This is a genomic window from Planococcus dechangensis (assembly GCF_042654465.1).
GTDB classification, from domain to species: domain Bacteria; phylum Bacillota; class Bacilli; order Bacillales_A; family Planococcaceae; genus Planococcus; species Planococcus dechangensis.
The window spans coordinates 1,207,428-1,605,714 of record NZ_JBHSGL010000005.1 but is presented as its reverse complement, the minus strand read 5'-3'; the positions used below and the strand labels follow the sequence as shown (position 1 = coordinate 1,605,714).

Below are 398,287 nucleotides of genomic sequence, written 5' to 3'. Positions count from 1 at the left end.
TCTAGCTTAGATGAAGAGATGTAGGGTTTTGTTGTGGAACTGTTCCGTTGTTCTCTTAGGGCAACTCCCGAGTATTCGCCGCCTTGCTTTGGGATGGCCTTTTGCAATGAGCCAAGAAACCCGCTTGTCTCATTGCATCGGCTCACCCTTGGCGCTAGGCGGCTGAGAGATTTCGGTGATTCGGGTGCGTTCAATCAGATCTGCTTTTTGAGGAGTTGTCGGCTAGCGGAGGAATCGCTTCCTTAGACATATAGTGGAATGGAAGAAAAAAAGATGGGGCTTCTCCATCTATCACGATAAAAAAGCCCTGTCGCGCAGTTTGCTTACTGCGCGGCGGGGCTTCTGTTAATCGGTTGGGGCAAAGGCTTTGTCGGATTCTTTCAAGTCGACATTCACGGCTACTACATAATAGCGCTTTGAGTCGTCCGCTTCGATTGCTACGCTTTTGCGTTCGAACAATGAGACAGTGGCGAGTTTTTCGGTTTCGCCGCTTTCGGTATCTTCTGCATACACGCGGTAGCCGATGATCGACTCGTCACGCACTGCGTGCCAAGAGATGGCCGCTGTGGAAAGTTGAACATTGTCAGGTGCCGCGGGATCGAGCTCTTCCATCGCCGAATCGGAAATCAGTTCGGCGGATACGACGAGCCTTTCTTCGTGGGAACCGATTGAGCGGTTGAAATCGCCGGTGCATGTAATGAGGTTGACCATTCGCTTGTCGGAGCGGCCGAAAATTTTATCAATCGGCGCTTCGTCGGTGATATAGCTTTCGGTGTTTTTTACTTCAAAGACCATTTCGCGCCCGTCTTTGTCGCTTAAGGTGAACTGGTCGCCGACATCTAATTTGTCGAGTTCGTAAAATATTGCAGGCCCGCTTAGGCTGTCGACGTGTCCGGCAAGAACGGCGTGGCCTTCAGCACCGGCTTTAAAGCCAGGTTCGAACCAGCCGACCTGGTCGACGTCTTCCGGAACGCCCATTTCGCCGTTTTCCAGCACACCGGTTTCTTCAATCGTCGCATCGACTCCGATAGAAGGAATCGAAATGCTTACCGGCGTCATGCCTTCGAGCTTGCTCAAACGCTCTTTCCGCAGTTCCGTCAGCTTTTCCTGTTGCGCTGGGCGAACCGGGAATTCAGCGATCTTATCGCGGTACTGCGTATCCAGCCGTTCGCTCGGCGTTTTTTGCGCCTTAGGTTCAGTTTGTTGTGTGGTTTCTGCGGCACTCCGCTCAGGCGGTGCGCTGTTTAACGGGTCCAAAATGAAAAATAAAGTGATGCATAATGCTATCGCCAAGCCCATAATAAGATATTGTCTCATAAGCTGGTCCACCTCCATAGGTTTTGTAGATCGTTTTTGAAGCATAGCGACTGTCTTTGCGCTGATCCGAAAGCCGCCAGTAATGGCGAACTGCTTTAGATTTTTGCTGACTTTTAAATGCTTGTATCTTTTCTTATAAGATACAACGCATCCACTCAAGAAATAGATCACATTTTTTATTCTTTTTACAAAAAAATGAATATCAAAAAACGGTGCATTTTTTCTCGCATTACGCGAGGACGGGCATTGAATCGAAATAAATACTTACATATGTGAACTATTCGCGCGTTTGCTGCGTTGTATAAGTAACAAGGAAAAAGAGGAAACTATCATAAATGCCGCAGACTATAGTAAGCTGAATATACGAAATCTGAACAAAGGGGAAACGGCATGGAAAAAATTTCAGACGCATTGCTTTACGAGCGCGTCAGGGGCAAAGATAAGGCCGCGCTCGAAGAATTGTATGACCGATACGAAAAAATGCTGTTCTCCTACCTCTGCAAGATGACGGGAGACCGTGATATCGCGGAAGAGGCATTGCAGGAAGTATTCGTTAAGATTTGGCGGGGAACCGGCACTTATCATGAAAGCAAAGGCAAGTTCGTTGCTTGGCTTGTGACGATGTCACGCAATGCAGCGGTCGATTTGATCCGCAAGCAGAAAAAGCCGTCCGTTCCACTGGACGAAGTAGCAGAAGTGGAGAGTACCGAAACTTCAGTTGAAGAAACGGTGGAAGTGAAGGAAAAGCGGGAGCAGATCCATGAAGCGGTCCGTCATTTATCCGACGAGCAGCAAAAAATGGTCGACCTGTTTTATTTCAAAGGCTATACGCATGAAACGATTGCAGAAAAATGCGGCATTCCGCTTGGCACTGTCAAGAGCCGGATCCGCTTGGCATTAAAGAAATTAAAGACATCTTTGCACATGGTGCAGGAAGGGGGAGTTCTGGATGACAAACGTGAATTGTGATCATTTGGTCGATTATTTGAATGGCAGCTTGGATGAACAACAGCGCCGGCAATTTGAACAGCATTTAGCGGAGTGTCCGGAATGCCGTGAAATCGTCGACATGACAGGTGAACTCCCTTATCTTGCGGATCCGATCGAACCGAATCCAGGCATGAAAGCTCGGATATTGGATACTGTGTTTGAAGAACAACAAAACAATGGGCCGACTGAAGTGAAACCGGCAGTGCGTGCAGCTAATCCCGCAACAGCGAAGCCGAAGCGCAACTTCACCAGTTCGAAATGGACACCGCTCATTGCGGCGGGGCTCTTGGTGTCGCTGCTTGGAAACGCCTATGCGTTCTACGAATTAAGCGATCAACCGGATGAGCCGGAAGCGCCGGCAGTAGCTTTTGAAACCATTAATCTGCAGCCGAGTGAAGCGTTTGCCGGTGTCGGGACCGCCGCGATCGTCCGTGATGAAAACGCACTGAATCTACTCGTACAGGCAGATCAGCTCGCGCCGTTAAGTGGCGAGGAAGTATATCAGATCTGGTTATTGAAAGACGGGCAACCGATTCCGGCGGGAGCGTTTACTGCCGATGAGGAAAATGAAGGCGCCGCGTTCTTTAGCCTTGAAGAAGATACCGAAGGCTGGGATACAATCGCGATTACACTGGAACCGCAACGCGGCAATGAATTGCCGCAAGGGGAAATCGTGTTGAGCGCAGCGATTGACCCGGAAGTATAAAAACGACTATAAGAAGTATTAAACCATTTTCATGGGAGCGTCACCTTTACCGGTGGCGCTCTTTTTTACGGCTAAAAAAGTTGGGGAAGAATATGAGAATAGCGAATATAGGAGTTTGGATATAATTAGTCAGAAAAATTTGATTCTTTAGCGCTATTCTTCATGAATGCTGCTGTGAAGCGTTTTTAGCGCATGGAAAAAGGGTATAAAAATATAAAACTATGCACTTTTTGAGAAGGAGGCGAGTGCTGTGGGGGCGGAATTTTCATATCGTGGAAAAGTTGTCGTTATTACAGGTGCATCGAGTGGCATCGGCCGTGGGCTGGTGGAACGTTTGGCGCTTGAGCAGGCAAAATTGGTTATTGCCGCCCGCAGGACCCGGCTGATTGAAGAACTGGCCGACTCGCTCGGCCCGCAGGTCATTCCGGTGACAGCAGACGTCAGCCGTGCGAAAGATGTGGAAAGTTTGCACCGCGCCGCCATCAATAATTTCGGGCGGATCGATGTATGGGTAAACAATGCGGGAATCGGCACGTTCGGTCCGTTTGCCGACACGCCGCTGCGCGATTTGAACCGGACGGTCGAAGTGAATTTACTCGGCACGATTTACGGCAGCCATTTTGCGCTGCGGCGCTTCAAACAACAGCGGCACGGCATCTTGATCAATGTCTCCTCATTCGCGAGTAAAGCGCCGATGCCATACGGGGCCGCATACACCGGCAGTAAGTTCGGTGTCAGCGGTTTGTCCAATGGGCTTTTTGAAGAGTTGCGGCTGGAAGGTTTTCCGGACGTGCACATCTGTTCGATCGACCCATGGATTACGGATACACCGTGGACAGAACATGCAGGAAATTATTCAGGCCATGAGATCCTGGTCGGCCCGGCGGATGATCCGTCAAAAGTGGTCGACGCGATTCTCAGCTTGATCGAAAAACCGAGAAAAACATTGGAATTGGGTAATAGAAGCAAGCCAGCCACCATTTTTGGGCAGTTTTTAGCGACGCCTGCCAAAGGCTTGGCAGGCGAACAGTTAAAAGGCATGATCGAATCAGCGCCGCTGGCCGAACGGACTTCCGGCAGTTTGCATGAACCACTAGAAGATGGGCAAACTGTTGCCGGGGATTTGCGGGAACGTTTTGAACTTCAGGACGAAGAGTGAGAAAGGGGGAGCGGACATGGCACAAGAGAAAGCATATTCCGGAAAAACAATTGTCATCACAGGTGCCTCCAGCGGGCTCGGGAAACAAGTTGCCCGGCAACTGGCCAAGGACGGGGCGAATCTCGTCCTCGCTGCCCGCCGCACTGGCTTGATCGAGGCGCTCGCGAGTGAACTCGGGCCGAACGCCATTGCGGTGACGATGGATGTCAGCCGTGAGGCCGATGTCGCATGGCTGTTTGAAGAAGCGCTGATCAGTTTCGGGAAAATTGATGTGTGGATCAACAACGCAGGGGTCGGAGTCATCGGGCCGTTTACGGATATTCCGCTGGAAGAACTTGCGCGTATGGTGGAAGTGAACGTCAAAGGCACATTGAACGGCAGCCATTTTGCACTGCGCCATTTTAAAGAGCTTGGCAGCGGTACCTTGATCAATATCGGATCGGTGGCAAGCGATGTGGCCTATCCGTATTTTACCGGCTATAGCGCCAGCAAACATGCCGTCCTTGGATTCAGTTCTGCACTCAATGAGGAAATGAAGCTTGAAGGCTACCACGATATCCACATCTGCTCAGTCTTGCCGTGGGCGACCGACACGCCATGGTTTGAACACGCAGACAATTATTCAGGCCAGGTGGTCGGCATGAAGCCGATGGAAGACACTCAAGATGCTGTCGAAGCCATCATCCGCCTGATCGATGAGCCACAGGAAGTAGTCGAGATCGGACGGAAAATGGATTCGGTGCGCTTGTTGACGCGCTTCATACCGAAGCGGAAAGACAAGCGGGGCATACAGTTCGCCAAGGCGATTGCCAAGAAAACGCCTGCTGAATCTCACAAAGCGGAACCTGAAGAGCCCCAGGAAAAAGACAGCAACCCACAAGCTTAGGCATCTGATGCCTAAGCTTTTTTGTGTGGAAATTGAGCGTGGTAATTGTATAGCTTCTTTTTATTCCAGTCATTTACAATTTTGATTGATTGTGATTATATGGAAATATAAGGGGGAATTATTTTATGAGCAGGCTAGAAAAAGGGAATTCAAGAAGGCGATCACGTGCATGAACCGGAAGCATATGCAGAGCTGAATCCATTTACTGCGATATGGACGCGCCCGCGTGAAACGGTGCGTTATGTCATTGAAGAAAAAAGAGGCAATTTAATCTTTTGGTTGATCGTCCTGCTCGGTTTTTCTGCGGGGCTCTCAGGGGCATCGAGCGGAGAGCAGCTGTTTCCTGCTGCTGGTGTAATCATTGGGTCGCTGCTCCTGGGCCCGATCTTTACCGTTGCGGGCATCGCCATTGCATCTGGCATTTATTTGCTCCTCGGAAAACTATTCAAAGGCGTGGGAACCTACACTGAAATGTTCCGTGCGGTTGTCACTTCGAGCATCCCGCAAATCTGGCTGTTGCCGATGTGGCTTCTTTGGCTACTGCTGTCGCCTGGGACTTTTTATACCAATAACGAAATACTTGTAGAAAGTTCTAGCGGCGGGGTTTTGGAAATTATTATTGTTTTGGTTTTGCTGCTGGCGGTGATAGCCGTAGGGATTTGGACTTTTGTCATTCAGTGCAAAGCCGTCGGCGAAGCACAGCGGATTTCGGCCTGGAAAGGGCTCTTCATTATTTTAACTCCGTCCATACTAGTAGCAATCTTGGTTTCGGTAATTGGAGCTTTCCTGTTGTTTACACCAATTTAATTTGTATGAGTTCCGAAAAAGACGGCCGTCGCTTTTTAGCAATGTCCGTCTTTTTTGGCTAACAAGAAATTCGCATTTGAGTAGTTCAAATTTCTTATTGGATATTGAAAAAATGAGCAGGGCGCTGTCTTTAATAGGGAGTGAAACACGAAAGACAACATGACTATTTGTTTATCTTTTGTAATATTTAGAATATTTTAGCATATGCTATTGTATAGTTTTTTTCTTCATTCTATACTTTAGTTCGATAAACGAAACAAACCTTGGAGGGATTCGATTGAAAATTCATAAACCATTTTTAAATATTGCACTGGCTTCTGCTCTCGTCTTTTCATTTGCACCAACGATGTCTGCGCATGACGCGCTAGACGGCAGCGACCTATCGAAAGGGGAGCGCGCAGTATTCTCCAATGAAGAAATCCAGAACTTAAGCGACCCGAAACTGACAGGCTCGAAAAATGTCTCCAACTTGACGGAATCGGCTGCAGTGCAGATCAAGGAGTTGGCTGGAAAACAGAACAACACGGCTGATGTCTATGCCCATAAAGGTTTTGCCTATCTTGGGACACATACGGCCAATGGCGGCAATGGCGGGGTCCGTGTTTTTGACTTGAAAGACCCTTCCAATCCGAAAGAAGTGTCGGTGTTCGCACATGATGATGTAGCGGGCACATGGCAGGAAAAAGTCATCGTGAAAAGCATCGACACGCCTGACTTTAAAGGGGACTTGGCAGTCGTCAGCGTCCAGCAGACGAACCGCCTAGCGGATACAGCCGGTGGATTCTTGTTGTATGATGTGACTGACCCGTACAACCCTGAAAAATTGGGTTACTGGGAAACATACGGCAAAACTCGCGGAACACATGAATTGTATTTGACGATGCAAGGGGATCGCGCTTTAGTGTTTGCATCTAACCCATATGCTGATTTTTACAGCGGCGGTGAAGAGCATGATTTCCAAATCGTAGACGTCACGAATCCGGCAAATCCAGAAACACTTTGGCAGTTCGACCCGCGCAGCCTTCCGGAAGTGCCCGATTCATTCAATGGCTATAACTGGAATGCACCGGATGGCAAATCAAGAGCCGTCTTCAACCATAGCGTCATCACCGACCATAACGCTCAGTACGCTTATGTCTCGATGTGGGATCTTGGTACAGTGATCTTCGATATTAAAGATCCTGAAAACCCGGTATATATCGGGCGCACTGATTATTCCTCTACACAGCAAGGAGCAGCTCACTCTGCTGCATTAGCGAAAGGCGGAAATGTCTTGATCGAAACGCGTGAAGTATCGTCTCCGGTAAGAGCTGGCTATGAAGCGTCTTACGGCTACACGCGGATCTTCGATATTAAAGACAAGTCAAACCCGAAATTGTTGAGCGAATTCAAAACCGATTTGACCGAGAAAGTCGAAGATGGCCCGACATTCGCCAATACGGTGCATGACCCGAAAGTCCATGGCAATACGCTTTACTTGAGCCATTACGCGGGCGGTGTCTATATGGTGGACATCACCGACCCAAGCAACCCTGAGCAGATCGGACAGTATGCTCCGGATCAAGCGGATGTGTGGGGAGTATTTGTAGACCGTAATTATGTGTTGGCATCGGATATGGGGCAAGGTTTGAAAGTGCTGCAAAAAGGCAAGGGACAAAAGCCGAACCAAGGACAGCGCTAATCGAAACTTAATGAGATGACAAAAGGCGATTCCGGGAAATTCCGGAATCGCCTTTTATGATTATTATGGTTTGTCGAAACGCTGGACATTGTTTTCATCGATATCGACGACTTCACGCTTTACCGTCTCGCGGACTTGTGTGGTTTCCTGAATTTTGCGTTTTTGGACGATAATTTCTTCGCTGACGTATTTGACTTTGCGGACTTCGATGCGCTCTTCGATGACCGGGATATGCCAATAGCCGTCTTTTTCATAAGTGCTCGCTGAAGCACCGCTTGCTTCGTACTCCGACAGCTCCTTATTGACTGGGCGCCGCTCCACTTCGACTTCTTCTCGTTCAAACGGAACGTCAAGCGTTTGTTCTTCTTCCACTGTTTTTTTATGGAGATCGACGCTGCCGGTTTCCGTCCATTGCTTATCGACTGCCAGGCGCTCTTCGTGTAGTTTCATATGCTGCTCTTCATCGGAGCGTGTGTCGCTTGCCTCATGATTACCGGTGAGTCGCTCGACTGCGGCATCGAAGTTTTGATAATTCATGCCGTACTCGCTGTCGACGTATAAAACGAGCTTGCCGTTTTGGACGTGCTGATAATATTCATCTGCTTCCGATTCGGACAGCCCCATCTGGAGGAGTGCATCTTTGGTCGGGTCTTCCCCTGCAATGAATGATTTGAACTTATCCATGAAGTCGCCCGTGTCGGTATTCAAATGGACATCGGTCTGGCCTTGCACCATCTGCAGTTTCTCGCCGTTCAAGGCAACGACGTACATATCTTCCTCTTTGTACCCTTGCGCTTTCAATTCACCGATTTCATGAAGCACTTCCGCTTGCACATCGAACGTGCCGATCAGTTTATGGCCGTGTTTTTGCATATTGGAACCCTCCTGTAAGGTTGATTTTGCCGTTTCTTCAATATGCTTTATGTACCCGTCAAGGAGGTTTTCATAAACCTTTGAGCGGCGACAAGACTTCAACTAACGATGCAAAAGACGATTGCTGAAGTAAATTGGCGAAATAATAAAAAAAAGTGAATATAACAATGAAGTGAATAAAACAGATCGTTATCCTGGAAAAATTATTTAGAAAAGTGATGAAATGCCCAGATAAAAATATTTTTGTAACCCTATTGTAATGTTTGTAAAATGTTTTATAATTGGAAAAGAAATGAATACATTACAGAATGGGGAAATGATTAATAATGACGTACGGCAAAGTATTGACGACCGCAGCACTGGCTGCAGCACTTACAATTGGGGCAGTTTTACCAGCTAGCGCAGCACCACTAACTGAAGACAATTCATACCGCATCTTCGGCAGCGACCGCTACCAGACAAGCTTGGAAGTTTCATGGGAAGGATGGGATGATGGAGACGCGCAAACGGTTGTCGTCGCGACTGGTGCTGACTTCCCGGATGCTTTGGCAGCCACACCGCTTGCTTCTTCTTATGTTGCTCCGCTACTATTGACGAAAAAAGATTCTTTGCCAGCAGGATTTGCCGATGAGTTGAAGCGCCTTGGCGCGAAAAAAGTCATCTTGGTGGGCGGCACAGGAGCAGTTTCTGACAAAGTCCAAAACCAAATCAAAGGGCTAGGCATAACGGTTGAGCGCATCAGCGGGAAGAGCCGTTACGAAACAGCGGTGAAAATTGCAGAAAAAGTAGGGATGGAGGAAGCTCTATTCGTTACAACTGGAGCCAACTTTGCTGATTCTTTGTCGATTTCCCCGGCAGCAGGCCATATTGAAGAACCGATTCTTCTTGTGCCAGCGTCAGGCGCTGTACCAACAGTCGTAGCAGACTATATTAAGGCGAACCAGCCAGAATTTCCATTTATCATTGGCGGTGAAAAAGCGGTCGCTCCTTCAGTGGAAAAACTGTTTAAAGAAGAAACAATCCGCCTTGCAGGTGTAAGCCGTTATGATACAAACCAGGCAATCAACGATTTCATGTATGAAATTGATTTGTACGATGAAACTTCTGATATCTACATCACAACCGGCACAAACTTCCCGGATGCATTGTCCGGCAGCGCGCTTGCTTCACTTTGGCCAGATCCGCTTGTGTTGACTGCGCCAACTCCGACAGCAGCATCTAAGCAGCAAATCAAAGATTATTCGACGAATGATACTTTCCATTATATTCTCGGCGGTGAAAAAGCAGTTTCTTCTGACACGCTAAAAAAATTGTTCGCAAAATAAAAATAGCTAAAGCGTCTGCCGGCTGGCGGGCGCTTTTTTTTCCGTGAATCAAAAAACTATTTCTTGTTTAAGAAAATAGGTATAATGAGAGGGTTGCATCATTTAAGTGAAGAGCAATTGATGGAGGTTCCAATGGAAAAGTCAATGGTATTATTCGGTAAACGAGTGGAAGAAGATAAATATATGATCGCGCAGCTGATTCAAGAAGAACGGCGAGCTGCTTTGCCAAGTCAAGGCATTGAGGAAAATCAGGAGTTTGCAGAGCTGGTGCTGAATGAACGCGCCCGCTTTATCGAATTGCTTGGCAAATCGATGCAAGACAGTTGCAATGAAGAAAAAATCATGGCAGATGTAGCTGCTTGGGGCGAGGCGACAGGGAATTTCTTTCTTGAACAGGGAATAACGCTCGATTTGGCATTGGCGGAGACGGCTTTATACCGCAAGCATATTGCGACATTGATCAAGAGCGAAGGGCGCCGTTTGAATATTTCCCCGGAAATAACGTACGATGCAGCGGAAGTATTGCATGCATTGCTGGATCATGCGACGTATTCCTATACACATGCCTATACGGTGTCTTATCAGAAAAAGCTGGAGATTGCCCGCAAGGAATTTCTGGAATTGTCTGCTCCGGTTGTGCCGATCAGCGATTCAGTCGCGATCTTGCCGATTGTCGGCAGCATCGAAGTCGACCGGGCACGTTATATCCTAGAACGCACGTTGCTTTCGGCAAGTGAGTTGAAGATCAATACTTTGATCATTGATTTGTCGGGTGTCGTCCGTGTCGATACAATGGTCGCAGAACAGGTCGTCAAAATTATCCAGTCGCTGGGGCTTATCGGTGTTGAGGCGATTTTAACGGGTATCCGTCCGGAAACTGCCCAGTCGCTGACGACACTTGGTGTCGATGTCAAAACTTTGACCGTCGGCGGCAGTTTGAAGCGCGCGTTAGAAAAGATCTACAAATAAAAAATTCCGCAAATCGATATCGATTTGCGGAATTTTTTTAGTTCGTCACCGTATCTTGGTTCGTGACCGGCAAAAATTGCTTTAAGGTTTCGGTTTCTTCCGCCGTTAAAGGCAGCATCGGCAAGCGCACGCCTCCGACCGGTATGCCCGATAGGTTGAGTGCCGCTTTTACTGGGCCCGGGCTCGGTGCTGCGAACAATGCTTTCATTGTCGGCAACAATTGGCGATGAAGCGCTGCGGCGCCGGACGTATCACCTGTGCGGAACAATTTGATCATGTCCTGCATTTCGTTTCCGATAATATGGGAAGCGACCGAAACGATTCCCACACCGCCGATGGAAAGCATCGGCAAGGTCAAGCTGTCGTCGCCGCTGTAAACGGTGAAGCCATGTTCGGTCCGTTCGATGATTTCAGATGCCGCATCGAGGTCGCCACTCGCCTCTTTCACACAGGTGATGTTGTCGATCCGTGACAGGCGGACAATCGTGTCGACCTCCATATTGACAGCGCTGCGGCCCGGGATATTATAGAGCATCACCGGCAAGTTTGTTGCTTGTGCGATCGCTTCGAAATGGCGGTACATGCCTTCTTGAGACGGTTTGTTATAGTAGGGGGTGACGAGCATAATCCCGTCAACACCTGCTTGTTCTGCTTGCTGCGTCAATGCGACAGAAGCGCGTGTATTGTTCGATCCGGTGCCCGCGATGACTTTCGCGCGCCCATCGGCTACCGTTACCACGTGAACGAACAGCGCCACTTTTTCGTCTGTCGACAAAGTCGGCGATTCGCCGGTCGTCCCGGCGACAACAATGCCGTCCGATCCGTTATTGATTAAATGTTCCACGAGATTTGTTGTTGCTTGAAAATCGATTTCACCGTTTGCATCGAATGGCGTTGCCATCGCAGTGATCACTTGACCGAAATTCATAGAGAACACACCCTTTTCTAAGTTTTTTTCAAAAATTAGAGGTGGGGGCCGGTCCGGAGTAAACAAAAAAGCAGCAACGGGGGCCCGCTGCTGCCGTTAGAAACAATGTTTACCAATCGTTCCTGTTCGTCAGATAGCCCTCCATATAGTTTCCTATATGACAGTCCTGCACTTCTTGAATGCAGAACCAGTGCATGAGAATATGAGTATCCCATCACTTCGGCAAATCCCCCTTTCAGCAATCGTCTTAAGAGCTCATACTCCTCGAATTGCGTACTGATGGTCTTTGCGCCTCTATCCTCGCTTCACTAAGGAAGCAAGAAATTATTGAATTAGCTGTAATATAACAGAAATATGGAAGCTTGGCAAGCGAAAAAGAATGGTTTGTCCAATGAAAATTATGTTTATAGAAGGAGGACGGATCTATCCCGCTTTTTCGTGTTCACTGTATATATTTTATACAACTATAAAAGGAGGAATCTGTATGGATGACCGGCATATGGACCGGCAATTGAATGTCCACACGGGCGGCGAGCAGATGGGCTTTCATGCTTCGATGCATGAGCACCGCTTTGAAGTGACGCCGTATGCCTGGCTTCAGGCGCTGTTTCAGCACCATCCGCTAGCAGGGGCAGGGCGTCTTGTCGATTTCGGCAGCGGCAAAGGGCGCTTGAATTTCTATGCCCATCAGCTGTTTGGTACCCCGTCGAGTGGCGTGGAGGTTGACCCGTCGCTCCATGAGGCGGCGCTGCGCAATTTAAAAAACTTGAAGGGCAACCCCCATATCGAATTCTGCAATGGGTATGCCCAGGACTATCGTATACGGTCAGACGACCGGTGGTTTTATTTCTTCAATCCATTTTCCGATCCCGTGTTCATGAAAGTGGTCGGCCGTATTCTGCGCTCTGTTGCCGAATACCCGAGGGAAGTGGACATCATCTTGTTCTATCCCTCTATCGAATATATCGACTTTTTGGAGAGGCGCACGGCATTTGAATTGTTCAAGGAAATTCCGCTGCCCGACAACGCCGGCGATCCGCGCGAAAAGTTTTTGGTGTACCGGCTGCCACTATGGGATTAAGCTAGGGCGTAAAGCGGGTATAAGTGGTAAAAACGAATGTGGAAAGAAGGTCTACTTATGAAATGGAAAGGTCGTGCGGGCAGTCGAAATGTCGAAGATAGAAGGGGGCGCGGAGTCGGCGGTCCTGTAATTGCCGGAGGAGGCATCGGAGGACTGCTGATTGTGCTGCTGATTACGTTTCTTGGCGGCGATCCGGGTGCGATTCTCGGCGGCGAAGGGGCAAACTCCACGAGCGAGCCGTATGTCGCAAGCGAGCGGGAAGAAGAGCTCGCGGACTTTGTTTCGGTCGTGTTGGCAGATACCGAAGAAGTATGGGCGGAAGTGTTTGCAAAAGAAGGCATGGAATATGTCGAACCGACCTTGGTGCTGTTTTCCGGCAGTGTGCAATCGGCATGTGGCATGGCGGGTTCTGCGACAGGGCCTTTTTACTGCCCGGCGGATTCCAAACTTTATATTGATTTGAGTTTTTACGATGAGCTCGAGCGGCAATTCAATGCACCAGGAGATTTTGCGATGGCTTATGTCGTCGCCCATGAAGTCGGCCACCATGTACAGAACTTGCTCGGCGTTCTCGGGGATGTACAGCAAGCCCGTAATCAGTTGAGCGAGACTGAATACAATCAATTACAGGTTCGCTTGGAACTGCAGGCGGATTATCTGTCCGGCGTCTGGGCGCATCACGCGCAAGGCATGGGGTATTTGGAAGAAGGAGACCTGGAGGAAGCGCTGAATGCGGCAAGTGCGGTTGGGGACGACACGATTCAGAAGCGGACGCGCGGCTACGCCGTTCCGGATAGCTTTACGCACGGCACGTCCGAACAGCGTAAAGAGTGGTTCTATAAAGGTTTCCAAGCTGGCAATCTAGACGAAGGAAACACGTTCAACTCACTTGACTTATAAGCTTTCGAAAAGATTGATATTTTGCGCTTGGTGATTCATTATAAAGAATAGACAGTCTTTTTCATCGGCAATCGGCATGAAAAGGAAATCTTATTCTATGAAGGAAGTACAATGATGACAGCAGAAATAATGACGGAAGAAAATATCACCCGTCTCGAAGTGGACGGCAAACAATTGATTTTGATCGGCACGGCGCATGTTTCCAAGCTGAGCGCACAACAAGTGAAAGAAGTGGTCGAACTCGAACGTCCTGATTCAGTGTGCATCGAACTCGATGCGCAGCGCTACGATTCGGTCATGCAGGACAAGAAATGGAAAGAAACCGATATATTTAAGATCATCAAGGAAAAAAAGGCCAGTTTATTGCTGATGAACCTGGCGATTTCCTCATTCCAAAACCGCTTGGCCGATCAGTTTGGCATCAAGCCCGGCTCGGAAATGATCCAAGGCATTCACTCAGCAGAAGAAACCGGTGCGGAGCTGGTGCTTGCTGACCGCAATATCCAAGTGACGTTTTCGCGCATTTGGGGCAATATCGGGATGATGGGCAAAGTGCAGCTTATTATGTCGGTATTCTTCAGCATTTTCAGCAAAGAATCGATTTCTGAAGAAGAGCTCGAAAAGATGAAACAGCAGGATACATTGAACGCGGTGATGGATGATTTCACGAAAGCATTCCCGCGCATCAAAAAGCCGCTCATCGATGAACGCGACCAATACTTGGCGCAGAAAATCAAGGATGCGCCGGGCAAAAAAGTCGTTGCCGTCCTTGGTGCGGCACATATCCCCGGCATCACGCGTGAAATCCACCATGAGCAGGATTTAGCGGCGCTAAACACCGTGCCGGCTAAGTCGAAATGGCCGAAAATCATCGGCTGGGCCATTCCATTGATCATTTTGTCGATCATTGGCTATACATTTTACGCAAATCCTTCTGCCGGAATCGAACAGACGATCAGTTGGGTGCTGTGGAACGGTTCGCTTGCGGCAATTGGCGCAGCCATTGCATTCGGCCATCCACTCGCGGTTCTTACCGCATTCGTGGCAGCGCCGATTTCTTCGCTGAATCCGCTCGTGGCGGCCGGTTGGTTCGCTGGCCTTACACAGGCGTTCATCCGCCGGCCGAATGTCGGGGATTTTGATAATTTGGCAAAAGACGTCTTCACCGTCAAGGGCTTTTGGGACAATAAAGTGACGCGCGTGCTGCTCGTCATTGTCTTGACCAACCTGGGAAGCTCGCTCGGGACATTCATCGGAGGCGCCGACGTGCTGCGTTTGTTTTTCCAAAACTTATAAGTTTAATGTGAAACCCGAATCCGGCCAGGAGATTTTCCTGGCCGGATTTTCTATGTTTTTTTAGAGAAAGTCCATCATTAAAAAATTTAAGTGAAAGCGAACTTAATAAATGATTTTTGTCTAAGAAAGGGGTATAAATAGAGTAGATAGAAACTGAACGGAGGCGCATGAACATGGATTTCCTGTTGATGGGGATCTTGCTTTGGTCATTGGTCATTGCCGCATTGGTGCTAGCCTTGTACGGGATGTGGAAAAGATCGTGGCAGGCGCTATTTTGGGCCGCTGTGGCATCGCTTTTGCCGATGGGCCTGATTTTTATGGGAGATGACGGTTGGGTGTTTAAACTGGCCGTCCTGCCACCGCTATTATTGTTTGTGGGGGCGTTTTTCCTAAGACAGCGTGAACCTGCCAGAAGATGAAGAAAACCCGGCCAAAAAAATGGCCGGGTTTTTGAGTTGCTAAAAGTGGTGCTTTTTAACTCAACATTATACAATAGTTATACATCAAGTGGAGGGAGCCAATCCTTATGCAGTACATACTCGAACGCAGTAAACTATTCATCTTTTTGATTTTGATTCTTATGTTGGTTGGTGTCTACACTTTCCTGACCTTGCCGCAGCGTGAAATTCCGGAAACGCCGCCAGGGCTTGTGCTGGTGTCTACGATTCTGCCTGGTGCCCAGCCGGAAGAAGTGGAAACGGCCATCACCAACCCGATCGAACGGGCATTGCAAAGCATTGATGGCATCGCTTCGATGAATTCGATTTCTGCGAATTCCGCTTCCATCATTACACTCGAAATTGAAGATGGTGTGGAGCCGGATGGATTGATCAACACAATCCAGCAGCAGGCACAGCGCGCAGCCGGAAGCTTCCCGGACCAGGCGCAGGAAACAAGCGTTGAAAAGCTGGACCTGACTTTCCCGCTCGTTTCTTATTTATTCTACGGCGATGAAGCCGAACTTGCGGAACTCGAAAGACCGCTGGCTGATTTGTCGGATGACGTAGAAGCGGTGTCAGGCGTTGCCGGCACGCAAGTCAAAGGCTTGAATGGCCAGCAAGTGCTCATTGAACTGGATGGCGATGCGCTGGCAGAAAACCAGCTGCAGCCATTTGAAGTGCTAGAAAGCCTGCAGCAGGCCAACCAGCCGCTGTCGCTCGGCACGCATGACGACGGCGAACAGCAAGTCATCTTGACGGTGCTGCAAGAACAAGGCATCGAGAAATTGCGCGAACTTCAAGTAGGACAGGCTGCAGTGCCGCTCGCGGATGTAGCGACGGTAGAAACGACTGATGTTCCGGCAGTGGACATCGTTACGTTTGAAGGACAGCCAGCCGTTTCCTATACCGTGTTTTTGCAGACAGCACAAGACGTGCCGTCTGTCGATGACCGCGTCAGTGAAGTGATTGAAGAGTTCAACGAAGACTTGCCGGCAGGCATTACGGCAGAACGCTATGTGTCGCAAGCGGAAAACGTCAATGAAATCTTCGGCACGCTGTATGTGTCGCTGCTGATTGCTGTGCTTGCGGTATTAGTCGTCACTACAGCCGGTTTGACGCTGTTCGGTGCATTCGCCGTCGCGCTGACCGTACTCGCGTCGGTGCTGATCGGGCTCATTCCGATTCCGGCACTCGGTGTCGATTTGAACCAGATTTCCGTTATCGGCTTGATCATCGCAATCGGGATATTGGTCGATGACAGCATTGTCGTCAACGACAATATCCAAAGACGCTACAAGCTCGGCGACAATCCGCTGACGGGTGCGATCAACGGTGTCAAAGAAGTGTACCCGTCGATCGTTTCGTCGAGTCTCGCGATTGTCGTGACATTCTCTCCGCTATTGCTCCTGTCCGGCGGAAACGGCGCGTTCATCAAAGCGCTGCCGAGTATTTTGATCACGACGATTTTGGCGTCGACGGTCTTGTCGATCACACTCGTTCCGATGATGCAGTATTTGCGCAACAAACGCAAAAAGCGCAAGATCTCCGACACGCCAGGATTCCTTGGCAAGCCGCTTGAAAAGCTGGCGCAAGTGTATTCCCAGAAAGTACTAAAAGGCGTCCTGAAGCATCCATGGTTCACAGGCATCGGCGGACTGGTCATCGCGACCGGTTTGCTGTCGCTCGCACTGTTCACGCCGTTTGAGTTCTTCCCGGAAGCAGATCGTGAAGAAGTGACGATGAATGTTCGCCTTGCAGAAGGCACCACGATCGAAGAAACGGATGCCTTTATCCGCGAGATCACCGACACAGTCGTCGCAGAAGATGGCGATGTCAACGAAACGGCGATTTTCACTGGCGAAGGCTTGCCGAATCTATTTGCCTCTTCGATCGACAACGCCGGTCCGAACACGGGCCAAGTGGCATTCCGTGTCGATCGTGACGCAACTTCCGCATCAAGCTTTATCGACAAATGGGAACCGGAACTGCGCGAACGCTATCCGGATGCTGAAATCTTCCTCGATACGATCGTTCAAGGGCCGCCAGTCGGCGCTCCTGTTACGGTGACGGCAACGGGAGATGACATCGAAGAACTCGCCGCATTGCGCGATACGCTCGCTGAACAAATGCTCTCAAACGGTGCCACGCTGATCACCGACAACTTAGGTGAGGCCGTACCGGCAATCCAGTATGTGCCCGAGCGTGATGTGCTTGAAGAACAAGGCATCGCCTTATCGCAAGTCACCAATCAATTGCAGTTGTTGACGCAAGGTGTGCCGCTTTATACGCTATATGAAGGGCAAACCCCATATGACGTAGTGTTGAAGCAAGCAGGTGTCACGCAGGGCGAACCGATCGACCTCGCTGACTTCAGTGTGCCGGCATTAAGTGAACAAGGCCCGCCTGAACTCGTTGGCATGGATGAACTGCTGACGCCGGAGGAAACGACGGTGCTCGCGCAAGTGCCGCACCAAGGCGGAAAACGCGCCATCACGCTGCGTGCATTCGGCGAAGCGGATGATTTTGAAGCGCAAATGCTCGAAGTGGTCGACAATGAACGCGGCAATCTGCCTGCGGGCTATGAACTGTCGACCGGCGGGGAGAATTCCGATCAGGAAGCGTTCTTTGCTGAAATCGGCATCTTGTTCCTTGTCGTGCTATTGCTCGTCTACTTGGTCATTGCATTCCAGTTCAAGTCATTCGGATTGCCGTTCCTCGTCTTGATTGCCGTCTACCTAGGCATATCGGGTGCGATTCTCGGATTGTTCCTGACGCAGACGCCGCTCAGCTTCCTTGGCGTCATGGGGATCGTCTCCTTGACCGGTATCGTCGTCCGCAATGCGGTCGTGCTTATCGACTTTGTCGAAACACGCCGCCTGACGGGAGACTTCAATATCGAAGAAGCGATCATCGAGTCGGGTTATGCGCGCATCAAGCCGATCGTGCTGACATCCTTGACGTCGATCGTGGCATTGTTGCCGGTCGCATTCTCAGGCGACCCATTGTTCGAACCGTTGGCGGTAACGATCATCGCAGGACTCATGTTCTCAGGGATTTTTACACTCGTCATGATTCCAGCCTTGTATTACTTGTTCAACCGCAAGGACAAGAAACAGGCCGCTTAACAATTGCCGCAGAGTCTTTTGACTTTGCGGCTTTTTGTTTTTAAAGCGGCGTAAAACCGTCGGGTTGGGGTAAGCAGGAAAGAAAGGGCACATGGGGGTGAGCGTTTGGGGACAATGGAACTGGAGGAGCGGTTTAAAAAGCCGCTGCTTGCGGTCTTGATGGCGGGGGTATTTGTGGCGATTCTTAACCAGACGCTGCTGGCCACCGCTTTGCCGCATATTATGGAAGACTTGAACATTACTGCAAATACCGCGCAGTGGCTGACGACGGTGTTTATGCTTGTCAACGGCGTGATGATCCCGATTACTGCCTTTCTGATCAATAAATATACGACGCGCCATTTATTTTTTGTCGCAATGGGCTTGTTTGCAACGGGCACGATCATTTGTGCGCTGGCGCCCGGCTTTTCGGTATTAATGATCGGACGCATCGTCCAGGCATCGGGAGCGGGCATCATGATGCCACTCGCACAGACGATTCTGTTCGTCATTTTCCCGGTGGAAAAACGCGGGCAGGCGATGGGCATGTTCGGGCTGATCATCTCTTTTGCGCCGGCGATCGGGCCGACCTTGTCCGGCTGGCTGCTTGGCCATTATCCGTGGCGCGCGTTGTTCTATGTGGTCATCCCGATTGCGCTGATTGATTTATTGCTGGCTTATTTCTTTTTGCGCAACGTCACCGAGAGGACGTTCCCGAAAATCGATATGTTGTCGATTGCGTTGTCGACGCTCGGGTTCGGCGGTTTGTTGTACGGCTTTTCGAGTGCCGGCACATTCGGTTGGGGCAGCACTACGGTCATTGCTTCGATTTCCGTCGGCATCATCGCTTTATGGTTTTTCATCCGTCGGCAAGGGCAGCTCAAACAGCCGATTTTGGAGTTCCGCGTCTTTACGTACGGGCTCTTTACGCTATCGACGATTCTCAGCGTTATCGTCTTTGTTACGATGATCGGCAGCGCCACGATTTTGCCCATCTATATGCAGGACATGCACGGGTTCACGGCTCTTGAATCGGGTCTCATGCTGTTGCCAGGAGCCGTCATTATGGGGGTGATGAATCCGGTCGCTGGGAAGATCTTTGATGCAGCCGGCGGAAAATGGCTGGCCGTTGCAGGGCTATCGATCGTCACGGCCTCGACATTCCAGTTTACGATGCTGGCCGCAGATACACCGTTCGCTTACTTGACCATCATGCATGCCATCCGCATGTTCGGTGTGGCGCTTGTTATGATGCCTGTGACGACAGCCGGGCTCAATCAATTGCCGGACCATTTGATTCCGCACGGCACGGCGATGAGCAATACGATGCGCCAAGTGGCGGGTTCGATCGGCACCGCGTTGCTTGTAACAATCATGACCGGCGCGGCACTTGATCCGGACCGCTACGGTGTAGAAGGTTTGATTCGCGGAGTCAATATTTCATTCATGGTGACAGGGGCTTTGAGTGCAGTCGGCATCGTGTTGGCGTTTTTCATAAAAAATCCAAAAAAGCAGGAAAATGAAGGCACTTAAATATATGAAGAAAAGCTGTCACAAGATGTGCATTTACATCTTCGATAAGATTTGGTAAGATGTCTGACGACAGACAATGAATGACAAAAAATTGTTCAATTTTCTGATAAAACTACTTTTAATGAGGTGAAGTTGTGAATTTATTGTGGGGCATCTTCGGTATCATCGTCGTTCTTGGAATCGCTTTCTTATTGTCTGATGGAAAGAGATCCATTAAGCCACGGACCATTCTCGGCGGATTGGCTATCCAGATTACGTTTGCATTTATGGTATTGGAATGGGAACTCGGCAGAGCAGCGTTGCTCGGTTTGTCGAGAGGCGTACAGAACATTATCAACTATGCAGGGGAAGGGATTGCATTTGTCTTCGGCCCTGCCGCTGATACGGAAGGTTTTGGTTTCGTCTTTGCATTCCAAGTGCTGACGATCATTATTTTCTTCTCTTCTTTAATCTCTGTCCTTTATTATCTAGGCATCATGCAGTGGATCATCCGTTTGCTCGGCGGGGCGTTATCGAAATTGCTCGGCACGAGTAAAGCGGAATCGATCTCTGCATCGGCTAATATTTTCGTCGGCCAGACGGAAGCGCCGCTCGTCGTGCGCCCGTTCCTGCCGAACATGACCAAGTCCGAGTTGTTCGCGGTCATGACCGGTGGGCTTGCATCGGTGGCGGGTTCGACACTCGCCGGCTATGCGCTTCTCGGTGTCCCACTTGAATACTTGCTTGCTGCTAGCTTCATGGCGGCGCCTGCCGGATTAATCATGGCAAAAATCATGATCCCGGAACAGGAAGAAATCGAAGAAAAAGAATTTGTCATGGAAAAAGACGATCGTTCAGTCAACGTTGTCGACGCAGCAGCACGCGGAGCTTCAGACGGCTTGCAGCTGGCATTGAATGTAGGGGCGATGCTTCTTGCATTCATCGCACTCATCGCGCTAGCGAACGGTGTTCTTGGCGGCATCGGCGGCTGGTTCGGTGTTGAAGGCATCACCATTCAAGGCATTCTTGGCTATATCTTCGCACCGCTTGCTTTTGCCATCGGCGTTCCGTGGGCAGAAGCTGTGCAAGCGGGAAGTTATATCGGACAAAAGCTCGTATTGAACGAGTTTGTCGCTTATACGGCATTTGCTCCGGAAATTGCGAACTTGTCTCCGAAGACGGTCATCATCGTCAGCTTCGCGCTTTGCGGATTCGCAAACTTCAGCTCACTTGCCATCTTGCTCGGTGGTCTTGGTGCTATGGCTCCAAGCCGCCGCCCGGATATCGCACGCCTCGGCATGCGTGCCATTGCGGCCGGTATGCTGGCGTCACTTTTGAGCGCATCGATCGCCGGCATGTTCGTTTAAAAACAATATATTCCAAACCGTCGTTTCCCGTCAGTCATCTTACTTGAGGTGACTGACGGGAACGGCGGTTTTTTAAGTTTCTCAGCTGCTTTGTTGGGGGGCTTTTCGTCACCTCATGAATGGCGTCAAGGCGCTGCGGCACAGCTGTTTGCTTTCAAGATAAAAGCCTTGACAGCCCCATTTCTAAGGATTACAATTCTATCTTGGCTTACTTGAATTTTTCAGGCAGAGCGGGTAGGGAGAGGGCTAATTTCATAGAAGGTATGTCTTATGGCAAATTGGATAGACCGGTTTTTCGGTCTTAACGAAAATGGGACGACCATCAAGCGGGAATTGACAGCCGGTTTGATCGGTTTTTTCACCGTTGTTTACATCATCGCCGTCAACTCGCTGATTTTATCGGAGTCCGGTATGCCGGTCGAGTATGCGATTATCGGCACCATTGCCGCTGCGGTCGTCGGCGCGCTATTAATGGGCTTTTGGGGCAATGCGCCCATCTTGCTCGTTCCGGGTATGGGAATCAATGCATTGTTTTCCTATACGCTCGTCCAGTCGATGGGTCTTAGTTGGCAAGAGGCGCTTGCGGTGGTCTTCGTTTCTGGCGTCATTTTTGCATTCGTGGCGTTTACGCGATTTTCGAAAATGCTCAGTGAGGCGGTGCCGCATTCGCTAAAAGAAGCGATTACGGTCGGGCTCGGGCTGTTCCTCATGCTATTGGGCCTTGAAAAAGGAGGCCTGGTCGGGCCTGGCGACGGTGCGATTCTTTCACTTGGTTCGCTGTCAGATCCGCTAGTGCTGGCGACGGTGCTGACGTTTTTGCTCGCGATCGTGCTGTTCATCCGCAATGTGCCGGGGAACTTTTTGATCACCATCGTACTCGGTACGGTCATTGCGTATTTCTTCGGCATGATTGATCTCAGCCAGTTGAGCGAACCCGGTGTCAATACCGCAGAAGCGTTCGCGGTGTTTGGCTCGATGTCGTTTGGTTCGATTTTGTCGACGACGTTCTGGGTGGCGGTATTTTCCTTGACGATGGTGCTGGTGTTTGAAAATATCGGACTCGTCCACGGCCAGGTGAATTTCATCGGGCGTCCGGAAAAGTATACGCGTGCATTCCAAGCCACATCGGTGTCGACGATGGCATCGGGTTTTCTGGGCACCAGCCCGACCGTTGCCAGTGTTGAAAGTGCCGCTGCCATGGCGGCTGGCGGACGCACCGGCTTGACAGCACTGACGACTGGCTTTTTGTTTTTAGGTGCGGCGTTTTTTATTCCGCTCATCAAAATCATTCCGGACAGCGCAATTGCGCCGATTCTCATCATCATCGGCGGCTTGATGCTGCAAAACATCAAGAATCTCGACATGAAGGACATGAGCGAAACATTTCCTGCACTGTTGATTGTCGCTTTGATTCCGTTTACGTACAGTATTGCGGATGGCATTGCGATCGGGTTTATCCTGTATCCGGTGCTGAAAGTGGCGATCGGCAAGTGGCGTGAAGTTTCTCCAGCACTTTATGTCATTGCTTGTTTGTTTTTCGTCAATTATGTATTTCATGTAGTTGGTTGAAAAAATACCCCGGCGAGCCATTATGGCTTGTCGGGGCATTTTTTTTGCGAGCCCCCATTGAACAGCGGACGCATCAAATGAACGGAGTAGACAGACTCTTTTCGAGCTTGTCCATGTTACAATTAAACAAAAAGGAGCGGATTGGGATGCGTTATTTTAAATCGAATATGGAAAAGCTGGTCAATCAAGAACCAGAGCTGAAAAAACGGCTGAAAGTCTTGATGAAGGAAATGGAGCTCGAAAAAAGTTTTGCCCTGAAGGCGCTGTATCATTCGGAAGTGGCTGACAGCGGCCCGTATATGAAACAGTATCAGGAAATCGATAGCGAATAAACAAAGCGCCGCGTGCGAATGGATTCCATTCGCACGCGGCGCTTTGTTTTAAGAAGGGAGGGCGGCTTTGTATTCCTCGAGCCATTCTTTCCATGATTCGAGCGTGTAGCCGATGCAATAGCGGTTGATGTATTCATCGTCGCAATTGATGCCTTGGCCGCCGAGCAAAAACTGCAGGCCCGGAATCGCTTCAGACAGTTCTTTGATGTACTGTTCTGCAACCGGACGGCTTTTTGGCGTCATGACCGACATGCAGACGAGCTTAAAGTCTTGTTTGGCAGCCATTTCGGCAAGGCCTTCTAGCGGTGTGTCGGGTCCTGTGTAGACAACGTGAAAGCCATTTTCACGAAGGAACAAGGAAAACAACAAAAGCCCGAGCTGGTGGTGTTCTCCGCTTGGCGTAAGCGCCAGCACTTTCGGCAAATGAGGAGCGACCGGGAAGATGCGGAAAAATTGGTTAAAGCGTTGCTGAATGATATTGGTGATCATGTGCTCATGCGCTACGCTGATCTGTCCGCTTTCCCATTCCGCGCCGATGCGCACCATCAACGGCGCGATGATGGAAAAGAATACGGTCTGGTGGTGGAAAAGTGAAAATTTCAGATCGAGCAAGTAATTGAAACGGTCAATGTCAATCTCCACTGCCGCCTGGTACAGTTCTTCGATTTGCTTGGCATATTCAACGGGCGTGCCTTCTGAATCGGACGGATCGGGATGATAGAACTGTTTTCTCGAAGTGTGCAATTGCTTGACCGCTTCGCTGATTTTCATGCCGTTTTCCTGCACTTGGATTTTCAGCCATTTCAGATCTTCCAGGTTTTGGTCGGAATACAAACGATGGCCCGATTCTGTGCGCGCTGGTGTTATGGCATTGTAGCGCGTCTCCCAGGAACGGATGGTCACTTTCGGCATATCCAGTATTTTGGCAGCAGCTTTGATGTTATACATAGCATGACCTTCATTCCGTAGTTTTTTGTTATACAAATATTATACAACCTGTAACCCCTATCGTAAAGCTATTGGTTTGCACCGAAAGCAGAAAAGGGCTTAGAAAAACAAATCTCTAAAATATAAAGACAGTCATATAGTTCAATAACTTGAAAAAAGTACTTTAAATGGAAAAAAGACAGGTCAGATTTCACTCTGACCTGTCTTTTGGGAATATAAAAATGATACAAAACACTTATTCCATCACTTTGGCGAGCTTCTCAGCACGTGATTTTTGCCAAGCAGTGGTGATGAGCAAGGTGAGGAGCAATAAGATCAGCCCGAGGATAAACGGGAAAATGATGTTGATGTCGAACAGGATGCCGGCAAGAAGCGGCCCCAAGACGTTACCAATGCTCATATAAGCATTGTTCATGCCCATCGCAAAACCGACTTCACCTTCTGCAAGCTTCGAAATCAATGTATTCAATACTGGACGCAAAATGGATGTTGCCAAGAAAATGATCAAAGACACCCCGAAGAACATGACATAGCTGCTAGCGAATAGCGAGGCAAGAAAGCCTCCCGCGGCTACTCCGATAAACGCGACCAATACGCCGATTTCACCGAAGCGCGTAACCAGACGGTCGACGACAAATAGCTGTACGATGACACTGACCGTACCGGTCGCTGTAATCATGAACGCAATGTCTTTCGGGCTGGAATTAAATTGATTATCGAGATACAGCCCGAGGACGGATTCATAGGCCAGCAAGCCAAAGCTCATGACGAGCGTGATGACGAGCGGCACGAAATAAGGAACGGAAGTGGAACGCGCAATCTTTTTGAACATCGATTCCGATTGTGTCATCGTCAAAGACGTATTCGGATCGGCTTGTTCGGCGTCGCTGTCTTTCAAGACAAATACCGAAAACAATACCGCAGCCAGCGAGACAAGCGCCGAGACGAGAAACGGCAGCTTCAGGCTGTAGTCGGCAAGAAAGCCGCCGATTCCAGGGCCGATGACAATGCCGAGCGACATCGCTGCAGACACCATGCTGGTTCCTTTGGCGCGCTGGTCGAAAGTGGTGATATCAGCGATATAAGCGAAAATTGCCGGTACGAGCATGGCGGCGCCGATCCCTCCGATGACGCGGGAGAAGTACAATACACCGATCAAATCAGATGCGTAGAAAATGAACATCGACAAGGTTAGCCCGGCGAGCCCCCAAATAATCATGATGCGGCGGCCGTATTGGTCAGCCCATTTACCGGCGATCGGGGAGAACAAGAATTGGGCGGCCGCGAAGATGGCGATCATCAATCCGGCGGCCATGCCTCCTTGGTTGATGGAGACAAGATAAGCGGGCAAAATCGGGATGATGATGCCGAAACTGGCGATGGCAATAAACATATTGACCATCAAAATGAATATTTTCTTGCGTTGGTCTTTGGACATTGGAGTGCCTTCTTTCTTATATATATGTAGACAAGGGCGCGATGTTAACTTCACCATATTATGGATACTTCTAAAGCTTGTCAATGACTTTGCACCAGACGGGAAAATTTAGTGAAAAAAGTTTGAGAGAGACGGGAGATGTTATTTGGCTGGCTTTGCTGGAAGGATGGGGGACAGGTTGAGCAATGGATCATCATGGGTATAGGTATTGGAAAAGGCGCAATTCGGAGAAGGGGATGGCGATGGATCAACGACTGAAGAGAATTCAAGTGAAGGCGTTGCACGACCGCATCGTTTCAGCAACTCAAGCAGCTGGCTGGATCGATACTGGGATGGCAGTCGGACTAAGCGGCTTTACGCGGGCAGGAGATGCAAAAGCGGTGCCGCTCGCGCTAGCCCATCGAGGAGCGGAAGAAGGATTTCAAATCGATGTCTATACCGGGGCATCGCTTGGCTCGGGAAATGATGGGTATTTGGCGCAAGCTGGAGTGGTGCGTAAGCGTGTGCCCTATCAATCAGACCGGCTGATGCGGTCCGCCATCAATTCCGGAGCGGTGCTGTTTGTCGATCATCATTTATCGCAGACGGCGGAATGGATCAGAAGCGGAGTGGCGGGATCGATTGATTTTGCGATTATCGAAGCGCTCGGCATCACCAAAGAAGGTTTATTGATCCCGACGACTTCCGTCGGCAACTCGGCTGTTTTTGCCCATCATGCAAAAGAGCTGATCATTGAAATCAACACCTCACAGCCGCTTGAGTTACAGGGGCTGCACGATTGCTACGAACCGGAACCTATCGGCCGCCGTCGCCCGATTCCGCTCGTCTCGCCGTCCGATCGAATAGGCATGGCGGGCATACCGATCGATATGTCGAAAGTGAAAGGCATTGTCTGGACGGACCAGCCAGATTCTCCGTCGCCAATAGAGCCGCCTGGTGCTGAAACAGATGTCATGGCCGGCCACCTGCTCGAGTTTTTGCGCGGCGAAGTGAGGGCGGGACGCTTGACTGAAACCTTAGCACCCATCCAGTCCGGCATCGGATCGGTGGCGAATGCGGTCTTGCAAGGCCTCCTCGATTCGGAGTTTCATGATCTCGAACTGTATTCGGAAGTGCTGCAAGATACCGTCTTCGACTTGCTTGATTCCGGTAAAGCAATATTCGCGTCCGGTTCAGCGATCACTTTGTCAGCACCTTATATGGACCGGATCTACAATGATTTGGGCCGCTACAGCGACCGGCTCGTATTGCGGCCGCAGGAAATATCCAACCATCCCGAAATCATCCGGCGGCTCGGGTTGATCTCGATCAATACAGCATTGGAATTCGACCTTTACGGAAATGTCAATTCGACGCATGTCGCGGGAACGAATATGATGAACGGCATCGGCGGTTCGGGTGATTTTGGGCGCAACGCCCAAATCGCCATATTCGTCACAAAATCAACCGCGAAAGACGGCCGCATTTCAAGTGTGGTGCCGTTCGTATCCCATGTCGACCATACCGAGCATGATGTGGATGTCGTCGTAACGGAATACGGCTATGCCGATATCCGCAATTTGGCGCCCCGTGAACGGGCACAGCGGATTGTCGCGAATTGCGTCCATCCGGATTATCGTGCGCAATTAGAAGAGTATCTCTTGCGTGCTGAGGCTCTTGGAGGGCATACGCCGCATGTGCTAGATGAAGCTTTGTCGTGGCATGCCCATTACAAGGCGCAGGGCACGATGTTAAAAAAATCGCCATAATTGGGCAGGCATCAGCCCTCTTGAGCGGGAGCGTTCTTTTCTGTTCATGCAAAATCATGTATACTAATACCACTTGAACGTTACTGGAGGTCCATAGTGATGGAAAAAATTACACCAGGTCCGCTATTGGACGTGATGGGGGAGCTATTCTCCGATGAAGTTTCGATCGTGGTTTCAAATATGGAAGAATACACTTATTATCGGCCAAGCAAACGAATCGATTTGAAAATCAAGCCTGGCGATAAGGTGCGGGAAGGCACAATTGCCCATAAGGCATTGACAACCGGCCAAAAAGCGTCGGAATTCATCAACCGCGAAGTGTTCGGAGTGCCTTACCACGGCATGGCGGTGCCATTTGAAGAAGATGGCGAGCTTGCCGGCTGCGTGATGGCGATTTACCCGGCTTATACAGAAGGGAAATCGGTCGTGACCGTGAAAAGCCCGGATGGCTGGAAGCCGATTCCGTTTACGGATGTCCGCTATCTCGAAGTGAAGGACCGCAAAACACATGTCCATGCAGCGGATTTCTCCGGGACCAATAAAAATTCGTTGCAGGAATTCGAATATTTGCTGCCAAGGGATTCTTTTATCCGTTGCCACCGTTCGTTTATCGTCAATGTCCACCATATAGAAGAAATCCACCCGGATACCCATTCGACATTCGTGTTGGCTATGGATAACGGCGACCGGCTGCCTGTCAGCCAGTCTTATTCCAGCTATTTCCGAAAACTACTCGGCTTCTGAGAACGCATGAAAATGCTGCCTCGGACAGCCGATTTTCTGTTTCACTCGACTATTGCTCTTTTCCATCCGGTAATTCCCTTTTCAGCTGTGGCACAAGTTAAAATTATCTAATAATTAGCCAGGCAGATTGGGTGTTTTCGCTCTATCCTTTTTTCGGGAAGTAAACATCAGCGAGCGTCAGGATGAAAACGCTTTAATCTCTAATAGTAATTGCCATAGCGAATAACTATGCAGAAAGAGAGTGTGATCGGAATGGAAAAAAACCTAGAACGAATCAAAGCGACAGAATTGCATGACCGTGTTGTTTCACCCCAGGAGGCAGCAGCTTGGATTCAAGACGGAATGACACTTGGTCTCAGTGGATTTACAAGAGCGGGAGATGTGAAAGCGGTTCCTTATGCGCTAGTTGAGCGCGCTGAAACAGAAAACTTCAAGGTCAACGTCTTTACCGGCGCATCACTTGGATCGGATATTGACCGTTTGTTCGCAGAAGCTGGAATCGTCAATAAACGCCTGCCTTTCCAAGCCGAACCGGCCATGCGCAAAGCGATTAATGAAGGCGAAATGTTCTTTGTCGACCATCATTTGTCCCACACAGCGGAATGGATTCGCACAGGGGTTATCGAACCGATTGATTTTGCTATCGTAGAAGCGTTGTCGGTTACAGAAGACGGCATGATTATCCCAACGACATCTGTCGGCAACTCATCGGTTTTCGTCAAACATGCGAAAAATATCATCATCGAAATCAATGGAGCACAGCCAGAATTATTTGAAGGCATCCATGATATTTACGATACAGGCAAGCAAGGCGAGCGCGATCCGATTCCGTTGACAGCTGTGGACCAGCGCATCGGCACACGAGGCATTCCGGTCGACATGGACCGTGTACGCGGAATCGTCTTCACGCATCAGGAAGATTCGCCGTCGACTATCGTCGCGCCAGACGAAGAAACGAAAATCATGGCTGACCACTTGTTGAACTTTTTCCGCAGTGAAATCGAAGCCGGCCGCCTGACAGAAAAACTGGCACCGCTTCAATCCGGCATCGGCTCGGTCGCAAATGCTGTACTCCACGGCATGATCGATTCCGAGTTTAAAAACTTGGAAGTCTACTCGGAAGTATTGCAAGACGCGGTCTTCGATTTGATGGATGCGGGCAAAGTCGATTTCGCTTCGTGCTGCTCGATTACCTTGTCTGAACCGAAAATGAAGCAAGTATTCAGCGAGTTCGACCAGTACCGTGACAAGATCATCATGCGTCCGCAGGAAATTTCCAACCATCCGGAAGTCGTCCGCCGACTCGGCTTGATTTCCATCAATACGGCACTTGAGTTTGATATGTATGGAAACGTCAACTCGACGCACGTTTCCGGCACGAAAATGATGAACGGCATCGGCGGATCGGGCGACTTTGCACGCAACGCACGTCTTGCAATCTTCGTTACGAAATCCGTTGCAAAAGCCGGTAAGATCTCCAGTGTGGTGCCATTCGTGTCACACGTGGATCACACAGAGCACGATGTCGATGTCGTTGTCACCGAGCAAGGCTACGCCGATCTACGCGGTCTTGCGCCGCGCCAGCGCGTCGAAGTCATCATCGAAAACTGCGTCCATCCGGATTATCGCCCGCAAATGCGCGAGTATTTCGAAGAAGCATTGACACGCGGGGGGCAAACGCCGCATGTATTGGAAAAAGCGTTCTCCTGGCATGAATCGCTTGCGAAAAACGGCACGATGCTCGTGAAAAAAGAACAATTGGTTTAATAAATGCAAAAACCGGACAGCCCAAAGGCTGTCCGGTTTTTGATCTAATCAGCGATTGCCGTACATTTCGGAAGTATTGCGGGAATACAGTTCGATAATATTGCCGAAAGGATCTTCCGTGTAGACGAGGTAATGGGGCTTGCCTTTATTGATATTCCACATTTTGCTGCGCTGACGGCCGCCATGCTGGACAACCCGTTCAATGGATTCGACAATATCGTCAACGACCAGCGTGATGTGGAAGAAACCGGCGTGCGGTGTCGGCACTTCTTCTGAAAAGCTAGGTTGCTGGAACTCGAAAAGTTCGATTCCGACGCCTCCAGAAGACATCAGGTGAACGCTTTTCATCTTTTTAATTTCGGGTCCTTGTAAATCCTGCGTCATGGAAGGAGGCCCGCCTTCCTCATCGTTAAATTCGAAAGGTCCTGCCAAGACGCGAAAATCAAAGACCTTCCGGTACCAATCCATCGCTTTATTTAAATCCGGGACCGCAAGCCCCACATGCGTAATTGCTGCCATGATGATTCCTCCTTTAGCTCTGTAATATTTCTGTACCCTACCGGCACGGGGAATATGCACCGATTCTATCAGGAGTGATCCGAAAAGTCGAAAATAGTTGTTGCCAGACTGGATTTTTAGTATTATAATAAGCAATTGTGAAATTCTGAAATGAGGGTTCGTAAAAATGAAAAATTCCATCTATGGATTGACGATAGAACAATTAAAAGAATGGTTTGTAGAAAACGGTCAAAAGAAATACCGCGCAGAGCAAGTGTGGGACTGGTTGTACATTAAACGTGTCACTGAGTTCTCAGAGATGAAAAACTTGTCGAAAGATTGCATCGAGCTTCTAGAGAACAGTTTTGCCATCCGTACATTGGAAGAGGCAGTGAAGCAAGAATCATCCGATGGAACGATTAAATTCCTGTTCCGCCTTCAAGACGGCAACTTGATCGAAACTGTATTGATGCGTTTTAAATACGGCAACTCGGTCTGTGTCACAACGCAAGTCGGCTGCAACATCGGCTGTAGTTTCTGTGCAAGCGGACTTTTGAAAAAGAGCCGCGATTTAAACGCGGGCGAAATCGTCGAGCAAATCATGCAAGTGCAGGCGCATTTCGACGCTGTAGAAAAAGATGAGCGCGTCAGCCACATCGTAGTCATGGGTATCGGCGAACCGTTCGACAACTACTCGAATTTGATGGACTTCCTCCACGTTGTCAATTCCCAAAAAGGGTTGGCAATCGGGGCTCGCCATATCACGGTTTCCACGAGCGGCATCGTGCCGAAGATCTACGATTATGCGGATGAGGGCCTTCAGGTCAACTTGGCAATCTCAATCCACGCACCGACAAACGAATTGCGTACGCGCATCATGAAAATCAACAAAGCATATCCGGTCGAAAAACTGATGGCTGCGATCGATTATTATTTGGAGAAATCGAACCGCCGCATCACGTTCGAGTACATTATGCTGCGTGATGTCAACGACCATGTCGAAGAAGCGAATAAGCTTGCGAAACTGCTTGAAGACAAGCGTCATCTGTCTTACGTCAACTTGATCCCTTATAACTCTGTGGATGAGCATGACCAATATCAGCAAAGCACGCCTGAAGCGATCAGCGCATTTTACGATGCATTGAAGAAAAAAGGCATCAATTGCGGCGTGCGCCATGAACAAGGCGCAGACATTGACGCGGCTTGTGGACAACTTCGCAGCAAGCAAATCAAAAAAGACAAAAAACCGGCAACGGTCTAATACGTGACAGGCAGGAAGCTCCCGAGATGTTCGGGGGCTTTTTTGTGTTTCGCTGAATGCGTCGAGTTGTTGAATGTTTAGGCCAAGTTGGAGATTTCGCTGCACTAGTGTTAAAAGGGCTAGGAAGTGTAATGAACGAGCCGCAAGGGGTCTTGTCGAACTGTTTAGAGGCTGAGAACTTGTTTTGTCAGAACACAGTCTATTAAAAGTGTTTGGTGGCAAATAAACACCTTGCAGGCTTTTTCCGCAACTGATTGCAGCTTGTCTGTGCAGTCGAAAAGCCCTCTTAAATATATATTTGTAATTTACTGCAAATTCTCTATAATAAAAGAAAACGCTTTAGAGGAGAATGATTAATGGCTGAAATTAGAATAGATCATTTAGGCAAGAGATATGACAACGGGGCACTGGCGGTCAGTGATTTCAATTTACACATTAAAGACGAAGAATTTATTGTTTTCGTCGGGCCATCGGGCTGCGGGAAGTCCACAACTCTTCGGATGATTGCCGGCCTTGAAGAAATTTCAGAGGGCGAATTCTTTATCGACGATAAGCGAATGAACGATGTTCAGCCAAAAGAGCGTGATATCGCTATGGTTTTCCAAAACTATGCATTGTATCCGCATATGACGGTTTATGAAAATATGGCATTTGGTTTGAAACTGCGCAAGTTCAAAAAAGAGGAAATTAAGCGCCGTGTAGACGAAGCCGCGGCTATTCTCGGGTTGGAAGAATATTTAAACAGAAAACCGAAAGCGCTCTCAGGCGGACAGCGCCAGCGTGTAGCTCTCGGGCGCGCTATCGTACGCGATGCAAAAGTCTTCCTGATGGATGAGCCGTTGTCGAACTTGGACGCCAAATTGCGCGTGCAGATGCGTGCGGAAATTTCCAAATTGCATAACCGCTTGAAAACGACAACCATCTACGTAACGCACGACCAAACGGAAGCAATGACCATGGCTTCCCGCATTGTCGTCATGAAAGACGGCTTGATCCAGCAAGTCGGAACGCCGAAGCAAGTTTACGATTTTCCGGAAAACCGTTTTGTCGGAGGCTTTATCGGTTCTCCTGCCATGAACTTCTTTGAAGGCAAGATCGAAGGCAATTCGTTTGTCATCGGGCAAAAGCAGATTGCTGTACCGGCGAAATTACTGGAAGTGCTGAAACAAGAAGGATACGACGGCAAAGCGGCAACACTAGGCATCCGTCCGGAACATATCCATGTCAACAACGAAGATTTGTCGGGCATCCCGGCAAGCGAGTTTGAAGCGACGATTACCGTTGCGGAGTTGACCGGTGCCGAAACGATTCTTCATGCAGTTTATGAAGACCAGAATTTCATTGCCCGTGTCGATGCAATGACGACCATCGAAGCGGGCCATCAAGCGACATTGGCGTTTGATATGGCGCATGTCCATTTCTTCGATGCTGAAACAGGCGATCGCATCAAAGCGGTAGAGCGTGCGGCAGTCACTGTATAAAATGATCAACACCCGGATCGGTTAAACTTTAACCGATCCGAATTTTTTTTTGATGGATATTTCTGTGAACGCTCCCATCTGTTTTGCCCAAGGCACGGGATCCAGGAGAGCGACATCCCAACCAGCGGACGAAACCTGCAAAGAAAGCTCAGCTTAAACTGACTATAATCAAAGAAAACGAAAATCCTAAATTTCTTCTTCTATGCTAGACCATGGAAGCGATTCCCCCGCTAGCCGGCAACTATATGCGAAAGCAGAACAACTTAAACAGTCAACAGACAATGAAATCACCCAGCCGCCTAGCGCAAACGGGTGAGCCGACGCAGCAAGACAGGTGCTCTTCCTGACTTGCTGCACGAGGCCATCCCAAAGCAAGGCGGCGAATCCATTTGTGAAGCTCCAAACAAGCAGCAACACATCTACGCATTCCAAGTCCAACTCAGCCCAATCCATTCCAGTGTTACCAACGAATAGCTCGAAAATTTGAAAAAATTGGGCATCAGCCTGGTTTTGATAAGTTTAGGGATGTGGAATAAGGGAAAACAACTTAACATAGAGTTTTCAAAAAAAAAGGAGTGGACACAGAATGGTGAGAATTGCAGTGGAACATCCATTTACATCAGTACGTGATGCGTTAGTACAAAAAGGGTATAATGCAGAAATGCTTGAAAAGAAAACAGACGCGACAGATTATGACGTTATCGTCGTCCGTGACCAAGATGATCTAACAGATTTTCATATGAGTGTATCTCTCGTGGAAGCACGAGGCCGTACTTTATTTGAAATCGTAGAAGAAGTCGAAGAGCGCCTAGTGCGCCAAGGCAAGATCCAATCGCCTGCACCTATGTCAGCTGAACATGGATCTGACTCAGGCGGCGCCGGAAGCTTTGTTGCCGGTGCGTTGACAGGTGCGTTGATCGGTGCAGCTGCAGGGTTACTGCTCGCGCCTAAGAGTGGCAAGGAGTTGCAGGAGCAAGTAAAAGTGAAAACTGCAGATTCTACCGAGAAAGTCAGCGGTTCAATCGATCAAGCAAAAGAAAAAGCTGATGAATTAAAAGCGAAGCGCGAAGAGAAGAAAGAAGAGAAAGAATTAGATAAACAAGAAAAAGCAATCGAAAAAGAAGCAAAGCAATATGAAAAAGCGATTGAAAAAGAAGAGAAAAAAGAAGAAAAAGCACAAAAAGAGCACGAAAAAGCAGAGAAAAAAGTAGAAAAAGAAATCAAAAAAGCTGAAAAAGATGCCGGTGGAGTAGATGTCGTGGAATTCGGCGAATCCTCACTCGACAAAAACTCAGATGGCACGATCAAAGTTGAGCCAACTGATGCAGCTAAGAAAAACAACTAAACTCAACACTAAAAAAGCCCTTGCGCATTTGCGCAAGGGCTTTTTTAGTGTTTGCTTATTCCGCGGCCACTTCATCGACCGGGTCATGCGGCTCTGGCTCAGGGACGAACATAAGCACAACAAACCCGATAACAAAGAGGACGACCAAACTTAAGACGCCCATACTGGTATTGCCTGTCACTTGTGCTGTGACGCCGACAAGCAAGGGACCGGAAATAGCGGCGAATTTGCCGAAAATATTATAGAAACCGAAAAATTCATTGGCATTTTGCTTTGGTACAAGCTTTCCGAAATAAGAGCGGCTCAGTGCTTGGATGCCGCCTTGGCTAGAGGCGACCAACATCGCGAGAATCCAGAAGTCGGTGATGGTTTCAATAAAAAATGCATAAATGCAGACGATGATATAGACGATAATGCCGACATAAAGCATTTTCTTTCCTGTAAACCGGTCGGCAAGCCTGCCATACAAAATGGCGAAAGGAGCGGCGACCACCTGGGTGGCGAACAAAACAATCAGCAGGCTCGTGGCACTCAAACCAAGGTCTGTGCCATAAGCGGTGGATAAGGCGATGATGGTGCCGACGCCGTCAATATAAAAGAAGTAGGCGATCAAAAACAGCAGCAACGCACGGTATTGCCTAATTTCACGGATGGTTTTGCCGAGTCGGCGGAAGCTCTGGACTACAGGGCTGGCTTCACGTTTGATAAAGTGCACTTGCTTGACGTGGCGAAGCATAGGAATAGTGAAAACGAGCCACCAGACAGCGGTGATGAGAAACGCAACTCGGCTCGCATTGGTAACAGAAAGCGGCAATACTCCGTTTTGAGCCAATAATATAATGAGGATGGCAATCGCAAATGGGATGGTTGAGCCGATATAGCCAAGGCCATACCCGAATGCCGACACCCGGTTCATTCGCTTGGTGGTTGTGACGTCAACGATGAATGCATCATAAAATAAATTCGCGCCGGTCGCACCGAGTGCTGCAAATGTGTAACAGATCAATAGCCATAGCCATTCGCCTTCGGGTACGAACGCCAGCATCGCAGTGGAGATGGTGCCAAGCAGAAAAAAACCGGTGAAAAAGCGTTTCTTCATACCTTCATAATCGGCAATGGTGCCGAGTATCGGGCCGATCATCGCCAAAATGAACGTGAAAATGGCGATTGTATAACTCAAATAGGCAGTTGAATCGGCCAATTCGACGCCGGCATCTGTTGCCGCTGCTTTATAAAAGAGTGGGAAAACTGCCGTAGTGATGATGATCGAATAAGCGGAGTTGCCCCAATCGTACAGTGCCCAGCTCTTTTCTGTTTTCGTATACTTCGCCATAGCCCAAGCCCCCTTTTAGTAAGTCTATTGTACAAGATGGGGCTGCAGAAAAGACGAGATTGTCTGAAAATTTGCTGAAATTTTACAATAATTTCTTAGCCAGTGATGCTGCAAAGAATTTGTCTGTGTGCTAGGAGTTCGCTACACTGAATAACGGAAAGCAGGTGTGGATGATGAAATTGGTGTCATGGAATGTCAATGGCCTGCGGGCTGTCATGAAAAAAGGATTTATGGATTTTTTTAAAACGGTCGATGCCGATATTTTTTGTCTACAGGAAATCAAGCTGCAGGAAGGCCAAATTGAGTTGGACCTTCCAGGCTATCATAGCTATTGGAATTATGCCGAAAAGAAAGGCTATTCGGGTACGGCGATTTTCACGAAAGAGCGCCCTCTAAGTGTGGACTACGGATTGGGGCTTGAAGAGCATGATTCGGAAGGGCGGCTCATCGCCCTGGAGTTTCCAGGCTTCTACATCGTAAATGTGTATACACCGAACTCGCAGCACGGTTTGTTGCGCCTAGCATACCGCTTGTTATGGGAAGACCGCTTGCTTGAATATATTCAGGAGTTGGACAAGGTGAAGCCGGTCATTTTATGCGGCGATTTAAATGTTGCGCATCAGGAAATCGATTTGAAAAACCCGAAAGCGAACCGCAAAAATTCGGGATTTACACCGGAAGAGCGAGGGAAGATCAGCGACTTTTTGGCGAGTGGATTTGTTGATACATTCCGCCATTTTCACCCCGAACAAGCCGGACATTATTCATGGTGGTCATACCGCTCGAATTGCCGGCAAAAGAATATCGGCTGGCGCATCGATTATTTTATCGCCTCGAACCGCTTGATCGAACGGATGCAAAGCGCTTCGATCCATACAGATGTTTTGGGTTCGGACCATTGCCCGGTTGAATTGCATTTGGCTCGTTAACCAGTCATTATTCAATTATTCAAAAACGAAAAAACGGCAGGAGCGCTGGAATCAGCTCATGCCGTTTTTTTGTCTCATGCAAGTTCCACGTGAAACATTCAGACGCCCATTACGCGTTGTGCTAAACGTTTGCAATTATTCTGGTCGAAAAAATCGATATAGTCAGGCGCTTTTTCATACCATTCGTTATGTGTAATATTATGCTCGATCATATAGGATAGATGCTTGTAAACATCTTCGACTTCAGAAGCTTTATAGCCGTATAAATCGTGGTCGAGGTCGAGGTACGAACCACGTCTTTCCGTATATTCCTGCTGGTCGAACATGAAAAAGATAATGGGTTTGTTCAAATACAGGAAATCCCATGATACGCTCGTGATGTCTGTCAACAACATATCGTTTTCTTCGATGGAGCGTTCGATGGATGTATGATTGAAGTCGAGGAATTCGATGCCGTAATCCTGGTCGGCAAGCGGGAAGAAATGTTCTTCAAAGCGCTTCATAAAAGGATGAAGAGCGATTTGCAGATGGATGCCGTTGGATTTCAGGAGTTCACGTATTCCTTGATGTTCCAATAAGCCAATGGTGCTGCGGAAGTAGTTGCTTTCAAGAAATTCCTCTTTTGATAAGTCAAATAGCCATTCGCGCCAAGTCATCATCATGAGTATGCGCTTCATCTCTTTTGGCGGCTGATTCGGCGGGTAGCGGTCAAATCGTGGAAATCCCGTAACAATCAGCTTTTTTTCTGGAATGTCCCATTTGTCGCGCTTTAATTCGTATTCATATTGCGAAGCGCAGTTGAAATAATCTGTCCGCTTTAGAAGAGGGACATCTTCTTTTTGGATGAGGATCTTTTTGAAGCCTTCAATGCCGTGGCTGACGTGGGTAATGACGGTCCGCCGGTTTAAGTTCAAAAACTTATCGGCAGACGGCACGATGTCGTAAAGCAGGGAGTGGCCGTGAAATGTGTAATCTGCACGGAAGAACAGCAAGTAATTGCGGAAGCTGCCAAGCGCTACAGCGTTCGGAATCCGTCCGTTCTTCGCATAGTCGGTCGATGAATCATACATCCAATAAGCGGTCACTTGATCGGCATGGTTATTGACCAAGTATTTATGGAAGACAGAAGCATTATCTTCGTATTTCTCTCCGAGATTGCCTCCCACTAACGCGATTTTCGGGCCATTTGAATTACGGTAAAATCGGGATAGCAAGTATGCGGCGGATACTTTCACAAAAACTTTCAAAGGGTCCCATCTCCCTTTCTCTTTCAAGGTAACGCTCATTTCTAGCCCTGCTTTCTATAGTCTATTACATTCTAGTTTTTCATATCCAGCAGGATTTGTCTAATGCCAGAGAAGCTTTGCCATTTAAAATCCTTGATTTACTCTACACATAAAAGCGCTGGCCTGTTAGAAGGCCAGCGCTTTTATGCATTACTTATTCAACGAAGAATGGTTGACGCCGAATACGTTCTCCACATCAATCAAGAAAGCGATGCCTTTTCCGGGAGCGTCGAGGTCTACAGCTTCTTCAATGCTCGCAACGACTTTTTCTGCAAAGCCTGTCGGGACGAGTGTCAAAACTACATCTTTTTCAGGATCGATAGTAAAATTCATGAACTTCTGCTGTTCGTTTACACCGGTGCCGCGGCCATTCAAAATAGTGCCGCCTTCCGCGCCCGCTTTGGCTGCGGCTTTCACGACGCGGCCTGAATCTCCGGAATTTACAATCGTCACAATCAATTGGAAATCTTTCGGTTCTGCCATTGTTTCCACTCCTCGCATCTTTTTTCTATCGTCTTCCCGGTCGTTCAGGTGCGGAACGCCCAGTAACTGGCTCAAGTGTATCGTAAAGCCCAGGCCGTGTCCGGATATTCCGAGTTTGCCGGCATGGCTGACAGCCTCGGCCACGCCCAGTTCAATCTCTCCGTCGACTGCAATTAAAATAACGTCTTTTTCATGGGTTGCGGGGAGACCGAAAAAGGTCGGTTTTTCATTGCGCCCGATTCCTTCCGCATACAATACGGTGGCCCCGTCCGCACCAGCCTTTTTAGCGGCTGCAATAATGTCGCGGGAAGCTCCTCGCTTTACGATAGCAATCATCAGTCTATGATTCAGGTTCATGATTTTTATTCCCTGCCTTTCGGTTGAAGATTAAGCCGACGATGAGGACGGCGATGATGGGTGTTAATGCGACCAGTGCAATCATGCCGAAGCCGTCAACAAGCGGATCTCGCCCTTCGATGACAGAGGCAATGCCCACTGCAACGGAAACGATAAATGTGACAGTCATCGGGCCGGTAGCGACACCGCCTGAGTCAAAAGCGATGGCGATAAACGTGCGTGAAGAAAAAAAGATTAGCAAAAGTGCAATCAAATAGCCTGGCAAAATAAAATACCAAATCGACCAGCCAGTCAAAATGCGGACCATAGATAGTGCAATGGATAAGCCCACTCCTGTAGAAAGGGTGTAAAGCATAATATTGGCGGAAATATATCCGCCGGTTTCGCGGTCGACTTCATCATTCATGATGCGGACGGCCGGCTCAGCGAAAGTCGCCACAAACCCTAATACAAAACCGATTGGGATGATGGCCCAGCGCTGATTCCACTCGCCGAGTTCTGCGCCCATCAATTCACCGAACGGCATGAAACCTACATGCACACCTTGCAGGAAGAACGCCAAGCCGAAAAACGTAAGAACAAAGCCAAGAGCTGTTTGAAGAACGCGTTCTCTCGGCAATTTAAGCATAAACAACTGAAAAGCGCCGAAAAAGAGAATTAGCGGCAAAAGCGCCAAACTTACTTCGAGCAACACGCCACCAAAACCTTGGAAAATATGCAAATTCATCGGTACAGCACCCCCAAGATCATGACCGCAATGATCGGCCCGATTGAGGCAAGGCCGATTAAGCCGAATCCTTCGCCGCTGCTTGGTTTATCCGAACGGAGCACAGACGCGACCCCGATGCCAAGCGCCAAGATGAAAGGCACCGCCATCGGCCCGGTCGTGACACCCCCGGCATCGAATGAGATGGGAATGAATGATTCCGGTACAAAGAACGACATGAGAAAGACAATGGAATACCCGCCAATCAACATATAGTGGATCGGGATGCTAAAAAGTGTCCGGACCATGGACAGGCCAACAAAGATGGCTAAGCCGATGGAAACCGATAAGATGAGGATGTTTGTTGAAATGGCGCCGCCTGACACTTGGTCTATCTGGTTGGCAAGCACACGTACGTCCGGTTCTGCGACTGTTACGGCTAAGCCTAGTACCACCCCAGTCCCGATGATCAGCCATGGCTTTTTGGTCAGCGGCAGTTTCTTGCCGATCATTTCACCGATTGGCAGCAATCCTGCGTTAACGCCGAGCAGGAAGAGAAAAAATCCGGTTCCGACAAAAACGACGCCGATCAAAAATTGCAATAAGGCTTCGAGTGGCAAGCGGATGAAGAAAATCTGCAGCAAGATGACGACTGCTGTTACGGGCAGTATGGCAGAGGCAACTTCTTTGAAGGTATGTTTTACATTGTCCATGAAGCATCTCCTTTTCGGTAAAACCAGAGTGTATTGAGTATTGATAACAAGTAGATGGGACAAACTTCCTTTTTCTCGTTAAGATAGAACAAGCCTACATGCAGCAAGGAGGAATGGCGATGAAGAAAAACAAAAAAACCGAACCGATGCTTCCTCGAAAGCTCGAACTAATTTCTTTTATTGAAGCATTAGATGACGGATATGTCCATGACTGTCGATTGGCAGAGGAAGAATTGCCGGCAGGAAAAATTCATTTCGACCGTGTGAAATTCGAAAATATTCGGTTTTCAGTAGGGGATTGGTCACGCAGTGAATTCGCCGATGCAGTCTTCATCAATTGCGACTTGTCGAATGCCGACTTTAGCCGCGCCGTTTTTCACCGGACGCGTTTTGAAAACTGCCGATTGCTTGGCACGGATTTTTCAGAAAGCACGATCCGCTTTACACGATTTGCCGAATGCCGTCTCGACTATGCGGTTTTTGGGTTTGCACATTTAAGCGAAGTTTCTTTTGAAGAAAGCATATTGCGTGAAAGCGATTTTTACGAAGTCGAGTTAAAGGAGATCCGATTTAAGCGCAGCCAGTTGGATGATGCGAATTTTACGGGAACTTCGCTCAAGCAAACCGATTTGAGTTCAAGCAGCTTCGGTGACTTGCAAGTGACCACGGATTTGCTGGCGGGGTGCAAAGTATCTGCAGATCAGGCCTTGCTTTTTGCCCGTAAAATGGGATTGTGGATAGTGGAGTGATTGAATATGATGTTAGTGTATCTTTTATACTAATTAATTTCCAATTATTATATTAAATAGATGTTGTTCACTAAATATTCATTCTATTTTAAAAAATTACCCATAAAATGATTGCTCATTCACTTTAATTGCAGTATATTTAAAATAATTAGAAATATACTTAAAGGAGTAGGAGTTATAAATGAAACAATTAAGCAAAAAAATAAAAGACTTGAGAGAAGCCAGAAGCCTTTCCCCGGAAGAACTAGCAGATCGTCTCGGTTTTGCGAAAAGTACCGTGTGGGCATATGAAAGCGGCAAAAAACAAGTTTCTGTGGTTCATTTAGAGCGCCTAGCTGATTTTTTTGAAATCTCTGTCGACAGCTTGCTGGACCGCAATGATCGCATGATTAACGTGGATCTTCAAAATACGAATTTCCTCAATGAATATACGATTATGTTGGACGATCAGCCATTGAACCAAACGGAACTTGCAGAAGCTGCTTCGTTTATTCAAGTGAAGCGCCGCATGGACGGTTACGGCATGGCAACTTAATTCAATCGCCCGCCCTCTTTTCAGTTTTCTGAAAAGAGGTTTTTTTTGCTTGAATGAAAATGGCGAATTGTTTTTGACAGAATAATCTGTCAAAATATAGAGAAACAATAATGAATTGGCGGTGAGGATTTGAGAAGATACATCATGTATGAAACTTACCGCTTGGGAATTCTCATCGATCATTTAAAGGCTGAAGATTTAATTAGCCAAATTGATGAATATATTTCAGAAACCCCTGTACAGCAAATACCTCATATCTTTTATGTCATGTCACTTGCGAGTAACCGGCGCATCATGCTGGAGTTATTGACGGATTTGGCGCGTGGAGTCGACGAGGAATTGCCGGCGTCGATTGTCGCGGGAATTTTATATCAGGACCGTGAACGCTATACGGTAGATGAACTTTATACGAAAGTCGGAATGTTAGCATCCTTGTTGAAAGATGTGGATGGCGAGATCGCCGTGAGCTTCCGTGAGCTGAAAGAATCTTATGATGAAGTTCAAGCAGTTTATGGAAGGCGTTTCAAGCGGAAAAAAGCCCGTGAACGGATGCTCGCCCGAAGTGCGCAAGTATTGGAAGAAGAATTGTTTCAATATGCCTCTTTTGCAGAAGAAATGGATCGCAAAGAATGGTGGTTCGCATAAGCCTGTTTATTTTCGTTGCTGCAGGGAAGATAAACTATAGCAACGAAAGGAACAGGAGGAAACATAATGAGTAAAACAATTTTCATCACCGGAGCCGGTAGTGGGCTCGGGAAAGGCACAGCACTTGGCCTTGCAGCAAAAGGCCATAAAGTGATTGCACCAGTCGAAACTGCGCCTCAAGTGACGTCGCTTCGCGAAGCGGCAGCGGACGCTGGAGTCGAACTGACAACATTCAAGATGGACATCAAAAATCCGCAGGATCTAGCGCAGATGCTCGACTATGATTTTGATATTTTTGTAGCTAATGCCGCGGTCAATGAAGGCGGCGCACTCGGTGAAGTACCGATGGCGAACTTCCGTGAACTATTCGAAGTGAACGTATTCCAGACGCTTGAAACGGCTCAAATCGCGGCACGTAAATTCGTCGAAAAAGGCAAGGGCAAGATTATCTTCCTGTCTTCCATGGCAGGCATCATGTCGACGCCTTATGTCGGCCCATATACGGCCACAAAACACGCAATCGAAGCGATTGCCAAAACGCTGCGCAAGGAAATGGCGGAGTTTGGCGTTCAAGTGGCGACGATCAACCCTGGAGCTTTCGATACAGGTTTTAATGACCGCAGTGCAGAAGCGAAACGGAAGTGGTTTGATGAGAAAATCCACTTCACGCGTCCGGAAGACATGAAAGAAGCGGAGAAGGGCTTGGAAGACCAATTCGACCCGCAGGACATGATTGATAAAATGGTGGAGATCATCCCGCAAGAATCGCATAAATTCCGCACGGCGTATCCTGAAGAAACCGAACAGCAGATGAAAGACGAAGAAGCGAAGCATTGGGAGTTGGAGATTTAAGCGGAAAGGGCGATTGTCATGAAGCCTGGATTTTCAATTTGGAATGTAGTGGACAGCGGCGTGATAAGTGTCAATGATGCTTGCCGATGGTTTGATGCGCTTGAACCGGTCGAACCGCAAGAAATGTTCGGCACGTGGAAAGGGCACGGGCTTTCAACAGGGCACCCGTTGGATGGCTGGCTTGAAAAATCGGGCTGGTATGGCAAAGCTTTTCATAGCATGGAGCATGTCGACCCGTTATTGTTCCATGCCCCGTCGGGAAAACCAGTACCGCTGCATCCATTTCCGCCAGGTGTGATCAGCAATTTATTGTCTGGCGCGAAAGGTGCGGCACGGCTACGCAAGATGGAATGGCGCGGAAAAATGAGTGCTGCCATGATTTACGATCAATTGCCGATTCAGGACCATTTCCGGAAAGTGAACGACGACGTGCTATTGGGCATGATGGACTGGAAGGGCATGCAGCAGCCATATTTCTTCCTGCTGGCAAGAGTTTACGCATGAGAGCATTTTCACTTAGTCGGTTTGTATAAGAAAGGTCTTTTTAGCCACCTGGGAAGTAATCAGTTTTCCCGGGTGGCTTTTCGTTGGCCAAAAAAGAAATAGCCCTTCAAATATGGTAAGCTACGTTCATAGCAAAACAGTATGGGGAGTGTTTAAAGGTGTTGGAACAAGCAAGAAAACTATTGCAGTCGCATTTCGGATACGACAGCTTCCGGATTGGCCAGGAACAGGCCATCACACAAGTATTCGATGGCCAAAACACGATTTGCGTCATGCCGACAGGCGGCGGGAAATCGATGTGCTATCAGATTCCTGCGCTGGCGATGGAAGGGACGACAATCGTCGTATCGCCGCTGATCTCCCTCATGAAAGACCAGGTCGATGCATTGCAGGCTGCAGGGATTCCAGCTGCGGCCATTAACAGCTCGCTCGACGTTTACGAAGTGCGTGAGATTCTCCACGAAGTCCAGATGGGCATCGTCAAGTTATTGTATATCGCGCCTGAGCGCCTCGATTCGGAAATGTTCTTGGACGGTTTGCAAGGCGTCAAGGTGCCGCTCATCGCAGTCGATGAAGCGCATTGCATTTCGCAATGGGGCCATGATTTCCGGCCGAGCTATCGCCTGATCAGCCGCATGTTGGAAATCTTTCCGGATCATCCGACGGTGCTTGCGCTGACGGCGACCGCGACACCTCAAGTACGTGAAGATATTTGCCGCATATTGGACATCAAGGAAGAAAATACGGTCATCACCGGATTTGAACGTGCGAACCTGAGCTTTTCCGTCATTCAGGGGCAGGACCGTGAACGTTTTATCCGTGACTATGTCCAGAAAAACGATAAAGAAGCGGGCATCATTTACGCGGCGACCCGGAAAACTGTCGATTCGGTATTTGAGTCTCTTGTAAAGCGAGGGGTCAAGGCAGCAAAATATCACGCCGGCATGCCTGACGACGAACGCCGCCTTGGGCAAGAGCGTTTTTTGAACGATGAAGTGACAGTGATGGTGGCCACAAATGCGTTCGGCATGGGCATCGATAAATCCAATATCCGCTACGTCATCCATTATCAGTTGCCGAAAAACATGGAAAGCTATTATCAGGAAGCGGGACGCGCCGGACGGGACGGCTTGCCGAGTGAGTGCATCGTGCTTTATGCCTCGCAGGATGTGCAGACGCAGCGCTTTTTGATCGATCAGGCGCAGGATCCGTCGCGCATCCCCGGGGAATTGAAAAAACTCCAGGGCATGGTCGATTATTGCCATACAGAAAATTGCCTCCAGCAATTCATTATCCAGTATTTCGGCGACGGCAGTGCATCCGTTTGCGGCCATTGCGGCAATTGCGTCGATGAACGCGAAAGCCAGGATGTCACGGAAGATGTCCAGAAAGTGCTGTCGTGCGTCATACGTATGGGACAGAAGTTCGGCAAAACGATGACGGCCCAAGTACTGACCGGATCGCGCAATAAAAAAGTGCTCGAATTCAGGTTTGATAAATTATCGACCTATGGCGTGCTGAAGCACATGAACTCCAAAGAAGTCTCGAATTTGATTGAGTTCATGATTTCACAGGAGCTGTTGGCCGTTGAACAAGGAAGCTTTCCGACGATTTATGTACCGGATGGCGGCCGTGACGTTTTGCTTGGCAAACGCCGGGTACTGAGAAAAGGCGTTGTGGTGACAAAGCAAATCGCCGCCAACGATCCACTGTTCGAAGAGTTGCGCATCGTGCGCAAATCGTTGGCTGACCAAGCTGGTGTACCGCCTTTTGTCATCTTTTCCGATAAAAGCCTACAGGATATGGTCGCGCGTAAACCGAAAGACGAACACTCTTTCCTCGAAGTCAGCGGCGTCGGTGCCAATAAATTGGAGAAATACGGGGAGCAATTCCTCGAAGCGATTCGCATGCATGAAACGGTGAATAATTCTTAGCCGTTTTTTTCGCTCATCGTTTTATTTACTTGATTGAAACATTGGACTTGGCGACAAAAGCCTGGAAAACTTTAACCGAAACTAAAAGGCGCAGGAAACGATTCCGTTTTCTGCGTCTTTTTTTTTTTAGAAAAGTTTTATTTTTAATTCGGTGATTATTGACAGTGCGATAAGCTCGAGTTGGACAATATATAGCAGGAAGGAAGAAAAAACCAAACGGTACAACTACCTAGGCACAGGCAATCGATATCAAGTGAAAAGTTGGTTGATTTCCAGCTGTTCCGCTAACTTTTCAGTGCAAATAAATTTTAAACTCTACCTATTAGAAAGACCGCCACAAAACATATGAACCAGTATTGTGTATAAAATACTGTATCAATATACACAAAAAACGAATAGAAAGAAAAATTCGTTAATTCATACCTGAAAGCGGTTTCATGGAAAAACACTGGATTTTCAATGAATCTTCAAGCACTTGCGAAATTTTTCAGAAAATGCAATTGTATATATATTCAGTTATATGATATACTATCATAATATTATGACAAATTAGCGCGTTAAAGGAGGCGGTTTTATTGAGTAAGAAAGAGTATCCGATCGCACAAGGACTGTATCATCCTGATGAGGAGCATGAAGCTTGCGGCATTGGGATGATTGCTAATATAGATGGCAGAAAATCGCATAGCATCGTTCAAAACGCGGTGAATATCCTTTGTAACTTGGAGCATCGCGGCGGCCAATCGTCCGACACGAGCACAGGAGATGGCGCTGGGATTCTGACACAGATTCCTCACCGGTTTTTCCTGAAACAATGTGAAAAAGAAGATATCGCACTTCCGGAAGAAGGCAAATACGGGATCGGCATGATTTTTATGCCACAGGATTATGATCTGCGCATGAAAGCGAAAGAAGTAATCCAGCGAATTGTAAAAGAAGAAGGCCAAGAGTCACTCGGCTGGCGTCCTGTTCCGGTCAACGATTCGTTTGTCGGGAAAGTGGCAGCGAAAACGAAGCCCGTTATTCGCCAATTTTTCATCGGCGCTTCACCGGAGATGGAGTCGCGCATGGATCTCGAACGCAGACTGTACATTATTCGCAAACGCATCGAGCAGGAAATGGGCGGCGTGGAAGAGTTTAAGGATGTTTATTTCAGCAGCTTGTCTGCGGGGACAATTGTCTATAAAGGCATGTTGATCCCGGAACAATTGGACTCCTTCTACATCGACCTCAACCACCCCGAATTCAAATCGGCGCTGGCACTTGTCCACTCCCGCTTCAGTACGAACACGTTCCCGAGCTGGCAGCGTTCCCACCCGAACCGCTATTCCATCCACAACGGTGAGTTCAATACTTTGCGCGGAAACGTCAACTGGATGCGTGCACGCCAAGTGGCTTGCAGTTCCCCATACTTCAATGAACAGGATTTGCAAAAAGTCATGCCGGTCATCGACGAAACCGGAAGCGACTCATCGATGTTCGATAATTGTTTCGAATTTCTTCATCTGTCAGGACGTTCACTGGCTCATACGGCGATGATGATGGTGCCGGAACCATGGGTCAACGACAAATCAATCGATAAGAAAAAGCGTGATTTCTACGAATACCACAGCACACTTATGGAGCCATGGGATGGCCCGGCGGCATTGGTCTTTACCGACGGACGCCAAATCGCCGCTTGCCTTGACCGCAACGGCTTGCGCCCGGCCCGCTATTACATTACGAAAAGCGGCATGATTGTGCTTGGTTCCGAAGTTGGCGCGCTTGATATCTTTTCCGACGATATTGTCTTTAAAGACCGCCTGCGCCCAGGGAAAATGCTGTTGATCGACCTAGAAGCCGGGAAAATCGTGCCGGATGAAGAAATCAAAATGCAAATTGCATCAGAACTGCCGTATAAAGATTGGGTTGAAAACAATTTATTCGATCTGGCTGATTTACCGGAACCGAAATCCGTAGAGCACGAAAACGGCGAAGGTTTACTCAAGCAGCAGCTTGCTTTTGGCTATACGCAAGAAGAAGTCCAGAAAATCATCAAGCCGCTGGCATCCGATGGGAAAGATCCGGTCGGTTCGATGGGGTACGATTCGCCGCTTGCGGTCTTGTCGAAAAAACCACAGCTTTTGTATAACTATTTCAAGCAATTGTTTGCGCAAGTCACCAACCCGCCGATCGATGCCATCCGTGAACAGATTATCACGGCAGCGAGAACGACGATCGGCGCTGAAGGCAATTTGGTGCAGCCGACAGCAGAAAGCGCACGGCATATCCGGCTCGAAACGCCGATTCTTTTAAATGCGGAATTCGAGCGTTTGCGCCAGCAAAACTTGCCTGAGTTCCAAGCGGTCACTTTGCCGATTCTATTTGATGTAGACGGAGGCGCACAAGCGATGGAAGCGCGCCTAGAGGCGGTGTTTGCAGAAGCGGACGCAGCGATCGAACAAGGCGCAACATTGGTCATTTTGTCTGACCGAGGCGTCAACCGTGAACGCGCAGCGATTCCTGCACTTTTGGCGGTTTCAGGCCTTCATCATCATTTGATCCGCCAAGGGACGCGCACGCGCATGAGCATCTTGCTGGAATCCGCAGAGCCGCGTGAAGTGCATCATTTCGCCATGCTGATCGGTTACGGGGCAGAAGGCATTAACCCGTATTTGGCATTTGGTTCCATTGAGGAATTGGTAGCCAAAGACGATATCCACGGCATGACGATTGCGCAAGCGGAAGCGAGTTATGTGAACGCTGTGACGGATGGGATTATTAAAATACTGTCGAAAATGGGCATTTCAACTATCCAAAGTTACCGCGGCGCGCAAATTTTTGAAGCTGTCGGAATCCATATGGATGTAATCGACAAATACTTCACTCGCACGTCTTCGCGCCTTGGTGGTATCGGCATTGATATCATTGCCAAAGAAGTATTGCTGCGCCACGCCTCCGCTTATCCGGTGCGCGAAGGATCAGAGGCAGCGCTGGAGGCTGGCGATGAATACCAATACCGTGAAAACGGGGAAGACCACCAATACAATCCGATGACGATCCACACGCTTCAACAAGCGTGCCGGACGAACGATTACAGCACTTTCCAAAAATATTCCAAACTGTTGACGGATGAAAAAGCAAACTTGCAATCATTGCGCGGGTTGTTGAAATTCAAAGATCGCACACCGGTGCCGATTGAAGAAGTCGAAACGGTCGAAGAAATTTGTGCACGCTTTAAAACAGGGGCCATGTCCTACGGCTCAATCAGTAAAGAGGCTCATGAAGCGCTGGCGATCGCGATGAATAAAATCGGCGGCCGCAGCAACTCCGGAGAAGGCGGAGAAGAAGTTTCCCGCTTTATCCCGGATGACAACGGCGACAACCGCAGAAGCGCCATCAAGCAAGTCGCTTCGGGCCGTTTCGGCGTCACGAGCCATTATTTGGTCAATGCCGACGAAATCCAGATCAAAGTCGCACAAGGAGCGAAGCCTGGAGAAGGCGGGCATTTGCCAGGCAAGAAAGTATATCCATGGATTGCTGAAGTGCGCGGTTCGACAACTGGCGTTGAATTGATTTCACCGCCGCCGCATCACGATATTTACTCGATTGAAGATTTGGCTGAGCTGATCTTCAACTTGAAAAACGCCAACCCGCGAGCACGCATCAGCGTCAAGCTGGTGTCTGCGGTCGGTGTCGGCACAATTGCAGCAGGCGTCGCAAAAGGCCGTGCAGACCTTGTCCTGATCAGCGGCTATGACGGCGGTACTGGCGCTGCACCAAAAACCAGCTTGAAGCATACGGGCTTGCCATGGGAAATCGGGCTCGCGGAAACGCATCAGACGCTTCTATTGAATGGCCTGCGCGATCGCATCGTCGTCGAAACGGACGGCAAGATGATGACTGGGCGCGATGTCGTCACGGCTGCACTCCTCGGAGCTGAAGAATACGGCTTTTCGACCGCACCGCTTGTCGTGCTCGGCTGTGTGATGATGCGCGTCTGCCACTTGGATACATGTCCAGTCGGCATCGCGACGCAAAATCCGGAGCTGCGCAGAAAATATACAGGCGAGTCGGATCACGTGGCGAACTTCATGCGCTTTATCGCTATGGAAGCACGCGAACTGATGGCGGAGCTCGGGTTCCGTTCCATCAATGAAATGATCGGCCGCACCGATGTGCTGGAGACCAACAAGGCGATCAAGCATTGGAAAGCGGAAGGCCTTGATTTGTCGGCACTTCTGTACCAGCCGGATCTGCCGGAGAAAGTCGGCCGCTACGCCACGATCAAGCAAGATCATGGCTTGCACCAGACACTTGACGCACAGGAGCTATTGCCGCGCTGTGAAAACGCGATCGAAACTGGAGAGCCAGTTGAAGTGTCAACCGCTATCCGTAATATCCACCGTGCGACCGGTACAATTATCGGCAGTGCCATCTCCCGTAAGTACGGGGCGGAAGGATTGCCGGAAGACACCATTACATTGCACTTCCAAGGGTCTGCCGGCCAAAGCTTTGGGGCGTTTATCCCGAAAGGTATGACGCTCAAACTGATCGGCGATTCCAACGACTTTGTCGGAAAAGGTTTATCGGGCGGCAAGATCATCGTCAAGCCTGCGGTAGACTCGACATTCTTGCCGGAGAAGAACATCATCATCGGCAACGTATCGTTCTACGGGGCATCAGCTGGGGAAGCTTACATCCACGGCATCGCCGGTGAACGTTTTGCAGTCCGCAACAGCGGCGCGAAAATAGTTGTTGAAGGCGTCGGGGATCATGGCTGTGAATACATGACCGGCGGGCGTGTCGTCATACTTGGCGAGACCGGCAAAAACTTTGCAGCGGGCATGTCAGGCGGAGTCGCTTATGTTCTCGATGAAAACGAGACATTCAGCGAACGTTGCAATGCCGAAATGGTTCACATGCAGCCGCTAGCGGATCCGAATGAAATCGCTGAACTGAAAGAAATGGTCGAAAATCATGTCCGCTACACAGGCAGCCTGAATGCTAAGCGCGTGTTGGATCACTGGGATATTATCTCGGCGAAATTCATCCGTGTCATTCCAAAAGCGTATTTGAAAATCAATGAACGCATCAGCAAGCTGCAAGACAGCGGCATGGGTAAATTTGACGCCGAAATGGCGGCATTCGAAGAAAGCAAAATGGTCTCTGCCGGCAAGTAATTGCCGGGCAGAACCGATTTTCATAAAGAAACGCTTGGAAAATATGCGAACTGGAGGGAAACGATGGGGAAGATAACCGGCTTTATGGAATATGACCGTCAAACAATTAAAGAACGCAACCCAGCGGAACGCACACGTGACTGGAACGATTACACAGTCCCGCTTTCCGAGCAAGAAGTGCAAAAGCAAGGGGCGCGCTGCATGGACTGCGGCGTCCCGACATGCCAGACAGGGATGGAGCTAGATAACGGTACGACCGGCTGTCCAGTCAATCACTTAATACCGGAATGGAACGACCTCGTTTACCGCGGCCAGTGGAAAGAAGCGCTGCACCGTGAACATCTGAAGAATAATTTCCCGGAATTCACCGGTGTCGCATGTCCGGCGCCTTGTGAAGGGGCTTGTGTACTTGGTATCAACGAACCGCCTGTAGCCATACGCACTGTCGAACGTTCGATTATCGAACGCGGCTTTGCGGAAGGCTGGGTCGTTCCAAACCCGCCAAAACACCGTACCGGCAAAAAAGTGGCTGTCGTCGGATCCGGTCCTGCGGGGCTAGCTGCGGCAGCACAATTGAACAAAGCAGGACATAGCGTCACTGTTTTCGAGAAAAGCGATCGTGTCGGCGGTTTGCTGACTTATGGTATTCCTGAAATGAAATTGCCCTATGATATGGTACTGCGCCGCATTAAAATTTTAGAGCAAGAAGGCATCACATTCGTCACCAATGTCGAAGTTGGCAAAAACTACCCGGCAACAAAACTGCGTGATGATTTCGATTCTGTCATTATGTGTACGGGAGCGACCGTCCACCGCAACATCGATGTGGAAGGGCGCGACTTAAAGGGCGTTCATTTTGCGATGGACTTTCTTCACTCGAGCACGAAAAGTTTGCTGGATTCCGATTTGGCTGACGGCAACTATATTTCGGCAAAAGACAAAGACGTCATCGTCATCGGCGGTGGCGACACCGGGACGGATTGTCTCGCGACTTCTGTGCGCCACGGCTGCAAGAGTCTCGTGCAATTCGATGTCTATGACAAAAAAGGGGCAATCCGCGACGAAAAAGGCAACCCGTGGCCGCAATACCCGAAAGTCCACAGTGTGGAATATGGACATAAAGAAGCGGCAGCTACGTTTGGCGAGGATCCACGTGCATATGCCGTCATGACCAAAAAGTTTGTCGGCGACGAAAACGGGCAAGTAAAAGAAGTCCACACCGTCAACGTCAAACTGAAAATTGACGAGCAGGGCAACCGCATCCGTGAAGAAATTCCGGGTACGGAAAAAGTCTGGAAAGCGGATCTCATTTTGATTGCCATCGGTTTTAGTGGGCCGGAGCAACGGCTCATCGATCAATTGAATGTAGAAACGCATGCCAATTCACGCGTCAAAGCTGAGTATGGCGATTATCGTACGAATGTTGAAGGCATCTTTGCGGCAGGCGATATGCGCAGAGGCCAGAGCTTAATTGTCTGGGCGATCAATGAAGGTCGGGAAGCGGCAAGAGAATGCGATCGTTATTTAATGGGAAGCACTGTACTGCCTTAGACACAACAAATGAAAATGGCAAGAGCCCTCGCGTGAATACTCGAGGGCTCTTTTTGTGTAGAGAGTTGTCACGAAAGTTAATGAAAATAAATATGACAAAAAAATATCTAATAATTTGTAATATTTAATATATTTATTTAATGTAAATTATTACTCAAGATATTGTGCAAAAGTCCTAGTTTGTATATACTAGTGTATGTAGGACTATCGGTCGGTTGTGTGTGAAGCGAAAGCTTTAAAAACTACAGTTATCCGACAGTTTCCCACAAAATTATTCATTCAGGAGGAATTCACATGTTCAAGAAAAGTATTGCAGCTATCGCATTGGCATTCATGATGATTTTATCTATTTGCAACGGAGCTTTTGCATCAGAAGTAAAAATAGTTGATGAAGTACCAAGCTACAGCTATCAAGAAGGAATGAGCGTTGACGTAGTTAAAGCAATCGAGGAAGTCAATAAAGTGAACGCGAAGATCGAAGCGGAAATCGCTAAAAATCAAGAAAAAGCTGACAAGCTGTACACGCAATATACAGCAAAGCTAGCAAAAGAAACTGATGTTGAAAAACAGGCACAATTGACAGCGAAATACGAAGAGCAAATCACAACACTCATCGCGGATCTTCAAGTGAAAGCTGAAAAGATGACTGTAAAAGGAATGGCAAAAGCTACTGCTGCAGGCCTTGAAGTGGAAATGGTCTATGTAGATGTCCAGTTCGGCGACCGTTCTGCGCTTATCGATCCGATTATCGTAGTTGCTTGGTAAGTATATTGTAGATAGTTGATAAAAAGAGTAGTATGAGAGTAGAGGAAACTTTACTCTCATTTTTTATATTTCAGGGGATGTGAATTTGTGAAAGGCTTGGATATTTCAAAGGGAAGCTATCTGGAACAAGTAGAAAATGGAGCTACCACGCTTTCTTTACTGGGCAGGGGTGGCGGTCTTGAATTAATGAAACAGACTATTTTAAAAGATAAAACTTTTATCTTGATTCCAAGCGAAGCCACGGAAGCTCATGAATTCTACTATATATTAGAAGGGGAAATTCAAGCGGAAATCGACGGGAAAGATATCAATCTTGGAAAAGATGATTTCTTTTCTTGTAATGAGCTCGCAATGCCCGTGTATTTCATAGTTACGGAGACGGTGACCTTATTATCAGTTTCAACAGTTCCTGTCTTTCATTATGTCAGTAAGATTATTGCGGAACTTCGTAAAATTGGTGAAAAAGTAGAGCATAAAGACCGCTATACTTTTAATCATAGCTCTCGCGTTGCTAATTATGCCGTAAAAACTGCTGCGATGATGAAGTTGCCTAGAGAACGAGTCGAGGCCTTGTTCCTTGCCTCGATCCTTCACGACATCGGCAAGATCAATATTCCGGAAGAAGTATTGAAAAAGCCATCCAAGCTAACGGATGAGGAATTTGCGCTGGTGAAAAAGCATCCTGGTGATGGAGCGGAGATGATCCGCGATACACCTTATAAAGACATTGCGGATATTGTCGAGCAACACCATGAACGTGTCAACGGCCGCGGCTATCCGTTCGGCCTCACAGGCGACCAGATTCTCGTCGAAGCGAAAATCATCGGTGTCTGCGATACATTTGATGCGATGACAGAAGACCGTGCCTATCGCTCGGCATTCACCCCTGAATATGCTATGGCTGAGATCGAACGGCTCATCGGCATCCAATATGATCCGGAAGTGGCCATCGCTTTCAAACAAGTGTTAATTGAAGAAGGTAAACTGATAGATACTCCTTAAAGGATGTTCGTATTCAAGCGAACATTCTTTTTCCATTTCAGGGAATGGATGTTTAAAAATAGGCAAATCCGTCTATACTTACTTACACGTAGATTTATAAATTGAGGAGGAGATTATATAATGGCACGAAAATCAGGTGGATTTTTCAGTAAACTTGTATTGCTTGGAGTAGGTGCGGCAATCGGGGCAGCGATGACCCAGAAAAAATCAGAAACAAGCAGCACACAAAGCGCTGGCGGTAGCTCAACAAATACAGCCGATATTAAAGAAAACATCAAAAAGAATCTTGATCGTTTCAATGAACAGTCAGGCGGCATGGTCGATAAAGTGAAGCCTCATATCGATAAGGCGGTAGAAACAGTGAAGACAACGATCGAAAAGCAGCAGCAAATGATGGACAAGGAAAAAGACGCGCTCGATAAAGCGAATAAGACGGTTCAGGATGAAGTCGGCGACACGAAAAGCACCGATTCTTCAACCGACAAGGATACGTTCTCGAAAGATGCATCTAGCACTGGTACAGACAAGCCAAGCGGCGGTGTATACGGCGGCAGCACATCCTATACTGAATCATTGAAAAAGAATTCGGAAAATGATGGTTCCACTGACAAATCGTGAAATAATGAAACATTCAAAAAATAACTTCGGTTATAATAAAACAAAGAGAAGCTATGCCGAGCAAGGGCATAGTTTTTTCTTTCCTTCCAGTAGACAGAAAATTCATATCTTTTAAGGCAGCGGTTATTACTGGCGGTATCATGACGAGGGGGTTCGGCCACGTGTTCAACAACTACAGCACCAGTCCATTTTTTGATGAGATGTTTACACCTGAAGGAAAACCGAAAGCCCATTATGAAACGTTCCACGATGTACTGAAACGATTTTCAGAAGATGAGCTGCGCGAGAAACATGAAACGGCGCAATTGTCGTTTCTCCGCCAAGGCATTACGTTCACGGTTTATCATAATAATGTTGGGACTGAACGGACGATGCCATTTGATTTTGTGCCGATTATCATTCCTCCTGAAGAGTGGGAGGTCGTAGAGAAAGGCATGACGCAACGGGCAGAAGCACTCAACCGTTTTTTAGAGGATGTCTACGACAAGCAAGAAATCATAGAAGCCGGGATTGTCCCGCGGTATCTGGTGGAAGATAATCCGTATTATTACGGCAAGCAGATGAAAGGCACCAAAATTCCGCTCAGCAATCACATTTTTCTGGCAGGCATCGACTTGATCCGTGATGAACATGGTAAATACCATGTGCTCGAAGATAATTTGCGCAACCCGTCCGGCTTGTCCTACGTTTATCAGAACCGCTATGTCATGCGCCAAGTGTACCCGGAGTTTTTTGTGAATCACTCGGTGCAGACGCTCGAACGCCAAATGAGCTTTTTGCATGAGTCCATTTTGGATCATGCCCCGGCAAAGGTGAAGGACAAGCCACTAGCGGTTCTATTGACGCCGGGCATGTATAATTCAGCTTATTATGACCACGTCTTTTTAGCGCAGCAAATGGGTATGGATCTCGTCGAAGGGCGCGATCTGGTCGTCCGCAATAATATCGTCTATATGAAATCGATCCGTGGACTCAAGCGCGTCGATATCATTTACCGGCGCATCGATGATGATTTCCTGGACCCTGAAGCGTTCCGCGAAGATTCCACACTCGGCGTTCGTGGATTGATGGAAGCTTACCATCAAGGCAATGTCGCCATCTTGAACGCAGTCGGCAACGGGGTTGCGGACGATAAAGCGATTTATGCGTATGTACCTGAAATGATCCGCTTTTACTTAGGGGAAGAGCCGATCATCGATAATGTCAAAACGTATTTGCTTGATAAACCGGACGAGCGGGAATGGGTATTGGAGCGTTTAGATCAGCTTGTCGTAAAAAACGTCGGCGCATCCGGCGGCTATGACATGCTTATCGGGCCGCACGCATCCAAAGAGCTGATCGAAGAGTTCAGGGAAAAAATTCTTGAAGCGCCCCATCAATACATTGCGCAGCCGACGATCAAATTATCGCGTGCACCGGCTTATCAGGGCGACCAGTTTTACCCTTGCCATGTGGATCTCCGCGTATTCGTCATGAGAGGAAAGAAGACGCATGTATTGCCGGGAGGCTTATCGCGTGTCGCGCTCAAAGAAGGATCACTTGTCGTCAATTCCTCACAAGGTGGCGGTGGAAAAGACACATGGGTGTTTAAGAAGAAAGATGAAAGGGAGGATGCGTAGATGTTAAGCCGTGTTGCGAATTCATTGTATTGGATGTCACGAAACGTCGAGCGGGCGGAGAATAATGCGCGCATCCTCGATGTGCAATTGCTGCAGATGATTGAAGCGGCGGACGAAGAACTGGTGCGCGATTCGGATTGGCGGCTGATTTTCGAAATTTGTGATTCCACGGAAACGATGCGTGAAATCAAACAAAATCCGTCCTATGAAGAAACCGAGCTTGTACAGCATTTGGCAGTATCGAGCGGAAATGCCAATTCGGTCGCCAGTTGTGCGATGGTCGTCCGGGAAAATGCGCGAATTAGCCGAGACCATATTCCGGATGATTATTGGGAAACGTGGAACCGGGCTTATTTGAATTTGCAGGATATTGATTTGGAAAATTGCTCAGTCCGCGAGACGAAGAAGTTTTTGGAGGAAGTGAAGACGACTTCGCTCATCTCCCAAGGAATTGTTGAATCTTCGATGTCCCGCGGCGTGGCGTATCAAATGATCAAGATCGGCAAATGGCTTGAACGGGCCGAGAAGACAGCGCGCATTTTAAATGTCGTATGCGAACGGACCCATGAGCGGCTCCGGAAAGAAAATACGGACGATTATCACTTCTGGCTGGCGGCGCTGAGGATGACCAATGGCTATAGCGCGTATCTGCAAAACAATCCGCCGCGCATGGAACCGAAAAAAGTGCTCGACTTCCTCATCTCCGATAAAAGTTTTCCAAGATCGATCCGCTATTGCCTCGACCATGTAAGAGAAGCGGTGGAAGAACTTGAATCCGGCAAAGTGTCGCATTATTCATGGGAGCTGTATGCCAAGCTTGATGAAGTACGGACTTCATTTAATGAAACAGATATTGAAGCGCTCGATTCCGATGAATTGATGCATTTCTTAAATCGTTTTCAGGACGGCTGCAATGACATCAGCAGAATTTTCTCAAGCACATATTATCTGACCGATCCGGAAGCGGAGTCGGCTGTGGCCTTCCAATCCCAAGGGATGGAGACGAAAGGAATAACTTCTATGAAATACAAAATCGAACATACCAATATTTTTCAATACGAAACCATCGTCGACCAAAGCATGAACACGATCCGCCTGAAGCCGAGAACCGATGAATGCCAACGCCTGTTGTCTTACCGTGCGGATATCACGCCGGCGACTTTGACGACCAACCATGTGGATATTTTCGGCAATAATGTCGAGACGTTCTTCATCGCCGAACACCATCAGCACCTCGAAGTGAAGGCGACATCGATCGTCAGCATCCAGAAAAGCCCGTTCATCCATCGCATCGACTATTCGCGGGAAATGAACATCATCTTCCATTCCCAATTGTTTGCTGAGCATTACATGGCGTATTTGAGCAATACCGCCTATACGTACATCCTGCCAGAGCAGTTGGAACTGATTGACCGCGAACTTGGAAAGATGACCAATCCAGTCCAATATTCAATAGAAGTTATGGAATATTTGTTCGACCATTTCACTTATGATGGCGAATCAACTACCGTTACGACAAAAGCGAGTGAATCGTTTGATCTCAAAAAAGGTGTTTGTCAGGACATTACGCACGTCATGCTGGGCATTCTGCGCAGCAAAAACATCCCCGCTCGCTATGTCAGTGGCTATTTGTACGTGGGGGAAGATTCAGCGCTTGTCGGCGATGCAGCAAGCCATGCTTGGGTGGAAGTCATGGTGCCCGGCATCGGCTGGGTAGGGCTCGATCCGACAAACAATGTCGAAGCGCTGGAAAACCATATCCGCGTCGGTACTGGACGTGATTATAACGATGTCAGTCCGGTCCAGGGTGTATACAGAGGCGGCAGCCAATCACTTGATGTGAAGGTGTCGGTCAGCCTGCTCGACCAATAATGCCAATAATCGCTTAACTGTAAAACTGCCCAATCCGTGCCATAATGAAAGGATAAGACAGATGAACGGAGAAGGAGAAATTATGAACACAAATCAATTTAAAGCTTACGGCCTCAGCGACACTATCGTCAAAGCGCTCGAAGGATTAGGCTACCAAGAACCGACAGAAGTCCAGCAACAAGTCATTCCGGCAGCTCTCGAAAAACATGACCTGACCGTCAAATCCCAAACGGGCAGCGGTAAGACGGCTGCATTCGGCATTCCGCTCTGTGAGCTGGTCGATTGGGAGGAAAACAAACCCCAAGCGCTGGTCTTGACACCGACGCGCGAGCTCGCTGACCAGGTGAAAGAAGACATCACCCATATCGGCCGCTTCAAGCGTATCAAGGCAGCCGCAGTATACGGCAAGCAGCCCTTCGCCTACCAAAAAGCAGAGCTCAAGCAAAAATGCCATATCGTTGTCGGAACTCCAGGACGTGTGCTCGACCATATCGAGCGCGGTACATTGCAGCTTGAGAAAATCGAGTATTTAGTGCTGGATGAAGCGGATGAAATGCTCAATATGGGCTTTATCGAACAGGTGGAATCAATCATCAAACAGCTTCCGAAAGAACGAACGACGATGCTGTTTTCGGCAACATTCCCAGGACATTTGGAGAAGCTGCAGCGTGATTTCATGCAATCGCCGCGTTATATCGGCATACAAGCGGCCGACACTTTGGAAGAGCGCATCGAACATTCGCTGTATGTGGTGAAAGAACAAGAAAAATTCCAATTGCTGCGCGATGTGACGGTCGTTGAAAACCCGGACAGCTGCATCATTTTCTGCCGGACGAAAGACCAAGTCGATGCAGTCTCAGAAGGTCTCGAACGCTTGTTTTACACGAGTGATCAACTGCACGGCGGCATGACGCAAGAAGACCGCTTCGGCGTCATGGATGATTTCCGGCGCGGCGAATTCCGTTATCTGGTGGCGACAGACGTCGCGGCACGCGGCATCGATATCGATGGCATCACCCATGTCATCAATTACGACTTTCCGCTCGAGAAAGAAAGCTATGTGCACCGGGCAGGGCGCACGGGCCGTGCCGGAAAAAGCGGCAAGGCAATTTCTTTCGTCACGCCGTTTGAGGACAAATTCCTGAAAGAAACAGAAGATTATCTAGGATTTGAGATTCCGCAAGTAGAACGACCGTCCAAAGAGCAGATCGCATTGGCTAAACCCGCGTTCTCAGAAAAAATCGAGAGCCGCCAAAAACCGAAAAAGCATAAAGCAGCGGCGCTCAATCAAGACATCATGAAGCTGTACTTCAACGGCGGCAAAAAGAAAAAGCTGCGCGCCATCGATTTTGTCGGCACCTTGACGAGCATACCGGGAGTCACCGCAGAAGATATCGGCATCATCAAAATTCAAGATGGCGTCACCTATATCGACATCCTGAACGGTAAAGGTACCCTTGTATTGAAAGCCATGAAAGATAAAACCGTCAAAGGCAAAACCTTGAAAGTCCATAAAGCCCGAAAATGATAAAATGCCTTCCCAAGAGCAAAAATTGCTGATGGGAAGGCTTTTTTTGTTTGGTTTATAAAGGGTTTTTATCTGGAAATAGGTGGGGCGAAATGGGTGAAAAGATACCGTAATTACATACAACAAGTTCTTTTGTCATGAAAAAACCCTAATTTGTAATCAAATATGCCTGTTGCTGTCACACAACTGTAACCTTCGCGTGCTATTTTAATTTTACTGACAAGCTTACAACATCTTGAACATACACGTAATCAAACAATAGGCAAAGGGGATAGGAACTTGAAAAAATTAATGGCGGCTTTGGGCATGGCATTGTTTTTGTTACTCGGCACTTCACTTACCACTTCTGCAGCATCGGACGTTTATACAGTAAAAAGCGGAGACACTCTTTACAAAATCTCTCAACAAACAAAAGTATCTGTAACTAACTTGAAATCATATAACGGTCTAAAATCAGACTTGATCTATCCGAAACAAAAACTGAAGCTGAAGAAATCGTCAGCCAAACCAGTAGCAGCTTCTAAGCCTGCATCTTCCGGCACGGTCGTGAAGGAATTAACTGTATCCGCAACAGCATATACCGCTTATTGCAAAGGCTGCTCGGGAATCACGAGAACAGGTATCAACTTGAAAAAGAATCCAGGCCTTAAAGTAATCGCAGTCGACCCGAAAGTCATCCCACTTGGCTCTAAAGTATGGGTAGAAGGCTATGGTAACGCAATCGCTGGAGATACAGGCGGCGCAATCAAAGGCAATAAAATCGATGTCTTCATCCCAACTCAAAGCCAAGCGCTCAAATGGGGACGCAAGAACGTAAAAATTAAAATCTTGAAATAAACCAAAACCGGCTCATTGGCCGGTTTTTTTGTGCTTTAAAACAAGTGGCAATTCATTTATTCAGGGTCTCCGTCTCAAGGTTTAAAGAAATTTCATGTTCCTTTAACTTCTTGAGTTTGTATGCAGTTAAAGGAATGTCTTTGTGGGTAAGATCGACGCCGCAAAATCCTTCTCGGTAACTGGAGAGATAGTAAACATGTTAAGCCGCACTGAACGAGCAAAGTCGTTTTTCTGTTCAAATTATTCCACTAAAGAAGCGATTCCCCAACTAGCCGGCAACTATGTACAGAAGCAGATCTGGTTAAACCATCTGCACACAATGAAATCACTCAGCCGCCCAGCGCATACGGGTGAGCCGACGCAATAAGACAAGTGGTCTTCTTGGCTTATTGCACGAGGCCATCCCAAAGCAAGGCGGCGAATATTCGGTAGTTGCCCTAATAGAACAACGGAACAATTCCACAAGAAACCCCTACCTAGCTTCATCTAAGCTAGCCCAGGGAAGCGATTCCCCCCACTAGCCGGCAACTATGTACAGAAGCAGATCTGGTTAAACCATCTGCACACAATGAAATCACTCAGCCGCCCAGCGCATACGGGTGAGCCGACGCCGTAAGTGAAAAGATACATGCAAGCATCCTATGAAAAACCTTGCTCCCACATCTGCGAGCAGATGCGTCGCAAATGAATCGGCTCAACTTCCTCTCGCCAATTCATTGGCTTGCGGCAAGAGGCCATCCCAAAGCAAGGCGGCGAATATTCGGGAGTTGCCCAAATAGGACAACGGAACAGTTCCACAAGAAAACCCTACCTAGCTTCATCTAAGCTAGCCCAGGGAAGCGATTCCCCGCTCTAAAAAGCAAAGCAATTCGGCACATAACTTCCCAACTCCTTATGAAAACTTAGCCCTAATAAACGGATTGCAATGCGAAAATCAAGCTCCTACAAAGAAAATAGCAAGCCTGGAAAACACGAGAAATAAAAAGAGTCAAATGATTCGTTTTTTATAGAAGATACGTATATACTGTTTGTATAGGTAATGTATAACTTTTATAGGGTGAAACGGGGGCTTACGCAATGGCAAAACGGATGATTATTATAGGAGCGGGGCCAGGAGGCTTGGCGGCAGGCATGCTTTTGGCAAGCAAAGGCTACCAAGTCGACATATATGAAAAGCTAGATCGCGTGGGCGGGCGTAATTCTGCTTTGACGCTAGGTGATTTTACATTTGATACAGGACCGACGTTTTTGAGCATGATGCACCTTGTGGAAGAATTATTCGAAACGACAGGGCGCAATGTCCATAATTATATGGAAGCAATCGAACTCGACCCGATGTACGAACTGCGCTTCGAAGACCAGAACTTGGTGATGACGCGAGATCCAGAAGCGATGCGGAAACAAATCGACGAAAATTTCAAAGGCGATGGAGAAGGCTATGCGCGCTTCATGAAAGATACTGGCAAGAAGCTCGAAGCACTGTCTCCGCTTTTGCAGACGAAAATGGACCGCATGACAGACCTTATGCAGCCGAAAGTGATCAAAGCGCTTCCGGAACTTGAAGCCGGCAAGACGCTTTACGATGTGCTGTCGCGCTACTTCAAAGATGAGCGTCTGAAGATGGCATTCGCGTTCCAATCCAAATACCTCGGCATGTCGCCTTGGGAATGCCCGGGCGCCTTTACGATTCTGTCGTATATGGAGCACGCGTACGGCATTTACCACCCGATCGGCGGCGTTAATCAGCTGTCGGCGGCGATGGCGAAAGCAATCAAAGAAATGGGCGGCCGCATCCATCTGGGCAAAGGTGTCCAAAAACTTTGGATCGAGGGACGCACAGTGAAAGGCGTCGACTTGATTGATGGCAGTCGGGAAGCAGCGGATGAAGTCATCATCAATGGCGATTTTGCCCATGCGATGACTCATTTGGTGGAACCAGGCATCTTGAAGAAATATACGCCAGCAAAGCTCGACAAGAAAAAGTATTCGTGTTCGACATTTATGTTGTATTTAGGGCTCGACAAGAAATACGATTTGTCCCACCATACGATTGTCTTTTCGAAGGATTATAAAAAGAATGTAGAAGAAATGACGAAGTCGAGAATCTTATCGGCTGACCCGTCGATCTACGTCCAGAACGCCAGCGTGACCGATCCGACTTTGGCTCCGGAAGGAAAATCCGCGCTCTATATATTGGCGCCGGTGCCGAATAACTTCAGCGATATCGGCTGGGAACATGAGCACGAAGCGTTCCGCGAATTGGTTTTGGATATTATTGAAGAGAAAACGGATTTTAAAAACTTGCGCGACCATATCGAAGTTGAGAAAATCTTGACGCCATTCGGCTGGGAATCGGATTACTCCGTTTATCGTGGCGCGACATTCAATCTTGGCCATCAACTATCGCAAATGATGGTGTTCCGTCCGCACAATAAATTCGAAGAGCTCGGCAATTGCTGGCTGGTCGGCGGAGGAACGCATCCTGGCAGCGGCTTGCCGACCATTTTGGAATCCGCCCGTATCACCACGAACGGCATTTTAAAAGAAGATGGCAAAAGCACGATTCCGATTAGCCCGCTTCCGAAAGTGGGGGGATTTGCATGAGGATTGCCATAATCGGCGGCGGCATCGGCGGCTTGATGGGAGCTCTTTATTTAACGAAGCAAGGCTACGATGTCACCATTTATGAAAAAGAACATAAACTGGGGGGCAGGATGGCGTTTGTTGAACGGGATGGGTCTCGCATCGATGAAGGCCCGACGATTGTCCTGCTGCCCGAAATGTTCCGTGATTTAATTGGCCAAGCAGGAATTGATCCAGGTAAAATCGAATTATTATTATGTGACCCGCTTTATACAATCCGTTTTACGGACGGAAAAGTATACACGAAATATCCCGGCCGTGAGCGACAATTGCAGGAAATTGAAGAACAATTTCCCCAAGAAAAAGAAGGTTTTATCCGATTCATGGATGAAGGGCAGAAGCGTTTCGATATCGGCAAACCGGCCTTTTTGGAACATGATTTCGTCCGAAAAGCCGATTTCTGGACGTTTCGCAACATCCGTAATTTGATGCAGTTGAAACCCCAGCAGTCGGTCCACAGATTGATGGAAAACTATTTCAGGGACGAACGCTTGCGGCTCGCCTATTCCTTGCAGGCGCTTTATATCGGCGGCGACCCGTACCGCGCACCCGCGATGTATTCGCTTGTGCCGTTCAGTGAACACCAGCACGGCGTCTATTACGTAAAAGGCGGCTATGCCAGTATCATTCCGGTGATGGAAGAGGAGCTGCGCTCCCGAGAAGTCGACATCCGGATGAACACAAGTGTCCAGCGCATTTTGAAAAAAGGCGGGCGGGCTACTGCAGTCGAAACGGAAGGCGGCATCGAGGAATATGATGCGATTGTCTATAACGGCGATTTCCCCGGCATGAAAACATTGGCGCCGGCCAAAAAGGAAAAAGAGTTCACAGCCTCTTCTGCCTGTGTGTTGATGTATTTCGGATTAGACCGGGTTTATGAAGATGTAAATGTCCACCAATTCTTTATCGGTGATGATTATAAAGAGCATATGGAAGATGTGTTTGTCAGAGGACAGAAGACGAAAAATCCAGCGTTTTATACATTCCACCCTTCGGTCATTGATGACTCGCTCGCACCAAAGGGCAAGTCGGTGCTGTACGTGCTCGTTCCGGTTCCATCCGGCACGGAGATCGACTGGACAGGCGATGAGGAGTGGGTCGGGCGCATTTTGGACCGCATGGAGGATTTGTCATTTCCAGGCCTTCGGGAAGCGACCGAATGGATGGAAGTGAGAACACCGAAAGATGCGGAAGCATTCGGATTATTCAAAGGAGGCAGTTTCGGCATCGCGCCGTCATTGAATCAATCCGGTGTATTCCGCCCTCAGATCAAGCCGTACAAGACAGAAAACCTGTATGCAGTTGGAGCATCCGTCCATCCGGGCGGCGGCATTCCAATCGTCATGCAAGGCGCAAAATTACTGGCCGAGAGAATCCACAGCGATTTGAAGAAAAGGGGCGGTTCATGATGGAATTGAAGCAAGCCTATAGCTATTGCGAGCGCATTATTGCTGACAACTCGAAAAGCTTCTACAAGGCATTTTCCCTCCTGCCTAAAGAAAAACGCAAAGCGGTTTGGGCAGTTTATGCCTTCTGCCGGAAAGTCGATGACATTGTGGATGAGGGCAGCGATCCTGAAACCGAATTATATGCATTCCGAAAAGAGTTTGATGATTTTCTGGCAGGATCGATTCGCTGGGATGATCCGATGTGGCTGGCGCTTGAAGACGTGTTCGAAAGTTACGATATGGATGCCAGTGCCTTTTACGGCTTGATCAAGGGTCAGGAAATGGATTTGACGATCAACCGTTACCGGACACTGGATGAATTGCTTGATTACAGTTACCATGTCGCCAGTACGGTCGGCTTGATGCTGTTGCCGGTATTGGCGCCAGGGCGCACCGAGTTGTTGAAAGACGGCGCGGTTTCCCTCGGCTACGCGATGCAGATCACCAATATCCTGCGTGACATCGGCGAAGACTTGTCGATGGGCCGCATCTATCTGCCGCAGGATATCATGAACAAATACGGCCTTGCCGAAGAAGCGCTCGGCAGTGGAACGGTTTCGCAATCATTCATCCAAGTTTGGGAAGAACTGGCCAAAATTGCTGAATTCCATTACGATCGCGCTTTTGAGACGATGGACGATTATCCTTTGTCTTCCCGGGTTCCGGTCAAAGGGGCTGCGCTAGTTTACCGGGAGATCCTGTCGACCATCCGTTCGAAAGAATATACGGTATTCCACCAAAAACATTACGTTACAGAAGACTCCAAACAATCCATTTTGGCGTGCTTATAAAATAGGACATAAGAAAAGCTGTTGTCATTTTTCGCCTTTGGCGGATGACAACAGCTTTTTTTGTGTTGGTTATAAATGTTTTCGGATCAAGCGGCGGGCGACGTTCAGCCCGCTTAATGTCACCATTGGGGATCCGCCTCCAGGGTGGACGCTGCCGCCGACAAAATACAATCCGTCGATGTCGCGGCTGGCATTGCCAGGCCGCAAGAACGCATCTTGCGGCCGATTGGAAGAAGGACCATATAACGCTCCGCGGTGAGATCCGAATTTATCGCGGATAAAGGCAGGGGTGAAGATTTTTTCTTGTTTGATGTGTTCTCGGATAAAGATGCCGTAATGCTCCAGTAGGTCATAAATCCGTTCTTTATAGCGCTCGGGATCGATCTGCAGCTGGTTATCGGCCGTTAAGGCAGGGGCATTCACGAGAATGAACAAATTGTCGCCCTCCGGCGAAACGGATGGATCGCTATGAGAAGAATTGCTGATGTAGATGGTTGGATCGTTGCTATAGGAGTTGTCGGCAAACAACTCCCGGAATTCGCCGGGATAATCGCCTGAAAAAAAGACATTATGATGCTTTAGTTCCGGGAGGCGCACATTGAGCCCTGCGGTAATGACAAATGCAGAGATCGACGGTTCGAACTTATCGCGTTTGGCGTTGCGGAAAGACGGACGCTTTTGTTCCTCTACGAGTTCCGGAAAAGCGGATAATAAATCGCCGTTTAAAATGACAGCATCAGCTTCGACCATCCGTCCATCCGCCAGTTCCAATCCGCATGCTTGTCCCTTTTCTGTCAGAATGCGGGTGACCGCCGTATCTGCATGGAGTTGTGCACCGCATTCGGATGCCACTGCTGCAAAACCTTTTGCAATCGAAGTGTTGCCGCCTTTCACATAAAACACACCTTGTGCGAGCTCCAAATGCGCGATCATGGCAAAAGTTGCCGGGGCTTTGTAAGGCGACGAGCCGATATAAGTAGCATAGCGACCGAACGCCTGGCGAAGGCCAGGATGTTTGAAGTAGCGGCCGAAAAAGCGGTCCATCGATTCGTATGGCCGCACCTGCAGCAAAGCTTTTCCAAGTGCTGGAGATAAATAATCACGGAACGACTGAAAACTCAAGGGAAAGAAATACTGTTCAGACAGACGGTAAAGTCGTTCGGTTTCTTTGAGGAAAGCATCATAGCGCCCAGCGGCAAATGTATCGAGCATTTTGAGTTGGCGCATCATGCCGTCGCGATCGGCGGTAAAGTCGATCTGGCTGCCATCTGGAAAATGGTTGCGTGTATGGACATCAAGCTTCTCGAGCTGGAAATATCGTTCAGGATCTCGTCCGGTTTGCGAAACGACTTGCTGGAAGACTCCAGGCAAGGTGATGGTGTTCGGGCCGAAGTCAAAGCGGTAGCTGCCGAGTTCGACAGGCATCAGCTTGCCCCCGAAATGGCTGTTTTTCTCGAATAGGCTGACGCGCATGCCGGCGTGGGAGAGCGTTACAGCCGCCGCCAAGCCGCCAAGCCCGCCGCCGACAATCGCTATATGGGGTCGCTTCATGAATAATGCCTGCCTTTCCATGTGTAGGACTCTTTTTTCAACGATTTGCGCATAGCGGTCAACATGACAGCGAGCATCGCCGCTGCCTGCAGCGGCATAAGAAACGCCAAGTACCAGCGTTGATTGGTCACCATATCGACGTACCAGCGCTGCAGAACCGTCAATGCGTAGGGAACGAGCCATAGCAAGTTGCCGGTGAATAAACCGGCTGCGGCCAAAAATAGCGGGAAAATGTAAAAGGCTGCATAAAATAGCGTCAGAAGGATTGCAATCAGCGGTGAACGGCCGATGCCGGTGTAGCTGTTTTTCAAGAAGCCTTCCCACACTTCGCCTGGAGTTTCATACATCCGGCATTTGACGGAAGCGGTAATGTTTGCGAGCAGCACTTTATGCCCGTGCCGTTTTAATGTGCGTGCAATATGCACATCCTCGACGAGTGAAGTGCGCACAGCGCTATGGCCGCCGATCGAATCATATGCTTTGCGTTCGAATGCCATCCACATGCCGTTGGCAGCGGTGGCTGCCGGAAACTTCGTATAATTGGCGAGCAGCAGCGGCAAATGGAAAAATACGACGAAATGCAGCATCGGCACTAGCAGTTTGCTGAGGAATACCGGCACATCGAATGCGGGAAAGCCGGAAAGCAGCGCTGCTTTGCGTTTTTCCATCAAGCTCAATGTCTGGCGTATGGCCTGTTTACGGAAACGGACATCAGCATCGACGAAAAATAGGTACTCCCCGTGAGCGTGCTGTTGCAGCTGATGGCAAGCATGAACTTTACCGACCCACCCCTCAGGCAGTTCCACGCCTTGCAAGACGGTGAAACGGCTGTCGCCGTCAATTTCACGGTCAAGCGCGGCTTGAGTGCCGTCAGTTGATTGGTCGTTCAAAATGATGAATTCAGCATGTTCCCAATCGGTTTCCTTGAGCGAACGCACTATAGACGGAACGTTGCGTTCTTCGTTGCGCATCGGCACTAGTACCGAGACGAAAGGGCTTTTTGCCAAAGCAGGCTGTTTCGGAAGCGCTGGCAGGAAAACGCGGTTGATGACGATCCAAAGAAAAAAGGCGATATGAAACGTGATCAAAACCGTCATGTGTTGCGCCTCCTTTTCAGCATATCCTGGAACTCTTCGTAATTTTCTTCCAATACATCCTCTTTCAAACGGTCAAGCGCGGCAATTTCACGGTTCTGCAACCATAACGTTCTTTCATGTCTGGACCCTTCTGGAATATCAGTGAGCGCTATGGCTTTGCCTTGGTCGATCCATACTTCAGGCTTTTTCTCCCGGCGCATCGAATAATAGAAGCGGACAGGAATTAGCGGAACGTCCGGGCATTTCTCCATCAAATACAAGGTGCCTGTATGGAATTGCAGGGGGCGGGTTTCTAGATGATATTCATCGCCTTGCGGAAATAAGATGACCGTTTTGCCTTGTTTCAACAAACCTTCTGCATAGCGCAGCGAGGCGAGTATGTCTTTCGGATTGTTTCGGTCGATGGAGAAGGCACCGAGCCGCCTGAAAAAAGGAAACTTTTTCAGCCCGCGCTCGTGCATCATAATATGTACATCGAGTTTCCAGAAACGGTGATTCAGGAAAAAGAACAACAGGCCATCCCACCATGAACTATGATTTGAAATAATCAGTGCCGGCCCTTTAGGCGCTTCGATGCCGCGGCCGTATAGATGTGAAAATGACCTGCGGATCGACGGCAGCAAATAAACGGCGAAGGCGCGTTCAAATAGGCCAGACTTTTGGGCCGGCATCATTGTGGACGCCTCTTCCATGCCACGAAGACGATAAGTGCCGTCAGTGCCGAAGTCAGCAATGCCGCGAGCCACAAGCCGCCGATCGCTCCGAGCAGGATGAACATGGCGATCATCAGCACATATAAAAGAACCATGCGGTTTTCCGCTTGCTCTGCTTGCACATGCAGCTTCCGGTAGCGGAAGGCCGCATCCAAGATCAAGTGAAGAACGAATGCCACGATGAACCAGCCGGTGAAGTTTGTCCACGGGATATCGTAATAAAAGCCGGTATCCTCCCATATCCAGTAGCCTTTGATCTGGTAGGCGACAGGGTCGATGATCAAATCGATGATGACTGCGGCAATGCCGCCAACTGCTGCGTACATAATACCGCCAGCTGGTACAATCCAGCGCGCGATGACATGGCTCGTGGCCATGACCATAAGCCAGGCAAAACCGATGGCAATCGGAACGCCAAAGACATTAGGGGCAAAGCGGTCAGTGTAATCATAAGAACCGAATAAAAATCCACTGTCGGCTCCAGCCCATTCAACGATGAATGTAGAAAAGAATATGAGCACGCCGACCGATCCGCCGACACGAGCGCCGAAGCGGTTCCATAAATAAAGAAAGCCGAGCGTTCCGGCGAGTATGAGGAAGAACGCATTGGCCCATTCCAGCCACCAAGGCAATAAATCAAAGCTCAGCAAGATAACGCCGCATATGTACCAAAAAATAAACAATTTAAAAATACGATCTTCCCATTTCACCAGCAGCACCCCATCTAAATTAGTTATACAAATAGTGTACAACATTAGTCGGGAAAGACGAAAGAAAAGGGCGGTTCACTTTGAATGCAGGATATCAAAATAAAAAATGAAGATTTTACATAAGTTACGAAGCTTGTCAGGACGGTATATTTATGAGGAAAATGTTATAAATGAGCGCAGAATTTTCAGTGAAATATTGCAGGGAATCCTGCAAATGTGTATACTCAAAGGAAGCAACAGAGCGTGTTCTTGCGATGGGGGTATGGAATATGCAGGATTTACTGCGAAATGTGTCAGCGTCTTATGAAAATTTCAGTTCGGGCCAGAAGAAAATTGCGGATCTCTTTGTCCGTGAACCGATCTTTCTTGCTTTTTCACCCGCATTGGAAGTGGGGAAACGGGTGCACGTCAGTGAGTCGACCGTCATCAGGTGGACGCAGAAACTCGGTTATCGGGGTTATACAGAATTTCAGCATATGCTTCAGCGCAAACTGGCGGAAGAACGGCTGGAAAAGGCTAGAGAAGAACCGCTAGCGATAGCCGCGGATCAATCGTTTTTGGAAAATTTGCTCGATGCAGACATTTCAAGCATTTTAAAGCTCAAGCAGACCATCAATGAGGACAATTTATTGCAGGTGGTCGATCGCATCAGCAGTGCCGAAACGCGCTATATAACTGGCAATTTCTTCGATTTCGGCCTTGCCGAATGGTTTGCCGGCTGGCTCAATAGCGCGCTTGGCGATACGGCTATGATGCAGCCGGGCACCGCTAGTTACTATCGTCAATTGGCGGTTCTCGGACCGGGGGACACGATTGTCGCTTTTGCATTCCCACGCTATACGCGTACTTTGATCGACACTTTGGAGTTCGCTAAGGGGCGCGGTGCCACAGTAATCGTCTTGACCGACCGGGAAGATTCACCGGCAGCGCAAAGTGCGGACATGGTGCTCGCCGTTTCAGTTAATGCCAATCTTAATATCGATTCTTATACGGCGGTCCACGCATTGTTGACGTCCGTCATGCGCTTTCTCTATGTGAAAGAACATGCAAAAGTCAAAGAAAAGCTCGCACAATTGGAAGCGGCATACAGCGATCAAGACATCTTCATATAACCGAACCCATCGCAGGCACGTCCCGAATCGCTCCGGCGTTTTGGTCAACTATATACGAAAAGGGGAGAGCAAGATGAACAAAAAATTTACAACGGCAGGCGTAATTTTAACAGCAGGCATGCTTCTCGCAGCTTGTGGATCGGATGACTCAACAACCGGCTCGGAAGGATCAGAAACCGAAGGAACAGGCAGCGATCTGAACTTAGTAGAAGAAGGAAAATTCACGTCCGCATCCAGCGGCTTGTATAAACCGTTCAACTATGAAGAAGGCGGCAACTTGACCGGCTTTGACATTGAAATCGGCAATGCACTTGCAGAAGAGATGGGCCTTGAGCCGAACCCGGTGACCACACCTTGGGAAACGATCATTCAAGGGCTGACGACCAACCGCTTTGATGCCATTCTAGGTTCAATGGCTATTACAGAAGAACGCGAAGAGCAAGTTTCGTTCTCGGACCCATACTATTACTCGGGCGGCGTTATCTTTGTCCGTGAAGGCAATACAGAAATTCAATCTGAAGCAGATCTTGAAGGCGCAACAATCGGCGTAGTCGGGCAAAGTACATACGACACGGCTGCCCAGCGCTATACGGATGACATCCAGTATTACAATAGTGATGTTGTCGCATTGCAGGATTTGACGGTTGAAGGCCGCCTGGACGCAGTTATCACGGCTGACGTTGTCGGTTTTGAAGCACAAAACGCCGGACTTGAAATCGAAATGGTCGGCGATCCGCTATGGATTGAGCAAGCAGCGGTAGCAGTCCGTCCGGAAGATGAGGAATTACTCGCGGCAATCAACGAAGCGCTTGCGGCAATCATCGAAGATGGAACGTATGCTGAGATTTCCGAAAAATGGTTCGGTCGCGACCTCCTTGATGTAGATCTAGAAGGAATCGATATTCTTAACTAATTACAGTTGAGAAGAGGAGGGGAAACGGATTATGTTTGAGTTATTCGGAACGGTATATGAGGTCTTTATGCGAACGTATCCGGGCTTCTTGCGAGCAGCGGTCGTTACGCTTCAATTAACCGCAGTCGGTGTTATATTAGGGACAGTTATCGGTTTGGTCTTTGCCTTGATGAAAATTTCAGGATCAAAAATCCTTCAAGCCATCGCCAATATCTATATTACGATCATCCGCGGTACACCGCTGATCGTACAAATTATGTTCCTGTATTTCGGGATAGTAGAAATTTATACAATGTCGAATTTCTGGGCAGGCGCCATCGCGCTTGGAGTCCATAATGGCGCGTACATAGCGGAAATTTTCCGCGGCGCCATTCAAGGGGTCGACCCAGGACAACGCGAAGCGAGTATGTCGCTCGGGATGAACCGCAAACAGACGATGCAGCGGATCGTTTTCCCGCAAGCACTTCGCCGTTCGATTCCGCCGCTTGGCAACCAGTTTATCATTACATTAAAAGATTCATCGCTTGTATACATTATCGGTGTCGCGGAGATTTTCTCCCTCGCCAACCGGGAAGCGGCGCAATCTTTCCAGCCATTTGAATCGTTCATTGTCGTCGCGCTTTACTACTTGGTGCTCGTCATGATCTTCACGTACTTGCTGCGTTGGTATGAAAACCGGCTTGATGTGGACAAGAAAACAGCCTAAGGAGGAGCAGTTATGATTATTGGAGAAAATATACACAAATCCTTTGGTGATCTCGAGGTGTTGAAGGGCGTGGATCTCCACGTCAAACCCCAAGAGGTGGTTGTTCTGGTCGGTGTCAGCGGATCTGGCAAAAGTACGCTGCTCAGATGCTTTAACTTCCTGGAGATGATTAACGAAGGGTCTATTACGATCGACGGCAAAAAAGTCGATCCCAAAAAGGACAATTTGACGAAAATCCGTGCTGAAGTCGGCATGGTGTTCCAGCATTTCAATTTGTTCCCTCATAAAACGGTGCTTGAGAATGTCATCGAAGCGCCTATCACGGTCAAGAAAATGAATAAGGACAAAGCGAAAAAACTTGGGCTCGAACTATTGAAGAAGGTCGGCTTGAGCGATAAAGCGGACGTCTACCCGAGCAAATTGTCAGGCGGTCAAAAGCAACGTGTGGCCATTGCACGCTCGCTGGCAATGGAGCCGAAAGTGATGCTGTTCGACGAGCCGACCTCGGCGCTCGATCCAGAACTTGTCGGAGAAGTGCTGCAAGTTATGAAGCAGCTTGCTGAAGAAGGCATGACGATGGTCGTTGTGACCCATGAGATGAAGTTTGCCAAAGAAGTAGCGGACCGCATCATCATGATCGATCAAGGGACCATCATCGAGTCGGCAGATCCGAAAAATTTCTTTGGAAATCCGCAGCATGAACGAACTCGCCAGTTTATCCAATTAGTTGAATAAAGATTTGCATGTAAGTACATGATTTAATGCATGCAGCTGATACAAAAAAACAGATCCGGATCCGGATCTGTTTTTTTGTATTAGAGGTTGATGGCAAGGTCGGCTTTTTCATAAAGGTCGACTACAAGCGTTTGAGTGGCACCGTTTTCTTTTTGCAGTTGCAAGGGTTGTAAACAAAGTTGGAGGGTGATTAAAATACTTTCTTTGACTAATGACGTTTTCAGCCCTCAAAAGAGGATAAAGACTATTAATAGAGAGAATTCGAGGAGGAGACGGCATGAAAATAGAGGAAATAATGACAACTGATGTAGAGACCTGCCCGCCGACTGTAACAATCCAAGATATTGCTGCCAAGATGCGCGAAATCAATGTCGGTTCAATTCCGATTTGTGAAGAGGGAAAGATTGTGGGCATCGTCACGGATCGTGACATCGTGCTGAGGGGCATTGCGGAAGAACTTGAGACGGATGCGCCCATTTCAGAAATTTTTTCGGAAACTTTAATTACCGGAACTGAAGAAATGCTTGTTGAGGAGGCGGCGAATTTGATGGCCAAGCACCAAATCCGCCGTTTGCCGATTGTGCGTCAAGAACAAATCGTTGGCATCGTCTCGCTCGGCGATATCGCCATTAGGGGCAAGGCAGCGCATGAAGCAGAAATTGTACTTGAAAAAGTTTCAGAACCGGCAAAACCGCGTCGTTGAGCGGAATAGAACAGGAGGCGCGAGATGGAAACGAAAGAAACCCCGAATGCACTGGAAGTAAAGGCTAAGAAAAGTGCAGCGGTGCTGCAAACGGCCAATGCTAAAGTGATGAACATTCAATTACGTAAAGGTGAAGCTATCCCGGAGCATAATGCGGATGCTGAAGTAGTCATCGTGGTTAGAAAAGGGCGTGTTCGGTTCACATCGGATGGTGAAACTGTTGAGGCGACGCCGGAAAACGTCCTGCATCTGGCTCCTATGGAAAATCACCAGCTTCTAGCTGAGGAAGACAGCGATTTGCTGGTATTTCAAATTAAAGCCTAATAACCTCTCAGGCTGACGCTTGAGAGGTTTTTTTAAAAGGATTAATAAAATTTATAGTTTACAAGAAGCAGGCATTTCCTGAACCATGAAATTAGGTAGTTCTCTAAAGCTTGAACTGCCGACCCGCCCGTTCCATACTGCTGGGCATTACTTTGCTGAACTCGAATCCAAGATGTTTTCTACCATTCAACTTGTTCAGGATATTCAGCCTGGATGCCGATTTCGTGGATCGGTTGCTTGCCAGGCGCAGCCGCACCAATTACTTGTTTACGGAATGCTTGATATTCCGGGTCCTGCAAGGCGAGTTTCATAGCAATTGTGGACAAACTTTTCTCACGTTGCTGCCTGGTCATGTCGATGTATTTCAAATTCAACAAGTCGACATACTGGATCGCATAATCATTGACCGGCGGTGATTTGCGGAACGCCTCCAAAATGGCTTTGTATTCTTCTTCAGGTACATGGCCGTGCAGGCAATCGAGCACGAGCGCCTGGAATTTAGCGATGACCGGTGCGTGGACGTCCGCCAGTAAATCACCTTGTTTGTCCTGGTAAAGCCGTGTGAAGTCTTTTAAGGCGTAAGCTGCATACAACAGCTCCGGCCATAACACTTCCGCGGAAAAGTAAATATTCTTGTCCGGCGCGATAAAGCCGTGCTGTTTTTTCGTATGCTCGTGTAAGCCGTTAAAGACGAAATCGACGTTGCGGTCGCCTTGGGCAGCGTGGCGGATTTCATAGGAAATACTGAGGATGCGCAGTCGGGAACCTTCGTAGCCGTGGTATTCGCCTTCTTTTCCGATGACTTTATAAATTGCCTGGTTCAATTCATCCAAATCAAAATAATCACCGCTGATCTTGACGCCGGTATGGTTCGGGGTCGTTTTCATGCTTAACATAAACAGCCTCCTTAACGTTTCGGTTGATAGCCAAGCTGCTCGAACAGCTCAAGTTTTTCGTCTTCTGTCAGGTTGCGCCATTCGCCGACTTTCAAATTACCGAGGCGCAAATTCATGATGCGGATCCGCTGCAGCCGCTTCACTTCATAGCCGAGTGCTGTACACATGCGGCGGATCTGTCGGTTTAGCCCTTGTTTGATCGTCAGCTTGAACACTTGCTTGGCAATTTTTTCGGCTTCGGCAGGGAGAGTGACGGTATCTAGAATTTCCACACCGCTCGCCATCTTTTCCAGAAACTCATCGGTAACCGGTTTATCGACCGTGACGATATATTCTTTTTCATGCTCGTTTTCAGCACGCAGAATTTCGTTGACGATGTCGCCATCGTTGGTCATGAGAATCAGCCCTTCGGAATCTTTGTCGAGCCTGCCGACATGGAAGATACGCTCGGGGTGGTTGATGAAGTCAACGATATTGCCGTCGATGTGCCGCTCGGTCGTGCTGGTGATACCGATTGGCTTATTGAGCAGTAAATAGACATATGCGCGCTCGGGTTGTTCGATCAGCTTGCCGTCTACGTAGACTTCATCCCCGTATTCCACTTTGCTGCCGAGCTCAGCTTGTTGGCCATTGATGGATACGCGGCCGGCTTCGATGAATTTATCCGCACCGCGGCGGGATGTAATGCCTGTTTCACTCAGGAATTTATTGATTCGCATAAAAAAGTCCTTTCGGTTTAAGTATTTCCTCTGTCTCGTACCCATTATACTCCAGATGTCCCGAGGATAAAAAAATTTTGTAGGCTAACAGTTGCAATTTTCCGATTAATTTGACAATATATAGAGGCGAGCTCCAAAAAAAGCATACACATGAAACGTTTGTGTAAGCGCATACAAGTTGGGGCGAAACCAAACGAGGGAGAGATGTAGAATGGTTTATGCAGTTCCGAATACAGAGGGGTCAAAAGTAAATTTCAAAGAGCAGTACGATAATTATATAAACGGTGGATGGCAAGCGCCGAAAAATGGCCAGTATTTTGAAAACTTATCACCGGTCAACGGTAAAGTCTTCACAAAAGTGGCGCGTTCGAGCGCAGAAGACGTGGAGTCGGCGCTCGATGCTGCCCATGCTGCGAAAGAAGCGTGGGGGAAAACTTCAACGACGGAACGCGGCAATATCCTGCTGAAAATCGCTGACCGCATGGAAGCGAACCTAGAGATGCTGGCAGTGGCTGAAACGTGGGATAACGGCAAGGCTGTGCGTGAAACATTGAATGCCGATTTGCCGTTGGCGATCGACCATTTCCGCTATTTTGCGGGCGCAATCCGTGCACAAGAAGGCGGCATCAGCCAAATCGACAACGATACGGTTGCTTATCATTTCCATGAGCCGTTGGGCGTAGTCGGGCAGATCATTCCTTGGAACTTCCCATTGCTTATGGCGGTATGGAAACTCGCTCCGGCACTTGCTGCAGGAAACTGCGTCGTCTTGAAGCCTGCTGAGCAGACTCCGGTAAGCATTCTCGTCTGGGCAGAGCTGGTCGGCGACTTGCTTCCTCCAGGCGTCTTGAATATCGTCAACGGTTTTGGCCTCGAGACGGGCAAACCGCTGGCATCAAGCCCGCGCATCAGCAAAATCGCTTTCACAGGCGAAACGACGACAGGCCGCATGATCATGCAATACGCATCTCAAAACTTGATCCCGGTGACACTTGAGCTCGGAGGTAAATCTCCGAATATCTTCTTCAAAGACGTCATGGACCAGGACGATGCATTTTTGGATAAGGCAGTAGAAGGATTCGTCATGTTCGCCCTGAACCAAGGCGAAGTATGTACATGCCCATCCCGTGCATTGATCCAGGAAGATATTTACGAAGAGTTCATGAAACGCGCCATCAAGCGCGTAGAAGAAATCAAAACCGGCAACCCGCTGGATCCGGCAACGATGATGGGAGCGCAGGCTTCAAACGAGCAGCTGGAGAAAATCCAATCCTACTTGGAAATCGGGAAACAAGAGGGCGCGGAAGTGCTTGCCGGCGGTGACCGCAATATGCTAGAAGGCGATCTTGCAGAAGGCTTCTATATCCAGCCTACCGTCTTTAAAGGCGACAACACGATGCGCATTTTCCAGGAAGAAATTTTCGGGCCTGTACTCGCGGTGGCTACATTCAAAACAAAAGAAGAAGCGATGGAACTTGCCAACGACACGCTTTACGGCCTTGGAGCCGGTATTTGGACGCGTGATACGAATACAGCGTATCGCTTCGGACGCGGCATCCAGGCGGGCCGTGTGTGGACGAACTGCTACCACCAGTATCCGGCGCATGCGGCATTCGGCGGCTACAAAATGTCCGGCTTCGGGCGTGAGAACCACTTAATGATGCTCAGCCATTACCAAAACACGAAGAACATGCTCGTCAGCTACAGCGAAGACAAGCTCGGGTTCTTCTGATCAGAAAGAAGGGCTAGCCATGACAGAACGGGTAATTGCCACAGACGCTGCACTCGAATTGATCGAGTCGTTGAAACAAAAGCACGGGCCAGTGATGTTCCATCAATCGGGCGGCTGCTGTGACGGCAGTTCCCCGATGTGCTACCCGGAAGGTGATTTGATGGTCGGTGATCAAGATGTATTGATGGGTGTCATCGGCGACAGTAAATTTTATATGCATAAAAGCCAGTTTGAGTATTGGCGGCATACCCAATTGATCATTGATGTCGTCCCGGGACGCGGTGGAATGTTTTCGCTTGAAGGGTCGGAAGGAAAGCGTTTTTTGACCCGGTCGCGTGTGTTCACGAAAGAAGAACAACAACAACTGCAAAATCAATAAGAGAAAACTCCGGATGAAATGCATCCGGAGTTTTCTCTGTTCAATGGCTGAAACATTTTAAAAGGCAGGATTGATCGAGGCTGTTTCAGAGGGATTTCGAAAGCTTTTGCAGGAGCATGAAAATACTATAACAAGAGCGGCAATCATGGAAAAATGCGTCCGAAAATGGTATAATAGCAGAATGAAAGGTGGTCATCCATGTGACGAATTTAGCTAACCGGGTATCCCATGAACAAGCCAATCACGCGATTTCCTGCGCCGCACACTCTCTTGTAACGGAAGGGTTTGATGTGACCCATGAAGACCGGAATTTTGTCCGCTCTGTATTGACTGGAGAACGGACAGAAGCTCAATTCCATCAGGCCATCAAAGCACGTTTCGATGTCTAAGTATCAGCACAGTTCCATGTATAGCTACCCCGGAACCGATGTGCTGGTGAACGCATTTGATATCCATGACGAGGATAAACTAAAAGAAATCGAGACGGTCTATGCACTCTACCGGTTGTCCGAATTGCAATTAAAGGAACCGAAAGACCCGACAGATTTGGCTGTATTCCTCGATATCCATCGCTGCCTATTGCAGGACGTATACCCGTTTGCAGGTAAGCTACGTGAGGAGATGACTTCAAAAGGAAGTTCGACATTTGCCCACCCGAAACATCTGGCAGGCCAATTAAAACAGCTTTTTGACGAATTAGCTGAAGAGGGTTACTTGAAAGGCTTAAGCAAGGATGCTTTTATCCGGCGGCTCGCCCATTATTTGGCGGAGCTGAATGCGCTCCATCCTTTCCGGGAAGGCAACGGCAGAGCGGTCCGGGAATTTGCCCGCCAGCTTGCGAGAAATGCCGGCTACCGGTTGGATTGGGAAAAGATCAAAGAGCCTGCCCATATCATTAATGCGTTTGTGGACTCTTTCAATAAAGACAACGAGCGATTGGAAGCGTTATTAGCAGAAATCACACAAGCAGAAAAATAAGCTGAACACCGGAATCTTCCGGCGTTCAGCTTATTTTCTTTCCGCTTTTTCGCTAGTGTCGTGGCTTGTCGGGTCTAATGGTGCAGGGTTAGCCTCTAGCCAGCCGATAGCGAAGTTGACAAGCGGCTGCATGGCGACCAGCTTGATTGCCGCTTGGCCGAGCGATCCTTCAATGACTTGCCCTGGAAAATCTTTCGCGATTTCCGGGAACCGTTCTGAATCCATATCGACGCAATCGTATGCGACCCATTGCCGTTCCCCGTCGACGAACATCGCAGCTCCTTGCGGCGATGTGGTGCGGTTGTCTTGTGCAAACTCGGCATAATGAAGTGCGGTGCAGGAGTCGAACCCTGTGCCAATCAACAGTATGTTAACGTCTTGCGCCATCATTTTCCCGAGCGGGGAAGCGGGTCCAAAAGAATCGTCAAGCGGCTGTTCACGCATCCATTCTGCTGCATAGCGTCCCCATGCGATAAAGGAATGTGCAGGGTGCGGGCTGCGTCTTGTTGCCGGATGGCGGTGAAGGCATTCCGGAATTTTCCCCATGCCGCGCATATTCGTCAAATCGGGATCATAAGCGGGCATGTGGTCGCGCGTCGGCTGATGCCAGTTTTCTGGAATGGGCGGTGCCATCCAATAGACAGGATCGGAGTTATCGGCAGACTGCGAAGGCATGACAAGCGTTCCTTGAGGTGTCAGCACTTCCATGAGCGCTTCAACGACTGCCTGAGCGCCTCCTGCAACCCAGCCGATCGATTTTAGCGAGGAATGGACCATGAGCTGGTCTCCAGCTGCAATGCCAAGTTCCTGCAATTGCCGCTTCAACGACTCTTTCGATTGGAATTCCGGTGTATTGAGTATTTGAAAAAGGTCCGACATGATGTTATTCCTCCTTTTTTCCACTTTACCATAGAGCAGCTGGTTAGATTTTTCTTGATCCCGTTTCGCTGAGCCATGAAATTCCCGTTGATTGAAGTTTATCGATAACGGGAATGGCGGAGGAGAGGAGTGATGCACAATGGAAGCTAGAGCTATGAGTGAATCGCGGACGATCCAGACCAAATTGGTGCTGCCGCCGGATACCAATCACATGGAGTCGATTTTTGGCGGGAAAGTGCTTGCCTATATCGACGAAGTGGCAGGTATTTCAGCGATGAAACATGCGCGGCGCCACGTCGTCGTGACGGCTTCGATCGACTCGGTTGATTTCATGTCTTCGGCAAAAGTTGGGGATGTGCTTGAATTGGAAGCGAATGTCACTTCGACCGGCAGAACGTCGATGGAAGTGTATGTCCGCGTCAAATCGATCAACTTGGAAACCGGGGAAGAGCGCTTGACCACGGAGTCGTTTCTGACGCTCGTCGCAATCGGTGACGACGGCAAGCCGACCCCCGTTCCAGCGGTCTACCCGGAAACAGAAGGCGAGAAGCTGTTTTTCGAATCCGCTCCAGCGCGCCGTGAATACCGGAAAAATCGTGTCAAAACGCCAAGATGAAAAGGATCCTAAAGGGGATCCTTTTTTACTTCCTCTTTAACATTGGCGAGTGCCGTGCCTGCTTTGTTTGAAATGACTGACATGCTCCCGTCCGTTTCCAAAATGACGGCTTGGATGTTTTTCAAATCACCTTCCCCTGAATTGCGGATTGCCTGCATGATTTCAATGTCTTTAATGCGTTCTTTGCGCATCGCTTGTGTCAAAAACTCACCCTCAAGAAATACAAGCCGCGGTTCGGATTTGATCAATTGGTTGAATCCTTTAGAGCGGACGGCGGTAAACGTGATCAAGTATTGCAGGGTGATCAGAACGGCAAAAGCGGTCAAGCCTTCCCAAAGACTGATACTGCTGTCCAATAATATAGTGGCAAGCGTGGAACCGAGAGCTACTGTAACGATCAAGTCAAAGGCATTTAGTTTTGTTAACGTGCGCTTGCCAGAAGTCCGTAAAAATATCAGTAAACCGATATAAGCCAACACGCCTACAGTGACGATGCGGATAAAACTGTCCCAAGTAATCTCAAACATTCGCTTGTGCTCCTTTTTTGGGTTTTATCTAATATAAGTTTATCTTATCAACATGTGGATAAGTCTGTTTTTATTAAAAATCGGCAGTGAATTGCAATATTTACTCACATAACCCACGGAATTTTATTGAATATTGTGCATAACTACCGATTCTCCCCAATTATTGTGCCATTTCCCTCGAAACGTTCTTATCAAACAGTGGCTTGTGGATAGTTTTTATTTTCGAATAAATCTTGTCATTTGCATAGCGTTTGACAGTGAACAGCCAAGAAAGCGCATCATGTGTTCAATCGGCCTGATTTCGGGAATAGTACCAGCAATGATGTGCAAGGAGAGGTGAGATGTGATGGCAGTTCTTCATTTTTTCCGTTTGTTAGGCTTGGCTGTATTTTTCTTGGGCAGTGCGCTATTCCTCATTACTGTACTGAATAGCGGGCTCGGGTTTATTGATACCGCTTGGCTGAAAGCCCCATTTTGGCGTATTTATTTATTTTTTGCGGTTTCGGGAATCCTGTTATATATCCTCATTACGTTCAGGAGGAAAAATGGCACATAAAAAAGCACCAGATAAGCCCGGTGCTTTAAAAGTTTACTTTTTAGCGAGCAGTTCTTCGAAATAAGAACCAAACTCTTTAGAGCGCTTCAAAATCGTGCTGGACGAAACGCCGAACTTTTCACTCAAGTCTTTTGCGGAAAGCATCGGGCCTTGGATCAGTTCATGGTCTTGCAGGAAACGCCAATAGCCGGCGACAAGTGCTTCCGGTTTCTGGACAGTCGGCTGTTGGCTGACCAAATAGCTATTGAGGATGCTCGTCACATTCGAGACGGTTTCATCGTCAAAATCAGCCTCAGCGATATGCTTGTTCAATTCATCCATAACAGACTGGTGTTCAGGAGACAGCTCAATGCTTTCTTCTACGCTGCCAGTGGAGTACTGGACGATATGTTCCACCACTTCAAGATAGTGCTCGCGCAAATAGTCTTCACTTAAAGTTGCGCCTTTTTCATCGATGCGTTTTTGAAGTTGCTCATAGAACGGCTGGAATTTGCCGACAATCGTCAAATAACCGTTCAAGAACAAAATGCCTTGTTCGCCGACGCGTGGATCCGGCAGAAGAATTGCAAGAAGTCCTTGGTCTTCTTCCATGTCAGTCGGCGGCTGGTCCGCCATGACGTATGTTTCGCCTGTGAAAGCATCTTTCAATTCCGCTTTTTCAGTATTGCCCGACACCATTTGGCCGAGGAACACGCGGAAGTTTGGCCATTGCTCCAAGACTTCTTTCGTCGTTGGGCGCGCAGTTTGTTCGATGTGCTTGTCCAGGAAACTTTTCCATAGTTCCGGCTTTTGCATGAACAGGAAATTTTCGATGACAAACGCTTGTGCATCGTTTTCCGCCATTGATTTCATCAAACGGGGCTGCCATTCCTGTTGAAGCTCACGGAAGTCCGTTAATTGATCGCGGTTCGGGTTTTCCGAAAAGAATTGCTGTCTGACTTGGAACAGCTCTTCATTCACCAGATCATTAATGGAAACTGTTTGCTGTTTCCCGTGGCATTTTTTGTATTTCTTTCCGCTGCCGCAAGGGCAAGGATCATTTCTTCCTACCATTCTAATCACCTACATTTTTTCTTGAGTGTAACATAAAATCTTTCGGCGCTCAAAAGTCTGACGATTCTGACGCCATTTCAAGTCATGCTCACTCAGTTTTTAAACAATTGAAAGCCCAGCCCGTCGAGCACATGATTCGGAACAAAGAAGCGGGCGGTGACAAGCGGATCGACCACTTGGCTGATTTGTGTGTCGGCTGCGGCACTCATGAGCATCGTCATTTCACTGACCGTGAACTCGCTTTGAGGCTGCAGCAAGTCGATCATTTCCTCGACTGCGGTAGACACGGCCTCGTCCAAGGTCATCGCCGATACGAGAAACGCTAATCCGTCTTCATTTTTCAGCAAAGGATGTTTCAAACGGCTGCCCTTAATGACCTCGAAACGGACGGTCGCGCTGCCGGGCACTTCAATGCCGGAAACGCTGATTTCTCCGTCGCCCATCGCTGCATGGAAATCGCCGAGCGCAAACAAGGCCCCTTCAGCTGCGACAGGGAAATAGAGGGTCGCGCCTTTGGTAATCAGTTTGGTGTCCATATTGCCGCCGTGCGCGCCCGGTGTGCCGCAGGAAACCGGTTCGCCTTCAGGTGCGACGCCAATAACGCCGATCATCGGATTGAGCGGAAGATGGAGACGGTCATTAAAGAGCGCTTTGCCGTTTTTGATGGGGATGATTTTAGATTCCATCGCTTTCATGCGGTGTCCCATGACGCCAAGTTCGGGGCCTGTCACCATGACACCTTGCTCGCCGATCTCCAATTCTTCGATCGTCACTTTCAAGATGTCCCCTGGAGCTGCACCTTCGATAAAGACTGGGCCGGTGGCTGGATTTACTTGATCCCAGTCAATGGCGGAAACTTCCTGATCTTCCGATTGAATTTGGTTTTTAAAGCAATCGAATGTATCGATTTTCACGGTTTCTCCACTAGCGACGTGTAGACTCGGCTCGTGGGTTTTAGAAAAGGCGTAAATGACATCTTGTGCTGGCAAGGTTTTCAACAGTACCACTCCTTTTTGTCTAATAGCTTTCTCTAACGGGATATGTCTGATAATTCTTTCAACGCATATAGACTTATTATCGAGCAACGAAACTCCGAGTGCAAGCGATTGAAGGCTGTAGTAAAATAAGGGAAAAGAAAACATGGAGCGGGAGGGGAAGCAGTGAACGAAGAACCAGTCAAAGAAATGCTCGCGTGGATGAAAGTCCTGTTATTGACGGCACTGATCCTGCTCGGTACCCGCCAGTTCCTGTTTGAGCCCGTTGTGGTTGAGGGAGGCTCCATGCAGCCTAGTTATAGCGAAAATGATAAACTGCTGCTCGGAAAAATCACGGAAATTGAAAACTTCGATACGATTGTCTTTTTCGCCCCTGACGGCACTCGTTTTATCAAACGTGTTATCGGCATTCCGGGCGACAGCATTCGAATGGCGGGAGGCCGTCTTTATTTGAACGGCCAGCAATTGGATGAACCGTATCTGCACAAAGCCGACAGCGCATTTATTGAGGAGTATCATGGTTACGCGAGTGAATTCACGGTCCCTTCCGCCAGTTATTATGTGCTCGGAGATAACCGCAACAATAGCACAGACTCACGCGTGCTCGGTTTTATTCAAGAACAGCACGTGATCGGGGAAGTGAAATTCCGCTTTGCGCCGCTAGCGCATTTCGGTTTTGTCGATTGATATAATGTGACGCAAGTTCTGATGCGCTTTCTGCAACCACTTGAGGTTGTTGAGGAAAGCGTTTTTTTAGTTTGGAACCGTCTAGAACTAGATGATTACCCAAAAAGATTAGACGAGAAAGTTGCTGTGCAAAAAATTACGAATAAGTTCTGTTTAATTATATTGGTTCTAAATGTTCATATTTTAATTCTTTTTAGTTCTATTGAATTATGTTAAAATTTAAATACTGAATATTAAAAAAAGTTCTCCTAATGACCGGAGGGATTAACATGACCCTGAAAATGTCGGTTAAATATTGCTGCTTGGTGATGCTGCTGCTCGGGATCTCGCTGCTAGACGACTCAGAGCCAGTGGAGGCAGCGCCAGGCAAAATAGATATGGCCTCCAGCCTTATGGAAGGGCAGCGCCAAGTTTACCACTCGCACCTGGCGAACTCCCTGTTATTTATGGATGGAGGATTGAACTCCCGGCAACAAGACGATGTCTATCCGGCAACGCACATTGCTTTTGCACCGGGGAGTGATGAGTCACGAATGAATTTTTCTTGGTATGCACCGAGTACGTGGCGAGCAGGCCAAGTGCAGTATGCGAAAGTGGCAGCCGGAACCGAAATCTTTCCGGAAACTGCTGCAGTTACGGTTGAGGCACAGCTGAAAAATGCGACGTTTGGTTATTCTGCGCATGAAGCGGTAATTACGGGATTGGACAGTGAATCGCATTATCTGTACCGCTTAGGAAATGGCCGGGGCAACTGGACGGACGCCTTCCTTTTCCAAACACAAAACCCGGAGTCCTATGAATTTGTGATGATCGCTGATCCGCAAATTGGCGCATCCGGCAATATAGAAGCGGACAGAAGAGCATGGGAAAAGACTTTGCAGCAAGCCACAGTACGCACGCCGAACAGCAGCTTTATAGTGTCGGCTGGCGATCAGGTAGATGCCCGTGATTCCGAAGCAGAATATGCGGCTTATTTTGCTCCTCGGCCGCTGCGTCATTATCCGACAGCGACGACCATTGGAAATCACGACAATACTTACCATTACTCGTCTCATTTCAATGTGCCGAATGAAAACAAAGAACTTGGCAATTATGACAATTCGGGAGGCAATTATTACTTTTCCTACGGCGATACATTGTTCATGAATTTAAATTCCAACAGCTTGAACCCTGAAGAGCACATCCAGTTCATGGAAGAAACGATGGAAGCTACTGCAGACCGAGAGTGGAAGTGGAAAATCCTCATTTTCCACCATTCGATCTATAGTGCAGCTGCACACTCGCAAAGTGAGTTCGTATTGGAATTGCGTGACCAGTTGGTTCCTGCCATTGATGCAATCGGATTTGATGCAGTATTGATGGGGCATGACCATTCCTACGTCCGGACTTATCAAATGAAAAACTTTCAAGTATTGAAAAATCATATGGTGCAAGACGGGGCATTGATCAATCCGCATGGCACGGTGTATATCACCGGCAGCACGGCGAGTGGCAGCAAGTTCTACAACATGCAGCCGGAACGGGAGCCGTATTCTGCAGTACGCAAACAATGGGAAGCGCCCACTTACATGAGCTTTCGTGTGGAACCAGAGCGCTTAAGTTTCCAAACCTACCGGACGGATACGGAAGAGTTGGTCGACGAGTATGAGATTATCAAGGATTCGTCCATCGAAACGATCGTTCCGGCTTTAGAACAAGTGGAACTGACAGCAAACAGCACCGTTTTGGCGACCACAGACAATACGTTTTATCCCCAAGTGGCATTGACGGTCGAAGGAGAGAATGTCGAAGGCGGGCAATACGATATACTTGCTGAATCGATTACATTCCGGACTGACAGTGACGACGTTCAAATAAAAGGCGGCGTTGTGGAGCTAGCTGAAAATGCCGCGGCTGGAACAGTGGAGGTCTACGCAGAAATCGTCGACGGAGATCGAATTTGGGACAGTAATGTCATCGAGCTTGAGCTGGTCGATCATGACGAAATCGATCTATTGGCCAGGGGCAGTAATTGGCGCTATTTGGATGATGGCAGCGACCAAGGCACAGCGTGGCGATCTGCTGAATTCGATGATGGTGATTGGGAGAGGGGTTCAGCGCCTCTTGGCTTCCCGGAAGATGAAGAGCGTCCGGAGTTCGGTGAAGTCGGAACGCTCATCGGGTACGGATCGGATGAGGACGACAAAATTGCTTTGACTTATTTCAGGGCAGAATTCGATGTTGAACAAGCAGACGATATCGGGAACCGCGGCTACGTGGAGTTCGGGGTGGACGATGGGGTCATCCTGTATTTGAATGGTGAGGAAATCATGCGCTTTAACATGCCGGAGAAGGGCGAGTTTGGTTTTGAAGATTACCAGGGAGCGGTGATGGACGAATATTACGGCAGTGAAAGCAAGATCGAGCGCATCTACCTGGACGAAACCGCCTTATCGCAGCTGAAAAACGGAAGGAATGTACTTTCAGCCCAAGTGCACCAAGACGACCGTTTCAGCTCTGATTTGTATTGGGACATGGAATTGGTAGTCAATACAAAATAAAAAAAGAAGGCGCAATGCCTTCTTTTTTTTTGTTTTATTTTTTAGTGAAAAGCTCTAACTTCTCGATGCGCTGCATGGCTTCTGCGATGCGCTGCTCGGTGACCAGTAAGCCGACGCGCACAAAGCCTTCTCCGCCAGGGCCAAAACCGCTGCCCGGCGCCACGGCGATGTCGACTTTGTCGAGCAGCAGGTCAGAGAACTCGACGCTCGTATAGCCTTCCGGGACAGGCAGCCAGGCAAAAAACGATCCCTTCGGCGCGTCGAATTCCCAGCCGATCCGGCGGCATTCATCCACTAGCGTCTGGCGCCTTTTCTCGTATAATGCATTCAGTTCCTCGACGCATTGCTGGCTGCTGTTTAATGCTTCTACAGCCGCCAGCTGAACGGCCGGAAAGATGCCGGCGAACAAATGGTCTTGGACGATGTTGAGTGCTTCGATCATTTTGGCATTGCCGACCGCAAAGCCGATGCGCCATCCGGCCATATTATACGTTTTGGATAATGTATACATTTCGATGCCGATGTCTTTGGCGCCTTTTGACTGCAGGAAGCTGACCGGTTTTTCGCCGTCAAAGCCGATGCGGCCATAGGCAAAGTCATGCACGACCCCGATGCCGTTTTCTTTGGCAAACTGGATCGTTTCATCGAAAAACGCAATGTCTGCTGTCGCGCCTGTCGGGTTGTTTGGGTAGTTCAAGTACATCAATTTGGCTCGTGCTCTTGCGGCGGCCGTCACATCGTTATAATCGGGAAGATAGCCGGTTTCCTGTTTAAGTTTCATTAAATCGAATTCGATATCCGCCAGCGGTGCGGCTGACAGGTAATCAGGGTAGCCCGGGTCCGGCAACAGCAGCGAATCGCCCGGGTTCAGCAACGCAAGCGGCAATTCGATAAAGCCGATTTTCGTTCCGGACAAAATGGCAACTTCCAAATCCGGATCGATATCGACATCGTACTCTTTTTTGTAGAAATCCGCAGCGGCTTTTCTTAATGAACTAAGCCCGCGAAACGGCGAGTAGCGGTGGGTTTGGGGATCCGCCACCGCTTGTTGCATGGCTTTGACAATATGCGCAGGCGTCGGCTGATCCGGGTTGCCTTGGCCGAAATTGATGACATCGCGTCCTTCATCGACAGCTTTTGCCGTTTTTGCGACAAGCAAGGCGAAAAATTGATCCGGAAGATTTTGTAAGCGATCTGAAAAGTCCATGAAATCCTCCTCATTTTCTAAATAATTGCACTTCTATCTTAAATCTTATAGAGTTTAAGCTAAACTGTCTACAGGGGGAGAGAATATGAAAATCGCTTGTGTGCAGATGGACATTGCGTTCGGAAAACCGGAAACGAATTTTCAGCATGTCAAAGAATATTTGGAAGAAGCTGCCGGAAACGGTGCGGATGTCATCGTGCTGCCCGAAATGTGGAACACCGGCTATGCATTGAAGGAGCTTGAACAATTGGCGGACGGCAACGGCAAGACGGTCGATTTTTTAAAGCAGTTTGCTAAACAGCATAGCGTCCATATCGTCGGCGGCTCAGTGTCGACGAAGAAACAGGACGGTTTTTACAATACGATGTATGTGGTCGACAATACGGGTGCACTCGTTTCGGAGTATGATAAAGCGCACCGCTTCGGGTTGATGGATGAGCATATCCACCTCGAAGAAGGACAATCGCTCGGCACGTTCGAACTAGATGGCGAGACTTTCGGCGGCGTCATTTGCTATGACATCCGCTTTCCGGAATGGCTGCGCGCACAGGCGCTCAACGGGGCGAAAGCGATTTTCGTCCCTGCCGAATGGCCGGCGGCACGCATCGATCATTGGCGCATCCTGCTGCAGGCGCGTGCCATCGAGAACCAATGCTTCATCATCGCCGCCAATCGCATCGGCAGCGACCCGAAAAATGAATTCGGCGGCCATTCGATGGTCATTGCGCCGTGGGGAGAAGTCCGGCTAGATATGGGCGGCATTGAAGGCATCGCTTATGCCGACATCGACCTTTCAGAAGTCGACGAGGTGCGCACGCGCATCCCGGTATTCGATGACCGGCGCGTCCCGTTGTACAAAAAGTTTGAAAAATCGCATTGACAAGCGGCTGCAGTGGCGCGTAAGATTGAAAACAACCAAATACGTATGCTTATCAAGAGAGACCGAGGGTAAAGGCCCGATGACGTCCGGCAACCCCCAATGCGGGAAGGTGCCAAGTCCTGCAGAATGGCAATCATTCTGAAAGATAAGTCGGAATTTAACTTTCGATGTCTCTTTTTGATAAAAGAGGCATTTTTTATTTGCCTGGGGGAGTGGACAACATGATTCAAATCGAACAGCTAAGCAAAACCTATCAAACGAAGCACGGCTCTGTCACGGGCGTAGACAATGTCAGCCTCGAAGTGAAGACCGGTGAAATTTTCGGCATCGTCGGCTATTCGGGTGCAGGGAAGAGTTCCCTTATCCGCTGCATCAATTTGCTCGAACGTCCTACCTCGGGGATTGTTTCGGTCGGCGGGCAGGATTTAACGAAACTGCGCGGCGAAGGATTGCGGAAAGCGCGCTTGAAAATCGGCATGATCTTTCAGCATTTCTATTTGATCAGTCAAAAGACGGTCGCTGAAAACATTGCATTCGCCCTTCGTGCAGCGGGGACGCCGAGCAAAAAAATCGGCCCGCGCGTTGATGAGCTATTGGAAATGGTCGGCTTGACCGATAAGCGCGGCGTCTATCCGGCACAGCTCAGCGGCGGGCAAAAGCAGCGCGTCGGCATTGCCCGTGCGCTCGCGAACGACCCGGCTGTCTTGTTATGCGATGAGGCGACTTCAGCGCTTGACCCGAATACAACCTTGTCGATCCTGCGGTTATTGAAAGACATCAACCGCAAGCTCAATATCACGATCGTCTTGATCACGCACGAAATGAACGTCGTCAAGGAGATCTGCGACCGGATGGCGGTCATGCAGAACGGGCGTGTCATTGAAGAAGGCAGCGTCTACGATATTTTTGCAGAACCGAAAACCGCGTTGACCAAAGAATTCATCTCCAGTGTCGTATCGTTTAACGTGCCGGAGGAAATCCTGGAAAAATGCGACGGGACGATCATCAAAGTATTGTTTAAAGGAGAAGTAGCCGGGCAAGGCATCATTTCCGATATGCTGCAAAGCTATTCGGTGAAAGGCAATTTCTTGCACGGTGCGATTGAATACATCCAAGAACGGCCGCTCGGGATCTTTGTGATGGAACTAAAAGGCGGACAAACGGACATACAACAGGCAATTACGTATTTAGAACAGCGCAAAGCGATAGTGGAGGTGATGGGTCATGGGAATTGAATGGGAAAGAATCATCGATCTATGGCCTGAAATCCAAGTGGCATTTTACCAGACGCTCGTCATGATCGGCATTTCACTCGGCGTCGCGCTGGTCGTTGGCTTGCCGCTGGGCATTCTGCTGTTCATCACGGACCGTGGCTTGTTCTGGGAAAATCGGCCGGTCAATTCGGTCATCGGCTTTATCGTCAACATCGTCCGGTCGATTCCGTTCATCATTTTGCTCGTCGCACTCATCCCGCTGACACAAGCGATTACAGGAACGACAATCGGGCCGGTGGCAGCCAGTGTTTCCTTATCGGTCGCGGCGATTCCATTTTTCGCGCGCATCGTGGAAACCGCATTGCGGGATATTGATAAAGGCGTCATCGAAGCGGCCATCGCGGTCGGCGCCACTCCGTGGATGATCATCAAGGATGTGCTGTTGCCGGAAGCTAAGGCCAGCATCATTCAAGGCATTACACTTACGGTCATCAGCTTGATTGCCTATTCGGCAATGGCTGGCGTTGTCGGTGGCGGCGGCATCGGCGATTTGGCGATCCGTTTCGGCTATTACCGCTACGATAATACGATCATGATCGTCACGGTGGTCATTTTGATTGTGCTCGTTCAATTGATTCAACAGGCAGGCGACTTTACAGCCAAAAAATTGGATAAACGATAAGGGGAGAATGATATGAAAAAATTTGCATGGCTTGTCGCAGCGAGCGCACTTGCATTAGCTGCTTGCGGCACAGACGAAACGGCTACGGATACGGCAGAAAACGGGGAACAGTCAAAAGACATCAAGCTTGGCGCAACGGCAGGCCCCTACAGCGATATGCTGAACGCAGCGATCGTTCCGGCCCTTGAAGAAAAAGGCTATACGGTCGAAACGATTGAATTCAGCGATTATATCCAGCCGAACAATGCATTGAATAACGGGGAAATTGATGCCAACCTATTCCAGCACACGATTTACTTGGAAAACTTCGAAACGGAAAACAATATGGATTTGAGTGCCTTGATTACCGTGCCGACCGCGCCTATGGGCATTTATTCGAACGAATTCGATTCGCTTGATGCGGTATCCGACGGAGCGACTATCGCGATTCCGAACGATCCGGTCAACGGCGCGCGCGCATTGCTCATGCTGCAGGATGAAGGACTCGTCGAACTCGACCCGGAAGCGGAAGTGCTGCAAGCATCCGAGCGCGACGTGACGGAAAATCCGAAGAACTTGGTGTTCCAGCCGATTGAAGCGGGGCAATTGCCGCGCGCTGTTGAAGGCACAGATCTTGCGGCGGTTCCAGGAAACTTTGCACTCGCCGCTGATATGGATTTGCTCGATGCGCTGGCACTGGAAGATATGCCGGATGAATACCGCAATGTAGTGGCCGTCTCAGCCGAAAATGAAGATAGCGAACTGGCGGCCGACTTGATTAAAATCGTTGAATCCGATGAGTTTGAAGCCGTGATTGACGAACAGTTCGAAGGGTTCGGCAAGCCCGCGTGGATGGCTGAATAAAGAGAGAAGCAAGCTGGAGAAAATCATTTTCTCCGGCTATTTTTTTGGGCGGAAACGGTGTTATTGTGTCATTCCCGGGCTTTTTTCTTGCCCTGTCTGTTTTAGGCTGAAATAATAGGGGAAATGAGTTCCACTGAACCGCTCTCCTGTGTCTTATGCAGCGAGAAAGGTTTTTCGGGAAGAGGGGGAAGATTATGGGAACTGCCAAGCACGTCCTGATTTACGGCGACGCGTTTGTCGACTATATCGCCACCACTAAAAACAACGATTTATTTGATCTCTACCTTGGGGGCGCGACTGTCAATGTTTCTGCTGGGGTTAGCCGCCTCGGTGTGCCGTCAGAATTTATCACGGTGACGGGAGAAGACGAGATTTCAGCATTTTTCTGTAGTGCGCTCAAGGCGGAAGGTGTCAATATGACGCATTCCATCCGGCATAAAGAAAAACGCATCAGCGGTGTCTATATCCATTTGACGGAAACGAATGATCGTGTATTTGCTTCTTATGATAACGAGACGCCGGATCTCCAAGTGCAGGCGGAGCAACTGGCGGACCAAGCATTTGCAGCTGCCAGCCTATTTCATTTTTGTTCCGGTACTTTGTTTCACGAGGACGCCCGCGAAACGACAGCGCGTGCCGTCGAGTTGTCAAAAACATACGGCGTCTTATGTTCATACGATGTCAATATCCGGCCGCTGCGTTGGGAAAGTGAAGAATTGTGCCGTCAAACCGTATTGCGCTTCTTGCCGCAAGCGGATATTTTGAAGCTGACGGTTGAGGAGCTATTGTTTTTAATGGAAACCACGACGCTTGCTGAAGGCATCGACAAGTTGAACGATTATAAATTGCCCCTCGTTTTTGTGACGGATGGCGAACACGGCACACACGCGGTCTTTAAAGAACAGACCATCCATGTGCCGGTCGTGCCGGTGAAACCGGTGGACACGACCGGTGCCGGAGACGCGTTTATGGCGGGGATCATCCGCCAGATTCACTTGAAGGGCATGCCGAAGACCGCCGAGGAATTGGTCGAATGTGCAACGTTCGGCAATCGGCTCGGCGCTTTATGCGCGACACGGGCCGGGGCGATCACGGCCATGCCGCGCATGGAAGATGTAGAAGAATGGCAATAGATTAAGAGGGGGAAATGAAATGGCTTTGCATAGTTTTCATTTGAAAGCCGATTGGCCTGGCAACCGCAATGATGTCGGGACAATCGAATCGGGGAATTTAAAGACGCAAATATCGATTCCGTCCGAAATGGATGGGCCGGGTGTCGGGACCAATCCTGACGAAATGCTGCTCGGAGCGGCATCGACGTGCTATATCATTACACTCGCGGCGATGATGGAACGCAGCAGGCTGCCCAAAGAGTCGTTGACGATGGATTCTGAAGGCATCGTCGAAGTGGTGAATGGCGTCATCACATACAAAAAAATCATTCACCGTCCGCAAATTGTGCTTGCGGCGGACGCTGGCGACAAAGAATTCAAACTCGCACAAAAGCTCGCAGAAAAAGCGGAGTCTTCCTGCATGATTACGCGTGCGATCCAAGGCAATATTGAAGTCGAACTTGAAGCGACGATCACTAAAACATGACGGCAATCCTTTTCTTCCGAGTGGAGAAGGGGATTTTTTTAGTGAAGCAATAAATAGGCTATTTTTTAATGATTCTAAGAATTTTTTCTTCCGCGCGTTTCGCGATATGGTAGACTACAGCTAATGAAAATAGACCATAGGAGACGAGTTGGATGAAAAAACTTTCGCTGCAGACAAAAATCATTTTGCTGAGTACATCACTCGTACTTTTGACCACACTATTGTTCGGCGGCATCCTGAGCTATCAGGAAATCGCCGACATTAAAGAAAACATCGGCCAGCGCGCACAGGAAACAGCAATTGGAATCTCGGTGATGCCGACAATTGTCGAGGCGATGGACGACGAGGAGCCGGCACTTCTGATCCAGCCGATTGCCGAGTATTTACGTAGGCAAGTAGGTGCGGAATTCATCGTTATCGGCAATACCGAGAGTGTCCGTTATTCACATCCGGATCCGGATAAAATTGGTGAAAAAATGGTCGGTGGCGACAATGACCAAGCGCTGATCGATGGAAAGGTCTATGTCTCCGAAGCGTTCGGTTCGCTTGGCAGAAGCTTACGCGGCAAAGCTCCGATCTATGACGGGGACGGCCGGATCATCGGCGTCGTATCTGTCGGCTATATGGTCGAAGATATCGACAAGATCATCTTCGGCAATGTATTGGACGTCATGTGGCTCGGCCTGCTGACGCTGGCCATCGGAATTTTAGGCAGCATCCTGCTGGCCAAGAACATCCGAAAAGATACGATGGGGCTGGAGCCGCGGGAAATATCCCGTTTGTACCAGGATAGGGAAGCGTTATTGTCGTCGATCATCGAAGGTGTCATCGCCATCGACAACGAGGGGCGCATCACCGAATTGAACAGTTCTGCGGAGAAAATGCTGGCGATGGACCAAAGCTTTTTGCAGAAGTCAATCGACGATATATTGCCGGAGCTGCGGATGAAGGAAACGCTCTCTACCGGCCATTCATGGCGAAACAAAGAAATTCTGATCGGCGGAACGGTCTTTATCGTCAATCAGAAACCGATCCGCGCGCACGGCGATATGGTCGGAGCTGTCTCGACATTCCGAGAAAAAACGGAAGTGCAGGAAGTGCTCGAGACACTTTCGGAAATCCATCAGTACTCGGAAAGCTTGCGGGCGCAAACCCATGAATACGCCAATAAACTGTATGCCATTTCCGGCCTGCTGCAACTCGAGGAAACAGAGGCGGCGGTGCAGTTGATCCAAGAAGAGACGGTGCAGCATGAAAAGCAGACAAAGTATATGTTGAACCATATCGAAGATAAAAAAGTCCAAGCTATCCTGCTTGGCAAGATGGGCAAAGCGTCCGAAGCAAAAGTCGAGTTGACAGTGGATGAAAATAGCTCCCTTGCTCAATTGCCGCCTCATGTCGATATATCGAAAGTGATTCATATCGTCGGCAATTTGATCGATAATGCGATTGAAGAAGTCGAAAAGAGCGGAACAAAAAAAGTGTCCTTTTTCATCACCGATATCGGCAATGACTTGGTCATTGAAGTACAAGATAGCGGACGGGGCATCCGGGCAGAGCATTTGGATCAAGTTTTTGTCCAGGGCTTTTCCACGAAACTTGAAAAAGCGGACAGAGGCTATGGATTAGCGATCGTCAAACAAGCGGTCGAAGACTTGAACGGCTGGATTGAAGTGGATTCAGTACTGGAGCGCGGCACGGTGTTCAGCGTCTTCTTGCCGAAAAAATCAATGGAGGTGGCATGATGCTGCGTGTAGTTATTGCAGAAGATGATTTTCGGGTAGCGGAAGTACATGAAAAGTTTTTAGCGAAAATCAATGGCGTGGAACTATTGGCGAAGGCGAAAGATTGCAGTGAGACGCTGTCAGCTGTAAGAAAGCATCAACCGGATCTCGTGTTGTTGGATAATTATATGCCGGATGGCCTCGGAATCGAATTGATCGATGAGCTGCGCAAGGACAGTCCTGATACCGACGTTATTTTAGTGTCGGCTGCCAACGAACGTGAGTATATTGAAACGGCGCTGCGCAAAGGGGTCAAGGGCATCATCTTGAAACCTGCACAACTTGCGCAATTTACATCGACCATCGAGAAATACCGAAAAGATAAAGAGCGGCTTTCGCAGCAAGATACAGTCGACCAAACGTATTTGGACGAACTGTTCGGTGTTACTGCTGTTAAAAAGGAAGCGCCTGTCGTCAAAGGCATCGATCCGTTGACAATGCAAAAAGTACAAAAGCTATTGCTGAATTATAAAGAAGGCATCACGGCAGAAAAAATGGGCGAGGAAATGGGCGCCTCCCGCACGACTGCCCGCAGGTATTTGGAATACTTGGTATCGACAGGCGATTGCTACGCAGAGCTCGGCTATGGCATCGTCGGACGTCCTGAGAGACAGTATTTCGTTAAATAACGCGACCTTCATTACCGGCAAACAAAAAAAGCAGCTTCCTGAATAACAGGAAGCTGCTTTTTCAGAGTTGGAACAAGATAGCTAACTTCTATAAATATAATAAAGTAGATACTTTTACTACATCAACAACTAAGAGAGCTATCTAAGTGTTTGGAGAAGCGTCCGCTCGTAAAACCATCTGCTCAATAATGCTGCGCATTACTTCGCAAAGATAAGATCTCACGGTGTTCGACCTTATCTTTCCTACGGGATCAGCGGGTTTGAGAGACCCCGCAGGAAAGGAATGAGCGAAGCTTCGCTCATTCCTTTGCGACACATCTGCTATGCAGATGTGGGAGCACAAGGGTTTGGTTTCGAAGTGACGAGGAGGCTTGATTCCCGCCCCGAGGAAAGCGAGTGGTAAGCTTCGGAAAATACGATTCTTTGGTGTTACTCGACAGCCTGAAAAAGCAGCTTCCTAAATAACAGGAAGCTGCTTTTTTTGCGTGGAACTAATCTATCTTGCATTCGAAATGAGTCATTTGCCAGCCGCTTTTTTCGATGACGGGCAAGCCTCCCGAATCGTAGCAACGATCAGCCGCTTCGGTCACTTCGACATAACTGAAATAAGACTGTGCGGCAAATACGAGAGCAACAGCGAAAACGGCGGCTAGGCCAAGAAGAACGGTCAATTGAACTGCAGAAATGGACCATTTGGGCTTCATCGGTTAAACCTCCTCATTATGATATACAGAATAGCATAATTCCCTATCTCTTCCTATTAAAGGAATAGAAGCAAAATAAACTCTTTGCTTTTCATTATCGTGAACTTTATGAACAAAATGTACACAAAATCCTTTATACAGCTTATTTTGCAAACGGTTACATTCTGAAAATTCCGAGTTATACTTCGGAGCATAAGAAACATAATCAGACTAAGGGGGAAACAAAATGAAAAAAACGGTCTTTGCATCGATGGTAACTATAAGCGCTCTCGCATTCGCAGGGTGTGGCTCTGATGATACGGCAAGCACGAGTGGGGAAGGCGGAAGCTTTGAACCATCAAAAACAATTGAACTTGTGGCACCAGCCGGATCTGGCGGCGGGTGGGATACGACAGCACGTGAAGTCGCGCGTGTGTTCGGTGAAACCGGCCTCATCGAAGAAAACATGACCGTCATCAACCGGGAAGGCGGAGGCGGAGCCATCGGATGGGCTTATGTTCACGGTAAAGAAGGCGACCCGCATAGCATGTTCGTCGCATCTCCACCGCTCATGTTCGTTCCACTCAACGGCCAGTCGGAACATGGCCACGAAGACTTTACACCGCTGGCTAATATGATCGCTGATTACGGCGCGTTCGCTGTACGTGAAGATAGTGAATTCGAAGATTTGAATGATTTGTTCGATCAAATGAAAGACGATCCGCAGAGCGTGACAGTTATCGGCACATCTGCACCGGGAAGCATGGATCATATGCAGTTTGTCCGCATCGCAAAAGCAGCTGGCGTAGACCCAACTCAAATCAAATACGTATCTGATCAAGAAGGTGGCGCGTTGACGGCTGTTCTCAACGGTTCTGTGGATGTTTTCTCGACAGGCGTCGGCGAAACAATTGAACAAGTGCGCGCAGGCAATATCAAAGTGCTTGGCGTTACAGCGGAAGAGCGTATGGAAGGGGAAGTACTTTCTGATTTCCCGACTGCGATCGAACAGGGCATTGATGAAAGCTTCGTCAACTGGCGCGGATTCTTTGGGCCACCGAACATGGACCAGGCAGCTGTCGATTACTACGAAGCAAAATTCCAGGAGCTAAGTGAATCTGATGAATTCGCGGAAGTACGCGAGAAGTATGGCTGGAACGAAATGTACATGGGCAGTGAAGAGTACAGCGAGTTCCTCGACAATGAAAAACAAGAAATCCAAACTTTGCTTGAGGAAATCGGGCTAGGACAATAAGTGGGAAGTGAAACCGGATCTTATGCATTCGGTTTCTCTCTTTTCAGTAAAAAGGAGGCGTTTCGTTTGCTTGCAAGCATAAACCAGAGATTGGGACTGCTGCTTTTCGTAGTCGCGGCCATCTATTTGTATTTAAGTTTTCAATTGCCTAACTATCAATATGCCCCGATAGATGCGGATGTCATTCCGAAAGGACTCGGAATCCTGCTGATGATATTGGCGGTGCTATTATTCTTTTCACGGGCAGTAGAAACAGAAGCGGAAAAGAAAAAACGCGATATCCCGAAAAAAGAATTCGGCGTCCTTGCTGCCGTATTCGCAATGATTTTCTTATACATCTTATTATTTGAACTCGTTGGCTTCGTCATTATGACGATTTTGTTCATATTCTTTTGTTCATGGTTTTTAGGTTATAGAGCATGGAAGACAAACGTATTGGTCTCCCTTCTGTTCCCGGTTGTTATGTACACCATCTTTGTTTTCGCGCTGGGAATCAATTTACCGCGCGGCATCTTGCCAATTTAAGGAGGGAGCTTCCATATGGATGCGTTTCAAGGTCTATTGACCGGTTTTCAAGTTGCTTTAAGTCTTGAAGGAATTTTATTCGTATTAATTGGCGTCATTGTCGGTACCTTAATCGGCATGATGCCAGGGCTCGGCCCGATCAGTGCCATTGCGATCATGATTCCGATTACATATGGAATGGATCCAGCGCCTGCACTCGTCATGATGGCGGGTGTGTATTATGGAGCGGTATTCGGCGGATCGACTTCTTCGATTCTGTTGAATGCACCGGGGATTTCCGGGACAGTTGCTACATCCTTCGATGGCTATCCGATGGCACAGAACGGCCAGGCCGGCAAAGCACTTGCCATTGCGGCGATCGCTTCGTTCGTCGGTGGTACAGTGTCGGTCGTACTGTTGATGCTATTGGCGCCTGCGCTATCGAGTGTCGCCATTTCTTTCGGGCCGCCTGCTTATTTCGCACTCATGTTTATGGGCTTGACCGCCATATCGAGCTTGTCTGAAGGCTCGACGATCAAGGCAATGATTGCCGCTGTCGCGGGATTCATGGTCGTCACGATCGGAATCGATCCGCAAACTGGAACACAACGCTTTACGTTCGGCAATGTCAACTTATTTGACGGTTTCGACTTCCTGATCATCGCGCTCGGCCTATTCGCCGTAGCGGAAGTATGTATTCTCGTGTTGAACCGGAAAAACCGCAGCTTGAGCGACGATCAAAAACTGGGCAGCTTGCGATTGTCCAAACAAGATTTAAAAGAAATGAGCGGACCGGTCAGCCGCCAGTCGTTCGTCGGCTTTATGCTCGGCGTCTTGCCGGGTGCCGGTGCGACGATTGCGTCGTTCATCAGTTATATTTTTGAAAAACGCATTGCGAAAAACCCTGAAGAGTTCGGCAAAGGGTCGATCAAAGGGATCGCGGCACCTGAGAGTTCCAACAACGCAGCGACGAGCGGTGCATTCGTTCCGCTGTTGAGCCTTGGTATTCCAGGGTCCGGTACAACGGCTGTCATGCTAGGGGCGTTTCTCGTACTCGGTGTCCAGCCCGGCCCGCTGCTCATGACGGACCGTCCTGAAATTTTCTGGGGCATCATTGCCTCGATGTATCTCGGCAATATTTTCTTATTGATCTTGAACTTACCGCTTATTCCATATTTAGCGAAAATCTTGAGCATTCCACGCCCATTGCTCATTTCACTCGTCATCATGTTCAGTTTGATTGGCGTCTATTCGATCAGCTTTAATGTCTTTGACTTGTACATGCTTCTGGTATTCGGTGCACTTGGGTTTGCCATGCGAATATTCTCGTTCCCTGCACCGCCATTCATTTTGGCGTTTATCCTGGGAGGCATGATGGAGCAGGCGTTCCGTCAATCGATGACCATTTCCAACGGCAACTTGGGCATATTCGTCAATAGCCCACTGCCGCTTTCATTAATTATCATTTCATTGCTGTCGTTGCTAGTACCTGCATTTTTGAAATGGAGAGGCAATAGACTGGCTGCTAAACAACGTTAAGGGGTGAGAAAGTGAGAAACTCAAAGCTTGTGCCGCGCGTTCTTGCTTTATTGCTCGCTGGCGGGTTTGCCCTATTGTGGGCGTTCGGCTGGATGGATGCTTACACTACTGACCAGAAGTTGACGCTGCTATTGCTCGGCATCGCAATCAGTCTATGGACTGTAAGTGTCATGCCGCTTGCCGCTTCGAGTCTTTTGGTTCTTGGCCTGCTGCTGCTTTTCCGGTTAACGGAAGAGCCGGAGCAGGCTTTTGCCGGTTTTCTATCAGATGCGCTTTATTTTATTTTGGCGCTGACTTTGGTGTCGAAAGTATTGGTGAAAGCGGGCGCCGACCAAGTGTTTGTCGGGATCCTGTTAAAAGTGAGCAAGGGAAAAGTACAGCGATTGCTCATCGGCTTGCCTTTGTTGATCACCTTTTTGCCGATCCTGCTGCCTTCCGCTGTGGCACGCTTTCGGATACTTGAACCGATCATCGAACAAGTGAATGACCGTTTTGAACTCGGTGAACGCAGCGTCTTTCGGCAATTCAGCTTGTACGTTATCGGGATGATGAACCAAAACTCGACAATGATTGTTTTCACCGGCGGCGGCTTTCCGATACTCGCAGCGCAGCTGCTCAGAGATTTCGGCGGCGTGCAAATTTCCTGGCTCGGCTGGTTTTTGAGGATTGCACCACCGCTATGGATTGCACTGGCTATCATCAGCTTCGGCGTCTGGTTCTTTTTCAAGCGAAAAAATGGGGAAGTTCGGCGCATGGAACAGATGGAATTCACTCCTGCCACGCGATTGCCTGAGCGGTTTTGGTGGGTCATTGTCCCGTTTATCGCCATGATCATCAGCTGGATCGTCATCGACCAGGAGCAGATTCCGCTGATTGTCGCGCCTTTCCTATTATTGGCTTATTATGCGTTGCCGGTTAATGGACTCGTTGATGACCAGCTTGTGCGGGAATATGATTGGGAAACCTTCCTGCTGCTCGGGGCGTCATTTTCGCTCGGCTATTTAATAGAAGAAAATGGAACGGCCGGTGTCCTTGCGAGCCAATTGATCCAGCTGTTGCCTGAGGGGATGGGGGATGCCGGGAACATCATCTTTGTCGCCATGATCATTTTCCTGTTGAGATTTTTGTTTGTTGTCCCTTCCACTTCCATGATCGTAATTTTTCCCATCATTATGAGCTTTGCAGGACAGCTCGAGTTATCGGTTCTGGCGATGGCCTTTTTATTGATCATGATTGTCGGGGGAGTGACGATCTTGCCGATCCATTCGCCGACAACTTTTCTGGCATTTCAAAAAGGCGCATTTACGCAAAAAGAACAATTGCTCATCGGCACCTATTCGAGTGTTGTGCTCACTTGCATCGCCAGTGTGTTTGCTATCTTCATTTGGTGACAATGAGTGGATTGATGCCTTTCCTAATAGCAAGCCAGTCCTGATTTTAGGGCTGGCTTTTCGTATCTGGACGCGTCACGTATATGTTTAGTACGAAATATAGGGGGTAGGGTATGGGTAGAGGCATTAATCATAAGAGGAGGCAAAAATATGTTTGATTATACCGTTACAACAAGCAAGTCAGTGGATGAAGCAGTCACATCGCTCGAGGAAAACTTGAAAGAAGAGCAATTCGGCGTCTTATGGAATTTCGATTTGACGGCGAAGCTTCAGGAAAAAGGCCAGGACTTTGATACGCCGTACAAAATTCTCGAAGTGTGCAACCCGAAAGAAGCGAATACGGTGCTTTCTGAAAACTTGATGGTCGGTTATTTCCTGCCATGTAAAATCGTTGTATATAAAGAAGGCGAAGAAACGAAGATCGGCATGCCGAAGCCGACATCGTTGATCGGTATGGCTGAAGAAGGCGGCAAATTGACCAGCGTAGCTGAAGATATCGAAAAGCGTTTAATCGCTTGCATCGACCGGACTGCTTAAGTTCAGAAAAAACCATTAATGGAGGGATCTTTACATGACAGTCCAATTTACATCTGCTGAAGAAATTGCAGAAAAAGTGATGAACAACGAACCTGTTGCCATTCTCGATGTCCGCAGCAAAGAAGATGTGGAGAATTGGCATGTAGAAGGAAGCCAGGTTGAACTGCATAATATTCCGTTCAATGAAATAGAAGAAAGCGGCGATGAAATCAGCAAACTGCCGAAGGAAAAGCCATTGTATACGATGTGTGCAAAAGGCAATACGTCGAAAAAAGCAGCGGAGTATTTAAAAGACCAAGGGTTTGAAAACATCATTTCGATTGAAGGCGGGATGGCTTCATGGAGTGAGCAATTAGAGCCGGTGAAAATTGGGGACTTGAAAACTGGAGGCGCCATCTATCAATTTGTCCGTATAGGAAAAGGCTGCCTATCGTATTTAGTAGAGTCGGATGGCGAAGCAGCGGTTATCGATGCGGCGCGAATGACTGCTCCGTATGAAAGCTTCGCAAAAGAGCATTCGGCAAAAATCACCCATGTGTTGGATACGCATCTGCATGCAGACCACATTTCCGGAGGCCGAAAACTGGCCGAATCATTCGGTGCGCAATATCATTTGCCGCCGGAAGATGCAGATGAAGTTATGTTTGGGTATGAGCCAGTTGAAGATGGAACAACCGTGGAAGTAGGCAAGGTGAAAATCAAAGCGTTCTACTCACCGGGCCACACGATCGGCAGCACCTCATTTATCGTCGACGATGAATATTTGCTGACAGGCGATATTTTGTTCATCGAATCAATCGGTCGGCCAGACCTTGCCGGCAAGGCGACGGATTGGGCAGAGGATCTGCACGAAACCCTTTATGAGCGCTATGGCAATCTGTCGAAAGAACTGATTGTCCTGCCTGCCCATTACGCCGACATACAGGAAATGAACGAAGACGGCAGCGTCCACAAAAAGCTCAGCGATTTGTATGAACGCAACGAAGGACTCAATATTGACGATGAAGAAGGTTTCATCAAACGGGTGACGGAAAACTTGAAAGAACAGCCGAACGCTTATGAAGATATCCGCAAAACGAATATGGGAAAAATCACCCCGTCTGAAGATGAACAAAAAGAAATGGAAACCGGCCCGAACAATTGTGCAGTTTAATAAAGAGTTAGTAAAAGCCCTCATTATATATGGGGGCTTTCCATGTTAAACTAAGAGCTAATCATATATAAAAATAGTGATGAGTTGTTTAGTTGACATTATACCCAACGGGGTATAATATAAAGCCATAACAACTTCAGTTTGAAGAGGAGGCCAGTAGGATGGAATACGATAAAAAGATTGAAAATCGCCTCAAGCGGATTGAAGGCCAATTGCGCGGCGTCATTAAAATGGTGGAAGCGGACGGAGAATGCCGTGATGTGGTCACCCAGCTTTCTGCAGTCAGAAGCGCAGTGGATCGGACAATCGGTGTTATCGTCAGTGAAAACTTGCAAGCTTGCGTACGTGATAGCTTAGAAAAAGGCGAGAGCACAGAAGACGTCGTGAAAGAAGCCGTCGAGCTGCTTGTTAAAAGCCGTTAAAGCAAGCTAAAAAGAAAAAAGATGTTTCTTGTTGACATAGTGTAATGGATGCTTTAATATACCCTATAGGGTATATTAAGAAGTGCGGCGCCACTTTAAAACGTTCTTTTTTTTGGATCAATATAATACCCCTATGGGTAATTACTGGAGGAATTCACACAATGGCAGAACAAAAGAAAACGACAATTGTACTTTTCAGCGGAGACTATGACAAAGCGATGGCAGCATACATCATCGCGAACGGAGCAGCCGCTTATGATCACGAAGTGACCATTTTCCACACATTTTGGGGATTGAACGCACTTCGCAAAGAAAATCCGCCAGCAATCAAAAAAGGGCGTCTTGAAGCGATGTTCTCAAAAATGATGCCGCGTGGCGCTGATAAACTTGGGCTTTCCAATATGCAATTCGGTGGCATGGGCCCGAAACTGATCAAACAAGTCATGAAAAAGCATAACGCAATGCCGCTTCCGGATCTGATTGAAATGGCGCAAGAGCAAGACATCAAATTGGTTGCTTGCACGATGACGATGGATCTTTTAGGCTTACAGAAGGAAGAATTGCTCGATGATATCGTCTATGCAGGAGTCGCGGCTTACCTTGGCGATGCAGAAGACGGCAACGTCAACTTGTTTATCTAACCCCTAAAAGTGGAAAGGATGAAGTAGAGGATGGAATGGTTACTCTGGGTCGCAATCGGGATTATCGCGTATTTTGTCATCTCCCGCTTTACTGCACCGGCAAAAGGAATCAAAACGATGTCTACAGACGAACTAAAAGCAGAACTCGGCAAGAAGGATAAGCAATACGTCGATGTCAGAACGCCAGCGGAATTCAAAGCAAACCACATCAAAGGCTTCAAGAACATTCCCTTGAATGATTTGCCGAAACGCGTTAATGAGTTGTCAAAGGACAAAGAAACACTGGTCATTTGCCAAAGCGGCATGCGCAGCAGCAGAGCGAGCCAATTACTGAAGAAAAATGGGTTTACCAATGTAGTGAATATAAGAGGCGGAATGAGCAGTTACCGCGGATAAATTGAGGAGGAATTTACCATGAAAAGCATGACTACACAAGAAGTACAGGAATTCATCAAAAACAATCCCGAGGCATCACTGATCGATGTGCGCGAAACCGAAGAAGTCGCTGCAGGAAAAATTCCAGGAGCCGTCAATATTCCACTCGGCCTGCTAGAGTTCCGTTTGCAGGATATCGACAAATCGAAAGAGCATATTATGATCTGCCGTTCCGGCAACCGCAGCGGCATGGCCAGCCGGTTATTGGAAGAGCGCGGCTATAATGTCATCAATATGGATGGCGGCATGTTGGATTGGGAAGGCGACACTGAGTAATTTCGGCGATAGGGACAGATGCATAAAAGGAGGAGAATGATGAATGGTTCAAACAGATAAAGTATTGGATGCTAGAGGGCTTGCATGCCCGATGCCAATCGTGAAAACAAAAAAAGTGATGAAAGATATGGGTTCGGGTGAAGTATTGGAAGTCCAGGCGACAGATAAAGGTTCAACAGCCGATTTGCAAGCATGGGCGAAAAGCTCAGGCCATGAATACATCGGCACGGAAACAGAAGGAGACGTTTTGATCCATTATTTGCGCAAAGACGGCGTAAGTGAAGTGGAAGAGACGATCGAAATCCCTGAAGTATCGCTTGCCGATTTCCAAGCTCGCCTTGAAAGCGGAGAAGCCTTGAACATCCTGGATGTCCGTGAACAGGAAGAATACGATGAAGCGCATATTCCTGGCGTTAAGCACATTCCGCTTGGTGAAGTGGAATCCCGCATGGACGAATTGGAGCAAGATAAAGAAATCTATATCATTTGCTACTCAGGCCGCAGAAGCGGAGTCGCTGGGGATATGATGGCGAAAAAAGGCTTTAAAAACTTATACAATGTTGTACCAGGCATGCGTGATTGGACTGGCAAAACCGAGTAATCGGGCCAGTTCTGGCGCCAAGCCGGAAGTTTCTATGGAACAAGCTTGAAAAATAGAAACATTAAATTTTTTTGAAATAAAATATACCCCGGGAGGTAATTTTTATATGTCAGCAAAACCAATGACGGCTGCACAAGTAGCCCGCAAAGTAATCGACAACGAACCATTATTCATCCTCGATGTCCGCAATGGCGATGCATTCGCTGATTGGAAAATCGAAGGCGGCAACATCCAGTATTTGAATATCCCGTATTTTGATTTATTGGACGGCGTTGAAGAAGTCATCGATCAAATGCCAAAAGACCGCGATATTTTGGTCGTCTGTGCCAAAGAAGGATCTTCTATCATGGTGGCAGACATGCTTGCAGAGGAAGGCGTGGAAACGGCTTATCTCTCAGGCGGCATGAAAGCATGGAGCGAGCACTTGGAGCCGGTGAAAGTCGGCGATCTGAAAGACGGCGGAGAGCTTTACCAATTCGTCCGCATCGGCAAAGGCTGCTTGTCTTACATGGCAATTTCCAGCGGGGAAGCGGCAATTATTGACGCGACCCGCATGACGGATGTCTTCTTGAACTTCGCGCAGGAAAAAGGCGCACAAATCAAGCATGTATTCGATTCCCACCTCCATGCGGACCATATTTCCGGAGGTCGCAAAATCGCAGCAGCAACAGGCGCAACGTATTACTTGCCGCCAGCAGATGCAGAAGAAGTCGTTTTCGGTTTCACACCGCTTGAAGGCGGCTTCGAAGCAACATTCGGCAGCTCAAAAGTTGAAGCGCTCTACTCGCCAGGACACACAATCGGTTCGACTTCATTTATTGTGGATGACCAATACTTGATGACAGGCGATATCCTCTTTATCGATTCCATTGGACGCCCAGATCTTGCAGGGCTAGCGGAAGACTGGGTCGGCGATTTGCGCGAATCCCTCTATAGCCGTTACCAGGCGCTTGCAAACCAATTGATCGTCCTTCCGGCGCACTTCATGATCATGGAAGAATTGAACGAAGACGGCAGCGTCGCGAAAAAATTGGGCGATTTGTTCAAGGAAAACCACGGATTGAATATCGAAGATGAGCAGGAGTTCCGCGATATGGTGACGAAAAACTTGCCGCCGCAGCCGAACGCTTACCAGGATATCCGCAAGACCAATATGGGCAAGATTACACCAGAAGAAGAAATGCAGCGTGAAATGGAAATCGGCCCGAACCGCTGCGCCGTCCGTTAATTCGAATCAATAGCAAAAAAACTATAAAAACATTCTAAAGGAGAGATTTTGATGAACGCAGATAAAGTACTAGACGCAAAAGGCTTGGCTTGCCCAATGCCGATCGTAAAAACAAGAAAAGAAATGAAAGCTTTGGAGTCCGGGCAAGTATTGGAAATCCAAGCAACTGATAAAGGCGCTGCAGCAGATTTGACTGCATGGGCAAAATCAGGCGGCCATGAACTCTTGGAACAGCAAGTCGACGGCGACGTGCTGAAGTTCTGGATCCAAAAGGGCTGAAGAGTGAAGGGCATCGAATGATGTCCTTTTCTTTTTACCTTTTTTCACTTGCGAAAGAGCAGCAGGTGTATGATTGCAGCGTTGAGGGGGAGGTAGCGGTTGGTTTTTCTGGGGCTGGCGGCTTGTTTTGCCGGAACCCTGTTATCACATACCCCTTTCAAAAATAGATGCTTTGTTAAAAGGAGGAAGCGATGTGTTGAAAAAATGGATTCCGGCTATCGAGTGGATGGGAAGCTATAAGAAATCCGATTTAAGCGGGGATATCAACGCGGGTTTGATCGTGGCGATCATGCTCATCCCTCAAGGTATGGCGTATGCCATGCTTGCCGGACTGCCGCCGGTCATCGGCCTTTATGCTTCGACTATCCCGCTGATTATCTATGCGCTTTTCGGGACGTCCAGGCAACTTGCGGTCGGACCGGTCGCAATGGTTTCTTTACTGGTGTTATCGGGGGTTTCACTTTTAGCGGAACCCGGAACGGATGAATATATCTCACTGGTCTTATTGCTGATGCTTATGATCGGGGTCATTCAACTCCTATTGGGCGTTTTCAAACTCGGGTTTATTGTCAACTTCCTGTCTCACGCAGTCATCAGCGGCTTTACTTCAGCTGCTGCGATCATCATTGGCCTGAGCCAGCTAAAGCAATTGATCGGAGTCAGTTTGGAAGCGGACAAAAATGTATTTCTCATTCTTGCAGAAACCGTCCGGCGCGCAGCTGAAATAAATCCTGTAACGCTCGCAATCGGTCTCGGCAGTATCGCAATGCTGATTGTCATGAAGAAATACGTCAAGAGAATACCTGGACCGCTATTCGTTGTAGTATTCAGCATTTTGGCTGTTTATTTATTCAACCTGCAGGACGTCGGCGTTAAAATTGTCGGAGAAGTACCTTCCGGCTTGCCGTCGATATCACTTCCTTCGATGCAATTGGATGCCATCGTCGCTTTATTGCCAATTGCTTTAACGATTTCTTTCATCGGTTATATGGAGTCGATTGCGATGGCGAAAGCGATTGCAGCCAAGGAAAAATATAAGATCGATCCCGACCGGGAACTGGTCGGGCTGGGGCTTGCAAACGTCGGCGGTTCTTTTTTTGCAGGCTATCCTGTAACAGGAGGGTTTTCCCGATCCGCCGTCAACTATCAGGCGGGGGCACGAACACCGCTTGCGACCATCATTACAGCTTTCTTGATCATCTTGACTTTGCTGTTCTTCACAGGATTGTTCTATTATTTACCGAATGCGGTACTCGCAGCGATTATTATGGTGGCGGTCTATAGCTTGATCGATATCAAAGAAGCGAAAAACCTCTTCAAGGTGAACAAAGTGGACGGTTGGACGTGGATGCTGACATTTCTTGCAACTTTGTTCATCGGAATCGAGCAAGGCATCATCATCGGCGTGATTTTCTCCTTGATTGTCTTTATCCGCCGCAGTGCGTATCCTCATGTTGCTGAACTCGGCTATCTGCCGGATCAGCAAGTCTATCGGAATACGAAGCGTTATCCGGAAGCGGAAGTCGATCCGGAAGTACTTATTTTCAGGGTGGATGAATCGCTTTATTTCGCCAATATGACGTTCCTTGAAGACAAACTCTGTGCACGTGTTGCTGAAAAGCCCCAAACGAAATGGATCGTCTTTGATTTCTCAAGCGTCAATTCGATCGATGCGGTCGCCGTTCATGCTTTAGAAGAACTGATGGAACAATGCCATTCGGGCAAAGTGGACATCGTCTTCGCCGGAATAAAAAACACGGTGCTCGATGTTTTGAAACGCGCGGAGTGGGATACCAAATATCCAGAAAAAATCTATGCGATGACTATTGAACAATCGCTGGCTTCGATCAAGCGGGAGGAGACACGGAAGTGAAGAATACTGAACTGAAAAAGCTTAATGAAGAGTTTATTCAGAAAACAAAAAAGCAAAATCCCTCTTACTTCGACGAGTTGAAAAAAGGGCAATCTCCCGAATATTTCCTGCTATCCTGCAGTGATTCAAGAGTCAGTCCTTCAATCATCACCCAAATGCCGCTCGGCCAGCTATTCATTCACCGCAATATCGCGAATCAAGTTGTCGAGGAAGATGAAAGCTTTTCGGCAAGCCTTTATTTCGCATTGCAACATTTGAGGGTTAAGCAGCTCATCGTAAAAGGCCATACTGGGTGTGGTGGTGTGAAGGCGGCTTGGGAAGACAACGAGGAACCGGAGCTGCAAAAATGGCTTGCCCATATCCGGAAAGGATTACCCGAAAAAAAAGCGGGAGAAAATCCGGGTTTGGATGAACTTGCGAAAATCAACGTTCTTAAGCAAGTGGAGAAGTTATTGGCACATCCCATTTACAAAAAATACGGACGAGAAACAGAGGTCACTGGTTTTGTCTTTCATGTTGAAAGCGGCGAGTTGGAACAAGTATACCCGGAAAGTTAAATGCGTCTTAAATTCTTGCCAGATATAGAGATCAGTCGCTCATAAAGCGGTTGATCTTTTCGTTTTTAACGATTGTTCCAAAAAGATTGCATGCATGTAAAGTTTCCATTTTTTGAGCAAAATCACTTTATTTTTTTACCCCCATGGGTATAATGAGGAGTGACAGTAAATAGAGGCATCGAAAAGCATTAGGGCTTTTCCAGAAAGGTGAGTTTTCATGAGTATTGATTTTATGATCGTTATTTTCTTGATCGGCTTTATCGGATCGTTCATCTCAGGGATGGTCGGAATCGGCGGATCCATTATCAAGTATCCGATGTTGCTCTACATCCCGGTCATGTTGGGGTATACGGCGTTTTCTGCCCACGAAGTTTCCGGCATCAGTGCCATTCAAGTGTTTTTTGCCACACTCGCTGGCGTATGGGCATACCGGGGCAGCGGTTATTTGAATAAGGCGCTGATCATCTATATGGGCAGTGCCATCTTAGTCGGCAGTTTCATCGGCGGCTATGGGTCCACATTGATATCGGAGACGGCGATTAACATTGTGTACGCGGTATTGGCCACCATCGCCGTCATTATGATGTTTGCACCGAAAAAAGGGCTCGATGACATGAAAGCGGAAGATGTCCGCTTCAATAAATGGCTTGCCGCAGGACTTGCGTTCATCGTCGGGATTGCGGCTGGCATCGTCGGTGCAGCAGGGGCATTCATTCTAGTGCCGATCATGCTGGTTGTTTTGAAAATCCCGACGCGCATGACGATTGCGACTTCGCTAGCCATCACATTCATTTCCTCGATCGGTGCGACAGTCGGTAAAATTGCAACAGATCAAGTATTATATGGCCCCGCTGCGGTCATGATCGTAGCAAGTTTACTGGCCGCTCCGCTTGGCGCGAAAGTCGGCCAAAAAGCCAACACGAAAGTACTGCAATGGATTTTGTCTCTGCTCATTCTAGGGACTGCCATCAAGATTTGGCTCGATATATTGTAAGAAAGAAAAACTTCCGGCCTGTGCCGGGAGTTTTTTTGTGGAAAGAATACTGTGAAAGAGTGCATGGGCATATTGCGATTCATTTCTATCCTCCACTCGCCCCAGCTGAGGAAGAGATTTCCCAAACAGCGGATAAATCTAACGAAACACAGACAGCGTCAACTTGCTCCAAATCCATGACATCAAAAAGCCGACGCGCGCTTACGGGTGAAGCGAAGCCAGAAGACAGCCGTTCTTGCTGGCTTTTGGCGGGAGCTCAACCCCAAGCGAGGAGGTGGATCTATACGTGATGCCTGATCAATCAGCGATGCATTTCCTATCCTCCACTCGCCCTAACTAAGGAAGCGATTCCCCAAAGAGCGGATAAAGACTATTGGAACACAAACACAATAAACTTGCTCCAATCGATGACATCAAAAAGCCGACGCGCGCTCACGGGTGAAGCGAAGCCAGAAGACAGCCGTTCTTGCTGGCTTCTGGCGGGAGCTCAACCCCAAGCGAGGAGGCGGGTCTATACGTGATGCCTGATCAAACAGTGATGCATTTACACACATCAACACCAGACCTCTTAAAACAGTTTTTCATTTGGAATTTGTAATGGAAAGAGTACAATGAAACAAAGAGTACGGGAGAGGAAGAGCTGTATGAAACCAGTAATTGTGGCCGAGAAGCCGAGCCAGGCAAAAGCGTATGGCGATGCGTTTCAGACGGTGAAACGTGAAGGTTATATGGAAGTGGCGCCAAACCCGATTTTTCCGGAAGGTGCGTTCATTACGTGGGGCATCGGCCATCTCGTGGAATTAAAAGAACCGAAAGCCTACGATCCAAAATGGAACAAATGGTCATTGGCGTCATTGCCGATTTTGCCGGTCGAATACCAATTCCAAGTGGCACGCGGCAAATCGAAGCAATTCAATGTCATCAAGAAATTAATCAAAGAAACCGATACCGTTATCAATGCGTGCGATGTGGACCGGGAAGGCTCGAACATTTTTTATAGCATCTACCGACAAACCGGAGTGCGTGGCAAGAATATTTTACGGCTGTGGATCAATTCACTCGAAGTGGATGAAGTGCGGGAAGGCTTCCGGAATCTTCGCGACAACAAGCAAGACTTGCGCTTGTACGAAGAAGCACGTGCGCGACAAATCAGCGACTGGCTTGTCGGCATGAACGGTTCAAGACTTTACTCGCTGCTGCTTCAAGAGCGCGGCATCCAGGAAGTATTCGCCATCGGCCGTGTCCAGACTCCGACTGTGTTTTTGATTTATCAACGCCAAAAGGAAATCGAGGCATTCAAGCCGGAACCATTCTATGAAATCGAAGGCCAGTTCAAAGCACAAAAAGGGAACTATAAAGGCAAAGCGAAGCTGAGAGCGAAAGAGCGCCAAAAAGCGCAAGAGCTTCTCGACAAGCACGGACTTTCGGAAGGCAAAGCGGAAGGTGTTATTAAAGAGCGCAAATCAACAGAAAAACGCATGCCGCCGCAGCCATTGCACTCCTTATCAAGTCTGCAGGCCGCAGCGAACCGGAAATGGAAATACAGTCCACAAAAAGTGTTGTCCGTGATGCAAAAGCTTTATGAGAAAAAGCTGGTCAGTTATCCACGGACCGATTCGCGCCATATTACGACAGCAGAATTCGGTTATTTGGCAGCTCAAGTCGAGAGCTACCAACAACTGATCGACGTTCCATTTCCGATTGCATCGAAAACACCGAAAAAACGCTTTGTCGACAATTCTAAAGTTCAGGAGCATTACGCCATCATCCCGACGAAAAGTGTGCCGACCACTCGCAGAATAGCCGCCTTACCTCAAGATGAACGGAATTTATATGAAGAAGTGATGCGCACTACTTTGTCTATGTTCCACCGCGATTACCGCTACGAAGAGACGAAAGTCGTCACCGACGTCAAAGGGCTTGAGTTCCATACGACCGGTCGCACAGAGCTTGATAAAGGTTGGAAATCGCTGTTTTCAGCAACTAAAGAAGCGAAACAAGAACCGCCGCTTCCAGAACTCGCGTTGCAGGAAAAAGTCGCGGCGGCGATCGCCATCATCGAAGGCATAACCAGCCCTCCTAAACCTTATACCGAGGGGCAACTGATCGCCATGATGAAAACATGCGGAAAATTTGCTGAAGACGAAGCCGACAGTGAAATCTTGAAAGAAGTTGAAGGACTCGGAACAGAAGCAACGCGCAGCAATATCATTGAAACAATCAAACGCCATAATTATATCGAAGTGAAGAAAAACATCGTTTCCGTGACTGAAAAGGGGCGCATGTTGTGCCAGGCAATTGAAGGGAATTTATTATCCAGTCCCTCCATGACGGCAAAATGGGAAAGCTATTTGAAGAAAATCGGGCGCGGCGAAGGGTCTGCCGATGTTTTCCTCGCGACCATCGGCAAGTTCATCGAAAAGCTGCTGGAGGACGTGCCGGAGCAGTTGCGGAGTAACGGCATGCCTGACCAGATGCCGGCCTTGCAAGGATCAGAAATCGCCATATGCCCACGCTGCCGAAAGGGTTCGATTGTTTCCCGCAGAGGAGCTTACGGCTGCACCGAACATGCAAACGGCTGCAAGCAGTCGTTTCCGGCAGTATTCCTGAAAAAGCGATTGACGGCCAAGCATATCGAATATTTGTGTACCAAAGGTAAAACCCCTGTCATCAAAGGATTCGTATCGAAAAACGGCAAAAAGTTCAATGCCAGCTTGGAATTGGAAGAAGGTAAGTTGAAAATGCGGTTTTAGTATTTCCCGGGAAATACGTTGAAAGGTGAGTTTTCTATGCGGAACATGACGCTTTATGTTGCAGAAGCAAAATCGGAACCTTTCATTCATGAGTTAGAAGCGCTCCTTTTAGCAGAGCCTGGTGTTGAACGTGCACTAGTCGTTGTGGAAGACGGAAAAATCAAGCTGGAGTTGGATGAAATCAAAATCAAGGAAAGCCATATCGTCCAGCTGATCGAAGAAGCAGGCTACCATATAGCGTGAATCCTTGTCCTAAGGTAAGGGTTCGTGTACAATGAGGCAGTGAGTAAATAAAAAAACATATATCTTAGGTAAAATGCCGCGGACAATAGCGCCGGAGGCAAAGCCGAAAAGAACCCTTTCGTGGAGGAAGGTTCTTTTCGGCTTTTTTTATAGAGGAGGGGAAACCGAATGGGTTATTTCGTAGATCACCGGACAAAACAAATTCATCATAGCCAGTTTGCAGGGGACCGTTGTGGCTTTTTGCAAACCCCCGTGAAAGAACGCGAGTTCACGGATGATTCAGGTTATATTGAAGGACTGGCCGACCAAAAGGAATACAATGTTTGCCCCCATTGCCAAACTGCCCAATCTTCTGTTGGATAATATGAAAAAGCCGCCCATATGGCGGCTTTTTTTTGCTTTTAGAAATGATTATTTTTCGGTTCGAGCAATACGAGAATGAAACTTCTATCGATCGAAAATTCCCAGTCCAGAAAAATCTCTCGGATATCCCGGTTGAGCAGCTCCGGGAAAGAAGTTTCTTTCAACAACAAACGCTTTTCGAGAGGTCGTTTCACTTGCTTGAGCTCTTCGATCAGGCCGCTGCGGATCAGTTCACGCTCGATTTCAACAAGAAAGCCGGTTCTTTCGATTAACAATGTCCGGTCATTGAGCCAGAATAGTTTGGTGTTTTCCGGTTTTTTCTCGGCTTTCCGGCTGGCTTCCACGACTGATGCATGGAGGTCTTCATATTTGGCTTCTGACAGCCATTCAAAATCAGAGTTCGCTTCAGGGTCAGTCATGACGCCGATGAGCATTGCAGTTTGTTTCTCTAAGTGCCAGTCAGCATAGATTTGCTCCACTTGATGCCCAGACGAGCTGGAGAAAGCTTGGGAAATGGCGGGTTTCAGTTCTTCAATCAACAACTGGCGCAGTTCCATCACGCGCTTGAATTCGTTTTTTTGAAGCAGTATTTTTTCTGTCGGGCTTAGAAAGCCGCGAAGATGGACGATGACAAAAGGGGGTTTGACAATGACAAATACGGAAGTGGGCCCCTTGCCGAAGTGTTCCCGGATGACGGTGGAAATATAGCCACCGATTTCGCTTTGCATTGTTTTGGCATTCTGCAAATAATTCGCCTCCTTAAAATAAGTATAGGTCGTAATGGAAGAAATTCACTTTCTGAATGCTTTTGGCAAAATGATTCGCCGGCTTTAAGGAATTGACTGCGCATTCGCGGCATCAAAGCGGTTTGCCCTTTCAAAGAGGGGGTATAATTTGGAAATAAGTGTTTTGGCGGATGGGAAGGGGGAACTCAAATGGTTTCTGCGGAACGGAAAACTGACCATACTAAAGCAAGAAACCGTCGAGTGCACACTTCCCGAAATTTTTGGGCTGGCCTGTTGTTTGGAGCCGGAACATTTTCAGTTCTAGAACAAAGCATTTTCCATTTCTTTTTACAGTGGCACCATTTCTATGAAGGAAACGGCCTTCAAGCCATGTTGATGGGTGAAGGCATTTACCAGCTGATTGGTTGGGGGCTGACCGTGCTATCGCTATGGGTGGCTGCCGATTTGGCGACTAGAAAAGCCTTTTGGCCATCGCGTTTTTTTGGAAGTTTGCTGATTGGTGGCGGCATCATGCTGTTCTGGGACAGTTTGATTTTCCGGCAATTGCTTCAGCTGCATACAGTCAAGGACGTCAGCAATCTATTGTTCTATGAATCGCTATGGCTCGGCACAGGTGCCTTTTTGATCGTGATTGGTTGGGCGGTGTTACGAGAGTCGTCCAAGTCGCAGGATTGATATCTCACTTTTTCGCTGCATTTTGCAGCAACGGATTTATTCAATTCAATATTCGTATTTTCCTTTTAAAGGAACAAAGCGAACGGCTTCGATTGCGGTTTTTTCCAACTTTCCGCTCGGTGTTTTATCGATTGCGAGAAGCTCTTGGCTGAAACGGCCGCCGACGGGGATGATCATGCGTCCCCCAGGAGCCAATTGATCCAGCAGTTCCTGTGGGACGGCAGCTGCAGCTGCGGTGACCATTATTCGGTCGAATGGTGCGTGCTCTGGCCATCCGAGACTGCCGTCGCCCAAAAGAAAATGAATGTTTTGAAACCCCTTTTGTTCTAGGCGCTCCATCGCACGCTTGTGAAGCTGGGGTATTTTTTCTACGGTAAACACATGTTTTGAGAATGCAGCGAGGAGAGCCGTTTGAAATCCAGAACCCGTGCCGATTTCAAGTACTGTGTGGTGACCTTGCACATTGAGTGCCAACGTCATTTCCAATACGAGCGAAGGCTGTGAGATGGTTTGGCCATGTCCGATAGACAGCGCTTCATCACGCGTGGCGTCATCGGTATGGTTGTCCATAAAAGTGCGGCGGTCGAGTGAGCGGAAATAAGCAATGATGTCTTGTTTTCGTCCAGTCATGCGATACACCTGCCTTTATTCGGTTTGTCTTCAGCATTCCTTGATACTATCATAAGCCAAAAGGGGCGCAAAGCACAGAGAGCCGCACCCGAAAGGAGGAAAACATATGGCAAGGCAGTCGATTGCTTTGTTCGAAAGTGAATTGAGAAAGGCCAGCAAGCTTGAAACCGCAACGTTCGGCATGGGTTGTTTCTGGGGACCAGACGCACGCTTTGGTTCATTGCCTGGTGTCATTCGCACGCGAACCGGCTATAGCGGCGGGTCCACACTGGCACCGGACTACCGCCAGATGGGCGATCATACGGAAACGCTTCAAGTAGAATTTGATCCGCAACAAATTCGCTATGAGGACCTGTTGCGGGAATTTTGGTGGAACCATTATCCGAACCGGGACGCTTATAAAGGCCGCCAATACATTTCACTGCTGTTTTGGCATTCGGAAGAGCAGCGTCTACTGATTGATCAAGTGAAAAAAGAAAGAGAACGACATTTGAATGAGCTCATAGAAACTGAAATCCGTCCGTTCGACGGATTTACCGAAGCAGAAGAGCGTCATCAAAAATATTATCTAAAGCGCTATCCGAAAGCATTGGATCAATTGGCTGAGCTTTACCCGGAAGCGTTTTTGCTGACAGACTCAACTTTTGCGGCCCGTCTGAATGGATTTGTCAAAGGCTTCGGCAGCCGCCAGCGACTGATCGACGAGATTTTCCTTTGGCCGATTGGGCAAGAACAACGGGCATTTCTTCAGCAGCTGCTATTGAAGCTCAAATGGTAGAGCTTGTGCATCAGTTCACAATTCTGTGCAAAGACCGCTTAGGGCGGTCTTTTTTCATGCTGATGCAGGTAGACGGGCAAGCGGGAGCGAAGTAAGAATAGATATGTAACAACAGACAGGCTAGGGGGATGAACATGATAGATCAACAAACATTATTACTTGTACTGCCTATATTGCTCCTGCAATTGGCGTTAATGATCTTTGCCCTTGTAGATTTGATCAAAAATCCGAATCCGAATGGGCCGAAATGGATGTGGGCAGCCATCATCGTATTGCTGAATATTATTGGGCCGATTCTGTACTTTGTCATAGGGAGGCGGAACTATTGAACGTTTTAGAAGTCAGGGCATTATCCAAACGCTATGGAGAAGAGCATGCAGTGGATGGAGTGGATTTTGAACTTGCCGAAGGCAGTGCTACAGCGTTGATTGGGCCGAATGGAGCGGGCAAGACGACCATTTTGTCGATGTTAGCGGGTTTGCTTGAAGCGTCAAGTGGAAACATTCAGCGCAGGAAAGGCTTATCGATCGGCTTTTTACCGCAATATCCAAAGTTCTTTCCATGGCTGACAGCTTTGGAGTTCACGGAAATGGCGGCCAAGCTGAGCGGTGTCGATCCAAAAAAAGCACGCCAGCAAGCGCAAAAGACTTTGGAGTTTGTCGGGCTGCGCGAGGCGGCTGGAAAAAAAGTCGGCGGCTTTTCCGGAGGCATGAAGCAGCGTCTCGGCTTGGCGCAGGCGATGGTGCATCAGCCGGATTTATTGTTGCTGGATGAGCCGATTTCGTCTTTGGATCCGTCAGGACGCCGGGAAGTGATGGAATTGCTGAAATCGCTTCAAGGCCAGACGACCATTTTATATTCTACGCATATATTGAACGATGCCGAAGAAATGACAGACCAACTGTTGTTTTTGCGCAAAGGCAACCTCGTCGAACAGGGCTCGTTGGCTCAAGTGAGAAGCCGCTATGCACAGCCGCAAATCCGAATTCGATTTGAAAATAATGACGCAGCGGAAAGGTTTGCGCACGAAGCGCCGTGGCCCGCTGCACTGGAAGCCAGAGCGGTGGTGCTGCCCGCGACTGCACAAGGCCCTGTTATGCAGGATGTTTTTCGCTATTTGACAGTGAGCGACTTGTCCGTGCTTGGAGTGGAGCAGGAAACAGCCAGTTTGGAAGACATATTTCTCAAGGTGGTGGCGGGGCCATGAAGCAATTTTCCACCTTGTTATTAAAAGAATGGCGCGAAAATGTCCGCAATTATAAAATATTTTGGATTCCTGTCGTCTTTATCCTTCTTGGTGTTACAGAACCTTTGTCCAATTACTATTTGCCGCAGATTTTGAATGCTGCGGGCGGCTTGCCGGACGGAGCGGTCCTAGAGCTGCCTGAACCACAGCCTGGGCAGCTGCTCACAGCGGTCATGGGTCAGTTCCAGACAATCGGCATGCTCGTCTTAGTGCTCGCCTATATGGGCAGCATTGCAGGCGAGCGAAAAAACGGCACTGCAACATTATTATATGTTAGGCCGCTATCGTTCATGTCTTATTTTCTCAGCAAATGGGTGATGGCTTCAACGGTCGCACTCATTAGCGTATGGCTGGGCTTTGTCGCGGGATATTATTATACCGCAGTGCTATTTTCAGCGGTGCCAATTGGAGATTTTCTGCTATTTGCGATGACGTATAGCTTATGGATATTGCTTGTTATCACGCTGATTTTGTTCGCGAGTGCCGCGATGCCGAATGCAGGGCTTGCCGCAGCGTTTTCACTTAGCGTGTTAATCATCGCGCAACTCGTCGATGGACTGCTCGGCAGCCGGTGGATTTGGTCACCGCTGAAACTGCCAAATTATGCTGCTGCCTTTATGGACATCGGGCCGGACGGGGGAGCAATTACGGGCGCAATGTTATTTGCTGCTTTGTTTATTTTTGTGTTCGCGGCATTGGGCATTTGGCTGTCGAAAATAAACCGTTCCAACGCGAAAGTATAAAAGCAATCAGCTAGCATAGCTGATTGCTTTTTTTTTGAGGGAATGCTGGTAGAATAAGAACAGGATTTGGCGGCGGACATTCACCCCCAGCCGAACTTGGGCTTTCACGAACATACACATGGCAGCCATACTAACGAATAGAGGAATTGAGCATGAAGAAACTGATCGGATTACTTGTTGTAGCTGTGTTGATCATTGGCTTTGTTTGGGTCAATAATAACTGGATTGTCACGACACAATATACATTGCAATCAGAAAATATACCGGATGCGTTTGCAGGCAAGCGCGTTGTCCAAGTGTCCGATCTCCACAACGCAGAGTTTGGAGAAGGACAACAATCGCTCCTGTCGAAAGTCGAAGAGGCAGATCCGGATGTGATTTTCATCACGGGAGATTTGATTGACAGCAATCGCTATGATCTGGAGAAAGGCTTAGCTGCGGTAGATGGACTCGTTGAGATGAGCGATGTTTATTTCGTTATCGGCAATCACGAGGTGTCCTCGAACCGCTTGGAAGAAATCATTCCTGCACTCGAAGAACGCGGTGTGGAAGTGCTGCGCAACCGCTCGGTCCTGTGGGAAGAAAATGGCGAGACGCTTCGCATCGCCGGTATAGACGATCCGTTGATGGACGTTTATTCGTATGAAGATGAGTTTACGCGCAACAGCATTGCAGAAGCGGGGCTTGGCAATGAATTTACGTTGCTGCTCGCGCATCGCCCTGAACAATTAGCAGTTTATGCAAGTGAAGGAATTGATGCTGTGTTTGCCGGGCACGCCCATGGCGGCCAGATCCGCATTCCGGGAATTGGCGGACTGATTGCACCCGGGCAAGGTTGGTTCCCCGATATGACAGAGGGGGTCTTTGAATCGGGGGATACGCAATTATTTCTCAGCCGAGGACTTGGCAATAGCGGATTTCCTCTGCGTGTTTTCAATTTACCGGAAATTGTTGTGGTGACCTTGGAGAAGCAATAGCAAGAATCATTTGTTTAGGAGGACTCATTTTGTGATCAGAAAAAGTGAAGTGACGCTGCATTGCCATACAAACAAAACCGCCGTCTCGTACGAATTGCCGGCAGACCAGAAGGAATTTACGATGCTTCCTCAAGATCTCATCAAGCGGGATGAGGGGAATCCCGAGAAGCATTTGGTTGTCATCCGTGCACGCGGGGAAGTGGCAGGTTTTTTTGAACTGGACGAATCAGAGGACCGGCAACGCTATTCCGACAATCCAAAAGCCTTATTGCTGAGAGGATATTCGGTCAACCCGAAATTCCAAGGACGTGGCATAGCCACAGGTTCACTTGATGCACTGCCTGTTTTTTTGAAAGAAGAATTCCCCGGCTTTGACGAAGTTGTGCTTGGGGTCAATGCACGCAATACGGCTGCACAAAATTTATATCGCAAAGCAGGATTTGAAGATACCGGTAGAAGAGTCATGGGCCGGAAAGGCGAGCAGTTCGCTATGTGCCTAAAAGTGAATTAAAGTAAATTGCCCCGGAGCTGTGGAGATATGGCTGCGGGGCAATTATTTTGTGAAGTGAGTTTTGACAAAATATTAATTTTCTATACTTCAAAATATAGATGCTTATGCAGGCTGCAGCCGGGATTGAAAGCTGCCATACAATGTGGGCAGGAAGAAGCGCAGTCGAGGTATTCGCGGATGGAAAGTTCTGTACCACATGCCCCACATAAGATCGCTTTTTCATGAAATTGCTCTTTTGGCCAGACAGAAGCGTTTCCACAGCCAAGTGCCTGGTGGCATTCAAAGCATGGGAAGTATTGTCCGCAGCAATGGAAACGGATAGCAATGCGGTCATTTTCCGAATGGTAATGCCGGCATCGGGTTTCGAAATCGACATCCAATCCGGTCACTAAGGGACGCTCATACATAAAGAACCACTCCTCAAGACTTGTTGTATTGCTTTCATGCTACTATGAAAGGGAGTGTTTGACGAGTCCAGCTGAAGTTGAAAATAGTCGCAAGCGGGCTAAACCTTTATAATGAAGTTAAGTATCTTGAAGGAGGAGACGGGTCAATGGTTAAGGAATTTGAAGATGAAGTCATGCGCGCAATGGACAAAGTGTTTGAAGATGAAATGAAAAAAGTGAACGATACACTTAATCAGGAACTGTTGATTTCGTTGATCGGTGAAGTCAATGCGGGGAAATCATCGACAGTCAATAAAATCATCGGTGAAGATATTGCCAGTACCAACCCGATGCCCGGCGAGACGGTCAGCGTGGACCCTTACAATATCCGCGGATTGGAAAATATCAAATTCATGGATACGCCAGGGCTCAATGACCCGAACGATGAAAACCCAAAAAAGACGCTGGAATTCGTCCAACAATCCGATGTGGTACTGTTTTTCCTTAATGCGGCGGGAACGGTCTTCTCGGAAAGCGAAAAACAGAAGTTTGCTGAAATCGAAAAACATAATAAAGATATCCTGATCGTCCTGAACAAAATCGATGCGGCCGAAGACATCCCGTCGATTGTCAAGTTCGTTAAAGGACATACCAAAAGTAAATACAAAGTGATCCCGGTGTCTTCCAAGACCGGAGAAAACTTGGACCTTTTAAAGAAAGAGATCTTGCTGCTTCTTGAAAAGAAGGGGAAAGACCTGCTCTTCGCCAAGAGCATGAAAGAGAAATCATCCGCCGCTACGCGTTGGATCATCGGGGCGGGTGTGTCAGCAGGAATCATCGGCGCGTCACCGATTCCAGGATCGGACGTTTTGCCTTTGACCACGCTGCAGGTCGGATTGATCGTCAAATTGTCGAACCTATACGATAAGCCCTTGACGAAAAAAGCTGCAAAAGACATGATCGTCATCACCGCGACGCAGACCATTGGCCATACGCTTTACCGCCAGGCGCTGAAATTCATCCCGGGTGCTGGGTCGATCATTGGCGGTACAGTCGCCAGTTCCATGACGCTTGCGCTTGGTTATGGCGTGAAATATGCTTACGAAAATAACATTGCCATCGATTACGAAATGATCGGCAGCTTGTATGAAAAACTGAAAAATCGCGATAAGAACGCGTAATCAACATTGCCGTCCTTGCTTTTTGCAGGACGGTTTTTTAATCTTTGTATATGGAATCATGACAGAAAGACAATACCGGGGGTGTAAGGATGAGGGTTTTGGTAGTAGAGGACAACCCAAGTGTCAGTTCGATGCTCGAGCTGTTTTTTTCCAAAGAAGGACTAGAAGGGGACTTTGCGGGCGATGGGCTGGAAGGTTACCGTAAATTCAAGGAAGGCGACTATGATCTGCTCGTTCTGGATTGGATGCTTCCCGGAATGGACGGCATTTCTTTGTGTCGGAAGATTCGTGAGACGGGAAGTGAAGTGCCGATTATCATGTTGACGGCAAAAGACAGCGAATCCGACCAAGTGATCGGCTTTGAAATGGGCGCTGATGATTATGTCACCAAGCCTTTCAGCCCGCTTACCTTGATGGCGCGCATCAAAGCGGTCGCCAGAAGATCGCGCAAGGCTGGCGATTTTGATGCAGGGATCCGCACAGCGCATTTCGTCGCACACAAAGAAACGCGTGAAGTGTTGAAAGACGGCGAACCGATCGATAATTTGACGCCAAAGGAATTCGATTTGCTGTTGTTTTTCCTCCAGCATCCAAAACAAGTGTTCAGCAGGGAACAATTGCTTGAACAAGTGTGGGGCTATCAGTTTTATGGCGATGAACGGACAGTTGATGTCCACATCAAGAGACTTAGAAAGAAAATTCCGGAAGGGGATCGGCTCTTCCATACCGTATGGGGAGTGGGCTATAAATTTGAAGAACTTGCGGATTAAATATTTCTATCAATTGATTGCAAGCCATATGGGGGTGTTGATGTTTGCGGTGGCGATTTTGAGCACGCTGTTCATTTTCTATGGTGAACGCGTGGCCTACTCCGACAAAGCCGAGGAGCTCGAGCGCTACGGTGAACAAATTCTGCTAGAACTCGAGCAATCACGCCCAGGTACTGACTTGCAATCGTACGTGACGGTGTTGGAAGCGCAAAACATCAATTTCATCGTCTTCGATCAGCAAAGCCGCATTCTGTACCCCGTAAACGGCAATTTCCCGTCTGTGGAACTGACGCCTGAAGAATGGAACGTCATCGAACGCGGCGAAACGTTGATTGTCCACCGGGATACGGACCGTTTTGACCGGTCGATGACCTTTGTTGCGCTGCCGTATGTCCAAGGCAGCACGCTTGCAGGTGGCGTATTGCTCGCCGCACCGGTCAGTGGCATCCGTGAAATGGTGGCTGAGCTAAACCGGACGCTCGTCGCTGTCATTGCGATTTCCTTGCCGTTTGCACTGCTGCTCAGTCTGTTGCTGGCAAAAATCCACGTCACCAGGCTTCAGCGCATGCGACAAGCGACGTCGATGATCAGCGAAGGGCATTATCAAGTAAACTTGCCGGAGTCGAATTTCGATGAGTTCGGCGACTTAGCTCGCGACTTTAATGTCATGGCGGATAAATTGCAGCGCTCCAACGAAGAAATCGAGCAGCTGGAAAACCGCAGGCGGCGATTCATGGCAGACGTGTCACATGAAATGCGCACACCGCTGACGACCATTGCCGGTGTAATCGAGGGCTTGAAGAGCGGCATGATTGAAGACCAACAGCGCGAGAAAGGCATACGCCTAGTCAGTGAAGAAACGAAACGGTTGATGCGCTTAGTCAATGAAAATTTGGATTATGAGAAAATCCGTTCGAATCAAGTCACGCTATTGAAAGAACCTATCGAAGCGGGCGAGCTACTCGAGATTATCCAAGAGCAGCTGCAATTGCAAGCGGCAGAACGAGGAAACCGTTTGCACATTGAAGCGGTGCCTGGTGAAATGGTTTACGGCGATATGGATCGGCTGATCCAAATTTTGGTCAATATCGTAAAAAACAGTATTCAATTTACCGAAAATGGCGATATCACACTGAGGGCTCAGGCTGAGCCGGATGCGATGCGGATCGAAGTGGAAGATACGGGGCAAGGCATTGCCGTCGAAGAACTCGAAATGATCTGGCGGCGCTTTTATAAAGCGGACATGTCCCGGGGCAGCGGGCAATTCGGCCTTGGGCTATCGATTGTCCGGCAGCTGGTCACTTTGCATAATGGTGAAATTATGGTGGAAAGCGAAAAGAACCGCGGAACGAAATTCACCATCCGCCTGCCTCATCAACCTGTAGATAGCTGAATACAATACTAAATGCCTGCCGAATGCTTTCGGCAGGCATTTGCTTATGCAAAATTTCCATTTCTGTTGCATGTTTGGTCATACATTTTTCATATCTGGTTTGTATGATGAAACTATCGAAAGCCCGCGGGCAAACGACAAAAATGCCAAAGGGGATGAAAAAATGGGCTATTATAATTCAACAAAGCAAAAAGATTCAAACAGATCGTGGAAACGCTATATGGCTTCAAGTTTTGGCGGTGTACTAGCCGGTGCGTTGCTGGTTGGAGCGATGACTTCGGGAGTAGATACCGGAAGCAGCGAACCGCTGGCAGTTACTGAGCAAACCAGTGAACTGCAAAGCGCCTCAACAGTTGTCACTACCGATGTGACGGAAACTGTCGACCGGACAGCGGATGCAGTCGTTGGCGTGTCGAATCTTCAAGCAAGCAATAACCCGTTTGCGCAAACTTCTGCGCAAGAAGCAGGAGCTGGATCTGGCGTCATTTATAAAAAACAAGGCGAGGAAGCCTATATCGTTACCAATCACCACGTTGTCGACGGTGCCGAACAAGTAGTGGTGACGCTCGCGAACGGGGAAGAATTGCAAGCGGAAGTGCTCGGTACGGATGTTTGGACCGATTTGGCTGTGTTGAAAGTGGCAGGGGAGACGATTGAAACCGTTGCGGAGTTCGGCGATTCCTCAGTATTGAAATCCGGCGAACCGGTCATCGCAATCGGCAACCCACTCGGCCTTCAGTTTTCCGGTTCCGTGACGACGGGCGTTATTTCCGGGACAGAGCGCGCAGTACCGATAGATATCAATAATGATGGCCAGGAAGACTGGCAATCCGAAGTGCTTCAAACTGACGCTGCGATTAACCCCGGGAATAGCGGAGGGGCGTTATTGAATGCACAAGGCCAAGTGATTGGCATAAATTCAATGAAAATTGCCCAGGATGCAGTAGAAGGCATCGGACTGGCGATTCCGATCAACTCGGCGATTCCGATTATCGCCGAACTCGAAAATAGCGGAGAAGTCGTCCGTCCGTCGATTGGGGTGTCGCTGATTGACCTTGAACAAGTGCCGTCAGACATCAGAGCATCTGAATTGAGTTTGCCAGAGCAAGTGGAAAACGGCGTCGTTGTCCAATCGGTGCAAGAAGGATCGGGAGCGGCACAAGCGGGAATTCAGGCAAAAGATACAATTGTTGAATTGAACGGGCAAGCCGTAGCGTCAGTTTTAGAACTTCGCCAATTTTTATACAGTGAAGCGAGTGTCGGCGATACTTTGTCGGTAAAAGCTTACCGGAATGGCGAATTGAAAACATTTGAGGTGCGTTTAAGCGAACAACTTTAGGCTTATGAAAACCAAAAAGACGGCGCAAAGGAAATCCTTTGCGCCGTCTTTTTATAGTTATAAAAAATCAATTAGTGCCGAAAAGGCCGAACCAATCAAAACCGATCGCGAAACCGACAATTACCAGAACAGCGATGGCGAAAATGATCATGCCCAGCTGAAGTGGTTTATAGCCTGTTGTTCTCGGTTCTTCAAGACCTTCTTTTTCGGCATTTGGCGACCTGTTTTCCAATTCCTTTTCACTCGTTTTCATGTATTCCTGTTCTCTGTCCGGCTGTTTTTCTTTATCTTTGTCCATTTGTTTGCCTCCTCCAATATTGCTTGTTTTATCCAATACCCGTTCTGCCGAATGGTCAATCCCCTTATTTTTCAAGCGGATGCGTTTCAAGCTCAGTGAGCTTTTCAGCGAGTGCACGCCCGAGCGCTTCGGATGACCCAGGGTCGCGCCCAGTCAATATACGGTCGCTGCCCCAAAGGATGAATTCATCTTGACCGTCGCCCTTGTCGTATTGGCCAATTTTTTTCATTTCGTCTTCTAGGCTGAAAGGCAGCAGGCTCTCGACTTCTTCCGGTTCCATATCATTCGGGTAGCCAGTGATTTTCAATCCTTGCAATAACGGCTGGCCTTCTTTTGTTTTCGTGAAGACGAGCGGCGCCGGGCCGTGGCAGACGGCAGAGACGATGCCATTTGTTTCGTGGACAATATTGATGACGGCATGCAAATCACTGTCGTGGGCCAAATCGAACATCGCGCCATGTCCGCCGACAATCATGATCGCGTCGTAATCACTGGCTTTCACATCGACGACCGGTGTCGTTTTATCTGCAAGTCCCGACTCGTATAATTTCTTGTACTTGCCTTCAGGATCGTACGCTTCGCTCAAGCTTAATGGATCGACGACAGCTTTGCCGCCTTTGATGGAAGCGAGTTCGACTGCGTGTCCTGCTTTTTCAAGTTCCTCTAAGGGAGCGAATAGTTCTTCCGCCCACCAGCCGGTAACATAATTATGTTCTTCATTCGTGTAGCCGCTTGACAATATCGCTAATACTTTTGCCATTGGGTGATCCTCTCCATTTCTATGAATGCTCTTGCTCTTTCATTTACCCTTTAGGGGGTTCCTGAAACGTCGCAGCTTCGCATTTTATCGGCAGCCAAAGCTATGCTAATATGGAATAAGTAAAAATTTGAGGTGAACTAATTTATGAAAGAGTTGGAATTAAATACACAGATTCATCTGCTTGAAGCTATGCTGGATGGCAGCAAAGTTGGTACCATTGTCACTGATCCCGAATTACAAGATAACCCGATTATCTATGCAAACAATACATTCGCCAAGATGACGGGTTATGAGAGAGACGAGGTGATCGGGCGCAATTGCCGTTTTCTGCAAGGTTCAGATACTTCGGCTGAAACGATCGATCAAATTCGTAAAGCGATTAAGCAACGGAAAAAACTGATGGTGACCATTCGTAATTATCGAAAAGATGGCACGCCGTTTTGGAACCGCTTGGCCATCGCGCCGGTGACGGTAGAAGAAAAGCTTTATTTCATCGGCACACAAACCGATATCACCGTTGAACGCCAGCAGCAAGAAGCCATACATGCAAATGAAAGCGAGATTGAAAAACTGATGCTGCCGATTTTGTCGATACAGCCGAATGTGGCGACCGTAGCGCTCGTCGGGACGATGAACTTGCAGCGTTTTGAAGCATTAAAAGTCAAATTATGCGAATACGTCAATGAACATCGTATCGAACATGCGTTGATCGACATCACAGGCTTGACATGGACGAAGGAATCTCCGCTTTACTGGTTCACCCAGATTGGCGAAGCATTGCGCATTATGGGAAGCAATATGTATGTGACCGGAGTGACACCGCAAGCAGCGGGGGAACTGGTGCAAAACCTCGACCGTGAAAACATGTTGAGAACCTATTCAACAATCGAGAAAGCTTTAGCGGATATTAATGAATGATGCATTGCATACGAAACGCCATTCTTGATGAATGGCGTTTTTTTTCGTGAAGAGATAACTGAAAGAAAGGTTTTATAGGTATTTTTTTCATTATATATCATCGGCTTAGAGACGAAAGTATGATTCGTTCGAAAATTTTGTTAATTTTGTTTTGTTGGTTCGTTCTCGGGTACATGAACTAGAAAGAATAAATCAAGAGTTTCTAAAGGAGGAAAGACGATGACTAAAGATGAAAACCAGCATGCGGGTCCAGAAAATCTTCAGCATACAGAAGTAGCGAAAAATAAATTTAACTCCGGCGACAATGATTCGGATTACGACGGCGGCCATCCGCAGGACGCATTTTCAACCAGTGAAGATGAGGCTAAGTCAGGGAACTCAAAAAAGAAGAAGGATATGAAAGAAAAATCGTTTAATGAGGGAGGCAATGATTCGGATTACGATGGTGGTCATCCCAAAGATGCTGAGTGACGCAGTGAAGATTGGTTAGATAATGAATAGTATAATTCAAAGAGACTATTCCGTTTTTTCCACATAAAAGATCTTCAGTTTTATGCAAAACCCGACAAACCCGATGCTCTGGCTTGAGCGGGAAGCGACGGAGTACTCACACACGCTTTATAACTTCTCAAAAGGTGAAGGCAGTTCACAACTGCCATGGATGAGCAGCAATGCAAAAGATGGTCATCCATACAAATACGAACAGCCGCAAGCATTTGGACAAGAATCGTTGTTGAAGCCAAGGCTTCTTCAATCGCGTGATTCATTGCGGAAGACAAACAAAAAAACGAGGCGAAGCATAAGTTCTTCGCCTTGTTTTTTCTTGTCGAGAATTGAGAGCTTACGAAAAATGGGAGGGAATATACATGAACAAACCATGGATCATGACTCAGGCATGGCGGGATGTGGTATTTCTCCATTGGCCTATTTCAGTTCAGTCGCTAAAGCCGTTTATTCCGCAAGAACTTCAAATTGATTTATTCGAAGGACAGGCGTGGATTGGGATAGTTCCATTTGTGGCAGATTGGACGCGTCCCCGGTTTTTATTTCCAGTACCATTTACCCGGAAGTATTATGAGTTGAACGTCCGGACTTATGTTCGTCATAAAGGGCGGCCTGGGGTATTCTTTTTTAGTTTGGACGCCAATAGTTTGCTTGCAGTGAAAGCAGCGAGCATCGGTGGGTTTCTGCCGTATCGCCATGCCCAAATGAAATGGATCAAACACAAAGATCGTCGTTTGTTTATAAGCGAGTATGAAAATGGCGATAGCTCTGAAAATTTTCGCCTGGGCTTTACACCAACTGCTGGAACCCTCAAGGCTTCCAATCACGAGCTATGGCTGACCGAACGGTATTATTTGTGGACTAAGCCAAAGGATGTTTTATGGCGTGTCGATATAGAACACACCCCCTGGCAATTGCAAAACGTCCATATAGAAATAATGGAAAACTCACTGGCTAGATATTTAACCGAAGATTTGTCCACACAGCCATTGAAGCATTTTTCGGCATATAAGCGAGTACGTTTTTTTCCTCCTATCGCAGAAAAACAACAAACCGATCGCTTTTAGCAATCGACCTGTTGTTATTTCCGGTTTGGCTCTTGCTTTAACGTGTGCGATGTTTCTTTTTGTTCCCACACGCGCTTCCTCATGTAAAGGTGGAAAAAACATTCGCCTGCTGCCATTAGCAACGCAGTAGAAAAGGCTGCAACAAGCAGCGAGAAATCTGGATTGTCGATTAGCCATTCTCCGAGCAACCACACTACCAGAAACGTAAGAACTAAATCACCACTGGTTGCGATTTTATTGGATGTGCGTGGATACAAGAGCAAATCGCCGACAAAACCGAACACTGTAATCACTGCACTCAAGATGAGATTCGCTTCAATAAACTTCACGATCTCATCTCTCGCAATTGCTTTGTAATCAATTACTCCGTTTGGAAGTTATTATGCATTAAAAACGAGAAAACTAGGAGCTGATAAAGTCACCGCCGTTGATATGGATTGCTTGTCCTGTGACGTAGCTTGAATCTTGCGATGCGAGATAAACATAGGCTGGCGCTACTTCTGAAGGCTGTCCTCGCCGTTCCATCGGCGTGTCGCCGCCTTGTTTGTCGACTTTTTCAGCGCCAAATGAAGCAGGAATCAAGGGCGTCCAAATCGGCCCAGGGGCCACTGAATTTACACGGATGCCCTGCTCGCTAATATTTGCAGATAGGGAACGTGTAAAGCTCGTGATTGCGCCTTTCGTAGACGAGTAATCGATCAGGCCGGCTGAACCTCGGTATGCTGTCACAGACGAAGTGTTGATGATGCTATCACCTTTTGACAAGTGGGGCAATGCCGCTTGCGTCAAATAAAACATGCTGAAGATATTCGTTTCAAAAGTTTCGCGCAGCTGTTCCGGGCTGATGTCCAGGAAATCATCTTGCGGGAATTGTTTGCCGGCGTTATTGACGAGAACATTCAATTGGCCGAATTCGGCGATGACATCAACGATCAGTTGATGGCAGTTTTCCACTTGGCTAATATCGGTAGCAAATTTATATGCTTGTGCTCCATATGCTTTTGCTTCAGCGACCGTTTTTTCTGCATCCTCGTGTTCGTCGAGATAGGCAATGGCGATGTTTGCGCCTTCTTTTGCATAGGCAATGGCTACAGCACGCCCAATGCCGCTGTCGCCGCCAGTAATCAGTGCCACTTTTCCTTCCAATTTGCCGGAGCCTTTATAATTTTCATCATCGTAAATAGGCTCGGGCGCCATTTCGTTTTCAAAACCTGGCTGGCGCTCCTGTACTTGTGGATCGATTTGTTCATGGGTTTTTTCGAATTTATCTTTTGTCATGCCCATATTCCTCCTAATTTACTGATATGTGCTAGTTATTCCCGTTCAATTTCGGGCTAAACGTCTCGATAGGGCAATAGCTAAACCAGTTTGGAAATCCGTTGTCAAAAAAAACAGCCAAAGCATTATGCTCTGGCTGTTTTCAAGAAATATTTATTCAGTTGTCACGACGCCGCAAGCGATGCGATCGCCCGAATCTCCTGAAGGATCGGTCTGTCCGTCATCTTCTGAAGCGTGGATGACGAGCGCTGTGCCGCCTTCTTTAAGTAGGGAATGTTCTTCTCCGATTTGCAAAGTGACGTTTTCGGCCATCAATTCATCCGTCGACGTGCCGTCATCGGCCACTTCGAGATTCTCTAAATCTCCAGCATGAGGGCCATCCGGATTATCATGACCGTGACTTGCGCCGGTCGGGTTGAAATGCCCTCCAGCTGATTCGAAATCAGGCGCTTCGCATAATCCCTCTTCGTGGAAATGGATGCCGTGCATACCTGGTTCCAATCCTTCGACGTTCAATGTCACTAACACGCCTGAATCTTCCTCTGTCAATTCGGCCGTACCGGTTGCCTCACCATCCGCGTCCAAAAATTCGACCGTCAGCATTTGAATTTCACTGGAACCTTCAGGGTCAGCTTCTGAGCCTTCTGGCGGTGTTTCTTCCTCGCCTTCGACTTCCTCTTCTTGTGCATCTCCAGCACCATCCGTTTCTGTCGCCGGCTCATCGGCCTCATTTCCGCACGCTGAAAGCAGCAGAACCAAACCTAATAAAAACATCATTAACCAAGATTTCATTGCGTTGTCTCCCTTCTCCAAAAACTGTCGTTACCATACCTTACACTTGATGGAGTGGATATAAACCCGTCAATTCGGCACGGTGACTTTAGTCATGTGATCGAACGCGCTTTTTTCGCACGAACAGCCAGAAAATCCCGAGCGCAAGCGACACTAGAGTTACCAGCAGGGAAGATAAAAAGAACGGCGGGCGATAACGCAGTTCGACTTGGTTGTCGCCCGCTTCGAGCGGAACAGCAAGAAAAGCGTAATTGGCTTTTAATACATCAACCCGTTCACCGTTCACCTTCGCATGCCAGCCTCTTTCGTAAGGAATCGACAAATTCAAAAAGAGGGCGCCGTCCTGATTATCGTAAGATACATCGACCCGGCTGCCGTCAATCGTCAAATTGCTCGTCCGGTCGGCGAGTGCGTTTTGTTCCTTCAACAATGTATAGGGCTCGTTCAGCACTTCGATGTCATCTATGCGATAGACGCCTTTCGGCAATCGGATTTCAACCGTTTCAGCGGCAGCAATGCGGATGGTCAAATCATCGACAAAGGTTTTGTAAATGGATTGGTTCGATTTGCGTGTCGTCCGGTACTCATTGACTTGGATTGCAAATCCTTGATCCGCCGCTGTATTTTCCAAGTGGAAAGATACATACAAATCGCCTTCTTGGGGGATTTCATCCAGCGTCAAGTTGATGCCCCCGGTTTCACCGGTGATATCGAGAAGGCCGTTTTCATATGTTGCGTCTACACCCTCTACGGCATAACTTGCTTCGTCCGGAAAGCGCTCAGGGAGAGGTTGTGCTTCAACGTCTTCATCAAGAACGATGCCGCTAAGCATGGCATGTTCGCGTAGCAATGGCGGCTCCTCCGCCAATTGCGCCTCTTGGAACACCTGGAAAGCCGGACGTGCAAAAGGCAACGGATAGCGGTTTTGATAAGCGATATAATTTTCGGTTGCCGCAAACTTGCGGAAGCCATACGGCACATTTGGATCATCTTTTTCGCGAATTGCATAATTGCCTTGCAGTATGCTGAAGAGATTGCTGCGGTTGCCAAGTGTAGCGTAGCGGCTGACGCTCTCGCGCTGCATATCGATTTCCAGCTCGATTAAGTAAAAATACAATAAGTTTTTGTTCAAAATACTGGAGTACGCACTAAGTCCTTGGAAGCCTTGGACAATCGGCGTATTGTTGCGGACTCCTTCCATCCAGTCGATGCGATACATTTCGCTTGTTTCCCGTTGTTGGATTTCATCGATCAAGTCCCGGACTTCCGTATCGTCATAGTTTTCCCCGGTAATTAATTCCTCATCCACATCAGCAATATTACCATCGATGAGCAATTTTTCACTTTGATAGACATTGGCTGCCATCAGCGTGAAAATCAATAACCAGCCGGTTAATAACGGCTTTTTCATCCTCTCGGTTGCCACGGTGGCTTGCAAGGCCAGCGCTAAAGTGACTACGAGGCCGATCACTGCAAGGCGCGGATAGAGCGTAGAAAATTCAAGCTGGTCATCGCGCAGAACAAACAACCCATAAACAAGCAAAGTCATAAATGAGGCGGGAAGCAGGTCTTTCAATCGCAGCTTATGGAAATGGTCCAAGCCGCTTGCAATCGCCCCAGCTGCCACCAGTGAAATAAAATACTCCCAGCGGTGTTGAGGCGCTGAAAAGCCGTTGAACACACTGCCGATCATCGGGCTGTAGTACATGACGAGCGTCAGCATGCCAATGGCAGCAAACAAACGGAATGTGCGCAGCCGGTAAAGCGTCGGAATGAACAAGAACAGTACGAAAATCGCCGGCAACAGGATATATCGGCTCATGAACAAGATATTTTCTGTTTGTTCAAACCACGGAATGGCCTGATCGAACGGTGGGCGATGATTGTTCAAGTAAGCATAAACCGATGGCACGAATGAGATAGCCGAAATGCCGGCGCCGATCAATCCGGCAGCCACAAATAACACGATGGCTTTTTTTCGAGTTGTTTCCGCCTCGGCCAATGGCATGAACAGACGGAAGGCGATGTAAATGCACGTCAATAGGAAATTGATATAGGCAAAATAGAAATTATCAATCATCGAGATTGCGACGGCAGCAATAAACCAGCCGGGTTTTTGTTCTCGGAAAATTTTCTCGGCCGCGAAAATCAGCAGCGGCAGCCACAAAAAGGCATCAGCGAAAAATTCCCAAAAAGTGACGTGGCGAAAATACATGCCGGAAATGGCATAGATGCTGGCACCGACAAACGCCGATAAGCGGCTGATGTGCATATAGCGAAACAGCCCGTAAGTGATCAGCAACGCGGCGACCAGTCTTAAAATGCTGATAAATACGGAAGCCTGCGCCCAGAACAGCACAGTGGGCTCTCCAATTATCCGCATCCATTCGAGTACATAAACAATAGCGATCGTAGCGATATAGACGAAGGAGGTAGAGAAATAATAGGACAGCTCACTGAAAATGCCTGCACCGAGTCCGAAATCGAACGAATAGAAAAACTCACCACTCGTATACTGGTCATAGAGCAATTGTTTAAAAGGCATCATCTGTGCAAGACCATCATTCGGGCCTGCCATGAATTGATTTTGTGTCCATTGAAACAGAAAGATGCCATGGCCGATAACGGACATGGCTAAAAACGCAATGGCAATCAGAAGAAAGGGACGAAACGAACGCATAATGTCACCGTCTTTAAGTTATTTTGGCTGCGCCGGCGCCTTGAGGATTTTTCCCGAAACGATGAACGTTACTGGAATAGTAAAAATCACAGCGGCAAACGGAGCAATATTGCTATTGATGTTGAGAAACTCGACAAAAATAAAAATCAAGACTGTAGAAACCGACATATTCACCACTTGCGTCAGTGGGAAATACAAGTATTTTTTTAAGGTCGGCTTAACTCTGTACGTAACGTACGTGTTTAGGAAAAACGAGATGTTCAAACTGATTAGAAAACCGATGATGTGCGATAGCATATAAGCCCAATCAAGCACATTGTGTAAAAACAGGTAAATGGAGTAATAGCTTAATGTGTTGACGACCCCAACAAAAATAAAGCGTGTAAACTCCGTATTCAAGCGATCAAGGCTCATCGTATTCATCCACATTGCTCATATCGACCAAGAAATGAGGCCGTTGCTTCGTTTCGTTATAGATGCGCCCCACATACTCGCCGATAACACCCAGGCTGATCAATTGAATGCCCCCGAGCAGCAAGATAGCGGTAATGGTCGTGAAATAACCGGGAGCGATAATGCCCCGTGCCATGATTTGATAGAAGGTGAAGGCGATATAAAGAAGCGACAAAAACAAAACAAGAAACCCTGTATAAAAACAGATGCGCAATGGCTTCATGTTGAACGAGATAATGCCATCGATGCCATAATTGACCAGGCTACCGAAGGACCATTTGGAGTCACCTTCTGCGCGTACAACATTTTCGTAATTGATGGTCTTTTTGCTCAGGCCGATCCATGAGTAGATGCCTTTTGAAAAGCGGTTGCTTTCGCTGAGTGACAATATGGCGTTGATGGCTTTGCGGCTGAGAAGCCGGAAATCGCCCTCGCCGTCTTGCAGGCTGACATCAGTGACCGAATTGACCATTTTATAATAAAGAGCGGACTGCCAGCTGCGTAGTTTCGATTCGCCGCTGCGAGATCGTTTGGCGACGACTTGGTGGAAGCCTTGTTCATAGCCGTCGACCATCTCGCAAATCAGTGTAGGTGGATGCTGCATATCGCTGTCCATCAAAATGGCCGCGTCCCCGCGAATTCGTTTCAGTCCTGCAAACATGGCGGATTCCTTGCCGAAGTTGCGGGTCAGGGAAATGTATTTAACAGTGTCGTATTCATTGGCGAGTTTGAGTATTTCTTCTAAAGTTCCATCACTGCTGCCGTCATTAATAAACATGATTTCATACAGATAAGGAAGCGGCTCAAGTTCTTGTACCAATGTCGTGTACATCGAAGCGATGTTCGCTTCTTCGTTATAAGCTGGCACAACAATAGAGATCAGCTTCATAATGGTGTCTCCTTTCAATGGGCTTGCAATTCTTCCCTAAAAATCAGTTTACCCATTTTACAGGACATTATTCCTGCAAAATATAACAAATCAATAGGGAAGCCTTCTTCATTATACGCAAAATTAACGTCAGTAGCATGTGCGGGCCTTCAGCGCTGAATGCGCTAAAAGGCGCAATTCTCTGAAAAGAAAAAGAATAGAAAGAAATTTTTTTTCATAAATCATCTAGCAGCAGCGCCATTGGAAACGCTTGCAAAGGATTCTTAATATTTATTATATATTGACAATAGTTTTTATCGTATATATGATGGACTCAATTCAACTATAGCGACTAACTATTTTGACGGAGACAGGCTTTGTGCATAGGAATCTGAAGAGAGCTGATGGATGGTGCAAATCAGCGGTTCCGGCATTTGGCAGCACTCCCGAATAGATGTGCTGAAATTAATGAGTAGGCCCATCCGTTTCATGTCCGTTACGCATGATGTTTAATGAGGCTGTCCGCTTGTCGGTCAGTGAATTAGGGTGGTACCGCGACTAGAGACTCTTCGCCCCTTGCATCTATGATGTGAGGGCGTGGAGTCTTTTTTTGTATACATGTTTTCGCGAAAAGTCTTTTCAAATCGAAAGGGGAAATAATTATGCTAACAGACCAACAGATCTTGCGAATTCCAGGACCGACACCGATTCCACCGAGCGTCGAACGGGCGATGACACAGCCGATGATCGGGCACCGCGGGGAAAGCACGTATTCCTTGATCCGCGATATCCGCCCGAAGCTCAAAAAAGTGTTCGGCACGAAAGAAGAAGTGATGATTATCACGGGCAGCGGGACTTCAGCGCTTGAAAGTGCCGTCGTCAACACGGTAGCGCCAGGGGATGAAGTGTTGGTGCTGGTTACTGGAGCATTCGGTGAACGCTTCGCGAAGATCTGTGAAGCATACAATATTACGACCCATGTATTCGATGTAGAGTGGGGCCAGGCTGTCGATCCGGAAGCCGTCAAAAACTTCCTCCATGAACATCCGGAAATCCGCGTCATTTTCTCAACGTTTTGTGAAACATCGACGGGTGTGTTAAACCCGATCAAGGAACTCGCCGAGACGGTGAAGCAAGTATCGGATGCATTGATCGTCGTAGATGGAGTATCGTGTGTGGCGGGAACGGAGACGGAAATGGATAAGTGGGGCGTCGATGTGGTCGTCACTGGCTCGCAAAAAGCGTTCATGCTACCGGCAGGACTTGCGTTCATCGCTGCGAGCAAACGGGCATGGAAGAAAATTGAAGCCAACCCGCAGCCGCGTTTCTATTTGGATTTGAAAAAACATCGCGACAATATCGAGAAAGATACGACGCCGTTCACACCGGCCATCTCAATCTTGTACGGCCTTCAGCAAGTGCTGAACTTGTTGGAAGAAGAAGGGCTCGAGCAAGTTTACCGCCGCCATCGCTTAATGCGCGACATGACACGTGCCGCTTTTAAAGCCTTGAACGTCCGCTTATTGACGAGCGACGAGGATGCTTCGCCGACAGTTACCGCTGTGTATCCGGAAGATTTTGATGCAGAACAATTCCGTAAAGTGCTGAAAGAAGAGTTTGCCATTGAATTCGCTGGTGGACAACAGCATCTTGCCAAAACGATTTTTCGCATCGGCCACATGGGTTATTGTTCACCGGCCGAAGTACTGCAGGCACTCGCCGCATCGGAAGTCGTCTTGAAAAAGCTTGGACAAGGTATCACACTCGGCGCGGGCATCGCAGCCGCTCAGCAAGTCTTTTTGGAAGGGAAGGATAAGTAATGACATTTCACGTATTGATCAGCGATCCGCTATCTGAAGAAGGCGTTTATCCACTGCGCCACGCCGATGGCATCAACATCGTCATGGAAACGAATTTATCTGAAGCGGAACTTGGCGAGCGCATCGACGGCTTTGACGCGCTGCTTGTCCGCAGCCAAACGCAAGTGACGCGCGAATTGATCGAGAAAGCATCCAATTTGAAAATCATCGGCCGCGCAGGCGTCGGTGTCGATAACATCGATTTGGAAGCAGCGACCGAGCACGGCATTATCGTTGTCAACGCACCCGACGGCAACACCAACTCCGCGGCAGAACATACAATGGCGATGCTTATGGGCATGGCGCGCAAAATCCCGCAAGCCTACAACTCCCTGAAACAAGGCAAATGGGACCGTAAATCCTATGTCGGCGTCGAATTGAAAAACAAAACGCTTGGGGTCGTCGGCTTCGGCCGCATCGGCCAGGAAGTGGCGGCACGTGCTAAAGGCCAGCGCATGAACATCATTGCCTATGATCCATTTTTGACCGCTGAAAAGGCGGAGAAGCTCGGCGTCGATTTCGGATCGGTCGAAGACGTCTTGAAAGTGGCTGACTTTGTCACGGTTCACACACCGCTGTTAAAGGAAACAAAGCATTTGATCAATGCGGAAGCCTTTAAAGTGATGAAAGACGGCGTGCAGATCATCAACTGTGCACGTGGCGGCATCATCGACGAAAGCGCCTTGTATGATGCGGTGAAGTCCGGGAAAGTGGCCGGTGCCGCACTGGATGTTTTTGAACAAGAGCCAATGGTCGATTTCCGCTTGCTCGAATTGCCGGAGATCATCGCGACGCCTCACCTCGGGGCGAGCACATTCGAAGCGCAGGAAAGTGTTGCGGTCGATGTCAGCCAAGATGTCGTCAGCTTCGTTAAATATGGCACCGTCCGCAATTCTGTAAACTTGCCGTCTGTACCGAAAGAAATCATGAAGCGCATCGAGCCGTATTTCGATCTGGCTGAACGCATCGGTACATTCCTCACTGACTTGACAGGGGAAACGGCAGACGAAGTGAACGTCTATTATTCAGGCGAACTAGCCAATCTGGAAGTCGGCCCCTTGACGCGCAATATGCTCAAAGGTATGCTCAAGCGCCATCTCGGCAAACACGTCAATGACGTCAATGCGATGTATATCGCCAACCAAAAGGGCATTCATGTCAACGAACATAAATCGACTGAATCCCGCGGCTTCACCAACCTGATCACCGTTGAAGTGAAAACGCAGAGCGGCACGCGTAAAGCGTCCGGAACACTATTGAACGGCCAAGGCGCACGCATCGTTAAAGTGGATGATTACATCGTCGACTTCTTGCCGAACGGGCATCTGCTGTTCATTCGCCATAATGACCGCCCGGGCGTCATCGGCCGCGTCGGCACATTGCTAGGCGCAGAAGACATCAATATCGCGACGATGCAAGTAGGGCGTTCAAACGTCGGCGGAGACGCGATCATGATGTTGTCGATCGACAAGCATGCCGATCCGGAAGACTTGGAAGAATTGAAGAAGCTTGAAGAAATCGAAAGCGTCACGGCGATCGATCTGTAAAAATAAAGCGCCCGCACCGATCGTCTGGAGACCAATCGGTGCGGGCGCTTTTCTTATGGAGATACAGTTTTCAATTGCTCGAGCAAAGGCAATAGCTCTCGCAGGTCTTTAATTTCATGAGTGGCAACTACCGTTTCGTGAGGTATTTTGTTTTCGCGGTTCAGCCAGACGGACGGAATGCCGGCACGCTCAGCGCCGAGAATGTCGGTCAACGGATTGTCGCCGACCATCAATACCTCTTCCGGGCGATAGCCGAACTTCGATAAAGCATGTTCAAAAATCGAGGCATCAGGCTTGCCGCGCCCGAATGCGCCGGAGATGACGATGTGGTCGAAATAAGGCGAGATTTCCGGTGTGATGTCGAGCTTGATTTGCTGCAGGCTGGGCGAGCCATTGGTCAACAGCAATAAATCGAAACGCCCTTTCAATTGATCGAGCACTTCTAGGCTGTCTTCGTAAAGTATCGGGTTGCGTTTTCTCGCTTCCGGAAAATACTCGGCGAGTTGTTTGCCCAATTCGGGGTCGTCGATGCCCAGGCGTTTCAGCCCAAGCGTCCAAGCTTCCTGCTGATAGCCAGGTGCGACTGAACTTAATTTCTGGAAGTCGTCACCTGGGTCATCAAAACGCCCCCATAAACCTTCGAACGGGTTGATGCCGATCATTTGTGTAAAGGCATGTGTCGGATACCCCGCATACAGTTTGCGGGCTTCTTCCCGCACCGCTTGTTCAAGTCTGCTGCAATCGGTGCCGCTTTGTTCGGCTGCCCATTCGCAGGTCTCACGGAAAGCTTCTTTCACGCTTTGCTGATCCCATAATAAAGTATCGTCCAAATCAAAGAAAATCGCTTTCACCATAACGCGCCACTCCCTTACTTTTTTATCCAAATTAAACTTTAGAATCATGATTAACTACAACTTATAATTGAAGGATGATGATTCAAAGAACAAATGTAAGATATGGAGCAAAACCACGGAGACTCCCAAGGGAGCAGCGCTCTTTTGAGCGACGAGACAGCCGAGCCCCCGCAATGAATGAATGAGTGAAGCTTAGCTGAACGCATTCACTTGCGATGCTCGAGTGTAGCGAGAGTTGAGCAAAGCTCTTAGGAGTGGTTTTGCGGAATATCTAGAGATTAGATTTATCTATTCAACCCATAGTGTACTAAAGCGCGGCTGAAAATCAAAGAGTTGTCACAAATCTGCATTCCGCTGGCGCTTTCTGGTGGTACGATGGACGGAAAGGGGTGGAATGTATGGAAAAGCTAAAAGAAAGCACTCTTCTATTGGAAGAGGCCGCTCATTTCATTGAAATATGCTATTTGGAACTTGGAAAAAACGAACAGGAAATCCGCAGCCGCGTCAACGTAATCGAACGGGAGATTGAGGCGACCGGTAGCTATGAACATACAATAGAGGAATTGCAACACGGGGCGCGTATGGCCTGGCGCAATAACAACCGCTGTATCGGGCGTCTTTTCTGGAAAACTTTAGACGTTTTTGATGAACGTGAAGTGGAAACGGAAGAGCAGGCATTTGATGCCCTCGTTCGCCATTTGCGCTTTGCTTTCAACGCAGGACAAATCCGACCGGCGATTACGATTTTCAAGCAAGCCGACAAAAGCGGCCTGCGCATCTGGAACCATCAATTGCTGCGCTATGCCGGCTACGAGCGTGAAGGCCGCGTAATCGGGGATTCGACTTCCATCGCATTCACGAAACAGTGCGAGGCGCTCGGCTGGCGCGGGGCACAAAGTGATTTCGATTTGTTGCCGGTGGTAATCGGCCGAATTGGACAAGCGCCGAAATGCTTTGAACTGCCGGAAGGCGCCAAGCCGGAAGTGGCAATTACACACCCGGAATGGACGGCACTCGGCGATCTTGGCTTGAAATGGTACGCAGTGCCGCTCATCTCAGACATGAAGCTCGAGATCGGCGGTATCGAATACCAGATGGCCCCGTTTAACGGTTGGTATATGGGAACTGAAATCGGTGCGCGCAATTTAGCGGACGAAGACCGCTATGACCTGCTGCCGAAAATGGCAGAGATCATGGGACTGGATACAAGTTCGCAGCGGACGCTTTGGAAAGACAAGGCGCTCATCGAATTGAACGTCGCCGTGCTGGAATCGTTCGCCGAAGCGGGCGTCACCATTGTCGATCACCACACCGCCGCGAAACAGTTTAAAAGCTTCGAGAAAATCGAAGAACGTGAAGGGCGCAGCGTCACGGGCAATTGGGCGTGGCTCATACCGCCGGTGTCGCCAGCAACAACGCATATTTTCCATAAGCCGTATAAAAACGATGTCGTCAAACCGAATTATTTCTATCAACACGCACCGTACGAAATTGAACGCAACACATAAATCGCTTTGCTCATCTCCTGGAACCATTCCGGTGAAGAGCAAAGCGATTTTTATTGAGCCTTTAAACACTCGAAAAAAACACATGCAAGAATCACAGTTTTTTCGGCTGGCGGTCGATAGAGTGGAAGGTATTGTATTATAATAGAACGAAATGATGTTCTTCATCGTAAGAAACCTTAGAAAGAAGGAATAGCAATGGGACGCAAATGGAATAATATTAAAGAGAAAAAAGCTTCCAAAGACGCCAATACAAGCAGAATCTATGCGAAGTTTGGCCGTGAAATATATGTAGCCGCAAAACAAGGCGAGCCGGATCCGGATTCGAACCAAGCGTTGAAAGTCGTGCTCGAGCGCGCCAAAACTTATAATGTGCCAAGAGTGATCATTGACCGCGCCGTCGAAAAAGCAAAAGGCGGATCGGAAGAAAACTACGACGAGCTGCGTTACGAAGGCTTCGGTCCAAGCGGTTCGATGGTCATCGTCGACACCCTGACAAACAACGTCAACCGCACCGCGTCCGATGTGCGCGCTGCATTCGGAAAAAATGGCGGCAACATGGGCGTCAGCGGCTCGGTCGCCTATATGTTCGACCACACAGCGGTTATCGGCGTAGAAGGCAAGACGGCTGATGAAGTGCTGGAATTATTGATGGAAGCGGACATCGATGTGCGCGATATCCTCGAAGAAGAAGGCACTGTCATCGTCTACGCTGAACCGGATCAATTCCATCTTGTGCAGGAAGCGTTCAAAGCGGACGGTATCACAGACTTCACTGTTGCCGAGCTGACGATGCTTCCGCAAAACGAACTGCCGTTAACGGAAGAAGACCAGGCTCAATTCGAGAAAATGGTCGATGCGCTCGAAGACCTCGAAGATGTCCAGCAGGTCTATCACAACGTCGATTTAGCGTAAGAAAAGATTGGTCATTCCAGGGTCTATTGGTTGAAAAAGCGTTTTTACTGATTAGAAACAGGTAAGGCGCAATGAAGCTGCGATCCATGCAAATGAATAAGTGATTGACTTCTGTCCAAAAGGGGGCAGAAGTTTTTTTATGATAATAAATAAAAAAGAATATTTAAAATAATTTAAAAATTGACTTGTAATTCAAAATAAATAACCTTATACTTTTTTTGAATCATGATTTAATAAATGACCGGAGAGTTGAAATTTTTTTGATGCGATATGTAAGTGCTTACATTCGCCTTGAGAGGAGGACTTTGCTTGGCAGCTATAGAAACGATGGAACTGTTTGGCCGGCCTAACGTGAAAGTGTTTGCAGAGCGGCCGGCATCGATCGGCGAATTGCTCGCCGCAAGCGTCAATCTATACGCCGATAAAGATGCGGTCGTCACAGAACAACGGACATTAAGTTATTCGGAACTCGACAAGGAATCTACCATACTTGCCGCCAATCTGCAGCAGCAAGGCGTCAAAAAAGGCGACCGTGTAGGAGCGGTGATCGGCAATTGCGCGGAATTTCCAGTAGTCGTATTTGCTTGTGCCAAAGCCGGTGCGATCATGGTACCGATCAATGTCAAACTGCAAGTTGAAGAGCTTCAATACATTATCGGGCATTCCAAGCCGGCGCTTTTAATCACAGAAGCGGAATATGCAGAAAAAGTAAGCGAAGCCGTCGAGCAAAACGAATTTCAGCAAAGTGATCGTCCACAACTCTTTATCATCGGTGGCAGCAACTCGTATGAAGAATTGTTGAATGCCGATGCTCCGTTTCAGCAGACGCAAATCGATGAACAGGACGGCGCATTCATTCTGTATACATCAGGAACGACAGGGCGGCCCAAGGGTGCGGTGCTCGCACATATCAACGCTGTCCACAGCGTCATGAACTATAAGAAACGGTTTGAAACGGATGAGACGATGAAAACAATCGTCGCAGTTCCGATGTTCCATGTTACAGGGCTTGTCGGGCAATTGCTTCATATGTTTTATATCGGAGGCACGGTCTACAGCATGAAGCGCTATCAAAACGAAGCGTACATCCAGCTGATCTTAAAACACCAAATCAATTTTCTCTTTAACGTACCGACCATTTTCATCATGATGTCGACAAGCGCGGAATTTCAAAAGCATTCGTTCGGCTTCGTGCGGAAAGTGGCATTCGGTGGTTCGCCGATTTACCAGCAAACATTCCAGATGCTGAAACAAGCGTTTCCAAATGCTCAGCTCCATAACGCATACGGAGCAACGGAAACGACTTCTCCTGCGACTTTGATGCCGACTGGTTATCCGATTTCGAAAGTGACTTCAGTCGGGTTACCGGTCGACGTGGCCGATATTAAAATCGTCGATTCGGAAGGTTACACGGTGCCGCCAGGTGAATCCGGCGAATTGTATATCAAGGGGCCGATGATCATCAAGGAGTATTGGGACAACCCGGCTGCCAACCAGTCGAGCTTTACGGACGGCTATTGGCATTCGGGGGATCTCGGGATTATGGACACAGACGGCTATGTGTATATCCGCGACCGCAAGAAGGATATGATCAATCGCGGCGGCGAAAAGATCTTCTCCATCGAAGTGGAAGATGCGCTGAAAAGCCATCCGGATGTGGTCGAAGCGGCCGTCATCGGCGAGCCGGACCCGGTGTTCGGCGAAAAAGTGAAGGCGTTTGTCGTCGGGCCTAAACTGGACCCGAATGACCTTGATGGACTCAAAGCCCATTGTAAAAAAACATTGGCAAAGTTCAAAGTGCCTGAAGAGTTTGTGCTGATTGACAGCTTGCCGAGAAACGCATCAGGAAAAATACTGAAAAACACATTAAAAGAAACTGGGGGCCGATCAAATGCTTAAAGAATTATCGCCAAAAGCAGAACAACTGCGTGTAGACTTACTGAAATTCATGGATGACTTTGTCTATCCGGCTGAACAGACAGTAAAAGAATACAAAGAAAGCACGAACGATCGCTGGACGATTCCGCCGGTCATTGAAGAGCTGAAAGCAAAAGCCAAAGCGCAAGGCTTATGGAATCTGTTTCTAGACCATCCGGATTATGGCGCTGGACTATCCAATTATGAGTATTCCCATTTATGTGAAATTATGGGACGCTCACTTATTGCGCCCGAAATTTTCAATTGCAATGCACCAGACACCGGGAATATGGAGGTGTTCGTCAAATACGGAACAGATGAGCAGAAAAAACAATGGCTCGAGCCTTTATTGAACGGCGAAATTCGTTCTTGCTTCTCGATGACAGAGCCGGACGTCGCTTCGTCCGATGCCACCAATATCCAGAGCAGCATCGTCCGCGACGGAGATGAATATGTCATCAACGCCAAGAAATGGTGGACGACGGGCGCCATGGATCCACGTTGCAGCATTGCCATCGTCATGGGGAAAACCGACCCGGATGCCGAAAAACATAAGCAGCAATCGATGATCCTCGTGCCGTTTGATACACCAGGCGTCAAAATCGTCCGCCCGCTCACCGTATTCGGCTATGACGATGCGCCGCAAGGCCACGCGGAAGTGCATTATGAAAATGTCCGCGTTCCGGCGAGCAATATGCTGCTCGGTGAAGGACGCGGGTTTGAAATCGCACAAGGTCGTCTAGGGCCAGGGCGCATTCATCATTGTATGCGCGCAATCGGTGCTGCCGAGCGAGCCTTGGAACTCCTGTGCAAACGTGCAGAAAGCCGCGTCGCTTTCGGTTCGACATTAGCCGAAAAAGACGTCATCAAGGAAATCATCGCGGAAAGCCGCATCGAAATCGAACAGGCACGGCTGTTGACTTTAAATGCAGCGCATAAAATCGATGAACACGGTGCGAAAGCTGCGCGCAAAGAAATCGCGATGATTAAAATCGCCGCACCGCGCGTGTCGATCAATGTTATCGACCGTGCGATGCAAGTATTCGGCGGAGCGGGGCTGACGGAAGATTTCCCGCTTGCCGAACATTACGCAAACGCACGTACTTTGCGTCTTGTCGATGGGCCGGACCAAGTGCATTTGCGCGATGTCGGACGGCTTGAACTGCGCGAGCAATTGAAAGCGAATACAGCGAAACAATAAGCCGATCAGATCGGGGGAAAGGGGCGATGATTAGTGAAAGCATGGCAAGTGACGGAACTCGGTGAACCGCAGCAAGCATTGACGGTCGCTGAGTTGCCGAAGCCGACACCAGGCAAAGGCGAAGCGCTCATCAAAGTGGAAGCGGCGGCACTTAATTTCTTCGATATATTGCAATGCCAAGGAAAATACCAGGAACGGCCGGAACTGCCCTTTACGCCGGGAGCGGAAATCGCCGGTACGGTCGAAGCACTCGGAGAACAAACGCAAGGAAAAATCGGGCAGCGTGTGCTGGCGACGCCGCTATTGCCGAACGGCGGGCTGGCAGAATGGGCCATTGTTAAACAGGAAGGCATTTTCCCGATTCCGGATGAGCTTTCCTATGCGGAAGCGGCCGCGCTGTTCATTACGTATCAAACCGCCTATTTCGCGCTTCACCGCACCGCCAACTTGAAAAAAGGCGAAGTGCTTCTCGTGCATGCCGCATCGGGAGGTGTCGGATCGGCAGCGGTGCAGCTTGGAAAAGCGGCAGGCGCAATGGTCATTGCAACAGCCGGAAGCGAGGAAAAATTGGCGATTTGCAGAGAGCTTGGCGCAGACATCGTCATCAATTACAGGGAAGAAGATTTTGTGCCGATTGTCAAAGAAGCCACAGGCGGCAAAGGAGCGGACGTCATTTTCGACCCGGTCGGCGGCGATACCTTCGACCGTTCAAGAAAATGCATCGCCTTTGAAGGCAGGCTACTCGTCATTGGCTTTGCTGGAGGACGGATTGCCGATGCACCGACCAATCATGCTTTGATCAAAAACTATTCGATTGTCGGTGTTCATTTCGGCTTGTTCCGCAATCTTATGCCCGACCAAGTGATGAAAGCGCACGAAGAATTGATGGAGTTATACAAAGCAGGCGCCATCAAACCGCTCCTCTATAAAGAATTCGGATTTGAAGGAGTCGTCGACGCACTGGAACAGCTCGGCAGCCGCAAAACTTACGGCAAACTGGTCGTCACGCCATAAAAGGGGGAAGCTTATGGGGAATCTTGTAAACAAAGAAGTGCAAGGGAATATCGCGATGCTGCGGATGAACCGTCCGGATAAACTCAATGCCTTATCCCGTGAAATGGTCGAACAACTGCTTGCTGCGCTCCAGCAGCTAGAATCCGACCCAGCGGTGAAAGTCATTATCCTAACCGGTGAAGGCAAAGCCTTTTCCGCAGGAGGCGACATTGCCGCCATGAAATCACTCGGTGGCGCGCATGAAGTCGCCGAGTGGATCGATTTTATTTCAAGCTTATCAAAAGCCATTATGGACAGCGATAAATACATTGTCGCCGCGGTGCATGGCTATGCAGCAGGCGCAGGGTTCAGCCTGGCACTTGCCGCTGATTTCATCGTGGCGGATGAGGAAGCCAAATTCGCATTGAGCTTTTCGAATATCGGCCTGATCCCTGATCTCGGCCTTATCAAGGCGCTTAGAAAACGCATCAGCCCGCCGCTGGCCAAAGAATGGATTTCCTCAGCCAAAGTGATCGGCGCATCAGAAGCGGAACATCACGGGTTAGTCAACAAGATATCGTCGGGGAATGTCGCAGAAGCAGCCGCTGAATTTGCTGAATTTCTTGCCACAGGTCCAGCCATCAGCAATAAATACGTCAAATACTTGGTCAATCATTTGGATGAAATGCCACAGGAAGCGGCGTTCATGCAGGAAAACCTCATCCAGACGATGCTGCTGCAAACCGAAGACCATAAAGAAGGCGTCACAGCGTTTTTTGACAAACGCAAGCCAGACTTTCAAGGGAAGTAATGTAAGCGTTATCATATGATGCGGCCACGGCATAAAACCGGACGGAGGGAATTATTATGAAAAAATACGGTTCACGTTATTTAGCAGCAGGTGCGGCAATGACACTGTTACTGGCAGGATGCGGCGGCGGAGATTCAGCGGGCGGCGGAGCGGAAGGCGAAGAAACGATCACGCTGCGCGCAGCGACTGGTCTCAGTGCCCAACATGCGTGGTGGGAAGCTTCGATGGTTCCGTGGATGGAGCGGGTTGAGGAATTGACGGATGGACAAGTGGAATTTGAAACATTTACGGGCGGCGAGCTCGTATCAGTTCCGGACGAGGGTGATGCTTTGCAAACAGGAACGGTCGATGTCGCATTGGTGCTGCCAATCTATCAGCCCGACCAATTCCCGATGGCTGAAGTGACGATGCTGCCATTGAACCATTCCGATACCATCATCGCATCGAACGCTTGGAAAAACCTCCTTGAAAGTGAAGAAGAACTGGCAGATGGCCAAACGTATACGGAAATGCAATTCGGTGACTTTAAGGTATTCCCGGTTTCAACAACTCAGGAATATTCGATCTCTACAACGGGCCATGAGTTCAATACTGTCAGCGATATCGAAGGTACCTCACTCCGAACGCCTTCGCGCATCCATGAGATTTACGCATCTAAAACAGGCATCAACAGTGTAACGATGCCAGCTGTTGAAATTTATGACGCTTTGAGCCGGGGAACCTTCGAAGGGGCATTCTATAGCATTGCCGACTGGACGGGCTATGGTTTCCAAGATTTGTTCACTTACACGTTGACGGGCATCAACTTCGGCCATTTCAATGCATTCATCGGCATGAGCCAAAGCAGATGGGATGAACTTCCTGAAAATGTCCAGGAAGCAATGGAACAAGCCAATGATGAGATTTTCGAAGCGGGTGCACAAGAGTGGATCGACCGTGCCGAAACGATCATTCCTGACAACGAAGAAAATGGCGGTAAGTTTGTCGAATTCAACGAATTGGATCAAGAAGTGCAAGATCACTTTAATACAGGTATCGAAGACACGTGGACCGATTATGCGAACTTGCTTGAGGACAATGGCCTGCCTGGCAATGACCTCGTCAAAATGTGGAGAGATTTGCTGATTGAAGAAGGCGGAGAAGTGCCGGATGCGATCATGGATTTGGAATAACAGGCTAACAAGAGGATAGCGTAAGAAATTGACGCTATCTTCTTTTTTCATCATGGAAGCTGGGAGGTCAGAGAATGGACAATTTACTCGTAATTGGAATCATCTTGGTCATGATGATTGTCTTATTGCTCGCTGGTTTGTATATTCACTCCGTTTTGCTCGCAAGCGGCATCATCGGTTTGATTCTTTTAGAAGGATTCGGCATCTTGCCCGGCCTTCTCGGAAACGAACCGTTCAATCGCGTAGCCAGTTATACCTTGACGACCATTCCGCTGTTTGTGCTGATGGCACAGTTCATCCTACAATCCGGACTCGTCCAGGATATTTTCTATTTGGTCCATAAAGTATCAAAAGGAAAGAATAGTTTGCTTGGTATTTTGACATTGATCATCGGCGGCATGTTAGGGGCTGTTTCCGGATCGGGAACAGCGACCTCTGCCTCGCTTGGCCAAGTTGCCATCCCAGAGCTTCGCAAACATGGCTATAGCGCGCCGCTTGCCGGTGCGGTGGCCGCAACTGGCGGCTCGCTTTCTGGCATCATTCCGCCGAGCATCATTTTGATTCTATACGGGGTCGCAACCGAAACACCGGTCGGCAGTCTGTTTATCGGAGCGTTCATTCCAGGGATTTTGACGATGCTTGTCTTTATCGCCGTCATGCTCGTATATTTCCAGTTGGGCAAGAACAAGCAAGCCGCGTTGCCGAGTGAAGCACTCAAACAGCAGGCACCGGAAGAAAAAGTGCCGGCACTCCGTTTGATCATTGCCAGTGTTATTGCGGTATCGATCGTGTTCATCATCTTCGGGGGCATTTACACCGGTGTCTTCACGCCTACTGAAGCGGGGGCTGTCGGGGCATTCGTAGGATTGATTGCTGCTTTTCTTTTAGGCAAAGTGAATGTCAATTTCTTTAAAGTATCCTTGATCGAAACCGTGAAATTGACGGGAATGGTCATGATCATCATGATTGGTGCACAAATTTTCGGTCGCTTTGTTTCTTTGTCGCTTCTTCCGAGGCGCTTGATCGAATGGCTTGAACCGATTATGGACCAGCCGGCACTTGTGCTGATTGCCATCTCTATCGTGTTGTTCATCATGTTCATGTTTATTGAAGGAGCGGCGGTCATTTTGATGTCGATTCCCGTACTTTTGCCAATTATTGTAGAGCTGCAAGTCGATACATTATGGTTTGGGGTGTTTGTCGCCGTGATCTGTACGATCGGATTGATTACCCCGCCGGTAGGATTAAGCGTTTATGCAGTCGCAGGTGTCAGCGGCATCACACCGGGCTCGATATTCCGGCTGACGACTGTTTTTGCTTTAGTGGCGATGGTTGTGGTCACAGGATTGATGATCGTCTTCCCGGGCCTCGCAACATGGCTGCCGAATTCGATGTAAGAAAAGGAGGGGATATGAATGGAAGCTGTATGGAAAGTTTATCGGCTCTTTCATTATTTAAAACTCATCGGCATTTGGATCAGCGGCGCTGCTGTAATGGTCATGATGCTCTTGATTGTCTATGACGTGGTGATGCGGACGGTATTCTCCAGTTCAATCCGCGGCGGATTTGAGATCATCCAAAATTACATGATGCCGCTCGTCGTATTTCCCGGTCTTGCTTATGTCTACTCTTCAGGGGTATTGCCGAAAATGGATTTATTGCTTGACCGTTTCGGGCCAAAGGTGCAAAAAGCCATTATTTTGTTGATGATTGCGCTTGAATTGTTTGTACTGGCGCTTATTGTCCAGTTCAGCTGGGCTTTTGCGATGGATGGGCTCTCACGTGGAATCGCCTTCCCGGCTGCAGGCACACTGTATCCGCTATATCCATTTTTCTTTCTGATTCCCATTGCGTTCGGCATGATCATTATTGAAAATGTGTTCATCCTGATTCGCAATCTACTGGAGAAGAAACCGAGCTTATTGATGGAAGAGCCAAAACAGCAAGTGGAGGATCTCCTGTAAAAAACAGGAAATGGGGGAGCGGAATGAATCTACGTGAACAGAAAGCAGCAAAGAAACGAGAGGATATCCTGCGATCAGCCAGCCTGGTTATATCACGGCAAGGTTACCATAATGCCACTATGGAGGACATTGCCGCTGAACTGCTCATGACGAAAGGGGCTCTCTACTATTACTTTAAAAACAAAGAAGAGTTGTTGTACCGCTGCCATGAATTGATTTTGACGGAAGCGAAGGAAAAGATGGTGGCGATTGTCGAGGCTGATTTGCCTCCTGTCGAAAAAATGCGCAAGGCAATCCGCCATCATATCGATGTGGCAATCCGTGAAAAAGAAGTATTTAATTTGATCGTCAAACCCGAAACGACGTTTTCCAAGGACAATATTCCTGAAATCATCGAAAAACGTGATGAGTATGCCGAACTGTTCGATCGCATCATCAACGAAGGGGTTGAACGAGGAGATTTCGACGTGCCAGAGAAGAAAATGGCACGCATGATTATTTTGGGCGCTACAAACTGGATCCAAGTGTGGTATTCGCCGGAAGGGAAATACTCGCCAGAAGACGTGGAAGAAATCTACGCGGAGCATTTATTGAAAATGCTGCGAAAAACATTTTGATCTGAAGGAATTGATGGAATGAGAAAAATACATGTTATAACGCAAAAAGAAGCGGTAAGAGAAGAACGCCTCAGCGGCTGTACGGCTGCGGTCATCGATGTGTTCTTGGCGACGTCGACGATTATTTTCCTGCTGGAGCGCAATTATGAACCGGTGCACGCTGTCCTAGGCAGCAAGCAAGCGCTTGAGCTGTCGCAGCTGCAACAGTCGGAGCATTTATTGCTCGGCGAGTCGAAAGGCGAAGGACTTGACGGATTCGCCTATCCCGATCCAGCTGGACTCCAACATAGCCAGAAGCGGCAGGCAGCCATCATTTGCTCGACGAATGGCACCATCGCTATTGAAAAAGCGAAAAGTTCGAAGAAGCTATATATTTCATCATTGGTGAATGGCCATTGTGTAGCCGAGCGTATCCATCAAGAGCAGGGCGGGTCGTCGATCGTCCTTATCTGTTCGGGAAACGATGACCGCTTTTCGATGGAAGATTTTATCGGTGCCGGCCAATTAGTCATGCATTTAACGAAATCCGGAGATTACGAGCTGTCGGATGCCGCCAAACTTGCGCAAAAAGCTTACGAGAGTTCTTTGGCTCAAGGATTCAAAGAGCTGCTGGATAGCGAAACAGCTCATCTGCTCCAGCGTTTCAACTTCCCGGCTGCGGCACAATTTGTAATCAATCAGCACGAACAACTGGATATCGTGCCGGTTTATGAAAACGGCATGATCGTGAAAGAACCCGGTCAAGTAAAAACCATGACGGACTAGAGGAGGCGCGCGATGGACAAGCAGTGGCAATTTATCGGGTTGGACATAGCCGATATGATCGGCGTCATAACACTCGACCATCAGCCGCTCAATGTTTTGAGCGATGCTGTGCTCGAGGAGCTCGACAAAGTGATCGACGAGATCCAAGCTTCAGATGTGCGTGCCGTCGTGCTGCGGTCTGCCAGTGACAAAGCATTTGCCGCCGGCGCTGATATTAGCCAGTTTCCACAACTGACCAAAATGAGCGGCATTGAATTGGTGGAAAAAGGAAAGCGGATTTTCGATAAGCTGACGGAAGGGAAAGCTCCTGTTATTTGTGCCATTCACGGCTTGACGCTCGGTGCAGGATTGGAACTGGCACTTGCCTGTGACATCCGCATCGCTGAAGAACAAGCGAAACTGGGGCTGCCGGAAACCGGACTGGGCATCTTGCCGGGATACGGCGGAACACAGCGGCTTTCCCGTCTCGTCGGACCTGGAAAAGCGAAAGAAATAGTGTTGTCCGGAATTTGGTTGAGCGGGCGCGAAGCTTATGAAGCAAAACTGGTGGAGCGTGTAGTGCCAGTGGGCCAGGCTTTCAAAGAAGCACACGAATTGGCAGAAAAAATTGCCTCTAAAGGGCCGCTGGCTGTCGCTCTGGCAAAAGTGGCAATTGATGAGGGATTGGATTTGCCGTTGCCGGAAGCGCAATCTTTAGAAACGCGCATGTTCGCCAAACTCATCGGCACGTCGGACATGGCAGAAGGCGTTCAGGCATTTAGTGAAAAACGAAAACCGGACTTTACAGGAAATTGACGAGGGGGAATAGGCAATGGAACATTTGGCAGTAATCGGCGCTGGAACAATGGGCAACGGCATCGCACAAGTCGGTGCACAAGGCGGCATGAGCGTAGTTTTATTCGATGTCGATCCACAAGGGCTTGAGCGGGGAATGAAGCGCATCGACAAAACGCTGCGCCGCAATGTGGAAAAAGGCCGCATGACGGATGATCAGCGCATTGCAGTTTGGGAGAGGATTCACCCAACTACGGACATGGATGATTTAAAAGAGATGGACATCGTCATCGAAGCCATCATCGAACAACTTGAACCGAAAAAACAATTGTTCGCCCAACTGAATGACATCTGCAAAGCCGAAACGATTTTCGCGACCAACACGTCCGGCCTGAGCATTACGGAAATGGCCGCAAGTTCGGGCCGCAGCGGGCAAGTGGTCGGCATGCATTTTTTCAATCCGGTGCCGATCATGGAATTGGTGGAAATCATCCGTGCCGAACAGACGAGCGACCAAACCTTTGAGCGGGCGCACCAGATAGCGGAACGCTTTAACAAAACGGCGATTTCCGTAAAAGAAGCTCCGTTGTTTGCGGTCAACCGGATTTTGTCGCCGATGATCAATGAAGCGATATTCGTCTTGATGGAAGGCATCGCATCTGCTGAAGATATCGACAAAGGTATGGAACTCGGCGCAAACCATCCGATCGGCCCGCTCGCTCTCGCCGATTTGATCGGGCTCGATACGATGCTGTTTGTCGCTGAAACGCTATATGAAGAAACGAAAGACTCCAAATACAGGCCGGCGCCATTATTGAAACAATATGTACGCGCAGGCAAACTCGGCAGGAAATCGGGAGAAGGATTCTTTAAGTATGAATAACAGGGAGGTCGCCAACATGAGCGATGCAACACCGGAAACGAAAAAAACACAGCAAATCGACTGGGAAAAAGTCGAGCGCTTTTTGAGAGGTGCACTTCCGGACTTGCCGCAGGGTGAAATGAATGTCCGCCAATTTTCCGAAGGCTATTCGAACCTGACCTATTTACTGCAAATCAGTGACTGGGAAGGCGTTTTAAGGCGTCCGCCTTTTGGGGAAACCCCGCCAAAAGCACATGATATGGAACGGGAATTCAAAATGCTTGAAAAGGTGAATCCCGTGTTTCCTTTGGCGCCGAAACCGTATGTGTATTGCGAGGATCCGCAAGTGATGGACAAGCATTTTTACGTTATGGAGAAAAAGCAAGGGCTTGTCGTCGACGAAGATCTTCCGGAAGTGTACGGGAATTCCGAGACGGCAGGACCTGTTATTTCGAAAAACATCATTTCCACATTGGTCCAATTGCAATCGATTGATTACAAACAAGCCGGGCTCGCTGATATGGGAAAACCCGCCGGATTCATGGAGCGCCAGGTAAAGGGCTGGATCAAGCGCTACCATCATTCGAAAACCGATGAACTTGAAGGGCTTGCCGAACTGGAAGAATGGCTCATAGCCAATATCCCAGTCAATGAAGAAACGACCATCGTCCATAACGATTTCAAATTGAACAATATGGTCCTCGACGGCGAAAATCCGGGAATTGCAACAGGTGTGCTCGATTGGGAATTGTCGACGATTGGTGATCCGTTGAGCGATGTCGGATCGACACTGGCGTATTGGGGGCAAGCGGAAGATGCTGACATCGGCATCAATATCATTTCCAGCCAGCCCGGATTCTATACCCGTAAAGAGTTTGTGGAAGAATATGCAAAGCAAAGCGGACGCGATATGTCGAACATCAACTATTACCTAGCGTTCGGGTTTTACAAGCTGGCCGGCATTTTGCAGCAAATCTATTATCGCTGGAAAAACGGAGAAATCGAGGATGAGCGATTCCGCCATCTAAACAAGGCTGTCGCAAATTTGATTGATATGGCGAATCGGACGCGAAGAGGAGAAGTGCTATAAACCAATGAGGAGGAAATTCGATGGAGCAAGAGTTTCACTACGCGCCGTTTCGCGTAGAGGCCGGAAAAATCCGGGAATTTGCGCTCGCGCTCGGGTTGCAAAATGCGGTTTATTTTGACCGGGAAGCGGCTATCGCTGCGGGATACGAAGGCATCCCGGCGCCGCCTACATATACGACCGTCATCGATTTTTGGAATAACCGGGATTTCTATCAATTGTTCGCCGGCTGGGGATTGAATCCGAATGACATTCTCCACGGTGAACAAAGCTTTGAATACCCAAAAGACATCATTGCCGGAGACGTCATTACCGCAACGGCTGTCTTGACCGATCGTTTTGATAAAAAAGACAAGCGCTTTTATTTAATTGAAACGACTTATCGCAACCAACGCGCTGAAATAGTCCGCATCGGCCGCGCGACATTAATCGAAAGGGGCGTGCCTCATGGCGAAAACCTTGCCGGACATTCATAAAAGAGCACTCGCACCGATCGATCTCGTACGCTATTCGGGAGCATCGGGGGATTTCAATGAAATTCACACCGTTCCGAAAGTCGCACGCAGCAAAGGGCTCAAGGAACCGATCGCTCACGGCATGTTGCTCATGGGCTGGGCGGCCGACGCCATTGAACAATGGTTTCCGGACAAGCGTTTATCTAAATTCACCGTACGTTTTGTCGGAATGGCACATGCGGGTGAAGGATTTGTCATTGAAGGGGCTTTGATCACTGAAGGCGTCGGGGAACTCCAGATTAAGGACTCATCGGGTTCAGGCAAGTTGATCGGAAGTTTTGAAGTGGAATAATTGCATGATTAATTAACCGAATATTCATTTAAATGGAGGGGGAGGGTGTTGTTGAAAGAATTTTCATACCCAAGTTTTGATCTCACAGGAAAAAAAGCACTTGTAACGGGCGGCAGCAAAGGCATCGGCTTGGCGATTGCGGCCGGACTCGCGAATGCAGGCGCGAAAGTGCTGATCACCGGACGCGATGAAACGGTGCTTCAGGAAGTGGCGGATGAACTAAGCGGCCGCAATCTGGACGTCTCCTGGAAAGTGGCGGACGTCACTTCAAAACAGGCAGTAGTGGAGTTGTTTGAATTCATTGATGCTAATTTTGGAGGCATCGATATTCTTGTCAATAATGCCGGCATGAATATCCGCAAGCCGCTCGTAGAAGTTGAAGAACAAGACTGGGACAAAGTAATCGGGACCAACCTAAAAGGAATTTTTCTAGTCGGCCAGCAGGCAGCGAAGCGGATGATCGACCAAAAAAGCGGCTGCATCATCAATATTTCTTCTATCATGGGGCAAGTCGGCAATCCGCTGCAGACGAGCTATGCAGCGAGTAAAGGCGGCATTAACCAATTGACGAAAGTGTGGGCAGCGGAACTTGCTGAACATAATATCCGCGTCAACGCCTTGGCGCCTGCCTATATCAAGACGCCGATGACCGAACCTTTCCTGCAGGATCCGGAGCGCCTTGAGAAGCTCGTTGGCAGAACATTATTGAAACGGATGGGAGAAGCGGAAGAGATGATCGGCCCCGCCTTGTTTTTCGCCTCCGGGGCTTCGAGTTATGTGACCGGCCAAATTCTTTACGTCGATGGCGGCTGGACCGCTAATTAAAAGAAAATAGAGATGAGTCGGACTCGAAATAAAATGGGATTAAGGGGGAAAAATCATGGCCAATGGAAATAACACCGATCGCAACAAAGTTCTCGATAAACCGCAAAACAACCCGCTTGCAAGAGTGGCGAACGTGTTTGCCAAAATCGCTGAAAAATGGCTGCCGGATGCTTTTGTTTTCGCTATTCTTTTAACTTCGGTCGCCTTTATCGCCGGCGTTCTCTTTACAGACTCAGGGCCGATCGACATGATGCGCCATTGGGGAGATGGCATGTGGGGGCTTCTGACCTTTACGGCACAAATCATCACGACCTTTGTATTGAGTTATGCACTGGCATTGACGCCGACTGTTTCACGCGCACTTGAGAAAATTGCCGCCATACCTAAAGGCCCGAACTCGGCAATTCTCATGGTGACGTTCACGGCGCTCTTTGCTTCATTGATCAGCTGGGCATTCGGGCTGGTCGTGGCAGGAATCATTGCAAAACTCGTCGCTAAGAAAGTGCGCGATGTCGATTACCGCGTATTGGTTGCGGCAGGCTATTCCGGATTCCTGATTTGGGAAGGCGGATTGTCTTCGTCCCCGGCGCTCTTTGTCGCAACGGCCGGACACATTTTTGAAGGGGATATCGGCATCATTCCGATTTCTGAAACCTTATTATCTGGCATGAATATCGCCATCGTCACCATTTTGTTCTTCACATTGCCATTCGTCATGCGCTTTATCCATCCACGCAACCCGAGCGACCGCTATATAGTGGATGCGGCTCGTTTGGAAGATCCCGTTACAGAAGAAGCCGTGCAAGACCATGAAGATTATCCAAACGATAAAATCGAGAAATCCCGCCTTATTCCATTGATCGGGGGATTCCTCGGGTTGAGTTATCTAATCAACCATTTCTATATGAATGGCTTCTCGCTCGACTTGAATACCGTTAACTTGATCTTCCTGACGGCTGCCTTGTTGATGTTCGGAAATGTACGCGAGCTGGCACAAGGGCTGTTGAAGTCCGTCAGCAGTGTCGGGCAGTTTGTATTGCAATATCCATTCTATGCCGGAATCATGGGAATGCTGAGCGCGTCCGGACTTGCAGTCATGATGTCGAACTTCTTTATTGATATTTCAACAGATACGACATTGCCGCTCTTCACGTTCTTTTCGGCCGGCATCTTGAACGTCTTTATTCCTTCAGGAGGCGGGCAATGGGCCGTTCAAGCACCGATCATGCTGCCGGCTGCACTCGAAATGGGTGTCGATCCGGCGAAAATCGTCATGGCGGTCGCTTGGGGAGATAGCTGGACGAATATGATCCAACCGTTCTGGGCAATTCCACTGCTGGCGATTGCCGGATTGAAAATCCGCGACATTATGGGATACACGATGATTGCGCTGATCTACGGCGGTTTAGTCATCGGTGCTTGCCTGTTGATCTTCTAAAAAAGGAGTGCTGTCATGAAAGCGATCGTTGTAGAAACAACGGGACCTCCAGAAGTGCTGAAGCTTCAAGAGGTGCCGAAACCAGAGCCGAAAGAAAACGAAGTGTTGATCAAAGTCGAAGCGATCAGCGTTAATTTTGCTGACGTGAAAGCACGCCTTGGCCAATACCATGGCGTCTTGGCCAACGAGCCGTTTACACCCGGGCTCGATTGTGCCGGTGTCATCGAGCAAGTCGGCAGCGCAGTCGTTGATTTTTCTGTCGGCGAACGGGTCAGCGCGTTTCCATCTTCCGGCTCCTATGCGGAATATGTTGTCGCGAGCGACCGGCTCGTCTACAAAATTCCAGAAAAGATCAAGTTTGAAGAAGCTGCTGCGATATTGACGGTCGGCATCACCGCGTTTAACGTACTGCATAAAATTGCACGAATCCAACCCGGCGAATCGGTCTTGATCCATGCTGCAGCCGGCGGCATCGGGACGACCGCCATTCAATTGGCGAAACTGGCCGGTGTCCAGGAAATATACGGCACCGTCGGCAGTGAAGAAAAGATGGAGTTGGTGACACAGCTCGGTGCACGGGCAATCAATTACCGGGAAGAGAATTTTGCAGAGGTGCTGACGGGTTGGACAGGAGGCGCAGGCGTCGATGTCATCCTCGACACGATTGCTGGTGAAAACTTTGAACAAAGTTTGAAAGTGTTGGCGCCGTTCGGCCGCATCGTCTCGTTCGGCCATGCCAATGAAGGATCTGTCCCTGGGAATGTCAAAACGGATGAACTTCATTCGAGCTGCCGGGCAGTGCTCGGGTACAGCACCGGCACTTATCGGAAGCATCGCCCTGAATTCTTGAAAGAAGCGCACGAGGCAATCAGCAAATTGCTGGAACAACAGCAGCTGAACATTTCGATTACTGGGCGCTATCCGCTCCAACAAGCGGCACAAGCCCATGCGCTGATGGAAAGCAGGAAAAGCACAGGAAAATTGGTGTTGATTCCTTAAATAACAAAGAAGGCTCAGTATGGGCCTTCTTTTTTTCTAATGCGGTGACTTTAAAATACATTTTAAACAAAGCGTTAAAATTTAAATCATGGGTAAGAAACCTTTGCAATCCACCATACTGGGCGGTATGATTGAATGGAAAACTAAATTTTCAGATAATCTAAAAACAAATATGTAAGCCCTTTCAAACGGGCGGGAAAAGGAGCAGCGAATATGAAAAATGTATATTTAGTAGATGGTGCAAGAACGGCGTTCGGGGCTTTTGGCGGTTCATTTGCCAATACCGATGCGACACAACTCGGGACGGCGACAGCGGTGGAAGCGCTGAAAAGATCGAATGTAAAGGCGGAAGATGTCGATCATGTCATTTACGGAAATGTCATTCAGTCCAATGTCAATGCGGCTTATCTGGCGCGCCATATCGGTTTGAATGCAGGCGTGCCACAGGAAGTTCCAGCTTTCACTCTGAACCGGCTTTGTGGTTCAGGTGCACAAGCCGTCGTTTCCGCAGCGCAGCATATTTTGCTCGGGGAAGCGGATATTGTGCTTGCTGGCGGCGCGGAAAATATGTCGATGTCGCCTTACTCAAGTTTCACACAGCGCTTCAGCAATGCAAAAATGGGCCCTGTGCAATTTGAGGATATGCTGGTCGCGACACTTACCGATCAATACACCGGCAATGGAATGGGCATGACGGCAGAGAAGCTGGCGGAACAATACAATATTTCACGTGAAGAGCAAGATGCCTTTTCGGTCGAGTCGAACCAGCGTGCGGCCAAAGCTGCACAAGGCGGCCAATTCGCTGAAGAGATTGTCGGCGTCGAAGTGAAAACGCGCAAAGGGAGCGTAACCATCGACAAGGATGAGCATATAAAACCCGATGCCAATACAGAAGGCTTGGCGAAACTGCGCCCTGCGTTCAAAAAAGACGGGTCCGTTACAGCGGGCAACGCTTCTGGAATTAACGACGGCGCAGCTTCACTCGTCGTAGCGGGAGAAGATGCGGTCAAAAAGCACGGCTTGTCTCCGTTAGCGCGCATCGTATCATGGCATGTCGCGGGAGTAGACCCGACCATTATGGGAATCGGCCCGGTTCCAGCGATACGGCGTGCACTGGAAAAAGCGCAGTTGACGCTTAATGATATCGATTTGGTCGAAGTGAACGAAGCATTTGCTGCCCAATACTTGGCAGTGGAAAAAGAGCTAGGGCTCGACCGTTCAAAAGTGAATGTCAATGGGGGGGCGATCGCTCTTGGCCATCCGGTCGGCGCAAGCGGTGCGCGCGTATTGCTGTCGGCAGCTTATGAACTGAAGCGCCGCGGCGGAAAATATGCGGTCGCGAGCCTATGCATCGGCGGCGGGCAAGGGATTGCGGTGGTGATCGAACATGCCTAAGCTACCTGTTATCGTCGCCCCGATGTTTCTCGTCTCGACACCGAAAATGGTCATAGAATCAGGGCGTTCCGGCGTCATCGGTTCGTTCCCTCTATTGAATGCGCGCCCTGCGGAAGAATGTGCGAAGTGGCTGGTCGAAGTGAAAGAAGCACTCGGGGAAATTCCGTGGGCCGTCAATTTCATCAGCCATCGCGGCTCGAACAAACGCTATGATGAAGATGTTGAACTGATCCGTGAGCACCAGCCGCCGATCGTCATCACCTCCCTCGGTTCGCCTGCAGAAGTACTGGAAATCGTCCACGGTTACGGCGGGCTCGTGTATTCCGATGTCGCGAATGTGCGCCATGCGAAAAAAGCGGCGCAAAGCGGCGTCGATGGGCTCATTCTCGTGTGTGCCGGTGCAGGCGGGCATGGCGGTACATTGAATCCTTTTGCCTTTATTGCAGCAGTGAAGAAATTCTATGATGGCACCATTATTTTATCCGGTTCGCTGTCATCAGGAGCAGACGTTGCGGCATCCCGTTTGATGGGTGCGGATTATGCTTATATGGGCACACGTTTTTTGGCGGTCGAAGAAAGCAGTGCCCCGGAAGAGTACAAGCAAATGGTCATCGATTCCTCTATCGAAGACGTGCTCTATACCGATTCATTCAGCGGCGTGCCGGTCAATGTGTTGATTCCCAGCCTTGAAAAGCAAGGCATCGACCCAAAAACCTTGAAGCCAAGAAAAGACATCGATTTGTCGCATCTCGTCAACGCAAAAGCATGGCGCGATATTTGGTCAGCGGGCCACGGTGTAACTACCGTGACGAAACGCGAAACGGTGAAAGAAGTGGTGGATCAACTGGAGCGGGAGTATAAAGAAGGAGTGAATGCGCTTGTACGAAACGATTAAAACAGAGCTTTCGGAAGGAATCTTGACGTTGACACTGAACCGTCCCGATAAAATGAACGCCTATACAGAGCAGATGAATGAAGAGTTGCTCGATTTCTACCGTAGTGTAAACGCTGACGATGCGGTGAGAGTGATTGTCGTAACCGGAGCAGGCCGTGCATTTTGTGCCGGCATGGATTTGTCGGACGGGGGCGCGACTTTTGCGTCTGAACAAAGTTCGGAAGATTACCGGGACCTGGGCGGACAAGTGAGCAATCAAGTGTACGAAGTCAATAAACCGATCATCGCTGCGATCAACGGCCCAGCAGTCGGCATCGGCATGACGATGACTTTGCCGATGGATATCCGCATCGTCAAAAAAGACGTGAAAATCGGGTTTGTTTTCGGCCGCCGTGGAATCGGGCCGGAAGCGTCATCCGGCTGGTTTTTGCCGCGCCTCGTCGGCATCGGTAAAGCGCTGGAATGGACATTGACGGGCCGCTATATTCCGACTTCAGAAGCGGTGGAGGCCGGCCTCATGCAATACGAGTCGGAAGACCCCCTGGCTAAAGCATATGAAATCGCAAGAGAAATTGTAGACAATACAGCTGCGACCTCGAATAGCTTCACAAGGCAATTGCTATGGAAAATGCTCGGTGCTGATCATCCACATGAGTCGCATCTAGTGGAATCGAAATTTCTTCATTGGGCAGGGCAAAACGCCGATGCGGATGAAGGCATACAGGCCTTCGTCGACAAGCGCAAAGCGGAGTTCTCGATGAAAGCGAGTGAGCTGCCCGATTTCTTTAGCAGCGAAAAATAACATACCGAATAGCTCCCGAGACGCGAACATTGCGCTGCGGGGGCTATTTTTATTTTTCTCCACTTTAAAATTAAAAGCTGAGCAAGTATGTTTACTTTTAATACCCTATGGGGTATATTGTATTTAAGCAAAAGAAAACAAACAAAAGGAGATTGATTCCATGTTATTACGATATTTCTATGACGAAAAATTGGCTCACGCATCTTACGTAGTAGGGTGCCAAAAAACAGGCGAAGCAGTAGTTGTTGACCCGATGCGCGACGTGACAGCATATGCGGAACTGGCGAAAAAAGAGAAACTGAATCTTGTCGGCGCTCTCGAAACACACATCCACGCTGATTTTGTGTCCGGCTCACGTGAGCTGAATGACCGTTTCGGCACGAAACTCTATATTTCGGACGAAGGCGATGCCGATTGGAAATATCAAAACTTGGATGAAATCAGCCACCAATTGCTCAAAGACGGCGACACGTTCATGATCGGCAACTTGGTCTTCGAAGTGATGCACACGCCAGGACATACCCCGGAGAGCATTTCGTTCCTATTGACGGATAAAGGTGGATCCGCAGACAAGCCGATGGGCATCTTTACAGGCGACTTCGTCTTTGTCGGCGACGTCGGGCGCCCCGATCTTCTCGAAAAAGCAGCAGGCATCCAAGGGACTTCCGAATCGGGTGCTGTGGCGATGTTTAAATCGATCGAACGCTTCAAGGCGCTGCCGGATTATCTGCAAGTTTGGCCGGCGCATGGTGCAGGATCCGCTTGCGGTAAATCGCTCGGCGCGGTGCCATCCACAACGGTCGGCTACGAAAAAGCCTTTAACTGGGCAATGCAATTCGACGACGAAGCCTCCTTCAAAAAAGCTTTGCTCGAAGGTCAGCCGGAACCGCCATACTATTTCGCAGTGATGAAATCAGTCAATAAAGTCGGCCCTCAATTGATCAAGTATTTACCGGAACTGAAACAAATCGATTCCGCATCTGAGATTGAAGCGTTCCTGGCAGAAGGCAAGCAAGTGCTCGATATGCGCCCGGCAGCTGACTACAGTAAAGGCCATATCGCAGGTACGATCAACATCCCGTTCAACAATTCTTTCACGACCTGGGCAGGCTGGGTCGTCGACTATAAAAAACCGCTGTACTTAATAGTGGATCCGGCAGTTCTCGATGAAGCGATGACCGCTTTGCATTCGATCGGCATCGACGAAGTATACGGCTATGCCAAAGACGAGAACATCATGGCGCAAGCAGATAATTTGGCAAGTTATGAAAACGTCTCGCCGGCTGAAGCGCAAGAGATGGTCGAAAAAGGCGAAGCGTATGTACTGGATGTCCGCAACCAAACCGAGTTTGATGAGGGCCATATCGAAAATGCACAACACATCATGGTCGGGACCTTGAAAAACCGCATCGACGAAGTGAACACCAAAAAAACAGTCATTGTACAATGCCAGGCGGGCGCACGTTCGGCAATCGCAGCAAGCGTCTTAAAAGCGAACGGCATCGACAACTTGGTCAATATGACAGGCGGCTACAGCAAATGGCAGCAGGAAGTCGCAGCCGTTAAGCAATAATAGGAAACAAAACCGCTTAAGCTAATGCTTCGGCGGTTTTCCTTTGAACCCATCATAATCCAGAAGGAGAAGATTAAAGCAATGAGTATAGGTATCCCAATTGCGCTGCTGGCGCTTGCCGGCTCGAACGGTTTCTATAAACGCTATGTCACGGCCAAAGGCGTTAAGCATGATTGTGCCGAAAACCTTTCAGGAAAAGAGGAGGTCACATTGCTGGACGTACGGGCTTATAATATATCTTATAAAGACCCTGTAAATGGCGCGCTCGAACTGCCGGTCGCTTATTTCATCCGCAGCTACGAAGAAATTCCAGGCGGCCCGATCCATGTGATTGCATCCGACGAAATGGAAAAGAATATGGCGGTACGGCTGCTCCGGAAAAAAGGCAAAAACGTCATCTCTTACAGCCTGACCGACGAAACATGCAACGAACAATTGCAGATCAATTAATCATGGTCATCTCGGCAAAAACTGCCGAGGTGTTTTTTTATGCAAAAAATCGCATTGACAAGAATGGGGTAGCGTTTTATAGTATGTGTAACCGGTTACACATGCACGGAGAACGGAGAATTTCGATGACAACGATCAGGGATGTAGCAAAAAAAGCAGGAGTTTCCGTTGCAACGGTTTCACGTTTTCTAAATGGCAGCGGCTATGTCAGTGGAGATGCCGCTAAAGCCGTGACGGAGGCAGTCGAAGAACTAGAGTATGAACTGAACCCGGTTGCGCGCTCTTTGAATACGAAACGCTCGAATTTGATCGGGCTCATTTTACCCGATATCACTAACCCGTTTTTCCCTGAATTGGCACGGGCGGTGGAAGACGTCGCATTGACTTATGGCTACACCGTTATTTTGTGCAATTCGGATGAAGATCCCAAAAAAGAGAAGAATTATATTGAAACCTTAAAGAAAAAATATATCGCCGGTTTCATCGTGACTTCCAATCAGCTCGACGCGCCGCATTACGCCGACACGAAGCTGCCGATCGTCGCGCTCGACCGTGCCATCAACGACAACATACCGGTCGTCTCATCGAACAATAAGGAAGGCGCGGTGCTGGGAACGAATGCGTTATTGGAGCGTGGATGCAAAAACATCCTGTTCCTGCGAGGGCCGGAAGCGCTGAACCCGGCAAACGACCGTTATGACGGATTTATGGAAGCGATTGCACAGGCGAATGTGCGTTACCGGGTTGTCACCAGCCCGTTTCATTACGCAGACTCACAAAAGATTGTGGAGCAGCAGCTGCGGGACCACCCGGAAATCGACGGCATTTTCGCTTCGAGTGATGTCTCCGCAGCAGGGGCTTTAAAAGCGGCCGCTCTGCTCGGCAGAAAAGTGCCGGGCGATTTGCAGATCGTCGGATTTGACGGCATTGCGATGGGGGAAATGTTGACGCCGGGATTGACGACGGTAGCGCAAGATGTCTATAAGATGGGCGCCATCGCAACCCGCGTCTTGATCAAGCGGATCGAAAACAAGCCGGTGGAAGAAAGCTTCTACGAAGTTCCGGTGACACTTATTCTGAGAGGCACAACAAGGAGTGTGGAATGATGATTACAGTAGTAGGCAGCATCAATATGGACTTGGTCGTCGGCACAGACCGTTTTCCGAAGCAAGGCGAGACGGTGCTTGGCAATTTATACACAACGGTGTCAGGTGGAAAAGGTGCGAATCAGGCAGTAGCCGCTGCGAGGCTTGGCAGTACCGTTCACATGGTCGGGGCAGTCGGCAGCGACGCTTTCGGCAAGCAGCTTCTTGACGGGCTTGAAATGGAACAAGTTCAAACGGCTGCAGTGAAAACGACAGATGGCGCAAGCGGCATCGCCAATATTTTATTATCGGAAGGCGACAACCGCATCATTGTCGTTCCAGGTGCCAACCATGAACTGACAACGGCCGATATCGATGCACAGAAAAAGCTGCTCGAAAAGAGCTCCATGATCATCTTGCAATTAGAGCTACCAATTGAGGTCGTGGAATATACGCTCGCACTGGCGCAACAACTCGACGTCCCGACGATATTGAATCCGGCACCAGCCGCAGGATTTACTTCTTCAATGAAACAGGCAAGCTTTTTGACGCCGAACGAAACCGAGGCACAAGAACTATTCGGCGGAAATTGGGAGCTTGAGCTTGAACGCTATCCGAACCGTTTGATTGTAACGCTCGGCAAGCACGGCGCACGCTATTTCGATGGCAGCGAGCATGTGCTAGTCGAAGGATTCGAGACGGCTGCTGTCGACACGACAGGCGCAGGAGATACATTCAACGGCGCGCTTGCTGTTGCGTTGTCGGAAGGCCAATCCTTCCATGAAGCGGTGCGTTTTGCTAATGCAGCAGCGTCTATATCCGTCGAGCAATTCGGCGCACAAGGCGGTATGCCGAAACGTTCGGACGTTACGGCACGACTGGGGGAGGCCACATGAAAAAGCACGGGATGCTCAATCGTGACATCGCAAGCCAATTAGCAAAGTTCGGGCACACCGACTGGCTGGTCATCGCTGATTGCGGACTGCCGATTCCGGAACATGTAACATGTGTGGATTTGTCATACCGTATCGGCGAGCCATCTTTTGAGACCGTGCTCGAAGCGGTGCTCGAAGATTTTGAAGCGGAATCTGCTTTTATTGCCCAGGAAATCAATATGCACAACCCACAGCTCGAAACCACACTCCAGGAGCGGCTCGACTGCCGTTATGTCAGCCATGAAGAGTTAAAAATGATGAGCCACAGCGCCAAGTTGATTATCCGCACGGGGGAAGCAAGCCCTTATGCGAATATTGTCCTTCAGTCCGGCGTTATCTTTTAAATGAGGCAGGTGAATGATATGACTGAAATGATCAAGATGACCGATATATGCAAATCGTTCAGCGGCAACGCCGTTTTGAAAAATGTCCATTTCTCACTCGTAAAAGGAGAAATTCATGCTTTGATGGGTGAAAACGGCGCCGGCAAATCGACATTGATGAAAATCATGTCCGGCATTTATACGCGGGATTCCGGCACGGTAGTAGTGAAAGGCGAAAAAGTCGAATTCACTGTACCAAAGCAAGCTGAAGAACAAGGCATTGCGGTCATCCACCAAGAGTTGAACATTTTGCCGCATTTATCGATTGCGGATAATTTGTTTCTCGGCCGAGAAGAAACCATCGGCCGCACCGGCATTCTGAAGACGAAAGATATGGAACGCAAAACGAAAAAGATTTTAGGGGATTTGGGGCTCAACATCAACCCATCCCTTCCGGCCAGCACATTATCTGTCGGGCAGCAGCAATTGGTGGAAATCGGCAAGGCTTTGTCGATGGATGCCGAAATCATCATCATGGATGAACCAACAGCGGCGCTGACGGACCGGGAGATTGAAACTTTGTTTGTGACCATACGCGAACTGCAAAAACGCGGCGTGTCCTTCGTCTATATTTCACATCGGATGGAAGAGATTTTCTCGTTGTGCGACCGCATCACCATTCTGCGAGACGGTGAATTTGTCGGAGAGCGGAAAATCAGTGAAACGACATTCGAAGAAATTGTCCAGCTGATGGTCGGCCGCGAACTCGGTGACCGATTCCCAGAACGGAGCTCCGCAATCGGGGATGTGAAATTATCCGTTAAAGGCTTGTCGCGCAAAGATTGTTTCGAGGATGTGTCATTCGATATCCACAAAGGCGAGATCGTCTCGATTGCGGGGCTGATGGGCGCCGGCCGGACAGAAGTGGCGCAAACATTGTTCGGCTATAAAAAAGCCGATGCAGGCATCGTCGAACTCGACGGCAAACCGGTGAAGATCGATAATCCGAAAAAAGCGAAAGAGCTGGGCATCGGCTATGTCACGGAAGACCGCAAATCCGAAGGCCTCATTGTCGATTTCACCGTCGAGGAAAACATCAGCATGGCGAACTTCGGCAAGATCTCCAAAAACGGGTGGTTGTCAAAAGACAAAGAGCGCAAACTTTACGACTCAATGGTCAAGCGTCTCGGGATTCGGACATCAGGTCCAATGCAAGCGGCCAAATCGCTCAGCGGCGGCAACCAGCAAAAAGTCGTCATCGCGAAATGGCTTGGCATCGAACCGGATGTGCTTATACTCGATGAACCGACGCGCGGCGTCGATGTCGGAGCGAAAAAAGAAATCTATTCGATTATCAACGAATTGGCAGCGAAAGGCGTTGCCATTTTGATGATTTCATCTGAACTGCCGGAAGTAATCGGCATGGCTGACCGCGTGCTTGTCATGCACGAAGGCCGGTTGACGGCAGATTTGCCGAAACCGAAAATGACGCAGGAAACGATTATGCATTACGCAACAGGAGGTGGAAAACATGCAACTGAAGACCGCTAATACAAGCTTATTCCAAAAGATTGCACCGTTTATCGGTTTGATTTTGATCATCGTCATTATTACCGCAATCAACCCAAGTTTTCTATCGATGAATAATATCTTCAATGTTTTGCGGCAAGTCTCGATTAATGCGTTGATCGCTTTCGGGATGACTTTTGTCATCCTGACAGGAGGCATCGACTTGTCCGTCGGATCGATCCTGGCACTGACAGGCGCGGTCACAGCCGGCATGATGGCATCTGGCGTAGATCCGATTCTGGCGATGCTGCTCGGGCTGTTCCTCGGTGCCGTTCTAGGCGCCATCAACGGCATCATCATCGCCAAAGGGAAAGTGGCACCGTTTATCGCTACACTCGCGACGATGACCATTTATAGGGGGCTCACGCTCGTCTATACCGAAGGCCGCCCGATTTCAGGCCTTGGCGACAGTGTAGCGTTCCAAATGCTAGGGAAAGGCTATTTCCTCGGCATTCCAATTCCAGTCGTGACGATGCTCATCAGTTTCGGGATTTTGTACTTCATTTTGAAGAAGACGACTTTCGGGCGACGCGTTTATGCAGTCGGCGGCAATGAAGAAGCGTCGGTGTTGTCCGGAATCAATGCGGACCGCATTAAAATCTATGTTTACTCATTAGTCGGGATGCTTGCGGCTCTCGCTTCATTGATCTTGACGTCGCGCTTGAATTCGGCGCAACCGACAGCGGGGCAAATGTTCGAACTCGACGCGATTGCAGCCGTCGTGCTAGGGGGTACGAGTTTGACGGGTGGCCGCGGCTGGATCGTCGGCACATTGATCGGTGCTTTAATCATTGGCGTATTGAACAATGGCTTGAACTTAATCGGGGTTTCTTCCTTCTTCCAGCAAGTGGTGAAGGGTGCAGTTATATTGCTCGCAGTATTGCTCGACCGTAAAAAAACAGCATAAGGAGTGGTAAAAATGAAGAAGATGCTATTGATGTTCGTTTTACTTTCGATGATGGTTTTGGCTGCATGTTCCATGGACGCACCAGGTTCAGATTCTGAAGAAACAACTGGCGGCGAGGAAGCGGCCGGCGATTTCACAATCGGTTTTTCTATCTCCACCTTGAACAACCCGTTCTTCGTCACATTGAGCGAAGGAGCGGAAGCAAAAGCTTCAGAACTTGGAGCGAGCCTTTCCGTTGTCGATGCACAAGATGATGCATCGAAACAGGCAAGTGATGTAGAAGATTTGATCCAGCAAGGCGTAGACTTGATCTTGATCAACCCGGTCGATTCAGAAGCGGTGGCTTCTGCAGTCCAATCGGCAAACGGCGCAGATATTCCGGTTATCACAGTTGACCGCAGCGCTGAGAGCGGAGAAGTTGTTTCCCATATTGCATCGGATAACGTAGCAGGCGGGGAAATGGCTGGGGAACATTTGCTGTCGCTCGTCGGTGACGGTGCGCAAGTAGCAGAGCTTGAAGGCGTCCCGGGATCATCCGCAGCACGTGAGCGCGGAGAAGGCTTCAACAATGTAGCAGCGGACAGCTTGGAAGTGGTCGCAAAACAAACAGCGAATTTCAACCGTGCAGAAGGCTTGTCGGTTATGGAAAATATTTTGCAGGCCAACCCTGAAGTAACAGGAGTGTTTGCGCATAACGATGAAATGGCACTCGGTGCACTGGAAGCGATTGAAGCAGCCGGCGCGGATGTTACGGTTGTCGGATTTGACGCTACAGACGATGCCATCGCAGCAGTAGAAGAAGGACGACTTGCAGGAACGATCGCTCAAAAGCCGGAAATGATCGGCGAGATGGCTGTGGATACAGCAGTCCAGCATTTGAACGGTGAAGAAGTCGAAGCTTCGATCCCGGTCGAGTTAGAATTGGTTCAATAATATACAGAAAGCCCGCATGGACGATTTGTCCGTGCGGGCTTTTGTAGTTGATGCCAACTAGGCTGAAAGAACGTGAAGACAAGAAAACGGTTAAGTTCAATGAATTTCATTTGGGTTTTTTTACTAGTAATATAAAATAGTAGTAAGACCATAGTTCTGATTATTCAGGTATCAGAAAATTCCCTCTTTTTATGTGGTACATTTTAGCAAACGCATATTAGGAGGAAATTAAATGGCAAAAATGAAACGATGGAAAGCTGCGAGCCTGCTTGTAATCGCAGGGATATTAGCGGCATCTCCACTAGGAATGGGGAGTGAAGGGCAAGTGGTTGGGGCAGATGATAAGTATGCAGTATTGACTGGTGAAATCAATGAGATTTTACAAGATGAGCGCTTGAATGGAGCGCTTGCCGGAGTGAGTATCCGGAAAGCGGACAGTGGAGAACAGATTTACGATCATTTTGGAGATACAAGACTGAAGCCAGCCTCTAATATGAAGCTGTTTACGATGGCGGCCGCACTTGAGAGTTTGGGTGAAGATCACCGATTCTCGACAGAAATACATACAGACGGTCAGTTAAAAGGAAAAGTTTTGCACGGCAATTTATATTTAAAAGGGAAAGGCGACCCGACTTTACTTGAGGAAGATTTCGAGCGTTTTGCTGAACAACTGAAATCGCAAGGCATTCAAAAAGTGAAAGGCGATCTATTCGGTGATGACAGTTGGTTCGACGATGAGCGTTTGTCTGAGGATATGACTTGGAAAAACGAAGTTTATTATGTCGGGGCACAAGTGTCTGCATTGACAGCTTCTCCAAATATGGATTATGATGCAGGATCGATCATTGTTGAAGCAAATGCAGGAGCTGCAGCAGGTGACGAAGCAAAAGTTACGCTGTCCCCGGAAACCGATTATGTGACCGTTGTGAATAACGCGAAAACTGTTGCTTCGGGGGAGCCGAAAACCCTTAGCATCACGAGAAAACATGGTACGAATGAAATCGTGGTCGAAGGCAATATCCCGGAACAAGGCAGCCGTACGCGCGAATGGATAGCGGTCCATGAGCCATCAGGCTATGCCCTCAGCTTGTTTGATAAAGCACTTAGGAATGCAGGAATCGATAGGATCGGTCAGTCCGCAACAGCAATGAGCGTCACGCCGGACAATAGCCGCCTGCTGGTGGAACATCAGTCGATGACACTGTCGGAGCTGTCTATTCCATTTATGAAACTGAGCAATAATGGGCACGGAGAAGCCTTGGCGAAGCAAATGGGCAAAGTCATAAATGGCGAAGGCAGCTGGACTGCTGGAATTGACGTGATGGAGTCGGTTTCTAGTAGCCTCGGCGTCAATATAGGCACAGTTCAATTGCGCGATGCTTCTGGAATGTCCCATGTCAACTTGATTCCGGCGAACGAGATATCGCAATTATTATTTGCGGCACAAAGCGAGCCGTGGTTTGATACGTTTCTGGCGTCGCTCCCGGTAGCTGGCGCAGCGGAACGTTTGGTTGGCGGCACATTGCGCAACCGGATGAAAGGGTCGGCAGCAGAAGGCAACGTACAGGCGAAAACCGGCAGCCTGTCGTCGGTGTCATCTTTAGCCGGCTATGCCACAACGAAAGATGGCGATCGCTTGATTTTTACAATTGTCCTGAACAATCATTTGTCGTCCGTCACAACGATTGAAAATGCCATAGCCGAAGCAATTGCCGGTTATCAAAAAGAATAAAGTATGAACGATTCTCAACAGCCAAGAAGACCTCGAGTCTTCGGCTGTTGTTTTTTGATGGAAAACATTGGATAGCTCTTTTCATTCAGAAAAAACTTCTGTATGGTAAATATATTCAGTATTCAAACAACTTAGGAGTGATGAGAATGAGACCAATCATAGGGATAACGGCTTCAATGGAATTGGGAAAAGATGAATATACGGTGGAGCTAGCGGATACCGAAGCGATTGTCCGAGCCGGTGGTTTGCCAATCATGCTGCCGCATATTACGTCCGCAAAAGAGCTCGACGAACTAGCGGAGCATATCGATGGCTTGTTCCTTGCGGGGGGCTATGACATCGATCCGACCTTGTTCGGCGAGGAACCGCATCCAGGACTCGGAGTAATCATTCCTTCGCGCGACCGCTTTGAACTCGAGCTGCTGGAAAAGGTGATGGAGAAAAACAAGCCAGTGCTGGCGATTTGCCGAGGTGCCCAAATTTTGAATATCGCAGCGGGCGGGGATATGTACCAAGACACACCATCCCAGCTGTCGGGCAATTTGCTTCAGCATCAGCAGCGGGCACCGAAAGAACACGGGTCGCATTTTGTCGAAGTGCAGGAAGGGTCGCTATTGCACCGGTTGACCGATTCGCTGAAACTGAAAGTCAATAGCCGCCATCACCAGTCGAACCGCCAAGTTCCGGATAGTTATATCATTTCGGGAATCGCAAGCGACGGGGTCATTGAGGCAATCGAAAGCAAAGAGCATCCTTTTGTGCTTGGCGTACAATGGCATCCTGAAAATATGGCGCGAACAGGCGACGCGGCATCCCTGCGCATTTTTGAGGGCTTTGTTCGTGCCTGCACGGAAGAAGGGGATGAGTAGTGCACATTATCGATACGCATTGCGACGCACTCTTAAAGCTTCAAGTGAGCAAGCGCAACGAGCTGTTTCGCGGCAAGCCGTTGGATTACAAAGATGCAGATGAACTCGACAGCAACTATGAGCGCTTGCAGCAAGGGGGTGTGAAAGTACAGTTTTTCGCGATATTTGTCCATCCTGAGCTTCCGGATAACGAAAAATGGCAGCATGCTTTGGAACAGGTTGATTTATTTTACAGTGAAGTGCTCGGGCAGCCGCTGATGAAACACATCCGGAAATGGAGCGACATCGATGATTTAAAGCCTGATGAAATTGGAGCTGTGCTTGCGCTTGAAGGAGCGGATGCTTTCGGCAACGATCTTGCGAAACTGCGTCATCTGTACCGCCTTGGCGTGCTGTCGCTTGGATTGACATGGAACTACGCCAATCTTTGTGCGGATGGCGTCGGGGAACCGAGAGCAGGTGGTTTGACGCTGCTCGGCAAACAAGTCGTTGAACTTAATAATGAGCACGGCATTTTTACCGATGTGTCGCATTTATCACCGGCTGGGTTTTGGGACGTGCTTGAGCTTGCCGATTATCCGTTTGCGAGCCATTCGAACGCCAGGAAATTATGCGATCATCCAAGAAATCTGGACGACCGGCAAATCGAGGCGATGTTTGCGCATGGCGGCTTGATTGATGTTGTGTTTTTTCCGGACTTTATCATCCAAGAAAGAAAATCGGCAGAAATCGATGACTTGCTGCGCCATATCGACCATATGTGCGCACTTGGTGGCGAACGGCATGTCGGGGTGGGCTCAGATTTTGACGGCATTTTCACTCATGTCGAGGGGCTCGATAATGCATCATTTTTCCCGCGTTTGATCGATGCATTGCAAAAGCGCTATACCGAAACGCAAGTGGAAGGCTTTGCATACCGCAATTTCTTGGAACACCGCCCCGGCGTCTTGAAGAATCTATCGGGATAAATAAAAAAAGCCATCCGCTTTTTTTGAGCGGATGCCTTTTTGATTTAATACTTATTCATTGATGACTCGGTATCACCGGATTCTGCAACTTGCAATTTACTTTCTTCGGAGTCTTGTGCGGCATGTTTGTGACGATGAAGAATCGCATTGATTTCAGCACCGACCACAAGAATCAAACCTGTCAGGAAGAACCAAAGCATCAAGATGATCAAACCACCAAGGCTTCCGTAAGTGGCGGAAAAGTTTCCGAAGTTCGAAACATAGAAAGAAAATCCTAGAGAAACAAGCTGCCATAATACTGTGGCAATAAATGCACCGACAAGAACTTCTTTGAACGGAAAGTGCTTATTTGGAGCGAATTTGTAAAGGCAGGCCAGTACAATGCTCATGACTACAATGGAAATCACCCAGCGAAGAACTTGGAAAATGATTTCAGTTTGCTGAGGCAAGTTGAGGAACTCAGTGATCGTATTGATGATGGCACCGCCAAAAATCGGCAAGACAAGTGCCACAATGACAGCAACTAACATGAAAATCGTCAAGATGATCGCCATTCCTTTTTTCTTGATGAATGAGCGGGTCTCTTCTACATCGTACGCTTGGTTCGTTGCGTCGATAAACGCGGTCATGGCGTTGGATGCAGACCACAGCGTACCCAAAATACCGAAAGTCAGCAGGCCGCCAGATGGTGTCGTCACGACACTGATGATGGTTTCTTCGAATGTAGCTGCGACTTCGCCCGGCAGGATGCTGCCGATGAAATCGACTACCCGTTGCGGGTCAAGCTGCAAATACGGCAGGATGGCCAATAGCAAAATTAATAAAGGCACGATTGCTAAAAGATAGTAATAAGCTTGGGCTGCCGCAAGTGTCGTCGCATTGTCTTTTTTGAATTCTTGGCCAAATTCTTTGGCATAAGACGTCACTTTGCTCATATAATTAACCTCCATTTTTCTGATAGTTAATTAATGTATGCCCAATTCTATGGGAGCTTAACCCTAAAAAAGAGAAAAAGACTGCAATCTGCCGGCTGCCGCCATAGGCTAATCCAATAGGCGAACACCGTGGAGGTCCGAAAAAGCGATTCGTGTGGATGAGCTGCCTGTAGTCACTTCGATCACTTGGTGGGCAATGTCAATTGCTGTAACAACGCCTAGGATCAGCGTCCGGCGGTTGTGCCAATAGCGGATTTCGACTGTACATTGGCGTCTGTAGGCGATGGTAATTTCCTCCTGCAATAAATTAAGCTCCTCTTCATCAAGCTGCGGCTTTTCTTTGGACGGGTCTGCTGCTTCCCATTCGCGCAGCATGCGCACGTGTTCGGGAAGCATGAGCGATCCCCATTTCAGTTGCCCCCGGTCCAACACCTTGCCTTTGACGATCAAATTTTGATTTTTTTTCATCTTCATCACTCCTTTCAAGAAATAAGAACACTTGTTCTTATCGTAAAGAAAGAATCGACAGCGGTCAATCACTCTTTTTTTCATGAATCAAAAAAAACAGAAATGCCCGGGGGCATTTCTGTTTATGCATCTGTGGTTGGCGCTTCTAATTTTTCGAAAGCGACCTTTAAAATATGATGGTTTTCCATGGCGATGATCGACCATTGGTATCCGTCTTTTGTAAACGAATCTCCGGTTTCAGCTTCAATAAGCTGGTGTTGCATCCAACCGGCAATAGTATCGATTTCTTCGCTATCGGCAAACCTTAAAGCGAATCGTTCTTCTAAATCCTTCAGCAGGACACGGCCATTTACGACATAACGGTTGTCGTGTTCTTTTGTAATTTCAGCTTCTTCATCTTCATCAAACTCATCGCGGATTTCCCCGACAATTTCCTCGAGAATGTCTTCCATCGTGATCAAGCCGGATGTGCCGCCATATTCGTCGATAACGAGTGCGATGTGGGTGCGGTCTTTCTGCATTTTCACGAGCGCCATTTGAAGCGGCGTCGTTTCGTGGAAATACGGAAGCTCGTGAATCAATTCCATCAGCTGGACATCGTTATAGATGGCGTAATGCGTCAAAACTTCTTTGGCATTGATAAAACCGATCAGGTCGTCTTTGTCGCCGTCACGTGCAATCGGATAGCGCGTAAAGCGATGTTCGCGAAGTTCCGCAAGCAACTCCTCTGTCGATAAATCATCCGCAAAGGCGACCATTTGCGTGCGTGGAATCATCACATCTTTGGCGCTGCGCTCGTCAAATGCAAAGATATTCTGCATATAGGAAAGCTCAGTTTGGTTGATTTCACCGCTTTGGAAACTTTGCGCCATGATGATTTTCAATTCTTCTTCGGAATGGGCTTGTTGTTCTCCAGCAGGTTCGACGCCGAACATGCGAAGCAGCAAACGCGCGGAGCCGTTCAAAACGAAGATGAACGGGTACATAATCTTTCCGAAAATATAGAGAGCAGGAGCAAGTGTCAAAGTCATCCGTTCCGCAAATTGAAGTGCCAGCGATTTTGGTGCCAGTTCACCGATGACGACATGCAAAAATGTCACGAGTGCAAAGGCGAACGCAAATGACACGATTGTTGAGACGGCTGAAGGTACGCCGAGCGATTCGAACAGCGGGTGCATAAGCCGTTCAACGGTCGGTTCCCCGAGCCACCCAAGGCCAAGAGCGGTCACGGTAATGCCGAGCTGGCAGGCGGATAAATAATAATCCAGGTCGCTGACGACTTTCTTCACAAGGACGGCCCGTTTATTGCCTTCATCGATCAATTGCTCGATACGTGACATGCGGACTTTGACCACTGCAAATTCCGTTCCGACAAAAAATGCGGTTAATGCGATGAGTAATACGAGAAGAGCTAAATTCAATAAAAGTATGGGGTCCAATAAATTCCCTTAAATAAGGGATTCACCTCCGGAGTATTTTCTTCTAATCTATCATAAATCGACCAATAGTGCTGAGGAATTACATCAATGCGCTTCCAGAACGCGTTTAGTGATTTTGCGAACATCGATTGCCGTATCTTCTGTCATGATGTCATCGAGTATCACTTCACGGAAATAAGTAACGCTGGCAGTGAGCGGCAGATCAAGAATTTTACTGAGCGCGATCCGGTACATTTTTAAAAATTCCTTGTCGGTGTTGCCGCGTTTCAGTTCGGCGAATGCTTCATAGAACTGGTCGAGTTTGTCCGCGAACTCCAAAAGGCGCCCTTCTAACGATTCGTCCTTGCCTTCTTTCATGCGGTCGAAAAACACTTCCTGGAACTCTTCCGGAATTTCCTTTAAGATGAATTTTTCCATCATGCCTTCTTCGACTTTGGCGAGAATCTCCTTGAGTTCAGGGGAGGCGTATTTCACGGGGGTTTTGATGTCCCCAATAAACACTTCTGCAAAGTCATGGTTGATGGTGCGTTCATAAAGCGATTTCCAATCTACGGGGCGCCCTTCGCGTTCTTCAATGGTAGCGAAGAACATTGCATACTGGCTGACTTTCCAGGAATGGGCGGCTACGTTGTGTTCTTCAAATTTAAACCTTCCGGGGGCACGGATGATTCGCTCTAAATCATTCAATGAGGTAAAAAAGCGGTGAATTCCCATACTAACGACTCCTTTTGCGATTTCCTTGCCTTCAGCATAACTGAAAAACGGTATAATAGAAATGAAAGCGTGTGAATGACGAGGTGACAAAGGCAGCGCTTCGTCGATTGCCTAGCCCAAGCCGTAAGTAAATCATGAGATCAATTTTTTGAGGCTGTTTTGCAACAGATTTGCACGAATTGACACATTTGAAAAAGGAGCGTAAGCAGCTATGACAGGACAAACACACATCACCGGCGGCATCGCAGCAAGTCTGGCATTTGCGCAAATCACTCATTACGAACCTGTACTTTTATTGATCGGCGGCGTGGCAGGGGCATTGATTCCCGACGTGTGCCACGGATCCAGCAAAATCGGCAGAAAGCTGCCCATCTTATCGAAACTGATCAGCACTATATTCGGGCATCGGACTTTTACGCATAGCCTGCTGTTTCTCGTTCTGGCGACTTTATTGTTCCAGGCCATTTTGCCGAATGAGGCGCTGGCTGCCGGTATTTTAGTCGGCATGATCAGCCACATCATCCTGGATATGGCGACCAAGCGCGGCGTGAAGCTGTTATTCCCGTTGACACTGACCGTGCGTCTGCCGATTACTACGTCAACAGGAAGTTTTGCAGAACATCTGGTGTTCGTTGCCTTATCGGTGCTTTCGGTTTATTTCGGCTATGATTTATTCATTTCAGCATAAAGCGTTTTAAGCGAAGTTCTTCGGGAATAGACAGTGTAAACAGTCTAAAGGAGGAAGCGCAATGTCTAGAGATGATTTTTCAAAAGATGCCAATCCGTCCTCAGGCGGTGACCGAAGAAAGCGTGAGGAATTTGAAGGAATTGATCAGGAGTCACGGGAAGATGGCGAAAAGATGAGTAAAGAAGGCGCACATAGCAACACAGGTGTGGGCGATGAACGAAACCCGATCGGTGAATCGGAAGAAAAATAAGAAGAATTATTGAAGAGCTGCCGAATGTGATTCGGCGGTTCTTTTCTTTGCTATACAACATGCGTCGGCAGGGGGACTTTCATGAGTCTCGCCAACAACACATTGTTTCCGTATACAATGTAAAAGTAAAAATCTGTAAAGCATGTCCTTTTCTCACTTGTTATGGAAAATAAAACACGCTACACTGAGAAAGGGAAAATAGTTTAAAAATTCATACTTTATTTAAGAGGAGGCTGTTATGATTTCAGCGACGTGGAACTGGATGTGGGAAAAACATTACCAGGCAAAAGATATGATGCGCTTTTTTGCAAAGCCTGGCTCGGTGCCGAACCCGGACGATCGAGACCGCGCAGAAGACGCGGGTACATATGATGAACGTTTTAAAAAGAAAAGCTACAATACGCCTCAGCTGATCGGCTTAGCGGCTGGTCCTTTACTATTTATTTTGACCATGCTGTTTTTTAACCCAGAAGGCTTGCCGCCGGAAGCTAAAGCAATTCTAGCGAGTACATTGTGGATTGCGACGTGGTGGATCACCGAAGCGATTCCGATTCCGGCAACGTCTCTTTTGCCGATTATTTTGTTTCCGCTTTCAGACGGTTTGGACATTGGGGAAACGACCTCGGCGTATGGCAACGATACAATTTTCCTCTTCATGGGCGGGTTTATGATTGCCCTGACAATGGAAAAATGGAATCTTCATAAACGGATCGCATTGACGATCATTTCTGCGATCGGCACCAATACCGAGCGGATCATTCTCGGCTTTATGGTGGCAACAGGGTTTCTGTCGATGTGGATTTCCAATACCGCGACGGCGATGATGATGGTACCGATCGGTCTTGCAATCATTTACCAAGTGTCGGAAGCACTCAAGGATGACGACTCGATCGATACATCCCAAGGGAATTTCGGGTTCGGCAAGGCGCTCATGCTCGGGATTGCCTATTCTGCCTCTTTAGGCGGTATTGCGACATTGATCGGCACACCTCCGAATACGCTTCTCGCAGGGGCGGTCAACGAAATCTATGGTATTGAAATCAGCTTTGCGGAGTGGATGCTGTTCGGTGTACCACTTGCTTGGATTTTTATCTTTATAGCATGGTTCTATTTGATCAAAATCGCTTATCCGCTGAAATTAAAAGAGTTGCCTGGTGGAAGCGGTGTCATCAAAGAACAAAAGAAGGAGCTTGGCAAAGCGTCTTACGAAGAGAAAGTGGTCTTCACTGTTTTCTTGCTTGCTGCATTTGCTTGGATTACACGCTCGTTCTTGCTCGTCGACTTTTTGCCTGGCTTGAACGATGCGATGGTCGGTTTGATTGCGGCAATGATTTTGTTCGCTATTCCTTCGAAAACCCGCTTAGGCGATAATTTGCTGGACTGGGCGACGGCTGTAAAACTGCCATGGGGAATTTTGCTGCTGTTTGGCGGCGGCTTGGCGATTGCGGCAGGGTTTACCCAGTCAGGCCTGTCCGAGTGGGTCGGCAGCCAATTGATCGGTTTGCAAGGCGTCAATGTCTTGATCATTGTGCTGGTCGTAGCAGCATTTGTGTTGTTCCTGACGGAAATCACGTCGAACACGGCGACGGCTTCGATGATGTTCCCGATCATGGCTTCACTAGCGGTAGCGCTCGGGATTCACCCATATGCTTTGATGGTGACTGCTGCTGTGACGGCATCTTGTGCGTTCATGCTGCCGGTCGCGACACCACCGAATGCGGTCGTGTTCGGCTCGGGCTACTTGAAGATCATCGACATGGCACGAACCGGCTTTATACTGAACGTATTCGGGATTATCTTTGTCGGCCTAGCCGTTTATTACTTCTTGCCGATTGTATGGGATATCGATTTACTAACGACTCCAGAAAGATTCCTGGAATAAAACAAAAAGGCTGTCGAAAAACCTAGACAGCCTTTTTGTGTTTCGCTCCAGCTGGACGCTTTCCGCGGGCACGGCTTCAGCCGCTTCCCTCGCTGCGCTCAGTCCAGGGTCTTCAGCTCGCGCTGTTCCCGCTGGAGTCGCCAGCTTCCGCTCCACTACCCCGGTTAGAGTCGAGCCTGTATATCTCCAAATACCTAAATATTTCCATGTATTTTTTATACAGAGAAGAACCCATTTTTGATAAAATATAAAAGAATTTAGACTTACTCAACACATTTAGAACCGCCTCATGAAAATGAGGCGGCTCTTTTTCTGTACCAAGTAACAATCAATACGTAGACGGCGGGCATCGCTGCACAAAACAGGATGAGCACTTCCCAGCCGAACTGTGTCCAAATCGGGCTGAGCATCGAGCTTCCGGCGGCTACGCCGATATAATATGAGACCAAATAGAGACTAGAAGCGCTGCCTTTATGGTGGGTCGCTTGCATGCCGACCGAAGCGGCGGTCAGCGAGTGGGCGGTAAAAAAGCCGAGGCATGTGATGCATAAGCCGAGCGTGACGATCCACAAAGCCGGAGCCAGTGTCATTAAAATGCCCGCAGACAGGACGAACACGCCGATGATGCGAACGCGCCGCAAACCGAAAGCTTCAGCCGTCCGCCCGGCAAGCGGAGATCCGATGGCGCCGATGCCGTAGGCGAAGAACAAGTAGGAGATGGCTTGCAGCGACATCGAGTAGGGAGGCGCCTGCAAATGGAACGGCAAATAGGTCCAGACGCCGGTAAAAGAAATTTGGAGAATGGCGCCTAGCCCGAACACGACAAGCAATGCGGGGTTTTTTAAATGGAATAAAAATCCCTCGATGTCTTTTGAGAAAGTTAAATGGCTTGCTTCAAAATGGCGGGAGCGCGGCAGCAGGAACAGCACGGCGACAAACAAGGCGATACCTGTTATGCCGAACGCCAAAAACGTGAACTGCCATGAAAACGCGTCGGTCAAAAATCCAGCGAATACGCGGCCCAGCATGCCGCCGAGTGCGTTGCTCGATATGTATAAAGCGGTGGCATAGGCGATATTTTTACGGTCGATTTCCTCGCTGATGTAAGCGAGCGCAGCGGCTGGGACACCAGCTAGCGCAAATCCTTGGATAAAACGCAAGATCAGGAATAAGGTGAACGACTCAACGAACGGAAGAATGAAAAATGGAATAGCCGAACCGAGCAGTGACCAGATGATGTACGAATGCCGGCCGTTACGATCGGACAGAAAACCGAGCATGATCAATCCTGCAATCACTCCGATGATGGTCAGTGACATGGATAGGCTCGAAGTGGCGACGGATACATCGAAATCCGTCACAAAAACCGGCAGCAAAGGCTGGACGACGTAAATATTGGCGAAGATGAACAGCGAAGCCAAGAGCAGGCTTGCGATGATTTTCCAGAATCCCCGGTCACGTACCGTATATTTGCGGTTTTCCATAAGAGCGTATCACTTCCGTTTCGTGGGTGCTTGATTGTTTCCCATTCTACCATTCATCAGTAAAATATTGTAAAGCTTTAACATAAAAAAACCCCCGCATAAATTATGCGGGAAGCTGTTAAAGCTTGTCGAAATACGCAAGAATTTGTTTGCGAGAAGGCTCTTGCAGACGATAGCGCAATTCTTTGTTTTGGGTGTTGACGAGATGATAGGCCGGGTTTTCGACAATTGTAAACTTCCAATGAGGTTTTACATTTTTTTTCTTCAATTGAAGTTCAGGAGGCATCATTTTATCTATAAAACTCTCCAGTTTAGCCATGAGGAATGTATCCATGTATCGGACAATAACAAACCCTTGGTGTTTTTCTGGGTCGTATTTTGACAAATTATACTCGCTGACATCAAAGCCCTTTTCATATCGTTGAACAGACGGTGAAAGGACGAAAAAATCTTCATTGTAAAAAACATTTGAGTTGCCGAATTGTTTGAGGCCCAATTCCTCAATCAAAAGATCCTTATTGACCAAATTCATTTCGCGCGCAGTAGCCATGCAATTCCTCCTCATTTCCTTATAGTCTCTCTATTATACCATTCTTTTGGCGCAAACGCTGTAAGGGCGGTCTAATAGGTAGGAACAGCTAATTCGTAGAAAAGTTTGAAAAATCTGTTATATTGAAAGTGACAATATCGATTGTGCGAGGAGGTAAGTGTAATGTGCGGAAGATTTGCGTTATATGCGGATTATGAAGATTTGCTAGCGAGGTTCGATATAGGGGAATCGGCGTTGGATAAAAGCATATACGAAGCCAATTATAATGTGGCCCCTTCCCAACAGATTGTGGCAATTATCAATGACGGAGAGACAAACCGCCTAGGGTCGCTGCGCTGGGGGTTGATTCCCTCTTGGGCGAAAGACAAGAAAATCGGCTATAAAATGATCAATGCACGAGCAGAGACAGCGGCAGAAAAACCAAGCTTCCGGCATGCCTTCAAGAAAAAGCGCTGCTTGATTCCGGCCAATGCTTTTTACGAATGGAGAAAAGATCCAGCGGGAAAAACGCCGATGCTCATCCATCTGGCGTCCAACGAGCTGTTCGCTTTTGCAGGGTTATGGGAGTCATGGACCGCCCCGGATGGCGAACTGATCCATAGCTGCACAATTTTAACGACTCAGCCCAATGCATTGATGGCGGACATCCATGACCGCATGCCGGTGATTTTGACGAAGCAAGCGGAAAGCGTGTGGCTCGATCCAGCTATTCAGGATCCGCAAGTATTGCAGGAACTTATCAAGCCTTACGAATCGGGAGAGTTGCAAGCTTATCCGGTGTCCGAAGCAGTGAACTCGCCGAAAAACAATGGGGCGGAATTGATCCGGGAAATCAATTGACCTACTAGACGTGAAAGGGGAGGGAAATAATGAAAAGCGGACTGATTTTGGAAGGCGGCGGCATGCGCGGCGTATACACGGCAGGTGTTTTACAGAAATTTTTGGAAGAGGACTTGTTTACGGATTATGTCGTCGGTGTTTCTGCCGGTGCTTGCAATGCGGTTTCGTATCTCTCCCGGCAAAGCGGTAGAAACCGTGAAGTGATGATCGACTACGTGAAGCACCCTGATTATATTTCAGTGAAGAATTTTTTGAAGAAACGTGAATTGTTTGGCATGAATTTAATTTTCGATGAGATTCCGAATCGGCTCGTCCCTTTCGATTACAACGGATTCGGCGCAGCCGGCGAGGAATTCGTCGTCGGTACGACAGACTGCATGACCGGCGAAGCGGTTTATTTCCATAAGCCCTTATCGCCGGAAGAGCTGCTCGCAGTCGTCAGGGCGTCCAGCTCATTGCCGTTCATGTCGAAGCCTGTAGAGTACCAAGGCCGCCTATTGATGGATGGTAGCCTGGCGGATCCGTTGCCGATCAGACGTGCGATGTTAGACGGCGTCACGAAGCCGATTATTGTTTTAACGCGCGAAAGCAGCTACCGCAAACGACAGACGCCGCTGGTTCGGATCGCCCCGACATTTGCGCGTCAGTATCCGGGGCTTGCTCGGGCGCTCGAAGAACGCCAGCGCGTCTATAATGAATCGCTCGCACATATTGAAGCCTTGGAACAACAGGGGCGTGCCATTATCGTACGCCCGCGCAATCTGCACCGCCTGCGCGGCATCGAACGGGACCAGGAGCGGCTGGCAGCCTTGTATGTCCAAGGCTATCGCGATGCAGAACTCATGGTGCCGCATGCCAAGCAATTTATCGCTTCACCTACTACTTTAACTTTAGAAAGGAGTTCATGATGATTACCACAATAGACCACAGGGACGAGTCTACAGCCAAGGCGATTCAATCAATCCAACGGCCGGCATATAGGATTGAAGCAGAATTGATGGGGTTTGACGGCATTCCCCATATCACGGAGACCGTGGAGGAAATCCAGCAAAGCAGTGAAATTTTTCTCGGTTTTATGGATGGTTATTTAAAAGGGTTTATCTCGTACAAAGAACAAGACGGCATCGTAGATATTTACAGGCTTGTCGTCGATCCGATTCAATTTCGGCAGGGCATCGCCCGTCAATTGGTCGATCAATTGCTGCACGAGAAAAAGGCTGCCGAATTCATCGTCAGCACCGGCACCGCCAATACGCCGGCACGCAAGCTTTATGAATCATTCGGATTTAAAGAAGAAGAGACGTTTGAAGTGGCGGACGGGGTAACGTGTACGCAGTTTCGTTTGACGGCATAACAACTCAGCGCCTGTACAGCGGTTTTCCGCAGCAGGCGTTTTTTTGTGTGCAAGCACATTTATTTATTTTTAATTCGAGATAATATAAAATGAAGAAAGTGGATATGTCCCTGTCCGCACAAAAGGAGGGCAATTCAGATGATCAAAAGTTTACCGCGCATCAATGAATTATCAAAAAAAGCGCGTCTTCACGGTTTGACTCATGCCGAAACGCTAGAACAGCAAACACTCCGAAGTGAGTACTTGCAAGCGATCCGCGGCCAAATTGAGATGACGGTAACCCATATGACAGTCATCGATCCGCTTGGCAAAGACGTCACGCCAGCTAAAGTCAAAGCATTAAAATAAACGCAAAACGCCAATTAGCATTTTAGAGAGGAAGAACATAGATGAGTGATTATTTAGTAAAAGCTTTAGCTTACGACGGCCAAATTCGGGCCTTTGCTACACGCACGACGAAAACAGTAGGCGAGGCACAGCGCCGCCATTATACATGGCCGACCGCATCGGCAGCGCTCGGCCGTTCGATGACGGCAAGTGTCATGCTCGGGGCAATGCTCAAAGGCGAAGAGAAATTGACAATCAAAATCAACGGCGGCGGCCCAATTGGCACGATTCTCGTCGATGCCAATGCTAAGGGGGAAGTGCGGGGCTATGTCTCCAATCCGCAAACGCATTTTGACTTGAACGAATCCGGCAAACTCGATGTCCGGCGGGCGGTCGGGACACAAGGGACACTGACCGTCTCCAAAGATATCGGGATGGACCATCCGTATGTCGGACAAGTGCCGATCGTCTCGGGTGAACTCGGCGACGACTTTACCCATTACATCGTCACGTCGGAGCAGACGCCGTCTTCCGTCGGTGTCGGAGTAATCGTCAATCCCGATAATACGATCCTCGCGTCAGGCGGGTTTCTGATTCAGCTAATGCCAGGGACCGATGAAAAAGTAATCAGCCAGCTCGAACAGCGGCTAAAAACAATTCCAACCATTTCGAATATGGTGCGCAATGGTTTGACCCCGGAAAATATTCTAGAAGAAGTGCTGGGCAAAGAAAACGTCAAAGCACTTGATACGATGCCGGTCCATTTTCAATGCCAATGCTCGCGCGAGCGCATCCACAACGCAATCCTTGGCCTCGGTCCGGTAGAAATCGAAGACATGATCGTTACCGACGGGCAAGCAGAAGCGCAATGCCATTTTTGCAATGAAAACTATGTCTTTACGAAAGATCAGCTTCAAGAAATGCTGGTGTGACCGATTTTAAAGCCTGCGGATCATCCCGCAGGCTTTTTGATTTGGAGGAAAGAGAGACATGTGATATGATTATCTTTAATTCAAGATATTTGAAATAGGAGGAATTCTCATGATGAAACACATTTACAATCCGCCACAAGATACATCCAAGCCGACGTTTCTTCTTTTGCACGGAACCGGAGGGACGGAAACCGATTTATTGCCCGCTGCCGGCCATATCGACCCTCAAGCAGGCGTTTTGAGCGTCCGTGGGAATGTCTCTGAAAACGGCATGCCGCGTTTTTTCAAGCGTTTGTCTGAAGGTGTGTTCGACATGGAAGATTTACGTGAACGAACGGAAGAATTGCATGCATTTATTGGACAAGCGGCAGAACAATACGGCTTCGACCGCAACCATGTCATCGCAATCGGATACTCGAATGGCGCCAATATCGCGGCAAACTTGCTGTTTACATACAGCGATTCGTTAAAAGCCGCCATGTTGCACCATCCGATGGTGCCGGACCGCGAGGCGAAATTGCCGCACCTAGCCGGCACCCGCGTCTTTATCGGTGCAGGCACGAACGACCCGATCTGCCCGAAAGAAGAATCGGAAGACTTGGACAAGATGCTGCGTGAAGCGGGTGCTGATGTTGAGTTGCACTGGGAAAATCGCGGCCACCAATTGACGATGGAAGAAATTGCAGCAGCAAAAGCTTGGTATGAAAAAGGCTGAACAAAGCTCCTCCTGATATGGGGGAGCTTTTTCTGTCGGTTTCGTTCCGCATGCTTTGACAAGAATGTTATGCTTCAGTCATGATTAATGAAAATGAACTGAAGGAGGGATGGCAGTGCAAAAAAACTTACGCATTACAGAGCAGCTTGAAGCTTGGGTAAACGATAATAAAGGACATGCCGTACTCGGTACGACCGCCCAGTATATTCCAGCTTTAGGGAAAGTCGACCCGGGCAAACTCGGAATTTGCATGATTGATGAAGACGGCAATTATTATTGTGCTGGCGATACGGATGTGGAATTTACGTTGCAAAGCATCTCCAAAGCACTGACATTCGTAGCGCTTAGCCATCATTACGGATTGGAGTTTGTGCTCGAACGTGTGGACGTGGAACCAACGGGAGAAGCATTCAACTCTATTGTACCTTTTGAGATACACCGGCCGAACAAACCGTTCAACCCTTTTATCAATGCAGGAGCGATCACGATTTCCTCCTTGCTGCCTGGGCAGAATGCACAAAAAAAGTTTGCCTATTTAAAAGGTTTTCTCGAAGAGCTTCTCGGGCATCCGCTTGAAATCGACAAAGAGGTATACGACTCGGAATGGGCGACGTCCCACCGCAACCGTGCTCTTGCCTATTATCTAAAAGAAGCGAAATTCCTTGAACTTGAAGTAGAAGAAGCGCTCGACATTTATATCAGCCAGTGTTCCATTAAAGTATCTGTGAAGGATTTGGCACTGCTCGGGCTGATCCTCGCCTATGATGGCTATAATCCGATTACGAAGGTGAAGCATTTTTCCGAAGAAATCGCGCAAGTGACGAAAGTTTTGATGGTGACATGCGGCATGTACAACTCGTCCGGCAACTTCGCAGCGCACGTCGGCATCCCCGCAAAAAGCGGAGTGTCAGGCGGTATAATGGGAGCCGTTCCGCCAAAGCTGCATTCGCAAACGTATGAATTCCGCGCAGGTGCCGGCATTGGCGTTTACGGTCCGGCAATTGATGTGCAAGGAAATAGTGCGGCAGGCACGATGATGCTGCGCCAAATTTCAAAAGAATGGGATTTAAGTATTTTCTGAGTCCAAATTGAAACTAGCCAAAGGTCTTGCAATGACATCCGCACATTGCAAGGCCTTTTTTCGCGTTTTTTATGATTTTTCTATTAATTTGTTTCTAAGTTGATTGAAGGGGTAGAGAAGGAATAATGTAAGAAACTAGAAAGAGGAGTGAGACGATGTCGAAAGATAACAAGAAAGTCGATGAGAACAGCAAGAACGAACAATTGGAGCAATTCCGCAGCGACGACAACGGCACCGAATTGACGACCAATCAAGGGCTTAAATTGTCGGAGGACGAGTTTTCTTTAAAAGCAGGAGAGCGCGGGCCTACTTTGCTGGAAGACTTCCATTTTCGCGAAAAAATGACCCATTTCGACCATGAACGCATCCCGGAACGCGTTGTCCATGCACGTGGATTTGCAGCTCATGGCGAATTTGAAGCTTATGATTCTTTGGAACATTTGACGAAAGCGAAGTTCTTGTCTAAAAAAGGCAAGAAAACGCCTGTGTTCGTCCGCTTTTCTACTGTAGCGGGTTCCCGCGGCTCAGCAGAAACAGTGCGCGATGCGCGAGGCTTCTCGACCAAGTTCTATACAGAAGAAGGCAATTATGACCTAGTCGGGAACAATATCCCTGTGTTCTTTATCCAAGATGCCATCAAGTTTCCGGATTTGGTCCACGCCATCAAACCGGAACCACATAATGAAATCCCGCAAGCAGCGACCGCCCATGACACATTTTGGGATTTTGTCGTAAACAATCAGGAAGCCGCCCATATGGTGATGTGGACAATGTCCGACCGGGCAATTCCGCGCAGTTTCCGGACGATGGATGGTTTTGGCGTCCATGCATTCCGTTTTGTCAATGCGGAAGGTAAATCGCATTTCGTGAAATTCAATTGGAAATCGACACTTGGCGTGCATTCCCTAGTGTGGGACGAAGCGCAGAAAATAAATGGTAAAAACCCGGACTTCCACCGGGCAGATTTGCACGAGGCAATCGAAAGCGGCGACTATCCAGAATATGAACTGGGCGTCCAAATCGTTGCAGAAGAAGATGAGCATAAGTTCGACTTTGACTTGCTCGACGCGACAAAAATGTGGCCGCAAGAAGAAATCCCGATTCACATCGTGGGCAAGATGACCTTGAACCGCAACGTTGACAATGTCTTTGCGGAAACCGAGCAGGTGGCATTCCACCCGGGACATGTCGTACCAGGCATCGATTTCTCGAATGACCCGCTTCTTCAAGGACGTTTATTCTCTTACACGGATACTCAATTGATCCGCCTCGGGGGGCCGAACTTCCATGAACTCCCGATCAACCGCCCTGTTTGCCCGTTCCACAACAATCAGCGCGATGGCTACGGCCGACAAACGATCAATAAAGGGAAAGTTTCTTACCAGAAGAGTTCGTTTACCAACGGCACTCCAGCACCCGTCAGTGAAGCGGATGGCGGATACGTCCATTACCAGGAAAAAGTGGAAGGCCGGAAAGTGCGCAAGCGCAGCGATAGCTTTAAAGACCATTTCTCTCAAGCGACAATGTTCTGGAACAGCATGAGCGATCCCGAGAAAGAACATATTGTCGAAGCGTTCAGCTTTGAACTAGGCAAATGCGACAGCATTGAGATTCGCCAACAAGTCGTTGACATGTATGCGAACGTCAACCTTACATTGGCTCAGGAAATCGCAGCCAATATCGGCGTGAAGGCACCCGAGACCGGCAATACCGATACGAGCAAGAAATCCCCGGCATTGAGCCAGGAAAATACGGTCAAATCCGCTAAAACACGCAAAGTCGGAGTGATCATTGCGCCTGATTTCAATGGCAAGGAAGTTATGGAAGTGCTGGACCAATTGGAAGCGAAAGGCTTGCAATACGAAACCATCAGCGACAAGCAAGGCAAATTGGATGCCGGCGATGGCAAACAATTAAAAGTCGACCATACGTTCACCACTGCCGATCCTGTTTTGTTTGATGCAATTTATGCAGTCGGAGGACCGGACATCAGCAAGAAATTCGCCAGAAATGCCGCTTATTATGTGACGGAAGCATTCGGGCACTTCAAGCCGATTGGTGCCACGCATGACGGGAAAAAATGGCTGGAGGCAAATGGCTATACCAGTGAACCAGGAGTCGTGACCGGAGATTCGATGAAGAGTTTTGCAGACAGCTTTATCGATGCAATTGCAGCGCATCGCCACTGGTCGCGTGAGGTTTGAAAAATATGGTGAAAAAGTAGTAATTTGGCACATTTTGAACTGGAAATGTTTAATACCATAGATGACTGGGAATTTCAAGACTAGAACGCAAAAATCTTATCCAAAAAAACTGGAGGAATTCGAAATGTCAAACAATAAATTTATGGGAACATTCGACACGGAAACAGAAGTGCTTAGCAAGATTGAAGAAATGAAAGCAACAGGGTCACGTGAAGAGGACATGTACGTTATGGCACGCAACGAAGACCAGATCTCCATGGTTCGCGGACGCACTGATGTAGACTATAAGTCTTCTGAAGGTAGCTGGATGGATAAATTTATGGGCTTCCTTTCCGGAAACGAACCGACGCGCGAAGCTTTCTCTAACATGGGAGTAGACGACGCAGAAGCGGATCGCTATTACAACGATGTACAAAACGGCAAGATTTTGCTATTCGTTGACCGTGAGTTCGGCGCAAACTACGACGGGCAGGCTCCTTATGACAACACGTCTACAGGAAATGTCGACAGCACGACAAGCCAGACGAAAGTCGATAACTCTGCAGTAGCAAGCGACGGTTTGACTGTCGATACAAATGACCAAAATGATGTGGCTTACAATACAGAACGCGATGCACTAGGTTCTGACACTGCAGGCGTCGGAAGAGATTCCGGCACAGGGTTCGGTCTTGGGACAGATGATCGTGCTACTGGCGGAACGCACCCAGACGGAACCGATAGCACGTCGGATTACAATGCAACCGGCACTAATCGCGCAGCAGCAAACGACTTTAACTCTACGGGCACAAACCGCACAGTCGAAGACATCGACCGCGACCTTGGCCGCGCAGAGTCAGAGGAAGAACGCCTGCAACTCCATGAAGAACGCTTGCACGTCGACAAAGAGCGCGTCCAAACGGGCGAAGTTCATGTAGACAAGCACGTGGTCGAAGAAGAGCAATCACTCGAAGTACCGGTTGAGCGCGAAGAAGTATATGTAGAGCGCCGCCCAGTCAACGAAGAAACGACGACGGGCACGCATAACTTCACAGAAGGCGAAGATATCCACGTTCCGGTTTCCGAAGAGCGCGTCAACGTATCGAAAAAAGACGTAGTATCAGAAGAAATTGCCATCGGGAAAAACAAAGTCCAAGACACGGAACATGTGAGTGAAACAGTCCGTAAAGAAGAAGTCGACATTCATAAAGATGGCGACCTTGTCGAAGAAGACGAAACCGATCGCACTGACCGCAACCGTGACAGATTCTAAGATATGAGATGCAAAAGGCGGGGGCAACCCCCGCCTTTTTTGTATGCATGAAATAAATCGATTATAATGAAGGCAGACTCTTAGGAGGGATGTATATGGACGGGAAAAAAAGAAGCGATGTAAAGCCTGGGATCGAAGTGAATGTCATCTTGAAGCAAGACCAGCGCAGCGGCAAAAAGACACACGGCATCGTTAAGGATTTGCTGACGAATTCAGCAACGCATCCGCACGGCATTAAAGTGCGCCTGCAAGATGGCCAAGTCGGGCGTGTGTGTGAAATCTTGAGCAGTAAATAAAGGCGGGGAGTGATTTGCATTGAGTAAGCAGCCAAAAGACGAGGATTTGCAGCAAGCGGATCCACGAAGAATCGGAAAGAACCGCACAAGCAAAGAGCAAGATGAAGCCGAACGGGTACATGAAGATTTAGCTGCACGGAAAGACCAGCGCAAAACAGGAGATCCTGCCAAACCGCAAGAGAAGAATTTCATTTGAGTAAAAAGCAGGCCGCTAACTAGGGCCTGCTTTTATGCTATTATGATAAAGATTGCCAACCCATAAAGGAGTCTATCATGAGTGATTTTTTTGAACGAAAAAAACAACAACTCGGTGTCGAGTTAAATAAAATACAGAAAAAAGCTGTTACGAAAACACAGGGGCCGCTATTATTGCTCGCGTGTCCTGGGTCGGGCAAGACGACGACGATGATCATGCGGATCGGCTACTTGATCGAAGAACTAAACATCTCGCCAAGACGCATCAAAGCGATCACCTTTAGCCGTGCATCCGCCAAGGATATGATTGAGCGTTATGAACGCTTTTTTCCAGAGCTTTCACCGGTCGATTTTTCGACGATCCACAGCCTCGCCTTTCAGATTACACGTGAGCATTTAGCGGAAGACGATTACATCATGATCGAAGGAAACGATGCAAACCGACTGAGCAAAAAGCGTTTGTTGCGGGATTTTTACCTTGCCGAGAACAATGAGCCGATCACAGACGACCTTTTGGAAGAATTGGTGTCATTCATCAGTTTTGTGAAAAACAAGATGCTGCAGAAGAAAAAATGGAAACAGCTCGATGAACCTTTTCCAAATGCCATCGATATTTTCGCAACTTACGAAGCATTCAAGGAAAACCACGAACCGCGCCTTGTCGATTTTGACGATATGCTGACGATTGCATTAGATGCGCTCAGCAAGAACTCAAAGCTGTTATCGAAATATCAGCAGCGTTGGGATTATGTCATGACCGACGAAAGCCAGGATACGTCGATGGTGCAGCATGCCATTGTTGAAATGCTCGTCGAACGCCACCGCAATTTATGCGTCGTCGCAGATGACGACCAATCGATCTATACCTGGCGCGCCGCAGAACCGGGTTATTTACTGAAGTTCCGCGAAGTGTATCCGGATGCCTACATTATGAAAATGGAGCGCAATTACCGCTCATCCGGCACCATTGTTGCCACTGCCAATCAGTTCATCAAAAAAAATAAACTGCGGCATGACAAAAATATGTTCACCCATTTGCCGGATGGTGAACCGCTCGTCATACGCCGTCTCGCATCGCAGGAAGCACAGCTGAAATACATTGTGAAAGAACTTTCAGGCCTGGACGACTATGGAGATACGGCGATTCTATACCGCAACAATTCCTCCTCGACCTTGCTGATGGATGAACTGGACCGGCTCGGCATCCCATTTTATATGAAAGACGCTGACAACCGTTTTTTCAGTCATTGGGTCGTCCAGGATATTTTAAACTTTATGCGCTTTAGCCTGCGCCCGGAGCGGGTGGATTTGTACTCGAAAGTCGCATCCAAAACCAATGCCTATTGGTCTGCAGCGCAACTGCGCCAGCTTGGCCGCATGCAGCCGGCAACTAAGCATGCGTTTGAAGAAATCTCGTTAACGGTCCAGTTGAAGGATTACCAGCTACGCATTATAGGGGAACAGCGAAAAACTTTTGACGCCTTGCAAGAAATGCCGCCGCTGAAAGTGATCCGTTCCATTCGCCGCGATTTGGGCTATGATCAGATGCTTGCGAGCCGCGCAGAAAAATTCGGCATGAAGCTCGATTATTTGCAGGAAATTCTCAGCACGCTTGAACAAATAGCTGAACCGTTGCCGACGATGGCCGATTTCGCGAAACGCCTGAAACAGCTGGAAGCGGTAACCAACCAAGCAAAAGTTGAAAAAACCGATGACATGCTAACTTTATCGACAATGCATAGCTCCAAAGGCTTGGAATTTGAGCGGGTATACTTAATTGATCTCGTAGAAGGGGTTGTCCCGACAGAAGAGGATGCGGAAGACGCAGCTTTGTTGGAAGAAGCACGGCGGCTGTTCTATGTCGGCATGACCAGGGCGAAGCGCCATCTGGAGTTGATCAGCTACGACAACGAATCGCGTTTTGTCGAGGAAGTCCGGCGCATCGCCCTGCCCAATATGAAAAAAGCGCAATCCCAAAAGCCTGCGACTCTTGTTGCACCAAAAGCAAAAATCGCTATACCGGATAATCCGGATGCAGTAAGCTCTATTGAAGAACTGCATGAAGGTGCAGCGATACGGCACCGCGTTTTTGGAAACGGCAAAATTACAGAAATCGACGAAGAAAAAATCGGCATCCAGTTTGCCAAAGAGCATAAAGAATTCCTGCTGGAAATTTGCCTGCAGTACCAATTGCTTGAACTCGTGTGAGACGCGCAGCATGTGGGAAAATGAAAATAGATGGATATGATTTCACGGTTTATTAGACCGATGAAGGAAAAGTGAGGCACCTAAGATGAAGATCAGGGATTGGAACCGCAGCCTGAAAGTCCGGCTTGTGGGCGAGTTTTTCATGAATACAAGCTTTTGGATGGTGTTTCCATTCCTGGCGATTTACTTTGCAGAAGAATTCGGAAAAGGCACGGCCGGTTTGCTGCTCATCGTCTCCCAAATGTTTGCCGTAGCCGCCAATTTACTCGGTGGCTATTGTGCGGACCGCTTTGGCCGCAAGCGCATGCTTGTGTCGGCGGCTACTGCTCAAGGTTTTGCTTTTGGCTTGTTTGCCTTTGCAAACTCACCGTGGCTCAGTTCACCCGAACTCAGCTTTATGGCTTTTACGTTGGCCAGCATGTGCGGATCGTTGTATTGGCCGGCGAGCCAGGCGATGATTGCTGACGTCATACCGGAAAAACACCGCAGCGATGTGTTCGCGATTTTTTACACAACCTTGAATATAGCTGTGGTGATCGGCCCATTATTTGGTGCCATCTTATTCTTCTCTTACCGTTTTGAACTATTGCTTGGCGTTGCCATCATTTCGATGCTGCTCGGCCTAGTGCTGCGTCTGTTCACCGATGAGACCTTGCCTGCTGAAGTGCTCGGCAAATGGCAGGCTGGAACTGTGACCGGCTGGAGAGGCGCGGTGTTCAAACAATTGAAAGAATACGGCATCATTTTTAAAGACCGCGTCTTTTTGTTATTTGTTATTGCGGGGGTATTGGGTGCCCAGACCTTTATGCAGCTGGATCTCGTCATTCCGATTTATTTGAAGGAAACGATCGATAGCCAAGTGATCCTTGATCTGCTAGGGCGGGAATGGTCGGTGACAGGGGAAACTTCATTCGGCATTTTGCTTGCGCAAAACGGCTTGACGGTCGCCTTATTGACCGTCGTCATTACACGCTGGATGACTAAATTTCCAGAGAAATGGGTATTTTTCTTTTCAGCCTTATTGTTTGGGTTATCGATGGCGATTTTCCCGATGAGTTCTTGGTTTTGGATGTTTGTCGTTGCGATGGCGGTGTTCACATTCGCTGAGTTGATGATTGTCGGATTGCAGCAAAGCTTTGTCTCCAAACTGGCACCTGAAAATATGCGTGGGCAATATTTTGCTTCGGCTAGCCTGCGCTATACAATCGGCCGGATGATTGCGCCGATTTCGATCCCGATGACCGCCTGGTTCGGGTTTGGGTGGACGTTCATCATCCTCGGGACATTTGCGGTCCTTAGCGGATTCGTGTATTTGCTGATGTTCCATTTGTATGAAAAAAGAGTGGCTAATTCCATATAAAAAAGCCTGAGCAAAGAGCTCAGGCTTTTTTATGGTTAGTTTTGGTCTTTTGCTAATTTGACGAGCATGTGTGCAAGCATATGCTGTTCTTCTTTGTTGCCGACTTGCCATAGGCGCTGCAGCAAATATTCTTCGCTATTTTTCGGATCTTCTTTTTTCGCCAGATAATCGGCAATTTTCGTTGCGAGTTGTGCGATGCGCTCTTCGCTTAGTCCCATTTTCTCGCCCATTGCGACTTTGTCGCCTAAATAGTCGATGAAAGTCGAGAACTCAGCCAAAATCTGTTCTTTCTTTTTGCTATCCGTATTTTGTAATTTTTCTTCTACTTTTTTATCGATATTTTCCATGTTATTTCACTCCTCATCGTTTATGTTGCTATACACTGTTTACCACTGTATCCATGCTTTAAACGTGCGAATATTTAAAAAGAAAGGAGAGGGATTCGTTTAAGTGGGGTAGGTTGGGGTATTCAGATAACAAGTAAGGATTAAAGGAGGATGATGGCTGAATGACATTATACGACGAAATCCAAGAACTGAAAAAATTTGAGTGTCCAGACCGTTGCGTCTTGAGTGTATACCTCAATACAAACCCAGCGGACCCGGAAGCTCAAAATGGTGCGTGGAAAATTCAACTGAAAAACGGCTTGAAGCGCTTAGAAGAATACTTAACCGCTTCGAATGATGAAAACGAATTGAAAGCGTATAAACAACTGCGCAAGAAAGTAGAAAAGGAAATAGCGGATAATCAAGGCGACCTCCAGAAGGGTGTCGTTATTTTTGCATCAACGCAAGACGATTTGTTTTGGGTAAAGCATCTTCAAATTTCCGTCAAAACCGATTTTCAATGGGAAACAAAACCTGCACTCGACCAATTGCGTTATATTTACAAAGCATATCCTTATGCTGGAGTCATCTTGCCGAGCTTCAAAGGCATTCGGGTCCTTGATACATCCGTTGGCATCGTCAATGAAGAACTGTATTACGGCTTCGATTCAGGACTCGAAGTATGGACTGAGCAAAAAGGGGTCAGAAGTTCTGGACGCATCCAGGGCCGAAGCGGTGCTGGATCTCTTGGCGGGGGAGCTGCCGGAGGCAATAGCCCGGTCATCGGGGGCAGCGGCGGCGGAAGCCCGGTCGATGAACTGGACCATCGTCTAAAAGAAAACTTGGACCGGTTCTACAAAGATATGGGCTCGAAGATTGAGAAACTTAAAAAAGAGCGCCGTTGGGAAGAGATCCATGTCATCGGCGAAGCCGAACATGCACAGTCTTTCTCGAAAGTGCTCAACAAAAAGCCAAATAGCTGCATCCATAAAAACTTCATCAACAATAGTTCAGATAAAATTTTGCACGAAGTATTTGAGAAATGATAAAAAGCTCCGGCCTCGGCCGGAGCTTTTTAATTTGGTTGTGGACAGAACGTGCATGTGCCGAATACTGGTAGTTCCTTGTACAAACAGCAAGTTTTTCGCAATGGCGCTGAAACGGCACGTTCAAGCGGCACGTTGCCGACAAGCTTTTGCCAGTAAGAAATCTGGAGCGGCTGCCAGTTTGTGGGATCCGACAACCATTCCACATCTTCAGCTACAAGGCGTGGGTCGTGTTGTTGCATGGTCGCGTAATACCAAATAAGAGAGCCGAGCACATTTTCCCAGCAAGTGATGGGTGAAATTTTTGCGTGTAACCGCAATTGCTGAAGCAGTGCCTCTGTTTGGCCGATTAAAATATACTGATACGCTTCCTCACGATGTTCCTTTGAAACTTGGACAAAATCTGCCGAGTCGACATGAAAAGAGATGAGCGGCAAGCCGTAATTGTGCATATGGCCAAAGCTTAAGTTTTCAGGTGAGGTTTTGAAATAGCCACCATATTGATGGACCAGGCTGAATTGCGCTGTGGCGAACAACGCGAACTGACGGAAAAAATAGGATACGGCGACGCCATTGGTATCGGTTTGGCACCAATCTTTTAATTGCTCGACCAATTGTTGGGGTTGTGCCGAAAAAGGCCGGGCAGGAGGACGGTCGACGATGACCGAGTTGCTTTGAAGTGTGTGTAGCGCTTGGGTAGGCAAGTTCATTCTCATTCCCCTCTCTTTTTCCTCATGCTACCGGAAGAACGGCGGGCTGCCAAGTATCCCTCCGTATCGTTACTCCACAAGAAAAGCCTCGCTCCCATTTTGGGAGCAAGGCTTTTTTGGATTAGACGTTTTGAAGCGCAACAGCAGGGCCGAAGAATTCAAAGTGGATCTGCTCATCATTCATACCGATTGCGTGCAGTTCGCTGATCATTTTTTCCATGAAAGGAACCGGCCCGCAAACATATACTTCACCGCCCACATCGATCATGTCTTCTAATACCTCACGTGTGATATAGCCTTGTGGCTCATCGGAATACAAAGTCTTGTATTTCGCATTAGCCATTGTGGCGACGTATTTTTGGACGTCTTTGTCGAAAGCGTGCAAAGTTTCATTACGCGCTGCATGCAAGAAGGAAACGTGGCGTTCCGGTGTTTGAGTGGCCACCGTTTCGAACATGCTCATCATCGGTGTGATGCCGACACCACCGCTGACGAATGCGACAGGCGTTTTGCGTTCGGTATCGAGCACGAATTCGCCGGCCGGCGCACTGACTTCGATGGTGTCGCCTTCTTTCAATTGTTCATGCAGGTAGACGGAAACGAGTCCATTCGGGTCGTTGTCTGCTTCGCGTTTGACTGAAATGCGGAATTCGTCCGGATGTGATGCTTGGGATAAACTGTATTGGCGGTTGAAAAGAAATTCTTCCCCAGGAATCGCTAACCGCACGGTGATGTATTGGCCGGCATCGTAGGAAGGAACGTTTTTGCCGTCTGCCGGTTTCAAATAGAAAGAAGTGATATTGTCGCTTTCTTTCACTTTACGGGCAATGGTGAAATCTTTGAAGAAAATCCAGCCGTTTTCTTGAGTAGCTGTTTGTTCATACATGCTATTCTCGACGCTGATGAAGACATCTGCGATAACTCCGTATGCTTCTGCCCATGCATTGATGATGTCGTCTGTGGCCGCGTCTCCGAGCACTTCTTTGATTGCTTTCAGCAAATATTCTCCGACGATTGGATAATGTTCCGCTTTGACGCCAAGGCTCACGTGCTTATGGGCGATTTGTTCAACGACCGGGAGAATCGCTTCCAAATTATCGATATGAACGGCAGCCGCATAAACAGTATTGGCAAGTGCAGCTTGCTGGCGTCCTTGTTTTTGATTTGCTTGGTTGAAGATATTTAAAAGTTCAGGATGTGCTTCGAACATATTGCTGTAAAAGACAGTCGTGATGGTTTTTCCGTGTTCAGCTAATACAGGGGCGGTGGATTTGACGATTGTTCTTGTTTGTTCGGATAACATAGTCAATCTCTCCTTTTGTTTTCTATAGTTTCACTATACTCCTGAGAACGGTTTAAAGATATATTTAAAATACATCTTTAAAATTTGGACACATTTATTTTCACAGAAAAGTCACACATGGAATTTCTCCCTGAAAAGCTTGAAATGTGTAGAGGCGTTTACTTTTCAGAAATTAAGGCGGCGAGTATAATGGATGTTCAGGGAAGGTGAGAACGATGAGATTAACGATGTATACGGATTACTCATTGCGTGTGCTCATTTACTTGGGCACAAAAGATAATGGTAAACTGACAACCATCCAGGAAATATCCGATGCCTATCATATATCCAAAAATCATTTGATGAAAGTGACGTTCGAACTTGGAAAAGCTGGTTTTATCGAAACCGTACGGGGACGCGGAGGCGGCATTCGCTTAGCGGATCGCCCTGAGAATATCAATGTCGGGGCTGTTGTACGCCAAATGGAAGAAGATTTCCATTTGGTGGAATGCTTCAACCCGGAAGGCAATACATGCCCGATTTCTCCGATTTGTGGATTGCGCGGAGTATTGGGCAAAGCATTGAATGCATACTTAGCCGTTTTGGACGAATACACTTTGCAGGATCTTCTATTTAATAAAGAAGGGTTGCGTGACCTTTTGCGCACGTAAAAAAGCCTCCGATACCGGAGGCTTTTCGTTTACAGTTCAATTGTTTGGGGATCTTTTCCTTTGCGGTTCATCAAACGGACGCGTGCTGGCGTAATAGCTAGAATGATTAGGTTTGGATCATCCGGGCCTTCAAACCATCCGCGGAGATGTTCATTCCATACTTTATCGATCATTTCCCGGTCATCGCGCAGTGACATTTGCCCTTCGATTTCTAAGAAACTGTCGCCAACGCCTTCGCCTTCATAGCCAAGCAGGATGTGGGCGTTCGGATTTTTCTCTAGTTCCTCCACTTTTTGTGTTTGTTTGCTTGTAGCTGTATACAAAGTGAATTCATCGTTGAAAAAAGTCATATAACGTGAATGTGGTTTATTGTCTTTGATGGTTGCCAATGTGCCGATCATGCTGTCCTCGAGTATTTGGAGTGCAGCTTTTTTCAGTTCTTGTTGTGCCATTGCAATCTCTCCTTTGCTTTTGGTGGTTACATAATAAATCGCGGAGTTTGATTCCGCGGTGAAATTAATCTGGATATTTTTCGTCGCTTGATGAACTATCTTTCGTATCCCGAGGCTTTTTCTCATCTTGCATATCCTGTTTCAAGTCTTCCAATGGGATAGCGTCGACGTTCATTTCCTCTTCGTGCATTTCATTCAATGTTTTTTTGTCTGTTTTGATACCTTCCGGGTTGTCCATTGCTGCCCCATCGCGGGTTTTTCGGTCTTTTTCGTTAAAATGGTTTTTTTCTGCCATAATTAGCACCTCTCCTTTAACGTTCTTGTCTATCTATTCCTTAATCGCGATGCTTTAAAACATTGAGGTCTGCTCGGAAAAACGAATGAGCATACGAAAAGCGAACGGTTCAATAAGGCAAGCGAGCGAAAAGTATATGGACTTTATTTCTGTAGGTAAGTGCTGTCTTGACTTCTTTGCTATTCAAAAAATTATTTAACTGAGGGCACTTGTGAAAAATGTGATGAAAGTGAAAAAATACTATTTTGTATATTGAGATTTCTTGGAAGGAATGATAAGCTCGTAGAGAATAATACATAGCTGACCACTGGGGGAGCCGGAATTGACTGGCTGAGACGAGCGAATGCTTGGACTCCTTGAACCTGATCTGGACCATGCCAGCGTAGGGAAGTGGTGCGTATGCTTCCTATTGTCTGCATACACCGCTTTCCCCATGGGATTGCGGTGTTTTTTTATGGATTCGGGAGTATGCATAAGCGGAGAGGAGACGAGACGCTTGGAAGAAACATGGAGCTATATCGAATCAGGACCGTGCTCGCCAGCTTACAATATGGCGATGGATGAAGCAATTATGAATTGGCAGCGTAGAACCGGCATGCCGCCCGTCCTGCGATTTTACAGTTGGGCACCGGCAGGGATTTCAGTCGGCTTTTTCCAGAAACTGAACGGCAGCATCGATCTTGAAGCAGCAGCAAAATTAGGCATTCCTTTAGTTAGGAGACAGACTGGTGGAAAAGCCGTCCTGCATGATCACGAGCTGACGTACAGCGTAGTGATTCCGGAACAGCATCCATCCATGCCGAAATCAGTGAAAGAAGCGTATTTGGTTATTTCACGAGGATTGCTTGAAGGCTACAGGAACTTAGGGATTCAAGCAGAACTCGCGGCAGAGACGAAACGCCAAAAAGAATCTTCAGCGGTGTGCTTTGAAGAGCCTTCTTGGCACGAACTGACGGTGGCGGGGAAAAAAGCGGCAGGCAGCGCCCAGACAAGAAAGCAAGGCATCATTTTGCAGCATGGATCAATTCCGCTGTCGCTTGATGAAGCGAATTTGTTCGAACTGTTTGTTTATCCGAATAGCGCGGTAAAGGAAAGGGCGCGCAACGCGTTCCGAAGTCGCGCAGTGGCGATCAACGATTTGATGGAAGAGCCGGCAGACTTCAACAAAGTGCAGGCGGCGTTTAAGAGCGGGTTCGAAACAGGACTGAATATCAGGTTGGAAAAGTTTGAGCCGCCGCCGGAGCTGCTTGAAGAGGTGTGCATGCTTGAAATGAAGTACGCGAGTGAGGAATGGAACTTTAGGCGAGAAGAGAAAGGGGAGCTTATGCGATGACGAAAACAAAGCAGCGTGAACGGAAACCCGAATGGTTGAAAGTGAAATTGAACACGAACGAAACTTATAATGACTTGAAGAAATTGATGCGCGAAAAGAATTTGAATACGGTCTGTGAAGAAGCTAAATGCCCGAACATCCACGAATGTTGGAGCGAGCGGCGTACAGCCACTTTCATGATCCTTGGCGACACATGTACGCGGGCTTGCCGTTTCTGTGCGGTCAAAACCGGCCTGCCGAATGAATTGGACCTCGGCGAACCAGAACGTGTAGCAGAGTCTACGGAAATCATGAACTTGAAGCATGTCGTCGTTACAGCGGTGGCACGTGATGACTTGAAAGATGGAGGGGCAGCGGTATTTGCTGAAACAGTGCGTGCCATCCACCGGAAAATGCCGGAAACAACCGTCGAAATTTTGCCGTCCGATATGAAAGGCGATTACGAGAGCCTGCATATGCTGATGAGCAGTGAACCGGATATTTTCAACCATAATATCGAAACGGTTCGCCGCCTGACGAAGCGAGTCCGTGCAAGAGCCACTTATGACCGTTCGCTGGAATTATTGCTGCGCGTCAAAGAAATTGCGCCTCACGTGCCAACAAAATCGAGCATCATGGTAGGGCTTGGCGAAACGAAAGAAGAGATTATTGAAGCAATGGACGATCTTCTGGCGCACAAAGTCGACATCATGACTATTGGCCAGTATTTGCAGCCGACGCTCAAGCATTTGGATGTCGAACGCTATTACCACCCGGATGAATTTGCCGAATTGAAAGAAATCGCACTCGCGAAAGGCTTCAAGCATTGTGAAGCCGGCCCGATGGTGCGTTCGTCGTATCATGCAGATGAGCAAGTGAACGAAACCTCCGTTCAGCGCCGCATCAAATACATGAAAGGCGTTGAATCAACAGGGGCAAAAATTGACCGGATCGAATTCTAACAAGAAGGTGCATGGAAATTTCTTTTGGGAGAAGGTGGTGAGCATGTTGGAGAAGAAGGCTGTAGCAGCACTGCTATTACCCTTTCTGCTGCTCTTTTTCAGCGCATGCACTCCAGTGTCTGAGGCAGATGAACCGGATCTCTTCCGATATGAAGGGGCATCGGTAGGAAATAACAGCGCTATCGTCAATACCGTTATCCATCTGCCGGGGACAGAACACTTTACAGGAATTAAACTTGAAACGAAACAACAGCCTTATGGAATTATCCTAGCTTATGATTGGTCTGAGTCTTCCTTATCGCACAAAGAAACCGCTGTCTACAATGCTACGTATTTGTTTACGCTTATCGACAATGTGGACTGGATTCAATTTGACTTTGACACTGGGTCAGACATGAAGCAGTACCGATTGACGAGAGAGCAATTAGAAGAATGGTACGGAGTAGAATTAGCCGGAATTAATGAGGAAGACGGACTGAAAGAACTCTTGAAATCGTCTTTTGAGAAAGAAAAAAAGCTTGATGAACTGTTATTGAAATCACCGAATCAGCAATAAAATAGGAAACGCAGCGGCATTTGTGGCCGCTGCGTTTTTTATTGATGTGGAATCAGCCGAAAATTTTTGCAGAAAAAGGGTTACTTTGCTGTTTTTGCTACTTCGACAATCACTTGTGTCGCTTTTTCCATGTTTTGTGCGGAGATGAATTCGAATTTGCCGTGGTAATTTTCACCGCCGGTAAAGATATTCGGTGTCGGTAAGCCCATATACGATAATTGGGAACCGTCCGTCCCGCCGCGCACCGGGATAATATCCGCTTGGATGCCGAGTGACTTCATCGCTTGTTCTACCTGATCGACGATTTCCATGACCGGTTCGATTTTTTCGCGCATATTGTAATATTGATCGGCAATGTCGAGGTCGATTGTCTCTTCACCGAATTCTTCCTGCAATTGGGCAGCTACCTGCTGCATATGGTGCTTTTTCGCTTCGAACTGCTCCTTGTCAAAATCCCGGATAATATATTGCAGCACAGTTTCTTCGACAGAGCCGTTGAAATTATTCAAATGGATAAAGCCTGCGTAGCCTTCCGTTTTTTCCGGTACGGCATCTTGTGGCATTTCAGCTTGGAAGCGGGAGGCGACGGTAATGGCGTTGACCATCTTGTCTTTGGCAGAACCGGGGTGCACGCTCGTTCCGTGGACGGTCAGTTTGGCGCTGGCTGCATTAAAGCTTTCATATTGCAGCTCGCCAATGGGACCGCCGTCCATCGTATAGGCATAATCGGCACCGAAACGCGCAACATCGAATTTATGCGGTCCGCGCCCGATTTCTTCATCGGGTGTAAAGCCAACGCGGATTTTGCCATGTTCGATTTCGGGATGCTCGATTAAATATTCCATCGCTGTCATGATCTCTGCAATGCCAGCTTTGTTATCGGCACCAAGCAAAGTCGTGCCGTCCGTCGTAATCAAAGTGTGGCCGATATAATTTTGCAATGCAGGGAAATCGGCAGTTTTCATCGTCACTTTGTCGTTGAGTGCAATATCCGTTCCGTCGTATTTGTCGATGCGCTGGGGATTAACGCCTTTACCGGTGAAATCAGTAGCGGTGTCAACATGCGCCAAAAATCCGATGACGGGGCGTTGTTCTTCCGTCGTGGCTGGCAAAGTGCCGAACAAATACCCATGTTTGTCCACTTCAACTTCTTCGAGGCCGATTGCCTTCATTTCCTTTTCCAGTTCATGCACTAGATCCCATTGACCAGGTGTAGAAGGGGTTGCTTCATTTTCGAAATCAGACTGTGTGTCGATTTTTGCATAACGGACCAAGCGTTCGATCAAAGTTTCGATCATTTTATTGCCTCCTATAATATGTAATGTTTTCATTTTACCACGAAATTCGGAATATATAGAAAAAACAGCGCCAGAGCGCTGTTTTGGTCAGTCTTGCTGTTTAGCTGATAAAGCTTGCTGGTGGGCTTGTTTGACTGCATCGAGCAGTGAAGCTTCCGTAAGCAAGCGGTAGGCTGTATTTGCCAATGCTTTGGCGCCTTTAATGAGTGCTTCGTTCCCGGCTTTTGATCGGGCGGCTTCACGGAATTCTTCGGTGTGTGCGATCAAGCTCTCAGGACCGATTTTGATATAGCCATGTGCTGTCGGGACTTCGTAGCTGATGTTGCCGGCATCTGTGGATCCGAGTCCGGAAATGCGCGATGCGGCTACTTCTTCGCCTAATGTCTCAAGTTCTGTTTTGACGATTTCATCGAGTGCCGGGGTCACGACCAGATCTTTCACTTCGTTTTGAAAGCGTTCGATTTCGACGCGCGCACCAGTCGCAAGAGCGGCACCTTGTGCAATCGCACGGATTTTAGTGGCGGTATCGGCCGTCTTTTTCCAGGAATTTCCGCGGATATAAAAGCGGGCAGAAGCATATTCCGGAATGATGTTCGGTGCGTCGCCCCCGTGTGTGATGATGCCGTGCACGCGCGCATCATCAGGCAATTGCTGGCGCAGGGCATTGATGCCATTAAAGAGCTGAAGCACGGCATCAAGCGCATTGATGCCTTTTTCTGGAGAACCGGCAGCATGTGCAGGCTTGCCGTAAAAGTGAAAGCTAAGCGGATCGACAGCGAGCGACGGGCCGGTGACAGCCGAATTTCCGGAAGGGTGCAGCATGAGTGCAGCGTCGATTCCCTTGAGCAATCCATGTTTGACGAAGCTCCCTTTAGCGCTGCCGTTCGGTCCACCTTCTTCAGCAGGGGTGCCGAGAACGACGACGCGCCCCCCGGTGGCATCCAAGGTCTTACTCAGCGCAATGGCTGCCGCAACGCTCGTCGTGCCGATAATATTATGGCCACATGCATGCCCAATCCCAGGCAAGGCGTCGTACTCAGCGAGAAACGCGATGGTCGGCCCAGGCTGATTGCTTGTGAAGCTGGCGAAAAAAGCCGTGTGATGGCCAGCGACGCCTTCTTCAACTTGGAATCCCGCTTCTTCTAGCAATCCGGTTAGCAATCCGCTGGCAAACACTTCCTCGTTGCCGATTTCCGGGTTTTCATGGATGGCGTGGCTGATGCGCAAATACTGGGCTCGATTATTATCAACCGACTCGGTAATCGTTTCGCGTGCTTCGGTAATAATGGTCATTTGATTTCCTCCTTAGTGGATCATTGATAATCGACTAGCTCTTCAACAGAAACGAAAGTAGGGATTTGCGCGCCTTTTGAGTACTCGACGACAAATTCAGCAGTATCTTCTTCTTGGTATAGTTCGACGATGCGCTGATAGGCTTCGTTATCTTCTTGCCCTGCTTGTGCGGCGATCAAGTTGATATACGGTTTTGCAGTGTCGCTTTCGCGTGCAATCGGGTCTTCCGATGGATTCAAGCCGGCATCGATCGCGACGCCGTTATTGATGATAGATGCTTCGACATCCGCCATGGCGCGTGGGGTATGGCCGGAAGTCATCGGCATGATTTCAATGTTTTTCGGGTTGTCGATGATGTCTTGAGCCGTTCCTGTTAAACCGGCATCTTCAGATAAGGTGATGAGTCCTGCTTCATCGAGCAAGAGCAACGCGCGGCCCATATTGGTCGCTTCATTCGGCATTGCAATCTGTGCGCCGTCCGGAAGTTCATCGATCGATTCGTACTTTTCGGAGTACAAGCCCATCGGTGCGATGACGGTAGAGCCGATCGGCACGATGTCGACATTATGTTCTTCGACAAATTCATCGAAATAAGAAATCGTTTGGAAGGCGTTCAAGTCAAGTTCGCCTTCAGCAAGTGCCAAGTTCGGTGCCACATAATCCGAGAACGTGATGATGTCGAGTTCGATGCCTTCTTTAGCGGCCTTGTCACCGACATAATCCCAAATGGTTGTATCCGAACCGCTGATGCCGAGTGTGACGGTAGTAGTGCCGTCGGCGGAATCGTCGCCTCCGCATGCGGTGAGTAGAGTAGCTAAGCCGGCTGTTGCAAAAAGAGCTGTAATTTTTTTCATAATGAAATCCTCCAGTGGGTTTTAAGTTTATGGTTAGAAAGGGATTAAAATATATTCAGTAATGATGTTATTGATGTTTTCGGTTCAACTGCGACGCACACGGCGTGACATCAAGTTGCCGAGTGATTGGACACCTTGGACGAGTACGACGAGTATTGCAACCGTCAAGAACATGACCATGGTGTCGAAGCGTTGGTAGCCGTAAGTGATGGCCAAGTCTCCGAGCCCACCGCCGCCGATAGCACCAGCCATAGCGGAGGCACCGATCAAACCGACGATAGCTATGGTCAGAGCCAGGACAAGCGAGCTGAGTGCTTCCGGAATAAGAAAGCGGAAAATGATTTGCCCTGGTGATGCCCCCATTGCCTGGGCCGCTTCGATAACGCCTTTATCGACTTCGAGCAGCGAGTTTTCTATGAGTCGTGCAATGTATGGCCCTGCGTAAAACACTAAAGGTACGATGGCTGCGGCAGTTCCGATCGACGTGCCGACAATGAGCCGTGTCAATGGGATGATTGCGACCATCAAAATAATGAACGGAATCGAGCGGAATATGTTGATGACAATGTTCAATATGTTGAAGACCACTTCATTTTCCAGCAGATGCCCTTTTCTAGTGACGACGAGCAATATGCCCAGCGGCAATCCAATGACGAGTGAGAATACAAACGAAGCACCGGTCATATAAAGTGTTTCCCATAATGCTTCTAAAATTTGCGATTGATTAACCTGCATGCTGCTGAACCTCCTCTACCAGGATATTGTCGTTGCGGATCGAAGCGAGTGCACGGTCGATCTCAGCGCGAGCGCCGTCGAATTCAACGATTAAATTGCCATAAGGAATGCCTTGGAGCTCAGTGATATTACCGAACAAGACATTTAAATCGAGATTGAATTCCCGCGACACGCGCGACATGAATGGCTGGCCGACGGAAGTGCCGGTAAACTGGACGCGGTAAATCGGACGCTTTTGATCGTTTTTATAGATTTGGTCGAGTAAGGACTCGGGCAATTCATCGTTCATGACGGAGCGGACAAAGCGTTTGGTCGTTGCGTGCTGCGGTTTCGTGAAAACATCGAAGACGCTGCCTTGCTCAATCACGCGCCCTTCTTCAAGGACCGCTACTTTGTCGCAAATTTCCCGGATGACGCCCATCTCATGGGTGATGAGCAAAATGGTAATGTTGTAATCTTTATTGATGCGCCGCAGCAAGTCTAAAATCGATTGTGTCGTTTGCGGATCGAGAGCGGAAGTCGCTTCGTCGCACAAAAGAATCGAAGGGTTGGTTGCAAGCGCTCTGGCGATGCCGATTCGCTGCTTCTGGCCGCCGGACAATTGGTCCGGGTATTTTCTTGCCTGGTCAGCCAGTCCGACAAATTCAAGAAGCTCTGTAACTTTGCGGTCGATTTCCGTTTTTGGCATTTTGGCAAGCAACAGCGGCATCGCGATATTGTGATGCACCGTTTTCGAGTCGAGCAAGTTAAAATGCTGGAAAATCATGCCGATATCTTTACGGATGTCTCGGATTTTTTTAGCGGTTAAAGCGGAGATGTCTTCTCCGTGGATAAATACACGCCCGGAAGTAGGGCGTTCGAGCAAATTGACTGTCCGGATCAATGAGCTTTTCCCTGCGCCGCTAAAACCGATGACGCCGTAAATTTCACCGGTTTCAACGGTCAAGTCGATGCCATTAAGCGCATGGACTTCCTGTTTACCGGATACATATGTTTTCTTGACTGCTTCAAATTGAATCATGGTGTCCCTCCTATGGCTGCCTGTAACGATTCGAATAAATGCGAACGAACACTTTCCTGAAATAACGAAAAAGAGCCCTCTTTTTTCTTATGCACAAGAAAAAAGAAGGCTCCAATTATGAAACCATCTCATTCTCATCTTCCAAATGCTAGAGCATTTGCAGGAATTAGCACAGTTTTCGCGAATTTGCGAATCTGCTGCCGAAACGTCAAAGGGCCTGTCCCTCGGTTTCTCTGGATAAGAAAGTGATGTAAGCTATTCAATTCGTGATTCCTACTTTATTTCGAAATAAGGAAAATGTCAACCGCTTTGTGAAAAAACTTTTAGCGGAAATATCGCTTATATAGTAGTTAAAATTTTTCGACAAATACACTTGACTTTAAACGGCTATGTCCTCTATACTTTTCCACAAGCAAAAAAATAGTTTCATACTCTTATCACGAGTGGCGGAGGGAATAGGCCCTGCGATGCCCGGCAACCAACAGACAACCGTCTGGAAAGGTGCTAAATCCTACAGTACTGCATGTGCAGCGCTGAAAGATGAGAGGAGGTAAATCCGTATATGACGGCCCTCTTCTTTCTGAAGAGGGTCTTTTCTATGTCCTCCTCACCTTTTACAAAAATTATAAAAAATCAGGAGGAACTCACAATGACAAATTTTAAACCCGAAACACTCTTATTGCACGGCGGACAGGAACCAGATCAAGTAACAGGTTCGCGTGGAGTTCCAGTCCATAAAACAACTTCCTATGTCTTTAAAGATACAGAGCACGCACAAAACTTATTCGGTTTGAAAGAAACTGGCAATATCTACTCACGTATCATGAACCCTACTGTAGATGTATTCGAACAGCGCGTCGCCTTGCTTGAAGGCGGCACAGCGGCAGTCGCTCTATCATCGGGCATGGCAGCAATCGCATTTTCGGTATTGAACGTTGCGGAAGCCGGAGATGAAATCGTCGCCGATAGCAATCTATATGGAGGCACCTATAATCTATTCGCTAACACATTGCCGCGCTACGGTATTACGACAAAGTTCGTCGATGCGACCGACCCGGAAAATTTCCGTGCTGCAATTACCGACAAGACAAAAGCTTTCTTCGGTGAAATCATCGGAAATCCGAGCCTGAACGTATTTGATGTTGAACGCGTCGCACAAATCGGCCATGAAAACGGTATTCCGCTATTGATCGATAACACATTCGCTTCACCGTTCGTCAGCAACCCGATCGAATTCGGTGCAGATGTGGTCATCCATTCGGCAACAAAATGGATCGGAGGGCACGGCACGACCATCGGCGGTGTCGCTGTAGATGCGGGCCGCTTCAACTGGGACAACCCGCGCTTCCCGAACTACACACAACCGGATGAATCCTACCACGGTATCCGCTTCGGTATCGATGTTCCGGACGCTGCGTTTGCGACGAAACTGCGCGTTCAATTATTGCGCGATTTCGGGCCGACTCTCAGCGCAGACAGCGCACATGCACTGCTGCAGGGGCTTGAAACTTTACACTTGCGCATCCCGCGCCATGCAAGCAATGCACAAAAGGTAGCGGAATATTTGAAAGACCATCCTCAAGTGGAATGGGTCAACTACCTTGGATTCGAAGATCATCCTTCAAGTGAACTTGCGAAGAAATACTTGAAAAACAGCTACGGTTCGATCGTCAACTTTGGCATCAAAGGGGGAAGAGATGCCGGTCGTAAAGTGATTGATGGAGTCAACCTGTGGTCTCATGTGGCGAATGTCGGCGATGCCAAATCGCTGATCATCCACCCGGCTTCGACGACGCACCAGCAATTGACGGCAGAAGAACTGAAAAACAGCGGGGTTACAGAAGAATTGATCCGTTTGTCAGTCGGTTTGGAAAATCACGAAGATTTGATCGCTGATTTGGAACAAGCCATCCAAGTAGCGATACTCACAAACGCGTAAGGAGGGATTCGAATGACGACAGTATCCATCGGCCGGCTGACGCTGGAATCGAACGATAGTTTACCTGAAGTGGAATTGGCATATGAGCATGTCGGCAATAAAACGGCGCCGGCGATTCTGATTTGCCACGCATTGACAGGCGACCAATATGCAGTCGGCACTTCAGTGCAGCCAGGCTGGTGGGCAGGGCTTATCGGTCCCGGCAAAGCGGTGGATACCGACTTGTTCCAAGTCATTACCTTTAATGTGCTTGGCGGATGCAATGGTTCGACGGGCCCGTCATCGATCAATCCCGAAACAGGGCATCCTTACCGTGCAGCGTTTCCTGAGCTGACAATCCGTGATATGGTCAAAGCAGAGCGCAAGGCGCTGGAAGCTTTGGGCATCGATCATCTGGCAGCCGTCATTGGCGGATCACTGGGCGGCATGAAAACTTTGGAATGGGCAAGGCTGTATCCAGAGTTTCTCGATACGGCGATTGCGCTTGCAGTGACGCCTTATTACTGCGATTATGGGGTCGCGTTCAACCACATTGGCATCCAAGCGATTAAAAATGATCCGGAATTCAAAGGGGGCGCGTATAATCCGGAAATCCAGCTCAAAGGATTCGAAATTGCCCGCATGGCCGGCATGGTGACATACCGCAGCGGAAAATTATTCAATGGCCGCTTTGGCCGTGCGCGTCGCGACGAAGGGTTTGAAGTACAGTCTTATTTGGATTATCAAGGCCGCAAGCTGGCAGGCCGCTTCGATCCGAATAGTTACCTTGTGTTGTTAAAAGCGATGAATGCACACGATGTGGAAGAAGCGGAACTGTCGTCTGAAATTTTGTCGATTTCATATAGCCACGATTTATTGTATCCGGCCGAATTGATGATTCCGTGGGTTGAGAAACAGCCCCGTGCAAGATGGGAACAAGTCGAAACGGATTTCGGCCATGATGGATTCTTGGTGGAATTTGACAAATGGGCTCACCACGTACGGAACCAGTTAAAACAAACGGTGAATGCCAAAAGCCACGCATTAGCGTAAATACAAAAAAGATCGAAGCCTCAATGGCTCCGATCTTTTTTGATGTGTCAATCTTCATCTTGGATGTCCACATCATCCGGAATAGGGGTCGCGCGCCATTCCTCAAGCTCTTGCTTAGCGAGTTCGAGCTGTTGGAAATGGCTGTCGAACTGAGAGGTGTTGATCATGTATTGTTCCCCGTCATGGACTGCGCGAATCCGGCCTTCAAGTACATAGCGGTTGACTTGCTCTTCAGGCATCGACAAAAAAGCGGCAGTTTCCTGGACTGTCATATACATGCGATCACCTCCTCTTATTCTTCTATTATAATCCCAAAAGTGCCCTATCTCAAACTATGTGTGCCGTGGTATGTTTAGAGATGGGAATGGAAGATATTTCATCCTTACATAAAAATCAATACGGCTCACTAAAATAAAGCGTTAACAATCGAGTTTTTATATAGAAGGAAAGCGGTGGGAATAGATGCAAACAAAGGCATACATATGGGTATTATTCGCAGCAATGCTGTGGGGAACAACTGGAACAGCACAAACCTTTCTCGTGGGCGATGCCCATCCATTGACAATCGGCGCCGTCCGGCTTGCGATCGGAGGATTCGGGCTGCTGCTATTCGTCTGGCTATCCGGGGCGTTGCGTGGTGCACGGATCCCGTGGCTATGGGTGGCGCTCTCTGCAATGTGCATGGCGCTGTTTCAGCCCTTCTTTTTTTCTGCTGTCCAATTGACGGGCGTCGCCATCGGAACGGTCGTGGCGATCGGCAGTGCTCCCGCATTTTCCGGGGTGTTAGAAGCGCTCATCGTGAAGCGCAGGCCGGAACGGGTATGGGTGTTGTCGACCCTTCTTGCGATTACCGGCTGTATTTTATTATTTGCGAACCGCGATAATTATATCGTCGACCCGATCGGCGTGCTGCTCGCACTTCTTGCCGGATTATCGTTCGCAGGCTATGCGATGTGCAGCAAAAATGTGCTGGGGGTCATGGATGTGGTGCCGGCTGTAGCTATTATCTTTTCTTTGAGCGGCGTTGGGTTGATGCCTTTCTTATTATTCTTGGATACTGGCTATTTAGCGGAACCGCGCAATTTGTTGATAGTCGCCTATTTGGGCCTCGCGGCGACCAGTTTAGCTTATTTATTGTTTTCAAGCGGCTTGAAAACGATTCCTTCATCTTCTGCCGTTACTTTATCGCTTGCCGAACCATTGACCGCATCGATTCTTGGGGTGGCAGTAGTGGGGGAAACACTTAGTGGACAGTCGTGGACGGGCGTTGCTTTATTGCTTGGCGGCATTGCGCTTTTGGCATTTAGGAAAGAAAATGGAAAAGCTTAAGAATATCTTCAGAATTTCCGTAAGCTGCTCTTAAGATTTGTCCTCTACACTAAAGTCAGAAATGAAAAGAGGTGGAACAAGTGGAGCAACTGACAGTCATGGTAGCAGACGACGATAAAGAAATCCGTGATGGCATCAGCATTTATTTGAAAAATGAGGGTTTTCAAGCAATCGGGGCATCAAACGGCCAGGAAGCACTTGAGTTGTTGGATAAGCAGCAAGTTCATTTGGTGATCATGGATGTCATGATGCCGCAGCTCGATGGGATTCATGCGACATTCAAAATTCGGGAACAGCGCAACATCCCGATCATTATGCTAAGTGCACGCAGCGAGGATTCCGATAAAATACATGGCTTATCGATCGGGGCAGACGATTACGTAACCAAACCCTTCCATCCGATGGAATTGATGGCTAGAGTAAAGTCTCAACTCAGACGTTACGTCACGCTTGGGAATTATGGCGAAGCAGCAAAGAGCATGGAAATTGATGGATTGGTTCTCGATTCGCAAGCGAAAACAGTGTTGGTGGATGGAGTGGAAATACGCATGACGCCAACTGAATTCAATATTACGGAATTGCTGATGAAATACGCTGGTCGGGTTTTCTCGATCGGCGAAATTTATGAGCGGGTGTGGCGGGAACCGGCATACAATGCTGAAAACATCGTCGCAGTACATATTCGGAAAATACGTGAGAAAATCGAGCTTGACCCGAAAAACCCTCGCTACGTAAAGGTGGTGTGGGGCATTGGCTACAAAATGGAAAAATGACTTATGGTCGGTTGCTGCCATCGCTGTCGCTTTATTGTGCCTAGTTTATTGTTCTTCATTCATCCTGGATTTTCTGTTCAAATCACCTGAAGACTTGCTTGCTACACTGCGCCACTTAACAAAAGGAGATCTATAACTATGAAAAAATGGATTTGGCTTATTGGCCTTTCGTTATGGTTGCTTAGTTTTTTGACGGTTCTTGATAAAGGTATGGAGTATTTTGGGAAATCCTACACCGATACCGAAGAATTTAGGTATGAATTTTCTCGTATCTCACAAGGACTGCTGTTTTTTGAGCTGGATCCATCGGAATTCAAGGTCGATCAGTCGGTCGCTTCATGGGAAATCGACCAATACCGCGCAGACAGCGCATCCTTGACGGATCAGATACAAATGGTGCGCGATCGGTTTGCAGAGGCCATCACAGCTGCGGAGGAAAATGAAGATACAGATTTAGCGGAGCAGCTTACAGAACAGCGTGACGAAGAATTATTAGCTGTTCGGGAAGAATTTACAGATGATGAAGCCGCGAAACAAGCGGTGGTGGAACAGCGCGAAATAGCACATGAACAAGCACTTCAACAATTGGCAGAGCAACAGGCAGCATTCGAGATGGAGGCTTCCGGCTATACTTATCAGTTAAAGGCATTAGGAAGCGGAGAAACGATTGCAAAAGGCACACTCGTCGATCATCCTCTTTTTGAACATGCATTCTCAGTGCAAGACCCGCTGTCTTTTTCAGGCGGTTATTGGGATTATGATTTTCAGATGGATGGTTTTGCAGGCCCATCGCCGAATGAACGCTATTCGGGCACTATCCAAATACCGAATAAGACTTTAGCAGGAAACGATTTTTTGAACGCTTCGAGCCAATTTCAGTTCATCAAAGTTTTCCTGTATTTATTGCTGATTTCGGCTATAGCTGGAGCCGTTTGGCTATATAGAAAACGGCCAGTCGATCTGGAGTGGTATACCGGAGCGGCCTATGCAAAATGGCGGAAAATAGCCATAGAATGGAAAACGCTAGTGCTTGCTATAACTACCTTGTTTGCTTTGGTAGGTGTGAACCGTTTCCTGTCGCTCTTTACAATGTCCCGGCAACATAGAAGTGCAGCGTATTTTCTGGAAATGCCCGGCGCGGCGGCGATTGCGCTGGTTTTTCTGTCGCTTCTCATTTTACAGTTGATTTGGCTATGGAAGCATTTCGGCAATTGGCAAACCTTTGCGATGGAAACTAAACAAAGCTTCACATGGAACCAGCTCCAGGCGGCAGGCGATACTTTTTTGGACCGCTCAATCGGATTTCAAATGGCTTGGGTGCTTGTGGTGGTGTTTTTCTGGGGAATCGGAACGGCGGTGATGATGATTCAGCCGGTCGTGGTCATTGTCTGGCTGCCGGCCACATTATTCATCGGTTTGCCATCGCTTCTGTTTCTCATGATTCGCCTCGGTTATTTGAACAGATTGATGAAAGGAACCGCGCAGCTTGCACAAGGCAGTATTGGAACAGAACTTGCAGTGAAAGGCAAATCCCCGCTTGCCCGGCATGCCACGCATTTGAATCTGCTTCGTGAAGGGTATGTGCAATCGGTTTCTGCCCGTACGAAAAGTGAGCGTTTGAAAACAGAGCTCATCACCAATGTCAGCCATGACCTGCGGACGCCGCTCACTTCCATCATCACCTATACCGATCTATTGAAAAATGAAAATCTCGGACCGGAAGAACGCCGGAAATATGTCGATATTCTCGATCGTAAATCAGAGCGGCTGAAAGTCCTGATCGAAGATTTGTTCGAAGTCTCGAAAATGGCGACCGGCAATGCGGACATCAATAAGCAGCGCCTGGACATGAATCAGCTATTGGCGCAGGCGCTGGCAGAACACGAGGAAGCAATCAAGGAATCCAGGCTCGATGTGCGGTTGGCCGTGCCAGACCAGCCATTGTATGCATCGGTGGATGGACAGAAATGGTGGCGGCTTCTCGATAACCTGATTTTGAATGCGACCAAATATTCGCTGCCGCACAGCCGTGTGTATATTGCACTTTCGGAACATACTGGAGAAATCGTCACGACCATCAAAAATGTGACGCGTTTTGAACTCGGAGACAACTCGGAAGAATTACTCGAGCGATTCAAACGCGGGGATACTTCGCGCCAGACGGAAGGCTCAGGGCTGGGACTGGCAATTGCACAGTCGATTGTCGACTTGCACGGAGGCCAACTGAAACTTGAGGTGGACGGGGATTTATTCAAAGTGACAGTCATTTTGTCAAAGCCATAATTATGTAGGAAACCGATTTGCAGCGCCAGCCAATAGAGCTGGCGCTTTTATATGCAGTAATCACCAATTATGAGATGGAAATCTTATAAATACCATATTAGAGTCGAATAAACTGGCAGTTTGCGTTTAAGAAAAAATATAAGGGGGATATTAAAATAGAATCATAAAATTGTAAAGGAGATGACACATTTGAATGATGTAACCAACTCGTTCCAGAATGTCGGGAATACAATCATCAACTACATTCCAAACATTCTCGGCGCCCTGTTATTGCTCGTCATCGCATGGATCGTTGCGACGATTGTCAGAGCAATCTTTTCGAAGGGGCTTAAGAAAATAGGTGCTGACAACGCCATGGTGAAAGGGCATATGGCTAAAACGAAGGAAGATGCGGATGACAAACTGGACTCTATCGGCAAAATTCTTTACTATTTAATTTTCATCCTGTTTATTCCAAGTGTTTTGAATGCGCTCGATATGCATAATGTCGCGCAGCCTATCTCTAACATGATGGATAAGTTCCTGGCATTCCTGCCGAATTTATTCCTCGCACTATTGATCCTAGTCATCGGTTACTTTGTTGCGAAGTTTGTGAAGCGCTTAGTGGAAAGCTTGCTTTCAGCTTTGAACATCGACAAATGGTTCAACAAAATGACCAACAAAACAGGCTCGACTGAGCGCATGGCACCAAGCGACCAGAACACCATGGCAAAAGTTTTGTCAAATGTGGTATTCGTCATCGTCTTGATTCCGATTGTCACTGTAGCGCTCGAAACTTTGAATATCCAGTCGATCTCTCAACCGATCGTCTCGATGCTTAACCAAGTGCTTGGCATGATCCCGAATATCTTCGTCGGCATCATCTTGATCTTGGCTGGTGTGTTCATTGCCAAATTTGTGGGCGACTTGCTCATCAGTTTGCTGAACGGCACCGGAATCAATCGCTTCTCTACTTACTTGAGCCCGGACAAAACAACAGAGCCATCATTTGATATTGCTCAAATTATCGGCAAAGTGGTCCAGGCCATCATCATCATCTTCTTCGTAGTGGAAGCTATGAATGTTCTGCAACTCGATGTGTTGAATTCGATCGGCACCGCGATTATCGCTTACTTGCCGCTTCTCATCAGTTCACTCATCATCTTGGGGCTGGGGTTGATAGGGGGCAGCATGCTCGGCAATTACATCAAACGTGCATCCGGCAATAAATTGTTTGGTGGGATCGTTAAATACGCGATCTTCGTCATCGCCATCTTCATGACACTCGACCAATTGAACTTTGCATCAAACATTGTCAATCTCGCCTTCTTATTCATCATTGCAGGACTAGCAGTGGCGTTTGCCATCGCATTCGGACTTGGTGGACGCGATTTTGCGAAGAACCAATTAGCTAAAATGGAAAAGAAAATCGAAGAAGAAGACAATAAACCGAATATGTAACATATTCCCGCTGCGCCTGGAAATTTCAGGCGCAGTTTTTTTGTGTTTATTTAGGATCATAGAAGCGTTTTAATCAGAGAGGCATTCATTTTAACCGATCAATAAATGAACAGGTCCGACAGAAAGTATGAAATAAAAACAACAAAATGCATAAAAAACCATTAATATTCATAATTCTATTGGATAAAATGTTTTTTTGATTTAGACGAAAAGTATATTTGTAAAATTTTTTTATCAAGGTTTTTTCTCAACGATTCTACAAATCCCCTATAACTATGAGGTTATTTACTAGTTGAGAGAAGAATGCCATAAAAAAATTGAAGTTAGATAGGAAAGTGCAAAATATTATCACTATAGTTATTTTAATTTTATAAAAATTCAGTTGACTCCCGTTTATGCAACCGGTTACAATCAAGTAAGCTATTACGACAATAATTTTCTGAAAGGGGAGGACATGCTGTAAATCTGAGCGAACGCTCAGTTAGGGGTGTAAAAAAGAGAACTTACACAAATGGAGGGGAAATCATGAAAGCTTACAAAAAAGAGGTGCAGTTTACGATTTGGATGACCGCTGCTTTTATTCTCGTAGGCAATGTCGGGTTGATTTTTTCAATCTTTCCGGTAGACGCAATGCTATTCGGCTTTCCGGTCATGTATATCGTGCCAATTTTAATGGGCTGGTTCGGCGTGTTCTTGCTGACGCTTGTAGCAGGTAAAATCGGCAACCGGATCGACGACGAAATTGAACGAGAAAACGACGCGCTCGGCCAAGCCGACGAAGTAAAGGAAGTGTAAGCAATGGAGCAAAACTGGCAATTGGATAATCCGATAATGGGCCTCGCGGTCGTAGGGGCGACTTTCGTTTTGTTTTACATCGTTGGCTTCCTTTCGAACCGGAAAAGTAAATCAGCGAAAGAGTTATATGTTGGCGGATCGAACGTAGGAGCGATTACGAACGGTTTAGCTATGGCTTCTACATATATGAGTCTTGCAACATTTCTTGGTATTACTGCATTAATCCTACAATTACAAGTTCCATTCATTATGCTGTGGATTCAGTTGATTCTGGCGATTCCGTTGATCACCATCATTTACGGGACAAGTTTACGGCGGATGGGCGCGTTTTCTCCGACTCATTTCATCCGTGACCGCTACGGTGTAACGGCATCGATCATCGCAGCCTTATTCATGATTTTGGTTTCGATTATGTATGCACTCGGGCAAATGATCGGAATCGCGATCACTTTTGAGACATTGCTCGGCATACCATATATTACAGGGCTATTCATTTTCGGTATTTTGATTGTCGGTTATATTACAATCGGCGGTATGGCAGGCGCTACGAACAATGCCGCTATCCAAATGGTCATCATTGCATTGATGTTCATTGTGCCGCTCGGGGCGATCATGAAAGCGATTGGCGCAACCGGATGGTACTTCCCGCCTTTGTTTTATGCGGATATGGTTCCGGCCATGTTGGATGCCTTGCCATCATTTTTTGACTACCAATTTTCACCGAAATGGTATTTCTCTATCATTCCAGCTTTGACCATCGGGGCGCTTGGATTGCCCCATTTGGCAATGCGCGTTTATACCGCTTCTACTTTAAGAAGCGCGCGTTCAGCAATGGTCTGGTTTGCATTTATTCTTGGTTTGGTCTTTTCCGCAACGTACGCAATGGGCTTTGTTGGCGTCTTTGCAACAACTACACAAGGTGTAACCATTTCGGATACGGATGCAGATAAATTGACGATTATTTTAAATATGGTCTATAACCCGGAATGGGTAACGGCGCTCGTTATTGCCGGAGCGATTTCCGCTGGACTTTCTACATTGAGCGGCAACTTGCTGGCAATCGGGGCATTGATCTCACAAGATATCATCGCCACATTGAAACCGAATATTTCGCAGCGCTTGAACTTGCGCATCGGCTTTATCGCCATTTTCCTAGGCGGTATCGCGAGTATCTTGCTCGCCATCAATCCACCGGCCTTTCTAGTCGTCAGTATTTTATGGGCATTCGGATTGGCGGGTGTCACCAACGCGCCGCTGATCATCGTCGGCGTCTGGTGGAAAGAAGCCAATAAATTCGGAGCTATTGCAGCATCTGTTGTCGGCGGGATCATCTATATCATCGTTTCGCCTTTCGTCTTCCCAAGCATCGTTTTGACCGGTCATGGCGTTACCGATGGCATGGGGCTGTCAGGTGCGATGCTGGCGGTGCCGATCAGCTTTATCTTGCTGATTGTCGTCTCATATATTACGAACCGCATTCCATCGCTTTCGAAAAAGCTGACGAAGCAAGCAGATATCGAATTGATCGAACGTATTCATGGCTGGAAAGATATTAAATCTTATCGTTATAACAGTACGCTCGGTGCAAGTATTACAGTCGTCGTGTCTGCAGCAGTTGCCATCTGGGCATTGATGCCTTGGGGAATGTAAATGAAAGAGGGAGTGGGGAAATTGGTCGGAAAAATGATAAGCCTGGATGATTCATCTTATCGATCATTCCTGCAATTACCGAAAACTAAAACGGTGAGCTGGATTTTATTGCTTATCGTGGGACTTGGCTATGGCGCGATTTCGATCGCGTCACAAGCCTCATACATAAGCAGCTTTGAATCTCCATTGCTGCAAAATTTCATCGTGCCAGGGGTCTTCATCATCTTTGGCTTATTGACGGCTTTTATCACGAAAGTCGGGATGGCGGCTTTGCTATGGGCGGGCTCTAAAGCACTTGGGGGCACCGCGCGCTATGGTACGCTTAGTATGGCAACGCCAATCGCCCTATTGCCTGGCTTGCTCGGGGCACCGCATTTGGCTGGAGTTGGCAACGGCTCGTTGTGGGTGACTGTGCTTCTCGTCATCGGCGTCGTTTGGATGTACTTGGTCAGTGTGAAAATCATTCAAGCCGTCCAAGGATTTACACCGGCGAAAGCTTATCTTTCTGCCTTGCTCGCATTTTTGTTTTTAGCAAGTGTGTATTATTTGATCATTCCTACAAACTAATCAATAGGAGGAAACTAAAATGACTGCTGAACATTTGATCGCACCGGAACAATACAATATCACTTCAGAGTTGGAAGCGTATAAAAATGATGCGGAGCGCCTCGCTGTGCGTTGGTTCGATGCTGAAGGCAACCGCGAGGATGTTACGTATAAGAATTTGTTCGCCCAAATGAATCAATATGCACAGGCACTGCTAGGGCTTGGCCTGCAAAAAGGCGACCGCGTACTGATCATTTTACCGCGAATCCCGCAAGCCTATATTACATACTTGGCATGTTTACGTGCTGGGCTTGTGGCGATCCCGTGTTCGGAAATGCTGCGCAAAAAAGATTTGGGCTACCGGATGGAGCATTCAGGAGCTAAAGCGATCGTTGCACATTATAAAACGACAGCTGAAACAAATTCGATTGAAGAACCGTATGAAGCGCTGAACAATAAGCTGATCATCGGCGGCAAAGAAGAGGGATGGAAATCACTCGAAGAGTTGGCTGCTGTGGAATCTGAGGAATTTGAAGCAGTCGACACGAACCGTGAAGACATGGCTTTTCTTTCGTATACATCGGGCACAACAGGAAACCCTAAAGGCGTTGTCCATGTCCACGGATGGGGCTATGCACATGTCCGCACCGCTGCAACTGAATGGCTCGGCGTCAAAAGCGGCGACGTCGTTTGGGCGACAGCAGCTCCGGGCTGGCAAAAATGGATTTGGAGCCCATTCCTTTCAACCATCACACTAGGGGCAACGGCATTGGTTTATCACGGTGGGTTTGATGCTCTCAAATATTTGGATATTTTAAAAGAAGAAAAAGTCAATGTGCTATGCTGCACACCGACGGAATATCGCATTATGGCAAAAGTCGAAAACTTGAATGACTATAAATTGCCGGATCTGCGCAGTGCCGTTTCAGCAGGAGAACCGCTGAACCGTCAAGTGATCGACGCATTCCAGGAAGCGTTCCATTTGAACGTGCGCGATGGCTACGGCCAGACGGAAAATACATTGCTTGTCTGCATATTGCAGGACATGGAAATGAAGCCGGGGTCCATGGGAAAACCGACACCAGGAAATCCGGTCGATATCATTAATGAAAATGGGGAACCTGCAGCACCAGGTGAAGTCGGGGATATCGCCGTGCATAAGAGCTGTCCTGCGCTATTCCGTGAATATTACCGGGACCCGGAACGGACGCATGCTGCATACCGCGGCGACTGGTATTTGACAGGTGATCAAGCTTCGCGCGATGAAGATGGCTATTTCTGGTTTGAAGGCCGCAGCGACGACATCATCATTTCGTCTGGTTATACGATTGGGCCGTTTGAAGTCGAAGATGCACTCATGAAGCATCCAGCTGTCCAGGAATGTGCAGTAGTTGCGGCACCGGATGAAATTCGAGGCAATATCGTCAAAGCGTTTGTCGTACTGCGCAACGAAATTGACAAAAATGACGGAATGGTAAAAGAACTGCAAGATCATGTTAAAGGAATTACAGCGCCGTATAAGTATCCGCGTGTCATCGAGTTTTTGACGGAACTGCCGAAAACAGCTTCCGGAAAAATCCGCCGCGTGGAATTGCGCAAATTGAATGGATAAGAAATCAAGCTGGCCGCGCTGATAACAGCGCGGCTTTTTTCTGGGCTTTGCTTGAAAAACAATCGAGAGGGTACACCCATGAGCAAGCACTGTTTAAGAAGTCCTGCTTTCGTCAATATATAGGTATACGGATAGATGAACAGAATAAAATCCTGGAGCAAATCGCAATAATTTGGAAGAAGGGCGGAGAAATTCAATGAAACCGATTTTGTTTATCACGCAAAAATTGCCTGAACAAGCAGTTGCAGATCTTCACGAAGTGTATGAGGTTCGCATGTGGCCGGAAGAAGAGCAAAATGCGCCGCGCGAGAAACTATTGGAAGAGGCGACACAAGCACAAGCATTATGGACGATGCTCGGTGACGAGATTGACCGGGAATTGTTGCAAGCGGCACCGAATTTGAAAATTGTGGCGAATTTGGCTGTCGGCTATAATAATATTGACCTGGATGCGGCAAGAGAACATAAAGTGTTTGTCACCAATACGCCTGATGTTTTGACCGAGACGACGGCTGATTTGACCTTTTCATTGATGCTCGCTACAGCACGGCGCCTTGTGGAAGCGGAAAAGACGGTAAGAAATGGAGAGTGGCAAGCATGGACGCCGATGGGCATGACCGGACAAAACGTCTACGGCACCACATTGGGCATCATCGGCATGGGACGCATCGGGGAAGCGGTGTGCCGGCGTGCGCAAGGATTCAATATGGAAGTCATCTACCACAACCGAACACGGCGGAGCTTAGAAGATGCCGTTTATGCGGAGCTGGATGACTTATTGAAACGCTCTGATTTTGTCGTCATCCTCGCGCCGTTGACAGAACAAACAAAAGGAATGATCGGCAAGCGCGAGCTGTCCTTGATGAAAGATTCGGCGATTCTCGTCAACTGCGGACGTGGCGGTATTGTAGATGAACAAGCTCTATATGATTCTTTGAAAAACAAGGAAATCTGGGGAGCGGGGCTCGATGTCTTCGAACAAGAGCCGTTGCCGCTTGATCATCCGTTGCAAACGCTCGACAACTTAACTGTCACCCCGCATATCGGAAGCGCGACCGTGCAGACCCGTTTTGCGATGATGGAGTTGAATAGAGAAGCATTGATAGCGAGTGCTAACCATAAACCGGTAAAAAACAGAGTTTGCTGAAGTTTTCGCCCCCTCTAACAGGGGGCTTTTTTGTATGTAAATGTCAAGCCTTACCGGAAGGGTAGTTGAATTATCGCTTCGCATGGGGTAAAATAGGCTAGGTTTTTCCTGCGTCAACGGGATGGGCCAAATCGAAAATCAGGAGGTATGATTCATGCAAAATCATACACATAATGTCTTATTGTATTACCTATACACACCAATCGAAAACCCAGAAGAATTTGCGGCCGAGCATTTGGCAGCCTGCAAACAACTCGAATTGAAAGGCCGCATCCTCGTCTCCCACGAAGGAATCAACGGCACTTGCTCGGGTACGCTCGAGCAAACAGAACAATACATGGAAATGATGAAGAGCGATCCACGCTTTGCTGATATCGTCTTCAAAATTGATGAAGCGGATGGCCATGCCTTCAAGAAAATGCATGTCCGCGCGAAAAAAGAAATCGTCCATCTTGGGCTTGAAGAAGATATCAACCCGAATGAATTGACCGGCACTTATCTAGAGCCGAAAGAATTTTATAGATTGATGCAAGACCAAGATACTGTTGTCATCGATGCGCGCAACGACTATGAATACGATCTCGGCCATTTCCGCGGTGCAGTGCGCCCGGACGTTGAAACATTCCGTGACTTACCGGAGTGGATCCGCGACAATAAAGAGCAGTTTGAAGGCAAGAAAATCTTGACGTATTGCACAGGCGGAATCCGCTGTGAAAAATTCTCAGGATGGCTCAAGCGTGAAGGCTTTGAAGACGTCAACCAATTGCACGGAGGCATCGTCACATATGGCAAAGACCCGGAAGTGCAAGGGAAACTATGGGATGGCCAATTGTACGTCTTTGACGAGCGGATTGCGGTGCCTGTCAACCAGGTTGAGCATACCATTGTCGGAAAAGACCATTTTACCGGCGAGCCGTGTGAGCGCTACGTCAATTGTGCAAATCCGGAATGCAACGCGAAAATCTTGTGCTCTGAAGAAAACGAACACAAATATATGCGCTCCTGCTCCGCTGAATGCCGTGAGCATCCGCGCAACCGCTATGCCTTTGAACATGGGTTAACCGGAGAACAAGTTCAGCAGCGCTTGGACGCATTGAAAGAAACAACACAATCCTAAATGGAACCGAAAAAGCCTGAACGGGAAACCCCGTTCAGGCTTTTTCATATGATAAATTTAATTGTCGAGTTCTTCTGCGCAGTCGTGGCAGATTAAGTTGCCATCGATATAGACGCCATCCAAGAAACCGTCGCGACAATAAACATCTTTACCGCAATTGCTGCACGGCCCGATAAGTTCAGGCATGCTGCAAACTTTCGGCGTGCACATGCATCGCATCTTTCAAGTAAATCGACAAGCCGTTTCCATGCTGGTCAATCGTTCGGGAGAACCGGCTATCGTTTGCATACAAATTGCCCAAGTTGCGGAACATATTCGGTGAGCATTCATAGAAGCGGTCGAGCAAATGATAATACGCGACCATTTCCTGTTGTACTGCGGGAGCGCTTGGCGGCAAATGCATGAGGGTAGCTACGGCGCGATAGATGCGGTTCGCTTCCCGTTCGATTTCTTCTAGGTTTTCCGCCTCTTTAGCTGGCTTTTCAGGAGACAAGGCGGGCTCGTCTTTGTTGTCTTCGATTTCATTTGTTACGGAAACTTCCACTTTCGGTTTTTGATACAAATCGATACGGTCCGGTGTGTGTCGAATCGAAAATGCGGCAAATCGCTGTTCGTTGCTCAAGCTTTCACCAGTGGACAATTCCTGTTGAGTAGCCCGTGCATTATCGATCAATTGCTCGATGCGGAATTTCTTCTGTTCGAGCAATTCAATATGCCGTGCCATTGCATACTCGGCATCATAGCCGTTTTTAATGATTTCCTGTATTTTTTTTAAGGAAAAATCAAGTTCTTTTAGAAAGAGGATTTGTTGCAAAAGCTTCAAATCTTCGTCGCTGTAATAGCGATAACGGTTCGAGCCTTTCGTGCTCGGTTTCATTAAATCAATACTATCGTAATGGTGCAGTGTCCTTACACTGACGCCTGCGATTTTTGCCACTTCTTGTACTTTGTACAAAATAATCACCTCTACTCTTGATTAGACTATGACGAATGGTCAGTGTCAACCGGTTAGAGGCATTTTTTTATGAAATGAACACGAATTTGCCTGTTTTTCAAAAGCATATCAAGAACTTGGTAATCGGTGTAGGAGTTTTTAGGTTTGTATGGAATAGTACTATATAGTGTAAGCGTTTACATTTATAGATCGAAAGGGGTATGGAAATGAAATTAATGAATTTTGTAAATGGGCAGTTTCAGCAGGAAGCGGGGGCGGAGTTCGTGCCTGTCATCAATCCAGCAACCGGGGAAGATCTGGCGCAAGTTCAGCGCTCGACTGCCGCTGATGTTGATGAAGCGGTGAAAGTGGCTAAAGCCGCGCAGAAAAAATGGGCGCTTGTCCCGGCTCCAAAGCGTGCAGATTACCTTTATGAAATCGGCCGCTTGATGAAAGAGCGGAAAGAACATCTCGCGACCGTGTTGACCAAAGAGATGGGGAAAGTCATTGAGGAAGGCCGCGGCGAAGTGCAGGAAGGCATTGATATGGCGTTTTATATGGCTGGCGAAGGCAGAAGAATGTTCGGCGAAACGACGCCTTCGGAACTTGCCGATAAGTTTGCGATGAGCGTCCGGGCTCCGATTGGTGTCGTTGGGCTGATCACGCCGTGGAACTTCCCTGTAGCGATCGCGACTTGGAAATCGTTTCCGGCCATTGTTGCAGGCAATACGTTCTTGTGGAAACCGGCAACAGAAACGCCGATGATGGCATACGAGATGGCGAAAATTTTTCAGGAGGCAGGCTTGCCGGACGGCGTGGCAAATATCGTCTTCGGTTCCGGATCGGAAGTTGGAACGGCGATGATCGAGCACGAAGGGATCCGTGTCATTTCGTTTACCGGTTCGACCGATACAGGCCGCAAAGTGGCCGAACTCGGCGGCCGTCACTTAAAGAAAGTGTCGCTTGAAATGGGCGGCAAGAATGCCGTCATCGTCATGGATGATGCCGATTTGGATCTTGCTGTCGACGGCATTTTATGGAGCGCATTCGGCACCGCCGGCCAGCGCTGTACAGCTTGCAGCCGGGTCATCGTGCACAAAGATGCAAAAGAACAGCTGCAGCAACGCCTGCTCGATAAGATGGAAAAATTGACAATCGGTGATGGCATGGACGAATCCATCAAAGTCGGGCCGGTCATCAATAAAAAAGCATTGGAGAAAATCCATTCCTATATTGAGATCGGCAAAGAAGAAGGCGCGCAACTGGTCAGGGGAGGCGAAATTTTAACAGGCGGCCATTATGATAAAGGAAACTATTACGCACCGACATTGTTTGTTGGCGTAACGCCAGAAATGCGCATTGCCCAGGAAGAGATTTTCGGCCCTGTCATTTCCTTGATCGAAGTCGCCAGTTTCGAAGAGGCGATCAGAGTGAATAACGGTGTCATTTACGGTTTGTCCAGCTCCATTTTCACCGCTGATGTCAACCGTGCATTCAAAGCGCAGCGCGACTTGGATACGGGCATCGTGTATATCAATGCCGGCACGACAGGTGCTGAGATCCATTTGCCATTTGGCGGCACGAAAGGAACAGGCAATGGCCACCGCGACTCTGGGGTGGCGGCACTCGATGTCTTTACTGAATGGAAGAGTGTCTATGTGGATTTCAGCGGTCGTTTGCAGCGTGCACAAATCGATAATGAAGCATAAAGGGGGCGGCAAAGATGAAGTTTGCGGTACTGGGTGCAGGGTTGATGGGCAAACAAGCGGCACGGGATTTGCTCGGCAATGAACAAGTGGAAAAAGTGATTCTTGCAGATCGGACGACTGAAAAAGCAGAAGATTTTCGTCAGCAGCTGAACGACCCGAGGCTCGAGTTAGTGAAAATGGATGCTAGCAACGACGAAGAGCTGAAAAGGATTATGCAACAAGCGGATGTCGTCATCAATGCGCTTTTCTATACTTTCAATGAAAAAGTAGCGAAGCTCGCAATCGAGTGCGGCGTCCACTCTGTCGACCTTGGTGGGCATATCGGCGGTGCCACCGACAAAGTGCTCGATATGCACGACAAAGCGCTCGAACGTGGGGTGACGGTTATCCCCGATCTTGGCGTTGCACCGGGCATGATCAACATTCTGGCAGGGTATGGAGCGAGCCAATTGGACCGTGTGGAATCGATCCGTATTTTTGTCGGCGGCATCCCCCTTCATCCGGCACCGCCGCTCGAATACAAGCATGTTTTTTCCTTAGAAGGTGTTTTCGATCATTACACCGATCCGTCGCACGTTATTCGGGGTGGCGAGCTGAAGCAGGTCGCATCGCTATCGGAAATCGAGCCGATTGATTTTGAGGGCTTTGCTGAGCTCGAGGCATTCCATACTTCAGGAGGCACCTCGACGATGACGCGGACATTCCGAGATATCGACTCATTGGAATACAAAACAATCCGCTACCGCGGGCATGCGGAGAAATTCGGGCTGCTCGTCGATCTCGGTTTGACGAGCCGCGACGGCAAAGTGACAGTGGACGGAAGCGATGTATCGCCTCGGGAAGTGCTGCTCAAAGTGCTGGAGCCGATCACCGAACTGGGAGAAGACCAAGATGCGGTGCTGTTGCGCGTTATCGTATCGGGAGTGAAAGACGATGAGGAATGCAGCTACCATTATGAGATGGTCGCAATACGCGATACGACAACCGGAGTAACTGCAATGGCGCAAGCAACAGCATACAGCATTTCCGTAGTGGCGCAAATGATTGCGGACGGCCGTATCGATAAGCGGGGAGTTTATCCGCCGGAAGAAATCGTTCCAGGGGCGGACTATATTGCTGAAATGGCAACGCGCGGCGTAACGATTCAAGAAACGGTGCAGAGGGCCACTCATCAAAACTAGCGAGGAGGAAACGGCATGGATTTTGAGCATAGTGAAGAACAAGTAATGCTGCGAAAAACCGTCCGTAAGTTTGTCGATGATGAAATTATGCCGCACGTAAAAGACTGGGATGCACAAGGGGGTTTTCCTCAAGAAATTTGGCAGCGGCTTTCAGGACTCGGGCTGATGGGCGTGTGCATTCCGGAGGCCTATGGAGGCAGCGGAATGGACTATAATTCGCTGGCCGTCGTTTGTGAGGAGTTGGAGCGGGGGGATACGACGTTCCGCACAGCCGTGTCAGTCCACACCGGACTCAATTCGCTATCGCTTTTACAATGGGGCACTGAGCAACAAAAGCAGCAGTTTCTAGTGCCCCAAGCAAAAGGGGAGAAAATCGGCGCATTCGGTTTAACAGAACCTGGGGCAGGATCGGACGTAGCAGCGCTCTCGACTACCGCAGTGAAAGACGGCGATGACTATGTATTGAACGGCCAGAAAACGTGGATTTCCTTGTGCGACCAGGCCGATCATTTTCTGATATTCGCCTATACCGATAAATCGAAAGCGCATAAAGGCATCTCCGCATTTATCGTGGAGCGTGACAGGGAGGGATTTTCCTCCAAAGCGATCAAGGGCAAACACGGCATCCGTGCCGGCAATACCGGTGAGTTGTTTTTAGAGGATGTCCGCATTCCAGGAAGCAATCGGCTCGGGGACGAAGGCGAAGGTTTTAAAATTGCGATGGCCTCACTCGATAATGGACGTTTTACGGTGGCCGCCGGCGCGTGCGGCTTGATTCAAGCCTGTCTGGAGGCCAGCATAGATTATTGCCGGACGCGCACCACGTTCGGCAAACCGATCGGCGAGCATCAGCTTGTCCAGCAAATGCTCGCCAATATGGAAGCCGGCTATCAAATGAGCCGTTTGCTCGTCTACCGTGCAGGGGAGTTAAAAAACAGCGGCAAGCGCAACACGCGCGAAACTTCACTCGCCAAATGGCAAGCATGCGATTTTGCCAGTAAGGCAGCGGACGATGCGGTGCAGATCCACGGCGCTTACGGCTATTCGGATGATTACCCGGTAGCCCGTTATTTGCGAAACTCGAAAGCACCGGTCATTTACGAAGGGACCCGTGAAATCCACACGATTATGCAAGCTGAATACGTACTTGAAAAACGCAAAGATGGATCATTAAACCGGATGCTGCCTGCATGGCCATTCGAAGAAAAATAAAAATCGCCGGGCAAGCTGCCCGGCGATTTTTATTGTGAAGCTTCAAACAAATGCATTGTCCACATTCGGCACAAGCAAATTCAAATTGCCGGGTTGAATATGGATTGATGCAGGCGTTTTCATGTAGATTTCGCCGTCTGTGTCGATATCCATCGGCGACGGTGTACGGATTTCGATTTGCTTGCCCTGTAAATGGATGATGTGTTCGAGCCCTTCGGATGGAAGTTCCGGGTTTGAAAGGGAAAACCATTCCCGGATCGCAGCAAACGACGAGCTCTGGATGATGAAAACATCCAATAAGCCATCTGCTGGATCAATGCTCTGCAATGGAAACAGGTGCGTGCCGATCGATTTGCCGTTCATCACCAGAACGAGGACGGCTTCTTCTTCATAGTCTTGGCCATCGACAGTGAGCGATACATGAAACGGCTCAGCTTGCCTCATCGTTTGCATGGCACTCATAAAGTAGCTGAGTTTGCCATAGCGTTCTTTTAAATCGGGATCGATATTAAAAGATGCATCGGTAATCAGCCCGATGCCTGCAAAATTCAAAAAAGTGCCATCGTTGATGATAGCTGTATCGACTTTTTGTACATTGCCCTGGCTGATGCTGCTTGCTGCTTCGTCGAGGAACAGCGGAATGCCCATCGTTCTGGCAAAGTCGTTGCACGTGCCGCTTGGCAAAATGCCTAAAGGCGGTGGATTGTCGATCGGCGCAAGTGCGCGCGCTGCCAAATGCACCGTTCCGTCTCCGCCAGCGACAAATAAAGCATCCGCACGCTCGCCAGAAGAACGGCAGACCGTTTCGAACTCTTCCGGTGAATCGGTTTTGATGAGCTCCAGCGTTTTCGATATGGCCGCAAGCTTCGGCACCGCTAAACTCATCATCGCATCTACCGTGGACGGTCCAGCCTGTGCATTATACAATAATATGGAATGTGTAAATCCGGACATGTAAAGCCCTCCGTTCGGTTTCGTTACTTATCCATTCCACTGCAAGGAAGCTAGTAAACGCGAACAGCAACTTAGTTGAAAAGGAGTGTACATATGACGAGAAAATTGTATTACGAAGATCCTTTTTTAAAGCAAGCGCAAGTCACTGTGACTGCGTTCGATAAAGATTCACGAGGACAATATGCCGTGCTCGATCAAACATGCTTTTATCCCGAGGGAGGAGGCCAGCCAGCGGACTATGGCACAATTGGGGAGTGTACTGTCATTGATGTGCAAAGCGTGGAAGGGGACATCCGCCATTACATAGACCGTCCGCTCGAGACAGGAAACTTTTTGGCGACGCTCGACTGGCAGCGCAGATGGGATCATATGCAGCAGCATGCCGGGCAGCATTTGCTCAGCGCATTACTAGAAGATGGACACGGCTACGAGACGACCAGCTTCCATCTTGGGGCGGAGCGGGTGTCGATCGACCTTCACCAGGCCGCGATCGATCCATATGCGTTGCAGCAAGTAGAACTAGAAGCCAATCGCCTGATCAGCGCTCACTTGCCGATGCGCACTCGCACGGTGAACGAAAGCGAACTCGATAAATTGGAACTCAGAAAACCACCGGCAGTCAATGGGAACATCCGGCTGGTGGAGATTGAAGGCGTCGATTTAAATGCATGTGGCGGAACGCATCCTGATAACACAGCTGGCATCGGCTTGCTGAAAATCGTTGGTACGGAAAAAGCGAAAGGCGGCACACGGCTATACTTCCTTTGCGGAGAGCGGGCACTCGCCTTTTTCGCCAGTTTGAATGAAACGGCGGATAAGTTGGTTGCCAAACTTCAGTCACCGCTTCCGGATCTCACGCGAGCCGTCGATTATTTGCTGGCTGAAAAACTGGCAGCCGACAAAGAAATTATCGAATTGAAGAAACAGCTCATTCTGGCAGAAGCGAAGAGCTTGTCACCTGAAGGCGGCCTCATCATCCAGCAATTCGGCGACCGCCCAGTAAAAGAATTGCAGCAGCTCGCACGGCTCGCGGCCGAAAAGCATCCGTCCGCCCATATGCTATTTGCTGCGCAACAAAATGGCCGCATACGCTTAGTCTGTGCTCGGGGCACAGAATCCACTGCAGATATGCGCGAAACATTAAAGCGCCTTCTAGAAGAGACGGATGGCAAGGGAGGAGGAACATCAGCCCTTGCACAAGGAGGCGGCCAGAGCGACGTGGAGTTTGAGCGCTTCCGTGAAATTTTCCAGCAGCTTCATGCCGCAAATTGAAGAATGACTGTAACTTTTCTGTGCGTCAAAAGGTCTAATGAGGAAATGGCAAGTGAAAGGTCGTGGTCTTTGTGGGATGGAGCAGAGCATGGTGGATCGGGGCGATTTTATTGGCAGTTTCAGGGGCGGCATTTTTCCTGTTGACGGAAAAAGTGTCGATCAGTGCTGCTTCTACAGCGCTTACCGAATCCGGCTGGCGGGCCAATTTCTCAGCACCACTTGATCCGCAAGCTGTCGAAAAGGGAGATCTCTATATTACCGATCAGGACGGCAAAAAAGTAGAACTGGCAATGCAGATGACCAATGGGGGCAGAACGCTGGAAATTCCTGATATCCAAAGCGGTGATTATACGCTTCATCTTCGGAAATCCGCACTGGCAAACTACTTTCTGAAAACTTTGCCGACAGATCGACTGTCATTTTCCATACAGGATGAAGTAGAGAACTTGGCAGGTGAAGAAGAGCTAAGGGCATATTTTACCCAATTGCTGCAGCTGCAAAAAGACAATCCGTTTTATCACGGTTTTGGAGAAGGGGTAGAGGAAGCGGAAGATAGCGCTTCCGGAGAAGCCGGTGGCATGGGCGGGGGCGAACACTCGACGACCAACAGCCAAGTTGCGGGAATCGACGAAGGCGACATCGTGAAAACGGACGGTGAGTATCTCTATTCCATCAGTGAATCACAGGTTGCCGTCACCGATATCCGCAATCCTGAAAATATGGAAGTAGCGGCGATTGTGGAGCTTGAGGGTGAAACCTATCCAAACGAATTGTTCTTAACGGATGAAACACTTGTCGTCATTGCTAGCCGCTACTCGCAAATGGAAACAGAGGTTGGTGGGGAAATGGATAGCTTCATGCCGTACTTTGGCGTGACGGTGGTGCTGTTATACGACATTACGGCCCCGGGCTCACCTGAACTGATTCGCGAATTCGGAAATGAAGGTTCATTCAATAGTGCACGCTTGTCGGGATCGACCTTGTATTATGTCAGCAATGTATTTCCTGATTACTGGGTGTTGGAAGAAGAGCCGGAAGTGGAGTTGCGTCCGCGTTTGTTCGACTCACAGATGGACAGCAAATTAGCTCCCATGCCTTACGAAGATATAACAATCTTGCCTGGAACAATGGAAGGCAGCTATAGCATCATTACCGCAATGGATTTGGAAGAGCCGCAAACAAACCGAATCTCGACAAAAGGCTTTTTGGGCGGCAGTGAGCGGATGTATATGAATGAAGAACACCTCTATTTGACCGCCTCTGCTTATCAAGCGGCGGAAAACGGCTTTGAAAATACAATGATGTGGGTTCCGCAGCAAGCCGATACGGAGATTTTTAAGTTTGACTTGAGCGGCATTTCCGTTAACTTTTTGGCATCCGCCCGTGTCCCAGGCGCATTGCTGAATCAATTTTCCATGGATGAATTTGAGGGACATTTCCGTTTGGCGACTACAGAAGGGGTCATGTGGGCGCCGACTTCCGTGCCGAAAAACCATCTCTATATTTTAGATGAAGAGCTCGTCCAAGTCGGCTCCGTAGAAGATTTGGCGCCGGATGAACGGATCTATTCCGTCCGCTTTATCGGCAGCACAGCCTATATGGTGACTTTCCGCGAAACGGATCCGCTGTTTGTTATCGATGTCTCGAACCCTGTTTCGCCAAGCGTGCTTGGGGAACTGAAGATTCCGGGCTTCTCCAATTATTTGCATCCACTCGGAGACCACCATTTGATCGGATTCGGCTATGAAACGAAAGTGGAGCCCGTCAAAGACGGTGAACCGCGTATCGTCACGGGCGGAATGAAGATTTCGTTGTTTGATGTCACAGATCTAGCTAATCCGACAGAAGCCGACACGGAAATCATCGGCGGTCCCGGCACGTATTCGGCGTTGCAATACGATCATCGTGCCCTGTTCAGTTACGATCAGCAAAGTTTATTCGGTTTTCCGGTGTCGATTTACAAAGGAGACGGCACAAATTACATCGAATTTGAATCAGAAGGCGCTCTGCTGTACTCGATAACCCCTGATGGCATTGAACGAGTCGCAGATTTAACAAAACCTGCCGAACAGCCATATGAGGACTGGAACAGTTCAGTCCAACGCCTTGCTTATGCCGGAGATGCGCTGTTTACCGTGGCGAACAACGAAGTGTCCAGTTACCGGCTGGGTGATTTTGAAGCGCTTGATAGTGTGCCATTGAATAAATAATGAGAGGCGTGCATCCCGTCAGATGCACGCTTTTTCGTGTTTTCAATCCTATACATTGGCATTGGAACGTTTGCACTTACAAGAAGATGGGAATAAGGGGAATATTCTGTCATTAAACGGGAGGGAAAAAGATGAAGGCAGTAACATTTCAAGGCACGAGAGACATGCAAGTAAAAGAAGTCAAAGCCCCGGAAATCCAAAAGCGTGATGATATTATCGTAAAAATCACTTCCACCGCTATTTGCGGGACAGACTTGCATATCTACCAAGGCGCATTGCCGACTACCAAGGATACAGTCATCGGGCACGAACCGATGGGAATCGTCGAAGAGGTTGGGCCCGACGTGACAAAAGTAAAAAAAGGCGACCGCATCGTACTGCCATTCAATATTAGCTGTGGACATTGCTTTTATTGTTCACATGAAATGGAGAGCCAATGCGATAATTCCAATGGTAATCCCCATTTTGATACCGGCGCATACTTTGGGTTGACGGAACGCTACGGTGATTATTCGGGTGGACAGGCTGAATATTTGCGCGTTCCGTATGGTAATTTTATGCCATTAGTCATCCCGGAATCTTCCGAACTCGAAGATGAGCAAGTACTTTTCTTGTCTGATGTATTGCCGACCGCATGGTGGAGCGTCGAAAATGCAGGTGTCAAAGAAGGCGATACAGTCGTTGTTCTCGGCTGCGGCCCAATCGGCCTCATGACTCAAAAGTTCGCCTGGATGAAAGGGGCGGCACGGGTCATCGCAGTAGACGAATTGCCATACCGCATGGAAAAAGCGAAAAAGATGAACAATGTAGAGATCATCGACTTTAGTCAACATGACAACACGGGTGCATTGATCCACGAAATCACACAAGGCGGAGCACGTGTCGTCATAGATTGCGTGGGGATGGACGGCAAGAAATCCGCAGCAGAAGCAGTGCAGCAAAAACTCATGCTGCAAGGAGGAACATTGAGCGCCATCGACATTGCCAAAGATGCCGTCAGCAAGTTCGGCACTATCCAATTGACAGGCGTATACGGATTAACCTATAATCAATTCCCGCTCGGCAATTTGTTCGAACGTAATATCACGATGAAGATGGGGCAAGCCCCGGTCATTCACTTGATGCCGATGCTTCTCGATAAAATCACCAAAGGCGAATTCGACCCGCGCGAAATCGTATCCCACATCGTGCCGCTTGAGCAAGCGAGTGAAGCATACCGCATCTTCAATGACCATGAGGATGAATGCACGAAGGTCATTCTGAAACCGTAAAAAGCGCTGATGAAACGCTCCGGTAACCGGAGCGTTTTTAATTTTGCCTAGCCTGCGGTATGATGGAACAGAAGAAAAAGGGGGGAAGACCAGATGGCCGAAATATCGGAGGTCAGAAGAGAGCTTGCACTGGATTGTTTTCTATTGGCGGGAAAAGTCATGATGGAAAGCGGCGCAGAAACATATCGTGTGGAAGACACGATGATCCGGATGGCGGTTTCGCAAAATATGATGGATTCCCATTGCTTTGTGACTCCAGCGGGCATCATGTTTTCCCCGAGCAATGATTTGCCGACGCGTTTTGTGCGTATTCACGGACGGCGCACAGACTTGGAACGTGTAGCGCGCGTCAATGCGGTCTCCAGACGGCTGGTTGGTGGCCAATTGACTTTGCAGCAAGCATACGAAGAAATGACTGAAATCGAAAAAAACCATTACTTGTTCCCGCTATGGCTGCAAGTCCTTGCCGCGTCAGTCGCGAGTGCTTGTTTCTTGCTGTTGTTGGGTGGCGGTTGGGCGGATATCCCCTTCGCCTTCTTGATCGGCGGAACAGGATTTTATATCGTGGAAATGGTGCTTCTTAAAACGAGGGTTAAATTTTTCGCGGAGTTTGTCGGGGCGGTAGCCATCGGAACTTTGGCGGTGCTTGCCGTCTATAGCGGGTTCGGCACCGATCCGAATACAATCATCATCGGCTCGGTCATGCCGCTTGTACCAGGGCTCCTCATCACCAATGCGGTGCGTGACTTAATGGCTGGCCATTTTGTCTCGGGCCTATCGATGGGAGCCGAGGCATTCTTGACGGCTTTTGCAATCGGAGCAGGCATTGCCATCGTATTGTCATTTTAAGGAGGGAATCGAATGAACTGGCCTTTGGAGGCATTTCTTAGTTTTTTGGCAGCCGGCGCATTCGGCATCATTTTCAACATTCCGAAAAAAACGCTCATCAGCTGCGGGCTTGTCGGCATGAGCGGCTGGCTTGTCTATCGGAGTTATTTTTTGATGTTCGACGATCCAATCCAAGCGACCTTTGTCGGGGCATTTATCGTCGCAATCGTAGCGCATATCTTGGCGAAGATCTTTAAAATGCCGATGATCATCTTTAGTGTCGCGGGCATTATCCCGCTCGTTCCCGGAAGCAGAGCCTATAACGCGATGCGCAATATCGTAGAAAATGATTATATGGAAGCGGTCGATTTTGCGGCGCAAGCACTGATGATTTCAGGCGCGATTGCAATGGGACTGGTATTCGCAGAAGTGCTGATGCAATTTTATTTCAAGTATCAAGCAAGGCGTACACAGAAGAAAATGGGCTTGACACAGGAATAAAATATGAAAACACAGGCTGCTTGTTTCGCGAGCGGTCTTTTTTACGGATTTTTTTAACTGGCGAAGGATTTGAGATTGCGATCCAAATGAAGTGTTTCGAATTAGGTGGGTATCTTGCCTCTCGCCAAGCAGTAAGTCGAAAAAGCTGACTTAGACTTTTCGACTTATAATAGCTAGCGCTAGTAGACTGCGCTGCAGGGGCACGCTTTCCGGAGGGCTCGCATTGAGCCGCTTCGTCGCTACGCTCCTGTAGGGTCTCAATTGTCTCGTCGCTACGCTGCTCCTCCCGGAGTCGGCCCCTTTCGCTCCGTCTCTCGATTTAGAGTGGTTGGAAGTTTCTTTATTATGCCGAATTAGTGTAGAGAAGGATATCCCGCTGTAGTGATATGTGGTGCTGCACGATTTTCCTGATGGTTAGAGAGGTGCAATATGTTTTAACATCAACTTTTGAGCAATGCCCATTTACTTTTCTGGATGCCCGACTAAGGAAGCGATTCCCCAAACAGCGGACTAAAACTCCAAAGAAAGCTCATCCTTAACAAACTATAGTCAATGAAAAAGAAAAGCCGCCTAGCGCTCACGGGTGAGCCGAAGCAATGAGACAAGTGGTTTTCTTGGCTCATTGCGGGAGGCCAACCCAAAGCCAGGCGGCGACTTCATATATGATACTTAGAGAATGTGTATCGAAAATTCCACACTTAAACTCCAGCACATCAAACCCAATTCCAGGGAAGGGATTCCCCAAACAGTGGATGAAAATTGTAGAAGCACACAGAAACTTCTCACATTCAACGCAATGAAATCTCCAAGCCGCCTAACGCAAACGGGTGAGCCGATGCGGTAAGTGAAAGCTTGCATTCAAGCATCATACGAAACACCTTGCTCCCACATCTGCTTGCTGCAAGAGGCCATTCCAAAGCAGGGCAGTGACACCAATAGCGATGCCAAAATAAAAAGTGTCACACTTCCGCACGCGCATTCTAACTATTAGCTGCAAAAGAAACCCCCAAACCGCGGAACTTCCGCAGTTTGGGGGTTCGGTTATTATTTTAGCCATTTCTCTAGTTCTTGTGCGTTCATCGGGCGGCTGATGATATAGCCTTGAATGCTATTGCACTCCATCGCTCGTAGCAATTCAAGCTGCTCTTTCGTTTCGACGCCTTCTGCGGTAACTTGGAAATCGAGCGATTGGCCGAATTGGATCATCCCTTTGATCATTTTCTGCATTTTTTCCTGCTTGGTGATCGACTGGATAATCGTCCGGTCGATTTTCAACGAAGAAATCGGCAAAAGCAACATATAGCGGAATGAAGCATAACCGGTACCGAAATCATCGAGCGCAAACTGGACACCTTGCTGATGCAGGCGGTTCATTTGTTGCATGATCGGGCGTTCGGCTTCCGCCTCAAGCGCAAACTTCTCCGTAATCTCAATCATCAATGAACGTGGATCGCAATTATTTGCTTTCATTTGTTCGATCAACGTGCTCGCCATATCTTTATCGCGGAACTCGCGGATCGACGAGTTGATGCTGATGCGCAAATTGATGCCTTTCGCTTTCCAGTCTTTCAGCTGCTCGCAGGCTGTTTCCAGCACAAAGCTGCCGATTTCGTGGATCATGCCGTTTTCTTCTGCAATCGGAATGAGCTCATCAGGCGTGACGACGCCGATTTCATCATCGTTCCAGCGGACGAGTGCTTCGACGCTTTCGACATTGCCGTTGGACAAATTGATTTGCGGCTGGTAAAGCAATTGAAGGTTCTTCCGGTCCAAAGCGTGGACGAGGCGCTTTTCAATAAGTGCCTTCCGGTTGAGCCGCTCGTGATCGTCAGCAGTCAATGTAGAAATGGCGCTGCCACCGCGGTCTTTTACTTTCTTGATCGTTGCATAAGATGCTTTAATCAAATGGACAAAGCTTTGCTGGTCTTCCGGATACTTGGTGATGGCACCACTGACAGTCAGCGGGACTGCTGTGCCGCCGATATAGATCGGGTGCTGCTGCAAATACGGCAGGAAGCCTTCGATAAACCAGTTCGGAAGCGGCGTGACAAGAGCGAACTCATGAAGCCCTGCCCGTGTAATCAACGAATCCGAGAAGTACATGCGCAAACGCTTGGTGAATTCGATGAGCAGCTCGTTTTCGGTATCGGTATCTGAAACATCGCGCAATGTGTAGAAACGGTCGATATCGAGGAACAAGAATGAGAAATGACGGCCTTCGCGAATATGTTCATTAACGGCTTGCTCGAGACGATGCCGGTTTTCAAGTCCTGTGATCGGATCGATAAATGCGATTTCTTCAAGATGCTTTTGGGCATGCTTAGTATCGGTGATGTCTTTTTCGAGGAAGATATAATAAGTATCTTCATCCGACAATTGCATTGGAATCGCGGTCAAGTCCACCCAATAGGTTTCACCGTCTTTTGTAGCCTTTTTGGCTTCGCCGTTCCAGATTTGTCCTTCTTTCAAAGTTTCCAAAATCGAATCGACGAATTCTACATCGGCTTCCCCATCGTGGAACATCTGCCAGACGGGTTTGCCGAGTACGCGTTTCGGTGTCCATTTACTCAGTTTCAGAAAATGTGGATTTGCATAGGTGACGAGAAACTCTTTGTCGAAATAAAGCATCATGAACGAGTCGTCGAGTCCACTGCGCAAATGGTTTAATTCGCGTGTTGCCGATTCGGCGTTTGCGCTGTCGTCTGTTTCATAGACAGTCATTAGGAAGCGTTCATTATGCGATGTGAACGCTTTCGTGACGATTGTCGAATGAGTTTGACCGCCGCTGCCGAGGCCGATTTCCATGTTTTCAAACCGGATTGGATCAGTGCTTTCCAGAAGTGACTCCCATGGCTGCTTATGCAAAGCGGCTTGTTCAGGATTCATATATGTAAAGAGTTGGCCTTTATCGGTTTCTGTGTTTAATTGAAAGATGCGTTCTGCATGCCCATTGAACCAAGTGATGAGACCTTCCTGATTAAAAATGATGATAGGGAAGGGAATATGGTTGTAGGCAAGGGTTTGTGCCAAAAAATCCTGCTTTTCACTCATTAACTGACACTCCTTAACCGTTTTATACTCTTATTATAAAGAACAAAAGGTCTTTCGTCACCACTTTACAAAAATATAATACAGGAATTTTATCACAGTAATAGCACTGTCCTTTTTTCGTAACTCATGAGAGAATAGGCATGATTCAATTGAAAATAGAGGGAATCGTCCAAAATGTCCCGATTTCGTGTAGCTTGGGCGATAAATAAAGCCGAAACAGGCCAATTCGTCATGGATTGGTTTTTCATATGGAAAGGAGAGCGGACGGATGGAACGGTTAAAGGGGATTTCCATGATTCTTGTAGGGGCAATGTTATGGGGAGCGACGGGTCCGCTCATGGAGTGGACGCTTGATGTCTACCCTATATCAGTATCATTCTTGCTGACCATTCGGCTCATCGTTGCCGGCATTGTGCTGTTGATGTTTTTAAAAATGAAAAGAGTTCGTGTAACGGGCATATTCCGCCAAAAAATATGGACCAAGCCTTTGCTGATTTTCTCGGTGCTCGGCATGCTCGGCGTGCAATACAGTTTTGTAGCGGCGATTGATGCGAGCAATGCGGTATTCGCCACGTTGATGCAGTTTTTGGCGCCGATTTACGTCATTGTCTTCATTTCGCTGCGGCTGCGCAAATGGCCGCCGGCGTATCAAGTTTTCGGCATGCTCGGGACGCTTGCCGGCCTGTTTTTATTACTGACGAACGGGCAGCTCGATTCGCTGGTCATCAGCGGACAAGCCTTGTTCTGGGGAATTTTGGTCGGGCTGGCATTTACATTCTATACATTGTATCCGGCACGGTTGATGCAGGAATGGGGAGTATTGTTGGTGGTCGGCTGGTCGATGCTGTTTGGGGGGATCTTTTTGGGGCTGGTCAATCCGATTTTTCTGTCGGATGAATGGGGGCTCCTGAAAGACCCGACAGTCATTGGACTCATGCTTGCGATTATTCTTATCGGGACGATGGCATTCGTATTGTTCTTGAGCAGCATGCGTTTTATCTCACCAGTGGAAACGAGCATTCTGTCAGCGATGGAACCGTTGACCGCAATGGTAATCTCACTCTTTTGGTTCGGGCATTTTCTGAGTCCATTGCAATTTGGAGGCGCCTTTTTAATGCTGGTGTTCGTCACATGGCTGTCATTTGCCGGCAACGAAAAAGCGGAAAAACAAGCTTCAGCATAAGGATATATAGAAGAAAAGCATACGGTAAAACCGTATGCTTTTCTTCGTTTAAGCAGCAAAAAATCGGTGATTAGATGCTGACAAAAAAAGGAGAAAATTCTACCTGATATCTGAAAATTATGGCATACTGGATTTACCGAAAGATTCGAGTAACGAAATGTTCAGGAGGCTATCCCCGTGAAAACAGTCTTTTCCTATACAAAACCATATACCTTCCTTATGGTCATCGCCTTGTTTTTAATGCTGGTGGAACTGGTTGTCGAGCTATTGCAGCCGCTTGTGATCGCCAGCATCATTGATGACGGCATCATCGCGGGCGACCAAGATACCATTATTCGTTTGGGCATTATCTTGATGGGCTTATCATTCATCGCCTTTCTGTCCGGCGTGGCGAACTCCTATTTCGCTTCGCATATTTCGCATAGCTTTTCGTTTGATGTCCGCCGCGAAGTGTATGGGCGCGTCCAGTCGTTTTCTCTGTCGATGTTCAATAAATTTCCGGCGTCGGGTCTCATCACACGGCTGACGAGTGATATCCAGCTTATTCAACAAGTGCTGTATATGGGTTTGCGCATTATGCTGCGTGCGCCGCTGCTCGTCATCGGAAGCATGATCATGGCGTTTGTCGTCAACGCGCAACTCGCACTGTATTTGATCATTGTGTTTCCGGTTTTATTGGCGTTTTTGTATTTCATGGTACGAAAAGGCGTGGTTTATTTTAGTTTTGTCCAGCAACGGCTGGACCGCGTTAATCGCATGGTCCAGGAAAACCTGCAGGCCGTGCGGTTGATTAAAGCGTATTTGCGCGGCAAATACGAAGCGAATCGCTTTTCAGAAGTCGCGGGAGCTCTCAAGACCGATACAGTCAAAGCTTTCCGCATCATGGAGATCATTTTGCCGATCTTGTTGTTCGGTATGAACGTATCACTGCTTGCTGTGCTATGGTTCGGCGCGTTCGAGATTCAAAGCGGCGATGCGCAGATCGGTGAATTGGTCGCTATCGTTAACTACGCGATGCGCATGACCGGAGCATTCTCCATGTTTTCCTTCATTATCATGGCGTTTGCGCGAGCCAAAGCATCGTCCGAACGGATCGAAGAAGTATTGCTCGCCGATGACGGCAATGCAGAAGCGCTTCATGGGGAAACTGTGCCAGTCGAAGAAGGAGCTGTAAGGTTTGATGATGTTTCGTTCACATACCCAGAAACTTCACAGCAAGTGCTGGGCCACATCAGCTTCAGCTTGGCGCCACGCGAAAAACTGGCCATTATGGGGGCAACGGGCTCCGGCAAAACATCATTGCTGCAGCTAATTCCGCGTTTTTATGAAGCATCAAGCGGCAACATCTCGGTCCATGGCCGCGATGTGCGCGATTGGGATCTGCAGGAGCTGCGCAAAACAATCGGCCTTGTGCCGCAACAATCGATGCTCTTTACCGGAAGCATTTCCGATAATCTGTCATGGGGCAAAGAACAGGCAGAACTTCCTGAACTGCAGGGAGCGGCCGAAAAAGCCCAAATCGACGAGACGGTTCAACGCTTTCCGAAAGGCTATGACACGCGCGTCGGCCAAAAAGGAGTCAATTTATCAGGCGGCCAGAAGCAGCGTTTGTCGATTGCCCGTGCGTTGGTGCGCAAGCCGTCAATTTTAATTCTCGATGACAGCACCAGTGCACTGGATGTGAAAACAGAAGGGGCATTGTGGGAAGAGCTAGAGAAAGAGCGTGCGACGACGCTTCTCGTGACACAAAAAGTCCGGACAGCGATGCGCGCGGACCGTATTTTGTTATTGGAACACGGAATGATTTCGGCTTATGGCACTCATGAACAGTTGCTCGAGAAATCTTCGTTATACCGCGAAATCGCGCTGTCCCAGCAGGAAGAGGAGGTGGATGAATATGTTTGATTCGATTCGCCGCCCATTCGGCTATGAGCCGGTATTGACGAAAGAGGATTTGAAGAAAAAACCGGATAAGAAAAATGAGCGCGCCAAAAACTGGAAATCTACCTTGCTGCGCATCTGGAAACTGGTCGACGAACAGCGCACTTTGCTCATCATCGTGCTGGCGCTCGTCTTCGTCAGTTCAGCGATGGCGCTACTTGGCCCGTTTCTGATCGGTTATATCATCGATACGTATATCGTTCCCCAATCATTCAACGGTATGGGGCTCATCATCGGTTGGCTGATCATGGTCTATGTGCTTCATTCGGTCTCCTTGTATTTGCAGAACTATTGGATGGTCGGCATTGCCCAGCAAGTCATTTATCAAATGCGCACCGGATTGTTCGGCCACCTTCAGCGCTTGCCGGTATCGTTTTTCGATAAGCGCCAACACGGGGAATTGATGAGCCGTGTGACCAATGATATCGAAAATGTTTCTTCCACATTAAACACTTCATTTATTCAAGTGTTTTCCAGTATCTTGACGCTAGTAGGAACGGCAGTGGTCATGCTGATGCTAAGCCCAATCCTGACCTTGCTGACATTTATCATCATTCCGCTCATGTATTGGTCGGTTCGTTGGATCACCAAGCGCACCGGACGCCTTTATAAAGAACAGCAAAAAGCGGTCGGTGAACTGAATGGCATGATCGAAGAAACCATTTCCGGCCAAAAAATCGTCAAAGCTTTTTCCCAGGAAGAGCGTGTCATGGATGAATTTCTCGTGAAAAGCGAACGCCTGCGCCGGACTGGTTTTTGGGCTTGGACCTACGCCGGATTCATCCCGAAATTGATGAACTTCCTAAACAACGGCAGTTTCGCGCTCGTTGCGGGCGTCGGTGGATTGCTCGCTTTGAACGGCTCAGTGACGATCGGTGTCATCGTCATCTTTACCGAGTATTCCCGACAGTTCACACGTCCCCTTAACGACCTTGCAAACCAATTCAATACGGTGTTATCCGCTATTGCAGGGGCTGAACGTGTCTTCGCCATCATAGATGAGGCCGAGGAAGCGGACGATACGAAGAAGAATGCCGACAAGAGGCTCGACGGCAAAGTGGAGTTCGACCAAGTTTCCTTCAAATACGAAGGTGCTGAGGAAGAATGGACGATCCGTGATTTGAGCTTCACCGTCAAGACGGGCGAGACCGCAGCATTCGTCGGTGCGACCGGTGCCGGCAAAACGACGGTCATGCAGCTTTTAGCGCGCTTCTACGATGTCAATGAAGGCCAGATCCGCATCGACGGTACGCCGATCGGGGACATGCCACGCGAAACTTTGCGCAAACAAATCGCGTTCGTCTTGCAGGATCCGTTCCTGTTCGAGGCATCAGTCAGTGACAATATCCGCTACGGTAAACTCGATGCGACAGACGCGGAAGTGGTGGAAGCGGCGAAAAAAGCGAATGCGCATGACTTTATTGCCAAGCTGCCGGAAGGTTATGATACTGTTCTGTCCGGTGACGGCGCGATGATCAGCCAGGGGCAAAAGCAATTGCTATCGATAGCCCGCGCGTTGATCGCCGATCCGGTTATTCTGTTGCTCGACGAAGCGACGAGTTCGATCGATACCGTGACGGAATTGAAAATCCAGGAAGCGCTCGAGCGCCTTATGGAAGGACGGACGAGCTTTGTTATTGCCCACCGCTTGAATACCGTACGCAAGGCGGATTCGGTGTACGTGATGGAACACGGCAAGCTGGTCGAATCCGGTAGTCAGGAACAACTGCTCCGCAATGGTGGATTGTATGCGAATATGCTGGCAGATGCCAAACTTTAAAGCACAAGGCGAGGGAATCCTCGTCTTCTTTTTTATGGATTTTGAAAGCCCTTGCTTAAATTTCAGGATTCAGGTGGCGGCCCTTGCTTCGGACGGTTATGATAAGAATAAAAAGGAAGGCGGGATGGACATGGAGTTATCCCTGTCGATTGCATCGTTTCCGCTGGATGCGGAAACTGCGGGGGAAATGGAACAATTAATTAATGGAGAGTCTGCGCAATGCCACGGTCTTTTGCATCATGAGCTTTGGCGAAAAGCGTATGCGAATGGTTTTGCGGTGCTCGCTTATACGGAAACCGGGGATCTTGTGGCGTATGCAGCTGCAGCTGATTTGGTCGGCTTGCATCATTACGAATGGTCGGCATTTGTTGCGCCTGAATACAGGCGTCTCGGGCTCGCGACGGCTCTTGCCGATGGAGTCCAACATTCACTATCACAACGGGGAGCAGAGAGCGAGCTGGCGGCATTTACAGAAAATGATGAAGCGGATGCGTGGCTCGCTAGCCTCGGCTATGGCTGTGCATTTCAGGAGCGGCAATTCGAGGCGGAGCCGCTGGCATCTTACGAACTTGATGGTTCGATCGTGGTCATGCCATTTGCAGAGGAGTATGCGGAAGAGTTGTCGCAGCTGATGGAGCAAGCGTTTGATGAATCGGTGCTGCCGGTGCTCGAGCATAATTTAGCAGATCCCGAACGGCATGTTCATTTGATGCACGCCGAAGGAAAACTGGTGGCTGCGGCAACTTTAAGCACAGAAGACCAAGAGCTGTGGCTGACGGCGCTGGCGGTCGAACGACAAGCTCGCCGATCCGGTTATGGCAAAGCATTTTTACTATGGGCGCGGCATCTTGCACATGAAAAAAACTTGGAACGTGTAATGGTCGAAGTGGAAACGGCGAACGAAGCGTGGCCTGTGTACGAAAAAGCCGGATTTAAAAACCAGGCAACGATTTCATATTGGCAGCCGCAAGAACAATAAAAAAGCTGCCCAGTTGAATGGGCAGCGGAGCGTGCTCTATTATTCGTTCGTGTGTTCGTAATCTTTGTCAGTACCGTCCGGATAAGTCACTTCGACTTCGATTTTTTTGTACCCGGCATCAATGCCGAACGCTTCAACGACTTGGCTGATGACTTCATCATCCGGAGTGTCGGCTGTTATATCCAATTGACTAAGGGCATCTTGGATTTCGTTCATGGCATCGTCTCCAGAAAGGTCGACGCCATCAATTTTATTCTCATACTCGGCCTCGACGCTATCGCGGTCTTCTTCGTAGCTGATGTCGATGGCATCGTCTTCATCCGGCATATCGACATCTACGGATAATTCCGTAAAGCCGAATGTCTCACCGCCGACATCATCATCATTGCTGACGCCGCCGCTCGGTGAAGCATCTTCAGTCGATTCTTCTTCTGGCGCTTCGGTTTCAGTCGGTGCGTCGTCGGTAACCGGCTGTGTTACTTCATCGTCGCTGCCGCATGCGGCAAGTGCGAGGGTAGAAGACATTAGGAGTGCAGTAACTATCATTTTTTTATTTCTGATCATAGGTGAAAACTTCCTTTCGCAAATGTTTTGTATTCTCCCTATTCCCCAATTTAGAAAAAATAAGCCTTTTACCACGTAAAACCCCTATGGCACTATAGCAATTAACAGCAGAGTCGAGCACAAGCAGAGCTGAATGGAGCAATTAAAATGGATAAATACCAAAATGGCCAAAACATCGCAGCTGCAGGAGAACAGCATATCCGGACAGATTTTCGTGAAAGTATGACCTATGGGGAGTATTTGCATCTGGATCAATTATTGTCTGCTCAAGAAGGTGTTAGCGGACATCATGATGAATCTCTGTTCATCATCATCCATCAAGTATCCGAGCTATGGATGAAATTGATTTTGCATGAACTATCGGCAGCGATCCAAAATATCGATGCTGATGATTTGCAGCCAGCTTTCAAGCAATTGGCCCGCGTGTCGCGCATTCAAACGCAAATCATCCAAGGCTGGGATGTGTTGTCGACCTTGACACCAGCTGAATATTTAGAATTCCGTGATGACCTTGGCAATGCGAGCGGTTTTCAATCTTATCAATACCGCATGATCGAATTCGCGCTCGGGTATAAAACAAAGCATGTGTTGAGTATTTACGAAAAAGATGAAGTCTTGCATGAGCAGTTGGCCAAGGCTTTTCATGCGCCTGGTTTATACGATGCAGCGATCCAGAAGTTGGCGCGCAGCGGCTTTGATATCGATGCATCGGTGCTTTCACGCGACGTCAGTACGGTCTATGAACCGAATGACAGTGTGCGTGAAGCGTGGAAGGTCATTTACCGCAATGTTGATGAGCATTGGGAGCTGTACCAATTGGCAGAGAAACTGGTCGATATTGAAGACTCGCTTCAACAATGGCGTTTCCGCCACATGAAAACCGTTGAACGCATCATTGGATTTAAGCAAGGTACGGGCGGATCTTCCGGAGTCAATTATTTGAAAAAAGTGCTGGATCAATATTTCTTCCCGGAACTTTGGCAGATCCGCACAGACGTTTAAAAAAGGGGGGGTCTCATGAAGATTTTTGCGCACCGCGGAAGTTCCGGCACGCATCCGGAAAATACTTTAGCTGCTTTTCAAAAAGCAGCTGAACTGCCTGTTGCAGGCGTGGAGCTAGATGTTCATTTATCGAAAGACGGAGAACTTATCGTCATCCATGATGAAAAAGTAAACCGCACTACGAACGGTAAAGGATATGTGAAAGATTTGACGCTCGCTGAGCTGAAAAATTTGGATGCAGGCAACTGGAAAGGCGAAGAGTGGGTGGGTGAAAAAATTCCGACGCTCGCAGAAGTTTTGGATGTATTTGCAGAGACGAGCCATATCATTAATGTAGAGCTGAAGACGGATATTTTCCCGTATGAGGGAGCTGTCGGGAAAGTAATCGAGCTTGCAGCCGACAAGCATTTCAGTGGCCGGATCGTCATTTCTTCGTTCAATCATCTCGATGTCCAGCAAGCGCTTCAAGTGCATCATGCAAGAGCGGCACTTTTAGCTTCCAATATTCTGGTGGACATCACAGATTACGCAAAATCAATCGGAACCAATCGCCTTCACTTATCGCTGCCATATGCGCTTCGTCACGGAGCGCAGTTGGTTGAAAAGGGCTGTAAAGTATACGTCTATACGGTCAACAGCCTGGATTATGCCAAACAATTGCAAGCGATTGGTGTCCATGGGATTTTCACTGATTTCCCCGAAAACATGTGGGAGCAATTAAAATAAAGCAAGGCAGAAAATAGAAAAGCCTCCGTTATGTCAAAACGACATAACGGAGGCTTTCTCGAGTGACTCGGTTGCTTTACCATTTGGCGATATGCTCTTCAACAGAACCGAGCAATTGATGGATCTTTAATTTTTTGCCATCATTGTATCGGACATATCCATTGTAATAGCCGAACAGCTGATGGACTTCGGATTTTACGAGCCGTGCATCCGAGACGGAGACACGCTCATAAAAAGGCGAAAATGTCAGTTTGACATCATCAGTAAATTTGGTGTGAATCAACCATGGCTTTTTGAAATCGTTCGAATCGTAGTGAAACAGGACATCTTCACTGATTTTGGTCATGCGCCCGTTGACGAAAAAGGCATTCTCTGTCATGCCGGTGCCGTCAGTCCACTGGCCGCCTAAATTCAAACCGATTACTTTCCCAAGAGAGCGTTGAGAGGCCATCGCCCAATTCCACGCAGCTTCGCGCGGCCAAACGCCTCTGCCGTAATCGAGAACCGTAAAGCTGTCCGATTCATCCAACTCATAGCGTTTAGAACCGATTTGAACAAAGCCGGCCGTCGGGAGTGTATGATGTTTCGACGTAAACTGGAAAGTCTGGCGGTTCCAGGGGACTACGACGTTCAAGGAGTCCATATTATACGGGTGGCTGATGACGATAGAGGCTTTCAAGCTTTCGCCATCGAACTCCGGCACCTCGACCGTCAGCCGTGTTGTGCCTTCTTCGTATACCGAATGGACCGTCAATGACTCACTGCGGAACAATGACGTATCCAATACGCTTTCGGATAAGCGCAAATAGCGGGAATAAGGCACCATAATCGTTTTTTCGAAAAAGCGCTGCGTTTCATAGTTGAGAAAATAGACAAAACAGACAGCGGCATAATCCAAATGACAGATAGTAGCAGAAAACACGATTTCATCTCCGAAGATGCACCAATAATTCCACTTTTTCTTACGCATGAAATTGCCCTTTAAATTACTTTCGATCAGTGGCTTTTTAGCATAACCGATGGCATTCGGATTCAACTGGCCTTTGGCGTCGCATAATTTAACATGTTCTGTAAGTTCCCGTTCAACATGTTGCATCGAATCCACCTCATTGTCTTTATATGCCCTTATTGTATCAGAAATCCCCTTTTTTTTCCGGAGATATGCCATAAGAAAGGACTAAAGACTTGTTAACTGTTATACGTGTGCAGGCGGTTTTCTCCACATGAACGCCAATGTGCCTTCACCCGCATGGACAGCTAAAGACGAACTAAGGTTACCGATCAGCACCTCAGCTTCAGGAGCGAATTTCAAAATCTCCGCTTTTAATTCTTCTGCCTGTTCAGGGATGTGGCCATGCATGAGCTGGAAATGTTTGATGCCATATTTTTCGTGATCTGCTTTGGCGTGCTCAAGCAAATATGAAATCGCTTTCTTATGGGAACGCACTTTGTCGATCGGCTCAAGTTCGCCTTTGGCTGAAAGTTGGACGATCGGCTTGATCTTCAAGACGCTGCCGATATAATATTGTGCCCCGCTCATGCGGCCGCCTTTATACAATTGGCTTAAATTTCCAATTAGGATGTAATTACGGAAATCGGCTGTTTCCTTCTCGAGGAGCTGCGCGATTTCTTCAGCTGCCAGTCCTTGCTCTTGCAAAGCGAGGCCGCGTTCAACCAGTCCCGAAAGGCCGTATGAGAGTGCTAAGGAATCTACCGTGTACACTTTGAAATCCGTCATCTCAGCCCCAGTCATTGATGAAGCGATCGTTCCGCTCAGTTTCGCGGAAGCATGGACAGCAATCGCGCATTCATATTCTTCTTTCAGCTTTTCGTAAAGCTCCGCAAATTTCCCGGCAGAAGGTTGCGACGTTTTTGGGAAGTCTTTTGAACTTTTCATGCGTGCATACAGTTCATCATTGGTAAGGTCAACGCCATCATCAATAAATTCTTCCGATCCGAAATGGATATTCAAGGGGACGATATAAACATCGGGGTGTGCTTTGAATTCGTCGGTAACAAAACCGGTCGTATCCATAATCCAAGCTATTGGCTTTTTCATATAAAAACTCCTATCTAATAAGTATTTTGAATAATAAAACTATAACACGGATAATATTCGTGTCATAGCCTTATCCAATGCTGATAGAGAATAAAGAGCCTAATCAAGGCTTTTTTGAAGGGAAGCGGCTTTCAAAAGATATTCGGATGTCTTTTTTATGCCGAAACACAATAATAAAAATAGCAATAAATAAAGGCCAGACCACCGATTGTACCTGTAATGCAAACGCCACAGCAAAAAAGGCACTGAATCCAGCCAACATCGACAGCGTTGCGCTTTTCAGCCAAGGATAAAAAGCCAAAGATAAGACGAGCATGGCCAAGAACAAATCCGGTGTCAGCCAAAAAGCCACGCCGGCAAATGTTGAGATGCCTTTTCCGCCGCGTCCTTTTCGCCAGACCGGGAACATATGTCCGAGTACAACGAGAAGACCTGCAATGGCAATTGAAAGCAAGGCGAAGTCAAACCACAGCCCAAGCCAAACGACGAGCGAGCCTTTCAGGAAGTCACCCAGAAAAACCAGCAAAAAAGCGCGCTTTCCAATAACCGAAAAAGCGTTCCGTGCACCTAAATTACCGCTGCCGGAAGAAGCCAGATCAACGCCTGTCCATTTGCCCACCCAAAGAGCTGTCAAAAGGGTGCCGGCCAAATAACAACAAATCCAATATAAAACTACCATCTTATCCCTCCAACAAATCAATTGCCGTTACTGGAAAATCAATGGCCTTCCCGAGATGGGAAGGCCATTGTCCATTTTAGGCGAGCGTTGATGCTTCAAATAGGTAATCGCTGATGACGCGGAGCCCTTTATCGAAGTTCTCCAAGTGGAAATGCTCGTTTGGCGCATGGAAGTTTTCAGAGGCAAGCCCGAAGCCCATCAAAACGACCGGCAAGCCAAGGATTTCATCAAATGCGGCAACGATAGGGATCGATCCGCCCATACGCGTGAACGCGGTTGGTACTTGGTACACTTTTTCATACGAGCGGCCGGCTGCTTGGATGGCCGGATGTTCGAAAGGAGTCAAAAACGGTTTGCCTTTATCGAATTCAGTGATGTCGACCGTCACGCCTGCAGGTTTATGCGCTTCGACGTGGGCTTTTAGTTTGGCAATGATGTCATCCGGGTCCTGATCCGGCACAAGGCGACACGTGATTTTAGAGCTGGCTTCAGCGGGCAACACCGTTTTGATGCCTTCACCGGAAAAGCCGCCGGTAATGCCGTTGATTTCGAGCGTCGGGCGGATCCATGTGCGTTCGACAAATGAATAGCCGGACTCGCCGAAATCTTCTATGATGCCAAGGTCCGCTTTTTCTTGCTCGAGATCAAATTCGAGTGCGGCGAATTCAGCGCGTTCTGCGTCTGAGACAGGACGTACATCGTCGTAAAAACCTTCGACTTGAATGACGCCTTCTTTGTCGCGGAACGACTCTAAGATTTCCACAATGGCGTGTAGCGGATTTTGGACTGCGCCGCCGTAAAGGCCCGAGTGCAAATCGCCTTTTGGCCCTTTGACGTCAATTTGGATGCCGGCCAGGCCGCGCAATCCGTAACAGACAGCCGGACGCCCTGGCCCTTGCATGCCGGTGTCGGAAATGACGATGATGTCAGCAGCAAGCTTATCTTTATTGTCTTCGACGTATTTCGGCAAGCTTGGGCTGCCGATTTCCTCTTCGCCTTCTAAAATGAACTTCATGTTGACCGGCAATTCGCCGTCCATTTTAAGCAAAGCTTCGACCGCTTTAATGTGCATGAATACTTGGCCTTTATCGTCGCTAGCGCCGCGCGCGTATAATTTATTGTCGCGGACATGCGGATCGAACGGCGAAGTCTCCCATAAATGGAGCGGGTCGACTGGCTGGACATCGTAATGTCCGTAGACGAGGATTGTCGGTTTACCTTCAGCGTGGAGCCAGTCAGCGTAAACGAGCGGATGGCCATCGGTTTCATCGATACGCACATTCTCAAGGCCAGCTTTGGTCAAAGACTTCACAAGCCACTCCGCCCCTTTTTGCATATCGGCTTTGTGTTCTGAAAGCGAGCTGACAGAAGGAATGCGCAAAAAGCCTTTCAGTTCTTCGAGATGAGCTTGGCGATGATCTTTGAAGTATTTATCGATTTGAGAAGAGTTCATGAAATCCCTACTTTCCAGAATTTTTAGTATGTGGAAATTATAGCATACGTAAGTTGTCGTTTTCGACAAGAGGAAAAATGCTATGGTATTATGTATGGTACGGAAACAGTTCGAAAAATTTTATGTGTAGTTCACTGGAGGAAACAAATTTGTTTATCGCATTGGCATTATTTCTGGTCATGTCGTTTTTCCTGTCGGGAAGCGAAACGGCTCTAACGGCAGTTAATAGGATGAAGGTCCATCTTCGCGCGGAGCAGGGGGATGTTAAAGCCCAAAAGCTCGAAAAGTTAATCGCGAAGCCGGACCGGATGATTACGACTATCTTGATCGGTAATAATATTTCCAATATCATGCTGCCGACGCTTGTGACGACGATCGCCATCACAAGAGGATGGGAAGTCGGACTGGCGACCGCCATTTTGACCATTATCCTCATTATCTTCGGTGAGGTACTACCGAAGACCATCGCTGCGACCTTCGCTGATAAAATCGCTTATATCGTCGCACCGATCATCGGTGTCTTGGTAGTTTTGTTCAAGCCGCTGACATGGCTGCTTGCGCAGTTCACGAATATCTTTATCCGCATCATTTCAAAAGGCAGCGTCAAAGAAGCGACGATGACCAAAGAAGAGCTTCGGACAATGGTCGACATCGCTTCTACTGAAGGGACTTTCGCAGCGGATGAATCGGAGCGCATCAAAGGCGTGCTCGACTTCCCGCATAAGGACGTTTCGGACGTCATGTCGACGCACCGTACGGATACGGTCGGCATTTCCATCGATTGGACCTATGAGGAAGTCCGCGACTTGATTCTTGATTCTTCTTATACGCGTTATCCGGTGTATGAGGAAAGCATGGACAATGTTGTCGGTTTGTTTTATTCCAAGAAATTGATCGAATGGTCGATGAACCCGAATTTAACACTAGCTGAACTGATGGATGACAATCCATTGTTTGTGGTCCAGTCGGTCAGTGTCGAAAAGGTATTCAAATTAATGATGGCGAAGAAAAAGCATATGGCCGTCATTTTGGATGAATACGGTGGCACACTTGGCATCGTCACGCACGAAGACATCATCGAGGAAATGATTGGCCAGGACATCGAAGACGAAACGGATGTCGAAGACGATGAACTCGTCTTTGAAATGACCGACACGACACTATCTTGCCACGGTCGCCTCGAAATCGAAGATGTCAACCAAATGTTCCAAGTTGAAGTGCCTGAAGACCATGATACAATTGCAGGATTTGTCATGCAGCAGCTCGGGCATGTGCCTGAGGTCGGCGAAGAATTCACATATGAGGGCTTGCATGTTGCTGTCAATGAAATGGACAGAAATCGGATCGAACGCCTGACCATCACAAAAATCGCCGAAGCGGAAGAACAACAAGCAATCCAATAAAGTAACATGACGATAATGAAAACCGGCTCAGCAACAAGGAGCCGGTTTTTTCGTTTCTTACAACATTGTAAGGACGGTGAAAGCGGGAACGATAGAGCGTAAGTTAAATCTCAGGCACAATAAGGGCATAAGATCACCGGACGGAGGAACACCGATGGAAGAGCTGTATGCCGAATACAATCGATATATCTATCATTTATGTTTGAAATTGACCCGCAATAAAGCGGAAGCAGAAGATTTAATGCAGGAAGTATGGCTGAAAGTGGTGCGCTACGAATCATCGATCGCTGAGGTCGATCATGCGAAAGCTTGGCTGACAACCATCTGCATGAACACTTTCCGTGACCGCTATCGTAAAAATGTACGCCGCAGTAAACATATCGCAAATCAGCCGGAAGGGCTGGATATTTCACTGCTGGACTTGATCCCGACCGACGATGCAGGGACAGCCGAGCTTCTAGAAAAACAAGACGTCTCGGTGATGATTCGTCATAAGATTTCCGAACTGGACACGATTTACCGCACCACCATCGTCTATTTCTATGTCCATCAATATTCGCTCGTCGAAATTGCCGAAGCGATGAAAGTATCGATCGGAACGGTTAAATCCCGCCTGCACCGTGGCAAACAGCGCTTGAAGGATATGCTATTGGAAGATGTAAGAACCCGTGAATACGTAGTAGTTGTCTAAATATCACTCTTTAAATCAGCCTAATTAAGGGCTGATTTTTTTCATGGGAAATAATAACTTATATTTTTCCGCCGCTCTTGTGATTATAATGAAGCAAAGGGGCGATCGATAAAATGAAAAAAGTGAAGGATTATAGCAAACGCCGGCGCATTATTATGGGAACTGTCGGGGTTCTTGCCGCTATGTATATAATTGTAATCGTATGGCAAACTTTTAAACCACTGCCAGAGGGCATATCTTATGCTGGAGACATGCATACAGCAGAAGAAGTAGAGCTAATCTACGACCTGAGCTATGCACAGGACCGGGAAGGAACAGATTTGGAACACGAACTGAGGATTTTTGATGAAATCAATAGTTTGATAGACCGGGCAGAAGAATTTCTCGTACTCGACTTTTTCATGTTCGATAATTTTGATGACCAGGAAGAGGATTTTCCGGCAATTGCAGAACGTTTGACCGATCATCTCATAGCGAAAAAACAGGAAAATCCTGATTTTCCTATTTACTTTATTACCGATCCAATAAATATCGGATACGGCTCTTACGATAGTATTTTACTGGATGCACTTGAGGCAGAAGGTGTGAAAGTCATCATTACCGACCTCGACAAGCTGCGTGATTCCATGCCGCTTTATTCTGGATTGTACCGCATCATTTTCCAGTGGTTCGGCAATGAAGGCGAAGGCTGGATACCGAACGGCATGTCAAGCGATGCGCCTGATATGACGCTGTCATCTTATATGACCTTGATGAATGTCAAAGCCAATCACCGGAAAACGATCATTTCCGAAAAAGAAGCAATTGTCAGTTCTGCCAACCCGCACAATATGAGCGGACTGCATGGAAATATGGCATTTCGGGTGAGCGGCCCTGTACTCGACGATATACTGGAAGCCGAAGAAGCGGTATCGAAAATGTCCGGAGGGCCGGATTTTCCGCGTGCGCAAATGCCTGAACAGCAAGGTGAATATGGTGTGCAATATGTGACCGAACGGCAAGTGCAAAAAGCGTTATTGGAACATATCGGCAACACAGAAGCTGGTGACAGCATCCATATGGCGATGTTTTATTTATCCGAGAGTGACGTGAAAGACAGCTTAGTCGAAGCAGTGAACAGAGGTGTAGAAGTTCAACTAGTACTGGACCCGAATGCCAATGCGTTCGGAAACGAAAAGAGCGGTTTGCCGAACCGTCCGGCGGTGCATGAAATGCGTGCAGCGACTGACGATAAAATTCAAGTCCGCTGGTATAACGCAGTAGTCGGGCAGTTCCATACGAAGGCGATAATGATTCGCGGGCAGGAAGACAGCTTCATCGTGAGCGGGGCAACAAATCTAACCGAGCGCGCGTTGCGGGATTATAACCTCGAAGCGAGCATCTTGATCCAAGCTCCGACAGATAGCGAACTTATCGGTGAAATGGATACTTATTTTGATCGAATTTGGAACAATGAAGATGCGCTTTATACATTGGATGTAGAAGAATATCAAGACGATTTCACATTCTGGCAACGCGGCATCTATAATTTCCAGAAACTGTTCAAGTTGACGACTTATTGACAGTAAGTAAAGGATAGGAGAAAAATAGTAAGTATAAATAGTTTGCGCTATTAGACTACGCTTCAATAGCTGCTTGGGGCCTGCAGGATGCAGGTCATGCAGCTGATGCAGCATAAATGAAAAGAAGTGGGTGGAAAAGCTTCTGCTTTTCGACTGCGTTGCAGAGGGCTTGCTTGGGGCTCGCAGGATGCGAGTCATGCAGCTGAAGCGACAGGACGTCGCACCCTCAGCTGCCCGTGAATGGGGCGGGTGTTGAGCCAACGTGCCATAGAACGTGGCACGTTTGTCTCGCCAGCCCGCGCGGTCCCACAGGCGTCAGCCCCCTTCCACTTCGTCTCTAGTTTTAGAAAGGTGAAGAATTTTGCTGTTCACCGGGTAGTATGTGAAACGCATTATGTCTCTAATTCTTAAGAAACGACTCAACTCTAAGGAAGCGATTCCCCCACTAGCCGGAAACTCATCAAAAAGCAGAGCGATTTAAACACCCTACACACAATGAAATCTCTCAGCCGCCCAGCGCCAAGGGTGAGCCGATGCAGCAAGACAGGCGTCCTTCCTGGCTTGCCTGCAAGAGGCCAACCCAAGCCGGGTGGCGCATAGCAAAATGAAGCTAAAATCGAACACAGAAACAGTTCCACAAGAAAACCCTAACTGTCTAATGCTAAACTTCCCCGGGAAGCGATTCCCCAACTAGCCGGAAACTCATCAAAAGCAGAGCGATTTAAACACCCTACACACAATGAAACCTCTCAGCCGCCCAGCGCCAAGGGTGAGCCGATGCAGCAAGACAGGCGTCCTTCCTGGCTTGCCTGCAAGAGGCCAACCCAAGCCGGGCGGCGCATAGCAAAATGAAGCTAAAATCGAACACAGAAACAGTTCCACAAGAAAAACCTAACTGTCTAATGCTAAACTTCCCTCGGGAAGCGATTGCCCTGCTAGCCTGCAAGAGGCCAACCCCAAGCCGGTCAGCGACAATCAGATGAAAACACAACCGAACCATCATAGCGATTGCGGAAGCCAACTCTTGCTATCTTCTTGTTCATCTCACTTTAGAAGAGCGAGACGCATCCAAACAAAAAACCCGCTGTACACGAAGTTTCACGTGTGCAGCGGGTTTTAAATTTATTCTTGGTTTTGCTTGCCAGCTTCGATCCAGTCTTCAACATTCCAGACTTTAGTCGCAAGGCCATCGTAGAAATCCGGCTCGTGGCTGACCAGCACGATCGTGCCTTTATAAGCTTGCATCGCACGCTTAAGTTCAGCTTTCGCGTCGATGTCCAAGTGGTTCGTCGGCTCATCGAAAATGAGCCAATTGCTTTCTTCAAGCATCAATTTGCACAAGCGGACTTTCGCTTGCTCGCCGCCGCTCAATTGGTTCATCGGGCGGCCGATATGCTCGCTCTTGAGGCCTGTGCGGGCAAGGGCACCGCGCACTTGTCCTTGGTCCATCGAAGGATAAGCATCCCAGATTTCATCGATCGGACGGTGAGTCGGAGCTTTGACTTCCTGCTCGAAATAACTTGGCGTCAAGTATTCTCCGCGGATGACATCGCCGTCCAGCGGCTTGATCTTGCCGAGCATCGTCTTGAGCAATGTCGATTTCCCGACACCGTTCATGCCGACTAAAGCGATTTTCTCGCCGCGCTCGATCATGAATGACAATGGCGGTAGCAATGGTTTGTCATAGCCGATGCGCAAGGCTTCGGCTTCAACTACGTAGCGGCTCGGACTGCGCGTTTCTTTAAAGGCGAATTGCGGTTTGGCCGCGATTTCCGGTTTTTCGATGCGGTCCAAGCGGTCCAATTGCTTCTGGCGGGACTTCGCACGGCCGGTAGTAGAGGCGCGCGCTTTGTTTTTCGCAATGAATGTCTCGGTTTTTTTGATCATGTCTTCTTGTTTTTCATAGGCATCGAGATGCTGCTTTTTAGACAATTCCGCAAGCTCGATGAACTTTTCATAACTTGCCGTATAACGGTTCAAGCGTGAAAATTCCATATGGAAAATCACATCTGTAACAGAACTCATGAATTCGGTATCATGCGAGATCAGCAAGAAAGCATGAGGATAGTTTTTTAAATAATTGACGAGCCATTGGATATGTTCTTCATCCAAATAGTTGGTCGGCTCATCGAGCAACAAGACTTTAGGCTTTTCAAGCAAGAGTTTCGCGAGAAGCAGCTTGGTCCGTTGTCCACCCGACAGGGATTCGACGCTGCGGTCAAGACCGATGGCGTTAAGGCCGAGCCCGCGCGCGATATCTTCGATTTTCACGTCAAGCGTGTAAAAGTCGCCGGCATCTAAGGCATCCTGTGCTTCAGCCATTTGTTCAAGCAATTCCTCGAGTTGTTCCGGATCGGCTTCGCTCATTTGCATGGCGATGTCGTTCAATTCCTTTTCCTTTTCATAGAGGGGTAAAAAGGCATCCTGCAAAGTTTGGCGGATACTGCGCCCTGGCGTTAACTGTGTGTGCTGGTCCAAATATCCGTAATGGGTTCTTGGCTGCCATTCCACTCTGCCTGCATCATGGATTTGTTTGCCGGTCAAAATGTTCATCAGCGTCGATTTTCCAACGCCGTTTGCCCCGACTAATCCGACATGTTCCCCTTCGACTAACCGAAACGAAATGTCATTGAATAAAGTACGGTCCCCGAACGTATGGCTCAGGTTTTCTACTGTTAATAAACTCATGTATATGTTCCTCCACTTTCCATAAAAAAAACCGCGGTTAAAGTTCCGCGAGTTTTTGATTTAATTCCGCAAGACGCTGTTCCATTTTCTCAAGCCTTTGTTCGGCTTTGTCGATCATTTTCGTGTGGCCGGTCGCTTCAAGTTTTTCGATATCGCCTTGTTGGCGCATGTAATCGTCCTTCAATTCCGTAATGGCATATTCGACTTCTTGCCTGTTCAATCCAATCACCCTAGTTTTCTTTGTATTGTAACACATTCTGGAGAAATTTAAATGGATACGCTCGGGTTTTCGCTTTCAATGCGCGGGATTGCTCCTATATAATAGCGAAAAAAGAAAGGAAGTGAGATGCCATCGATAGTTTATTATTTGATCTCATGCTTATTATTTTTCTTGGCGTACTATCGCAATGGGTCGCTTGGCGTCTCCAGCTTCCTGCCATCGTATTGATGTCGATTGCGGGTCTGTTGATTGGGCCGTTTCTTGGCATCGTTAACCCGGAGGCGAGTTTCGGTGAGCTGTTCGGCCCGCTCGTATCGCTCGCTGTCGCGATTATTTTATTTGAAGGCAGCTTGAACTTGAACTTTAAAGAAATCCGCGGCTTCAACAAACCGGTTTGGCGCATTGTGACGCTCGGCGCGTTCATCGCGTGGATCGCCGGATCGCTCGCGGCGCATTACATGGCTGGATTATCATGGGCTGTGGCGTTTGTTATCGGCGGCTTGTTCATCGTCACCGGCCCGACCGTGATCTTGCCTTTGCTGCGGCAAGCAAAATTGAAAACGCGTCCCGCTGCTTTACTGAAGTGGGAAGGCATCATCGTGGATCCCTTTGGTGCCTTGCTCGCGTTGTTCGCTTTTCAGTTTGTGTTGTTTGCGGAAGGGGAAGCCACAGCTGCCGCGTTCGGCTTGTTTTTCCTGGCGTCAATTTTTGCGACCGTCATCGGTGCAGGGGCAGGGCTTGGCCTTGGCTGGATGTTCGAAAGGGGGCAAATTCCGGAATTCTTGAAATCGCCGATGGTCTTTGGCGTCGTGCTGTTGACCTTTGTGCTGTCCGATATGGTCATGCACGAGACTGGTTTATTGGCAGTCACTGCGATGGGCTTGGTCATGGCGAATATGAACATCACCTCAATCAACGACATGCGTCATTTCAAAGAAAATATATCGGTTTTGCTTATCTCCAGCGTCTTTTTGATGCTGACGGCTTCACTGAGCATGGATGTGCTATTGGAAATCTTCAATTGGGCCATCATTTCATTCGTGTTGACGATGCTCTTTCTCGTCCGCCCGCTGTCAATTTGGCTATCGACAATCGGCACTGATCTCAGTTGGCAAGAAAAAACCTTGGTCGGCTGGATCGCACCGCGCGGCATCGTTGCGTTGACTGTATCGGGGTATTTTGCCAATGTCTTGTTTGATGCAGGATATGAAGATGCAGAACTACTGACAGCGCTGACCTTTGCGCTTGTTTTCTCGACTGTTGTGGCGCACGGCTTCACCATTACGTGGCTGGGCCGCAAGCTCGGGCTGACTTCCTCGCAAGAGCCGGGTGTCGTCATTATCGGAGCGACCCGCTTTACTACAACACTCGCTAAAGCTTTGAGCGATTTAGGAAAAAATGTCCTACTCGTCGATCCTTCGTGGGGCAGGCTTTCGAAAGCCCGCCAGTTGGGGATTGAGACTTATGTCGGCGATATATTGTCCGAACATACCGAGTATGAAGTCGAACTGACGCCTTATGAGACGATGATTGTCGCTAGCGAGACAGATTCGTACAATGCATTGGTCGTCAATAATTTCGTGCCGGAAATGGGGCGTGTCAATTTGTACCAGACCGCTATCCACCAAGGTGATCCTACCGATTTCCATGCATCTTTGAGCGGGCGTATTTTATTCGGAGACGAGTTCAACATCCATGCACTTGATGAAAAATTCGGTGAAGGCTATGCGGTTCGTGTAACGAAATTGACTAGCCAATTCACCTACGAAGATTACAAAGAAAAATGGCCGAGTGGAACCATTCCATTGTTTATTGTCCGAGTGCAAGGGAAAATTGAGTTTTTCTCAACGGATAAATCATTGGAGCCGAAAGACGGCGATACAATCGTCAGTTTCACAACGCCGGACCGAGACTCCGACCGGATTCAAGAGCGGCTGGAAATCAAGCGGAGCAAACAAGGGCCTCAGACTAAAGAATGAAATCTTTCCATATTAAGCCCTATCGATACGCACGTTAAATCAGTCTTTGCTATGATAAACAATAGCTGCCGCACATCGAGTGCTGCACCACACAAGAGATTAGTTGAAGGCAGACAAGCTGCCTGTCGATACGTATTCGAGGAGGATTCAGGATCATGAAGATTTTATTAGTGGACGGAACGATCATCGGGCGCAAGACTGGCGCGGTACTAGAGCAAGTCAAAGTTTATTTGGAACAATTCAACCCAGAGCTGGAATTGAGCATTTTGAAAATGTCCGATTACGAGCATCAATTCGTCGATGGCCGCCCAACCGCGGAATACAATGACAGCATGCGCGAAATGGTAAGGCGTTTTGAAGAAGCGGATGGCTATATCATCGCTTCGCCGATTTTCCAAGGATCAATTCCGGGTGTTTTGAAAAATGCTTTCGACATGCTGCATCCGCGCGCTATGCGCTATAAGCCGGTGTCGATCGTTGCAAACGGCGGCACGTATCAGCATCACCTGGTCATCGAAAACCAGCTGAAGCCGATTCTTGATTACTTCCGCTGCCTAGTGACGCCGAACTATGTCTATACCCATACAAGCCATTTTGATGATACCAATGCCATCATCAACGAAGATGTGCACGACCGCCTGCGTGAACTGGCCCGTGTATTCGTGCAATACGCAGCCATGAGTACGCATCTCTCGAAAGAATCACTCGATAACCATTAAAAAAACCTCCTCTGGGAGGTTTTTTTAATGTGTTTGATCCTATGGGGATTGCGGAAACAGCTGGGCAGGCAAAGAAGCAGCCACTGCACAAGCGCGGGGATAAGATGCTATACTAGACGCTGTAGAAAAGGGGTTTTAATTTATGAAATCAGTAGTTCTTGCAGAAAAGCCTTCCGTAGCTCGCGATATTGCACGAGTGCTCGGATGCTCGCAAAAAGGAAACGGATATCTAGAAGGAAAACAATATATCGTCACATGGGCGCTCGGCCATTTGGTGACGCACGCACAACCGGAACAATACAATAACGATTTTAAAGAATGGAAGATGGAGAACTTGCCGATCATCCCGAACCCGTTCAAGCTCGTTCCGATCAAGCAGACGATGAAGCAATACAACGCCGTCAAATCCCAGCTAACGCGCGGGGATGTGAAGGAAGTCATCATCGCAACAGATGCGGGGCGTGAAGGGGAATTGGTCGCCCGCTGGATTTTGGAGCAAGCAAAAATCAAAAAGCCGGTCAAGCGGCTATGGATTTCCTCTGTCACAGACAAGGCGATCAAAGACGGCTTCAATAACTTAAAAGATGGCACAGCCTATGAAAACTTGTATCAAGCTGCAGTCGCCCGTGCCGAAGCCGATTGGGTCGTCGGCATCAACGCGACACGCGCACTGACTGTGAAGCATAACGCCCAATTATCGACAGGGCGCGTGCAGACACCGACGCTTGCCATGATCGCGCAGCGCGAACAGGACATCCGCAACTTCCAGCCGAAGCCTTATTACGGCCTTCAGGCAATCAGCGACAAAGCGGCATTCACTTGGACAGACGGCAAGTCTTCCCAGTGTTTCGATAAGGAGAAAATCGACCGCTTATTTGCCAAGCTCGATGCAGCAAACAAAGGCAAGGTCACAGACGTCAAAGTAACACCGAAAAAACAGCCGGCACCGCCTTTGTTCGATTTGACGGAATTGCAAAAAGAAGCATACAAGCGCTATGGCTGGTCAGCCAAAGAAACGCTCAACACTTTGCAGAACCTTTATGAACGCTACAAAATCGTCACGTATCCGCGTACCGATTCCAAGCATTTGACGAGCGATATGAAAGAAACCTTGAAAGAGCACATCAAAGCGGTTCAAGTTGGTGAATACCGTTCGCTCGCGAATTTGGCGCTGAAGAGTGCAGGAGTGCCTCAAAAAGGCGTGATCGATGACGCCAAAGTTTCGGATCACCATGCCATCATCCCGACAGAAGAAACACCGCCCTTGCACGATTTAGGCGATAAGGAATACAAACTGTACGACATGATCGTCCGCCGCTTCCTGGCGGTCTTCCTGCCGATGCATGAATACGACCGGACGACGGTCACGCTCGATGTGTCAGGCGAGACTTTTGAGGCAAAAGGCAACACCATTCGCGTAGATGGCTGGAAGCGCATGTACCAAAATGACGAAGCGGCAAATGATTCGACATTGCCGGCATTTGAGCACGAACAGTCGCTCGATTTGAAAGGCATCACGCTGACAGAAGGCAAAACCAAGCCGCCCGCTTTCTTCAACGAAGGCACATTGCTCGGCGCGATGGAAAACCCGTCCCAGTTCATGGCTGGCGAATCAAAAGAACTTATCCAGACACTAGGTGAAACAGGCGGCCTCGGTACGGTTGCTACGAGAGCGGACGTAATCGATAAATTGTTCAACAGCTTCCTGATCGAGAAAAAAGGTAAAGACTTGACGATTACATCCAAGGGCCGTCAATTGTTGCAGCTCGCCCCGGAAGATTTGAAATCGCCGAAACTGACAGCCGATTGGGAAACGCAATTGACGAAAATTGCCAAGGGCCAAATGAACAAAGAGCAATTCATGAAAGAAATGATTGCTTTCTCGAAAAGATCGGTAGCGGATATCAAATCGAGCGACCAAAAATTCAAGCATGATAATATCACCGGCAAAATGTGCCCGGATTGCGGCAAGCCATTACTCGAAGTGAACGGCAAACGCGGCAAAATGCACGTGTGCCAAGACCGCGAATGCGGATTCAAGAAAAACGTCTCGATGCAGACCAATGCCCGCTGCCCGAACTGCCATAAGCGCATGGATATGGTCGGGGACGGCGATAACAAAATGTTCGTCTGCAAATGCGGACACCGCGAGAAACTGGCGGCATTTGAAAAACGCAAACAGTCCAGCCAGTCTAAAGCGAATAAAAAAGACGTCAACCAGTTTATGAAAAAACAAGACGAGCCGCCGCAAAACACGGCAATGGCTGACGCTTTGAAAAAATTGCTTGAACAAAAAGACTGAGGGGAGTTAGTCCTGTGGCAAAAAAAGCAGCGAAGACCAACGCCGCGCGTATACTCGACCGTGAGAAAATTACTTATGAGCCGCTCCATTACAGCATTGAGGATGGCAGAGTGGACGGCGTCTCGGTGGCTGAAAAGATCGGTTATCCGGCAAGTACCGTGTATAAAACACTGGTGGCCGTCGGGGCTTCCAAAACCCATTATGTATTCCTAGTGCCCGCAGCAGAAGAGTTGGACCTGAAACTTGCCGCTAAAGCGAGCGGTGAAAAGAAAATCGAGATGGTGCCTGTCAAAGAGATCTTACCGCTCACCGGTTATGTGCGCGGCGGCTGTTCGCCGTTCGGCATGAAAAAACCGTTCGCTACTTTTCTTGCGCATGAAGCCGAGGGGCTCGAAGAAATAATCGTCTCAGCCGGAAAAATCGGTTCCCAAATCAAATTATCGCCAAATGATTTACTTCAAGTGACGAAAGGGCAGCTGGCGAAGCTGACAGGACACATGTAAGAACTTCCTGTCCGTCAATATGCGGTCAGTATAGATTAAGAAAGAAGGATACAGGATGAATGTAGCTTTATACTATCGGTGGCTGTTTTTTCTCGCTGGCATGATGTTGTTGGGTCTTGGAATCTCTATGACCATTAAAGGTTACCGACTTGGGATCGGGCCATGGGATGTATTGCATGTCGGCTTGTACCAAAACTTCGGGCTGACCATCGGGACCTGGTCGATCATTGCGGGCTTTACGCTGATCAGTACGACATCTCTCGTACGCAGAAGATGGCCACAGTTCGGAACATGGCTGAATATGCTGCTGATTGGTTTGTTTATCGATTTATTCAACTTCCTTCTCCCGGATATCCATTCGCTGCTCGGCCAGATGCTCATTTTTATAGCGGGTATCTTTGTCATGGGCTACGGTGTCGGCATGTACGTCTCACCGAAAATGGGCGCGGGGCCGCGTGATGACCTGATGCTGATCTTGGTCGAGAAAACACGATACAGTGTCAGCACGATCCGCACATCGATTGAAGGAATTGTCGCACTGATCGGCTGGCTGCTCGGTGGTCCTGTCGGAATCGGCACCGTGGTGAGTGCCTTGCTGATCGGACGGATCGTCCAGAAATCACTCGTGCAATGCGAAACTTTATTAAAATGGCTCATTTTAAAGCGTCAAAAAGACATACCACCAATTTTGAAAATATAAGCTTGCAAGACTCGGCGTTCGCCGGGTCTTTTTTTATGAACGTTGAGCTCCGACAGAAGAAAACCTTCCAGTTGAACTGGGCATGCGCATATGTTATAAATAAAACCAAGTAACATTATTGGTTTAGTTTAAAATAACATCCAAGAGAGCGGGAGTGTAATTATGGGAAGAGAATTTGTTGAGATATTTGATGAATGGGTGCACACTTATGATGAGTCGGTGAGTGGCCATGATCCGGAATATAAAGCAGTTTTCGAAAATTACCAGGAGATTCTGTCGGCTGTCGCGAAGAAAGCTAAAGGGCCAGTCGTGGAATTTGGTGTCGGCACAGGCAATTTAACGGCAGCACTTCTACAAGAAGGGCTCACGGTAACTGGCATTGAGCCAAATGGCGCCATGCGAAGCGTAGCTGCTCAAAAGTTTCCTGAGCTCGACATAATGGATGGCGATTTTTTAGCGTTCGATTTACCGCTAGAGCCGCACAGCTTCGTCAGCAGTTATGCGTTTCATCATTTGAACGATGAAGAAAAAGCGCAGGCCATTCAGCGCTATGCTGAAATCTTGCCGCCTTCCGGAAAAGTGGTATTCGCTGATACCGTCTTCGAATCTGATGAAGCGAAACAGGGACGGATCGTTTACGAAGAAGCGGAAGGCCATGCAAATCTAGTCGAGGACTTGAAGCGCGAACATTATACAACCGTGCCTGTACTGGAAACGATTTTTCAGGAACATGGATTTGATGTCACATTCACACGCTTAAATGAGTACGTATTCTTGATCGATGCGACTAAACGATGAGAGGGAGATTCCAATGAAAAAAATGAATGTAGAAAGCTTTAACCTAGACCACACAAAAGTAGCGGCACCATACGTCCGCTTAGCCGGCGAGAAAACTGGCGCACAAGGCGACACTATCAAAAAGTACGATATCCGTTTCAAACAGCCGAACAAAGAACATATGGACATGCCGGGCCTTCACTCGCTTGAACATATGATGGCGGAGCATAGCCGCAACCATTCGGAACAAATCATCGACATTGGGCCGATGGGCTGCCAGACAGGTTTTTATTTGTCGGTCATCAACCACGATGATTATGAAGACATTCTGCGCATTCTCGAAGCGACTTTGACGGATGTCATAGCCGCCGATGAAGTGCCGGCATGCAACGAGGTGCAATGCGGCTGGGCAGCAAGCCATAGCTTAGAAGGTGCACACGAACTGGCTAAAGAAATGCTGGCGAAAAAAGACGAGTGGCGCCAAGTGTTCAAAGAAGAAACCGCATAAGGGGAATGAACATGAAATATGCAACTGAGATTCAGCAATTGATCGGCCGCACGCCGGTGCTTGAACTGACCCATAGCGCCATTCCGAACGGCTGCCGGATATTTGCCAAGCTGGAGTTTTTCAATCCGGGGGGCAGCGTCAAAGACCGCCTTGGTGTAGCGTTGATTGCGGATGCAGAACGGCGCGGGCTGTTAAAGCCTGGCGGCACGATTGTCGAGCCGACTGCCGGCAATACGGGCATCGGCCTAGCCATTGCGGCGACCGGTAAGGGATATCGCCTAAAGCTCGTGGTCCCGCAAAAATTCAGCATGGAAAAACAAACACTCATGCGCGCACTCGGTGCGGAAGTAATCAACACGCCGACCGCCGATGGCATAAAAGGCGCCATCAAAAAAGCGACTGAAATTGCCGAGCAAGAAGGTGCGTTCATGCCAGCGCAATTTGCAAATGCCGCCAATCCTGATACCTACGTCCAGACACTCGGGCCCGAGCTCTGGGATCAGCTGGACGGAAACATCGACATCTTTGTCGCAGGTGCGGGGTCCGGCGGTACATTCATGGGCACTTCGCGTTTTTTGAAAGCACAAAATCCGAAAATTAAAACAGTCATTGTGGAACCGGAAGGATCGATTTTAAATGGCGGTGAATCCGGCCCGCACAAGACCGAAGGCATCGGCATGGAATTGCTTCCGCCGTTCATGGATACAGAGTATTTCGACGCCATCCACACCATTACTGATAAAGCTGCGTTCGCCGCAGTGTCTGAACTCGCGCAAAAAGAAGGGCTGCTAGTCGGCAGCTCATCGGGTGCTGCGTTTGTCGCAGCGATTAAAGAAGCGGAAAATGCCCCATTTGGCAGCTGCATCGCAACGGTTTTTGCAGATTCGAGCGAGCGTTATTTAAGCCAAGACATTTACGGGGCTCTTTTTGAGGAGGAACAATAATGAAACCGAAAACAAGATTGATCCACGGCGGCATCTTCGGAGACGAAGCGACAGGCGCCGTATCCACACCAATCTATCAAGTAAGCACGTATAAACAAGAAGCAGTCGGCAAATTCAAAGGCTATGAATATTCACGCACCGGCAACCCGACGCGTCATGCACTCGAAGAACTTATTGCAGACGTGGAATACGGACATGCCGGATTTGCGTTCGGCTCGGGGATGGCGGCGATTTCTTCTGTTATGATGCTGTTTTCATCCGGAGACCACGTCATTTTGACGGACGATGTCTACGGCGGCACATACCGCGTCATGAACAAAGTATTGAACCGTTTTGGACTGGAGTTCACTTTCGTCGATACAGGGGATTTGGAGCAGGTAAAAGCCGCTGTACAGGAAAATACGAAAGCGATCTTTATCGAGACACCGACAAATCCGCTATTGAAAGTGACAGATATTGAAGCAGTTGCGTCTTTCGCTAAAGGGAACGGGCTGTTGACAATCGTCGACAATACCTTCATGACCCCTTATTTCCAAAACCCGATATCTCTTGGGGCGGATATCGTCTTGCATAGCGCGACGAAATATATCGGTGGGCATAGCGATGTCGTCGCGGGGCTTGTTGTCGTCAATACTGCACAACTTGCAGAAGAATTACATTTCGTCCAGAATTCCGTTGGAGCCATTCTCGGACCGCAAGATTCGTGGCTGTTGATGCGCGGGCTGAAAACGCTCGGCATCCGCATGGAAGAGACCAATACCAACGCCCAGCAAATCGCTGAATTTCTGGACGGGCATGAGGCGGTCAAAGCCGTCATCTATCCGGGGCTCGATAGCCATTCCGGCAAAACCTTGATGGAAAAACAAGCGCGCGGCTTCGGCGGGATGATTTCATTTGATGTCGGCAGCAAAGAAAAGGCGGATGCCCTTCTTGCCAAGCTGAAATACTTCACCCTTGCAGAAAGTTTGGGCGCAGTAGAAAGTTTAATCTCGGTTCCGGCGCAGATGACGCATGCATCGATTCCTGAAGACCGCCGTGCAGAACTCGGCATCACGGAAGGCTTGGTACGCATCTCTGTCGGTATCGAAGACGTGGAAGATTTGATTGAAGATCTAGGAAATGCATTATAGAAATGAGAAAAAAGCGGACTTTTGTTCGCTTTTTTTTTTAGTTTTTTAAGTGTTGTAGAATTTTTCTAGCTTCGAAAACAACGCTTTCGCCAGTTCTTCATCAATTTAATAACTATCTAAATGTATTTTTGTTAAGCATTACTTGGCAACACGTAACATTGTTATACCATCCAACCTATATTTCGGTTTTCGAAATAAATAATTTTCCCTATTTTTGCTTCTTGTATTAAGTGGTAATATTTAGAAAGAAAAAATATTCTGATATTTACGGAAGGGGCAAAACATTCATGAAAAAGAGCAAATGGTTTCCCATTATATCATCAAGCGCTTTAGCGCTTTCTTTATATTCCCCAGCAGTAGGTGCAGCACCTATAGAAGAACTGCCTGCACTAGGAGAGTGGGATCGAGCGCGCTATGGTGAGCGAATCGATATCGACCAAGAGTTGAATCGCCTGGCTAATGATGAAGCATTTCAAAAAGAGGCGGACCAGCGTATTAAAGAGCAGGCAGGCGCATTAAACGACGAAGCAGAAAAGGCGGCTGCATCGAATAGCGAAGCGCATTTTACGGAGAACCATGGAACAAAGCAATTTTTGAACCGCAATCTGCAATTCAAAGAGTTCACACTCCGCAGCATCGGAGATAACGTGGAAATCTGGGTTGCCAACGACTTGGCATACGGACCAAACAATCCAAAACCGGCTGATATTGTGACTCAGGCACAAGTGGATAAATTGAGTGCAGAGTTTGATAGCAACATCTATCCGGTAGCGACTGATTTTTTTGGAATGCCGGATGAGCTTGACGGTTCGAATTCACCACTTCCAGGAATGGTCGGCTTGCCGGAAGGGTATTACGAGGGATCCAATAAGATTATTATGCTTGTTGACAATGTGCAGGATGAAGGCTGGAACAACCCATCCTACCCATTTTTTGTAGCCGGATTTTTCTGGCAGACACTGGAAAACTACACTGACCGCAATATCATTACCATTGATACAAACTCTTGGGAAACGCGCCTAGAGGACACATTTTTTGGTACGACAATCCATGAACTTCAGCATTTGATCCAAGCGGATAATGATCCGTCGGAAGAAACATGGCTGAATGAAGGAATGTCGACCTTCTCTGAATTCCTCGGAGGTTATGGGCATGGCGAAGGATCGATTAACTTTTACTTGGACCATCCGGAAAACTCGCTCGTCAACTGGGATGAACACGGATCAGCAGCAACCGGCCCTGAAACGATTGCAGATTACGGACAAGTCTACCTGTTTACATTGTATATGTTCGATAAGTTCGGTCAGGAATTTATCCGTGAATTGGCAACTGACGGAACGACACAAGGGATGGCAAGCGTCGATAAAGTATTGAAAGAGTACGGCACCAACAAAACATTTACTGAACTCTACCAGAATTTCATGACTGCGTTGACTTTGGATGACGATTCCATCAGCCCTGACTATCAATTCGACAGCATCGATTTGCGCGAGCTGCCGGTCGGTGACGGCGTCCGCGGCAAGACCGTCGACTTCGAGAAAGCGAAAACCTTTGAGAAAGAAGGCGTGCCGGCATGGGGCGGCGACTTTAAGGAATTCGACCTTGACCGCACCGTCCGCGGCATGAAGTTTGACGGCGTCGACTTCCTGCCATTGCAATGGAAAACAGCCGCCAATCCGTTGGATGCATCCGAGCAGGTGCTTCATGCAAACAACGGCGATGAAGCAGACCAAGCCTTGATTTTTGGCGCCACGGTACCGGCTAATAGCCCAACATTAAGCTTTGAACATTATTACGACATCGAGGAACAATGGGATTTCGCGACAGTCCAAGTGTCCACGGATAACGGGGAAACATGGAAATCACTCGCGAACGATAACACACGTGAGGATGTAGTGGAAGAAGGCCATCCGACGATCAAAGAGAATTTGCCAGGCTTCACAGGACATAAACTTGACTGGTCAATTGAAACATTCGATCTATCGGAATATGCAGGGGAAGACGTCTTAGTATCGTTCCGCAACTTGACGGACTGGGGCTATACCGATGCCGGATGGTTCATTAAAAACATCGAGCTGGGCAGCTTCAGTGCAGATGGAACTTCCACTGAGCCATTCCAATCACTCGGCCAGTTGAAAGGCGAGTATGTCGATTTCACGACAACGTTCATCCAAACGAAGAAAAACGGCAAGCAACGCGTATTCCATGTCGATCCATTCAACGTGACGGAAAAAGAAGCGCTTGATTTACAGCAAGTGCTGCGTGAAGGCAATTTGAAAATGATTACTTCCTATGCAGCAGCGCCAGACCAAAAAGAAGCAAAAGAATTCACGTATGAAGTGTTGTACAAAGATGATAACAGCAAGGGCGAAGGAAAAGGCAATGGCAATAGCAAAAAACAATAATTAGGAATGAGCGGGCCGCAGCCCGCTTTTTCTTTTGGAAAAAATGGCGGTGTGATAAGATGGAGTCAGAATTTGTTTTGAAAGGAAGAGGACTGTGTCAAAAAAATTAGATGCGTTTTTGGAAGAAAACTTAACTGAACTGAAAGATCAAGGCTTATATAATGAAATCGATCCCGTAGAAGGGCCGAATGGCGCGATTATCAAAATCGCCGGCAACGACTTGATCAACTTGTCATCAAATAACTATTTGGGACTTGCAACAGATGAAGATTTGAAAAAAGTGGCCATCGACGCGATCGAAAAATATGGCGTGGGAGCAGGCGCGGTCCGTACCATCAATGGTACGCTCGACCTTCACGTGAAACTGGAAGAAAAATTGGCTGAGTTTAAAGGAACCGAAGCGGCGATTTCATTCCAATCCGGTTTTAACTGCAACATGGCAGCGATTTCCGCAGTGATGGACAAAAACGATGCGATACTTTCCGATCAATTGAATCACGCATCGATCATCGACGGCTGCCGCTTGTCGAAAGCGAAAATCATCGCATTCAAGCATTCCGATATGGAAGACCTCCGTGCCAAAGCAAAAGAAGCGACGGAGTCCGGCCAGTACAATAAAGTGATGGTCATCACGGACGGCGTCTTCTCGATGGACGGCGATATCGCGAAGCTTCCAGAAATCGTGGAAATCGCAAAAGAATTCGACTTGATCACGTATGTCGATGACGCGCACGGTTCAGGCGTTACAGGCAAAGGAAAAGGCACTGTAAAGCATTTCGGATTGGAAAAAGAAGTCGATATGCAGATGGGTACACTCTCCAAAGCAGTCGGCGTTGTGGGCGGTTATGTCGCAGGCAAGAAAAACTTGATCGATTGGCTGCGCGTGCGCTCACGTCCGTTCTTGTTCTCAACAGCGGTTACCCCAGCTGACGTGGCAGCCACGATTGCAGCGGTTCAGAAAATCATTGATTCGACTGAACTGCACGACAAGCTATGGGACAACGGCGATTATTTGAAAAAGGGCTTGAAAGAGCTCGGCTTTGATATCGGCGATTCCGCAACACCGATCACACCTTGCATCATCGGCGACGAAAAGCTGACGCAGCAGTTCTCGAAGCGTTTGTTCGAAGAAGGCGTCTATGCGAAATCGATTGTCTTCCCAACAGTTCCGCGCGGCACAGGCCGCGTGCGCAATATGCCAACAGCGGCACATACAAAAGCAATGCTCGACGAAGCGATCGAAATCTACGCAAAAGTTGGTAAAGAACTGAATGTCATCAAGTAAGACGAAACCCGCACAGCTCATTGAGTTGTGCGGGTTTTTCTTTGCGCTTTTGGATAGGAATAATGAGTGGTGAGGATTGCGCTTCAAGGAGGACGCTTGGGGCCTCCAGGATGCAGGTCATGCAGCTGATGCGACAGGACCTCGCCATTTTGAAGATGGATAGTGGAGCTTTGAGTGTAAGAGATTCCGCTGCAAGGGGCACGCTTGAGGCTCGCAGGATGTGAGTCATGCGGCTGATGCGACAGGACGTCGCGCTTTCAGCTGCCCGGGAAGGGGCGGGTGCCCCGCAAATGTGCCGCAAAGAGCGCGGCACATTTGTCTCGCCAGCCCGCGCGGTCCCTCAGGCGTCGGCCCCTTTCCGCTTCATCTCCAGTTTTAGAGAGGAATAAAAGTTTGGTTCACATTGAAATAAACATCAACAGCTTTAATTTGCTTCGCAAATTCATATTGAATTGCGTACGAAACCTATCTACAGCTTTCAAGTCCGGCTAAGCGTCTCTATCAACAGATGTATCCAATCAGCAGCGATACTGTCTCGCACGCATCCTCCAGTGCAATCAAGAAGCCGAACCGCGCATAAGGGCGAGCCGAAGCCATAAGACGAGCTTTTTTCTCGGCTTATGGCGGGAGGCCAGCCCCAAGCGGGAGGCGGCTATTTTGTAATGAAAAAATAAATGAAACTATCTAGTTCACTCACTTATGACACTAACTAAGTGCCCCCACCAGTGGAGGAGGTCAATCAACAGCGACACTCTCTCGCATGTAATGTCCATAGAAATCGAAAAGCCGAACCGCGCTCACGGGCGAGCCGGCTATTTTGTGATGAAAGAACAAATGAACCATCTGGCTCATTCACTTATCCAACTAGCTTGCAGTTCTAATTAGGCTGCAAGAAAATAATCCCCCTCCAGCTGATCGGCTGAAGGGGGATTTTCTTTATTGTTCTGGAGAATCGGTTTCTGCCTGCTGTGCATTGAAATAGATGGAAGAGAACACTTTGGCAGTCGTGTTCATCGCTTCTTCGTTAAAGTCGAAGTTTTCGTGATGGTGCGGATAAACCAAAGCGTCGTCTGCCATTTTCGCACCGATGAAAAAGAACGCGCCGGGTTTTGCTTGGGTATAGTAAGAAAAATCTTCCACTGGCATGATCGGCTCGATATTGATGACATTTTCTTCGCCGACAACAGGGCGGGATGCACTGCGGACGATTTCCGCCGCTTCCGGATGATTCCAAAGCGAATCGTATCCGGTTTCCACGATGACTTCTGCACGTGCCCCCATTGCCAGCGCCACATTTTCAGCGATTCCGCGCACGCGTTCGCTGGCAAGTTTGCGCAGCTCCGGGTCGAACACACGGATCGTGCCTTCCATGACCGCTTTGCTTGGAATGACGTTATCTGCGTCTCCTGCGTGGAATGTACCGATGGAGACGACCAGTTGTTTTAATGGATCGGCGTCGCGGCTGACGATCGATTGCAGCGCGACCATAATATGGCTTGCCGCTAAAATCGGGTCGGTTCCAGTATGTGGCTCAGCTCCATGGGTTCCGGAACCGTAGACATTAATCTTGATGGCGTCTTCCGAAGCTTGCAAATAGCCATCGCGCAGATACACTTTCCCTGCATCCATTTTGCTTTGAAGGTGAGCGCCGAATACGAGGTCGACGCCGTCCAAGCAGCCGTCTTCTATCATGGCGCGTGCACCCCCCGGCGACAATTCTTCGCCGAATTGGTGGATCAGTACAATTGTGCCGGGCAATTCTTCTTTAATCGCCATCATCGCCTTCGCGAAACCAAGCAACCCGGCAGTGTGGCCATCATGGCCGCAAGCGTGCATGATGCCTGGAATGGTTGATTTGTACGGAACGTCCTTTTGGTCATCAATTGGCAAAGCATCGAAATCAGCACGAAAAGCGATTGTCTTGCCGGGTTTTCCCCCGCGGATCGTTCCGACAACGCCACGCCCACCGACGCCGCGGCGCACTTCAACACCCATTTCTTCCAGGCGGGCGGCGATATAAGCTGGTGTTTCGACTTCCTGGTGCGACAGTTCTGGGTGCATATGCAAATGGCGCCGCATGCTCACCATTTCTTCTTGGAGAGAGTCGATCAAGACATCGGTTTGTTTCAATAAAGTCATAAATAATAAGCTCCTTTTTCATCTGGAAGTTTAAAAAGTCATTGACGCTATTATACGCTGTCTTTCTTGATGCATCAAAATTATTACTCTATTGCAAAAGTTTTTATAGTATAATCATACAATACTATTTATAAACGGAGGCTTCCTTATGAAAATCACTCAAGCACGATTGCACGCAGTGCGCTTTCCATTGCACGAACCATTTATCATTTCGTATGCCACGTACCCGGATATGCCATCGCTGATTCTCGAGCTGGAGACGGACAACGGCCTCGTCGGTTACGGGGAAGCAGTTCCGGATGAACACGTGACAGGGGAATACTTCACAGCAAGTTTTGAAGTACTGAAGGAGTTGTTCCTGCCCGCAGTCATCGGCATGAATCCGTTCGATATTGAAGCAATTCACCACAAACTGGACGGTCTCCTTGCAGGCAATCCGGCTTCGAAAGCGGCAATTGATATCGCTTGCTACGATTTGATGGGAAAAGCAGCAGGGCAGCCAGTTTATAATTTGCTCGGTGGACAGGCCAAAGAACATTTATCGTATCCGCGCGTATTGAGCATCGAAGCGCCTGAAATTATGGCGAAAAAAGCAAAGGAGGCAGTCGACGCAGGCTACGGCTCGTTAAAGCTGAAGGTCGGCGCTGATAATGCACAGCTTGATGTAGAACGGATTTTGGCAGTGCGCGCGGAAGTGGGCGAGGCCGTGCCGATCCGTGTCGATGTCAATCAAGGATGGCATTCTGTCGGCACCGCAGTGACAGCGATACGCCAGCTTGAACAAGCCGGGCTCAGCTGGGTCGAACAGCCGATCCGCATGGGCGATATCCGTGGCTTAGCAGAGGTCCGCCAAAAAACGGCGGTGCCGATCATGGCGGATGAGACAGTGCAATCGATGAAAGACTTGCTTGAAATCATCCGTCTTGATGCGGCGGATGTTATCAATATCAAACTGATGAAATGCGGCGGCATTTTCCATGCTGTTCAAATGGCGAAAGTAGCGGAAGCAGCAGGGATGCTATGCCAAATCGGCTCCATGGTGGAATCCTCTGTCGCATCGAGCGCGGGCTATCATGCGGCGATGTCGCGCCGCAATATCGAAAGCACCGAATTGACCGGGCCGTTGTTATTCAGTGAGGAAATTGGAGATTTGAAATATGATCATCCTTACGTTGTTTTAAGCGGCAAACCAGGACTTGGAATTACAGTCGACCATCACCAGTTGGCTAAACTGACTGTCAAAACTTGCACGATTGGAGGAACTGATGCATGACGACCGGAAAATCATCATCTGATAAAAAGCGTGGAGGCAGAGTTCCTCATACATATGCCATTTTATTTTCCATTATGATTGCGGCGATGGTCGCATCGTATTTAATTCCAGCAGGACAATACGAGCGGGAGGAAGTGGACGGCCGAACCGTAGTCATCGATAATTCCTTTGGTGAAGTGGAGCAAAGCCCCGTCGGATTCTTTGAACTGTTCAAAGCGATTCCTACCGGGATGTCGGAAGCTTCTAGCATCATTTTCTATATTTTCCTAGTCGGCGGCGCGTTCGGTATCATCCGTGCAACGGGCGCCATCGAGTCCGGAATCGCCAAAGTCGTCGATAAACTGGAAAAGCGTGAAAAACTGCTCATTCCGATCATCATGATCTTGTTTTCCGTGTTAGGTGCGACCATCGGGATGGCGGAAGAGGTCATCATCTTTGTGCCGATCGGCATTGCCGTAGCACGTGCACTCGGTTTTGACGCCATGACCGGGACCGCGATGGTTTCCTTAGGTGCAGCATCCGGCTTTATCGGCGGCATGCTCAATCCGTTCACAGTCGGGATTGCGCAAGGCATTGCGGAGCTGCAGATTTTCTCGGGAATCGGCTTCCGCTTCGGTGCTTATATATTCTTCTTAAGTTTTGCAATTTGGTATGTGATGCGCTATGCGGCGAAAGTCAAAAAAGACCCGACGCAAAGTGTTATTTACGAAATCGAGAAACGCGCGTCGAAATCTTCGACAAAAGACCAAGCAGAACTGCTTGGTGCTTTCAACTGGCGCCATGGCATGGTCTTCTTGTTCCTCGCTATCGGGCTTGGCATCAACGTTTACGGTGTATTCGAATGGGACTGGTATTTGACGGAACTGGCAGCTTCATTCGTCATCATCGGCTTCGCTTCAGGGCTCATCGGCAATCTGGGTGTCAATCGCATGTTTGATGCGTTTGTTGATGGCATGAAACTGGTGGTCTTTGGTGCCTTGATCGTCGGTTTTGCCCGCGCGATTTTGGTCATCATGGAACAGGGCGTGATCATGGATACGATGATCCACGCCTTGGCCAGCGTCATTAGCGGCTTGCCGAATGCATTAACTGTCATCGGCATGTTCTTTACACAAGTCGTCATTAATTTCTTCATCCCGTCCGGAAGTGGACAGGCGGCAACGACGATGCCGATTATGACCCCGCTGTCAGATCTGCTGGCGATAGAGCGACAAGTGGCGGTTCTTGCATATCAATACGGGGACGGCATCACCAACTCCATCATTCCGACATCGGCGGCATTGATGGGCTACTTGGCAGTCGCCGGCATCCCTTACGAGAAGTGGGTGAAATTTGTCTGGAAGCTCGTTTTAGGATGGCTCGTCATTGCACTCATCGCATTGGTCGTCGCGGTTTCCATCGGCGTTTCCTAAAAGCACATAGAAAATCCCCAGCGCAGTTTGTATGCGCTGGGGATTTTTTTGGTTAAATCGTATCCGCTTTTTGGATCAAGTTCAAAAAGCGCTGCGTCCGTTCTTCTTTTGGGTGGTTAAAGATATCGGAAGGAGCGCCGCGTTCGACGATCCGCCCGCCATCCATGAACAGCACTTCATCTGCGGCACCTTTGGCAAAGCGCATTTCATGGGTCACAACGACCATCGTCATGCCTTCGAGCGCCAAATCTTTCATGACTTGAAGCACTTCGCCGACGAGTTCGGGATCGAGCGCTGAAGTTGGTTCGTCAAACAGCATCACTTTCGGTTCGAGTGCCAGCGCACGGGCGATGCCGACGCGTTGCTGCTGGCCGCCCGACAGCTGATAGGGATACGAATCTGCTTTATCCGACAGCCCGACTTTCTCGAGCAGCGCCAATGCTTTTTCTTTCGCTTGTGCTTTTTCTTTTTTCTGGACGGTTACAGGACCTTCCATAATATTGTCGAGTACCGTCATGTGTGGAAATAAATTATAATGCTGAAACACCATGGCGGACTGTTTGCGGAATGCCGTGATCTGTTTTTTGGACATCGGCTTTGAGAAATCAGCGACAAGGCCGCCGATTTCTACGGTGCCGGCAGTAGGCTTTTCTAAAATATTGAGGCAGCGCAGAAACGTCGTTTTCCCGGAACCGGATGGGCCGATGATGACAACGGTCTGCCCTTTGTCGATATCGACGTCAATGCCTTTTAGCACTTCCAATTCGCCGAAGCTTTTATGCAAATTTGTAATTGAAATCATAATAAACTCCTATCTGTGGGTCGGTCTCTAGTTTAGCGGGAAACATAGCGGTCAAAACGGTGCTCCAATCGCCCTTGGACGAGCGACAGTGAGAAGCAGATGACCCAATAAATGACCGCGGCCTGGCCGTAAAGCAGCAAAAACTCATAATTGGTCGCTGCGATTTGCTGGGCGACGCGGAACATTTCTGTCACCAAAATCAAAGCGGCAAGCGACGTGTCTTTTACCAAGCTGATGAACGTATTGGATAAAGGCGGCACTGAAACGCGTGAAGCTTGCGGTAAAATTACGCGGCGCAGAGTTTGGGAATAGGACATGCCGATCGTGTCAGCTGCTTCCCATTGCCCTTTTGGAATCGACAGAATAGCAGCGCGGATGACCTCAGACGCATAAGCCCCGACGTTCAAGGAGAATCCGATGACGGCAGCTGGAAACGGGTCGATGGTGATGCCGACGGTTGGCAGGCCATAAAATAAAATAAATAACTGAACGAGCAGCGGTGTGCCTCGAATAATCGAGACATACACGCGTGCGATCCATTGCAGCGGACGTACAGTAGATATGCGCGCGAGCGCTGTCAGCACAGCTAGAATTAGGCCGAGGATAAAAGAAATGACCGAAAGCGGCAAAGTGAATTGCACAGCCGCTTCGATCAAAGGCAGGAAGGAAGTCTGGGCGATGCCGACCAGCCGTTCCATCCGTTCTGGGTCTGAAAAAATACTATTCAAGTACATTTTCGCCGAACCACTTATTGGAGATTTCTTCGTACGTACCGTCTTCAATCATTTCAGCAAGTGCTTCGTTTGCTGCCTCAACGAGTGTTTCATTGCCTTGTCTGAACAATAATCCGCTTTGTGCTGCATCTCCTGATTCGTCGACTACTTTGATGGACGCATCGGGGCGTTGCTGCTGGAAGTCAAGGACCGTCAAATTGTCGTTGATAGTCGCGTCCACACGGCCCGAGTTCAATAGCTCGATCGCTTGGTTGAAGCCTTCAACGCCTTCAAGTTCTGCGCCGTATGAAGTCGCCATTTCCGCATAATTGCTTGTCAGTGATTGTGCAGAAAGTTTTCCTTCCAGATCATCGAAGCTTTGGATCTCGTCATTGTCTTCCGCTACGACCAAGACGGCAGTGGAAGTGATGTATGGATCAGAGAACTCATAGCTTTCTTTCCGTTCGTCGTTGATGCCGACTTGGTTGGCAACCATATCAAAGCGTTCTGCATCCAGTCCAGCAAACATCGCGTCCCATTGAGTTTCCAAAAATTCAGCTTCAACACCGAGACGTTCTGCAATTTCACGTGCAATTTCCACATCAAAACCAGTCAATTCTCCGCTAGCGTCATGGAATGTGAATGGCGGGTAAGTGCCTTCTGTACCAACCACTAAGGTACCTTCTTCTTGAATTTCAGCAAGCAAGTCTGCATCATTATCAGTGCTGCCAGTGTCCGTGTTATCGTTTGATCCGCAAGCTGCCAGCAAAAGTGCAGCGGCGCCAAGTGGTAAAAATGCTAATCTTTTTTTCATTAGAGTGTTCCCCATTTCACAATATTTGGCCGTATCGGCTTTGTTCATCTATTTAATCATATTAATGTATATCTGTATAGTAGGTTTAATCGGCGATTTAAAATAAGTAAAAGCCATTGTATTTTTAAAGAGAACAATTTATAATGACTCTAATGAAAAGCTTGGTATGAAAGTGTTTGTAGTTAAATAATTGTCTTTTTAGAGAGGACAAATGTTTTGTAGAAGAGGAGTGCATGAAGATGAAGCGAATTATGGTAACGGGAGCTCTAGGGCAGATCGGTTCGGAATTGGTCGGGAAATTGCGTGAAACTTACGGTGCAGAAAACGTGCTGGCGACGGATATCCGTCCGTCTGCAGATCAGTCAGGGCCATTCGAGATTTTGGATGTCACGGATGCAGAGCGCATGTTGATGCTGGCAAAAGACTTTAATGCCGATACAATGATCCACATGGCGGCATTATTGTCTGCTACTGCAGAAGAAAAGCCGCTATTGGCATGGAATTTGAACATGGGTGGATTGGTCAATGCACTTGAAGCTTCGCGTGAACTCGGCATGCAATTCTTTACGCCGAGCTCAATCGGTGCGTTCGGTCCTTCGACACCGAAAAACGATACGCCGCAAGACACATTGCAGCGCCCGACAACCATGTACGGCGTCAATAAAGTGGCAGGGGAGCTTTTGTGCGACTACTACTTCACTAAATTCGGCGTCGATACGCGCGGGCTCCGTTTCCCGGGTTTGATTTCGAATGTAGCACCTCCAGGCGGTGGTACGACCGATTATGCTGTTGATATTTATTACCAGGCAATCGAAAAAGGCAGCTACACTTCTTATATTGCACAAGGAACACGCATGGACATGATGTATATGCCGGATGCCTTGCAGGCAATCATCGATTTGATGGAAGCAGATGGCGATAAACTTGTGCATCGCAACGCCTTCAATGTGACGGCGATGAGTTTTGAACCGGAAGAGATTGCTGCATCGATCCGCAAGCACCTGCCGGATTTCAAACTTCAGTACGATGTCGACCCGGTGCGCCAGGCTATCGCTGACAGCTGGCCGGATAGTATCGACGCAAGCGCCGCCAAACAAGAGTGGGGCTTTAAAGCCGACTACGATTTGGATAAGATGACGGACGACATGCTCGAAACTTTAAAGAAAAAACTTCAACAAGCATAAAAAAGACGCTTTCTCGTTAAAGAGAAAGCGTCTTTTCAGAGTGTTGAAAAAGTCTATAATCCGCTGAACATCTAAAAATAGTAGTCGTTATTCTGCATCAAAAATCAATGATCTGTCTAAGTATTTGGAGAAGCGTTCGCTCGACTCCTGTGGGACTAGCGGGTTTGAGAGACCCCCCAGGAACAAAGTGACGAGGAGGCTCGATTCCCGCCCCACGGAAAGCGAGCGGTAAGCTTCGGAAAATACGCTTTTCAAGAGTTTCTCTATGGTCTAAAAAAAACGCTTTCTCATAAAAGAGAAAGCGTTTTTTTTTTGCATGAAATTAGAACAACAAATGTGCGACGCCGACAACGATCGGCAAAGCGATGATTGTGCGCAAAAGGAATACGATGATCAAGTCGAAGATATTGACTGGAATTTTCGACCCGAGCAGCAATCCACCGACTTCAGACATGTAAATCAATTGGGTCACGGACATCGTCGCGACAACAAAACGCGTCATTTCGGATTCGATGCTTGCGCCGAGAATAGCCGGCAAGAACATATCCGCGAAACCGACGACCATCAACTGTGCAGCTTCTGCTGCTTCAGGAACGCCGAGCAAGTTCAAGTAAGGGACAAACGGTGCGCCAAGAAAGACGAAAGTTTGTGTGTATTCCGCTAGGATCAACGCAATTGTACCGAAAGCCATGACGACTGGGGCAACGCCGATCCACATGTCCAAGACATTTTTCAGGCCATCTTTAAAGAAATTTGAAGCAGAACGGTTGCGGTCGGCTTTTTCGAGTGCTTTCTCCAAGCCGTGTGAAGCCAAACCTTGGCCGTCCGGAGCATCTTCAGAAACTGATTCCTGAGGTGAACCGTCCATGAATTCGGTCTTTTTCTGGGCGAGTGGATAAATGCGCGGCATGATAAGTGCGAGAATAACACCTGCCAGAATGACCGTACCGTAATATGGAAGGAAGTAGGCGCCAAGGCTGATTTCTTCAATTACAACAATGGCGAATGTGATCGACACGACAGAGAAAGTCGTCCCGATGATTGCAGCTTCTCGCTGCGTGTATTTATTGTCTTCGTATTGTTTGCTTGTCAACAAGACACCGATTGTTCCGTCGCCGACCCATGATGCGAGCGCGTCAATAGAAGAACGTCCCGGCAAGCGGAATAAAGGTCGCATGATTTTGGCCATCATGGTTCCGAAAAACTCAAGCAAGCCGAAATTCATAAGCAGCGGCAATAGCAAGCCCGCAAATAGGAAAATAGTGAACAAGAAGGACAACAAGCCGTCGCCTGATAATAACAAGCCGCCGGTGTACTCATTCCATATCGGCTCAGGTCCGACTTGGAACAACACCATAATCGCGAAAACAGCAGCTACGACGCGTGTCAATGTCCAGAACAAATTGACGTTAAATAACTTTTCGAAGAACGGCACCGTATCGGAAGTGTTTTCTTTTTTCCCGATAAAGAGCAATGACCCGATTGCGGCAATCAGTAGAACCACCAGCACGACCCATGGGACGAATGAGGCAATGGAATCTGCCAATAAGCCCGCCAGGACGGCGATGGTAACTTTCCAGCCGTCTGCAGTCGGAATCGGAATGAGGAACAATAAAACTCCGAGAAAAGACGGGAGTAAGAACAAAAGCCAGGTAGAAGTTGAAAACTTTTTCACAATAGTATTCCCCTTTTTCTTTTTATTGTATGAATAAACAAGATATATACTAATTATACAACACTTTCCCCTTGAAACCGCTGTCATTAGTAATGTTTATATTATCTGAAAACAGTTGAAAATAATAGTGTTTTATTAAAAGAAATTCTTATTGTTGGATATGGATAATGTTGGAGGTTTGATGGAAAGAAAACGTTTTTAACAACCGACTAGCCCCAAGACATGCTTGATTGAGGTTAGCAGCCCAATAATCGTAGGATATATCATGATGAGAAAAACCCGAGACACTCGCTGTTTAAACGAGCGCCTCGGGTTTAAATTAGAAAGATTGTTCGAAATCCTGTTTCCAGCGGTACGTGTAGAACCGTTCGAGCGTTAACCAGTTTTCGGTTTCGGTGTCGCCGTTTTGCAGTTTGTGTTCCATTTCTTCTAGCATCCAGGCAGTTTGCGAGATGTGGGCTTTCATGGAATTCATTTTTTGTTCACGCACGTCTTTGATGTTGTAGATGATGTCCGGTTGGCCAAGCACGTCGAGCGTGTTGTTGGCGAACGCTACGCAATGGAGTTTCGGGCGGTCGTCCATGCGGCGGATGGCACGGACGACAGCACGGGCCGTTGCTTCGTGGTCCGGGTGCACAGCAAAATCAGGATAGAACGTGATGACTAGAGACGGGTTCGTTTCTTTGATCAAGTCTTCCATCAAGCCAACCATTTTTTCATCGTCTTCGAATTCAAGCGTTTTGTCACGCAGTCCTAACATGCGAAGGTCCGTTAACCCCATCGCTTGGGCTGAAGCCAGCAGTTCTTTCTTGCGGATGGCAGGCAGTGATTCGCGCGTGGCAAAAGGTGGATTGCCGAGGTTGCGCCCCATTTCACCTAGCGTCAGGCAAGCGTATGTAACCGGTGTTCCTTGGTTGATATGTGTCGTGATCGTTCCCGACACTCCGAACGCTTCGTCGTCGGGGTGGGGGAAGATGACCAGGACATGGCGTTCTTTCGGTATGGTCATAAGTATTCCTCCTTAATAACTGAACGGTGTTTCGCTGAGTTGCAGCGCTACCGCTAATTTTCCGGTTCCGTCGTGGCCTGCGAGCAATAAGCGCCCTAGCTCATCGATTTCGTAATGAGTGATGCCTTGTGCATACACCCAGCCGTGCGGAAGTTTCAATCCGACGCGGTGCGGGCTGTCGCCTACCACTTTTCCGAGTTCAAAATTGATGACCACGTTGCGGATGAATGCGCCGGCATTGAAAAAGCTTTCATTGAAATGGCTGGCGTAGCTGCCATTTGTTGTTTCCAAGTGAAGGTAGACATCCTTGCCGGCAAACGAATCGATTGCCGCTTGGAGTTGGTTGACTTCTACTAGTTCCATGATGTTCCTCCTAAATAAATCGGTATTGTTTCAGTATAGGGAATTCCGTTTATGAATGCGATTAGGATGCTTGAGCCGTTTGAATTTCGTTTCTTGCACGAATAAAAAAGCAGGGAAAAGTATTTTCCCTGCTTTCATCGAATCATTAAAGCTCGACAACTTCCACTTGTGCTTTTTGGAATTTATTCGCAGCACCGTGCATGACCGGCCCAACATATTCGTTGAGTTTCCAGCCGTGTGCGATTGCCGTAGAAACGAAGATTTTTGCGTTGTAGACCGCATCTTTTACCGATTGGCCGTTTGCCAGATTAGCTGTGATAGCCGCCGCGAACGTGCACCCTGCGCCGTGGTTGTAATTCGTATCGGTTTTGTCGGCCGTCAGCAAATAATGCTTGTCGCCATCAAATAGAAGGTCAGCTGCTTTTTCGTGCTTTAATTGCTTGCCGCCTTTGATGACGACGAATTTTGCGCCGTGTGCGTGGATCTTTTCAGCCGCTTTTTGTAAATCTTCGACAGTCTGAAGTACTCCGAGACCGGATAATTGTCCCGCTTCGACCAAGTTCGGCGTAACCACTTTCGCGTGCGGGAGCAAATACTTGATCATCGCGTCGACGTTTTCAGGGAACAATACTTCATCTTCGCCTTTGCATGCCATGACGGGATCGATGACGGCATCTTTAATTCCGGATTCCTCGATTGCGCGGCCAGCCATTTCAATGATGTCGACAGTCGGCAGCATACCAGTTTTCAAGGCGTCGATGCCTGTTGAGAAAGCCGTTTTTAATTGAGCGTCAAGCGTATCCAGCGCGATCGGGTGGATTCCGTGGCTCCAGCCATTGTCCGGGTCCATCGTGACGATGACCGTCAGTGCATTCATACCATAAGTGCCGTGTTCTTGAAACGTCTTCAGGTCGGCCTGGATGCCAGCGCCGCCGGAAGTATCGGAACCTGCAATGGTAAGTGTCTTCTTGAGTGTCATAAGTCAGTCTCCTTTGAGCTATTTAGTCATTGAGCTAATTTTATAGAAAAACCGCGCCATTTACAACGGTTTGGGTTTATGGGGCCAAATCATGGCAAGACATGTAACGGCGGATGCTAAAAAAAATACCAGCGTGAAGCCGCCCATGACCCAATGGCCGGCACCGATCAGGCCGATCGCCATCATCAATGTTAAAATGGATACGATTATGATGATTCCGATCAAACAACCCATTCCGGCGCGTTTCGCGTTTTCAGGGGCGCTATCGCCTTTTGTTTTGGATATATCGAACATTTTTTGACGCCAATCTGCCATTCACCATCGCTCCTTTTTTCCATCGTACCATGGCATTACGGCGAAATGAAGCGCTGTCAAACCGGGTGCAGATGATTTGGCGAGTATGAGGCAATATACACGAAAGAGTATAACGAATGAAAACGGGTAGTTTGAAAAAGATAAACATGTAAAAGGGAGTGAATGAGTTGCCGAAACAATTATTCAGCAATGACTGGCAGCAAGTCGTCGGAGGCGAGTTCGACAAACCGTATTATCAGCAACTACGTGAATTCCTCAAGCAGGAATACGCCGAACAAACCGTTTATCCGGCAAAGGAAGACATTTGGAATGCGTTTGAACATACCCCATACGGAACCGTCAAAGCGGTCATTCTTGGGCAAGATCCGTATCACGGCCCACATCAAGCGCACGGCTTGAGTTTTTCTGTCCAGCCAGGCATCGCCCATCCGCCAAGCTTGCGCAATATCTTCAAAGAACTAGAGAACGACCAAGGCTGCCAAAAGCCGGTCGATGGCACATTGACCAAATGGGCAGACCAAGGCGTGCTCATGCTTAACACCGTATTGACGGTTCGCCAGGGCCAAGCGCATTCGCATCAGGGGAAAGGCTGGGAAGAGTTTACGGATGAAGTAATCCGTAAATTATCGGCGCGAGAAGAACCGGTCATCTTCATCTTATGGGGGCGTCCCGCACAAATGAAAAAACGCCTGATCGACACGGCGCGCCATGACATTATCGAAGCGACGCATCCGAGTCCGTTGAGTGCACACCGCGGGTTTTTCGGCAGTGCACCGTTTTCAAAAGTGAACAAGCTGTTACAAAAGCGTGGGCAAGCTCCGATTGATTTCTGCCTGGACTGACGCAAGGCAATCGCACGTGGTAAAATGGACTGTGATAATAGGTGAGAGGGGGCCACAAACATGGGCATCGAAGCGACACGCATTCTAGACGAAATCGATAAGCACACGGCCCGCGCGCGCGAAGGTGAACCTGAAAAAATCCGGGAATCCCTAGCCGCAATACGCGCGTTATGCGATTTGCTGCTTGAAGAGGGCACGCAAGCGCCGAAAAAACCGCGCGACATGCCGCTCCAAGTTGAGCCGGTGAACCGGCCGCAAACAGTTCCTTCGGCGACAAGGTTAAAAGAAGAAGACGCAAACGGCGATTCGCTATTTGAATTTTAAAAGGAATGAGGACGACACAAATGAAGTTTTTCTTGATAGCGGGAGCGCTTAACGGACTGCTGTCCGTCGCACTCGGTGCCTTTGGGGCGCATATGCTCGAAGACCGCGTAGCGGATAAATACTTGGAAACATGGCAAACTGCCGTGCAATACCAAATGTTCCATTCGATCGGTTTGATCGCCGTCGCCATTTTGATGAGCTCGGCATTGCTCGGTCCACTCGGTTCGCTCAGCTGGGCTGGTTATTTGATGCTCGCGGGAATCGTGATTTTCTCCGGAAGCTTGTATGTCCTGAGCCTAACGGGCGTCAGCATTCTCGGGGCGATTACACCGATCGGCGGCGTCGCCTTTATTGCAGGGTGGATCATGATTATTGTCGCTGCGATGAAAGCATTATAAGAACGCAAAAGAAAGTTGCTTGCAGTGCGCTGCGGGCAACTTTTTTATTTGCCGAAAGCGCGTGCCGATTATCCTTAAAATGGATGCAACATATCATTTTGGTTAAGTTTTTGTGAATTTGTTGTCTGTCGATAGACGGCGGACTTACAATGGATGAGGCTAATTTATTGGATGAGGATGAAAATGAATGAACAAGCAAGCTCAGATTTTTGATATACACGTATTAAGAGCCATCGGTTGTTTGATGGTAGTGCTCGTCCATGTGTCTGCGCTGTATTATGTGCAACGTGGAAACTGGGAAGACGTTATCTTGTTTATTAATCAAGCAAGCCGTTTCGGGACGCCCATTTTTGCGATTGTCAGCGGCCTGTTATTGTTTATGCAGGTGAAAAAAAGAGGGTTTTTATTTAAGCAATTCTTCCAATCACGCTTAAATAAAATCGTCATTCCCTTTTTATTCTGGACAGCGTTTTACTTGGTTTATCTTTGGATGGTTTTCGGAGCGAACCCTTTTGATGGCGGGATGAGACGATTTATCTTGGAAGTGGCATTTGGGGAAACTTACTCCCATCTATATTTCATTTCCATCGTGCTGCAATTTTATTTGATTGTCCCATTACTGCAATTCGTCAAAAGTAAAGGCGCTTGGGTAGGCTTGCTCGCTTTGTCCGCTGTCATCCACATTTATGCGATGCGATATATGGACCCCGCGCAATTTGATGGCTTGCTCGCGACAATAGTGGAGCAGCGTGCATTTTTGCCGAAATGGATATTCTTTTTCATATTCGGCGGTTTTCTTGCCTATCATTGGGATGCGGCTAAAGCATGGGCATATAAAATGAGGATTGGATTATCCATCGGCGTCCTGCTGATTTTGTACTTTGCTGCAGTAGAATACGAGTGGGGACGTTACATAGGTTCGAACCGCGTAACAAATATCATCAATCTTCCGATTCTCGTGCTGTTCATTATGGCGGTTTCCGAGAAAATCGCGCGCAATCCGTTTCTGTACTCCGTCACATCCCGGCTTGGTGCGATGTCGATGGGGATCTATTTGATACACCCGTTTGTCCTCAATATGCTGCAGCGCAATTTGCCTGCGGAAGTGTGGACTTTGTCGCTATTTCCGTTCTGGTTTGCGGTGGTGATGGGCATTACGATCGGTATTATTTTATTGATCCAGAAACTGCCGTTTGGCCGACTCGTCTTGACGGTTCCAGCGGTCTCGAGGAAAGCATCCAATGCAGGCGGCAATCATGAAAGCTTGAATAGAAGTACCGTTTCCTGAATTTCTAGCTTTTTACCGCGAAAGCGCAATGGACTTAAGCTGTTGCTTTTTGTACACAAGAGAAAAAGGCCGAATTCCTGTTGAAGGAATTCGGCCTTTACTTATGAACTTACACTTCGAGGAATTTCGTCGTTTTTTCATTGTCGAGAATAGTACCGACATAAAACGAACCGAATTCGCCATAGCGTGCGGATACTTCATCAAAACGCATTTCGTAGACAAGCTTTTTGAACTGGAGAACGTCATCTGCAAACAAAGTAACGCCCCATTCGTAGTCGTCGAAGCCGACAGAACCGGAAATGATCTGTTTCACTTTGCCGGCATAGCTGCGGCCGATTTTGCCGTGAGACAGCATCAAGTCTTTGCGCTGCTGCATCGGCAGCATGTACCAGTTGTCGTCGCCTTCGCGGCGTTTGTCCATCGGGTAGAAACAGATGTACTGGGAACGCTGAAGCTCCGGGTACAAGCGCGAACGGACATGTGGGTTTTGGTAAGGATCTTCGTTGCTTTCGCCTGACAGGTAGTTCGACAATTCGACGACAGAGACGTACGAATAGGTTGGAACCGTGTAAGCGATCAAGGTCAATTTATTGTATTCAGTTTCGAGCTCGCGCAACTCGTCCATCGTTTCGCGCAAAAGCATAAGCATGAGGTCGGCTTTTTGCCCGATAATGGAATACAAAGCATGAGCTCCGGTTTTATTTTCATCGGCTTGATTGACTTTGTCCATGAATGCATTGAATTCGTCGATTGCGAACTTACGCTCTTCAACGTCCAACATTTTCCATGCGACCCAGTCCATCGAACGGAAATCGTGGAGCACGTACCAGCCGTCTAATGTGATTGCTGCTTCATTCATCAGTAGAACACTCCTTTTATATAAATCTCTCCCCATCAGTTTATCATAAGCGGCGATTAAGTTCCTATCCGAATGCGGCCTGTCACCAATTAGACAAGACCGCAACGGCTTTTCACTGTGCTTGGAAACAGGTAAACTAAAGAGAGCAATGAGCAAAAGAGGAGAATGACTGCATGTCTATATTTATGGAAGATAAACAATGGCGTTTTTGGGACCAATCATCGAGCGCACGCAATCGCTCAGCACTCGAGTCGTTTGCAGCGGACGATACATTGTGTGAACTGGTCGGTTCGCAAAAAAGTGCGCCGACCGTCAGAACGTGGGTCCACGATGACACGATTGTCCTCGGGATCCAAGACCACCGCTTGCCGCATATCGGTAAAGCAATGGACGTATTGAAAGACCATGACTACCAGGCCATCGTCCGCAATTCCGGCGGACTCGCTGTCGTGCTCGATTCCGGCGTGCTGAACATCTCGGTAGTGTTGTCGGAAACACAAGGGGCTATCGATATCCCGCAAGGCTACGAGATAATGCTCGAACTCGTCGAAGCCCTGTTCCCGGAAGCCAAGATCGACGCCTATGAAATTGTCGGCTCGTATTGCCCAGGTTCTTATGATTTGAGCATCGGCGGCAAAAAGTTCGCCGGCATTTCCCAGCGCCGCATCCGCCGCGGCATTGCGGTGCAAGTGTATTTATGCGTCGAAGGAAGCGGATCAGAGCGCGCAGAAATCATCCGTGAGTTTTACGAAGCCGGAAAAGGCGGCGAGGAAACGAAATTCAGCTATCCCGACATCCAGCCCGAAGTAATGGCATCGCTTAGCGAGTTGCTCGGACGCGACATCACAGTTCCAGAAGTGGTGCTCGATTTGCACGAACTGCTTGGCTCGCCTGCTCCGATGCCGCTTCAGGAAGAGGAAATCGAATTGTATTCGTTTTATTTGAAACGCGTGCTCGACCGCAATGAAAAAATGCTCGAACGGCCCATTGAATAGCTGTTCGATTAGTGTAGAATTACCACTACCGATTTGAGGAGGAATACCCGTGAGCTACGCGACACAAAAGTTAGTTGAAGAGAAAGTGTTCAAAGATCCTGTTCACCGGTATATCCATGTGCGCGACCAGGTGATTTGGGATCTCATCAATGCGAAAGAATTCCAGCGCTTGCGCCGCATCAAGCAACTCGGCACGTCTTACCTTGTGTTTCACGGAGCGGAGCATAGCCGATTCAGCCATTCACTCGGGGTCTATGAGATCGTCCGGCGCATCTCGGACGATGTGTTCCACGGGCGTCCGGAATGGGATGAAAGCGAGCGCTTGACGGTGTTATGCGCAGCGCTTCTCCACGATCTTGGGCACGGGCCGTTTTCCCATTCGTTCGAAAAAGTATTCAATGTCGACCACGAAGAATTCACTCGGGCGATTTTGACCGGCGATACGGAAGTCAATGAAATCTTGAAAAAAGTGTCTCCTGAGTTCCCGGCACACGTCGCCGAAGTGATCGCCAAAACTTATGCCAACAAGCAAGTGATCTCGCTCATCTCCAGCCAGATCGATGCGGACCGCATGGATTATTTACAGCGGGACGCTTATTATACAGGCGTTTCTTATGGCCATTTCGATATGGAGCGCATATTGCGCGTCATGCGTCCGCTCGCCGATCAAGTCGTCATTAAATCAAGCGGCATGCACGCGGTGGAAGATTACATCATGAGCCGTTATCAAATGTATTGGCAGGTGTATTTCCATCCTGTCGCCAGAAGTGCGGAAGTCATTTTGCGCAAAATTCTGCAGCGCGCCAAAGAGCTGAGTGAGAGTGGATATAAATTCAAGCAACCGCCGACTCATTTCCTCGCCTTTTTCGACCGCAGCTTCACGCTCGCCGATTATTTAGCGCTCGATGAAGGGGTCTTGATGACGTATTTCCAATTGTGGATGGACGAGCGCGATCCGATTCTTGCGGATTTATGCGACCGCTTCGTCAATCGCCGTTTGTTCCAGTATGTCGATTTTGATCCAGGGAAAGACTATAAAAAGCTTGGTGAACTGGCCAGCTTGTTTAAAAAAGCGGGCATTGATCCGGAGTATTATTTGATCGACGATTCGACGTCCGATTTGCCTTATGATTTCTACCGTCCAGGCGAAGAGGAAGAACGTTTGCCGATCCAATTATTGATGCCAAACGGCGATGTCAAGGAATTGTCGCGGCTGTCACAAGTGGTCGATGCCATTTCGGGCAAGCGCCGCACCGATTATAAGTTGTATTTTCCAGCGGAGCTGCTCATCGATGGCCAGAAAAAAGCCATCAAACAGCAGATCCTGGACATGCTCAGAGAAGGAGGGGTTTAGTTGCTTCAAGAACATGCAAGAATCGTTGATTTTATCGCGACGGCCGAAGGGGTGACCGGACGCAAGAAACTGCAGAAAATGATTTATATCATGAAAAAGCTGAACGTGCCGTTTGCGGAGAAATACGCGTTCCATATATACGGACCTTATTCGGAAGAACTGACGGCACGCATCGAAGAGTTGTGCGACATGGGATTTTTATCCGAAGCGCTTGAAGATAAAGGGTCTTATGTGCAATACAAATACACGGTGACGAGTGAAGGTATCGAGTTCCGCAATGCCATCGGGGCTTCCTTTTTAAAGCATCCGCAAGCTGCGGCTTTGCTCAATGCTAAAAGCGGCCGCTTCCTGGAACTCACCGCTACACTGCTTTATTTCGATCATTTGGATCGCGAAGCACAAATTGCTAAGCTTCACAGCGTGAAAGGCAAGCTGAATTTCACCGAAGCCGAAATCGAAGAAGCTTTCCTTTTCCTTGGTGAACTTGAACATTTAAAGCATGCGTGAAAATGACTTATCTTAACTTCAATCTTAATGTGAAGTAGCATGCGCTAATGAATCGCTTCTTTAGACAGGTGTTGGAGTGAGTTAGAATGAGCGTGCGGAGCTGTTTCTGCGTTTGGTGGGGTATCGCCGTGGAATTCGCCGCCCTGCTTAGGATGGCCTCTTGCCGAGAGACGGAAACCCGCCGTCTCAAGGCATCGGCTCACCCATGGCGCTGGGCGGCTAAGAGAATTCTTTCGGTGTGGACTGTTTACATCGCTATACTTTTGGATGAGTTTCCGGCTAGCGAGGGAATCTCTTCCTTGGAAGTGATATGTGAAATTTATGAGAGTGCTACTTTGTAATAAATAGATGGAGGCATATATTTCCTTGGCTTTCTTTTTCTTATTAATATTATTGTCGTGAACAAAGTTATTTGCCACTGTAAACCTAGAGACAGAGCGGAAGGTGGTGACGCCTAAGGGATCAGCGGGTTTGAGAGACCCCGCAGGAGCGCACGGTTTCTGCGCGACGAGGAGGCTCGATTCCCGCCCCTAGGCAAGCATCCACCTGAAGCGCAGTCTCAAACGCTTCACATTTCCTATCGAAAGCTTGCAGTAAACACATATACTTCCAAACAAAATAAAAAACTCCCCGAGGGGAGTTTTTGTTTACTCGTCGTTGAGCAGTTTGCCGTTGACAGCGTATTCGCTTTTCTTCAAGTCTTCAAGAAAGACGAACACTTTTTCCGGCGGTGCGTCGATTGTTTCGGATACAGCGGCTGTGACCTTTTCAACTAGTGCGCGTTTTTGTTCTTCTGTGCGGCCTTCGAGCATTTTGACAGTTACATATGGCATAATGGATACAGCTCCTTTTCATTGGATGTTAGGATAATCATATCAGAATGGAGGAAATGTACAAATGTCAAATGAAGAAAAGTCTAAAAAGAAATTGGGATTCACCATTATAAAAGACGACCCGACGGATGGCCACAAAGGCTACGGCATCGGTTCCTTGTCACTTGAAAACGTTTCGCCGCTCATCATCGACGTCGAAGCACAAGACGCAGTGCTCGATATCGGAGCGATGCATGCGAGAAGCCAGGTAGAAAAAGGCATCAAATTCACGACCAACCGTGAAGACTCAGAAGGCGGAAAAAATTACTGGCTCGTCTGGATCACCATCGATTTCAACCCGGCCGGCCCTTATTATGCTGGTGTCACAGGGTGTGAAATGGTCGTCAACCGTGAAAAGCGCCGCGGCTATAAGATATTGGCAGACCATGTCAACTTGATGGACAAGTCGATGAAACGCAAAATCATCGTCGACCATATGGATGCGCCATCGAAAAAAGTGCTCGCCGATTATTTAAAAACACACAATCCTGAAATGTGGCAGCGCAGCGCGGATCAATTGCATAACGACTTGTTAAAATAAAATTTATTTCTTGAACGAAATGTGAAAGATGAAAATCAGTCCTTTCGGCAGTTGAAGTTGACCCGAAAAGAAAGTAAACTAATAGTACAGCTTGTCATGTAGAAAGCTAGGACACCTGATAGCGGGCAAGTGCTGTGAGCCATTGCGACAAACCCAAGCCCAATGCCTCATGTTACTTCCTCCGCGCCCATCAGGCAAAAAGGTTTTCTGTGCAGGGAATCGATTCCCTTTGCAGAAAGCCTTTTTGTATGCACATAAACAAACCGGAGGAGCGGAATCTTATGCATAGCCTCCTAGAAATCGGGTAAAGAACAGTGGCGGAAAAGAGTATTGCACTTTTGGTGAAAACACTTATACTTTGTAAAGTGATTTCAATATCAATTATTAAAGGAGTTTGATTATACATGGCTGGATTCTGGTATACCGAAAAACAAACTGAAAACTTCGGAATTACAATGAAAATCAATAAAACGCTTCATACAGAACAAACGGATTTCCAATATTTAGAAATGGCTGAAACTGCGGAATGGGGCAATATGCTCTTTTTAGACGGCATGGTTATGACTTCTGAAAAAGATGAGTTCGTCTACCACGAAATGGTCGCACACGTACCATTGTTCACGCACCCGAACCCAGAGAATGTGCTCGTTGTCGGCGGCGGCGACGGCGGTGTCATCCGTGAAATCCTGAAGCACCCTTCTGTCCAAAAAGCGACGCTTGTCGACATTGACGGAAAAGTCATCGAGTATTCGAAGAAATTCTTGCCATCGATTGCATCCGGCTTAGAAGATGCTCGCGTCGAAGTGATTGTCGGAGACGGCTTTATGCACATTGCGGAGTCTGAAAACGAATACGATGTCATCATGGTCGATTCCACTGAACCGGTAGGGCCGGCAGTGAACTTGTTCTCGAAAGGCTTTTACGCAGGGATTGCAAAAGCGTTAAAAGAAGACGGCATTTTTGTGGCACAATCCGATAACCCTTGGTTCACGCCGGATCTGATCAAGCAAGTCCAAAGCGACGTCAAAGAGATCTTCCCGATCACGAAGCTCTACCTTGCGAACATCCCGACTTACCCGAGCGGTTTGTGGTCGTTCACGATCGGTTCGAAAAAGTACAACCCGCTGGAAGTTCCGGCTGAACGTTTCCATGATATCGAAACAAAATATTACACGCCGGAATTGCACAATGCGGCATTCGTTTTGCCGAAATTCGTGAAAGATTTGACGGGTGAATAAGATGCGTTTTGACGAAACTTATTCAGGAAAAGTATTCATCAAAAGCCATCCGAATTACGAAGAATCCAAAGCGGTTCTATACGGCATGCCGATGGATTGGACTGTCAGCTATCGACCGGGATCGCGTTTCGGCCCGAACAAAATCCGCGAAGTATCGATCGGGCTGGAAGAATACAGCCCGTATTTAGACCGTGAACTCGAAGACGTCAAGTTCTTCGATGCAGGCGATATCCCGTTGCCGTTCGGCAATCCGGAAAAATCCCTGATGGAAATCGAGACATATGTGCATACGCTTTTGGCCGACGGAAAAATTCCGATGGGCATGGGCGGCGAGCATTTGGTGTCATTACCGGTCATGAAGGCGGTCGCGAGTAAATACGATGACCTCGCGATTATTCATTTTGATGCACATACCGATCTTCGCGAAAACTACGAAGGCGAAGAATATTCCCATTCCACGCCGATCCGTAAAATCGCCGACCATATCGGCCCGAAGAATGTTTATTCGTTCGGCATCCGTTCGGGCATGAAAGAAGAATTCGAATGGGCGAAAGAACAAGGCATGCATTTGTATAAATTCGAAGTGCTCGAACCGTTGAAACAAGTGCTGCCGACACTCGAAGGACGCCCGGTTTATATCACCATCGATATGGACGTGCTTGACCCGGCGCATGCGCCAGGCACAGGCACAGTCGACGCAGGCGGCATCACGTCGCGCGAATTGCTCGCATCGATCCATGCCATTGCAGCATCCGGCGTCAACGTCGTTGGCTTCGACCTCGTCGAACTCGCGCCCGTTTACGATCATTCCGATCAAACCGCCAACACAGCAAGCAAACTCATCCGCGAAATGATCCTTGGCTGGATAAAATAATGTGAAGAGCTGCCCGAAGCGCTTGATGGCGTTTTACGGCAGCTTTTTTCATTGACTGCAAGAAATCGATGGCTTTGTGCCATTGGAAGCCGCCGCATGAGAAAACCATATACATTCACCGACATAAGATTGAAAAAGCGCCAGCAGTCGGGCTATAATGAGAAGGTTATGAACAAACGGAAAGGCGGATGCAGAAATGAAAAAATCGGTGAAAATCAAATTGACAACGACCATCCGCCAGCCGGGTTCGGATGAGCAAGTGATGGAGCTTCGTGCAGAGGGCGTTTTGACAGAGAAAGGCGGCCGGCGCTATTTGCAATACGAGGAGCGACAAGATGAGCTCGATATCCGGACTACGGTCAAACTCGGTGAACAAGATGCCGTCGTCATGAGGAGCGGCGGCTTGCAGATGCGCTTACCGTTCTTGCTCGACAAAGAACAAACCGGCAATCTGCGGAACGGGGAAGGCTCCTTCATGTTAACGACAAAAGCGCATGAATTGGTCGTCACGGAAAGCCGCTTCCGTGTGCGTTATGATTTGGCGCTTGGAAATGATTATGTGGGCGAATACGAAATGGAAATACAGTTTATGGAGGGAACCAAATGAACGCAGTAGAACAAGTGCAGCATTCGATTAAACAAGCGATCGCCGATGCGGTCCATAAAGCAGGATTGACGGAGGAACCAGTCAATGTCCAATTGGAATCACCGAAAGACAAAGCAAACGGCGACTATGCGACAAATGTCGCCATGCAATTAACGCGCCTTGCGAAAAAGCCGCCTCGCGCCATTGCAGAAGCTATTGTTGAAAACCTCGACACACAATCTGCAAACATCGAAAAAGTCGACATTGCAGGTCCTGGCTTTATCAATATCGTCATCAAAAAAGATTATTTGAACGATGTCGCTAGAACTGTACTCGGACAAGGACCGGAATACGGCCGTTCGAACGCCGGCAAAGGTGAGCGCATCCAGGTTGAGTTCGTCTCCGCAAACCCGACTGGCGATCTTCACTTAGGGCACGCCCGCGGTTCTTCTGTTGGCGACTCGATGTGCAACATTTTGGATTTAGCAGGTTATAAGGTATCCCGTGAATATTACATCAATGATGCAGGCAACCAAATCAATAATTTGGCGCTGTCGATTGAAGGACGCTATTTCGAAGCACTCGGAAAAGGCGAAAGCATGCCTGAAGACGGCTATCGCGGCCAGGACATAATCGATATCGCGGCAGACCTTGTCAAAGATCACGGCGATAAATTCCTCTATATGACGGAAGAAGAACGCTATAAAGCATTCCGTGAACACGGCTTGAAAGTGGAATTGGCGAAATTGCAGAAAGACTTGGCGGATTTCCGCGTCCATTTCGACGTATGGTATTCGGAAACGTCCCTTTACGAAAATGGCAAAATCGATGCAGCTTTGAAAAAACTGCGCGACAACGGCCACATTTACGAAGAAGACGGTGCAACTTGGTTCCGTTCGACAACTTTCGGCGACGACAAAGACCGTGTACTCATCAAAAACGATGGCACCTATACGTATTTGACGCCAGATATTGCTTATCACGACGATAAAATCCAACGCGGTTTCGATAAGCTTATCAATATTTGGGGCGCCGATCACCACGGCTACATCCCGCGCATGAAAGCGGCGATCGAAGCGCTCGGCTATGACCGTGACACGCTTGAAGTAAGCATCATCCAAATGGTGCAATTGTACAAAGACGGCGAAAAAATGAAGATGAGCAAACGTACCGGCAAAGCGGTAACGATGCGTGAATTGGTCGATTTAGTCGGCTTGGATGCGGTCCGTTATTTCTTCGCGATGCGTTCTGGCGATTCGCATATGGACTTTGATTTGGATTTGGCCGTATCCCAGTCCAACGAAAACCCAGTTTATTATTCCCAGTACGCACACGCGCGCATCTGTTCGATCTTGCGCCAAGCCGCGGAACAGAACTTCACCGCTTCGACCGAGCATTTGGAACTTCTGACAGATGAGAAGGAAATCGAAGTATTGAAGAAAATCGGCGATTTCCCGCAAGTAATCGCAGACGCAGCCAAACTTCGTGCGCCTCACCGCGTCACGACTTATATACATGAACTGGCGTCCAACTTCCACAGCTTCTATAATGCCAACAAAGTATTGGATGCATCGAACGAAGACTTAACGCGTGCCCGCCTGGCGCTTATCGAAGCGGTCAAGACGACGCTCGCCAATGCATTGAAAACGGTTGGGGTCCAAGCTCCGGAAAAAATGTAGAAGACAAGCAAGACTTTCGGTGTATAATGAAGTCAATACAGCAACTGAATAGCAATCATGAAGGTGCTTATGTCTAAGAACATGAGTTAAAAGGGAAGCCGGTGCAATTCCGGCGCGGTCCCGCCACTGTATGTGAGAGCGAACTGCAATTGGCCACTGGGAAATTCCCGGGAAGGCGCAGCGAGCTATGATCACGAGCCAGGAGACCTGCCTTCATGAGAAACGAACCGCAAGCTTGCGAGGACAAGCCGGACGCGCCTTTTTTGCGAAACCGTCCTATCCGTCCCCCGCAGTATCACTGCGGGGGACTTTTTGTATCGAAAAGCGTAAGCGGCCGTTCTGGCTCGACAGGCGTAAGACGAATGGCCGAAGCGGCGCTTTATGCCGCACAGGGCAGTCGGCTTACGACTCGAGAGACAGGCCGCTGGAACTAGAAACCAAGAAATGTGCAAGCGGCCAGGTGGAGGCTAAGCTAAATGCGCGACGTCCTGTCGCAACGCTTAGCTGACCCACATCCCACGAAACCCGAGCGAGCGCTTGGTAGGGAAAGCATGAATATACTAGGAGGAAAAAACATGAACAACATATGGAAATTCGGCACAGCTGCTGGAATGGCGGCACTAGTATTGACTGGATGCGGCGACACGGCGACTCCAGTAGAAGAGCAAGATGTAGAAACACCGGCAGAGCCGCCTTCGGAAGTCGCAGAAGCGGAATTTCCAGTGACTTTAGTCGATGCATTGGGCGATGAAGTCGTCATTGAAGAACAGCCGGAATCCTTTGTTTCGATGATTCCTTCCAATACAGAAATCGCTTATGAACTGGGACTCGGCGAAAAACTGGTCGGAGTATCGGATTTCGATAATTATCCAGAAGAAGTGGCAGATATTGAAAAAATCGGTGGACAGGAATTCAATGTAGAGCAAATCATCAGCCTGCAGCCGGATGTCGTCTTGGCTCATGAATCCGGACTCGGCATGGGTACAGAAGGGCTTCAGCAATTGCGTGATGCCGGCCTGAACGTTTTTGTCGTGGACAACGCTGAAACATTTGAAGAAGTATACGAAACGATTACGGTGATCGGCCAGGCATCAGGTGCAGTAGAAGAGGCGGATGCTTTGGTGGAAGAAATGGAAATGCAAGTAGCTGAAATTCAGGAAATGGCAGCGGCCGTCGAAGAAACAAAGTCTGTCTTTGTGGAAATTGGCAGTGAGCCGGAACTTTACACAGCCGGCGAAGGCACGTTCATTCATGAAATGTTGACGATGATCCAAGCGGAGAATGTAGCTGGAGACGAGCAAGGCTGGATCAGCATGGACCCGGAAGCTGTCGTCTCGGCAAATCCTGATGTCATCATCACAACTGAAGGCGCGTATGTCGAAAATGCTATCGAGCAAATCAAAACACGCAGCGGCTATGCGGAAGTGACAGCTGTCCAGGAAGATGCAGTTTATGAGTTGGATGGCGATACGGCGACGCGTCCAGGACCGCGCTTGACGGAAGGCTTGATGACATTGGCACAAGTGATTTACCCGGAGACTTTCGGTGAGTAAGACAGCACTCGCGTACCTGGTCTCGCTGTTTTTGCTTGGCGGAGCTGTGGTGCTCGGCGTAACGGTCGGAACGGTACCGATATCACCTAGAGTAATTTGGGATCCATCATCAGATACGGCGGCAGCGAATATTTTATGGAATATCCGCATGCCGCGCGTAGTCTTGGCGGGATTGGTCGGTGCGGCACTGGCGATTGCGGGAGCAGCTTTTCAAGGCTTGTTGAAAAATCCGCTCGCTGACCCTTACACTTTGGGAGTGTCTTCCGGTGCCGCAGTGGGCGCCGTGATGACGCTCTTTTTCGGTATTTCAATCCCGTTTCTCGGCATGTTTACCTTGCCGGTCATCAGCATGATCGGCGCGTTGATTACGATGCTTGCGGTTATGGGATTTGCACGCCTTGTCGATCGCTCGATGAAAATGGAGACTGTCATTTTGACAGGAATCATTTTCAGTTCGTTTCTAGGGTCGATTATGTCCTTGATGATTGCTTTGACTGGCGAAGAGCTGCGCCAGATTATTGGCTGGCTGCTCGGTAGCGTATCGATGCGCGGCTGGCCATATGTTCAAATGGCGCTGCCGTTTATCCTGGGGGGCTCTTTCGTATTATGGCTGTACCGCAGAGAGTTGAACGCCATGCTGTTCGGCGAAGAGCGTGCGCAGCATCTTGGCGTCGACGTCAAGCGGAGCAAGATGGCGATTTTAATCGGTGGATCGGTGCTTACCGGTTCGGCTGTTGCCGTATCCGGGACAATCGGGTTTGTCGGATTGGTCGTGCCGCATATGACACGCCTCCTATGGGGTTCTGACCATCGCCATTTATTGCCGTTGTCGTTCATTAACGGTGCGGCGCTATTGATTGTATGTGACTTGGTGGCACGCATGATCATTTCACCGACTGAATTGCCAATTGGTGTCATCACCGCGTTTATCGGCGCGCCGGTATTCGCATTTATCTTTTTCCGCCAGCGCAGAGGAGGGCTGTAAATGTTGCAGATTGAAAATATTTCAGGCGGCTACGGCGATAAGAAAATCGTCGATTCCTTGTCTTTTCAAGTTGAAAAAGGCCGCATGCTCGGCATACTGGGACCAAACGGCAGCGGCAAGTCGACGTTGATGAAACTGATCAGCGGCGTCTTGCCGCCGACAGATGGGGAAGTGCGTATTGACGGCAGAGCACTCGCCGATTTTCCGGCAAAAGAATTGGCACGGAAAATGGCGGTGCTGCCGCAGCTTCACGCCCATGCTTTTTCCCACACGGTACGGGAGACCATTTCACTCGGCCGCTATCCGCATCAAAGCGGCTGGTTTTCTTCCTGGTCTGAAGAAGATGAAGCAGCGGTTCAAGAAGCGATGGAACTCATGAACGTCAGCCAATACGAGACGAGCTTGATCGAGCAAATGTCCGGAGGTGAGCAGCAGCGTGTTTTTGTGGCACAAGCCTTGGCGCAAAATGCTTCGATTCTGTTGCTCGATGAACCGACCAACCACCTCGACATCAATCACCAAAAAGAATTATTGGACACCATCAAAAAACAAGCGATTGAAAAAGAATTGACAGTCATCTCCATTTTTCATGACATTAATTTGGCTGCCATGTATTGCGACGAACTGCTGCTGATGGATGGGGGGCGCATCGTCCGCATCGGTGAACCGCATGAAGTCGTCCGGACTCATGATGTTGAGTCTGTTTACAAAACGCGTGTCAGCAACCATCCCCATCCTGAATTGCCGAAGCCGCAAATCACCTTATTGCCCGGTGTGCGCCGGCAATCGATCGGAAAAACGATACGTGCGAGCGATTTTCTCGTGACCCCGGAATTTGTCGTCTATCAAAGCGAGCAGCCGCTGAAAACCGTATCGTCGGCAGTCGTCAACGCAGGATCCGGCTGGTTCCGCAACTTTCTTAACCGTCGTGTCGATGCCGCTTATAACATCGACAATAGCTATGAAGAGATGGTCGACTATATTGAAGACAGCGGCTTAAAGGCAACCGATACCGTGGCGATGATGACCGCTGTCCGCACGGAACATGCGATTGTCCGTGAATACGAGGCTGACTTCGGCACCATTGTCGTATCGGTCACGGCGGGCGTCGGCAACGGCGTCGATGTGTCGCAAGCTGTGGCGCGTGAACAGCGTGTCGGCACGATCAATACATGGATCATGGTCAATGGCATTTTGTCGGACGAAGCGTTCATCCAAGCGATGATCACAGCAACAGAAGCGAAAACGAAAGCCTTGCAGCACGAAGAAGTCGTCGATCCGTTGACCGGCACCATTGCTACGGGAACGTCGACGGATAGCTGTTTGGTCGCCGCGACACAGCAAGGCGAGGCGCTACCGTATGCTGGGCCGATCACAGAAGTCGGCAAACTGATCGGGGCTGGTGTTTTCCAATGCACGGTAGAAGCGATCCAACTTTATCGTGAGGCTAAAAAAGCATGATCTATCATGTTTTGGCGATCGGACTCGGAATGCTGCTCGACCGCTTGATCGGTGATCCTCCCACTTGGCCGCATCCGGTTCGCTGGATCGGTTCATTGATCAACTGGCTGAAGTCGCGCTTGAACACGCCAAGGCATGCGTTTCGCAATGGCTTTATCATGCTGGCAATCGTTTTAGGTATGGTCGTCTCGCTGACTGCAATGCTTGTGTGGAGTGCATATGCCGTCAGTCCAGTAATCGGCATCGTGGTGGAGGCGATATTGATTGCTGTCGGTTTGTCGCAAAAAAGCCTGCAGCAAGCCGCTGAAGATGTATATGAACCGCTTGTCCGAAAAGATTTCACGAATGCACGTGAAAAACTCTCCTGGATTGTCGGAAGAGACACGCAAGGACTTGGCGAAAGTGAGATTACGCGAGGCGTCGTCGAAACCGTATCGGAAAACACGAGCGACGGCGTTACCGCACCGATGTTTTGGGCGTTGCTGTTCGGTGCTCCCGGATTATGGCTGTACAAGGCAGTGAATACTTGCGATTCCATGGTCGGCTATCAGAACGCAGAATTTCAGGCATTCGGATTTGCCTCTGCAAAATCCGACGACCTCTTAAATTATGTCCCAAGCCGCATCACCGGATTTTTTATTGTGGTGTTCACTAAGAATGACAGTGGCATGGCCTTGAAAAAACGTTTGTCGATCTGGCTTCGTGACGCACCAAAGCACCCAAGCCCGAACAGTGGCTGGCTTGAAGCGGCTACAGCGGTACAACTCGGTGTACAACTTGGGGGCATCAACTCATACAGCGGCGTCCGGTCGATTCGCGCAAAAATGGGCGAACCACACGTTGAACTGGGGGCGCAGCATATTATGCGTGCAGTTCAGCAAATGCATATTGCCGCTGCCTGTTTTTTTGTTTTCATTGCGATAGGGGGAATTTTGTTTGAACTTGCCTGAACATGGAGCTAACCCGCATCGTTTGTATAAACAAGCGGGACAAAATAGGCCGGCTGATATCATCGATTTTAGTGAAAATATCCATCCTTTCGGGCCCCCTGTTTTTGTAAAACAGCAATGGCCGGAGTTTTTGGGCTTGCTGACAGCATATCCGGATCCGGAAGCAGAACCGTTCCGATCGGCAGCGGCCCAATATCACGGTGTCGACAAAGCACAACTCGCGGCAGGAAACGGCGCAGCGGAAATCTTTACATGGCTTGCCAGACGCTACCGGAACAAGCGCGTACTGTTGGTGGAACCAGGATTTTCGGAATACCGCAGCACCTTGTCAGCTGAGGGTGCCCAAATAATGGAAATTGATTTACGGGAAAATGAATGGAAATTAAATAGAGAACAAGTGAAGAGTAAAATAGAGGGTTGTGCTGCCTTTTATGTGTGCAATCCCCATAATCCGACGGGCCGATTAATAGGAATTGATGAACTGGCGGACATTGCAGAGTTGTGCAGAGGGGTTTGCGAATTGGTCGTCGATGAAGCGTTTATCGACTTTGTCGGTGAACAGGCCTCTTTTGTAGCATGGATGAAAAACTATCCGCACGTCATTGTCGTCCGTTCGATGACCAAAATGTATGCGCTTGCCGGGTTGCGTCTTGGTTATGTGATCGCCGACCCGGCGGTTATCCTGCAGCTGACTGAAGGTGCGGCTCATTGGAACGTCAACAGTCTAGCCGCTGCAGCCGGAGCCCGCTGCTTTTCCGAAGCCATTTACCGCACACAAGTTATCGAAGGGGCTAGTAATGAGCGCGAAAAAATGGAAGATTTTTTAACGGAAACAGGTTGTGTATTCATTCCGTCCGCAGCGAATTTCCTATGTTTCCAACTGCCGGATCCATCCGATTCCGACCAATTTTTCAGCGCGATGCTCGCAAAGGGAATTGTCTTGCGCCATACGTATTCCTTTAAAGGAATGGACGGAAAATGGTTTCGCATTGGGATGAAAAGTGCAGCGGCCATGGAGAAGCTGCGAAAGGAGATGCGCGAGTGGATGGCAAATTGATTTTTATTTCAGGAGGCGTCCGAAGCGGAAAAAGCGCTTATGCTGAATCATTGGCGAGAAAAGCGCTGGGCGAACGTAAATTGTATATCGCAAGTGGTGTCGCCCGTGATCCGGAAATGGCCGAACGCATCGCGCGTCACCGGGAAGACCGGGCGAGTGATGGTTGGTGGACACTTGAACAGTCCCACCAGTTTTCTGCTGTGCTTCCGCTCATCCAAGCGAATGATGTGGTGCTATGGGATTGTGTGACGACTTGGCTCGCAAATGAATTATACGGAAATTTCGGGCAAGAGCAATTATGCGCGGACCAGCCGGGATGCATGGATCAAAGATGGCAGGAATTGCAGGCAGCCATCGGTGCAATCCAAAGAAAAGCTGCGTGTTTCATCATCGTCTCCAATGAAGTATTGGATGAGCCGCTCGTTGCCCCCGGGTATCAGCAGTGGCTCGGGAATATCCACCAATGGCTCACACACCATGCCGATACAGCGATTGAAATGGAAAATGGCATCGCAATTCAAAGAAAGTGATGGTGGGGCAGTTGGCAAATCGAACAATCGTAGGCTTGATGCTCGCTTTTCAATTTTTCTCGGCCCTCCCCATCCATAAACAATTGCCGATGAAAAAACCGCAAGTGACCGCCATGTATGCCTCCTTGCCTATAGTGGGAGCATCATTCGGTGCGCTGCTCGCAGCAATGTTATGGCTATTGCGTGATGGGGCAGATGCCAGTCCGCTGCTGATGGCGTTTGTTCTTGCCGCCGCATTATGGGCGCTGACGGGCGGTTTGCATATGGACGGTCTCGCGGACACGGCCGATGCGTATTTTTCATACCAGGACCGTATAAAACGGCTCGAGATTATGGGAGATCCGAGAATCGGTGCTTTTGGGACGATGGTTCTCATTTTCGCGATTGCCGGAAAGATCATCGTGCTGGCGGAACTTATCCCGTCTGTTTCATTATTTGCACTCGCAGCTGTGCCGATTATCAGCCGCATTGGGTTAACCGTCTTGTTCAATGAATCAAATCCAGCGAAAACAGACGGGCTGGCTGCCTACTTTAAAACATTGACCGACCAAAAATCACTATACATATCAATGGCTGCCTGGTCCGGCTTGTTGACCATTGCTTTATGGATCTTCTGCGGTTGGCCGATCGCTTTAGCCTTTGTGCTCGTACCGGCGATTGCGACGATACTCTATAAAAAATGGTGTGAAAAAAACTTTGGGGGAGTCACCGGGGATCTGCTCGGTGCTTTCGTAGAAGGAATGGAGCTGTTGTTATGGGGAATGCTTTTGTTCTTCATTTAATCCGTCACGCACCGACTGCCGGCAATAAACGAAAAGCCTATATCGGTTGGACCGATGAACCGGTTTTGCCATTTATTGCAGCGCCAGATAACTCTAAAGAACTCGTCTGGGGCAGTGACTTACTGCGCTGCCGTCAAACGGCGGAAGTTTTATACCCGAACGCCCGATACAACCCAGATCCGAATTTTCGGGAATTGCATTTCGGCGATTGGGAAAAGATGACTTATGACGAGTTGAAGACGGATGCGCATTACCGCAGTTGGATTGATGATCCCCGAAGTGTGGCGCCTCCAAATGGCGAGAGCTTTCAGCAGTTGGCAGAGCGCATCGATGCGGCTACTGACCGGTTTTCGGAGACTGGGGATTTTATCATCATCACCCATGGCGGCCCGATCCGCTATTTATTGTCAAAAGCCACAGGGCAGGCATTTTTTTCGCAACAAGCATTACACGGCAATTGCTATACGGTGATATGGTCGAGCAAGTCGGCTTATAAGGAGGGGCAGCGATGCATATCATTTTCGGCGGAGCCTTTAATGGCAAAAGGCAATACGTAAAAGAACATTTCGTAGATGCTCGCTTCGATTGGCACGAAGCGGAACTGCCAGAACCCGGACAAGCCGCGGTAATTGCCGGAGTGGAGCAATGGATCCGCCAGCAGTTGGAAAAAGGCCGGTCTGAACAAGCTATTTTGGCTGCTGTCGGACAACTTGTAGATAGCCCGGGACAACGGATTTGGATTTTAACGGATATCAGCCGAGGCATCGTCCCGATTGATCCGATCGAACGAAATTGGCGTGACGTCACGGGCAGAATCTATCAATACCTATTCGGGCAAGCCGATCACATTACGCGCATTTGGTACGGCATACCACAAACTATTAAAGGAGATGAATAAAATGAACATTTACACGAAAACAGGAGATAAAGGGCAGACAGGTTTGATCGGCGCACGGACGGACAAAGATGCACCGCGAGTTGAAGCATACGGCACCATCGATGAGGCAAATTCTTTTATTGGAAAAGCGATGACCGAACTCGAGCGCGGCCGTTTTGACGATCTGCTGGCAGATCTCGAGGCGATTCAAAACGAGTTATTCGATTGCGGCGGTGATTTGGCGGATGTCCGCAAAACGCCGCAGTACAAAACAAGTGAAGAATCAGTGGAGCGTCTTGAGCAGCGCATCGATGTGTTGATGGACGAGCCGCCGTTATTGGAGCGCTTTATTTTGCCTGGCGGTACGCCGGCAGCTGCCACTTTGCATATCGCGCGGACCATCGTACGCCGTGCAGAACGCCAGACGGTCAGCTTGGCGAAAGCCGGCGAAGATTTTCCGCCCGTCGTCCAGCGTTATTTGAACCGCTTGTCGGATTACTTGTTTGCAGCAGCACGCGTCGCCAACGCGCGGCTTGATGTGCCGGATAACGAATACGTGCGCAGTGCCAAAGTATTCAAAGACGGCGGCCGTTCGAAAAAACAGGGAGAGTGAAAATGAAGACGCAGCAAATAGCACTGGCCGCAGTGTTCATCAGCTTATCGGCAATCGGCGGCATGGTGAAAATACCGCTCGGCATTGCTTCCATTGCGCTTGATGCGATGCCTGCATTAATCGCCGCGTTGTTTCTCGCAGCACCGCTGGCGGGATTTATTGCAGCAGGTGGACATATATTATCGGCCTTGTTTGGCGGCATGCCGCTCGGCCCATTTCACATCTTGATTGCCGTGGAAATGTTTGCGGTCGTCTGGCTATTCGCGAAATTGCATCAAAATGGCAGGGCTTGGCTGAAATGGGGAGTATTTATCGTCGGCAATGGTGTTCTGGCCGCGCTTCCGTTTTACTTTCTGTTATCGCCGGCTTTTTTCTATGCATCCGTCCCGGCTTTGGTACTGGCCGCTGTCATTAACGCGGCCGTCGCTGCGCTTGTCGCACCGTTTGTTGTTCAAATAGCGGGGAGGTTTGCCTGATGCGCAATGCTATAGTCGTCGAAGGGTTGATCGTCACTTCGGATAATTCAGCGGCGATCGGGGAAAAGGAGCTTGATGCAGTTCATGCGCCGGATGCGCTGGCCGCGAAATTCGTCGCCCGCGTCGCATTGGCAGAGCAATGGGCAGCGGGAGGGGAAGTGTCGGCGATCATACTTCATAACTTCAGCGGACAGCAGCAATGGCATCGCTATATCGAAGGCATCGGCCAGTTGTTCTCCGAACTAGACAGCCCAGTGCCCCCGATTTCCGGAAGCACTGAAAGTAATATGGAAACGCTTCAATCAGGATTTGCGTTAACAATGATTGGCCGGCGTGTCCGCGAGCAGCAGGAAGCAGCTGTACTCCACTGGTTTGCCGTCGGTGAGCCGCTTGTGGGAGAAGCGGTGATACGCCAGCCCGAAAAAATTGCTGACTTAAAGTTGGTCAAAGCGGCGCTCGATAACGAATTGATTGAACGTGTGTGGCCCGTGGGTTCACGCGGCATCGCTTATGAAGCAGAGCAATTGTTTGGAAAAGAAACGGCGCTTGCTGAAGGTTTAGCGGGTGAAGCATCGGCTGGCCCGGCGACATGCTTGCTAGTCGGCGTCGCACAAAAAAAAGTGGCTGAAGCGATGCATTATTTTGGCCAACAGCTCCATGAACTACTCGAGTAACACCGCAGCCGCTTATAGAGCGGCTTTTTTTGTGACCGATTGTTGAGGATTAGAAGAAAGTAAGTTGTCACAGGCTATTTCCGCACTGCTTGAGAGAGTTGAAGCAATCATTGATAAGTCTCTGGCAAAGCGCCTTGATGGAAGATCGACACATGAAATTAATATATCGCCAATTTTATACAAATATCTATTGACTGAATGCTCATTCACTTTTAAACTAGAACATAGTATCGACATTCTGCCGCAGTTCACGTAAACTTTGGTTAAGAATCGGGGATTTACATAATCAACAAGGGGGGACTACACGATGGAGTTTTTGCTCATCGCTAACTGGGTGTTATTTTTACTTGTAACCGCTTACGCTGTCTACTTGTTCATCTATTTGATGAAATCGCGTTATGACTTTATCAAGCTCGGCAAGAAAGTGGAGTTTGAAGAAAACTTCAATGAACGGGTCCGTAAAGTGATGGTCAATGTTTTCGGCCAGAAGAAATTAATGAAAGATAAAAAGAGCGGAATCATCCACGTGATGTTCTTCTACGGCTTCTTGCTGGTACAAGCGAGCGCCATCGATTTCATCATTCGGGGCTTATCGCCGGATGCGCATTTGCCGCTCGGCCCGCTTTACCCGGCGTTTACATTCTTCCAGGAGCTTGTGACTTTAATGATTCTCGTTGCAGTTGTCTGGGCATTCTATAGACGCTATATCGAAAAGCTTGTTCGTTTGAAGCGCGGATGGAAATCCGGCCTGGTGCTCATTTTCATCGGCGGACTGATGGTCACAGTGCTGATCGGAAACGGCATGAGCATGATCTGGCATGGCCATGAAGGCGTCTGGACTGAGCCTGTCGCTTCCGTCGTGGCCGGTGCATTTGCATGGCTACCGACTGTAGCTGCCGCAACCATCTTCTATATTATGTGGTGGGCGCATCTAATGTTCTTATTGGTGTTCCTTGTCTACGTACCGCAATCCAAGCACGCCCATCTTATCTTCGGGCCGGTCAACACTTGGTTCCACCGTTTGGACCATGTCGGTCGCTTGAAGCCGATCAATTTCGAGGAAATGGAAGAAGAAGATGAAGACAACCCGGACGCCATGCCTTCATTCGGCGTAGGGAAAATCACGGATTTCACACAGTCACAGATGATCGACTTCTACGCTTGCGTAGAGTGCGGACGCTGTACGAATATGTGTCCTGCGACTGGAACCGGCAAGATGCTGTCTCCGATGGATCTCATCACGAAACTTCGGGACAACTTGACGAACACAGGCGCTGTCATGACGCAGAAAAAACCATGGGTTCCGGCAATGGCATTCAGTCATACACAAGGAAACCAATTGGCGATGGCTGCAGGCGCTGAAGACGTTTCAATTGACGACCTTTACAGTCCAAGCTTGATCGGCGACGTAATTACAGAAGAAGAAATTTGGGCATGCACAACTTGCCGCAACTGTGAAGACCAATGCCCGGTAATGAACGAGCACGTCGACAAAATCATCGACTTGCGCCGTTACCTTGTCATGACGGAAGGGAAAATGGACAAAGATGCCCAGCGCGCGATGACAAACATCGAGAAGCAAGGCAACCCTTGGGGACTTAACCGCAAAGATAAAGAAAACTGGAGAGATGCACGTCCTGACATCTCCATTCCAACAGTTAAAGAAGTCAGTAAAGCTGGTGAAGAATTCGAGTATCTGTTCTGGGTCGGTTCAATGGGCTCATTCGACAGCCGCTCACAAAAAATCGCCCTGTCCTTTGCGCGCTTGATGAATGAAGCGGGCGTCAAGTTCGCCATTCTCGGCAACAAAGAAAAGAACTCCGGCGATACGCCGCGCCGTCTAGGCAATGAATTCCTATTCCAAGAACTCGCGACCGCCAATATCAAAGAGTTCGAAAAAGCAGGCGTGACCAAAATCGTTACAATCGATCCGCATGCATATAATATCTTCAAAAATGAGTATGGGGATTTCGGCTTTGAAGCGGAAGTCTACCACCATACGGAAATGCTCTTTGACCTGGTTCAACAAGGCAAGCTCAAGCCGCAATTTGCGGTCAATGAGAAAATCACGTTCCATGATTCCTGCTACCTTGGCCGCTACAACGATGTCTACGACGCACCGCGCGAAATACTGAAAGCGATCGAAGGCGTCGAACTCGTTGAAATGGTCCGCAACCGCCAAGACGGCATGTGCTGTGGAGCGGGTGGAGGCCTCATGTGGATGGAAGAAGATGCAGGACATCGCGTCAACGTAGCCCGTACCGAACAGGCGCTTGAAGTAAGTCCAACCATGATCTCTTCCGGATGCCCATACTGCTTGACGATGCTTTCGGACGGTACGAAAGCGAAAGAAGTCGAAGAAGAAGTCGGCACATACGATGTCGCAGAACTTCTCGAAATGGCCGTAATCGGCAACGAAGCACCGCCAGTAGAGGAAATTGTCCAATAGAAAAACGGTAAAAAGCGGAGGTTCATCATCTCCGCTTTTTTTTTGATCTAATCGGCGGTATCGGCTTTCAAAGTCCGATAAATAATTGATTTGCCAACTGACAGAAAATTGAGTAGAATAACAACATAGAGAAAAATGAAAGGGAGTGTAGCACTCCCTTTTCTTATGTACTCAAGTCGAGCGAGCGTTCAGTCAACTAAGAAAAGAAAAACCAGCCGTTCAGGTTCGACCGGCATAAGACGAACCGGCGAAGTGGCGCTCTTTGCCGCACAGCAATGAAAAGTGTAAGTGCCTGTTTAGCTCTGACAGGCATAAGACGAACCTGCGAAGTGGCGTTTTTGCCACATAGCAGGGGCGGCTTATGACCCGAAGAGCTAGGCACTGAACTAGACTCAGGGTTGGCTTATGACCCGAGAACCTGGCTGGAATTTGCTAGACACCAAGAAAAGAAAAACCAGCCGTTTAGGCGGTATAAAATTTTTTAGCTTTTATGAAAACGTTTCCAAAATATGAGGAGGAACACAAAATGGCAAAAACAGTGATCATCGACGGAGCACGTACAGCATTCGGAAAATTCGGAGGTTCGCTCAGCTCATTCTCAGCGAGTGACCTGGGTGCAGCAGCAATTAAAGAAGCGCTTCATCGTGCGCAAGTAAACCCTGAAGATGTACAAGAAGTCATCATGGGCAACGTATTACAGGCAGGCCAAGGGCAAATCCCTTCCCGTCAAGCAGCGAAAAAAGCTGGCATTCCATACCATGTGAAATCTGAAACAATCAATAAAGTATGTGCATCCGGCATGCGTTCTGTGACACTCGCAGATCAAATCATCCGTTTGGGAGACGAAGAATTAATCGTTGCAGGGGGCATGGAGTCAATGTCAAATGCGCCTTATTATTTGCCGAAAGCACGCTTCGGCCTGCGCATGGGCGATTCACAAGTCGTAGACGGCATGATCCACGACGGATTGTCATGCTCATTCCATCCGGACAAAGTCCATATGGGCACATACGGCAACTCCACAGCGCAAGATTTTGACCTGTCACGCGAAAGACAAGACGAATGGTCAGCCCGTTCGCATGAGCGCGCAATCAAAGCCCGCGGCCATTTTGCAGAAGAAATCACGCCGCTTGAAGTATCTCAGCGTAAGGGCGATCCAATTAAAGTCGATCAAGACGAAGCGCCGCGTGAAGGAACAACTGCAGAAGTGTTGGCAAAACTGCGCCCGGCGTTTGGAAAAGACGGCACGATCACAGCAGGAAATGCCCCAGGAATCAACGACGGAGCAGCTGCACTCGTATTGATGAGTGAAGAACGCGCCCAAAAAGAAGGGAAATCTGTTTTAGCGCATGTAGTAGCGCATACGGAAGTCGCGATCGAACCGCATCGATTCCCCGAAACGCCAGGGATCGTCATCAACGAATTACTGAAGAAAACCGGCAAGTCTTTGGAAGAAATCGATCTTTTTGAAATCAACGAAGCATTTGCTGCAGTGGCGCTCGCGAGTTCGGAAATCGCGGGACTTGATGAAGAAAAAGTCAACGTCAACGGCGGATCTGTTGCACTTGGGCATCCGATCGGCGCAAGCGGGGCGCGCATCATCTTGACGCTTGCTTATGAATTGAAACGCCGCGGAGGCGGCATCGGGATTGCCGCTATCTGCTCAGGCGGCGGGCAAGGCGACGCTGTCATGATCGAAGTACCGAAAGGGGAAAAATAAAAATGTCTATCCAAAACGTCATGGTCATCGGGGCCGGCCAAATGGGCTCCGGTATTGCGCAAGTCTGCGCGCAAGCTGGATTTAACGTAAAACTGAACGATATGAAACAAGAAGCATATGAGCGGGGCATCGCGAACATCACGAAAAACTTGTCACGCAATGTCGAAAAAGGCCGCATGACAGAAGATGAAAAGTCACAAGTACTCGGACGCATCCAATCTTCTTTGGATTTGAAAGATGCCCACGATGTCGACATCGTCATCGAAGCGGCAGTCGAGAACATGGAAATCAAATCGACAATCTTCAAAACTTTGGACGAAGTGGCACCGAAGCATGCCATTCTCGCATCAAATACATCCTCACTTCCGATTACGGAAATCGCAGCAGCGACTAATCGTCCAGAAAGAGTGATCGGCATGCATTTCATGAACCCGGTACCGGTCATGAAACTGGTCGAAATCATCCGTGGTCTTGCGACAACAGATGAAGTGTATCAGGCAGTCGAAGACATGACGGTAAAATTATCGAAAACGCCAGTCGAAGTGAATGATTTCCCTGGATTTGTTTCGAACCGCATCTTGATGCCAATGATCAATGAAGCGATCTTCACGCTGCAAGAAGGCGTCGCGACAAAAGAAGCGATCGACGAAGTGATGAAGCTCGGCATGAACCACCCGATGGGCCCTCTCGAACTGGCGGACTTTATTGGACTGGATACATGCCTTTATATCATGGAAGTGCTGCACGACGGATTCGGCGATAGCAAATACCGCCCAAGCCCGCTCCTGCGCCAATATGTCAAAGCCGGCTGGCTCGGTAAGAAAACGGGACGCGGTTTCTACGAATACAACTAAGATTTTAGGGGGAGCCGTAATGGATCTGCATTTTACAGATGAACAATTAATGATGCGCAATATGGTGCGCGATTTCGCAAAAGAAGAAATCATGCCATTTATCGACCGGATGGAAGAAGGAGAATTTCCAACTGACATCATCAAGAAAATGGGTGAGCTCGGATTGATGGGCATCACTGCTCCGGAAAAATACGGTGGAGCTGAAATGGACTTCACGTCTTACATCACGGCGATCCACGAATTATCAAAAGCAAGCGGCGTCATCGGCGTCATTTTATCGGTTCATACGTCTGTCGGCACAAACCCGATCATCAATTTCGGGACACAAGAGCAGATTGCGAAATATGTACCGAAATTGGCGACGGGTGAATATTTGGGCGCGTTCTGTTTGACGGAACCTTCTGCCGGATCGGATGCAGCAGCGTTAAGAACGCGTGCTGTGAAACAGGACGATCACTATGTATTAAACGGTTCGAAAGTGTACATCACAAACGGCGGCGAAGCCGATACGTATATCGTTTTTGCATCGACCAATCCTGAAGCGGGCGCTCGCGGAATTTCCGCGTTTATTGTGGAAAAAGATTTCCCTGGGTTTGTCGTCGGCAAGGACGAGAGAAAAATGGGTCTTCACGGTTCCCGCACTGTGCAATTAACATTCGAAAACATGAAAGTGCCAGCTGAAAACCTGCTTGGACAAGAAGGCAAAGGCTTTTCAATCGCGATGGCCAACTTGAATGCCGGACGCATCGGCATCGCAGCACAAGCGCTCGGTATCGCAGAAGCAGCTTACGAATATGCGGTAGCATATGCAAAAGAGCGTGAGCAGTTCGGCAAATCGATCGCACAACAGCAAGGCGTCGCATTTAAGCTAGCCGACATGGCAACACAAGTCGAAGCGGCCAAACTTTTAGTTTACAACGCAGCTGATATGTACGCCAAAGGCATTGAATGCAATAAAGAATCGTCGATGGCGAAGCTCTTCGCTTCCAAAGCGGCGATGGACATCACAATTGAAGCAATCCAAGTTTACGGCGGCTACGGATATACGAAAGACTATCCAGTCGAGCGCTTGTTCCGCGACGCCAAAGTCACGGAAATTTACGAAGGCACGAGTGAAATCCAACGCATCGTCATCAGCAAACAACTACTAAAATAATTGGGGGAAATTACACAATGAACTTTCAAATTTCTGAAGAACATAAAATGATCCGCAAAATGGTCCGCGACTTCGCGAAAAACGAGGTAGCGCCGACAGCAGAACAGCGCGACGAAGAAGAAAGCTTCGATATGGCCATCTTCCATCAAATGGCTGAACTCGGCCTTACAGGCATTCCTTGGCCGGAAGAATACGGCGGAATCGGTTCGGACTATTTGGCGTATTGCATCGCGGTTGAGGAATTGTCCCGTGTCGATGGTTCGGTCGGGGTTATCTTGTCTGCCCACACATCGCTTGCCGGATGGCCGGTCTATACTTTCGGTACGGAAGAGCAGAAGCAGAAGTATTTGCGCCCGATGGCAGAAGGCACGAAAGTCGGCGCTTATGGACTGACAGAACCTGCGGCTGGGTCGGATGCAGGAAGCATGAAGACGACTGCTAAAGAAGACGGCGACCACTATGTCTTGAACGGCTCTAAAATCTTCATCACAAACGGCGGCATCGCCGACATCTATATCGTCTTCGCGGTCACTGACCCGAACTCGAAACATAAAGGCACGACAGCATTTATCGTTGAAAAAGATTTCCCCGGCTTCTCTGTCGGCAAAAAAGAACGCAAGCTCGGCATCCGTTCAAGCCCGACAACAGAAATCATCTTCGACAACTGCCGTGTACCGAAAGAAAACGTGCTTGGCGAACTTGGCCAAGGCTTCAAGATCGCCATGCAGACGCTTGACGGCGGACGCAACGGCATCGCAGCACAAGCTGTCGGAATCGCACAAGGCGCTATGGATGCAGCAGTAGATTACGCGAAAGAGCGTGAGCAATTCGGCAAACCGATCGCAACAAACCAAGGAATCTCCTTCAAGCTTGCCGACATGGCGACGTCAATCGAAGCTTCACGCTTGTTGACATATCAAGCAGCATGGCTCGAGTCGAACAAACTGTCCTACAGCAAAGAATCCGCCATGGCGAAATTGATGGCCGGCGACACGGCAATGAAAGTGACGACTGAAGCGGTACAAGTATTCGGCGGCTACGGCTATACGAAAGACTACCCAGTTGAACGCTTTATGCGCGATGCGAAAATCACGCAAATCTACGAAGGCACACAGGAAATCCAGCGTCTGGTCATTTCCCGTATGGTCACGAAATAAACGGAGGGTGGGCCTATGACAAAAAAGCGTGAAATTCAGTCCTCCGTAAAAGACGAAAGCCTGATTGAAAAGCGCCGTGAACAGATGATCCGCGGCGCTGTCACGCTCTTTAAGGAAAAAGGCTTTCACCGGACGACGACAAGGGAAATTGCAAAAGCGGCCGGTTTCAGCATCGGTACGCTGTATGAATATATCCGAACGAAAGAAGACGTGCTCTATCTTGTCTGTGATTCGATCTATGACGAGGTGAATACACGTCTCGGCCGTCTGGACCTGGAAAATGGATCGGTCGAATCGCTCATCAAAGCACTCGAACAGTACTATACATTGATCGACGAAATGCAAGATGAGTTTGTCGTGATGTACCAGGAGTCGAAATCCTTGCCGAAAGATGCACTCGGCTACGTCCTGACGAAAGAAATGGAAATGACCAAGCTGTTTGAACGATTGCTGGTGAATTGTGTGGCTTCAGGAGAACTATCGCTCACACCGAAAGAAATCGTCCTGGCTTCACATCACCTATTCGTACAAGGGCAAATGTGGGCATTCCGCCGCTGGGCATTGAACGACTACACCATCCAGGAATTTATCGAAATGCAAACGAAGTTTCTGCTGCAGGGGATGGCAGGAGAAAAAATCACGATACAGGGGGCTTGATCATAAATGGCTACTATTCAAGAAAGCACCACGTACCAGCCGAAACACCACATCCGGTTTGTGACCGCATCTGCTCTTTTCGACGGTCACGATGCATCGATCAATATCATGCGCCGCATCTTACAGGCAAATGGCGTCGAAGTCATTCACCTCGGGCACAACCGCTCGGTAGAAGAAGTCGTCAACGCGGCAATCCAGGAAGATGTCCAAGGGATCGCCATTTCATCGTATCAAGGCGGCCATATGGAGTATTTCAAGTATATGCACGACTTGCTAGAAGAACGCGGTGCTGGACATATCCAGATTTACGGCGGAGGCGGGGGCGTTATTTTGCCGCGCGAAATCCGTGAACTGGAAGACTACGGGATCGCCGGTATTTTCTCCCCGGAAGATGGCCGTAAAAAAGGCCTGCAGGGCATGATTGCGGAAATCGTCGAGAAATGTGATTTTTCGACAGCAAAAGAGGATGTCTCGCTCGATGAGCTGTCTGCTGACAATCCGGTCGCACTGGCAAATGTCATCACGACTGCAGAAGAAGCGCACACCAGAAATCTCGACACAACCGAGTTGATGAAAGCGGTTCGCGAAAAAACGAAAAATACGCCGGTTCTCGGCATTACCGGAACAGGTGGGGCTGGAAAAAGCTCGTTGACGGACGAATTGATCCGCCGCTTCTTGACGGAGTTGCCAGGCAAAAAAATCGCCATCTTGTCGATCGACCCGACGAAACAAAAAACGGGTGGCGCATTACTTGGCGACCGCATCCGCATGAACGCGATATTCAATAACCGCGTCTTTATGAGAAGCCTTGCCACGCGTGGTTCGAGAACCGAACTGTCCGCCGCGATCGGCGATGTGCTCGATGTCGTGAGAGCGGCTGGATTTGATCTGATCGTCGTTGAAACAAGCGGAATCGGCCAAGGGGACGCTGAAATTGCGGGCATTTCCGATGTATCGATGTACGTCATGACGAGTGAATTCGGGGCACCGACGCAGCTTGAAAAAATCGATATGATCGATTACGCAGACCTTATCGTCATCAATAAATTTGAGCGCAAAGGTTCAGAAGATGCACGCCGCCAAGTGCAGAAGCAATATCAGCGCAGCCATCTGTTGTGGGACAAAGACTTGGACGATATGCCGGTATACGGCACAATCGCCAGCCAGTTCAATGATAAAGGGACGAATGCTTTGTTCGCGGCACTGGTCGGCACGCTCAATGAAAAATGCGGCACCGACTGGGAAACGAGTTATGAGGCGTTCGCTAAAACACAAAAAGAAAACTTGATCATTCCAAATGACCGCCGTTATTATTTGCGGGAAATTACGGAAACGGTGCGCGGCTACCACGCGAAAAGCGCAGAGCAAGCATCATTTGCCCGCCGCTTATTCCAGTTAGAAGGCGCTATTGAAGAAGTCAAAAAAAATGCGCCGAATGATGCACTGGTCGACTCGCTGGAATCACTAGCTGCAGGTGTACGCGATGAATTGACAGCAGAGTCGAAACGCATCCTCAATAACTGGGGTTCTTTGCAGTCGGATTATGCCGGTGATGAACTCGTGACCAAAGTGCGCGACAAGGAACTTCGCACATTGCTGCGGACAGAAAGCTTGTCGGGCATCAAAATTCCGAGAGTGGCATTGCCAAAATTCAAGGATTACGGCGAAATTCTGCGTTGGGTCTATGCTGAAAACGTACCGGGTGCGTTCCCATATACAGCAGGCGTCTTCCCGTTCAAACGTGCCGGTGAAGATCCAAAGCGCCAGTTCGCTGGTGAAGGAACACCTGAACGCACAAATAGAAGGTTTCATTATTTGTCAAAAGGGGACGACGCGAAGCGTTTGTCAACTGCCTTTGATTCAGTGACATTGTACGGAGAAGATCCGGACCACCGTCCTGATATTTACGGGAAAGTCGGCGAATCAGGGGTTTCGATCTGTACACTTGAAGATATGAAGAAACTGTATGACGGCTTTGATTTGTGCTTGCCATCGACATCGGTATCGATGACGATCAACGGACCTGCGCCGATTATCCTGGCGATGTTCATGAACACAGCAATCGATCAGCAAGTGCAGAAAAAAGAAGAAGAGCTCGGCCGTACCTTGACCGTTGAAGAATTCACAGAAGTCCGTGAAGCAACATTGCAAGTGGTCCGCGGAACCGTACAGGCGGACATCTTGAAAGAAGACCAAGGGCAGAACACTTGTATCTTCTCGACGGAATTCGCACTGCGCATGATGGGTGATATCCAGCAATACTTCATCGACAAAAAAGTCCGCAACTACTATTCGGTGTCGATTTCCGGCTACCACATTGCAGAAGCGGGCGCGAACCCGATTTCACAGCTTGCGTTCACCTTGTCGAACGGCTTTACTTATGTCGAGTATTATTTGAGCCGCGGCATGAACATCGATGATTTCGCACCGAACTTGTCGTTCTTCTTCTCGAATGGACTCGATCCGGAATATACGGTCATCGGGCGGGTAGCTCGCCGTATTTGGGCGGTCGTTATGCGCGATAAATACGGTGCCAACGAACGCAGCCAGAAGCTGAAATACCACGTTCAGACATCGGGACGCAGCTTGCACGCACAGGAAATTGACTTTAACGATATCCGTACGACTTTGCAGGCGCTCATGGCACTGCAGGACAACTGCAACTCGCTCCACACGAACGCATATGATGAAGCGATCACGACGCCGACAGAAGAATCCGTGCGCCGCGCAATGGCGATCCAGATGATTATCACGAAAGAGCACGGGTTGTCGAAAAACGAAAACCCGCTGCAAGGCGCGTTTGTCGTCGAAGAGCTGACTCAACTGGTCGAAGAGGCCGTCTTGTCTGAATTCGACCGCATCGATGACCGTGGTGGCGTTCTTGGCGCAATGGAAACGCAATACCAGCGCGGCAAGATCCAAGAAGAGTCCATGCATTATGAAATGAAGAAGCATACCGGTGAATTGCCGATCATCGGGGTCAATACGTACTTGAACCCGAATCCGCAATCGGACGATGACATCAATGCGATGGAAATTGCCCGTGCGACGCAAGAGGAAAAAGAGGCGCAAATCAATAACTTGCGTTCGTTCCAGGAACGTAACCCATCAGACGAGGCCTTGGACCGTTTGAAGCAAGTTGCCAAAACCGGCGGAAATATTTTCGAAGAGTTGATGGAGACAGTCAAAGTGGCAAGCCTTGGCCAGATCACCACAGCACTCTACGAAGTCGGCGGACAGTACCGCAGAAATATGTAATAGCTATCCCTTTGTCCAGAAATGGGCAAGGGGATTTTTTGTGATGATTTGGCATAAGCTTGTCTGCCGGTGATTATTGCTTAGCTGGATTGAAGTGTGGAGGAGCGAGTTGGACAAGTGGGTAAGGTGGATGGTTCGTTGGTTATTTCTCCATAAAGCAGCCGCCTCCCGCTTTGGGCTGGCCTCTCGCAATAAGCCAAAAAGAGCACTTGTCTTATTGCGTCGGCTCGCCCTTGTGCGCAGTTCGGCTTTTAGATTTCACTATATAGTGCGTGCGAGACAGTGTCGCTTTCGATTGTGTATATCCGCAAGTAGGATGCTTAGTTAAACTTGATAATTAAGGAGATGCTTCATATCTATTCAATTTAAATTTACGAAGTAGATTAAAGTTGCTGAAGCTTAGTTCATTGAGAGACAAATTTCAATTCGTCTCTCAAACTAGAGATGGAGCGAAAAGGGGCGACTCTGGAGGGATCAGGACGAGCTGAAGACCCTGGACTGAGCGATAGCGAGGGAAGCGGCTGAAGCCGGCCCCCTCAGAAAGCGTCCCCTTGTAGCGGAATCTCTTCTACTTAGTATTTTCTACACTTGGAGGCTGATGTATTTCATTCCATGCTAGCAGCAACAAGTAGAATCATCCGGCACTTCGGTCGATTTGAGGGGGCAAGTCCGCTATAATGGAAGAAGTTGAAACTTTAAGGAAAAGAGATGGATGACACCATGCCCAAAGCTGCCCATTACACCATAATCATCGTAGCGCTTGTGCTGGTAATTGTTTTATACAACCGAGCACTTGGCTCAATTCCATTTTTAATCCTGTCCTTTTACTTGTTCTACTTCGGTTGGGGGCAGCTTGCGCGCAGAAAAAAGAAATCCCGGTAGCGGACAGCAAGGACTTTGTATATAATGGATTAAGTTACGATACAAGAAGGGACGTGCACGAATGAACATCCGCGAATTAACTAAAGAAGAATTGCTAGAAGAGTCGTTCGTCGACTTAACATATGCCATTTTGGAAGAGACAAAAGAAACGAAAACTTTCCTTGAGCTTGTAGCTGAATTGCAAAAGCTGCTCGGCCTTTCCGAAGAGGAAATGAAAACACATCTTGCGCAATACTACACAGACATGAACATCGATGGACGTTTCTTGATTCTTGGCGAAAACCGCTGGGGCCTCCGCGAGTGGTATCCGGTTGAGCAGATCGAAGAAGAGTCTGCACCGACGGTTAAAGCCCGCAAGAAAAAGAAATCAAAATCAACAGATGAAGATTTCGACGATATGGACTTGGAAATCGAAGACGAGCTTGATTTCGAAGACTTCGGTGAAGATGATGTCGATGAAGACGACGATGACGATGACGAGCCGGTCATCAAAGCACCTGTAGCTGATCTTGATTTCGACTCTAAAGACGACGATGACGATGTCGACGAAGTACCAGATGTCGATGTGCTCGTGGAAGACCTTGATGGCAACATCATTGACGATGAAGACGACGAGGAAGAGGATGAAGACGACGATATCCTGAAGTAGTCTGAACTTTTTTTCACCTTGACGGAAACGGCTGTACAGGATAAGATTTTACTGGGCTCCTTAAAATAGGAGAGATGATTCGTATAGCTTACGCGCTCCCCCTGCACGCTTGCAGGAGGAGCGCTTTTTATTTTTTAGGCGCTGCCGGGTAGCGATATCAGACTGTGCCATCCGCATGCTGGGGTGGCCGCCGCTTTTTTATGGAGGATAAGCTAGACCTTGGCTGTCGCTGAAGCTGGCCATTTATTATTTTCATTATTCGAGGAGGAAACAGAGCATGACAAAGTATATATTCGTAACAGGTGGGGTCGTTTCATCATTAGGAAAAGGAATCACTGCCGCATCACTCGGGCGTCTGCTGAAAAACCGTGGCTTGAGTGTCACGATCCAAAAATTCGATCCATATATCAATATTGACCCAGGCACAATGAGCCCATATCAGCACGGAGAAGTTTACGTGACGGATGATGGCGCAGAAACGGATTTGGACCTTGGCCATTACGAGCGTTTTATCGATATCAATTTGAACAAATACTCGAACGTGACGACTGGTAAAGTCTACTCGACGGTCATCCAAAAAGAGCGCCGCGGCGATTATTTGGGCGGTACCGTCCAAGTCATTCCGCACATCACGAACGAAATCAAAGACCGCTTATTGCGTGCAGCGAAAACGGCGCAAGCCGATGTCGTCATCACGGAAATCGGCGGCACGGTCGGTGACATTGAATCCTTGCCGTTCTTAGAGGCGATTCGCCAAATGCGTTCAGACCTTGGCCGCGAGGAAGTCATGTACATCCACTGTACGCTCATCCCTTACCTCGGCGCTGCAAAGGAAATGAAAACAAAGCCGACACAGCATAGCGTAAAAGAATTGCGCAGCCTCGGCATCCAGCCAAACCTCATTGTCGTGCGCACGGAATATCCAGTGCCGCAAGACATGAAAGATAAAATCGCGTTGTTCTGCGATATTAAATCCGAAGAAGTCATCGAATCCCGTGACGTTGACGTCATTTATGAAATGCCGCTGCGCTTGCAGGAGCAGCACATGGACCAAATCGTCCTCGACCATTTCGGCATCGAAGCGCCGGAAGCGGATATGACCGAATGGAACGAACTCGTCGAGAAAGTGAAGTCGCTAAAAAAATCAGTGAAGATCGGCCTTGTCGGTAAATACGTAGAATTGCAGGATGCTTATATTTCCGTAGTGGAATCATTGAAGCATGCCGGATTCGCATTCGATTCGGATATCGAAGTCGAGTGGATTAATGCAGAACACATTAATGCAGAAAACCTAGCGGAAGCGCTCAAGGATTGCGACGGCATTCTTGTGCCAGGCGGTTTCGGCGATCGCGGTGTTGAAGGAAAAGTGTTGGCGACGCAATATGCACGTGAAAACAAGGTACCGTTTTTCGGCATCTGCCTCGGTATGCAATTGGCTTCAGTCGAATATGCACGCAACATCATGAATTTGGACGGAGCGCATTCGTCCGAACTAGACCCGAAAACTTTGTACCCGGTCATCGACTTGTTGCCGGAACAAAAAGACATCGAAGATTTGGGCGGCACGCTTCGTCTTGGACTTTATCCAGCGAAGCTTGCCAAAGATTCGAAAGCATATGAAGCATATGGACAAGAATTGGTCTATGAACGCCATCGTCACCGTTACGAGTTCAACAACGAATTCCGTGAGCAGTTCGAAAAAGCAGGATTCAAATTCACCGGCACAAGCCCGGACGGACGCCTTGTGGAAATCATTGAAGTGGCCGACCACCCTTGGTTTGTCGCTTGCCAGTTCCACCCGGAATTCATTTCACGTCCGAACCGCCCGCAGCCATTGTTCCGCGAGTTCGTTCGCGCTTCCATCGCACACCAGAAATAAACGGGAGAGCATCATGCCCCGGTGCACACTATCCGTATTTTCCGTAAAAGCGGGATAAGTGAGAGCAATAGCCGCTTCGTTTCAGGAAGGCAGGCATCGATCAGATGGCAAAAGCCTTCCCTGTTAACAGGGAAGGCTTTTGTTGTTCGTCACTCTGCGAGCATCTCGTCAATTGTCAGTTTTACAGCGTGATACACGTACAGGGCGCCAAGCGCATGGGGAATGACGATGCGTTCGCCCTCATCTCCCGGCAGTAAGCCTTTATCGATGTCCATCGATAAAAAAGCGGAAGCACAGTCGTTGTCATGGCTTTGTGCGGTCAGCATCGCAAACGGCACATTTGATTCCGCCAATTGCTGTGCCAGTGCGTCGGATTCGTCTTTCTTAGCCAATATCCAAACACGGTCAGCAGAAGTAAGCGTGGTGCCAAGTTCATAACGCACGGCTCCGGTGAGCGATTCGGTGCCGTCGAGAGCTGCCGAGTTAACGGCTTCAAGTTCACCGGACGCGGCCAGATAGATGCGCCCTTCGCCGATCACCGCTTGGGCCAGCAGTCGGGCAGTGTCTTCGATGGCTTGTTCTTTTGCTCCAAGGCGCATGAACAAGCCGGTCAATTGCGTCGTTAAGATTTTCAAATGGGTTCACCTCCAAACGAGTATAGCAGAACAGCTGCACCTCGAAAAAGGCCGGGAAGGAATGGTTGGCATGAAAAGGATTTTGATAGTAGATGATCAACAAGGCATCCGCCTATTATTGAAAGAAGTTTTCGAGCGGGAAGGCTATGAGACAATGGTTGCCGGCAGCGGCAATGAAGCACTCGCGATTACCGAACAAGTCTGCCCGCATCTCGTATTGATGGATATGAAAATGCCTGGTATGGATGGCATCGAATTATTGAAAAGGCTGAAAAACCGCAACAAAGCATGCAAAGTGATCATGATGACGGCATACGGGGAAATGGGTGTCGTGGAAGAATCGATGAGCTGGGGCGTCATGCGATATTTCACGAAACCATTCGACGTTTTTGAATTGCGCGATGCCGTTCGTGAATTACTTGAAGACTAAGTAGGCGCCGAGTGGCGAAGCGACGCCTTTTTTGATATAGTGTAAAAGATATTGGGCTAGTGCCTAAGCTGAGGAGGAAGATTTTAAATGCCATTGGTTTCGATGAAAGATATGATGATAAAAGGTAAACAGGAAGGTTACGCCATCGGGCAGTTTAACCTGAACAATTTAGAATTCACACAAGCAATCCTACAGGCAGCAGAAGAAGAGAAATCTCCGGTCATCTGCGGCGTCTCAGAAGGTGCGGCGCGTTATATGGGCGGTTTTACAACTGTCGTTCATATGGTGAAAGGCCTGATGCATGATTACAACATTACAGTTCCTGTCGCAATCCATTTGGATCACGGCTCTAGTTTTGAAAAATGCAAAGAGGCAATCGATGCCGGTTTTACTTCGGTGATGATCGACGCTTCGCATCATTCATTTGAAGAAAACATTGAAATTACACGACAAGTAGTTGAATACGCTCATGCAAGAGGCGTTTCGGTTGAAGCGGAGCTCGGCATAGTGGGCGGCCAAGAAGACGACGTTATTGCAGAAGGCGTCATCTATGCAGACCCGAAAGAATGCCAGATGCTGGTTGAACAAACAGGCATTGATTGCCTAGCACCAGCGCTCGGTTCTGTCCACGGGCCATACAAGGGCGAACCGAATCTTGGGTTTGTTGAAATGGAAGAAATTTCGCAGCTTTGCGACGTGCCGCTCGTCTTACACGGCGGAACAGGCATTCCAGAGCATGACATCAAACGTGCAGTAGCGCTTGGGACAGCAAAAATCAACGTCAACACAGAAAGCCAGATTGCTGCTTCAATGGCAATCCGCGAAAAACTGGCGAGTGACGCAGAAGTGTACGATCCACGGAAATACTTGACGCCGGCTCGCGATGCAATCAAAGCGACCGTCATCGGCAAGATGCGTATTTTCGGCAGTTCACAACAAGCAACTTCATAAAAAAAACAGGAGAGAGGCGGAGCCGTCTCTTTTTCCACATACAGGAGGAAATTACAAAATGAAATTTTTTATCGACACAGCTAATTTTGACGAAATCAAAGAAGCACATTCATGGGGCATTCTCTCAGGTGTGACGACCAACCCATCACTTGTTGCAAAAGAGAAAAACGTGTCATTCCATGACCGTTTGAAAGAAATCGCCGAGCTTGTCGACGGATCGATCAGCGGTGAAGTCATCGCACTTGATGCAGAAGGCATGATCAAAGAAGGCCGCGAACTTGCGGAACTTGCCCCGAACATCACAGTAAAACTACCGATGACTCCAGACGGCTTGAAGGCATGTGCTGTTCTTGCCGGTGAAGGCAAGAAAGTCAATGTTACCTTGATCTTCAGCGCTAACCAGGCACTTCTTGCTGCACGTGCCGGAGCAGCGTACGTTTCACCATTCGTAGGGCGCCTAGATGATATCGGCCATAACGGCATGGATTTGATTTCTCAGATCGCTGAGATTTTCGCGATCCACGACATCAAGTCTGAAATCATCGCCGCTTCCATCCGCCACCCGCAGCACGTAACAGACGCGGCGCTAAACGGTGCACATATCGGCACAATGCCGATGAAAGTGCTTGAGATGATGTTCAAGCACCCATTGACGGACAAAGGCATTGAAGCATTCCTTGCCGATTGGGAAACCCGCTCTGTGAAATAAGGCTGACAGGGAAAAGGAGAAATACAATGGATGTTTATAAAATAAAAGGCGGTAACCGCCTAACTGGAACGATAAAAGTGAACGGCGCCAAAAACAGCGCCGTGGCATTAATACCGGCATCAATCCTGGCAAACTCACCAGTTTCGATCGAGGGCTTGCCGGAAATTTCCGATGTTTGGACGCTGAAAAGCATCTTGGAAGAAATTGGAGGTTCTGTTACGTTTGAAGATGGCGTGATGCAAATCGATCCAACAGAAATGATCGATATGCCTTTGCCGAACGGCAACGTCAAAAAACTGCGGGCTTCCTATTATATGATGGGTGCCATGCTAGGCCGCTTCAAGCATGCGGCAATCGGGCTTCCAGGCGGCTGTTTCTTAGGGCCGCGCCCGATCGACCAGCACATTAAAGGTTTTGAAGCGCTAGGTGCAAAAGTGACGAACGAGCACGGTGCAATCTACTTGCGCGCTGATGAACTGCGCGGTGCGAAAATCTACTTGGATGTGGTTAGTGTTGGAGCGACTATCAATATCATGCTCGCCGCTGTCCGCGCGAAAGGCCAGACCGTGATCGAAAACGCGGCGAAAGAGCCGGAAATCATCGATGTTGCCACACTCCTCACCAATATGGGCGCGAAAATCAAAGGCGCTGGGACGAATGTCATTCGCATTGAAGGTGTTGATGAGTTGCATGGCACCAACCATACAATCATTCCGGACCGCATCGAAGCGGGTACGTTCATGATTATGGCCGCAGCTGCCGGCGACGGTGTGACAATTGATAACGTTATTCCATTTCATATGGAAGCGTTGACGGCAAAATTACGCGAAATGGGCGTCGAAGTTCAAGAAGGCGAAGAGTCGATTCATATTCCGAAACCGGAAAATTTGCAGGCAATTGATGTAAAAACTCTTGTTTACCCGGGCTTTGCGACGGATCTGCAACAGCCGTTTTCGGTGTTGATGACCCAAGCACAAGGCTCTTCGATGATCACCGATACAATTTATTCCGCCCGTTTCAAGCATATCGACGAATTGCGCCGCATGAATGCGGTAGGACGTGTGGAAGGCCGCGCTGCGGTCATTACCGGCCCGACGCCAATGACGGCGGCAACAGTTGTCGCTTCGGATCTCCGCGCGGGGGCGGCGTTAGTGATTGCCGGTTTGCTTGCTGAAGGCGAAACTGAAGTGCGTGAAATTTATCACATTGAGCGAGGCTATTCGAATATTATCGACAAGCTCCGCGGCCTTGGTGCCGACATCCGCCGCGAGACGATCGATCCGGTCGCGAGCGGGAAGTCCGACCTTAGTTCTGATGTAAATTGACTCTCTAAAGGCGTTTTGTTATATGCTACAATAAGAGAAAGCAGTTACAAAGAGGAACGGAGGAACGGACAATATGGAACGAAGTCTTTCGATGGAATTAGTGCGAATTACAGAAGCGGCAGCAATTGCATCCTCAAAATGGATGGGCCGCGGTTTGAAAAATGAAGCAGATGATGCTGCGACGGAAGCGATGCGGAAAGTATTTGATACGATCCCGATGCAAGGAGTCGTAGTTATCGGTGAAGGCGAAATGGACGAAGCGCCAATGCTTTATATCGGTGAAGAACTGGGCTCAGGAGACGGTCCTGAAGTGGACGTAGCCGTTGATCCGGTAGAAGGCACGAACATCGTCGCTGCTGGCGGCTGGAATGCGATCGCCGTCTTGGCGATTGCAGACCGCGGTAATTTATTGAATGCTCCGGATATGTATATGGATAAAATTGCGGTCGGCCCTGAGTCGGTCGGCAAAATTGATATCGATGCACCGGTTATTGATAATTTGCGGGCGGTAGCCAAAGCGAAAAACAAAGACATTGAAGATGTTGTCGCAACGATTCTTGATCGCCCGCGCCATGCGCAGGTCATCAAAGAAATTCGTGAAGCGGGTGCGCGCATCAAATTGATCAACGACGGCGACATTGCCGGCGCAATCAACACGGCGTTCGACCAAACAGGCGTCGATATTCTATTCGGTACTGGCGGAGCTCCGGAAGGGGTCATCGCGGCAGTCGGATTGAAATGCCTCGGCGGCGAAATCCAAGGGAAATTGAAGCCGCAAGACGATGCAGAAAGACAGCGTTGCATCGATATGGGACTTGAAGTCGACAAGGTTTTGATGATGGACGATCTTGTCAAAGGCGACGACGCGATATTTGCGGCGACGGGAATTACCGACGGGGAACTTCTCCGCGGTGTTCAGCTAAAAGGTTCATTTGCAGAAAGCCATACACTTGTCATGCGCGCGAAATCCGGCACGGTTCGGTTTGTTGAAGGGCGTCACAGCCTCAAGAAAAAGCCGGACCTTGTCATGAAAGATTGATACCATACTCCAAAAATGAGTCCGGCTTTTATGCCGGGCTCCTTCTTTACTGACTCCAGAACCAGAAGCATGTCCCCTTAGGAAACTTTGAAACTAATGATAAGAGTGGTGTCCAACTAGATGGCAACAATGACAATTTCGGCATTGGAAAATATGACGCTCAAAGAGCTCTATAACCTGGCAAAAGAATACAAACTGAACAATTACAGCAAATTGACGAAAAGAGAACTGATTTTCGCCATTTTGAAAACCCGTGCGGAACAGGAAGGTTTCTTCTTTATGGAAGGAGTCTTGGAGATAATCCAGTCAGAAGGCTTCGGCTTCTTGCGTCCAATCAACTATTCCCCGAGTTCACAGGACATTTACATTTCGGCTTCACAAATCCGCCGCTTTGATTTGCGCAATGGCGATAAAGTATCCGGAAAAGTCCGTCCGCCGAAAGAAAACGAGCGTTATTTCGGTTTGCTTCAAGTCGAGGCAGTCAACGGCGAAGACCCGGAAGTGGCGAAAGAACGCGTCCATTTCCCAGGGCTGACGCCGCTTTATCCCGACCGCCATATCCGACTTGAAACCAGTCCGGAACATAAATCCACTCGCATCATGGACCTTATTTCACCGGTCGGTTTCGGCCAGCGTGGATTGATTGTCGCACCGCCAAAAGCAGGGAAAACGATGCTGTTGAAAGAAATAGCCAATGCCATCACCGCAAATCATCCGGAAGCGGAATTGATTGTGCTGCTGATCGACGAGCGTCCGGAAGAAGTAACCGATATTGAACGTTCTGTTGATGCCGATGTCGTTTCTTCCACTTTTGATGAAGTACCAGAAAACCACGTCAAAGTAGCGGAACTTGTTCTTGAGCGCGCGATGCGTTTAGTCGAGCATAAGCGTGACGTCGTGATTTTGATGGATTCGATTACCCGGTTGGCGCGTGCATATAATTTGGTTATTCCGCCAAGCGGACGCACCTTGTCAGGCGGCATCGACCCAGCCGCTTTCCATCGCCCGAAACGCTTTTTCGGTGCAGCCCGCAATATCGAAGAAGGCGGCAGTTTGACGATTCTAGCGACGACACTTGTTGATACAGGATCGCGCATGGATGAAGTCATTTACGAGGAATTCAAGGGAACAGGCAATATGGAGCTGCATCTCGACCGCAACCTAGCCGAACGCCGGATTTTCCCTGCCCTTGATATTCGCCGTTCCGGCACCCGGAAGGAAGAATTGTTGATGGACCCGGCACAACTTGATAAACTATGGGCTATCAGAAAGACATTCTCGGACTCTCCGGACTTTACGGAGCGTTTCATGAAAAAGCTTAACCGATCGAAGAACAACGAAGAGTTTTTCAGCCAATTGGCCAGCGATTCGAAATCAAGTCGTACACCACGAAAAACGATTTAATCACTTGCAAAAATGATTTATTCTTGCTATGATTACAGGAGTGAAATAAAACAGCGCTATTGCATATACGGCCTAAAGAGCCGTGTAAGGCAATAGTCAAAATAGATTAAACTCTGTTCCAGATGGTTCAGGGCGGGAGGAGAAAACATTATGAAAACAGGTATTCACCCAAATTACACAACAGCAACAGTGACTTGCTCATGCGGCAACTCATTCCAAACGGGTTCAGTAAAGGAAAACATCAACGTTGAGCTTTGCAACGAATGTCATCCATTCTATACTGGCCGCCAGAAATTCGCAGCTGCAGATGGCCGCGTAGACCGTTTCAACAAAAAATACGGCCTCAAAGAAGAAATCAACAACTAAGTCACGATTATACCCGTCCGTCGCGAAAACGCCGGATGGGTATTTTTTTTCGTCAAAGAACAGAAAAAATCAATTACATAGCAGAAAAATGATAGGCATACTCACCATTTTTGGTATGATATTAACAGCAAATGTTTGAAAGGGGTCTCCACTATGTACGTCATGAAACAGACCGGATGGGTCGAGTTAATCTGCGGCAGCATGTTCTCGGGAAAATCAGAGGAATTGATTCGCCGCGTCCGCCGCGCGCAATTCGCCAAACAGAAAATTGCGGTCTTTAAACCGAAAATCGACAATCGCTACAGTGAAGAAGCGGTCGTTTCCCATAACGGAACGACGGTCATCGCTTTGCCGATCGGGCATTCCGGCGAGATGAAAGAATATATTACCGATGAGTTTGATATCATTGCAATCGATGAAGCACAATTTTTTGATATGGATATTGTCGATCATGTACAAAAGCTGGCCGATCATGGATTCCGCGTCATTGTCGCAGGGCTTGACCAAGATTTCAGGGGCCAGCCGTTTGGTCCGATGCCATTATTGCTTTCGATCGCAGAACAAGTAACGAAATTGCAGGCAGTTTGCACTGTGTGCGGGTCGCCCGCAAGCCGCACGCAACGCCTGATTGACGGTAAACCCGCCGGTTCTGACGATCCATTCATTTTAGTCGGTGCTTCAGAAGCATACGAGCCGCGCTGCCGTCACCACCATGAAGTGCCAGCCGGCGTTACCGTTACGGAATAAATGAATTTTAGAAAGCATTAATTGGTTTAAAGAAGCATTCCGTATAAATAAATGACAAACCTTGAGAAGTTAATGGACTTAAACGTTTGATGGATTTATTGAGTATAGATATGGAGTGAAATAGCGTAGACTCCTGGGGGAGCAGCCAAGTACTGAAATCCATTCGGGCGCATAGCCCGAATTAGTTCAGTGCAAGCCCCCCGGAAAGCCAGCTATTTCGCGGAATATCGTGAACAATGAAATCTTATGCATAGAATTATCAACTTTATATAGAAGAAACTAGAGGTGAAAGCAATGTTTGACCGTTTACAATCCGTCGAAGACCGGTACGACCGCCTCAACGAAATGTTGAGCGACCCGGATATCGTCAGCGACACAAACAAGCTGCGCGACTATTCGAAAGAACAATCCGATTTGCAGGAAACCGTTGAAGTTTACCGTGAATACAAAGACGTCCAAACCCAGCTTGCAGAAGCTAAAGCGATGTTCGATGAGAAAATGGATGCCGATATGCGTGAGATGGTCAAAGAGGAAGTATCAGAGTTAGAAGGGCGTTCGAAAGTGCTTGAGGAACGTCTTCATATTTTGCTTATTCCGAAAGACCCGAACGATGACAAAAACGTCATCATGGAAATTCGCGGTGCTGCAGGCGGCGACGAAGCAGCGCTTTTTGCAGGCGACTTGTTCAAAATGTATTCGCGCTTTGCAGAAGCGAACGGCTGGAAAGTGCAGATTATGGACTCCAATCCGACAGAAATCGGCGGTTTTAAAGAAATCGTCTTTATGGTGACAGGAAAAGGCGCCTATTCGAAACTGAAATACGAAAACGGCGCACACCGTGTCCAGCGCGTCCCGGAAACTGAATCCGGCGGCCGCATCCATACTTCGACTGCGACAGTCGCTTGCTTACCAGAAGTCGAAGAAGTTGAAGTGAACATCCATGATAACGATATCCGTGTCGATACGTACGCTTCATCCGGTGCTGGTGGACAATCCGTCAACACGACGATGTCGGCTGTCCGTTTGACGCATTTGCCGACCAATACAGTCGTGACATGCCAAGACGAGAAGTCCCAAATCAAAAACAAAGCGAGTGCCATGAAAGTACTGCGCGCACGCGTTTATGAAAAATTCCAGCAAGAAGCACAAGCGGAATATGATTCGGTCCGCAAATCTGCTGTTGGAACAGGCGACCGCTCAGAGCGGATCCGCACGTATAATTTCCCTCAAAACCGAGTGACAGACCATCGTATTGGTCTGACTATCCAAAAGCTTGATCAGATTTTGCAAGGCAAGATGGATGAAATTATTGACGCCCTGGTGATCGACGAACAATCAACGAGGATGGAGAGCTTAAATAATGAACAAAGTTGAAACGGTGGTCCAAGTGGAATATATATATGAAGCGTTGGAAAACGCTGCGACTTATCTGAAACAACATGGGCGCGAAGAAACGCCGGCACGCATCTTGCTTCAGCATCAACTTGGCCTTGATTATTCCGGGCTGATGGCTTCGATGCGCGATAAAATCGATGGCCGCCAATATGAAGCTTTTTGGGAAAACGTTGAAGAATTGATCCAAGGAGTACCAGTCCAGCATTTGACGGGCTCTGAACAGTTTTACGGCCGGACGTTCAGCGTCTCTCCATCCGTATTGATTCCGCGTCCGGAAACAGAGGAATTGATCGAACAAACTTTGAAGCTCAAGCGTGAAATGTTCGGACTGGATGAAGTTCAAGCAGCTGATATCGGGACAGGAAGCGGCATTATCGCAATTACCTTGAAATGTGAGTTGCCGGAAGTGGAAGTAATGGCGACGGATATTTCTGAAGAAGCCCTATTTGTAGCAGAGCGTAATGCAGAAGCATTGGATGCGGATGTCCACTTTACAAAAGGTGATCTCGCAGCGCCGTTATTGGGGAGAAAATGGGACATCATTCTATCGAATCCTCCTTATATTGCCTACCACGAAGCAGCTGGCTTAGCGGATACGGTACGCGATTTTGAACCGCACGAAGCATTGTTTGCAGACAGCGATGGACTTGCAGCTTACGAACAATTAGCACAGCAAGTGCCGGCGTTGATCAACCGTCCTGGCATCATCGGCCTTGAAATCGGCAGCAGCCAAGGTGCAGCAGTGACCGAGATGTTCCAACAGGCATTGCCTGAAGCCCGCGTATATTGCCAAAAAGATATCAACAAACACGACCGTATGGTATTTTGCATTTTAGATTAACTTGTGCACAATTCAGTTGAATTTCCCTTGAGATATCCACAAAATGTGGATATCTCTATCAAACCCTTATTGTACTGGAGATGTTTAGGTGGAAACTAAAACAGTTCTTGTGGATGGAGATGTGAATAACGAAGGAAGTTATTCACAGGCTGTGGATTATATTCGCGAAGGGCAAGTGGTCGCTTTTCCAACAGAAACCGTATATGGCCTAGGGGCTGATGCGATGAATGCAGACGCTGTCGCTAAGATTTTCGAAGCAAAAGGCCGCCCGACCGATAATCCATTGATCGTCCACGTGGATTCCAAAGAAACCGCCTTGGAGTTTGTCGAAGAAGTTTCTGACAAAGCCTTGCAATGCATGGATGCGTTTTGGCCGGGAGCTTTGACCTTGATCATGCACGCCAAACCGGACACTTTTGCGACGAATGTGACTGCAGGGTTGTCAACTGTCGGTATTCGCGTGCCGGATCATCCAGTGGCTCTGAGTTTATTGAAACGATTAAAGCAACCGATTGCTGCGCCTAGCGCCAATAAAAGCGGCAAACCGAGCCCGACCTTGGCGGAGCATGTGCTATTCGATATGAACGGGAAGATTCCATTCATTTTGGATGGCGGTCCGACCAAGGTTGGAATTGAATCGACCGTGCTGGATACAACAAGCTCGCCCCCGGTCATTTTGCGTCCTGGACAAGTGACGAAAGAACAGTTGGAACAAGTGATTGGAACGGTGCGCTTGTCTTCGGAAACGCAAGGCAATACCCCGAAATCACCGGGAATGAAGTATGCCCACTACGCACCGTCAGCACCTCTTTATTTGATTGAGCATAATAGCAAATTGATTGAAAAAGCGATTGACCATATTCATGGTAAATCGAAAAAAATTGCGGTATTGAGCCGCGAGGACTTTGCAGCGGCGGATTATCTTTTCCCGCTATCTGTGGATAAGTTATACGACAGTTTACGAAAATGCGATCAAACCGATGCTGACTTGATTTTGGCGTGTGTGCTACCAGAAGGTGAAAACGCTGCGCTCATGAACCGCTTGGAAAAAGCAGCAGATCATAAATGGTTTAGCTAACCTAATCGAATGAAAAAATGCCGCCGAGAAAATTTCCCGGCGGCATTTTTTTGTGCAGTTTTATGTGCGCGTTGAATAGTTTTTTGAAATTTACTAAGTTAATAATTAAGAAAACAAGGTGCAGACTTTTTACGTATAAATAGCTTGTGCTATGAGACTGCGCTCCAATGGCTGCTTGGGGCGTGCAGGATGGAGATCATGCAGCTGATGCGACAGGACGTCGTGCAACATGCGTAAATGAAAAGCTGAGAAAGATGTCATAGGCTTTTCGTGGTTAGCTAGCTTGTGCTATAAGACTGCGCTCCAATGGCTGCTTTCCGGGGGGGCGGGTGCCCGGCAAATGTGCCGCGCGGTCCCCCAGGAGTCAGCCATTTCCGCTCCGTCTCTAGGTTTCGTGGAGTTGGTAGGTTTCTACAAGCTCTCAAATCAGTACGTACTGGAAGATTTCTCTGTTGGGAAGGTCCGTGCCGCACACTTCTTCTCGATAAATGGATAGGCATAAGAAGTTTTCAACCACCACTGAACGAGAACAGTAGAATTTCTTTCCAAGACAGCCGCCGGGGAAGCGATTCCCTGAACAGTGGAAGCAAACTATAGAAGCGCACAAAAACTTCTCTCATACAAATCAATGAAATCTAAAAGCCGCCTAGCGCTCACGGGTGAGCCGAAGCAGTAAGACAGTTGATCTTCCTGGCTTACTGCAAGAGGCCAACCCAAAGCAAGGCGGCGAAACCGAACGTGATGCTCAAACTGAGACGAAATATTACCTCATTCTATTTCTAACTCGTTGCATCTCCATTCAAATCTAGGGAAGCGATTCCCCAAACAGCGAATGCCATCGACAAAGAAAGCTCCATATAAACAAACTAGCATCAAAGAAAATGACAAGCCGCCTAGCGTCAAGGGTGAGCCGTAGCAATGAGACAAGTGGTTTTCTTGGCTCATTGTGAAAGGCCATCCCAAAGCAAGGCGGCGGAACCGAACGTGATGCCCAAATAGAAAGTGTCACACTGTCGCATACACACTCTAACTCATTTTTTTCCATTCGGTTCAAAGGAAGTGATTCCCCAAGCAAGGCGGCGGAAACATATGCCATGCTCGCAGAAAAACCACACACTTCCGAACGCCAATTCCAGCGCGGAATCTCCAACAGGGTCGATGCATGACCGCATAATCCCTATCACTGCATCAACTGTCCCAGATGCGTTATAATAAGAGTCAGAAGCGCATCAGTCTGCATAGCAAGAAAGCGGAAAAGATGCGGATAGCGAATAGTTGAAAAGGGGGGGATTGGATGAAGATTTTATTTGTCTGCACGGGCAATACGTGCCGCAGTCCGATGGCAGAAGCGATTGTACACGCACGCAAAATCGAGGGGATAGAAGCGCGCTCGGCAGGAATTTTCGCTGGGGAATCCCCGCTCTCTGTGAATGCGCGGAAAGTTCTTGACGAACAGGCCATTGGATTCGAACATACTTCAAAGCCGCTGAATCCGCTTGATCTGGAATGGGCCGAGCTCATTTTGACGATGACCCACTCCCATAAAATGATGCTCATGCAATATTACCCGGAAATGGCGACCAAATTGCATACGGTCAAAGAATTTGCGGACGGCTCTGCTGGTGATATTAGCGACCCATTCGGAGGTTCTTTGAATGACTACCGGAGAACATTCGATGAGCTCGAGCAGTTGATCGATAAGTTATTCCAGCAAATGGGCACGACCTAGTAAAGATTGGTCGGCCCTTGCACAAACAGATAAGCTACAGGCCGGCTTTTTATCTGAAATGATGCGGATAAATCTGGTTTTGGAAAAGAGCAAATTCCAGTTGCGGAATATACGCAAGAGGAAGTAACATGTAACTGTCCGAAAATGTTAGAATTAAATAAAAGCGGTGGATTTGATTTATGAAGCGTTTAGCCGCAATAAGACAATGAAAAGAGGGTTATTCATGAAGATAGCAATTTCATCAGACCACGGCGGCAATAATTTACGTAAAGAAATCGTCAATTTATTGAATGAATTGGGCATAGAGTACAAAGATTTCGGGCCACAGACGGACGATTCTGTCGACTACCCCGATTATGCAAAGCCTGTAGCAGAAGGCGTGGCGAACGGTGAATTCGATAAAGGCATCTTGATTTGCGGAACGGGAATCGGCATGTCGATTTCGGCGAACAAAGTAAAAGGCATCCGTTGTGCATTGGTTCACGACGTATTCAGCGCACGCGCGACCCGCGAACATAACGATTCGAATATTTTAGCAATGGGTGAGCGCGTCATTGGACCTGGACTAGCGAGGGAAATCGCCCAAACATGGCTGACGACCGAGTTTGAAGGCGGGCGCCACGAAAATCGTGTGAATAAAATTACCGAACTCGAAAAATAAGGAGGGGTAAGCATGCAAACCTTATGGCAGCTGCAGCTTGAAGAAATTCTGAACGAATTGGAGCAGCAGATTGCATTCAAAGCAGGGCAATTGTTTGTGGTGGGCTGCTCGACTTCTGAAATAGCGGGACAGCGAATCGGGACGGGCGGCGGCTTGGATATTGCCGAAAGTTTGTACGAGCCGCTAAGGGTTTTTGCGGAGCGCCACGGAATGTTTTTGGCGTTTCAAGGCTGCGAACACATTAACCGTGCTCTGACGATTGAGCGCGCTGCTGCAGAGAAATACGGCCTTGAGCCAGTATCAGTCGTTCCGGTTGCAAAAGCAGGGGGTTCAATGAGTGCTTACGCCTTTATGAATATGAGTGACCCGGTTGTTGTTGAAGAAATTGCTGCCCACGCCGGAGTGGATATTGGGCAGACGATGATCGGCATGCATTTAAAAAGAGTCGCCGTTCCGGTGCGAACTTCTGTTAAACTAGTAGGGGAAGCGATCGTCTCATGTGCCACGACAAGGCCAAAATTGATTGGCGGAGTACGGGCCAGCTATGATCGTAAGGTACTTCAATCACGGGAGGGAAAGACAGATGGAATTGATTAAGGCGCAGGATCAGGCAGTATATGAAGCAATGAACGCGGAGAAAGAACGTCAAGAAGCGAATATTGAGTTGATCGCATCGGAAAACTTCGTATCCCAAGCAGTTATGGATGCACAAGGTTCGGTGTTGACCAATAAATATGCAGAAGGCTACCCGGGCAAACGCTATTACGGCGGATGTGAATTTGTGGATGTCGTGGAAAATATTGCGCGCGACCGTTTGAAAGAAATTTTCGGCGCAGAGCATGCAAATGTTCAGCCTCACTCCGGTTCGCAGGCAAACATGGCTGTCTATACAGCGATGCTCGAACAAGGTGATACAGTTCTTGGTATGAACCTTAACCACGGGGGCCACTTGACTCATGGCAGCAAAGTCAATTTCAGCGGCATGCAGTATAACTTCGTTGAGTACGGTGTCGACAAAGACACGCAACTGCTTGACTACGAAGCGGTGCGGCAAGCAGCTCTTGAGCACAAGCCAAAAATGATCGTTGCCGGTGCGAGTGCATACTCACGCACATTGGATTTTGCGAAATTCCGTGAAATTGCAGATGAAGTCGGCGCGTTGTTAATGGTCGACATGGCACATATTGCAGGACTTGTCGCCACGGGCGCGCACCCGAATCCGGTGCCTCATGCCCATTTTGTCACTTCCACTACCCATAAAACATTGCGCGGCCCACGCGGCGGCTTGATTCTTTGCAAAGAAGAATTTGCCAAGAAAATCGACAAAATCATCTTCCCGGGAATTCAAGGCGGCCCACTGATGCACGTAATCGCTGCAAAAGCAGTTGCATTCGGCGAAGCGCAACAGCCGGAATTCAAGGAATACATCGACCAAGTCGTGAAAAATGCAAACGTCTTGGCAGACAGCTTGACGGCAGAAGGAGTCGACATCGTTTCTGGCGGTACCGATAACCACCTACTGTTGCTCGATCTTCGCTCGCTCAACTTGACGGGCAAAGTGGCAGAGCATGTATTAGACGAAGTCGGTATCACCACAAACAAAAACACGATTCCATTCGATCCGGAAAGCCCGTTTGTCACTTCAGGCATCCGTCTAGGAACGGCAGCGGTCACATCACGCGGCTTTAAAGAACAGGAAATGAAAGAAATCGCTTCGATCATGGCGCTTCTCTTGAAAAATCCAGAAGATGAGGCAGTGAAGAAGGAAGCGGCAGAGCGTACGGCGAAGTTAACAGCCAGTTTACCTTTGTATAAATAAGCTTTGCTTCATAAGAATACAGAAGTGAATAAAGCCGCCCTTGTTTGGCGGCTTTTTTTCCCTATACATAACAGGAAAATCGGGAGGGTCGCGTATGCAATATGAAATCCAAGAAGACCGAAAAGTGATTATAGATTGGCTGCGCCGTTTGGGAATCGAATTTCATACGAGTTTTGTCGTAGTGAATCCAGAAGTTCCCGACCACCCGATTGCCTATGCGAACGATGCATTTTTTGAAATGACCGGCTATATCGAAGAAGATGTTATAGGAAAAAACGGCAAATTTCTCCATGGGTCCAAGACAGATCAGGACACCGGCAAACAAATCCGTGAATCGACCGCCACCAATCAGGCGGGTGTCTTTGAAATTGTCAATTACCGAAAAGACGGTACGCCGTTCTGGAATGAAATCACCGTTCAGCCGCTGCTGTTTCCTGAGAAATCTTTGCGCTATACCTTGATGCTCCAACGGGACATAAGCGATAGGAAACGGGCTGAAATCTTAATCGAGCTCCAAAAAGAAACGTATAGAGGCATTGAAAAAGGCAATATGCTGGGAGAGCTGCTGCAAAATATTTGCGGAACAGCAGAATCGTTTTTCCTCGATGGCGCAAGCTGTACAGTGTTGTTGGTAGATGAAGCTCAGCGGTTCCAGGTAGCTGCGGCCAAGTCGATGCCGGAAGAATTTATTAAAGTCATGCGCAGCATGCCAGTAGACACGGACTATAGCCCATGCGGATCCGCTTTTCTCGAAAAGAGGCCGGCCATTATCGAAGATGTTCCCAAAAATCACTTTGGAATCGAGCAGCAAGAAGTGCTAAGCCGCTTTAATATAAAAGCGATTTGGTCAATACCGATATTTAATGGAAAAGACGAAGCAATCGGAACGTTTGGCATTTATTTTCCAACTGCGTATACGCCAAGGGACAATGATTTATCATTTATGGAAGAAATCGCATCAATTGCTGCCTTAGCAATCAAGTTTTCCCATCAGCAAGAAGAGATTTTACGGCTAGCCTATATTGATGAAGAATCAGGCTTGCCGAACCGCCATTATTTCCGTACAGAACTCAATGAGTTGTTGAAAGAAGGCAAGGAAGGGTTTGTCGCTTTTCTATCGGCAGATGAATTTCTGAAAATCAGCGATCAATACGGCCATCGGGCAGGAAACGAGTTGAGCCGTGAGCTTGGGCGCCGTCTCGTGCTGGCAGGAGGCACTGGTGAAAAACTAGTCGCCCGTTACTCTGATTCCAGACTGGCCATATTCAGTGCGATTCCCTTAACGGATGCACCTGAATACTTGGAACATATTTTGAGTAGTCTGCGCGAGCCGGTGACGATCAACGAGATGGATTTGTTTTTGGCGATTAAAGTCGGTGTCGCCATCGTCACTCCGGCTCAGCAAAACGCAGAAGAATTGATCCGTTGTGCCGATAGTGCTTTATCGAAAGCGAAAGAGCGCGTCGGGGAAGCGATCTGCTATTTCGAGAATGAGCAAGATGAAGTCATGATGCGCGATCTTCGCGTTGCCAACGCGCTCACCATAGCGCTCAAGCGCAAGGAAATCAGTGTCTACTTGCAGCCGAAAGTGGCGCTTGAAAGCCGTGAAATACTTGGCTTTGAAGCGCTTGCCCGTTGGAAATCACCGGACCTTGGCGATATATCACCCGCCATTTTCATCCCGGCTGCCGAGAAGAACGGCAAGATCCGCCAGCTCGAACAACATGTTATCGAACAAGTTCTGTCTTGGCTGAAAAAACGGCAAGATCAGGGAATGACATTGCGCCAAGTGGCGATCAATATTTCAGCAGACCATTTTTTCCACCATTCGTTCGTGCCATATCTTGTCGATGAAACAACCAGTTGCGGTATCGACCCGAAATGGATTCAGCTAGAAATCACCGAACGCATCGGCGTTGTGGATATCGATACAGCCGGGACGGTTTTTGCGCAGTTGAAAAAGTATGGATTTGCAACTTCCATTGATGATTTTGGCACCGGCTATTCGTCGCTAAGCTACTTGCAGAAGCTGCCTGTCGAAGAAATCAAGATTGACCGTTCGTTCATTTCCAATATCGATGAGCGGGGGACGCGTGCAGTCATCCAGACCATTATTCAACTGGCGGATAATTTAGGGCTGCGTGCCGTAGCCGAAGGCGTTGAAACTGAATTGGATCGTACCCAATTGCTTGAAATGGGCTGTACCGTCGCCCAAGGCTTTTTGTTCCACCGTCCGATGCCGATCGATGAAGCACATTTACTTTAACCGGAGCCTCGAGCTTCGGTTTTTTATTTTGCCCGAAAAAGATGACTGAATAATGCCAATGCACGAGGTGGGCTCTCGCTGCATTGATTTTCTGTTATACTGTTTAGGAAAATGTATGAATAAAGGAGAGATATACTGTGGGAAAAGTATTCGTTTTTGATCATCCGCTGATTCAGCATAAACTGACGTACATCCGCGACAAATCAACTGGGACAAAAGAATTCCGTGAATTGGTCGACGAGATTTCAACCTTGATGGCATTCGAAATTACACGTGAACTGCCGCTTCAGGAAATCGAAGTGGAAACGCCGGTCCAACTCGCCAAATCAAATGTCCTTGCAGGGAAAAAGCTCGGCATCGTGCCGATCTTGCGTGCAGGCATCGGAATGGTCGATGGCGTCTTGAAATTGATTCCAGCAGCAAAAGTGGGACATATCGGTTTGTATCGCGATCCGGAAACTTTGCAGCCAGTGGAGTATTACTTTAAAATGCCTTCCGATGTATCCGAACGCGAATTGATCGTCGTCGACCCGATGCTTGCGACAGGCGGCTCGGCAATCGAAGCTGTCAACTCGCTGAAAAAGCGTGGAGCGACTAAAATCAAATTCATGTGCATCATCGCAGCACCTGAAGGCGTCGAAGCTTTGCAAAAAGCACATCCGGATGTGGATATCTATATCGCAGCGCTCGATGAGAAGTTGAACGAAAAAGGATATATCGTGCCAGGCCTTGGCGATGCTGGAGATCGCTTGTTCGGAACAAAATAAGAAAGCGGGTTGATCAGTAGTGACGAAAAAATGGAAAGTGATGACGATTTTCGGTACACGCCCAGAAGCGATTAAAATGGCGCCTCTTGTTTTGGAATTACAAAAGCATCCTGAGACGATCGAACCGCTCGTTACAGTAACGGCCCAGCATCGCCAAATGCTCGACCAAGTGCTGGAAACATTCGGCATCACGCCTGATTTTGACTTGAACATCATGAAAGAACGCCAAACTTTAAGTGATGTGACCGTCCGGGCTATGCAAGGGCTAGACGAAGTGATGAAAGAAGCGAAACCGGATATCGTATTGGTTCATGGAGACACGACCACGACATTCGCCGCAAGCTTAGCTGCTTTGTATAACCAAATTGCCATTGGCCATGTTGAAGCCGGCCTACGTACCCACAATAAATATTCTCCATTCCCGGAAGAGATGAACCGCCAATTGACAGGAGTCATGGCAGATATCCATTTTGCGCCGACTGAAAAGTCTGCACAAAACTTGCGCAATGAGAATAAAAAAGAAGAAACGATTTATATTACAGGAAACACGGCAATCGATGCCTTGCAAACGACGGTGCGAGAAAACTACCATCATCCAGTGCTCGATCATATCGGCAGCGACCGGATGATATTGTTGACGGCACACCGCCGTGAAAACTTGGGAGAGCCGATGCGCAATATGTTCCGGGCAATCAAGCGCTTGATCGAAGAACATGACGATATTCAAGTGGTCTACCCAGTCCACATGAACCCGGCTGTTCGGGAAGTGGCGGATGAAGTTCTTGGCCGCGACCCACGCATTCATTTAATCGAACCACTCGAAGTGCTGGATTTCCATAACTTTGCGGCGCAATCCTATTTCATTCTGACCGATTCAGGAGGCGTGCAAGAAGAAGCTCCGTCTCTTGGAAAACCGGTCTTGGTGCTGCGGGATACGACAGAGCGTCCGGAAGGCATCGACGCCGGCACATTAAAACTTGCCGGAACTGACGAGGAAACGATTTATCGTCTCGGAAAAGAACTGCTGACGGATCCTGAGGCATATGAAGCGATGTCCAAAGCGTCGAACCCATACGGCGACGGCAAAGCTTCACAGCGCATTGTTAAAGCTTTGCATAAATATTTCGGCGAGTTGTAGGGGGGATGAGGGAGCGGGGGAGTGTTTTTGTACAGCCGCTTCCGCTTTTCTTGATGTCTAGCGTCAGCAGCCAGACCCTCGAGGTTACAAGCCACTTTGCTTATGCGGCAAAAGGCGCCGCGCCAGCAAATCGTCTTGTGCTTGTCGAGTCTAAACGGCTGCCTTCGCTTTTCTTTGTCTAGCTCGAGCGCCTAGCTCCTCGGGTCATAAGTCGTCCCAGCATTGCGGCAAAGGGCGCCGCATTGCCGGTTCGTCTTACGCCTGTCGGAGCTGAACAGGCGCTCTCGCTTTTATTGTTATAAATTTGTCAATCGTATGTCGGTGTAAAATGGCTTGTGAAGTTTTTCACTACATGCAATTGACATGATTTTACCCCTATTGTATGCTTACAAAGGGTCTGCATGAGAAGGTTTTCATACATAATGGATGTGCTTTTGAAAGCCTGATGCGACTGCTCTGTTTAAGAGTTTAATGTCAAATCATTATGAATTTCGAGGGGTTTATCATGCACCCGAAAAAAAGTCCCTTACAAGCGATGGCGATTTATTCTGCCATCCTCTCACAACTTGTCGGATCCGTGCTTATCGGAGTCTTTGCAGGAATGTGGCTTGATGAGCAATTCGGAACCGCCCCGCTTTTTTTGATCATTTGCTTGCTGGTCGGCCTTAGTGCCGGTGTGTGGGCGATGCTTCAGACCGTGCGAAAATTCGATTCAGGAGACATGTAGAAAATGGATGGACTTAGAGAGATCTATAATAGACTGAAGAGGCTGATGTATTTCATCCTCGCAGCGTTCGTGATCGGGTGGGGGTTTACTCCGTATCCGGAAGTGTTCGCTGGCCTTATCATCGGGTCTCTGTTCGGCATTTACAATATGTGGATCTTGGTTCGACGGATGGAAAAATTTGACCGGGCGGTAACAGAAGGCTCGAGGGTTCGTTCTCTTGGAACGGCATTACGGTTTGCATCAGGTGTTGCGGCTGTGGCGATGGCCATTTTGTTCGCTGAGCACATTCACTTGATCAGTACGGTAATCGGGTTGATGATCCCCTATGGTCTCCTTTTGGTGGAGCGGATCGTTCATCACATGAAACACCATTAAAGAAAGCTGAAAGAGAGGTGAAATTATCGTGGATCATGGCGCTCCTATGTATCAACTGTTCGGGATATGGTTCAACTTGTCGAACGTTATGATGCTGCTTGTAGCCGCTCTTATCGTTTTCCTTATCGCGTTCGTCTCTACCCGAAACATGAAGCTGAAGCCGACTGGCATGCAGAACTTCATGGAGTGGATTATGGACTTCGTAAAAGGAATCATTAAAAGCAACATGGATTGGAAAGATGGCGGACGGTTCCATGTGCTTGGAATTACGCTGATCATGTTCATTTTCGTTTCGAACATGCTTGGACTACCATTTTCTGTAATTGTCAATGGCGACGTATGGTGGAAATCTCCAACAGCCGATCCGACTGTTACAATGTCCTTGGCTGCAATGATCATCATTTTAAGCCATTACTACGGGCTTAAACTGAAGGGCTTGAAAGGATATAGTGCGGATTTCTTGAAACCGATGCCATTCCTTTTCCCGCTCAAAATCATTGAAGAATTCGCAAATACGCTGACACTCGGTCTGCGTCTTTACGGTAATGTTTACGCTGGGGAGATTTTGTTGAGTTTATTGGCAGGTCTCGCCGGAGCAAGTATCTTAGGATTTGCGAGTGCAATCTTGCCGATGATGGCATGGCAAGGCTTCTCGATCTTTATCGGGACTATCCAAGCGTTCATTTTCGTTATGTTAACGATGGTTTATCTATCGCATAAAGTCAGCGAAGACCATTGAGTATAAACTGCTCTTTGAGCAAACAAAAAAACAACTATCCTGAGGAGGACACATTACAATGACAGGTTCATTAGGTTTATTAGCAGCAGCAATCGCAGTAGGTTTGGCAGCACTAGGTGCAGGTATTGGTAACGGACTTATCGTTTCAAAAACAGTTGAAGGTATCGCTCGCCAGCCAGAAGCTCGCGGCGTTCTTCAAACAACAATGTTCATCGGTGTAGCACTAGTTGAGGCCGTGCCGATCATCGCTGTAGTTATCGCGTTCATCGTTATGAACCAGTAGTCTTCAGCACTTTATACAAAAAGCTAAATGGCGGGAATGCTTCGGCATGTTTTTCGCCATTTATGCTTGTATGATGCATTTTGGAATTCGACAGCACATCTAACATGATTTTAAGAAATATATATTAATAGTAGAAAAAGTATTTTAGGCTCTTGAAGGGAGTGAAACAATCGTGTTTTTTGATCACCTCGTACTCGGTGCAACCGGGGAGTTTTTAAATATTGGAGACATCATCGCAACTTTGGTCATCTTCTTGCTGTTGATGGCTTTGTTGAAAAAATTTGCTTGGGGTCCATTGATGGGCATTATGCAGCAGCGTGAAGATTTGATCGCAAGTGAAATCGAAACTGCTGAAAAAAGCCGTCAGGAATCACAGCAAATGCTTGATGAGCAACGCGCCCTTTTGAAGGATGCCCGTAACCAAGCGCAGGAAATCGTTGAAAATGCCAAGAAACAAGGCGAAGTTTCTCGTGAGGAAATCGTTACTACAGCTCGTGCTGAGTCGGCACGCATGAAAGAACAAACAGTGGCAGAGATTGCCAATGAGCGTGAAAAAGCGATCGCAGCAGTGCGTGAAGAAGTTGTCGCATTGTCCTTGCTAGCAGCTACGAAAGTGTTGGAGAAAGAAATTTCTGAGGAAGACAACCGTCAGTTGATTAACGAAACGATTGCGAAGGCAGGCGAAGTGCAATGAGCCAAGTCGCTGAGCGCTACGCATCGGCCTTATTCCAAGTCGCGAAAGAACATAACTTAAGCTTGGAAGTTGAGCAGGATCTTCGCGAAGTCCGCAAGGTTTTCGAAATGACTCCTGAACTTTACCAATTGATTGTTTCCCCGAAACTTTCATCTGAAAAACGCACCAACCTGATCAATGAAGTGTTCCAAGGGGCAAACCCTTACGTAATCAACACACTTCAATTGATGGCAGAGCGCAGACGCATGAACGAAGTCAGCGAACTGACACAGGCATATATACAGCTTTCTAACGTAGAGCAGGGAATTGAAGATGCGAAAGTCTACTCGACTCGTCCATTGACAGAAGAAGAGGCAGCCTCTATTTCCACTGTATTCGCGAAAAGCATCGGCAAGAATTCTTTACGGATTGAAAACGTAATCGACCCATCGTTGATCGGTGGATTGCGCCTTCAAATCGGCAACCGCATCTATGACAGCAGCGTCAGCACGAAACTTGCTCGCCTGCAGCGTCAATTGATCGGCTAATTTATGAAATTATGAGAGGGTGACATACATGAGCATCAAAGCTGAAGAAATCAGCAATCTGATTAAGCAACAGATTGAAAACTATCAATCAGAGATGAAAGTTGACGAAGTCGGTACAGTCATCACGATTGGTGACGGTATCGCTCGCGCTCATGGCCTCGACAACATCATGGCTGGAGAACTCGTAGAATTCTCCACTGGTGCAATGGGTATGGCACAAAACTTGGAAGCCAACAACGTTGGTATCATCATCCTTGGGCCATTCGCAGACATCAAAGAAGGCGATGAAGTACGTCGAACTGGCCGTATTATGGAAGTACCGGTAGGAGAAGAACTTATCGGGCGCGTAGTAAATCCACTGGGACAGCCTGTTGATGGTCTTGGACCGATTAACACGACTAAATCCCGTCCAATTGAAAGCCCAGCACAAGGCGTAATGGCTCGTAAATCGGTCCATGAACCGCTTCAAACTGGTATCAAAGCGATCGATGCACTTGTGCCGATCGGCCGCGGACAGCGCGAATTGATCATCGGTGACCGTCAGACTGGTAAAACATCTGTCGCAATCGATACGATCTTGAACCAAGGTGACCAAGACATGATCTGTATTTACGTAGCAATCGGCCAAAAAGAGTCGACTGTACGTAACGTAGTTGAGACGTTCCGCAAAAACGGCGCGCTTGATTACACAATTGTCGTAACGGCATCTGCTTCACAGCCAGCTCCACTTCTATACTTGGCTCCGTATGCAGGTATCACAATGGCTGAAGACTTTATGTTCGATGGCAAGCACGTCTTGATCGTCTATGATGATCTCACAAAACAAGCATCTGCTTACCGTGAACTTTCACTCTTGCTTCGTCGTCCTCCGGGCCGTGAAGCTTACCCAGGTGACGTTTTCTATCTTCACTCACGCCTTCTTGAGCGCGCAGCGAAGTTGAACGAAACACTTGGTGCAGGATCGATCACTGCTTTGCCGTTCGTTGAAACGCAAGCAGGCGATATCTCTGCATATATCCCGACAAACGTGATCTCGATTACGGATGGCCAGATCTTCCTGCAATCAGATCTATTCTTCGCCGGTGTACGTCCGGCAATCAACGCTGGTCTATCTGTATCCCGTGTAGGTGGTTCAGCTCAGATCAAAGCGATGAAGAAAGTTGCGGGTACGCTGCGTCTTGACCTAGCGGCTTACCGCGAATTGGAGTCCTTCTCCCAGTTCGGTTCTGACCTCGACCCAGCAACAGCTGCGAAACTCGAGCGCGGAAAACGCACAGTTGAAGTTCTCAAGCAGGACTTGAACAACCCAATCAAAGTTGAAAAACAAGTAGTTATCTTCTATGCATTGACTCGTGGATTCCTTGATGATATTCCTGTTCAAGACATCACACGTTTCGAAGCTGAATTGACTAGCTGGCTGGATACGAACCACACGAATGTTTTGGAGACCATCCGCACAACTCAAGGATTGCCATCTGATGATGAATTCGGTACTGCAATCAACGAATTCAAGCATACGTTCGCAAAATCAGAATAAGCTCCTGGAAGGATCGGAAGAAAAAATAACAAGGTGGTGAAATACCAGTGGCATCTTTACGCGATATAAAAACACGTATTACGTCAACTAAGAAAACTAGCCAGATTACCAAAGCGATGCAGATGGTTTCGGCTTCTAAACTGAACAAAGCGGAAGTGAATGCGAAAGCTTTTGTTCCTTATATGGAGAAGATTCAGGATGTTGTCGCTTCAATCGCAGCGGGTTCTAACGACGTGAGCAATCCTATGATGGTGGCACGTCCTGTTAAGAAAACGGCATATTTGGTTATTACATCTGACCGTGGTCTCGTTGGTGGCTATAACAGTAATATTTTGCGTACTGTCATGAGCAGAATCAACGCGCGCCATACGTCAAATGACGAGTTTGTCATCCTTAGCGTCGGACGGAAAGGCCGTGACTTCTTTGCGAAGAAAGGCTTTAACATCATCGAAAGCTCGATCGGGCTTCCGGATCATCCGACGTTTGCGGATATCAAGGAAATAACGCGCAAAGCTGTTGGTATGTTCGCAGAAGGTACGTATGACGAAGTTTATATGTACTATAACCATTATGTTTCTGCCATCGCCCAGGAAGTAACCGAAAAGAAAGTGCTGCCGTTGACTGATATTCAGGCAACAGGATCGACTGCTTCGTACGAGTTCGACCCATCAGCAGAAGCGATTCTGGAAGTTCTTCTTCCACAATACGCGGAAAGCTTGATTTTTGGTGCACTGCTGGACGGCAAAGCAAGTGAGCATGCTGCTTCCATGACAGCAATGAAGAGCGCAACAGACAACGCATCAGAATTGATCGGCGATCTGACGCTTGTCTACAACCGTGCACGCCAAGCTGCGATCACTCAGGAAATCACAGAAATCGTCGGCGGAGCCGCGGCTTTAGAGTAAGAAAAGCGAAGACGGCCGTTTAGGCCCGACAAGCAAAATGGCTTGTGACCTCGAGGGCCTGGCCGTCGGAGACTAGACACAAAGAAAAGCGAAAGCGAAAGCGGCCGATAAAGCCGCTCGAGCTTTTAATAAGTTCAATAAATGTAAGACAGGAGGGAACAGCATGAACACAGGACACGTTCTTCAGGTTATGGGTCCGGTTGTAGACGTAAAGTTTTCCAATGGACAACTTCCAGCGATCTACAACGCCCTAACTGTTAATATTAATCGTCCCAACCAAGCGCAAACGACTTTGACTCTTGAAGTTGCTTTGCACCTCGGCGACGATACAGTTCGTACCATCGCAATGGAATCCACTGACGGATTGCAGCGCGGTTCAGAAGTAACCGATTTGGGCAGAGCAATTTCTGTTCCTGTCGGAGAAGCTACACTAGGACGCGTATTTAACGTACTTGGTGAAGTAATCGACTTGGGCGAGGAAATTCCGGAATCAGGTCGTCGCGACCCGATTCACCGTTCTGCTCCTACATTCGAGCACCTTTCCACAGAAGTTGAAATCCTTGAAACTGGTATCAAAGTTGTTGACTTGCTTGCCCCTTACATCAAAGGTGGTAAAATCGGCCTCTTCGGTGGTGCCGGTGTAGGTAAAACTGTTTTGATCCAGGAATTGATCAACAACATCGCGCAAGAACACGGTGGTCTATCCGTATTCGCAGGTGTTGGTGAACGTACTCGCGAAGGGAACGACTTGTTCCACGAAATGAGCGAGTCCGGCGTTATCAAGAAAACTGCAATGGTCTTCGGACAAATGAACGAGCCACCAGGCGCACGTATGCGTGTTGCTTTGACTGGTTTGACGATGGCAGAATACTTCCGTGATGACCAAGGCGCAGACGTTCTTTTGTTCATCGATAACATTTTCCGCTTCACGCAAGCAGGTTCTGAAGTATCCGCCCTTCTTGGCCGTATGCCATCAGCGGTAGGTTACCAGCCGACACTTGCAACGGAAATGGGTCAATTGCAAGAGCGTATCACGACAACTAGCGCAGGTTCTGTAACGTCTATCCAAGCGATTTACGTTCCAGCCGATGACTATACGGATCCGGCTCCTGCAACAACGTTTGCCCACCTTGATGCAACGACTAACCTTGAGCGTAAACTTTCTGAGATGGGTATCTATCCAGCGGTAGATCCACTTGCTTCTACATCTCGCGCATTGTCTCCTGAAATCGTTGGCGAAGAGCATTACGGTGTTTCCCGCCAGGTTCAAGAAACTTTGCAGCGCTACAGAGAGCTTCAGGATATCATTGCGATCCTTGGTATGGATGAATTGAGTGATGAGGATAAGTTGACCGTTAACCGCGCTCGCCGTATCCAAAACTTCTTGTCTCAAAACTTCCACGTTGCTGAACAGTTCACAGGCCAAAAAGGTTCTTATGTGCCAGTTCAGGAAACGATCAAAGGCTTCCAGGCAATCCTTGCAGGCAAATACGATCATCTTCCGGAAGATGCATTCCGTTTAGTCGGCCGCATCGAAGAAGTTATCGAAAAAGCTAAAAGCATGGGCGTAGAAGTCTAAAATCAGGGACCAGGAGGGAAAAAAATGAAGACCATTTCAGTCAATATTGTCACTCCCGACGGCCCAGTATACGATTCAGATGTTTCTATGGTGATTGCAGTTACAGCAACCGGTGAGATGGGTGTTTTGCCCGGTCACATTCCTACAGTAGCTCCTCTTGGAATCGGCGCAGTCCGGTTAAAGAAAGAAAACTCGACGGAATTGGTCGCTGTAAGCGGTGGGTTCCTTGAAATCCGCCCTGAAAAAGTGACGATTCTTGCTCAATCAGCAGAACGTTCGACTGAAATCGACTTGTCGCGTGCGCAGGAATCTGCAAAGCGTGCTGAAGCACTTCTTCAGGCAAGAAAAGATGAGATCGACTATAAGCGTGCAGAATTGGCGCTAAAACGTGCGATGAATCGTATCAACGTTTATGAGGGTAACATTTAATAAAATGGACGGACAAAAGCGATTTGCTTTCGTCCGTCTTTTCTATTTCATAGGTTTTGGAAAACTTGCGTGAGCTATACAAAGCAGCATAATTAACAGTTATACTAACAACAGGAGTATTTCATATTATTAGAGAAAACTTGAATCGCAAGTTGAAAGGAGAGCAACAAATGGAGATGTACATTGGACAGCAGGCGTTAATTTCGATTTTTAGCCATATCTTTTTTACAGGCGTTTCATTCTATGCGCTCCGTGCCGTCATGTTCGACAAATGGATTCGCAAACATCATGTCTTGCAAGCGCAGATTTTATACATCTTTCTAAGCATCGCTATTGGCACAACGGTCTCGTCATTTTTCTTGGAAATCTCAGCCTGGTCACGGCAATTGCCTTATTTGTTCTAGCATGGCCGGTTTGCCATAATAATGCAGGCCGTTGCTATGGCAAACCGGCAATGATTTACTATTTCCCGGGAAATAATCACCGGAAACGGGTTTAATCCTACTATAGTAGGGAAAGGAATTACTGTAATCATTTTGTAATATTTACTCTTCAGCAACGGACATAAAGAAAAAATTGTGAACGAACAACTGAAGGTATATCGAGTTTTTGATAAGAAAGCCCAGTAATGGTTGTTTCTTATTAAAAAACAGGGTATTATAGATAAGGTTTTCAAATTTAATCTATAACCAACCAACAAATGACAGATGAACAGTAAAAACTAACTGATGGGCTGTATATAAAGGATTATTAAACACATGGAGGGCTTTGCATTGGATCATATCATCGTTAAAGGCGGAAAAAGGCTACAAGGGAAAGTAAGGGTTGAAGGAGCGAAAAATGCGGTTTTGCCTGTATTGGCAGGAGCATTGCTTGCAAGTGAAGGCAAAAGCCTTATCACAGAAGTTCCAAACCTGGCAGATGTCTATACTATTCAAGAGGTGTTAAGAAGCTTGAATGTCGACATCGAATATTTCCCAGAAAAAAATGAGATGCACATCGATGCATCTGCGACATTATCGAGTGAAGCGCAATTCGAGTATGTCCGTAAAATGCGTGCATCAATTTTAGTCATGGGACCTGTCCTAGCGCGCAATGGATTTGCGCGCGTAGCATTGCCAGGCGGCTGTGCAATCGGCTCCCGTCCGATCGACCAGCACTTGAAAGGTTTCGAAGCGATGGGCGCGAACATTACGTTCGGCAATGGCTTTGTCGAAGCGAAAACAGAAGGCCGTTTACGCGGTGCTAAAATCTACCTCGATTTCCCGAGTGTTGGCGCAACGGAGAACATCATGTCTGCTGCTGCACTTGCAGAGGGCGTGACAATCCTCGAAAATGCGGCGAAAGAGCCGGAAATCGTTGACCTTGCGAACTACATCAATGAAATGGGCGGAAACATCAAAGGTGCCGGTACGGACACGATGCGCATCGAAGGCGTCGAATCATTGCACGGCGCAGACCATTCCATCATTCCTGATCGTGTAGAAGCGGGAACTTTCATGGTAGCTGCAGCCATCACTGAAGGCGATGTCATCATCGAAAATGCTGTTCCGGAACATATGGCAGCCCTTATCTCGAAAATGGGTGAAATGGGCGTCAACATCGAAGAAACAGATGAAGGCTTGCGCATCCGTGCAACTCGTCCGCTTCGTTCTATCGATATCAAGACAATGCCTCATCCAGGATTCCCGACAGACATGCAATCCCAGATGATGTCATTGATGCTGACTGCTCAAGGCAATGGCATTTTGACAGAAACAGTTTTCGAAAATCGTTTCATGCACGTTGAAGAATTCCGCCGCATGAACGCATCGGTGAAGATCGAAGGACGTTCTGTCATCATGGAAGGCCCTTCTAAGTTGCAAGGAGCACAAGTATCAGCGACAGACCTTCGTGCAGCTGCTGCACTGATCCTGGCTGGACTCGCTGCTGAGGGCATCACACGCGTCCACGAATTGTATCATTTGGATCGTGGATACGTTGATTTCCATTTAAAGCTTGCGGCTTTAGGTGCTGACATCGAGCGCGTTTCTACTGAAACAAGCGAAGTAAAAGAAAAGCAATTGGTCTAATTCATCAAGAATTATACTTCATACTTTAAAAGCCTGCCGCACATCATTTGAGTGGCAGGCTTTTTCATGGGAATAAATGTTGGAAGTAATTCCGGGGAATTTTGTCAACGGTTGCAAGAATATGATAAAATTTTAACTAGCGCAGTTTGATATAGTCGCGTAATCATGAAACCGCAATCTTGTGGCATGGAAATGTGTCTTATGATGGACTATTGGATAGACAGAAATAGAAATGGGGCGGCAAAATGTTTTCGAAAGATATCGGCATCGATCTTGGAACAGCCAATGTGCTGATCTATGTAAAAGGAAAAGGCATTATTTTAAATGAGCCGTCTGTCGTTGCCATTGATAAGAAAAGCAATGAACTGATTGCGGTCGGTGTGGAAGCGCAGAAAATGATGGGGCGGACACCTCAGCATATCGCTGTCATACGACCGCTCAAAGACGGCGTTATCCACGATTTTGATATTACCGAATTAATGCTGAAGCATTTTATGCATATTTTGAAGCTGAAAGGCTTTATGGTCAAGCCACGGATTTTAATCTGTTGCCCAGCGAACATTACGAGCATCGAACAAAAAGCCATTCGTGAAGTCGCAGAAAAAGCAGGCGCACGGAAAGTATATGTGGAAGTCGAGCCGAAAGTGGCAGCGATTGGTGCAGGGCTCGATATTTATGGAGCGGATGCAAGCTTGGTGATTGATATCGGCGGGGGAACTTCCGATATTGCGGTGTTGACGATGGGGGAGATTGTCACGAGTGAAACCTTGAAAGTGGCAGGCGACCATTTTGACCAAGATATCCTTCATTACATAAAGAAACAATACAAATTATTGATCGGTGAACGGACTGCCGAAAAATTGAAAGTGGAATTGGGCACGCTAGCTGAAAGCGAAGAAGCGACGATGGATATTCGCGGACGAGATATGCTGACGGGCTATCCAAGAACCGTCACATTGAAGCGGTCTGAGATTACTGAAGCTTTGCGCGAATCAGCAGAATTAGTGGCAGAAGGTGTGCGTCTTGTGCTCGAGAAAACACCGCCTGAAATGGCATCGGATATCATCGACCGCGGTGGGGTGATGACAGGGGGCGGTGCGCTTCTCAGCGGAATGGACCGACTATTGGCGGAAAAGCTTGGCATATCGATCGTTGTTGCAGGAAATCCAAAAGAATGTGTAGTTCTTGGCACAGGCAAGATGCTGGAGGCAAAAAAAGATATTTTCCGTTCAAAACGATAAAATTCAAATTCCTGCCCTCATCTCTTGCGCTTTTTAGTATAATGGCAGGTAGTGAATCCTCATGCCAGCAGCACGCATATAGGGCATTTTGAGAAGAAAGGTTGACATAGCAATGGCACAATCACGAAAAAATGATTCTCCCCAGTCAGAACAACCGAATATGCAAGCGGAGCGTCCGCAGAAAAAGACTCGCTGGGTACAAATCCGATTGATTCCGATATGGCTGCGGATTCTCCTCGTCCTTGCCTTAATAGTGACCATGGCGGCTTTAGGCGCGATGGTAGGCTATGGCGTGCTTGGGGATGGCAATGCGGGTGATGCCCTTAAATGGGAGACATGGCAGCATATTTTAGATATTATGCGTGGCGAAACGTAATAGCCACAAAGTGTAGAAGGGAATGGAGTTTATGTTGACAACTGAACAATTACAAGCAATTCTGCCCCACCGTTACCCATTTTTAATGGTCGACCGGATTCTTGAAATCGAGGCAGGTAAAAAAGCGGTCGGACTGAAAAACGTCACCGCCAACGAAGATTATTTTAATGGCCATTTTCCCGGCTATCCAGTTATGCCGGGTGTCTTGATCGTTGAAGCATTGGCTCAAGTCGGTGCAGCTGCAGTTCTCCAGATGGAAGAAAATAAAGGGCGTTTGGCATTCTTCACAGGCATCGATAATTGCCGCTTCAAGCGCCAAGTTACCCCTGGAGACCAGTTGCGCCTGGAAGTTGAATTGACACGCCTGCGTGGTTCAATGGGCAAAGGGCATGCGATTGCGACTGTTGACGGAGAAATCGCTTGCGAATGCGATATTCTGTTTGCGCTTGGACCGGTAGCTGAAAAGAAATAATAGAAAAACGCCTGCTCATTCAAGGACCGTCTACGGACGGCCGCGAATAAGCAGGCGCTTTTTAGTTTTGGGATGATTTGGTCTCATCTTTTCGCAGCACGGGGCGCTCCCGCATATCGGATTCGAAACGTTCAAGCAGTTCTTGCCCCGCCAGTCCATCTTCAAGCAACTCCGACAACAAGGTTTCCGCATATTTTCTGCGTGCCCGTTTCAACGTGCCTTTCATGAGGATGGATACGTGATCGCCGATCTGCCTGACTGCATGAATGATCACTTCAAAAGTAGCCGGCTCATTTCCAGGGTAGGAAATCACGACTTTGACATCGTAGACATTACCGGTTTGTTTCATTTCGAGAAATGTCTCTTCGTGTTTTTTATCAACGAGCATCTCGAGCACCCAGGATCGGTGAGCGTTCTCCTGGTTGATGATGAGGCCGTCATGCAAAGGGTATTCAGTCAGCTCGTCCCCTTGGGCAACAGCTAACGACAGCATTTTAAAAGTCTTCATGCAATAATTCCTCCCAAACAACGCTTTGTTTTTAGTATAGCATAGCTCGGAAATAGCCGGCGAATGCGAAAAAAAGAAAAAACACGCTGTAACAAAATCGAGAATTCCGTTTCAACTCAAACCATTTAATGGTACGGGATTTTGGAATGTAAGGCTGATGAAATTCTTTTTCGCCGTTTGCGAATTCGGCAAATGACAGTGGGATTTCTTCCAAATCCCTAATTTCGGACATTGCCAAGGGAATGAGTGTATTAGTATGCTGTCAATACCGGCAGGACAGCGGCTTTGCAAGAGGCAGCAGCGGCTGAGACAGCCTTTCGGCAAGGAGGTGAATCGATGAACCAAGTCGGGATTGTTGGTCGATTGACGAAAGATCCAGCGATGCGGGTGGTCGGCGAAGGCCGCGTACATACCACTTTCGTCGTTGCGGTTTCACGCAACTATAGAAATCAGCGTGGTGAAATCGAAAGCGATTATATTCTATGTTCCACCTGGGGGCGCTCGGCGCACAATGTAGCCAAGTATTGCGGTAAAGGCTCGCAGGTTGCCATCACCGGAAGAATCCAGTCGCGCCATTACGATAAGGAAGACGGTACGCGAGTATACGTTACGGAAGTGATTGGCGACCAAGTACGTTTCCTCGATAAACGAAAACCTTCAGACGATAACATCCCCAAGCAGACGGAAGCGGATCCCGTTGCAGATTTTGATTTCCCGTCACCCGAAACGGAGCAGGTGAATGGCTAAGGCCATACAAGGAGGCAAGTGGAATGCCGAAAGAACTTCAGCTCCAATTGGAAGTCCATATGGAGCAATTGATCAAATTGACTGCTTCGCTCCATCAGCGCATGATTGAAGCGGAGCGGGAGCTGTCTGAATTGAAACGGGTCTTTGCTGCGAACGAAAAAAACTGACATTCGCTGTCCAAAAGGAAAATCCGGCCAGGTGGGGTTCTGGCCGGATCTTTTAAAAGCTATAGGTGAACAAATCCTTCAGTTCCTCATCGGACAGTTCCGTCATCCATTGGCTGGATTGGATAAACTGATCCGACATAGATTGTTTCTGCGTCAGCAGGGCATCGATTTTTTCTTCGATTGTACCGATCGTCACAAATTTATGGACGTGGACAAATTGCGTCTGGCCGATGCGGTATGCCCGGTCGGTCGCCTGGTTTTCCACAGCCGGGTTCCACCAGCGATCTGCATGGAGGACATGTGTCGCGGCTGTCAAGTTGAGCCCGGTTCCGCCTGCCTTTAACGACAGGATGAAAATCGGAAACTCCCCATTTTGGAAAGCCGCGACAAGCGCATCGCGTTGATGTTTCGGCATATTACCTGTCAAAAACGGCACTTCATGACCGTATAATTCATTCAGCGCCTGCTGCAGCAAATGGCCCATTCCGATATACTGCGTAAAAATCAAGCATTGCTCCCCACGTTCCGCGATTTCCCCCGCCAGTGTCACAATACGCTCGAGTTTTTGGGAGCGAGGCAATAATTCGTCCGCAGTCGTATACGGCTCTTTTAAATAAAGCGACGGGTGATTGCATAGTTGCTTTAGTTTGCTGAGCATTTTCAGGACGAGGCCCTTTTTCTCGAAACCGGTGAGCGTCCCCATCTTTTGAACCGTATCTTGGACAAGCCCCTCATAAAGCGCAGCTTGCTCCGGCGTTAATGGGCAATACTCCAATTGCTCGAGTTTTTCCGGTAAATTGAGCTGAAGTTCGGGATCTTTTTTCGTCCGGCGCAGCAGGAAAGGCTGGATCCGCTGCCGCAGCTTTTCTTTTGCCGCTTCGGAATCATCCCGTTCAATCGGCACCATAAAGGCTTCCTGGAACTGCTTAATGCGGTACAGGTAGCCTTTATTGATGAAATCGAAAATCGACCATAGTTCGGACAAGCGGTTTTCAATCGGCGTCCCAGTGAGGGCGATATGGTGCTGCCCTTTGAACTTCCGGATTGTGCGCGATTGCTTTGTATACATATTCTTGATATTTTGTGCTTCATCAAGCGTGATGCTCGTCCACGTGATCGATTGAATCTCTTCGCTGTCAGAGGAGGCGATGCCGTATGTCGATAGCACCACGTCTGGCCGTTCAGTTGCAAGCGAGTCCAGGAAGGCCTGGCCTTTCGGGCGATTTCCGCCGTAATGGGTCGCAACTTTCAAGTCGGGCGCAAAACGCTCCAACTCTTTTTGCCAATTGCCAAGAACTGAGGTCGGGCAAATGATGAGCGATGGCTGTTCCGGCTGCTGTCGCTGTACGTGAAGCAAATAGGCGATCAATTGAACCGTCTTGCCAAGTCCCATATCATCGGCGAGGCATAGACCGAAGCCTTCTTCGCGCATAAAGACCAAATAATCAAAGCCGGTCTTCTGGTATGGCCGCAATTCGGTCTTCAAATTATCAGGGAGCGGCGTTTCCGGCAAGTCCCGTTTGTCGAGCAATTTATCGAGCAGCACTTTTAATGATTTATTCAAATGAAACTCTACGAGTGGATCATCTTCATCGGCCGGTTCTTCGAGCATGATATCCGGTACGTTGTGAAACAGCATATCCTTCAGCGTCCAATCGGCATCTTCCGCTTCATCGATCATCTGGCGAAGCTGCATCAACAAATTCGAATCAACGCGCACCCATTCGTTGCCGACACGGATAAACTCCCGGTTTTCCGTTACCAGCTGCTCAAAATCCTGCATGCTCAAGTCGTGGCCATTGAGTGAGAACTTCCAATCGAAATTGATGATCTGGTCGAGTCCGACGACTGAAGCTTTTTTCGCAGGAGAGGTGACGTTCGCTTTGACGCGAACTTTTGATTCCTGTACGGCCTGCAGCCAAGAAGGGATCGATACCTCAATGCCGAACGCCTGCAACAAGTCGGCATCGTTGCGGAGAAAATTCAATACTTCCGCATCGGTCCAGTGAGCGATATAAAAGTGGTCGTCTTCATAGCGGTCAACAGAAGGGCATAAGCTCAATATCAAACTTTGGCGCGTTTGAATTTGTGCTGAATGCATACGCCATTTTTCCGGCAGCACTTTTTCGATCACTTCGTTTTCACGGCGCTTGGATGGTGTCCAATAAGCACTGCCGCGTTTCGTTCTCAATGCAGTCCGGAATATCCATAAGCCGCTGTCGTCCGGTTCGATTAATTGCATCGCCAGCACATAATCATCAGCCGGCTCCAATCCGTCCCACCCGGCATGCTCCACGAAATGAAGAATGTAAGGCAACTGAGTCGAAGTCAGCCCTTTTTGGCGCAATTGATGATGGATGGTATCAGTCAAAAACGAGCGGATTTCCGCGTCTCCGTATGCTTCATCAATGAGGATTTGGCCATCCATTATGCTAACGTTCTGCCAAAGCGCCGAATCGTTCAAAGAATCGGCGACACGGGCGGCCAGCTTGAGCCAGGCATCATCCTCTAGACGGCGCCCGGAAAACTGGACATAATGATGCGGCTCTTGCTGGAACAGGCGCACAAAATCAGCAGGAGTCAATAATAAATCCAAGCCGTCTGTTTGCACGTTCATACCGAAAAAGCTGTCTTTGTCGGCAAAGAACAGGAACGGCGACCACACTTCCGGGGGAATCCGGTTGCCGCTGTCATTATATGCTTGCAGCCGGAATACGTCCGACTGGTCGATTTTTAGATAATACGTCCGGCTTCCTTCGGTTTGGAATTGATTCATATAAGCTTTCCTTTCTCGATCTCTTCCTGGAGTGCCCGCAACCTTTTATAGCGGGTTTGGATTTCCGCCATATAAGCGTTCCAAAACGCCAGTTGCCCGCTTTTCTTACAAGCGGATTTCATTTTTTTCCATACACGGACGGCTTGTTTGTAGCTCGTCCGGCTGCGCTCTTCAAGATGCTGTAAGGCATAGCGGTGATAAAGCGGCAGCGCAAAATCAGGAGCGGCATTATGGACTTCTTTTAAACCGCATTCCTCAGCAAAATACAGCGGTGAATTGTGCAGCTGATGAAGCTCTGCCCATTGTTTGTACATGCCTTTTTCAACTAAATATGCGGAGTAAGCAGGCAAGCCGTAATGGCCGAACTGCGTAAACAAATCTTCCCAGTCGTTTTCGGTCAAGTCGATCTGGGAATAGAGCCGGCTTAAGATACGTACGTAATGGTGGCGGTATTGTGTATACAAGCCTTCGAACAGGAATGTGCGGACATGCGGTTTGATAGCCATCAAAATGGCAGACATGCCCTGTTGATGTCCTTCTTCCTCTGCCAATACCGCTAATTTGACCCAATCGGCTGCCGTCTCTGCGCTAATCGTTCCAGGGGTGACGTCGAGCCCAAGCAATAAAGCGAAAAAGGCTTTGACACGCTCATCTGAACGGCGGAAATCTTCCAAGCCTTCCATCCGTTCGCGGCGGCTGACAAATAATTCCGTCCAGAACAGCTGATAAATTTCAAAGCGTTCTGAAAACGATCCATCGCTCGTTTCGGCAAATTCCCGCACCAGTTCGCGTAAATGAGTGAAAAAGGCATCCGATTCAAATGTTCGGTGCAGCCCCCGCAATTGGCCAAGCATATCGCGCAGCGCATGCAGTTCATCGGCAAACCAAGTTTTAAAGAACGAATGGTGAACTTCTTTAGTGCCGGCACTGAACGTATCCCATACTTCCATCAATGAAATCAAATGGGCGTATGTTTTATAGAGTGTTTTCCATTCGCGTTCAATGGGCATGAACGACAATGCATTCTTTAAGCGTCCTTCATACAATTGTTCGAAATAGAAGTAATTGCGTGTAACATAATCGTTGATTGGTTCCCGCCACGTACTGCGGATCAGCGTCTCCCATTGTTCTGGGGAGCGCTTTTTGGTTATTGGTGCAAGCTCTTGTTGTTCTTTCGCACGCCATTTTCCGACCCACTCAGACAGCGAGTCGACTTTTTGGTAGAGCGAAAAAATCACGGCTAAACGGTGCCTGCACATAACTTCCTGCGGACAAGCGCAAACGGCTGTCAGCTTATTGAAATTGAGAACCACTTTTACCGAGTGGGCATCCTTTACGCTGGCCTCGAGCAATAAGCGCTCTTCGTTAAAAGAATGAATCTGCACGCCATCATGGCGCACTAAAAAGACTGCTTTTCGAACCATTTCTTCGTCCAACGCGCGCGATGGATGAAGTGATTTGTCGATAGCAGCCATATAATTGTGGATTGTGTCTTCATATTGTTTCGCTAAGGATAGAACCGTAGCCATCTGCATCGCCCCAAATAAAACATTTCCTTCTATTATACGACTTCCAAGCTAGACAGTAAACGAAGAAGAAAAAAGAGACGGAAAACGTCACCGCTTTTACACACTTATTTCTATCCGTTTCGACCAATTTATGGTATGATTTATGTAAGCAGAATATTCTGAAATCAAAGGAGGGGAGTCAGATGTTGCATGTAAAACTGATGAAGCCGTTTTATACAAAGAGAGAAGGGCATCGCATCAAGTTTGTGTTCGCTTATCAATATTTTTCGATTGTGAAAGACGATGAAGTTTTTCATTTCATCCCAGTAGAAGGCAAGGAAATCATCGTCAATTTAAATACATTCCAAGTTGAAAACCTTTCCGAGGTCTTTGTATTCCAAAAAGGAAACCGCTTTATCCGTTTGCCGCTCTACCAATTGCTGCTGGTCTCGGATATCCACACACACCTTCAAACGATACTGAAGGAAGAAAGGGCGGAATTGATCGAAGTGAACGAACAAACAAAGAAAGAAGCGACCGAAGCAATCCAGTTCCTTGAGCAGGAAAACTTCAACCGCATGATCGACCAGGCGCTTGCCGCGGGGGACAAGGAACTTTTTGAGAAGCTGCTGTCTCAGCAAAAACAACTACTTGATGATGGAGGTATATGATGAAGCCTAATACAGCCTATGGATAAGCAACGCCTGCTAGAGATACGGGGAGCAGGCGTTTTTATATGGAAAAAAACAAGCAAAAAGCCCTTTTCCGTCTATCGGAAAAGGGCTTTTACGTATATTCGGAAATCATATAGTGCTCCTTTCTACATGAGCATGAAATAGTTGAGTGCTAACATAACTACGGCAGAACCCGTCACGCCCAGTGCAAGATCTCCCCATTGCATCTCCAGTACTTTGTCGAAATTATTCATGATGATCCGCTCCTTCTCTGATTGTCGGGAAATCTTGTTTGTCAGTTATAGTGTTCCGGTGAACTATTTATAACTTGTTACCAGTGTATAAGGGACTGTAAATAATTGCATGAGACTAAATTACTAAATATTCTAAAAATTAAAATAAATAAATAAATTCTTACTATCAGTGCTCCAAATTCACACCTGATTTATGTGAAAAAACATCCGTGTGCATGAAATAGCCGTCAATAAAGATCCAAATAAGTATATTGTGAACTTTGCCGAAATGGAATATACAAAGGACATGCAGAAAAATAGTAAAGAAATGCGGAATTCCTCATTTTTTTTATTAATTACAAGATGTCGCTGTATAACAAGTGAATAGTAAACAATTAAAAATTATATTGAAATATTCTAACTATATTGATACATTAGTTTAAACAGATTTTCAAAAATATTCCGAAAAAGACAAACAAAGGGGCTTTCTGCATCATGAAATTTTATTTATCAATGGACATGGAAGGTGTTACGGCATTACCGGATTATACATACGTCAATTCGTCCGAAGCAAACTATGAACGCGGCAGGAGCCTGATGACTGGGGACGCCAATGCCATCATTCACGGCGCATTCGATGCCGGGGCGGAATCGTTTCTCGTCAACGATTCGCATTCTAAAATGAATAATTTGATTGCCGAAGATCTTCACGAGGAAGCGGAGCTTATCACGGGCGGCGTCAAAGCGTATTCGATGGTCGAAGGGCTCGACGATAGTTTTACGGGCGCACTCTTTGCCGGCTATCATGCACGCGCCGGCCAAAAAGGCGTCATGTCGCATGCCATGATTTTTGGCGTCCGCTCGATGTGGATCGACGATGTCGAAGTCGGCGAACTTGGGCTGAATGCCTATGTTGCCGGATTTTACGGAGTGCCGGTGCTACTTGTTGCAGGTGATGATTGTGCATGCCGTGAAGCACAAGCGCTCATCCCGAATGTCACGACCGTTGCGGTCAAGGAAACATTATCTCGCTCAGCGGTCAAAACCATGCACCCCAAAAAAGCACAGCGCTTGCTGAGGGAAAAAACGCAACAAGCGATTCAGCGAAAGCAGCTCGTACAACCGCTTGTGCCGCCTGAGCGTCCGGCGCTGCGCATCGAGTTCACTAATTACGGCCAAGCGGAACTTGCCGCGATGATGCCAGGAACTGAACTTGAACAAGGTACAACGATTGTCCGCTATGAGGCAAAAAACATACTCGAAGCTTATCGCGCCATGCTGGTCATGACAGAACTAGCGATGCAAGCGAAGTTCTGTTAGGGGGAAAAACTGTGGCTACATACATATTGAAACGTTTTGTGATGATGCTCGTAACGATTTTCATCATCGCGACATTAACCTTTTTCCTCATGCACGCCGTGCCGGGCTCGCCGCTTGAAAGCGACCGCAACACGAATGAAACGGTGCAAGCAAACCTCGAGCGCTTTTACAAGCTCGATCAGCCGATGCACATCCAATACTTGAGCTATATGAAATCGGTCGCAACTTTCGACTTCGGGCCATCGATCAAGGACCCGAACCGAACCGTCAATGAATTGTTGGCAAGGGGATTCCCGATTTCCTTCGAACTCGGGATCATCACCATTATCGTCGCGGTCATCTCCGGGATCTTACTCGGAACTTTTGCTGCGCTGCGGCATAATAAAATGATTGATTACATCGCCATGACGATCGCCGTCATCGGAATCTCGATACCAAACTTTGTTCTTGCGACCGTCTTGATTCAGCAGTTGGCGGTCAACGTCAATTTGTTCCCGCCAGCAACATGGAAAAGCCCGATGCACATGGTGCTGCCGGTATTTGCACTGGCGACCGGGCCGATGGCGATCATCGCCAGGCTGACGCGTTCGAGCATGCTTGAAGTGCTGACGCAGGATTATATTAAAATGGCGCGTGCCAAAGGCATCAACCCGATGCGCATCGTTTTGCGGCACGCACTGCGCAATGCGCTCATGCCCGTCGTGACGATCATGGGGACTTTGCTTGCCGGCATCTTGACCGGCACATTCGTCATCGAGAAAATCTTTGCGATTCCCGGTATGGGCAAATACTTTGTCGATTCGATCAACAACCGGGATTACCCGGTCATTATGGGAACGACGGTGTTCTATAGTGCCTTCTTGATATTCATGTTGTTTCTGGTCGATATCGTCTACGGCATTTTGGATCCGCGCATCAAGCTCCATAAGAAAGAAGGTGATGTGTGATGACCCAAGTCCGTGATGAATGGTTCCGCCCGTTAGAAAAAAGTGAAGACGACAAGGAAGCGGTCGTCCGCCCGTCGCTCTCTTATTGGAAAGACGCTTGGCGCAGGCTCAAGCAAAATAAATTGGCGATGTTCGGACTGATCTTTTTGGCACTGCTCGCCGCCATGGCGATTTTCGGGCCCATCTTCTCGCCGCATTCGGTCACCACGCAAGACTTGCCGAACCAAAACCAGCCGCCGAGTGCGACGCATTGGTTCGGTACCGATGAAGCGGGGCGAGACGTCTTTACCCGCACATGGTACGGTGCACGGATTTCCTTGTTTGTCGGCTTGATGGCGGCACTCATCGATTTCGTCATCGGCATTATTTACGGGGGCATCGCCGGCTATAAAGGCGGTAAAACAGATGCGCTCATGATGCGCATTATTGAAATTCTTTACGGTTTGCCGTACTTGCTCGTCGTCATCTTACTGCTCGTTGTGATGGGTCCGTCTCTTTGGACCATCATCCTTGCGCTGACCATCACCGGTTGGGTCGGCATGGCGCGCATTGTCAGGGGACAAGTGCTGCAAGTGAAAAACTATGAATTCGTCACCGCTTCGAAATCGTTCGGGGCGAAAACATCGCGCATCATCCGCAAAAACTTGATTCCGAACTCGATGGGCCCGATCATCGTGCAAATGACTTTGACGGTACCGAGCGCCATTTTCGCAGAAGCGTTCCTAAGCTTCCTCGGCCTTGGCATCCAAGCTCCGTTCGCGAGTTGGGGCGTCATGGCGAACGACGCCTTGCCGGTCATCATTTCAGGAGATTGGTGGCGCTTGTTTTTCCCGGCGCTATTCATTTCATTGACGATGTTCGCATTTAATGTACTTGGAGACGGGCTGCAAGATGCGCTCGATCCGAAGATGAGGAAGTGAAGACATGACAGGAAAGCAGCTAGCCGAGGAATTGGCACGCACACGACTAGAAGACGGGGCGGATATCGACCCCGTCGATCATTCCGGCAAACGCGGCAAAATCGTTCAAAACAAAAAACGCAAGACAGTGACCGATGAACGGATCCTTTCTGTAGAAGATCTACACGTGACGTTCAGCACATACGGAGGCACGGTCCAGGCGGTGCGAGGCGTCAATTTTGAATTGTATAAAGGCGAAACCTTGGCGATCGTCGGGGAATCAGGCTGCGGAAAATCGGTGACATCCAATGCCATTATGGGCTTGATCCAGCAGCCTCCCGGCAAAATCAGCTCCAAAGGCGTCCACTTCAAATACCAGGATTTGACCAAGCTGTCGAAAAAGGAAATGCGCAAAATCCAAGGCGTTGACATCTCAATGATTTTCCAAGATCCGATGACCGCGCTCAACCCGACTTTGACAATCGGCGAGCAATTGACTGAAGGCGTTAAGCAGCACAAGAATTTAAGCAAAAGCGAAGCGAAGCAGCGTGCAATCGATATGCTTCATCTGGTTGGCATCCCGAACCCGGACGAGCGCTTGAAGCAGTACCCGCATCAATTTTCCGGCGGCATGCGCCAGCGCATCGTCATTGCGATCGCCTTGATCTGCGAGCCGGAACTGCTGATTGCCGATGAACCGACGACCGCACTCGATGTTACGATCCAAGCGCAAATTTTGGAGTTGTTTGATGAAATTCAAGCGAAAACCGGCGTCTCGATCATTTTGATCACCCACGACCTCGGCGTCGTTGCAAAAATCGCCGACCGCATCGCCGTCATGTATGCCGGTAAAGTAATCGAAACCGGCGACAAGCGGGAAATTTTCTATAATCCACAGCACCCGTATACGCAAGGTTTGCTGAATTCCGTTCCGCGCCTCGATTTGGCGGGCGGGGAACTCAAGCCGATCGACGGTACGCCGCCGGATTTATTCGCACCGCCCGAAGGCTGTCCGTTTGCTGCCCGCTGTCCATTCGCGATGGATGTCTGTACGAATGTCTATCCGGAGAAAACAGCTTTATCCGACACACATAATGTGGATTGCTGGCTTCAAGATCCGCGGGCACAGAAGCTCATCGAAGAACGTGCATTTGCACAGTAAAGTTAGCTGGAAGCGCAGCTGCGCATTCACATATAGTAAAACTATTCTAGGGGGAAATTACATGAAGAAATGGCTCGTATTGTTTCTGATGGCGATGTTCGTGTTCGTGCTCGCAGCTTGTACAGCAAGCGAAGACGCGGGAGAAGACACGACTAATGCATCAGGCGAAGAAGGCACCGCTGATTCCGGCGGCGAAAAAATCTTATATATGAACAATGCAGAAGAACCGACATCATTCGACCCATCGATCGGCTTTAACGCTGTATCATGGAGTGCACTCAATAATTTGATGGAAGGCTTGACGCGCCTTGATGACTCGTCTCAGCCAGTTGAAGCCACAGCTGAGTCAATCGAAGTGTCGGAAGATGAATTGACGTATACATTCAAGATCCGTGAAGATGCCAACTGGTCGAACGGAGAACCGGTCACTGCGGGTGATTTCGTTTTCGCATGGCAGCACATGCTGGATCCTGAAACAGCATCTCCAGCAGCATTCCTCGCTTATTTTATTGAAGGAGCGGAAGCTTATAATAACGGAGAAGGCTCGGCAGAAGACATCGCGATTTCTGCAGAAGACGACAAAACATTCGTCGTGACGTTGACAGAACCAACCGAAGCATTCCTGAACATCCTGACGAACCCAAGCTTTTTCCCGATCCACGAAGCGACAGCTACTGAAAACCCAGATTGGCATACAGAAGCCGATAGCTTTGTCGGAAACGGCCCTTTCAACTTGGCTTCTTGGAGCCATGACGAAGAATTCGTTTTCGAGAAAAACACTGAATACTGGGACGCTGACAATGTCAATCTAGACGAAGTCCACTGGGCAATGGTCAACGACCCGAACACCGAATACCAAATGTACGAAGCAGGAGAACTTGACGTATCAAGCGTTCCATCCGAGATGTCCGAGCAGTTGCAGGATTCTCCGGAATTGATGGTCATGGACCAAGCCGGCACGTATTTCTACCGTTATAACGTAGAAGAAGAGCCATTCACAAACAAAAAAGTCCGCCAAGCATTCGCTTATGCGGTCAATCAGGATGACATCGTCCAATACGTAACGAAAAACGGCGAAAAACCGGCCTATGGTTTTGTATCGTACGGCTTTGAAGGCCCGAATGGCCAAGAATTCCGCGATGAAGCGGGCGAATTGGTAAAATTCGACGCTGAACAAGCAAAGCAATTGCTTGAAGAAGGCATGCAAGAAGAAGGCTGGGATGAATTGCCGCCAGTCACAATCACTTACTCGACAAGCGAGTCTCACCAGAACATCGCTGAAACATTGCAAGACCAGTTCAAGACGGCATTGGACGTAGACGTGGAACTTCAGAACGTAGAAGCGAGCGTATTCCTATCCGAGCAAAAAGAGTTCAAATACCAATTGTCACGCAGCTCATTCATCCATGACTACGCTGACCCAGTCAACGCAATTGAAAGCTTCATCACGGATTCTTCCATGAACCGCACACAATGGTCCAATGAAGAATTCGATCAATTGATTGCTGAAGCAAAAGCAGAAACAGATTCTGCCGCACGTTGGGAAACACTCATCGAAGCTGAAAAAGTCTTGATGGACGAAATGCCGATTTTCCCGATCCATTTCTATAACCAAGTCCAGCTTCAAAAAGAAGGCGTAGAAGGAATCCTCCGCCACCCGGTCGGGTATATCGATTTAAAAAATGCGGATAAAAACTAAAAGCGACTGCCCCCGTTCAGCTCTGACAGGCGTAAGGCGCAATGCCCAAGTGGCGCACTTTGCCGCATGGGTAGGGTGACTTACGACCCGAAGAGTTGGGGGCAAGGAGCTGGATAAAACTAAAAGCTTAAGCGGCCGAGTCGAGGCTAAGCTAAGTGCGCGACGTCCTGTCGCAACGCTTAGCTGACCCGCTTCCGGCGAGCCTCCGTTCAGCGGAAAAGCTCGCATGAAAACAACAGAAGCGCGGCCATGCGCCGCGCTTTTCTGTTTTTCATTGAGGAAAACTGGTAGTTTTAATGAATGAAGAACAGAAAACTAGAGGAGTGAGCAATATGCGCACAATGCCAAAACGATTGCAAAAAGGGGATACGGTCGGCGTTATTTCACCATCGAGCCCACCGAACTTGGAAAACTTGAAAAAAGCGTTGCCGTTTTTGGAAGAACTGGGACTGAAAGTGAAGATGGGCAAATCGGTCGAAGCGAAAAATGGCTATTTGGCCGGTACGGACGACGAACGCTTGGCGGACCTTCACGCAATGTTCGAAGACCCTGAAGTGAAAGGCATCATCTGCGCTGGCGGAGGCTACGGAGCGGCACGTTTTGCGGACCGCATCGATTACGGATTGATCAAAGAAAACCCGAAAGTATTCTGGGGCTATTCCGATATTACATTTTTGCATAATGCAATCGGCATGTATGCAGAGCTCGTCACATTCCACGGGCCGATGCTTGCGTCTGATGTCGGCAAGCCGGAATTCCAGGAACGCAGCGGCCGCATGTTCGGGCAGCTGTTCGAGCCGTTCGAACTGCATTACGATGAGACGATCTCACATTTGGAGACGTTATCAGGCGGAGTAGCCGATGGGGAACTGGTCGGCGGTAATCTGTCGCTGCTGCGCGGCACACTCGGCACGAAATTTGAATTTGATACAGTAGGAAAAATCTTGTTGATTGAAGACACAGGGGAACAACCATACCAAGTGGATGAAATGCTCAACCAATTAAAACAAGCCCGCAAATTCGAACAAGTCGCCGGAATCGTCATCGGGGACTTCAAGAACTCGGTAGCGAAAAAGCCGGAAGAGTCGTGGACATTGGCACAAGTATTCGACGATTACTTTAAGGATATAGGCGTGCCGGTCGTCAAAGGCTTTAAAATCGGCCATTGCGAACCGAATTTTTCGTTGCCGCTCGGCGTGAAAGCGCGCCTCGACGCAGACCACAAAACGCTGACCATTCTTCCGGGGGTCGAGTAAGATGACCGTCCTGGCTTCCTGTGAGACGTACCGGATTTCCGTGCCGCTTAAAAAGCCGTTTAAAACAGCGCTGCGGACGGTAGTCGCGGCAGAAGCGATTATCGTTCACCTCACGACTTCAGATGGCCATTCCGGTTTCGGCGAAGCTCCGCCGACCCATGTCATCACGGGCGATACGCTTGAAGGAATCGAACGAGCGGTCGAGTTAATATTCACACAGCTGACAGGCCTCGACATTCGGCATCCAGAGCGGATTTTCGAGAAGCTCCACAAAACGCTCATCGGTAATACGAGTGCTAAAGCGGCCATCGATATGGCGCTTTATGACTTGATCGCACAGAACGCCAAGCTGCCACTGACCCTCTATCTCGGCGGCTACCGTGAATCGGTCGAGACCGATTACACGGTCTCGGTCAATGCTCCCGAAGAGATGGCGAACGATGCAGCGAAGTATGAAAAGCAAGGATTTAAAGTTTTAAAAGTGAAAGTCGGCATCGATACGCCTGAAAACGATCTCGAACGGATTCGTGCGATCCGTGCGTGCATAGGCGGCAAGATTACGCTTCGATTGGACGCCAATCAAGGCTGGAACCCGAAGTCAGCCGTGCGCATCATCAATGAAATGGAGCAAGAAGGGCTCGACATTGAATTGATCGAGCAGCCGGTGCATGCAGCGGACATCGAAGGATTGAAATTCGTCACGGAGCACACGATGACACCGATTATGGCAGATGAAAGCGTCTTTTCGCCGGTCGATGCCAGACGTGTTCTGGAAATGCGGGCGGCGGATCTGATCAATATCAAATTGATGAAAGCAGGCGGCATCCACCAGGCACTGAAAATCAATGCGCTCGCGGAAAGTTACGGCGTTCGCTGCATGACCGGCAGCATGATTGAAACCAAGCTCGGTTTGTCGGCAGCAGCTCATTTTGCGGCGAGCCAGCCGAACGTTACGCGCTTTGATTTTGATGCACCGCTCATGTTGAAAGAAGACATTGTGCCAGGCGGCATCACTTACAGTGAGCGGACCATCCATTTTTCACAGCAGCCCGGCCTCGGCATTGATGCCGAGCGTTTCCTGACAACCTTACGTGAACGGAGAGGATAACATGGCACAGCCAGAATCGACGATATGGGTCTGCCGCGTCCCGGTGACGAGCGTGTGGACTGGTCCCGAAAAAGTGCGCCCCGTAGATGAACATGGCGTCAGCGATCGTCCGGATCTGAACAAATGGCGCGAAGCCATGGACAAACAGCAAAACAAAGACTTGACCGAAAGCAATCGCCTGCAGACGCAATTGCTTTACGGTGAGCCGGTCGTCATCGAAGAAATCAACGGAGACTGGGCGAGCATCATCGCCATTTGGCAGCCGTCGAAAAAAGACGGACGCGGCTATCCGGGCTGGGTGCCGCTTGGCCATCTGCAAGAAATCGCTGTGCTCGACGAGAAAAGCTATGCACGGGTAGCTGTCGACAAAACCCAATTATGGAAGCGAGGCAATAAACCCGTCGCCATCTTGCCGTTCAACACCTTGCTGCCGGTCAAAGATGCTGCAGAGTCCACGGTATGCGTCCATACACCGGACGGCGACGCCTACATAAAATCGAGCCACGTCCAGCTCGTCTCATCGCCTGAACACATTCCTAGAGGAAGCGGGCAAGCCATTTGCGAATTGGCTGAACGTTTTTTAGGACTGCAATATTTCTGGGGCGGCATGTCCAGTTTCGGCTACGATTGTTCCGGCTTTGCGCATCATATACTCAAAGCGAACGGCATATACATATCCCGTGATGCGGGCGACCAGTCAGTCGAGGGAACCGCAGTCGATCCACTCGATGAAGCATCCTGGCAAGCAGGCGACCTATTGTTCTTCGCCTACGAAGAAGGGCTCGGGAGACTCCATCACGTCGGCATCTATTACGGTAGTGGGTTGATGATTCACTCGCCGACATCGGGAAAATCCATTGAAATCACGCGTCTCGAAGGCACGGTCTACGAAAAAGAATTATGCGCCGTCCGAAGATTTGTACAGGAGGAACCAACATGACGAACGAAACTTTATTATCGGTACAAAATCTCAAACGCCATTTCGACCTCGGCAAAGAAACGACCTTAAAGGCGGTCGACGGCATTTCTTTCGACATCAAGCGGGGAGAAACTTTCGGGCTGGTCGGCGAATCCGGCTGCGGCAAATCGACAGCCGGCCGGACAATCATGGGGCTCTACAGCTCGACAGACGGAAAAGTCGAATACGCTGGTGTCGATGTCCATCAAATGTCCGACAAAGACCGTTTCGATTACTTGCGCAATATGCAGATGATTTTCCAAGACCCTTACGCATCGCTCAACCCGCGTTCAACAGTATTTGAAATCATCGCCGAGCCGATGCAAGTGCACGGGCTGTATAAAAACAAAAAAGAACTGCAGGCGCGCGTCCATCAATTGCTTGAGGATGTCGGGCTGAACCGCGACCATGCCAACCGCTATCCGCATGAATTCTCTGGCGGACAGCGGCAGCGCATCGGAATTGCCCGCGCTTTGTCGCTCGATCCGGACTTCATTATCGCTGATGAGCCGATTTCTGCACTCGATGTGTCCGTCCAGGCTCAAGTCGTTATGCTGCTGCAGAAATTGCAAAAAGAAAAAGGGCTGACTTATTTATTCATCGCGCATGACTTGAGCATGGTTAAATATATTTCCGACCGCATCGGCGTCATGTACCTCGGCCATATGGTTGAACTGACGACCGCCGACCAGCTTTACGAAAAACCGCTTCATCCGTATACAGAAGCCCTTCTGTCGGCCATCCCGATTCCGGACCCGGATATCGAAGAAGCCCGCGAACGGGTTATTTTGGAAGGCGAATTGCCAAGCCCGATCAATCCGCCGAGCGGCTGCGTTTTCCGCACCCGCTGTCCGCATGCGATGGCGGTGTGTGCCGAGAAAAAACCGCTGTGGCAGGAAAAAGAAAGTGGCCATTACGTCGCTTGCCATTTATACGAGTGAAGTATTACAGGTGAAATAACCACAAATTTATGCTATAATAAAAAGATAAGGTTTTCATTATAGAGAGGCGTGGATAACTATGGCATTTCAACCCCATGAAAAAGAAGTATCTGAATTTGTAGCGGCCCGCAGAATCGGCGAATGGATTTCATTCACCCGCAATGGCGTGGACGTCAACGGTACCATCTTCAAAATTATGGACAACTCGGTGATCGTTGAGATTTCACCAGAAGACGCCAAGGAAATCGGCGCAGCTTCCAACATGACCGTAATTTCACATAAGAAATACAAGATCGTTGCAGATCAATAAAGAGCAAGATAAAAACCTCCGCCGCGGCGGAGGTTTTTATGTGGTTAAAGTTAGGGTTGAATGATGCTTCGTTTATTACCCGGGAAATTTATTCTCCAGAGTAAGTGAGGGGAGTTGGAAATGGTGTGCGTTAATATTTCGGGTTTATTCGAGCGTCACCATCAGATTCGCCGCCTTGCTTGGGGATGGCCTCTTGCAGCAAGCCGGAAAGTACACCCGTCTTACTGCGTCGGCTCACCCCTGAGCGCTAGGCGGCTTTTTGTTTTCTATAATACTAGTCAGCTAAAGTAGAGCATTCTTTGTGGGTTGCGTCCGTTGTTTGGGGAATCGCTTCCTGGGAATAGAAGGTGATGAGCTAGAATGGGCGTGCGGCGATGTGTGCTTGTTTGTTCGAGTCATCACTCAAATACCCGCCGCCATGCTTAGGGATGGCCTCTTGCAGTGAGCCAGGAAGAACGCCTGACTCACTGCATCGGCTCACCCGTGAGCGCTAGGCGGCTTTTCGTTTTCTATAATACTAGTCAGTTAAAGCGGAGCTTTCTTTGTAGGTTTTGTCCGTTGTTTGGGGAATCGCTTCCTGGGAATAGAAGGTGATGAGCTAGAATGGGCGTGCGGCGATGTGTGCTTGTTTGTTCGAGTCATCACTCAGATACCCGCCGCCATGCTTAGGGATGGCCTCTTGCAGTGAGCCAGGAAGAACGCCTGTCTCACTGCATCGGCTCACCCGTGAGCGCTAGGCGGCTGGGAGATTTCATTATTTATAAAACGTTTAATTAGATCTGCTTTTGTAATTTGTTGCCGGCTAGTTGGGGAATCGCTTCTTTGGTGGCGGCATCTGGGAAAACTTGTCTGACTCGAAAAGCTCTTGCATGGATTGGCAATAGACCGCAATTGCCTCTCTTTAGCTCAGGGCAAGCTAAACTATAATACATCACACATTTACACATTTTCTATAGAGTGAATAGAAGAAACGGTCATCCACTTTAAAACTAGAGACGGAGTGGAAGGGGGCTGACGCCTGTGGGACCGCGCGGGCTGGCGAGACAAAGGCGGCGTTCTTCCGCCTTGGCTCAACACCCGCCCCACGGCAAGCAGCCCCCTGCAACGCAGTCGAAAAGCGGAAGCTTTTCGACTCACTTCTTTTCATTTCTCTCGCATCAGCTGCATGACCCGCATCCTGCTGGCCCCAAGCAGCCCCCTCCAGCGCAGTCAAAAAGCGAAAACTTTTCAACTCACTTCTTTTCATTTCTACCGCATCAACTGCACGACCTGCATCCTACTTCCACTCTACTTGCAGAATAAACCACTTTAAACTGTGGCATATCCATATGCCATTCGGCTCAAAGGCGCCAAAAATTGAAAATTGTGGCAGATAATTCGTTTCAAAGCGTTTGTTTTTTTGGTAAAGTAAAGCTAAGCAGAACGCCACTTGCCTGAAAGGACTTAAACGCATGATATCTGACTTCAAATTTTGGCATTTCTTTATGAATCAAGATCAACTCATACATAATTTAAGGCAAACAGAAATGAGACAAATCAATAAACGGCTCGCCGTCATTCTGGTGCTCGGCTTGCTGGTATTTGCTTTGCCCGAAATCTGGGGGATGAACACCGGATCCTTGACCCCGCTGCTCGCTGCCGGCATGTTCGACGCCTACACATTGGCGCGCTGGACATCGCTCGTCGGCACATTGTTATGGGGCGGGCTGTATTTAAGCTTCCATCTTTACGTCGCAGCCTTTCTTTATAGCCGCATCATCGGTATTCCGTGGAAAGCGATGCTCGTCATGCAAGCTTACGTAACGGCATTGTTGGTGCTGGAAAAAGGCTTGATCTTCGGGATTTTTGCCTGGAACGGGTTCAGCATGGCCTTCTCGCCATTTTCATTCGGGCCGATTGCTGCTACATTCTTAGACAACACGTATCTTGTTTACTTTTTCAATCAATTGACTCTTTTTACGTCATTGATCATCGCCATCCAATACCGCTTCATTAAAAACTTTTCGCGTGTATCACCCAAACTCATTTTGCTGGCGCTGATTGTCATCCACATCGCTTCTGCATTATTTGTCGCGTTGTTCAGCATTATTCCAGTCGATGAAATGATCCGTGACTTTATGCAAGGGGGGCCGATCTTATGAACCGCTTTTTCTTTGTTGGCTTATCCATTGCCGTCGTCGCGTTTATAACATCAAACTTCCTGCTATTGTTCGGGGAGAAAAGCATTATTTCCAAAGAGCTTTATGTCAGCGAATATGAACAAGCCTTTACACATACGTATACCGAAGCCTTGCCGAAAGAAGCTTTGACGGCACCTCAAGACACAATCGAAATATATGTCCAGGAAGATGAAGCCCTAGAGCAATGGCTCGTCAAAGAAGGCGATGCTGTCGTAGCAGGCGCAGAACTTGCCCGGTTGAATGAAAGTGAAACCGAGGACCAACGTGCAGTTTGGGAATCCGAACAGACAGCTTTGCAAGCAGAGCGTGGTGAAGTGCAGTCAACTTTGCAGGAACTGCTCCAGGCACAGTCGTCACAGACCGGGAATGTTACGGACAATTCGAACGATAGCACCACGTTTCCAGGAATCGGCGACATTGAAGAGGAGCTTCGTCTCGATGTGAACGTATCAGTTGGTGTTGATGTGCCGGAAAACGGCGCTTATGCTTCAGCGATCGCACAAGCGCAGCAGCGGCTCGCTTCTATCGATTCGGAGCTGGCAGTCGTCGAAGCGCAGCTTGCACAAAGCAGCGAAAATCCAGCACTCATCAGCCCGGTTGAAGGAGTAGTCGCAAACATCAACCGCGAAAATGCGCCGCTCAGTATTGAAATTTACAATAATGAACGGGAATTCGTCACTTACCTATTAGAAGATGAATGGCACGATGTCGAACAAGCGGATCGCGTGATGATTCAAGCTCCAGGCATAGAAGGCGCCATTCCGGGAACCGTCACGAGCGTATCCGAAATCCCTGCGGAAGAATCGAAATGGTTCCAAGCTTACCGGGAACTTGGCCGCATCGACCAAAACAATCCAATCGCCTTTTATGAAGTACGGATCACACCTGAAACACCGCTCCAAGACGAGATGCCATTCGGCAGCAATGTCAACGCCAACATCACATTGAATGAAGCGCAAGACGCCGTCGCGCTTCGGGATAGATGGATCTATGACAACGATGACACACAAGGTACAGCGTACGTCTTGAACATCGACGGACGTCCGGACGCAGTGCCGGTCGAGATCGCATTCGCCCAACATGGCCGCATCATCCTAGAGGGCGGGATGGAAGCAGGCGAACTCGTCATAAATGAAGAAAAGCTTCATGACTACCCGGGCAGGCCGAGGCTGTTCATGCCGTTCCCAAGCCGCCAGCCCGACTACAATTACGCCAAGAACACAGAATGGCGCGCTTATGTCGAATACCTGCTAGCACGCTAATCAAAACCTCCGGCTATCCGGAGGTTTTTTCTGTGGAAAAAATAGCAAATCGAAAACAGTTATTCAAATGGATAGCCAGTATGGAACAAGAAATAAGAAAGTAGTATTCAACACTTCATTTTAATCAAATTATGAAAAATTAACGGGTTTGGCTTTAGTATGCATGAGTGAAAAAGTGACTGACTGATTCCCACTTTAAAATGAGAGATGGAGCGTAAGGTGGTGACGCCCGCCCCCGGCAAGCATCCACCTGAAGCGCAATCTTAAGCCTAGACATTTACTCAAGAAAAGTATTTCTATATGTCAATGTCTGTCCTTCTCCTAAATTGGACTTAATTTCCAACCGCCTTTGGTGTACGATAGACACAGCACATTACAGCACGTGAGGAGTGGAAGGGATGAAAGAAACAGATTGGCGTTTCCGTGTGGCGCACCGGGAAGCTTGGATCGGCCTTGGCCTTGCGCTCTTCAACTTCGTCTGGTGGTTCGCATTCGCTTACGGACTCGGCTCCCGCCCGGTCGAAGAATATACATACATATTCGGCTTACCCGATTGGTTTTTCTATAGCTGCATCGTCGGCTTTCTCGTTATGGCGGTGCTTGTCACCGTTGTCGTCAAGTTCTTTTTCGTCGACGTGCCATTTGATGAAGAACAGGAGGAGAGCCGATGAATTACGCCGTACTCCTTCCGATGATCGCCTTTTTGCTCATCATTTTCTTTATCGGCTATTGGTCCAGCAGAAAACTGGCGGGCTCTTCGAACTTCATCAGTGATTATTTCCTTGGTGGCCGTGAACTCGGCGGATTTGTCCTGGCAATGACCATGGTCGCCACATACGGCAGTGCTTCGAGCTTCCTTGGGGGACCGGGCACCGCCTATACGCTGGGCTTCGGCTGGGTGCTGCTGGCGATGACGCAAGTTGTCACCGGATATTTCGTCTTGATGATCCTTGGAAAAAAATACGCCATCATGGCAAGGCGCTACCGCGCGGTCACGATGATCGATTTTCTAAAAGCCCGCTACAATAGCACGGCGGTCGTTTTGTTATCGGCGTTCAGCATCATCGTCTTCCTGTTTTCCGCCATGGCGGCGCAGTGGATTGGTGGTGCGCGGCTCATCGAATCTTTGACGGGTCTCAGCTATCAATCAGCGCTATTTTTGTTTGCCATCAGCGTCCTCGTCTATGTGACGATCGGCGGATTCCGTGCCGTCGCCTTGACCGACGCAGTGCAAGGGGCGGTGATGCTCGTCGGTACCTTAGTGCTGCTCATAGCCGTGATCATTTCCGGCGGCGGGATTTCAAACATCATGCAAGACCTCATCAATGAAAACCCGAACTTGGTCACGCCGTATGGGGCAGAAGGCAATCTCAGCGCCGCTTACGTATCGTCGTTTTGGATTTTGGTCGGCGTTGGCGTCGTGGGCTTGCCGCAAATTGCGGTGCGCGCGATGTCGTATAAAAATGCGCGCTCGATGCACCGTGCACTCATCATCGGCACGATCGTCACTGGCTTCATTATGCTCAATATGCATTTGATCGGCGTGTTCGCGCGTCCGATACTGCCAGGCATCGATGTCGGGGACAAAGTCATCCCGCTCATCGCGTTGGAAACTTTGCCGCCGTGGGTGGCGGGCATTGTCTTGGCGGCTCCGATGGCGGCAATCATGTCGACGGTTGACTCGCTGCTTTTGCTGGTCAGTTCGTCGATCGTCAAAGATGTTTATTTGAATTATATTAAACCGGACGCCTGTTTAAAGACGGTCAAACGCATGTCGTTCGGCGTCACCGGCGTTCTCGGTGTCATCGTCTTCTTATTGGCACTCGATCCGCCTGAGTTATTGATTTTCCTGAATTTATTCGCATTCGGCGGACTTGAAGCGGCATTTATCTGGCCGATTGTGCTCGGGCTTTATTGGAAATGGGGCAATAAGTACGGAGCCATTGCCAGCATGGCGACTGGCATCATCAGCTATATCGCACTTCATTTCTATAATATCGCCAATGGCAATCTGTTCGGCGTCCATACGGTTACCATTCCGGTCATACTGTCGCTGCTCGCTTTTGTTGCTTTTAGCTTGCTGATTGAACGGCGCGCCTATGATTATCATGCGGTTCTATACAAGAACGAAAAACAAGCGTAAAATAAATGGCTATATCCGAAAAAGGGAAGAAGGGCTGCACTTTTGACTCCATGGAAAGTTTATGGAATTTTAACATCGGTCATGATCGTTTGGGGATTTAACCTTGCTTCGGTCAAGTATTTATTGGATTTTGTCGATCCGGTCACGCTTACGGCGTTTCGGATTTTACTCGCCGGCGTCACTGTATTGATTCTTTTGGCCTCGCTCGGCATGTTGCGTTTGCCTAAGCGCAGCGATTGGAAATACATATTGCTCGGCGCGCTGCTCAATGTCGTGGCGCATCATTACTTCCTATCGAAAGGGCTCGCTGTCACATCGGGAACAAATGCCGGTTTGATACTCGGAACGGGCCCGATGCTGACGGCGGTGCTCGTGTCGCTCATCATGCGCAATGTACCTTCGCGCCTACAATGGCTCGGTGTTTTTATCGGCTTTGGCGGCGTCGCCACCACCGTTATGGTCGGAAGCGATGCAGCGACAGGATTGAGCCGTGGGGACATCTTGGTGTTCATTTCCATTTTGGCGCAAGTGTTCAGCTATATCGTCATCGCCAAAGCCGCACGGTCACTCGACCCGCGCTTGTTGACCGGCTATATGCTGGTAACGGGAGCGATTGTTTTGCTAGTAATCTCACTTATTGAAGAGCCGGGAGAAATCGCTGCGTTCGCCAGCGTCCCGACTTCATTTTGGGTGGCGTTCTTTTTCTCCGCGATGATCGGGACTGCGGTCGGGCATATGCTATACAATTATTCAATCGGCCAAGCGGGACCGACCAAAGCGGCTATTTTCATGAACCTCAATACTTTGTTTTCACTGATCGCCGCAAGCTTGATCCTCGGCGAAACGATTACTTCCGGCCATTTGATTGGCCTCGTGCTCATCGTCATCGGCGTATTGTTCGGCTCAGGGGCGGCAGAAGATTTACTGAGAAAACGCAGAAAACGGCTCCCAATATGAGCCGTTTTTTCTGTAACTAGACCTGTGGAAGGAGAATGGCGTATGGAAACTTTATGGGGAACACCGGAGCGTCTGCGTGAATTGACGGAACTATTAGTTGGCTGGGATTCACAAGGGCTGACAGAGGGCGAAGTGACGTTTCCGGATAAACTGAAAAACAAATTGTTGGAACTTGGATATTTCCAACAAAACCCGGAGTATTTAGCGCTTGGGGAAGTCAATTGGGAACGGCGCTATTTGACGGCTCTCTATAAACATGAAAAAGCCTCCCGTACCGTCGTGCTGCTCAGCCATTTTGATACGGTTGCCGTTCACGAATACGGTGATTTGGCACCGCTCGCCTATCAGCCAGCGCAGCTCGAACAAGCATTCCAAAAAATTAAGGACGAGTTCAAACCGGATGTGCAAAAGGATTTGGCATCAGGTGAATACATATTTGGGCGCGGCATAATGGACATGAAATCAGGGCTTGCCATTCATATGGCACTAATAGAGCGTGCAAGTTTGGAACAATGGCCGGTCAATTTGCTGCTCATGTCGGTGCCGGATGAAGAAGTCAACTCGGCGGGCATGCGCTACGGCGTGTCCAAACTGCTCGATCTGGAGCGCCAGCACGGCTTGAACTATACTTTATTTTTAAACGGAGAACCGGTATTTGCCAAATCGCCAGGAGATCTATCTCATTATATTTACACCGGTTCTATCGGAAAAATCATGCCGAGCGCCTTGTTTTTCGGCAAGGAAACACATGCAGGCGAGCCGCTTGCTGGCATGACCTCGAGTTATATTTCTACTTATTTAACACGCAAAATGGAGTGGAATCCAGCGTTTTCCGAGACGGTTTTCGGGGAGGAGTCACCGTTTCCGGTAACTCTGACGCAAGGGGATATGAAGGCCGAATACTCTGTGCAGACGCCGTATCGCACAAAGGCGATGTACAATGTCTTTACGATGGAAAGAAGCGCACAGCAGGTGATGGATATTTTTGAGTCGCTCGCAAACGAGTCAGCTATGGAATGCATTAATGATTACCACGCATTTTGCAAACGCATCGGCATGGAGCCGCATTTTGATGAAATCCGCGTACTACGCTTTGAACAATTGATGGATTACGCCAAAGAAAAATTCGGCATCGACTATATCAACGAATTGATCCATGACACGATGATGAGTCCGGAGCGAGATGTTCGCGACAAATCGTTCCACATCGCCGATCTATTGTTGCTCAATTGCCAAGAGTTGTCGCCGAGTATCGTGCTGCTGTTTGCACCGCCGTATTATCCGGCAGTCAATTCCAGTACTGACCCCCTGATCGAAGAATGCGTTGCGTATGTAACGCAACAAGCACGCGAGCGTTTTGAACTGGAACTCGAGCAAGTGCATTTTTTCAACGGCATTTCCGACTTGAGCTATGTCAATTACGACGTGAATTCACAGGGATGGATTAGCTATGAAAAAAATACGCCAGTCTACGGCGACCCTTATAGCATTCCGTTCCAAGCAATGCAGCAACTGCAAGCGCCGGTTCTCAATATCGGCCCGTTCGGCAAAGACCCGCATAAGCGGACGGAACGTCTCCACATCAAAAATGCGTTCGAAGAAATTCCGGAGCTATTGGCCGGGCTGATTTTGCACATCGGTGAACGGGAAGACTGACGGAGGATGTCAGATCAGCTGCAACGAAGGCAAGTTTTCAATGGCAAATGAGGGCAAAGTTATTGTGGAATCTTCGACATGGATTGTTCTGGCTTGAAAAGACGGGTACAATTCAAGCATGTGAAACGAAAAGGAGTGGATCGCTAATGGACATCAAACAACAGACAGAATCGTATTTCGACCATTTTCATGCCCATCCCGAAGTAAGCTTCAAGGAAGTCGAAACGACAAAAAAGCTGGCCGAAATCATGGAACAACTTGGAGTGGAATACCGGACATTCGATGATGTGACCGGATTGTTCGCGGAAATCGGCGAAGGAAATCAAGTTATCGCCGTCCGTGCAGACATCGATGCTTTATGGCAGGAAGTAGGCGGCACCGTGCAAGCGAACCATTCCTGCGGCCATGATGCCAATATGGCGATGGTGCTTGGTGCACTGCTGCGCTTGAAAGACGAAAAGCTGTCAAAGCGCATCCGCTTTATTTTCCAGCCTGCTGAAGAACAAGGCAATGGATCGTTGTCGATGATCGAACGCGGGGCGCTCGAAGATGTCACGCATTTGTTTGGCGTGCACTTGCGTCCACAGGAAGAATTGCCGTTCGGCCAAGTGACGCCGGCGCTCCATCACGGTTCCGGTATTTTCCTCAAAGGCAAGATCACGGGAGAAGATGCACACGGCGCCCGTCCACATCAAGGCAAAAATGCCATCGACGTCATCGCGGCCATCCACCAATTTGCCAAGACAATCTATTTCTCGCCATTTGAGTCGTATTCGGCGAAGCTGACGAATATCCAGACCGGCGGAGACAGCCTGAACATTATTCCGGGCAGCGCGACATTCGCACTCGATGTACGGGCCCAATCAAATAGCTTGATGAATACAATGAAAGCCCGTCTTGAAGAGGGCATTCGCGCAATTGCAGAGTTACACCGCGTCAAAGTCGATTTGAGATGGGATGATTATACGCCAGGCGCTGAAGTGTCGGAAGAGGCAATGCAGATTGCTGACCAGGCCATACGCAATGTGCTCGGAAACGAAGCATGCAGCGAGCCGATCGAAACGACCGGAGCAGATGATTTCCATTTCTACACAATCAAAAAACCGGAGCTCAAAGCGGCGATGGTCGGTGTGGGGGCAGACTTGACGCCAGGGCTGCATCATCCGGATATGCGCTTTAACCGTGATGCGCTCGATGTCGGCGCCCGTGTCCTTGCTGAAACTTTGCGCTTGGCATAAAAAATGCGCACCCCTTTTGGTTTCCGGGTGCGCTTTTGAGGGTATTGAAAAAGGTTTATACAAATGATTATTAAAAGGGGACATCATGATGGATGCGATTTTAAACGGACTGACCTGGATTATTGACGAAGGCAATAATCTATTATGGACATACATACTGATCGGGCTATTGCTCGGTCTTGGCTTATATTTCACCATCCGGACGCGTTTTGTCCAAGTCCGATTGTTTGGCGAGATGTTCCGCGTCATCAGTGAAAAGAAAGATGGAACCGGAGGAATATCGGCGTTCCAGGCATTTACGATCTCGACCGCTTCACGCGTTGGTACCGGAAATATCACCGGTGTCGCTTTGGCGATTGCCATCGGCGGCCCGGGCGCAGTATTTTGGATGTGGATGGTGGCATTGATCGGGATGGCGACGGCATTTATCGAAAGCACGCTCGCGCAAGTCTATAAAATCAAAGACGGCGAGCAATTCCGCGGTGGCCCTGCGTATTATATGGAAAAAGCACTCGGCACTCGTAAACTCGGGATCGTCTTTGCCATTCTATTGACGATGGCATTCGGCTTTATCTTCAACTCGGTGCAGTCGAACACTATTGCGCAATCGGTCGGTGATGTCTTGGCCATCCCGAACTGGGTAGTTGGAGCCGTGCTGGTCGTTCTCGCAGCAATCGTCATTTTCGGCGGGGTACGCCGCATTGCCAGTGTCACGCAAATTGTCGTGCCGGTAATGGCAACGATTTACCTGCTCGTAGTAGCTTACATAATGGTATTGAACTTTACAGAAATTCCAGCAGTCTTCACATTGATCATCCAAAATGCGTTCGGCCTTGAAGAAGTGGTCGGCGGCGGTATCGGCGCTGCTATCATGCAGGGGATACGCCGCGGGTTGTTCTCGAACGAAGCCGGCATGGGTTCTGTCCCGAACGCAGCAGCTTCCGCGAACGTATCGCATCCGGCAAAGCAGGGACTTGTCCAAAGCCTTGGTGTATTTTTCGATACGATCATCATTTGTTCGGCGACAGCATTCGTCATCATTCTTGCAGATCTTTACCGCTCAGGCGAGCAAGAAGGCGTATTATTGACGCAAGCGTCGCTTGATGTTCATGTCGGTGCATGGGCACCGTATTTCTTGGCAATTGCGATCACTTTCTTTGCATTCAGTTCGATTGTCGGGAATTATTATTATGGTGAAACGAATATCGAGTTCATCAACGCACACAGCATGTGGCTGACGGTTTACCGCATCGGCGTGTTGGCGATGGTGATGTTCGGCTCAATGGCGCAAGTGGAAGTGGTTTGGAACATGGCGGATCTATTCATGGGCATGATGGCTGTCATCAACTTAGTGGTCATCGCCTTGCTCGGAAAAATCGCGTTCCGTGTGCTCGACGACTATATGGGGCAGCGGAAAGCCGGCAAGAACCCAGTCTTTTACGCTAAAAATGTTCCTGGCTTGAAGAACACCGAATGCTGGGGTGAAGAAGCACATCGCCACGACGAATAACTTCTTGCCTCTTTCGCGTATGCGGGAGAGGTTTCTTTCTAGGAACCATTAGAGCTATCCTGCGTCCTGTAACGAAACCGTAATGAAAAATACACTAAAACGATTTCTGCCTGGGGCTATGCTATGGTAGAATGAACTATTGATATTAGCAAAAATTATTGATATAAAATCCGGCTTTGGGAGCTGGAGATAAAAAATTACTGGCAATTGAGGAGAATTAACGAAATGGAAAAAATCTGTGTAGTTGGATTAGGATATATCGGTTTGCCGACAGCGGTCATGTTCGCAAACCACGGTTATGAAGTTCACGGTGTGGACGTCAACGAAAAAGCGGTGGACATGCTGACAGCTGGACAAATCCACATTGAAGAACCATTTCTTCAAGATTATTTAAACAAAGCCTTAGAAAAAGGGACATTTACGGTGGCGACAACGCCTGCGGAAGCAGAAATGTTCATCATTGCCGTACCGTCTCCGATCTCAGAAGACAAAACGGCGAACATGGATTACATCCGTGCAGCAACGGAATCAATTGTACCTTTCCTCAAGAAAGGCGATTTGGTCGTGTTGGAATCAACCGTTCCTCCGCGCACGGTACTCGACGTCATGATGCCGATTCTCGTGAAGAGCAATTTGGAAATCGGGACAGAACTATTCGTTTCGCATTCTCCTGAACGCGTCATCCCAGGCAAAGTCTTCGAAGAGCTCGTGAAAAACGACCGCATCATCGGCGGCATCAATGAAGAATCTTCAAAACGCACGCAAGTGTATTACGAATCCTTCGTCAAAGGTGCATTCATTTTGACGGATGCGACGACCGCTGAAATGGTCAAAGTCATGGAAAACACATACCGCGACGTCAATATCGCGTTCGCTAATGAAATCGCCAAAATATCCGATCAGATCGGTGTGGATGCTTGGGAAGCGATTCGCCTTGCCAACCACCATCCGCGTGTCAATATCCACTTGCCGGGCCCTGGTGTCGGCGGACATTGCATCGCGGTCGATCCATGGTTCCTTGTGGAAAAAGAGAAAGAGCTCTCGCAGATCATCCATTTGTCGCGTACGACAAACGATGGCATGCCGCAATATACGGCTGACAAAATCGACGATATCTTGAAAGACGTCGCAGATGCGAAAGTCGCTGTATTCGGTTTGGCATTCAAAGGCAATATCGATGACATCCGTGAAAGCCCATCGATGGAAGTACTGGAGTTTTTGAAAGCGAAAAACTTGCGCATTTCTTCATTCGACCCGCACGTCAAAGAAAATAAAGCGCCGTTCCAGACTCAAAGCTATGACGAAGCAGTTGAAGGGGCGGATTTGATCGTCATCTTGACGGATCATAAAGCATTCAAAGAATACAACCCTGAAACACTCGGCAAAACGATGCGCCACCAAGCTATTTTCGACACGAAAAATGCCATTAGCCGCGAAGCTTACGAAAAAGCCGGATTTGCTGTTTATCGCCTTGGCGATGGCAAAGACAATCCGAAAAAATAAAATACACGGCCGCATTTTCAAGTTTTTGAAAATGCGGTTTTGCATGGAGGCACGAACCACATGAAAGAAGAAATTCTTGGCGTCACAGTCAATAAAGAAACCGAACAGCAGCTGCTCGATAACATCCAAGCCGATATCGAACAAGGCCGCAAATCGCGCATTGTCGCGATCAATCCTGAAAAAGTCATGATGGCTTCCAAAGATCCGGAACTCCGGGCGCTATTGAATGAATCCACCTACCAGATCCCGGACGGCGTCGGCATCAAAATCGCTTCCCGCATACGCGGCGGAGACATCCGCGAACGCGTGACAGGAATCGGCATGATGGACGCGCTGCTTCAACTCGCCAACAAGCATCACCACCGCATCTTTATGTATGGAGCGAAAAAGGCGACCGTTGAATTGGCAGCGAAAAACATCCAGGCGAAATACCCGAATTTGGTCATCGCGGGAACTCTTGACGGCTATGAAAAAGATCCGGCTAAAATCATCCAGTCAATCAATGATGCAAGTCCGCAAATCCTCTTTGTCGCACTCGGCAGCCCGAAGCAGGAGCTGTTTATCCGTGAACATATGGATGCGCTGAACGTCAATATTTTCCAAGGCGTTGGCGGCAGCTTCGATGTATATAGCGGCAACGTCAAGCGTGCGCCCAAGCTGTTTTTGAATACGGGTACGGAATGGCTTTACCGTTTGGCGAGCCAGCCGACACGCATCAAGCGCCAGATGGCCCTTCCCCAATTCCTGATGAAAGCAGTCCGGGACAAAGGCGGTAAGCGCTGATGAAAGTAGTGCATATTATCAGCGGCGGAGAATTAGGCGGATCCAAAAAGCATGTAGTGCAATTATTGACAAACTCTCCAGTTGAAGCAGAGTTGCTGCTATTGACGGAAGGCGCATTTGCCGAAGAAGCGCGAAAAGAGGGAATTCCCGTCACCGTCATCCAGCAAAGCAGCCGTTTGGACCGTTCCACAGGAAAGAAAATCCTGGCGTTCTTAAAGCAAGGCGGCTTTTCACTTGTCCACTCCCACGGGGCACGGGCAAATTTCCTGGTTAATTCCATTTATAAAAAACTGGGCATGCCATGGTTCATTACAGTTCACAGTGATCCGACATTGGATTTTCTGCATCAGCCTAAACCGCTTGCTAAAATCTTTACGGTGCTCAATCAACGAGCTATGCGCCGTGCTGACCATTTGTTTGCCGTATCGGAAAAGTTCAAGGATATGCTCATCCAAATGGGCGTAAAGCCAAAGAAGATTACTTCGGTTTTCAATGGCATCAATTTTCACGACACCTTGCCCTCATTCGATAAACGAGAAATTCGCGAGTCGCTCGGCGCAAAGACTGATGACTTTGTCTTTGCGATTGTCGCCCGCCTTCACCCAGTGAAAGGGCACGACATTTTGCTCGAAGCTTTCGCAAAAACCGATAAAAAAGATTGGAAACTCTGGATCATCGGTGAAGGAGACTTGCGCACGAAACTCGAGCAGCAAGCTCAAAAGCTGGGCATTAGCGATCGCGTCGCTTTTCTTGGAAAACGTGATGATATCGATCAGTTATTGTACGCGGCAGACGTATCTTTGCTGACTTCGCATAGCGAAAGCTTCCCGTTGGTATTGCTGGAATCTGCAGATATGGCAACTCCTGTCATTTCAACCAATGTCGGAGGCGTTCCGGCATTGATCGACCCTGGGAAAACCGGTTGGATCGTCGAACCGGGACGTGCGGATGCGCTCATGTACGCCATCGAAAAAGCGATGGATGCTGAGACCGATACAGAAGCCATGGGACATCTGCTCCGCAGCTTCGCGAAAGAAAATTTTTCCAATGAAAACCTGCAACGGGACTCGCTTGATGTTTATAGCAAGGTTTTAAACGTAAACTAGGTAAAAAATCCTGTTTTTTAAAACTCCGAATTTTCTATGTGCACCCCGATAAGCCTATGCGTAGCGCGGATTCAAAAGCCTTTTGAGTATTCACTCAAGAGGCTTTTTAATTTGTCTGTAACATAAATGTAATATTCTTCTCTGAATTTCAGTGCTAAACTCTGTGTTATTGAGAATGAAAAATTGTCTAATAAATACAGAAAATCATACTGATCATAATAGGGGGAAGAAAACGCGTATGAAAATGATAAAATGGTTCGGAACAATGGTTGCCGCAACAGCATTATCCATGACCGCTTTCGCTTCCAATTCAGAGGCTAGCGTGTTTGAAAAATTCGATCGAATCTCAGGGTCGGATCGCTACGAAACGGCAATTCAAGTGTCACGGGCAGGTTGGGGCTATCATAGCACCAACAATGTCGTACTCGTTATCGGCGATAACTATCCGGATGCTTTAGCAGGTGCACCGCTTGCCAAAAAACTAAATGCACCAATCTTGTTGGTTAGAAAAGACAGCGTGCCAGCTAATATCATGTCTGAGATCGGCCGTCTCGGCGCAAAAAATGCGACGATTCTTGGCGGGGAAATCGCAATCTCGAACAAAGTCGTTACACAATTGCAAAGCAGCGGCTTGACAGTCAAGCGCATCGCCGGCAGCAACCGTTCTGAAACTTCGGCGTTGATCGCTAAACAAGTCGGCGGAACAGAGGCCATCGTGGCAAGCGGTTCCGGTTATGCCGATTCCTTGGCGATTGCTTCCCATGCAGCAGAAACAGGCAAACCGATTTTGCTGACATCCGGCAGTAAATTATCCGCAGAAGTTGAAGCAACACTCAAAAGCTACCAAAAGGTAACAGTTGTTGGCGGTGAAGGTGCCGTCAGCAAAGCCGTTTACGATAAAATCGATCAAACAGCTTCGGTTCAGCGTATTTCAGGACAAGACCGTTATGCTACAGCTGCAGCAGTAGTCGCAAAACTATACCCAGGCACAGTAAATGATTCATTGGTTGCTTCTGGCCAGCAATTTGCTGATGCTTTGACAGGCTCTGCATTAGGCGGAAAACAGAAAAAACCGATTTTGCTCGTTCGTCAATCAGCTTTGCCATCTCCAACAAAAGATGTCATTAACAATAAAAATGTCAGCAATTTGACCGTGATCGGTGGAGAAGTGGCGGTTTCCAAAGAAGCGCTGAATCCAAATCCGAAACCGGCAGCTACACCGACTCCAATCGTTAAGCCATCTGTCGATATTCGTGCCGAAATTGTGACCGAAGCTAGAAAATACATTGGCGTTCCTTATCGTTGGGGCGGCACAACACCGTCTGGCTTTGATTGCTCGGGTTATTTGATGTATGTATTCAATCAAAAAGGCATTACAATTCCAAGAACAACGGCGTTAATGGCGCAGTCGGGCAAGCCGGTCAGCTATGCGAACGTCAAACCTGGCGATATCGTCCTGCTTGATTTGGTCAGAAGCACACCGACACAAGCCTCGCATGCAGGAATTTATGTCGGCAACGGCAATATCATCCATGCAGGCACAAGTACCGGTGTTACGATCACGCCGCTTGCGAACACTTGGGGGCAATGGGATAAAAAAATCGTCACGATCCGTTCTTACACAGATTAAAAAAATGGCTGCGGCCATTTTTTTTTGCATTTGAACCGAATCGCTTTCGGTAAATGATAAGAATTGGACAATAGAGGATAATATTTACAAAAATTTATAAAAATATATGTACCTTTTAATAAAAATATAGAATATACTGTAAAAAAATAGAGAGAGTGTTCTGTGAAATGAAAGACTAGGGGGAAAAAGAGTGAAAATCGTATTGAATGGGTTAGCAATCTTAATGTTTATCGGCGTGATTCTCGGAGGCGCAGCTAGTGCATCAGCCAATGATGATTTTACCGTTAAAGTTCGACTGACTAATAATTTGGGGACAGCCACCAGCTATGATTTTATGCCACGCGGTAGTTCGCAGCTGGTAGAAGACAAAAACATTAAACTGGAAAAAGGCGTACGTTACAGCGTGCAAGTCGTTTCCGGTAAACTAGTATTGAAAGATGGCAGCAAAACTTTGAAAAGCGGCCTTTCCACCGTTACGGTAGAGCCGCTCACGTATTCAAAAGCAAACCATATCTACCTTTACAAAACGGGTACTGCGGCCATCCACCCTTATATGGGGACAATCCAATTCCGCATGTCGGGAACAACGCGCATGCAACCGGTCAACTCGTTGCAGTTTGAAGATTACTTAAAAGGCGTCGTGCCTTCAGAAAGCCCAGCAAGCTGGGGGGCAAGCGGAGGAATGGAATCGTTGAAAGCGCAAGCTATCACGGCGAGATCTTATGTTTTTTCTAAAATGAACCAAAACTCGCTTGAAATCGATGATACGACGACATTCCAAGTTTATAAAGGATTCATTTGGGATCCCTTGTCGCCTCATTACCAATCGGCTTATCAGCATACAAACCGTGCTGTCGATGAAACAAAAGGACAGATTTTGACATACAAGCAAGCAAACGGCCAAACCGGCTTTGTCACGGCTTATTTCTCCTCAAGCAATGGCGGGCAAACCGAATTGCCTGAACAATACTGGTCAGGGAAACTGCCTTATTTATCCGCTACACAACCAGATACTTTTGATACGAACAATGTCGTGTGGAAATTAAACTGGATGAAACAGCAATTGCCGGCAACCGCTGACTTGATGATGCCCGCAGTCTGGTGGCAGACGACCCCTGAACATAATTTGAACGGGGCATTGGTGAATGAGCAAAGCAAAACAGCGTTCACCAATTTCAAAAATGATTTGCTCGCCAAAGCCAAAGCGAAAGATCCGAGCGTAGAATCGATCAAAATCGCTTCAATCGACAAAATTCAAACGGAAACTTACGACAATACCGGGAAAGTCAAAGGCATTACACTCGATATGAGCTATTATGTCCGCAACAGCAAAAACGGCGCATTGAGTTTTGACATGGCAGCTGGGGCGGCATCGAAAACGCTATCCGGCAAAAGCCGCTATGAAACTGCTGTAGAGATCGCTAAAGAAACACTCGGAACACAAAAAGCGCCGGCAATTGTACTTGGACGCGGTGATGTGCCTGCGGATGCGCTTGCCGGAACGGTTTTGGCACATAAATACGGGGCACCAGTGTTATTGACGAGAAGCGAAAGCTTGCCTGCAGTAGTCGATCAATTCTTGGAAGAACAAACCGTCCAAGGCGCCACAATTTATTTATTGGGCGGCACCTTAGCGATTTCCGAAGAAGTGGAAGCTGCATTAATGAAAAAAGGTTTTAACACCAAACGACTAGCAGGGAAGACCCGTTCTGAAACCTCGTTATTGATAGCAAAAGAAATCGGGCAATTGAAGACTGTCATGTTCGCGACAGGCAAAGATGATTCTTCCGATGCGTTGTCTGCTTCTGCTTATGCAGCTGCCCATCAATTGCCGATCATCATCCACATGGGCGCGAAAAGCCCGGATTCCACATTGGCGTTTTTAGAAGAAAATAAAACCGAAAAAGCGACGATCATCGGCGGTACATCGGCTGTACCGGAAGCGGTAGCCACCACCTTGGCTGAGCGCGGCATCCAAAGTAACCGCATCAGCGGCCAGGACCGCGTCGCGACAAGTATCGAAATCAACCGCTTATTGCCGATGAATGGCAAAAACTTAGTTGTCGGAAACGCATATTCCTTCGTGGATGCACTCGCAGGTTCTGTGCTCGCAGCCAAAACGAATTCACCGATTTTGCTGCTTCACCCAGATCCTAAGCGTTTGCCGATAAGCCATATGGAGCAAATCAGTAAATTGACGAAAGACCAAGCGTATTACCTTGGTGGAGAAATGGTTATTCCGACAGCTTTGAAGACCGCGAGCAATGAATACGTCGGCTCGTCATTGAAAAAGCACAATGTCTCCGTCACGTATAGAGCAGGCAGCACACCGAGCATGACCACATTCCGCACGTTGCTGGGCGGTGCTAACTTGAAGAGCGTCGATTTTGATGTTGTGGATTCAGCAGACCGCTTTGTTTTTGACGGAAGTGGATTCGGCCACGGCATCGGCATGAGCCAATGGGGCTCATACCGCCGCGCGCAAGCAGGCCACAGCGCTGAACAGATCTTGAACTTCTATTACCAAGGCGTGTCGATTGAAAGCACATCCAAATTTGTAAAATAAGCGATTGAAAAGCCGTCCAAATGGGCGGCTTTTTTTCTGTCACTTTTAAAGTTTGAGAGGGAGTGTGCCAGACTTTTAAAGTTTAAATAGCTAACGCTATTAGACTGCGCTTCAGGGGCACGCTTGCCGGGGGCGGGTGCCCGGCCAATGCGCCGCAAAGAGCACGGCACATTTGTCTCGCCAGCCCGCGCGGTCCCCCAGACGTCGGCCCCTTCAGCTCCGTCTCTAGATATAGACAGGTGAAGAATTTTTCTGGTTCATTGAATTAGCAGGTGAAGATACATCATCTCTGTGGTCGGGAGTCACACGACGAGTTTGCATGTGTCCTTTGTCTGCTTTTTAAAAATGAAGCATCTCTTGGGAAGCGATTCCCCAAACAGCGGACAAAAAATTCAAAGAAAGCTCAACTTTAACTGACTAGTATCGAAGAAAACGAAAAGCCGCCTAGCGCCAAGGGTGAGCCGATGCAATGAGACAAGTGGTTTTCTTGGCTCATTGCGAAAGGCCATCCCAAAGCAGGGCGGCGGATATCTGAGTGATGCCTCGCACAACCAAGCACACATCTCCTCAAAATAATTCTAGCCACCCCATCGAGATTCCATTCCAGGGAAGCGATTCCCCAACCGGTGGAAGAAACCCTCAAAGAAAGCTCAACTTTAACTGGCTAGTATCGAAGAAAACGAAAAGCTGCCTAGCGCCTAGGGTGAGCCGAAGCAATGAGACAAGTGGTTTTCTTGGCTCATTAGGAAAGGCCATCCCTAAGCAACGCAGCGAGTTCTTTGTGATGCTCACATAAAAACTACATATTTCCGCATGCCATTTCCAGCTTAACCTCCCCCGATTCTACTCAAAAAGTTATTTCCCATTAGCAGAAGGAGCAGTAAAGTCACACATAAATGAAATCAAGCACTCCAAAATAAGACGGAAATAGGACAGCTGGAAGCACAATTGCTGCACTTAATTCGAAATAAACAAAAGAATTATAAAACCCCTGAACTTTCATAATGCCTCAAAAACCTCGGCAAAACAGTGTTGTGCAACCCATCAAACCAGTAGAGCGTCTTTACATAAGCTTAGTGCTATTGTAATAAATGTCACAATAATGCTAAAATTGATTCATCAATAAAGAGGTGTTAAATATGATTAAGACAAATAAATTAAATTCTCCACTGATCGTACTAGCCATTTTATCGTCCATACTGCTCATCAAGCTGGGGGTCTTCCGTACTCTAATCTACGGAGAAGTTTCTTGGCTCAGGCTGCTGTTCGTTGACTTTCCAATCTGGATGCTCTTGCCGGTCCTGCTGTTTGTCGTGTTGAGACGGGTGAGTCCTGTAGTTGCCCTGATCTATAATCTGATCATCTCAGCATTAATGGTGTCGATTGTTTGGTATGAGCGCTATTTCCAAACAGTCCCGAGTTATTTTGATTTGCAGCAAGGCGATCAAGCCGGTTCGGTGATGGCAACAGTCAGCTTATTGTTCACGCCGCTGGACCTGCTGTTTTTCGCTGATATCCTCATCTACGTAGCACTGTTCGTGTTCTACTGGAACCGCCCGCTGACGATGAAAAACCGCAAGAAAATCGGAGCGGCCGCATTTGTCTTGGTCGTCATCAGTGCTGTGACGACGACGGTCGCATTGCAAAAGCCGATCTTGGATATGACATTGTTCGCCAAAGAACAAGGCTTTGTCCAGACCCAGATTGTACAGGCGATGCAGCAGAATAGCGCATCGGCGCAAATGAACTTATTATCGAACGAAGAGCTCGCTAGACTAAAAGGCAATGAATTTGTCCCGTTTGCCGAGCATGAACGCTTTGGAATTGCAGAAGACCGCCACCTGTTCGTCATCCAAGTGGAGTCGCTGCAGAATTTCGCGATCAACCAGTCGATTGCCGGCCAGGAATTGACGCCAAACATCAATGCATTGCTTGGCGACAGCTTGTATTTTGACCGGATGTTCCAGCAAATCGGTGCAGGTAACACGTCAGATGCAGAATGGCTGCTTCACATGTCGCTGTTGACAAGAGGATTGGATCCAACAGTCAATTATTTGAACGGCACAGAATTGCCATCGCTCGTTGATTTGCTCAACGACCGCGATTATTACACGACGACTTACCATGCCGACGAACTGAAGTATTGGAACCGTGAAGAATTGTATCCGGCACTTGGTTTTGACTATGCGTATTCACTTAATGAAATACCTAATGAAGACGTAATCCACATCGGGCCGTCTGACCGCGTCATGTTCCAATTTGCTGAAGAAGAAATCCGACAGCAAATGGCGGAAGGCAAGAAAATCTATGCCAACTTGATGACCATGACAAGCCATACGCCATTCACGATGCCCGAAAAAGATGAGTATCTTGAGCTGCCGGAAGCCTATGAAGGCAGCTATACAGGAGATTACTTGCAATCCATCCGCTACGCCGATGAAACAATCGGGGAATTTATCGAATTTTTGAAAGCGGAAGGCATTTACGAAGAGTCGATCATTGTCATCAATGGCGATCACTCGGGGCTCCATGGAACACCCATGAAAGTAAGCGATAATAACCTAATGTCGGAATTGCTAGGACATCAGTACTCGCTGAAAGACCGTTTCTTATTGCCGTTCATCATTACAGCCCCAGGTTTGTTCGAATCAGAAGTAAACTCCAATTTTGGCGGCCAAGTCGATATGATGCCGACCATTATGAACTTGATGGGCATGTTGCCGGAAGCGCCGATGGTCGGGCACAATATGCTGCAATATGAGAATAACTTGCTGGCTGTACGTTATTATTTGCCAGGCGGATCGTATATAACTGGTGATCATATGTATCTCGGCCAAAATGCCAGATATCCAGAGCGCTATTATGACTTTGACACGATGGAACGCATTGAGATAGACAAAGAGACCATCGATAAAAATCAAGCTAATTCATTGAAGATACTGGACCACTCCGATGCTTTGTTGAGTAATTACTTAAACGAAGATGCGGAGGAAGAATCCGAAGAAGGAAGCTAATTCCTTCTTTGGATTTTTTTGTTCATTCATTTAAATGAATGAACATGCAATTTATCAGTATACATTTATAAGTGAAAAAGAGTCTTAATATCTAGTTTAAACTCATGAAACCTTTTTTTTCGATATTTTTATAGGTCTTATGGCTTTTCGGGTGAAAAATTCAGTTTTAAACTCTGTATAAAGAATCATTTTATGAAAATATTGTAAAATTCTCTTGTTTCTCCTAATTTTCCCCCGTACTATTAGGTCAGAAAGAGGGGAATGTAGCATTGAAAACTAAACTTTTATTTGTGCTTTTGTTGCTGCTGGCCATTGGATTTGGTTCTGGGACTGCATCAGCTTCAGGCAAACCGACCGTAATCTTAGACCCGGGACACGGGGGGATTTACTCAGGGACTGCCGGCTATTCAGGGAACCGTACAGGTTATTACGAAAAACACGCAAACATGGAAGTCTCGAACCGGCTTAAAACAGAACTTGAAAAGCGTGGATTCCTCGTCCGCATGACGCGAACGACAGATGTCCAATTTTCACGTATTTCATCCAGCCAGGATCTCGTTGAACGGATGAAAGTCGCCAATGGCATGATCGCCAGCGGCAATAACGACAACACGATCTTCATGTCTGTTCACCATAACGCAACAGGCTCACCGACGTTCGGTGGTTACGAAACATACTACTTCAACAATAATTTCGCAAGCTCGGCATACCCGCCATCAGTTTTGCAACGCCATTATTCTCCGGAAAGCGGGAGACTTGCGACAGCGACTCATCGCTCGGTCATCAATTCCGGCGTTAAAGAAGGCCGTGGCATCGTCGCCAACAGCCTTTATGTCAATCGTGTAGCTAACGTTCCAGCAGTTTTGCTCGAAGTCGGCTATATGTCAAACCCGACAGAAGAAGCAATGATCAAGCAAGCGTGGTTCCAGCAGAAAGTTGCTGAGAATGTCGCCAAAGGCGTCGATGACTTCTTCAATGTCTATGTCGTCAATGACGTCAACGGCAAAGCGCTAAGACAATATGCTTCTAAAACAGATGCATTGAACTACGCGAAAACTGTAGCAGGAAGCTATGTTGCCCATAAAAAAACAGGTGTGGTTGAAGGTGCGACAAAGCCTGAACCGATTGAACGCCCACTCGTTTACGGCATTTATCATTCCGGTGTTAAAATCGCGAACAATTTATATGGGACAGAACAAGAAGCAGTTAACGAAGCAAAAAAATGGAAAAACACACGCGTGGTACATACGACGACAGGCGCAGTGCTTTGGTCGAACTATTTGCCTCAGAAATACGTCGTCCTGGACGGCAGTGATAAAGAAGTTGCCAAGTACTATAGGGAAGACGATGCACTCGCACACGGCGGTAGACTTCCGCAAGCATCGGTCATCGATTCTTCTACTTTAGAAAATGATATTGTGTGGTCAAATTTTAAACGGAAAAATTTCATCGTCCGCTCGAAAGATAAAGGCGAGATGATCGAACTTTATAACCGTGAAGAAGCCCGCGAATATGCGCGCAACTGGCCGAACTCAGAACTATTCGATGTCTGGGCGCAAAAAGTGATCTTCACGAACCCGGATACGGCGAAGTATTCTTACACGCCTCAAAACATCCAAGGCAAGAGCCGCATTGAAACCGCTATTGAAGTCTCAAAACTACTTTACCCTAGCGGCTTCGCTTCATCAAAAGCTCAAAAAACCGTTGTGCTTGCTACTTCCGGGCAATACGCTGATGCATTGTCAGCTGGCCCGCTCGCTGCCCATTACGGCAATGCACCGATTCTCTTGAGCAGCGCGAAAACGTTGACGCCTGCAGTTGAGCAGGAATTAAAACGCTTGAAAGCGAACAGAGTCGTCATCGTTGGTGGAACAGTAGCGCTATCGGCATCAGTGGAAAGCAAGTTAAAGAGTATGGGAATGAGCGTCGAACGCCTGTCAGGACAGACGCGTTATGAAACGAATGAACAAATCAACGCCAAACTACCAGCTGCAAGCGGCATGTTCGTCACATCCGGCAATAACTACCCGGATGCATTGACAGCTGCGAGCGTTGCGGTCGTGAAAAAATGGCCGATCGTTCTAGTGAGAGACGGAATGGCATTGCCAAACCGCTTGAGCACAGGCTACGGTAAAGACATTGTTATCATCGGCGGGACAGCTGCTGTACCGGCAGCAATGGAAACGGCAGTCAAGCGTGAAGTTGGCGCAGATGGTGTTCGCCGCCTTGCTGGAACAACTCGCTACGATACGGGAACAGCAACAATCGATCATTTCAGCAAGGAGTTCATCTCCAATCGTTTGATCGTCTCGACGGGCACCAACTACCCGGATGCACTCGTGTCGTCAGCCATCTCTGCCCGCTACAATGCACCACTTTTCCTTGTGCCGGATAACTCAATGCCAGCAACTTTAACGACAACATTGTCCAAACACAGCAAAGAAAAACTGATCAACCGCACTTATTACGTAGGCGGAGCGGTTAACCCAGGAATCAAGACAACGATCAACGCTATGCAAAAATGATAAGGTGGTTAAACATATGAAGAAATTCAGTGGTCTCTTGCTCTCAGCCGTTATTCTCGGCGGCTGCGGCACCGCTGTGACGGACTCGGCCGAAGATGCGAATGTCAACGGCACGGGCGGCACAGAATCAACCGAAACCGAAGCCACGGAAACCGAAGCCACGGAAACTGAAGCGACAGAAACAGAAGTCGAGTCTTCAGAAAACGACCCGATCGAAGTAACGGATCCTACCGGCTTGCAGCTATACATGCCAGAAATGGGCCTCGTGAAGAATTTTCAAGTAGAAGACTATGAAATCACTCGTGAAGTACTCGAAGTTTCCGGCAATAAAGTATTGGAAGAAATCACATTCGGAGACGCAGCAACTGTTGAAGTCACAGAATGGACGGAAACAACGATGAACATGGTCATTGAAACTGCTGAACTTGAAGGCGAACGCGACATCTCGATTGAAGGCCTCGTGCCGATGGATGGACCGGTCGTCATGATCGATGAAGAAAACAACACAGAAGGCGAATGGATTATGACCTCGAAAGATGCAACATTAGAAACGGAAGCTGGCACGTTTGAAGATGTACTCATCGTCCAACAAGTCTTGAAGTCCGAAGCATCAGACCAAGTCATGACCAACACGCGCTATTTTGCGCCGGGACTCGGATTTATCCAAGAAGAGTCTGTAGTGGAAAATGGAGCCGATAAGCAAGAATCTATTATCGGCCTAGTGAGTTACGAATAAGTAATAACCAAAAACCATCCGCCTTTGGGCGGATGGTTTTTGTCATTTTTCTCACACGCTATTCCAGAGAAGCGATTCCCCGACCAGCAGAAGCAATCCACAATGAAAGCTCATCGTTCACAGGTTAGCATCAAAGAAAACGAAAAGCCGCCTAGCGCTCACGGGTGAGCCCACGCAGTAAGACAGATGAACTTCCTGGCTTACTGCCAAAGGCGAACCCAAAGCAAGGCGGCGAAACCGTATGTGACGGCAAAATGAAAACAGATAAATTTTCGCACACCAATTCCAGCTCACCTAGACTTCCGCTATCCATTCATTAAAAAAGAAACACTGTCCTTAGCAACTCATTCATGATCAATGACCTTAGAAAAGATTAGACAATCCCCTTATTTGAAAATAAATAAATTTAACATAAAAGTTGCCCGACAAAAGATAGTTTTACCCTAAAAAACATTAAATGATAATCATACATATTTTCAATAGATATTAGAATAAACAACTGATGGGTTTAGTGAGAAAGTCCTTTTGTCCTTCGGAACACGAAAATTTTATTTTTTAAAAAGATTCCTTTAGCTCATGTATTTTGAAGGAATAAATTGTTCATTTTATCATCTTTTATGCTTAATACATTTCAATTAAATTCCATACTTTCAATTGAAAAGTATAACCTTTTAGCTTATTGACATAATTGTATGACTATTGTTACTATTTTACTTGTGGAGAAAGACATACATAAGTTGGGATTTTACATAAGAAAAAATTCTCCAAAACCATTTAGGGGAGGCTACATTGTGCAAAACGGTTCAAAAAACTGGAAAAAGTTTGTATCTGTTGCGATGATCGCTGGATTGGTCGCAAGTAACGGAGCAATGACTGCGAGTGCCACTGGCGACAAAGAGAAAGCCAATGGTCAGGATTTGCAGGCTATCAACGTTCTTTCAAACGAAAAAGCTGAACTCATCAAACAGCTAAAAGAAAAGGAAGAATCGGCTTTAATACAAACCGATGCACTCAAACCGGATGATACAGTCCGCGTTATTGTCGAAATTGAAGGACAATCTGCCATCGAAATTGCATCTGATAAAGGTGTCCAATACAAAGAACTTGCATCATCAGAGAAAGCTCAAATCGAATCCAATCTTGTGAAATCACACGATACTGTCAAGAAGACCATTTCTTCAAGAGGCGTCGAATTAAATTCGGAATATGAATACACAACAGCATTCAACGGCTTCAGCGGAGTGGTAAACTTCAGCGATGTCGAGAAAATAAAAGACTTGCCGAACGTTAAAAACGTATACATCGCAAACGAATACGAACGTCCGGAAGCAACGCCAGACATGACAACAAGCCACGACTTTATCCAGTCCCGTCAAGTCTGGGCTGACAGCAAGTACCAAGGCGAAGGCATGGTCGTTGCGGTCATCGATTCCGGAATCGATCCAGACCACAAAGACTTCAATATAACAGACGCTTCTAAAGTCGATCTGACAAAAACGACGGTCGATGGCCTTATCTCTAAGGATGGATTGAAAGGCGCTTACCAAAACGTTAAAGTTCCTTATGCTTATAACTATTACGATAAGAACGCTGAAATCAACGATGACGGCCCGAATGCTTCCATGCACGGTATGCACGTAGCTGGTACGGTTGGAGCGAACGGCGATGAAAGCACAGGTGGTCTTAAAGGGGTAGCGCCTGAGTCTCAGATTTTGGGTATGAAAGTATTCTCGAACGATGTCAACTTCCCGTCGACATTCTCCGATATTTACTTGGCGGCAATCGATGACGCGGTGAAACTAGGTGCAGATGTACTGAACATGAGTTTGGGTTCAGTAGCATCGTTCTATGAAGCTGATAGTGCAGAAGATAAGGCAATTACGAACGCAGTCAATAACGGAATCGTCGCAGCTGTTTCTGCCGGAAACTCCGGAACGGTCGGCTATAATTACGACAATCCGCATTATGACAACCCGGACTATGGCTTGGTCGGTTCTCCAGGACTCAACAAAGATACGATCCAAGTTGCAGCAACTGGCAATATCGTCAACCATTATACACATGACCTTGAATTCGCTGACTTCAAAGTTGAAGGATTCGGCGTAGACGACTGGACGGATTTTGAAGTAGCAGGACCTGACGTTGAAGTTGTTTCTTTGAAAGCGTTGACTGGAAATGCTAATGCATTGGGCGCGCTGACTGACTATCAAGGCATAGATGTAAAAGGTAAAGTAGTTGTCGTATCACGCGGTGAGCATACTTTCGCCGATAAGACGGAGTGGGCAGCAGCAGCTGGGGCAGCGGGAATCGTCGTTTACAACACGAATAGCCCTGTGTTCTTTAAAGACCAAGGCGGCTGGGACATCCCGTTCATGAAAGTGACAAAAGCGGATGGCGATAAACTTGAGGCAGCTCTAGCTAACAAAGAAGCGCTTGGAGCTAATGTAGAGCAGACTAATATCGAAGAAGGGCCGGAAGTAGGCCGTTCAACCAACTTCACTTCGTGGGGCGTGACACCGGATCTTGAGTTCAAGCCGGAATTGTCTGCACCAGGTGGAAACATCCTCTCGACTCTTGAAAATGATCAATATGGTGTCATGAGTGGAACGTCAATGGCAGCTCCACATGTTGCAGGTGGCGCAGCACTTGTTCAGCAATACTTGAAAAATCATGATGAGTTCAAGCACCTATCGATGGAAGAACGTACGCGTCTTGCTAAGAAACTGCTTTTAAACACAGCGGATATTACGCTTGGTAAATCCGGGGACATCATTTCGCCTCGCAGACAGGGCGCTGGCATGATGCAGTTGAACAGCGCAGTTTCCACTCCGGTAATCTTGACGGAAAAATCGACGAATGAAGCAAAAGTAAACATGAAGGACTTCACGAGCAATTCATTCACGTTTACATTGACGGCTGAAAACTTGACGGACAAAGCAGCGACCTATGATGTGGATACATCCGTAATTGTTGATATGTTCCAAGAAGAAGGCGCAGTCACATACAACTTGCTGAGATCAGGAGCTTTAGAAGGGGCAAAAGTGGCTGCACCTGACAGCATTACGGTCCCGGCAAGAGGTAAAAAAGATGTTACAGTGACCGTTGATATCAGTGGGGGTAAAGTGCCTGGTCTTGATAAAGACGGCAATGCAATTACAAAAGCACTTGAAGAAGATGTCTTTGTAGAAGGATTCGTTACATTGACAGCAGAAGAAGGGTCAGCGAACCCGGATCTGGTCTTGCCATACATCAGCTTCTACGGTGAATGGGACCGACCGGATATCATTGATTCATTCGGTCCGGATGAAGCCGGAAAACCGAAATTCTATCAAGCTTTATATGATGCCAATGATTTTACGGAAGCACTGGATGGCAACACATTCTTCGAGCCGGTAGAAGTGGACGGCGAAATGGTTTATCCATTCTCCCCTAACAATGATGGCTTGAGAGATACGATTTATGCGATGCCGACATTCTTGCGGAATGCTGCTGAGCTACAAACAAATATCCTCGATGAAGACGGTAAAAACATCCGTACAGTCAATATCGAGAAGAATATCCGCAAAAACTTCTCCAGCTCTGCTTTCTTTAGTTTGAACAGAAGCCGTGCATGGGATGGCAAAGCTAAAGGTGAACTTGTAGACGATGGCTTGTACGAAATTGAATACAAAGCAAAAGTGGATTATGAAGAGGCACAGTGGCAGAGCAAATCATTGCCGGTTTATGTGGATACGGTTGCGCCAACAGGTGAAGTGAAAGTGAACAAAGAAAACGACACCTTGGATATTGTATTAAATGACGAAGGTGTCGGCGCTGCAGAATACGTTCTATACGTTAATAACAAGCGTCTTCCTGCAAAAGGGGCATTTAAAGCAGATCAAAAATCCGTGAAATTGAGTGACTATCAATTGACTGGAGAGAACGTAAAACATATTGAGATGACGGTAATCGATCATGCTCAAAATATGGGCCATTTCAAATCGACTTCCAACGATACACTGAAACCGGTCATTTATGTAGACGATAATGGACCAGAAGCACTTGGCCTCTACGGAACTAAAAATGTTCCGATCAAAGGCTATGTTGTCGAGCATGACTTGAAGTCATTAAAAGTGAATGGCAAAGAAATCGCCTTCGCGAAAGGTGCAAACGGCTACCACTTCGATACAACGATCGAACTTGAGACTGGCCGTCATGATGTGAAATTCGAAGCAACAGACGCTAGTGGCAACACTTCTTCCATCATCCGCCCGGTATTTGTGGATACGGTGAACCCAACACTCACGATTGATGCGCCGACCACGGTTGGACAAGATCAGAAATCTGCGGAATTCGACATTACAGTTGGAGATAACTTCAATATGATTAAATTGTCGGTGGACGGAGACGTACTATTTGCTCAAGATGTATATGACGAAATCAAATTGAAAGACCCGATCAGCAAAACGGTAACAGCGAAAGTCGATTTGGCTCCTGGCGTGAACACGTTCAAAGTAGTCGCTGAAGACGGTGCTGGCAACAAAGTTGAAAAAGAAGTGAAGATCGAGCGTTCGGATGCAGAAGTTGGTGTTGAACGCATTTCCGGCTCGAGCCGTTATGCAACTGCAGTCGAGCTCAGCAAAGAAGGGTGGACTTCATCTGATACGGTCGTTCTGGCGCGCGGCGATAACTACGCCGATGCACTAGCAGGCGTACCGCTTGCGAAGAAACATGATGCACCGCTTCTATTGTCCCGCACGGCATCATTGCCAGCTGACACATACGAAGAAATCAAACGTCTTGGAGCGAGCACAGTTCACGTTCTTGGCGGCACGATTGCCATCTCTGATGCAGTCGTGAAAAAACTAAGAGATGAAGGCATCACGGTCAAGCGCATCAGCGGTGCGGACCGTTTTGAAACAGCGGCGAAAATTGCAGAGCAAGTCGGCAACTCCGAAACTGCTATTGTAGTAAGCGGCGCGAATTTCCCGGATGCTCTCAGCGTAGCGAGCTATGCTGGAACAGATGGAACGCCAATCTTGTTGACACGTAAAGATTCCGTGCCGGCTGCGACAAAAGCAGCGTTATCGAAACTAGGTGTCAAAAACACATTAGTTATCGGCGGCACAGGAGCAGTTAGTGCGAAAGTCGCTTCCGAACTTCCGAGCTCAACTCGCATCAGCGGTTCAAACCGTTACGAAACGTCTCTTGCAGTGGCGAAATACTTCGGTAGCCCGTCAGACACAGTTTACGTAGCAACTGGAACAGCATTTGCAGATGCTTTAGCAGGTGGGGCATTGGCAGCGAAACAGGAAACCGGCGTATACTTGGTCGGCAAATCCGTACCAGCTGAACTTGGCAAACATCTACAGGATAATGATGTTAAAAATGTGAAAGTCATCGGTGGAACTCAAGCAGTATCCGATGCCATCCTTAAGCAATTGGAAGAGTACTTGAACGATAAGTAAACAGGATAAAATCGGAGCGCCTTTAGGTGCTTCGATTTTTCTGTTTTAAATGAATCGAAGAGAAGTTCGTCTGTATCATGAATTTATTAATCAAAAGTATAAGTTTGAATGAATGGCAATACGGAAAATGTTCTCTACTAACCAACTAAGAATCAGCTCTTTTTATTCCTTTTAATGGATATTATTCAGTATAATTACTGTGAAATGAAAAAATGTAAACGTTTACGAAACATTTATCAAAATTTTACTTACCTTCGAAATGTTTTGTAGTATGATGGTTTATAGGGACAAACGTCTTCGTACATAGTCTGAAAGAATCAGCGGGAAGAGACGTTCGTCAAAAAAATTTGATAGGATGGTGGAGAAATGCCGAAAAAGATTTTCACAACTGTAATGGCGGCTGGGTTAGCACTAACAGTCGTTGGGCTCCAGGATTCACAAAAAGCTGAAGCAGCTGAGGGCGATTTTGATTTGACAATCATTCACACGAACGACACGCATGCCAATTTGGACAACGCGCCAAAACGCGCAACATTGATCAATGGCCTTCGTGCGGCGAATGAAAACAACCTATTACTTGATGCAGGCGACGTCTTCTCAGGAACGCTTTACTTCAATACATTTGAAGGCCAGGCAGATTTGGCATTAATGAATTACATGCAATACGATGCGATGGTGTTTGGTAACCACGAGTTCGATCTTGGCTCAAGTGCAGAAGGTCATTCGTCTTTAGCTGAATTTGTAGGCGGTGCAGATTTCCCGATGCTCGGAGCAAACATCGATTTTTCTGGTGATGCGAATATGGCGCCGCTTGTAGCGGGTCAGGCGTTTACGAAAACAGCTTCAAATGGTCAAATCTACAGCGGCATTGTGAAAGAAATCGATGGGGAAGAAGTCGGGATTTTCGGTTTGACGACAGCGGAAACGGCTGAGATTTCAAGCCCAGGCGCTATTGAATTCACCGATTATTTGGAAGCGGCTGAAGAAGCGGTTGAATGGTTTGAAGGCGAAGGCGTCAATAAAATCATCGCTTTGACGCATATCGGCTATGACGATAACCCGGCTTTCGATAACGATCGCATTCTTGCAGCAGAAGTCGATGGCATTGATGTGATCGTCGGCGGACACACGCACACGAAATTATTGCCGCCTCAGCAAGTCGGAGATACAATCATCGTCCAAGCGAACGAATACGATAAATTCCTTGGTCAGCTTGACGTAACTTTCGACGCTGAAGGAAACGTAACAAACTTTAACGGAGTTCACCACGAAGTCGCGCTTGCCCAAGCTGATGCAGAGGCAACGGCAATTCTCAAGCCGTTCAAAGATGAAGTAGAAACATTGAAAGAAACAGAAATTGGTGTGGACGCCAATGTCTTCTTGAACGGAACGCGCGGGGAATTCGGAATTCGCTCAAGCGAAACGAATCTCGGCAACTTCATCACAGATGGCATGCTTGCAAAAGCTCAACAAATCAACCCGAACACAACAATCGCTTTGCAAAATGGCGGCGGCATCCGTTCTTCGATTAACGAAGGGCCGATCACTTACGGTGAAGTATTGACTGTATTGCCATTCGGTAATGCACTGGCAATCAT

At 48.3% G+C, this 398,287-nt stretch carries 372 protein-coding genes and 6 riboswitches (1 of these 378 running past the window's edge); of the genes, 294 read left to right on the top strand and 78 right to left on the bottom strand.

All coding sequences use genetic code 11. The features are described 5' to 3' along the window. Positions 1 to 345: 345 nt before the first annotated feature. Positions 346 to 1,317 carry a class F sortase gene (locus tag ACFO5U_RS11050; RefSeq protein WP_377279121.1) on the bottom strand — a complete coding sequence of 324 codons (972 nt, stop codon included), beginning with the start codon at positions 1,315 to 1,317 and terminating at the stop codon, positions 346 to 348. Between the two features lie 390 nt (positions 1,318 to 1,707). Here ACFO5U_RS11050 and ACFO5U_RS11045 point away from each other — a divergent pair, with 390 nt between their 5' ends. The 6 genes from ACFO5U_RS11045 to ACFO5U_RS11020 all read left to right on the top strand — a co-directional run bounded on the left by ACFO5U_RS11045 (position 1,708) and on the right by ACFO5U_RS11020 (position 7,546). Continuing rightward, a complete protein-coding gene (locus tag ACFO5U_RS11045) occupies positions 1,708 to 2,286 on the top strand; it encodes an RNA polymerase sigma factor (protein WP_377279120.1) in 579 nt (192 codons plus the stop codon). Beyond that, the gene (locus ACFO5U_RS11040) at positions 2,267 to 3,013 is read left to right on the top strand and encodes an anti-sigma factor (RefSeq protein WP_377279119.1); all 747 of its coding nucleotides are present in this window, start codon (positions 2,267 to 2,269) and stop codon (positions 3,011 to 3,013) included. Before ACFO5U_RS11045 ends, ACFO5U_RS11040 begins: the two co-directional genes overlap by 20 nt. A 250-nt stretch (positions 3,014 to 3,263) precedes the next feature. Further along, entirely contained in the window at positions 3,264 to 4,172 is a 909-nt protein-coding gene (locus ACFO5U_RS11035; protein WP_377279118.1) for an SDR family NAD(P)-dependent oxidoreductase, read from the top strand. A 16-nt stretch (positions 4,173 to 4,188) separates the two neighbouring features. Beyond that, entirely contained in the window at positions 4,189 to 5,058 is an 870-nt protein-coding gene (locus ACFO5U_RS11030) for an SDR family NAD(P)-dependent oxidoreductase (protein ID WP_377279117.1), read from the top strand. Between the two features lie 165 nt (positions 5,059 to 5,223). Further along, on the top strand, positions 5,224 to 5,865 hold the full coding sequence (locus ACFO5U_RS11025; protein ID WP_377279116.1) for a Yip1 family protein: 642 nt from the start codon (positions 5,224 to 5,226) through the stop codon (positions 5,863 to 5,865). A gap of 277 nt (positions 5,866 to 6,142) precedes the next feature. Beyond that, entirely contained in the window at positions 6,143 to 7,546 is a 1,404-nt protein-coding gene (locus ACFO5U_RS11020) for an LVIVD repeat-containing protein (protein WP_377279115.1), read from the top strand. 63 nt (positions 7,547 to 7,609) lie between these two features. Here ACFO5U_RS11020 and ACFO5U_RS11015 read toward each other — a convergent pair whose 3' ends face one another. Continuing rightward, positions 7,610 to 8,419 (bottom strand): DUF2382 domain-containing protein, encoded by an 810-nt coding sequence (locus ACFO5U_RS11015; protein ID WP_377279114.1) that lies wholly within the window; start codon positions 8,417 to 8,419, stop codon positions 7,610 to 7,612. A 326-nt stretch (positions 8,420 to 8,745) separates the two neighbouring features. On the opposite strand from ACFO5U_RS11015, the gene ACFO5U_RS11010 reads away from it, so the two are divergent. After that, a complete protein-coding gene (locus ACFO5U_RS11010) occupies positions 8,746 to 9,744 on the top strand; it encodes a cell wall-binding repeat-containing protein (RefSeq protein ID WP_377279113.1) in 999 nt (332 codons plus the stop codon). Between the two features lie 132 nt (positions 9,745 to 9,876). Beyond that, positions 9,877 to 10,713: an STAS domain-containing protein gene (locus tag ACFO5U_RS11005; RefSeq protein ID WP_377279112.1), complete on the top strand. Its 837-nt coding sequence runs from the start codon at positions 9,877 to 9,879 to the stop codon at positions 10,711 to 10,713. 37 nt (positions 10,714 to 10,750) lie between these two features. On the opposite strand, the gene dapA is transcribed toward ACFO5U_RS11005, so the two are convergent. Next, positions 10,751 to 11,641 (bottom strand): 4-hydroxy-tetrahydrodipicolinate synthase, encoded by an 891-nt coding sequence (dapA, locus tag ACFO5U_RS11000; protein ID WP_377279111.1) that lies wholly within the window; start codon positions 11,639 to 11,641, stop codon positions 10,751 to 10,753. A 126-nt stretch (positions 11,642 to 11,767) separates the two neighbouring features. Beyond that, positions 11,768 to 11,946, bottom strand: a riboswitch (Lysine riboswitch). A gap of 179 nt (positions 11,947 to 12,125) precedes the next feature. Between dapA and ACFO5U_RS10995 the strand changes: the two genes are divergently transcribed. From ACFO5U_RS10995 to ACFO5U_RS10955, 9 genes are all read left to right on the top strand, one after another. Further along, positions 12,126 to 12,722, top strand: a complete 597-nt coding sequence (locus ACFO5U_RS10995; RefSeq protein WP_377279110.1) for a class I SAM-dependent methyltransferase — start codon at positions 12,126 to 12,128, stop codon at positions 12,720 to 12,722. 57 nt (positions 12,723 to 12,779) lie between these two features. Continuing rightward, the gene (ypfJ, locus tag ACFO5U_RS10990; RefSeq protein ID WP_377279109.1) at positions 12,780 to 13,622 is read left to right on the top strand and encodes a KPN_02809 family neutral zinc metallopeptidase; all 843 of its coding nucleotides are present in this window, start codon (positions 12,780 to 12,782) and stop codon (positions 13,620 to 13,622) included. A gap of 129 nt (positions 13,623 to 13,751) precedes the next feature. Next, positions 13,752 to 14,918 (top strand): TraB/GumN family protein, encoded by a 1,167-nt coding sequence (locus ACFO5U_RS10985; protein WP_377279494.1) that lies wholly within the window; start codon positions 13,752 to 13,754, stop codon positions 14,916 to 14,918. 173 nt (positions 14,919 to 15,091) lie between these two features. Then, the gene (locus tag ACFO5U_RS10980) at positions 15,092 to 15,337 is read left to right on the top strand and encodes a hypothetical protein (RefSeq protein ID WP_377279108.1); all 246 of its coding nucleotides are present in this window, start codon (positions 15,092 to 15,094) and stop codon (positions 15,335 to 15,337) included. A 107-nt stretch (positions 15,338 to 15,444) separates the two neighbouring features. After that, positions 15,445 to 18,483: an efflux RND transporter permease subunit gene (locus ACFO5U_RS10975; RefSeq protein WP_377279107.1), complete on the top strand. Its 3,039-nt coding sequence runs from the start codon at positions 15,445 to 15,447 to the stop codon at positions 18,481 to 18,483. A gap of 114 nt (positions 18,484 to 18,597) precedes the next feature. Beyond that, entirely contained in the window at positions 18,598 to 19,995 is a 1,398-nt protein-coding gene (locus tag ACFO5U_RS10970) for a DHA2 family efflux MFS transporter permease subunit (protein ID WP_377279493.1), read from the top strand. Between the two features lie 134 nt (positions 19,996 to 20,129). Further along, a complete protein-coding gene (locus ACFO5U_RS10965; protein ID WP_377279106.1) occupies positions 20,130 to 21,341 on the top strand; it encodes a NupC/NupG family nucleoside CNT transporter in 1,212 nt (403 codons plus the stop codon). Between the two features lie 270 nt (positions 21,342 to 21,611). Further along, the gene (locus tag ACFO5U_RS10960) at positions 21,612 to 22,910 is read left to right on the top strand and encodes an NCS2 family permease (protein WP_377279105.1); all 1,299 of its coding nucleotides are present in this window, start codon (positions 21,612 to 21,614) and stop codon (positions 22,908 to 22,910) included. A 146-nt stretch (positions 22,911 to 23,056) separates the two neighbouring features. Then, positions 23,057 to 23,242, top strand: coding sequence for a hypothetical protein (locus ACFO5U_RS10955; RefSeq protein ID WP_377279104.1), 186 nt, complete (start codon positions 23,057 to 23,059; stop codon positions 23,240 to 23,242). Positions 23,243 to 23,290: 48 nt separating this feature from the next. Here the strand turns inward: ACFO5U_RS10955 and ACFO5U_RS10950 are convergent, their stop codons facing one another. Together ACFO5U_RS10950 and ACFO5U_RS10945 are read right to left on the bottom strand one after the other, a co-directional pair. Continuing rightward, positions 23,291 to 24,190, bottom strand: a complete 900-nt coding sequence (locus ACFO5U_RS10950) for a MerR family transcriptional regulator (RefSeq protein WP_377279103.1) — start codon at positions 24,188 to 24,190, stop codon at positions 23,291 to 23,293. A gap of 235 nt (positions 24,191 to 24,425) precedes the next feature. Further along, positions 24,426 to 25,628, bottom strand: coding sequence for an MFS transporter (locus tag ACFO5U_RS10945; RefSeq protein ID WP_377279102.1), 1,203 nt, complete (start codon positions 25,626 to 25,628; stop codon positions 24,426 to 24,428). Between the two features lie 242 nt (positions 25,629 to 25,870). Here ACFO5U_RS10945 and ACFO5U_RS10940 point away from each other — a divergent pair, with 242 nt between their 5' ends. From ACFO5U_RS10940 to ACFO5U_RS10930, 3 genes are all read left to right on the top strand, one after another. Then, positions 25,871 to 27,376, top strand: coding sequence for a succinate CoA transferase (locus tag ACFO5U_RS10940; RefSeq protein ID WP_377279101.1), 1,506 nt, complete (start codon positions 25,871 to 25,873; stop codon positions 27,374 to 27,376). Between the two features lie 99 nt (positions 27,377 to 27,475). Further along, the gene (locus ACFO5U_RS10935; protein WP_377279100.1) at positions 27,476 to 28,120 is read left to right on the top strand and encodes a LytTR family DNA-binding domain-containing protein; all 645 of its coding nucleotides are present in this window, start codon (positions 27,476 to 27,478) and stop codon (positions 28,118 to 28,120) included. A 252-nt stretch (positions 28,121 to 28,372) separates the two neighbouring features. Beyond that, complete coding sequence (locus tag ACFO5U_RS10930) at positions 28,373 to 29,887, top strand: acetyl-CoA hydrolase/transferase family protein (protein ID WP_377279099.1); 1,515 nt, start codon at positions 28,373 to 28,375, stop codon at positions 29,885 to 29,887. Between the two features lie 48 nt (positions 29,888 to 29,935). Here ACFO5U_RS10930 and ACFO5U_RS10925 read toward each other — a convergent pair whose 3' ends face one another. Beyond that, positions 29,936 to 30,406, bottom strand: coding sequence for a VOC family protein (locus tag ACFO5U_RS10925; RefSeq protein WP_377279098.1), 471 nt, complete (start codon positions 30,404 to 30,406; stop codon positions 29,936 to 29,938). A gap of 166 nt (positions 30,407 to 30,572) precedes the next feature. Between ACFO5U_RS10925 and rlmN the strand changes: the two genes are divergently transcribed. The 3 genes from rlmN (at position 30,573) to ACFO5U_RS10910 (ending at position 34,472) form a co-directional block, all read left to right on the top strand. Further along, positions 30,573 to 31,646: a dual-specificity RNA methyltransferase RlmN gene (rlmN, locus tag ACFO5U_RS10920; protein ID WP_377279097.1), complete on the top strand. Its 1,074-nt coding sequence runs from the start codon at positions 30,573 to 30,575 to the stop codon at positions 31,644 to 31,646. Positions 31,647 to 32,002: 356 nt separating this feature from the next. Beyond that, on the top strand, positions 32,003 to 33,127 hold the full coding sequence (locus ACFO5U_RS10915; protein ID WP_377279096.1) for an ABC transporter ATP-binding protein: 1,125 nt from the start codon (positions 32,003 to 32,005) through the stop codon (positions 33,125 to 33,127). Positions 33,128 to 33,713: 586 nt separating this feature from the next. Next, positions 33,714 to 34,472: a YkuS family protein gene (locus ACFO5U_RS10910; RefSeq protein ID WP_377279095.1), complete on the top strand. Its 759-nt coding sequence runs from the start codon at positions 33,714 to 33,716 to the stop codon at positions 34,470 to 34,472. A 55-nt stretch (positions 34,473 to 34,527) separates the two neighbouring features. Here the strand turns inward: ACFO5U_RS10910 and ACFO5U_RS10905 are convergent, their stop codons facing one another. Continuing rightward, complete coding sequence (locus tag ACFO5U_RS10905) at positions 34,528 to 35,805, bottom strand: MFS transporter (protein ID WP_377279094.1); 1,278 nt, start codon at positions 35,803 to 35,805, stop codon at positions 34,528 to 34,530. A 173-nt stretch (positions 35,806 to 35,978) separates the two neighbouring features. Between ACFO5U_RS10905 and ACFO5U_RS10900 the strand changes: the two genes are divergently transcribed. Beyond that, a complete protein-coding gene (locus ACFO5U_RS10900; RefSeq protein ID WP_377279492.1) occupies positions 35,979 to 36,734 on the top strand; it encodes an exodeoxyribonuclease III in 756 nt (251 codons plus the stop codon). Between the two features lie 98 nt (positions 36,735 to 36,832). Here the strand turns inward: ACFO5U_RS10900 and ACFO5U_RS10895 are convergent, their stop codons facing one another. From ACFO5U_RS10895 to ACFO5U_RS10880, 4 genes are all read right to left on the bottom strand, one after another. Further along, the gene (locus tag ACFO5U_RS10895; RefSeq protein WP_377279093.1) at positions 36,833 to 37,981 is read right to left on the bottom strand and encodes a CDP-glycerol glycerophosphotransferase family protein; all 1,149 of its coding nucleotides are present in this window, start codon (positions 37,979 to 37,981) and stop codon (positions 36,833 to 36,835) included. A gap of 189 nt (positions 37,982 to 38,170) precedes the next feature. Further along, positions 38,171 to 38,860 (bottom strand): P-II family nitrogen regulator, encoded by a 690-nt coding sequence (locus tag ACFO5U_RS10890; RefSeq protein ID WP_377279092.1) that lies wholly within the window; start codon positions 38,858 to 38,860, stop codon positions 38,171 to 38,173. After that, complete coding sequence (locus tag ACFO5U_RS10885) at positions 38,844 to 39,587, bottom strand: DUF1538 domain-containing protein (protein ID WP_377279091.1); 744 nt, start codon at positions 39,585 to 39,587, stop codon at positions 38,844 to 38,846. Before ACFO5U_RS10885 ends, ACFO5U_RS10890 begins: the two co-directional genes overlap by 17 nt. After that, positions 39,584 to 40,279: a DUF1538 domain-containing protein gene (locus tag ACFO5U_RS10880; RefSeq protein ID WP_377279090.1), complete on the bottom strand. Its 696-nt coding sequence runs from the start codon at positions 40,277 to 40,279 to the stop codon at positions 39,584 to 39,586. Before ACFO5U_RS10880 ends, ACFO5U_RS10885 begins: the two co-directional genes overlap by 4 nt. Before the next feature lie 119 nt (positions 40,280 to 40,398). Between ACFO5U_RS10880 and ACFO5U_RS10875 the strand changes: the two genes are divergently transcribed. The 18 genes from ACFO5U_RS10875 to ACFO5U_RS10790 all read left to right on the top strand — a co-directional run bounded on the left by ACFO5U_RS10875 (position 40,399) and on the right by ACFO5U_RS10790 (position 65,331). Further along, the gene (locus ACFO5U_RS10875) at positions 40,399 to 41,028 is read left to right on the top strand and encodes a pentapeptide repeat-containing protein (RefSeq protein ID WP_377279089.1); all 630 of its coding nucleotides are present in this window, start codon (positions 40,399 to 40,401) and stop codon (positions 41,026 to 41,028) included. A gap of 181 nt (positions 41,029 to 41,209) precedes the next feature. Further along, positions 41,210 to 41,563, top strand: coding sequence for a helix-turn-helix domain-containing protein (locus ACFO5U_RS10870; protein WP_377279088.1), 354 nt, complete (start codon positions 41,210 to 41,212; stop codon positions 41,561 to 41,563). 129 nt (positions 41,564 to 41,692) lie between these two features. Beyond that, positions 41,693 to 42,208, top strand: a complete 516-nt coding sequence (locus ACFO5U_RS10865; protein ID WP_377279087.1) for a hypothetical protein — start codon at positions 41,693 to 41,695, stop codon at positions 42,206 to 42,208. A 66-nt stretch (positions 42,209 to 42,274) separates the two neighbouring features. Beyond that, positions 42,275 to 43,060 carry an SDR family oxidoreductase gene (locus tag ACFO5U_RS10860; protein WP_377279086.1) on the top strand — a complete coding sequence of 262 codons (786 nt, stop codon included), beginning with the start codon at positions 42,275 to 42,277 and terminating at the stop codon, positions 43,058 to 43,060. Between the two features lie 18 nt (positions 43,061 to 43,078). Next, entirely contained in the window at positions 43,079 to 43,564 is a 486-nt protein-coding gene (locus ACFO5U_RS10855; RefSeq protein WP_377279085.1) for a DUF4334 domain-containing protein, read from the top strand. A 158-nt stretch (positions 43,565 to 43,722) separates the two neighbouring features. After that, positions 43,723 to 45,498 carry a DNA helicase RecQ gene (gene recQ, locus ACFO5U_RS10850; RefSeq protein ID WP_377279084.1) on the top strand — a complete coding sequence of 592 codons (1,776 nt, stop codon included), beginning with the start codon at positions 43,723 to 43,725 and terminating at the stop codon, positions 45,496 to 45,498. A 575-nt stretch (positions 45,499 to 46,073) separates the two neighbouring features. Next, entirely contained in the window at positions 46,074 to 50,657 is a 4,584-nt protein-coding gene (gene gltB / locus ACFO5U_RS10845) for a glutamate synthase large subunit (protein WP_377279083.1), read from the top strand. Between the two features lie 63 nt (positions 50,658 to 50,720). Further along, entirely contained in the window at positions 50,721 to 52,208 is a 1,488-nt protein-coding gene (locus ACFO5U_RS10840) for a glutamate synthase subunit beta (RefSeq protein ID WP_377279082.1), read from the top strand. Positions 52,209 to 52,502: 294 nt separating this feature from the next. Beyond that, a complete protein-coding gene (locus ACFO5U_RS10835) occupies positions 52,503 to 52,973 on the top strand; it encodes a hypothetical protein (protein WP_377279081.1) in 471 nt (156 codons plus the stop codon). An 87-nt stretch (positions 52,974 to 53,060) separates the two neighbouring features. Further along, complete coding sequence (locus tag ACFO5U_RS10830; RefSeq protein WP_377279080.1) at positions 53,061 to 53,975, top strand: HD domain-containing phosphohydrolase; 915 nt, start codon at positions 53,061 to 53,063, stop codon at positions 53,973 to 53,975. 120 nt (positions 53,976 to 54,095) lie between these two features. Continuing rightward, complete coding sequence (locus tag ACFO5U_RS10825; RefSeq protein WP_377279079.1) at positions 54,096 to 54,593, top strand: hypothetical protein; 498 nt, start codon at positions 54,096 to 54,098, stop codon at positions 54,591 to 54,593. Between the two features lie 161 nt (positions 54,594 to 54,754). After that, positions 54,755 to 56,212 (top strand): circularly permuted type 2 ATP-grasp protein, encoded by a 1,458-nt coding sequence (locus ACFO5U_RS10820; RefSeq protein ID WP_377279078.1) that lies wholly within the window; start codon positions 54,755 to 54,757, stop codon positions 56,210 to 56,212. Continuing rightward, a complete protein-coding gene (locus ACFO5U_RS10815) occupies positions 56,213 to 58,084 on the top strand; it encodes an alpha-E domain-containing protein (RefSeq protein WP_377279077.1) in 1,872 nt (623 codons plus the stop codon). A gap of 82 nt (positions 58,085 to 58,166) precedes the next feature. Further along, positions 58,167 to 59,612, top strand: coding sequence for a DEAD/DEAH box helicase (locus ACFO5U_RS10810; RefSeq protein ID WP_377279076.1), 1,446 nt, complete (start codon positions 58,167 to 58,169; stop codon positions 59,610 to 59,612). A gap of 279 nt (positions 59,613 to 59,891) precedes the next feature. Beyond that, positions 59,892 to 60,449 carry a 3D domain-containing protein gene (locus tag ACFO5U_RS10805; protein ID WP_377279075.1) on the top strand — a complete coding sequence of 186 codons (558 nt, stop codon included), beginning with the start codon at positions 59,892 to 59,894 and terminating at the stop codon, positions 60,447 to 60,449. Positions 60,450 to 61,526: 1,077 nt separating this feature from the next. After that, complete coding sequence (locus ACFO5U_RS10800) at positions 61,527 to 63,053, top strand: phytoene desaturase family protein (protein WP_377279074.1); 1,527 nt, start codon at positions 61,527 to 61,529, stop codon at positions 63,051 to 63,053. Further along, positions 63,050 to 64,501 carry a phytoene desaturase family protein gene (locus tag ACFO5U_RS10795; RefSeq protein WP_377279073.1) on the top strand — a complete coding sequence of 484 codons (1,452 nt, stop codon included), beginning with the start codon at positions 63,050 to 63,052 and terminating at the stop codon, positions 64,499 to 64,501. Before ACFO5U_RS10800 ends, ACFO5U_RS10795 begins: the two co-directional genes overlap by 4 nt. Next, on the top strand, positions 64,501 to 65,331 hold the full coding sequence (locus ACFO5U_RS10790; protein WP_377279491.1) for a phytoene/squalene synthase family protein: 831 nt from the start codon (positions 64,501 to 64,503) through the stop codon (positions 65,329 to 65,331). The genes ACFO5U_RS10795 and ACFO5U_RS10790 overlap by 1 nt, the downstream gene beginning before the upstream one ends. A 69-nt stretch (positions 65,332 to 65,400) precedes the next feature. Here the strand turns inward: ACFO5U_RS10790 and ACFO5U_RS10785 are convergent, their stop codons facing one another. The 4 genes from ACFO5U_RS10785 to ACFO5U_RS10770 are packed head-to-tail and all read right to left on the bottom strand — an operon-like array spanning position 65,401 to position 69,402. Continuing rightward, on the bottom strand, positions 65,401 to 66,882 hold the full coding sequence (locus ACFO5U_RS10785; protein ID WP_377279072.1) for a phytoene desaturase family protein: 1,482 nt from the start codon (positions 66,880 to 66,882) through the stop codon (positions 65,401 to 65,403). Beyond that, a complete protein-coding gene (locus ACFO5U_RS10780) occupies positions 66,879 to 67,979 on the bottom strand; it encodes a glycosyltransferase family 2 protein (protein ID WP_377279071.1) in 1,101 nt (366 codons plus the stop codon). Before ACFO5U_RS10780 ends, ACFO5U_RS10785 begins: the two co-directional genes overlap by 4 nt. Beyond that, a complete protein-coding gene (locus ACFO5U_RS10775) occupies positions 67,976 to 68,653 on the bottom strand; it encodes a lysophospholipid acyltransferase family protein (RefSeq protein ID WP_377279070.1) in 678 nt (225 codons plus the stop codon). Before ACFO5U_RS10775 ends, ACFO5U_RS10780 begins: the two co-directional genes overlap by 4 nt. Further along, positions 68,650 to 69,402 carry a carotenoid biosynthesis protein gene (locus ACFO5U_RS10770; protein WP_377279069.1) on the bottom strand — a complete coding sequence of 251 codons (753 nt, stop codon included), beginning with the start codon at positions 69,400 to 69,402 and terminating at the stop codon, positions 68,650 to 68,652. The genes ACFO5U_RS10775 and ACFO5U_RS10770 overlap by 4 nt, the downstream gene beginning before the upstream one ends. 269 nt (positions 69,403 to 69,671) lie before the next feature. Here ACFO5U_RS10770 and ACFO5U_RS10765 point away from each other — a divergent pair, with 269 nt between their 5' ends. The 6 genes from ACFO5U_RS10765 to ACFO5U_RS10740 all read left to right on the top strand — a co-directional run bounded on the left by ACFO5U_RS10765 (position 69,672) and on the right by ACFO5U_RS10740 (position 73,895). Beyond that, complete coding sequence (locus tag ACFO5U_RS10765; protein ID WP_377279068.1) at positions 69,672 to 70,514, top strand: MurR/RpiR family transcriptional regulator; 843 nt, start codon at positions 69,672 to 69,674, stop codon at positions 70,512 to 70,514. A gap of 73 nt (positions 70,515 to 70,587) precedes the next feature. Then, entirely contained in the window at positions 70,588 to 71,427 is an 840-nt protein-coding gene (locus ACFO5U_RS10760) for a transporter substrate-binding domain-containing protein (protein ID WP_377279067.1), read from the top strand. A 31-nt stretch (positions 71,428 to 71,458) separates the two neighbouring features. Continuing rightward, positions 71,459 to 72,133 (top strand): amino acid ABC transporter permease, encoded by a 675-nt coding sequence (locus ACFO5U_RS10755; RefSeq protein WP_377279066.1) that lies wholly within the window; start codon positions 71,459 to 71,461, stop codon positions 72,131 to 72,133. A 12-nt stretch (positions 72,134 to 72,145) separates the two neighbouring features. After that, complete coding sequence (locus tag ACFO5U_RS10750) at positions 72,146 to 72,868, top strand: amino acid ABC transporter ATP-binding protein (protein ID WP_377279065.1); 723 nt, start codon at positions 72,146 to 72,148, stop codon at positions 72,866 to 72,868. A gap of 277 nt (positions 72,869 to 73,145) precedes the next feature. Further along, positions 73,146 to 73,571: a CBS domain-containing protein gene (locus tag ACFO5U_RS10745; protein WP_377279064.1), complete on the top strand. Its 426-nt coding sequence runs from the start codon at positions 73,146 to 73,148 to the stop codon at positions 73,569 to 73,571. 24 nt (positions 73,572 to 73,595) lie between these two features. Continuing rightward, a complete protein-coding gene (locus ACFO5U_RS10740; protein WP_377279063.1) occupies positions 73,596 to 73,895 on the top strand; it encodes an AraC family ligand binding domain-containing protein in 300 nt (99 codons plus the stop codon). Positions 73,896 to 74,074: 179 nt separating this feature from the next. On the opposite strand, the gene ACFO5U_RS10735 is transcribed toward ACFO5U_RS10740, so the two are convergent. After that, complete coding sequence (locus ACFO5U_RS10735) at positions 74,075 to 74,791, bottom strand: DUF6904 family protein (RefSeq protein ID WP_377279062.1); 717 nt, start codon at positions 74,789 to 74,791, stop codon at positions 74,075 to 74,077. An 11-nt stretch (positions 74,792 to 74,802) separates the two neighbouring features. Further along, entirely contained in the window at positions 74,803 to 75,510 is a 708-nt protein-coding gene (gene rluF, locus ACFO5U_RS10730) for a 23S rRNA pseudouridine(2604) synthase RluF (RefSeq protein ID WP_377279061.1), read from the bottom strand. 211 nt (positions 75,511 to 75,721) lie between these two features. On the opposite strand from rluF, the gene adh reads away from it, so the two are divergent. The 4 genes from adh (at position 75,722) to ACFO5U_RS10710 (ending at position 78,599) form a co-directional block, all read left to right on the top strand. Beyond that, positions 75,722 to 77,242, top strand: a complete 1,521-nt coding sequence (gene adh, locus ACFO5U_RS10725; protein WP_377279060.1) for an aldehyde dehydrogenase — start codon at positions 75,722 to 75,724, stop codon at positions 77,240 to 77,242. A gap of 19 nt (positions 77,243 to 77,261) precedes the next feature. Next, entirely contained in the window at positions 77,262 to 77,621 is a 360-nt protein-coding gene (locus tag ACFO5U_RS10720) for a DUF779 domain-containing protein (protein ID WP_377279059.1), read from the top strand. Between the two features lie 200 nt (positions 77,622 to 77,821). Next, on the top strand, positions 77,822 to 78,010 hold the full coding sequence (locus tag ACFO5U_RS10715; protein WP_058382723.1) for a hypothetical protein: 189 nt from the start codon (positions 77,822 to 77,824) through the stop codon (positions 78,008 to 78,010). Continuing rightward, positions 78,003 to 78,599, top strand: a complete 597-nt coding sequence (locus ACFO5U_RS10710) for a Fic/DOC family protein (protein WP_377279058.1) — start codon at positions 78,003 to 78,005, stop codon at positions 78,597 to 78,599. The genes ACFO5U_RS10715 and ACFO5U_RS10710 overlap by 8 nt, the downstream gene beginning before the upstream one ends. A gap of 30 nt (positions 78,600 to 78,629) precedes the next feature. Here the strand turns inward: ACFO5U_RS10710 and ACFO5U_RS10705 are convergent, their stop codons facing one another. Next, complete coding sequence (locus ACFO5U_RS10705; RefSeq protein ID WP_377279057.1) at positions 78,630 to 79,478, bottom strand: AAC(3) family N-acetyltransferase; 849 nt, start codon at positions 79,476 to 79,478, stop codon at positions 78,630 to 78,632. A 139-nt stretch (positions 79,479 to 79,617) separates the two neighbouring features. Between ACFO5U_RS10705 and ACFO5U_RS10700 the strand changes: the two genes are divergently transcribed. Then, on the top strand, positions 79,618 to 80,094 hold the full coding sequence (locus ACFO5U_RS10700) for an acyl-CoA thioesterase (RefSeq protein WP_377279056.1): 477 nt from the start codon (positions 79,618 to 79,620) through the stop codon (positions 80,092 to 80,094). An 8-nt stretch (positions 80,095 to 80,102) separates the two neighbouring features. Here ACFO5U_RS10700 and ACFO5U_RS10695 read toward each other — a convergent pair whose 3' ends face one another. Then, positions 80,103 to 80,621, bottom strand: a complete 519-nt coding sequence (locus ACFO5U_RS10695; RefSeq protein ID WP_377279055.1) for a DUF421 domain-containing protein — start codon at positions 80,619 to 80,621, stop codon at positions 80,103 to 80,105. A gap of 343 nt (positions 80,622 to 80,964) precedes the next feature. Here ACFO5U_RS10695 and ACFO5U_RS10690 point away from each other — a divergent pair, with 343 nt between their 5' ends. Next, complete coding sequence (locus ACFO5U_RS10690; RefSeq protein ID WP_377279054.1) at positions 80,965 to 81,177, top strand: hypothetical protein; 213 nt, start codon at positions 80,965 to 80,967, stop codon at positions 81,175 to 81,177. Between the two features lie 33 nt (positions 81,178 to 81,210). Here the strand turns inward: ACFO5U_RS10690 and ACFO5U_RS10685 are convergent, their stop codons facing one another. Then, complete coding sequence (locus ACFO5U_RS10685; RefSeq protein WP_377279053.1) at positions 81,211 to 82,230, bottom strand: SEC-C metal-binding domain-containing protein; 1,020 nt, start codon at positions 82,228 to 82,230, stop codon at positions 81,211 to 81,213. A gap of 92 nt (positions 82,231 to 82,322) precedes the next feature. After that, positions 82,323 to 83,228 carry an acetamidase/formamidase family protein gene (locus tag ACFO5U_RS10680; RefSeq protein ID WP_377279052.1) on the bottom strand — a complete coding sequence of 302 codons (906 nt, stop codon included), beginning with the start codon at positions 83,226 to 83,228 and terminating at the stop codon, positions 82,323 to 82,325. Between the two features lie 162 nt (positions 83,229 to 83,390). Here ACFO5U_RS10680 and lepB point away from each other — a divergent pair, with 162 nt between their 5' ends. Next, positions 83,391 to 83,912: a signal peptidase I gene (lepB, locus tag ACFO5U_RS10675; protein WP_377279051.1), complete on the top strand. Its 522-nt coding sequence runs from the start codon at positions 83,391 to 83,393 to the stop codon at positions 83,910 to 83,912. Between the two features lie 269 nt (positions 83,913 to 84,181). Beyond that, the gene (locus ACFO5U_RS10670; RefSeq protein ID WP_377279050.1) at positions 84,182 to 86,452 is read left to right on the top strand and encodes a purple acid phosphatase family protein; all 2,271 of its coding nucleotides are present in this window, start codon (positions 84,182 to 84,184) and stop codon (positions 86,450 to 86,452) included. Positions 86,453 to 86,486: 34 nt separating this feature from the next. On the opposite strand, the gene ACFO5U_RS10665 is transcribed toward ACFO5U_RS10670, so the two are convergent. Beyond that, the gene (locus ACFO5U_RS10665; protein ID WP_377279049.1) at positions 86,487 to 87,659 is read right to left on the bottom strand and encodes a pyridoxal phosphate-dependent aminotransferase; all 1,173 of its coding nucleotides are present in this window, start codon (positions 87,657 to 87,659) and stop codon (positions 86,487 to 86,489) included. Positions 87,660 to 87,744: 85 nt separating this feature from the next. Here ACFO5U_RS10665 and ACFO5U_RS10660 point away from each other — a divergent pair, with 85 nt between their 5' ends. The 8 genes from ACFO5U_RS10660 to ACFO5U_RS10625 all read left to right on the top strand — a co-directional run bounded on the left by ACFO5U_RS10660 (position 87,745) and on the right by ACFO5U_RS10625 (position 95,290). Further along, the gene (locus ACFO5U_RS10660) at positions 87,745 to 88,539 is read left to right on the top strand and encodes a carbon-nitrogen family hydrolase (protein WP_377279048.1); all 795 of its coding nucleotides are present in this window, start codon (positions 87,745 to 87,747) and stop codon (positions 88,537 to 88,539) included. 46 nt (positions 88,540 to 88,585) lie between these two features. Further along, a riboswitch (SAM riboswitch) is annotated at positions 88,586 to 88,691 on the top strand. Positions 88,692 to 88,760: 69 nt separating this feature from the next. Next, positions 88,761 to 89,774, top strand: a complete 1,014-nt coding sequence (locus ACFO5U_RS10655; protein WP_377279047.1) for a methionine ABC transporter ATP-binding protein — start codon at positions 88,761 to 88,763, stop codon at positions 89,772 to 89,774. After that, positions 89,764 to 90,435: a methionine ABC transporter permease gene (locus ACFO5U_RS10650; RefSeq protein ID WP_377279046.1), complete on the top strand. Its 672-nt coding sequence runs from the start codon at positions 89,764 to 89,766 to the stop codon at positions 90,433 to 90,435. The genes ACFO5U_RS10655 and ACFO5U_RS10650 overlap by 11 nt, the downstream gene beginning before the upstream one ends. A gap of 12 nt (positions 90,436 to 90,447) precedes the next feature. Next, a complete protein-coding gene (locus ACFO5U_RS10645) occupies positions 90,448 to 91,278 on the top strand; it encodes a MetQ/NlpA family ABC transporter substrate-binding protein (protein WP_377279045.1) in 831 nt (276 codons plus the stop codon). Between the two features lie 194 nt (positions 91,279 to 91,472). Beyond that, positions 91,473 to 92,411, top strand: coding sequence for a carbohydrate kinase family protein (locus ACFO5U_RS10640; protein WP_377279044.1), 939 nt, complete (start codon positions 91,473 to 91,475; stop codon positions 92,409 to 92,411). A 19-nt stretch (positions 92,412 to 92,430) separates the two neighbouring features. Next, complete coding sequence (locus tag ACFO5U_RS10635) at positions 92,431 to 92,877, top strand: OsmC family protein (RefSeq protein WP_377279043.1); 447 nt, start codon at positions 92,431 to 92,433, stop codon at positions 92,875 to 92,877. Between the two features lie 152 nt (positions 92,878 to 93,029). After that, complete coding sequence (locus ACFO5U_RS10630; protein ID WP_377279042.1) at positions 93,030 to 94,622, top strand: ATP-binding protein; 1,593 nt, start codon at positions 93,030 to 93,032, stop codon at positions 94,620 to 94,622. Next, positions 94,622 to 95,290, top strand: a complete 669-nt coding sequence (locus ACFO5U_RS10625) for a response regulator (protein ID WP_377279041.1) — start codon at positions 94,622 to 94,624, stop codon at positions 95,288 to 95,290. Before ACFO5U_RS10630 ends, ACFO5U_RS10625 begins: the two co-directional genes overlap by 1 nt. Positions 95,291 to 95,781: 491 nt before the next feature. Here the strand turns inward: ACFO5U_RS10625 and ACFO5U_RS10620 are convergent, their stop codons facing one another. After that, a complete protein-coding gene (locus ACFO5U_RS10620; protein ID WP_377279040.1) occupies positions 95,782 to 95,994 on the bottom strand; it encodes a hypothetical protein in 213 nt (70 codons plus the stop codon). A 226-nt stretch (positions 95,995 to 96,220) separates the two neighbouring features. Here ACFO5U_RS10620 and ACFO5U_RS10615 point away from each other — a divergent pair, with 226 nt between their 5' ends. From ACFO5U_RS10615 to ACFO5U_RS10525, 19 genes are all read left to right on the top strand, one after another. Then, a complete protein-coding gene (locus ACFO5U_RS10615) occupies positions 96,221 to 97,228 on the top strand; it encodes a tripartite tricarboxylate transporter substrate binding protein (protein WP_377279039.1) in 1,008 nt (335 codons plus the stop codon). 66 nt (positions 97,229 to 97,294) lie between these two features. After that, on the top strand, positions 97,295 to 97,753 hold the full coding sequence (locus ACFO5U_RS10610) for a tripartite tricarboxylate transporter TctB family protein (RefSeq protein WP_377279038.1): 459 nt from the start codon (positions 97,295 to 97,297) through the stop codon (positions 97,751 to 97,753). 15 nt (positions 97,754 to 97,768) lie between these two features. After that, a complete protein-coding gene (locus ACFO5U_RS10605) occupies positions 97,769 to 99,271 on the top strand; it encodes a tripartite tricarboxylate transporter permease (RefSeq protein ID WP_377279037.1) in 1,503 nt (500 codons plus the stop codon). Positions 99,272 to 99,282: 11 nt separating this feature from the next. After that, positions 99,283 to 100,662 (top strand): SLC13 family permease, encoded by a 1,380-nt coding sequence (locus ACFO5U_RS10600; RefSeq protein ID WP_377279036.1) that lies wholly within the window; start codon positions 99,283 to 99,285, stop codon positions 100,660 to 100,662. Positions 100,663 to 100,812: 150 nt separating this feature from the next. Then, positions 100,813 to 101,199 carry a DUF302 domain-containing protein gene (locus tag ACFO5U_RS10595; RefSeq protein ID WP_377279035.1) on the top strand — a complete coding sequence of 129 codons (387 nt, stop codon included), beginning with the start codon at positions 100,813 to 100,815 and terminating at the stop codon, positions 101,197 to 101,199. A gap of 34 nt (positions 101,200 to 101,233) precedes the next feature. Further along, positions 101,234 to 102,352 carry an MBL fold metallo-hydrolase gene (locus ACFO5U_RS10590; RefSeq protein WP_377279034.1) on the top strand — a complete coding sequence of 373 codons (1,119 nt, stop codon included), beginning with the start codon at positions 101,234 to 101,236 and terminating at the stop codon, positions 102,350 to 102,352. Between the two features lie 161 nt (positions 102,353 to 102,513). Next, on the top strand, positions 102,514 to 102,774 hold the full coding sequence (locus ACFO5U_RS10585; RefSeq protein WP_377279033.1) for a metal-sensitive transcriptional regulator: 261 nt from the start codon (positions 102,514 to 102,516) through the stop codon (positions 102,772 to 102,774). Positions 102,775 to 102,935: 161 nt separating this feature from the next. Then, positions 102,936 to 103,415, top strand: a complete 480-nt coding sequence (locus tag ACFO5U_RS10580) for a DsrE/DsrF/DrsH-like family protein (RefSeq protein WP_377279032.1) — start codon at positions 102,936 to 102,938, stop codon at positions 103,413 to 103,415. Positions 103,416 to 103,445: 30 nt separating this feature from the next. Then, positions 103,446 to 103,811 (top strand): rhodanese-like domain-containing protein, encoded by a 366-nt coding sequence (locus ACFO5U_RS10575; RefSeq protein ID WP_377279031.1) that lies wholly within the window; start codon positions 103,446 to 103,448, stop codon positions 103,809 to 103,811. Positions 103,812 to 103,829: 18 nt separating this feature from the next. Beyond that, entirely contained in the window at positions 103,830 to 104,126 is a 297-nt protein-coding gene (locus ACFO5U_RS10570) for a rhodanese-like domain-containing protein (RefSeq protein WP_377279030.1), read from the top strand. A 43-nt stretch (positions 104,127 to 104,169) separates the two neighbouring features. Beyond that, entirely contained in the window at positions 104,170 to 104,727 is a 558-nt protein-coding gene (locus ACFO5U_RS10565) for a sulfurtransferase TusA family protein (protein ID WP_377279029.1), read from the top strand. Between the two features lie 106 nt (positions 104,728 to 104,833). Beyond that, positions 104,834 to 105,955 (top strand): MBL fold metallo-hydrolase, encoded by a 1,122-nt coding sequence (locus ACFO5U_RS10560; RefSeq protein WP_377279028.1) that lies wholly within the window; start codon positions 104,834 to 104,836, stop codon positions 105,953 to 105,955. Between the two features lie 51 nt (positions 105,956 to 106,006). Further along, complete coding sequence (locus ACFO5U_RS10555; RefSeq protein ID WP_215106404.1) at positions 106,007 to 106,234, top strand: sulfurtransferase TusA family protein; 228 nt, start codon at positions 106,007 to 106,009, stop codon at positions 106,232 to 106,234. Positions 106,235 to 106,427: 193 nt separating this feature from the next. After that, entirely contained in the window at positions 106,428 to 108,107 is a 1,680-nt protein-coding gene (locus tag ACFO5U_RS10550) for a SulP family inorganic anion transporter (RefSeq protein ID WP_377279027.1), read from the top strand. Next, a complete protein-coding gene (locus tag ACFO5U_RS10545) occupies positions 108,104 to 108,664 on the top strand; it encodes a carbonic anhydrase (RefSeq protein ID WP_377279026.1) in 561 nt (186 codons plus the stop codon). The genes ACFO5U_RS10550 and ACFO5U_RS10545 overlap by 4 nt, the downstream gene beginning before the upstream one ends. A gap of 217 nt (positions 108,665 to 108,881) precedes the next feature. Beyond that, the gene (locus tag ACFO5U_RS10540) at positions 108,882 to 109,658 is read left to right on the top strand and encodes a sulfite exporter TauE/SafE family protein (RefSeq protein ID WP_377279025.1); all 777 of its coding nucleotides are present in this window, start codon (positions 108,882 to 108,884) and stop codon (positions 109,656 to 109,658) included. Between the two features lie 644 nt (positions 109,659 to 110,302). Continuing rightward, positions 110,303 to 112,411, top strand: coding sequence for a type IA DNA topoisomerase (locus ACFO5U_RS10535; protein ID WP_377279024.1), 2,109 nt, complete (start codon positions 110,303 to 110,305; stop codon positions 112,409 to 112,411). Positions 112,412 to 112,447: 36 nt separating this feature from the next. Beyond that, positions 112,448 to 112,654: a hypothetical protein gene (locus ACFO5U_RS10530; protein ID WP_377279023.1), complete on the top strand. Its 207-nt coding sequence runs from the start codon at positions 112,448 to 112,450 to the stop codon at positions 112,652 to 112,654. Positions 112,655 to 112,822: 168 nt separating this feature from the next. Beyond that, positions 112,823 to 113,017 carry a hypothetical protein gene (locus ACFO5U_RS10525; RefSeq protein ID WP_377279022.1) on the top strand — a complete coding sequence of 65 codons (195 nt, stop codon included), beginning with the start codon at positions 112,823 to 112,825 and terminating at the stop codon, positions 113,015 to 113,017. Between the two features lie 38 nt (positions 113,018 to 113,055). Here ACFO5U_RS10525 and ACFO5U_RS10520 read toward each other — a convergent pair whose 3' ends face one another. Further along, on the bottom strand, positions 113,056 to 113,763 hold the full coding sequence (locus tag ACFO5U_RS10520) for a Na-translocating system protein MpsC family protein (protein ID WP_377279021.1): 708 nt from the start codon (positions 113,761 to 113,763) through the stop codon (positions 113,056 to 113,058). Between the two features lie 189 nt (positions 113,764 to 113,952). On the opposite strand from ACFO5U_RS10520, the gene ACFO5U_RS10515 reads away from it, so the two are divergent. Then, positions 113,953 to 114,438 carry a DUF2243 domain-containing protein gene (locus ACFO5U_RS10515; RefSeq protein WP_377279020.1) on the top strand — a complete coding sequence of 162 codons (486 nt, stop codon included), beginning with the start codon at positions 113,953 to 113,955 and terminating at the stop codon, positions 114,436 to 114,438. Between the two features lie 45 nt (positions 114,439 to 114,483). On the opposite strand, the gene ACFO5U_RS10510 is transcribed toward ACFO5U_RS10515, so the two are convergent. Then, entirely contained in the window at positions 114,484 to 115,068 is a 585-nt protein-coding gene (locus tag ACFO5U_RS10510) for a protein-L-isoaspartate(D-aspartate) O-methyltransferase (protein WP_377279019.1), read from the bottom strand. Positions 115,069 to 115,174: 106 nt separating this feature from the next. On the opposite strand from ACFO5U_RS10510, the gene msrA reads away from it, so the two are divergent. The 6 genes from msrA (at position 115,175) to ACFO5U_RS10480 (ending at position 119,323) form a co-directional block, all read left to right on the top strand. Then, on the top strand, positions 115,175 to 115,846 hold the full coding sequence (msrA, locus tag ACFO5U_RS10505) for a peptide-methionine (S)-S-oxide reductase MsrA (RefSeq protein ID WP_377279018.1): 672 nt from the start codon (positions 115,175 to 115,177) through the stop codon (positions 115,844 to 115,846). A 128-nt stretch (positions 115,847 to 115,974) separates the two neighbouring features. After that, positions 115,975 to 116,175 (top strand): PLD nuclease N-terminal domain-containing protein, encoded by a 201-nt coding sequence (locus ACFO5U_RS10500; RefSeq protein WP_377279017.1) that lies wholly within the window; start codon positions 115,975 to 115,977, stop codon positions 116,173 to 116,175. Then, positions 116,172 to 117,053 carry an ABC transporter ATP-binding protein gene (locus tag ACFO5U_RS10495; RefSeq protein ID WP_377279016.1) on the top strand — a complete coding sequence of 294 codons (882 nt, stop codon included), beginning with the start codon at positions 116,172 to 116,174 and terminating at the stop codon, positions 117,051 to 117,053. The genes ACFO5U_RS10500 and ACFO5U_RS10495 overlap by 4 nt, the downstream gene beginning before the upstream one ends. After that, entirely contained in the window at positions 117,050 to 117,835 is a 786-nt protein-coding gene (locus ACFO5U_RS10490) for an ABC transporter permease (protein ID WP_377279015.1), read from the top strand. The genes ACFO5U_RS10495 and ACFO5U_RS10490 overlap by 4 nt, the downstream gene beginning before the upstream one ends. Before the next feature lie 152 nt (positions 117,836 to 117,987). After that, on the top strand, positions 117,988 to 118,812 hold the full coding sequence (locus ACFO5U_RS10485; RefSeq protein ID WP_377279014.1) for a metallophosphoesterase: 825 nt from the start codon (positions 117,988 to 117,990) through the stop codon (positions 118,810 to 118,812). Between the two features lie 31 nt (positions 118,813 to 118,843). Then, complete coding sequence (locus tag ACFO5U_RS10480; RefSeq protein ID WP_377279013.1) at positions 118,844 to 119,323, top strand: GNAT family N-acetyltransferase; 480 nt, start codon at positions 118,844 to 118,846, stop codon at positions 119,321 to 119,323. Positions 119,324 to 119,403: 80 nt separating this feature from the next. Here the strand turns inward: ACFO5U_RS10480 and ACFO5U_RS10475 are convergent, their stop codons facing one another. Further along, positions 119,404 to 119,730, bottom strand: a complete 327-nt coding sequence (locus ACFO5U_RS10475) for a CHY zinc finger protein (RefSeq protein WP_377279012.1) — start codon at positions 119,728 to 119,730, stop codon at positions 119,404 to 119,406. Positions 119,731 to 119,876: 146 nt separating this feature from the next. Here ACFO5U_RS10475 and ACFO5U_RS10470 point away from each other — a divergent pair, with 146 nt between their 5' ends. The 4 genes from ACFO5U_RS10470 to ACFO5U_RS10455 all read left to right on the top strand — a co-directional run bounded on the left by ACFO5U_RS10470 (position 119,877) and on the right by ACFO5U_RS10455 (position 124,392). Further along, positions 119,877 to 120,890, top strand: a complete 1,014-nt coding sequence (locus ACFO5U_RS10470; protein WP_377279011.1) for a GTPase — start codon at positions 119,877 to 119,879, stop codon at positions 120,888 to 120,890. Between the two features lie 89 nt (positions 120,891 to 120,979). Beyond that, positions 120,980 to 121,660 (top strand): response regulator transcription factor, encoded by a 681-nt coding sequence (locus tag ACFO5U_RS10465; protein ID WP_377279010.1) that lies wholly within the window; start codon positions 120,980 to 120,982, stop codon positions 121,658 to 121,660. Beyond that, positions 121,650 to 123,053 (top strand): ATP-binding protein, encoded by a 1,404-nt coding sequence (locus ACFO5U_RS10460; protein ID WP_377279490.1) that lies wholly within the window; start codon positions 121,650 to 121,652, stop codon positions 123,051 to 123,053. The genes ACFO5U_RS10465 and ACFO5U_RS10460 overlap by 11 nt, the downstream gene beginning before the upstream one ends. A gap of 163 nt (positions 123,054 to 123,216) precedes the next feature. Beyond that, on the top strand, positions 123,217 to 124,392 hold the full coding sequence (locus ACFO5U_RS10455; RefSeq protein ID WP_377279009.1) for a S1C family serine protease: 1,176 nt from the start codon (positions 123,217 to 123,219) through the stop codon (positions 124,390 to 124,392). Between the two features lie 67 nt (positions 124,393 to 124,459). On the opposite strand, the gene ACFO5U_RS10450 is transcribed toward ACFO5U_RS10455, so the two are convergent. Next, positions 124,460 to 124,690 carry a hypothetical protein gene (locus ACFO5U_RS10450; RefSeq protein WP_377279008.1) on the bottom strand — a complete coding sequence of 77 codons (231 nt, stop codon included), beginning with the start codon at positions 124,688 to 124,690 and terminating at the stop codon, positions 124,460 to 124,462. Positions 124,691 to 124,754: 64 nt separating this feature from the next. Next, entirely contained in the window at positions 124,755 to 125,450 is a 696-nt protein-coding gene (locus ACFO5U_RS10445) for a type 1 glutamine amidotransferase domain-containing protein (protein WP_377279007.1), read from the bottom strand. A gap of 144 nt (positions 125,451 to 125,594) precedes the next feature. Here ACFO5U_RS10445 and ytvA point away from each other — a divergent pair, with 144 nt between their 5' ends. From ytvA to ACFO5U_RS10430, 3 genes are all read left to right on the top strand, one after another. Then, complete coding sequence (ytvA, locus tag ACFO5U_RS10440) at positions 125,595 to 126,368, top strand: YtvA family blue-light photoreceptor (RefSeq protein WP_377279006.1); 774 nt, start codon at positions 125,595 to 125,597, stop codon at positions 126,366 to 126,368. Between the two features lie 219 nt (positions 126,369 to 126,587). Beyond that, positions 126,588 to 126,839 (top strand): hypothetical protein, encoded by a 252-nt coding sequence (locus ACFO5U_RS10435; protein ID WP_377279004.1) that lies wholly within the window; start codon positions 126,588 to 126,590, stop codon positions 126,837 to 126,839. A gap of 395 nt (positions 126,840 to 127,234) precedes the next feature. Beyond that, positions 127,235 to 127,939, top strand: a complete 705-nt coding sequence (locus ACFO5U_RS10430) for a YqjF family protein (protein ID WP_377279002.1) — start codon at positions 127,235 to 127,237, stop codon at positions 127,937 to 127,939. 14 nt (positions 127,940 to 127,953) lie between these two features. On the opposite strand, the gene ACFO5U_RS10425 is transcribed toward ACFO5U_RS10430, so the two are convergent. The 6 genes from ACFO5U_RS10425 to ACFO5U_RS10400 all read right to left on the bottom strand — a co-directional run bounded on the left by ACFO5U_RS10425 (position 127,954) and on the right by ACFO5U_RS10400 (position 134,031). Further along, positions 127,954 to 128,268, bottom strand: coding sequence for a DUF2512 family protein (locus ACFO5U_RS10425; RefSeq protein WP_377279001.1), 315 nt, complete (start codon positions 128,266 to 128,268; stop codon positions 127,954 to 127,956). Positions 128,269 to 128,341: 73 nt separating this feature from the next. Then, positions 128,342 to 129,217, bottom strand: coding sequence for an SDR family oxidoreductase (locus ACFO5U_RS10420; protein WP_377278999.1), 876 nt, complete (start codon positions 129,215 to 129,217; stop codon positions 128,342 to 128,344). 153 nt (positions 129,218 to 129,370) lie between these two features. Continuing rightward, on the bottom strand, positions 129,371 to 130,009 hold the full coding sequence (locus ACFO5U_RS10415; RefSeq protein ID WP_377278997.1) for a superoxide dismutase family protein: 639 nt from the start codon (positions 130,007 to 130,009) through the stop codon (positions 129,371 to 129,373). An 88-nt stretch (positions 130,010 to 130,097) separates the two neighbouring features. Then, positions 130,098 to 132,689, bottom strand: a complete 2,592-nt coding sequence (locus ACFO5U_RS10410) for a YfhO family protein (RefSeq protein ID WP_377278995.1) — start codon at positions 132,687 to 132,689, stop codon at positions 130,098 to 130,100. Between the two features lie 18 nt (positions 132,690 to 132,707). Continuing rightward, positions 132,708 to 133,103 carry a GtrA family protein gene (locus tag ACFO5U_RS10405; RefSeq protein ID WP_377279489.1) on the bottom strand — a complete coding sequence of 132 codons (396 nt, stop codon included), beginning with the start codon at positions 133,101 to 133,103 and terminating at the stop codon, positions 132,708 to 132,710. Then, entirely contained in the window at positions 133,093 to 134,031 is a 939-nt protein-coding gene (locus ACFO5U_RS10400) for a glycosyltransferase family 2 protein (RefSeq protein WP_377278994.1), read from the bottom strand. The genes ACFO5U_RS10405 and ACFO5U_RS10400 overlap by 11 nt, the downstream gene beginning before the upstream one ends. A gap of 641 nt (positions 134,032 to 134,672) precedes the next feature. Between ACFO5U_RS10400 and ACFO5U_RS10395 the strand changes: the two genes are divergently transcribed. Further along, on the top strand, positions 134,673 to 135,830 hold the full coding sequence (locus tag ACFO5U_RS10395) for a pyridoxal-phosphate-dependent aminotransferase family protein (protein WP_377278992.1): 1,158 nt from the start codon (positions 134,673 to 134,675) through the stop codon (positions 135,828 to 135,830). Continuing rightward, positions 135,830 to 137,416 (top strand): phosphoglycerate dehydrogenase, encoded by a 1,587-nt coding sequence (gene serA / locus ACFO5U_RS10390; protein ID WP_274843188.1) that lies wholly within the window; start codon positions 135,830 to 135,832, stop codon positions 137,414 to 137,416. Before ACFO5U_RS10395 ends, serA begins: the two co-directional genes overlap by 1 nt. Positions 137,417 to 137,469: 53 nt before the next feature. Here the strand turns inward: serA and ACFO5U_RS10385 are convergent, their stop codons facing one another. Further along, entirely contained in the window at positions 137,470 to 138,270 is an 801-nt protein-coding gene (locus tag ACFO5U_RS10385; protein WP_377278991.1) for an HAD family hydrolase, read from the bottom strand. Between the two features lie 398 nt (positions 138,271 to 138,668). On the opposite strand from ACFO5U_RS10385, the gene ACFO5U_RS10380 reads away from it, so the two are divergent. The 33 genes from ACFO5U_RS10380 to ACFO5U_RS10220 all read left to right on the top strand — a co-directional run bounded on the left by ACFO5U_RS10380 (position 138,669) and on the right by ACFO5U_RS10220 (position 171,358). Further along, entirely contained in the window at positions 138,669 to 139,778 is a 1,110-nt protein-coding gene (locus ACFO5U_RS10380; RefSeq protein ID WP_377278989.1) for a nitric oxide synthase oxygenase, read from the top strand. A gap of 195 nt (positions 139,779 to 139,973) precedes the next feature. Next, positions 139,974 to 140,690, top strand: coding sequence for a YebC/PmpR family DNA-binding transcriptional regulator (locus ACFO5U_RS10375; protein WP_377278987.1), 717 nt, complete (start codon positions 139,974 to 139,976; stop codon positions 140,688 to 140,690). Between the two features lie 309 nt (positions 140,691 to 140,999). Continuing rightward, on the top strand, positions 141,000 to 142,589 hold the full coding sequence (locus ACFO5U_RS10370) for a class I adenylate-forming enzyme family protein (RefSeq protein ID WP_377278986.1): 1,590 nt from the start codon (positions 141,000 to 141,002) through the stop codon (positions 142,587 to 142,589). Continuing rightward, positions 142,582 to 143,808, top strand: a complete 1,227-nt coding sequence (locus tag ACFO5U_RS10365; RefSeq protein ID WP_377278984.1) for an acyl-CoA dehydrogenase family protein — start codon at positions 142,582 to 142,584, stop codon at positions 143,806 to 143,808. The genes ACFO5U_RS10370 and ACFO5U_RS10365 overlap by 8 nt, the downstream gene beginning before the upstream one ends. A gap of 33 nt (positions 143,809 to 143,841) precedes the next feature. Then, positions 143,842 to 144,822 carry an NADPH:quinone oxidoreductase family protein gene (locus ACFO5U_RS10360; protein ID WP_377278982.1) on the top strand — a complete coding sequence of 327 codons (981 nt, stop codon included), beginning with the start codon at positions 143,842 to 143,844 and terminating at the stop codon, positions 144,820 to 144,822. Positions 144,823 to 144,835: 13 nt separating this feature from the next. Continuing rightward, complete coding sequence (locus ACFO5U_RS10355) at positions 144,836 to 145,612, top strand: enoyl-CoA hydratase/isomerase family protein (protein ID WP_377278980.1); 777 nt, start codon at positions 144,836 to 144,838, stop codon at positions 145,610 to 145,612. Positions 145,613 to 145,668: 56 nt separating this feature from the next. Beyond that, positions 145,669 to 146,784 carry a TRAP transporter substrate-binding protein DctP gene (dctP, locus tag ACFO5U_RS10350; RefSeq protein ID WP_377278978.1) on the top strand — a complete coding sequence of 372 codons (1,116 nt, stop codon included), beginning with the start codon at positions 145,669 to 145,671 and terminating at the stop codon, positions 146,782 to 146,784. A 74-nt stretch (positions 146,785 to 146,858) separates the two neighbouring features. Beyond that, on the top strand, positions 146,859 to 148,181 hold the full coding sequence (locus ACFO5U_RS10345; RefSeq protein WP_377278976.1) for a TRAP transporter large permease: 1,323 nt from the start codon (positions 146,859 to 146,861) through the stop codon (positions 148,179 to 148,181). Positions 148,182 to 148,199: 18 nt separating this feature from the next. Then, complete coding sequence (locus ACFO5U_RS10340) at positions 148,200 to 148,748, top strand: TRAP transporter small permease (protein ID WP_377278974.1); 549 nt, start codon at positions 148,200 to 148,202, stop codon at positions 148,746 to 148,748. Between the two features lie 23 nt (positions 148,749 to 148,771). Then, positions 148,772 to 149,365 carry a TetR family transcriptional regulator gene (locus ACFO5U_RS10335; RefSeq protein WP_377278972.1) on the top strand — a complete coding sequence of 198 codons (594 nt, stop codon included), beginning with the start codon at positions 148,772 to 148,774 and terminating at the stop codon, positions 149,363 to 149,365. Between the two features lie 18 nt (positions 149,366 to 149,383). Further along, positions 149,384 to 150,130 (top strand): 2-phosphosulfolactate phosphatase, encoded by a 747-nt coding sequence (locus ACFO5U_RS10330; protein ID WP_377278970.1) that lies wholly within the window; start codon positions 149,384 to 149,386, stop codon positions 150,128 to 150,130. A 12-nt stretch (positions 150,131 to 150,142) separates the two neighbouring features. Further along, positions 150,143 to 150,925, top strand: a complete 783-nt coding sequence (locus tag ACFO5U_RS10325; RefSeq protein ID WP_377278969.1) for an enoyl-CoA hydratase/isomerase family protein — start codon at positions 150,143 to 150,145, stop codon at positions 150,923 to 150,925. A gap of 16 nt (positions 150,926 to 150,941) precedes the next feature. After that, complete coding sequence (locus tag ACFO5U_RS10320) at positions 150,942 to 151,787, top strand: 3-hydroxybutyryl-CoA dehydrogenase (protein WP_377278967.1); 846 nt, start codon at positions 150,942 to 150,944, stop codon at positions 151,785 to 151,787. Positions 151,788 to 151,803: 16 nt separating this feature from the next. After that, positions 151,804 to 152,856: a phosphotransferase family protein gene (locus ACFO5U_RS10315; protein ID WP_377278965.1), complete on the top strand. Its 1,053-nt coding sequence runs from the start codon at positions 151,804 to 151,806 to the stop codon at positions 152,854 to 152,856. A 20-nt stretch (positions 152,857 to 152,876) separates the two neighbouring features. Continuing rightward, on the top strand, positions 152,877 to 153,329 hold the full coding sequence (locus tag ACFO5U_RS10310; RefSeq protein WP_377278963.1) for an FAS1-like dehydratase domain-containing protein: 453 nt from the start codon (positions 152,877 to 152,879) through the stop codon (positions 153,327 to 153,329). After that, positions 153,301 to 153,660, top strand: a complete 360-nt coding sequence (locus ACFO5U_RS10305; protein ID WP_377278961.1) for a MaoC/PaaZ C-terminal domain-containing protein — start codon at positions 153,301 to 153,303, stop codon at positions 153,658 to 153,660. The genes ACFO5U_RS10310 and ACFO5U_RS10305 overlap by 29 nt, the downstream gene beginning before the upstream one ends. Before the next feature lie 51 nt (positions 153,661 to 153,711). Beyond that, positions 153,712 to 154,485 (top strand): SDR family NAD(P)-dependent oxidoreductase, encoded by a 774-nt coding sequence (locus ACFO5U_RS10300; protein ID WP_377278959.1) that lies wholly within the window; start codon positions 153,712 to 153,714, stop codon positions 154,483 to 154,485. A gap of 55 nt (positions 154,486 to 154,540) precedes the next feature. Further along, positions 154,541 to 155,923 (top strand): short-chain fatty acid transporter, encoded by a 1,383-nt coding sequence (locus ACFO5U_RS10295; RefSeq protein WP_377278957.1) that lies wholly within the window; start codon positions 154,541 to 154,543, stop codon positions 155,921 to 155,923. Between the two features lie 15 nt (positions 155,924 to 155,938). After that, on the top strand, positions 155,939 to 156,922 hold the full coding sequence (locus ACFO5U_RS10290; protein ID WP_377278955.1) for a quinone oxidoreductase family protein: 984 nt from the start codon (positions 155,939 to 155,941) through the stop codon (positions 156,920 to 156,922). A gap of 213 nt (positions 156,923 to 157,135) precedes the next feature. After that, positions 157,136 to 158,317 carry an acetyl-CoA C-acetyltransferase gene (locus ACFO5U_RS10285; protein ID WP_377278954.1) on the top strand — a complete coding sequence of 394 codons (1,182 nt, stop codon included), beginning with the start codon at positions 157,136 to 157,138 and terminating at the stop codon, positions 158,315 to 158,317. Continuing rightward, positions 158,310 to 159,212, top strand: coding sequence for an NAD(P)H-dependent flavin oxidoreductase (locus tag ACFO5U_RS10280; protein ID WP_377278953.1), 903 nt, complete (start codon positions 158,310 to 158,312; stop codon positions 159,210 to 159,212). Before ACFO5U_RS10285 ends, ACFO5U_RS10280 begins: the two co-directional genes overlap by 8 nt. Further along, a complete protein-coding gene (locus ACFO5U_RS10275) occupies positions 159,190 to 160,014 on the top strand; it encodes an enoyl-CoA hydratase-related protein (protein ID WP_377278951.1) in 825 nt (274 codons plus the stop codon). Before ACFO5U_RS10280 ends, ACFO5U_RS10275 begins: the two co-directional genes overlap by 23 nt. A gap of 160 nt (positions 160,015 to 160,174) precedes the next feature. Beyond that, a complete protein-coding gene (locus tag ACFO5U_RS10270; protein WP_377278949.1) occupies positions 160,175 to 161,587 on the top strand; it encodes an MBL fold metallo-hydrolase in 1,413 nt (470 codons plus the stop codon). Between the two features lie 81 nt (positions 161,588 to 161,668). After that, a complete protein-coding gene (locus ACFO5U_RS10265; protein WP_377278947.1) occupies positions 161,669 to 162,037 on the top strand; it encodes a hypothetical protein in 369 nt (122 codons plus the stop codon). Between the two features lie 125 nt (positions 162,038 to 162,162). Continuing rightward, entirely contained in the window at positions 162,163 to 163,143 is a 981-nt protein-coding gene (locus tag ACFO5U_RS10260; RefSeq protein ID WP_377278945.1) for a LacI family DNA-binding transcriptional regulator, read from the top strand. Next, on the top strand, positions 163,143 to 164,018 hold the full coding sequence (gene rbsK, locus ACFO5U_RS10255) for a ribokinase (protein WP_377278943.1): 876 nt from the start codon (positions 163,143 to 163,145) through the stop codon (positions 164,016 to 164,018). Before ACFO5U_RS10260 ends, rbsK begins: the two co-directional genes overlap by 1 nt. Beyond that, entirely contained in the window at positions 164,015 to 164,401 is a 387-nt protein-coding gene (gene rbsD, locus ACFO5U_RS10250) for a D-ribose pyranase (RefSeq protein ID WP_377278941.1), read from the top strand. The genes rbsK and rbsD overlap by 4 nt, the downstream gene beginning before the upstream one ends. Before the next feature lie 27 nt (positions 164,402 to 164,428). Further along, the gene (locus ACFO5U_RS10245) at positions 164,429 to 165,931 is read left to right on the top strand and encodes a sugar ABC transporter ATP-binding protein (protein WP_377279488.1); all 1,503 of its coding nucleotides are present in this window, start codon (positions 164,429 to 164,431) and stop codon (positions 165,929 to 165,931) included. Then, a complete protein-coding gene (gene rbsC, locus ACFO5U_RS10240; protein WP_377278939.1) occupies positions 165,912 to 166,856 on the top strand; it encodes a ribose ABC transporter permease in 945 nt (314 codons plus the stop codon). The genes ACFO5U_RS10245 and rbsC overlap by 20 nt, the downstream gene beginning before the upstream one ends. 12 nt (positions 166,857 to 166,868) lie before the next feature. Then, a complete protein-coding gene (gene rbsB / locus ACFO5U_RS10235; protein ID WP_377278937.1) occupies positions 166,869 to 167,789 on the top strand; it encodes a ribose ABC transporter substrate-binding protein RbsB in 921 nt (306 codons plus the stop codon). A gap of 232 nt (positions 167,790 to 168,021) precedes the next feature. Then, complete coding sequence (gene dacB / locus ACFO5U_RS10230) at positions 168,022 to 169,521, top strand: D-alanyl-D-alanine carboxypeptidase/D-alanyl-D-alanine endopeptidase (RefSeq protein ID WP_377278935.1); 1,500 nt, start codon at positions 168,022 to 168,024, stop codon at positions 169,519 to 169,521. Between the two features lie 146 nt (positions 169,522 to 169,667). Then, complete coding sequence (locus ACFO5U_RS10225; protein WP_377278933.1) at positions 169,668 to 170,390, top strand: gamma-glutamyl-gamma-aminobutyrate hydrolase family protein; 723 nt, start codon at positions 169,668 to 169,670, stop codon at positions 170,388 to 170,390. Then, positions 170,390 to 171,358 (top strand): dipeptidase, encoded by a 969-nt coding sequence (locus tag ACFO5U_RS10220; RefSeq protein ID WP_377278931.1) that lies wholly within the window; start codon positions 170,390 to 170,392, stop codon positions 171,356 to 171,358. The genes ACFO5U_RS10225 and ACFO5U_RS10220 overlap by 1 nt, the downstream gene beginning before the upstream one ends. A gap of 44 nt (positions 171,359 to 171,402) precedes the next feature. Here ACFO5U_RS10220 and ACFO5U_RS10215 read toward each other — a convergent pair whose 3' ends face one another. From ACFO5U_RS10215 to ACFO5U_RS10200, 4 genes are all read right to left on the bottom strand, one after another. Further along, entirely contained in the window at positions 171,403 to 172,293 is an 891-nt protein-coding gene (locus tag ACFO5U_RS10215) for a YihY/virulence factor BrkB family protein (protein WP_377278929.1), read from the bottom strand. 108 nt (positions 172,294 to 172,401) lie between these two features. Next, entirely contained in the window at positions 172,402 to 172,761 is a 360-nt protein-coding gene (locus ACFO5U_RS10210) for a YolD-like family protein (protein ID WP_377278927.1), read from the bottom strand. Positions 172,762 to 172,883: 122 nt separating this feature from the next. Then, positions 172,884 to 174,200, bottom strand: a complete 1,317-nt coding sequence (locus ACFO5U_RS10205; RefSeq protein WP_377278925.1) for a hemolysin family protein — start codon at positions 174,198 to 174,200, stop codon at positions 172,884 to 172,886. A gap of 84 nt (positions 174,201 to 174,284) precedes the next feature. Then, positions 174,285 to 174,914 carry a YfbR-like 5'-deoxynucleotidase gene (locus ACFO5U_RS10200; RefSeq protein ID WP_377278923.1) on the bottom strand — a complete coding sequence of 210 codons (630 nt, stop codon included), beginning with the start codon at positions 174,912 to 174,914 and terminating at the stop codon, positions 174,285 to 174,287. Positions 174,915 to 175,125: 211 nt separating this feature from the next. On the opposite strand from ACFO5U_RS10200, the gene ACFO5U_RS10195 reads away from it, so the two are divergent. The 3 genes from ACFO5U_RS10195 to ACFO5U_RS10185 all read left to right on the top strand — a co-directional run bounded on the left by ACFO5U_RS10195 (position 175,126) and on the right by ACFO5U_RS10185 (position 177,734). Beyond that, positions 175,126 to 175,602 (top strand): metal-dependent hydrolase, encoded by a 477-nt coding sequence (locus tag ACFO5U_RS10195; RefSeq protein WP_377278921.1) that lies wholly within the window; start codon positions 175,126 to 175,128, stop codon positions 175,600 to 175,602. 61 nt (positions 175,603 to 175,663) lie between these two features. Further along, complete coding sequence (locus ACFO5U_RS10190; protein WP_377278919.1) at positions 175,664 to 175,852, top strand: hypothetical protein; 189 nt, start codon at positions 175,664 to 175,666, stop codon at positions 175,850 to 175,852. A gap of 238 nt (positions 175,853 to 176,090) precedes the next feature. Next, complete coding sequence (locus ACFO5U_RS10185) at positions 176,091 to 177,734, top strand: SLC13 family permease (RefSeq protein WP_377278917.1); 1,644 nt, start codon at positions 176,091 to 176,093, stop codon at positions 177,732 to 177,734. 287 nt (positions 177,735 to 178,021) lie between these two features. Here the strand turns inward: ACFO5U_RS10185 and ACFO5U_RS10180 are convergent, their stop codons facing one another. Beyond that, entirely contained in the window at positions 178,022 to 179,218 is a 1,197-nt protein-coding gene (locus tag ACFO5U_RS10180; RefSeq protein ID WP_377278915.1) for an MFS transporter, read from the bottom strand. A 118-nt stretch (positions 179,219 to 179,336) separates the two neighbouring features. Next, on the bottom strand, positions 179,337 to 179,768 hold the full coding sequence (locus ACFO5U_RS10175) for a hypothetical protein (RefSeq protein WP_377278913.1): 432 nt from the start codon (positions 179,766 to 179,768) through the stop codon (positions 179,337 to 179,339). A gap of 162 nt (positions 179,769 to 179,930) precedes the next feature. Between ACFO5U_RS10175 and ACFO5U_RS10170 the strand changes: the two genes are divergently transcribed. The 13 genes from ACFO5U_RS10170 to ACFO5U_RS10110 all read left to right on the top strand — a co-directional run bounded on the left by ACFO5U_RS10170 (position 179,931) and on the right by ACFO5U_RS10110 (position 192,529). Beyond that, positions 179,931 to 180,608 (top strand): SOS response-associated peptidase, encoded by a 678-nt coding sequence (locus tag ACFO5U_RS10170; RefSeq protein ID WP_377278911.1) that lies wholly within the window; start codon positions 179,931 to 179,933, stop codon positions 180,606 to 180,608. A 29-nt stretch (positions 180,609 to 180,637) separates the two neighbouring features. After that, positions 180,638 to 181,516 (top strand): patatin-like phospholipase family protein, encoded by an 879-nt coding sequence (locus ACFO5U_RS10165; protein WP_377278909.1) that lies wholly within the window; start codon positions 180,638 to 180,640, stop codon positions 181,514 to 181,516. After that, positions 181,516 to 181,962, top strand: coding sequence for a GNAT family N-acetyltransferase (locus ACFO5U_RS10160; RefSeq protein ID WP_377278907.1), 447 nt, complete (start codon positions 181,516 to 181,518; stop codon positions 181,960 to 181,962). The genes ACFO5U_RS10165 and ACFO5U_RS10160 overlap by 1 nt, the downstream gene beginning before the upstream one ends. Before the next feature lie 138 nt (positions 181,963 to 182,100). After that, positions 182,101 to 182,310 carry a DUF896 domain-containing protein gene (locus tag ACFO5U_RS10155; protein WP_377278905.1) on the top strand — a complete coding sequence of 70 codons (210 nt, stop codon included), beginning with the start codon at positions 182,101 to 182,103 and terminating at the stop codon, positions 182,308 to 182,310. 41 nt (positions 182,311 to 182,351) lie between these two features. Continuing rightward, positions 182,352 to 183,221, top strand: a complete 870-nt coding sequence (gene hslO / locus ACFO5U_RS10150) for an Hsp33 family molecular chaperone HslO (RefSeq protein WP_377278904.1) — start codon at positions 182,352 to 182,354, stop codon at positions 183,219 to 183,221. A gap of 112 nt (positions 183,222 to 183,333) precedes the next feature. Next, entirely contained in the window at positions 183,334 to 183,936 is a 603-nt protein-coding gene (locus ACFO5U_RS10145) for an alpha/beta hydrolase (protein WP_377279487.1), read from the top strand. A gap of 109 nt (positions 183,937 to 184,045) precedes the next feature. Beyond that, positions 184,046 to 185,017 carry a glutaminase A gene (gene glsA, locus ACFO5U_RS10140; protein ID WP_377278902.1) on the top strand — a complete coding sequence of 324 codons (972 nt, stop codon included), beginning with the start codon at positions 184,046 to 184,048 and terminating at the stop codon, positions 185,015 to 185,017. Between the two features lie 155 nt (positions 185,018 to 185,172). Next, positions 185,173 to 187,221, top strand: coding sequence for a catalase (locus ACFO5U_RS10135; protein WP_377278900.1), 2,049 nt, complete (start codon positions 185,173 to 185,175; stop codon positions 187,219 to 187,221). A gap of 124 nt (positions 187,222 to 187,345) precedes the next feature. Beyond that, positions 187,346 to 188,470 carry a YsnF/AvaK domain-containing protein gene (locus tag ACFO5U_RS10130; RefSeq protein WP_377278898.1) on the top strand — a complete coding sequence of 375 codons (1,125 nt, stop codon included), beginning with the start codon at positions 187,346 to 187,348 and terminating at the stop codon, positions 188,468 to 188,470. Between the two features lie 95 nt (positions 188,471 to 188,565). Next, entirely contained in the window at positions 188,566 to 188,766 is a 201-nt protein-coding gene (locus ACFO5U_RS10125) for a YwbE family protein (protein WP_377278896.1), read from the top strand. Between the two features lie 19 nt (positions 188,767 to 188,785). Beyond that, positions 188,786 to 188,962: a hypothetical protein gene (locus ACFO5U_RS10120; RefSeq protein ID WP_377278894.1), complete on the top strand. Its 177-nt coding sequence runs from the start codon at positions 188,786 to 188,788 to the stop codon at positions 188,960 to 188,962. Between the two features lie 77 nt (positions 188,963 to 189,039). Next, positions 189,040 to 191,169, top strand: coding sequence for an ATP-dependent helicase (locus ACFO5U_RS10115; protein ID WP_377278892.1), 2,130 nt, complete (start codon positions 189,040 to 189,042; stop codon positions 191,167 to 191,169). An 85-nt stretch (positions 191,170 to 191,254) separates the two neighbouring features. Next, on the top strand, positions 191,255 to 192,529 hold the full coding sequence (locus tag ACFO5U_RS10110) for an MDR family MFS transporter (protein WP_377278890.1): 1,275 nt from the start codon (positions 191,255 to 191,257) through the stop codon (positions 192,527 to 192,529). A gap of 35 nt (positions 192,530 to 192,564) precedes the next feature. Here the strand turns inward: ACFO5U_RS10110 and ACFO5U_RS10105 are convergent, their stop codons facing one another. Further along, positions 192,565 to 192,876, bottom strand: coding sequence for a DUF3243 domain-containing protein (locus ACFO5U_RS10105; RefSeq protein WP_377278888.1), 312 nt, complete (start codon positions 192,874 to 192,876; stop codon positions 192,565 to 192,567). Between the two features lie 161 nt (positions 192,877 to 193,037). On the opposite strand from ACFO5U_RS10105, the gene ACFO5U_RS10100 reads away from it, so the two are divergent. Continuing rightward, on the top strand, positions 193,038 to 193,901 hold the full coding sequence (locus ACFO5U_RS10100; protein ID WP_377278886.1) for a VLRF1 family aeRF1-type release factor: 864 nt from the start codon (positions 193,038 to 193,040) through the stop codon (positions 193,899 to 193,901). A 29-nt stretch (positions 193,902 to 193,930) separates the two neighbouring features. Here the strand turns inward: ACFO5U_RS10100 and ACFO5U_RS10095 are convergent, their stop codons facing one another. After that, the gene (locus ACFO5U_RS10095; protein ID WP_377278885.1) at positions 193,931 to 194,611 is read right to left on the bottom strand and encodes a hypothetical protein; all 681 of its coding nucleotides are present in this window, start codon (positions 194,609 to 194,611) and stop codon (positions 193,931 to 193,933) included. A 121-nt stretch (positions 194,612 to 194,732) separates the two neighbouring features. After that, positions 194,733 to 195,914 carry an NO-inducible flavohemoprotein gene (gene hmpA / locus ACFO5U_RS10090; RefSeq protein WP_377278883.1) on the bottom strand — a complete coding sequence of 394 codons (1,182 nt, stop codon included), beginning with the start codon at positions 195,912 to 195,914 and terminating at the stop codon, positions 194,733 to 194,735. A 215-nt stretch (positions 195,915 to 196,129) separates the two neighbouring features. Between hmpA and ACFO5U_RS10085 the strand changes: the two genes are divergently transcribed. Further along, a complete protein-coding gene (locus ACFO5U_RS10085; RefSeq protein ID WP_377278881.1) occupies positions 196,130 to 196,564 on the top strand; it encodes an RrF2 family transcriptional regulator in 435 nt (144 codons plus the stop codon). A 29-nt stretch (positions 196,565 to 196,593) separates the two neighbouring features. Here ACFO5U_RS10085 and ACFO5U_RS10080 read toward each other — a convergent pair whose 3' ends face one another. Together ACFO5U_RS10080 and ACFO5U_RS10075 are read right to left on the bottom strand one after the other, a co-directional pair. Beyond that, entirely contained in the window at positions 196,594 to 197,016 is a 423-nt protein-coding gene (locus tag ACFO5U_RS10080; RefSeq protein ID WP_377278879.1) for a pyridoxamine 5'-phosphate oxidase family protein, read from the bottom strand. A gap of 64 nt (positions 197,017 to 197,080) precedes the next feature. Beyond that, complete coding sequence (locus ACFO5U_RS10075) at positions 197,081 to 197,311, bottom strand: hypothetical protein (RefSeq protein WP_377278878.1); 231 nt, start codon at positions 197,309 to 197,311, stop codon at positions 197,081 to 197,083. 299 nt (positions 197,312 to 197,610) lie between these two features. Next, positions 197,611 to 197,717: riboswitch (TPP riboswitch) on the top strand. 48 nt (positions 197,718 to 197,765) lie between these two features. On the opposite strand from ACFO5U_RS10075, the gene ACFO5U_RS10070 reads away from it, so the two are divergent. From ACFO5U_RS10070 to ACFO5U_RS10060, 3 genes are read left to right on the top strand one after another with little or no spacing between them, the layout of a single operon-like run. Further along, positions 197,766 to 198,644: a lipoate--protein ligase family protein gene (locus tag ACFO5U_RS10070; RefSeq protein ID WP_377278876.1), complete on the top strand. Its 879-nt coding sequence runs from the start codon at positions 197,766 to 197,768 to the stop codon at positions 198,642 to 198,644. Next, a complete protein-coding gene (gene lipA, locus ACFO5U_RS10065; RefSeq protein ID WP_377278874.1) occupies positions 198,641 to 199,585 on the top strand; it encodes a lipoyl synthase in 945 nt (314 codons plus the stop codon). Before ACFO5U_RS10070 ends, lipA begins: the two co-directional genes overlap by 4 nt. Positions 199,586 to 199,628: 43 nt before the next feature. Further along, entirely contained in the window at positions 199,629 to 200,141 is a 513-nt protein-coding gene (locus ACFO5U_RS10060) for a DUF4825 domain-containing protein (RefSeq protein WP_377278872.1), read from the top strand. A gap of 80 nt (positions 200,142 to 200,221) precedes the next feature. On the opposite strand, the gene pepT is transcribed toward ACFO5U_RS10060, so the two are convergent. The 5 genes from pepT to ACFO5U_RS10035 all read right to left on the bottom strand — a co-directional run bounded on the left by pepT (position 200,222) and on the right by ACFO5U_RS10035 (position 205,342). Beyond that, on the bottom strand, positions 200,222 to 201,439 hold the full coding sequence (pepT, locus tag ACFO5U_RS10055) for a peptidase T (RefSeq protein ID WP_377278871.1): 1,218 nt from the start codon (positions 201,437 to 201,439) through the stop codon (positions 200,222 to 200,224). Between the two features lie 87 nt (positions 201,440 to 201,526). After that, entirely contained in the window at positions 201,527 to 202,732 is a 1,206-nt protein-coding gene (locus tag ACFO5U_RS10050) for a M20 family metallopeptidase (protein ID WP_377278869.1), read from the bottom strand. 20 nt (positions 202,733 to 202,752) lie between these two features. After that, positions 202,753 to 203,586: a MetQ/NlpA family ABC transporter substrate-binding protein gene (locus ACFO5U_RS10045; protein ID WP_377278867.1), complete on the bottom strand. Its 834-nt coding sequence runs from the start codon at positions 203,584 to 203,586 to the stop codon at positions 202,753 to 202,755. Positions 203,587 to 203,670: 84 nt separating this feature from the next. After that, positions 203,671 to 204,321 (bottom strand): methionine ABC transporter permease, encoded by a 651-nt coding sequence (locus ACFO5U_RS10040; protein WP_377278865.1) that lies wholly within the window; start codon positions 204,319 to 204,321, stop codon positions 203,671 to 203,673. After that, on the bottom strand, positions 204,311 to 205,342 hold the full coding sequence (locus ACFO5U_RS10035) for a methionine ABC transporter ATP-binding protein (protein WP_377278863.1): 1,032 nt from the start codon (positions 205,340 to 205,342) through the stop codon (positions 204,311 to 204,313). Before ACFO5U_RS10035 ends, ACFO5U_RS10040 begins: the two co-directional genes overlap by 11 nt. A 131-nt stretch (positions 205,343 to 205,473) precedes the next feature. After that, positions 205,474 to 205,586, bottom strand: a riboswitch (SAM riboswitch). A gap of 187 nt (positions 205,587 to 205,773) precedes the next feature. Then, positions 205,774 to 205,889, top strand: a riboswitch (SAM riboswitch). 102 nt (positions 205,890 to 205,991) lie between these two features. Between ACFO5U_RS10035 and ACFO5U_RS10030 the strand changes: the two genes are divergently transcribed. Further along, positions 205,992 to 207,281: an O-acetylhomoserine aminocarboxypropyltransferase/cysteine synthase family protein gene (locus ACFO5U_RS10030; RefSeq protein ID WP_377278861.1), complete on the top strand. Its 1,290-nt coding sequence runs from the start codon at positions 205,992 to 205,994 to the stop codon at positions 207,279 to 207,281. 12 nt (positions 207,282 to 207,293) lie between these two features. Beyond that, a complete protein-coding gene (metX, locus tag ACFO5U_RS10025) occupies positions 207,294 to 208,313 on the top strand; it encodes a homoserine O-acetyltransferase MetX (RefSeq protein ID WP_377278859.1) in 1,020 nt (339 codons plus the stop codon). Between the two features lie 47 nt (positions 208,314 to 208,360). Here metX and ACFO5U_RS10020 read toward each other — a convergent pair whose 3' ends face one another. Beyond that, the gene (locus ACFO5U_RS10020) at positions 208,361 to 208,591 is read right to left on the bottom strand and encodes a helix-turn-helix domain-containing protein (RefSeq protein ID WP_377278857.1); all 231 of its coding nucleotides are present in this window, start codon (positions 208,589 to 208,591) and stop codon (positions 208,361 to 208,363) included. Positions 208,592 to 208,775: 184 nt separating this feature from the next. Between ACFO5U_RS10020 and ACFO5U_RS10015 the strand changes: the two genes are divergently transcribed. From ACFO5U_RS10015 to trhO, 11 genes are all read left to right on the top strand, one after another. Next, complete coding sequence (locus ACFO5U_RS10015) at positions 208,776 to 209,642, top strand: EamA family transporter (RefSeq protein WP_377278855.1); 867 nt, start codon at positions 208,776 to 208,778, stop codon at positions 209,640 to 209,642. An 80-nt stretch (positions 209,643 to 209,722) separates the two neighbouring features. Beyond that, a complete protein-coding gene (locus tag ACFO5U_RS10010; protein ID WP_377278853.1) occupies positions 209,723 to 210,415 on the top strand; it encodes a response regulator transcription factor in 693 nt (230 codons plus the stop codon). Next, positions 210,393 to 210,551 carry a hypothetical protein gene (locus ACFO5U_RS10005; RefSeq protein WP_377278851.1) on the top strand — a complete coding sequence of 53 codons (159 nt, stop codon included), beginning with the start codon at positions 210,393 to 210,395 and terminating at the stop codon, positions 210,549 to 210,551. Before ACFO5U_RS10010 ends, ACFO5U_RS10005 begins: the two co-directional genes overlap by 23 nt. A 2-nt stretch (positions 210,552 to 210,553) precedes the next feature. Continuing rightward, complete coding sequence (locus ACFO5U_RS10000; RefSeq protein WP_377278849.1) at positions 210,554 to 212,698, top strand: sensor histidine kinase; 2,145 nt, start codon at positions 210,554 to 210,556, stop codon at positions 212,696 to 212,698. A 189-nt stretch (positions 212,699 to 212,887) separates the two neighbouring features. Then, positions 212,888 to 214,138, top strand: coding sequence for a mechanosensitive ion channel (locus ACFO5U_RS09995; protein WP_377278847.1), 1,251 nt, complete (start codon positions 212,888 to 212,890; stop codon positions 214,136 to 214,138). 525 nt (positions 214,139 to 214,663) lie between these two features. Next, positions 214,664 to 214,933: a hypothetical protein gene (locus ACFO5U_RS09990; RefSeq protein WP_377278846.1), complete on the top strand. Its 270-nt coding sequence runs from the start codon at positions 214,664 to 214,666 to the stop codon at positions 214,931 to 214,933. Positions 214,934 to 214,936: 3 nt separating this feature from the next. Continuing rightward, complete coding sequence (locus tag ACFO5U_RS09985) at positions 214,937 to 216,583, top strand: solute symporter family protein (RefSeq protein ID WP_377278844.1); 1,647 nt, start codon at positions 214,937 to 214,939, stop codon at positions 216,581 to 216,583. Next, positions 216,584 to 217,150: a hypothetical protein gene (locus ACFO5U_RS09980; protein ID WP_377278842.1), complete on the top strand. Its 567-nt coding sequence runs from the start codon at positions 216,584 to 216,586 to the stop codon at positions 217,148 to 217,150. Positions 217,151 to 217,169: 19 nt separating this feature from the next. Continuing rightward, positions 217,170 to 218,741: an acyl-CoA synthetase MbcS gene (mbcS, locus tag ACFO5U_RS09975; protein WP_377278840.1), complete on the top strand. Its 1,572-nt coding sequence runs from the start codon at positions 217,170 to 217,172 to the stop codon at positions 218,739 to 218,741. A 196-nt stretch (positions 218,742 to 218,937) separates the two neighbouring features. Then, positions 218,938 to 219,888 (top strand): 2-hydroxyacid dehydrogenase, encoded by a 951-nt coding sequence (locus tag ACFO5U_RS09970; protein WP_377278839.1) that lies wholly within the window; start codon positions 218,938 to 218,940, stop codon positions 219,886 to 219,888. Positions 219,889 to 220,042: 154 nt separating this feature from the next. Further along, on the top strand, positions 220,043 to 221,005 hold the full coding sequence (trhO, locus tag ACFO5U_RS09965) for an oxygen-dependent tRNA uridine(34) hydroxylase TrhO (protein WP_377278837.1): 963 nt from the start codon (positions 220,043 to 220,045) through the stop codon (positions 221,003 to 221,005). Positions 221,006 to 221,062: 57 nt separating this feature from the next. Here the strand turns inward: trhO and ACFO5U_RS09960 are convergent, their stop codons facing one another. Both ACFO5U_RS09960 and ACFO5U_RS09955 read right to left on the bottom strand, forming a co-directional pair. Next, positions 221,063 to 221,191: a hypothetical protein gene (locus ACFO5U_RS09960; protein ID WP_377278835.1), complete on the bottom strand. Its 129-nt coding sequence runs from the start codon at positions 221,189 to 221,191 to the stop codon at positions 221,063 to 221,065. Next, a complete protein-coding gene (locus ACFO5U_RS09955) occupies positions 221,184 to 221,969 on the bottom strand; it encodes a MerR family transcriptional regulator (protein WP_377278833.1) in 786 nt (261 codons plus the stop codon). Before ACFO5U_RS09955 ends, ACFO5U_RS09960 begins: the two co-directional genes overlap by 8 nt. Before the next feature lie 197 nt (positions 221,970 to 222,166). On the opposite strand from ACFO5U_RS09955, the gene ACFO5U_RS09950 reads away from it, so the two are divergent. From ACFO5U_RS09950 to ACFO5U_RS09940, 3 genes are read left to right on the top strand one after another with little or no spacing between them, the layout of a single operon-like run. Next, entirely contained in the window at positions 222,167 to 223,648 is a 1,482-nt protein-coding gene (locus tag ACFO5U_RS09950) for an aldehyde dehydrogenase family protein (RefSeq protein ID WP_377278831.1), read from the top strand. Positions 223,649 to 223,662: 14 nt separating this feature from the next. Further along, the gene (locus tag ACFO5U_RS09945; protein ID WP_377278829.1) at positions 223,663 to 224,829 is read left to right on the top strand and encodes a saccharopine dehydrogenase family protein; all 1,167 of its coding nucleotides are present in this window, start codon (positions 223,663 to 223,665) and stop codon (positions 224,827 to 224,829) included. Positions 224,830 to 224,844: 15 nt separating this feature from the next. Further along, on the top strand, positions 224,845 to 226,041 hold the full coding sequence (locus ACFO5U_RS09940; protein WP_377278827.1) for an acyl-CoA dehydrogenase family protein: 1,197 nt from the start codon (positions 224,845 to 224,847) through the stop codon (positions 226,039 to 226,041). Between the two features lie 42 nt (positions 226,042 to 226,083). Here ACFO5U_RS09940 and ACFO5U_RS09935 read toward each other — a convergent pair whose 3' ends face one another. Further along, positions 226,084 to 226,995 carry a diacylglycerol/lipid kinase family protein gene (locus tag ACFO5U_RS09935; protein WP_377278825.1) on the bottom strand — a complete coding sequence of 304 codons (912 nt, stop codon included), beginning with the start codon at positions 226,993 to 226,995 and terminating at the stop codon, positions 226,084 to 226,086. Between the two features lie 93 nt (positions 226,996 to 227,088). Between ACFO5U_RS09935 and ACFO5U_RS09930 the strand changes: the two genes are divergently transcribed. From ACFO5U_RS09930 to ACFO5U_RS09910, 5 genes are all read left to right on the top strand, one after another. Next, positions 227,089 to 228,267, top strand: a complete 1,179-nt coding sequence (locus tag ACFO5U_RS09930) for an alanyl-tRNA editing protein (RefSeq protein ID WP_377278823.1) — start codon at positions 227,089 to 227,091, stop codon at positions 228,265 to 228,267. A 71-nt stretch (positions 228,268 to 228,338) separates the two neighbouring features. Then, complete coding sequence (locus ACFO5U_RS09925) at positions 228,339 to 230,477, top strand: beta-propeller domain-containing protein (RefSeq protein ID WP_377278821.1); 2,139 nt, start codon at positions 228,339 to 228,341, stop codon at positions 230,475 to 230,477. Positions 230,478 to 230,608: 131 nt separating this feature from the next. After that, positions 230,609 to 231,748, top strand: a complete 1,140-nt coding sequence (locus ACFO5U_RS09920; protein WP_377278819.1) for a zinc-dependent alcohol dehydrogenase — start codon at positions 230,609 to 230,611, stop codon at positions 231,746 to 231,748. Positions 231,749 to 231,841: 93 nt separating this feature from the next. Then, the gene (locus tag ACFO5U_RS09915; RefSeq protein WP_377278817.1) at positions 231,842 to 232,597 is read left to right on the top strand and encodes a threonine/serine exporter family protein; all 756 of its coding nucleotides are present in this window, start codon (positions 231,842 to 231,844) and stop codon (positions 232,595 to 232,597) included. A 12-nt stretch (positions 232,598 to 232,609) separates the two neighbouring features. Further along, positions 232,610 to 233,077, top strand: coding sequence for a threonine/serine exporter family protein (locus ACFO5U_RS09910; RefSeq protein WP_377278816.1), 468 nt, complete (start codon positions 232,610 to 232,612; stop codon positions 233,075 to 233,077). A gap of 1,044 nt (positions 233,078 to 234,121) precedes the next feature. Here ACFO5U_RS09910 and ACFO5U_RS09905 read toward each other — a convergent pair. Continuing rightward, complete coding sequence (locus ACFO5U_RS09905) at positions 234,122 to 236,128, bottom strand: sensor domain-containing protein (protein ID WP_377278814.1); 2,007 nt, start codon at positions 236,126 to 236,128, stop codon at positions 234,122 to 234,124. Between the two features lie 268 nt (positions 236,129 to 236,396). On the opposite strand from ACFO5U_RS09905, the gene ACFO5U_RS09900 reads away from it, so the two are divergent. The 4 genes from ACFO5U_RS09900 to ACFO5U_RS09885 all read left to right on the top strand — a co-directional run bounded on the left by ACFO5U_RS09900 (position 236,397) and on the right by ACFO5U_RS09885 (position 242,011). Further along, entirely contained in the window at positions 236,397 to 237,311 is a 915-nt protein-coding gene (locus ACFO5U_RS09900) for a DMT family transporter (protein ID WP_377278812.1), read from the top strand. Positions 237,312 to 237,488: 177 nt separating this feature from the next. After that, positions 237,489 to 239,216, top strand: coding sequence for an ABC transporter ATP-binding protein (locus tag ACFO5U_RS09895; protein ID WP_377278810.1), 1,728 nt, complete (start codon positions 237,489 to 237,491; stop codon positions 239,214 to 239,216). Next, the gene (locus ACFO5U_RS09890; RefSeq protein ID WP_377278808.1) at positions 239,209 to 241,032 is read left to right on the top strand and encodes an ABC transporter ATP-binding protein; all 1,824 of its coding nucleotides are present in this window, start codon (positions 239,209 to 239,211) and stop codon (positions 241,030 to 241,032) included. The genes ACFO5U_RS09895 and ACFO5U_RS09890 overlap by 8 nt, the downstream gene beginning before the upstream one ends. Before the next feature lie 130 nt (positions 241,033 to 241,162). Continuing rightward, positions 241,163 to 242,011, top strand: a complete 849-nt coding sequence (locus tag ACFO5U_RS09885) for a GNAT family N-acetyltransferase (RefSeq protein WP_377278806.1) — start codon at positions 241,163 to 241,165, stop codon at positions 242,009 to 242,011. Between the two features lie 39 nt (positions 242,012 to 242,050). On the opposite strand, the gene ACFO5U_RS09880 is transcribed toward ACFO5U_RS09885, so the two are convergent. After that, positions 242,051 to 242,575 carry a YusW family protein gene (locus tag ACFO5U_RS09880; RefSeq protein ID WP_377278804.1) on the bottom strand — a complete coding sequence of 175 codons (525 nt, stop codon included), beginning with the start codon at positions 242,573 to 242,575 and terminating at the stop codon, positions 242,051 to 242,053. 147 nt (positions 242,576 to 242,722) lie between these two features. Between ACFO5U_RS09880 and kynA the strand changes: the two genes are divergently transcribed. Both kynA and ACFO5U_RS09870 read left to right on the top strand, forming a co-directional pair. Beyond that, on the top strand, positions 242,723 to 243,577 hold the full coding sequence (gene kynA / locus ACFO5U_RS09875) for a tryptophan 2,3-dioxygenase (protein WP_377278802.1): 855 nt from the start codon (positions 242,723 to 242,725) through the stop codon (positions 243,575 to 243,577). Positions 243,578 to 243,592: 15 nt separating this feature from the next. After that, complete coding sequence (locus tag ACFO5U_RS09870) at positions 243,593 to 244,303, top strand: glycerophosphodiester phosphodiesterase (protein WP_377278800.1); 711 nt, start codon at positions 243,593 to 243,595, stop codon at positions 244,301 to 244,303. Positions 244,304 to 244,379: 76 nt separating this feature from the next. Here ACFO5U_RS09870 and ACFO5U_RS09865 read toward each other — a convergent pair whose 3' ends face one another. The 4 genes from ACFO5U_RS09865 to ACFO5U_RS09850 all read right to left on the bottom strand — a co-directional run bounded on the left by ACFO5U_RS09865 (position 244,380) and on the right by ACFO5U_RS09850 (position 248,494). Beyond that, entirely contained in the window at positions 244,380 to 245,399 is a 1,020-nt protein-coding gene (locus tag ACFO5U_RS09865; protein WP_377278798.1) for a DUF2804 domain-containing protein, read from the bottom strand. Positions 245,400 to 245,498: 99 nt separating this feature from the next. Further along, positions 245,499 to 246,362 (bottom strand): DegV family protein, encoded by an 864-nt coding sequence (locus ACFO5U_RS09860; RefSeq protein ID WP_377278796.1) that lies wholly within the window; start codon positions 246,360 to 246,362, stop codon positions 245,499 to 245,501. Positions 246,363 to 246,465: 103 nt separating this feature from the next. Next, positions 246,466 to 247,041 carry a glycerol-3-phosphate acyltransferase gene (locus ACFO5U_RS09855; RefSeq protein WP_377278794.1) on the bottom strand — a complete coding sequence of 192 codons (576 nt, stop codon included), beginning with the start codon at positions 247,039 to 247,041 and terminating at the stop codon, positions 246,466 to 246,468. A 76-nt stretch (positions 247,042 to 247,117) separates the two neighbouring features. Beyond that, positions 247,118 to 248,494 (bottom strand): dipeptidase, encoded by a 1,377-nt coding sequence (locus ACFO5U_RS09850; protein WP_377278792.1) that lies wholly within the window; start codon positions 248,492 to 248,494, stop codon positions 247,118 to 247,120. A 149-nt stretch (positions 248,495 to 248,643) separates the two neighbouring features. Between ACFO5U_RS09850 and ACFO5U_RS09845 the strand changes: the two genes are divergently transcribed. From ACFO5U_RS09845 to ACFO5U_RS09835, 3 genes are all read left to right on the top strand, one after another. After that, a complete protein-coding gene (locus ACFO5U_RS09845; RefSeq protein ID WP_377278790.1) occupies positions 248,644 to 249,897 on the top strand; it encodes a hemolysin family protein in 1,254 nt (417 codons plus the stop codon). 154 nt (positions 249,898 to 250,051) lie between these two features. After that, positions 250,052 to 250,588 carry an RNA polymerase sigma factor gene (locus tag ACFO5U_RS09840; protein WP_377278788.1) on the top strand — a complete coding sequence of 179 codons (537 nt, stop codon included), beginning with the start codon at positions 250,052 to 250,054 and terminating at the stop codon, positions 250,586 to 250,588. A gap of 113 nt (positions 250,589 to 250,701) precedes the next feature. Next, the gene (locus ACFO5U_RS09835; protein WP_377278786.1) at positions 250,702 to 252,150 is read left to right on the top strand and encodes a phospholipase D-like domain-containing protein; all 1,449 of its coding nucleotides are present in this window, start codon (positions 250,702 to 250,704) and stop codon (positions 252,148 to 252,150) included. A 1,122-nt stretch (positions 252,151 to 253,272) separates the two neighbouring features. Here ACFO5U_RS09835 and ACFO5U_RS09830 read toward each other — a convergent pair. Then, a complete protein-coding gene (locus ACFO5U_RS09830; RefSeq protein WP_377278784.1) occupies positions 253,273 to 254,838 on the bottom strand; it encodes an ABC-F family ATP-binding cassette domain-containing protein in 1,566 nt (521 codons plus the stop codon). Positions 254,839 to 254,875: 37 nt separating this feature from the next. Next, positions 254,876 to 255,067, bottom strand: coding sequence for an SE1832 family protein (locus ACFO5U_RS09825; RefSeq protein ID WP_377278783.1), 192 nt, complete (start codon positions 255,065 to 255,067; stop codon positions 254,876 to 254,878). 146 nt (positions 255,068 to 255,213) lie between these two features. Between ACFO5U_RS09825 and ACFO5U_RS09820 the strand changes: the two genes are divergently transcribed. From ACFO5U_RS09820 to ACFO5U_RS09770, 11 genes are all read left to right on the top strand, one after another. Then, the gene (locus ACFO5U_RS09820; protein ID WP_377278781.1) at positions 255,214 to 257,037 is read left to right on the top strand and encodes a cation:proton antiporter; all 1,824 of its coding nucleotides are present in this window, start codon (positions 255,214 to 255,216) and stop codon (positions 257,035 to 257,037) included. Between the two features lie 155 nt (positions 257,038 to 257,192). Beyond that, on the top strand, positions 257,193 to 257,756 hold the full coding sequence (locus tag ACFO5U_RS09815; protein ID WP_377278779.1) for an NADPH-dependent FMN reductase: 564 nt from the start codon (positions 257,193 to 257,195) through the stop codon (positions 257,754 to 257,756). 142 nt (positions 257,757 to 257,898) lie between these two features. Beyond that, a complete protein-coding gene (locus ACFO5U_RS09810) occupies positions 257,899 to 260,058 on the top strand; it encodes a DNA topoisomerase III (RefSeq protein ID WP_377278778.1) in 2,160 nt (719 codons plus the stop codon). A gap of 14 nt (positions 260,059 to 260,072) precedes the next feature. Beyond that, positions 260,073 to 260,561 (top strand): Cys-tRNA(Pro) deacylase, encoded by a 489-nt coding sequence (gene ybaK / locus ACFO5U_RS09805; protein WP_377278776.1) that lies wholly within the window; start codon positions 260,073 to 260,075, stop codon positions 260,559 to 260,561. A gap of 55 nt (positions 260,562 to 260,616) precedes the next feature. Next, positions 260,617 to 261,261, top strand: coding sequence for a YczE/YyaS/YitT family protein (locus ACFO5U_RS09800; RefSeq protein WP_377278775.1), 645 nt, complete (start codon positions 260,617 to 260,619; stop codon positions 261,259 to 261,261). Positions 261,262 to 261,423: 162 nt separating this feature from the next. Continuing rightward, positions 261,424 to 262,059, top strand: coding sequence for a class I SAM-dependent methyltransferase (locus tag ACFO5U_RS09795; RefSeq protein ID WP_377278774.1), 636 nt, complete (start codon positions 261,424 to 261,426; stop codon positions 262,057 to 262,059). Positions 262,060 to 262,072: 13 nt separating this feature from the next. Further along, complete coding sequence (locus ACFO5U_RS09790) at positions 262,073 to 262,546, top strand: S-ribosylhomocysteine lyase (RefSeq protein WP_377278773.1); 474 nt, start codon at positions 262,073 to 262,075, stop codon at positions 262,544 to 262,546. Between the two features lie 11 nt (positions 262,547 to 262,557). Further along, positions 262,558 to 263,490, top strand: a complete 933-nt coding sequence (locus tag ACFO5U_RS09785) for a PLP-dependent cysteine synthase family protein (protein ID WP_377278772.1) — start codon at positions 262,558 to 262,560, stop codon at positions 263,488 to 263,490. Further along, positions 263,490 to 264,620: a bifunctional cystathionine gamma-lyase/homocysteine desulfhydrase gene (locus tag ACFO5U_RS09780; RefSeq protein ID WP_377278771.1), complete on the top strand. Its 1,131-nt coding sequence runs from the start codon at positions 263,490 to 263,492 to the stop codon at positions 264,618 to 264,620. The genes ACFO5U_RS09785 and ACFO5U_RS09780 overlap by 1 nt, the downstream gene beginning before the upstream one ends. 287 nt (positions 264,621 to 264,907) lie before the next feature. Further along, entirely contained in the window at positions 264,908 to 267,025 is a 2,118-nt protein-coding gene (locus ACFO5U_RS09775) for a peptidase M6 (RefSeq protein WP_377278770.1), read from the top strand. Between the two features lie 94 nt (positions 267,026 to 267,119). Continuing rightward, positions 267,120 to 268,310, top strand: a complete 1,191-nt coding sequence (locus ACFO5U_RS09770; protein ID WP_377278769.1) for a glycine C-acetyltransferase — start codon at positions 267,120 to 267,122, stop codon at positions 268,308 to 268,310. A 936-nt stretch (positions 268,311 to 269,246) separates the two neighbouring features. On the opposite strand, the gene ACFO5U_RS09765 is transcribed toward ACFO5U_RS09770, so the two are convergent. Continuing rightward, positions 269,247 to 270,449 carry a M20 metallopeptidase family protein gene (locus ACFO5U_RS09765; RefSeq protein ID WP_377278768.1) on the bottom strand — a complete coding sequence of 401 codons (1,203 nt, stop codon included), beginning with the start codon at positions 270,447 to 270,449 and terminating at the stop codon, positions 269,247 to 269,249. A gap of 148 nt (positions 270,450 to 270,597) precedes the next feature. Between ACFO5U_RS09765 and ACFO5U_RS09760 the strand changes: the two genes are divergently transcribed. Together ACFO5U_RS09760 and ACFO5U_RS09755 are read left to right on the top strand one after the other, a co-directional pair. Continuing rightward, positions 270,598 to 271,722: a mandelate racemase/muconate lactonizing enzyme family protein gene (locus ACFO5U_RS09760; RefSeq protein WP_377278767.1), complete on the top strand. Its 1,125-nt coding sequence runs from the start codon at positions 270,598 to 270,600 to the stop codon at positions 271,720 to 271,722. Then, entirely contained in the window at positions 271,719 to 273,134 is a 1,416-nt protein-coding gene (locus tag ACFO5U_RS09755; RefSeq protein WP_377278766.1) for a YfcC family protein, read from the top strand. The genes ACFO5U_RS09760 and ACFO5U_RS09755 overlap by 4 nt, the downstream gene beginning before the upstream one ends. A gap of 52 nt (positions 273,135 to 273,186) precedes the next feature. Here the strand turns inward: ACFO5U_RS09755 and ACFO5U_RS09750 are convergent, their stop codons facing one another. The 3 genes from ACFO5U_RS09750 to ACFO5U_RS09740 are packed head-to-tail and all read right to left on the bottom strand — an operon-like array spanning position 273,187 to position 275,463. Then, positions 273,187 to 273,936 carry an amino acid ABC transporter ATP-binding protein gene (locus ACFO5U_RS09750; protein ID WP_377278765.1) on the bottom strand — a complete coding sequence of 250 codons (750 nt, stop codon included), beginning with the start codon at positions 273,934 to 273,936 and terminating at the stop codon, positions 273,187 to 273,189. Positions 273,937 to 273,968: 32 nt separating this feature from the next. Continuing rightward, positions 273,969 to 274,670: an amino acid ABC transporter permease gene (locus ACFO5U_RS09745; protein WP_377278764.1), complete on the bottom strand. Its 702-nt coding sequence runs from the start codon at positions 274,668 to 274,670 to the stop codon at positions 273,969 to 273,971. Further along, positions 274,657 to 275,463: an amino acid ABC transporter substrate-binding protein gene (locus ACFO5U_RS09740; protein ID WP_377278763.1), complete on the bottom strand. Its 807-nt coding sequence runs from the start codon at positions 275,461 to 275,463 to the stop codon at positions 274,657 to 274,659. The genes ACFO5U_RS09745 and ACFO5U_RS09740 overlap by 14 nt, the downstream gene beginning before the upstream one ends. A gap of 239 nt (positions 275,464 to 275,702) precedes the next feature. On the opposite strand from ACFO5U_RS09740, the gene ACFO5U_RS09735 reads away from it, so the two are divergent. Continuing rightward, the gene (locus ACFO5U_RS09735; protein WP_377278762.1) at positions 275,703 to 276,647 is read left to right on the top strand and encodes an L-threonine 3-dehydrogenase; all 945 of its coding nucleotides are present in this window, start codon (positions 275,703 to 275,705) and stop codon (positions 276,645 to 276,647) included. 322 nt (positions 276,648 to 276,969) lie between these two features. Here the strand turns inward: ACFO5U_RS09735 and ACFO5U_RS09730 are convergent, their stop codons facing one another. From ACFO5U_RS09730 to ACFO5U_RS09710, 5 genes are all read right to left on the bottom strand, one after another. Further along, complete coding sequence (locus ACFO5U_RS09730) at positions 276,970 to 278,322, bottom strand: YjiH family protein (protein ID WP_377278761.1); 1,353 nt, start codon at positions 278,320 to 278,322, stop codon at positions 276,970 to 276,972. A gap of 319 nt (positions 278,323 to 278,641) precedes the next feature. Then, entirely contained in the window at positions 278,642 to 279,331 is a 690-nt protein-coding gene (gene bshB2, locus ACFO5U_RS09725; RefSeq protein WP_377278760.1) for a bacillithiol biosynthesis deacetylase BshB2, read from the bottom strand. A 12-nt stretch (positions 279,332 to 279,343) separates the two neighbouring features. Further along, entirely contained in the window at positions 279,344 to 279,694 is a 351-nt protein-coding gene (locus ACFO5U_RS09720; RefSeq protein WP_377278759.1) for a YojF family protein, read from the bottom strand. Positions 279,695 to 279,839: 145 nt separating this feature from the next. Further along, positions 279,840 to 280,673, bottom strand: coding sequence for a pyridoxine/pyridoxal/pyridoxamine kinase (pdxK, locus tag ACFO5U_RS09715; protein WP_377278758.1), 834 nt, complete (start codon positions 280,671 to 280,673; stop codon positions 279,840 to 279,842). 60 nt (positions 280,674 to 280,733) lie between these two features. Continuing rightward, the gene (locus ACFO5U_RS09710) at positions 280,734 to 280,988 is read right to left on the bottom strand and encodes a hypothetical protein (protein WP_377278757.1); all 255 of its coding nucleotides are present in this window, start codon (positions 280,986 to 280,988) and stop codon (positions 280,734 to 280,736) included. 167 nt (positions 280,989 to 281,155) lie between these two features. Here ACFO5U_RS09710 and ACFO5U_RS09705 point away from each other — a divergent pair, with 167 nt between their 5' ends. The 4 genes from ACFO5U_RS09705 to ACFO5U_RS09690 all read left to right on the top strand — a co-directional run bounded on the left by ACFO5U_RS09705 (position 281,156) and on the right by ACFO5U_RS09690 (position 283,840). Continuing rightward, positions 281,156 to 281,830, top strand: coding sequence for a uracil-DNA glycosylase (locus ACFO5U_RS09705; protein WP_377278756.1), 675 nt, complete (start codon positions 281,156 to 281,158; stop codon positions 281,828 to 281,830). A 60-nt stretch (positions 281,831 to 281,890) separates the two neighbouring features. Next, positions 281,891 to 282,154, top strand: a complete 264-nt coding sequence (locus ACFO5U_RS09700; protein WP_377278755.1) for a YwdI family protein — start codon at positions 281,891 to 281,893, stop codon at positions 282,152 to 282,154. A 20-nt stretch (positions 282,155 to 282,174) separates the two neighbouring features. Then, positions 282,175 to 282,552, top strand: coding sequence for a DUF423 domain-containing protein (locus tag ACFO5U_RS09695; RefSeq protein WP_377278754.1), 378 nt, complete (start codon positions 282,175 to 282,177; stop codon positions 282,550 to 282,552). 187 nt (positions 282,553 to 282,739) lie between these two features. Next, the gene (locus ACFO5U_RS09690; protein WP_377278753.1) at positions 282,740 to 283,840 is read left to right on the top strand and encodes an acyltransferase; all 1,101 of its coding nucleotides are present in this window, start codon (positions 282,740 to 282,742) and stop codon (positions 283,838 to 283,840) included. Between the two features lie 109 nt (positions 283,841 to 283,949). Here ACFO5U_RS09690 and hemQ read toward each other — a convergent pair whose 3' ends face one another. Further along, complete coding sequence (gene hemQ / locus ACFO5U_RS09685; RefSeq protein WP_377278752.1) at positions 283,950 to 284,699, bottom strand: hydrogen peroxide-dependent heme synthase; 750 nt, start codon at positions 284,697 to 284,699, stop codon at positions 283,950 to 283,952. Between the two features lie 173 nt (positions 284,700 to 284,872). Between hemQ and lipL the strand changes: the two genes are divergently transcribed. From lipL to ACFO5U_RS09670, 3 genes are read left to right on the top strand one after another with little or no spacing between them, the layout of a single operon-like run. Further along, entirely contained in the window at positions 284,873 to 285,694 is an 822-nt protein-coding gene (lipL, locus tag ACFO5U_RS09680) for an octanoyl-[GcvH]:protein N-octanoyltransferase (protein ID WP_377278751.1), read from the top strand. Between the two features lie 49 nt (positions 285,695 to 285,743). After that, positions 285,744 to 287,048: an HD domain-containing protein gene (locus tag ACFO5U_RS09675; RefSeq protein ID WP_377278750.1), complete on the top strand. Its 1,305-nt coding sequence runs from the start codon at positions 285,744 to 285,746 to the stop codon at positions 287,046 to 287,048. Next, on the top strand, positions 287,049 to 287,555 hold the full coding sequence (locus ACFO5U_RS09670; protein ID WP_377278749.1) for a YwgA family protein: 507 nt from the start codon (positions 287,049 to 287,051) through the stop codon (positions 287,553 to 287,555). It abuts the gene before it with no gap. A gap of 647 nt (positions 287,556 to 288,202) precedes the next feature. Here the strand turns inward: ACFO5U_RS09670 and ACFO5U_RS09665 are convergent. Further along, positions 288,203 to 288,388, bottom strand: a complete 186-nt coding sequence (locus ACFO5U_RS09665; RefSeq protein WP_274843321.1) for a 2-hydroxymuconate tautomerase — start codon at positions 288,386 to 288,388, stop codon at positions 288,203 to 288,205. Between the two features lie 64 nt (positions 288,389 to 288,452). Here ACFO5U_RS09665 and ACFO5U_RS09660 point away from each other — a divergent pair, with 64 nt between their 5' ends. The 26 genes from ACFO5U_RS09660 (at position 288,453) to ACFO5U_RS09535 (ending at position 317,964) form a co-directional block, all read left to right on the top strand. Then, a complete protein-coding gene (locus ACFO5U_RS09660) occupies positions 288,453 to 288,968 on the top strand; it encodes a YwhD family protein (RefSeq protein ID WP_377278748.1) in 516 nt (171 codons plus the stop codon). Positions 288,969 to 289,372: 404 nt separating this feature from the next. Then, positions 289,373 to 290,206 carry a spermidine synthase gene (gene speE / locus ACFO5U_RS09655; protein ID WP_377278747.1) on the top strand — a complete coding sequence of 278 codons (834 nt, stop codon included), beginning with the start codon at positions 289,373 to 289,375 and terminating at the stop codon, positions 290,204 to 290,206. A gap of 1 nt (position 290,207) precedes the next feature. Next, positions 290,208 to 291,080: an agmatinase gene (gene speB / locus ACFO5U_RS09650; RefSeq protein WP_377278746.1), complete on the top strand. Its 873-nt coding sequence runs from the start codon at positions 290,208 to 290,210 to the stop codon at positions 291,078 to 291,080. 196 nt (positions 291,081 to 291,276) lie between these two features. Then, positions 291,277 to 291,687: a YwiB family protein gene (locus ACFO5U_RS09645; protein WP_377278745.1), complete on the top strand. Its 411-nt coding sequence runs from the start codon at positions 291,277 to 291,279 to the stop codon at positions 291,685 to 291,687. After that, a complete protein-coding gene (argS, locus tag ACFO5U_RS09640) occupies positions 291,684 to 293,345 on the top strand; it encodes an arginine--tRNA ligase (protein WP_377278744.1) in 1,662 nt (553 codons plus the stop codon). Before ACFO5U_RS09645 ends, argS begins: the two co-directional genes overlap by 4 nt. Before the next feature lie 44 nt (positions 293,346 to 293,389). Beyond that, positions 293,390 to 293,574: riboswitch (cobalamin riboswitch) on the top strand. 346 nt (positions 293,575 to 293,920) lie between these two features. Next, positions 293,921 to 294,898, top strand: a complete 978-nt coding sequence (locus ACFO5U_RS09635; RefSeq protein ID WP_377278743.1) for an ABC transporter substrate-binding protein — start codon at positions 293,921 to 293,923, stop codon at positions 294,896 to 294,898. Beyond that, on the top strand, positions 294,891 to 295,883 hold the full coding sequence (locus tag ACFO5U_RS09630; RefSeq protein WP_377278742.1) for a FecCD family ABC transporter permease: 993 nt from the start codon (positions 294,891 to 294,893) through the stop codon (positions 295,881 to 295,883). Before ACFO5U_RS09635 ends, ACFO5U_RS09630 begins: the two co-directional genes overlap by 8 nt. Further along, positions 295,884 to 297,344 carry an adenosylcobinamide amidohydrolase gene (locus ACFO5U_RS09625; RefSeq protein ID WP_377278741.1) on the top strand — a complete coding sequence of 487 codons (1,461 nt, stop codon included), beginning with the start codon at positions 295,884 to 295,886 and terminating at the stop codon, positions 297,342 to 297,344. After that, complete coding sequence (cbiB, locus tag ACFO5U_RS09620; RefSeq protein ID WP_377278740.1) at positions 297,341 to 298,294, top strand: adenosylcobinamide-phosphate synthase CbiB; 954 nt, start codon at positions 297,341 to 297,343, stop codon at positions 298,292 to 298,294. The genes ACFO5U_RS09625 and cbiB overlap by 4 nt, the downstream gene beginning before the upstream one ends. After that, the gene (cobD, locus tag ACFO5U_RS09615) at positions 298,281 to 299,351 is read left to right on the top strand and encodes a threonine-phosphate decarboxylase CobD (protein WP_377278739.1); all 1,071 of its coding nucleotides are present in this window, start codon (positions 298,281 to 298,283) and stop codon (positions 299,349 to 299,351) included. Before cbiB ends, cobD begins: the two co-directional genes overlap by 14 nt. Further along, positions 299,336 to 299,881: a bifunctional adenosylcobinamide kinase/adenosylcobinamide-phosphate guanylyltransferase gene (locus ACFO5U_RS09610; RefSeq protein ID WP_377278738.1), complete on the top strand. Its 546-nt coding sequence runs from the start codon at positions 299,336 to 299,338 to the stop codon at positions 299,879 to 299,881. The genes cobD and ACFO5U_RS09610 overlap by 16 nt, the downstream gene beginning before the upstream one ends. A gap of 11 nt (positions 299,882 to 299,892) precedes the next feature. Continuing rightward, the gene (gene cobS, locus ACFO5U_RS09605; protein WP_377278737.1) at positions 299,893 to 300,663 is read left to right on the top strand and encodes an adenosylcobinamide-GDP ribazoletransferase; all 771 of its coding nucleotides are present in this window, start codon (positions 299,893 to 299,895) and stop codon (positions 300,661 to 300,663) included. After that, entirely contained in the window at positions 300,636 to 301,220 is a 585-nt protein-coding gene (locus tag ACFO5U_RS09600; protein ID WP_377278736.1) for a histidine phosphatase family protein, read from the top strand. The genes cobS and ACFO5U_RS09600 overlap by 28 nt, the downstream gene beginning before the upstream one ends. Beyond that, on the top strand, positions 301,172 to 301,561 hold the full coding sequence (locus ACFO5U_RS09595; protein WP_377278735.1) for a bifunctional adenosylcobinamide kinase/adenosylcobinamide-phosphate guanylyltransferase: 390 nt from the start codon (positions 301,172 to 301,174) through the stop codon (positions 301,559 to 301,561). Before ACFO5U_RS09600 ends, ACFO5U_RS09595 begins: the two co-directional genes overlap by 49 nt. Position 301,562: 1 nt before the next feature. Continuing rightward, the gene (locus ACFO5U_RS09590) at positions 301,563 to 302,153 is read left to right on the top strand and encodes a cob(I)yrinic acid a,c-diamide adenosyltransferase (protein ID WP_377278734.1); all 591 of its coding nucleotides are present in this window, start codon (positions 301,563 to 301,565) and stop codon (positions 302,151 to 302,153) included. 2 nt (positions 302,154 to 302,155) lie between these two features. Further along, entirely contained in the window at positions 302,156 to 302,629 is a 474-nt protein-coding gene (locus ACFO5U_RS09585) for an ECF transporter S component (protein WP_377278733.1), read from the top strand. Continuing rightward, positions 302,629 to 303,303 carry an alpha-ribazole-5-phosphate synthase gene (locus ACFO5U_RS09580; protein ID WP_377278732.1) on the top strand — a complete coding sequence of 225 codons (675 nt, stop codon included), beginning with the start codon at positions 302,629 to 302,631 and terminating at the stop codon, positions 303,301 to 303,303. The genes ACFO5U_RS09585 and ACFO5U_RS09580 overlap by 1 nt, the downstream gene beginning before the upstream one ends. A gap of 307 nt (positions 303,304 to 303,610) precedes the next feature. Beyond that, positions 303,611 to 305,752: a (Fe-S)-binding protein gene (locus ACFO5U_RS09575; protein ID WP_377278731.1), complete on the top strand. Its 2,142-nt coding sequence runs from the start codon at positions 303,611 to 303,613 to the stop codon at positions 305,750 to 305,752. A 526-nt stretch (positions 305,753 to 306,278) separates the two neighbouring features. Further along, a complete protein-coding gene (locus tag ACFO5U_RS09570) occupies positions 306,279 to 307,472 on the top strand; it encodes an acetyl-CoA C-acetyltransferase (RefSeq protein ID WP_377278730.1) in 1,194 nt (397 codons plus the stop codon). 2 nt (positions 307,473 to 307,474) lie between these two features. Beyond that, positions 307,475 to 308,326 carry a 3-hydroxybutyryl-CoA dehydrogenase gene (locus ACFO5U_RS09565; RefSeq protein ID WP_377278729.1) on the top strand — a complete coding sequence of 284 codons (852 nt, stop codon included), beginning with the start codon at positions 307,475 to 307,477 and terminating at the stop codon, positions 308,324 to 308,326. A 19-nt stretch (positions 308,327 to 308,345) separates the two neighbouring features. Beyond that, a complete protein-coding gene (locus ACFO5U_RS09560) occupies positions 308,346 to 309,482 on the top strand; it encodes an acyl-CoA dehydrogenase (RefSeq protein ID WP_377278728.1) in 1,137 nt (378 codons plus the stop codon). A 17-nt stretch (positions 309,483 to 309,499) separates the two neighbouring features. Then, positions 309,500 to 310,639 (top strand): acyl-CoA dehydrogenase, encoded by a 1,140-nt coding sequence (locus ACFO5U_RS09555; RefSeq protein WP_377278727.1) that lies wholly within the window; start codon positions 309,500 to 309,502, stop codon positions 310,637 to 310,639. Between the two features lie 15 nt (positions 310,640 to 310,654). Further along, a complete protein-coding gene (locus tag ACFO5U_RS09550; protein ID WP_377278726.1) occupies positions 310,655 to 311,296 on the top strand; it encodes a TetR/AcrR family transcriptional regulator in 642 nt (213 codons plus the stop codon). A gap of 6 nt (positions 311,297 to 311,302) precedes the next feature. After that, positions 311,303 to 314,554, top strand: coding sequence for a fused isobutyryl-CoA mutase/GTPase IcmF (icmF, locus tag ACFO5U_RS09545; protein WP_377278725.1), 3,252 nt, complete (start codon positions 311,303 to 311,305; stop codon positions 314,552 to 314,554). A 943-nt stretch (positions 314,555 to 315,497) separates the two neighbouring features. Beyond that, positions 315,498 to 316,085 (top strand): DNA-directed RNA polymerase subunit delta, encoded by a 588-nt coding sequence (gene rpoE / locus ACFO5U_RS09540; protein WP_377278724.1) that lies wholly within the window; start codon positions 315,498 to 315,500, stop codon positions 316,083 to 316,085. A gap of 277 nt (positions 316,086 to 316,362) precedes the next feature. Next, positions 316,363 to 317,964, top strand: coding sequence for a CTP synthase (locus ACFO5U_RS09535; protein ID WP_377278723.1), 1,602 nt, complete (start codon positions 316,363 to 316,365; stop codon positions 317,962 to 317,964). 149 nt (positions 317,965 to 318,113) lie between these two features. Here ACFO5U_RS09535 and ACFO5U_RS09530 read toward each other — a convergent pair whose 3' ends face one another. Further along, a complete protein-coding gene (locus ACFO5U_RS09530; RefSeq protein ID WP_377278722.1) occupies positions 318,114 to 318,599 on the bottom strand; it encodes a DUF2529 family protein in 486 nt (161 codons plus the stop codon). A 70-nt stretch (positions 318,600 to 318,669) separates the two neighbouring features. Between ACFO5U_RS09530 and ACFO5U_RS09525 the strand changes: the two genes are divergently transcribed. The 33 genes from ACFO5U_RS09525 to fabZ all read left to right on the top strand — a co-directional run bounded on the left by ACFO5U_RS09525 (position 318,670) and on the right by fabZ (position 349,220). Then, complete coding sequence (locus ACFO5U_RS09525; RefSeq protein WP_377278721.1) at positions 318,670 to 319,029, top strand: response regulator; 360 nt, start codon at positions 318,670 to 318,672, stop codon at positions 319,027 to 319,029. An 87-nt stretch (positions 319,030 to 319,116) separates the two neighbouring features. After that, positions 319,117 to 319,980: a class II fructose-bisphosphate aldolase gene (locus ACFO5U_RS09520; protein WP_377278720.1), complete on the top strand. Its 864-nt coding sequence runs from the start codon at positions 319,117 to 319,119 to the stop codon at positions 319,978 to 319,980. A 58-nt stretch (positions 319,981 to 320,038) separates the two neighbouring features. Continuing rightward, the gene (gene fsa, locus ACFO5U_RS09515) at positions 320,039 to 320,689 is read left to right on the top strand and encodes a fructose-6-phosphate aldolase (protein ID WP_377278719.1); all 651 of its coding nucleotides are present in this window, start codon (positions 320,039 to 320,041) and stop codon (positions 320,687 to 320,689) included. A 26-nt stretch (positions 320,690 to 320,715) separates the two neighbouring features. After that, a complete protein-coding gene (locus tag ACFO5U_RS09510; RefSeq protein ID WP_377278718.1) occupies positions 320,716 to 322,014 on the top strand; it encodes a UDP-N-acetylglucosamine 1-carboxyvinyltransferase in 1,299 nt (432 codons plus the stop codon). A 73-nt stretch (positions 322,015 to 322,087) separates the two neighbouring features. Further along, on the top strand, positions 322,088 to 323,053 hold the full coding sequence (gene glpX, locus ACFO5U_RS09505) for a class II fructose-bisphosphatase (RefSeq protein WP_377278717.1): 966 nt from the start codon (positions 322,088 to 322,090) through the stop codon (positions 323,051 to 323,053). 120 nt (positions 323,054 to 323,173) lie between these two features. Beyond that, on the top strand, positions 323,174 to 324,457 hold the full coding sequence (rho, locus tag ACFO5U_RS09500) for a transcription termination factor Rho (RefSeq protein WP_377278716.1): 1,284 nt from the start codon (positions 323,174 to 323,176) through the stop codon (positions 324,455 to 324,457). Between the two features lie 150 nt (positions 324,458 to 324,607). Further along, positions 324,608 to 324,823 (top strand): 50S ribosomal protein L31, encoded by a 216-nt coding sequence (rpmE, locus tag ACFO5U_RS09495; protein WP_377278715.1) that lies wholly within the window; start codon positions 324,608 to 324,610, stop codon positions 324,821 to 324,823. Between the two features lie 153 nt (positions 324,824 to 324,976). Next, on the top strand, positions 324,977 to 325,570 hold the full coding sequence (locus tag ACFO5U_RS09490) for a thymidine kinase (RefSeq protein WP_377278714.1): 594 nt from the start codon (positions 324,977 to 324,979) through the stop codon (positions 325,568 to 325,570). A gap of 294 nt (positions 325,571 to 325,864) precedes the next feature. Then, complete coding sequence (gene prfA, locus ACFO5U_RS09485) at positions 325,865 to 326,944, top strand: peptide chain release factor 1 (protein WP_377278713.1); 1,080 nt, start codon at positions 325,865 to 325,867, stop codon at positions 326,942 to 326,944. Further along, complete coding sequence (prmC, locus tag ACFO5U_RS09480; RefSeq protein ID WP_377278711.1) at positions 326,931 to 327,806, top strand: peptide chain release factor N(5)-glutamine methyltransferase; 876 nt, start codon at positions 326,931 to 326,933, stop codon at positions 327,804 to 327,806. The genes prfA and prmC overlap by 14 nt, the downstream gene beginning before the upstream one ends. Before the next feature lie 88 nt (positions 327,807 to 327,894). Continuing rightward, on the top strand, positions 327,895 to 328,884 hold the full coding sequence (locus ACFO5U_RS09475) for an L-threonylcarbamoyladenylate synthase (protein ID WP_377278709.1): 990 nt from the start codon (positions 327,895 to 327,897) through the stop codon (positions 328,882 to 328,884). A 1,294-nt stretch (positions 328,885 to 330,178) separates the two neighbouring features. Beyond that, entirely contained in the window at positions 330,179 to 330,613 is a 435-nt protein-coding gene (locus tag ACFO5U_RS09470) for a low molecular weight protein arginine phosphatase (protein ID WP_377278707.1), read from the top strand. Between the two features lie 223 nt (positions 330,614 to 330,836). Continuing rightward, positions 330,837 to 331,274 carry a ribose 5-phosphate isomerase B gene (gene rpiB / locus ACFO5U_RS09465; RefSeq protein ID WP_377278706.1) on the top strand — a complete coding sequence of 146 codons (438 nt, stop codon included), beginning with the start codon at positions 330,837 to 330,839 and terminating at the stop codon, positions 331,272 to 331,274. A 12-nt stretch (positions 331,275 to 331,286) separates the two neighbouring features. Next, a complete protein-coding gene (locus ACFO5U_RS09460; protein ID WP_377278704.1) occupies positions 331,287 to 331,871 on the top strand; it encodes a TIGR01440 family protein in 585 nt (194 codons plus the stop codon). Further along, positions 331,858 to 333,093, top strand: coding sequence for a serine hydroxymethyltransferase (gene glyA, locus ACFO5U_RS09455; protein WP_377278702.1), 1,236 nt, complete (start codon positions 331,858 to 331,860; stop codon positions 333,091 to 333,093). The genes ACFO5U_RS09460 and glyA overlap by 14 nt, the downstream gene beginning before the upstream one ends. A 94-nt stretch (positions 333,094 to 333,187) precedes the next feature. Continuing rightward, a complete protein-coding gene (locus tag ACFO5U_RS09450) occupies positions 333,188 to 335,359 on the top strand; it encodes an EAL domain-containing protein (protein ID WP_377278700.1) in 2,172 nt (723 codons plus the stop codon). A 137-nt stretch (positions 335,360 to 335,496) separates the two neighbouring features. Beyond that, positions 335,497 to 336,126: a uracil phosphoribosyltransferase gene (upp, locus tag ACFO5U_RS09445; RefSeq protein WP_377278698.1), complete on the top strand. Its 630-nt coding sequence runs from the start codon at positions 335,497 to 335,499 to the stop codon at positions 336,124 to 336,126. A gap of 19 nt (positions 336,127 to 336,145) precedes the next feature. Continuing rightward, complete coding sequence (wecB, locus tag ACFO5U_RS09440) at positions 336,146 to 337,264, top strand: non-hydrolyzing UDP-N-acetylglucosamine 2-epimerase (RefSeq protein WP_377278696.1); 1,119 nt, start codon at positions 336,146 to 336,148, stop codon at positions 337,262 to 337,264. A 505-nt stretch (positions 337,265 to 337,769) separates the two neighbouring features. Continuing rightward, positions 337,770 to 337,991 (top strand): AtpZ/AtpI family protein, encoded by a 222-nt coding sequence (locus ACFO5U_RS09435; protein ID WP_215108668.1) that lies wholly within the window; start codon positions 337,770 to 337,772, stop codon positions 337,989 to 337,991. A 3-nt stretch (positions 337,992 to 337,994) separates the two neighbouring features. Continuing rightward, positions 337,995 to 338,366 (top strand): ATP synthase subunit I, encoded by a 372-nt coding sequence (locus tag ACFO5U_RS09430; protein WP_377278694.1) that lies wholly within the window; start codon positions 337,995 to 337,997, stop codon positions 338,364 to 338,366. 28 nt (positions 338,367 to 338,394) lie between these two features. Then, positions 338,395 to 339,105 (top strand): F0F1 ATP synthase subunit A, encoded by a 711-nt coding sequence (gene atpB, locus ACFO5U_RS09425; protein WP_377278693.1) that lies wholly within the window; start codon positions 338,395 to 338,397, stop codon positions 339,103 to 339,105. A gap of 58 nt (positions 339,106 to 339,163) precedes the next feature. After that, positions 339,164 to 339,388, top strand: coding sequence for a F0F1 ATP synthase subunit C (atpE, locus tag ACFO5U_RS09420; protein ID WP_215108662.1), 225 nt, complete (start codon positions 339,164 to 339,166; stop codon positions 339,386 to 339,388). 172 nt (positions 339,389 to 339,560) lie between these two features. After that, positions 339,561 to 340,082, top strand: a complete 522-nt coding sequence (gene atpF, locus ACFO5U_RS09415; RefSeq protein ID WP_377278691.1) for a F0F1 ATP synthase subunit B — start codon at positions 339,561 to 339,563, stop codon at positions 340,080 to 340,082. Next, a complete protein-coding gene (locus ACFO5U_RS09410; RefSeq protein WP_377278689.1) occupies positions 340,079 to 340,609 on the top strand; it encodes a F0F1 ATP synthase subunit delta in 531 nt (176 codons plus the stop codon). Before atpF ends, ACFO5U_RS09410 begins: the two co-directional genes overlap by 4 nt. 28 nt (positions 340,610 to 340,637) lie before the next feature. Beyond that, positions 340,638 to 342,146 carry a F0F1 ATP synthase subunit alpha gene (gene atpA / locus ACFO5U_RS09405; protein WP_377278688.1) on the top strand — a complete coding sequence of 503 codons (1,509 nt, stop codon included), beginning with the start codon at positions 340,638 to 340,640 and terminating at the stop codon, positions 342,144 to 342,146. A gap of 47 nt (positions 342,147 to 342,193) precedes the next feature. Continuing rightward, positions 342,194 to 343,051 (top strand): ATP synthase F1 subunit gamma, encoded by an 858-nt coding sequence (gene atpG, locus ACFO5U_RS09400; RefSeq protein WP_377278686.1) that lies wholly within the window; start codon positions 342,194 to 342,196, stop codon positions 343,049 to 343,051. A gap of 163 nt (positions 343,052 to 343,214) precedes the next feature. After that, positions 343,215 to 344,630 carry a F0F1 ATP synthase subunit beta gene (atpD, locus tag ACFO5U_RS09395; RefSeq protein ID WP_377278684.1) on the top strand — a complete coding sequence of 472 codons (1,416 nt, stop codon included), beginning with the start codon at positions 343,215 to 343,217 and terminating at the stop codon, positions 344,628 to 344,630. 24 nt (positions 344,631 to 344,654) lie between these two features. Beyond that, complete coding sequence (locus ACFO5U_RS09390) at positions 344,655 to 345,059, top strand: F0F1 ATP synthase subunit epsilon (RefSeq protein ID WP_377278682.1); 405 nt, start codon at positions 344,655 to 344,657, stop codon at positions 345,057 to 345,059. Positions 345,060 to 345,229: 170 nt separating this feature from the next. Next, positions 345,230 to 345,463, top strand: coding sequence for a DUF1146 family protein (locus ACFO5U_RS09385; protein ID WP_377278680.1), 234 nt, complete (start codon positions 345,230 to 345,232; stop codon positions 345,461 to 345,463). 369 nt (positions 345,464 to 345,832) lie between these two features. Then, positions 345,833 to 347,131: a UDP-N-acetylglucosamine 1-carboxyvinyltransferase gene (murA, locus tag ACFO5U_RS09380; RefSeq protein ID WP_377278679.1), complete on the top strand. Its 1,299-nt coding sequence runs from the start codon at positions 345,833 to 345,835 to the stop codon at positions 347,129 to 347,131. Positions 347,132 to 347,376: 245 nt separating this feature from the next. Continuing rightward, the gene (mreB, locus tag ACFO5U_RS09375) at positions 347,377 to 348,372 is read left to right on the top strand and encodes a rod shape-determining protein (RefSeq protein ID WP_377278677.1); all 996 of its coding nucleotides are present in this window, start codon (positions 347,377 to 347,379) and stop codon (positions 348,370 to 348,372) included. 112 nt (positions 348,373 to 348,484) lie between these two features. Then, on the top strand, positions 348,485 to 348,748 hold the full coding sequence (locus tag ACFO5U_RS09370; RefSeq protein WP_377278675.1) for a DNA-directed RNA polymerase subunit beta: 264 nt from the start codon (positions 348,485 to 348,487) through the stop codon (positions 348,746 to 348,748). Positions 348,749 to 348,779: 31 nt separating this feature from the next. Then, positions 348,780 to 349,220, top strand: coding sequence for a 3-hydroxyacyl-ACP dehydratase FabZ (gene fabZ / locus ACFO5U_RS09365; protein WP_215108682.1), 441 nt, complete (start codon positions 348,780 to 348,782; stop codon positions 349,218 to 349,220). Between the two features lie 61 nt (positions 349,221 to 349,281). Here the strand turns inward: fabZ and ACFO5U_RS09360 are convergent, their stop codons facing one another. Beyond that, positions 349,282 to 349,728: a YwpF family protein gene (locus tag ACFO5U_RS09360; RefSeq protein ID WP_377278673.1), complete on the bottom strand. Its 447-nt coding sequence runs from the start codon at positions 349,726 to 349,728 to the stop codon at positions 349,282 to 349,284. Between the two features lie 336 nt (positions 349,729 to 350,064). Between ACFO5U_RS09360 and ACFO5U_RS09355 the strand changes: the two genes are divergently transcribed. Together ACFO5U_RS09355 and ACFO5U_RS09350 are read left to right on the top strand one after the other, a co-directional pair. After that, positions 350,065 to 350,475 (top strand): single-stranded DNA-binding protein, encoded by a 411-nt coding sequence (locus ACFO5U_RS09355; RefSeq protein ID WP_377278671.1) that lies wholly within the window; start codon positions 350,065 to 350,067, stop codon positions 350,473 to 350,475. Between the two features lie 23 nt (positions 350,476 to 350,498). Then, positions 350,499 to 350,642 carry a hypothetical protein gene (locus ACFO5U_RS09350; RefSeq protein WP_377278670.1) on the top strand — a complete coding sequence of 48 codons (144 nt, stop codon included), beginning with the start codon at positions 350,499 to 350,501 and terminating at the stop codon, positions 350,640 to 350,642. 52 nt (positions 350,643 to 350,694) lie between these two features. Here the strand turns inward: ACFO5U_RS09350 and ACFO5U_RS09345 are convergent, their stop codons facing one another. Continuing rightward, on the bottom strand, positions 350,695 to 353,418 hold the full coding sequence (locus ACFO5U_RS09345; protein ID WP_377278668.1) for a DEAD/DEAH box helicase: 2,724 nt from the start codon (positions 353,416 to 353,418) through the stop codon (positions 350,695 to 350,697). Beyond that, a complete protein-coding gene (locus ACFO5U_RS09340) occupies positions 353,415 to 354,947 on the bottom strand; it encodes a hypothetical protein (protein WP_377278667.1) in 1,533 nt (510 codons plus the stop codon). The genes ACFO5U_RS09345 and ACFO5U_RS09340 overlap by 4 nt, the downstream gene beginning before the upstream one ends. A gap of 182 nt (positions 354,948 to 355,129) precedes the next feature. Between ACFO5U_RS09340 and ACFO5U_RS09335 the strand changes: the two genes are divergently transcribed. The 29 genes from ACFO5U_RS09335 to ACFO5U_RS09195 all read left to right on the top strand — a co-directional run. Continuing rightward, complete coding sequence (locus tag ACFO5U_RS09335) at positions 355,130 to 355,597, top strand: transcriptional regulator (protein WP_377278665.1); 468 nt, start codon at positions 355,130 to 355,132, stop codon at positions 355,595 to 355,597. A 731-nt stretch (positions 355,598 to 356,328) separates the two neighbouring features. Beyond that, complete coding sequence (locus ACFO5U_RS09330; protein ID WP_377278664.1) at positions 356,329 to 357,153, top strand: M55 family metallopeptidase; 825 nt, start codon at positions 356,329 to 356,331, stop codon at positions 357,151 to 357,153. Positions 357,154 to 357,164: 11 nt separating this feature from the next. Beyond that, positions 357,165 to 358,100 carry an ABC transporter permease gene (locus ACFO5U_RS09325; protein ID WP_377278662.1) on the top strand — a complete coding sequence of 312 codons (936 nt, stop codon included), beginning with the start codon at positions 357,165 to 357,167 and terminating at the stop codon, positions 358,098 to 358,100. Beyond that, on the top strand, positions 358,100 to 359,020 hold the full coding sequence (locus tag ACFO5U_RS09320; RefSeq protein WP_377278660.1) for an ABC transporter permease: 921 nt from the start codon (positions 358,100 to 358,102) through the stop codon (positions 359,018 to 359,020). The genes ACFO5U_RS09325 and ACFO5U_RS09320 overlap by 1 nt, the downstream gene beginning before the upstream one ends. 4 nt (positions 359,021 to 359,024) lie before the next feature. Continuing rightward, entirely contained in the window at positions 359,025 to 360,161 is a 1,137-nt protein-coding gene (locus ACFO5U_RS09315) for an ABC transporter ATP-binding protein (protein ID WP_377278659.1), read from the top strand. Between the two features lie 61 nt (positions 360,162 to 360,222). Beyond that, positions 360,223 to 361,860 (top strand): peptide ABC transporter substrate-binding protein, encoded by a 1,638-nt coding sequence (locus ACFO5U_RS09310; protein WP_377278658.1) that lies wholly within the window; start codon positions 360,223 to 360,225, stop codon positions 361,858 to 361,860. Between the two features lie 332 nt (positions 361,861 to 362,192). After that, on the top strand, positions 362,193 to 363,116 hold the full coding sequence (locus ACFO5U_RS09305; protein WP_377278656.1) for a S66 peptidase family protein: 924 nt from the start codon (positions 362,193 to 362,195) through the stop codon (positions 363,114 to 363,116). A 1-nt stretch (position 363,117) separates the two neighbouring features. Beyond that, positions 363,118 to 364,224 (top strand): dipeptide epimerase, encoded by a 1,107-nt coding sequence (locus ACFO5U_RS09300; RefSeq protein ID WP_377278655.1) that lies wholly within the window; start codon positions 363,118 to 363,120, stop codon positions 364,222 to 364,224. 1 nt (position 364,225) lies between these two features. Beyond that, positions 364,226 to 365,164, top strand: coding sequence for a C40 family peptidase (locus ACFO5U_RS09295; protein WP_377278654.1), 939 nt, complete (start codon positions 364,226 to 364,228; stop codon positions 365,162 to 365,164). Further along, on the top strand, positions 365,161 to 366,123 hold the full coding sequence (locus ACFO5U_RS09290) for an ABC transporter ATP-binding protein (protein ID WP_377278653.1): 963 nt from the start codon (positions 365,161 to 365,163) through the stop codon (positions 366,121 to 366,123). The genes ACFO5U_RS09295 and ACFO5U_RS09290 overlap by 4 nt, the downstream gene beginning before the upstream one ends. A gap of 79 nt (positions 366,124 to 366,202) precedes the next feature. After that, the gene (locus ACFO5U_RS09285; protein ID WP_377278651.1) at positions 366,203 to 366,433 is read left to right on the top strand and encodes a DUF2187 family protein; all 231 of its coding nucleotides are present in this window, start codon (positions 366,203 to 366,205) and stop codon (positions 366,431 to 366,433) included. A gap of 1,526 nt (positions 366,434 to 367,959) precedes the next feature. Next, complete coding sequence (locus tag ACFO5U_RS09280; RefSeq protein WP_377278649.1) at positions 367,960 to 368,574, top strand: hypothetical protein; 615 nt, start codon at positions 367,960 to 367,962, stop codon at positions 368,572 to 368,574. Then, positions 368,571 to 369,875, top strand: coding sequence for an efflux RND transporter periplasmic adaptor subunit (locus tag ACFO5U_RS09275; RefSeq protein WP_377278648.1), 1,305 nt, complete (start codon positions 368,571 to 368,573; stop codon positions 369,873 to 369,875). Before ACFO5U_RS09280 ends, ACFO5U_RS09275 begins: the two co-directional genes overlap by 4 nt. Positions 369,876 to 370,273: 398 nt before the next feature. Further along, positions 370,274 to 370,546, top strand: a complete 273-nt coding sequence (locus ACFO5U_RS09270) for a YhdT family protein (RefSeq protein WP_377278646.1) — start codon at positions 370,274 to 370,276, stop codon at positions 370,544 to 370,546. Further along, positions 370,543 to 372,018, top strand: a complete 1,476-nt coding sequence (gene panF / locus ACFO5U_RS09265) for a sodium/pantothenate symporter (protein ID WP_377278644.1) — start codon at positions 370,543 to 370,545, stop codon at positions 372,016 to 372,018. Before ACFO5U_RS09270 ends, panF begins: the two co-directional genes overlap by 4 nt. A 42-nt stretch (positions 372,019 to 372,060) precedes the next feature. Further along, the gene (locus ACFO5U_RS09260) at positions 372,061 to 372,975 is read left to right on the top strand and encodes a DMT family transporter (protein WP_377278642.1); all 915 of its coding nucleotides are present in this window, start codon (positions 372,061 to 372,063) and stop codon (positions 372,973 to 372,975) included. Between the two features lie 42 nt (positions 372,976 to 373,017). Next, a complete protein-coding gene (locus tag ACFO5U_RS09255; RefSeq protein WP_377278640.1) occupies positions 373,018 to 374,631 on the top strand; it encodes a M20/M25/M40 family metallo-hydrolase in 1,614 nt (537 codons plus the stop codon). Between the two features lie 146 nt (positions 374,632 to 374,777). Then, complete coding sequence (locus ACFO5U_RS09250; RefSeq protein WP_377278638.1) at positions 374,778 to 375,869, top strand: amidohydrolase; 1,092 nt, start codon at positions 374,778 to 374,780, stop codon at positions 375,867 to 375,869. 88 nt (positions 375,870 to 375,957) lie between these two features. Further along, positions 375,958 to 377,379: an alanine/glycine:cation symporter family protein gene (locus ACFO5U_RS09245; protein WP_377278637.1), complete on the top strand. Its 1,422-nt coding sequence runs from the start codon at positions 375,958 to 375,960 to the stop codon at positions 377,377 to 377,379. 225 nt (positions 377,380 to 377,604) lie between these two features. After that, the gene (locus tag ACFO5U_RS09240; RefSeq protein ID WP_377278636.1) at positions 377,605 to 378,882 is read left to right on the top strand and encodes a nucleotide sugar dehydrogenase; all 1,278 of its coding nucleotides are present in this window, start codon (positions 377,605 to 377,607) and stop codon (positions 378,880 to 378,882) included. Between the two features lie 60 nt (positions 378,883 to 378,942). Beyond that, positions 378,943 to 379,665: a WecB/TagA/CpsF family glycosyltransferase gene (locus tag ACFO5U_RS09235; RefSeq protein ID WP_377278634.1), complete on the top strand. Its 723-nt coding sequence runs from the start codon at positions 378,943 to 378,945 to the stop codon at positions 379,663 to 379,665. Continuing rightward, the gene (locus ACFO5U_RS09230; protein WP_377278633.1) at positions 379,665 to 380,771 is read left to right on the top strand and encodes a glycosyltransferase; all 1,107 of its coding nucleotides are present in this window, start codon (positions 379,665 to 379,667) and stop codon (positions 380,769 to 380,771) included. Before ACFO5U_RS09235 ends, ACFO5U_RS09230 begins: the two co-directional genes overlap by 1 nt. A 238-nt stretch (positions 380,772 to 381,009) precedes the next feature. Beyond that, on the top strand, positions 381,010 to 382,401 hold the full coding sequence (locus ACFO5U_RS09225) for a cell wall-binding repeat-containing protein (RefSeq protein WP_377278631.1): 1,392 nt from the start codon (positions 381,010 to 381,012) through the stop codon (positions 382,399 to 382,401). A 190-nt stretch (positions 382,402 to 382,591) separates the two neighbouring features. Then, a complete protein-coding gene (locus ACFO5U_RS09220) occupies positions 382,592 to 384,967 on the top strand; it encodes a SpoIID/LytB domain-containing protein (protein ID WP_377278630.1) in 2,376 nt (791 codons plus the stop codon). 1,139 nt (positions 384,968 to 386,106) lie between these two features. Beyond that, on the top strand, positions 386,107 to 387,981 hold the full coding sequence (locus tag ACFO5U_RS09215; protein ID WP_377278628.1) for an LTA synthase family protein: 1,875 nt from the start codon (positions 386,107 to 386,109) through the stop codon (positions 387,979 to 387,981). A gap of 269 nt (positions 387,982 to 388,250) precedes the next feature. Then, entirely contained in the window at positions 388,251 to 390,506 is a 2,256-nt protein-coding gene (locus ACFO5U_RS09210) for a cell wall-binding repeat-containing protein (protein ID WP_377278627.1), read from the top strand. Between the two features lie 16 nt (positions 390,507 to 390,522). After that, a complete protein-coding gene (locus tag ACFO5U_RS09205; protein ID WP_377278625.1) occupies positions 390,523 to 391,242 on the top strand; it encodes a hypothetical protein in 720 nt (239 codons plus the stop codon). Positions 391,243 to 392,033: 791 nt separating this feature from the next. Further along, a complete protein-coding gene (locus ACFO5U_RS09200; RefSeq protein ID WP_377278624.1) occupies positions 392,034 to 396,689 on the top strand; it encodes a cell wall-binding repeat-containing protein in 4,656 nt (1,551 codons plus the stop codon). Between the two features lie 366 nt (positions 396,690 to 397,055). Then, positions 397,056 to 398,287, top strand: the 5' portion of a protein-coding gene (locus tag ACFO5U_RS09195; RefSeq protein ID WP_377278622.1) for a cell wall-binding repeat-containing protein. 1,231 nt of this gene lie beyond the right edge of the window; 1,232 of the gene's 2,463 nt are visible here — the first part of the coding sequence; it begins with the start codon at positions 397,056 to 397,058; its stop codon lies beyond the right edge, outside the window.

Excerpts from the sequence above, each read along its gene's own strand:
- ACFO5U_RS11050 (WP_377279121.1), bottom strand. The coding sequence starts at position 1,317 with ATGAGACAATATCTTATTATGGGCTTGGCGATAGCATTATGCATCACT.
- ACFO5U_RS11045 (WP_377279120.1), top strand. The coding sequence starts at position 1,708 with ATGGAAAAAATTTCAGACGCATTGCTTTACGAGCGCGTCAGGGGCAAA.
- ACFO5U_RS11040 (WP_377279119.1), top strand. The coding sequence starts at position 2,267 with ATGACAAACGTGAATTGTGATCATTTGGTCGATTATTTGAATGGCAGC.
- ACFO5U_RS11030 (WP_377279117.1), top strand. The coding sequence starts at position 4,189 with ATGGCACAAGAGAAAGCATATTCCGGAAAAACAATTGTCATCACAGGT.
- ACFO5U_RS11015 (WP_377279114.1), bottom strand. The coding sequence starts at position 8,419 with ATGCAAAAACACGGCCATAAACTGATCGGCACGTTCGATGTGCAAGCG.
- ACFO5U_RS11010 (WP_377279113.1), top strand. The coding sequence starts at position 8,746 with ATGACGTACGGCAAAGTATTGACGACCGCAGCACTGGCTGCAGCACTT.
- ACFO5U_RS11005 (WP_377279112.1), top strand. The coding sequence starts at position 9,877 with ATGGAAAAGTCAATGGTATTATTCGGTAAACGAGTGGAAGAAGATAAA.
- dapA (WP_377279111.1), bottom strand. The coding sequence starts at position 11,641 with ATGAATTTCGGTCAAGTGATCACTGCGATGGCAACGCCATTCGATGCA.
- ACFO5U_RS10995 (WP_377279110.1), top strand. The coding sequence starts at position 12,126 with ATGGATGACCGGCATATGGACCGGCAATTGAATGTCCACACGGGCGGC.
- ypfJ (WP_377279109.1), top strand. The coding sequence starts at position 12,780 with ATGAAATGGAAAGGTCGTGCGGGCAGTCGAAATGTCGAAGATAGAAGG.
- ACFO5U_RS10985 (WP_377279494.1), top strand. The coding sequence starts at position 13,752 with ATGACGGAAGAAAATATCACCCGTCTCGAAGTGGACGGCAAACAATTG.
- ACFO5U_RS10980 (WP_377279108.1), top strand. The coding sequence starts at position 15,092 with ATGGATTTCCTGTTGATGGGGATCTTGCTTTGGTCATTGGTCATTGCC.
- ACFO5U_RS10975 (WP_377279107.1), top strand. The coding sequence starts at position 15,445 with ATGCAGTACATACTCGAACGCAGTAAACTATTCATCTTTTTGATTTTG.
- ACFO5U_RS10970 (WP_377279493.1), top strand. The coding sequence starts at position 18,598 with ATGGAACTGGAGGAGCGGTTTAAAAAGCCGCTGCTTGCGGTCTTGATG.
- ACFO5U_RS10960 (WP_377279105.1), top strand. The coding sequence starts at position 21,612 with ATGGCAAATTGGATAGACCGGTTTTTCGGTCTTAACGAAAATGGGACG.
- ACFO5U_RS10955 (WP_377279104.1), top strand. The coding sequence starts at position 23,057 with ATGCGTTATTTTAAATCGAATATGGAAAAGCTGGTCAATCAAGAACCA.
- ACFO5U_RS10950 (WP_377279103.1), bottom strand. The coding sequence starts at position 24,190 with ATGTATAACATCAAAGCTGCTGCCAAAATACTGGATATGCCGAAAGTG.
- ACFO5U_RS10945 (WP_377279102.1), bottom strand. The coding sequence starts at position 25,628 with ATGTCCAAAGACCAACGCAAGAAAATATTCATTTTGATGGTCAATATG.
- ACFO5U_RS10940 (WP_377279101.1), top strand. The coding sequence starts at position 25,871 with ATGGATCAACGACTGAAGAGAATTCAAGTGAAGGCGTTGCACGACCGC.
- ACFO5U_RS10935 (WP_377279100.1), top strand. The coding sequence starts at position 27,476 with ATGGAAAAAATTACACCAGGTCCGCTATTGGACGTGATGGGGGAGCTA.
- ACFO5U_RS10930 (WP_377279099.1), top strand. The coding sequence starts at position 28,373 with ATGGAAAAAAACCTAGAACGAATCAAAGCGACAGAATTGCATGACCGT.
- ACFO5U_RS10925 (WP_377279098.1), bottom strand. The coding sequence starts at position 30,406 with ATGGCAGCAATTACGCATGTGGGGCTTGCGGTCCCGGATTTAAATAAA.
- rlmN (WP_377279097.1), top strand. The coding sequence starts at position 30,573 with ATGAAAAATTCCATCTATGGATTGACGATAGAACAATTAAAAGAATGG.
- ACFO5U_RS10915 (WP_377279096.1), top strand. The coding sequence starts at position 32,003 with ATGGCTGAAATTAGAATAGATCATTTAGGCAAGAGATATGACAACGGG.
- ACFO5U_RS10910 (WP_377279095.1), top strand. The coding sequence starts at position 33,714 with ATGGTGAGAATTGCAGTGGAACATCCATTTACATCAGTACGTGATGCG.
- ACFO5U_RS10905 (WP_377279094.1), bottom strand. The coding sequence starts at position 35,805 with ATGGCGAAGTATACGAAAACAGAAAAGAGCTGGGCACTGTACGATTGG.
- ACFO5U_RS10900 (WP_377279492.1), top strand. The coding sequence starts at position 35,979 with ATGAAATTGGTGTCATGGAATGTCAATGGCCTGCGGGCTGTCATGAAA.
- ACFO5U_RS10890 (WP_377279092.1), bottom strand. The coding sequence starts at position 38,860 with ATGAACCTGAATCATAGACTGATGATTGCTATCGTAAAGCGAGGAGCT.
- ACFO5U_RS10885 (WP_377279091.1), bottom strand. The coding sequence starts at position 39,587 with ATGAATTTGCATATTTTCCAAGGTTTTGGTGGCGTGTTGCTCGAAGTA.
- ACFO5U_RS10880 (WP_377279090.1), bottom strand. The coding sequence starts at position 40,279 with ATGGACAATGTAAAACATACCTTCAAAGAAGTTGCCTCTGCCATACTG.
- ACFO5U_RS10875 (WP_377279089.1), top strand. The coding sequence starts at position 40,399 with ATGAAGAAAAACAAAAAAACCGAACCGATGCTTCCTCGAAAGCTCGAA.
- ACFO5U_RS10870 (WP_377279088.1), top strand. The coding sequence starts at position 41,210 with ATGAAACAATTAAGCAAAAAAATAAAAGACTTGAGAGAAGCCAGAAGC.
- ACFO5U_RS10860 (WP_377279086.1), top strand. The coding sequence starts at position 42,275 with ATGAGTAAAACAATTTTCATCACCGGAGCCGGTAGTGGGCTCGGGAAA.
- ACFO5U_RS10855 (WP_377279085.1), top strand. The coding sequence starts at position 43,079 with ATGAAGCCTGGATTTTCAATTTGGAATGTAGTGGACAGCGGCGTGATA.
- ACFO5U_RS10840 (WP_377279082.1), top strand. The coding sequence starts at position 50,721 with ATGGGGAAGATAACCGGCTTTATGGAATATGACCGTCAAACAATTAAA.
- ACFO5U_RS10835 (WP_377279081.1), top strand. The coding sequence starts at position 52,503 with ATGTTCAAGAAAAGTATTGCAGCTATCGCATTGGCATTCATGATGATT.
- ACFO5U_RS10825 (WP_377279079.1), top strand. The coding sequence starts at position 54,096 with ATGGCACGAAAATCAGGTGGATTTTTCAGTAAACTTGTATTGCTTGGA.
- ACFO5U_RS10815 (WP_377279077.1), top strand. The coding sequence starts at position 56,213 with ATGTTAAGCCGTGTTGCGAATTCATTGTATTGGATGTCACGAAACGTC.
- ACFO5U_RS10810 (WP_377279076.1), top strand. The coding sequence starts at position 58,167 with ATGAACACAAATCAATTTAAAGCTTACGGCCTCAGCGACACTATCGTC.
- ACFO5U_RS10800 (WP_377279074.1), top strand. The coding sequence starts at position 61,527 with ATGGCAAAACGGATGATTATTATAGGAGCGGGGCCAGGAGGCTTGGCG.
- ACFO5U_RS10795 (WP_377279073.1), top strand. The coding sequence starts at position 63,050 with ATGAGGATTGCCATAATCGGCGGCGGCATCGGCGGCTTGATGGGAGCT.
- ACFO5U_RS10790 (WP_377279491.1), top strand. The coding sequence starts at position 64,501 with ATGGAATTGAAGCAAGCCTATAGCTATTGCGAGCGCATTATTGCTGAC.
- ACFO5U_RS10785 (WP_377279072.1), bottom strand. The coding sequence starts at position 66,882 with ATGAAGCGACCCCATATAGCGATTGTCGGCGGCGGGCTTGGCGGCTTG.
- ACFO5U_RS10780 (WP_377279071.1), bottom strand. The coding sequence starts at position 67,979 with ATGACGGTTTTGATCACGTTTCATATCGCCTTTTTTCTTTGGATCGTC.
- ACFO5U_RS10775 (WP_377279070.1), bottom strand. The coding sequence starts at position 68,653 with ATGATGCCGGCCCAAAAGTCTGGCCTATTTGAACGCGCCTTCGCCGTT.
- ACFO5U_RS10765 (WP_377279068.1), top strand. The coding sequence starts at position 69,672 with ATGCAGGATTTACTGCGAAATGTGTCAGCGTCTTATGAAAATTTCAGT.
- ACFO5U_RS10760 (WP_377279067.1), top strand. The coding sequence starts at position 70,588 with ATGAACAAAAAATTTACAACGGCAGGCGTAATTTTAACAGCAGGCATG.
- ACFO5U_RS10755 (WP_377279066.1), top strand. The coding sequence starts at position 71,459 with ATGTTTGAGTTATTCGGAACGGTATATGAGGTCTTTATGCGAACGTAT.
- ACFO5U_RS10750 (WP_377279065.1), top strand. The coding sequence starts at position 72,146 with ATGATTATTGGAGAAAATATACACAAATCCTTTGGTGATCTCGAGGTG.
- ACFO5U_RS10745 (WP_377279064.1), top strand. The coding sequence starts at position 73,146 with ATGAAAATAGAGGAAATAATGACAACTGATGTAGAGACCTGCCCGCCG.
- ACFO5U_RS10740 (WP_377279063.1), top strand. The coding sequence starts at position 73,596 with ATGGAAACGAAAGAAACCCCGAATGCACTGGAAGTAAAGGCTAAGAAA.
- ACFO5U_RS10735 (WP_377279062.1), bottom strand. The coding sequence starts at position 74,791 with ATGTTAAGCATGAAAACGACCCCGAACCATACCGGCGTCAAGATCAGC.
- rluF (WP_377279061.1), bottom strand. The coding sequence starts at position 75,510 with ATGCGAATCAATAAATTCCTGAGTGAAACAGGCATTACATCCCGCCGC.
- adh (WP_377279060.1), top strand. The coding sequence starts at position 75,722 with ATGGTTTATGCAGTTCCGAATACAGAGGGGTCAAAAGTAAATTTCAAA.
- ACFO5U_RS10720 (WP_377279059.1), top strand. The coding sequence starts at position 77,262 with ATGACAGAACGGGTAATTGCCACAGACGCTGCACTCGAATTGATCGAG.
- ACFO5U_RS10710 (WP_377279058.1), top strand. The coding sequence starts at position 78,003 with ATGTCTAAGTATCAGCACAGTTCCATGTATAGCTACCCCGGAACCGAT.
- ACFO5U_RS10705 (WP_377279057.1), bottom strand. The coding sequence starts at position 79,478 with ATGTCGGACCTTTTTCAAATACTCAATACACCGGAATTCCAATCGAAA.
- ACFO5U_RS10700 (WP_377279056.1), top strand. The coding sequence starts at position 79,618 with ATGGAAGCTAGAGCTATGAGTGAATCGCGGACGATCCAGACCAAATTG.
- ACFO5U_RS10695 (WP_377279055.1), bottom strand. The coding sequence starts at position 80,621 with ATGTTTGAGATTACTTGGGACAGTTTTATCCGCATCGTCACTGTAGGC.
- ACFO5U_RS10685 (WP_377279053.1), bottom strand. The coding sequence starts at position 82,230 with ATGGTAGGAAGAAATGATCCTTGCCCTTGCGGCAGCGGAAAGAAATAC.
- ACFO5U_RS10670 (WP_377279050.1), top strand. The coding sequence starts at position 84,182 with ATGACCCTGAAAATGTCGGTTAAATATTGCTGCTTGGTGATGCTGCTG.
- ACFO5U_RS10665 (WP_377279049.1), bottom strand. The coding sequence starts at position 87,659 with ATGGACTTTTCAGATCGCTTACAAAATCTTCCGGATCAATTTTTCGCC.
- ACFO5U_RS10660 (WP_377279048.1), top strand. The coding sequence starts at position 87,745 with ATGAAAATCGCTTGTGTGCAGATGGACATTGCGTTCGGAAAACCGGAA.
- ACFO5U_RS10655 (WP_377279047.1), top strand. The coding sequence starts at position 88,761 with ATGATTCAAATCGAACAGCTAAGCAAAACCTATCAAACGAAGCACGGC.
- ACFO5U_RS10650 (WP_377279046.1), top strand. The coding sequence starts at position 89,764 with ATGGGAATTGAATGGGAAAGAATCATCGATCTATGGCCTGAAATCCAA.
- ACFO5U_RS10645 (WP_377279045.1), top strand. The coding sequence starts at position 90,448 with ATGAAAAAATTTGCATGGCTTGTCGCAGCGAGCGCACTTGCATTAGCT.
- ACFO5U_RS10640 (WP_377279044.1), top strand. The coding sequence starts at position 91,473 with ATGGGAACTGCCAAGCACGTCCTGATTTACGGCGACGCGTTTGTCGAC.
- ACFO5U_RS10635 (WP_377279043.1), top strand. The coding sequence starts at position 92,431 with ATGGCTTTGCATAGTTTTCATTTGAAAGCCGATTGGCCTGGCAACCGC.
- ACFO5U_RS10630 (WP_377279042.1), top strand. The coding sequence starts at position 93,030 with ATGAAAAAACTTTCGCTGCAGACAAAAATCATTTTGCTGAGTACATCA.
- ACFO5U_RS10625 (WP_377279041.1), top strand. The coding sequence starts at position 94,622 with ATGCTGCGTGTAGTTATTGCAGAAGATGATTTTCGGGTAGCGGAAGTA.
- ACFO5U_RS10620 (WP_377279040.1), bottom strand. The coding sequence starts at position 95,994 with ATGAAGCCCAAATGGTCCATTTCTGCAGTTCAATTGACCGTTCTTCTT.
- ACFO5U_RS10615 (WP_377279039.1), top strand. The coding sequence starts at position 96,221 with ATGAAAAAAACGGTCTTTGCATCGATGGTAACTATAAGCGCTCTCGCA.
- ACFO5U_RS10605 (WP_377279037.1), top strand. The coding sequence starts at position 97,769 with ATGGATGCGTTTCAAGGTCTATTGACCGGTTTTCAAGTTGCTTTAAGT.
- ACFO5U_RS10595 (WP_377279035.1), top strand. The coding sequence starts at position 100,813 with ATGTTTGATTATACCGTTACAACAAGCAAGTCAGTGGATGAAGCAGTC.
- ACFO5U_RS10590 (WP_377279034.1), top strand. The coding sequence starts at position 101,234 with ATGACAGTCCAATTTACATCTGCTGAAGAAATTGCAGAAAAAGTGATG.
- ACFO5U_RS10585 (WP_377279033.1), top strand. The coding sequence starts at position 102,514 with ATGGAATACGATAAAAAGATTGAAAATCGCCTCAAGCGGATTGAAGGC.
- ACFO5U_RS10580 (WP_377279032.1), top strand. The coding sequence starts at position 102,936 with ATGGCAGAACAAAAGAAAACGACAATTGTACTTTTCAGCGGAGACTAT.
- ACFO5U_RS10575 (WP_377279031.1), top strand. The coding sequence starts at position 103,446 with ATGGAATGGTTACTCTGGGTCGCAATCGGGATTATCGCGTATTTTGTC.
- ACFO5U_RS10570 (WP_377279030.1), top strand. The coding sequence starts at position 103,830 with ATGAAAAGCATGACTACACAAGAAGTACAGGAATTCATCAAAAACAAT.
- ACFO5U_RS10565 (WP_377279029.1), top strand. The coding sequence starts at position 104,170 with ATGGTTCAAACAGATAAAGTATTGGATGCTAGAGGGCTTGCATGCCCG.
- ACFO5U_RS10560 (WP_377279028.1), top strand. The coding sequence starts at position 104,834 with ATGTCAGCAAAACCAATGACGGCTGCACAAGTAGCCCGCAAAGTAATC.
- ACFO5U_RS10555 (WP_215106404.1), top strand. The coding sequence starts at position 106,007 with ATGAACGCAGATAAAGTACTAGACGCAAAAGGCTTGGCTTGCCCAATG.
- ACFO5U_RS10540 (WP_377279025.1), top strand. The coding sequence starts at position 108,882 with ATGAGTATTGATTTTATGATCGTTATTTTCTTGATCGGCTTTATCGGA.
- ACFO5U_RS10535 (WP_377279024.1), top strand. The coding sequence starts at position 110,303 with ATGAAACCAGTAATTGTGGCCGAGAAGCCGAGCCAGGCAAAAGCGTAT.
- ACFO5U_RS10530 (WP_377279023.1), top strand. The coding sequence starts at position 112,448 with ATGCGGAACATGACGCTTTATGTTGCAGAAGCAAAATCGGAACCTTTC.
- ACFO5U_RS10525 (WP_377279022.1), top strand. The coding sequence starts at position 112,823 with ATGGGTTATTTCGTAGATCACCGGACAAAACAAATTCATCATAGCCAG.
- ACFO5U_RS10515 (WP_377279020.1), top strand. The coding sequence starts at position 113,953 with ATGGTTTCTGCGGAACGGAAAACTGACCATACTAAAGCAAGAAACCGT.
- ACFO5U_RS10510 (WP_377279019.1), bottom strand. The coding sequence starts at position 115,068 with ATGACTGGACGAAAACAAGACATCATTGCTTATTTCCGCTCACTCGAC.
- msrA (WP_377279018.1), top strand. The coding sequence starts at position 115,175 with ATGGCAAGGCAGTCGATTGCTTTGTTCGAAAGTGAATTGAGAAAGGCC.
- ACFO5U_RS10500 (WP_377279017.1), top strand. The coding sequence starts at position 115,975 with ATGAACATGATAGATCAACAAACATTATTACTTGTACTGCCTATATTG.
- ACFO5U_RS10490 (WP_377279015.1), top strand. The coding sequence starts at position 117,050 with ATGAAGCAATTTTCCACCTTGTTATTAAAAGAATGGCGCGAAAATGTC.
- ACFO5U_RS10485 (WP_377279014.1), top strand. The coding sequence starts at position 117,988 with ATGAAGAAACTGATCGGATTACTTGTTGTAGCTGTGTTGATCATTGGC.
- ACFO5U_RS10475 (WP_377279012.1), bottom strand. The coding sequence starts at position 119,730 with ATGTATGAGCGTCCCTTAGTGACCGGATTGGATGTCGATTTCGAAACC.
- ACFO5U_RS10470 (WP_377279011.1), top strand. The coding sequence starts at position 119,877 with ATGGTTAAGGAATTTGAAGATGAAGTCATGCGCGCAATGGACAAAGTG.
- ACFO5U_RS10465 (WP_377279010.1), top strand. The coding sequence starts at position 120,980 with ATGAGGGTTTTGGTAGTAGAGGACAACCCAAGTGTCAGTTCGATGCTC.
- ACFO5U_RS10455 (WP_377279009.1), top strand. The coding sequence starts at position 123,217 with ATGGGCTATTATAATTCAACAAAGCAAAAAGATTCAAACAGATCGTGG.
- ACFO5U_RS10450 (WP_377279008.1), bottom strand. The coding sequence starts at position 124,690 with ATGGACAAAGATAAAGAAAAACAGCCGGACAGAGAACAGGAATACATG.
- ACFO5U_RS10445 (WP_377279007.1), bottom strand. The coding sequence starts at position 125,450 with ATGGCAAAAGTATTAGCGATATTGTCAAGCGGCTACACGAATGAAGAA.
- ytvA (WP_377279006.1), top strand. The coding sequence starts at position 125,595 with ATGAAAGAGTTGGAATTAAATACACAGATTCATCTGCTTGAAGCTATG.
- ACFO5U_RS10435 (WP_377279004.1), top strand. The coding sequence starts at position 126,588 with ATGACTAAAGATGAAAACCAGCATGCGGGTCCAGAAAATCTTCAGCAT.
- ACFO5U_RS10430 (WP_377279002.1), top strand. The coding sequence starts at position 127,235 with ATGAACAAACCATGGATCATGACTCAGGCATGGCGGGATGTGGTATTT.
- ACFO5U_RS10420 (WP_377278999.1), bottom strand. The coding sequence starts at position 129,217 with ATGACAAAAGATAAATTCGAAAAAACCCATGAACAAATCGATCCACAA.
- ACFO5U_RS10415 (WP_377278997.1), bottom strand. The coding sequence starts at position 130,009 with ATGAAATCTTGGTTAATGATGTTTTTATTAGGTTTGGTTCTGCTGCTT.
- ACFO5U_RS10410 (WP_377278995.1), bottom strand. The coding sequence starts at position 132,689 with ATGCGTTCGTTTCGTCCCTTTCTTCTGATTGCCATTGCGTTTTTAGCC.
- ACFO5U_RS10405 (WP_377279489.1), bottom strand. The coding sequence starts at position 133,103 with ATGAGCCTTGATCGCTTGAATACGGAGTTTACACGCTTTATTTTTGTT.
- ACFO5U_RS10400 (WP_377278994.1), bottom strand. The coding sequence starts at position 134,031 with ATGAAGCTGATCTCTATTGTTGTGCCAGCTTATAACGAAGAAGCGAAC.
- ACFO5U_RS10395 (WP_377278992.1), top strand. The coding sequence starts at position 134,673 with ATGCTAACAGACCAACAGATCTTGCGAATTCCAGGACCGACACCGATT.
- serA (WP_274843188.1), top strand. The coding sequence starts at position 135,830 with ATGACATTTCACGTATTGATCAGCGATCCGCTATCTGAAGAAGGCGTT.
- ACFO5U_RS10385 (WP_377278991.1), bottom strand. The coding sequence starts at position 138,270 with ATGGTGAAAGCGATTTTCTTTGATTTGGACGATACTTTATTATGGGAT.
- ACFO5U_RS10380 (WP_377278989.1), top strand. The coding sequence starts at position 138,669 with ATGGAAAAGCTAAAAGAAAGCACTCTTCTATTGGAAGAGGCCGCTCAT.
- ACFO5U_RS10375 (WP_377278987.1), top strand. The coding sequence starts at position 139,974 with ATGGGACGCAAATGGAATAATATTAAAGAGAAAAAAGCTTCCAAAGAC.
- ACFO5U_RS10365 (WP_377278984.1), top strand. The coding sequence starts at position 142,582 with ATGCTTAAAGAATTATCGCCAAAAGCAGAACAACTGCGTGTAGACTTA.
- ACFO5U_RS10355 (WP_377278980.1), top strand. The coding sequence starts at position 144,836 with ATGGGGAATCTTGTAAACAAAGAAGTGCAAGGGAATATCGCGATGCTG.
- dctP (WP_377278978.1), top strand. The coding sequence starts at position 145,669 with ATGAAAAAATACGGTTCACGTTATTTAGCAGCAGGTGCGGCAATGACA.
- ACFO5U_RS10345 (WP_377278976.1), top strand. The coding sequence starts at position 146,859 with ATGGACAATTTACTCGTAATTGGAATCATCTTGGTCATGATGATTGTC.
- ACFO5U_RS10340 (WP_377278974.1), top strand. The coding sequence starts at position 148,200 with ATGGAAGCTGTATGGAAAGTTTATCGGCTCTTTCATTATTTAAAACTC.
- ACFO5U_RS10335 (WP_377278972.1), top strand. The coding sequence starts at position 148,772 with ATGAATCTACGTGAACAGAAAGCAGCAAAGAAACGAGAGGATATCCTG.
- ACFO5U_RS10330 (WP_377278970.1), top strand. The coding sequence starts at position 149,384 with ATGAGAAAAATACATGTTATAACGCAAAAAGAAGCGGTAAGAGAAGAA.
- ACFO5U_RS10325 (WP_377278969.1), top strand. The coding sequence starts at position 150,143 with ATGGACAAGCAGTGGCAATTTATCGGGTTGGACATAGCCGATATGATC.
- ACFO5U_RS10320 (WP_377278967.1), top strand. The coding sequence starts at position 150,942 with ATGGAACATTTGGCAGTAATCGGCGCTGGAACAATGGGCAACGGCATC.
- ACFO5U_RS10315 (WP_377278965.1), top strand. The coding sequence starts at position 151,804 with ATGAGCGATGCAACACCGGAAACGAAAAAAACACAGCAAATCGACTGG.
- ACFO5U_RS10310 (WP_377278963.1), top strand. The coding sequence starts at position 152,877 with ATGGAGCAAGAGTTTCACTACGCGCCGTTTCGCGTAGAGGCCGGAAAA.
- ACFO5U_RS10305 (WP_377278961.1), top strand. The coding sequence starts at position 153,301 with ATGGCGAAAACCTTGCCGGACATTCATAAAAGAGCACTCGCACCGATC.
- ACFO5U_RS10295 (WP_377278957.1), top strand. The coding sequence starts at position 154,541 with ATGGCCAATGGAAATAACACCGATCGCAACAAAGTTCTCGATAAACCG.
- ACFO5U_RS10290 (WP_377278955.1), top strand. The coding sequence starts at position 155,939 with ATGAAAGCGATCGTTGTAGAAACAACGGGACCTCCAGAAGTGCTGAAG.
- ACFO5U_RS10285 (WP_377278954.1), top strand. The coding sequence starts at position 157,136 with ATGAAAAATGTATATTTAGTAGATGGTGCAAGAACGGCGTTCGGGGCT.
- ACFO5U_RS10280 (WP_377278953.1), top strand. The coding sequence starts at position 158,310 with ATGCCTAAGCTACCTGTTATCGTCGCCCCGATGTTTCTCGTCTCGACA.
- ACFO5U_RS10275 (WP_377278951.1), top strand. The coding sequence starts at position 159,190 with ATGCGCTTGTACGAAACGATTAAAACAGAGCTTTCGGAAGGAATCTTG.
- ACFO5U_RS10270 (WP_377278949.1), top strand. The coding sequence starts at position 160,175 with ATGTTATTACGATATTTCTATGACGAAAAATTGGCTCACGCATCTTAC.
- ACFO5U_RS10265 (WP_377278947.1), top strand. The coding sequence starts at position 161,669 with ATGAGTATAGGTATCCCAATTGCGCTGCTGGCGCTTGCCGGCTCGAAC.
- ACFO5U_RS10260 (WP_377278945.1), top strand. The coding sequence starts at position 162,163 with ATGACAACGATCAGGGATGTAGCAAAAAAAGCAGGAGTTTCCGTTGCA.
- rbsK (WP_377278943.1), top strand. The coding sequence starts at position 163,143 with ATGATTACAGTAGTAGGCAGCATCAATATGGACTTGGTCGTCGGCACA.
- rbsD (WP_377278941.1), top strand. The coding sequence starts at position 164,015 with ATGAAAAAGCACGGGATGCTCAATCGTGACATCGCAAGCCAATTAGCA.
- ACFO5U_RS10245 (WP_377279488.1), top strand. The coding sequence starts at position 164,429 with ATGATCAAGATGACCGATATATGCAAATCGTTCAGCGGCAACGCCGTT.
- rbsC (WP_377278939.1), top strand. The coding sequence starts at position 165,912 with ATGCAACTGAAGACCGCTAATACAAGCTTATTCCAAAAGATTGCACCG.
- rbsB (WP_377278937.1), top strand. The coding sequence starts at position 166,869 with ATGAAGAAGATGCTATTGATGTTCGTTTTACTTTCGATGATGGTTTTG.
- dacB (WP_377278935.1), top strand. The coding sequence starts at position 168,022 with ATGGCAAAAATGAAACGATGGAAAGCTGCGAGCCTGCTTGTAATCGCA.
- ACFO5U_RS10225 (WP_377278933.1), top strand. The coding sequence starts at position 169,668 with ATGAGACCAATCATAGGGATAACGGCTTCAATGGAATTGGGAAAAGAT.
- ACFO5U_RS10215 (WP_377278929.1), bottom strand. The coding sequence starts at position 172,293 with ATGAGCAAAGTGACGTCTTATGCCAAAGAATTTGGCCAAGAATTCAAA.
- ACFO5U_RS10210 (WP_377278927.1), bottom strand. The coding sequence starts at position 172,761 with ATGAAAAAAAATCAAAATTTGATCGTCAAAGGCAAGGTGTTGGACCGG.
- ACFO5U_RS10200 (WP_377278923.1), bottom strand. The coding sequence starts at position 174,914 with ATGGGAATTCACCGCTTTTTTACCTCATTGAATGATTTAGAGCGAATC.
- ACFO5U_RS10195 (WP_377278921.1), top strand. The coding sequence starts at position 175,126 with ATGACAGGACAAACACACATCACCGGCGGCATCGCAGCAAGTCTGGCA.
- ACFO5U_RS10190 (WP_377278919.1), top strand. The coding sequence starts at position 175,664 with ATGTCTAGAGATGATTTTTCAAAAGATGCCAATCCGTCCTCAGGCGGT.
- ACFO5U_RS10185 (WP_377278917.1), top strand. The coding sequence starts at position 176,091 with ATGATTTCAGCGACGTGGAACTGGATGTGGGAAAAACATTACCAGGCA.
- ACFO5U_RS10180 (WP_377278915.1), bottom strand. The coding sequence starts at position 179,218 with ATGGAAAACCGCAAATATACGGTACGTGACCGGGGATTCTGGAAAATC.
- ACFO5U_RS10175 (WP_377278913.1), bottom strand. The coding sequence starts at position 179,768 with ATGGCTACTGCGCGCGAAATGAATTTGGTCAATAAGGATCTTTTGATT.
- ACFO5U_RS10170 (WP_377278911.1), top strand. The coding sequence starts at position 179,931 with ATGTGCGGAAGATTTGCGTTATATGCGGATTATGAAGATTTGCTAGCG.
- ACFO5U_RS10165 (WP_377278909.1), top strand. The coding sequence starts at position 180,638 with ATGAAAAGCGGACTGATTTTGGAAGGCGGCGGCATGCGCGGCGTATAC.
- ACFO5U_RS10160 (WP_377278907.1), top strand. The coding sequence starts at position 181,516 with ATGATTACCACAATAGACCACAGGGACGAGTCTACAGCCAAGGCGATT.
- ACFO5U_RS10155 (WP_377278905.1), top strand. The coding sequence starts at position 182,101 with ATGATCAAAAGTTTACCGCGCATCAATGAATTATCAAAAAAAGCGCGT.
- hslO (WP_377278904.1), top strand. The coding sequence starts at position 182,352 with ATGAGTGATTATTTAGTAAAAGCTTTAGCTTACGACGGCCAAATTCGG.
- ACFO5U_RS10145 (WP_377279487.1), top strand. The coding sequence starts at position 183,334 with ATGAAACACATTTACAATCCGCCACAAGATACATCCAAGCCGACGTTT.
- glsA (WP_377278902.1), top strand. The coding sequence starts at position 184,046 with ATGGCAGTGCAAAAAAACTTACGCATTACAGAGCAGCTTGAAGCTTGG.
- ACFO5U_RS10135 (WP_377278900.1), top strand. The coding sequence starts at position 185,173 with ATGTCGAAAGATAACAAGAAAGTCGATGAGAACAGCAAGAACGAACAA.
- ACFO5U_RS10130 (WP_377278898.1), top strand. The coding sequence starts at position 187,346 with ATGTCAAACAATAAATTTATGGGAACATTCGACACGGAAACAGAAGTG.
- ACFO5U_RS10125 (WP_377278896.1), top strand. The coding sequence starts at position 188,566 with ATGGACGGGAAAAAAAGAAGCGATGTAAAGCCTGGGATCGAAGTGAAT.
- ACFO5U_RS10115 (WP_377278892.1), top strand. The coding sequence starts at position 189,040 with ATGAGTGATTTTTTTGAACGAAAAAAACAACAACTCGGTGTCGAGTTA.
- ACFO5U_RS10110 (WP_377278890.1), top strand. The coding sequence starts at position 191,255 with ATGAAGATCAGGGATTGGAACCGCAGCCTGAAAGTCCGGCTTGTGGGC.
- ACFO5U_RS10105 (WP_377278888.1), bottom strand. The coding sequence starts at position 192,876 with ATGGAAAATATCGATAAAAAAGTAGAAGAAAAATTACAAAATACGGAT.
- ACFO5U_RS10100 (WP_377278886.1), top strand. The coding sequence starts at position 193,038 with ATGACATTATACGACGAAATCCAAGAACTGAAAAAATTTGAGTGTCCA.
- ACFO5U_RS10095 (WP_377278885.1), bottom strand. The coding sequence starts at position 194,611 with ATGAACTTGCCTACCCAAGCGCTACACACACTTCAAAGCAACTCGGTC.
- hmpA (WP_377278883.1), bottom strand. The coding sequence starts at position 195,914 with ATGTTATCCGAACAAACAAGAACAATCGTCAAATCCACCGCCCCTGTA.
- ACFO5U_RS10085 (WP_377278881.1), top strand. The coding sequence starts at position 196,130 with ATGAGATTAACGATGTATACGGATTACTCATTGCGTGTGCTCATTTAC.
- ACFO5U_RS10080 (WP_377278879.1), bottom strand. The coding sequence starts at position 197,016 with ATGGCACAACAAGAACTGAAAAAAGCTGCACTCCAAATACTCGAGGAC.
- ACFO5U_RS10075 (WP_377278878.1), bottom strand. The coding sequence starts at position 197,311 with ATGGCAGAAAAAAACCATTTTAACGAAAAAGACCGAAAAACCCGCGAT.
- ACFO5U_RS10070 (WP_377278876.1), top strand. The coding sequence starts at position 197,766 with ATGGATTCGGGAGTATGCATAAGCGGAGAGGAGACGAGACGCTTGGAA.
- lipA (WP_377278874.1), top strand. The coding sequence starts at position 198,641 with ATGACGAAAACAAAGCAGCGTGAACGGAAACCCGAATGGTTGAAAGTG.
- ACFO5U_RS10060 (WP_377278872.1), top strand. The coding sequence starts at position 199,629 with ATGTTGGAGAAGAAGGCTGTAGCAGCACTGCTATTACCCTTTCTGCTG.
- pepT (WP_377278871.1), bottom strand. The coding sequence starts at position 201,439 with ATGATCGAAACTTTGATCGAACGCTTGGTCCGTTATGCAAAAATCGAC.
- ACFO5U_RS10050 (WP_377278869.1), bottom strand. The coding sequence starts at position 202,732 with ATGACCATTATTACCGAAGCACGCGAAACGATTACCGAGTCGGTTGAT.
- ACFO5U_RS10045 (WP_377278867.1), bottom strand. The coding sequence starts at position 203,586 with ATGAAAAAAATTACAGCTCTTTTTGCAACAGCCGGCTTAGCTACTCTA.
- ACFO5U_RS10040 (WP_377278865.1), bottom strand. The coding sequence starts at position 204,321 with ATGCAGGTTAATCAATCGCAAATTTTAGAAGCATTATGGGAAACACTT.
- ACFO5U_RS10035 (WP_377278863.1), bottom strand. The coding sequence starts at position 205,342 with ATGATTCAATTTGAAGCAGTCAAGAAAACATATGTATCCGGTAAACAG.
- ACFO5U_RS10030 (WP_377278861.1), top strand. The coding sequence starts at position 205,992 with ATGACAAATTTTAAACCCGAAACACTCTTATTGCACGGCGGACAGGAA.
- metX (WP_377278859.1), top strand. The coding sequence starts at position 207,294 with ATGACGACAGTATCCATCGGCCGGCTGACGCTGGAATCGAACGATAGT.
- ACFO5U_RS10020 (WP_377278857.1), bottom strand. The coding sequence starts at position 208,591 with ATGTATATGACAGTCCAGGAAACTGCCGCTTTTTTGTCGATGCCTGAA.
- ACFO5U_RS10015 (WP_377278855.1), top strand. The coding sequence starts at position 208,776 with ATGCAAACAAAGGCATACATATGGGTATTATTCGCAGCAATGCTGTGG.
- ACFO5U_RS10000 (WP_377278849.1), top strand. The coding sequence starts at position 210,554 with ATGAAAAAATGGATTTGGCTTATTGGCCTTTCGTTATGGTTGCTTAGT.
- ACFO5U_RS09990 (WP_377278846.1), top strand. The coding sequence starts at position 214,664 with ATGAAAGCTTACAAAAAAGAGGTGCAGTTTACGATTTGGATGACCGCT.
- ACFO5U_RS09985 (WP_377278844.1), top strand. The coding sequence starts at position 214,937 with ATGGAGCAAAACTGGCAATTGGATAATCCGATAATGGGCCTCGCGGTC.
- ACFO5U_RS09980 (WP_377278842.1), top strand. The coding sequence starts at position 216,584 with ATGAAAGAGGGAGTGGGGAAATTGGTCGGAAAAATGATAAGCCTGGAT.
- mbcS (WP_377278840.1), top strand. The coding sequence starts at position 217,170 with ATGACTGCTGAACATTTGATCGCACCGGAACAATACAATATCACTTCA.
- ACFO5U_RS09970 (WP_377278839.1), top strand. The coding sequence starts at position 218,938 with ATGAAACCGATTTTGTTTATCACGCAAAAATTGCCTGAACAAGCAGTT.
- trhO (WP_377278837.1), top strand. The coding sequence starts at position 220,043 with ATGCAAAATCATACACATAATGTCTTATTGTATTACCTATACACACCA.
- ACFO5U_RS09960 (WP_377278835.1), bottom strand. The coding sequence starts at position 221,191 with ATGCCTGAACTTATCGGGCCGTGCAGCAATTGCGGTAAAGATGTTTAT.
- ACFO5U_RS09950 (WP_377278831.1), top strand. The coding sequence starts at position 222,167 with ATGAAATTAATGAATTTTGTAAATGGGCAGTTTCAGCAGGAAGCGGGG.
- ACFO5U_RS09945 (WP_377278829.1), top strand. The coding sequence starts at position 223,663 with ATGAAGTTTGCGGTACTGGGTGCAGGGTTGATGGGCAAACAAGCGGCA.
- ACFO5U_RS09940 (WP_377278827.1), top strand. The coding sequence starts at position 224,845 with ATGGATTTTGAGCATAGTGAAGAACAAGTAATGCTGCGAAAAACCGTC.
- ACFO5U_RS09935 (WP_377278825.1), bottom strand. The coding sequence starts at position 226,995 with ATGTCCGGATTTACACATTCCATATTATTGTATAATGCACAGGCTGGA.
- ACFO5U_RS09930 (WP_377278823.1), top strand. The coding sequence starts at position 227,089 with ATGACGAGAAAATTGTATTACGAAGATCCTTTTTTAAAGCAAGCGCAA.
- ACFO5U_RS09920 (WP_377278819.1), top strand. The coding sequence starts at position 230,609 with ATGAAGGCAGTAACATTTCAAGGCACGAGAGACATGCAAGTAAAAGAA.
- ACFO5U_RS09915 (WP_377278817.1), top strand. The coding sequence starts at position 231,842 with ATGGCCGAAATATCGGAGGTCAGAAGAGAGCTTGCACTGGATTGTTTT.
- ACFO5U_RS09910 (WP_377278816.1), top strand. The coding sequence starts at position 232,610 with ATGAACTGGCCTTTGGAGGCATTTCTTAGTTTTTTGGCAGCCGGCGCA.
- ACFO5U_RS09905 (WP_377278814.1), bottom strand. The coding sequence starts at position 236,128 with ATGAGTGAAAAGCAGGATTTTTTGGCACAAACCCTTGCCTACAACCAT.
- ACFO5U_RS09900 (WP_377278812.1), top strand. The coding sequence starts at position 236,397 with ATGGAACGGTTAAAGGGGATTTCCATGATTCTTGTAGGGGCAATGTTA.
- ACFO5U_RS09890 (WP_377278808.1), top strand. The coding sequence starts at position 239,209 with ATGTTTGATTCGATTCGCCGCCCATTCGGCTATGAGCCGGTATTGACG.
- ACFO5U_RS09885 (WP_377278806.1), top strand. The coding sequence starts at position 241,163 with ATGGAGTTATCCCTGTCGATTGCATCGTTTCCGCTGGATGCGGAAACT.
- ACFO5U_RS09880 (WP_377278804.1), bottom strand. The coding sequence starts at position 242,575 with ATGATCAGAAATAAAAAAATGATAGTTACTGCACTCCTAATGTCTTCT.
- kynA (WP_377278802.1), top strand. The coding sequence starts at position 242,723 with ATGGATAAATACCAAAATGGCCAAAACATCGCAGCTGCAGGAGAACAG.
- ACFO5U_RS09870 (WP_377278800.1), top strand. The coding sequence starts at position 243,593 with ATGAAGATTTTTGCGCACCGCGGAAGTTCCGGCACGCATCCGGAAAAT.
- ACFO5U_RS09865 (WP_377278798.1), bottom strand. The coding sequence starts at position 245,399 with ATGCAACATGTTGAACGGGAACTTACAGAACATGTTAAATTATGCGAC.
- ACFO5U_RS09860 (WP_377278796.1), bottom strand. The coding sequence starts at position 246,362 with ATGAAAAAGCCAATAGCTTGGATTATGGATACGACCGGTTTTGTTACC.
- ACFO5U_RS09855 (WP_377278794.1), bottom strand. The coding sequence starts at position 247,041 with ATGGTAGTTTTATATTGGATTTGTTGTTATTTGGCCGGCACCCTTTTG.
- ACFO5U_RS09850 (WP_377278792.1), bottom strand. The coding sequence starts at position 248,494 with ATGAACTCTTCTCAAATCGATAAATACTTCAAAGATCATCGCCAAGCT.
- ACFO5U_RS09840 (WP_377278788.1), top strand. The coding sequence starts at position 250,052 with ATGGAAGAGCTGTATGCCGAATACAATCGATATATCTATCATTTATGT.
- ACFO5U_RS09835 (WP_377278786.1), top strand. The coding sequence starts at position 250,702 with ATGAAAAAAGTGAAGGATTATAGCAAACGCCGGCGCATTATTATGGGA.
- ACFO5U_RS09830 (WP_377278784.1), bottom strand. The coding sequence starts at position 254,838 with ATGAGTTTATTAACAGTAGAAAACCTGAGCCATACGTTCGGGGACCGT.
- ACFO5U_RS09820 (WP_377278781.1), top strand. The coding sequence starts at position 255,214 with ATGCTTATTATTTTTCTTGGCGTACTATCGCAATGGGTCGCTTGGCGT.
- ACFO5U_RS09815 (WP_377278779.1), top strand. The coding sequence starts at position 257,193 with ATGAAGATTTTATTAGTGGACGGAACGATCATCGGGCGCAAGACTGGC.
- ACFO5U_RS09810 (WP_377278778.1), top strand. The coding sequence starts at position 257,899 with ATGAAATCAGTAGTTCTTGCAGAAAAGCCTTCCGTAGCTCGCGATATT.
- ACFO5U_RS09800 (WP_377278775.1), top strand. The coding sequence starts at position 260,617 with ATGAATGTAGCTTTATACTATCGGTGGCTGTTTTTTCTCGCTGGCATG.
- ACFO5U_RS09795 (WP_377278774.1), top strand. The coding sequence starts at position 261,424 with ATGGGAAGAGAATTTGTTGAGATATTTGATGAATGGGTGCACACTTAT.
- ACFO5U_RS09790 (WP_377278773.1), top strand. The coding sequence starts at position 262,073 with ATGAAAAAAATGAATGTAGAAAGCTTTAACCTAGACCACACAAAAGTA.
- ACFO5U_RS09785 (WP_377278772.1), top strand. The coding sequence starts at position 262,558 with ATGAAATATGCAACTGAGATTCAGCAATTGATCGGCCGCACGCCGGTG.
- ACFO5U_RS09780 (WP_377278771.1), top strand. The coding sequence starts at position 263,490 with ATGAAACCGAAAACAAGATTGATCCACGGCGGCATCTTCGGAGACGAA.
- ACFO5U_RS09775 (WP_377278770.1), top strand. The coding sequence starts at position 264,908 with ATGAAAAAGAGCAAATGGTTTCCCATTATATCATCAAGCGCTTTAGCG.
- ACFO5U_RS09765 (WP_377278768.1), bottom strand. The coding sequence starts at position 270,449 with ATGACTTTATTGAAACAAACCGATGTCTTGATCGACTCTCTCCAAGAA.
- ACFO5U_RS09760 (WP_377278767.1), top strand. The coding sequence starts at position 270,598 with ATGAAAATCACTCAAGCACGATTGCACGCAGTGCGCTTTCCATTGCAC.
- ACFO5U_RS09755 (WP_377278766.1), top strand. The coding sequence starts at position 271,719 with ATGACGACCGGAAAATCATCATCTGATAAAAAGCGTGGAGGCAGAGTT.
- ACFO5U_RS09750 (WP_377278765.1), bottom strand. The coding sequence starts at position 273,936 with ATGATTTCAATTACAAATTTGCATAAAAGCTTCGGCGAATTGGAAGTG.
- ACFO5U_RS09745 (WP_377278764.1), bottom strand. The coding sequence starts at position 274,670 with ATGTACTTGAATAGTATTTTTTCAGACCCAGAACGGATGGAACGGCTG.
- ACFO5U_RS09740 (WP_377278763.1), bottom strand. The coding sequence starts at position 275,463 with ATGAAAAAAAGATTAGCATTTTTACCACTTGGCGCCGCTGCACTTTTG.
- ACFO5U_RS09735 (WP_377278762.1), top strand. The coding sequence starts at position 275,703 with ATGAAGCGAATTATGGTAACGGGAGCTCTAGGGCAGATCGGTTCGGAA.
- bshB2 (WP_377278760.1), bottom strand. The coding sequence starts at position 279,331 with ATGACCATACCGAAAGAACGCCATGTCCTGGTCATCTTCCCCCACCCC.
- ACFO5U_RS09720 (WP_377278759.1), bottom strand. The coding sequence starts at position 279,694 with ATGGAACTAGTAGAAGTCAACCAACTCCAAGCGGCAATCGATTCGTTT.
- pdxK (WP_377278758.1), bottom strand. The coding sequence starts at position 280,673 with ATGACACTCAAGAAGACACTTACCATTGCAGGTTCCGATACTTCCGGC.
- ACFO5U_RS09710 (WP_377278757.1), bottom strand. The coding sequence starts at position 280,988 with ATGGCAGATTGGCGTCAAAAAATGTTCGATATATCCAAAACAAAAGGC.
- ACFO5U_RS09700 (WP_377278755.1), top strand. The coding sequence starts at position 281,891 with ATGGGCATCGAAGCGACACGCATTCTAGACGAAATCGATAAGCACACG.
- ACFO5U_RS09695 (WP_377278754.1), top strand. The coding sequence starts at position 282,175 with ATGAAGTTTTTCTTGATAGCGGGAGCGCTTAACGGACTGCTGTCCGTC.
- ACFO5U_RS09690 (WP_377278753.1), top strand. The coding sequence starts at position 282,740 with ATGAACAAGCAAGCTCAGATTTTTGATATACACGTATTAAGAGCCATC.
- hemQ (WP_377278752.1), bottom strand. The coding sequence starts at position 284,699 with ATGAATGAAGCAGCAATCACATTAGACGGCTGGTACGTGCTCCACGAT.
- lipL (WP_377278751.1), top strand. The coding sequence starts at position 284,873 with ATGTCTATATTTATGGAAGATAAACAATGGCGTTTTTGGGACCAATCA.
- ACFO5U_RS09665 (WP_274843321.1), bottom strand. The coding sequence starts at position 288,388 with ATGCCATATGTAACTGTCAAAATGCTCGAAGGCCGCACAGAAGAACAA.
- ACFO5U_RS09660 (WP_377278748.1), top strand. The coding sequence starts at position 288,453 with ATGTCAAATGAAGAAAAGTCTAAAAAGAAATTGGGATTCACCATTATA.
- speE (WP_377278747.1), top strand. The coding sequence starts at position 289,373 with ATGGCTGGATTCTGGTATACCGAAAAACAAACTGAAAACTTCGGAATT.
- speB (WP_377278746.1), top strand. The coding sequence starts at position 290,208 with ATGCGTTTTGACGAAACTTATTCAGGAAAAGTATTCATCAAAAGCCAT.
- ACFO5U_RS09645 (WP_377278745.1), top strand. The coding sequence starts at position 291,277 with ATGAAAAAATCGGTGAAAATCAAATTGACAACGACCATCCGCCAGCCG.
- argS (WP_377278744.1), top strand. The coding sequence starts at position 291,684 with ATGAACGCAGTAGAACAAGTGCAGCATTCGATTAAACAAGCGATCGCC.
- ACFO5U_RS09635 (WP_377278743.1), top strand. The coding sequence starts at position 293,921 with ATGAACAACATATGGAAATTCGGCACAGCTGCTGGAATGGCGGCACTA.
- ACFO5U_RS09625 (WP_377278741.1), top strand. The coding sequence starts at position 295,884 with ATGTTGCAGATTGAAAATATTTCAGGCGGCTACGGCGATAAGAAAATC.
- cbiB (WP_377278740.1), top strand. The coding sequence starts at position 297,341 with ATGATCTATCATGTTTTGGCGATCGGACTCGGAATGCTGCTCGACCGC.
- ACFO5U_RS09600 (WP_377278736.1), top strand. The coding sequence starts at position 300,636 with ATGGGGAATGCTTTTGTTCTTCATTTAATCCGTCACGCACCGACTGCC.
- ACFO5U_RS09595 (WP_377278735.1), top strand. The coding sequence starts at position 301,172 with ATGCATATCATTTTCGGCGGAGCCTTTAATGGCAAAAGGCAATACGTA.
- ACFO5U_RS09590 (WP_377278734.1), top strand. The coding sequence starts at position 301,563 with ATGAACATTTACACGAAAACAGGAGATAAAGGGCAGACAGGTTTGATC.
- ACFO5U_RS09585 (WP_377278733.1), top strand. The coding sequence starts at position 302,156 with ATGAAGACGCAGCAAATAGCACTGGCCGCAGTGTTCATCAGCTTATCG.
- ACFO5U_RS09580 (WP_377278732.1), top strand. The coding sequence starts at position 302,629 with ATGCGCAATGCTATAGTCGTCGAAGGGTTGATCGTCACTTCGGATAAT.
- ACFO5U_RS09575 (WP_377278731.1), top strand. The coding sequence starts at position 303,611 with ATGGAGTTTTTGCTCATCGCTAACTGGGTGTTATTTTTACTTGTAACC.
- ACFO5U_RS09570 (WP_377278730.1), top strand. The coding sequence starts at position 306,279 with ATGGCAAAAACAGTGATCATCGACGGAGCACGTACAGCATTCGGAAAA.
- ACFO5U_RS09565 (WP_377278729.1), top strand. The coding sequence starts at position 307,475 with ATGTCTATCCAAAACGTCATGGTCATCGGGGCCGGCCAAATGGGCTCC.
- ACFO5U_RS09560 (WP_377278728.1), top strand. The coding sequence starts at position 308,346 with ATGGATCTGCATTTTACAGATGAACAATTAATGATGCGCAATATGGTG.
- ACFO5U_RS09555 (WP_377278727.1), top strand. The coding sequence starts at position 309,500 with ATGAACTTTCAAATTTCTGAAGAACATAAAATGATCCGCAAAATGGTC.
- ACFO5U_RS09550 (WP_377278726.1), top strand. The coding sequence starts at position 310,655 with ATGACAAAAAAGCGTGAAATTCAGTCCTCCGTAAAAGACGAAAGCCTG.
- icmF (WP_377278725.1), top strand. The coding sequence starts at position 311,303 with ATGGCTACTATTCAAGAAAGCACCACGTACCAGCCGAAACACCACATC.
- rpoE (WP_377278724.1), top strand. The coding sequence starts at position 315,498 with ATGAACATCCGCGAATTAACTAAAGAAGAATTGCTAGAAGAGTCGTTC.
- ACFO5U_RS09535 (WP_377278723.1), top strand. The coding sequence starts at position 316,363 with ATGACAAAGTATATATTCGTAACAGGTGGGGTCGTTTCATCATTAGGA.
- ACFO5U_RS09525 (WP_377278721.1), top strand. The coding sequence starts at position 318,670 with ATGAAAAGGATTTTGATAGTAGATGATCAACAAGGCATCCGCCTATTA.
- ACFO5U_RS09520 (WP_377278720.1), top strand. The coding sequence starts at position 319,117 with ATGCCATTGGTTTCGATGAAAGATATGATGATAAAAGGTAAACAGGAA.
- fsa (WP_377278719.1), top strand. The coding sequence starts at position 320,039 with ATGAAATTTTTTATCGACACAGCTAATTTTGACGAAATCAAAGAAGCA.
- ACFO5U_RS09510 (WP_377278718.1), top strand. The coding sequence starts at position 320,716 with ATGGATGTTTATAAAATAAAAGGCGGTAACCGCCTAACTGGAACGATA.
- glpX (WP_377278717.1), top strand. The coding sequence starts at position 322,088 with ATGGAACGAAGTCTTTCGATGGAATTAGTGCGAATTACAGAAGCGGCA.
- rho (WP_377278716.1), top strand. The coding sequence starts at position 323,174 with ATGGCAACAATGACAATTTCGGCATTGGAAAATATGACGCTCAAAGAG.
- rpmE (WP_377278715.1), top strand. The coding sequence starts at position 324,608 with ATGAAAACAGGTATTCACCCAAATTACACAACAGCAACAGTGACTTGC.
- ACFO5U_RS09490 (WP_377278714.1), top strand. The coding sequence starts at position 324,977 with ATGTACGTCATGAAACAGACCGGATGGGTCGAGTTAATCTGCGGCAGC.
- prfA (WP_377278713.1), top strand. The coding sequence starts at position 325,865 with ATGTTTGACCGTTTACAATCCGTCGAAGACCGGTACGACCGCCTCAAC.
- prmC (WP_377278711.1), top strand. The coding sequence starts at position 326,931 with ATGAACAAAGTTGAAACGGTGGTCCAAGTGGAATATATATATGAAGCG.
- ACFO5U_RS09470 (WP_377278707.1), top strand. The coding sequence starts at position 330,179 with ATGAAGATTTTATTTGTCTGCACGGGCAATACGTGCCGCAGTCCGATG.
- rpiB (WP_377278706.1), top strand. The coding sequence starts at position 330,837 with ATGAAGATAGCAATTTCATCAGACCACGGCGGCAATAATTTACGTAAA.
- ACFO5U_RS09460 (WP_377278704.1), top strand. The coding sequence starts at position 331,287 with ATGCAAACCTTATGGCAGCTGCAGCTTGAAGAAATTCTGAACGAATTG.
- glyA (WP_377278702.1), top strand. The coding sequence starts at position 331,858 with ATGGAATTGATTAAGGCGCAGGATCAGGCAGTATATGAAGCAATGAAC.
- ACFO5U_RS09450 (WP_377278700.1), top strand. The coding sequence starts at position 333,188 with ATGCAATATGAAATCCAAGAAGACCGAAAAGTGATTATAGATTGGCTG.
- ACFO5U_RS09435 (WP_215108668.1), top strand. The coding sequence starts at position 337,770 with ATGCACCCGAAAAAAAGTCCCTTACAAGCGATGGCGATTTATTCTGCC.
- ACFO5U_RS09430 (WP_377278694.1), top strand. The coding sequence starts at position 337,995 with ATGGATGGACTTAGAGAGATCTATAATAGACTGAAGAGGCTGATGTAT.
- atpE (WP_215108662.1), top strand. The coding sequence starts at position 339,164 with ATGACAGGTTCATTAGGTTTATTAGCAGCAGCAATCGCAGTAGGTTTG.
- ACFO5U_RS09410 (WP_377278689.1), top strand. The coding sequence starts at position 340,079 with ATGAGCCAAGTCGCTGAGCGCTACGCATCGGCCTTATTCCAAGTCGCG.
- atpA (WP_377278688.1), top strand. The coding sequence starts at position 340,638 with ATGAGCATCAAAGCTGAAGAAATCAGCAATCTGATTAAGCAACAGATT.
- atpD (WP_377278684.1), top strand. The coding sequence starts at position 343,215 with ATGAACACAGGACACGTTCTTCAGGTTATGGGTCCGGTTGTAGACGTA.
- ACFO5U_RS09390 (WP_377278682.1), top strand. The coding sequence starts at position 344,655 with ATGAAGACCATTTCAGTCAATATTGTCACTCCCGACGGCCCAGTATAC.
- ACFO5U_RS09385 (WP_377278680.1), top strand. The coding sequence starts at position 345,230 with ATGGAGATGTACATTGGACAGCAGGCGTTAATTTCGATTTTTAGCCAT.
- mreB (WP_377278677.1), top strand. The coding sequence starts at position 347,377 with ATGTTTTCGAAAGATATCGGCATCGATCTTGGAACAGCCAATGTGCTG.
- ACFO5U_RS09370 (WP_377278675.1), top strand. The coding sequence starts at position 348,485 with ATGGCACAATCACGAAAAAATGATTCTCCCCAGTCAGAACAACCGAAT.
- fabZ (WP_215108682.1), top strand. The coding sequence starts at position 348,780 with ATGTTGACAACTGAACAATTACAAGCAATTCTGCCCCACCGTTACCCA.
- ACFO5U_RS09360 (WP_377278673.1), bottom strand. The coding sequence starts at position 349,728 with ATGAAGACTTTTAAAATGCTGTCGTTAGCTGTTGCCCAAGGGGACGAG.
- ACFO5U_RS09355 (WP_377278671.1), top strand. The coding sequence starts at position 350,065 with ATGAACCAAGTCGGGATTGTTGGTCGATTGACGAAAGATCCAGCGATG.
- ACFO5U_RS09350 (WP_377278670.1), top strand. The coding sequence starts at position 350,499 with ATGCCGAAAGAACTTCAGCTCCAATTGGAAGTCCATATGGAGCAATTG.
- ACFO5U_RS09345 (WP_377278668.1), bottom strand. The coding sequence starts at position 353,418 with ATGAATCAATTCCAAACCGAAGGAAGCCGGACGTATTATCTAAAAATC.
- ACFO5U_RS09340 (WP_377278667.1), bottom strand. The coding sequence starts at position 354,947 with ATGGCTACGGTTCTATCCTTAGCGAAACAATATGAAGACACAATCCAC.
- ACFO5U_RS09335 (WP_377278665.1), top strand. The coding sequence starts at position 355,130 with ATGTTGCATGTAAAACTGATGAAGCCGTTTTATACAAAGAGAGAAGGG.
- ACFO5U_RS09330 (WP_377278664.1), top strand. The coding sequence starts at position 356,329 with ATGAAATTTTATTTATCAATGGACATGGAAGGTGTTACGGCATTACCG.
- ACFO5U_RS09320 (WP_377278660.1), top strand. The coding sequence starts at position 358,100 with ATGACCCAAGTCCGTGATGAATGGTTCCGCCCGTTAGAAAAAAGTGAA.
- ACFO5U_RS09315 (WP_377278659.1), top strand. The coding sequence starts at position 359,025 with ATGACAGGAAAGCAGCTAGCCGAGGAATTGGCACGCACACGACTAGAA.
- ACFO5U_RS09310 (WP_377278658.1), top strand. The coding sequence starts at position 360,223 with ATGAAGAAATGGCTCGTATTGTTTCTGATGGCGATGTTCGTGTTCGTG.
- ACFO5U_RS09305 (WP_377278656.1), top strand. The coding sequence starts at position 362,193 with ATGCGCACAATGCCAAAACGATTGCAAAAAGGGGATACGGTCGGCGTT.
- ACFO5U_RS09300 (WP_377278655.1), top strand. The coding sequence starts at position 363,118 with ATGACCGTCCTGGCTTCCTGTGAGACGTACCGGATTTCCGTGCCGCTT.
- ACFO5U_RS09295 (WP_377278654.1), top strand. The coding sequence starts at position 364,226 with ATGGCACAGCCAGAATCGACGATATGGGTCTGCCGCGTCCCGGTGACG.
- ACFO5U_RS09290 (WP_377278653.1), top strand. The coding sequence starts at position 365,161 with ATGACGAACGAAACTTTATTATCGGTACAAAATCTCAAACGCCATTTC.
- ACFO5U_RS09285 (WP_377278651.1), top strand. The coding sequence starts at position 366,203 with ATGGCATTTCAACCCCATGAAAAAGAAGTATCTGAATTTGTAGCGGCC.
- ACFO5U_RS09280 (WP_377278649.1), top strand. The coding sequence starts at position 367,960 with ATGAGACAAATCAATAAACGGCTCGCCGTCATTCTGGTGCTCGGCTTG.
- ACFO5U_RS09275 (WP_377278648.1), top strand. The coding sequence starts at position 368,571 with ATGAACCGCTTTTTCTTTGTTGGCTTATCCATTGCCGTCGTCGCGTTT.
- ACFO5U_RS09270 (WP_377278646.1), top strand. The coding sequence starts at position 370,274 with ATGAAAGAAACAGATTGGCGTTTCCGTGTGGCGCACCGGGAAGCTTGG.
- panF (WP_377278644.1), top strand. The coding sequence starts at position 370,543 with ATGAATTACGCCGTACTCCTTCCGATGATCGCCTTTTTGCTCATCATT.
- ACFO5U_RS09255 (WP_377278640.1), top strand. The coding sequence starts at position 373,018 with ATGGAAACTTTATGGGGAACACCGGAGCGTCTGCGTGAATTGACGGAA.
- ACFO5U_RS09250 (WP_377278638.1), top strand. The coding sequence starts at position 374,778 with ATGGACATCAAACAACAGACAGAATCGTATTTCGACCATTTTCATGCC.
- ACFO5U_RS09245 (WP_377278637.1), top strand. The coding sequence starts at position 375,958 with ATGGATGCGATTTTAAACGGACTGACCTGGATTATTGACGAAGGCAAT.
- ACFO5U_RS09240 (WP_377278636.1), top strand. The coding sequence starts at position 377,605 with ATGGAAAAAATCTGTGTAGTTGGATTAGGATATATCGGTTTGCCGACA.
- ACFO5U_RS09235 (WP_377278634.1), top strand. The coding sequence starts at position 378,943 with ATGAAAGAAGAAATTCTTGGCGTCACAGTCAATAAAGAAACCGAACAG.
- ACFO5U_RS09230 (WP_377278633.1), top strand. The coding sequence starts at position 379,665 with ATGAAAGTAGTGCATATTATCAGCGGCGGAGAATTAGGCGGATCCAAA.
- ACFO5U_RS09225 (WP_377278631.1), top strand. The coding sequence starts at position 381,010 with ATGAAAATGATAAAATGGTTCGGAACAATGGTTGCCGCAACAGCATTA.
- ACFO5U_RS09215 (WP_377278628.1), top strand. The coding sequence starts at position 386,107 with ATGATTAAGACAAATAAATTAAATTCTCCACTGATCGTACTAGCCATT.
- ACFO5U_RS09205 (WP_377278625.1), top strand. The coding sequence starts at position 390,523 with ATGAAGAAATTCAGTGGTCTCTTGCTCTCAGCCGTTATTCTCGGCGGC.